At 66.6% G+C, this 449428-nt stretch carries 445 protein-coding genes and 7 tRNA genes (2 of these 452 only partly in view); 227 read left to right on the forward strand and 225 right to left on the reverse strand.

Annotation, left to right across the window (positions count from 1 at the left end; genetic code table 11):
• The 6 genes from TX79_RS04595 to TX79_RS04620 all read left to right on the forward strand — a co-directional run.
• A protein-coding gene (locus tag TX79_RS04595) for a chemotaxis protein CheA (RefSeq protein ID WP_049925975.1) crosses the window boundary here: on the forward strand, nt 1-3266 show its 3' portion. The gene continues 535 nt to the left of window position 1, outside the view; only the last 3266 of its 3801 coding nucleotides appear in the window; its start codon lies off the left edge, out of view; the stop codon is at nt 3264-3266.
• Nucleotides 3267-3294: 28 nt separating this feature from the next.
• On the forward strand, nt 3295-3900 hold the full coding sequence (locus TX79_RS04600) for a chemotaxis protein CheC (RefSeq protein WP_049925977.1): 606 nt from the start codon (nt 3295-3297) through the stop codon (nt 3898-3900).
• Nucleotides 3897-5153 carry a chemotaxis protein CheC gene (locus TX79_RS04605; RefSeq protein WP_049925978.1) on the forward strand — a complete coding sequence of 419 codons (1257 nt, stop codon included), beginning with the start codon at nt 3897-3899 and terminating at the stop codon, nt 5151-5153. The genes TX79_RS04600 and TX79_RS04605 overlap by 4 nt, the downstream gene beginning before the upstream one ends.
• Entirely contained in the window at nt 5150-5668 is a 519-nt protein-coding gene (locus TX79_RS04610; protein WP_049925980.1) for a chemotaxis protein CheD, read from the forward strand. The genes TX79_RS04605 and TX79_RS04610 overlap by 4 nt, the downstream gene beginning before the upstream one ends.
• Nucleotides 5665-6465: a CheR family methyltransferase gene (locus TX79_RS04615; RefSeq protein WP_049925982.1), complete on the forward strand. Its 801-nt coding sequence runs from the start codon at nt 5665-5667 to the stop codon at nt 6463-6465. Before TX79_RS04610 ends, TX79_RS04615 begins: the two co-directional genes overlap by 4 nt.
• A 67-nt stretch (nt 6466-6532) precedes the next feature.
• Nucleotides 6533-7882 (forward strand): hypothetical protein, encoded by a 1350-nt coding sequence (locus TX79_RS04620; protein ID WP_049925984.1) that lies wholly within the window; start codon nt 6533-6535, stop codon nt 7880-7882.
• Between the two features lie 40 nt (nt 7883-7922).
• On the opposite strand, the gene TX79_RS04625 is transcribed toward TX79_RS04620, so the two are convergent.
• From TX79_RS04625 to TX79_RS04655, 7 genes are all read right to left on the reverse strand, one after another.
• Nucleotides 7923-8699, reverse strand: a complete 777-nt coding sequence (locus TX79_RS04625; protein ID WP_049925986.1) for a DUF7289 family protein — start codon at nt 8697-8699, stop codon at nt 7923-7925.
• A complete protein-coding gene (locus TX79_RS04630; protein WP_049925988.1) occupies nt 8699-9187 on the reverse strand; it encodes a DUF7266 family protein in 489 nt (162 codons plus the stop codon). The genes TX79_RS04625 and TX79_RS04630 overlap by 1 nt, the downstream gene beginning before the upstream one ends.
• A complete protein-coding gene (locus TX79_RS04635) occupies nt 9184-10038 on the reverse strand; it encodes a DUF7261 family protein (protein ID WP_049925989.1) in 855 nt (284 codons plus the stop codon). The genes TX79_RS04630 and TX79_RS04635 overlap by 4 nt, the downstream gene beginning before the upstream one ends.
• Entirely contained in the window at nt 10032-10640 is a 609-nt protein-coding gene (locus tag TX79_RS04640) for a DUF7288 family protein (RefSeq protein WP_049925991.1), read from the reverse strand. Before TX79_RS04640 ends, TX79_RS04635 begins: the two co-directional genes overlap by 7 nt.
• A 4-nt stretch (nt 10641-10644) precedes the next feature.
• Entirely contained in the window at nt 10645-11094 is a 450-nt protein-coding gene (locus TX79_RS04645; protein WP_230198542.1) for a DUF7287 family protein, read from the reverse strand.
• Between the two features lie 88 nt (nt 11095-11182).
• Nucleotides 11183-13243, reverse strand: coding sequence for a type II secretion system F family protein (locus tag TX79_RS04650; protein WP_049925995.1), 2061 nt, complete (start codon nt 13241-13243; stop codon nt 11183-11185).
• Nucleotides 13240-16740: an ATPase, T2SS/T4P/T4SS family gene (locus TX79_RS04655; RefSeq protein ID WP_049925997.1), complete on the reverse strand. Its 3501-nt coding sequence runs from the start codon at nt 16738-16740 to the stop codon at nt 13240-13242. Before TX79_RS04655 ends, TX79_RS04650 begins: the two co-directional genes overlap by 4 nt.
• Before the next feature lie 283 nt (nt 16741-17023).
• Here TX79_RS04655 and TX79_RS04660 point away from each other — a divergent pair, with 283 nt between their 5' ends.
• From TX79_RS04660 to TX79_RS04670, 3 genes are all read left to right on the forward strand, one after another.
• Nucleotides 17024-17791, forward strand: a complete 768-nt coding sequence (locus TX79_RS04660; protein WP_049925999.1) for an SDR family NAD(P)-dependent oxidoreductase — start codon at nt 17024-17026, stop codon at nt 17789-17791.
• Between the two features lie 182 nt (nt 17792-17973).
• Entirely contained in the window at nt 17974-19218 is a 1245-nt protein-coding gene (locus TX79_RS04665) for an acyl-CoA dehydrogenase family protein (protein WP_049926001.1), read from the forward strand.
• A 363-nt stretch (nt 19219-19581) separates the two neighbouring features.
• Nucleotides 19582-20037 carry a hypothetical protein gene (locus TX79_RS04670; protein ID WP_049926002.1) on the forward strand — a complete coding sequence of 152 codons (456 nt, stop codon included), beginning with the start codon at nt 19582-19584 and terminating at the stop codon, nt 20035-20037.
• Between the two features lie 88 nt (nt 20038-20125).
• Here the strand turns inward: TX79_RS04670 and TX79_RS04675 are convergent, their stop codons facing one another.
• Nucleotides 20126-20530 carry a helix-turn-helix domain-containing protein gene (locus tag TX79_RS04675; protein ID WP_049926004.1) on the reverse strand — a complete coding sequence of 135 codons (405 nt, stop codon included), beginning with the start codon at nt 20528-20530 and terminating at the stop codon, nt 20126-20128.
• Between the two features lie 266 nt (nt 20531-20796).
• Complete coding sequence (locus TX79_RS04680) at nt 20797-21987, reverse strand: MBL fold metallo-hydrolase (protein WP_049928277.1); 1191 nt, start codon at nt 21985-21987, stop codon at nt 20797-20799.
• Between the two features lie 136 nt (nt 21988-22123).
• Here TX79_RS04680 and TX79_RS04685 point away from each other — a divergent pair, with 136 nt between their 5' ends.
• The gene (locus TX79_RS04685; protein WP_049926005.1) at nt 22124-22801 is read left to right on the forward strand and encodes an HAD family hydrolase; all 678 of its coding nucleotides are present in this window, start codon (nt 22124-22126) and stop codon (nt 22799-22801) included.
• Between the two features lie 24 nt (nt 22802-22825).
• Here the strand turns inward: TX79_RS04685 and TX79_RS04690 are convergent, their stop codons facing one another.
• A complete protein-coding gene (locus tag TX79_RS04690; protein WP_049926006.1) occupies nt 22826-23998 on the reverse strand; it encodes a sensor histidine kinase in 1173 nt (390 codons plus the stop codon).
• A 148-nt stretch (nt 23999-24146) separates the two neighbouring features.
• Nucleotides 24147-24701 carry a class I SAM-dependent methyltransferase gene (locus tag TX79_RS04695; RefSeq protein ID WP_049926007.1) on the reverse strand — a complete coding sequence of 185 codons (555 nt, stop codon included), beginning with the start codon at nt 24699-24701 and terminating at the stop codon, nt 24147-24149.
• A 155-nt stretch (nt 24702-24856) separates the two neighbouring features.
• On the opposite strand from TX79_RS04695, the gene TX79_RS04700 reads away from it, so the two are divergent.
• The gene (locus TX79_RS04700) at nt 24857-25282 is read left to right on the forward strand and encodes a thioredoxin family protein (protein WP_049926008.1); all 426 of its coding nucleotides are present in this window, start codon (nt 24857-24859) and stop codon (nt 25280-25282) included.
• 313 nt (nt 25283-25595) lie between these two features.
• Nucleotides 25596-26393 carry a ZIP family metal transporter gene (locus TX79_RS04705; protein WP_049926009.1) on the forward strand — a complete coding sequence of 266 codons (798 nt, stop codon included), beginning with the start codon at nt 25596-25598 and terminating at the stop codon, nt 26391-26393.
• 275 nt (nt 26394-26668) lie between these two features.
• Here the strand turns inward: TX79_RS04705 and TX79_RS04710 are convergent.
• Together TX79_RS04710 and tatA are read right to left on the reverse strand one after the other, a co-directional pair.
• Nucleotides 26669-26741: transfer RNA gene (locus TX79_RS04710), tRNA-Arg, on the reverse strand.
• Between the two features lie 10 nt (nt 26742-26751).
• Nucleotides 26752-27042: a twin-arginine translocase TatA/TatE family subunit gene (gene tatA / locus TX79_RS04715; protein ID WP_049926011.1), complete on the reverse strand. Its 291-nt coding sequence runs from the start codon at nt 27040-27042 to the stop codon at nt 26752-26754.
• A 263-nt stretch (nt 27043-27305) separates the two neighbouring features.
• Between tatA and TX79_RS04720 the strand changes: the two genes are divergently transcribed.
• Together TX79_RS04720 and TX79_RS04725 are read left to right on the forward strand one after the other, a co-directional pair.
• Nucleotides 27306-27785: a redoxin domain-containing protein gene (locus tag TX79_RS04720; RefSeq protein WP_049928278.1), complete on the forward strand. Its 480-nt coding sequence runs from the start codon at nt 27306-27308 to the stop codon at nt 27783-27785.
• A 75-nt stretch (nt 27786-27860) separates the two neighbouring features.
• Entirely contained in the window at nt 27861-28676 is an 816-nt protein-coding gene (locus TX79_RS04725) for an HD domain-containing protein (protein WP_049926012.1), read from the forward strand.
• A 112-nt stretch (nt 28677-28788) separates the two neighbouring features.
• On the opposite strand, the gene TX79_RS04730 is transcribed toward TX79_RS04725, so the two are convergent.
• On the reverse strand, nt 28789-29040 hold the full coding sequence (locus TX79_RS04730) for a hypothetical protein (RefSeq protein ID WP_049926013.1): 252 nt from the start codon (nt 29038-29040) through the stop codon (nt 28789-28791).
• A gap of 82 nt (nt 29041-29122) precedes the next feature.
• On the reverse strand, nt 29123-29347 hold the full coding sequence (locus TX79_RS04735; protein WP_049926015.1) for a helix-turn-helix domain-containing protein: 225 nt from the start codon (nt 29345-29347) through the stop codon (nt 29123-29125).
• Between the two features lie 154 nt (nt 29348-29501).
• Between TX79_RS04735 and TX79_RS04740 the strand changes: the two genes are divergently transcribed.
• On the forward strand, nt 29502-29696 hold the full coding sequence (locus TX79_RS04740) for a XapX domain-containing protein (RefSeq protein ID WP_049926016.1): 195 nt from the start codon (nt 29502-29504) through the stop codon (nt 29694-29696).
• Nucleotides 29697-29735: 39 nt separating this feature from the next.
• Here the strand turns inward: TX79_RS04740 and TX79_RS04745 are convergent, their stop codons facing one another.
• The 7 genes from TX79_RS04745 to TX79_RS04775 all read right to left on the reverse strand — a co-directional run bounded on the left by TX79_RS04745 (nt 29736) and on the right by TX79_RS04775 (nt 36210).
• On the reverse strand, nt 29736-31043 hold the full coding sequence (locus TX79_RS04745) for a 5'-deoxyadenosine deaminase (RefSeq protein ID WP_049926017.1): 1308 nt from the start codon (nt 31041-31043) through the stop codon (nt 29736-29738).
• A 142-nt stretch (nt 31044-31185) separates the two neighbouring features.
• Nucleotides 31186-31374 (reverse strand): hypothetical protein, encoded by a 189-nt coding sequence (locus tag TX79_RS04750; protein ID WP_049926018.1) that lies wholly within the window; start codon nt 31372-31374, stop codon nt 31186-31188.
• 104 nt (nt 31375-31478) lie between these two features.
• Entirely contained in the window at nt 31479-33320 is a 1842-nt protein-coding gene (locus tag TX79_RS04755; RefSeq protein WP_049926019.1) for an FAD-binding protein, read from the reverse strand.
• Nucleotides 33321-33323: 3 nt separating this feature from the next.
• Complete coding sequence (locus TX79_RS04760) at nt 33324-34196, reverse strand: succinate dehydrogenase/fumarate reductase iron-sulfur subunit (protein ID WP_049926021.1); 873 nt, start codon at nt 34194-34196, stop codon at nt 33324-33326.
• A gap of 1 nt (nt 34197) precedes the next feature.
• On the reverse strand, nt 34198-34563 hold the full coding sequence (locus TX79_RS04765; RefSeq protein ID WP_049926023.1) for a succinate dehydrogenase: 366 nt from the start codon (nt 34561-34563) through the stop codon (nt 34198-34200).
• A gap of 1 nt (nt 34564) precedes the next feature.
• Complete coding sequence (gene sdhC, locus TX79_RS04770) at nt 34565-34993, reverse strand: succinate dehydrogenase, cytochrome b556 subunit (protein WP_049926024.1); 429 nt, start codon at nt 34991-34993, stop codon at nt 34565-34567.
• Nucleotides 34994-35130: 137 nt separating this feature from the next.
• A complete protein-coding gene (locus tag TX79_RS04775; protein WP_049926026.1) occupies nt 35131-36210 on the reverse strand; it encodes a succinylglutamate desuccinylase/aspartoacylase family protein in 1080 nt (359 codons plus the stop codon).
• Nucleotides 36211-36445: 235 nt separating this feature from the next.
• On the opposite strand from TX79_RS04775, the gene TX79_RS04780 reads away from it, so the two are divergent.
• The 5 genes from TX79_RS04780 (at nt 36446) to katG (ending at nt 43335) form a co-directional block, all read left to right on the forward strand.
• Complete coding sequence (locus TX79_RS04780; RefSeq protein ID WP_049926028.1) at nt 36446-37195, forward strand: GNAT family N-acetyltransferase; 750 nt, start codon at nt 36446-36448, stop codon at nt 37193-37195.
• A gap of 241 nt (nt 37196-37436) precedes the next feature.
• Nucleotides 37437-38915, forward strand: a complete 1479-nt coding sequence (locus TX79_RS04785; protein ID WP_049926030.1) for a flippase — start codon at nt 37437-37439, stop codon at nt 38913-38915.
• A 73-nt stretch (nt 38916-38988) separates the two neighbouring features.
• Nucleotides 38989-40332: a RimK family alpha-L-glutamate ligase gene (locus TX79_RS04790; RefSeq protein ID WP_049926032.1), complete on the forward strand. Its 1344-nt coding sequence runs from the start codon at nt 38989-38991 to the stop codon at nt 40330-40332.
• An 89-nt stretch (nt 40333-40421) separates the two neighbouring features.
• Complete coding sequence (locus tag TX79_RS04795) at nt 40422-40664, forward strand: PRC-barrel domain-containing protein (protein WP_049926033.1); 243 nt, start codon at nt 40422-40424, stop codon at nt 40662-40664.
• A 508-nt stretch (nt 40665-41172) separates the two neighbouring features.
• Nucleotides 41173-43335: a catalase/peroxidase HPI gene (gene katG, locus TX79_RS04800; protein ID WP_049926034.1), complete on the forward strand. Its 2163-nt coding sequence runs from the start codon at nt 41173-41175 to the stop codon at nt 43333-43335.
• Nucleotides 43336-43415: 80 nt separating this feature from the next.
• Here katG and TX79_RS04805 read toward each other — a convergent pair whose 3' ends face one another.
• A complete protein-coding gene (locus tag TX79_RS04805) occupies nt 43416-44774 on the reverse strand; it encodes a hypothetical protein (RefSeq protein WP_049926036.1) in 1359 nt (452 codons plus the stop codon).
• Nucleotides 44775-45054: 280 nt separating this feature from the next.
• Here TX79_RS04805 and TX79_RS04810 point away from each other — a divergent pair, with 280 nt between their 5' ends.
• The gene (locus TX79_RS04810; RefSeq protein WP_049926037.1) at nt 45055-45669 is read left to right on the forward strand and encodes a DNA-3-methyladenine glycosylase family protein; all 615 of its coding nucleotides are present in this window, start codon (nt 45055-45057) and stop codon (nt 45667-45669) included.
• 8 nt (nt 45670-45677) lie between these two features.
• Here TX79_RS04810 and TX79_RS04815 read toward each other — a convergent pair whose 3' ends face one another.
• Nucleotides 45678-46157, reverse strand: a complete 480-nt coding sequence (locus tag TX79_RS04815; protein ID WP_049926038.1) for a hypothetical protein — start codon at nt 46155-46157, stop codon at nt 45678-45680.
• A gap of 151 nt (nt 46158-46308) precedes the next feature.
• Here TX79_RS04815 and TX79_RS04820 point away from each other — a divergent pair, with 151 nt between their 5' ends.
• Nucleotides 46309-46836, forward strand: a complete 528-nt coding sequence (locus TX79_RS04820; protein ID WP_049926040.1) for a metal-dependent hydrolase — start codon at nt 46309-46311, stop codon at nt 46834-46836.
• 181 nt (nt 46837-47017) lie between these two features.
• On the opposite strand, the gene TX79_RS04825 is transcribed toward TX79_RS04820, so the two are convergent.
• Nucleotides 47018-47509: a hypothetical protein gene (locus TX79_RS04825; RefSeq protein WP_049926041.1), complete on the reverse strand. Its 492-nt coding sequence runs from the start codon at nt 47507-47509 to the stop codon at nt 47018-47020.
• A 263-nt stretch (nt 47510-47772) separates the two neighbouring features.
• Between TX79_RS04825 and TX79_RS04830 the strand changes: the two genes are divergently transcribed.
• The 5 genes from TX79_RS04830 to TX79_RS04850 all read left to right on the forward strand — a co-directional run bounded on the left by TX79_RS04830 (nt 47773) and on the right by TX79_RS04850 (nt 51024).
• Nucleotides 47773-48342, forward strand: a complete 570-nt coding sequence (locus TX79_RS04830; protein WP_049926043.1) for a hypothetical protein — start codon at nt 47773-47775, stop codon at nt 48340-48342.
• 144 nt (nt 48343-48486) lie between these two features.
• A complete protein-coding gene (locus TX79_RS04835) occupies nt 48487-48810 on the forward strand; it encodes a DUF5789 family protein (protein ID WP_049926044.1) in 324 nt (107 codons plus the stop codon).
• 49 nt (nt 48811-48859) lie between these two features.
• Nucleotides 48860-49945, forward strand: coding sequence for a YciE/YciF ferroxidase family protein (locus TX79_RS18955; protein ID WP_081655487.1), 1086 nt, complete (start codon nt 48860-48862; stop codon nt 49943-49945).
• A 79-nt stretch (nt 49946-50024) separates the two neighbouring features.
• Nucleotides 50025-50588, forward strand: coding sequence for a hypothetical protein (locus tag TX79_RS04845; RefSeq protein WP_049926046.1), 564 nt, complete (start codon nt 50025-50027; stop codon nt 50586-50588).
• A 10-nt stretch (nt 50589-50598) separates the two neighbouring features.
• Entirely contained in the window at nt 50599-51024 is a 426-nt protein-coding gene (locus TX79_RS04850; RefSeq protein ID WP_195892457.1) for a hypothetical protein, read from the forward strand.
• Here the strand turns inward: TX79_RS04850 and TX79_RS04855 are convergent.
• From TX79_RS04855 to TX79_RS04875, 5 genes are read right to left on the reverse strand one after another with little or no spacing between them, the layout of a single operon-like run.
• Nucleotides 51021-52403 (reverse strand): ABC transporter ATP-binding protein, encoded by a 1383-nt coding sequence (locus TX79_RS04855; protein WP_049926048.1) that lies wholly within the window; start codon nt 52401-52403, stop codon nt 51021-51023. The two genes, TX79_RS04850 and TX79_RS04855, sit on opposite strands and share 4 nt — an antisense overlap.
• Entirely contained in the window at nt 52396-53451 is a 1056-nt protein-coding gene (locus tag TX79_RS04860) for an ABC transporter ATP-binding protein (RefSeq protein WP_049926050.1), read from the reverse strand. Before TX79_RS04860 ends, TX79_RS04855 begins: the two co-directional genes overlap by 8 nt.
• Complete coding sequence (locus TX79_RS04865; protein WP_049926052.1) at nt 53451-54470, reverse strand: ABC transporter permease; 1020 nt, start codon at nt 54468-54470, stop codon at nt 53451-53453. Before TX79_RS04865 ends, TX79_RS04860 begins: the two co-directional genes overlap by 1 nt.
• A 6-nt stretch (nt 54471-54476) precedes the next feature.
• A complete protein-coding gene (locus TX79_RS04870; RefSeq protein WP_049926054.1) occupies nt 54477-55433 on the reverse strand; it encodes an ABC transporter permease in 957 nt (318 codons plus the stop codon).
• Between the two features lie 25 nt (nt 55434-55458).
• The gene (locus tag TX79_RS04875; RefSeq protein ID WP_049928280.1) at nt 55459-57387 is read right to left on the reverse strand and encodes an ABC transporter substrate-binding protein; all 1929 of its coding nucleotides are present in this window, start codon (nt 57385-57387) and stop codon (nt 55459-55461) included.
• Between the two features lie 616 nt (nt 57388-58003).
• Between TX79_RS04875 and TX79_RS04880 the strand changes: the two genes are divergently transcribed.
• Complete coding sequence (locus TX79_RS04880; RefSeq protein WP_049926056.1) at nt 58004-58540, forward strand: hypothetical protein; 537 nt, start codon at nt 58004-58006, stop codon at nt 58538-58540.
• A gap of 104 nt (nt 58541-58644) precedes the next feature.
• Here TX79_RS04880 and TX79_RS04885 read toward each other — a convergent pair whose 3' ends face one another.
• A complete protein-coding gene (locus TX79_RS04885) occupies nt 58645-59796 on the reverse strand; it encodes an acyl-CoA dehydrogenase family protein (protein WP_049926057.1) in 1152 nt (383 codons plus the stop codon).
• 115 nt (nt 59797-59911) lie between these two features.
• Between TX79_RS04885 and TX79_RS04890 the strand changes: the two genes are divergently transcribed.
• The 4 genes from TX79_RS04890 to TX79_RS04900 all read left to right on the forward strand — a co-directional run bounded on the left by TX79_RS04890 (nt 59912) and on the right by TX79_RS04900 (nt 64003).
• Nucleotides 59912-61882 (forward strand): 3-hydroxyacyl-CoA dehydrogenase/enoyl-CoA hydratase family protein, encoded by a 1971-nt coding sequence (locus tag TX79_RS04890; protein WP_049926058.1) that lies wholly within the window; start codon nt 59912-59914, stop codon nt 61880-61882.
• Between the two features lie 264 nt (nt 61883-62146).
• Entirely contained in the window at nt 62147-62293 is a 147-nt protein-coding gene (locus TX79_RS19195; RefSeq protein WP_154660456.1) for a hypothetical protein, read from the forward strand.
• A gap of 3 nt (nt 62294-62296) precedes the next feature.
• Complete coding sequence (locus TX79_RS04895; RefSeq protein ID WP_049926060.1) at nt 62297-63223, forward strand: FAD-dependent oxidoreductase; 927 nt, start codon at nt 62297-62299, stop codon at nt 63221-63223.
• Between the two features lie 207 nt (nt 63224-63430).
• Nucleotides 63431-64003 carry a HalX domain-containing protein gene (locus TX79_RS04900; protein WP_049926062.1) on the forward strand — a complete coding sequence of 191 codons (573 nt, stop codon included), beginning with the start codon at nt 63431-63433 and terminating at the stop codon, nt 64001-64003.
• Here the strand turns inward: TX79_RS04900 and TX79_RS04905 are convergent.
• The 4 genes from TX79_RS04905 to TX79_RS04920 form a co-directional block, all read right to left on the reverse strand.
• Nucleotides 64000-65946 carry a PAS domain S-box protein gene (locus TX79_RS04905; RefSeq protein WP_049926064.1) on the reverse strand — a complete coding sequence of 649 codons (1947 nt, stop codon included), beginning with the start codon at nt 65944-65946 and terminating at the stop codon, nt 64000-64002. The genes TX79_RS04900 and TX79_RS04905 overlap by 4 nt on opposite strands.
• Nucleotides 65947-66081: 135 nt before the next feature.
• On the reverse strand, nt 66082-67239 hold the full coding sequence (locus TX79_RS04910; RefSeq protein WP_049926065.1) for an acyl-CoA dehydrogenase family protein: 1158 nt from the start codon (nt 67237-67239) through the stop codon (nt 66082-66084).
• A gap of 51 nt (nt 67240-67290) precedes the next feature.
• Nucleotides 67291-67725, reverse strand: coding sequence for a hypothetical protein (locus TX79_RS04915; protein ID WP_049928281.1), 435 nt, complete (start codon nt 67723-67725; stop codon nt 67291-67293).
• Nucleotides 67726-67864: 139 nt separating this feature from the next.
• A complete protein-coding gene (locus TX79_RS04920; protein WP_049926067.1) occupies nt 67865-68242 on the reverse strand; it encodes a cupin domain-containing protein in 378 nt (125 codons plus the stop codon).
• 88 nt (nt 68243-68330) lie between these two features.
• On the opposite strand from TX79_RS04920, the gene TX79_RS04925 reads away from it, so the two are divergent.
• Nucleotides 68331-68534, forward strand: a complete 204-nt coding sequence (locus tag TX79_RS04925; protein WP_049926069.1) for a hypothetical protein — start codon at nt 68331-68333, stop codon at nt 68532-68534.
• 25 nt (nt 68535-68559) lie between these two features.
• On the opposite strand, the gene nikR is transcribed toward TX79_RS04925, so the two are convergent.
• Entirely contained in the window at nt 68560-68988 is a 429-nt protein-coding gene (gene nikR / locus TX79_RS04930; RefSeq protein WP_049926070.1) for a nickel-responsive transcriptional regulator NikR, read from the reverse strand.
• Between the two features lie 98 nt (nt 68989-69086).
• Between nikR and TX79_RS04935 the strand changes: the two genes are divergently transcribed.
• The gene (locus TX79_RS04935) at nt 69087-69899 is read left to right on the forward strand and encodes a creatininase family protein (RefSeq protein WP_049926072.1); all 813 of its coding nucleotides are present in this window, start codon (nt 69087-69089) and stop codon (nt 69897-69899) included.
• Nucleotides 69900-69976: 77 nt separating this feature from the next.
• Nucleotides 69977-70435, forward strand: coding sequence for a hypothetical protein (locus TX79_RS04940; RefSeq protein ID WP_049926074.1), 459 nt, complete (start codon nt 69977-69979; stop codon nt 70433-70435).
• A 117-nt stretch (nt 70436-70552) separates the two neighbouring features.
• Here the strand turns inward: TX79_RS04940 and TX79_RS04945 are convergent, their stop codons facing one another.
• Nucleotides 70553-71221: an O-methyltransferase gene (locus TX79_RS04945; RefSeq protein WP_049926075.1), complete on the reverse strand. Its 669-nt coding sequence runs from the start codon at nt 71219-71221 to the stop codon at nt 70553-70555.
• Nucleotides 71222-71456: 235 nt separating this feature from the next.
• On the opposite strand from TX79_RS04945, the gene TX79_RS04950 reads away from it, so the two are divergent.
• Together TX79_RS04950 and TX79_RS04955 are read left to right on the forward strand one after the other, a co-directional pair.
• Nucleotides 71457-72767 carry a carboxylate--amine ligase gene (locus TX79_RS04950; RefSeq protein WP_049926077.1) on the forward strand — a complete coding sequence of 437 codons (1311 nt, stop codon included), beginning with the start codon at nt 71457-71459 and terminating at the stop codon, nt 72765-72767.
• A 54-nt stretch (nt 72768-72821) separates the two neighbouring features.
• Nucleotides 72822-73277, forward strand: coding sequence for a dCTP deaminase (locus TX79_RS04955; RefSeq protein WP_154660457.1), 456 nt, complete (start codon nt 72822-72824; stop codon nt 73275-73277).
• Between the two features lie 77 nt (nt 73278-73354).
• On the opposite strand, the gene TX79_RS04960 is transcribed toward TX79_RS04955, so the two are convergent.
• Both TX79_RS04960 and TX79_RS04965 read right to left on the reverse strand, forming a co-directional pair.
• Nucleotides 73355-74152, reverse strand: coding sequence for an enoyl-CoA hydratase/isomerase family protein (locus tag TX79_RS04960; protein ID WP_049926080.1), 798 nt, complete (start codon nt 74150-74152; stop codon nt 73355-73357).
• Complete coding sequence (locus TX79_RS04965; protein ID WP_049926082.1) at nt 74152-75723, reverse strand: class I adenylate-forming enzyme family protein; 1572 nt, start codon at nt 75721-75723, stop codon at nt 74152-74154. The genes TX79_RS04960 and TX79_RS04965 overlap by 1 nt, the downstream gene beginning before the upstream one ends.
• A gap of 197 nt (nt 75724-75920) precedes the next feature.
• Between TX79_RS04965 and TX79_RS19200 the strand changes: the two genes are divergently transcribed.
• From TX79_RS19200 to TX79_RS04975, 3 genes are all read left to right on the forward strand, one after another.
• Nucleotides 75921-76076: a DUF7560 family zinc ribbon protein gene (locus TX79_RS19200; RefSeq protein ID WP_154660458.1), complete on the forward strand. Its 156-nt coding sequence runs from the start codon at nt 75921-75923 to the stop codon at nt 76074-76076.
• Nucleotides 76077-76212: 136 nt separating this feature from the next.
• Nucleotides 76213-76836, forward strand: a complete 624-nt coding sequence (locus TX79_RS04970; RefSeq protein ID WP_049926084.1) for a universal stress protein — start codon at nt 76213-76215, stop codon at nt 76834-76836.
• A 399-nt stretch (nt 76837-77235) separates the two neighbouring features.
• On the forward strand, nt 77236-78720 hold the full coding sequence (locus TX79_RS04975) for an MATE family efflux transporter (protein WP_049928282.1): 1485 nt from the start codon (nt 77236-77238) through the stop codon (nt 78718-78720).
• Nucleotides 78721-78732: 12 nt separating this feature from the next.
• On the opposite strand, the gene TX79_RS04980 is transcribed toward TX79_RS04975, so the two are convergent.
• Nucleotides 78733-79125, reverse strand: a complete 393-nt coding sequence (locus TX79_RS04980; protein ID WP_049926085.1) for a hypothetical protein — start codon at nt 79123-79125, stop codon at nt 78733-78735.
• 92 nt (nt 79126-79217) lie between these two features.
• On the opposite strand from TX79_RS04980, the gene TX79_RS04985 reads away from it, so the two are divergent.
• Both TX79_RS04985 and TX79_RS04990 read left to right on the forward strand, forming a co-directional pair.
• Entirely contained in the window at nt 79218-79757 is a 540-nt protein-coding gene (locus tag TX79_RS04985; RefSeq protein ID WP_049926086.1) for a hypothetical protein, read from the forward strand.
• A 13-nt stretch (nt 79758-79770) separates the two neighbouring features.
• Complete coding sequence (locus tag TX79_RS04990; protein ID WP_049926087.1) at nt 79771-80982, forward strand: hypothetical protein; 1212 nt, start codon at nt 79771-79773, stop codon at nt 80980-80982.
• 308 nt (nt 80983-81290) lie between these two features.
• On the opposite strand, the gene TX79_RS19205 is transcribed toward TX79_RS04990, so the two are convergent.
• From TX79_RS19205 to TX79_RS05000, 3 genes are all read right to left on the reverse strand, one after another.
• On the reverse strand, nt 81291-81443 hold the full coding sequence (locus TX79_RS19205; RefSeq protein WP_154660459.1) for a hypothetical protein: 153 nt from the start codon (nt 81441-81443) through the stop codon (nt 81291-81293).
• Nucleotides 81444-82628: 1185 nt separating this feature from the next.
• Nucleotides 82629-82702, reverse strand: a tRNA-Ile gene (locus TX79_RS04995).
• Between the two features lie 68 nt (nt 82703-82770).
• Nucleotides 82771-83373: an FxsA family protein gene (locus tag TX79_RS05000; protein ID WP_049926088.1), complete on the reverse strand. Its 603-nt coding sequence runs from the start codon at nt 83371-83373 to the stop codon at nt 82771-82773.
• A 107-nt stretch (nt 83374-83480) separates the two neighbouring features.
• Between TX79_RS05000 and TX79_RS05005 the strand changes: the two genes are divergently transcribed.
• Nucleotides 83481-85124 carry a DUF255 domain-containing protein gene (locus TX79_RS05005; RefSeq protein WP_049926089.1) on the forward strand — a complete coding sequence of 548 codons (1644 nt, stop codon included), beginning with the start codon at nt 83481-83483 and terminating at the stop codon, nt 85122-85124.
• An 82-nt stretch (nt 85125-85206) separates the two neighbouring features.
• On the forward strand, nt 85207-86010 hold the full coding sequence (locus TX79_RS05010; RefSeq protein ID WP_049926090.1) for a TrmB family transcriptional regulator: 804 nt from the start codon (nt 85207-85209) through the stop codon (nt 86008-86010).
• Nucleotides 86011-86062: 52 nt separating this feature from the next.
• Here TX79_RS05010 and TX79_RS05015 read toward each other — a convergent pair whose 3' ends face one another.
• Nucleotides 86063-88000 (reverse strand): MEDS domain-containing protein, encoded by a 1938-nt coding sequence (locus TX79_RS05015; RefSeq protein ID WP_049926092.1) that lies wholly within the window; start codon nt 87998-88000, stop codon nt 86063-86065.
• A 213-nt stretch (nt 88001-88213) separates the two neighbouring features.
• A complete protein-coding gene (gene mptA, locus TX79_RS05020) occupies nt 88214-89146 on the reverse strand; it encodes a GTP cyclohydrolase MptA (RefSeq protein ID WP_049926094.1) in 933 nt (310 codons plus the stop codon).
• Between the two features lie 206 nt (nt 89147-89352).
• Between mptA and TX79_RS05025 the strand changes: the two genes are divergently transcribed.
• The 3 genes from TX79_RS05025 (at nt 89353) to TX79_RS05030 (ending at nt 93341) form a co-directional block, all read left to right on the forward strand.
• Entirely contained in the window at nt 89353-90297 is a 945-nt protein-coding gene (locus TX79_RS05025; RefSeq protein ID WP_049926096.1) for a calcium/sodium antiporter, read from the forward strand.
• A gap of 297 nt (nt 90298-90594) precedes the next feature.
• Nucleotides 90595-91860 carry a hypothetical protein gene (locus tag TX79_RS19210; protein ID WP_154660460.1) on the forward strand — a complete coding sequence of 422 codons (1266 nt, stop codon included), beginning with the start codon at nt 90595-90597 and terminating at the stop codon, nt 91858-91860.
• Between the two features lie 167 nt (nt 91861-92027).
• Nucleotides 92028-93341, forward strand: a complete 1314-nt coding sequence (locus TX79_RS05030; protein ID WP_049926097.1) for an outer membrane protein assembly factor BamB family protein — start codon at nt 92028-92030, stop codon at nt 93339-93341.
• Between the two features lie 77 nt (nt 93342-93418).
• Here the strand turns inward: TX79_RS05030 and TX79_RS05035 are convergent, their stop codons facing one another.
• Nucleotides 93419-94699, reverse strand: coding sequence for a DUF7344 domain-containing protein (locus tag TX79_RS05035; RefSeq protein WP_049926099.1), 1281 nt, complete (start codon nt 94697-94699; stop codon nt 93419-93421).
• A 93-nt stretch (nt 94700-94792) separates the two neighbouring features.
• On the reverse strand, nt 94793-97162 hold the full coding sequence (locus TX79_RS05040; protein ID WP_049926101.1) for a PAS domain S-box protein: 2370 nt from the start codon (nt 97160-97162) through the stop codon (nt 94793-94795).
• A gap of 257 nt (nt 97163-97419) precedes the next feature.
• Between TX79_RS05040 and TX79_RS05045 the strand changes: the two genes are divergently transcribed.
• From TX79_RS05045 to TX79_RS05055, 3 genes are all read left to right on the forward strand, one after another.
• The gene (locus TX79_RS05045; RefSeq protein WP_049926102.1) at nt 97420-98754 is read left to right on the forward strand and encodes a D-aminoacyl-tRNA deacylase; all 1335 of its coding nucleotides are present in this window, start codon (nt 97420-97422) and stop codon (nt 98752-98754) included.
• 158 nt (nt 98755-98912) lie between these two features.
• The gene (ftsZ, locus tag TX79_RS05050) at nt 98913-100055 is read left to right on the forward strand and encodes a cell division protein FtsZ (RefSeq protein ID WP_049926104.1); all 1143 of its coding nucleotides are present in this window, start codon (nt 98913-98915) and stop codon (nt 100053-100055) included.
• A gap of 691 nt (nt 100056-100746) precedes the next feature.
• Nucleotides 100747-101496: a pirin family protein gene (locus TX79_RS05055; protein WP_049926106.1), complete on the forward strand. Its 750-nt coding sequence runs from the start codon at nt 100747-100749 to the stop codon at nt 101494-101496.
• 35 nt (nt 101497-101531) lie between these two features.
• On the opposite strand, the gene TX79_RS05060 is transcribed toward TX79_RS05055, so the two are convergent.
• On the reverse strand, nt 101532-101867 hold the full coding sequence (locus tag TX79_RS05060) for a 2Fe-2S iron-sulfur cluster-binding protein (RefSeq protein WP_049926107.1): 336 nt from the start codon (nt 101865-101867) through the stop codon (nt 101532-101534).
• Nucleotides 101868-102073: 206 nt separating this feature from the next.
• On the opposite strand from TX79_RS05060, the gene TX79_RS05065 reads away from it, so the two are divergent.
• Complete coding sequence (locus tag TX79_RS05065; RefSeq protein ID WP_049926109.1) at nt 102074-103480, forward strand: geranylgeranyl reductase family protein; 1407 nt, start codon at nt 102074-102076, stop codon at nt 103478-103480.
• Nucleotides 103481-103838: 358 nt separating this feature from the next.
• On the opposite strand, the gene TX79_RS05070 is transcribed toward TX79_RS05065, so the two are convergent.
• From TX79_RS05070 to TX79_RS05085, 4 genes are all read right to left on the reverse strand, one after another.
• Entirely contained in the window at nt 103839-105506 is a 1668-nt protein-coding gene (locus tag TX79_RS05070) for a M48 family metalloprotease (RefSeq protein ID WP_049926111.1), read from the reverse strand.
• A gap of 196 nt (nt 105507-105702) precedes the next feature.
• Nucleotides 105703-106974: an amidohydrolase gene (locus tag TX79_RS05075; RefSeq protein ID WP_049926112.1), complete on the reverse strand. Its 1272-nt coding sequence runs from the start codon at nt 106972-106974 to the stop codon at nt 105703-105705.
• Between the two features lie 108 nt (nt 106975-107082).
• On the reverse strand, nt 107083-107676 hold the full coding sequence (locus TX79_RS05080; RefSeq protein WP_049926113.1) for a DUF302 domain-containing protein: 594 nt from the start codon (nt 107674-107676) through the stop codon (nt 107083-107085).
• Nucleotides 107677-107806: 130 nt separating this feature from the next.
• Nucleotides 107807-108142, reverse strand: a complete 336-nt coding sequence (locus TX79_RS05085) for an uS10/mL48 family ribosomal protein (protein WP_049926114.1) — start codon at nt 108140-108142, stop codon at nt 107807-107809.
• 199 nt (nt 108143-108341) lie between these two features.
• Between TX79_RS05085 and TX79_RS05090 the strand changes: the two genes are divergently transcribed.
• From TX79_RS05090 to TX79_RS05100, 3 genes are all read left to right on the forward strand, one after another.
• Nucleotides 108342-108773 (forward strand): bis(5'-nucleosyl)-tetraphosphatase, encoded by a 432-nt coding sequence (locus TX79_RS05090; protein ID WP_049926115.1) that lies wholly within the window; start codon nt 108342-108344, stop codon nt 108771-108773.
• Between the two features lie 136 nt (nt 108774-108909).
• A complete protein-coding gene (locus tag TX79_RS05095) occupies nt 108910-109479 on the forward strand; it encodes a dual specificity protein phosphatase family protein (protein ID WP_230198543.1) in 570 nt (189 codons plus the stop codon).
• Between the two features lie 66 nt (nt 109480-109545).
• On the forward strand, nt 109546-110607 hold the full coding sequence (locus tag TX79_RS05100; protein ID WP_049926117.1) for a DUF5787 family protein: 1062 nt from the start codon (nt 109546-109548) through the stop codon (nt 110605-110607).
• A gap of 57 nt (nt 110608-110664) precedes the next feature.
• Here the strand turns inward: TX79_RS05100 and TX79_RS05105 are convergent, their stop codons facing one another.
• The 3 genes from TX79_RS05105 to TX79_RS05115 form a co-directional block, all read right to left on the reverse strand.
• On the reverse strand, nt 110665-111921 hold the full coding sequence (locus TX79_RS05105; RefSeq protein ID WP_049928284.1) for an aminoacyl--tRNA ligase-related protein: 1257 nt from the start codon (nt 111919-111921) through the stop codon (nt 110665-110667).
• A gap of 268 nt (nt 111922-112189) precedes the next feature.
• On the reverse strand, nt 112190-112693 hold the full coding sequence (locus TX79_RS05110) for a DUF5797 family protein (protein WP_049926119.1): 504 nt from the start codon (nt 112691-112693) through the stop codon (nt 112190-112192).
• Nucleotides 112694-112751: 58 nt separating this feature from the next.
• Nucleotides 112752-114080 (reverse strand): MFS transporter, encoded by a 1329-nt coding sequence (locus tag TX79_RS05115; RefSeq protein WP_081655488.1) that lies wholly within the window; start codon nt 114078-114080, stop codon nt 112752-112754.
• A gap of 115 nt (nt 114081-114195) precedes the next feature.
• On the opposite strand from TX79_RS05115, the gene TX79_RS05120 reads away from it, so the two are divergent.
• Both TX79_RS05120 and TX79_RS05125 read left to right on the forward strand, forming a co-directional pair.
• Nucleotides 114196-114453, forward strand: coding sequence for a DUF5789 family protein (locus TX79_RS05120; protein WP_049926121.1), 258 nt, complete (start codon nt 114196-114198; stop codon nt 114451-114453).
• Between the two features lie 64 nt (nt 114454-114517).
• Nucleotides 114518-114826 carry a transcription factor S gene (locus TX79_RS05125; protein WP_049926123.1) on the forward strand — a complete coding sequence of 103 codons (309 nt, stop codon included), beginning with the start codon at nt 114518-114520 and terminating at the stop codon, nt 114824-114826.
• 36 nt (nt 114827-114862) lie between these two features.
• On the opposite strand, the gene TX79_RS05130 is transcribed toward TX79_RS05125, so the two are convergent.
• Nucleotides 114863-115150 (reverse strand): GYD domain-containing protein, encoded by a 288-nt coding sequence (locus TX79_RS05130; protein ID WP_049926125.1) that lies wholly within the window; start codon nt 115148-115150, stop codon nt 114863-114865.
• Between the two features lie 195 nt (nt 115151-115345).
• Between TX79_RS05130 and pyk the strand changes: the two genes are divergently transcribed.
• The 3 genes from pyk (at nt 115346) to TX79_RS05145 (ending at nt 118099) form a co-directional block, all read left to right on the forward strand.
• Nucleotides 115346-117169, forward strand: coding sequence for a pyruvate kinase (gene pyk / locus TX79_RS05135; RefSeq protein ID WP_049926127.1), 1824 nt, complete (start codon nt 115346-115348; stop codon nt 117167-117169).
• An 85-nt stretch (nt 117170-117254) separates the two neighbouring features.
• Nucleotides 117255-117545 carry a transcriptional regulator gene (locus TX79_RS05140; RefSeq protein WP_049926129.1) on the forward strand — a complete coding sequence of 97 codons (291 nt, stop codon included), beginning with the start codon at nt 117255-117257 and terminating at the stop codon, nt 117543-117545.
• A gap of 188 nt (nt 117546-117733) precedes the next feature.
• The gene (locus TX79_RS05145; protein WP_049926130.1) at nt 117734-118099 is read left to right on the forward strand and encodes a DUF7344 domain-containing protein; all 366 of its coding nucleotides are present in this window, start codon (nt 117734-117736) and stop codon (nt 118097-118099) included.
• Nucleotides 118100-118249: 150 nt separating this feature from the next.
• Here TX79_RS05145 and TX79_RS05150 read toward each other — a convergent pair whose 3' ends face one another.
• Entirely contained in the window at nt 118250-118693 is a 444-nt protein-coding gene (locus tag TX79_RS05150) for a Rieske (2Fe-2S) protein (protein WP_049926132.1), read from the reverse strand.
• A gap of 92 nt (nt 118694-118785) precedes the next feature.
• Here TX79_RS05150 and TX79_RS05155 point away from each other — a divergent pair, with 92 nt between their 5' ends.
• Nucleotides 118786-119880 carry a saccharopine dehydrogenase family protein gene (locus tag TX79_RS05155; RefSeq protein WP_049926133.1) on the forward strand — a complete coding sequence of 365 codons (1095 nt, stop codon included), beginning with the start codon at nt 118786-118788 and terminating at the stop codon, nt 119878-119880.
• Between the two features lie 24 nt (nt 119881-119904).
• Here TX79_RS05155 and TX79_RS05160 read toward each other — a convergent pair whose 3' ends face one another.
• From TX79_RS05160 to TX79_RS05200, 9 genes are all read right to left on the reverse strand, one after another.
• Nucleotides 119905-121218 (reverse strand): MATE family efflux transporter, encoded by a 1314-nt coding sequence (locus TX79_RS05160; protein ID WP_049926135.1) that lies wholly within the window; start codon nt 121216-121218, stop codon nt 119905-119907.
• 188 nt (nt 121219-121406) lie between these two features.
• A complete protein-coding gene (locus tag TX79_RS05165; RefSeq protein ID WP_049926137.1) occupies nt 121407-122435 on the reverse strand; it encodes an LLM class flavin-dependent oxidoreductase in 1029 nt (342 codons plus the stop codon).
• A 273-nt stretch (nt 122436-122708) separates the two neighbouring features.
• A complete protein-coding gene (locus tag TX79_RS05170) occupies nt 122709-123590 on the reverse strand; it encodes an aminotransferase class IV (RefSeq protein ID WP_049926138.1) in 882 nt (293 codons plus the stop codon).
• A gap of 230 nt (nt 123591-123820) precedes the next feature.
• Nucleotides 123821-123982: a helix-turn-helix domain-containing protein gene (locus TX79_RS20080; RefSeq protein WP_081655489.1), complete on the reverse strand. Its 162-nt coding sequence runs from the start codon at nt 123980-123982 to the stop codon at nt 123821-123823.
• Nucleotides 123983-124597: 615 nt separating this feature from the next.
• A complete protein-coding gene (gene rpoB, locus TX79_RS05180) occupies nt 124598-126424 on the reverse strand; it encodes a DNA-directed RNA polymerase subunit B (RefSeq protein ID WP_049926142.1) in 1827 nt (608 codons plus the stop codon).
• Between the two features lie 266 nt (nt 126425-126690).
• On the reverse strand, nt 126691-127344 hold the full coding sequence (locus tag TX79_RS05185) for an anthranilate synthase component II (RefSeq protein ID WP_049928286.1): 654 nt from the start codon (nt 127342-127344) through the stop codon (nt 126691-126693).
• Entirely contained in the window at nt 127337-128974 is a 1638-nt protein-coding gene (gene pabB, locus TX79_RS05190; protein WP_049926143.1) for an aminodeoxychorismate synthase, component I, read from the reverse strand. Before pabB ends, TX79_RS05185 begins: the two co-directional genes overlap by 8 nt.
• Before the next feature lie 94 nt (nt 128975-129068).
• On the reverse strand, nt 129069-129761 hold the full coding sequence (locus tag TX79_RS05195; protein WP_049926145.1) for a helix-hairpin-helix domain-containing protein: 693 nt from the start codon (nt 129759-129761) through the stop codon (nt 129069-129071).
• Between the two features lie 73 nt (nt 129762-129834).
• Nucleotides 129835-130635 carry a shikimate dehydrogenase gene (locus TX79_RS05200; RefSeq protein WP_049928287.1) on the reverse strand — a complete coding sequence of 267 codons (801 nt, stop codon included), beginning with the start codon at nt 130633-130635 and terminating at the stop codon, nt 129835-129837.
• 122 nt (nt 130636-130757) lie between these two features.
• Here TX79_RS05200 and TX79_RS05205 point away from each other — a divergent pair, with 122 nt between their 5' ends.
• Nucleotides 130758-131228, forward strand: a complete 471-nt coding sequence (locus TX79_RS05205; protein ID WP_049926147.1) for a YciE/YciF ferroxidase family protein — start codon at nt 130758-130760, stop codon at nt 131226-131228.
• 44 nt (nt 131229-131272) lie between these two features.
• Here TX79_RS05205 and TX79_RS05210 read toward each other — a convergent pair whose 3' ends face one another.
• Nucleotides 131273-131995 (reverse strand): hypothetical protein, encoded by a 723-nt coding sequence (locus tag TX79_RS05210; protein ID WP_049926149.1) that lies wholly within the window; start codon nt 131993-131995, stop codon nt 131273-131275.
• A gap of 54 nt (nt 131996-132049) precedes the next feature.
• Nucleotides 132050-132520, reverse strand: coding sequence for a DUF7312 domain-containing protein (locus tag TX79_RS05215; protein WP_049926151.1), 471 nt, complete (start codon nt 132518-132520; stop codon nt 132050-132052).
• 190 nt (nt 132521-132710) lie between these two features.
• On the opposite strand from TX79_RS05215, the gene TX79_RS05220 reads away from it, so the two are divergent.
• From TX79_RS05220 to TX79_RS05245, 6 genes are all read left to right on the forward strand, one after another.
• A complete protein-coding gene (locus TX79_RS05220; protein ID WP_049926153.1) occupies nt 132711-133682 on the forward strand; it encodes a sugar phosphate nucleotidyltransferase in 972 nt (323 codons plus the stop codon).
• A gap of 147 nt (nt 133683-133829) precedes the next feature.
• Nucleotides 133830-134447, forward strand: a complete 618-nt coding sequence (locus TX79_RS05225; RefSeq protein ID WP_049926155.1) for a hypothetical protein — start codon at nt 133830-133832, stop codon at nt 134445-134447.
• Between the two features lie 139 nt (nt 134448-134586).
• Nucleotides 134587-136020: a sodium-dependent transporter gene (locus TX79_RS05230; RefSeq protein WP_049926157.1), complete on the forward strand. Its 1434-nt coding sequence runs from the start codon at nt 134587-134589 to the stop codon at nt 136018-136020.
• A 171-nt stretch (nt 136021-136191) separates the two neighbouring features.
• Nucleotides 136192-137379, forward strand: a complete 1188-nt coding sequence (locus TX79_RS05235; protein WP_049926158.1) for an SPFH domain-containing protein — start codon at nt 136192-136194, stop codon at nt 137377-137379.
• Between the two features lie 154 nt (nt 137380-137533).
• A complete protein-coding gene (locus tag TX79_RS05240; protein ID WP_049926160.1) occupies nt 137534-138670 on the forward strand; it encodes an SPFH domain-containing protein in 1137 nt (378 codons plus the stop codon).
• A gap of 109 nt (nt 138671-138779) precedes the next feature.
• A complete protein-coding gene (locus TX79_RS05245; protein WP_049926161.1) occupies nt 138780-139415 on the forward strand; it encodes a winged helix-turn-helix transcriptional regulator in 636 nt (211 codons plus the stop codon).
• A 99-nt stretch (nt 139416-139514) separates the two neighbouring features.
• Here TX79_RS05245 and TX79_RS05250 read toward each other — a convergent pair whose 3' ends face one another.
• The 3 genes from TX79_RS05250 to yjjX form a co-directional block, all read right to left on the reverse strand.
• Entirely contained in the window at nt 139515-140171 is a 657-nt protein-coding gene (locus tag TX79_RS05250) for an HAD family hydrolase (RefSeq protein WP_049926163.1), read from the reverse strand.
• Between the two features lie 198 nt (nt 140172-140369).
• Nucleotides 140370-140603 (reverse strand): DUF7123 family protein, encoded by a 234-nt coding sequence (locus TX79_RS05255; protein ID WP_230198544.1) that lies wholly within the window; start codon nt 140601-140603, stop codon nt 140370-140372.
• Nucleotides 140604-140846: 243 nt separating this feature from the next.
• Nucleotides 140847-141362: an inosine/xanthosine triphosphatase gene (gene yjjX / locus TX79_RS05260; RefSeq protein ID WP_049926166.1), complete on the reverse strand. Its 516-nt coding sequence runs from the start codon at nt 141360-141362 to the stop codon at nt 140847-140849.
• 217 nt (nt 141363-141579) lie between these two features.
• Here yjjX and TX79_RS05265 point away from each other — a divergent pair, with 217 nt between their 5' ends.
• A complete protein-coding gene (locus TX79_RS05265) occupies nt 141580-142557 on the forward strand; it encodes a transcription initiation factor IIB (protein ID WP_049926167.1) in 978 nt (325 codons plus the stop codon).
• Between the two features lie 123 nt (nt 142558-142680).
• Complete coding sequence (locus TX79_RS05270) at nt 142681-143361, forward strand: type I 3-dehydroquinate dehydratase (RefSeq protein ID WP_049926168.1); 681 nt, start codon at nt 142681-142683, stop codon at nt 143359-143361.
• 16 nt (nt 143362-143377) lie between these two features.
• Here the strand turns inward: TX79_RS05270 and TX79_RS05275 are convergent, their stop codons facing one another.
• Nucleotides 143378-143875 (reverse strand): redoxin domain-containing protein, encoded by a 498-nt coding sequence (locus TX79_RS05275; RefSeq protein ID WP_049926170.1) that lies wholly within the window; start codon nt 143873-143875, stop codon nt 143378-143380.
• Nucleotides 143876-144013: 138 nt separating this feature from the next.
• On the opposite strand from TX79_RS05275, the gene TX79_RS05280 reads away from it, so the two are divergent.
• A complete protein-coding gene (locus TX79_RS05280) occupies nt 144014-144436 on the forward strand; it encodes a DUF7575 domain-containing protein (protein ID WP_049926171.1) in 423 nt (140 codons plus the stop codon).
• A gap of 129 nt (nt 144437-144565) precedes the next feature.
• Nucleotides 144566-144721, forward strand: a complete 156-nt coding sequence (locus TX79_RS19575) for a DUF7331 family protein (RefSeq protein ID WP_195892459.1) — start codon at nt 144566-144568, stop codon at nt 144719-144721.
• 36 nt (nt 144722-144757) lie between these two features.
• Here the strand turns inward: TX79_RS19575 and TX79_RS05285 are convergent, their stop codons facing one another.
• Together TX79_RS05285 and TX79_RS05290 are read right to left on the reverse strand one after the other, a co-directional pair.
• Nucleotides 144758-145987: an NADH dehydrogenase gene (locus tag TX79_RS05285; RefSeq protein WP_049928288.1), complete on the reverse strand. Its 1230-nt coding sequence runs from the start codon at nt 145985-145987 to the stop codon at nt 144758-144760.
• A gap of 215 nt (nt 145988-146202) precedes the next feature.
• Complete coding sequence (locus TX79_RS05290) at nt 146203-147387, reverse strand: 3-dehydroquinate synthase II (protein WP_049926173.1); 1185 nt, start codon at nt 147385-147387, stop codon at nt 146203-146205.
• Nucleotides 147388-147611: 224 nt separating this feature from the next.
• Here TX79_RS05290 and TX79_RS05295 point away from each other — a divergent pair, with 224 nt between their 5' ends.
• Nucleotides 147612-148310, forward strand: coding sequence for a hypothetical protein (locus tag TX79_RS05295; protein WP_049926175.1), 699 nt, complete (start codon nt 147612-147614; stop codon nt 148308-148310).
• 127 nt (nt 148311-148437) lie between these two features.
• On the opposite strand, the gene TX79_RS05300 is transcribed toward TX79_RS05295, so the two are convergent.
• On the reverse strand, nt 148438-149280 hold the full coding sequence (locus TX79_RS05300) for an HFX_2341 family transcriptional regulator domain-containing protein (protein ID WP_049926177.1): 843 nt from the start codon (nt 149278-149280) through the stop codon (nt 148438-148440).
• A 177-nt stretch (nt 149281-149457) separates the two neighbouring features.
• On the opposite strand from TX79_RS05300, the gene TX79_RS05305 reads away from it, so the two are divergent.
• Together TX79_RS05305 and TX79_RS05310 are read left to right on the forward strand one after the other, a co-directional pair.
• Nucleotides 149458-150126: an HAD family hydrolase gene (locus TX79_RS05305; RefSeq protein ID WP_049926179.1), complete on the forward strand. Its 669-nt coding sequence runs from the start codon at nt 149458-149460 to the stop codon at nt 150124-150126.
• A 109-nt stretch (nt 150127-150235) separates the two neighbouring features.
• On the forward strand, nt 150236-150460 hold the full coding sequence (locus TX79_RS05310; RefSeq protein WP_049926181.1) for a hypothetical protein: 225 nt from the start codon (nt 150236-150238) through the stop codon (nt 150458-150460).
• A gap of 29 nt (nt 150461-150489) precedes the next feature.
• On the opposite strand, the gene TX79_RS05315 is transcribed toward TX79_RS05310, so the two are convergent.
• Nucleotides 150490-150693: a hypothetical protein gene (locus TX79_RS05315; RefSeq protein WP_049926182.1), complete on the reverse strand. Its 204-nt coding sequence runs from the start codon at nt 150691-150693 to the stop codon at nt 150490-150492.
• 126 nt (nt 150694-150819) lie between these two features.
• Nucleotides 150820-151563, reverse strand: a complete 744-nt coding sequence (locus tag TX79_RS05320; protein ID WP_049926183.1) for a DUF2103 domain-containing protein — start codon at nt 151561-151563, stop codon at nt 150820-150822.
• Nucleotides 151564-151783: 220 nt separating this feature from the next.
• Here TX79_RS05320 and TX79_RS05325 point away from each other — a divergent pair, with 220 nt between their 5' ends.
• Complete coding sequence (locus tag TX79_RS05325; protein WP_049926184.1) at nt 151784-153688, forward strand: hybrid sensor histidine kinase/response regulator; 1905 nt, start codon at nt 151784-151786, stop codon at nt 153686-153688.
• A gap of 106 nt (nt 153689-153794) precedes the next feature.
• Here TX79_RS05325 and surE read toward each other — a convergent pair whose 3' ends face one another.
• Nucleotides 153795-154637 carry a 5'/3'-nucleotidase SurE gene (gene surE / locus TX79_RS05330; protein ID WP_049926186.1) on the reverse strand — a complete coding sequence of 281 codons (843 nt, stop codon included), beginning with the start codon at nt 154635-154637 and terminating at the stop codon, nt 153795-153797.
• Between the two features lie 125 nt (nt 154638-154762).
• On the opposite strand from surE, the gene TX79_RS05335 reads away from it, so the two are divergent.
• From TX79_RS05335 to TX79_RS05350, 4 genes are all read left to right on the forward strand, one after another.
• Nucleotides 154763-155161, forward strand: a complete 399-nt coding sequence (locus TX79_RS05335) for an FxLYD domain-containing protein (RefSeq protein ID WP_049926188.1) — start codon at nt 154763-154765, stop codon at nt 155159-155161.
• A gap of 93 nt (nt 155162-155254) precedes the next feature.
• Nucleotides 155255-156877 carry a flippase gene (locus TX79_RS05340; RefSeq protein WP_081655490.1) on the forward strand — a complete coding sequence of 541 codons (1623 nt, stop codon included), beginning with the start codon at nt 155255-155257 and terminating at the stop codon, nt 156875-156877.
• A 94-nt stretch (nt 156878-156971) separates the two neighbouring features.
• A complete protein-coding gene (locus TX79_RS05345; protein ID WP_195892460.1) occupies nt 156972-159563 on the forward strand; it encodes a PAS domain S-box protein in 2592 nt (863 codons plus the stop codon).
• A 188-nt stretch (nt 159564-159751) separates the two neighbouring features.
• Entirely contained in the window at nt 159752-162241 is a 2490-nt protein-coding gene (locus TX79_RS05350) for a DNA topoisomerase I (protein WP_049926193.1), read from the forward strand.
• 363 nt (nt 162242-162604) lie between these two features.
• Here TX79_RS05350 and TX79_RS05355 read toward each other — a convergent pair whose 3' ends face one another.
• A complete protein-coding gene (locus TX79_RS05355; RefSeq protein ID WP_049926194.1) occupies nt 162605-163585 on the reverse strand; it encodes a ribose 1,5-bisphosphate isomerase in 981 nt (326 codons plus the stop codon).
• Between the two features lie 72 nt (nt 163586-163657).
• Here TX79_RS05355 and deoC point away from each other — a divergent pair, with 72 nt between their 5' ends.
• Together deoC and TX79_RS05365 are read left to right on the forward strand one after the other, a co-directional pair.
• Nucleotides 163658-164293: a deoxyribose-phosphate aldolase gene (deoC, locus tag TX79_RS05360; RefSeq protein WP_049926196.1), complete on the forward strand. Its 636-nt coding sequence runs from the start codon at nt 163658-163660 to the stop codon at nt 164291-164293.
• Nucleotides 164294-164363: 70 nt separating this feature from the next.
• Complete coding sequence (locus tag TX79_RS05365) at nt 164364-165815, forward strand: universal stress protein (RefSeq protein WP_049926198.1); 1452 nt, start codon at nt 164364-164366, stop codon at nt 165813-165815.
• A 45-nt stretch (nt 165816-165860) separates the two neighbouring features.
• On the opposite strand, the gene TX79_RS05370 is transcribed toward TX79_RS05365, so the two are convergent.
• The 4 genes from TX79_RS05370 to TX79_RS05385 all read right to left on the reverse strand — a co-directional run bounded on the left by TX79_RS05370 (nt 165861) and on the right by TX79_RS05385 (nt 168766).
• Entirely contained in the window at nt 165861-166178 is a 318-nt protein-coding gene (locus TX79_RS05370; protein ID WP_049926199.1) for an AzlD family protein, read from the reverse strand.
• Entirely contained in the window at nt 166175-166942 is a 768-nt protein-coding gene (locus tag TX79_RS05375) for an AzlC family ABC transporter permease (protein WP_049928291.1), read from the reverse strand. The genes TX79_RS05370 and TX79_RS05375 overlap by 4 nt, the downstream gene beginning before the upstream one ends.
• A gap of 168 nt (nt 166943-167110) precedes the next feature.
• A complete protein-coding gene (locus TX79_RS05380) occupies nt 167111-167485 on the reverse strand; it encodes a DUF7347 domain-containing protein (RefSeq protein WP_049926200.1) in 375 nt (124 codons plus the stop codon).
• 93 nt (nt 167486-167578) lie between these two features.
• Nucleotides 167579-168766 carry an NAD-binding protein gene (locus TX79_RS05385; RefSeq protein ID WP_049926202.1) on the reverse strand — a complete coding sequence of 396 codons (1188 nt, stop codon included), beginning with the start codon at nt 168764-168766 and terminating at the stop codon, nt 167579-167581.
• Between the two features lie 137 nt (nt 168767-168903).
• On the opposite strand from TX79_RS05385, the gene TX79_RS05390 reads away from it, so the two are divergent.
• The 3 genes from TX79_RS05390 to TX79_RS05400 all read left to right on the forward strand — a co-directional run bounded on the left by TX79_RS05390 (nt 168904) and on the right by TX79_RS05400 (nt 172179).
• Nucleotides 168904-170172: a hypothetical protein gene (locus TX79_RS05390; RefSeq protein WP_049926203.1), complete on the forward strand. Its 1269-nt coding sequence runs from the start codon at nt 168904-168906 to the stop codon at nt 170170-170172.
• The gene (locus TX79_RS05395) at nt 170169-171419 is read left to right on the forward strand and encodes a TrkA C-terminal domain-containing protein (protein WP_049926205.1); all 1251 of its coding nucleotides are present in this window, start codon (nt 170169-170171) and stop codon (nt 171417-171419) included. The genes TX79_RS05390 and TX79_RS05395 overlap by 4 nt, the downstream gene beginning before the upstream one ends.
• A gap of 79 nt (nt 171420-171498) precedes the next feature.
• Complete coding sequence (locus TX79_RS05400; protein ID WP_195892461.1) at nt 171499-172179, forward strand: LysE family translocator; 681 nt, start codon at nt 171499-171501, stop codon at nt 172177-172179.
• A gap of 648 nt (nt 172180-172827) precedes the next feature.
• Here TX79_RS05400 and TX79_RS05405 read toward each other — a convergent pair.
• The gene (locus tag TX79_RS05405) at nt 172828-173496 is read right to left on the reverse strand and encodes an HD domain-containing protein (protein WP_049926207.1); all 669 of its coding nucleotides are present in this window, start codon (nt 173494-173496) and stop codon (nt 172828-172830) included.
• A 248-nt stretch (nt 173497-173744) separates the two neighbouring features.
• Here TX79_RS05405 and TX79_RS05410 point away from each other — a divergent pair, with 248 nt between their 5' ends.
• The 4 genes from TX79_RS05410 (at nt 173745) to TX79_RS05425 (ending at nt 177721) form a co-directional block, all read left to right on the forward strand.
• Nucleotides 173745-174161 carry a cobalamin B12-binding domain-containing protein gene (locus TX79_RS05410; protein WP_049926209.1) on the forward strand — a complete coding sequence of 139 codons (417 nt, stop codon included), beginning with the start codon at nt 173745-173747 and terminating at the stop codon, nt 174159-174161.
• Entirely contained in the window at nt 174158-175231 is a 1074-nt protein-coding gene (gene meaB, locus TX79_RS05415; RefSeq protein WP_049926211.1) for a methylmalonyl Co-A mutase-associated GTPase MeaB, read from the forward strand. The genes TX79_RS05410 and meaB overlap by 4 nt, the downstream gene beginning before the upstream one ends.
• Before the next feature lie 132 nt (nt 175232-175363).
• Nucleotides 175364-176314: an alpha/beta fold hydrolase gene (locus TX79_RS05420; protein ID WP_049926213.1), complete on the forward strand. Its 951-nt coding sequence runs from the start codon at nt 175364-175366 to the stop codon at nt 176312-176314.
• A 96-nt stretch (nt 176315-176410) separates the two neighbouring features.
• Nucleotides 176411-177721 (forward strand): MFS transporter, encoded by a 1311-nt coding sequence (locus TX79_RS05425; protein WP_081655493.1) that lies wholly within the window; start codon nt 176411-176413, stop codon nt 177719-177721.
• Here TX79_RS05425 and TX79_RS05430 read toward each other — a convergent pair.
• Both TX79_RS05430 and TX79_RS05435 read right to left on the reverse strand, forming a co-directional pair.
• The gene (locus TX79_RS05430; protein WP_049926214.1) at nt 177718-178110 is read right to left on the reverse strand and encodes a Zn-ribbon domain-containing OB-fold protein; all 393 of its coding nucleotides are present in this window, start codon (nt 178108-178110) and stop codon (nt 177718-177720) included. The genes TX79_RS05425 and TX79_RS05430 overlap by 4 nt on opposite strands.
• Complete coding sequence (locus TX79_RS05435) at nt 178107-179279, reverse strand: thiolase C-terminal domain-containing protein (protein ID WP_049926215.1); 1173 nt, start codon at nt 179277-179279, stop codon at nt 178107-178109. Before TX79_RS05435 ends, TX79_RS05430 begins: the two co-directional genes overlap by 4 nt.
• Nucleotides 179280-179417: 138 nt before the next feature.
• Between TX79_RS05435 and TX79_RS05440 the strand changes: the two genes are divergently transcribed.
• Nucleotides 179418-180485 (forward strand): M42 family metallopeptidase, encoded by a 1068-nt coding sequence (locus tag TX79_RS05440; RefSeq protein WP_049926217.1) that lies wholly within the window; start codon nt 179418-179420, stop codon nt 180483-180485.
• A gap of 68 nt (nt 180486-180553) precedes the next feature.
• On the opposite strand, the gene TX79_RS05445 is transcribed toward TX79_RS05440, so the two are convergent.
• Complete coding sequence (locus TX79_RS05445; RefSeq protein WP_049926219.1) at nt 180554-182740, reverse strand: PQQ-dependent sugar dehydrogenase; 2187 nt, start codon at nt 182738-182740, stop codon at nt 180554-180556.
• Nucleotides 182741-183090: 350 nt separating this feature from the next.
• Entirely contained in the window at nt 183091-184428 is a 1338-nt protein-coding gene (gene trkA, locus TX79_RS05450) for a Trk system potassium transporter TrkA (RefSeq protein ID WP_049926221.1), read from the reverse strand.
• A 140-nt stretch (nt 184429-184568) separates the two neighbouring features.
• Between trkA and TX79_RS05455 the strand changes: the two genes are divergently transcribed.
• Entirely contained in the window at nt 184569-185735 is a 1167-nt protein-coding gene (locus TX79_RS05455; RefSeq protein WP_154660461.1) for a hypothetical protein, read from the forward strand.
• Between the two features lie 22 nt (nt 185736-185757).
• Here the strand turns inward: TX79_RS05455 and TX79_RS05460 are convergent, their stop codons facing one another.
• Together TX79_RS05460 and TX79_RS05465 are read right to left on the reverse strand one after the other, a co-directional pair.
• The gene (locus TX79_RS05460) at nt 185758-186279 is read right to left on the reverse strand and encodes an SRPBCC family protein (protein WP_049926225.1); all 522 of its coding nucleotides are present in this window, start codon (nt 186277-186279) and stop codon (nt 185758-185760) included.
• A gap of 43 nt (nt 186280-186322) precedes the next feature.
• A complete protein-coding gene (locus tag TX79_RS05465; protein WP_049926227.1) occupies nt 186323-187522 on the reverse strand; it encodes a M48 family metalloprotease in 1200 nt (399 codons plus the stop codon).
• 169 nt (nt 187523-187691) lie between these two features.
• On the opposite strand from TX79_RS05465, the gene TX79_RS05470 reads away from it, so the two are divergent.
• Genes TX79_RS05470 through TX79_RS19215 form a run of 3 tightly spaced genes read left to right on the forward strand, consistent with a single transcriptional unit; the run spans nt 187692 to nt 190787 of the window.
• Nucleotides 187692-188429, forward strand: coding sequence for an NAD(P)/FAD-dependent oxidoreductase (locus TX79_RS05470; protein WP_049926228.1), 738 nt, complete (start codon nt 187692-187694; stop codon nt 188427-188429).
• A gap of 58 nt (nt 188430-188487) precedes the next feature.
• A complete protein-coding gene (locus TX79_RS05475; protein WP_049926230.1) occupies nt 188488-190653 on the forward strand; it encodes an IucA/IucC family protein in 2166 nt (721 codons plus the stop codon).
• Nucleotides 190650-190787 (forward strand): hypothetical protein, encoded by a 138-nt coding sequence (locus TX79_RS19215; RefSeq protein ID WP_154660462.1) that lies wholly within the window; start codon nt 190650-190652, stop codon nt 190785-190787. The genes TX79_RS05475 and TX79_RS19215 overlap by 4 nt, the downstream gene beginning before the upstream one ends.
• 249 nt (nt 190788-191036) lie before the next feature.
• On the opposite strand, the gene TX79_RS05480 is transcribed toward TX79_RS19215, so the two are convergent.
• Entirely contained in the window at nt 191037-191456 is a 420-nt protein-coding gene (locus tag TX79_RS05480) for a hypothetical protein (RefSeq protein ID WP_049926232.1), read from the reverse strand.
• 108 nt (nt 191457-191564) lie between these two features.
• Here TX79_RS05480 and coaBC point away from each other — a divergent pair, with 108 nt between their 5' ends.
• The 3 genes from coaBC to hpt all read left to right on the forward strand — a co-directional run bounded on the left by coaBC (nt 191565) and on the right by hpt (nt 194450).
• Nucleotides 191565-192764 (forward strand): bifunctional phosphopantothenoylcysteine decarboxylase/phosphopantothenate--cysteine ligase CoaBC, encoded by a 1200-nt coding sequence (gene coaBC, locus TX79_RS05485; protein WP_049926234.1) that lies wholly within the window; start codon nt 191565-191567, stop codon nt 192762-192764.
• Between the two features lie 358 nt (nt 192765-193122).
• Nucleotides 193123-193722, forward strand: coding sequence for a DUF7344 domain-containing protein (locus tag TX79_RS05490; RefSeq protein ID WP_049926235.1), 600 nt, complete (start codon nt 193123-193125; stop codon nt 193720-193722).
• Between the two features lie 158 nt (nt 193723-193880).
• Complete coding sequence (hpt, locus tag TX79_RS05495; protein ID WP_049926236.1) at nt 193881-194450, forward strand: hypoxanthine/guanine phosphoribosyltransferase; 570 nt, start codon at nt 193881-193883, stop codon at nt 194448-194450.
• A 46-nt stretch (nt 194451-194496) separates the two neighbouring features.
• Here hpt and TX79_RS05500 read toward each other — a convergent pair whose 3' ends face one another.
• The 5 genes from TX79_RS05500 to TX79_RS05520 all read right to left on the reverse strand — a co-directional run bounded on the left by TX79_RS05500 (nt 194497) and on the right by TX79_RS05520 (nt 201100).
• On the reverse strand, nt 194497-195843 hold the full coding sequence (locus TX79_RS05500) for an ABC transporter ATP-binding protein (protein ID WP_049928294.1): 1347 nt from the start codon (nt 195841-195843) through the stop codon (nt 194497-194499).
• Complete coding sequence (locus TX79_RS05505; RefSeq protein ID WP_049926237.1) at nt 195836-196894, reverse strand: ABC transporter ATP-binding protein; 1059 nt, start codon at nt 196892-196894, stop codon at nt 195836-195838. The genes TX79_RS05500 and TX79_RS05505 overlap by 8 nt, the downstream gene beginning before the upstream one ends.
• The gene (locus TX79_RS05510) at nt 196891-198117 is read right to left on the reverse strand and encodes an ABC transporter permease (protein WP_049926238.1); all 1227 of its coding nucleotides are present in this window, start codon (nt 198115-198117) and stop codon (nt 196891-196893) included. The genes TX79_RS05505 and TX79_RS05510 overlap by 4 nt, the downstream gene beginning before the upstream one ends.
• A 2-nt stretch (nt 198118-198119) precedes the next feature.
• On the reverse strand, nt 198120-199094 hold the full coding sequence (locus TX79_RS05515) for an ABC transporter permease (RefSeq protein ID WP_049926240.1): 975 nt from the start codon (nt 199092-199094) through the stop codon (nt 198120-198122).
• A gap of 104 nt (nt 199095-199198) precedes the next feature.
• Nucleotides 199199-201100: an ABC transporter substrate-binding protein gene (locus TX79_RS05520; RefSeq protein ID WP_049926242.1), complete on the reverse strand. Its 1902-nt coding sequence runs from the start codon at nt 201098-201100 to the stop codon at nt 199199-199201.
• A gap of 677 nt (nt 201101-201777) precedes the next feature.
• Between TX79_RS05520 and TX79_RS05525 the strand changes: the two genes are divergently transcribed.
• The 7 genes from TX79_RS05525 (at nt 201778) to TX79_RS05555 (ending at nt 210267) form a co-directional block, all read left to right on the forward strand.
• Nucleotides 201778-203580: an ABC transporter substrate-binding protein gene (locus TX79_RS05525; RefSeq protein ID WP_049926243.1), complete on the forward strand. Its 1803-nt coding sequence runs from the start codon at nt 201778-201780 to the stop codon at nt 203578-203580.
• A 143-nt stretch (nt 203581-203723) separates the two neighbouring features.
• Nucleotides 203724-204785: an ABC transporter permease gene (locus TX79_RS05530; protein WP_049926244.1), complete on the forward strand. Its 1062-nt coding sequence runs from the start codon at nt 203724-203726 to the stop codon at nt 204783-204785.
• A complete protein-coding gene (locus TX79_RS05535; RefSeq protein ID WP_049926245.1) occupies nt 204782-206512 on the forward strand; it encodes an ABC transporter permease in 1731 nt (576 codons plus the stop codon). Before TX79_RS05530 ends, TX79_RS05535 begins: the two co-directional genes overlap by 4 nt.
• On the forward strand, nt 206512-207867 hold the full coding sequence (locus TX79_RS05540) for an ABC transporter ATP-binding protein (protein WP_049926248.1): 1356 nt from the start codon (nt 206512-206514) through the stop codon (nt 207865-207867). Before TX79_RS05535 ends, TX79_RS05540 begins: the two co-directional genes overlap by 1 nt.
• A complete protein-coding gene (locus TX79_RS05545) occupies nt 207864-209204 on the forward strand; it encodes an ABC transporter ATP-binding protein (protein WP_049926250.1) in 1341 nt (446 codons plus the stop codon). Before TX79_RS05540 ends, TX79_RS05545 begins: the two co-directional genes overlap by 4 nt.
• Nucleotides 209205-209206: 2 nt before the next feature.
• On the forward strand, nt 209207-209656 hold the full coding sequence (locus TX79_RS05550) for a DUF7555 family protein (RefSeq protein WP_195892462.1): 450 nt from the start codon (nt 209207-209209) through the stop codon (nt 209654-209656).
• 107 nt (nt 209657-209763) lie between these two features.
• Nucleotides 209764-210267: a DUF7529 family protein gene (locus TX79_RS05555; protein WP_049926254.1), complete on the forward strand. Its 504-nt coding sequence runs from the start codon at nt 209764-209766 to the stop codon at nt 210265-210267.
• 359 nt (nt 210268-210626) lie between these two features.
• Here the strand turns inward: TX79_RS05555 and TX79_RS05560 are convergent.
• From TX79_RS05560 to TX79_RS05575, 4 genes are all read right to left on the reverse strand, one after another.
• Nucleotides 210627-210701 (reverse strand) — tRNA-Met (locus TX79_RS05560).
• A 66-nt stretch (nt 210702-210767) separates the two neighbouring features.
• Nucleotides 210768-211214: a GtrA family protein gene (locus TX79_RS05565; protein ID WP_049926255.1), complete on the reverse strand. Its 447-nt coding sequence runs from the start codon at nt 211212-211214 to the stop codon at nt 210768-210770.
• Nucleotides 211207-212004 (reverse strand): glycosyltransferase, encoded by a 798-nt coding sequence (locus TX79_RS05570; RefSeq protein ID WP_049926257.1) that lies wholly within the window; start codon nt 212002-212004, stop codon nt 211207-211209. The genes TX79_RS05565 and TX79_RS05570 overlap by 8 nt, the downstream gene beginning before the upstream one ends.
• A gap of 221 nt (nt 212005-212225) precedes the next feature.
• A complete protein-coding gene (locus TX79_RS05575; protein WP_049926259.1) occupies nt 212226-212492 on the reverse strand; it encodes an HAH_0734 family protein in 267 nt (88 codons plus the stop codon).
• A gap of 170 nt (nt 212493-212662) precedes the next feature.
• On the opposite strand from TX79_RS05575, the gene TX79_RS05580 reads away from it, so the two are divergent.
• From TX79_RS05580 to TX79_RS05595, 5 genes are read left to right on the forward strand one after another with little or no spacing between them, the layout of a single operon-like run.
• Nucleotides 212663-212947, forward strand: coding sequence for a 50S ribosomal protein L44e (locus tag TX79_RS05580; RefSeq protein WP_049926261.1), 285 nt, complete (start codon nt 212663-212665; stop codon nt 212945-212947).
• A gap of 5 nt (nt 212948-212952) precedes the next feature.
• A complete protein-coding gene (locus TX79_RS05585; RefSeq protein WP_049928295.1) occupies nt 212953-213126 on the forward strand; it encodes a 30S ribosomal protein S27e in 174 nt (57 codons plus the stop codon).
• Complete coding sequence (locus TX79_RS05590) at nt 213123-213920, forward strand: translation initiation factor IF-2 subunit alpha (RefSeq protein ID WP_049926264.1); 798 nt, start codon at nt 213123-213125, stop codon at nt 213918-213920. The genes TX79_RS05585 and TX79_RS05590 overlap by 4 nt, the downstream gene beginning before the upstream one ends.
• Nucleotides 213920-214099: an RNA-protein complex protein Nop10 gene (locus tag TX79_RS18965; RefSeq protein WP_081655494.1), complete on the forward strand. Its 180-nt coding sequence runs from the start codon at nt 213920-213922 to the stop codon at nt 214097-214099. The genes TX79_RS05590 and TX79_RS18965 overlap by 1 nt, the downstream gene beginning before the upstream one ends.
• 7 nt (nt 214100-214106) lie before the next feature.
• Nucleotides 214107-214877 carry a proteasome assembly chaperone family protein gene (locus tag TX79_RS05595; protein ID WP_049926266.1) on the forward strand — a complete coding sequence of 257 codons (771 nt, stop codon included), beginning with the start codon at nt 214107-214109 and terminating at the stop codon, nt 214875-214877.
• A 20-nt stretch (nt 214878-214897) separates the two neighbouring features.
• On the opposite strand, the gene TX79_RS05600 is transcribed toward TX79_RS05595, so the two are convergent.
• Both TX79_RS05600 and TX79_RS05605 read right to left on the reverse strand, forming a co-directional pair.
• Nucleotides 214898-215965, reverse strand: a complete 1068-nt coding sequence (locus TX79_RS05600) for an anthranilate phosphoribosyltransferase (RefSeq protein WP_049926268.1) — start codon at nt 215963-215965, stop codon at nt 214898-214900.
• 121 nt (nt 215966-216086) lie between these two features.
• The gene (locus TX79_RS05605; RefSeq protein WP_049926269.1) at nt 216087-216848 is read right to left on the reverse strand and encodes a GNAT family N-acetyltransferase; all 762 of its coding nucleotides are present in this window, start codon (nt 216846-216848) and stop codon (nt 216087-216089) included.
• Nucleotides 216849-217336: 488 nt separating this feature from the next.
• Here TX79_RS05605 and TX79_RS05610 point away from each other — a divergent pair, with 488 nt between their 5' ends.
• Nucleotides 217337-217939, forward strand: coding sequence for an HTH domain-containing protein (locus tag TX79_RS05610; protein ID WP_049926272.1), 603 nt, complete (start codon nt 217337-217339; stop codon nt 217937-217939).
• Nucleotides 217940-217967: 28 nt separating this feature from the next.
• On the opposite strand, the gene TX79_RS05615 is transcribed toward TX79_RS05610, so the two are convergent.
• The gene (locus TX79_RS05615; RefSeq protein WP_049926274.1) at nt 217968-221030 is read right to left on the reverse strand and encodes an FAD-binding and (Fe-S)-binding domain-containing protein; all 3063 of its coding nucleotides are present in this window, start codon (nt 221028-221030) and stop codon (nt 217968-217970) included.
• Nucleotides 221031-221631: 601 nt separating this feature from the next.
• On the opposite strand from TX79_RS05615, the gene TX79_RS05620 reads away from it, so the two are divergent.
• Nucleotides 221632-222774, forward strand: coding sequence for a thiolase family protein (locus TX79_RS05620; protein WP_049926275.1), 1143 nt, complete (start codon nt 221632-221634; stop codon nt 222772-222774).
• Between the two features lie 149 nt (nt 222775-222923).
• Here the strand turns inward: TX79_RS05620 and TX79_RS05625 are convergent, their stop codons facing one another.
• The 4 genes from TX79_RS05625 to TX79_RS05640 form a co-directional block, all read right to left on the reverse strand.
• Nucleotides 222924-224063 carry an acyl-CoA dehydrogenase family protein gene (locus TX79_RS05625; protein ID WP_049926277.1) on the reverse strand — a complete coding sequence of 380 codons (1140 nt, stop codon included), beginning with the start codon at nt 224061-224063 and terminating at the stop codon, nt 222924-222926.
• 142 nt (nt 224064-224205) lie between these two features.
• Nucleotides 224206-225765 carry a long-chain-fatty-acid--CoA ligase gene (locus TX79_RS05630; RefSeq protein WP_049926278.1) on the reverse strand — a complete coding sequence of 520 codons (1560 nt, stop codon included), beginning with the start codon at nt 225763-225765 and terminating at the stop codon, nt 224206-224208.
• A gap of 54 nt (nt 225766-225819) precedes the next feature.
• Complete coding sequence (locus TX79_RS05635) at nt 225820-228141, reverse strand: TRAP transporter permease (RefSeq protein WP_081655495.1); 2322 nt, start codon at nt 228139-228141, stop codon at nt 225820-225822.
• 75 nt (nt 228142-228216) lie between these two features.
• Entirely contained in the window at nt 228217-229314 is a 1098-nt protein-coding gene (locus TX79_RS05640; RefSeq protein ID WP_049926283.1) for a TAXI family TRAP transporter solute-binding subunit, read from the reverse strand.
• A 183-nt stretch (nt 229315-229497) separates the two neighbouring features.
• Between TX79_RS05640 and TX79_RS05645 the strand changes: the two genes are divergently transcribed.
• Together TX79_RS05645 and TX79_RS05650 are read left to right on the forward strand one after the other, a co-directional pair.
• Nucleotides 229498-230661: an acyl-CoA dehydrogenase family protein gene (locus tag TX79_RS05645; protein ID WP_049926285.1), complete on the forward strand. Its 1164-nt coding sequence runs from the start codon at nt 229498-229500 to the stop codon at nt 230659-230661.
• Between the two features lie 146 nt (nt 230662-230807).
• Complete coding sequence (locus TX79_RS05650) at nt 230808-231566, forward strand: IclR family transcriptional regulator (RefSeq protein WP_049926287.1); 759 nt, start codon at nt 230808-230810, stop codon at nt 231564-231566.
• Nucleotides 231567-231830: 264 nt separating this feature from the next.
• Here the strand turns inward: TX79_RS05650 and TX79_RS05655 are convergent, their stop codons facing one another.
• Nucleotides 231831-233807: an archaea-specific SMC-related protein gene (locus TX79_RS05655; protein WP_049926290.1), complete on the reverse strand. Its 1977-nt coding sequence runs from the start codon at nt 233805-233807 to the stop codon at nt 231831-231833.
• Nucleotides 233808-234938: 1131 nt separating this feature from the next.
• On the opposite strand from TX79_RS05655, the gene TX79_RS05660 reads away from it, so the two are divergent.
• The 4 genes from TX79_RS05660 to TX79_RS05675 all read left to right on the forward strand — a co-directional run bounded on the left by TX79_RS05660 (nt 234939) and on the right by TX79_RS05675 (nt 238860).
• Entirely contained in the window at nt 234939-235265 is a 327-nt protein-coding gene (locus TX79_RS05660) for a hypothetical protein (RefSeq protein WP_049926292.1), read from the forward strand.
• A gap of 150 nt (nt 235266-235415) precedes the next feature.
• A complete protein-coding gene (locus TX79_RS05665; RefSeq protein WP_049928296.1) occupies nt 235416-236177 on the forward strand; it encodes an SDR family NAD(P)-dependent oxidoreductase in 762 nt (253 codons plus the stop codon).
• A 1034-nt stretch (nt 236178-237211) separates the two neighbouring features.
• Complete coding sequence (locus TX79_RS05670; RefSeq protein ID WP_230198546.1) at nt 237212-238216, forward strand: Bug family tripartite tricarboxylate transporter substrate binding protein; 1005 nt, start codon at nt 237212-237214, stop codon at nt 238214-238216.
• Nucleotides 238217-238365: 149 nt separating this feature from the next.
• The gene (locus TX79_RS05675) at nt 238366-238860 is read left to right on the forward strand and encodes a small multi-drug export protein (RefSeq protein WP_049926293.1); all 495 of its coding nucleotides are present in this window, start codon (nt 238366-238368) and stop codon (nt 238858-238860) included.
• Nucleotides 238861-238872: 12 nt separating this feature from the next.
• Here the strand turns inward: TX79_RS05675 and TX79_RS05680 are convergent, their stop codons facing one another.
• Nucleotides 238873-239844 (reverse strand): succinylglutamate desuccinylase/aspartoacylase family protein, encoded by a 972-nt coding sequence (locus TX79_RS05680; RefSeq protein ID WP_049926294.1) that lies wholly within the window; start codon nt 239842-239844, stop codon nt 238873-238875.
• Nucleotides 239845-240075: 231 nt separating this feature from the next.
• On the opposite strand from TX79_RS05680, the gene TX79_RS05685 reads away from it, so the two are divergent.
• From TX79_RS05685 to TX79_RS05710, 6 genes are all read left to right on the forward strand, one after another.
• Entirely contained in the window at nt 240076-240594 is a 519-nt protein-coding gene (locus TX79_RS05685; protein ID WP_049926296.1) for a peptidylprolyl isomerase, read from the forward strand.
• 120 nt (nt 240595-240714) lie between these two features.
• Nucleotides 240715-245694: a PAS domain S-box protein gene (locus TX79_RS05690; protein WP_049926298.1), complete on the forward strand. Its 4980-nt coding sequence runs from the start codon at nt 240715-240717 to the stop codon at nt 245692-245694.
• 114 nt (nt 245695-245808) lie between these two features.
• Nucleotides 245809-246771, forward strand: coding sequence for an oxidoreductase (locus TX79_RS05695; protein ID WP_049926299.1), 963 nt, complete (start codon nt 245809-245811; stop codon nt 246769-246771).
• Nucleotides 246772-246834: 63 nt separating this feature from the next.
• Nucleotides 246835-247176, forward strand: a complete 342-nt coding sequence (locus TX79_RS05700; RefSeq protein ID WP_049926301.1) for a hypothetical protein — start codon at nt 246835-246837, stop codon at nt 247174-247176.
• 64 nt (nt 247177-247240) lie between these two features.
• Nucleotides 247241-247324, forward strand: a tRNA-Leu gene (locus TX79_RS05705).
• A 217-nt stretch (nt 247325-247541) separates the two neighbouring features.
• Nucleotides 247542-247784: a hypothetical protein gene (locus TX79_RS05710; protein WP_049926303.1), complete on the forward strand. Its 243-nt coding sequence runs from the start codon at nt 247542-247544 to the stop codon at nt 247782-247784.
• Between the two features lie 122 nt (nt 247785-247906).
• On the opposite strand, the gene TX79_RS05715 is transcribed toward TX79_RS05710, so the two are convergent.
• The 4 genes from TX79_RS05715 to TX79_RS05730 form a co-directional block, all read right to left on the reverse strand.
• A complete protein-coding gene (locus TX79_RS05715) occupies nt 247907-248344 on the reverse strand; it encodes a hypothetical protein (RefSeq protein ID WP_049926305.1) in 438 nt (145 codons plus the stop codon).
• Nucleotides 248345-248473: 129 nt separating this feature from the next.
• On the reverse strand, nt 248474-249145 hold the full coding sequence (locus TX79_RS05720) for an RNA 2'-phosphotransferase (protein WP_049926307.1): 672 nt from the start codon (nt 249143-249145) through the stop codon (nt 248474-248476).
• A 51-nt stretch (nt 249146-249196) separates the two neighbouring features.
• Entirely contained in the window at nt 249197-250012 is an 816-nt protein-coding gene (gene nadC / locus TX79_RS05725) for a carboxylating nicotinate-nucleotide diphosphorylase (RefSeq protein ID WP_049926309.1), read from the reverse strand.
• Nucleotides 250013-250082: 70 nt separating this feature from the next.
• The gene (locus tag TX79_RS05730) at nt 250083-250565 is read right to left on the reverse strand and encodes an Lrp/AsnC family transcriptional regulator (RefSeq protein ID WP_049926311.1); all 483 of its coding nucleotides are present in this window, start codon (nt 250563-250565) and stop codon (nt 250083-250085) included.
• Between the two features lie 260 nt (nt 250566-250825).
• On the opposite strand from TX79_RS05730, the gene TX79_RS05735 reads away from it, so the two are divergent.
• The gene (locus TX79_RS05735) at nt 250826-251098 is read left to right on the forward strand and encodes a HalOD1 output domain-containing protein (RefSeq protein WP_049926313.1); all 273 of its coding nucleotides are present in this window, start codon (nt 250826-250828) and stop codon (nt 251096-251098) included.
• A 291-nt stretch (nt 251099-251389) separates the two neighbouring features.
• Here the strand turns inward: TX79_RS05735 and TX79_RS05740 are convergent, their stop codons facing one another.
• The 5 genes from TX79_RS05740 to nadA all read right to left on the reverse strand — a co-directional run bounded on the left by TX79_RS05740 (nt 251390) and on the right by nadA (nt 254727).
• Nucleotides 251390-251596, reverse strand: a complete 207-nt coding sequence (locus TX79_RS05740) for a hypothetical protein (RefSeq protein WP_049926314.1) — start codon at nt 251594-251596, stop codon at nt 251390-251392.
• 27 nt (nt 251597-251623) lie between these two features.
• Nucleotides 251624-251788, reverse strand: coding sequence for a hypothetical protein (locus tag TX79_RS19220; RefSeq protein WP_154660463.1), 165 nt, complete (start codon nt 251786-251788; stop codon nt 251624-251626).
• Between the two features lie 2 nt (nt 251789-251790).
• Nucleotides 251791-251919, reverse strand: a complete 129-nt coding sequence (locus TX79_RS19975) for a hypothetical protein (protein WP_268257977.1) — start codon at nt 251917-251919, stop codon at nt 251791-251793.
• 91 nt (nt 251920-252010) lie between these two features.
• A complete protein-coding gene (locus tag TX79_RS05745; RefSeq protein WP_049926316.1) occupies nt 252011-253591 on the reverse strand; it encodes an L-aspartate oxidase in 1581 nt (526 codons plus the stop codon).
• A gap of 2 nt (nt 253592-253593) precedes the next feature.
• Nucleotides 253594-254727, reverse strand: coding sequence for a quinolinate synthase NadA (nadA, locus tag TX79_RS05750; RefSeq protein ID WP_049926318.1), 1134 nt, complete (start codon nt 254725-254727; stop codon nt 253594-253596).
• Nucleotides 254728-254931: 204 nt separating this feature from the next.
• On the opposite strand from nadA, the gene gfo6 reads away from it, so the two are divergent.
• Entirely contained in the window at nt 254932-256005 is a 1074-nt protein-coding gene (gfo6, locus tag TX79_RS05755; protein ID WP_049926320.1) for a D-xylose 1-dehydrogenase Gfo6, read from the forward strand.
• A gap of 129 nt (nt 256006-256134) precedes the next feature.
• Here the strand turns inward: gfo6 and TX79_RS05760 are convergent, their stop codons facing one another.
• The 6 genes from TX79_RS05760 to TX79_RS05790 form a co-directional block, all read right to left on the reverse strand.
• Nucleotides 256135-256608 carry a DUF2267 domain-containing protein gene (locus tag TX79_RS05760; RefSeq protein ID WP_049926322.1) on the reverse strand — a complete coding sequence of 158 codons (474 nt, stop codon included), beginning with the start codon at nt 256606-256608 and terminating at the stop codon, nt 256135-256137.
• 119 nt (nt 256609-256727) lie between these two features.
• Nucleotides 256728-257714: an LLM class flavin-dependent oxidoreductase gene (locus tag TX79_RS05765; protein WP_049926324.1), complete on the reverse strand. Its 987-nt coding sequence runs from the start codon at nt 257712-257714 to the stop codon at nt 256728-256730.
• 52 nt (nt 257715-257766) lie between these two features.
• Nucleotides 257767-258513 (reverse strand): GIDE domain-containing protein, encoded by a 747-nt coding sequence (locus TX79_RS05770; protein WP_049926325.1) that lies wholly within the window; start codon nt 258511-258513, stop codon nt 257767-257769.
• 338 nt (nt 258514-258851) lie between these two features.
• On the reverse strand, nt 258852-259190 hold the full coding sequence (locus TX79_RS05780) for a HalOD1 output domain-containing protein (RefSeq protein WP_049926329.1): 339 nt from the start codon (nt 259188-259190) through the stop codon (nt 258852-258854).
• Nucleotides 259191-259312: 122 nt separating this feature from the next.
• Nucleotides 259313-259966: a helix-turn-helix domain-containing protein gene (locus TX79_RS05785; protein ID WP_049926331.1), complete on the reverse strand. Its 654-nt coding sequence runs from the start codon at nt 259964-259966 to the stop codon at nt 259313-259315.
• A gap of 87 nt (nt 259967-260053) precedes the next feature.
• On the reverse strand, nt 260054-261625 hold the full coding sequence (locus TX79_RS05790; protein ID WP_049926332.1) for an amidohydrolase: 1572 nt from the start codon (nt 261623-261625) through the stop codon (nt 260054-260056).
• 139 nt (nt 261626-261764) lie between these two features.
• Between TX79_RS05790 and TX79_RS05795 the strand changes: the two genes are divergently transcribed.
• Entirely contained in the window at nt 261765-262187 is a 423-nt protein-coding gene (locus tag TX79_RS05795; RefSeq protein WP_049926333.1) for a hypothetical protein, read from the forward strand.
• A gap of 64 nt (nt 262188-262251) precedes the next feature.
• The gene (locus TX79_RS05800) at nt 262252-262749 is read left to right on the forward strand and encodes a DUF7529 family protein (RefSeq protein ID WP_049926334.1); all 498 of its coding nucleotides are present in this window, start codon (nt 262252-262254) and stop codon (nt 262747-262749) included.
• 359 nt (nt 262750-263108) lie between these two features.
• On the opposite strand, the gene TX79_RS05805 is transcribed toward TX79_RS05800, so the two are convergent.
• Nucleotides 263109-263180, reverse strand: a tRNA-His gene (locus tag TX79_RS05805).
• Between the two features lie 163 nt (nt 263181-263343).
• Between TX79_RS05805 and TX79_RS05810 the strand changes: the two genes are divergently transcribed.
• A complete protein-coding gene (locus tag TX79_RS05810) occupies nt 263344-263799 on the forward strand; it encodes a DUF5814 domain-containing protein (protein WP_049926336.1) in 456 nt (151 codons plus the stop codon).
• 24 nt (nt 263800-263823) lie between these two features.
• Here TX79_RS05810 and TX79_RS05815 read toward each other — a convergent pair whose 3' ends face one another.
• On the reverse strand, nt 263824-264237 hold the full coding sequence (locus tag TX79_RS05815) for a ribbon-helix-helix protein, CopG family (protein ID WP_049926338.1): 414 nt from the start codon (nt 264235-264237) through the stop codon (nt 263824-263826).
• Nucleotides 264238-264936: 699 nt separating this feature from the next.
• Between TX79_RS05815 and TX79_RS05820 the strand changes: the two genes are divergently transcribed.
• A complete protein-coding gene (locus TX79_RS05820) occupies nt 264937-265920 on the forward strand; it encodes a VOC family protein (RefSeq protein WP_049928298.1) in 984 nt (327 codons plus the stop codon).
• A 14-nt stretch (nt 265921-265934) separates the two neighbouring features.
• The gene (locus TX79_RS05825) at nt 265935-266585 is read left to right on the forward strand and encodes an alpha/beta hydrolase (RefSeq protein WP_049926339.1); all 651 of its coding nucleotides are present in this window, start codon (nt 265935-265937) and stop codon (nt 266583-266585) included.
• Nucleotides 266586-266661: 76 nt separating this feature from the next.
• On the opposite strand, the gene TX79_RS05830 is transcribed toward TX79_RS05825, so the two are convergent.
• From TX79_RS05830 to TX79_RS05865, 8 genes are all read right to left on the reverse strand, one after another.
• Nucleotides 266662-267087, reverse strand: coding sequence for a type II toxin-antitoxin system VapC family toxin (locus tag TX79_RS05830; protein WP_049926340.1), 426 nt, complete (start codon nt 267085-267087; stop codon nt 266662-266664).
• Entirely contained in the window at nt 267084-267359 is a 276-nt protein-coding gene (locus TX79_RS05835) for a hypothetical protein (RefSeq protein WP_049926341.1), read from the reverse strand. The genes TX79_RS05830 and TX79_RS05835 overlap by 4 nt, the downstream gene beginning before the upstream one ends.
• 176 nt (nt 267360-267535) lie before the next feature.
• Entirely contained in the window at nt 267536-268171 is a 636-nt protein-coding gene (locus TX79_RS05840) for an RPA family protein (RefSeq protein ID WP_049926343.1), read from the reverse strand.
• Nucleotide 268172: 1 nt separating this feature from the next.
• Nucleotides 268173-269102, reverse strand: coding sequence for a replication factor A (locus TX79_RS05845; protein ID WP_049926344.1), 930 nt, complete (start codon nt 269100-269102; stop codon nt 268173-268175).
• Nucleotides 269103-269204: 102 nt separating this feature from the next.
• Nucleotides 269205-269438: a hypothetical protein gene (locus TX79_RS05850; protein WP_049926346.1), complete on the reverse strand. Its 234-nt coding sequence runs from the start codon at nt 269436-269438 to the stop codon at nt 269205-269207.
• A 61-nt stretch (nt 269439-269499) separates the two neighbouring features.
• Nucleotides 269500-270090, reverse strand: coding sequence for a MogA/MoaB family molybdenum cofactor biosynthesis protein (locus tag TX79_RS05855; protein WP_049926347.1), 591 nt, complete (start codon nt 270088-270090; stop codon nt 269500-269502).
• 52 nt (nt 270091-270142) lie between these two features.
• Nucleotides 270143-271453, reverse strand: coding sequence for a CobW family GTP-binding protein (locus tag TX79_RS05860; protein WP_049926348.1), 1311 nt, complete (start codon nt 271451-271453; stop codon nt 270143-270145).
• Nucleotides 271454-272659, reverse strand: coding sequence for a GTP-binding protein (locus tag TX79_RS05865; protein WP_049926350.1), 1206 nt, complete (start codon nt 272657-272659; stop codon nt 271454-271456).
• A 102-nt stretch (nt 272660-272761) separates the two neighbouring features.
• Here TX79_RS05865 and TX79_RS05870 point away from each other — a divergent pair, with 102 nt between their 5' ends.
• Entirely contained in the window at nt 272762-273244 is a 483-nt protein-coding gene (locus TX79_RS05870) for a CopG family ribbon-helix-helix protein (protein ID WP_049926351.1), read from the forward strand.
• 33 nt (nt 273245-273277) lie between these two features.
• On the opposite strand, the gene TX79_RS05875 is transcribed toward TX79_RS05870, so the two are convergent.
• Nucleotides 273278-273670 carry a cupin domain-containing protein gene (locus TX79_RS05875; RefSeq protein WP_049926353.1) on the reverse strand — a complete coding sequence of 131 codons (393 nt, stop codon included), beginning with the start codon at nt 273668-273670 and terminating at the stop codon, nt 273278-273280.
• Nucleotides 273671-274011: 341 nt separating this feature from the next.
• Between TX79_RS05875 and TX79_RS05880 the strand changes: the two genes are divergently transcribed.
• Together TX79_RS05880 and TX79_RS05885 are read left to right on the forward strand one after the other, a co-directional pair.
• Entirely contained in the window at nt 274012-274536 is a 525-nt protein-coding gene (locus TX79_RS05880) for a DUF5817 domain-containing protein (RefSeq protein ID WP_049926355.1), read from the forward strand.
• 66 nt (nt 274537-274602) lie between these two features.
• A complete protein-coding gene (locus TX79_RS05885; protein ID WP_049926356.1) occupies nt 274603-274965 on the forward strand; it encodes a hypothetical protein in 363 nt (120 codons plus the stop codon).
• Between the two features lie 5 nt (nt 274966-274970).
• Here the strand turns inward: TX79_RS05885 and hmgA are convergent, their stop codons facing one another.
• On the reverse strand, nt 274971-276197 hold the full coding sequence (gene hmgA, locus TX79_RS05890; RefSeq protein WP_049926357.1) for a hydroxymethylglutaryl-CoA reductase (NADPH): 1227 nt from the start codon (nt 276195-276197) through the stop codon (nt 274971-274973).
• A gap of 138 nt (nt 276198-276335) precedes the next feature.
• On the opposite strand from hmgA, the gene TX79_RS05895 reads away from it, so the two are divergent.
• The gene (locus TX79_RS05895) at nt 276336-276518 is read left to right on the forward strand and encodes an HVO_A0556 family zinc finger protein (protein WP_049926359.1); all 183 of its coding nucleotides are present in this window, start codon (nt 276336-276338) and stop codon (nt 276516-276518) included.
• A gap of 16 nt (nt 276519-276534) precedes the next feature.
• Here TX79_RS05895 and TX79_RS05900 read toward each other — a convergent pair whose 3' ends face one another.
• Entirely contained in the window at nt 276535-277071 is a 537-nt protein-coding gene (locus TX79_RS05900; protein WP_049926361.1) for a DUF5815 family protein, read from the reverse strand.
• Nucleotides 277072-277218: 147 nt separating this feature from the next.
• Between TX79_RS05900 and TX79_RS20085 the strand changes: the two genes are divergently transcribed.
• Nucleotides 277219-277440 carry a hypothetical protein gene (locus TX79_RS20085; RefSeq protein WP_049926363.1) on the forward strand — a complete coding sequence of 74 codons (222 nt, stop codon included), beginning with the start codon at nt 277219-277221 and terminating at the stop codon, nt 277438-277440.
• An 86-nt stretch (nt 277441-277526) separates the two neighbouring features.
• On the opposite strand, the gene TX79_RS05910 is transcribed toward TX79_RS20085, so the two are convergent.
• On the reverse strand, nt 277527-277937 hold the full coding sequence (locus TX79_RS05910) for a DUF7124 domain-containing protein (protein ID WP_049926365.1): 411 nt from the start codon (nt 277935-277937) through the stop codon (nt 277527-277529).
• A gap of 61 nt (nt 277938-277998) precedes the next feature.
• Entirely contained in the window at nt 277999-278235 is a 237-nt protein-coding gene (locus TX79_RS05915) for a hypothetical protein (RefSeq protein WP_195892463.1), read from the reverse strand.
• A 181-nt stretch (nt 278236-278416) separates the two neighbouring features.
• Between TX79_RS05915 and artA the strand changes: the two genes are divergently transcribed.
• From artA to TX79_RS05930, 3 genes are all read left to right on the forward strand, one after another.
• Nucleotides 278417-279421 (forward strand): archaeosortase A, encoded by a 1005-nt coding sequence (gene artA, locus TX79_RS05920; RefSeq protein WP_049928300.1) that lies wholly within the window; start codon nt 278417-278419, stop codon nt 279419-279421.
• Complete coding sequence (locus TX79_RS05925; protein WP_049926366.1) at nt 279418-280128, forward strand: metallophosphoesterase; 711 nt, start codon at nt 279418-279420, stop codon at nt 280126-280128. The genes artA and TX79_RS05925 overlap by 4 nt, the downstream gene beginning before the upstream one ends.
• Nucleotides 280129-280200: 72 nt before the next feature.
• Nucleotides 280201-280563, forward strand: a complete 363-nt coding sequence (locus TX79_RS05930) for a DUF7344 domain-containing protein (protein WP_049926367.1) — start codon at nt 280201-280203, stop codon at nt 280561-280563.
• A gap of 11 nt (nt 280564-280574) precedes the next feature.
• On the opposite strand, the gene TX79_RS05935 is transcribed toward TX79_RS05930, so the two are convergent.
• On the reverse strand, nt 280575-281981 hold the full coding sequence (locus tag TX79_RS05935; protein WP_049926368.1) for an NAD(P)/FAD-dependent oxidoreductase: 1407 nt from the start codon (nt 281979-281981) through the stop codon (nt 280575-280577).
• Nucleotides 281982-282094: 113 nt separating this feature from the next.
• On the opposite strand from TX79_RS05935, the gene TX79_RS05940 reads away from it, so the two are divergent.
• From TX79_RS05940 to TX79_RS05955, 4 genes are read left to right on the forward strand one after another with little or no spacing between them, the layout of a single operon-like run.
• On the forward strand, nt 282095-283180 hold the full coding sequence (locus tag TX79_RS05940; protein WP_049926369.1) for a gluconate 2-dehydrogenase subunit 3 family protein: 1086 nt from the start codon (nt 282095-282097) through the stop codon (nt 283178-283180).
• Nucleotides 283180-284949 carry a GMC family oxidoreductase gene (locus TX79_RS05945; protein ID WP_049926371.1) on the forward strand — a complete coding sequence of 590 codons (1770 nt, stop codon included), beginning with the start codon at nt 283180-283182 and terminating at the stop codon, nt 284947-284949. The genes TX79_RS05940 and TX79_RS05945 overlap by 1 nt, the downstream gene beginning before the upstream one ends.
• Before the next feature lie 57 nt (nt 284950-285006).
• Entirely contained in the window at nt 285007-285891 is an 885-nt protein-coding gene (locus tag TX79_RS05950) for an alpha/beta fold hydrolase (protein WP_154660465.1), read from the forward strand.
• 55 nt (nt 285892-285946) lie between these two features.
• On the forward strand, nt 285947-286738 hold the full coding sequence (locus TX79_RS05955; protein ID WP_049926375.1) for an N-acyl homoserine lactonase family protein: 792 nt from the start codon (nt 285947-285949) through the stop codon (nt 286736-286738).
• An 88-nt stretch (nt 286739-286826) separates the two neighbouring features.
• On the opposite strand, the gene TX79_RS05960 is transcribed toward TX79_RS05955, so the two are convergent.
• The 3 genes from TX79_RS05960 to TX79_RS05965 all read right to left on the reverse strand — a co-directional run bounded on the left by TX79_RS05960 (nt 286827) and on the right by TX79_RS05965 (nt 288733).
• Nucleotides 286827-287807: an MBL fold metallo-hydrolase gene (locus TX79_RS05960; protein ID WP_049926376.1), complete on the reverse strand. Its 981-nt coding sequence runs from the start codon at nt 287805-287807 to the stop codon at nt 286827-286829.
• A gap of 75 nt (nt 287808-287882) precedes the next feature.
• A complete protein-coding gene (locus TX79_RS19225; RefSeq protein ID WP_154660466.1) occupies nt 287883-288026 on the reverse strand; it encodes a hypothetical protein in 144 nt (47 codons plus the stop codon).
• Nucleotides 288023-288733, reverse strand: coding sequence for a hypothetical protein (locus TX79_RS05965; RefSeq protein ID WP_154660467.1), 711 nt, complete (start codon nt 288731-288733; stop codon nt 288023-288025). Before TX79_RS05965 ends, TX79_RS19225 begins: the two co-directional genes overlap by 4 nt.
• Nucleotides 288734-288982: 249 nt before the next feature.
• Between TX79_RS05965 and TX79_RS05970 the strand changes: the two genes are divergently transcribed.
• Nucleotides 288983-289705: an O-methyltransferase gene (locus TX79_RS05970; RefSeq protein WP_049928301.1), complete on the forward strand. Its 723-nt coding sequence runs from the start codon at nt 288983-288985 to the stop codon at nt 289703-289705.
• Nucleotides 289706-289714: 9 nt separating this feature from the next.
• Here the strand turns inward: TX79_RS05970 and gatB are convergent, their stop codons facing one another.
• Nucleotides 289715-291202, reverse strand: coding sequence for an Asp-tRNA(Asn)/Glu-tRNA(Gln) amidotransferase subunit GatB (gene gatB / locus TX79_RS05975; RefSeq protein ID WP_049926380.1), 1488 nt, complete (start codon nt 291200-291202; stop codon nt 289715-289717).
• Between the two features lie 114 nt (nt 291203-291316).
• On the opposite strand from gatB, the gene TX79_RS05980 reads away from it, so the two are divergent.
• Together TX79_RS05980 and TX79_RS05985 are read left to right on the forward strand one after the other, a co-directional pair.
• Nucleotides 291317-291562, forward strand: coding sequence for an AbrB/MazE/SpoVT family DNA-binding domain-containing protein (locus TX79_RS05980; RefSeq protein WP_049926382.1), 246 nt, complete (start codon nt 291317-291319; stop codon nt 291560-291562).
• A complete protein-coding gene (locus TX79_RS05985) occupies nt 291563-291997 on the forward strand; it encodes a type II toxin-antitoxin system VapC family toxin (RefSeq protein ID WP_049926384.1) in 435 nt (144 codons plus the stop codon).
• Here TX79_RS05985 and TX79_RS05990 read toward each other — a convergent pair whose 3' ends face one another.
• Nucleotides 291998-293491 carry a sensor histidine kinase gene (locus TX79_RS05990; protein WP_049926386.1) on the reverse strand — a complete coding sequence of 498 codons (1494 nt, stop codon included), beginning with the start codon at nt 293489-293491 and terminating at the stop codon, nt 291998-292000.
• Between the two features lie 179 nt (nt 293492-293670).
• Here TX79_RS05990 and TX79_RS05995 point away from each other — a divergent pair, with 179 nt between their 5' ends.
• Nucleotides 293671-294093: a hypothetical protein gene (locus TX79_RS05995; RefSeq protein WP_049926388.1), complete on the forward strand. Its 423-nt coding sequence runs from the start codon at nt 293671-293673 to the stop codon at nt 294091-294093.
• Nucleotides 294094-294114: 21 nt separating this feature from the next.
• Here the strand turns inward: TX79_RS05995 and TX79_RS06000 are convergent, their stop codons facing one another.
• The 3 genes from TX79_RS06000 to TX79_RS06010 all read right to left on the reverse strand — a co-directional run bounded on the left by TX79_RS06000 (nt 294115) and on the right by TX79_RS06010 (nt 298270).
• Complete coding sequence (locus tag TX79_RS06000) at nt 294115-295002, reverse strand: sulfurtransferase (RefSeq protein WP_049926391.1); 888 nt, start codon at nt 295000-295002, stop codon at nt 294115-294117.
• Nucleotides 295003-295278: 276 nt separating this feature from the next.
• The gene (locus TX79_RS06005; protein ID WP_049926393.1) at nt 295279-297402 is read right to left on the reverse strand and encodes an AMP-binding protein; all 2124 of its coding nucleotides are present in this window, start codon (nt 297400-297402) and stop codon (nt 295279-295281) included.
• Between the two features lie 10 nt (nt 297403-297412).
• Nucleotides 297413-298270, reverse strand: coding sequence for an SDR family NAD(P)-dependent oxidoreductase (locus tag TX79_RS06010; protein WP_049926395.1), 858 nt, complete (start codon nt 298268-298270; stop codon nt 297413-297415).
• A gap of 227 nt (nt 298271-298497) precedes the next feature.
• Here TX79_RS06010 and TX79_RS06015 point away from each other — a divergent pair, with 227 nt between their 5' ends.
• Nucleotides 298498-299220, forward strand: a complete 723-nt coding sequence (locus TX79_RS06015) for a helix-turn-helix domain-containing protein (RefSeq protein WP_049926397.1) — start codon at nt 298498-298500, stop codon at nt 299218-299220.
• 674 nt (nt 299221-299894) lie between these two features.
• Here TX79_RS06015 and TX79_RS06020 read toward each other — a convergent pair.
• The 5 genes from TX79_RS06020 to TX79_RS06040 form a co-directional block, all read right to left on the reverse strand.
• Nucleotides 299895-300722 (reverse strand): ABC transporter ATP-binding protein, encoded by an 828-nt coding sequence (locus TX79_RS06020; protein ID WP_230198547.1) that lies wholly within the window; start codon nt 300720-300722, stop codon nt 299895-299897.
• On the reverse strand, nt 300719-301501 hold the full coding sequence (locus TX79_RS06025; RefSeq protein WP_049926399.1) for an ABC transporter ATP-binding protein: 783 nt from the start codon (nt 301499-301501) through the stop codon (nt 300719-300721). The genes TX79_RS06020 and TX79_RS06025 overlap by 4 nt, the downstream gene beginning before the upstream one ends.
• Nucleotide 301502: 1 nt before the next feature.
• Complete coding sequence (locus TX79_RS06030) at nt 301503-302645, reverse strand: branched-chain amino acid ABC transporter permease (RefSeq protein ID WP_049926400.1); 1143 nt, start codon at nt 302643-302645, stop codon at nt 301503-301505.
• Nucleotides 302642-303628, reverse strand: coding sequence for a branched-chain amino acid ABC transporter permease (locus TX79_RS06035; RefSeq protein ID WP_081655496.1), 987 nt, complete (start codon nt 303626-303628; stop codon nt 302642-302644). The genes TX79_RS06030 and TX79_RS06035 overlap by 4 nt, the downstream gene beginning before the upstream one ends.
• 92 nt (nt 303629-303720) lie before the next feature.
• The gene (locus tag TX79_RS06040; protein WP_049926402.1) at nt 303721-305046 is read right to left on the reverse strand and encodes a substrate-binding domain-containing protein; all 1326 of its coding nucleotides are present in this window, start codon (nt 305044-305046) and stop codon (nt 303721-303723) included.
• Nucleotides 305047-305380: 334 nt separating this feature from the next.
• Here TX79_RS06040 and TX79_RS06045 point away from each other — a divergent pair, with 334 nt between their 5' ends.
• The 4 genes from TX79_RS06045 to TX79_RS06060 all read left to right on the forward strand — a co-directional run bounded on the left by TX79_RS06045 (nt 305381) and on the right by TX79_RS06060 (nt 312096).
• Nucleotides 305381-305680 (forward strand): DUF7518 family protein, encoded by a 300-nt coding sequence (locus tag TX79_RS06045; protein ID WP_049926403.1) that lies wholly within the window; start codon nt 305381-305383, stop codon nt 305678-305680.
• A 97-nt stretch (nt 305681-305777) separates the two neighbouring features.
• The gene (gene smc, locus TX79_RS06050) at nt 305778-309365 is read left to right on the forward strand and encodes a chromosome segregation protein SMC (RefSeq protein ID WP_049926404.1); all 3588 of its coding nucleotides are present in this window, start codon (nt 305778-305780) and stop codon (nt 309363-309365) included.
• Nucleotides 309358-310632, forward strand: coding sequence for a segregation/condensation protein A (locus TX79_RS06055; protein ID WP_081655498.1), 1275 nt, complete (start codon nt 309358-309360; stop codon nt 310630-310632). Before smc ends, TX79_RS06055 begins: the two co-directional genes overlap by 8 nt.
• A gap of 144 nt (nt 310633-310776) precedes the next feature.
• The gene (locus tag TX79_RS06060) at nt 310777-312096 is read left to right on the forward strand and encodes a methyl-accepting chemotaxis protein (protein WP_049926405.1); all 1320 of its coding nucleotides are present in this window, start codon (nt 310777-310779) and stop codon (nt 312094-312096) included.
• Nucleotides 312097-312117: 21 nt separating this feature from the next.
• Here TX79_RS06060 and TX79_RS06065 read toward each other — a convergent pair whose 3' ends face one another.
• Together TX79_RS06065 and mtnP are read right to left on the reverse strand one after the other, a co-directional pair.
• Nucleotides 312118-313185 (reverse strand): hypothetical protein, encoded by a 1068-nt coding sequence (locus TX79_RS06065; RefSeq protein ID WP_049926406.1) that lies wholly within the window; start codon nt 313183-313185, stop codon nt 312118-312120.
• 200 nt (nt 313186-313385) lie between these two features.
• Nucleotides 313386-314246 carry an S-methyl-5'-thioadenosine phosphorylase gene (gene mtnP, locus TX79_RS06070; RefSeq protein ID WP_049926408.1) on the reverse strand — a complete coding sequence of 287 codons (861 nt, stop codon included), beginning with the start codon at nt 314244-314246 and terminating at the stop codon, nt 313386-313388.
• Between the two features lie 123 nt (nt 314247-314369).
• Here mtnP and TX79_RS06075 point away from each other — a divergent pair, with 123 nt between their 5' ends.
• On the forward strand, nt 314370-315806 hold the full coding sequence (locus tag TX79_RS06075; protein ID WP_049926410.1) for an MATE family efflux transporter: 1437 nt from the start codon (nt 314370-314372) through the stop codon (nt 315804-315806).
• Between the two features lie 57 nt (nt 315807-315863).
• Nucleotides 315864-318329 carry a heavy metal translocating P-type ATPase gene (locus TX79_RS06080; RefSeq protein WP_049926411.1) on the forward strand — a complete coding sequence of 822 codons (2466 nt, stop codon included), beginning with the start codon at nt 315864-315866 and terminating at the stop codon, nt 318327-318329.
• Nucleotides 318330-318387: 58 nt separating this feature from the next.
• On the opposite strand, the gene TX79_RS06085 is transcribed toward TX79_RS06080, so the two are convergent.
• Nucleotides 318388-319086 carry a phosphoribosyltransferase gene (locus tag TX79_RS06085; RefSeq protein WP_049926413.1) on the reverse strand — a complete coding sequence of 233 codons (699 nt, stop codon included), beginning with the start codon at nt 319084-319086 and terminating at the stop codon, nt 318388-318390.
• Between the two features lie 214 nt (nt 319087-319300).
• On the opposite strand from TX79_RS06085, the gene TX79_RS06090 reads away from it, so the two are divergent.
• From TX79_RS06090 to TX79_RS06135, 10 genes are all read left to right on the forward strand, one after another.
• On the forward strand, nt 319301-320122 hold the full coding sequence (locus tag TX79_RS06090) for an undecaprenyl-diphosphate phosphatase (protein ID WP_049926415.1): 822 nt from the start codon (nt 319301-319303) through the stop codon (nt 320120-320122).
• Between the two features lie 96 nt (nt 320123-320218).
• A complete protein-coding gene (thiC, locus tag TX79_RS06095) occupies nt 320219-321655 on the forward strand; it encodes a phosphomethylpyrimidine synthase ThiC (RefSeq protein WP_049926416.1) in 1437 nt (478 codons plus the stop codon).
• A 141-nt stretch (nt 321656-321796) separates the two neighbouring features.
• Nucleotides 321797-323230, forward strand: a complete 1434-nt coding sequence (locus tag TX79_RS06100) for an alpha/beta hydrolase family protein (RefSeq protein WP_049926419.1) — start codon at nt 321797-321799, stop codon at nt 323228-323230.
• Between the two features lie 42 nt (nt 323231-323272).
• A complete protein-coding gene (locus TX79_RS06105) occupies nt 323273-323893 on the forward strand; it encodes a TlpA family protein disulfide reductase (protein ID WP_049926420.1) in 621 nt (206 codons plus the stop codon).
• Between the two features lie 26 nt (nt 323894-323919).
• Nucleotides 323920-324819, forward strand: coding sequence for a PhzF family phenazine biosynthesis protein (locus TX79_RS06110; protein ID WP_049926422.1), 900 nt, complete (start codon nt 323920-323922; stop codon nt 324817-324819).
• A gap of 259 nt (nt 324820-325078) precedes the next feature.
• Complete coding sequence (locus TX79_RS06115; RefSeq protein ID WP_049926423.1) at nt 325079-326965, forward strand: ABC transporter permease; 1887 nt, start codon at nt 325079-325081, stop codon at nt 326963-326965.
• 117 nt (nt 326966-327082) lie between these two features.
• Complete coding sequence (gene ppsA / locus TX79_RS06120; RefSeq protein ID WP_049926425.1) at nt 327083-329461, forward strand: phosphoenolpyruvate synthase; 2379 nt, start codon at nt 327083-327085, stop codon at nt 329459-329461.
• 107 nt (nt 329462-329568) lie between these two features.
• Entirely contained in the window at nt 329569-330753 is a 1185-nt protein-coding gene (gene mfnA, locus TX79_RS06125; protein ID WP_268257991.1) for a tyrosine decarboxylase MfnA, read from the forward strand.
• 71 nt (nt 330754-330824) lie between these two features.
• Nucleotides 330825-331157 carry a hypothetical protein gene (locus tag TX79_RS06130; protein ID WP_326544637.1) on the forward strand — a complete coding sequence of 111 codons (333 nt, stop codon included), beginning with the start codon at nt 330825-330827 and terminating at the stop codon, nt 331155-331157.
• A 111-nt stretch (nt 331158-331268) separates the two neighbouring features.
• Nucleotides 331269-331547: a hypothetical protein gene (locus TX79_RS06135; protein ID WP_049926426.1), complete on the forward strand. Its 279-nt coding sequence runs from the start codon at nt 331269-331271 to the stop codon at nt 331545-331547.
• A 15-nt stretch (nt 331548-331562) separates the two neighbouring features.
• Here TX79_RS06135 and TX79_RS06140 read toward each other — a convergent pair whose 3' ends face one another.
• Nucleotides 331563-332933, reverse strand: a complete 1371-nt coding sequence (locus TX79_RS06140; RefSeq protein WP_049926427.1) for a sodium-dependent transporter — start codon at nt 332931-332933, stop codon at nt 331563-331565.
• 472 nt (nt 332934-333405) lie between these two features.
• On the opposite strand from TX79_RS06140, the gene metG reads away from it, so the two are divergent.
• On the forward strand, nt 333406-335496 hold the full coding sequence (gene metG, locus TX79_RS06145; RefSeq protein WP_049926429.1) for a methionine--tRNA ligase: 2091 nt from the start codon (nt 333406-333408) through the stop codon (nt 335494-335496).
• Between the two features lie 92 nt (nt 335497-335588).
• Here metG and TX79_RS06150 read toward each other — a convergent pair whose 3' ends face one another.
• From TX79_RS06150 to TX79_RS06160, 3 genes are all read right to left on the reverse strand, one after another.
• On the reverse strand, nt 335589-336362 hold the full coding sequence (locus TX79_RS06150) for a methyltransferase domain-containing protein (RefSeq protein WP_049926431.1): 774 nt from the start codon (nt 336360-336362) through the stop codon (nt 335589-335591).
• Nucleotides 336363-336369: 7 nt separating this feature from the next.
• Entirely contained in the window at nt 336370-336747 is a 378-nt protein-coding gene (locus tag TX79_RS06155; RefSeq protein WP_049926433.1) for a nascent polypeptide-associated complex protein, read from the reverse strand.
• A 179-nt stretch (nt 336748-336926) separates the two neighbouring features.
• The gene (locus tag TX79_RS06160; protein WP_049926435.1) at nt 336927-337412 is read right to left on the reverse strand and encodes a PUA domain-containing protein; all 486 of its coding nucleotides are present in this window, start codon (nt 337410-337412) and stop codon (nt 336927-336929) included.
• 113 nt (nt 337413-337525) lie between these two features.
• Between TX79_RS06160 and TX79_RS19580 the strand changes: the two genes are divergently transcribed.
• Nucleotides 337526-337699: a hypothetical protein gene (locus TX79_RS19580; protein ID WP_195892465.1), complete on the forward strand. Its 174-nt coding sequence runs from the start codon at nt 337526-337528 to the stop codon at nt 337697-337699.
• On the opposite strand, the gene TX79_RS06165 is transcribed toward TX79_RS19580, so the two are convergent.
• A complete protein-coding gene (locus tag TX79_RS06165) occupies nt 337700-338197 on the reverse strand; it encodes a LabA-like NYN domain-containing protein (RefSeq protein ID WP_049926437.1) in 498 nt (165 codons plus the stop codon).
• Between the two features lie 131 nt (nt 338198-338328).
• On the opposite strand from TX79_RS06165, the gene TX79_RS06170 reads away from it, so the two are divergent.
• On the forward strand, nt 338329-338799 hold the full coding sequence (locus tag TX79_RS06170) for a hypothetical protein (protein ID WP_049926439.1): 471 nt from the start codon (nt 338329-338331) through the stop codon (nt 338797-338799).
• A 63-nt stretch (nt 338800-338862) separates the two neighbouring features.
• On the opposite strand, the gene TX79_RS06175 is transcribed toward TX79_RS06170, so the two are convergent.
• Nucleotides 338863-339696, reverse strand: a complete 834-nt coding sequence (locus TX79_RS06175; protein WP_049926440.1) for a M48 family metallopeptidase — start codon at nt 339694-339696, stop codon at nt 338863-338865.
• A gap of 131 nt (nt 339697-339827) precedes the next feature.
• Here TX79_RS06175 and TX79_RS06180 point away from each other — a divergent pair, with 131 nt between their 5' ends.
• Nucleotides 339828-340334, forward strand: coding sequence for an LUD domain-containing protein (locus tag TX79_RS06180; RefSeq protein WP_049928306.1), 507 nt, complete (start codon nt 339828-339830; stop codon nt 340332-340334).
• A 1-nt stretch (nt 340335) separates the two neighbouring features.
• The gene (locus TX79_RS06185; RefSeq protein ID WP_049926442.1) at nt 340336-342630 is read left to right on the forward strand and encodes an LUD domain-containing protein; all 2295 of its coding nucleotides are present in this window, start codon (nt 340336-340338) and stop codon (nt 342628-342630) included.
• A gap of 69 nt (nt 342631-342699) precedes the next feature.
• Here the strand turns inward: TX79_RS06185 and hflX are convergent, their stop codons facing one another.
• From hflX to TX79_RS06200, 3 genes are all read right to left on the reverse strand, one after another.
• On the reverse strand, nt 342700-344031 hold the full coding sequence (gene hflX / locus TX79_RS06190; RefSeq protein WP_049926444.1) for a GTPase HflX: 1332 nt from the start codon (nt 344029-344031) through the stop codon (nt 342700-342702).
• 258 nt (nt 344032-344289) lie between these two features.
• On the reverse strand, nt 344290-344553 hold the full coding sequence (locus TX79_RS06195) for a DUF3194 domain-containing protein (RefSeq protein WP_049926446.1): 264 nt from the start codon (nt 344551-344553) through the stop codon (nt 344290-344292).
• A 7-nt stretch (nt 344554-344560) separates the two neighbouring features.
• A complete protein-coding gene (locus TX79_RS06200) occupies nt 344561-344956 on the reverse strand; it encodes a prefoldin subunit beta (RefSeq protein ID WP_049926447.1) in 396 nt (131 codons plus the stop codon).
• Nucleotides 344957-345056: 100 nt separating this feature from the next.
• On the opposite strand from TX79_RS06200, the gene TX79_RS06205 reads away from it, so the two are divergent.
• Complete coding sequence (locus TX79_RS06205; RefSeq protein WP_049926448.1) at nt 345057-346115, forward strand: iron transporter; 1059 nt, start codon at nt 345057-345059, stop codon at nt 346113-346115.
• Between the two features lie 37 nt (nt 346116-346152).
• Here TX79_RS06205 and TX79_RS06210 read toward each other — a convergent pair whose 3' ends face one another.
• From TX79_RS06210 to TX79_RS06230, 5 genes are all read right to left on the reverse strand, one after another.
• Nucleotides 346153-346659, reverse strand: a complete 507-nt coding sequence (locus TX79_RS06210) for a DUF2243 domain-containing protein (protein ID WP_049926449.1) — start codon at nt 346657-346659, stop codon at nt 346153-346155.
• Nucleotides 346660-346737: 78 nt separating this feature from the next.
• Nucleotides 346738-347001, reverse strand: coding sequence for a KEOPS complex subunit Pcc1 (locus TX79_RS06215; RefSeq protein WP_049926450.1), 264 nt, complete (start codon nt 346999-347001; stop codon nt 346738-346740).
• Between the two features lie 3 nt (nt 347002-347004).
• Nucleotides 347005-347139: a DNA-directed RNA polymerase subunit P gene (locus tag TX79_RS06220; RefSeq protein ID WP_049922995.1), complete on the reverse strand. Its 135-nt coding sequence runs from the start codon at nt 347137-347139 to the stop codon at nt 347005-347007.
• A gap of 10 nt (nt 347140-347149) precedes the next feature.
• Entirely contained in the window at nt 347150-347422 is a 273-nt protein-coding gene (locus tag TX79_RS06225; protein WP_049926451.1) for a 50S ribosomal protein L37, read from the reverse strand.
• Between the two features lie 122 nt (nt 347423-347544).
• Nucleotides 347545-347901, reverse strand: coding sequence for a TRAM domain-containing protein (locus TX79_RS06230; RefSeq protein ID WP_049926453.1), 357 nt, complete (start codon nt 347899-347901; stop codon nt 347545-347547).
• Nucleotides 347902-348061: 160 nt separating this feature from the next.
• On the opposite strand from TX79_RS06230, the gene TX79_RS06235 reads away from it, so the two are divergent.
• Complete coding sequence (locus TX79_RS06235) at nt 348062-348361, forward strand: HalOD1 output domain-containing protein (protein WP_049926454.1); 300 nt, start codon at nt 348062-348064, stop codon at nt 348359-348361.
• Nucleotides 348362-348387: 26 nt separating this feature from the next.
• On the opposite strand, the gene tgtA is transcribed toward TX79_RS06235, so the two are convergent.
• A complete protein-coding gene (gene tgtA, locus TX79_RS06240; protein ID WP_049928307.1) occupies nt 348388-349863 on the reverse strand; it encodes a tRNA guanosine(15) transglycosylase TgtA in 1476 nt (491 codons plus the stop codon).
• A gap of 320 nt (nt 349864-350183) precedes the next feature.
• Between tgtA and TX79_RS06245 the strand changes: the two genes are divergently transcribed.
• Nucleotides 350184-351599, forward strand: a complete 1416-nt coding sequence (locus TX79_RS06245) for a hypothetical protein (protein ID WP_081655500.1) — start codon at nt 350184-350186, stop codon at nt 351597-351599.
• 353 nt (nt 351600-351952) lie between these two features.
• A complete protein-coding gene (locus TX79_RS06250; protein ID WP_049926455.1) occupies nt 351953-353263 on the forward strand; it encodes a hypothetical protein in 1311 nt (436 codons plus the stop codon).
• A 121-nt stretch (nt 353264-353384) separates the two neighbouring features.
• Here the strand turns inward: TX79_RS06250 and TX79_RS06255 are convergent, their stop codons facing one another.
• Nucleotides 353385-353942 carry an NUDIX hydrolase gene (locus tag TX79_RS06255; RefSeq protein WP_049926456.1) on the reverse strand — a complete coding sequence of 186 codons (558 nt, stop codon included), beginning with the start codon at nt 353940-353942 and terminating at the stop codon, nt 353385-353387.
• Between the two features lie 182 nt (nt 353943-354124).
• On the opposite strand from TX79_RS06255, the gene TX79_RS06260 reads away from it, so the two are divergent.
• A complete protein-coding gene (locus TX79_RS06260) occupies nt 354125-354400 on the forward strand; it encodes a PadR family transcriptional regulator (RefSeq protein WP_049926457.1) in 276 nt (91 codons plus the stop codon).
• Between the two features lie 419 nt (nt 354401-354819).
• Here the strand turns inward: TX79_RS06260 and TX79_RS06265 are convergent, their stop codons facing one another.
• Both TX79_RS06265 and TX79_RS06270 read right to left on the reverse strand, forming a co-directional pair.
• The gene (locus TX79_RS06265) at nt 354820-356133 is read right to left on the reverse strand and encodes a DUF4397 domain-containing protein (protein WP_049926458.1); all 1314 of its coding nucleotides are present in this window, start codon (nt 356131-356133) and stop codon (nt 354820-354822) included.
• Nucleotides 356134-356537: 404 nt separating this feature from the next.
• The gene (locus tag TX79_RS06270; RefSeq protein ID WP_049926459.1) at nt 356538-356816 is read right to left on the reverse strand and encodes a hypothetical protein; all 279 of its coding nucleotides are present in this window, start codon (nt 356814-356816) and stop codon (nt 356538-356540) included.
• Between the two features lie 163 nt (nt 356817-356979).
• On the opposite strand from TX79_RS06270, the gene TX79_RS06275 reads away from it, so the two are divergent.
• The 4 genes from TX79_RS06275 to TX79_RS06290 all read left to right on the forward strand — a co-directional run bounded on the left by TX79_RS06275 (nt 356980) and on the right by TX79_RS06290 (nt 358869).
• Nucleotides 356980-357330 (forward strand): hypothetical protein, encoded by a 351-nt coding sequence (locus tag TX79_RS06275; RefSeq protein ID WP_049926460.1) that lies wholly within the window; start codon nt 356980-356982, stop codon nt 357328-357330.
• A 29-nt stretch (nt 357331-357359) separates the two neighbouring features.
• Nucleotides 357360-357638 carry a ubiquitin-like small modifier protein 1 gene (locus tag TX79_RS06280; protein ID WP_049926461.1) on the forward strand — a complete coding sequence of 93 codons (279 nt, stop codon included), beginning with the start codon at nt 357360-357362 and terminating at the stop codon, nt 357636-357638.
• A gap of 90 nt (nt 357639-357728) precedes the next feature.
• Nucleotides 357729-358502, forward strand: coding sequence for an AzlC family ABC transporter permease (locus tag TX79_RS06285; RefSeq protein ID WP_049926463.1), 774 nt, complete (start codon nt 357729-357731; stop codon nt 358500-358502).
• Nucleotides 358492-358869 (forward strand): AzlD family protein, encoded by a 378-nt coding sequence (locus TX79_RS06290; RefSeq protein ID WP_081655501.1) that lies wholly within the window; start codon nt 358492-358494, stop codon nt 358867-358869. The genes TX79_RS06285 and TX79_RS06290 overlap by 11 nt, the downstream gene beginning before the upstream one ends.
• Nucleotides 358870-358883: 14 nt before the next feature.
• Here the strand turns inward: TX79_RS06290 and TX79_RS06295 are convergent, their stop codons facing one another.
• Nucleotides 358884-360527: an ABC transporter permease gene (locus TX79_RS06295; protein ID WP_049926464.1), complete on the reverse strand. Its 1644-nt coding sequence runs from the start codon at nt 360525-360527 to the stop codon at nt 358884-358886.
• Nucleotides 360528-361433, reverse strand: a complete 906-nt coding sequence (locus TX79_RS06300) for an ABC transporter ATP-binding protein (protein ID WP_049926465.1) — start codon at nt 361431-361433, stop codon at nt 360528-360530. It abuts the gene before it with no gap.
• Between the two features lie 102 nt (nt 361434-361535).
• On the opposite strand from TX79_RS06300, the gene TX79_RS06305 reads away from it, so the two are divergent.
• Nucleotides 361536-361796 (forward strand): hypothetical protein, encoded by a 261-nt coding sequence (locus TX79_RS06305; RefSeq protein WP_049926466.1) that lies wholly within the window; start codon nt 361536-361538, stop codon nt 361794-361796.
• 198 nt (nt 361797-361994) lie between these two features.
• Nucleotides 361995-362447: a pyridoxamine 5'-phosphate oxidase family protein gene (locus tag TX79_RS06310; protein WP_049926467.1), complete on the forward strand. Its 453-nt coding sequence runs from the start codon at nt 361995-361997 to the stop codon at nt 362445-362447.
• Nucleotides 362448-362483: 36 nt separating this feature from the next.
• Here TX79_RS06310 and TX79_RS06315 read toward each other — a convergent pair whose 3' ends face one another.
• Together TX79_RS06315 and TX79_RS06320 are read right to left on the reverse strand one after the other, a co-directional pair.
• On the reverse strand, nt 362484-362630 hold the full coding sequence (locus tag TX79_RS06315; RefSeq protein WP_049926468.1) for a DUF7560 family zinc ribbon protein: 147 nt from the start codon (nt 362628-362630) through the stop codon (nt 362484-362486).
• Nucleotides 362631-362742: 112 nt separating this feature from the next.
• Nucleotides 362743-363405, reverse strand: a complete 663-nt coding sequence (locus tag TX79_RS06320) for a helix-turn-helix domain-containing protein (protein WP_049926469.1) — start codon at nt 363403-363405, stop codon at nt 362743-362745.
• Between the two features lie 152 nt (nt 363406-363557).
• Here TX79_RS06320 and TX79_RS06325 point away from each other — a divergent pair, with 152 nt between their 5' ends.
• A complete protein-coding gene (locus TX79_RS06325) occupies nt 363558-363947 on the forward strand; it encodes a winged helix-turn-helix domain-containing protein (RefSeq protein ID WP_049926470.1) in 390 nt (129 codons plus the stop codon).
• A gap of 349 nt (nt 363948-364296) precedes the next feature.
• Here the strand turns inward: TX79_RS06325 and TX79_RS06330 are convergent, their stop codons facing one another.
• The 3 genes from TX79_RS06330 to TX79_RS06340 form a co-directional block, all read right to left on the reverse strand.
• Nucleotides 364297-364866: a metal-dependent hydrolase gene (locus TX79_RS06330; RefSeq protein ID WP_230198548.1), complete on the reverse strand. Its 570-nt coding sequence runs from the start codon at nt 364864-364866 to the stop codon at nt 364297-364299.
• Between the two features lie 161 nt (nt 364867-365027).
• On the reverse strand, nt 365028-366953 hold the full coding sequence (locus TX79_RS06335; RefSeq protein WP_049926474.1) for an aldehyde ferredoxin oxidoreductase family protein: 1926 nt from the start codon (nt 366951-366953) through the stop codon (nt 365028-365030).
• A 195-nt stretch (nt 366954-367148) separates the two neighbouring features.
• The gene (locus TX79_RS06340) at nt 367149-367337 is read right to left on the reverse strand and encodes a DUF1328 family protein (RefSeq protein ID WP_049926476.1); all 189 of its coding nucleotides are present in this window, start codon (nt 367335-367337) and stop codon (nt 367149-367151) included.
• A gap of 223 nt (nt 367338-367560) precedes the next feature.
• On the opposite strand from TX79_RS06340, the gene TX79_RS06345 reads away from it, so the two are divergent.
• On the forward strand, nt 367561-367755 hold the full coding sequence (locus tag TX79_RS06345; protein ID WP_049926477.1) for an HVO_0649 family zinc finger protein: 195 nt from the start codon (nt 367561-367563) through the stop codon (nt 367753-367755).
• 122 nt (nt 367756-367877) lie between these two features.
• The gene (locus TX79_RS06350; RefSeq protein WP_049926480.1) at nt 367878-369116 is read left to right on the forward strand and encodes a Zn-dependent hydrolase; all 1239 of its coding nucleotides are present in this window, start codon (nt 367878-367880) and stop codon (nt 369114-369116) included.
• On the opposite strand, the gene TX79_RS06355 is transcribed toward TX79_RS06350, so the two are convergent.
• From TX79_RS06355 to TX79_RS06365, 3 genes are all read right to left on the reverse strand, one after another.
• Nucleotides 369113-369913: a creatininase family protein gene (locus TX79_RS06355; RefSeq protein WP_049926482.1), complete on the reverse strand. Its 801-nt coding sequence runs from the start codon at nt 369911-369913 to the stop codon at nt 369113-369115. The two genes, TX79_RS06350 and TX79_RS06355, sit on opposite strands and share 4 nt — an antisense overlap.
• An 86-nt stretch (nt 369914-369999) precedes the next feature.
• Complete coding sequence (locus tag TX79_RS06360) at nt 370000-370716, reverse strand: maleate cis-trans isomerase family protein (protein WP_049926483.1); 717 nt, start codon at nt 370714-370716, stop codon at nt 370000-370002.
• Nucleotides 370717-370832: 116 nt separating this feature from the next.
• Complete coding sequence (locus TX79_RS06365; protein ID WP_049926484.1) at nt 370833-372038, reverse strand: NRAMP family divalent metal transporter; 1206 nt, start codon at nt 372036-372038, stop codon at nt 370833-370835.
• A gap of 305 nt (nt 372039-372343) precedes the next feature.
• On the opposite strand from TX79_RS06365, the gene TX79_RS06370 reads away from it, so the two are divergent.
• On the forward strand, nt 372344-373366 hold the full coding sequence (locus TX79_RS06370; RefSeq protein ID WP_049926486.1) for an agmatinase family protein: 1023 nt from the start codon (nt 372344-372346) through the stop codon (nt 373364-373366).
• Nucleotides 373367-373394: 28 nt separating this feature from the next.
• Here the strand turns inward: TX79_RS06370 and TX79_RS06375 are convergent, their stop codons facing one another.
• Nucleotides 373395-373895, reverse strand: a complete 501-nt coding sequence (locus TX79_RS06375; protein WP_049926487.1) for an Lrp/AsnC family transcriptional regulator — start codon at nt 373893-373895, stop codon at nt 373395-373397.
• A gap of 176 nt (nt 373896-374071) precedes the next feature.
• On the opposite strand from TX79_RS06375, the gene TX79_RS06380 reads away from it, so the two are divergent.
• Both TX79_RS06380 and TX79_RS06385 read left to right on the forward strand, forming a co-directional pair.
• Nucleotides 374072-375172, forward strand: coding sequence for an archaeosine biosynthesis radical SAM protein RaSEA (locus TX79_RS06380; protein ID WP_049926488.1), 1101 nt, complete (start codon nt 374072-374074; stop codon nt 375170-375172).
• A gap of 70 nt (nt 375173-375242) precedes the next feature.
• Nucleotides 375243-375803: a class I SAM-dependent methyltransferase gene (locus TX79_RS06385; RefSeq protein ID WP_230198549.1), complete on the forward strand. Its 561-nt coding sequence runs from the start codon at nt 375243-375245 to the stop codon at nt 375801-375803.
• Between the two features lie 27 nt (nt 375804-375830).
• Here the strand turns inward: TX79_RS06385 and TX79_RS06390 are convergent, their stop codons facing one another.
• Complete coding sequence (locus TX79_RS06390; protein ID WP_049926491.1) at nt 375831-376481, reverse strand: class I SAM-dependent methyltransferase; 651 nt, start codon at nt 376479-376481, stop codon at nt 375831-375833.
• 204 nt (nt 376482-376685) lie between these two features.
• Between TX79_RS06390 and TX79_RS06395 the strand changes: the two genes are divergently transcribed.
• Genes TX79_RS06395 through TX79_RS06405 form a run of 3 tightly spaced genes read left to right on the forward strand, consistent with a single transcriptional unit; the run spans nt 376686 to nt 379265 of the window.
• Nucleotides 376686-377597 (forward strand): ABC transporter ATP-binding protein, encoded by a 912-nt coding sequence (locus TX79_RS06395; protein WP_049926494.1) that lies wholly within the window; start codon nt 376686-376688, stop codon nt 377595-377597.
• A complete protein-coding gene (locus tag TX79_RS06400) occupies nt 377597-378418 on the forward strand; it encodes an ABC transporter permease subunit (protein WP_049926495.1) in 822 nt (273 codons plus the stop codon). The genes TX79_RS06395 and TX79_RS06400 overlap by 1 nt, the downstream gene beginning before the upstream one ends.
• Nucleotides 378419-378446: 28 nt before the next feature.
• On the forward strand, nt 378447-379265 hold the full coding sequence (locus TX79_RS06405) for an ABC transporter permease (protein WP_049926496.1): 819 nt from the start codon (nt 378447-378449) through the stop codon (nt 379263-379265).
• Nucleotides 379266-379399: 134 nt separating this feature from the next.
• On the opposite strand, the gene TX79_RS06410 is transcribed toward TX79_RS06405, so the two are convergent.
• The 3 genes from TX79_RS06410 to TX79_RS06420 form a co-directional block, all read right to left on the reverse strand.
• The gene (locus TX79_RS06410; RefSeq protein ID WP_049926497.1) at nt 379400-380617 is read right to left on the reverse strand and encodes an RNA-guided endonuclease InsQ/TnpB family protein; all 1218 of its coding nucleotides are present in this window, start codon (nt 380615-380617) and stop codon (nt 379400-379402) included.
• A 49-nt stretch (nt 380618-380666) separates the two neighbouring features.
• A tRNA-Thr gene (locus TX79_RS06415) sits at nt 380667-380738 on the reverse strand.
• 80 nt (nt 380739-380818) lie between these two features.
• Entirely contained in the window at nt 380819-381529 is a 711-nt protein-coding gene (locus TX79_RS06420) for a DUF7114 family protein (RefSeq protein WP_049926498.1), read from the reverse strand.
• A 60-nt stretch (nt 381530-381589) separates the two neighbouring features.
• On the opposite strand from TX79_RS06420, the gene TX79_RS06425 reads away from it, so the two are divergent.
• Together TX79_RS06425 and TX79_RS06430 are read left to right on the forward strand one after the other, a co-directional pair.
• The gene (locus TX79_RS06425; RefSeq protein WP_049926500.1) at nt 381590-382300 is read left to right on the forward strand and encodes an enoyl-CoA hydratase/isomerase family protein; all 711 of its coding nucleotides are present in this window, start codon (nt 381590-381592) and stop codon (nt 382298-382300) included.
• 77 nt (nt 382301-382377) lie between these two features.
• Entirely contained in the window at nt 382378-382920 is a 543-nt protein-coding gene (locus TX79_RS06430) for a GNAT family N-acetyltransferase (RefSeq protein ID WP_049926502.1), read from the forward strand.
• A gap of 15 nt (nt 382921-382935) precedes the next feature.
• On the opposite strand, the gene TX79_RS06435 is transcribed toward TX79_RS06430, so the two are convergent.
• Nucleotides 382936-383730, reverse strand: coding sequence for an NAD+ synthase (locus tag TX79_RS06435; protein WP_049926503.1), 795 nt, complete (start codon nt 383728-383730; stop codon nt 382936-382938).
• A gap of 267 nt (nt 383731-383997) precedes the next feature.
• On the opposite strand from TX79_RS06435, the gene TX79_RS06440 reads away from it, so the two are divergent.
• Nucleotides 383998-384068, forward strand: a tRNA-Gly gene (locus TX79_RS06440).
• Between the two features lie 267 nt (nt 384069-384335).
• On the opposite strand, the gene TX79_RS06445 is transcribed toward TX79_RS06440, so the two are convergent.
• The 5 genes from TX79_RS06445 to TX79_RS06465 form a co-directional block, all read right to left on the reverse strand.
• Nucleotides 384336-385001, reverse strand: coding sequence for a hypothetical protein (locus tag TX79_RS06445; RefSeq protein ID WP_049926504.1), 666 nt, complete (start codon nt 384999-385001; stop codon nt 384336-384338).
• A gap of 66 nt (nt 385002-385067) precedes the next feature.
• On the reverse strand, nt 385068-386456 hold the full coding sequence (locus tag TX79_RS06450; RefSeq protein ID WP_049926506.1) for a hypothetical protein: 1389 nt from the start codon (nt 386454-386456) through the stop codon (nt 385068-385070).
• A 131-nt stretch (nt 386457-386587) separates the two neighbouring features.
• Nucleotides 386588-387016 carry a universal stress protein gene (locus tag TX79_RS06455; RefSeq protein WP_049926508.1) on the reverse strand — a complete coding sequence of 143 codons (429 nt, stop codon included), beginning with the start codon at nt 387014-387016 and terminating at the stop codon, nt 386588-386590.
• Nucleotides 387017-387082: 66 nt separating this feature from the next.
• On the reverse strand, nt 387083-387334 hold the full coding sequence (locus TX79_RS06460; RefSeq protein WP_049926510.1) for an amphi-Trp domain-containing protein: 252 nt from the start codon (nt 387332-387334) through the stop codon (nt 387083-387085).
• 87 nt (nt 387335-387421) lie between these two features.
• Complete coding sequence (locus TX79_RS06465; RefSeq protein ID WP_081655593.1) at nt 387422-388561, reverse strand: KaiC domain-containing protein; 1140 nt, start codon at nt 388559-388561, stop codon at nt 387422-387424.
• A gap of 232 nt (nt 388562-388793) precedes the next feature.
• Here TX79_RS06465 and TX79_RS06470 point away from each other — a divergent pair, with 232 nt between their 5' ends.
• Nucleotides 388794-389633, forward strand: a complete 840-nt coding sequence (locus TX79_RS06470) for an NAD(+)/NADH kinase (RefSeq protein WP_049926512.1) — start codon at nt 388794-388796, stop codon at nt 389631-389633.
• Between the two features lie 25 nt (nt 389634-389658).
• On the opposite strand, the gene TX79_RS06475 is transcribed toward TX79_RS06470, so the two are convergent.
• From TX79_RS06475 to TX79_RS06500, 6 genes are all read right to left on the reverse strand, one after another.
• Nucleotides 389659-390306 carry a DsbA family oxidoreductase gene (locus tag TX79_RS06475; protein ID WP_049926513.1) on the reverse strand — a complete coding sequence of 216 codons (648 nt, stop codon included), beginning with the start codon at nt 390304-390306 and terminating at the stop codon, nt 389659-389661.
• 78 nt (nt 390307-390384) lie between these two features.
• A complete protein-coding gene (locus TX79_RS06480; RefSeq protein ID WP_049926514.1) occupies nt 390385-391179 on the reverse strand; it encodes a hypothetical protein in 795 nt (264 codons plus the stop codon).
• 534 nt (nt 391180-391713) lie between these two features.
• Nucleotides 391714-392682, reverse strand: a complete 969-nt coding sequence (locus TX79_RS06485) for a nucleotidyltransferase domain-containing protein (protein WP_049926516.1) — start codon at nt 392680-392682, stop codon at nt 391714-391716.
• Nucleotides 392683-393029: 347 nt separating this feature from the next.
• Nucleotides 393030-393218, reverse strand: coding sequence for a hypothetical protein (locus TX79_RS06490; RefSeq protein ID WP_049926517.1), 189 nt, complete (start codon nt 393216-393218; stop codon nt 393030-393032).
• Nucleotides 393219-393224: 6 nt separating this feature from the next.
• Nucleotides 393225-393419: a DUF7511 domain-containing protein gene (locus TX79_RS06495; RefSeq protein WP_049926518.1), complete on the reverse strand. Its 195-nt coding sequence runs from the start codon at nt 393417-393419 to the stop codon at nt 393225-393227.
• 279 nt (nt 393420-393698) lie between these two features.
• Nucleotides 393699-394805, reverse strand: a complete 1107-nt coding sequence (locus tag TX79_RS06500; protein WP_049926519.1) for a S1C family serine protease — start codon at nt 394803-394805, stop codon at nt 393699-393701.
• Between the two features lie 178 nt (nt 394806-394983).
• On the opposite strand from TX79_RS06500, the gene TX79_RS06505 reads away from it, so the two are divergent.
• Genes TX79_RS06505 through TX79_RS06515 form a run of 3 tightly spaced genes read left to right on the forward strand, consistent with a single transcriptional unit; the run spans nt 394984 to nt 397759 of the window.
• Nucleotides 394984-395763: a DUF7388 family protein gene (locus tag TX79_RS06505; RefSeq protein ID WP_049926521.1), complete on the forward strand. Its 780-nt coding sequence runs from the start codon at nt 394984-394986 to the stop codon at nt 395761-395763.
• Nucleotides 395764-395822: 59 nt separating this feature from the next.
• Complete coding sequence (locus TX79_RS06510; RefSeq protein WP_049926523.1) at nt 395823-396587, forward strand: creatininase family protein; 765 nt, start codon at nt 395823-395825, stop codon at nt 396585-396587.
• Nucleotides 396584-397759 carry an NAD(P)/FAD-dependent oxidoreductase gene (locus TX79_RS06515; RefSeq protein WP_049926525.1) on the forward strand — a complete coding sequence of 392 codons (1176 nt, stop codon included), beginning with the start codon at nt 396584-396586 and terminating at the stop codon, nt 397757-397759. Before TX79_RS06510 ends, TX79_RS06515 begins: the two co-directional genes overlap by 4 nt.
• Before the next feature lie 79 nt (nt 397760-397838).
• Here the strand turns inward: TX79_RS06515 and TX79_RS06520 are convergent, their stop codons facing one another.
• The gene (locus tag TX79_RS06520) at nt 397839-398327 is read right to left on the reverse strand and encodes an Hsp20/alpha crystallin family protein (RefSeq protein WP_049926527.1); all 489 of its coding nucleotides are present in this window, start codon (nt 398325-398327) and stop codon (nt 397839-397841) included.
• Between the two features lie 155 nt (nt 398328-398482).
• Entirely contained in the window at nt 398483-398641 is a 159-nt protein-coding gene (locus TX79_RS19585; RefSeq protein WP_195892466.1) for a DUF7559 family protein, read from the reverse strand.
• A 253-nt stretch (nt 398642-398894) separates the two neighbouring features.
• Between TX79_RS19585 and TX79_RS06525 the strand changes: the two genes are divergently transcribed.
• From TX79_RS06525 to TX79_RS19230, 3 genes are all read left to right on the forward strand, one after another.
• Nucleotides 398895-400667, forward strand: coding sequence for a radical SAM protein (locus TX79_RS06525; RefSeq protein WP_049926529.1), 1773 nt, complete (start codon nt 398895-398897; stop codon nt 400665-400667).
• Between the two features lie 130 nt (nt 400668-400797).
• Nucleotides 400798-401202, forward strand: a complete 405-nt coding sequence (locus tag TX79_RS06530; RefSeq protein ID WP_049926530.1) for a TRAM domain-containing protein — start codon at nt 400798-400800, stop codon at nt 401200-401202.
• Between the two features lie 254 nt (nt 401203-401456).
• The gene (locus tag TX79_RS19230; RefSeq protein WP_154660468.1) at nt 401457-401777 is read left to right on the forward strand and encodes a hypothetical protein; all 321 of its coding nucleotides are present in this window, start codon (nt 401457-401459) and stop codon (nt 401775-401777) included.
• A 180-nt stretch (nt 401778-401957) separates the two neighbouring features.
• On the opposite strand, the gene TX79_RS06540 is transcribed toward TX79_RS19230, so the two are convergent.
• The 6 genes from TX79_RS06540 to TX79_RS06565 all read right to left on the reverse strand — a co-directional run bounded on the left by TX79_RS06540 (nt 401958) and on the right by TX79_RS06565 (nt 405996).
• Nucleotides 401958-402722, reverse strand: coding sequence for a heptaprenylglyceryl phosphate synthase (locus tag TX79_RS06540; protein ID WP_049926534.1), 765 nt, complete (start codon nt 402720-402722; stop codon nt 401958-401960).
• Nucleotides 402723-402806: 84 nt separating this feature from the next.
• Entirely contained in the window at nt 402807-403517 is a 711-nt protein-coding gene (locus TX79_RS06545; RefSeq protein ID WP_049926536.1) for a YkgJ family cysteine cluster protein, read from the reverse strand.
• A gap of 57 nt (nt 403518-403574) precedes the next feature.
• A complete protein-coding gene (locus TX79_RS19590) occupies nt 403575-403901 on the reverse strand; it encodes a hypothetical protein (RefSeq protein WP_195892467.1) in 327 nt (108 codons plus the stop codon).
• A gap of 2 nt (nt 403902-403903) precedes the next feature.
• Nucleotides 403904-404695: an Lrp/AsnC family transcriptional regulator gene (locus tag TX79_RS06555; RefSeq protein WP_049926537.1), complete on the reverse strand. Its 792-nt coding sequence runs from the start codon at nt 404693-404695 to the stop codon at nt 403904-403906.
• Between the two features lie 107 nt (nt 404696-404802).
• On the reverse strand, nt 404803-405585 hold the full coding sequence (locus tag TX79_RS06560; RefSeq protein ID WP_049926539.1) for an MBL fold metallo-hydrolase: 783 nt from the start codon (nt 405583-405585) through the stop codon (nt 404803-404805).
• 129 nt (nt 405586-405714) lie between these two features.
• Nucleotides 405715-405996 carry a MarR family transcriptional regulator gene (locus tag TX79_RS06565; protein WP_049926541.1) on the reverse strand — a complete coding sequence of 94 codons (282 nt, stop codon included), beginning with the start codon at nt 405994-405996 and terminating at the stop codon, nt 405715-405717.
• 299 nt (nt 405997-406295) lie between these two features.
• Here TX79_RS06565 and TX79_RS06570 point away from each other — a divergent pair, with 299 nt between their 5' ends.
• From TX79_RS06570 to TX79_RS06580, 3 genes are all read left to right on the forward strand, one after another.
• Nucleotides 406296-407003, forward strand: coding sequence for a class I SAM-dependent methyltransferase (locus TX79_RS06570; protein WP_049926542.1), 708 nt, complete (start codon nt 406296-406298; stop codon nt 407001-407003).
• A gap of 76 nt (nt 407004-407079) precedes the next feature.
• Entirely contained in the window at nt 407080-407982 is a 903-nt protein-coding gene (locus tag TX79_RS06575; RefSeq protein WP_049926543.1) for a glycosyltransferase family 2 protein, read from the forward strand.
• Between the two features lie 97 nt (nt 407983-408079).
• Nucleotides 408080-408262, forward strand: coding sequence for a hypothetical protein (locus tag TX79_RS06580; RefSeq protein ID WP_049926545.1), 183 nt, complete (start codon nt 408080-408082; stop codon nt 408260-408262).
• Between the two features lie 36 nt (nt 408263-408298).
• Here TX79_RS06580 and TX79_RS06585 read toward each other — a convergent pair whose 3' ends face one another.
• Complete coding sequence (locus tag TX79_RS06585; protein ID WP_049926547.1) at nt 408299-409261, reverse strand: DUF368 domain-containing protein; 963 nt, start codon at nt 409259-409261, stop codon at nt 408299-408301.
• A 197-nt stretch (nt 409262-409458) separates the two neighbouring features.
• On the opposite strand from TX79_RS06585, the gene TX79_RS19595 reads away from it, so the two are divergent.
• On the forward strand, nt 409459-409746 hold the full coding sequence (locus tag TX79_RS19595) for a DUF7577 domain-containing protein (RefSeq protein WP_049926548.1): 288 nt from the start codon (nt 409459-409461) through the stop codon (nt 409744-409746).
• Between the two features lie 52 nt (nt 409747-409798).
• Here the strand turns inward: TX79_RS19595 and TX79_RS06595 are convergent, their stop codons facing one another.
• Nucleotides 409799-410653 carry an amidohydrolase family protein gene (locus TX79_RS06595; protein ID WP_049926551.1) on the reverse strand — a complete coding sequence of 285 codons (855 nt, stop codon included), beginning with the start codon at nt 410651-410653 and terminating at the stop codon, nt 409799-409801.
• Nucleotides 410654-410833: 180 nt separating this feature from the next.
• Here TX79_RS06595 and thsA point away from each other — a divergent pair, with 180 nt between their 5' ends.
• Complete coding sequence (gene thsA, locus TX79_RS06600) at nt 410834-412378, forward strand: thermosome subunit alpha (RefSeq protein WP_049926552.1); 1545 nt, start codon at nt 410834-410836, stop codon at nt 412376-412378.
• A 105-nt stretch (nt 412379-412483) separates the two neighbouring features.
• Nucleotides 412484-412840, forward strand: a complete 357-nt coding sequence (locus tag TX79_RS06605) for a HalOD1 output domain-containing protein (RefSeq protein ID WP_049926553.1) — start codon at nt 412484-412486, stop codon at nt 412838-412840.
• Here TX79_RS06605 and TX79_RS06610 read toward each other — a convergent pair whose 3' ends face one another.
• Together TX79_RS06610 and TX79_RS06615 are read right to left on the reverse strand one after the other, a co-directional pair.
• The gene (locus TX79_RS06610) at nt 412841-413713 is read right to left on the reverse strand and encodes an SAM hydrolase/SAM-dependent halogenase family protein (protein WP_049926555.1); all 873 of its coding nucleotides are present in this window, start codon (nt 413711-413713) and stop codon (nt 412841-412843) included.
• Between the two features lie 86 nt (nt 413714-413799).
• Nucleotides 413800-414318, reverse strand: coding sequence for a nicotinamide-nucleotide adenylyltransferase (locus tag TX79_RS06615; protein ID WP_049926557.1), 519 nt, complete (start codon nt 414316-414318; stop codon nt 413800-413802).
• A 194-nt stretch (nt 414319-414512) separates the two neighbouring features.
• Here TX79_RS06615 and lonB point away from each other — a divergent pair, with 194 nt between their 5' ends.
• The 7 genes from lonB to TX79_RS06645 all read left to right on the forward strand — a co-directional run bounded on the left by lonB (nt 414513) and on the right by TX79_RS06645 (nt 421259).
• Entirely contained in the window at nt 414513-416714 is a 2202-nt protein-coding gene (gene lonB, locus TX79_RS06620) for an ATP-dependent protease LonB (RefSeq protein WP_049926560.1), read from the forward strand.
• The gene (locus TX79_RS06625; protein ID WP_049926562.1) at nt 416715-417725 is read left to right on the forward strand and encodes a CPBP family intramembrane glutamic endopeptidase; all 1011 of its coding nucleotides are present in this window, start codon (nt 416715-416717) and stop codon (nt 417723-417725) included.
• Nucleotides 417726-417750: 25 nt separating this feature from the next.
• On the forward strand, nt 417751-418161 hold the full coding sequence (locus TX79_RS06630) for a hypothetical protein (RefSeq protein WP_081655502.1): 411 nt from the start codon (nt 417751-417753) through the stop codon (nt 418159-418161).
• Between the two features lie 85 nt (nt 418162-418246).
• Entirely contained in the window at nt 418247-420013 is a 1767-nt protein-coding gene (gene arcS / locus TX79_RS06635; RefSeq protein WP_049926565.1) for an archaeosine synthase subunit alpha, read from the forward strand.
• Between the two features lie 296 nt (nt 420014-420309).
• Nucleotides 420310-420711 carry a metal-dependent transcriptional regulator gene (locus tag TX79_RS06640; protein ID WP_049928310.1) on the forward strand — a complete coding sequence of 134 codons (402 nt, stop codon included), beginning with the start codon at nt 420310-420312 and terminating at the stop codon, nt 420709-420711.
• 86 nt (nt 420712-420797) lie between these two features.
• Nucleotides 420798-420959: a hypothetical protein gene (locus TX79_RS19600; RefSeq protein ID WP_195892468.1), complete on the forward strand. Its 162-nt coding sequence runs from the start codon at nt 420798-420800 to the stop codon at nt 420957-420959.
• A 3-nt stretch (nt 420960-420962) separates the two neighbouring features.
• Nucleotides 420963-421259: an amphi-Trp domain-containing protein gene (locus TX79_RS06645; protein WP_049926567.1), complete on the forward strand. Its 297-nt coding sequence runs from the start codon at nt 420963-420965 to the stop codon at nt 421257-421259.
• A 15-nt stretch (nt 421260-421274) separates the two neighbouring features.
• Here the strand turns inward: TX79_RS06645 and dpsA are convergent, their stop codons facing one another.
• The 3 genes from dpsA to TX79_RS06660 form a co-directional block, all read right to left on the reverse strand.
• On the reverse strand, nt 421275-421820 hold the full coding sequence (dpsA, locus tag TX79_RS06650) for a DNA starvation/stationary phase protection protein DpsA (RefSeq protein ID WP_049926569.1): 546 nt from the start codon (nt 421818-421820) through the stop codon (nt 421275-421277).
• A 379-nt stretch (nt 421821-422199) separates the two neighbouring features.
• Nucleotides 422200-422787 (reverse strand): NUDIX hydrolase, encoded by a 588-nt coding sequence (locus tag TX79_RS06655; RefSeq protein WP_049926571.1) that lies wholly within the window; start codon nt 422785-422787, stop codon nt 422200-422202.
• 1 nt (nt 422788) lies between these two features.
• Complete coding sequence (locus tag TX79_RS06660; protein ID WP_049926573.1) at nt 422789-423289, reverse strand: DUF7109 family protein; 501 nt, start codon at nt 423287-423289, stop codon at nt 422789-422791.
• Nucleotides 423290-423494: 205 nt separating this feature from the next.
• Here TX79_RS06660 and TX79_RS19605 point away from each other — a divergent pair, with 205 nt between their 5' ends.
• Nucleotides 423495-423665 (forward strand): HVO_0758 family zinc finger protein, encoded by a 171-nt coding sequence (locus TX79_RS19605; RefSeq protein ID WP_195892469.1) that lies wholly within the window; start codon nt 423495-423497, stop codon nt 423663-423665.
• A gap of 62 nt (nt 423666-423727) precedes the next feature.
• On the opposite strand, the gene TX79_RS06665 is transcribed toward TX79_RS19605, so the two are convergent.
• The 3 genes from TX79_RS06665 to TX79_RS06675 form a co-directional block, all read right to left on the reverse strand.
• Nucleotides 423728-424912, reverse strand: coding sequence for a DHH family phosphoesterase (locus tag TX79_RS06665; RefSeq protein WP_049926575.1), 1185 nt, complete (start codon nt 424910-424912; stop codon nt 423728-423730).
• 57 nt (nt 424913-424969) lie between these two features.
• A complete protein-coding gene (locus TX79_RS06670; protein ID WP_049926577.1) occupies nt 424970-425857 on the reverse strand; it encodes an SDR family oxidoreductase in 888 nt (295 codons plus the stop codon).
• A gap of 82 nt (nt 425858-425939) precedes the next feature.
• On the reverse strand, nt 425940-426368 hold the full coding sequence (locus tag TX79_RS06675; protein ID WP_049926579.1) for a DUF5791 family protein: 429 nt from the start codon (nt 426366-426368) through the stop codon (nt 425940-425942).
• Nucleotides 426369-426470: 102 nt separating this feature from the next.
• On the opposite strand from TX79_RS06675, the gene TX79_RS06680 reads away from it, so the two are divergent.
• From TX79_RS06680 to sppA, 3 genes are all read left to right on the forward strand, one after another.
• Nucleotides 426471-427553 (forward strand): tubulin/FtsZ family protein, encoded by a 1083-nt coding sequence (locus TX79_RS06680; protein ID WP_049926582.1) that lies wholly within the window; start codon nt 426471-426473, stop codon nt 427551-427553.
• A 403-nt stretch (nt 427554-427956) separates the two neighbouring features.
• Nucleotides 427957-428838, forward strand: coding sequence for a coiled-coil protein (locus TX79_RS06685; RefSeq protein WP_049926583.1), 882 nt, complete (start codon nt 427957-427959; stop codon nt 428836-428838).
• Nucleotides 428839-429073: 235 nt separating this feature from the next.
• Nucleotides 429074-430069: a signal peptide peptidase SppA gene (sppA, locus tag TX79_RS06690; protein ID WP_049926585.1), complete on the forward strand. Its 996-nt coding sequence runs from the start codon at nt 429074-429076 to the stop codon at nt 430067-430069.
• Between the two features lie 33 nt (nt 430070-430102).
• Here the strand turns inward: sppA and TX79_RS06695 are convergent, their stop codons facing one another.
• Nucleotides 430103-433489: a hypothetical protein gene (locus TX79_RS06695; protein WP_154660469.1), complete on the reverse strand. Its 3387-nt coding sequence runs from the start codon at nt 433487-433489 to the stop codon at nt 430103-430105.
• A gap of 168 nt (nt 433490-433657) precedes the next feature.
• Here TX79_RS06695 and TX79_RS06700 point away from each other — a divergent pair, with 168 nt between their 5' ends.
• The 5 genes from TX79_RS06700 (at nt 433658) to TX79_RS06720 (ending at nt 439397) form a co-directional block, all read left to right on the forward strand.
• Nucleotides 433658-435106, forward strand: coding sequence for a DUF373 family protein (locus TX79_RS06700; protein WP_049926588.1), 1449 nt, complete (start codon nt 433658-433660; stop codon nt 435104-435106).
• A gap of 49 nt (nt 435107-435155) precedes the next feature.
• Complete coding sequence (locus TX79_RS06705) at nt 435156-435881, forward strand: diphthine--ammonia ligase (RefSeq protein WP_049926589.1); 726 nt, start codon at nt 435156-435158, stop codon at nt 435879-435881.
• Nucleotides 435882-436858: 977 nt separating this feature from the next.
• Complete coding sequence (dapA, locus tag TX79_RS06710; protein ID WP_049926590.1) at nt 436859-437803, forward strand: 4-hydroxy-tetrahydrodipicolinate synthase; 945 nt, start codon at nt 436859-436861, stop codon at nt 437801-437803.
• Entirely contained in the window at nt 437800-438564 is a 765-nt protein-coding gene (gene dapB, locus TX79_RS06715; protein ID WP_049926592.1) for a 4-hydroxy-tetrahydrodipicolinate reductase, read from the forward strand. The genes dapA and dapB overlap by 4 nt, the downstream gene beginning before the upstream one ends.
• A complete protein-coding gene (locus TX79_RS06720; RefSeq protein WP_049926594.1) occupies nt 438561-439397 on the forward strand; it encodes a 2,3,4,5-tetrahydropyridine-2,6-dicarboxylate N-succinyltransferase in 837 nt (278 codons plus the stop codon). The genes dapB and TX79_RS06720 overlap by 4 nt, the downstream gene beginning before the upstream one ends.
• Before the next feature lie 137 nt (nt 439398-439534).
• Here TX79_RS06720 and TX79_RS06725 read toward each other — a convergent pair whose 3' ends face one another.
• Nucleotides 439535-439876: a type II toxin-antitoxin system PemK/MazF family toxin gene (locus TX79_RS06725; protein WP_049926595.1), complete on the reverse strand. Its 342-nt coding sequence runs from the start codon at nt 439874-439876 to the stop codon at nt 439535-439537.
• Nucleotides 439873-440223: a hypothetical protein gene (locus tag TX79_RS06730; RefSeq protein WP_049926597.1), complete on the reverse strand. Its 351-nt coding sequence runs from the start codon at nt 440221-440223 to the stop codon at nt 439873-439875. Before TX79_RS06730 ends, TX79_RS06725 begins: the two co-directional genes overlap by 4 nt.
• A 67-nt stretch (nt 440224-440290) precedes the next feature.
• Here TX79_RS06730 and TX79_RS19240 point away from each other — a divergent pair, with 67 nt between their 5' ends.
• The 3 genes from TX79_RS19240 to TX79_RS06740 all read left to right on the forward strand — a co-directional run bounded on the left by TX79_RS19240 (nt 440291) and on the right by TX79_RS06740 (nt 441155).
• A complete protein-coding gene (locus TX79_RS19240; protein ID WP_154660470.1) occupies nt 440291-440458 on the forward strand; it encodes a hypothetical protein in 168 nt (55 codons plus the stop codon).
• A 62-nt stretch (nt 440459-440520) separates the two neighbouring features.
• Nucleotides 440521-440769: an antitoxin VapB family protein gene (locus TX79_RS06735; RefSeq protein ID WP_049926598.1), complete on the forward strand. Its 249-nt coding sequence runs from the start codon at nt 440521-440523 to the stop codon at nt 440767-440769.
• Nucleotides 440766-441155 carry a type II toxin-antitoxin system VapC family toxin gene (locus TX79_RS06740; protein ID WP_049926600.1) on the forward strand — a complete coding sequence of 130 codons (390 nt, stop codon included), beginning with the start codon at nt 440766-440768 and terminating at the stop codon, nt 441153-441155. Before TX79_RS06735 ends, TX79_RS06740 begins: the two co-directional genes overlap by 4 nt.
• A gap of 60 nt (nt 441156-441215) precedes the next feature.
• On the opposite strand, the gene TX79_RS06745 is transcribed toward TX79_RS06740, so the two are convergent.
• Nucleotides 441216-441977 carry a hypothetical protein gene (locus TX79_RS06745; RefSeq protein ID WP_049926601.1) on the reverse strand — a complete coding sequence of 254 codons (762 nt, stop codon included), beginning with the start codon at nt 441975-441977 and terminating at the stop codon, nt 441216-441218.
• 217 nt (nt 441978-442194) lie between these two features.
• On the opposite strand from TX79_RS06745, the gene TX79_RS06750 reads away from it, so the two are divergent.
• Nucleotides 442195-442620, forward strand: a complete 426-nt coding sequence (locus TX79_RS06750; RefSeq protein ID WP_049926603.1) for an ArsR/SmtB family transcription factor — start codon at nt 442195-442197, stop codon at nt 442618-442620.
• 22 nt (nt 442621-442642) lie between these two features.
• Here TX79_RS06750 and TX79_RS06755 read toward each other — a convergent pair whose 3' ends face one another.
• Entirely contained in the window at nt 442643-443035 is a 393-nt protein-coding gene (locus TX79_RS06755; RefSeq protein ID WP_049926604.1) for an ArsR/SmtB family transcription factor, read from the reverse strand.
• 165 nt (nt 443036-443200) lie between these two features.
• Here TX79_RS06755 and lysA point away from each other — a divergent pair, with 165 nt between their 5' ends.
• The 3 genes from lysA to TX79_RS06770 all read left to right on the forward strand — a co-directional run bounded on the left by lysA (nt 443201) and on the right by TX79_RS06770 (nt 447948).
• Complete coding sequence (lysA, locus tag TX79_RS06760; protein ID WP_049926605.1) at nt 443201-444439, forward strand: diaminopimelate decarboxylase; 1239 nt, start codon at nt 443201-443203, stop codon at nt 444437-444439.
• The gene (locus TX79_RS06765; protein ID WP_049926606.1) at nt 444436-445521 is read left to right on the forward strand and encodes a M20 family metallopeptidase; all 1086 of its coding nucleotides are present in this window, start codon (nt 444436-444438) and stop codon (nt 445519-445521) included. The genes lysA and TX79_RS06765 overlap by 4 nt, the downstream gene beginning before the upstream one ends.
• Before the next feature lie 102 nt (nt 445522-445623).
• Nucleotides 445624-447948 carry a PAS domain-containing protein gene (locus tag TX79_RS06770; RefSeq protein WP_049926607.1) on the forward strand — a complete coding sequence of 775 codons (2325 nt, stop codon included), beginning with the start codon at nt 445624-445626 and terminating at the stop codon, nt 447946-447948.
• A 53-nt stretch (nt 447949-448001) separates the two neighbouring features.
• Here the strand turns inward: TX79_RS06770 and TX79_RS06775 are convergent, their stop codons facing one another.
• A complete protein-coding gene (locus TX79_RS06775; RefSeq protein WP_049926609.1) occupies nt 448002-449252 on the reverse strand; it encodes a 5'-nucleotidase C-terminal domain-containing protein in 1251 nt (416 codons plus the stop codon).
• A 129-nt stretch (nt 449253-449381) separates the two neighbouring features.
• Here TX79_RS06775 and TX79_RS06780 point away from each other — a divergent pair, with 129 nt between their 5' ends.
• Nucleotides 449382-449428, forward strand: partial view of a PPOX class F420-dependent oxidoreductase gene (locus TX79_RS06780; RefSeq protein ID WP_049926611.1) — the start only. It continues 355 nt past the right edge of the window; only the first 47 of its 402 coding nucleotides appear in the window; the start codon lies at nt 449382-449384; the stop codon falls past the right edge of the window.

Consider the following 449428-nt stretch of genomic DNA (forward strand, 5'->3'; position numbering starts at 1 on the left):
TCGTCGACGCCCTGATCGACGCGTTCGACCTCCTCGGGACCGATCCCGGTCAGAACGCGATCGCCGAAGGGACCTACGGCGGCCGGTTCGACGCCGTCTTCGCCGGCTCGGTCGACGAAACGTCGATCGCGGCCGCGCTCACGGACGTCGACGAGATCGCCGACTTCGAGATCGTCGACGTCACCGACCGACTCGAGGACACAGCCGACGACGCGCGAGCGAGCGCCGACGCCCTCGAGGCGGACGACGCCGAGGAGCTCGAAGTGGACGAACTGCTCGACGAGGTCGACGAGTTCGACGACTTGGACGAGAAGGTCAAGGAGGTCGAAGACGACGACGACCTCGACGTCTTCGACGAGATGGGCGAGGCCGGTTCGTTCGACGACCTCTTCGAGGAGGCGGACGTCGAACCCGAGGTCGAACCCGGCGAACCGGACGACGCCGACGCCGACGAGTCGACGGCCGAAACGGAGGCGGAAGAGGAGGTCGACGACGCCAGCGCGGTCTTCGAGGAACTCAAAGATGAGGTCGACCCGGTCGGCTTCGACGAACTCCAGGACGAGCTCGACGAACTCGAGTTCGACGAGTACGGCGAGGAAGAGGTCGGCATGGAGGACCTGCTGGCCGACGTCGACGAACCACTCGACGACGGGAGCGACGTCGCGGACGGCACCGAAGACGCCCTCGAGTCGGAAGCCGACGAGTCGGTCACAGCAGCGGCCGAAGACGAGCCGCTCGAGGGCGAGGCGGGCGACGAATCCGTCGACGACGGCGACGCGGTAGCTGTCGGTTCGGCGGTCGAGGAAACAGACAGCCCAGCCGACGACGCCGCCGTGGACGCTGAAACGGGTGCCGCTGCCGAAAGCGAAAGCGACGCCCGATCGAAGACGGACGACGCGGCGGCGGTCGACCCAGCGGAGTCGGACGCCGAAGACGAAACCGACTCCGCCGAGGAGAGCGGAACGGTCGTCGACTGGTCGGAGTCGGCCGACGCGGCCGATGCCGCTCCCGACGCAGCACCGACAGCGGACGAGCCGCCGGCCGACCAGACCCCGTCCGACGACGCCTCTGTCGAGGCCGACGCGGCGTCGGCCCCCGAGGGAACCGAAGACGGGCCGACGCCGGCGGAAGCCGATTCCGACGACTCGGTCGAATCCGACGACGCGACCTCGACGGACGACGCCGACGTGGCTGCAGCGGCGTCCGAGGGCGAGCCAACGGATACCGAAGCCGAGACGGATCGCGACGACGCGTTCACGGAGTCGACCGGCGGCGACCGCTCCCACGAGGACGCGTTCGGCGACGAGAGCGACGGGTTCGCGGTCGAGGATACGTTCGACGCCGACTCGGTCAGCTTCGAGAGCGACCTCGAGTCAGCCGAGGACGAGTTCGTCGACGCGGAGCCCTCTCCCCTCGACGAGTCGTCGTTCGATCCGACCGACTACGCGGGCGACGAGACGGTCGACGACGCGTTCGCAGTCGACGACGACGTCGAAGAGGCGTGGGCCGATCCCGGACCTGCCGACGACTCGTTCGGTGCCGACGCGCCCGAGGAGCCGTTCGACGACGATGACGCCGACTTCGAAACGGAGGACGCCTTCGAGTCCGACACCCTCGAGTCCGACGCCGGCGACTCGTTCGAGGACGCCTTCGACGACGGGTCGTTCGACGCCACGGACGACACGCTGTCAGGCGACGCCGACCGCGAGTCGACCGAGGAGACCGGCTTCGAGTCGGTCGACGATTCGGGCCTCGAGCCCGCCGACGACGCGGACCTCGGTCAGTCCGGTGTAGAATCGACCGACCTCGAGGCGGGAGCCGAGACGGACGACGTCGAAGTGGACGAGTCCGAACCGGTCGACGCGGACGTCGCTGGCGTGACCGACGCCCTCGACGATACGCTCGACTCGATCGACTTCGATCCGGACGCCGACGACTCGTTCGAGGACACTTTCGGTGCCGACGCGTTCGACGATCGCGACGAATCCACTGGGTTCGACGACGCCGACGCATCGTCGGCAGCCGCCGACGAACCGACGACGGTGATCGAGGAACCCGTCCTCGAGATTCCGGACATCACGGTTCCGGAGCCCGAGGACGACGTCGACGAGGAGGAGGACGAGGCCGACAGCCAGTCGGTGCGCGTCGACCTCCAGCAGGTCGACGAGTTGCTCAACCTCGTCGAGGGGCTGGTCACCACCCGCGTGCGGCTCCGACACGCCGTCGAGACCGACCTCGACCGCGCGGAACTCGAGGACGAAGTCGACGAACTGGACGAACTCGTCACCGAACTCCAGGGGACCGTGATGGACGTCCGTCTGGTGCCGCTCGACTCCGTTACGAGTCGGCTCCCGCGGGTCGTCCGCGACGTCGCGCGCGATCAGGGCAAACAGGTCGATCTCGAGCTCTCCGGTACGGACGTCGAGATCGACCGGACGATCCTCGATCGACTCCGCGATCCGTTGATCCACCTGATCCGGAACGCGGTCGACCACGGGATCGAAGCACCCGAGGAGCGAGCCGAAGCCGAGAAACCGGAAACCGGCCAACTCGAGGTACGCGCGACGCGGAACCGCGACCTGGTGACGATTACGGTCTCCGACGACGGCCGCGGGCTCGATCCCGACGCGTTGCGGTCCGAGGCCGTCGACGCGGACGTCCTCAGCGAGGACGAGGCGGCCGCGTTGAGCGACGAAGAGGCCGTCGATCTGGTCTTCCACTCCGGCCTCTCGACCGCCGACGAGGTGACCGACGTCAGCGGCCGCGGCGTCGGGATGGACGTCGTCCAGCGCACCGTCGAAGCGCTCGACGGCTCGATTTCGATCGACAGCGAGGTCGGCGAGGGAACGACCGTGACGCTGACGGTGCCGGTCTCGATCGCTATCGACGACGTGCTGTTCCTCGAGAGCGGCGGCCGGGAGTTCGGCGTCCCGACGGACGCGGTCCAGGACGTCGAACCCGCGGAGCGGATCGAGACCGTCGACGGCGAACCCGTTCTACAGGTCGGCGGGGAGTCCTGCCCCGTCATCGACCTCGGGGACGCCCTCGAGACGGCGGACACGGTCGTAGACGGCGACGAGAGCATGGTCGTTCGGATTCGCGACGACGTCAGGCCGGTCGCGCTGCGCTGTGATCGCGTCCGCGGCCAGCAGGAGGTCGTCGTCAAACCGTACGAAGGGTTCATGGCCGACATCCCCGGGCTGAGCGGAGCGACCGTTCGCGGCCGTGGGGAAGTCGTAAACATTCTCGACGTAACAACACTATGAACGAACACATCCACCTACGGAGGAACAGATGACGCTGATGGTCGACATTCGGAAGCTGAGTTTCATCAACGAAATGGCGAAGGTCGGGACGAACGGCGTCGCCGACAACATGAGCAAGCTCACCGGCGAGGACGCCCAGATGGAGGTGACGAAGACCAACTTCGTCGACGTCGACGACATCCAGGGCCAACTCGAGCCGGGCAAGCGCGTGGGCGTCCGCGTGCGACTGTTGGATCCACCCCACGGGCACATCCTCGTGTTGTTCCCGGAAGCCAGCGCGAAGAAGATCACGGCGATCATGCTCAACGACGTCGTCGACGACATGTCGAACGTCTCGGGCAAGATGGCCAGAAGCGCCGTCGAGGAGATGGGGAACATGATGGCCAGCGGGTTCATCGACGGTTGGGCCGACGTGCTCGGCCGGGTCATCGACGTCGCAGCGCCACAGCTCGTCTACGCCTCCGGAGAGGACATCGTCACGCGGACTGCCGGCCTCGGCGACGACGATCTGGCGCTGTTTTTCGACTCGGACCTCACCGTCCCGAGTTACCAGATCGAAGCCGAGATCTACGCGTTCCCGGACCTGGAGGAGTTCGTCGAAATGGTCAACGCCATCGACGTCCAGAGCGCATGAAACTCGACGTGAACGTCCTCGGAACGTTCTACCGCATGGCCCGCGAGGGAACCGGCCTCGCAGCCGGCAGGCTGACCCACATGACCAACGTGGAGACCCGCGTGGGCGTGACGAAGCTGAACTTCATGCGGGGACGGGACATCCGCCGGGACCTCGCGGAGTCGACCGACACGGTCGGCGTCCGCGTGAGCCTCAGCGGGGCGATCGACGGCCACTCGATGGTGGTCTTCGACCGCGAGGACGCCGCCCAGATCGTCGACGAACTGCTCAGCGACGCGTCCATCGACGCCGACGTCGACGAGTTCGATCAGATGTGTCAAAGTGCCGTTACCGAGGTCGGACAGGTCATGAACAGCGGCTTCATCGACGGCTGGGCCGACGTGCTCGAGGAGATGATCGACGTCTCGACCCCCGAGTTCGTCGAGGGTGACTCCGCGGCCCCGTTTCTGGACGACCTCGCGGATCCGCCGGCCGACGACGACCTCGCGCTCCTCTTTCAGAGCCGGATCGAAACCGTCGACGCCGAGATCGAGTTCGATCACTACCTCTTCCCCAAGCGCGAATCGATGGCGCGACTCTTAGAGCGCCTTCGCACCAGTGACGGCATCGAGTACGACAAACTCGACGGCTTCGATCGGATGGCCGAACGCGGTGCCGAGGAGATCGCCGAAACCGCGACGACGCTGACCGGTATCGATACCAGCGTCGAGATCCGCCGGCTGAACTTCGTCTCGCTCGAGGCGATCCCCCAGCAGGTGCCCGACGAACGCCTGGTCGGCGTCGCCTTCGAGTTCGACGGCGTCCCGAGTGGGTTCCTGTTGTTCCTGTTCGACGAGGAGTCGGCCCACGAGATCGTCGACGCGATGGTCCCCACGTCGGGCGACACGGCCGGGGCCGATGGCTTCGACGAGATGGGCAGAAGTGCGATCACGGAACTGGGGAACATCATGGCGAGTGGCTTTCTCGACGGCTGGGCGAACGTACTGGATACGACGATCGACCACTCGACGCCGGAGTTCATCCACGACATCGGGACGGCGGCCGTCGATCCCGTCGTCGTCCGTCTCGGCGAGAACCAGGAGTACGCGTTCGTCTTCGACACGGTCGTCGTCGCCGACGGACAGGCCTTCGACTGTGAGGTGTACGCCATCCCCGACGAGGAGGACCTGGAGCGCGCGCTGAACGACCTCGACGTCGATCGGATCGAGGACACCCCCACGACTGCCGAATTCGGCGAGATCGATCAGCCATGAAGACCTACGGGAGCGAACCCGGCGCACCGTCACCGGTCAAAGTCGGCATCTCGGAACTGGCAGTCAGCGACGGCGACGAGACGCTCACGTCCTACGGACTGGGCTCCTGTCTCGCCATCGCGTTACACGATCCAGAGGCCGAGATCGGCGGGCTCGCCCACGCCATGCTTCCAGACGGCGACGCGGCCGAGAACAGCGACCGCAAACCGGGGAAGTACGCCGACACGGCCATCCGTGCGTTGCTCCGGCGGATGGTCGAACAGGGAGCGACCTACACGTCGGTCGAAGCGAAACTCGCCGGTGGCAGCGACATGTTCGAGTTCGAGAGTTTCGGCGACGGCGTCGGTCAGCGAAACGTCGCCGCTGCACGCGCCGAACTCGAGAAACTCGGGGTTCCGATCGTCGCGGAGGACGTCGGCGGCGACCACGGCCGAACCGTGAAGTTTACACCGGAAACGGGAAAACTCGAGGTGAAGACTGCCGACGACGAAGCCCACGGAGTGAACATACTGTGACAGACGACGCGTTCGACGACATTCTCAGCTTCGTCGAGGACGAACTTTCGTTCGCGACGAGCCACTACAACGACAGTTATCTCGACCGACGGATCTCCTCGCGGATTCGCCGGACGGGCAGCGACGATTACGACGAGTACTACGAGTTGCTCCGTTCGGACCCCGACGAGCAGGAGGCGCTGATCGAATCGATGAGCATCAACGTCACCGGCTTCTTCCGCAATCCGGAAGTCTGGGACGGCATCCGGTCCGTCCTCCGCGAACTCGAGTCGGAGACGGACGAGATCCGCATCTGGAGCGCCGCCTGCGCCGACGGCCGGGAGCCCTACTCGCTGTCGATGCTCGCCCACGACGACGACCGGGTCGACGAATCGAACGTCCGAATCCTCGGGACCGACATCAGCCGCCCGGCCCTCGAGACGGCACGGAAGGGCGTCTACGAGGAGTCCCGAACGGTCGACATCGCCGAGCAGCTCGAGTTTCTGGACAACCACACCCGTTACGTAGACGTCGACGACCGCACCTACCGAATCGCGGACGACGTGAAACGAACCGTCTCCTTCGAACGCCACGACCTCATCAACGACGACCCCAAGTCCGGGTTCGACCTCGTGGTCTGTCGCAACCTGTTCATCTACATCGACAACGAGTACAAGTCGCCGATGCTCGAGGTGCTCTCGGAGTCGCTTCGACCCGGCGGCTACCTCGTCATCGGCAAGGCCGAGACGATCCCGCCGAACCTGAAATCCGCCTTCGAAGTCCAGGACGCCCGCCTGCGGATCTACCAGCGGGAGTAACCCCCGACTTCGGTCAGTGACGAGCGACCGACCGTTACATATGCACCACGGCCGAATAGCGTCACGAATGACCGGCCAGGAGCTTCGTTCGTTCGTCACGCGAACCCAGTCGTTGCTCGAGTCGGCACCGCCGACGTCCGGCCGTGAAACCCACACCTGGCTCGTCGATCCGTTCCTCGAGACCCTCGGCTGGGACGTCCACGCCGACGACTGTCGCACGAACGCGGTCGTCGACGAGACCGGACTCGAGTACGTCTTCTCGGTCGACGCCGTCCCCGCCCTGTTCGTCGCGGTCGAACCCGCCGACGAGTCCCTCCAGGAAGCCCGTGCCGCAGAACTGCTGGAAGCTATGGCCTGGTCCGGCGTCGACCGGGGGATCTACACCAACGGTCGAGACTACGTCTTCCTCGCGGGGACGACCGACGCCGACCGCCTCGCCTGCCGACTGCCCGCACTCCCGGAGTACGGCGACTCGATCGAGCACTTCTCCCGGACGGCGATCGAACGCCACCTGGAACGCCACTCCCGCGAGTTCGTCGCCCGCCGATTCGCCCTCGAGCGGTCGGAACTCGTCGAATCGATCGTCGATCACCTGACGGGGCTCGCCGACGAGAACGAGGTCTACGCCGACGAGTTCCGGGCCGCAGCCGAACGGTTCCTGGATCGACTGATCGTCAGTTTCGCCGACGAGGACGCCGCCTTCGACGCCGAGAGCGGCGACGTCGCGCTCGCGTTCACCGACCCGACGACCGACCGATCGCCGACCGGGGATTCCGACGAGTCGACTGGTGCTGGATCGACCTCGAGAAGTCAAACGATCGACTCGAACCCGAAGCGTCGGGGTACGACCGACCGTTCCGATCCCGTCGATGCTCGGGAAGCGACCTCGAGCACCCGATCAGACGGCGCGAGCGAAGACGGACGAGTCGCCGACGGAACGAGCAACTCCGAGGGCAGTACTCGGTCGAGACCGAACGGGGAGAACGGCGAGAGAGCCAGCGACGCCGCCGAGGAGAGCCACGGGACCGACGATGGTACCGACGACGGCCACGGGGACGGCGATGCCGAGGGAGACGGCGAGTTCGTCGTCCGCTTTTTCAACGAACGTGGTTCGATCGGTGCGATCGGTCACTCGAGTTCGCGGGCCGCGCTCGCCCACGCCGCGGAGTACCTGTTCGAGCGGGGCCTCTCCGGGGTTCGCGTTCCCTGGAGTCCCGACGGCGAACCGACCGTGCTCCACGAGGAACCCGTCCGTGACGACGGTACGCCCATGGAACGACCACAGCAACTGTCGAGCGGGTACTACCTCGAGACGGGCGGGAGCGTCGCCGATCACGCGCGTCGCGTCCGGGCGATGGCCGCCCGTGCGAACCTCCGGGTGATGCTGACGGGGTCCTGGGAATCCGCGACGTCCTGAGCCGGTTTCCGTCGGCTCCGGTCGGTTCCTCCCCGGCGGATCAGAAGTCGACGTCGGCTTCGACGATCGTTATCACCACTCGATCGACGTCCTGACCGTCGGCCCAGCCCTGCTCGTCGAGGTACGTCTCCCACGCCCGTTCGGCGTGTGGCGAGGAGTCCAGTTCGATCGTGACGTCGTCGACGACGTCGTCGGTGACGACGGTGCGGTTCTCGACCGTCATCTCGAAGCCGACCGACCCGTCGCTCCGGATGTTCCCTTCCTGACCGTCGATGGCAACCAGCGAAACGATCGCCGTATTATCGCTCGCCGACAGGAGCGGCTGCTCGAGCACGAAACTGGTGTCGCCGTCGGGCGTTTCGGTCGCGCGAACGACCGCGCCGCCGTCGTAGGCGATCCAGGTCCCGTCGTACTCGTAGTGGAACTCGCCAATATCGACGGTGTCGTCCCCGAGGTGATCGAACTCGTCGTATCGGTCGACGATCGGTGTCCCGTCGACCGAGACGTTCAACTCGGTGCCGTTCGAACCGATCGTCACTTTCCCTGCTCGCATCGCGAGTTCGCCTTCCCGTTCCTCGAGGCCGTCGTACCGCGCGAGGTCGTTGAAGTTCTCCGCGAGGGCGTCCATCGCCCGTTCGGCGTTCTGGAGTTGTTCGTGATCGTGGTACTCCTCCATCGCGTCGAAGGCGGTCACCGAGAGAATCGCAACGGAGCCGAGGATGATCGTGAACGCGAGGATGAACCCGATCACTTCCGAGGCCCCGCGTTCGGCGTCCGAGTCGTCAGTTCCGCCGTCAGCGTGTGTCGTTCGGTGCATCAGTATGCCCTCTCGAGTCGAATTTCGTCGTCGTCACCGTCGTAGCTGACCTCGATCCCGCCACCCCTGACCGAACTGTCCGTCTCCAGGTCGGCGTCGGTCTCGAGGGGGACGTAGACGGGGGCGTCGTCCCGGAGCGTGAGTATCACGCAGTCGCTTCCGTCCTCGAGTAACGGCCCGTCACAGTCGTCACCAGTTCCCAACGACACCGTGTACGCCCTGCTCCCGATCCGCCGCGGATGATCGGTCGTCACGTTGACCTGGCCGTCGTCCCCGGCCATCCGATCGACGCTCTGGATCTCACCCGCGAGTCGTTCGCCGATCGTCTCGAGGGACTGGTCGGTCGATCGCTCCGTCTCCCGCTCGAGCATCCCGCCGGCACTGAGCAACAGCCCCGAAATGAGGATCGTCGTAATCCCGATCGTCAGGGCGTGCGTGACTGTAATCGATACCGCGCGTTCGTCTCGAGGTCCGGGGCGTCGGTTCATCGGTTCCCTCCGTAAATCTCGATTTCTCTGTCGGCTTCCTGGTACGAAACTCGATTCGAATCGTAGGTGACGTCGACGGAGACGGCCCAGATCCCGTCGCCGGAGTTGACGTTGTTCGTATCTTCGGTCGCGACGATGTCGTAGCTACCGATGCGGTCGCGGTCGAACCGCACTTCGGTATAGTCCTGCTCCGGATCGATTATCGAGAGATCCGACGACGTACAGTCCGTCTGCGCATCGACCGCACCCGATACCAGATCGAAGACGGCTTCCTCGGCCTCGACGGAACAGCGGTCGCCAGCGTCGGTCTCGATCTCGAGGGTGCTTCCGTACGTATCGATCGTCACCGTCTCTCCCAGTCCGGTCCCGATCTGGATTTCGCCGTCGTCACTTCCCTCGATCTCGAAGGAGAAGTGGCCGATGTAGGCCCTGTTGTGGAAGTTTATCCTGTCTTGGTCGGCCGGATCGATATCCGACAGGACGGTGCCCGCCGTTCTGACGACGTCGACGTCCGAGACGTCCGTAACCGCGGACCGACCGTTCGCGGTCGTCGTCCTGTACAGGTCGTTGAACCCGTCGCCGTTCTCGATCGCGTCCGCGAGGGCGTTCTCGTCTCCCCCTTCGTGAACGTTCACGCCGTGGCCCAGTTGCGCGACCCCCTTCTCGAGTTCGACCTCGGCCAGTTCGGCGTGAGAGGCCCCCTGACTGGTCGAACTCGAGGAGATGGTTTCGGTGTAGAGGACGCCGTTGAAGACGACGACGATCCCGAGGATGATGAACGCGAGCGCGACTGCGCCGACGAGGATCACCTGGCCGCGGCTTCGGTGGTCGGAATTCGATCGGGTTACCATACGATCAGTCGCACCTCCACGACGTTGTAGACGATCTCGCCATCGTTGGCCTGTGGAATTAGCGAGTTGGCGTCAGCTACCTCGTCGAGCCGATCGTTCCGTTCGGGTTCGACGTACTGGTCGTCGTACAGCGTGACGACGTGGCTCGCGACGACGGCCTCGGACGGCGGGCTCTCGGCCTGCCGGTGAAGGTCCGTCGACTCGGTCGCCTCCGTCGACGATCCGCTCACGTAGTGTACCTCCACGTTGTAGCTCCGGCCTTCGTCGGCGAAGCTCTGGTTCAAGATCGCTCCCAGCGTCGAATGCTCCGCGAACGACTCCTGATCTGTAGGATCGATGTCGGCGAAGCCAGTGCCGGTCGCGTCCCACCGCCGAACGGTTCGGGACAGGTCGCCGTCCTGACCGGCGACGACGAGTGCGTCCTGGGCCTCCTGCTGGAGCTGGGCCTGAAGGGTTCGGTCGACCTGTCCGCCCGTCGTCGGCGTGATAACGACCGCCTGCAGCGCGAACAGCACCGCCATGAGAATGACCATCGCGCCGATGAACCCCTCGAGGGTGTAGGCCTGCCCACGATCGGTCCGCGATCGGAGTGTCCCGCTCATGGTATCACCACACCCTCACGACGAGTCTGTACGCCGGTTCACCGCCCGGATCGACGTCGCCCTCGAGGGAGACGATCCGTGCGGCCACCGCGGTCACCTCGCTCCCGTCGTACGATCGGGTACCGGCCGTGAGGTTCTCTCCCCCGGCCGGTGACTCGACCGTCGATCCGTTGAGAGTCTGGATCGTCACGTTGACGCGGTCGGTGGTACGAAGGCCGACGAGGTCGGACAGGTGCTGTTCGTCGTCGGCGTACGTCTCCCGGAACGCGGTCACGTTGAGCCGGTTTGCGGTCCCCTCGGAGAGGTCGTCGACGAGTTCGTCCGCGACCCGGTCCGCTTGGGCGGTCTCCGCGCCGCTGACCGTCGAGTCGAACGGCGTGATAAGCGACGGGAGAAACAGGAACACAAAGGAGATAGCGAGGATGAAAACGCCGATGCCGATAGCGAAGTCCATGTTCGTCTGTCCGCGACCGTCCGACCGGTCGAATTCTGTGATCGATCGCCAGCGAACTCCGCCGCGAGTTCGACTCCGACCGTTCATGTTAGGCCACCAGCGCCCAGCCGCCGAGCGCGATCGTCGACAGCACGACGACGTACTTGAGCCCGCTCAGGATGTCCGCGTCCCTGATGTACCCACAGATCAGCCCCGAGAGGATCGCCTGCAGCGTGACCGCGTGGAAGAACAGCGTCGACAGCATGTCGACGTTGATGTTCTCGGTCAGGTCGGCGTTACCCAACCCGGCACCGGCCGCGCTCGCATCGACGTCCGTGTCGCCGGTCTCGAGGCCGGCCATGGTCTCGATGAACTGCGTCTGGAGGATCGCGATCACAGCGAGCACCGTCAGGAACGTCATGATGATGATCACGACCTGCATCCGGGTCCGGGACTTGCGCTCGCGCTCGATGTCGTCGTGGTTCTCGCTGGCCTGTGCGGCGGTCCGCAAGACGTCGGAGATCTGATTCGACGCCTCCTGGGCCTCGCTGATCAGCCGCGTCGTCCGGGCCATCCGCGGGATGTGATACTTGTTGTTGAACTCGATGAGCGCCTGCTTCAGGCTGGTCCCGTAGTTGACCTTCGTGTGCATAATCTCGAACTCGCGGGCCAGCGTCCCGCTCGTGGTCTCGGCGACGGCCTGGAACGACTCGAGCAGCGTCATCCCGGTCTCGTTCGCGCTCGAGAGCTTCCGGAGGTCCTCCGAGAGCTGGCTGACGACGGCGTTTCTGTGGCGGACGTTCCACTCCCGGAAGATCGCGAGCGGTACCGCGACGATGTACAGCGGGGCGTAGACGTATATGAACGTCCCCCAGATGGGGTTGTCTATCATCGCCGACCAGGACGTCGGCGCGGAGCCACGGACCATCGCCGTCGCGACGATGACCAGCGAGATCGGGACCGTCAGTGCGAGGGTATAGAGCGGGTTATCCCGGAAGAAGATGTGGGGCTGGCGCAGCACTTCGATCGTCTCGTGGGTTCCCTCGCGGTTCTTGATGCGATCGAAGATGCTGTGCTCGCCGGTGAACTGTTCGACGAGCCCGAGGTCCAACACGCCACTCTCTTTCCCATGCTGGATCCCGTCGTTTCCCCGTTCGAGTTGCAGGTAGCCGTCCCCCGGTTCGTCGTGTTTGACCGTCGAGACCAGGATCAGAAACCCGATCCCCAGGAGCGGGATGAGCGCGTAGACCGTCATGTAGAGCATCTGGTCGGTGACGGTCGCGTCGGGGATCATCTGCATGACGACCATGATGATAATCAACAGGAGCGGGAACAGCGAGAGCGTCATGTACATCTCGCCGAACAGCTCGAGGGTGTCCAGGGTGAGCTCCTGTTCCTGTTTGGCGGTCCGCATGTGCAGTTCCTTCTTGTCCTCGAGGAAGCTCTCCATGTCACCGCCGCTGTTGATGATCGAGAGCATGTCCGTCAGGAACTGCGAGAGCTCGTCGCTCGGCGTCTCGAGCGCCTGTTTGCGGATCGCCGTCCGGTAGTCGACGTCGAAGTACTCGGTCTCCTTGACGATGCTCTGGAACTCTTTGGAGACCTCGCCGTAGGTGTCGTCGGCCTGGGCCATCGCGTCGATGATCTCGAGCTGGTTGAGCCCACCGACCGACAGCGCGTACATGAACGAAACGGAGTCGGAGAGCAGCATGTTGATCTCGCGTTTCCGAGCCGACGCACGCGAGTAGGGGATCGCTACCAGCGAGCCGAAGCCGATGGCGAAACCGATCCCGCCGAAAACGACGCCGATGACGAGTACCAGCGCCGGGACCCGGATCATCTCGAGAATCTGGAGGACCGTCTCGTTGCTAACCGGGACCCCGATGAGGTGATCGATCTGGATGAATCCGGTCCCGAACAGGGCATAGCCAAGCAGGATCCCGAGCAGCCACAACACGAGTCCGCTGATGAATCCGACGCCGAGCGCCCGAGAGAGGTAGAGTTCGACCGTATCGGTCATCCGGGCTTGCGCGAGCTTGGTTTCGACGTCGTTGACGAACTCGCTGTCCTCGCTGAACAGCCGATCGTACAGCGGGTAAAACAGCTGGCTAACGGAGTCCGAGCCGGTCGCGATGCCACTCGCTGGCGTATCGTCGGTCTTGAGACTCATGTCTCTCGGTCCTCGGAGTCGTCGTCCGCGTTGCTATCCTCACCGCCGCCGAATATCGAGTCGTCGTCCGGCGACTGATCCGCTCCCTCGAACAGCGAGCCGTCCTCGTCCGCTGAGCCGGCGTCCTCGTCGGAAAACGGCGACCCGGAGCCGGAGCCGAAGATCGATTCGGCTTCGTCGCTCAGATCCAGCGTGTCGTCGTCGACGAACGCGTCGGAATCCGAGTCCTGACCGGAGGCCACGTTGTCGACGCCCTCGAAGCCTCCCGTCGACGACCCCCCGAACTCCACGGCCGACGTTTCGTCCGCTTGGTCGGCCGACGGCTCCCCTGAATCGCCCGCCGATTCGGGTTCCGTGATCGACTGCCGGCCCTCGCTCGCGGAATCGCCGTCCGATTCGGGATCGAACACCGACTCGAGTTCACCGTCGGGGAACATCGGGTCGTCGGTCGACTCCTCTTCGGGTTCCGGTTCGTCGATGGCTTCGGGCGGGTCACCGACGTCGTCGAAGAGGCTCTCGAGGTCGCCCGTGTCAGCCGTCACGTCGTCGCTTCCGGTCGCTTCGTCGGTCGAGGTCGACGTCGTGGCCGGCACGTCGCTCGACGTCCCACCCGTTGCCGGTGCCTGGGCCGTCTCATCCGTGGGTGCCGGCGCGTCGGTCCTCTCATCGGACGTGGCGTCGGGCACCGACGACTGGCCCGCATCCGCATCCGCCCGAACCGGCTTGTCGGTAGTCCCGGTCGACTCGTCGGGCTGATCGAACGGGTCGTCCTCGGACAGCCACGCCGGTTGCTCCGCGGCCGCGTCCGCCGAGGTATCGCCGTCGTCGTCGAACTCCCAGGCGTCCACGCCGAACTCGTCGTCGAAGTCGAACTCGTCACCGTCGTCCTCGACCTCGATCGGCTCTTCATCCTCGAGGTCACTCAGCGCGCTCGCGAGACCGCTCGGCACCGTTCCGCGGTACTCCTCGAACAGCGACTCCTCGGCCCGCTCGAGGATGTCCATCGAGGTGTTGTACGTCTCGGTCGTCGCCTCGGGACGCGGGACGAGTTCCTCCTTCGCCGGATCCACGTCGATCAAGACGCTCTCCATCTCCCGGAGGTCCTCGAGGCTCTCCTCGAGTTGGCCGTTCGCGATGAGCGTGAGGATCGTCTCCGGATCGTTGATGAAGGCTTGGACCGTCGCGGCGACTTCGGCGTAGGTGTTGAGGTCGTTCTTGATCAGGTATGCGAGGATGACCTGCCGCTTGAACAGTTCCTCCTCGAGTTTCTCCTTGCTCCAGCCGCGGTCGAACCGGATCTCCTCTAAGGTGTTCGAGTCCCCCATCTTGAGGAACTCGTCGGTCTCGGCCTGCCACTGGTAGACGTCCTGGACGTTGATCTCGTCGTGTTCGGCCTCGTAGTGGTTGATCTCGGTAAGCGACTTGTTCCGGCGTACCTTCCGTCCCTGGACCCGCGTCTGGGTCTGGATCGAGACCAGATCCAGCGCGGTGAACATCGTCTTCGAGACGTTGATCGGGTCCGTCGTGAACCGCTTGAGCACCTCGTCGACGGAGTCGGCGTGGAAGGTGGTGTAGGTGGTGTGGCCCGTCGACATGACCTGGAACAGCGTCCGTCCCTCTTCGCCACGGATCTCACCCATCACGATGTAGTCGGGTCGCTGGCGCAGCGCGGCCTCGAGCAGGTCGAACTCGTCGACGTCGCCCTGTTCGTCGTCCGCGAAGGACGGCCGCGTGACGCTGGCGATCCAGTTTCGCTGAGGGAGTTCGACCTCACGGGTGTCCTCGATGGAGACGATCTTCGCGTTCGAAGGGATAAACAGCGAGACGGCGTTCAGCGAGGTCGTCTTCCCCGAGGCGGTACCGCCGGCGAAGATCAGGCTCTTGTGGTTCTCGATACAGAGCCAGAGAAACGCCATCTCGTCCAGCGAGAAAGTGTTCCAGTTGATGAGGTCGATCGGCGTGAACGGGACGTCCTTGAACTGACGGATCGTGTAGTTGGTCCCGTGGTCGGAGACCTCCTTCCCCAGCGTCAGTTGGGCGCGCGAACCGTCGGGCAGCGTGGCGTCGACCTGGGGCAGTCGTTTACTGATCCTTTTCCCCGAGCGCTGGGCGAGTTTGACGACGAAATCGTCGAGTTCGTCCTCGCCGTGGTAGACGTTCGTGATGATCTGCTCGTAGTCGGAGTGGTAGACGAACACCGGCGAGTTGTAGCCGTCGCAGGAGATGTCCTCGACGTTGATGTCGTGTTTGATCCCGTCGATCCGCTCGTAGCCGATGAAGTTGCGCTTGAGTAGATAGAGCAACTTCTCGACCTGGTACTCCGACAGCGTATCGGAATCGTCGGCCAAAATGGCCGGCTCCGGACGCGCCGCGATCCCCTCGAGTTCGGTCCCGCCCGCGTCCGTCTCGGGGAGCTCGTCGTCCTCGTCGTCGTTCAGCATCGTCTTGATCGACTCGAGGACCCCCTCGCTCGTCGAACTGGCCGTCTTCTCGAAGAGGTCGTACCGCTTCAGTAGCCGTTTGGTCTCGTCCTCGATGACGGATCGACGGCCCTCGTCACTGGTGCGTTCTTTGATCCCCTCGTCGGAGTACTTGATCCCGGTTCGAAGCTTTCCGGAGAGGAACTCCTGGAGTTCCGTCTCGATCTCGTTCAGGTAGGGTTCGACGACGTAGTACTTCTTCTCGTTTTCCTTCTCCGAGTGGAAGATGACGACGAACGCGTACGGTTTGTTCACCCAGTAGCGTTCGACCTCCCGGAAGTGGCCCTTCTTCTCCATCGGGACGGCTTTCTCGAGGTCGTAGCGGTTCGTGACCGTCGTCGTCCCGTCGGCGTTCGAGAAAAACTCGTCCTCCTCGAGGTCCTCCTGGACGTCGACCGTTCGTTCGTCGACGAGATCGTCGAGCGCCACTGCAGCGTCCTGACCGGCCGACAGTAGCCCCTCGATCTCGTCGGGGTCGAAGCCGAGTGCTTCCTCCTCGTCGTGCGGGACTACCTCGCCCGAGGAGTCGGTCGGTCGACGTCCGTCGTCCTCGTAGTAGTACTCCCACTTGTAGTGTTCCCACGTCCAGACGTCCTTGACGACGGGGGTCGTCTCCGGATCGACGTACTCCAGAAATTCGGTCTCGAGGACGTCCTTGTTGTCTCCGGCTCTGGGCAATAACTGGTCCTCCAGGTCGTCAGGATGAAAACCGAGATACGACGACGGGTCGAAAGAGACGGCATCCCAGTCCTCGCCGCTGGGTGGGTTGCGACCTTCACCGTCCTCGGTATCGAGTCCGAGCTGTTCGGACGGCTCGGGGTCGTCCGGGTACAGCGCCGAGATTTCGTCGCCGTGCCCGTGTTCGTCCATAAACTCGGCCCACGTGTACGCGCCGACGCGGACTCGTGACCTCGAATCCGAGTCGGCTGCGTCGTCTTCCCGTTCCTCCGACGCTCCGGACGCCTCGCCCGTGGAAAAGTCCCCGGCGTCCGACTGGTCGGCCTCGTCAATAGCCATTGGCTTCACCCAAACCCTCACCCTTCAAAAAATTCATGTGCTGATTACTACTTCTGATAATCAGGACCGCCCGTTTGCTGGCGGACAGACTGGGCGTAATTTGCCGTGTTCGATACTTCACTGTCGGATATATTCCGCAGTTATTTCGAGAACGAGGCATAACTACTACCATTTAACAAGAGAATTTAAGATTGGAACTGTGTAATTGGAAGTGTATCGGTCCGGGTTCCAAACGGCGGTGGCGCGAACACCTTGATGTACCCGGCCCCGCCACTGGAAAACGATGTCGGACCCGTTCGACCTCGCGGAGCGTGTGGCGATCGTCACCGGCGGCGGGCGAGGGATCGGCCGTGCGATCTCGCTGGCGCTCGCCGACGCCGGGGCGACAGTCGTCCCGACGGCACGCTCGAGCGACGAACTCGCGGCCGTCGTCGACGAGATCGAGGCCCGCGGTGGCCGCGCAGAGGCGGTCCCGGCCGACGTCACCGATCGTGACGCGGTCGAGGCCGTCGTCGAGAAGACCGTCGACGCCTTCGGCGGCATCGACGTCGTCGTGAACAACGCCGGTTTCAACCCGGACGACGCGCTCGGCCCACCGGAAGCCGTCGACGCCGACAGCCTCGAGCGAGTCCTCGAGGTCAACCTGACCGGCGCTTACGAGCTGGCCGCCGCGGCGAGCGAATACCTCCTCGAGAGCGACCACGCGGCAGTGGTCAACGTCGCCAGCGTCGGCGGCCTCGTCGGGCTTCCACGCCAGCACCCCTACGTCGCGTCGAAACACGGCCTCGTGGGGATCACCAGGAGTATGGCCCTCGACTGGGCACCCGACGTGCGGGTCAACGCCGTCGCCCCGGGCTACGTCTCGACGGAATTGACCCGCGACCTCGAGGCCGACGACGAGCTACGGCGCTCGATCCTCGATCGGACGCCGCTCGAGCGGTTCGCCGATCCGGCGGAGATCGGCAGCCCAGTCGTGTTCCTCGCGAGCGACGCCGCCTCGTTCGTCACCGGGACCTGTCTCTCGGTCGACGGCGGCTGGACGGCCCGGTGACAGGATGGACTGGATCCCTCCCGCCGCTGGCGAGCTACTTACACCCGTGTCGAGACGGATGACGGAGCAACCATCGTAAACTGAAATGGAAGTATTGGAAAACAATCTTAAATATATTTCCCTCGTTCCGGCTCGCTGAGAAGACCCGACCCTCTTAACCCCAGCGGGTCGTCACTGCGTGTATGCAATACGCTGACTCGGAGCAGGCACAGGAACTCGCTACCCGGGCACGCGAGTTGATGGAGGAGGTCGTCCTCCCGATAGAACGGGAGCGAACCGGCGGAATGGCCGTCTCGAGCGGCACCGTCGCGGAGTTGCGGGCGGCCGCCAAGGAGTACGGCGTCTACGCGCCCCAGATCTCCGAGGAGTACGGCGGAATGGGATACGACTTCCGCGACGCCCTCCCGGTCTTCGAGGAGGCGGGTCGCAGTCTGCTCGGACCCGTGGCGATGCGCGTCGACGCGCCCGACGAGGGCAACATGCACCTCCTGGAACTCGCCGGCGACGACCTCCAGAAGGAGACCTACCTCGAACCGCTGGTCGAGGGCGAGATCGCCTCGGGCTTCTCGATGACCGAACCGATGGACGGCGGCGGTTCGGACCCGAAGATGATCGAGACGACCGCGGAGAAGGACGGCGACGAGTGGGTCATAAACGGCCACAAGTGGTGGACGTCGAACGGCCTCGAGGCCGACGTCCTGATCGTCCTCGCGCGAACCGACCCGGACGCGCACCCCTACGAGGGCTGTTCGCTCTTTCTCGTCCCTGCCGACGCCGACGGCGTCGACGTCGTGCGGGACGTCCCCCACATGGGCGGCGGCTACCGGGAGGCCTCCCACGCCGAGATTCTCTACGAGAACGTCCGCGTCCCCGAGGAACACCTGCTCGGCGAGTTACACAACGGCTTCACTCACGCCCAGGAACGGCTCGGTCCCGCCCGCCTGACCCACTGTATGCGGTTCTCGGGGATGGCCACGCGCGCCCTCGAGATCGCCAAGGCCTACCTCACGGAGCGCGAGGCGTTCGGCTCGAGCCTCTCGGAGAAACAGTCGCTGCGCCACCGCATCGCCGAGGCCGAGACGAACCTCCACGTCGCGCGGACGGCGATCCGCGACGCCGCCGACCGGATCGCCGCCGGCGACGAGGCCCGGGTGCAGGTGTCGATGTGCAAGGTGTTCGCCGCACGGGTCACCCAGGAGGCGATCGATCTGGCGGTCCAGTGTTGCGGTGCCAACGGCATCGGCAAGGACCTGCCGATCGCGGACTTCTACGAGGCGATCCGCAAGTTCCGGATCGTCGACGGCGCGGACGAGGTCCACAAACGGGTCATCTCCCGGTACGCCTTCGAGGACGTCGACGAGACGGAACTCGAGCCGATCACGCGCTTCGGCGACCCGGCCAGCCGACGCGGGACTGACGACACGTAACTGAGACGAAACGACGCACCGGCACGGTCACGGAACCGGCCGCGAGCGTACCGGAAACGCGGCGCGACGACAATCCTGCGTTGTGGCTCGGCAACGGAGCGGAATCGGTAATAAACGGTTGTTTTCGTCCTATCGTGAGCGTCGCTGCGACGGCCGGCCCACTGAGCATCGGGGTCGGTGGACCAGCGATCCTGGCGACGGTTTATCCGACGCGGCGACGTCATCCCATGGCGCTCCGAGAGCCCGTCACGTGGTTTCGGTCGTTCGAACGCGCCCACCGAACGTTAACTCGCGTAACGGTGTCCACGACTCATACCCAGTATCGTTCACCGATGACTGGGGTGACGCCCGCCCCGATCCGGCATGACGGACGAACGAGAGACACACGACCGGCGATCGATCCTTCGCGTCGCGGGGGTGGCGAGTCTCGGCGGCGTCGGTCTCACCGGCGTCGCGAGTGCAGGGTCGGACGGCGACGGAACGAGCGACAAAACCGACGACGCAAGACCGGAAGCTACGGAAACGCGAGACAAGCAGTCGAAGAAGTACGGCCGTACAGGTGAGACCGACGACGAGGACGAATCCGACGACGAGGCGATACCCGTCGCGGAGGACGAACGGAAGGAACGGAAATCGAAGTGCGAGGACGATCACGATCCGGACGCCGATCCACAGACGGACGCCGAAGAAGAAGAACCGGAGCCACGACGCACCGTCGAGACGAGTAACATTACCATCGAACACTACGAGAACGGGACGCGAATCAGCACGAGCAACGTCGAAATCGATACGCGATCGGACGACGGATCCGACGAGTGACGACGGACTCGAGGATCGTGCTGGCGAATCCGTCTACGCCCCTTCTTTCACACTCGGAGTGGAAGCCGAACCACGACGTTCGGTACGATCAGCCGTCGACAGCCGTACGGACCTCGTCCGCGCCCTCGTACTTGTCCTCGAACTCGTGGATGAGTTGTCCCAGCTTCGCGTACCAGTCGTTCAGCGTCCGTTGCATCTCGGTTGCGATCTGAGTGGGGTCCATCGGATAGTAGACGTGGTAGTACCCACCCTGGTCGTAGTTGATCTGCTCCTTCTGGATGAAGCCACTCTCGAGTAGGCGCTGGATCGATCGATAGGCCGTCGACCGCTCCCGATCGACCGCCTCGGCGACCTCGTCGATCGTCAGGGGTTCGTCGCTTTCGACCAGAACGCGGAAACACTCCTTGTCGAGTTGCTTGAGCCCGTGAATGCACTCGAGTAACCCCTCACACTCCATGTCCTGTTGCAGGAGTTCCGCCATCGATTGTGCCATTCGTGGAATCGAGTAGACTCCTCGGTGGCATAAGAGTTGTGTGGAGACTGTGCAACTCCGCTTCGAACGCCGGTCCGAGGCGTGAAACCGGTCGTCTTCGTCGTGGAGTCGTCGATCTCGAGCGAACGTCCGTGATACCGATCCTGATGAACTGCTATCGGAGTCAGAACTGCGTTACTGGATGAATCGAGAAGCGACGACGATCCGGTGCATGGCCGAACGGCTACTCGTGCGAATGGAACCGGGGTGCGGACGGCCGAGCGTCGTCACGCCGCGCAGTTGTTCGGCCCGAGTTCGAGTTCCGTCGCCTCGGTCTCGTCGACGGACGCCCGGCCCGTATTGATCTCGATGACCCGCTCGTAGTTCGGCGGTTTCTCGGGCAGCTCCGCCGTCAGGCGCTCCCCGAACGCTTCCTCATCCAACCCGAGTAGCTCGAGAGTCTCGCGTAACGTTCCGAGTCGTTCCGCGATCGGTTCGCCGGGGGAGCCGACCTCGTACCGGTTGTCCGCCGTCACCGAGACGTGACCGGGACAGACCTGCGTCTCGTCCGGAAGTTCGAGGATCGTCCCGTGGAGGGTCTCGTAGAGCAACTCGGCACCCCTGGCGGCGTCGCCCTCGCCCGTCGGGTCATCGTCCTCGTTCGTTCCAGTATCCGTCTCGTCGGCCCCGAACTGGAGTTCCGTTCGTCCGACGGAGTCGACGAACAGCGTGTCGCCGCTCAACAGCGCCTCCCCGTCGACGAGGTAGTTCACCATGTCGGACGTGTGCCCCGGTGCCGCCAGCGTCTCGATCTCGACGTCGCCCATGGCGATCGTCTCCCCGTCCGCAAGCGGCTCGAACTCGTAGGCGACGTCCCGCTCGGCCGCCCGTTCGCCGAGATGGTAGGGAACCTCGAGTTCGTCCGCCAACTGTCGGCCGCCGGAGACGTGATCGGCGTGTACGTGGGTATCGAGAACCCGCTCGATGGTGAGGCCGGCCTCCTCGGCGGCGACCTTGAACCGGTCCGTCTGGCGGGTCGGATCGACCGCGACCGCCCGCCGGGACGCCGTCGAGCCGACGACGTAGCCGAGACAGCCCTTCGCCCGCCGCTGTAACTGGACGATCTCGAGGTCGTCGCTTCCCGTCTCGATCGGGACCACCTCGTACACCTTGCTCCAGTCCTCCATGCCGCCTTTCACGACGGAGACGTCGTCGTATCCCCGCTGCTCGAGTTCGAACGCGAACGCCGTCGACGTCAACCCCTTGCCACAGATCGTCACGATCGACTCGTCCTCGGCGTCGTCGATGGCCGACAGCTCCTCGCTCGAGAGGTCGTTCCCTGGACCGAACGGGACGTTCGTCGCCCCGTGGATGTGCCACCCCTCGTAACTGTCCGCAGGGCGGGTGTCGACCAGCCGGAACGAATCCTCCGAATCGAGTTTCGCCGCGAGGTCGGTCGGAGAGAGTTGTTCGATCAGTGGCATCGCTCGCCACTATCGTCGACGGGAGCGCCCAAAGAACTACCCCTGCGAGGACCACAGCTACAGACCGCGAGACGGATCCTCCCTCCTCGAAACGACTTTAGTCCGGGCAGGACTGTTCACAGCCGTGACGATGCCCGAAATCGAGGCGGTGACCCTCGATCTCGACGGCACGCTCGTCCGATACAGGCGCACTCCCGGAGAAGTCCTTCGGACGTCCTACGAGCGCCTCGGGATCGAGCCGCTGTTCTCCGTCGAGGAGTACTACGCCCGGTACGACGAGTTCGCGGCCAAACACGAGTCGATGGCCGCCATGCGATCGGACTGTTTCGCGACGCTGGCCGCCGAGAACGGGTTCGACCGCGACCTCGGCCGAGAGGTCGCAGCGGCGTTCGACGAAGTCCGCGACCAGTCGAACGTCGAACGCCGTCCCGGCGTCGAGCGAGTGCTGGACGCGCTTGCCGAGACGTACCGGCTCGGAATCGTGACGAACGGCACGGCAGACGCACAGCGACGGAAAATCGACGCCGCCGGTCTCGAGCGCTGGACTGACGCGGTCGTCGTCGCCGGAGCACAGGGAGCGCCCAAGCCCGCACCCGATCCCTTCGAACGCGCGCTTACAGCCCTCGAGGCGACGCCCGAGATGGCCGTCCACGTCGGCGATTCGCTCGAGACCGACGTCGTCGGTGCCAACCGGGCAGGACTCGACTCCGCCTGGCTCTCGGACGGTACCGATCCCGGAGCACACGAGCCGACGTATCGGCTGGACGAACTCGGTGACCTGGTCCCCGAACCCTGGCTCGAGGAGTGAACTCCCGACCTGCCACCGGGACCCCTACTGCTCGGCTGCGGGCAGGGTCACCGACACCGTCGTCCCCTCGCCGGGCTCGGAGTCGACCCAGATGTCGCCGCCGTGGCGCTCGACGATCCGTTTGCAAAGCGCCAGCCCGATGCCGGTTCCCGCGTGTTCCGCCTGGGTGTGGAGCCGCTGGAACACCTCGAAGATCCGGTCCTGATCGGCCGGATCGATCCCGATGCCGTCGTCACTGACCGAGACGATCCACTCGCGGTCGTCGTTCGTCGAGGGATCACTGCGTGAGGCCGTTCCGCGTCGCTCGGCCTCGATTTCGATCCGTGGACGTCCGTCCTCGCTGTATTCGATCGCGTTCGACAGGAGGTTCTGGAACAGCTGTCGCAGCTGTCTCGGATCTCCCGTCACGCGGGGGAGGTCGCCGTACTCGAGCTCCGCGCCGGTCTCCTCGATACGCATCTCGAGGTCGGTGCGAACGTCTTCGAGTATCGCCTCGAGGGAGACGGGTTCGAACGGCTGTCCCTGGGTGTCGACGCGGGAGTACTCGAGCAACGCGTCGATCATCGTCGACATCCGCTCGGCACCGTCCAGCGCGAACTCGAGGAACTCCTCGCCCTCCTCGTCGAGGGCGTCGCCGTGGCGGTCGTCGAGCAACTGAAGGTAACTCGAGACCATCCGCAGCGGCTCCTGCAGGTCGTGTGAAGCCGCATAGGCGAACTGCTCCAGCCGTTCGTTCGACTCCTCGAGTCGTTCCTGCATCGACTCGAGTTGCCGGTTGCGCCGCTCGAGTTCGAGTTCCCGGGTTTTCGCGCGTGCGTCCAGCCTGCCGGCGACGAAGCCAGCGACGCCCGCGAGTCCCGTGAGGATCGGCACCGACCGGTACGGTTCGTCGACGCCCATGCCGGGCTGGACGTGATAGAGTCCGAGAATCACGAGCATCACGCCGATCCCGGCCACCGTTCGGACGAATACGGCCGTGTAGAACCGCGGATCGACGTCCGTTCGCGGGAGCCGAACGCCGCCCGCGAGCAGGACGAGTCCGGGACCGGCGATGAAGCCGAACGTCACGAGGATCGCGGAGATCGACTCGTGGTGTGACGTCGGCACGACCGCCGTCACGAAAGCCACGAAGAGATAGAGTACGCCGAGGGCGCTGACGAGGTGTCTCCCGTCGACCGACACGGGAATCCGGAACATTATCGGTTGCTTTTGGGCCAGAAGTACAATAACGGTTGTGTCGGACCCTCTCGCTCGAGTCGGGGTTGCGGCCGGATACGTAGCGGTCGGATCGGGTCACCTCCCGAGCGACGACTCGACCGGACCGTGGTAGGGGCTACGTCCGGTTCTATCGACGTGCGAGCACCGCCAGCGTCTCTGGGCGGTCGTGGGCACGCTCGACCGCGAACCCGGCCCCCTCGAGGTGACTCACCACCTCGTCCACGCCGAACCGTTCGTCGATGGGCGGGCCGTCCTCGCCGGCCCCGTCGGCGGACCAGTCGACGGTCACGAGTCGCCCGTCCGGTCGAATCACGCGGGCGAGTTCGGCCATCGTCTCGTCGGCCGCGTATTCGTGGTGGCTCATCGTGGAGAACGCCGCGTCCAGTTCGTCGTCCTCGAACGGCAGCGCGTCGATGCCCGCCGTGACGGGTTCGACGTTCGCCGGGATCCCCGCTTCGCGGTGGCGCTCGTGCATCGCTGCCTGGACGTCGACCGCGTACAACGTGCCGACGCACGGTGCGACGTCCCGGGAGTAAAACCCCGTTCCCGAACCCAGGTCGGCGACGACGGCGTCCGACGTGGGCGCGAGCAACTCGAGTAGTTCCTCGCGAGAGCAGTAGCGGTACCGCGACGGGTCCTCGAGCGCGTCGGCCCGGTCGATCGGGTACGTGTGAAATCCCATACCGCGAGTTCGGGACAGTATTGGAAGAACCTGCCTATCGTCCGCCGGCGACCCGTAGTCACCGGCAGGTTGGTCACCGAGGCGGGACGTTCGGTGACGCGGTATTGTACTACCCGTGGGAAACCGTTATGCCGACCGAACGGCTACGCTCCCGCATGAACGAGTCACCGGACGACGCGCGAGAACGCATCCGCGAGCGCAAAAAGCGGGAGCTCAAGCGCCGCCTCGAGAACGGCGGCGAACTGGGCGGGGTGGCCACGCCGTCCGAGCCGATCGCGATCGAGGGAGGGGACCACCTCCAGGAGGTCGTCGAGAAGTACGACGTCGTTCTCGTCGACTGTTACGCCGATTGGTGTGGCCCCTGCCAGCTGCTCGAGCCGACTATCCAGGCGCTGGCTGCGGAGACCGACGCCGCGGTCGCCACGGTCGACGTCGACCGACACCAGCGACTGGCCCAGCAACTCGACGCCCGGGGCGTTCCGACGCTCGTGCTCTACGCGGACGGTCAACCGGTCGAACGCCTCGTCGGCGCACAGGATCGCGGAACGCTCGAAGGGCTGATCGAACGGCACACCGATTGACCGTCGCCGTCGGTCACCCGTCCGTAGAAGCGGGTACGCTACCGACCTCGGGACCGTCGCGTGAGGAGGACCGAAACTCACTCCTCGCTCGTCGGTGACGTGTACCACGACTGAGCGAATGTCGTCATCGAACGGGGAGGACTCGACCGACGAGGAGGAAACAGACGACGGGGACGACGGCGGCCGGTTCGACAAGGTCCTCGACGTTGTCCTCGAACTTCTCGATTTCCTGTAAGTCGCCGTCCAGACGGCCGGTTCCCCAGGCCGTTTTCCGACGACGACTTGTACGACCGTTCCGAACGGCGACGTATCGATGGCGCTTCTCGAGAACGTCGGCTTCGTCTTCGTCGCCGGGCTAATCACCGCGCTGGCGACCGGCCTCGGGGCGATTCCGTTTTTCTTCTTCGACGACATCAGCGACCGGCGAAACGTCGTCCTCTGGGGTCTCTCCTCGGGCATCATGCTCTCGGCGTCGGTGTTCGGGCTCGTCGAGGAGGGACTCGCGGAGGGGACGCCCGCCCAGATCCTCGTTGGAATGGGCGTCGGCGTTCTGCTGGTCGTCGTCGCCCACGACGTGCTCATGGACGCCGACATCGACCCTCGCCAGTACGAGGAGGCCGACTTCAAGAAACTCGTGCTCATCCTCGGCATCCTCACCGTCCACAGCTTTCCCGAGGGAATCGCCGTCGGCGTCTCCTTCGCGGATCTCGGACTCGAGGGTGGCATGGAGATCCTCGGCTTCACCGTCCCGCTGCTGGCGGTGTTCATGACCGTCGCCATCTCGATTCACAACGTCCCCGAGGGGACCGCCATCTCGATCCCGCTGCGCTCGATGGGCGTCGCGCGCTGGAAGATGGTCTGGTGGGCGGTCTTCTCGAGTCTCCCCCAGCCGATCGGGGCCGTGATCGCCTTCTACTTCGTCCGGATCGCCCGGGAGTTTCTCCCGTACGGCTTCGGCTTCGCCGCCGGCGCGATGATCTACCTCGTGCTCACCGAGTTCGTCCCGGAGGCGCTCGAGATCGGCGAACGGTTGCCCCGCGGCGGCAAACCCGAACTCGCCGGCGGGATCGTCCTCGGCGTGCTGGTGATGGTGCCCCTCGCGTTCATCTGAACGGTACTTCGCGATCGAGATCGATCCTCGCACAACGGGACGACGGAAGTCCACTCCCGCTCGAGACCGTGCTCGCGTCGCTCACGAGAAAACGGACGTGGGAGGATTCGACCCCGTGGCGAGTCCACGGTTCGCTCGACGGTTCGCTCCGCTCGCCGGCTCGTTTCGCGGGCGTGACGGGATTCGAACCACGCGAACGGCTCGCTGCGCTCGCCGTTCTCTCATTCGAATCCCGCACGATCCGTTATCGGCCTCGCTATCGCTCGGCACGATAACGGGCGTGGCGGGATTCGAACCCACGATCAGAAGGTTAGGAACCTCCTGCCCTCTCCGCTAGGCCACACGCCCTCGAGAAAAATTAGTTCGTCTCCGTCTCTTCGTCTTCGGTCGTGACCGGTTCCGTGTCGACGAACTCGGAGTCGTCCTCCGCGTCGAAGTCGTCGTCTTCGAAGTTCCCTTCGCGCATTTCCTCGAGTTCCGTTTCGACCTTTTCACGCCCCTTCTGGAATTCGCCCATGGCCTCGCCGGTCGACCGTGCCAGTTTCGGGATCTTGTTGGCCCCGAACAGCAGGATGGCGATGAAGAGGATGATCAGGAGTTCCGGACCCCCGGGAATGGGGGCGAACAGCGGTGCGATTTCGGCTACCATCTCTATGCGTGGCTTACCCGCTGGCAATTATAACCTTTTTGGACCACACAGACGAACAAGAGTTACCGAAAGTCGCGGATTCGGTCGACAGAAGCTCGCAGAAATGGCGTTGTATCCTATATAAGTTCGGAGCCGTGTGCTCAAGGTGCTCTGAGTCGGGAGGGGTACGTCCGCCAGAACTGTCGATCACACCACCGTGGCTGGTGGACCGGTATCGTCCGCGAGCGAAACTGTCTTTCCTGCCAACCAACAACGACCAGTCGATGCCCGAAACTGGAGAAACCGCGCCTGATTTCACTGCACCGCTCGCAAACGGCGACGTCGAGTCGTTCTCGCTCTCCGACCGCCTCGCGGACGAGGCACCTATCGTCCTCGCCTTCTTCCCCGGCTCGTTCACCAGCGTCTGTACGAGCGAGATGTGTACGTTCCAGGACCGACTCGCCGCGTTCGAGGACCTCGACGCCACGGTCTACGGGATCAGCCGCGACTCGCCGTTCACGCTCAACGAGTTCCGCGCCCAGAACGACCTCGAGTTCGGCCTTATCAGTGACCTCAATAAGGAGGTCATCGAAGCCTACGACGTCGCGATGGACTTCGACGACCTGGGCGTCTACGGCGTCGCGAAGCGATCGGTCTTCGTCGTCGACGGTGACGGCGAGATCACCTACGCGTGGGTCAGCGACGACCCGGGCGTCGAACCGGACTACGACGAGGTCGAGGAGGCCGTCGAATCGGCCGCGTAACGACGAACGGAGCCGCGCCGTCGGCGAGTTTCCGACGCCGCAGGGCTTTTCTCGCGGGCGGGTGACTGTCGGTGTATGAGCGATTCCGCCGCCGAACGGGAGTCACGCCGGGTGTACGATCCCGACGCGAGTCACGAGTTCCCCGACGAGAAACTCAACACCGTCCTCGAGTTCCTCGAGAACGACGAGGAGATCCAGACCTACCTCGAGGCCCAGAACGTCAACGCGGTCGACCGGATGCGCTACAACGACCACGGCGCGAAACACATCGAGATCGTCCGCAACCGCGCGCTCTGTCTGTACGACCTGCTCAAGGCCAGCGACGTCGACTTCAACGGTGCGCGCCAGCAGGGGCTCGAGGAGGAAGACGAGTCGGTCATCATCGCGCTCGCGGCCACGCTCCACGACATCGGCCACGTCGTCCACCGCGACGAACACGCCTACTACTCGATCCCGCTCGCTTCCGACGTTCTCGATCGAATCCTGCCGGAGTTTTACGACGTCGCCGAGACCGTCCGGATGAAAGGCGAGGTGCTCCACGCGATCCTCTGTCACCACCGCGCGGAGACGCCGCTGACCACCGAAGCGGGCGTCATCCGCGTCGCCGACGCCCTGGATATGGAGAGTGGCCGCTCGCGGATCCCCTACGAACACGGCGGGCGCGGCATCAACACCCTCTCGAGCCAGGCGATCAAGCGCGTCTCGCTGTACGAGGGCGAGACGAGCCCCGTCATGGTCGAAATCGCGATGACCAACGCCGCCGGCGTCTACCAGGTCGACAACCTGCTGAAGGCGAAACTCGAGGGGTCGGGCCTCGAGGAGGAGATCCGGATCGTCGCAGTCAACACGAACGAGAACCACGACCAGCTGGTCGAGCGGATCGAACTCTGAGACGGATCGCTGTGACGATGTCCCGGCACGCTCGCGACCCGGGCGGCAGGTCACCGGAACTAACGCCCGTTTGAAGGCGGTCGGCCGGGTCCGCTGATACGGACCGCCAGGCCTACTGGTCCTCCTCCCGTCTCCGCCCTCGAACGAGCGAGACTTTCGTCCGTCGCACCGTTATCGGCGCGTAGCAGAGCGCAATCGCCGCGACGAGCACGAGAACGACTCCAACGCCCCGTCCGTCCGGGACGGTCACCGCAGTGACGGCCGACAGTATCGTCAGCACGAACGCTACCAACACGCTACAGAACGCTCGAAGATACGCTTCGACGACCGGATACTCGGCGAGCGGATATCGTCGCTCCGTCATTACCTTCGCGGATTGACAGCCAGCCGGCAAAAGTGTTTACGAGACGACCACCGCTCGGACTCCAGGTAAACGGCGTCCGCGATCAGGCCAGAACGAACTTCCCGTCTTCCCGCTCGAGGTGGCCGCGGTCGCGCAGCGACCTGCTGATCGAGAGGACGGTTCCTTTCTTCATCCCGAGGTCGCCACAGAGTCGGTCGACGCGAGCCGTGCCGTATGCGGCCAGGTAGAGATACACGAGTTTCGCACGCGGTGACTCGAGGTCCTCCGGCAGCGTTACGTTCGGCTCCGTCTCCGCATCTATCTGCATACGGGACAGTCCCGGCTTCGACAATAATAAACCTGAGTGTCGACAATAGTCGAAATAGCGGAGACGAGGAGGGAATCGAACGCGACGTCCCGTCGAACGAGGCGAGCGAGGCGAAAGTCAGAGCCTTTTCGGTCGTCCCGTCCCGTGTACCGGTATGAATTACGAACTCGTCGTCCTCGGACTGCTCACCGGTGGGATTACGGGCGCGTTCTTCGCGCTGTTCGACGTCCCGATCCCTGCACCGCCGGAGTTGCCGGGGCTCATGGGGATCGTCGGCATCTATCTGGGCTACAAACTCGTCACGGCGCTCGACCTGACCGTCGACGTCGGCGGCTGGTTCGGGTTCTAACCTGCGACCGTATTTCGTCGACTGACGAATCCTCCTTCGTCAGTGTGCGGCGTCGTAATCGGCCGCGTATTCGCGGGCACGCCGTCTGACCGCGGCGGCGTCGGCGACGAGAACCTCGCCGTCGTCCATCAGCACCTCGCCGTCGACCATCGTGAACCGAACGTCGTCGCCGTGGGCGGCGAACACGAGGTGCGAGAGGACGTCGTGGACCGGCGTCGCTCGCGTCAGGCCTTCGGTCTCGAGGCCGATGACGTCGGCCTTCCACCCCTCCCTGAGTGCGCCGACGCGCTCGAAGCCCGCGGCGCGCGCCCCGTTGATCGTCGCCATCTCGAAGACCGTCCGTGCGGGCAACGCCTGGGGCTCGAGTCGGTCGACTTTCTGGAGGAGCGTCGCCTGACGCATCTCCGTGAACGGATCGAGCGTGTTGTTACACGGCGGCCCGTCGTTCCCCAGCGCGACGTTGATTCCCCGATCCAGGTAGTCGTGGATCGGCGCGACGCCGCTGGCGAGTTTCATGTTCGAGGACGGGCAGTAGGTGACGTTTGTCCCGGTTTCGGCGAGCAGTTCCCGCTCGCTCTCGTCGGTCCAGACGCAGTGGGCGAGGGTGACGTCCTCGCCGGTGAGCCCCACCTCGTGGAGCCAGTGCACGTTCCGGCGACCGGTCTCTTCTTCGACCGTAGCGACCTCGTCGCGATTCTCGCTCGCGTGCGTGTGGATCGTGACGCCGTCGTACTCGTCGGCGAGTTCCCGGGTGCCGCGCAGGCACTCCTCGGTACAGCTAACGGCGAATCGCGGCGTCAACGCGTACCGAATACGGCCGTCTTCGGTCCCGTGATACCGGCGAATGAGTCGTTCGCTCTCGGCGAGCGCCGCGTCGGTGTCCTCGAGCAGCCCCGGTGGGGCCTCCTTGTCCATCATCACCTTGCCGAACCGGCCGCGAACGCCGAACTCACGGGCCGCCTCGAACGCCTCCTCGGCGTGGTGAACCGAGAGGTGGTCGATACAGGTCGTCGTCCCGCTCTCGATCAACTCGAGGTAGCCCAACTCGGCGGCAGCCCGCATCTCCGCGGCCGACAGCGAGGCCTCCATCGGGAGCACGTACTCGAACAGCCACTCGAGCAACGCGGTGTCGTCGGCGATGCCGCGCCCGAGGCTCTGGACGGAGTGAACGTGCGCGCCCACGGTACCGGGCGCGAGCAGGTCGTACGCGCGCCGTTCGTGGTCCGGATACCGATCGAGACACGCCGCTCGCTCCCCGACGTCGACGATGCGATCGTCCGCGACGACGACCGCGCCGTCGTCGATCACGGTTTCGGCGTCGACGATGACCGTCCCCGACAACAACATACCGACACACGATTCCCGATCCGTCGCCTTATCTCTGTGGATTCGCCGTTCCACGAGCGAGCGTCGCCTCGAGTGTACGGACGCGCCGATTCGGCGTGACCGTTCGAACACGCCGGGTCAGGGTAGCCGCCCGAGACCGGCGTCAGGACGATTCGGTCGCTAGCGACAGCTTCGACAGCCCCCACGTGAGCACGATGATCGCGGCGAACGTGACGTAGGCGACGCCGACGTACCACAGTAACAGCGGAATGGATTCGTAGTAGAAGTACGCGAGGGCCAGCAGTATCGGGACGAGAACGACGTTCACCTTGGCGAATCGCTCGAGACCCATCGAGTAGAACCCATCCCGAGCGGACGTAAAGCCCTGCTGGTTTTCGGACGATAGAAGCCGACTGAACGTGAGAAAGGACGGTCGAGAAGCACCGAGCGCGGTGATCAGTAGCTGCGCTCTTTGGGTTCGTAGGTCTTGTCCTCGCCCTCGAGGATGACCGGCCGGTAGAAGATGTCGGGGTCGCCGTCGTTCCAGGAGATGAGCGTGTGCTTGAGCCAGTTCTCGTCGTCGCGCTGCTGGTTCTCCTGACGCCAGTGGGCACCGCGGAACTCGTTGCGAACCAGCGCCCCGAGCGCGATGGTCTCGGCGACGTCGATCAGGTTGCGCGTCTCGATGGTCTGCTGGAGGTCGGTGTTGAACGTGCGCGAGGGGTCGTCGACGTAGACGTTCTGGTACTGTTCGCGACACTCCCGGATGATCCGCAACGCCTTCTTGACGCCGTCCTCGGTCCGGAAGACGTTGACGTAGTCGGTCATCGCGTTCTGGAGTTTCGAGCGAATCTCCGCGTGCTGGACGCCAGTGTCGCGGTCCATCAGGCGGTCGACGCGTGCACGCTCGCGTTCGACGGCTCGCTCGAGCAGGCCGTCGACGTCGGCGGCGACGCCGCCGTCTGCGGCTACGTCCGTCTCGGCGGTGTCGAGCCCGGCCGATCCGGGCTGGACCGGCAGATCGGCGTCGGTCTCGTCCTCGACGTCGTCGCCGTAGCCCGTCCGGATCTCCGCTTCACCGAGGTCCTCGCCGGCAGCGTGACGGCCGGCGCGTTTGCCGAAGACGATCAGTTCCGGTAGGGCGTTGCCGCCGAGTCGGTTGCCGCCGTGGACGGAGACGCAGGCGCACTCGCCGGCCGCGTAGAGGCCGTCGATGCAGGTTGCGCCGTTCTCGTCGGTCTCGATGCCGCCCATCGCGTAGTGCTGGCCGGGCTTGACCGGCATCGGCTCGACGAGGCCGTCGACGCCCTCGAAGTCCTCCGCGAGGTGGAGGATGTTCTCGAGGCGGTCCATGATGCGCTCCTCGCCGAGGTGGCGCATGTCGAGGTGGACGTACTCGTCGTCGACGCCCCGTCCCTCCGCGACCTCGGTGAGTTCGGCGCGGGCGACGACGTCCCGGGAAGCGAGTTCGCCGGAGTTGTTCGCGTAGCCGTACTCGAACATGAACCGCTCGCCCTCGCTGTTGTAGAGGATGCCGCCCTCGCCGCGGACGCCCTCGCTGATGAGGACGCCCGTGGAGGGGAGCGAGGTCGGGTGGAACTGGATGAACTCCATGTCTTCCAGCGGCGCACCCGCACGATAGGCCATCGCGTGGCCGTCGCCGGTACAGGAGACGGCGTTGGTGGTGTGATCGAAGGCCTGGCCGGGACCGCCGGTCGCGAGGACGACTCCCTGGTTGGCCTTGAAGCCCTCGATCTGACCGGACTGGACGTCGTAGGCGACGACGCCGTGACACTGGCGGTCGTTGGGGTCGTCTTCGTCGGTCGTCGCGAGGTTCATCACGTACCACTCGTCGTAGACCTGGATGCCACGCTTGACGACCTGCTCGTACATCGTGTGCAGCAAGTGGTGGCCGGTCTCCGCACCGGCGTAGGTCGTCCGTGGGTAGGAGAGGCCGCCGAACGGCCGCTGGGAGACGCGGCCGTCGTCCTCGCGGGAGAACGGCATGCCCCAGTGTTCCAGCCGCATGGTGTCCTCGGGGGCGTCCTGTGCGAGGGTCTCGACTGCCGGGGCGTCACCCAGGTAGTCCGAGCCCTTCATCGTATCGTAGGCGTGGAGTTCCCAGTCGTCGCCCTCCTGGAGGGCGGCGTTGATCCCGCCCTCCGCAGCGCCGGTGTGGCTGCGGACCGGGTGGAGCTTCGAGACGATTGCCGTGTCGGCTCCCGCCTCGTGCGCTGCGATCGCGGCTCGGAGGCCGGCACCGCCCGCGCCGACCACGATGACGTCGTGTTCGTACATAGATTACCAGAACTTCAGGTTCTTCTTGACTGCTTCCCGCTTGAGCTCCTGAATGTGCTCGGTCAGCGGGATGTCCTTCGGGCACACCTCGGTACAGGAGAACTGGGTCTGGCACCGCCAGACGCCGTGTTCCTGCTCCAAGATGCGCAGGCGATGCTCCTTGACGTCTTCGGGTTCGCGGTCGTCCATCGCGAACCGGTAGGCCTTGTTGATCGCCGCCGGGCCCAGATACTGGTTGTCGCCGGCCGCGATGTTACACGAGGACATGCAAGCGCCACACCAGATACACCGCGTGGACATCTTGATTTTCTCGCGGTTCTCGCGGCTCTGGCGCTGCTCCTCGAGATCCGTCGGATCGGGCGTGTCCTCGTTCTGGAAGTACGGCTCGACGGCGTGCATCTGGTCGTAGAAGTGATCCATGTCGACGACCAGATCCTTGACGACCTCCTGGTGGGGCAGCGGTTCGATCCGAACCGGCTGCTCCAGGTCGGCGATCTGGGTCTTGCATCCCAGGCGCTGCTTGCCGTTGACGAAGAAGGCGTCGGAGCCACAGACGGCCTGCCGACAGGAGTGACGGAAGGTGAGCGAGGAGTCGAAGTTGTCGCGGGCGTACATCACCGCGTCGAGGACCGTCATCCCCTTCTCGAAGGGGACGTGGAAGTCGTCGAACCGGGGTTCCTGTTTCCCTTCGACCTCGGGGTCGTACCGGAACACCTTGATGTGGACGGTCTCGCCCTCGAGGTCGGCGTCGTCGACGCTGGTCTGGTCGACCATGCCGCCCTCTTTCTCCCGCTCGTCGACGGGCGACTCCGCGCCTTTCATCTCGGGATCTTGCGGTGCTTCCTGCGTCTCGGGTTCTTGCTGTTGCGTACTCATATTAGGTCCACCCCGCCATAGCGGCTGCCACCCAGATACCCTGTGCGACGAGGCCCACACCTGCAATGGTCAGGACTGCGAGCACTACCTTCTTTGGGGTCCCTTCGAGTCCCTGGTTGACCAGCGCGTTGTAGACGCCGTTGATGCCGTGGAACGCGCCGGCGATCAGGAACAACACCATCGTCAGGAAGTAGCCCAGATTGTCCATGCGGATCTGCGTATTCTGGAACGTCACTTCCGCCGCGTGCTGGACGAAGTGCAACTGGAAGAAGTGGAAGGCGAGAGTCACGACGAGAAACGCCGCGGTGATCCGCTGGAGCAGCCAGCCGGTACCGCCGGGCGTAAAGGAGGAGTATCGTTCCGCCATCTCAGAACACCCCGTAGAGGAACGTCGGAATGCTCGCGACGGTGATGACGCCCGTCAGGACCAGCGAGGCGTAGAAGCTCTTGTCCTGGGCCTCGAGGCCGATGCCGAGGTCGACCATCAGCAGTCGGAGACCGTTGAGGATGTGGAAGACGGCGACGGCGAGCAACCCGACCTCGAGCACGCGGATCATCGGCAGACTCTCGAGCCCCTGGATCGTAGCCGTGTACACGTTGACCATCTCACCCTCGAACTCCGTCTGTTGTCCCTGTGCACCGCCGATCGCTGTACTCAACACGGCGATGTGGGTGAACAGATAGCCGATCAACATCCACCCCGTGAACTTGTGGAAGATCCACGCCCACATGCCGGCCGAGAACTCCTTCCAGCGACCGAAGTCCTCGATGAGGCCGCGATTGTAAGACTGACTCATACGCTCACGTGGAACGTTTGACCGTGGGGGTATAGAACTTACTTTTATCGTCGCCCGCGTACGTCTCGGCTCGAATACACCCGTCGTTCGACGGGCCATCCGATCGGGCGTCCGACCGATCCCAACGACGGATCGCCTCAGCGAAGGTCGGCCTTCGACCGGTCGGTCGTCCGCTCGCGCTCGAGTGCGATTTTGGTGTCCGGCGAGAGCCCCACGAGGTGACAGAGCGGATTGCCCGGGTAGACCACGGGGTTCTCGAGGACGCCGACGATCAGCCCGGTGAACGGGGCCTCGACGGTGACGACTTCGTCGTCCTCCTTGAACGGGTTCGTGATCGTACAGATCACCTCGCCTTCCTCGACGAGCGCGCCGCGACCGCGCTTCATGTCGACGATGCCGCCGGCGTCGGCCCGCAGCCAGGTCTTCTCGTCGTCGTCGTCGATGACGGTCCGCCAGCCCGGCCAGTGGACCGACGACTCCCGGTGGAGGCCGAACTCCGCGAGGACGCTCGCGACGCCGGTCAGGGCGCGGTCGATCAGCCGGCGCTGGAAGCGGTGGGCCTCGCCCATCTCGACCGTGATCGTCGGCACACCGGCGTCTGTCGCCTCCCGGCGGAGCGTCCCTGAAGGTCCCTGCCCGGCGATGACGACGTTCGAACTGAACGCCTTCGCGAGGCGATCGACCGTCTCGTCCTCCATGTTGGCCCGGACGTGGAGCATGTTCGTCCGACCCCGCGTCGAGGTGTGAAAGTCGATCCCCAGGTCGCAGGGTTCGACGAAGTTCGTGAAGATGCGATACGCCATCCGTCTCGCGCTCGTCGACCCCTCGCGGCCGGGGAACGACCGGTTCAGGTCCCGATCGTAGATGGGGAGATATCGCTCCTGGGCGAGGAAGCCGGGGACGTTCATCACCGGCAGGCAGACGAGCGTCCCGTGGAGTTCCGAGTGGTCCCAGTCGTGGGCCACCTCGCGGACGACCTCGATGCCGTTCAGTTCGTCGCCGTGGGCGGCCGCCGAGAGAAAGACGGTCGGCCCGGCGTACGCGCCGTTGACGATGGTCACGGGGATCCGAACCGGATCGCCGAGATACGTCTCGCTGATGCCGTACCGGACGTTGGCCGATTCGCCGGGGTCGACCCGCCCGCCGTTGTACGTGAACGGTTCGGGGTCGGACGGAACCGCGTCGGGTGGCTCGCTCGAGGAGACGTCGTCGCTCACATCCCTCACTGCGACGGCAAGGACGTGAATCTTGCCCTCTCCGGCGTCCACCGCTCCGTTAGGTTGACTGTTCAGACGGCCTACTGTACCGCAGTGCCGTCACAACCGCAACCTGGCGGCGGTTGTGCCGGGAGACCGGTACAACAGGCCGTCCCAGCCGGTGTGGCGGACCGGTCGCCTTCACGTCGCGTGATCGTGGCCATACGTTTTGTAGGAAGGAATGGTACGGTGGCCCATGGAGATTCGCGAAGCAACCACCGACGACGTCGACGCGATCCGCTCGATCGCCAGGGAGTCGCTCAACTCCACGTACACGGACTTTCTCGGCGAAGACACCATCGAGGACGCCATCGAGAAGTGGTATGGCGAGGACTTCGCCGACGAGATCGACGAGGACCACCTCGTCGTCCTCGGCGTCGAACACGACGGCGAACTCATCGGCTTCTCACAGAGCGATTTCATCGGCCAGCAGCACAAGACGGGGCGGATCCTGTGGCTGCACATCGATCCGGACCACCGCGGCGGCGGGACTGGCGTGCGGTTGCTCGTTCGAACGCGTGAGAAACTCATCGAGGACGGCGCAGAGAACGTCCAGGCGTTCGTCCTCGAGAACAACGAGGGCGGCAACGAGTTCTACGCCAACCACGGCTTCGATCGGGCGAGCAAACGCGAGGTCGAGATCGGTTCGGAGACGTTCACCGAGAACGTCTACGTCGAAGGCGAGACCGGCGACGAGGAGTGGGCCGCGATCGACGAACTCGAGGTCGACGACGAGACCGTCTACGTCAGCTACGGCGAGGCGGCACGCGGGGCGAAAGCGCCGTTTTACGGCACGTACAAGACCGAAGACGCCGAGGAGCTGTACGCCTGGTTCTGCGGGAACTGCGACTCGCTGGAAAACACCATGGACACGATGGGACGCATCGAGTGCAACGTCTGTGGAAACCGCCGGAAGGCCAGCCGCTGGGACGCCTCCTATCTCTGAGGAGGGACCCGGCGGACGGCGTCCGTCCGATCCACCGTCGGCGAATCTCCGATCGAACGCTTCCGTCAGGACCGACGATTCCGACTCGTTGTCGTCGGGACAGTCTTCGTAACTGACCGTTTCACGGAGGGTAGCGGGCGGCTACAGCTGTTGTCACCGCATTACAATTGGGCGACTGCGCAACCGACGGAGTGACCGGAGCCGATCGAACCGGCGGTCGGCGGTCGGAACTCGACGACCTATGAGTACACGGGAGCACATCGTCCGCGGGTTCAAAGCGACGCTCGTCTCGCGGGCCATCTACATGGTCTCGAGCGCGGTGTTGATGTTCGTCCTCGCGCGCTGGCTGAACCCGGACGGCTACGGCGCGCTCTACTGGGCGATCGGGATCCTGATGGTCGTCCAGCTGTTCGCCGACCTCGGGCTGGGCAAATCCACGGCCCGGTACGTCTCCGAGTACCGCGAGCGAGAGGAGGGTCAGATCCCGCATCTGTTGCGCTCTGCGATCACGTACAAGGTGATCGTCCTCGTGGTCGTCGCCTACGCGCTGTTGCTCTTTCACGAGGAACTCGCGATCGTTCTGGGCGATCCCGAGGCAGCGCCGTTCCTCGCGGCTGGCGTGTTGTTCGTCGTCGCCAACTCGTTTTCCGGGTTCGCGATGATGGCCTTCCAGGGGTTCAACCGCCTGGGATACAGCGCCGCGGTCCAGGCGACCAGCGGGGCGGTCCGCCTCGTCGTCGCCGTCGCCCTCGTCCTACTCGGATTCGGCGCGCTCGGTGCGCTGTTCGGCTACATCGTCGGCTACGCAGTGGCCGGAACGTTCGGGCTGGCCGTCCTCTACTGGAAGTTCTACCGTCGCTACGAGCCAGCCCCGGAGTACGAGGAAGGCCTCTCCCGCCGGCTGGCCGAGTACAGCGTTCCGCTGACCGCGACGCGAAGCGCGAACGTCATCGACAAGCGCCTGGACATCGTCCTCATCGGCGTCTTCCTCCCCTCGGCCGCCGTCGGCTTCTACCAGCTTGGGAAACAGATCGTCGACTTCGTGCTCGCGCCCGCGGAGTCGCTGGGGTTTGCCATCTCGCCCAACTTCGGCGAGCAGAAGGCCTCGGGGCGGCTCGAGCAGGCCCGCCGGATCTACGAGGAGTCGTTGACCCACACGATGCTCGTCTACGTGCCCGCGGCGACCGGCATCGTCCTCGTCGCGGACCCGTTTGTCACGATGGTGTTCCCGCAGTACGAGGGGGCCGTCCCGGTGTTGCAGGTCCTCGCGGGGTTCGTCGTGTTACAGGCGATCACGAACCTCACGAGCGACAGCCTGGATTACCTCGGCCGTGCCCGCCACCGGGCCATCGCGAAAGGGGTGACCTCCGTCGCGAACTTCGGGTTGAACCTACTGCTCATCCCGACGGTCGGCGTCGTCGGTGCGGCGCTGGCCACGGTCGCGACCCACTCCGTGTACGTCGCGGTCAACCTCTACATCGTCCACCGGGAGCTGTCGCTGCGTCTCGGCCGCCTGGCCCGCTCGATGGGGACGATCTGTGCGATCACGGCCGTGATGGCCGTCGCGGTGTGGCTGGTCACGCCGCTCGTCTCGAGCCTCCCGATGCTCGTCGGTGCCATCGCTCTCGGGGCGACGACCTGGGCAGTCCTCGCGGTCGCGAGTGGGATGGTCGATCCGCGCGAGGTCAGGGCGGTCGTCCGCTCGGGAGAGGGCCATTGAGCTCCGAATCACGCAATCCCGTCGCTTGCGAACAACTGCTAGCACTTATCCGACGGTCCGGTGTCTATCGGATATGGCAGTCGCCGATCCCGTCACCGTCGGGGTACTGAGTCTCCACACGAGCAAGGAAACGAAAGCGATCTGTAACGCCATCGACGCGCTCGGCCACGACTGCGAGTGGCTTCGAACCGAAAACACCACGATCAGCGTCACGGACGGCAGCGTCGTTCTCGAGCCCGAGGTGGACGTCATCGCGAACCGGATGCTGCTCTCGAACACCGAACACCCGGCCGAGGAACTCGGGCTGGCGAACACGTTCGCACAGCTCGTCCCGATGCTCAACGAGCCGATGACGGTCCTGACGGCGATCCACAAGCTCTCGACGGCGGCGGCCCTCGCGGTCAACGACGTACGAACGCCGAACGTTACGCTGGCGCTCAATAGCGACCAACTCAACGCCGTGCGAGACCGCTACGGCGAGGAGGCAGTCTACAAGACGGCGATCGGTACCCACGGTGGCGGAACCTGGAAGGTCGGGCGCGACGACCCGATCAACGCGATGGTCGGCAACCGGTACGCGTTCCTGCAGGAACTGATCGATCGGGGGGAGACGCGCCACCGGGACGTTCGGGTCTACGTCGTCGACGGGACGGTCGTCGCCGCGATGTACCGCTACGCGCCGGACAACGACTGGCGGACGAACGTCGCTCTCGGCGGCAGCGTCGAGGACGCGACCGCCGACCTCCCCGAGGAAGCCCGGGAGATGGCTCGCCGCGCGTCCGACGCCATCGGCCTCGATTACGCGGGCGTCGACCTCGTCGAGGGCGACGAAGGCTGGTTCGTCCTCGAGGTGAATCCGACGGCCGGCTTCAAGGGGCTCTACGAGGCGACGGGAGTCAGCCCGGCCCCCCACATCGCAAAACTCGCGATCGAACGCGCCGGTGGGTCGGTCGACGACGACCGGGTCGAGGAACTCTCGACGGTGCTCGACGACAGTCGGCCGGCGGCGATGCCCGCTCGAGCGACGCAGGCCGAGGTAGAGCCCGCGGACATCGGCTACATCGAGGAGGTCATCGTCTCGGGGACCAGCGGCTCGCGGACGGTGCTGGCGAAGTCCGACACGGGGGCGACACGTACCAGCATCGACACGTCGCTCGCGGCCGAGATCGGTGCGGGGCCGATCAAGTCGATCACGCGGGTCAAATCGGGCAGTTCCAAGACCACCAGAAGCCGCCCGGTCGTCGACGTCGTCGTCGGCGTTGGCGGCAATCGCCACACCGTCACCGCCAGCGTCGAGGACCGCGAACACATGGATTACCAGGTCTTGCTAGGGCGTGACATCCTCGAGAACTACCGCGTCGACGTCAGCCGTCGTGTCGACCAGGACGCGACCGATACGCCGGAGGAAGAGGAGTAATCGGACCCACCGACTGACGATCGAATCGCCGCGCGACGCGCGTCAGACGCGGAGATAGTTTTATTTTCTCGACTGTTGACGGCCGCAGTATGTCCACTGTCCTCGCCCAAACGCTCTCCGGCAAGCCCGTGATGAAATCCGACGGCACGGAACTCGGTACGGTCGACACCGTGACGATGGACGTCGAAACCGGCGAGTTGCACCACGTGCTCGTCCGGCCATCGTCCGAGGAGGGCTATCGACCCGAACGCTTCGAGCGGACCGACGACGGCGCGTACGTCGTCCCGACCGGCCGACTCGAGGGCGTCGACGATTACCTGGTGGTCGACTGATACTACCGGACAGAAGTCAGTACACATCTGACCGCGTCTCGACGCCTGTCGCGGAACGCGACGGCATCTCGAGTGAGATCGGTGTGCATCGTTTTGTCCGGCAGTATGAGCGGCACCGGTTGCGAGTTACGGACGCCGCCGTCGATCATCGCTTCCGACGCGCTCCGGGAGACGCAGTAGTCACGCGATTTCGAACCCCGATCAGTGTCGGGAGTCACGCCCGATTCGGGACGGGTCGTCGGGTTCATAGAACGAGGCGACACTCACTCTCGAGAGCTGGGGACGAACGGCCGGTTTCGACCCACGAGCACCGACGGATCGGGGCCGTACCGACCCCGACGGACGACTCGAGGCTTCCGACGACGCGTATTTCGTTTCGTACTGACCCGGGAAAGCACGAACGGAGCCCACTTTCGAGTTAACACATTCCGAAGAATGGTTTCGACAATAGGAAGAGAGCGTTACGAGATGGAAAATATTAATAGCTAGAAGCGGCAGGTCACGAATGATGACATGGTCTAACCAAGACTGGTGGCCGGACCTATTGCGATTAGACGTTCTCGACGATAACGCCCAGGACGTCGGTCCGTACGACGAGGATTTCGACTACGCCGAGGCGTTCGAGGAGCTCGATTACGAACAGGTGAAGGAAGACATCGAGGACGTGATGACGTCCTCGCAGGACTGGTGGCCGGCCGACTACGGCCACTACGGGCCGCTGTTCATCCGGATGGCCTGGCACAGTGCCGGGACGTACCGCACCGCCGACGGCCGTGCCGGGGGTGCCGGCGGCCTCCAGCGCCTCCCGCCGGAGAGCAGCTGGCCGGACAACGTCAACCTCGACAAGGCCCGTCGGCTGCTCCAGCCGGTCAAACAGAAGTACGGCCGCAAGCTGTCGTGGGGCGACCTCATCCTGCTGGCCGGCAACGTTGCGCTCGAGTCGATGGGATTCGAGACGTTCGGCTTCGCCGGCGGCCGCGAGGACGAGTACAAGTCCAACGAGGCCATCGAGTGGGGTCCCGAGGACGAGTGGGAGACGACCTCGCCCGAGCGGTTCGAGGGTGACGAGGAGGTCGGTGCGCTCAAGAACCCGCTCGCCAACACCGTGATGGGCCTCATCTACGTGAACCCCGAAGGTCCCTACGGCGAGCCCGACGTCGAGGGATCCGCACAGAACATCCGCGAGGAGTTCTCGCGCATGGGGATGAACGACCGGGAGACGGTGGCGCTCATCGCGGGCGGCCACACTTTCGGGAAGGTCCACGGAAAGGACGATCCCGACGAACACGTCGGCCCCGAGCCCGAGGCGGCTCCCATCGAGGAGCAGGGGCTCGGTTGGGACCAGGACTTCGAGGACATCGGCGGCATGATCACCAGCGGTATCGAAGGACCCTGGACCTCGAACCCGATCCAGTGGGACACGGGCTACGTCGACAACCTGCTGGAACACGACTGGACCTCGGTCAAGGGTCCCGGCGGTGCCTGGCAGTGGGAACCCGTCGGGGACGACGCCGGGACCGCGCCCGGCGCACAGGACCCCGACGAGGAGGAGAAGCTGATGATGCTGACGACGGACGTCGCCCTCAAGCACGACGACGACTTCCGGGCCGTCCTCGAGGAGTTCCAGGAGGACCCCCAGGCCTTCCAGGAGGCGTTCGCGAAGGCGTGGTTCAAGCTCCTCCACCGCGACATGGGCCGGCCCGAGCGGTACGTCGGCCCGGAGGTCCCCGACGAGACGTTCGCCTGGCAGGACCCCATCCCGGACGCCGACTACGAGATCATCGGCGAGGAGGAGGCCGCCGAACTGAAAGCGGAGATCCTCGCCACGGACCTGACCGTCCCGCAACTGGTCAAGACCGCGTGGGCGTCGGCCTCGACCTACCGCGACAGCGACAAGCGCGGCGGTGCCAACGGTGCTCGCGTCCGCCTGGAACCCCAGCGCAGCTGGGAGGTCAACGAGCCCGAGGAACTCCAAACCGTCCTGGAGACGCTGGAGGGCATCCAGGAAGAGTTCAACGCCTCGCGTAACGACGACGTGCGCGTCTCGATAGCCGACCTCATCGTGCTGGGCGGCAACGCGGCCGTCGAGCAGGCGGCGGCCGAGGCCGGCTACGACGTGGCGGTCCCCTTCGAGCCGGGCCGCACCGACGCCACCCAGGAGATGACCGACGAGGAGTCCTTCGACGTGCTCGAGCCGGAGGTCGACGCCTTCCGCAACTACCTCGGCGACGGCGACTTCGACGACGACCTCTACGGCACGCCCGAGGAGCGGATGGTCGACAAGGCGGAACTGCTGAACCTGACCGTCGACGAGCTGACGGTGCTGGTCGGCGGCATGCGCACGCTGGGCGCGACCTACGGCGACTCCGACCGCGGCGTCTTCACCGAGGAGCCGGGGACGCTGACCAACGACTTCTTCGTGAACCTGCTCGACATGGACTACGAGTGGGAGCCGGTCGACGAGGACGAGCAGGTCTTCGAGATCCGTGACCGCGAGACCGGCGACGTCGAGTGGGAGGCCACTCGCTTCGACCTCATCTTCGGGTCGAACGCCCGCCTCCGCGCCTACGCCGACGTCTACGGTGCCGCCGACGGCGAGGAGAAGCTCGTCGAGGACTTCGTCGACGCCTGGCACAAGGTGATGACGCTCGATCGCTTCGACCTCGAGTAAGCCCGACGGCAGCGACGTCGGCACTCGCCTCGAGGAGATAGGTTCCTCCTTTTGCCGCGTCGGCCCGATCGAGGGCCGCGTCACCCGCTCCGGAGGACGATCTCGTCCTCGTCGACGGCCTTGATCTGGGCCGGCTCCACCGGATACTCGTCCTCGGCGTCGCTCTCCCAGCCGAGTCGCGCCCTGAGGCGATCGGTCAACCCAGGCTCGGGATCGACGTAGACCGTCCCCTCCTCGATTCGGCCGGCGATTCCGATCTCCTCGCCCGACTCGTCTACGACGACTTTGCCCTGGTCGTCCCGGGAGACCGTGGTGGTCGCGTCCGAATCGGCGGCCGACGCCCCCGTTGCGTCGGCGTCCGCCTCTGCCACGGCGTCGGTGTCACCGCCCGCTGCACCGGCCTCGGAACGGGCGTCCGGTTCGGCACCGGTCGTCCCTGCAGTCCCGCCAACTGACTCGCCGGGCTCACCGGTCCCTTCCGGAACCGACGCCCGCTCGTCCGCCGTGAGCGTCTCGTACTCCTCGACGTCGACGATCTCCCCCTCGAGCAGGTCGCTGCCGATCACCGAGGACTCGAGCAGTTCGGTCTCCTCGAGCGTGAACCGCTTGCGGGTCCGTTCCTGGATCTCCTCCTCGACCGTGCGCCGTTCGATGAGTTCGCTCCGGACGGTGTCGCCCTCGCCGCGGGTACTCTCGATGACCTCCTGTTCGATCACTTCGTCGGGCTCGACGTCGGTCCGGACGACGTCGCTCTCGAGGATCGACCGCTGGATCCCCTCGAGGTCGACGTCGGTCCGGATCTCGTCGCGTTCGAGTTCGTCGTCGTGCTCGAGGTCGACGTCCACGATTCGGCTCTCGACCGTATAGCGTTCGATCTCCTCGACGGTGTCCAGTCGCGTCTCCTCGGTCGTGACGTCGATCTCGTCGGCGCTGACGAACTCCGTGTCGACCAACTCACGAGTCAGCAGTTCCGAGTCGACGACGTGTCGGTCGGCGAGTTCGGATTCGACGACCTCGCTCTCGATCGTATCTCGTTCGACGATCTCGCGTTCGATCACTTGCGTCTCGACGATTTCGGTCGTGACCGTCTCGCCCTGGCGGAGTCGGTCCTCGAGTTCGCTCCGTCCGAGATCCACGCGCTCGAACGCCTCGTCGCGTTCGACCAGGTCGAAGTGGCCCACCCCCTCCTCGGGGTCGGTCTCCTGGTAGACGAACACCAGGTTCTCTTCCGTGACGGTCCGTTCGAACTCGTCCCAGGTGAACTCCTCGTGGTCAGGACCGAGGTCGTCCGTCCGGGCGAACGTGGTGCCGTGGCCCTCCCCGCCGTGGGTCCTGACGGGGACGACGTCGCGTTCCTCGGCCCACTCGCGGATCCGCTCCGGATCGGTAGTCATGCGTCGTTGCGCTGGTGTGTCGTCCGTCGGAGTATCGTCGGCCATCTCACTAGGGACCGACGGCGGTCGCCACTTGAGTCGGCGGGGCCGTCTCGTCGCCTCAGTGGGTCGTTTCTCGACCCCCCGAATCGTGCCTGCTCGTGCGGGGTCGTAATCCGCGATTGACCGTCTCGTCGGCGAGGTCACCGGTCGACGTGTCGAGCCAGTGCCGGATTACCGCCCGCGACGGTGACACCCTATTTGAGCGCGAGGGTCGCGGGCGCGTCGGCGGTCCCCTCGAGCAACGCGCTTTTGGTCGCTCGAACCTACGAACCGTCGTACGCGAATGACGGTCGATGCTCCCGCCGGAACCGACGCCGATCCCGAAACGGTCCTCCGAGCCGATCCCGTGATGGCCGAGGTGATCGAACGGCGAACGCCACACCCACTCGACCCGGACGTCGACGAGTTCGAACGGCTCTGCGTCGCGATCATCAATCAGCAGTTGTCGACGGCCAGCGCGACGGCCGTCCGCGAACGCGTCTTCGACCTCCTGGACGGGACGGTCACCCCCGAAACCGTCCTCGCGGCCAACGGTGACGCGCTGCTCGAGGCCGGCCTCTCGCGGACGAAGGTCGACTACGTTCGAAACGCCGCTCGAGCCTTCCAGGAACGGGACCTGACCCAGGAGGGGTTGGCCGACCACTCTGACGAGGAGGTGATCGACGAACTCACACGGATCAAGGGCGTCGGTGCCTGGACCGCCCGAATGTACCTCATCTTCGTCCTCCAGCGCCCGGACGTGCTCCCGCTCGGCGATCTGGCGGTCCGTCGCGGCATCGAACAGTTGTACAACGACGGCGAGGAACTCACCCGCGCGGAGATGCGGGAGATCGCGGAGCCGTGGCGGCCCTACCGGAGCACGGCGACGCGGTACATCTGGGCCGAGTACGAGGCCTGAGAAGTTCGTCAGTACTGCCGACGAGCAGCGCCACTAGACGCGTCTCGATGGGAGTCCCCGTTCCGGACGACGTACGTGCCCAGCCCCGCCAGTCCGGACACTGCGACGATCAGGCCCGTCGACACGGCGACCTCGAGGTAGGCGAGCACGAATCCGGCCGACGAGACGGAAGAAAACCCCAGCAACGCCTGAAGGGCAAATAGTGTCGCGACGCTGCCAGTTGCACCCGCGAGAAAGAGCACGATCCCGAGCGTCGTGATCGACCGTCGTGGCGCGATCCAGCGGCCGCAGTAGTAGCCGACCGCGAAGATACCGATCGGGACGATCAGCACGGAAGCTAGGCGCGAAACGAGCGCCAGGACCGTGAGCGACTCCGCGTCGAACCCGAAGAACCGTAGGCCAATCAGCGTCGACTGCCGAACGAGTACCTCCGTGACGCCGGCGATCAGTGCGACCAGGGCGGCGATCCCGAACGATTTCCCGGACATACCGGAGCCGCGAAGCGTCGGCGTAAATGTCTTTTCATCCAACAGATCCTGGCCGACGTTTCCGCCCCGAGGGAGGACCCGCTCGAGAGGCGTTCGCGGCCGACCGGGGTCGTCGCCACGTCTTTCCCGGACACCGGCGTAGCGGACGGTGATGCAACCGGTCGTCCACCTCGCCGTCGGTTACCTCTGTTGGGCGGGCTACACCCGCGCGACTCGAGGGGGTGCGCCGACCGAAGAAGCCACGCTCGCGGCCCTCGCGGGCGCGGCGCTGCCGGACCTGCTCGACAAGCCGCCGTGGCTCGCCGGCGTGGTCGACGTCGGCCGCACGCTCGGACACTCGCTGCTGTTCGCGATCCCGGTCGTCCTCGGCGTCTGGTGGCTCGCCCGCGCTCGAGGCCGGACCGCGCTCGGCATCGCGTTCGCCGTCGGCTCCCTCTCGCACCTCGCGACCGACGTGCCGTGGCACGTCGTCTCCGGCGACCTCGAGGAACTCGGCTTCCTCCTGTGGCCGGTGACGCCCATGCCCGCCTACAGCGGCACCAAACCCCTCGGCACCGTCGCCGGCCTCGAGATCACGACGCTGTGGCTCGAGGCCGTGATTCTGGTCGCTGGCGTCGCGCTCTGGTGGGCCGACGGCCGGCCGGGAATCGAACCAATCCGACGGGCTATCCGGCGATGACCGCAGTCCGCTACTCGTAGCGCTCTTCGATCACGGCGGCCTGCGGCAACTCGAGTATCGCCGTCGAACGGACACCGATCCGGCCGAGGATTCCATGTACCGCCCGTTCCGGTCCAAGCATCGCCGAGGGTCCGAGTTCGGCGTGGTGGGCCGGTAGTCGTCTCAGTTCAGAACGCGGCGTTCAGGCACCCTCCCGCTCTACGGTTTGCTCCACCATCACGCCGGTCTGGCAGGTATACTGCTCGTCGTCCAGTTCGACCGTCATCGACACCGATTCCGGTGTGGCGGCGACCAGGTCCGAGAACTCGACCTCGGGAGTACTCACTACGTCGTCGTCCCCAGTCACCGTCGTCACCGCCCACACCTCCAGTTGGAACTGCCCCGACGAGAACAGGAGTTTCGGAGACACTGCCTCGAGCGGCGCGTCGAGTTCCGACTCGAGGTGGTCGGCGACGGCATCCCGTGCCTCGTGATGACAGATCGCATCCCGCTCGTCTGCCTGCTCGAGGAACCCGCCGTGTTCGCGCCGTGCCGCCTCGAGGGTCGTCTCCACGCTTCGTTCGATCCGTTCGTCCCCGCCGCGTTCGCGTTTCGGTTCCGGAATCCGTTCCGAGTTCTCGGTACCGGCACCGGATCCGAGACACCCCGATAGCGGCGCGCTTGCGACCAGCAACCCCCGGTCTTGACCACAGCTCTCCGTCTCATTCTCGTTGTAATCTCCCCTCGGAAGCAGAAATTAAATGTTTTGTGAGAGACGGTGTCGGTCTTCGATCGGCGTCTCGGACGGAAGTGCGGGAACAGAACGGATTCCGTCACCCGGAAGGCCGTCGGCGACTGGACCGGGGCCGGTCTCCGCGAAGGCGAAGCCGAACTTCCCGATGGCCCTCGCGGGTCGCGAGCCAAACCGGTTTCCCGCTTGCGGTCGTAGACGGCCCAATGGTCCCCTCGTCGTCGACGCGACGATCGACGGTGGCCGTGCTGACGATAGCCGTGACTCCTGTCGGGGACCGAATCCGCCGATTCTGGGCGTTCTACCGCCGGTATACCGACACGACCGCCCACACGGCCGCCACGGTCGCGCTCACCATGTTCGGGCTCCTCGTCTTCGTCGATCCGTGGTTCGCGGCGATCGCCATCGCCTGTTACGTCGTCCCGCCGCTCGCGCTGTACGTCCTCGAGGACGAACCCGGGTTCGACGAACAGGCCGACGACGAGCGACCGGACGAGCAGTGGGCGGCAACTCCCGACGAACGACCGAACTCGGATCGGACGAGGGACTCGAGTGAGCGGCCGACCTCGCCTGCCCTCGACTCGTCCGGCCGTGTCCGCGACGATGGTGACACGGACTCCGACTCGGACGGCGGAAACGGCGACACCGATTCCGACGGCGACGACGGTGACACCGACACCGATAGCGACGACGGTGACACCGACACCGATAGCGATAGCGACGACGGCGACACCGACTCGGACGGCGACGACGGCGATACGGATTCCGATGGGTGACGACACGTAACGGTGCCGTCGAGCAACGGGCAGTCGATCGAACCGGCATCTCGGCGTTCTCGAGGGAGCGAGCGGCCGAGGTCGTCGTTCGGCAGTACCACGCAGGCTCCAGTACTTTGGACGGCAGTCACGGACGCTCCCACGATGACCCACATCGACGACGATACCGACGAACTGCGGTCCGTGGCGGTGGGCTCGGTAAGCGGGTTGTTCGAGAACGCCACCTTCCCGGCGACAACCGACGAGGTGCTCCAGGAGTTCGGCGAGACCGAGATCCGATACCCGCGTGGTTCCGATTCGCTGCGGGTGATCCTCGAGACCTCGGGCCACGAAACCTACGAGTCCCGCGACGAACTCGAGTTGGCCATCCTGAACGGCGTGCGGCGTGACGCCGTCGGCCGACCGCGATACAGCGACCGCAGCGACGAAGTCCCGCAGGAACTCGACCGGACCCAGCAGTCGTTCTGACGGGTCAGCAACCGCGAACCGGAGACGACAACACCTGGAGAGCACTACTATGGCGACCGCACAACGGGACGCGTTCACGGCCGAGTTGGAACGACTCTACAGCGTCGAGCGAACCCTCGAGACGCAACTCGAGGTCGTAGCCGGCGACGTCTCGATCGACACCCTCGACGGCGTACAGATCGGCGACTGCCGGGAACGACTGTACGAGCGCATCGAGACCCATCGCGAGGAGACGACGACACACCGCGAGCGTCTCGAGGCGGTCTTCGAAACCACGGAGATCGAGCCGTCCGCGGGCGACGTTCCGGCGCTCGAGGGCTGGATCGCCGACAAGGAGCAGTTCAACAACGTGGTCCTCAACGACGCCCTCCGACCGCCGTACTACCTCGCCGCGGCGGCGAAACTCGAGGAACTCGAGCGCTCGGCCTACGGGGGCGCGATCACCCTCGTCGAGGGGCTCGTCGCCGACGGCGACCTCCCCACGGCCGAGGGGGCGGACGCGGACGACGTCCTCGAGACGCTCGAGGCCAGTTACGAAGACGAAGTCGCGATGCTGGAAGATCTGGCCGACCTCGCCGGCGGCGACCCCATCGCGTCGTTACTCGAGGAAAGCGACGTCGGGCCGAGCGGGCGTCCCGCGCTCGATCGGTCGGGAGGGCACACGCAGTCGATCAACGTCGAGACCGTAGACGATCTGTTCGTCTACCAGCTTTCGAACGCGTTCTACGTCGAGGACGAACTCGTGGAGTTCTACGACGAGCTGGCCGCGAACGTCGGCGACGACCACGCGGAGATCCTGGCCGACCGACGGGATCACGCCCGAACGCGTCGGGACCGCCTCGAGACCGTCTTCGACGCGCTCGGATCGCGGCCGGCGACGAGCCGCAACCATACGATCGACGGCGTGATCGAGGACGGCCGGTCTCGCGTCGAGAGCGCCCCGGACGACCGATCCGATCGCCTCGCCCTCGAGACGGCGCTCACGATCGAACGGCTCCAGCAGCGGTGTTACGACGAGTTGCACCTGCTCGGGAGCCACATCGACTACGCTGGGAGTGTCCTCGAGGACCTCGAGGCGACCGCCGACGAACAGCGGGAAATCGTCGACCGACTCGAGGACCGCGTTCGGAACTGACTCCCAACGGCCGGTTAGGCGACAGCGGGTCGCGTTCACGCACCGCATTCTTATTAGGGGTGGTGTGGACGGGCGGCGTATGTCCGACGGATCGACATCGGAACGCATCGCACAGCGGCGACGGAACGCGGTCGATCCGGAGACGTTCCTGCTCGAGGCCGGGTGTATCGAACCGACCGACGACGAGGAGGGGCTCCGGTTCACGCCGTCGTTCGCTGAGCGGGTCGACACGCGGCTCGAGGGGGTTCGATCGGCAGGCGTCGGAGCGGCGGACGTGGCGGCGATCTTCGGCGTTCCCGAAGGTGACGTCGCGGACGCCGATCGGTCCTACCCGGCGTTTCGGATCGAACACACCGTCAGAAGTTGGCCCGCCGAGGGCGCGGTCGAACTCGACGTCGCCGTCGATCGGGCGCTCCGGGAGACGACCGACGACTGGGAGACCGTCCCGCCGCGCCAGCGCTACCGGATCCTCCAGTCGCTGCGGTCGTTCCAGGACCGATGTCTGTTCTGTGACGGCGAGATCTCGCTGCGGGACGAGACCGTCGACTCCTGCTGTAGCGACGTCGAGGTCGTGACGATCGAGTGCCGGGACTGCGGGCGACGGTTCCTGGAGTTCAGTCCCGGTTCGGTTCCGGGGACCTGACAGCCGACAGATGTCGAGTTCGACCCTCCTCGAGCGGGTTCGTGGGTCCGCGTTCGGTCCCGAGCGATTTCGTGGGTTCGTATCCGTCCTCGAACGGTACCGTCGACCCGCCTACACCGGCGAGAACCGCTGTCTGCCGTGTACCGTCGCCAACGTCGCGATCGGCGCGCTGGTGGCCGTCGCTATCACCGTTCTGGGACGCCGATTCGTCGACACCACCGCAGCGGTCGCGCTCGGCGCGCTCACGCTGGTCGGCTCCCTGTTCGCGATCGCGCTTCGAGGGTATCTCGTCCCGGGCACGCCCCGTCTCACGGAGCGGTATCTTCCCGACGGGATCCGACGGCGGTTCCACGACCGCCCGCAGGGCATCGACGACGAGAGCCTCGCGCTGGCGATGGAGGGCGTCGGTGCCAGCCGCGGTCGCTCCCGGAACTAATCGGATTCGCCCCTGGCGACGGGACCGTCGAACTCGTCTCTCGCGTCGGTCTCGAGTAAGTCGCCGGGATCGTACCGCAGGCAGGCGATCTCGTGGGTCGGCGACTGCTCGTAGTCGGGCGGCACCGTCGTCTCGCACGGCGACGTGAACGCCGCCTCGAGCGCGCGTTCGCACGCCTCGAGCTCCCCCTCGTGTACTCGGTCGATCGCCTCGTCGACGGCCGATTCGGCCTCGAGATCCCCGAGGTCGGCGGGAATGCCGAACTCGTCGCGGACGTGGGTCGCCAGTTCGGAGCGCGAGAGCGACTCGACGGCGACGCCCTCCTCCTCGTGGGCGCTCGAGAGCGTCACGAGGTCGTCGACCGCGTCGGCGTCCTGTACCCTGAGTTTGAAATCCAGCACCGAGCGCCAGGTGGACTGCTCGAGGTCGATCGACTCGGGCTGAATGACCCGCGGACACCGGGTGTGGAACCGACAGCCCGAGGGCGGATCGATCGGCGAGGGCACCTGCCCCTCGAGGAAGATCCGGTCGCCTTCCCAGAGCGGATCGGGCTCCGGAATCGCCGACAGCAACGCCTCCGTGTAGGGGTGGTGGGGTTCGTCGAACACCTCGTCGGTGGTGCCGACCTCGGCGAACTCGCCCAGGTACATGACGGCGATCCGGTCGGAGATGTGCTCGACGACGCTCAGGTCGTGGGCGATGAAGACGTACGAGAGGTCGAACTCCTCCTGGAGGTCCTCGAGCAGGTTGAGGATCTGGGCCTGGACGCTGACGTCCAGCGCGCTCACCGGTTCGTCGCAGACGATCACCTCGGGATCGACCGCCAGCGCGCGTGCGATGCCGATCCGCTGTCGCTGGCCGCCGGAGAACTCGTGTGGATGCCGGTGGGCGTGACTCGGGCTGAGGCCGACGGTGTCGAGCAGTTCGTAGACCCGGTCGGTGCGGGCCTCTCCCTCGGCGATCCCGTGGATGTCGAGCGGTTCGCCGATGATGTCGCCGACCGTCAATCGGGGATTCAGGCTCGAGAACGGGTCCTGGAAGATGTACTGTAGATCCGTTCGCAGGTCCCGGAGCCGACTGTCGGAGAGTCCGGTGAGTTCGATCGGCTCCCGGCTGTCGTCGCCGCTCTGCGGCCGGTAGTAGACTTTCCCGGCCGTGGGTTCGACGAGTCGCAACATCGCCCGGCCGAGCGTCGTCTTGCCGCAGCCGCTCTCGCCGACGACGCCGAGCGTTTCGCCGGGGTAGAGCTCGAGGTCGATCCCGTCGACGGCCTGGACGATCTGCGTCCGACCGAGCACGGTGTCGATCAGGCCGCTCTGTGAGGTGTAGTGTTTCGTCAATCCCTCGGTCCGGAGGATCGGTTCCCCGCGGCTACTCATGGCTACCACCCGGAACCGGGTCGTCCGTCTCGCCCTCGACCGAGACCTGGAAGTCGAGGCCGTACGTGAGGTCGCCGGTGTACTCGAGACACCGCGCCGACCGCTCGGAGGCGTCGGCGTCCTCGTCGGGCGGGGCCAGCGGCGGGTGCTTCCGCTTGCAGACGTCCTCCGCGTACGGACACCGCGGATGGAACCGACAGCCCGAGGGTACCTCGGCCTCGTCGGGCATCGACCCCGGAATCGTCCGCAGCCGTTCGCGGTCGTCGCCGACCCGGGGAATCGAACTCATCAGGCCGACGGTGTAGGGGTGTTTGGGATCGTAGTAGAGCTGTTCGACCGACGCTTTCTCGACCGCCTCGCCGGCGTACATCACCATCACCCGGTCGCAGAGTTCGGCGACGACGCCGAGATCGTGGGTGATCAACTGGACGGCGGTGTCGAACTCGTCGGTGAGGTCCTCGAGCAGGTCGAGGATCTTCGCCTCCGTCGTGACGTCGAGCGCGGTCGTCGGCTCGTCGGCGATCAACACGTCCGGATCGCACGACAGCGCCATCGCGATCACCGCGCGCTGTTGCATCCCGCCGGAGAACTCGTGAGGGTAATCCGAGTAGCGGCTTTCGGCGTCCGGAATGCCCACCTGGTCGAGCAGTTCGATCGCCCGCGTTCTGGCGGCCGCGTCGTCGTAGTCGAGGTGGTGTCTGATCGCCTCGGCGATCTGTTCGCCGATCGTGTAGACCGGGTTCAGCGCCGTCTGGGCGTCCTGGAAGATCATCGCAATCCGGTTGCCCCGGATCCGCCGAACTTCGGTCTCGCTCATCTCGAGTATGTCCTCGCCATCCAGCAGGATCTCGCCGCTCTCGATGCGTCCGGGGCTCTCGATGAGGCGCAACAGCGACAGCGCCGTTACGCTCTTGCCGGCCCCGCTCTCGCCGACGACGCCGAACTTCTCGCCGCGCTCGATCGTGTACGAGAGGTCGTCGACCGCCGTGACGACGCCCTCCGGCGTGTAGAACGAGACCGTCAGATCGGAGACTTCGAGCAGGGCCATCAGCCGCCACCTCCGGGCGTGACGTCGTCGACCTGGGCGTCGAGCGCGTCGTTGACGGCGTCACCGATCATGTTCATCGACATGACGAATATGAAGATCATCAGCCCCGGGAAGACGGTCGCCCACCAGTACCAGTCGCCGCCCTCGCCCGTCGCGAGCGTGTCGGCCTCGGCGTCGAGGATCGTCCCCCACTCGGGGGTGCCGGGATCGAACCCGAGCCCCAGGAAGCCCAGTGCCGCGACGCCGATGACGACGGTACCGATGCTGAGCGTCGCCTGGACGATGACCGGCGCGATGGCGTTCGGGACGACGTGGCGGAACAGCACCGTCCGATCCCGCGCGCCGAGGGCCTTCGCCGCCAGCACGTACTCGTTTTGCTTGACCTTCAGGATCTCCCCCCGGATGATGCGCGCGTATGTCGCCCAGCCCACGAGCGCGAACGCGCCCACGAGCGGCCAGAAGCCGCCCCCGAACAGGGCGACGAGGATCAACGCGAGCACGAGCGAGGGGAACGCGAAGACGACGTCGAGCAGGCGCATCATGACGGCGTCGGTGCGTCCGCCGAAGTAGCCGGAGATGCCGCCGTAGACGACGCCCCACGTCGCCGCGATGGCCGTGACGATCAGCCCGATCGAGATGCTGTACCGTCCGCCGGTGATCACGCGGGAGAACATGTCGCGGCCGAGGCGATCCGTCCCCATCGGGTGACTCAACGACGGCGACCCGTACCGGGGGCCGACGCCCGTCGCGACCGGATCGTACGGCACGATCGAGAACGGCTGGACGGTCACGCCGGCGATGGAGATCGGCCGCGAAAACAGTGCCGCGACCGTGAGGACGACGACCACCGTCGCCCCCAGCAACGCCAGGCGGTTGCGGACGAGGCTCGCGCCGATCTTTCGCCAGAGGCGCGTGACCTCCTCGCCCTCCCGTTCGCTCCAGACCACCGCCGACTCCTGGTCCTCGATGCGATCGGTTTCGAACCCCGAAATCCGAATGCGGCCTCGTTCTGTGGACATGTCTGATCAGTATTCGTCCCGAATTCGTGGATCGAGTATCGCGTAGACGATGTCGGCGAGCAGGTTCGCGACGACGATGAAAAAGCCCGTCAGCAGTGTGATCCCCAGGATGAGGTTGATCTCCCGGAGGTGGATCGCCTGGACCAACTCGAGTCCGAGTCCCGGCCAGCCGAACACCGTCTCGACGACGACCGAGCCGGAGATGAGACTCGCGACCAGGAACGCGGCGACCGTCGTGACCGAGATCAGCGAGTTCCGGAGGACGTGTTTCAGCAGGACCGTCCGCTCGGGCAGCCCCTTCGCGCGGGCCGCGGTGACGTACTCCTTGTTCAACTCCTCGGCCATCGACGTGCGCATGATCCGCATCATGTTCGCCGACGCCGCCGTCCCGATCGTCACCCCCGGCAGGATCAACCACCACAGCATCTCCGGGGAGAGCAACCCGGTCTGGGGATCGAGCGTCGGGAACCAGTCCAGCGAGACGGCAAAGACCGCCATCAGCATCAGCCCGAGCCAGAAGTTGGGGATCGAGATGCCTGAGAGGGCGACGAACCGGCTCACGTCGTCGCCCAGGTCGTCCTTGTTCGCCGCGGCGTAGATGCCACCCGGGATGGCGATCACGATCGCGAACAGCCAGCCGAACACGGCGAGGGCAAGCGTCTCCGGGAGTCGGGCCGCGATGACCGCGCCGGCGTCGCGGCCGGTCGAGTACACCTCGCCGAAGTCGCCGGCCAACGCGTCCCGCATCCAGTCGAGGTACTGCACCCAGATCGGTTGATCCAGCCCGAACTCGCGGCGCAACCGTGCCCCTTCCTGGGGCGGGACGTTCGGATTCGCCCCGATCAACTGATCGACCACGTCGCCGGGCGCGACGTGCATGAGCGAGAACGTGATCACGGAGACGCCAAACAGGACTGGAACCGCGGCGAGCAGCCGTTTGAGGACGAATCGTTGGAGACTCATACGTGTGCGAGTTCGTCGCGTCGGCTCACCGGTCCAGATAGATGATCTGCTCGTCGGTCGGACTGTACAGCGCGTAACTCAGGATCGCCTGTGTCTGGGGGTGGACGTTGAACCCGACCACGTCGTCGTTGGCCGTCCCCGTATTCAGCGAGTAGTCGACGATCGTGTTCGCGGACAGGTCGGTGAGTTCCGGCCACAGTTCGTCGTAGCGCTGTCGGCGGGTGTCCTCGTCCTCGGCGACGTCCGTGGCGAACCGGCAACTCCGCAGTAGATCGATGAACTCCTCCGGGAACGTGCCCTCGGGGAAGAAGAAATTACAGCAGCCGTTCCAGTTGTCCGGATCGTGGATCGTCTCCGGATACCCGTGGGGCTCCGGCGTCCCCGCGAGACCGATAACTGCGGCAGCGTTGTCCTCGGCGTAATCGTGGCGCGCCCCGTCGGTGTACAGTTCCGGCGTCCAGTCGCCGAGCGCGGCCGGCGTCTCGAGTTCCGCCTCGAACAGCCCGCTGGCGTTCAGTTCCTCGACGACCAGTTGCATCTTGTCGATCCGCTCGTCGTCGTCGGAGTTCGTCCTGATGATGACGTCGATCGGTGCCTCGAGACTCGACTCCTCGACGAGCTGTTCGGCCCGTTCGACGTCGGGCTCGACGGGGTAGGCCCACTCCTCGTCGAAGAGGTCTTCGTAGTCGCCGGCAGTCCCGAGATCGGCCGCCGGTTCCGGGAACGGAACGCGGGCCGGATCAGCCCACCCCTGTTCGACGAAATCCACGATCTGCTGGCGCGGGACGAGCGCGTTGACGGCCTGTCGGATCTCGCGTTCGGCGAACGCGCCGCCGGTTTCGGTCTCGGCGACCGGGAACTGCATGAACAGGAAGCCGAAGGCCTCCGTCGCGGAGACGACGTAGTTGTCCGAGTCGTAGAAGCTGTTGCGTGCGTCCGAGGGGAGTTCGTACGCGATGTCGACGTCGCCGTCCTCGAGCGCGGCGCTTCGCTGGACGGACTCGTCGACGAACCGGATGTTGATCTCGTCGATCACCGGCCCCTCCGGGAACTCGTCGGGTCCGTCCCACCACGGGATGTTGTCGAGGCCGACCTCCTCGACCCAGTAGGTGTCGGTCCGCTCGAGCAGCAGTCGCGACCCCTCCTCGAAGTCCGCGACCTCGTAGGGACCGGTCCCGATCGGAACCATCTCCTCGTCGTCCCGGGGATCGAGGTCGCCGGCCGGCACGTCGAAGTGATCCGAGGGGTACAGTAGGAACGGCGGAATCTCGACGAACGCCGCGGCGTCGGGCAACTGGGAGTACAGTTCGTAGGTGTAGCCATCCGGTCCGTCGGGGGCCTCCGCGTGCAGGAAACTGTCGAACAGTTGCCCCTCGTTGTCGGAACCGACGTATCGGTCGTAGGAGCCGAGGACGTTCTCGGCGGTGAGTTCCTCGCCGTTGTGGAACTCGATGCCCTCGTGAAGGCGACCTTCGACCATGGTCCCGAAGACGCCGTCGTCGACGGCGTCGCCGGCCTCCTCCCGCGTCAACACCCGGACCGTATCGCCCGCCTCCGCGGGCATGTCCTCCGGGTGGCGCATCATGACGAGGTTGTTCTCGTCTTCCAGTTCGAAGAACGGGTAACCGTCCTCCGCGTCGACCGCCTCCATCTCGACCATGTACTCCTCGTAGTCGAGCACGTCCACGTCGTTGGCCTCCGTGGCTTCGTGTTCCACGGCCATCCACGGCAGGTACTCGCCGTCGCTGCTGACGGTTATCAGCCCGTCGTAGACGGCTTCGAACACCACCGAGTCCTCGGCGGCGGTACTCTGGGCCTGGTCGTAGTCGGAGATGCTGTTTCGCGGAATCGCGAACTCGAGCCGACCACCCTCCTGAATGTTACCGTACTCGACGTCGTTTCGTTCCAGTGCAGCACTGACGTCGACTGCTTCGTCGTCGCTTTCGTCACCCATACAGCCGGCGGCACCGATCACCCCGGCCGCCGCGATACCCTGAAGGAGCCGTCGTCGATCGAGAGTCGGTTCACGTGTCGTCGTCGGTTCGGACATTGTAATCGGTGTTCGCGTTCGGAGTGCCGGTCGCTCGCGGCGGCGAGACGGGCTCGCGGCGGAACGATCGGCAGTCACGGATAGTGTTCGTGTGTTCCATACCACCACAGCACATTTCCCAACGGTGCGGGAACACCACAAGGAGCCACAAAGGTATTTTTATGATACGTCCGAAAATACATGAAAGGACGAATAATTGTTGAGTTCATTCGGGAATCTCGTTCCACAAATGCATGCATCCGTCCGAATTTCTGCCCGCTATCGGGCGGAAATCGGCATTCCATAGCGCCGGTTCGAACCTCGAGGCCGGACGTCACGGCGTCCTGGTACGTCCTCCGTACCGGACGGTCGGCGCTGCCTACCAGTCGAACCGGTGGTCGTACGGCGGATGGAACCGATCGGTAGCCGATCCCTGGCCAGCCACCCGTCCGCTCGTCGGTGAGTGTCGTCCGGCGGGACTCCGATCGCCATCGCCGAACCGTCCCCCACCTTTTAGCTCCCCGGTGTGGTGTAGTGTCGCATGCGCCGGATCTACGAGTCGGACGCGCTCGAGCGGGACGACGGCCCGTTCACGCCGAGCGAGAACGATCCGCGGTCGCGAGTGCAGACGGCCCGCTCGGTCGACTCGACGGCGCTCAGCCGGTGGCTCGTCCCGCAACGAGTGCGGTACCGGGCCATCTCCGTCGAGATTTCGACCCCCCAGACGTCGTACGCCGGAGGCGATCCGATCCCGTTCACCATCACGATGTCGAACGCGTTGCCGGTGCCGGTCGTGCTCCGAACCGATTCGCCCGTGCGGTGGACCTGGGCGGTCGACGGGAAGACCGAGGCGTCGGAACGGTTGCGCTACGATCCGCCCGCGGAACCCGGCCAGTTCCGCTTCGATCGGGGGGAACGAAAACGGTTCAGACGACGGTGGGACGGGCTGTTTCGGGTATCGGACAGCGAGTGGGTGCCGGCCGAACCCGGCGACCACACGATCGGGGTTCGACTCAACGTCCCCGACGCCGCGGCGAAGGGACTCGCGGCCGAAACGACGGTCCGAATCCAGGAGTGACGACCTGATGGGAGACAACGGTGCTCCGATCGAAACCGCCGACGAAAAAGGGTCGGCGGCACGTCTGCAACCAGGAGAGGTGGGACCGACGAGTGCGTCGGGAGTTAGAACCCTTTCCCGAGCAGCTCGCGTGCGATGACGTTCTTCTGGATCTCGGTGGTGCCCTCGTAGATCTGGGTGATCTTGGCGTCGCGGTAGAACCGCTCGACGGGGAAGTCGTTGACGTAGCCGGAGCCGCCGTGGATCTGGACGGCCTCGTTGGCCGCGTCGACGGCGACGCGGGAGGCGTACTCCTTGGCCATCGAGGCCAGCTTGGTGATGTCCTCGCCCTGGTCGACGTGCCAGGCGGCCTTGTAGGTCAGGTTGCGCGCGGCCTCGGTCCGGGTGGCGATGTCGGCGAGTTTGTGCTGGATGGCCTGGAACTCGCTGATCGGCTGGCCGAACTGCTCGCGGTCCTGGGCGTACTCGAGCGCCTCGCGGGTGGCACCCTTCGCGATGCCGACGCCCTGGGCGGCGACGCCGACGCGGGTGGCGTCGAAGAACTGCATCTGCTGCATGAAGGCGGCGTCGCGGGTGCCGATGAGGTTCTCCTCGGGGACCCGAACGTCGTCGAAGATGAGTTCGGCGGTGTCGGACGCTCGAATGCCCATCTTGCCGGTAATCTTGTCGGCGCTGAAGCCGTCGCGGTCGGACTCGACGACGATCTGGCTGAAGCCGTTGTAGCGGCCCTCGGCGTCGGGGTTGGTCTTACAGAGGACGACGAAGAAGTCACCGACGCTGCCGTTGGTGATCCACATCTTGTTGCCGTTTACCACCCACTCGTCGCCGTCCTTCTCGGCCTTCGTCGAGACCGAGGAGACGTCGGAGCCGGTGTCGGGTTCGGAGATCGCCGCGCCGGAGATCTTCTCGCCGGTCGCGACCGGCTCGAGGAACCGTTCCTTCTGGTCTTCGGTCCCGAACTCCCGGATGGCTTCGGTCCCGAACGAACAGGCCATGATCGACAGCGCGATGCCGGGGTCGTAGGAGAACAGTTCCTCGGCGATCAGCGCCGTCTCGAGCGTCGAGTAGCCCGCGCCGCCGTACTCGACGGGGATCGACGCGCCGACAAGCCCCATGTCGGCGGCCTTGTCGACGATCTCGTGGGGGAACGTCTCCTCCTCGTCGTACTCCTCGGCTTCGGGAACGATTTCGTTCTCGGCGAACCGCTGTACCTCTTCGCGGATCTGTTGCTGTTCTTCGGAGAGACCGAATTCCATGTGAGGTCATTTCAACCCCAGCGATAAAGTCCTTTGTAACCCGATGTAAACTGAAACCGAGTTTCCTCCCGCAGGGAGGGAAACGTTCAAACCGGTTCCCGACGCATGTTCGTCCATGGGAGTCGACAATATCAACACCATCGCAGTTCTCGGTGCAGGGAATATGGGCCACGGCATCGCGGAGGTCGCCGCGATCGCCGGCTACGACGTGAACATGCGGGACATCAAAGAGGAGTTCGTCGAAAACGGGTACGAGCAGATCGAGTGGTCGCTCGACAAACTCGCCGAGAAGGATCGGCTGAGCGAGGAGGAAGCCGAGGCCGCCTTGGAGCGCGTCACGCCGCTGGTCGACATGGAGGAAGCCTGTGGCGACGCCGACGTCGTCATCGAGGCCGTCCCCGAGCAGATGGAGATCAAGAAGGATGTCTACGGGGAACTCGAGGACGTCGCCGCCGACGACGCCATCTTCGCGACCAACACCTCGAGCCTCTCGATCACCGAACTCGCCGACGTGACGGAGCGCCCCGAGCGGTTCTGCGGGATGCACTTTTTCAACCCGCCGGTCCGGATGGACCTCGTCGAAGTGATCTCCGGCGCTGAAAGCGACGAGGAGACCCTCGAGACGATCGAGGCCCTCGCCGAGGACTTCGGCAAGACGCCCGTCCGCGTCCACAAGGACTCGCCCGGCTTCATCGTCAACCGCATCCTCGTCCCGCTGATGAACGAGGCCTGCTGGCTCGTCAGCGAGGACGAGGCGACCATCGAGGAGGTCGACTCCACCACCAAGTACGGGATGGGCCTGCCGATGGGTTCGTTCGAACTCGCCGATCTGACCGGGATCGACGTCGGCTTCCACGTCCTCGAGTACATGAACGAGGTGCTGGGCGATGCCTACGAGCCGAGTCCGCTGTTCGAGTCGAAAGTCGAGAACGAGGAACTCGGCAAGAAGACCGGCAAGGGCTTCTACGACTACGAGGACGGCGAGGGCGTCGACATCCCGACCGACCAGCAGTCCGACCTCGTCGAGCGACGCCTGCTGGCGACGATGGCCAACGAGGCCGCGAAGCTGATCGGGAACGACGTCGCGCCGCCGGAGTCGATCGACGAGGCAACGCAGTTAGGCGCGGGCTTCCCCGAAGGCCCCGTCACGCTGGTCGACGACTACGGCCTCGAGACGCTGCTGGAGACGCTCGAGAAAGCCTACGAGGAGACCGGCCACGAGCGCTACGCTCCCGCCGACTACCTCGAGGAACGCGCCGCCGAAGGCGGCTTCTACGAACAGGAGACCGAAGAGGGCGTCTCCTTCGAGGTCATCCGCATCGAGTACCCCGAGGAGTACGTCGCCCACGTCGTCATCGACCGCCCGCACCGGATGAACACGATCAGCGACCAGGTGCTCGAGGAGCTCTCGGAGGTGATCGACCTGCTCGAGGAGGACGACGAGGTGCGCGCGATCCTCGTCACCGGCGAGGGCGACCGCGCGTTCTCCGCGGGTGCCGACGTCCAGAGCATGGCCGGCAGCGGTGCCGACCCCCTCGAGGGCCAGGAACTCTCGCGGCTCGGCCAGCAGACGTTCGGCAAACTCGAGGCCTGTGATATGCCCGTCGTGGCCGGCATCGACGGCTACTGTCTCGGCGGCGGGATGGAGCTGGCGACCTGTGCCGACCTCCGCGTCGCGACCGACCGCTCCGAGTTCGGCCAGCCCGAACTCGATCTGGGCCTCATTCCGGGCTGGGGCGGCACCCAGCGACTCAAACACGTCGTCGGCGAGGGCCGCGCGAAGGAGATCATCCTCACCGCCGAGCGCTTCGACGCCGAGACGATGGCCGACTACGGTTTCGTCAACGAGGTCGTCGACACGGACGAGTTCGAAGAACGTGCCCTCGAACTGACGGCCGACCTCGCCGGCGGCCCGCCGATCGCCCAGAAGTTCACCAAGCGCGCCTTCCTCGCCGGCCGCGACGACACGGAGTCCGGTCTCGAGTACGAGGCCTCCGCGTTCGGCCACCTGATGGCGACCGACGACCTCATGGAGGGTATCACGGCCTTCATGGGGGACGGTGAGCCGAACTTCGAAGGGAAGTGAGGCGAACGTCGAACGGCTCGCGATGCGAGCCGTTCGGAAGTGAGCCGGAGTTCGAAGGGAAGTAACGCTCGAGGGCGACCGTCGCCACGACGCAGCGATTTCAGTTCGGCGTCGGGGACGACACTGTGAGCGTTCACCCATGACGACCACGAACCGACGGCGACGACGTTCGTAACCTGTTATTTTTCGAAAGTCCCGATTTCGCGTTCGTATCGGACGACCAGAACCGAAGTCGTTATGGTCGTTTAGGCGAGCCTAAAATACATGGCAACGATTCAACCGAAACGGCGACGGCCGACGCGGCGAGCGTCCGCCTCGAGACGAGCGGCGACTGGCGGATCGCTCGCGTTCGGTACCGGCCTGACGGCAGAAGTGGCCGCGGAACCGGCCGACGGAACGGAGGCGAACTGAGCGATGTCGAGCGTCGATTCGGATGCGATCGATTACGACGTCGTCGTCGTCGGCGGCGGTCCAGCCGGCGCGGCGGCCGCGGTGTTCACGGCCCGGTACGGCCTCGAGACGGTCGTCTTCGACCGCGGCAACGCCGCCCTCGCACGTTGTGCGTTCCTCGAGAACTACCTGGGGTTCCCGGCCGGCATCGACATCGACACCTACTACGCGCTGGCCCACGCCCACGTCGAGGAAAACGGGGGCGAACTCGTTCCGGAGACGGTTACCACCGTCGACCGCCGCGACGCGGAGACGTTCGTCGTCGAAACCCAGGACGGCACCACCGTCACGACCGACTACGTGATCGCGGCCGCGTGGTACGACGGCGAGTTCCTGCGGCCGCTCGACGGCGACGCGATGTTCACCGAACACGAACACGGCGAGGACACCTACGAAGGGTTCGATCCGGAGTACGCCGACGAGACCGGTCGAACGCCGGTCGACGGCCTGTACGTCGCCTCGCCGGCCGGTCGCCGCAGCGCTCAGGCCATCGTCGCGGCCGGCCACGGTGCCCACGTCGCCAGAAGCCTCCTCGAGGACCATCGACTCGAGCGCGACTATCCCGAGGGTGTCGCTACCCGTTACGACTGGCTCCGACGGGACGCGGAGTTCGCGGGCGAGTGGGCCGACCGCGACCGCTGGCGCGAGTGGTTCGAGGAACAGGCTCCGTCCGACCACGACGTCCCGGAGGATCGGTTCCGCGACCGACAGGAACGGTACGTCGAGGACGTGTTCGACCGTCGGCTGACGGAGGACGAAGCCGAGACCCGCGCCCGAGAGGGGATCGGTCGGCTGGTCGACGTCATCGGTACCGATCGAGTCCTCGATGCGATCGACGACGAAACCCTCCAGGAGTACCTGCAGGCCAGTGCCTCGGACGACGGCCGGTAACGCAACGGTCTCACGGGCAGGTCGGCCACCGAACACGGCCGTCGGTCGCGTCGACCCCGCGACAGAGCGGCCGAACAGGGCAGTTATCGAACTAAAACCAATCGAACAGTGATAAGATACGATACATTTGGTCGCGAGCTTTAAGAGCCAGAGGGACGATGACTGACGCGTGGCTGAAATGACGGAGCGAACGGAGGGGGATCTTCGATGAGCGGTGAGTTGGAGGTGCTCGTCGTCGACGACGAGGCCCGTCTCGCCGACCTGTTCGCAGCCTGGCTCGAAACCGAGTGGGCCGTCGAGACGGCCTACGACGGCGAGGAAGCCCTCGAGAAGGCAACCGAGAGCGTCGACGTCGTGCTGCTGGACCGCCGGATGCCCGGTCTGTCGGGCGACGAGGTGCTCGAGGAACTCCGAGCGGAGGGCTACGACTGCCGGGTCGTCATGGTGACGGCAGTCGATCCGGACTTCGACATCATCGAGATGGGGTTCGACGACTACCTCGTCAAACCCGTCTCGAAGGACGAGTTGCTGGAGATGGTCGAGGAGGTCTCCGAGCGCTCGGCGTACGAATCCGAGATTCAGGAGTACTACGCGCTCGTCTCCAAGAAGGCCCTGCTCGAGTCCGAGAAGGCCGAACGCGAACTCGCGACCAACGAGGAGTATCAACAGTTGTGTGACCGGGTCGTCGACCTCGAAGAACGCGTCGACGACGCCGTCTCGGGTATGGAGTCACACGAGGACTTCGTCGGCGCGTTCCAGGACCTGCAGTCGGAGAACTAATCGTCGAAGGCGAACTCGAACCGGGCCCCTCCGTTCTCACTTTCGGTCGCGGTGATCGTCCATCCGTGTCCCGTAGCGACTTCGCTGACGATCCAGAGCCCGATGCCGAGGCCGTCCGAACCGGTCGAGACGGACGGATCGAACAGGTCGTCGCGAACGTCCGGCGGGAGGCCGTCGCCGTCGTCGGCGACGTAGAAGCCGCGTCGGCCGTCCTCGAACGGGCCGACACGGATGACGTCCGCGTCGCCGTGTTCCATCGCGTTCCTGAAGAGGTTCTCGAACAGCCGTAACAGACTCGAGCGGTCGCCCTCGAAGCCGACGGAGCCGTCGACCGAGAGCGACGCCTCCTCGGTCGCGACGTGGTCCCAGGCCTCGTCCGCGATCGACTCGAGGTCGAGGGGCTCCACGTCGGTGGTCCAGTCGCCGTCGCGGGCGATGGTGAGGACGTTGTCGACGATCGACTCCATCCGGTCGAGGCCGCCACGCACCTCCGGGACGTGTTCGATCGAGCCGGTCTGCTCGATCAAATCGAGATAGCCCTGGGCCACGCTAAGCGGGTTCCGGAGGTCGTGACTGACGATGCTGGCGAACGCGTCGAGTCGCTCGTTGCGCTCGCGCAGCTGGCGCTCGTTGCGCTTTCGCTCGGTGATGTCCCGGATGACGCCGACCGAGCCGTGGAAGAGCCCCCGGTGGACGAGGATGGCGATCTGGGCCTCGGTCGGCACCCGCTGGCCGGATTTGGTCTCGAGCGTCATCTCGACGGTGTCGGTCGCCGCGTCGCGATCGAGCAACGACCGGATCGTCGACCGGGCGGCGTCGATGTCGTCTTCGTCGAACAGGATGGAGGCGTGTTCGCCGAGCAGCGCCTCGCGCTCGTAGCCGGTCATCTCGACGAGGGCGTCGTTGACCGTCGTGAAGTGGCCCTGGTCGTCGAGGACGTACATGCCGTCGCCGGCCGTCTGCACGAGTCGTTCGTATCGCTGGCGTGCCCGCTCTTGCTGGTCGAGACGGCCGTGGACGGCGATCGTCTCGAGGACGGCCGAAACGGCGTCGGCGAGCGAGCGGATCGCCCGCTCGTCGGCGTCCGACAGCGCCTCGTCCGCGTAGATCATCAACACGCCGTAGACCCGCTCGGAGGACGCAAGCGGTACGACGGTCGTCGACGCGACGCCACGCTCCCGTGCCGTCGCACCGAGGGGCGCGTCTCCGAGCGCCTCGGTGGCCGTCCGGGGCTCGGTGGTCTCGATCGCCTCGTCCAACAGCGGATACGTCCCGTCGCCGACGGAGAAGGTGCGCCCGAGCGGCCACGACGTCGCGTCGGGGTCCGTGAGCCACGGAACGATCTCGCGCTCGCCGCGGTCGTACTCGCCGATCCAGGCGAAGGCGATCCCCTCGAGTGCGGTCCACTCCTCGCGAACGATCCGTTCGACGATCCCCGGCGAGCGAACGTCCAGCAGCCGGCATCTGACCGCACCCAGTGCCGCCGCCAGTTCCTCGGGGAGATCGGGGTCCTGGACCGTGGGGCCGTCCCGGGACGAAGGCGACGCGTCGTCCGAAGCCGTCGACGAGGCCTCGAGCGGGGGATCAGCGTCCGCCTCGAGACGCGTCCGAAGCAGCGTCGCCAGCCGATCGGTCGCGTCGTCGCGGCCCGTATCCGACCCGGTCACGACCTCGCTGACGACGGCGTCGTCGCCGCTGCCCCAGTGAACGAACGTCGGACTCCCGGGGGCGTGCGTTTCCACTGCCCCGACGACGGACGGGACGTCCGAGACGGTCGCTGCGTCGACGACGACCGCGTCGATCGACTCCTCCTGCAGACGGGACACGGCGTGAGGTGCTCGTTGAGCGATGACGACGTTGACCGGGGCACCCGTCAACGAGAGCGTGACGGCGGCCCGCGTCGTCCGATCACCACTCACACAGAGCACGCGTGAACGAGTCATCTGAGATAGCTGGTTGCTACGGTGGGCGGTAACGCCTCTTCTGTTTGGCAGGGGGAACAATCGTTCTTTCGGCAGGAAACCGGGAAAACGGAATTTGCGTTCACTTCCGTGGTTTCGCGTCAGTCGGCGCGAACCTTAGCTCGAGGGAGCCTGCCCGTAGATCAGGTTTCGCTGGATCTCGTTGGCACCCTCGTAGATGACCGGAATCCGTGCGTCCCGGTAGAGGCGGGCGATCCGGCGTTCGTCCAGGATCGAGCGGCCGCCGTGAAACTGCATTCCCTGTTCGGTGACGTCGACGGCCGTCTCCGTCGCGCTCGTCTTCGCCAGCGCGGCCCAGTAGCCGGGGTTCTCCCCGTTCTGTACCTTCTCGCAGGCGCGCCAGGAGAGGGCACGCGCGCGTTCGAAGTCGATGAGCGCGTCCGCGAGTCCGTGCTGGACCGCCTGGAACTCGTTGATCGTCCGACCGAACTCCTCACGGTCGTGAACGAACTCCCAGGTCTCCTCGATGGCCGCCGCGGCGATGCCGAGGCCGTGGCCCGAGACGACGATCCTCCCCTGGTTGAAAAACTCCGCGAGCATCCAGAAGCCCGCGCCCTCGGTGCCGATCAGGTTCGCCTCGGGGATCCGGCAGTCCTCGAGTTCGACGTGAGCCTGCTTCGAGGCGCGCATCGCCATCTTCTCGGGGATGTGTTCGGCCTCGTAGCCGTCGGCGTCGGTTGGGACGATGAACATCGAGTGGTTGCCGTAGCGGTTGGTCTCGTCGTCGCCCGTCCGCGCGTAGAGGGTCACCCAGTCGGCCTCGACGCCGTTGCCGATCCAGTACTTCTCGCCGTTTAACACGTACTCGTCGCCGTCCTTCTCGGCGCGAGTCTGCATCCCCGCGAGGTCGCTGCCGGTCTCCGGTTCGGAGACGGCGAGTCCGGAAATCTGGTCGCCCTCCGCGACCGGGCGGATGTACTCCTCGCACTGCTCGTCGGAGCCGTACTCGTAGGTGATCTCGCAGCCGAAACTCGCCAGCTGGAGCGTGAGCGCGATGCCGGCGTCGGCCCGGTAGAATTCCTCGGTGAGCGCCAGCAGTTGCGGGAGGTCGAGACCCCGACCCCCCCACTCCTCGGGGATGTCCTGGCCGACCAAATTCGCCTCCTGGCCGGCCGCCAGTACGTCGTGGGGGTACTCGCCGGACTGGAACCGTTCCTGCGCGTTGGGTTCGATGTGTTCGCGGGCGAACGCCCGGGCCTCTGCCTTGACGTCGCGAGCGTGATCGGGGACGATGTCGTCCTCGAGCAGATCCATGCACCGGGCCACGGGGGCGAGGCCCAATTAGCCGGTGCCTGCGCTTTGCAGTTAGCGAAGCGCCCGCAGGAGTTCCGCTTCGTTCGCCGCGGTCTCGGCCTGGTGGTCGAGTCGGTGAATGTCCCAGACGACGTCCGTTACGACGTGGACGTAGAGGACGATTCCCGTCAGGATCGACAGCGGGACGCTGACGGCGGCGAGCAGGGGAACCACGAGGCCCGCGAGCAGGAGGTGGCTCAACAGCCGCGAGAGGACGCCGACGTCACCGGGCCGGAAGATGCGATCCTGTGCCGCGACGGCGGCGGTCGGGTTCCGGAGGCAGAAGCGGACGGCGTCCCAGGTGCCCGTCTTGAGTCGGGCGATGAGGAAGTGATCGAAATCGATCGCGACGCCGAGGACGGTCCCGTAGCCGACGAGGACGGCGACCGGGATCGAATACCCCGCGATCGACACCGGCGGCAACGCGAGCACCAACGGGACGGTTATCACCAACGAGACGAGCGCGTGATGTGTCGAGTAGATCGCGACTCACCCGCTCTCGAGCACCACATCGATCACCAAAACCCTCACGGCGTCGCTTCGTCGCACCGACGGCAGAGTTCGTCCGATCGAGGGGCGTGGGTCGTCACCCCGCGAACCCCGACAACAACCACTCGCCGTCGTCGCCGTCCTCGTCCTGAATGCTCGGCGCGCTGACGAGGACGAACGCGCTCTCGGCGTCGCCGTTTTTGATCTGGCGCGTCGATTCGGGCGGGATCCACAGCGCGTCGCCGGCCTCCATCGTCACCGGTTCGTCGTCGACGACGACCGTCGCTTCCCCCTCGATCAGCACGTAGACCTCCTCGTGGTCGTTCTCCGTGTGATCGTGCGGTTTGCTGTTCCAGCCGGGATCACAGCGAGCGACGGTCACCCCCACCTGCTCGGTCTCGAGCGGGTCCGAGAGGAAGTGCATCGCGCTCGAGACCTGCTCGACGTCCTCGTAGTTGACCTTCCGGTAGGACATGGTGGCTCGTAGGGCGGAGACCGGTAAAACGATACTGATCGGTCAACACCGCGTGTCCGTTCACAATAACAGAGCGGAAAGAAACGGAATGTCAGCCGAACGGGAGTCAGACCCGAAGACCGTCGTCACCGTCGTTCTCGTCGCCTTCACAGCGGTCGGAATCGTCGGTGCCGGTCAGACGGCGGACGCGGGAACCGCCGTCACGTGGCTCTGGATGGGGATCGGCCTGTCCGTGACGTACCTACTGTACGAGATCCGCCTCGCGCTGGAACGGATCGCCGCGGGTCACTGAGAAACGACGATCGCGTCAGATTCCCTCATCGGCCCTGCGAGATCGGATCGAAGTCGTCGACCGGAATCACCGAGTAGTCGACCGTCAGCGCGTCCTGAGTCGCGCGGATCTTGCCGACGAACGTCGAGATGTCCTCGAGTTCGCCCTCGAGCACGAACAGTTCCATGCAGTAGTGGTCGCCGACGTGGCTGTGGAAGTTCGAGGCGACGAGGTCCTCGTGCTCGTGGCGCAGGTGCATCATCCGTTCCTCGACGCTGGTCGTCTCGTAGTCGAAGAGGACGGTGACGATCCCCATCAGTTCGCGGTCCTCGAGGCGGGTGTCCTCGAACTCGCCGAGCAGGTTCCGGGACGCCTCGCGGACGACCTCGCTGCGCCCGGTGTAGCCGTGTTCCTCCGCGAACTGGTCGAGTCGCTCGAGTAACTCGTCCGGCATCGAGACGCTGACGACTGCCATATAATAACTCGACGCGACTCAACTATTAAGGCTTATCATCACATCCCAGTCCGGCTGAGCCACACGAGGTTTGGGGCTGGGGAACGGATGAGGAGGGTATGTACCTGCCACACCGGACCTGGGAGGAGGTCGCCGACTACGTCGAGGACGAGTCGCTGGCGGTCGTTCCCGTCGGCTCGACGGAACAACACGGCCCGCACCTGCCGGAAGGGACCGATCACCTGATCGCCGAGGCGCTGGCCCGCGAGGCCGCCGACCGGAGCGGCTACCTCTGTACGCCGCCCATCCGGATCGGCGTCAGTTCCCACCACCGTCAGTTCCACGGGACGACGTGGGTCGACGCCCCGGTGTTCCGGGACTACGTCGAGAGCTTCTCGCGGAACCTCACCTCCCACGGTATCGACCGCATCGTCTACGTCAACGCCCACGGCGGCAACGTCGCCCACCTCCGGGAGGTCGGACGACGCCTCCACGAGGACGGCACCGCCTACGCCATCGAGTGGATGTGGGACGAATCGATCCCGGAGGTGATCGACGAGGTGTTCGAGACGCCCGGTCCCCACGGCGGCCCGAAGGAGACCGCGATGATCATGCACATCGCGAACGAGCTCGTTCGCGAGGACCGCCTCGAGGACGCCCGCGACGGCGGCGCGGTCTTCGACTACGACGCCGAGCGCGTCAACGGCGCGACGACGTTCTACGATTGCATCGAGAACAGCCCCAACGGCGTCTTCGGCGACCAGACCGAGGCGACCCCCGAGATCGGCGAGCGCCTCTTCGAGGCCGCGACCGACCAGTTGGTCGCGTTACTCGAGTGGCTCGACGACCGCTCCCGGGCGGAACTGCTGCCGGAGCCACACCTCGAGCCACGGTCCGAGAACAGTCCGGAAAAGGGCGACGAGCGACGGTAGCCTCGTCTCGAGACGCCGGCGAGACCGGGCCGACCCAACAGCTATATAATCGACCGGCTATACGTGCCGGCAAGGCGGTGCACGACGTGATTCCGACACCACTCCGTTCGGATCGATACCTGCTCGCCGTATCGTTCGCCTGTTTTGCGGTCGCAGGCCTGACGAACGCGACCGTCGATGCGCTGGCGCCGACGCTCGGAGCGACCGCGCTGGCGGTGGCCGGCGTCTACTTCGTCGCCACGTACGCGCGCCGGGTCTCCCGACGGACGCTCGTGTCGCTGTCGCTGGCGCTGTGGATCGGCTTCCTGGCCGTCGCCGGCCTGCACGCGGTCGGCCTCGAGACCGTCGCCGGAGCGGTCCCGGGACACGCCGAGACGCTGGTCCACTCGCTGACCGCAGTCACCTGGGGAACGCTGCTGATCGCGGCCTCCACGACGGTGTTCCTTGGCTTTCGCGAGTACGGGTCGACGGTCGGTGCCGACGCGCCGGAAGAACAGGTGCTCGAGGGCGAGTCCTCGGAGTATTCGACCCGGTAGTCGGATCACTTTCAGACAGTCGTCCGTTCTCCCACGACCCAACCAATCGATCCCTGTGGAGTCACGACGCCGATCACCCGGGCGGTTTCGACTCCATACCGCGGACGAAGTGCGTCCTTACGCGATCCGGTAGCTGACGGCGATTCCCTCACCCAGCGGGAGGACGACCGTCTCGAAGGCCGGATCCTCGCCCACTCGGTCGAGGTAGTCGGCGATCCCCCGCGTGTGTTCGTTGGGGTCGTCGGGCGTCGCTCCCTCGGCCCACGCGAGGAGTTTCTCGAACTCGATGGGACCCGCGGTGATCGCGTTGTCGGCCACGACGACGCCCCCGACGGGAACCTCGTCGCGGACGGACTCGAAGGCCTCGACGTACCGGTGTTTCTGGTGGTCGATCAGGACCACGTCGAACGGCCCGTCGTAGTCGTCGATCGTCTCGAGGGCGTCGCCGAGTTCGTACCGGGCGCGGTCGTCGTAGCCGCCTCGAGCCATGTAGTCGCGGGCCTGCTCGAGTTCGTCTTCGTCGACCTCCGTGAGAACGATTTCGCCGTCCTCGGGGAGCGCTTCGGCGAACCAGTAGGCGGAGTAGCCGAAGCCGGAACCGAACTCGAAGATCCGTTCGGCGTCGGCGAGGCGGGCGACCAGCCGAAGCGTCGCGCCGACCTCGGGACCGACGTGGGGGAACCCCTCGCGTTCGGCGTAGGCGTCCATCTCGGCCAGTACGTCGTCGGGGTCGGGACCGGCCGCCCGGACGAACCGTTCGATCTCGTCCGACAGAACGTCGACCATACCCGATCGGTCACCCGGCAGCCACAAATACCGCTCGCTCGTCACGGGCGGTCCGAGAATCGACGCAGATTCCCCGCCCCCATTAGGCCGGCTTTGACCGCCGATTCACGGCGGAGAGCGCCGAGAGAACGTGGACGGCGTCCATCGTCCTGACGGCGATATGGTCCCGTTACGGCCGACGGACGGCCCCTGCAGGCGTCTATAACTAAGCCGCGGTCATTTTTACGTACTACGCATGGACCGGCCTGGCCAGGGGCCCGACGGAACCGTCGTCGTCCCGGCGATCGACGCCGCCAGCAGCGTCGCCTGTATGCGATCGCTGGGCCGTCGGGGCATCGACACCATCGGGATCTCCGAGCAACGGCGCGCACCGGGGTTCAGTTCCAGATACGTGGGTGAAACGATCAGAGTCGCCGACCCGAGCGCGGATCTCTCGGCCTACGAGGACGCGATCCTCGAACTCGCGCACCGCAGTGACGTCCGGACCGTCATCCCGGTCCGGGAAGCCGACGTCTACGTGCTCGCCAGGAACTACGACCGCCTGGACGACCTCGTCGCAACGGCGTGGCCGACGCTCGAGCGACTCCGACGTGTGCAGGACCGTTCTCGACTGTTCGACGCCGCACGATCGGCGGACGTAGCGACCCCGGAGACGAAACCGCTCGACGCCTGGACCGAGTGGGACGACGACGTCATCGTCAAACCCCGCTACACCGTCCACGCACCCGAGTACAGTACCGACTTCGACGAGCGACGCGTGAACGAGCGGTCGACCCGGTACGTCCCGGCCGATGCGACGCCCGACCAGGCCGCGATCGTCGAGGAGATGGGCCACGTGCCACTGGTCCAGGAGTACGTCCCGACGACCGACGAGTACGCCTTCTTCGCGCTGTACGATCGCGGCGAACCGGTCGCGACCTTCCAGCACCGACAGGAACGGGCCTGGAAGTACGCCGGCGGCCCCAGCGCCTACCGCGAGTCGATCGACGTCCCGGAACTCGACGCGGCCGGGCGACGGCTCCTCGGGGAACTCGACTGGCACGGGCTCGCGATGGTGGAGTTCCTGCGTCACCCCGAGACCGGGGAGTTCCTCCTGATGGAAGTCAACCCACGGTTCTGGACGTCCCTTCCGTTCACCGTCCAGGCCGGCGTCGACTTCCCGTATCTCTACTGGCGTCAGTCGACGGACCGGCCGATCACGACCGAACCGAGCTACGAGGTCGGCATCGGCGGCCACCTCCTGCGCGGCGAACTGCTCTACCTCCACAGCATCCTCTCCGAGGAGTATCCGGTCGTCGAACGCCCGTCGTTTTCGAGGGCCGTCCGCAACGTGCTGACGTCGCTGGCCCGGGAGCCGCGGTTCGACTACGCCGACCTCGACGATCCGCTCCCGTTCCTCCGGGACAGCCACAACACCGTCCGTCAGTTGTTCGGCGAACGCGACCCCTCTCGAGACGAGAAGCGGCGTCAGGAAAGCGATCCACCGGCGACCCTTGCGCTTCGGTCGATCGGCGAGACCATTCGAGGGACGATCGACCGCTTCTAACGCCACGACGAGAGGGGACGTTTTTTGACCGTCGGAACCGTCAGTACGACCGATATGTCCGGCGAACACGCGCTCGCCGACGCGGTCGACAACCTCGTCTACGAACCCGTACAGGTCCACGACCACGGGATCGATCTGACGGTCAGTGCGATCTACGAGGTCGCCTCGCCCGGCCGACTCGACTTCGGCGGCGACGAACTCGAGGACGCCGACCTCGACCCCGTCCCGACGGAGTTGCGGAATCCGGACGACGAGTACGGCTGGTGGAACCTCGAGGGCGGCCAGTACGTCCTCCAGCACAACGAGTTCCTCACCGACCTCGAGGAGCCGGTCTCCCTGCAGCCCCGGAACGAACTCCTGGCCAGGGGTGGTTCCCATCCCTCGATGCTGGTCGCCTCCCACCTGCCGTTGATCCCGCTGTCCGTCGCCGAGGGTGGGCTGCGGATCAAAGAGAACGCCCGCGTCTCGACGCTGGTGCCGACGACCCCCTCGCGAGAGCGACTCGAGTGACGACTCGGCATCCGATTCGGTCCGTTCGGAGAGCGCAGTGCGAGTAGCAGGCCGGCGAGAACGAGTCCCCTACTCGGCTATCGGCCCTGGAACTCGGGCTCGCGGTCCTCGAGGAAGGCCTCGACGCCTTCGGCGTGATCGTCGGTGTCGAAGACGATCCCCTGGGCCGTGGCCTCGTCAGTCAGGGCCTGCTCGAGGGACTTGTTCAACCCTTCGCCGACGAGCCGGTTCGCGTGGCGCAGGGCGATCGGCGGGCCGGAGACGACCGTCTCGACGAACTCGTCGACGCGCTCGTCGAACTCGTCTTCGGGGTAGACGTGGTTGACCAGGCCGATCTCGTTCGCCCGGTCGGCCCCGAAGATTTCGCCGGTCAGGACGAGTTCCTTCGCCACGTTCTCGCCGACGATCCGGGGGAGCAGGTAGGAGGTCCCGGCGTCGACGCTCAGGCCGACCCCCCGGAACACGAAGCCGAACGTCGAGCGGTCGCTCGCCAGCTGGACGTCACAGCCGATCGCGAGGTTCGCGCCCGCGCCGACCGCGGGGCCGTCGATCGCCGCGACCGTCGGGACGGGGAACTCGACGAGCGTCGTCATCATCTCCTTGGTCCGCTCCTCGAGGCGGCGCGCCCGCTCGTCGGCCGGCTGGTCTCCCTCGAGGGCCTCGACCATCCGCTGGACGTCGCCGCCGGCCGAGAACGCCCCGCCGGCCCCCTCGACGACGACGCAGCGAGCGTCCGTTCCCCGGATCTCCTCGAGGGCCGCGACGAACCCCTCGTGGATCTCCGCGGAGAACGCGTTGCGTCGATCCGGCTGGTTGAGGACGATGCGAGCCACGTGGTCCTCCCGCTCGAGGAGGACGGCGTCTCCGAGCGCCATTATTCGGCTTCCGCCTCCTGCTCGCGGAGCTTGAACTTCTGGACCTTGCCGGTGGTCGTCCGTGGCAGTTCGTCGACGAACTCGACCTCGCGGGGGTGTTTGTACTCCGCGAGGTTGGTCAGACAGTACTCCTTGATCTCTTCTTCGGTGACGTCGGCGTCGGGCGTCGGCACGATGAAGGCCTTGACGGTCTCACCGCGCCGTTCGTCGGGGATGCCCGCGACGGCGGCGTCGGCGACGGCCTCGTGTTCGAACAGGAGTTCCTCGACCTCGCGCGGATAGACGTTGTAGCCGCCGGTGACGATCATGTGCTTCTCGCGGTCGACGACGTAGAAGAAGCCGTCCTCGTCGTGATAGCCGAGATCGCCGGTGTGGAACCAGCGTTTGCCGCCGTCTTCGGTGAAGGCCTCCTCGTTGGCCTCGGGCAGCCCGTAGTAGCCTTTCATCACGTTCGGGCCGCTGACGACGATTTCGCCGGTAATCTCGTCCAGGTCGGCGTCGTCCTCGTCGACCGGCCCTTCCGAGACGGGATCGACCGCCTCGAAGTCGTCGGTGACGACCTTCGACTCGACGCCGGGGACGGTCTTTCCGATGCTCCCCACCCGGCGACCCTCGATCGGGCTGTTGAAGTGGGTGATCGGACTGGTCTCGGTGAGGCCGTACCCCTCGTAGATCTTCGGCTCGTAGAGTTCCTCGAACCGCCGGAGCACCTCGACCGGGATGCCGGAGCCGCCGACGCCACAGAGCCGTAGCGAGGAGAGGTCGAACTCCTCGGCGTTGGGCTGGTTGATGACGTCGTTGTACATCGCCGGTACGCCGTGCATGATCGTCAGCTCCTCGTCTTCGATCAGCGAAACGGCGTCCTGGGCGTCCCACTCCGGCATGGGGTAGTAGGCCGCCCCGTTGAACAGCGCCGCATTCATCGTGACGGTCATCCCGTAGATGTGAAACAGCGGGAGGACGCCGAGTCCCTTGTCGTCAGGGCGGATCCCGTCGGGAATGAGCTGCGACGCCGCCTTCGCGTTCGACGCGAGGTTCTCGTGGGTGAGCTGGACGCCCTTGGGCTGTCCGGTCGTCCCCGAGGTGTAGGGCTGGACCGCCACGTCGTCGTCGGCCCGGTCGACCACGTCCGGATCGCCCGGCTCGAGGAACTCCTCGAACGGCGTCGCCCCCTCCGCGTCGCCGCCAACCGAAACGACGTGTTCGACGCTGGTCTCGTCTTCGACCTCCCGGACGAACGGAACGAGATCGGCGAGCGCGACGACCACCCTGGCCTCGCTGTCACCCAGCAGGTGGCCGATCTCGCGGGACTTGTACTGCGGATTCATCGGGACGACGGCACCGCCGGCCCGTAGCGTCCCGTGGAAGGCGATCAGGAACGGCGGGACGTTCGGCAGGTAAAGCGCGACCCGGTCGTCCTCGCCGACGCCGCGTTCCTCGAGTGCGGTCGCGAACGCGCCGATCTGTCCCCAGAACTCCTCGTAGCTCGTCTCCGCCCCCTCGTAACTGATCGCGGTGTTTTCGCCGTGTTCCTGTACGGCTGCCGCGACGTTGGTGACAAGATTTGTCATGCCTCATTCTGTCCGTCTTCGCGTGTCGTAAAAAGATTTTACATTGTTGATATCGGGGGTCCATCCAGTTAGCAATGCAACCGATCCAGCAGGAACTCCTGCGAGAGGGACGGACTCCCGGAACGGACCCCGGCTACCTTAAACGTCCCCGATATCGTGGTCGAAGGGCTATCCCCGAACGGACCGTACGTTCTTGTATGGAGACGTACGAATTCACCTGCCCGGACTGTGGCGGCCGGTTCGTCGCCGACGAACCGACGCTCGAGGCGATGGTAACGAACGGGTGTCCGCTCTGTGGCGGGTCGGTGACCACGGACGATTTCGTCGGTGTGGACGACGAAGCCGTCTGTTGACAGTCCCCCGAAACGACCCCACTGGCCTAGCCGAGCGACCGGCCAGGCGGCTGACCCAGACGACAGTACTTCTCCCCGTTCCCCGTGCTCGGGACGACTCGAGGGTATTTACGTCCGTGGTCCGAACGTCGTAGCGATGTATCAGGACGTCCTCATTCCGACGGACGGCAGCGACGGGACGCGGCGCTCTATCACCCACGGCGTCACTATCGCCGACCGGTTCGACGCGACGATCCACGCCCTCTCGATCGTCCCCGAGGGACCGCTGGGAACGCTCGAGAGCGAGACGGCGACGCCAGCGGCCGAGCGGGCCGTCGAACGCGTCGAAGCCGAAGCGACGCGGGAAGGCATCGAGACGGTGACCGCGGTCGAACACGGCGTTCCCCACGAGGAGATCCTCTCCTACGCCGAGGACAACGACGTCGACATGATCGTCATGGGGACCCAGGGCCGGACGGGGCTGGACCGCGTCCTCGTCGGGAGCGTCACCGAACGGATCGTCCGGATGGCCGAGATCCCCGTCGTCACCGTCCGCCTCACCGACGAGATCCGGATCGAGGACCCCGACGAGGCCGAGCGGATCGCCCGTCGCGAAGCCGAACGGGACGGGTACGAGGCCGTCACGATCCTCGAGGAGCCACACCGGACCTCCGCTTCCTGGATCGTCCGCCTCGAGACCGACGCCGGCGACCTACACGTCCACGTCGACGCCGTCTCCGGGGAGGCCCGCATCGGACGCTCGCGGTCTGACGCCGAGTAATACTGCCGGACACCACTCTTCTCGTCCGTCCGCGCACGAACGCTCCTCGCCGGGAGCGGCGAGGGATGAGACGGCCCGTTGGAAGTCACCCCGGCCACGTACGACCCGGGCCGCGGTTGTGCCGGGAATTCGTTTCAACGGTTGGTCGGAAAACGCGCTCGGGTGGTCACTGACCGTCGTCCGGTAGCACACCGAGCGGTCGACACCCGTCACGCGTCGGATCTCGAAGGTTTCGAATCGAAACAGTTTTTCCGGCGGTTGACTAGTCGGTTAGTTAGTGACCGACGGCCACCACTCGTGCGTCGCGACCGCTCCGTCCGGGGAGTCGTCGGACTCGAGCGACGCGCGGTCGGCCGTCGAACGACGTTCGCAGAGCGTTCCCGGGGGTGTGCCGTCACGATGAGTCGGAAACGGGACCGATCGGTGAACGTCACCGACGGTGACCTGTTCAAACCGATGATGGTGCTGTCGGCACCCATCGTCGCCTCTCAGTTACTGAACGTCGGCTACAACCTCGCGGACACGTTCTGGGTCGGCCGACTCGGCGGCGACGCCATCGCGGCGCTGTCGTACGCGTGGGCGGTCGTCTTCCTGATGATCAGCGTCGGCGGCGGCCTCACCGTCGCCGGGACCGTACTGATCGCCCAGCACAAGGGCGCGGGTAACTACCGACGGGCGAGCCACGTGGCCGGCCAGACGCTCACGTTCGTGACGATCGTCGCGCTCGCGTTCGCGGCCGTCGGCTACGTCCTGACGCCGCTGCTCATGGACCTGATCGGTGCGGAACCCGGGTCGGACGCCTTCGCGTACGCGGTCGGCTACACACGGATCATGTTCGTCGGCATCGCGTTCATGTTCTGGTTTTTCATCTTCGACGCCCTCTCGCGGGGCTGGGGCGACACCAGGACGCCGCTGTACCTGATGGGCATCAGCGTCGCGCTCAACGTCGTCATCGACCCGTTCCTGATCCTCGGCTTTCAGGAGAACCCGCTGTTCGCCTGGCTCGGCGCGACCGGCCTCGAGTCGTCGCTGTACGCCGCGACCGGCTTCGGCGGCTTCGGCGTCGAAGGGGCGGCGATCGCAACCATCTTCTCCCGCGGCGTCGCCGCAGTGATCGGGCTCACGCTGCTGTTCACCGGCCGGGTCGGCCTGGAGCCGACCCTCGGCGACCTCCGCCTCGAGTTAGACAGCGTCCGGCGGATCGTCGACATCGGCGGGCCGACCGCGACCGAACAGGGCTTTCGCGGCTTCGGGATCACCGTCCTGACCGCGGTCATCGCGCTGGCCGGCACCGAGGCGGTGGCCGCCTACGGCATCTCGACGCGGCTATCCTCCCTGTTGTTCATGCCCGCGCTGGGACTCGCCCGGGGGACCGAAACCGTCGTGGGGCAGAACCTCGGCGCGAACCAGGTCGACCGGGCGCGCCGCGCGGTCAAACTCAGTTCGATCGTCGTCGCCTCCGTCTTCGCGGTCGTCGTCGCGGCGGCCTACCCGTTCGCGGAGACCATCGCCGGCGTCTTCATCGAAGTCGGAACGGAGAACGCCGACCAGGTGATCGAGTACGCCGCCGCCTTCATCGTCATCGCCGGCCCGTCGTACGTCTTCCTCGGCGTGTTCCAGATCCTGCTGGGCGGCTTGCGCGGCAGCGGCTCGACCCGCGAGGCGATGGTCCTCGCCATCCAGGAACTGTGGGTCTGGCGCATACCCATCAGCCTCGTCGGCATCCTCTGGCTGGGGCTGGGCGTTTACAGCGTCTGGTACGCCATCGCCATCTCCTACGTCGCCTCCGCGCTCGTGACCGCGGCCTGGTTCCTCCGGGGGACCTGGACCGAGAACGTCGTCGACGAGGGCGAGGAGGCGACGACGCCGACGGCGAGCGATTGAGCCATCACGGGATTACCGCGAACTCGCCTGCAGTGGCGATTCCGCCGTCGGTTCAGAGCCGGTGTCGTTGCCCGTCGTTGCGGCGGTATCGTCCCTCGGTTCTCCCGGCTCGGTTTCGTCGTTACCCCTGATCGGGCTATCGCCCACCGGCCAGGCGTTCGTCCCACGCTCGGGATCGGCCGCCGCAGCGGCCATCGTCTCGAGGGCCGCAGGTGCCAGTCCCTCGGTGAGCCGTCGGGCCAGCGTCGCCACCGCAGCCCGCTGGGCCGGCGTGAGCTCCGCGTCGGTCGCCTCGAGGCGCTCGAGGGCGGTCGCGACCTGCTCGCGTTCGGTCTCCCGGACCTGGTACCACCGGGCAGCGGGATCGGGCACGTTCTCCGTTCGCGAACTGGACTCGCCGGGCATCGACCGTCGATAGCCGCGACACTGCACAAAGGCTACTCCCGAACGTCTTCGGGACGACCTACTGGGGGCTCGGCGACGTACGTTCGATCGAGATGAACCCGTTCTCCAGCGCCCGTCCAGCGACCGACGACGACGCCGAGTTCGACGACTGGGAGACGTTCGCCCCCGAAAGCGTTCCCGCTCCCGGCCCGTTCCTCCAGGGCCACGACGTGCTCGAGGGCGAGGCGCACGTCCACTTCCACGACACGACCCGCGACCTGTTCGAGGAACGCGGCGTCTACGACGCGACGTTCGGCTACAACCTCGCCCGTCTCAACCTCGACCGTCGCCACCCCGAAGCGGGCTACCGGTACGCGGTCGAGGCCGACGACGACAGCGTCCTCCGGGCGGAGTTCACCCCGACCACCGAGTTCTGTCCGCAGGCCGACGCCCTCGTCAAGGGCTCGTTCCGCGCCTGGAACGGCCTTCGCGACCGCCACGACTACGACGTCGTCCGGGTCCGCGTCCACCCCTCGCACCACCGCCACGGCCCCCTCAACGAGACGTTGACCGAACTTGAGGAGGCGTTCCTCGAGACGGGCGAGGTGCCCGACCCGGGGACCCGCCACCCCTCCGAGGAGTCGCCGTTCTGATCGGTCGACGCCGATGGCGTCTTCGAACAGTGCGCGGGTCAGCCGCTGGTCCCGGGGACTAGTCGTCGCCGGCGTCCTGTTGTTCGTCGCCTGGCAGGTCGCCGTCCTCGCCGGCCTGTCGCGGTCGGCGACCGTCGTCCTGGGCGTCCACGGCTTCGTCTTCCACGTCGTCTTCGGGAAGGCCTACGCGCTGGTTCCCTCCTACTTCGCTCGTGAACTCGCGGTGCCGTCCGCACCGCTGGTCCACCTTCCGCTCGGGACGCTGGGGACGGTCGCCCTGTTCGCCGGAACGGCCGACCTCGCCCCCGGGGTCGTCGGCCCCGTCGGCGCGACGCTCTGGCTTGCCAGCGTGGCCGTCTTCGTCGCCGCCCTCGGCTGGACGATTCGGGACAACCCCACCGGTTCCGAGACCGGAACCGGCGCGTCGAACGCCCACCGCGAGCGGATCGACCGGTACGCGAACGCCGCCGTCCCCGTCGTGATCGCCTATCTCGTCCTCGGCGCGACCGCGAGCGCACTCGAGGCGTGGGCGTTCGAGACCTCGGCGGTCGGCGATTTCGTGCCGTTCGTCGCCGGTCCCGCGACCACGCACCTGCTCGCAGCCGGGACCGCGACGTTGCTCGTGTTCGCGATCGGCTTCCGTCTGCTGCCGCGCCTGCTGGTCGTCTCGCCGCGACGGTGGCTCGTGATTCTCGTGCTCGCGGCCGGTGCGGTCGGCCCCGCGCTGCTCGCGTTCGACTTCCACGGCGGCCGACTCTTCGCTACCGGTGGCGCGATCCAGGCGCTCGCGCTCGTCGGGTTCGCCCTGGGCTACGCGGACCTCTACCACCGGAGTGAACGGCGACGCGTCGGCGGCTGGACGATCCTCCTGGCCGCCGGCTTCGCCGTCCTCGTCGCCGTGCTCGGCCTCTCGTTCGCCCTCGGCCACGCCGACGGCGCGGCGTTCGACGCCCACTACCGACTGGCCGTCGGCGGCTTCCTCGGACTGACCATCGTCGGCGTCAGCTACCACTTCTATCCGCCAGCCATCGCCGCGCGCCGGTTCGTCGGGCCGCGCCTCGCCGCCGTCGCCGTCGTCGCCCTCGCCGCCGGACTGGCCCTCGAGGCCGGCGGCCTCCTCGCGGCTCTCGAGGCGGTCGTCGTCGCCGGTCGCCTCCTCGCGGTCGTCGGCGCAGTCGGCTACGCGACGGTGCTGGGGACGATCTTCCTCGAGCGAGCGGGGTAACGGTGGTTGGTCATCCGGGAACGGGGGTCTCGCGGTCGACCGCAACCGGTCCCCAGGCGTCGATCGCGTGACCGTCACCGCCGCGCTCGAGTCGCGCTCACGGGCCGGACGTCGCGTGGGTGATTTCGATGGTCCCTGGGGCCGTCGGCGACTCCCCCGGCCGACGACCACCGCCGCGGACGAGACGGACTGCCGTCGGCTGGCCGGCACAGCCACAGGGTGGTCGCGGCTGCGCTGACACTGGCGGCCAGCAGCCCGTCCAACTGTCGCCGCGACGCCCGGCTTGCCGCCGCGACTCGAGCGGGGGCCTACTCGAGCCGCGAGGACGTGACCGATCCGGGAGCGACCCGACAGCCACAGGGGCCGGCGACGGCCTCCGTCGGCCCGACCATCGTCACGGTCGCGACCGGGCGATCGCAGCGGGGACACCTCGCGAGCGGCGTGTCGGCCTCACCGCTCATGGGTGGGGGTAGCGACGGCTGGATCGGTCGGACGGGATCGTACTCGAGGCGGGCGATTCGGCGGTCGTGCGGGACGTTTATATCCCGGTAGAAGCAACGTAATCATGCTTGCAAACCCTCCCGGGTTTGGAAGCACAGTCTCGGGTGCTCCGACACCCGGGACGTTTGCGCGAACGTCCCCGTGGAGACCGGCTTCCATTTAGTGTGTTGATGTGAGTTAACTTATATCTACTGTTGTGGGTGGCGGATATTAGTCTCAAAGCCCCATGCGGTTCAGCATGGGCGTATCGGTCACGTCTGTCTCCCGTAGGCAAAGTCGGCAAGCGCTTCAACAATCAGGAGGTCGTCTTGTGATTCACGCATCATCTTGGTTGGTTCCACTTTCGTATTTGAACCTATGGATCCTCCTAAGCTGACTCGTCAACCAATTTTGCGGTGTAAACCACGAGGGGAAATGTGGGTGTGGAACCCCAAGGTATTATACTTGACAAAGTATAAACCAGAGGCATGTGGGAATACGAGAGAATAGAATTGAGTGACGAGAAGTTATCAGTTCATAACCCTTCTCCACAGCTTCAGAAATTCATCACTTGGTTTCGGAATCAGGATTTCTCCCCCTCTCGCTGGCAACGAATCGTATATGCGGCCCTATCTTTAGCTGTTGATGAGGTAACAGGGTTTGCAACAGCTGTTCTTAGAGAACTCGCTTCCTTATGTCTTGAGGAGATACAGAATCTAAATATCGCGATGTATCATAAACGGACTGCCACTACATACATGGGTCCAGTGAGTTCTTCAGCCGAAATTGTCTAAATCGCGAATACAAGGGCACCCCTATTTCGACTGTTTCATGTAGAATAGAGGGGCGTTTCGCACGCAGCGCGAAACCGCCCCGCAGGCGACCCGGCGCGATCGCGCCGGGAGCCCCACCCTCGAACCGAGTGAGAGAATTAAATCCGAGCGGCAACACGTACTCGAGCTTCACGAGTTTGTTCGGTGCGAGAAGTGGGCCGGCTCGGATTGTGAACCACCGGTAGACGGTCTCACTCGCTTCGCTCACGGCTTCGCCGCTCGCTTCCCGTGGCGCTACGCGCCACGCGTCGCTCGTGAGCGTGCGACTTCCGTAGTTCAAATCGAACCGGAGAACGGATTTCCGGCTCGCGAACTTGCTCGCCGGAAAATCAGTGGGCCGGCTCGGATTTGAACCGAGAACCTCCACCTTATCAGAGTGGCGCTCAACCTAATTGAGCTACCGGCCCGCGTTCGCATCCTGTAGTTGCCGGGTGGTACGTTTAAGCGTTTCTTTCCGTCGGAGGAGTGAGAACCGCTACCGAGCGCGGGGGTCGTCGGGATCGTCCTCGCTCGAGCGATCCGCGGTGCGTTCGTCGCCGAGGTCGATCGAGTAGGAGGCGGAGTTCTCGGTGTCGACGTCGTAGGCGTCGGCCCCGAGGTCGTAGGTTCCGGGGTCCTCGCCTCCCCAGGTGGCTCCCTGGGACGACTCGTCGTCGGGGAAGCCGGACGTCCAGACCGCTCCGGTGGCGAAGCCGCCGGTCTTCTCGTCGAGTTTGGGGACGATGACCCAGCGTTTGAGGGCGGCACGGATCGGAATGCGAGTGAGCGGGATCACGAGCAGGAAGCCGATCACGTCGGTCACCAGCCCGGGCGTGAGCAGGAAGGCACCGGAGGCGATCAGCAGGCCGCCGTCGAGCAGTTCGTTCGTCGGGGGTTCGCCCCGGGCGAGCGACCGTTGCATCTTCCGGATCGTCCGCCGGCCCTCGGCCCGGACGAGCAGCATGCCGACCAGACCCGTGAGAACGACGATGAGCACCATCGCAGCCCAACCCAGCGCCTCGACCTGGGTGACCAAAACGACCAGCAACAGGGCGTCGAGAAACGGGATGAACAGCAACGCCAGGATCCACCGGAGCATGCTCCGATATTACCAGCGAAGCGTGAAAACACTTTACTCTCGGTTCACCGAGGGGTTCTGGCGCGTGGGAACGAAGGGCTTACCCTCGAGACAGGCTACCGTCCGGTATGGACGATCAAACGCGCGTCGAGTGGCGCGAGTGGGGGCAGGCGGCCTTCGACGAGGCCGCCGAGGCCGACCGGCCGGTCTTGCTCTCGCTGACCGCGACGTGGTGTGACCACTGTCACGAGATGGACGCCGAGACCTACGCGGAACCGCGGATCGCGGCCAACGTCAACGACAGTTTCGTGCCGGTCCGGGTCGACGTCGACCGCCATCCCCGCGTGCGGGACCGGTACAACATGGGCGGCTTTCCCTCGACCGTCTTCCTCGCCCCCGACGGGAACGTCCTCACGGGCGCGGGCTACCTCGGTCCCGACGGGATGCGCCAGGTCCTCGACAGCGTCCGCACGATGTGGCAGACCAAGGGCAGCGGCGCGGCGCGGGTCCCCCGCCCGTTGCGGGAGGACAACCCCCCGGCCGGCGAGTTGACCGAGGACGTCGAGGCGGCGATGCTCGGGCAACTCACCGAGACCTACGACGAGGTCGCGGGCGGCTGGGGTCAGGGCGCGAAGTTCCCGCTGCCCGACGCCCTCGAGTTCGCGCTGAAACGCGACCGTGAGATGGCGCTGCGGTCGTACGACGCCGTCGGCGCGAACCTGCTGGACGAGTACGAGGGCGGCTTCTACCGGTTCGCGAGCGAACCCGACTGGTCGGGACTCCAGCACGAGAAGTTGCTCGACTCCAACGGGGCACTCGTCCGGGCGTTCGCGAACGCCTATCTGGTGAGCGGGAAAGACGAGTACCGCGAACCGGCCGAACGCACCGTCGAGTTCCTGACGACGACGCTGTGGAACGACGCGGTCGACGCCTTCGCCAACAGCCAGGCCCCCGGCGAGACCGACGCGCACAGCATCGACGCCACCGATCGCGCGGCCGCCGACGAGCCGCCCGTCGACGACGGCGTCTTCGCCGGCCCGAACGCCCTCGCCATCGAGGGGCTGTTGACCTACGCCGCCTACACCGATGACGAGCGCGCGCGTCGCTACGCCGAACGCGCCCTCGAGACGCTCCGCGAGGACCTGCTCGTCGATGGCGTCGTGGTCCACCAGCACGGCGAGACCCTCGGCGACGGCGACGACCCGACGCCGCTGTTGACGAACCAGGCCCGGGCGCTCGCCGCGCTGACGACCGCCGCCAGCACCGTCGATCCCGACGCACTCGAGGACGCCCGGGCAGTCGCGGACGCGACGATCGACGCGCTGTACGACGAGGATTCCTTCCTCGACGGCCCAGCCGAGGGCCCCGGGTTGCTCGATCGGACGCTACGACCGCTCGACGCCAACGTGGCGTTTGCCGACGCCGCGCTCGATCTGGCCGAACTCACCGGCGACGACGAGTACCGGGCCTCCGCCCGGGAGACGCTCGAGGCGTTCGCCGGCGCGAGCGAGCGCTTCGGCGTCCAGATCGCCCGCTACGCCACGGCCGTCTCCCGGCTGCTCGAGGGGCCGCTGGTGATCCGGGTCGGCGGCGATCCGGGGACGGAACTCCACCGCGCCGCGTGGCGACTCGCCGATCACGAGAAGGTGGTCGTTCCCGCGGCCGAGGACCTCGAACCCGGAACGGCCCGGATCGAACGCGGCGAGCACGTGTCAGCCGTCGTCGAAACTCCGGAACAGTTGAGCGACGCGCTCGAGACCGTCTACGAGTGACACCACAGCCGTTGAACCGGGAGATCGGGAGCGGTGGCAAACTACCACAGTGTTTATGTTTCTTCGGGAGTCATAGCCCGACATGGCCAGTCTGAGGGATCTCGGGCTCTCGGAGTACGAAGCTCGAGCCTACCGCGCGCTGCTGAACACCGGTCCCACAACAGCCAAGGAGTTGTCCCGGGCGAGCGACGTCCCGATGGGCCGGATCTACGACGTCCTCAACAGCATCGAGCAGTACAACCTCGTGCGCAGCCAGACCGCGAGCCGGCCGAAGAAGTACGTCGCCGTCGAGCCCGCCACGGCGCTGGATCGACTCCTCGAGGACAAGAAACGCGAACTCGAGGAGAAGGTCGACCAGTACGAGTCGATCGTCGACGAACTCTCGGACGAACTCGACGCCGCGGATCCGGTCGAGGAGCAGTTCTGGACCGCCGCCGTCGGCCCCGAGGAGACGGTCGATCTCCTGCTGGAACGGCTGGCAGCCGCGGACGACCACATCGTCATGGTGGCGGCCGATCCGACGCCGGGGCGGGACGTCCAGGCGTTGAGCGAGGACGTGACGGCCCAGATCGAGGACGCGCTGGAGCGAGGCGTCTCCGTCGACGTGTTGATGACCCGCGACATGGTCGGTGCTCTCTCGGAGCGGGTCGGCGAACGCTACCGAACCACCCTCCAGAAGCGCGACCACTTCGACGTCCGTACCGACGACGCCGTGACGGGATCGTTCAACATCATCGACGGCGTCGAGGTCTGTATCCAGGTCCCGAACCCGCTCTCCTCGGGCGAGGCCTTCGGCATGATCGACCTCAAAGACCCCGAGTTCGCCGCCAGCGTCCACGAGGAGTTCGCCCCCCGCTGGGAGCAGGCCGAACCGCTCGAGTTCTGATCGGCTCGATCGTCCCCGCCGACCCGACGCTCGGTTTCCGACCTCGCTGGGGTTACTGCGCCTCGTCGTCCGCCGCGGGAAGCGAGATCGAGAACGTCGATCCCTCGCCCGGTTCGGACTCCACCCAGATCTCGCCGTCGTGGCGCTCGAGAATCCGTTTGCACAGCGCGAGCCCGATCCCCGTCCCGTCGTACTCCTCGCGGCTGTGGAGCCGATCGAAGACGGTGAAGACGCGGTCCTGATCCGCGGGGTCGATGCCGATGCCGTCGTCGTGGACCGACACGACCCACTCCGTGCCGCGCCGGTCGGCGTCGACGCGAACCGTCGGCGGCTCGTCGCCGCTGTAAGTGATCGCGTTGGTGATCAGGTTCTGGAGCACCTGTCGGAGCTGGCTGGCGTCGCCTCGCACCTGCGGGAGCGGTTTCGTCGTGACCGTGGCGTCGGTCTCCTCGATCTGGAGCTGCAAGTCGTTGAGGACGTCGCCGAGGACCCGATCCAGGTCGACCGGCTCGAACGGCTCCCCCTGGGTTTCGACGCGGGAGTACTCGAGTAACGCGTCGATCATCTCGCGCATCCGCTGAGCGCCGTCGACGGCGAACGCGAGGAACTCCTCGCCCTCCTCGTCGAAGCCGTCGCCGTACCGGTTCTCGAGCAACTGGAGGTAGCTCGTCACCATGCGCAGCGGCTCCTGGAGGTCGTGACTGGCGGCGTAGGCGAACTGCTCGAGCCGTTCGTTCGACTCGCGGAGCTGGCGCTCGTGCTGGCGCTGCTCGAGTTCGTACTTGAGCCACTGGCCCATCAGGTGGTGGAACGTCCGGTCGGCGTCCGAGAACGATCGCTCGCGCGGCTCCGAGGAGACGAAGAAGAACGTCCGATCGGGACCGTTCTCGAGCCTGATCCGCGTGCCGAGATACGACTGGACGCCGAACTCCTCGTACGCGAGGGTGCCTTCGAACCCGCCGGTTTCGGGATCGGTCACGTCCGCAGTCTCCTCGGCTGCGACCGTCGCCCGACAGTACGTCTCCGAGAGCGGCGCTTCGGCACCTGGCTGGAGGTGTTCGTGCTCGCCGCTGACCGCTTCGACCTCGAAGCTGTCCTGGGCCGGATCCACCGCCGCCAGCCCACCGAGTTCGAGATCGAACCGGTCACAGCCCAGTTCGAACAGCGCCTGGAGCTTCTCGTCGAACGACCGGTCGGAGTCGGCCGCGATTTCGATCTGGTGCTCGAGGTGTTGCTGGTGATCGCGCAGTTCGACGCGGGCCCTGGTGCGGTCGAGCAGGGTCCCCATCATGCGATCGATCTCGCGTTCCGGCTGGTCGCGTCCGAAGAACTCCTCGGGCGGCGTGTAGTAGAAGTTCTGACAGACGGTATCGTCGTAGATCAGGTGTGGGTGCGTCTTGATGATGTCCCGGAGGATCTCGGGGGAGAACCGCTCGCGGTTGTACTGACAGAGCGCGATCCCGTTGGCGTCGGGCAGGAGGTCGTTGAGTTTGCCCTCGTACTCGACGAGTTCCTCGAGCGGCGGGTCGTCGCCGAAGACCCACGTCATCTCGCCGGTGATGCGGACGCCCTCGTACTCCTCGGTGCCCGCTTCGATCACGTCGGAGACGAACGCGATCATCTCGTCGGGATCGAACGACCCGTTTCGGAGGTACGAATCCTGTGCGGTGTACATGACGAGCGCGCCGGAGTCCAGCGCCGCGTCGACGTCGACCCCGCGGTCCGCGAGCGCGTCGCGGATCTCCGTCGTCTCGTTCTCGTCGGCGATGTAGACGCAGCGCTCACCGCGCTCGAGACCGTGTTCGATGAAGGGGATCGCCGTCGCGAACTGCTCGGCCCGTGACTCGTAGATGAACGCGAGGTGGTCGTAGGACTCGTGTTCGGCGACCGGTTCGACCAGCCCGTCGAACGCCGAACTGTTCTGGAGGGCCTCGAGACCGGTGTCGAGTCCGAGGAGGTCGTCGGTCGCGGTGTGTGCCGTTTGACTCATGGTGGTGGGAAATCGCAGCGAACGTCGAAGACAGCGGATGATCGGCGAGCGGGGCGTCGTCCGGAGACCGTAATGATCGGTTGAAGCGCTTACACGGTCCGTACGGATAAAGAGCGCGGTCGTTCCGGTTCCGGTCGGACCCACGGCTCGAGACCGTCGTAACCGTCGGATACCGGCCACAAAAGAGGGTTTCGCCGTCGAGGCGTCTCCCGGTTACGCGTCGCCGTCGACCTCCTCGCGCAGCGTCGCCATCTCGACGACGCGCTCGGCGTGGGCGTTGTGCTGGTGGATCGACTCGTCGTTGGACTGTTTCATCGTGATGACCGCATCGTCCGCGAGGTGATCGAACTCCTCGACGACGCCCTCGGCCATGGAGCGCACGCAGTCCTCGACGAACTTCGCGTCGGCGTGGGCCGCGTAGGTCATGTGGTCCTCGTCGGGTCGCTTCGCGAGGTTGTAGATCCGCGCGCTCATCGCGTCGCGAGCGACGTCGATGACGTCGTTGAGGTCGACCTCCGGGTCGCCGTTCGCTTCGATGGTCAGCGTCGCGTGGCCACGCTGGGAGTGACCGGGCTGGGGGACCTCCTCGAGGAACTCGGTGATCGTCTCCTCGTCGACGCCCAAGTCCTCGAGCGTCTCCTTCGCTCGTGCGGCGGACATCCCCTGCGAGCAGGGACAGACGGTCATTCCGGTGACCTGTGCGCCGATCTCCTCGCGGGTACCCTCCTCCGTCGCGGTTGCGGAGGCGATCACGTTCACCGTGTGCTGGGTCTCGCGGTCCGTCGCGGGCGTCTTCTCCCGGCGCATGAACTCGGCCTCCATCGAGACCTCGGCCCGGGAAGTGTACTCGTGTTTCCCGAGGAGTCGTTCGGCGACTTCGCCACAGACCTCCTCGACGCGGTAGGCTTCCTCGCGGGTGGCGTCCTCGAGGATCTCGTCGATGACCTCCATGTTGCGGCTCATGTCAGCGCCCTTGCGCCAGGCGGGGAGGTCGACGAACACCTCGAACTCGGCGGTGAACACGAGCGGCCGTTGCTCCTCGCGGGCGATCTTGACGAGTTTCTCGACGCCGGTGACGCCGACCTGCCCCAGGCCGACTGTCACGTCGGGCGACGACGCCTGCACGTCCGGCAGCTGATGACTCATTGTCCGCATTCGGGACAGCGCGCGAATAGGGGTTTCGGAACCTGCATATCGTGGGTCCGATTCCGGTCGCTGGCCGTCCGGCGCGCGACGATCATCCCTCGATCACGGTCCGGTACCCTCCGTCACACCGCTACACGAGCGGCCGAATTGCCCAGCGGCCGCGACGTTCCGCGTCGTTTATCCGGCCCTCCCGAATAGCCCACCCTATGCTGTCGGGTACCGCGTTTTCGTTGCTCCTGCTCGCGGGCGGCGTCGTCGCCCTCTACGGCGGGGCGGAACTGCTGGTCGCCGGCGCGGGTCGACTCGCGATGGGGTTCGGCCTGCGGGCGGCGACCGTCGGCGTCACCGTGATCGCGTTCGCGACGACCGCCCCGGAGCTGTTCGTCGCCGTGATCGGGGCGTTGACCGTCGGCACCGATACCGGCCTCGGGACGATCATCGGGTCGAACGTCGCGAACATCGGGCTGGTCCTCGGGCTTTCGGCGATCGTCAAACCGCTGACCGTCAGCGAAACCGTCATGCGCCGCCACGTCCCGTTCATGGTCTTCGCCGCCGTCCTGCTGGTCGTCCTCGGCGCGAACGGCACCATCGGCCGGCTCGAGGGCGCGATCCTCCTGCTGACCCTCGCGGCCTTCACCGGCTACCTGCTGTACTACGTCAACGCCGATCCGGCACCGGTCACCGACGACCCGGACGGGGCCGAGGGGGTCTCACTGAAGGACGTCGCGCTGGTGCTGGCCGGGCTGGTCGCGCTGGTCGTCGGCTCCCGGTGGCTCGTCGAGGGCGGCTCGAGCCTGCTGCTGGCCTTCGGCTTCCCGGAACTGTTCGTCGGTCTCACCGTGTTGGCGCTCGGGACCTCGCTGCCGGAACTGGCCGCCTCGGTCGTCGGCGCGATCCGCGGCGAGACCGAGTTCGCCATCGGCAACGTCGTCGGCTCGAACATCTACAACGTGGTCGCCGTCCTCGGGTTCGTCGGGATTATCACGCCGATTTCGGTCTCGAGCGCGACGCTGCGGTTCGAACTCCCCGTCCTCGTCGTCTTCACGGTCGTGCTGGTCGCGATGATGGGCTACGGCCGGCGGCTCACCCGGCTCGACGGGGTGGCACTGGTCGCGGGCTACGTCACGTTCATCTACCTGCTGGTTCCCTAGTCGTCGACTCGAGTCCGACGACCGCGGACCTCCGAACCGTCGACGGATTGCCAACCGATTTTTTATTCGCCAGGTGTGAGATGGCTGACGCGTATTCGCCCTCCATCCATGCTAGCCAGCCGAACGCGCCGTCGCGTCCTCGCGACGCTCTCGATTAGCGACCCCATCACTATTATTAGGCATCCGACCTAGCACCAAATATAAAATATAAGATATATACATTCAGGCTAGAAAACACTTTTTAACTATAGCCGATAGATATAGCATATGGTGAAAACCATTGGAGAGATGTAGTTGATGGGACGGCGACGCTTCCTGAATACAGTTGCTGGACTTGGCGCTTCCGCTGGTGCAGTGGCAGGGATGAGTCAGTCAGTAATGGCAGATCTGATTGACGATCCCAAACGTGAGGTGCCACGCGTGCATTCGTACGTCCATACGAATCACGAAGCAGTGAAAGATGGTGCATCACCGGAGAGAGAACCAATTTATTACAAGATTCCACGAAGCCAATGGCGACGTGTTGAGAGCGCCCACGACGCCCGTAAACAGATCGAAGACAAACTGAAAGATCGACCTGAACCGACCGCAGTCTGGGTCACGACGAATTCAAACGATGAAAAACAAATCGAGGTCAGCGTCTACGATTCAGGAGATATAAAACAGAGCACGGTCCGAGAACTCGAGGATACACTTCCCTCTACTGTAACTGGCGTTGCTGGACGAGATACGATGATGGAAGATACAGTCCAGGACATCCCTATTTCAGTCGATCAGATTTCAATTAATACAGCAACTCCGAGGCCACAAGGCGATGAACCTGAATATTTTTGGCATGAGTGGGACGAAATACCAGGAGGAAGCGGATTTGTTGGAGATATTTATGATGGGTCGGACCACATAACTGATGCATGGTGGACATCATGTACACCAGTTGATGATAATGGTACGACAAAGATGGTAACTGCTGGACACAATATTACAGTACCACCGCTATCAGGAGAAACACGTCTCATTTATGGCAGGCCACCAACAACTGGGGTTGATTTCATTCCAGAAGAGGAGGTTGTTGACTTCCCCATTGATGAACCATCGGGTCCAGAGACGTTTGATGCGGCAATTTTAGATCCTGCGACAGATACAGAAGTCACATATGAGCTGGCACGAGGTAACGGCATGACTGGAAATGATATTTTAGGAGTTGTTGCAGAGGATAATTTGAAAGATATAGAAGAGAATGGTACAATGGACGGTGAATCCTTCCAACGGCAGGGTTCTAGAACAGGTACAAGTCTTGGATTCGGAATTGAAAAACTTGGGAGCGAAGCATATGTGACAACTCTAGATGAGGACGAAACGGATACCGGAGATTCTGGCGGACCGTATCATCTCGCAACTTCGCCCTCAGAAGCAACTCGCCTTGTTATGCCAGACGAGATTATGAGTTATCCAGAACCAATCAGTGAAATTGCAGGGGTTCATCATGGGAACGCATCTGAACACCCGTATACCATAGCAACATCAATGTACAGGGTTGAAGAGAAGTTTGGAGTCACTATTTAAACAATAGAGAATAGATCAAACATTGACCGTTTTGTTGGACAATATAGCCCCATCTATTATAGAAGTGATTTTCCACTCATTATCCAATATCCATTGAACATTGTCTGTTCCTAATGGGAAAGAATATATGCATCCAAAATATAATAAGTTATTGGTGCCCTCCACTAATGGTATCAGAATCTTTCTCGAAAAAGACGCGCCGCCGCGTCCTCGCAACGCTCTCGAGCGCCGGCCTGGCCGCCGTCGCCGGCTGCTCGAGTGACGAAACCGATCCTGACGAGTCGAGCGATCCGCAAACCGAACCGTGGGACGGCCCCGAACTATCGGGAGCCGTCACGTTCGCGGACGATCCGAACTGGCGACTGCTCGGCCACGATACGGGGAACACGTTTACGAACCCGCATGCCGAGGGACCGAGCGACGACCCGTCGGTCCAGTGGACTCTCGAGCGGACGGCCTCGCCGATCGTCGACTGGTATCAGCACCACCAGCCGTTGATCGTCGACGGAACCGTGTACGCGACCGTCGAGGAGCCGGCCGACGACGAACACAACGGGCCACGGTCGGTCGTTACCATCGACGCCGAGACCGGCGAGACGGAATCGCTGTTCAGCACGGACGAACGCATCCGGTGGCGACCGACCATTGTCGACGACACGCTGTACGTCTCCGTCGGGCGAACGATTCGTGCGTACGACCTTCCCGGTGGAACCGAACAGTGGCGTTCGGAGAGCCGTTCGTTCTGGACATCGGCCATCCGAGTGGTCGACGACGTCGTCCTCGCGACCAACAATACGATATGGGGAGAACCGGATGGACAGTACTGGCCGCAGATACGCGCCCTCGACGTCGAGACCGGTGACGAACGCTGGGATGGCGAGCGGGCGTACGGGGGCACGAGGCCACTGTTGCCAGTGATCGCGGACGGGACCGTCCTTCACCACGGTGCGAGCCCACTCAGGGATCTCGAGTCGGGCGAGTCGCTGGCATCGGTGCCGTTCGAACCGCTGTATCCGGTACTCGATGACGGGGAACTCTATGCATATATCGATCAGAGCGACGAACCAGGCGAACACGACCCCCTGCTCGTCGCCTACGGCTGGGCGTCGATGACCGAGCGCTGGACGTACGAACCGGACGGACGTGTCGGGTGGGGGTGGGTCGTCGCTATCGACGACGTGATCGTGGCCCACGACTATTCGAACGGAGTCGTCGGAATCGACCGCGAGACCGGCGATCAACGCTGGCAGACCGACCCCTGGGACGACGGCCTCCGCTCGCGGTTTCGGGTCGCGACCGACGATACCGTCTACGCCGTCTACGGTAACGGCGCAGTCGCCGCGCTCGAGCCGACCGACGGCTCCCTCGAGTGGACGCTCCGGACCGACGCGATGGAGGGCCGGGCGATCGCCGGCTGTGCGCTGGCCGACGACCTGTTAGTTACCGTCGGGGCGAACGGCACCCTGTTCGGGATCTCGTGAACCGTTCGCCCGTCGGAAAGCCGGGGCGAGGAAGTGAGCGACCGGATACCGAATCCGGGGACGATGGCCGACCCGAATCACATCGGCAGCGCCGTCGTGCCGTCCGTTCGCCCGCCGTCGTCCCGTTCGCGCTCGAGGCGATCCAGTCGCGGGCCGACGTGTTCGCGGACGAGCGACACGAGGGCGTTCTGCGATCCCGATCCGGTGATGGCGGTGACGTCCGGAACGTCGCGCTGGGCGGTCTCGTCGATCGATACGAGCATGACCCGCTCTCGGTCCGAGAAGACCATCCGGCCGTGCTCGAGGTGGTCGACGGGGAGGTTGAGCCAGTCGAACCGGGGTTCACAGATCGTCGCGTCCGGAATCGTCTCGCGGACCCGCTCGCGAACCGCGGGGGACCGCGAGCCGACGTAGAGGTCGACGCCCCGTTCGACGGCCGCGTGCCAGCGCTCGAGACAGCGGTGCTGAATCAGTCCGTCGTCGGGGACGGTGACGAACAGTTCGTCGTCGGTCAGATCGGCGAGTTGCTGTCCCCGCGCGATGACGCGTTCGGCACCGTCGATCGTCCAGCAGCCGACCGACCGGTCCGACTCCGTCGCGGTGCCGTCGGTGCCAGCCGGGGCGGACCGCCCGGCCGGTTCGAGCCGCTCGACGACCGACTCGAGTGGCCCCTCGGCCAGCCAGGCGGCGCGCCACTGGGGCGCGTCGAGCGAGATCGCTGCCGTCCGGTCGTCGCGATCGAAGCGGACGAGGCCGGCGTCCGCCAGCGCCGGCAGGTGACCGTGGACGAGTTCGATCGCCGTCCGCTCGGCGTCCGACGCGGAGACGTCGACGATCCTCACCTCGTCTTCCTCGGCGACGACCATCGTCGCGAGGTCGGTGACCGGGACGCGACCGCGCCGTCGCGCGAGGACGGCACAGACGGTGTGTCGACGGGGGGTCTGCAGCGCCTCGAGCGTCCGATCGAGGACGCGTTCGTCGTCGATCACTCCGCCGGACGGATCGTCGAGCAGGGTACGGACCCACTCGTGCTCGAGGACGGGATGGTCTTCCGTGGAGACGACTCTGGAACCCTCGCGTTCCTCGCAGGTGACGATCCCGGCGGACTCGAGGTGGGGGAGGTGTCGGTGGACGAGTTCGACCCGCACACGGGCGACTTGCTCGTCGGTGACGATCGGGTGGCTGTGCACCAGACTCGCGACGTCCCTCGCGAGCACGTCGACCGACACGGCCTCCACGGACGCCAGGTCGTCGCCGGGATCGGCAGCCTCGAGGAGCCGAGAGAGGAGATATCGGCGGGTCGAATCGCCGAGAACGTGGAACGGGGTCGACGGATCGTCTGGCGAGCGAACTGTCATTGGTCGAGGAAGGCGATCACGACGGGTAAGGGCCATACCAGCGCTATCTGGTATTCGCCGTGGTACCGCCGAGGAATATCGAGCGCATCCCCGTCAGGTACCGCCCTCGAAGTACGCCGTGAGCAGCTTCTCCAGCGCCACACGGAGGTGCTGGTGGAACGTCTGTCGGGCGATGTCGAGTCGGTCCGCCAGTTCCCCGGCGTCGGCCGATCGCGTCGGCCACTCGAAGTAGCCGCCGTAGTAGGCCGCCTCGAGCGCCAGCCGCTGTTTGTCGGTCAACGCGTCCGCGACCGTCCGCCGAAAGTCCGCGTGGGTCTCGATCGGTCGGTCGACGCTGCGTTTGGATTGCAGCGTGGTGTCGGGATACCGGTCGGTGACGGCGTTCACGAGGCTCCGGATGTCGACGTCGGGACTCACCTGAATCACGGCCTCGGCGAGACCGTCCTCGACGGTCAGCGAATCGATGCGCGCCCCGTAGTCGGCGACTACGCCCGCGAGGGTCGGCGAGGTGACGACGAGTTCCCAGTGACTCTCGGCGTCGGCGTCGATGCGCCGACACTCTGTGACGGCCGGATGCTCCCCGGCGAGGTCGCCGAATCGATCCGCGTCGACGTCCGAGACGGTAAGGTAGAAGACGAACCCCTCGTCGGTCAGCGGCGACAGGTGATCCAGCGTCAGCCGGCAGCCAGCGCGGGCCGAGAGATCGACGAGCGTCTGCCCCTGGTCGGTCGACTCGAACTCGAGTTCGACGACGGCGTCCAGATAGAGCAGGCGTCTGACCGACACCGCGTTGATCGCGTGGCCGACCGTCCCGCCGAACTCCTGGAGGACCTCCCGCTCGCGGTCGGAGAAGGCGTCTCCGTCCGAAGCCCCGAGGATCAACGCGCCGAACGCGCGCCCGCCGGCCGCGATGGGGACGACCGCGACGGCACCGTAGCCGCAGTCGCGGGCATGGGTCCGCCACGGACCGACGTCGCTGTCCTCGAGGTGCCGGAACGAGCGGACGGTTCGGTTCTCGAGCGGTGACGCGTCCGGGGCCTCCGGAGGCGGATCGACGTACGACGAGACGACGGTCTCGAGCGCCGACTCCTCGAGTCCCTCCCAGTGGCGCGGCTCCCAGGTTCGGTGAGTGCCCGTGACGTCGGAATCGACCCGCCCGATGACCGCGAACGGGTAGGCCGCCGCCGACGCGAACGTCTCGACGATGGCGCGTTCGATCTCCTCGCGCGTCTCGGCCGCGACCATCGTCTCGTCGATCGTTCGGACGATGCCGTTCAGTCGCTCGAGGCGCTCGAGTTCGCGCTCGCGGGCCTTCCGGTCGCTGACGTCCCGGCCGACGCCGGTAAAGCCGAGCACGGTCCCGTCGTCGTCGGTGATCGGCGCGCTGTTGAACTCGTAGGGGACGCGGCTCCCGTCCGCGGCGACGACGCGTCCCTCCGCCGTGACGTGGTCGCCTTCCTCGAGGATCCGGTCGATCGCTGCCCGGAGGTGTGGCCGGTCCTCCGGAGCGATGAACTGGAGCGGTTCCACGTCCTCGAGTTCGTCTTCGTCGGCCCCTGTCAGTTCCCGAAACCGGTCGTTCCACGCCATGAGCGTCCCGTCGACGTCGTACGCGTACAGCAGGTCCGGCTGGGCCGCGAAGATGCTCTCGGTGAGGGCTTTTTCCTCGCGGAGTTCCCGTTCGCGGGCCTTCCGGTCGCTGACGTCCCGGCCGACGCCGGTAAAGCCGAGCACGGTCCCGTCGTCGTCGGTGATGGGCGCGCTGTTGAACTCGTAGGGGATCCGATCCCCATCGCTCGTAAGCAGGGCGGTCTCGACGGTAACCTGTCGCTCCTCGTTCAGCACCCGTTCGATAGCGTCGGCGACCCGGGACCGGTCTTCCGGAGCCACGAACTCGAGCGGTCCCATCTCGGCGAGTTCGCCGTCCGAGTAGCCGGTCACCTCCGGAACCCGATCGTTCCAGGCGAGATAGTTGCCGTCGGCGTCGAACGCGTACAGCACGTCCGGCTGGGCCGCGAAGATCCCCTCCGAGAGCGCTTGCTCGCGCCGGAGGTCCAGTTCGCGTTCGCGTTCCTCGGTCCGATCGTGAATGACCCAGCCGAAACAGCCCTCGTCTGTGGCGTCGTCCCCGGCGGCCTCCGGGCCGACCTCGCCCGCGGAACCGATCCGGACGAACAGTTCGGACGCCCAGAACGCCGATCCGTCGGCCCGAACCCGCCATCCGCGATCCGTTGCGTAGCCCGTCTCGCGTGCACGCTCGAACGCCGTCTCCGGCTGGTCGTCCTGATCGGCCGGCAACACCTCCCGGTAGTGTGCGTCGAGTGCGTCCGTACGATCGTATCCGGTTAGCTGTGCGACCCCGTCGTTCCAGTCCGTGACGTGGCCCGCTGCGTCGAGTGCCACCGCTGCGTAATCGGGAACGAGTTCGAGGACGTCGCGAACGTCCAGGCTGCAGTCTGACATGCTGACCTCTATCGGATAGCAGCGCAGTCCCTCACCAGTGCCAGGTCCTGCGGACACCGGTCGATACTGGCCCGTTGGACGGTACCGGTATGCGTTACTCGCTACCACACTGAATCCAATAAAGCGTTGGCCCGTTCTCACCTAGCGGTCAGCACCCGCCAGCGAGTCGGGTGCCCATCCACCTCCCCCGGTTGTATCCGACCGGAGGGAACGGACGAAACCGGCGAGTTAACGGACACCGACGCACGAGGGCGAGTATGAGCGAGTTGGCCATCGTCGAGAGCCGGGCGGACCGCGCGTCGGTCCACATCTGCGATCACCTGCGGGACCTCCACCCCTGGGAGGAGCGCGAGGACGACGACCGCCCCGACGCCGCCGGCGGCGGCACCTACTACCGGGGCGAAGGAATCGAACTCCGCTCGTTCGACCAGCTCCACATCGAACTCGAGCGGCCCGTCGAGGCGTTCGACTGCGACCCCGACCTGCTCGTGTTCGCCTCCCGACACTCCGGCGACACGGGACCGCTCCTGACCGGCCACTTCACGGGGAACGTCGGTCCCGCCGAGTTCGGCGGCGCGGACCACGCCGTCGCGGCCGCCGCACCGAACGCCCTGGCGACCCTCCTCGAGGCGTTCGACGCGTACGCACCCGACGGCTACGACGTGGGCATGGAGTGTACCCACCACGGGCCGACCGACGTCGGCCGTCCGTCGCTGTTCGCGGAACTGGGCAGCGGTGACGAACAGTGGGACGACCCGGCCGGTGCTGAGGCCGTCGCCCGTGCCATCCTCGAGTTGCGCGACGTCGCCCCCCACCGCGAGCGGACCGTCGTCGGCGTCGGCGGCAACCACTACGCCCCGCGGTTCGAGCGCATCGTCCGCGAGACGCCGTGGGCGGTCGGCCACGTCGCTTCCGACTGGGCGCTCGAGGACCTGGGCCATCCCGACGCCCACGGCGAGGTGCTCGAGGGGCTCTTCGAGGCCAGCGGCACCGACCTCGCGGTCGTCGACGGCGAGTGGCCGGTCGTCGAGGAGACCCTCGCCGAGCGCGGCTACCGGGTCGTCAGCGAGACGTGGGTTCGGGAGGTCGGCGACCGACCGCTCGAGGTCGTCGAGACGGTCGAAGCCGAACTCGGGCGCATCGACGACGGCGTCCGCTTCGGCGACCGAACGGCGTCGTCGATCGCCGTCGAGAAACTACCAACTGAGTTGGTCGACATCGCGGAGGGGATCGACCCGGAACGGGTTCGGTCCGCGGTCGCGGCCAACAGCGTCGCGTTCGAGACCGACAACGGCGGCACCCGCGTCGGTTCGCGGGCCGCACTGCCAGCGGATTCGGCTGAAGCGCGCACCGATGCGATCGTCGAGACCCTCGCGACCGTACTCGAGGAGAAGTACGAGACGGTTGCAGTCGAAGCCGACCGCGTGGTCGCCGAGACGACCGCCTTCGATCCCGCCCTGGCCCGCGAAGCCGGTGTCCCGGAAGGGCCGGCGTTCGGCCGTCTCGCCGACGGCGAACCGGTCACCGTCGAGGGCGAGGAGATCGATCCCGAGGCGGTTCACGTCGATCGGACTGACGTATTCGAAATCTGACTGCTCGTACGACCGCCAATAATCAGCGATTACCTGCGTCCGTTATGGCGTCGTATAACGTCTACAATAGGACAGGTAACGACCACGTAATATGTCCGACGTTCGTCAGACGAACAGGGGAAAGGTAATTACGCTCCGCCCTATAGAAAGGGCCAAGAATGGACTCACTCATCGACGACGCCATCGACGAGGCCGAGGACGGGGAGCCGGTGGCCCCGGACGACGGCCAGGCGCCCGACGAGTCATCGAGTAGTCGCGATTCGGGGACGATGACCGACGAGGAGCTACAGGACGTTCTCGAGGACCTCCAGACCGACATCACGGTCGTCGGCTGCGGCGGTGCCGGCGGGAACACCATCAACCGCATGCACGAGGAGGGCATCCACGGTGCCAAACTCGTCGCCGCCAACACCGACGTCCAGCACCTCGTGGAGATCGACGCCGACACCAAGATCCTGATGGGCGAGGAGAAGACCGGCGGCCGCGGTGCCGGCTCCCTGCCCCAGGTGGGTGAAGAGGCCGCCCTCGAGAGCCAGAGCGACATCTACGAGGCCATCGAGGGCTCTGACATGGTGTTCGTCACCGCGGGACTGGGCGGCGGCACCGGCACCGGCTCCGCGCCCGTCGTCGCCAAGGCCGCCCGCGAGGCCGGCGCGCTGACGATCTCGATCGTCACGACGCCCTTCACGGCGGAGGGAGAGGTCCGCCGGACGAACGCCGAAGCGGGCCTCGAGCGCCTGCGCGACGTGAGCGACACCGTGATCGTCGTCCCGAACGACCGCCTGCTCGACTCCGTCGGCAAGCTGCCCGTCCGACAGGCGTTCAAGGTCAGCGACGAGGTGCTGATGCGCTCGGTCAAGGGCATCACGGAACTCATCACCAAGCCCGGTCTCGTCAACCTGGACTTCGCCGACGTCCGCACCGTCATGGAGCGGGGTGGCGTCGCCATGATCGGCCTCGGCGAGGCCGACTCCGAAGCGAAGGCCGAGGACTCGGTCAAGACCGCCCTCCGATCGCCGCTGTTGGACGTCGACATCTCCGGGGCCAACTCCGCGCTGGTCAACGTCACCGGCGGCAACGACATGTCCATCGAGGAGGCCGAGGGCGTCGTCGAGGAGATCTACGACCGGATCGACCCCGACGCCCGCATCATCTGGGGGACCTCGATCGACGAGACCCTCGAGGGCAGCATGCGGACGATGATCGTCGTCACCGGCGTCGAGTCGCCCCAGATCTACGGCCGCCCCGAGGGCGAGGCCGTCCAGCCCGAGATGGGCGACGACATCGACTTCGTCGACTAGTACGGCCAGTTGTCCCGGACGTTGTCGGTGGATGGTTCGTACTCTCTTTGCTACGAGCGCTCGATGAGCGGTCAGTATACGGTGAGAGACTGGCTGGGTGTTAGCCATCTATCGATGGCAGGCCACCGATTGCGCCGTATCTGAAATCGAGTAGCACCAACGCCCCGAAAGCCCCCGGCGTGCTCGAGTCGGGAGGCTCGCTGCGCGCCTCACTTCGCTCGGTGCTTGCACCGCCTGCCTTCCTCGAGCACGCCGGCCCCTTTCAGTCCCGCCCAGAGCCTCACCCTCCCCAACCGACTCGTTCGCTCCCGGTGGTCGCTCACTCGTCCCTCGCGTCTCGCCGAACCGTCCTCGCTGTGCTCACGGCTCGCTTCGCTCACCGTTCGCTTTCCGAGGACGGTTCGCCAGCGCGCCATGGGTCGACAACGCGTCTCTGCACACTCACTCACAAAGTCGGCTGATACGGGGACGGGCAGGCCGCCTCTTGACGAACTGAAGGGCGAGGCGTGTTTGATCGGGCCGACGCATGGAGCCAGGTATCCTCAGCAACTCGAGGCGTTAACGTGTGCCGGGGACAGAGATCCGCTGTCTGATCAGTCACCAACGGATCACTCGAGAACAGACACCACCATCCACAGCGACCGCCATCCACAGACGGGACCCTTTTCCGCTCGCATCGCCGACCACCGGTATGGCCACAGACGACCCGAACCCGACGCCGGAGGGCCCGATTCCCGGCGGGCGGGTTCGCCACGGCACGGGCGTCGACGCGACGCGAGCGTTCCCGACGAACGCCTATCCCGACCACCTCGATCCCTTCGTCCTCTTCGAGCGCTTCTACATCGATCCCGACGCGGGGTTCCCGATGCATCCCCACCGCGGATTCGAGATCGTCACCTACATGCTCGAGGGCGGGATGGACCACGAGGACTCGCTGGGCGTCTCGAACACGGCGAGGGCCGGCGACGCGATGCACATCACGACCGGGGAGGGGATCCGCCACTCGGAGTTTCCCGCCGACGGCGCGGCCTGTAGCGGCCTCCAGCTGTGGGTCAACCTTCCCCGGAGCGAGAAAGACGCCGACCCGGACTACGCGGACGCGGCCGCCGCCGAGTTACCGACCGCCGAATACGAGGGGGCAACCGTCACGACCGTCGTCGGCGAGGGATCGCCGCTCGAGACCCACACGCCGCTGACGTATCGCGACGTCGAACTGACCGACGGGTGGACCTGGACGATCCCCGACGGGTGGACGGGGTTCTGTTTCGGCGTCTCGGGATCGGGTACCGTCGACGGCCGGGAGTTCGAGACCGGCGACGTGCGTGCGGTTTCGGACGCCGCGTCTGTCGACCTTCGAACGGACGATGAGTTGCGCGTCGTCGCCGTCGCCGGTCGGCCCCACGGCGACCCGATCGAGCAACGCGGCCCGGTCGTCTTCTAACCTCGCGACGCCGACTCCAGTAGCGTATAGAACAGTTAGTCGTCGGCCGCAGCACCGGTCGCGGAATCGCCACCCTCGAGGTCGGCCTCGATGCTGGGCGGGTACTTCCCGCGCTCGAGTTTCAGATCCGACTGGGGACGGGCCATACAGGTCAGCGCGTAGTTTTCGGCCTCCTCCTCGGTCAGCCCGCGAGCGGCGGGCTGGGTGACCTCGCCCTCGACGATCTCCGCGGAACAGGCCAGACACATCCCGACCCGACAGGAGTATTCCTGGGCGATGCCCTCCTCGAGACAGCGGCTGAGGATCGTCTCCTTCTCCGAGCAGGTGATCGTCTCGCCCGTCCCGACGAATTCGATAGTGTACTCCGCCATACGCGTCGGTACGGCCGACCCCGTCAAAATTCTTTATTACGGATTTGTCGCCGCTGGGACGACGAAACCCCTGTGCCGTGAACGTGTTCGGACGTTCTTGCTGGCATCGACCCCACTCGAGCGCCGGAAGACGGCGAAATGTGGCGGTTCGACGGCGACACAACGACTATAAAACGTTTTCTTGCCTGGGTGTCCATACTGTTGGTATGAGTACGCAGGAAGGGTCGGCCGCCGACGCGACGCCGCGGTCTCACTCCCCGGACGTCGTCGTCGTCGGTGCCGGGACCGCGGGCTGTTACGCCGCCGCGACGATCGCTCACGAGGGGTACGACGTCGTCGTCGTCGAGCGCAAGTCCGAGGAGAACGCCGGACACATCGCCTGTGGCGACGCGCTCAAAGGTGCGGACGCGTTCCCGGACTCGATCCCGAAGTCCCAGATCGAACCCGCCTTCACGAACACCGGCGTCGACCACGGCCGCTTCGAGATCCCGCAGGAGGACACCGTCCTCGAGATCCCGATCCCGGGCGAACTGGCCGTCATCGACCGCTGGGACTACGGCCAGCGACTGATCGAGGGAGCGATCGAGGCCGGCGTCGAGATCCACTACGATACGGTGGTCCAGACGGTTCGCCAGAACGACGACGGCCGCGTGACGGGCGTCGAGGCGACGTCTCAGGGCGAGCCAGTCAGCTACGACGCCGAGTTCGTCGTCGACGCCGCCGGCGCGCTCTCGATCCTGCAGGACGAGGTCGATTTCTCCGAGTCGACGTTCGACACCAACGTCAACTACACGCACTTCTGTTCGGCGTACCGCGAGATCGTTCACGTCGAGGAACCGGTCGAGTGGCACGACGCGCTCGTCTTCAAACCCACCGATCGGGCCGCGGGCTACCTCTGGTACTTCCCGCGGACCGAGACGGAGATCAACGCCGGCCTCGGCTTCCAGATGACCGAGGAGCCGATGACGTTGGTCGACGACCTGAAACGGGACCTCCGGAACCGCGCCGAGTTCCAGGGTGCGGAAGTCGATAACAAACTCGGTGCCGCCCTTCCCACGCGCCGTCCGTACGACTCGGCGGTCCACCCCGGCTACGTCGCCGTCGGCGACGCCGCCGGCCACGTCAACCCCACCACCGGCGGCGGCATCGCCGGCGCGGCCTACGCCGGCAAGTACGCGGCCGAGGCCATCGTCGACGGCCTCGAGAGCGGCGAGTACGGCGAAGCGGCCCTCTGGGAGTACAACGAGCGCGTGATGGACCACTTCGGGGCTCGCTACGCCGCGCTGGACGTCTACAACGTCCTCGCGACGGCCGCCGACGTCGACGAGCTGATGGGGTTGCTCGCCACGCTCCCCGGCGAGAGCCTCGCCGAAGCGCTCTACTCGGGCAGCACCAGCATCGGCCCGAAACTCGCCCTCGAGTGTCTCGTCAAGAGCCGCGGTCACTGGGGCACCATCTGGAACCTCTTCCAGACCAAACGCCGGGCGGACGAACTGCTCGAGCACTACGAGCACTATCCCGACCACCCCGACGCGCTCGCACACTGGCAATCGCGTCGCGACGCCCTGATGGAGGACGTCTACGAGACGACCGGTGCCGATCCGAAGTACTAGAAACGAACTTTTTCTCTGCGTGCGGTCGCTTCGCGACCGCACTCGGACAAATCTCGAGAGAGCGCATAGCGCTCTCGCGGACCTCGCGGGAGCTTTGCTCCCGCTTAGCTTCGATGAAAAGCACTCCTCCTTCCCCGCCAGCCGCGCGTCGCGCGGCTTCTCGGCCAGTCGTCGGCCCGCGCTCCCTGTCGTTCGAAAGGCGCGAAGCGTCTTTCGTGATGACGAGAGAGCAAAGCTCTCTCGAACCACGGTCGCTCGCGGTGACTACGCTGGCTACAGCCTGCCCTCCCCCGAGTCGCGGGCTTCTCACGGTGCTCGAAGCCCGCTCCCGGCCAGCGGGGTTCGTGGAACGGCGAAATTACGCTCGAGCGCGCAGCCGCTCGATCCGCGTTTCGGTCGCCGGGTGGGTCCCGAACACCGTTCGGGAGACGAACCGTTTCGTCCGGTCGAAAAACCGGTGCTCCTCCCACGGCGGCGGGACGATGGAAAACGCCGTCGCGAGGTCGCCGGTCCGAAGATCGGTCCGCGGTCGGCGCTCGAGGTCGTCGTCGAGGGTCTCGAGGGCGGCCGCCAGGGCCGCCGCGTCGCCGGTGATCGCGACGGCACCGTCGTCGGCGGCGTACTCACGCCCGCGGGCGACGAAGGCGACGTACCAGCGACTGACCCCGCGGACGAGCCTCGCGATCGGTTCGACGACCGGATTGAAGCCGTACCGACCCCGCGAGAGCGCGGCGACGGCACCGGGCACCGACAGCGCGGTCAACACCGCCGCGTCACGGTTTTTGACGTGGGCGAGTTCGTGGGCCAGGACGGCCTCGAGTTCACGACCGTCGAGCGTCTCGACGAGGCCCCGCGAGACGACGACGGTGGACGACGACGGGCGGTAGCCCACCGTAAGCGCCGTCGGGGTTGCCCGATCGAGGACGCGGACCTCGGGGGCGGGGACGTCGGCCTGTCCCGCCAGCCGCGTGATCGTCGCCTCGAGCGAGGCGCGTGTTTCGGGATCGAGCGGGCCGTCACCGTCGGCGGCGTCCTCGAGCGATTCGAGGTCGAAGCGCGTCTCGAGGTCGCGGACGACCGCGCTGTCGCCGGCGAACTCGTCGCGGACGGCACCGCCGACGTGACGGCCGACGAGAGCGACGCTCGAGGCGGCGGCGAAGCCGAGCGCGAGCGCGTCGCTCGAGACGATCGTCGTCGCCCAGCCAGCGGCGAGCGCGACCGCGAGCACCGTGATCGCCGGAAGGAGCAACGGCGGGCCGGGGGTCCCCTCGAGGCGTGTGAGGTGTCGTCGGGTTTCGTCGGTAATCCCGTAGACGGCGTCGGGGTCTACCGGTTCGGTCTCCTCGGCCGCGGCGGCGCGTCGCTCGACGTACTCGCGCACGCGGTCGACGTGGCCGGGAGCGACGGCCGAACCGACGAGGAGCCAGACCAGCGCGGCCGGCACGAGGGCCGCGAAACCGGGCCACACCGCGCCCGCGAGGTAGGCGACGACGAAGATGCCCAGGACGAGCCAGTCGCCACCCGACGTCCGTTCGGCGGGCACGTCGTCGTTGCGCGAGCGGAGCCACTGGTAGGCCGTCCAGACGTACGCGACCGTCAGGAGATAGCCGAGTCCGAGGAGGACGAGCAACGCGAACACGGGTGTCGGCAACACCGACCGCAGGGGAGCGACGGCAACCACCGCGACGAGCACCGACGAGAGCAGGAGGGCGTACGAGCCCAGTTGGACGGCCCCTTGCGCGAGCGCGCCGGCGGGTGCCGAACGGTCTCGAGCCTCCCGCAGGGTTCGCAACGACAGTTCGACGGCGATCAGGGAGACGGCCGTTACCGTGACGATTACGCCCGCGGCGACGGGCGTGGAGACGAGCGGCTCGAGCGCCTCGATACCGTACGACAGCGCGCCGAAGACCGGCAGTCCGACCAGCAGCAGGGCGGCGACGACGACCACCGCCGACAGGGCCAGACAGCAAACGCCCGCGACGGCCAACCGCAGCCAGAGGGGAAGTCGCGTTCGACTCGGGGCCATGGTTTGATCACCTCCGCGTCGAGCCCGCGTTGGGCGTTCCGTAGGTTACGGGGCAGGACGCATCGATCGTTCGAACGTTGGGTCCGAACGCAAATAAATGTTGGTTTAAGAACAGGATTCGGACACGGACGCGAACCGGGACTCAAGCACGAGGCGCGGTCAGTGATACGGTAGCGAAGTCGTGGTCGAGCCGGCGTCAGGGACGCTCGAGGGCGATCCGCTCGATCGCACCCGCGAGGACGTCCACGCCGTGACCGATGCTCGGTTCGTCCACGTCGAACGTGGACGTGTGGTGGCCGCCGGGGTGGTCGGTACCGACGCCGACGTAGGCGGCCTGGCCGCCGTCGTCCTGGACCGCCTTCATCAGGTAGGTCGCGTCCTCGCTACCGCCGAGTTCGTCGCGCTCGAGGACCGAGTCGATACCGTCGGTTGCACCTGCGACGTCGGCGACGATCGAGACGAGGTCCTCGTCGCTGGTCGCGCTCGGGGCCTCGGCACCCGTCTCGAAGGAGACCTCGCAGTCGTGCATCTCCGCCGCGTTGCGGATGACGCGTTTGGCGTTCGAGCGCATGTACTCCATCAGTTCGGTGGTCTCGCCCCGTATCTCGGCGACGATCCGTGCGTACTCGGGGATGATGTTCGCCGCGCTGCCGCCCTCGACGACGCCCGCGTTGATCCGCGTCGCGCCGTCGTCGTGGCGGGGGATAGCATAGAGGTTCTGGACGGCGGTCGCCATCGCCTGGACGGCGTTTCGCCCCTGTTCGGGGTGGCCGCCGGCGTGGGCCGGTTCGCCCGTGAACTCGGCCTCGAGGTGGGCCACCGCGAGGAAGCCGTCGATGCCGGCGACGATCTCGCCGGTCGGATGATCGAGGCCGATGTGGGTCGCGAGCAGGTAGTCGACGTCCTCGACGTGTTCGCTTTTGGCCATCGACTTCCCGCCGCCGATGACCTCCTCGGCCGGCTGGAAGAACACCTTGAACGTGCCCGAGAAATCGCTCTCGGCGATCCGCTCGAGGACGCCGATCCCGATCGTCGCGTGGGCGTCGTGGCCGCAAGCGTGCATCGCGCCGGTCTCCGAGCGGAACCCCTCGGCGGCGGGGACGTGATCGGGATCGTCGCTCTCTTCGCGGGGGAGGCCGTCGATGTCGACGCGCAGGCCGACCGTCGGCCCCTCGCCCTTCTCGAGGACGGCGACCGCACCAGTGTAGCCGCCCTCGAGACGCTCGAGGATCGCCTCGTCCGTGCCGTTCTCGCGGGCGCGCTCGTACCAGGCCTCGAGTTCCCCGTCCTCGGGGACCGCGAGGCGATGGTCGGGGGCAATCGCGTCCGGTCCAACGTGGAGTTCGTCGCAGTCGACGCGTGACTCGAGTTCCTCGACGATGCGTGCGGTGGTGTAAAACTCCCGCCAGGCGGGTTCGGGTCGTCGGTGAAGCTCCCGTCGCAACGAAACCAGGTCGTCGGCTGTCATATCCGTATCTTGTCGGGGAGCGTAAAAAGTGCTGTAGCTCCGGACGCGTGGGCAGCCCGCACGCGTTCGGGGGAAATCGAAGATCCGCGGGACCTCGCTCTCGCTCGATTACCCGTCAGCGCCCGCTCCCCCCGACGCCACGGCGGCCGCGAGGTCGGCAAGCGCCTCCTCGACACCCGTGAGTTGCTCGTCGACGCCCTCGAGGTCGTGGCGGGCGGCGAGGTGATCGGGATCGTTGTACGTGACGTAGCCGTCGCCGTCGGCCGCCCAGACGAGCAGCTTCTGGGGCAGATCGATGGCGGTCGATCGACTCGCCTGCATCAGCGGCGTTCCGACCGCCGGGTTCCCGAACAGGAACAGCATCGTCGGCGGAAGGTCCTCGTCGACCGTCGTAGCGTTCGCCGCGTGATCGACCGTCGCAACGAGCGTCAAGCCGCGTTCCTCGAGCGCCGGCCCGACCCTGGAGACAGTCGTCTCGAAATCGGCGTCGCTCTCGAGGGTCACGAGGCCCGAATCCGAGTGGGTCGACGGCCGTTCGGCGTCGTCGTGATCGGTTTCAGCCTGGGTTTCATCACGTTCGTAGCCGTCTCGATCGCGGTCGTCGGCCGCGGCCGTCGACGACGTGCCGACACCGAGCGCCGCTCCGGCACCGAGCAGCTGGACGAACCGTCGTCGTGCAGTCGCGTCTGGATCCGATGGCATACGCCCGAGCACCGCTCCCGGCGTCCGTAACGGTGGGGAATCGATCGGGCCGATAACGTATCGTTTGGCCGTGAAACGATAGAAAGGGAGAGGAAACCGAGCGTCGTGTGTCGATAGCCCGCGTAGACTATCAGTTCCCGCGACCCGCGCCGTGGATCTGTTCGACCTCGGCCTCGACGTGGACGGAGTCGGGGAACTCGCGGGCGGCGATCCGGCGGGCGAGGTCGTCGTGGCCGTGGATCTCGAGTTCGCGGGTGAAGACGGTGTACTCCCAGGAGCTAAACCGGCGGTCGTCGTCTGCGTGAAGCCGACAGCGCTGGGGCACCGTGAGCTTCTCCGGGGGGTGGGTGTGTGGCCCCTTCAGCGCGGCCCCCTTCCGTTCCGCGGTCGATTTGATGTCCTCGACGATGCCGTCGAGCGCGGCGCGATCGCCGCTCTGGAGCGTGAGACGGGTGACGAAGGTCATGGCTGCGTTGTCACACCGTCCACGGTCGGCGCGTAAAAACCTGCTGAGATCGACCCCGATCACGAGGGCACCCCCCGAACGGACGAGTCGATGCCCAGCGCGGCCGGACGGCCCCGAGCGGACGAGTCGGGTGTCCAACCGCCATACACGTCGCGAGCAGTCCGATATTCTCTTAACGACGTATCTATTAGTTCAGGTAATGGCAGTCGAAGCTACGAGCGCAGGCGCGATCCTCTTCCGCGATACGCGGGGCCGGCGCGAGTATCTTCTACTCAAGAGCCGCCCGGGTGACTGGGAGTTTCCGAAGGGCGGCGTCGAAGGGGACGAAGAGCTACAACAGACGGCGATCCGAGAAGTACAGGAAGAGGCCGGTATCGAAGATTTCCGGCTCATCGACGGCTTTCGCGAGGACTACGACTACGTCTTCGAGGCGAACGGCAAGACGATCCACAAGACCGTCCACCTCTTCATCGCGAAGTCCTACGAGGCCAGCGCGGAACTCTCGAACGAGCATCGCGACCTGCAGTGGCGCGATTACGAACAGGCCGTAAACACCGTCACCCAGGACGGTCCACGCGAGATTCTCGAGCAGGCCCACGAGTTCCTCGACGAGCGCGAGGAGGAGATGTAGGCCGTCGGTCGACCTCGATCTCGAATCGGTCGCTCTCACGACCACCGACGGCCTCGGCCACCCGACGGAGTCGAAAGATCGAATCGGAGGCGGCGGCTCCGGTACAGTTACTACCAGTTACAGGTTCGTCATAACAGTGACTCGGAACGAGCCCGAAATCGGAGCAGAGATCGGAACCGGAACCGGCTCCGGATCGTCCGCCGCGGACGCGCTCGAGGACGACACGCCGCTCGTCCGCCCCAAGGGCTACGTGGCCGACGAGCCGATCATCCGCCGGATCGGCGATCGGGAACTGTTTCTCGGGAACGAGCACGCCGCCGATCCGACTCGCCACGACCGAGCGTTCGAATTCGTCGTGTCGGTCAGTAGCGAGTCACAGCCGCTTACAACCCATCATCGACCGCTTACGGATGGTCCCGGAACCGAGTGGAGCGCCTTCGAAACCGCGGTCGACACCGCCCGGCAGTGCTATCGCCGGAACGGGGCGACGCTGATTCACTGCGCGGCCGGTATCTCGCGAAGCAGTACGCTCGTTGCGACGACGATCGCCGCCGAAGAGGGGGTGTCGTTCCGCGAAGCGCTCGAGCACGTTCACGACGCGCGCCCGCTCGCGTTCCCGAACCCCGCTCTTCACGAACTCGCCGTGGTGTATCTCGCCGCGACCGCCGATACCGATCGGCCGATCCGACGGTCGAACCGCGACTGAGCACGCCGAACTGACGCCAGTCGACCGAGCAGCCTTTCGTCTCCCGGTTCCAAACACGAGGAAGACGTGGCCGCACACACCGCCGAGTCCGAGTTCGCCTTCGAACTGCGAACCTGTCGGTGGGCCGAACGGACCTGGCCCCCCGACGGCGACGACGCTCCCATCCCGATCGTCGCCCGCCAGCTCGGCACGAAGCGCCGCCGCTGGGACACTATCGTCCTCGAGTGCGATCCCGACGCCCTCGAGCAACGCGCGAACTTCGGCCCGGAACGGCTCGACGGCGACCTGCTGCACGTCGTCCGGAACGCGCCCGCGGAGTGGGCCTACTACCGCGACGCGCTGCCGTATCCCGGCTACCCGTGGCGGTACGTCCGGGAGGCGATCCACCGGGCCGACGACCGGGGGATCCTCGAAACGCGCAAGAACGGCAATCGCATCGAGATCCGCCGCAAGTGGGCCTACCCCGACTGGGTCGACCGGATCGTCGCTATCGAGAACAAGCCCGATTTGGACGCCAGCGCCGCCCGCGTCCTGGCCGACCAGCTCGAGTACGACGTCGGGATGGCGCTGGCCGACGAGGTCTGGGTCGCGACGGAAGCGACCGGCGATCGAATCGAACCCGTCCTCCTCGAGGACCTGCCGGTCGAGGCGGGCGTCCTCGCGCTCGAGCCCGAGACGCTCGCCGCGACCGTCGAGTGGTTCCCCCGGTCGCTGGCCGTCGACGACCCGGGAACGCGCATCCTCGAGCGAGCGAGCGGCGACGGTCGGGACGCGTCGGCGGCCCGCTTCGAGTACGTCGATCCCGAGGAGAAGGCCCGAACCCGTCTCGAGATCGCCGAACGGGCTTACGAACGCGGCTGGCGCTCGTTCCTCGACACGATGCGCCCCGACTGTCGCCACTTCGAGGCGCGGGCCGCGGACGGACTGCAGGCGCTGCCGTACTGTCGCGCCAAGGGACGGTGCCAGACGGCCGCGGAGTGTGCCGGCTCCTGTCCGTCGTTCGAACCGGAGCCCCCCGCCTGGCGGTCGCGAGAGTGGCCCATCGAGGGCGGCCCCGGGAAGACGATCCGACGTGTACTCGAGGGCCGGCGTCGGCGGCGGCGACCCGGACAGGACGCGAATCGATAACGGATCGAAAGACGAGTACCACGGTAGGACGCTGGAGGTCGATCCCGCACGAGACAGTTACCCGACGATACCAGCCACCTCCTCGAAGCGTACGGTCCGAGTCTCGCCGTCGCGGCTCTCGAGTTCGACGGCTCCGGTCTTGCGGTATCGGTTCCCGAGAACCACCTTCCAGGGAACGCCGAGCAGGTCGCTCTCGGCGAATCGCTCGCCGATCGTTCGATCGGGGTCGTCGAACAGAAGCGTATCGGTTCCGAGTTCCTCGTACAGTCGATCGGCAATCGTCTGCAAGTCGCCGTCGTACTCGAGGGGAACGATGGAGACGTCGAAGGGTGCGAGAGAGCCGACGTCCGCCCCAGCGTCGGGCCAGCGACAGCCGTTCTCGTCGCCGTGTTGCTCGACGAGGACGTGGAGAAGCCGGTCGATACCGATCCCGTAGCTTCCCATCACCACGTCGCGTTCGCCGCCGTCGACCGTGTCGATCGTCAGCCCCATGGGCTCGGCGTAGCGCGTCCCGAGTTCGAAGACGTGGCCGATCTCGATCCCGTCGCCGGCCTCGAGTCGACTGCCGCAGTTGGGACAGGCGTCGCCGGCCGACAGATCGTTCCGGGGTGACTCGTCGGTGACGCCGAACCGGCAGTCCCTCGCGGGACAGCTGCGAAGCGACACCGTTCCCTCGTCGGCGAGCGCGACGAACTCCTCGGACCTCGAGCCGCCCATGACGCTGTTGTCGGCCAGCACGATGGCGAACTCGAGGTCGAGCGCGTCGAAGATCCGGACGTAGGCCTCGCGAACTCGTTCATACCACCTCGAGAGGGAATCCTGGCTCGCGTGCAAACTGTAGGCGTCTTTCATCGTGAACTCCTTCGTCCGAACGAGACCGTTTCGCGCGTGGTCGTCGCGGTACTTCGACTCGACCTGGTACAGCAGAAGGGGAAGGTCGTCGTAGGAACGGACGACGCCGTCGACGAGGTGTGCGACGCCCTCCTCGTGGGAGGGGGCCAGACAGAGCCGTTTCCCGTCGCGGTTCTCGAGGGTGAACATCTCGCCCTCGAAACTCTCCCAGCGACCGCTCCGTCGCCAGATGCCGCTGTCGTTCAGCGAGGGGAGGCTGATTCGCTGGCCACCGATGGCGTCCATCTCCCGTTCGACGACCGATATTACGTTCTCTCGGACGCGGTAGCCCGTGGGCGTAAAGCCGTATCGTCCACTGGCGAACTGTCGGACCAAGCCAGCCCGTAACGTCCGGGCGACGGTCTCGTTCTCGTGACCGTCAGCCTCCCGGCTCGTGAACAGGAGCGTCTCGCTACGCCGCATCGCGATCACCCCCGGTGTGAGCGGTGTCCCAGCGAGTCGCTCGCTCGAGTCCGTCGAAACTGAATCGATCGAAGGAATCACAGCCGTCGCTACGACGCTTTGTGACCAGTCGTTCGTCTACGTGAGTAGAACCAGCGGTGTCGCTACGACCGTCGCGGAACCCAGCCGTGGGCCGCGCCGGACCCACGGTTGCTGAGTCGTGCAGTTCGAGACATACAACTGTCGTGTTGGAACGCGGATATAAATAGATTCGGATTGGCGGTGAGGGTCAGTCCGCTTCCTCGACCTCGATCTCGTTGCGTTCGACGGCCAATCGGAACGTTGGGACGGTGCGGTACTCGACCTCGACGACGTCCTTTCGGCGGAGGCTCTGCAGGCCCGAGCGGACGTCCTCGGCCTCGGGATCGACGTCGAAGGCGTCCCGGAGTTTGTGTAACACCGAGACGACGCTCTCGGATTCCTCGTCGGGACCGGCCAGTACCTCGACGATCTGGACCTGCAGTCGGGGGACGCGAATCCGGGACGGAGCGCCTTCGTCGTCGGGATCGCTCTCGATCCCCGGTTCGACGTCGACGAGGTCGGCGGCTTCGTCGGTCGCGCGGATCAGGCTGTTGTCGTCCCGGTAGTAGTAGTCGCCCAGTTCGTTCTCGAGGTACTGGTGAACCTCGCTGCCGCTGTCCATGCCCCACCGTTCCTGGAGTTCGGCGTTCTTCGTCGGCTGTAGCTCCACCACGTCCCCCAACCGTTCTCTGGCCTCCTCCGAAAGCGTCATCGTCGATACGTATGGGGATCCGGTACTTTTGCGTTGCGTCCCCGCGGGGCGGCGCGGCTCAATCGCCGCCCACGAGCGGCACCGGGAGCGAGGCGGTTCGCTCGAGCGTCTCCTCGATCTGCGTGTAGACCAACAGCGCGCCGGCGGCGGCGAGGACGGTCCCGAAGATGAAGGGCACCGCGAAGCCGTAGCCGACCAGCCCACCCGAAAGCAGCGGACCGAGGGCGATGCCGAAGCCGAAGGCCATCGTGAGGATCGAGAGCTTCGATCCCGACTCACCCTCGCCCGCGAGGTCGCCTGCCAGTGCGAGCGACGGTGCGAAGACCATCGCGCCGGCGATGCCCTGCACGAGGCGGGCGAGGAACATCGTCTCCGAGGTGGTGACGAACCCCTGGGCGAGCGTCGACGGGATCAACAGCACCATCCCGAAGAGGATGAACGGCCGCCGGCCGTAGCGATCACAGGCCCGTCCGACCGGCGTCTGCAGCAGGACCTGGGCGATCACGAACGCCGCGAACTGGAGACCGAACCAGGTCTCGCCCTGCGAGAGGCGCTCGTTGACCTGGGGCTGGATGGTCGCGAGCAAGGCGATCGAGGCGGCCATGAACAGCGACGCGACCCCGAGCGTGAAGATCGGATCGAGCAGGTGCCGTCCCGTCGGATCCCGGATCGAGATCGAGAGATCGGCCCCCGCGTTGGCCTTCGTCGACTCGGGGTCGGTGATCAACACCGTCACGAGCAGGTAGCTGATCGCCGCGGCGACCGCCGCGACGTAGAAGGCGGCGTCGAAGCCGGTGATCGTGATCCCACCGGGGAGCGAGAACGGCCCGAGGGTGACGACCGTCCCCGCGGCGATCGGACCCGCACCGAAGCCGAGCAGCCGGAACGTGTTGTAGACGCCCATGTTCCCGCCGCGGTCCCCGGTCGTCGCGAGTTCGTTCACGAGCGCGACCGACGCCGGGACGATGAACGAGACGCTGATGCCCTGCAGGCCGCGAACGACCAGCAGCGACGCGTAGGAGTCCGCGAGCAGGTAGGCGAGGTTCGTCACCGTCAGCCCGCCGAGTCCGATCAGCAGAAACGGTTTTCGTCGGCCGTAGCGGTCCGAAAGCCGGCCGGTGAACGGCTGGAAGCTGCTGTTGAGAAAGCCGTACAGCGAGAGGATGATCCCGATGACCATCGACTCCGCGAGACCGAACGTCGCTCCGCCGACGGCGGGGCTCGCGACGTACAGCGGGATCACGATGACGAGAAACGAGTTCCCGATGCCGTCGGCCATCCGGGCGAACGCCAGCGCCAGCACCCGACGGTCGACGACGAACTGCGCGACGATCCCCCTCGCGAGGGTCGCCACCATCGCGACGAATCGATCCACCAGCCGTCGCATCGAGCGTAGGTCCGTCCTCCCGACCGATTATAGTTTCGAATCGAAATGTCCGGTCGCGGGAGTGTCACGCTCGAGTGCGCGGAGTTACAAGCGCCTGGCAGTCGTCGGCCCCGATATGGCCCGCGAGTTCAAACTCAACGAACTGGACGCGGCGTTGGCCGACCTCGAGTATCCCGTCACCCCCGACGAGGCGGCCGCCGAGTTCGACGACGCGACCCTGTTGCTCGCCGACGGAGAACGCAACCTCGGCTCGCTCCTCGAGCGTAGCGACGCCGAGCGATTCGAGTCGGTCGACGATGTCGAGTCCGAACTCCAGAACCTCCTGCCGCGGGAAGCCGTCGGGGAGCCGTACCAGTCGGAAGGCGAAGGGTGAGCGACCGCCGGGTACAGCCCAAACGGGTCGCTTAAGTCGCTCGGCCAACGTATCCCGGACAACGATGGAATTCTGCGACGAATGCGGCTCGATGATGAAAGCCGACGACGGCCTCTGGAAGTGCGGTAGCTGCGGCTACACGGAGCCGAAGGGCGACGCCGACGAGTACGTCGTCACGGACAGCCAGGAAGCCAGCGAGATCATCGAATCCTCCGAGGAGACCTCCCTGCCCGAGACCGACGCCCACTGTCCCGAGTGTGGCAACGACCGGGCCTACTGGTACATGCAACAGATCCGCTCGGCCGACGAGTCCGAGACGCGCTTTTTCATCTGTACCGAGTGCGAGCACAAGTGGCGCGAGGACGACAACTGACGCGCCACGAGGTCGATCTCCTCGCTCGAGCCCGACTCAGATCTCGTCGACGACGTTCGAGAAGTCGTCGGTGTCGACGATCCGCATCGTCTGGGCCTCGAGCCCGTGCCGGCGAAGCGTCAGCGCACACTTGAAGCCGGCCTCGTTGTCCTCGGCCTCGAAGATCGCGAGGAAGTCGTGTGGACCCATGACGGCGTAGGAGTGCTCGAGCGAGGCGTTGTGCTGCTCGAACTCGGTTCGGATCTCGCCCCAGATGGAGGCCATCTCCTGGGCGTTCTGGACGTCCCGATCGTCCAACTCGATGAGCGAGGCGTAGGTCGGCATACCCGGGCGAACGATAGGACCGGGGAAAACGGTTGCCGTGGCAGTCGACGGCCGAATTCCCGCTACCGTGACCCTCGCGGGCCGTCTCCGGCGTCGGTACCGTCTCCGAGAGCGACGGTCACCTCCTCCGCGAAGTCGAACTCGGATCCGAGTAACTCACGCACCTTTTTGGGGACGGTCGCGGTATCTCGAGCCATGCGAAACGCGAAGATCGTCTGTACGCTGGGGCCGGCCTCGAACGACCGGCCGACGATCCGTGACCTCGCCGACGCCGGGATGTCCGTGGCCCGGTTGAACGCGAGCCACGGGAGCCGCGAGGGGCGCGCCGAGTTGATCGATCGGGTCCGGGCCGTCGACGAGGCCCGCGACGACCCCGTGGCCGTCATGCTGGACATGCAGGGGCCGGAGATCCGAACCGCGCCGCTACCCGACGGGGAGACCGTGACCCTCGAGACGGGGTCGGAGATCCGGTTCGTCGAGGGCGACGAGGTCTCACCCGACACCGTCGGTCTCTCGTTGCCGATCGAGGCCGTCGAACCGGGTGATCGGATCCTGCTCGACGATGGCCTGATCGAGACGACCGTGCTCGAGCGCGAGGATGGACGTTCCTCGGAGTCTTCGAGCGGTGAGGAGCCGCGAGAGCGCGACGAGAACGCTGTGCGGGCCCGCGTCGACACCGGCGGCGAACTGGCGGGTCGCAAGGGCGTCAACGTCCCTGGCGTCGACCTCGACCTCGAGATCGTGACCGAGGAGGACCGCAAGGACCTCGAACTGGCCGCCGAGAAGGAGGTCGACTTCGTCGCGGCGAGTTTCGTCCGGGACGCCGAGGACGTCTACGAGGTCAACGAGGTACTCGAGGAGCAGGGTGCGGAGATTCCGATCGTCGCGAAGATCGAACGCGCCGGCGCAGTCGAGAACCTCGAGGAGATCATCGAGGCCGCCGACGGGATCATGGTCGCCCGTGGCGACCTGGGCGTCGAGTGTCCGATGGAGGAGGTACCGATGATCCAGAAGCGGATCATCCGCGAGTGCCGCGAGGCGGGCCTGCCCGTCATCACGGCCACGGAGATGCTCGACTCGATGGTCGAGGCCCGGCGGCCGACCCGCGCGGAGGCTTCCGACGTCGCGAACGCCGTCCTCGACGGTACCGACGCCGTCATGTTGTCGGCCGAGACCGCCGTCGGCGACCACCCCGTCGACGTGGTCGACGCGATGGACAGCATCATCCGCGAGGTCGAGCGCTCGGGCGAGTACGCCGAACTGCTCGAGCAGCGAGTCCCCCCGGCGGGCGAAGCGCGGACGGACGCGCTGGCCCGCTCGGCGCGGTTTCTCGCCCGCGACATCGACGCCGACGCGGTCGTGGCCGCGACCGAGTCCGGCTACACCGCGTTGAAGACCGCGAAGTACCGTCCCGGCGTGCCGGTCGTCGCCTCGACGCCGAGCCACGAGGTGCGACGGCGACTCGCGCTCTCGTGGGGCGTGACGCCCCTCTATGCGGAAGTGTCGGATCAGGGGGCCGACGCCGTCGTCGAGCGGGCCGTCCAGGCCGCCCTCGAGGCCGGCGTCGCCGAGAGCGGCGACACCGTGGTCGTCCTCTGTGGGATGATGACCGAACTCGAGGGGGCAAACACCACGAACATGCTGAAGGTCCACGTCGCCGCCGAGGCACTGACCACCGGTCGGGTGGTCGTCGAAGGGCGCGCGACCGGGCCGCTGTACCGCGTCGAAGACGGCGACCTCTCCGAAGTTCCGGGGGGAGCGATCCTCGCGCTCCCCGCCGAGTTCGAAGGCGAGTTCGCGGGCGACGTCTCCCGGATCGGCGGGATCGTCTACGGCCGCCGGGGGATGACGGGTTATCCCGCCCTCGTCGCCCGCGAGATGGGGATCCCGATGATCAGCGGCGCGGACGTCGACGCCGCCGCCGACGGGACCACCGTCACGATCGACGCCGAACGCGGCGTCCTCTACGAGGGGGAGATCGGCGACGACTCCGATCGAACGGCCGGCCGAGGGCGCTGAACCTCCCGTCGGCGGTTCGGTCCCGTGCAACCGAACGCCGAACGGGAACCCACAGTATAAGAGCGACAGTGCCGTTTCCCTCCCCATGCGCGAGGCCGACGAAACGATCCGGCAGCGACTCGCGAACGCCCTCCGGGAGCGTGCGGCGACGCCGAGCGAACTCGCGACTCACCTCGACGTGACGCCCCACGCGGTCGTCTCCCACGTCGAACACGTCGCTCGCTCGCTCGAGGATACGGACGAGCAACTGCTGGTCGCGCCGCCGACCTGTCGCGACTGTGGCTTCGACGGCTTCGACGAACCGGCGAACCTCCCGTCGCGCTGTCCCGAGTGCAAGAGCGAGTCGATCGAGGAGCCGACGTTCACGATCGAGTGACCGCCGGATCGCCACGTCCGACGTTCAAGGGTGTGTGACGATCACGATCGACAGACGGCATCGGTGAGATCCGACACCCATATTTACCGGGCCGGCGAGGGATCGACACGAACCTTCGAGCGCGACACCCCGAACCGGTCCCATCGGATCGCGGCCACGTCAGCGCGACTCGAAGGGCGAGCCCACCCATGAGTCCAACGTCTCACACCGAGTTCGATGCCGCCGAGTTCGTTTCGGCGATCCTCGACTGGCTCGATAGCCGCGAGGACTCCCCCGAATCGGTCGACGAGACGCTCGAACTCCTCGCCAACAGCCGCCGGCGGCGCTTCCTCGAGGTGATGCGAACCTACGACGAACAGCTCACCTTGCCCGACGCCGCCGAGGAGGTCGCCGTCCGGGAAGCCGGCCAGTCCGTGCGGGACCTCTCTGCCGAACGCGTCAGGGACGTCTACATCTCGCTGTATCACGACCACCTACCACGGCTGGTGGACGCCGGCCTGCTCGAGTACGATCAGGAACGCGATCTGGTCGCGCCCCGATCGATCTCCCGGTGAGCGATCCGACGGTGCCACTGACGCCGTGCGAACCTCCGATCCGATACCTGCGGTTGGAAACTCACGGTGAGTTCGAACGAAGGACGTCGAACTGAAGCGTCCTGCTCTCGTGGACGCGAGGAACTAACCGGCCCGTTCTGGCCGGGAGCTTCAAAATTCGACGTTCGAGGACGAAGTGAGATCGGTCTCGTCGTCCTCGATGGGGCCGTCGCCGAGGTAGTCGTAGTCGTCGTCGGTGAGGTAGACGTCGCCGTCCTCGACCGTCACGTCGACCGCGGGCAGCGTCGCGCCCTCGCAGGGGCCGAACGTGCACAGGCCCGAGTCGACCTCGAAGTACGCGCCGTGGTTCTCGCAGACGATCTCGCCGTTTCGCATCGCCGCGCCCGAGCCCTTGTCCAGGTTGATGTGCGTGAAGTGCTGGCAGTAGTTGAGCCAGCAGGCGACGGCCGGCGCATCGTCACCGTCGCCGTCACCGTCCTCGCCGCGAACCAGAATCGCTTCCTTTTCGTCGCCGTCGGCGTTCTCGACGCGGAAGAGGTACGACGACTCCGCTGGTACCGCAGAGAGCGCGGTGATCCGTCGATTCCCGTCCATCGGGACCGGGTTTTCAGTCGGTCGTAGTGAACGTTTCGGAGCAGCCGTCCGTCTGACGAAGTTTTACTTCCCCGTAGCCGACAGGGAGGGGTATGGATTCCCTCCTCGTCTACGGCGCTTACGGCTACACCGGCCGGTTGATCGCCCGCGAAGCCGTCGCTCGAGGAGGATCGCCGATCGCCGCCGGACGGGACGCCCGTCGGGTGGCCGACCAGGCCGAGAGCCTCGACGTGGAGGGACGCGTCTTCGACCTCGAATCGGACGACGTCGCCGCCCACCTCGCGGACGTCGACGCCGTGGTGAACTGCGCGGGGCCGTTCACGGAGACCGCCGAGCCGATGCTCGAGGCCTGTCTCGCGAGCGGAACGAACTACCTCGACATCACGGGCGAGTTCACGGTGTTCGACCGGCTCAGCCGGCGCGACCAGCAGGCGGCCGCAGCCGACGTGACGGTCCTGCCGGGCGTCGGCTTCGAGGTCGTTCCCTCCGACTGTCTGGCCGCGTTCCTCGCGTCGCAACTCCCGGCAGCCGACGAACTCGCGCTCGCGGTCCGGGCGAGTCCGACGGTCTCCCACGGCACTGCGCGAACGATCCTCGACCTTGCCGGCACCGGCGTCGTCCGTCGCAACGGCCGACTACTCCAGGTGCCGACGGCGTACCAGCACCGTGAGATCGACTTCGGCGACGGGCCGACGCCCGCGGTCACGGCCCCGTGGGGCGACGTCGTCACCGCCGCCCACAGCACGGGTATCGAGACCATCGAGGTGTACGTCGGCCTCCCGCCGGCCGCCCGTCCGGCCCTGCCGCTGGCCGGTCCGCTCGCCTGGATGGCCGATCGCGGTCCCGTCGCAGCACTGCTCGAGCGCGCGCTCGAGGCCGTCGACGGCCCCGACGAGCGGCAACTGGCGACCGGCGAGGCGGTCGTCTGGGGCGAGGCCACGGACTCCGCGACCGGCCGAACGGTCCGCGCTCGGGTGCGGACGCCGAACCCGTACGCCCTGACCGCCGAGACCGCCGTCACGGCGGCCGAACGCGTCCTGGCGGGTGACGTCGATGCGGGCTTCCAGACGCCGGCGACGGCCTTCGGTTCCGAGTTCGTCCTCGAGTGTGCCGGAACCGAACGCGAACGGCTCGTCGCGCCGCCGGACCCGGAGGCCGTCGACCGCTCGCTCGAGGCGGACGACTGATTCCGGCTCCGACGATCGATCGGCTCAATCCTCGCTCGGCGTACTCCCGCGTTCGTCCATCATCGTCTGTGTTCGCTCGACCCAGTCGCCCCGGTAGAAGCCGACGGCGACGTAGATCGTCGCCCAGACGTAGTAGACGACGATAGAGGCGTAGACGGCTGGAACGCCGTACCCCAGGCCGATCCCGGCGACGGCCGAGACGCCGAGCATCCCGACGAGCATGCCGCTGACGCGGGCGATAAACGGCGTCGTCGTGTCGCTGCCGGCCGTGAGCGCCCCCGATAGGACGATGTACAGCGCGGTGACCGGGGCGGCCACCGCGTACGCGCGGGCGAAGCCGCTCGCGTAGGACAGCGTCTCCGGATCGTCGGTGAAGAAGGCGACCAGGGGGTCCGCGGACACGAACAGTACTGCGCCGAGCGAGCCGATGGTCCCGACCGCGAGCGCGGCGGCGGCCCAGCCGTTGTACCGCGCGCCGGCCGGGTCGCCGTCCCCGAGCATCTGGCCGACGACGATGCTCGTCCCGGTCCGGTAGCCGCGGGAGAGCGGCCCGGTGAGTTGCTGGTAGACGCGACGACCGACCTGGTAGGCGGCGTTGACCTCGGTCCCGAAGTACAGCAGGATGGAGTTGAAGGGGAACTCGATGGCGGTCGTCACCAGCCCCTCCGCGATCCGCGGGGCGCTGATCGCCAGCAGTTGTTTCGTGATCGTCCACTGGTACGGCCGGGTGAACCCCGCAGGCGTCCAGGGGCTGTAGATAGCCGCGACGAGCGCGAGCGCGGAGAAGACGTTACCGAAGGCGGTGGCGATACCGACGCCGACGATGGCGAGCGCGGGAAACGGTCCGAGGCCGAGGCCGAGGACGACGGTGCCGACGATGTTCAGCGCGTTCGAGACGCCGTTAACGTACATCGGCGTCCGGGTGTCGCCGGCCCCCTGGATCGACCGCGCGGCGACCAGCGCGACGTGGCGCGCCGGCGTCGTCGCGAAGATGATCGCCAGGTAGAGCCCGCCCATCCTGGCGGTCTCGGGTTCCGCACCCAGAACGCCGATCGCCCACTCGCCGAGCAGGTAGCCGAACAACATGAACGGGATCCCGGAGACTGCACCGATCAGGACCGCCTGCGTGATCGCCTCGTCGCGGTTGGCCGTCGCGCCGCTGCCCGTATCTTGGCTCGAGAGCGCGATGACGCCGCTGCCAAGGCCCAGCCCGATCCGCAGGGGCAGGCGCGCGTAGAGGTCCGCCAGGCCGACGGCCGTGATCGCCGCGGGCGAGAACAGGCCGGTGACGACGATGTCGGTCGTCCGCATCAGCGTCCGCAGGAACTGCTCGACCATCACCGGCCACGAGAGATCGAACACTCGCCGCCAGACGTCGACCAGCCGTCCTCGGGCCTCGAGACGCACGCTACGCACTCGCGTTGTGTCGGGCTTGAAACTGTTGAAGCCGGCATTCGGGACGCCGGGTGCTGACCCGCGGCGACACGGAAGAGGACGACCGGCGAGAAACCGGCTCCGCCGCGTTCTCAGGCCGACTCGAGGCCGACGCCCTCGGCGAGCAGTTCGTGGGAACGAAGCGCTGTCTCGTGGTCGGCGACGGCGTGCTGGATCATGACCTCGTCGACCCCGACGCGGTCAGCGAGTTGCTCGAGCAGGCTGGCCAGCGTCTCCGGGCTCCCGGAGATGGCCCGCGGCCACTCGTCGGCCGGCAGCGGGTCCGGCGTCGGCTCCGGAACGCCGCCCAGTTCGTCGATGGCTTCCTCGATGGACGGTCGCGTGCCGGCCTCGCCACGCTGGAGCCGCTGGAACGACGCCTCGGCGACCGCACGCTGGCGCGCCGCCTCCTCGTCGGTCTCCGCGCAGACGGCGTTGACCGCGACCATCCCCTCCGGTTCGTCGATTCCGCCGGGCAGCGACGACGGCCGGAACTCCTCGCGGTAGGTCTCGAACGACCGCTCGGCGAGGGTCGGACGGATGAACGCGGCGAAACAGTACCGGAGGCCGAGGTTCGCCGCGATGGCCGCGCTCGAGGGGCTCGATCCCAGCACCCAGGGGACCGGCGGCTCGGCGGCCGAACGGGGGATCTCGAGGTCGCTGTAGGCGTGGCCCCCGGGGAAGTCGTCGTAGAGGTGGCTGACGACGGCTTCGATCTTGGCCTCGTGGTTCTCGTCGGGGTTCTCGACGCGGCGCTCGGTGCCGAGCGCGTGGTCGGCGGCTGGCGAGCCGTTCGCGCGCCCGAGTCCGGCGTCGATGCGCCCCGGCGCGAGCGCGTCCAGCGCGCCGAAGGCCTCGGCGACCTTGAACGGGCTGTAGTGGTTGAGCAGAACGGCCCCGGAGCCGAGGCGGATCGAGTCGGTCTCGGCGGCGAGGTGGCCGAGCAACACCTCGGGCGTCGTCCCCGCGATGGTGTCGGCCATCCCGTGGTGTTCGGCCACCCAGAACCGCTCGAACCCGAGTCGTTCGGCCTGTCTGGCGGCTTCGACCGTGTTCGCGTAGGCCTCGGTCGCGGTGCCGTCCTCGGGCACCGGCGAGAGGTCGACGGCGGAGAGTTTCATACCGGTCGTCGGGACCTGTCGAGGATAACGGTTCGGATCGCGGAACGTATCTGAGCCGGCCACACGCCAAGGCGCGCGCTGTCGACTGGCCGAGCAACAGCGAGGCCAGTCGATGAAGGCGCGCGAGGGATGAGTGAGGGAACGACGTGACCGAACGAATCGGCTGGGGAGGGCGTGGCAACTCCTCGTGTCCACGATAGCAGGACGCTGCTCCGTATTCCCATTTTCACCGCGCCGCATTTTCACCGCGCATATCACGCGAGCACCGACCGGCTACTCGTAACAGCACGCCTCGACGCGCTCGTCGTACCGCCGGGCGAGATCGTCGGTGATCGGTCCGCCGCCGATCGGCTCGCCGTCGAGGCGGTTGATCGGCCGCAGTTCCCAGGTCCGGTTCGTCAGGAACGCCTCGTCGGCCGCACAGACCTCCTCAAGGGCGTATCGGCCCTCGCGGGTCGGGAGTCCGGCTTCCTCGGCGAGTTCGAGGGCGATCTCGCGCGTGATCCCCGGCAGGACTGGCCCCTCCGTCGAGGGCGTGTGGAGAACGCCGTCGCGAACGAAGAAGAGGTTGCTCACCGCCCCCTCGGCGACGAATCCCTCGAGGTCGCGGACGAGCGCCTCGTCGGCGTCGGGATCGGCGTCCGCGAGCTCCGTCCGCGCGAGGATCCCCCAGAGGTAGTTGTGGGTCTTCGCGCCCGCGGGGACCGCGGCGTCGGGGACGCGCCGGCGCTCGACCGCGTGGACGGTTGCAGGGTCGTCCCAGACCCGCTCGCCCTCGAGACCACCCCGGGGAAGCGGCTTCACGTAGATCACCACCGTCGGATCGACCTCCGGTTGGGGCGTCAGCGTCCCGGGCTGGACGCCCCGAGTGATCGACAGTCGGACGTAGGCGTCCGCGAGGTCGTTCGCCGCGAGCGTCTCGTCGATGCGGTCGCGAAGAGCCGCGTACTCGAGGCCGTGCTCGAGCGAGAGCGCCTCGCAGGTCCGCTCGAGGCGTGCGCGGTGGCGGTCCCAGGCGAAGATCGTGCCGCCGTAGGCGCGCATGGTCTCGAAGGCGGCGTCGCCGTACCGGAAGCCGCGATCGTCGACGCTGACGGTCGCCTCGCTCGCCGGCACGAGGTCGCCGTCGACGTGGTACAGGCGGTCGTCTGTCATGGCGTGCGATCCCCATCGCGTTCGTTCCGTCGTCGCGCTCGGAGCACTATGAACCCACCGTCCGACTGATCGTGAACACGCCGCTACTCCGGGAGGGACTCGGTCACCCGGTACTATGTGGGGATATCAGACTCCCGTGTTCCACGGTGGGGATTGGTGTGGAGTGCTCGATGAGTGACGCTGGTACACCACGGTCTCGAGGCGATGGGTCTCTAATTCAGTAGAAGCGATCAATGGTTGAGACCACGAGATCTCTTCTCTGACGAAATAAACGCTTCAACGAGTCGAGTTTGAGCTCGACGAAGCCGTTCCGAGAGCGCCGGAGCAAAGCTATCCAACTTGTGTGAGACTTCGTTGAGGGAAGTGGCCCGCGGAATCTCGAAGTAACCCATTTGTACGTGGTCTGTATGGCCTTACGTTGACTTGGGATTGGTCCATCGTTCGCATATCGGCTCTCGGTATGCGAGAGCCGATGGAGGGTGACCGAGTCGATTTCATCTCGCCAGAAGGTGCAGAATGCGTCGAAAATCGTGCGATCGGCGAACCAGCCGTTTGAGTCCTGCCAGTTGGTGTGACCCGAATCCGATCGATGATGGAGTCAGCGCTAGCGAGTTCGCGTACCTCCGCGATGGTATCGACACGATCGCCGAGCCACGTTTCCATCCCGAATGCCGGCAGAACCTGACAGCTTTGTGTCCCGGCGACTTCGCCGATCCGCGTATCTTCCTCCACAACCGCCGCTGACTCGATGGCGTGCTCGATCACGTCACGTTCTACGTCCACCAGACGGGTGAGAACGGATTAGCCTGCCGCACTAGCCACCAAATCGACCTCGAGCGTCGCTTCCGGCACAGCCGCTGCGACCTCAACGAGTGGCAGATGGGGACAGCCGAGACGATATTCTGCGACGAGTACCATTCTTCTTTGCTACCTGCTTAATATGCACGCCGGTAAGCGGACCGACGAACCGCTGTCGTGCAGTTAATTCAACGGTACTGTCAGAACAATCAAACCGCGTCGTCGAGTTCCAATCGTGGGGCGATACCCAGCGCCTTCATCTCGTCAAGTAGGAGTTTGAATGCGTAACTGGTTTCGATCTCGTGAATGTCAGTCTCCTCACCACAGTTCGGACAGTGAACCCGGTCCTGCGTAACGTTCTCAAAAGCGGTCATCCCACAGTTCCCACAGATGGGCACGTCTTCGCGATCGGACTCGTCGAGCAACCGTTCCTTGAGGGCCATTGCAGCACCGTGGCCGATGAAGACGTCACGTTCCATGTGCCCCACACGCAGGCCACCTTCGCGAGCACGGCCCTCGGTCGGTTGCCGAGTGAGTACCTGAACAGGCCCGCGCGAGCGGGCGTGCATCTTGTTCGAGACCATGTGGTAGAGCTTCTGATACAGGATCGTCCCCACGAAGATCTCAGCCTCAATCTTCTCGCCAGAGATACCCGAGTACATGACTTCCTTCCCGGAGGAATCGAAGCCACACTCCTCCATCGCATCACGGAGGTCTTCCCGGTCCTCTCCGGTGAAAGGGGTCCCGTCGACGCGGCGACCCTCGAGCGAGCCGACCTTACCACCGATCATCTCGAGGATATGCCCGACAGTCATCCGCGATGGGAGGGCATGCGGATTCAGTATGAGATCCGGGACGACACCGTCCCCAGTGAACGGCAGATCTTCGTGGGGTGCGAGGCGACCGACGACGCCCTTCTGCCCATGTCGCGACGCGAATTTGTCCCCAATTTCGGGAATCCGCTCGTCGCGTACCTTTATTTTCGATAGTTTCGAACCGTCCTCACCTTCCATCAGTGTCACGGTGTCGACGATACCGGACTCACCGGAGCGCATGGTGACGGAGGTTTCGCGGCGCTTCTGGGGAGAGAGACCGCCCACGTCGTCTGGTTCTTCGAGAAATCGCGGCGGGGAGGTCTTGCCCAGCAGGACGGAGTTCTCGTCGACCTCCGTCTCCGGATTAACGAGACCGTCCTCGTCGAGGTGGGTATACGCGTCCTCACCGCGGGCACCGCGGACATCTTGGCTTGGAACCTCGAAACGATCTTCCTGACCCCCGGGGTACCGTCGCTCCTCACCATCGTAGGTGCGAAAGAAGTGCGAGCGAGCCAAACCGCGCTCGACACTAGCCCTGTTCAGGACCAGCGCATCCTCGATATTGAACCCCTCGTAGCTCATAACGGCGACAACGAAGTTCTGTCCGGCAGGTCGCTCGTCGTATCCAATCTGCTCGGTCGTTTGCGTCTTGACCATCGAGAGCTGCGGGTAGTGGAGCAAGTGCTGACGCGTATCCGGTCGGATCCGGTAGTTTGCCGACGGCAGCCCGAGCGACTGTTTCATCATTCCGGATCCCATCGTGATACGAGGTGAGGCGTTGTGCTCCGGGTAGGGAATCATCCCCGCGCCAATTCCGAAGAGTAACTGCGGATCCAGTTCGAGGTGCGTGTGCTCCTCAGTGAGCTCATCCTCGTCGACGGCTACAAGGATATCCTCCTCCTCCTCGGCATCGATGAACTCGATGTAGCCGCTATCAACGAGGTCCTCGAACTCGAGGTCACCCTCCTTCAGCGCCTCGATCTCAGCTTCGGAAACACGAGGTTCGCCCCCCTCGACGACCAGCAAGGGACGTCGCGCACGGCCCGCGTCGGCATTGATGATGACCTCGTTGGTTCGCTCTTTCACCGAGACGTTGACCGTCTCGCTCACGTCACCGATACGGCGTGCTTCACGGATTTGGTCTGCGAGCTGTTCCGGATGGGGGTGGGTCCCAACTAAACTGCCATTGACGTACACGTTGGCTTCTGACTCCTCATTCATGGTCTGTTATTCAAATAGCAAGGTCAGTGTCCAGTCCACGGTCGATCTGGAACCACATCTTCGGGAGGGAGTCGCGTAAGAGATTCTATAATTGATTAGGGCTTTTATATACGAGACGCCAGGAAGACTCTCCTCCGTATGTTGAATGTACGTCAGCAACCGTCGCGTCGGAGCATCGTCACCGGCTAAACAGTTAGTCTTCGTTCTGTTCCGACGCAACACATATCGGACGGGTCAGTTAGGCACCGAGCGCCCTTTCGGCCCGTTCACTCGCCGACTCGAGCGGCGAACCGGCAGAAGTTCTCGATCATTCGTTTGCCCACGCGCAGCGAGATGCCGTCGCCGCTCGCGGCGTCGTCGTGGCCCCGCGTGAGGATGCTCTCGGGATGGAACTGGACGCCGACGTGGGGCTGCTCGCGGTGGCGGACGGCCATCAACACGCCGCGTTCGTCGGTCGTTCGGGCGGTCTCCTCGAGTTCGTCCGGGAGGTCCACGCGGTCGACGGCCAGCGAGTGGTAGCGACCGACCTGGAACGTCTCCGGAAGGCCCGCGAAGACCCCTGCGCCGTCGTGGGAGACCGTCGAGGGCTTCCCGTGGACGACCTCGGGGGCGTGAACGACCGGCGTGCCGTTCGCGGCACACAACGCCTGGTGGCCAAGGCAGACTCCCAGAATCGGGTACTCGGTCTCAGCGAACAGCGGGATCGAGATCCCCGCCTCCTCGGGCGTCCCGGGTCCCGGCGAGACGACGATGCCCGTCGGCTCGAGGTCGCGCACGCCCGCGAGGTCGATCTCGTCGTTGCGACGGACGACCACCTCGTCGGCGACCTCCCCGACGTACTGGACGAGGTTGAACGCGAAGGAGTCGTAGTTGTCGACGACGAGGATCCGCGTCTCCTCACTCGGCACGGCCTCACTCATCGGGATCACCGCCGCCGCGGCCGTCGAGCGACGTCGGGTCCCCCGCGGCGTCCGTCTCGGCACCCTCGATCGGGTCGCCGTCGGCGGCCTCGAGCGTCATCCTCGCTCGCTCCCCGAGCGCCTCGTCGACCGCCGTGATGAGCGCGCGGGCCTTGTCCAGCGTCTCGTCGTACTCGCGGAAGGGGTCGGAGTCGTGGACGATTCCCGCACCCACCCGGAGGTGGTACTCGTCGGCGTGGCGGACCAGCGTCCGGATGACGATGTTGAGCGTTGCCCGCCCGTCGAAGCCGAAGAGCCCGACGCTGCCCGTGTACGGGCCGCGGCGGGTCGCCTCGAGTTCGTCGATGATCCCCATCGTCCGGGGTTTTGGCGCGCCGGTGATGGTCCCGCCGGGGAACACCGCCGCGACGGCGTTGGCCAGCGTCTCGTCCTCGCGTAGCCGACCCGTAACGTTCGAGACGAGGTGCATCACCTCCGCGTAGCGGTCGATCCGCCGGTACTCCTCGACCGCGACGGAGCCGTACGCACAGACCTTCCCGAGGTCGTTGCGCTCTAAGTCGACCAGCATGGCGTGTTCGGCCCGTTCCTTCTCGTCCGACCGGAGGTCCGCCTCGAGCGTCGCGTCCTCCTCGGGCGTCTCGCCGCGCGGCCGGGTGCCCGCGATCGGTTCGGTCCGGACGAAGTCGTCGTCGCCGTTCGTCCCCCGCTCGAGCAGCAGTTCGGGACTCGCGCTCACCAGATCCGCGGCGCGGAACTCGAGCAAGCACGAATAGGGGGCGGGGTTCACCCGCCGGAGCGCGTCGTAGGCCGCGACGGGGTGGACCGCGGCGGGCGCGACCAGCCGCTGGGAGACGTTCGTCTGGAAGGTGTCGCCGTCGCGGACGTACTCCTTGACCCGGCGGACGCGCTCGGCGAACGCCTCGCGCCCGCAGTCGCTCTCGAAGGTCGCTTCGCTCGCCTCGACGGGTGGCTCCCCCACCTCGGGGTCGCCCTCCCGGACGGCGCGAGCCAACTCGAGCGCGCGTTCGCGGCCACGCTCGTAGGCTTCCTCGAAGCGGTCGGCCTCGAGGTCGGCCGTCCCTACTCGGGGACACGCCGTCACCCGCAACGTCACCGTCTTCCCCTCGACCGGTGCCTCCCAGGCGGCGAACCGGTCGTAGACGGCGACCTCGAGTCGTGGCAGGCCGCGGTCGTCGACGGCCGACTCGGGTAATTCCTCGAGTTCGCGGGCGACGTCGTAGGAGAGCCAGCCCACGGCACCGCAGGGGTAGGGAACCGCACAGTCGCCGCGAGCGAGGGCGTCCGTCTCGAGCAGCCCTTCCAGCGCTGCCAGCGTCGGGGACTCGACGCCCGCGTCGGGTCGGACGACGGCATCGCTCGAGACCGTCAGCCGGTCGATCGGGTCGACCCCGAAGTAGCCCCAGCCGGGCTGGCCGCCGGTCGTCTCGAGGAAGGCGTCGCCGTCGCCCTCGCGGGCGCGACGGTAGGCGAGAAAGGGGTCCGCGACGTCGACGCGGACCTCGATCGGAATCCTGACGCCGCGCGTCGACGACTCGGGGCCGGCGGCGGAGACTCCCCGTGCGCGGCTGCGAAACGTATCGAGCGACGTCACGACGCGCGGATCGCTCATGTGCCTCGAGAGGGGATGCTGGGCTAATCGTCTTGTGGTTTGGACGGTCGATCCCGCTCGAGAGAGCGATCGGGAAGAATCGAGAGTCGACGGGTTACCGAACTTCCGCGCGGTCGATCCAGCCCTGGATGCGTTTCTCCGAGATGTCGGTCTGCTCGGCGAGTTCGGCAGCGTCCGCGTCGGCGAGTTCGGCCACGTTCTCGACGCCGGCGTCAGCCAGCCTGTCGGCGTAGGCCGGACCGATGCCCTTGATCTCGGTGACCGGTTCGCCCGGCTCCTCCGCCGTCTCCTCGGACTCTTCGGCCTGTTCGATGACCTCCTCGGTCGTCGGCTCGTCGGCGGCCGCGTCCTCGTCGCCCGGTTCGTCAGCCGTCGATTCCTCGGCGGCGTCGTCCGCCGCAGTCGCGTCTTCCTCGGCCGGTTCGTCCTCGACCGCCTCGTCTTCGGTCGCGTCGTCCTCGTCGACCGACGGTACCTCGTCGGTCTCGTCGGCCGTGACCGGCTCCTCGGGCGCGGCCGTCTTCTCCTCGGTCGGTGCCGCGTCCGTCTCCGTCGGCCCGGTCGCTTCCGCCGGTTCGGCGGCTTCCTCGGGGTCGTCGGTCGGTTCGGTCATCGAGCCGGTCGACGCAGAGGCGGGAGCCCCGGGCGCTGCCGTCTCGTCGGCCCGACCGGTCTCGTCCGCCGAGCGTTCCCGTTCGACCGTGACGCCGACGTCCCGGTCCTCCCCGCGGTGCGAGTTCGCGTCTTCCAGCCCCAACAGCGACTTCAGCTTTTGGAGGATTGCCATTGCGCCGATATTGTCGTCACCATCACTTAAATTCGGTTGATGGGGACGGTGTTCCCTGCGAACTCGCCGTCGATCAGAGCCGCGACCGCAGCGCCTCGTTCATCGCAGCCACGGGGGCCTCCCGTCCCGTCCACAGTTCGAAGGCCTCGACGCCCTGGTAGAGCAGCATCCACGCGCCGTCGACCGTCGTCGCGCCCGCGTCGGCCGCGTCCCGCAGGAGTCGCGTCTCGAGCGGCCGGTAGACTGCGTCGAGCACGGCCAGATCGCCGTGGAGTGCGTCGGCGGGAACCGGCGTCGCGTCCTCCTCCATCCCGACGCTCGTGGCGTTGACCAGCACGTCCGCGTCGGCGAGCAAGGAGTCGAGGTCGTCGAGACCGTGGCCCGTCGCGTCGGGCACCTCGCTCGCGAGGTCGTGGGCCGACGACTCGGTCCGGTTGGCGACGGCGACCGTCGCGCCGGCATCGGCGAGGCCGAACGAGACCGCTCGGCCCGCGCCGCCGGCACCGACGACGACCGCGTCGCCCCCCTCGAGCGTCACGTCGTGCTCCCGGAGCGCGCGGATCGCGCCCGCGGCGTCGGTGTTGTGGCCCGTCGGCTCCGCACCCGTGAAGTCGATCGTGTTGACCGCGCCGATCCGCTCGGCCATCGCGTCGGGCGCGACCACCTCGAGGACGTCCCGCTTGAACGGGATCGTCACGTTCAGTCCCGTGATCCCGAGCGATTCGGCCCCGCGGATCGCGGCCGCGATCTCGTCGGGTGCAGGTTCGAAGGTGACGTAGCGGGCCTCGAGACCGCATTCGTCGTAGGCCGCCTCGTGCATCGGCGGCGAGAGCGAGTGTCCGACCGGGTTGCCGACCAGTCCGAAGACGTCCATCGTCATGGTGGTCGCTCCGGGCGGGCTCCCTATAATGGGTGTGCTTCGCCGGGCACCGGCCGTCGCGGCGTTTCGCACGACGGCCGAAGGGCTTAGGGAGTCGACGGCGTCGCGGCAGGTGTATGATCGAGAGCGAGCGCGACCTCTTCGTCGAGCAACTCCGGGAGCTGTACCACATCGAGCGCGAACTCGAGGAGCTCCAGGCGGAACTCGCCGAGTCGGCCACCCGGGAGGAACTCGAGGAGTTCTACATGGCCCACGGCGAAACCACGACCGACCAGATCGGCCGGCTCGAGCCGATCTTCGACGCCATCGAGGCCGAAGTCGAACCCGGCACGATCGACAACACGGCCCTCGAGGGGCTGCGAGCCGAACGCGAGGAACTGATCGACGAGTTCGAAGATCCGACGCTCGCCGACCTGACCGACGCGGAACTCGGGCGCGCGATCGAACGCCTCGAGATCACGAAACTCGAAACCCTGCTGACCCTCGCGGATCGGCTGAACCTGCCCGAGGAGGTCGTCGACCCGCTCGAACGAACTCGCGACGAAGCCGCGGACGGGCTCGAGCGGTTGCAGGGCGTCGTCCAGTAGCAGCGGCCGCCATACAGCAGTAAAACCCGGCTCCGGCGTGCCCGTCACAGCAGCTGGGGCTGCTGGGTAGCGATCGCCGCGTCCCGGTCCTCGGGATCGGTGTGGGTCCACCACGCGATCCGATCTAGCTCGAGCGGGCGGAAGTCGGTGACCAGCGAGAGCCACTCGCAGGAAGCGATCGTCCGCCGCGACGTCGACGCGTCGATCGGCACTGGCTCGTCCGGAAGCCGATCGGCGAGATCCGCGGCGACCGCCTCGACGAACTCGACGACCGTCGGATCCGGCCGGACCGTATCGACGCCGGCCAGCTGGCGGAGGTACTGGAAGCTCCCCGGACCGACGCCCGTGATCTCCCCGATGGGATCCTCGTCGTACCGGTAGTGGTCAGCTTCGGCGGCCCACCCCCGGAGGGACGCGACGTCGTCGCCCTCGGGACGGTCGGCGAGAACCGACGCGACCTCGAGCAACACGTGACGTTTCCGCTGTGCACCGAACGCTTCGACCAGCGCGTCGTCCTCGAGGTCGAGCGCCGCCAGGTCGGAAAGCGAGTCGACGCGACCGCTCTCGACGAACGCCGCCCGGAACCGCGAGACGGCCGGCTCGATCCCGCCGACGAAGCTCTGTCCCGTCGTGGAGGCAGCCGCTTCGGCGACGAGCAACCGGGGGTCGTCACCGGTCCAGCGGTCGAAGTCGAGAAACCCGCGGGCGAGGTCCTCCGCGGGGACGCCCTCCGCGTACGTCTCGAGGACGGTCTGGACCGAACGCATCGTTCGTCCCAACGTCACACGGGGGCCGTATAGCTGTGTCGCTCGAATCGGGTATCACAGCGGGATCGAGACGACCCGAGCGATCAACGCGAGCATGACGAGCGCACCGAGGAGTACGAACAGGACGTTCTCGAGCGATGGATCGCCGGCCTCGATCGGCGCGTCGTTGGGCTCGGGAGCGTACTCGTCCTCGTCGGCATCCTCGTTCTCCTCCTCGTTCTCGCCCTCCGATTCGTCTCGCGAGAGGTCGATTGGAATGCGATCTCGAGCAGCCCGTCCGTCGTGTTCCTCGTGTTCGTCGCGTTCGTCGATCCAGCCGTGGTTCCAGCCGGCGGCCTCGGAGTCCCGATCGGTCTCCCGTTCGCGACGCGGTTCCTCGTCGGAGAGCGGCCGGTGAGACGGGTTCCAGTCGCCGCCGTCGAACGGCGAGTCGTCCGGCTCCGAGCGGCGATCGGTCGGGGCCGACGACTGGTGTCGCTGGTCGTCGGTATCGTCGCGGTCCTCCCCGGACGCCTCGTCTGCCATAGCCGGTCGTAGGTGGTCGCGCGCCAAAAACCCGTGGTCCGCGGCCGCGGTCACGAGGAGTCAGCGAAGCGACCGACCGGGTCCGATAGCGAGCAGCCGGTCGGACGGCACACGAGGACGCATCGGCCGATCGAACCGCGCATCGAGACGAGGGATAAAGGTCTTACCGCGCGGCGAAGAACGCGAGAGCATGAAAGCTGTCGTCCTCGCGGGCGGTTACGCGACCCGGCTGTGGCCGATCACGAAGTATCGGCCCAAGATGTTCCTTCCGATCGGCGACTCGACGGTCATCGACCGCATCTTCGCCGAACTCGAGGCGGACGACCGGATCGAGGAGGTTTACGTCAGCACGAACGAACGGTTCGCCGCCGACTTCGAAGCCCACCTCGCCGACAGCGAGTTCGAGAAGCCCCGGCTGTCGGTCGAGGAGACGACCGACGAGGACGAGAAGTTCGGCGTCGTCGGCGCGCTCGCCCAGCTCATCGAGCGCGAGGGGATCGACGACGACCTGCTCGTGATCGCCGGCGACAACCTCATCAGCTTCGACGTCGCCGATTTCGTCGACTACTTCCAGGAGCGCGAGGCACCGACGCTGGCCGCCTACGACGTCGGCTCCCGCGAGAAGGCCAAATCATACGGCCTGGTCGATCTCGAGGACGACCGGGTCGTCGACTTCCAGGAGAAGCCCGAGGATCCGAACTCCACGCTGGTCTCCATCGCCTGCTACGCGTTCCCCCAGCAATCGCTGTCGCTCCTGTCGACCTACCTTGAGGGCGGCAACAACCCCGACGAACCCGGCTGGTTCGTCCAGTGGCTCCAGAACCGCGAACCGACCTACGCCTACACCTTCGAGGGAGCCTGGTTCGACATCGGCACGCCCGAGAGCTACCTCGATGCCGTCGCCTGGCACCTCGACGGCGAGTCGCTGGTCGCCGACACCGCGACCCTCGAGGACACGACGATCGGCGAGAACGTCCACGTGATGGGCGACGTCACTCTCGAGGGAGCCCACCTCGACCACGCGGTCGTCTTCCCGGACGCAACCATCCGTAGCGCGGACGTCCGTCGGTCGATCATCGACGAAGGGACCCACCTCGAGGAACTCGACCTCGCGGGCGCGCTCATCGGTGCCCACACGACGATCACGAACGGGTCGTCGTAGCCGCCCGATTCGACGGGCGGTGTATCGAAGAACGTAGATTGGCCACGCAAGCCCTGGAGGCGGCCTGTTCGGCGGAAGAACCGTTCGACAGTCGAAATGTCGATCGCGCGGTAAACATTTAATCGGGGAGAGCCCAAACGACAAGATATGCTCGACGCCCTCTTCGGGAACGTCCCACTCTTGTTGCTGTCCGCAGGGCTCGTCTTGATGCTCCTCGAGGCCATCTCGCCGGGAGCCCACCTCATCGTGATCGGCGTCGCGCTGGTCGGTGCCGGCCTGCTCGGCGTGTTCTTCCCGATCTCCAGCCCGTTCATTCTGGCCGGGATCACCCTCCTCATCGGCCTCGCGGCGACGTACGTCTACCACGAGTTCGACTTCTACGGCGGGAAGGGGACTGCCCAGACTAAAGACTCGAACTCGCTGTCGGGCGCGACCGGCTACGCGACCGAACGGATCACGACCCGTGACGGCGAGGTCAAACTCGACGAGGGCGGCTTCGCCCCTTACTACAGCGCGCGGACGACCAGCGGTACGATCGAAGAAGGCGAGGAGATCATCGTCCTCGATCCGGGTGGCGGCAACGTGCTGACGGTCGAATCGATGGAGAGCATCGCCGAAGACGAGATCGATCGCGAACTCGCGAAAGGTGCCGCGAACGACCCAGCAGACGCCGACCCGGACGCGGAGGCCGGGGATTTGGTCGAGGATCCGACAAACACGGAGCCCGAGCGGGAAACCGAAACTGAAACCGAAAACTCGAGTTAACGCCGCGTAGCCGTCGGTGTTCGGGATCGAACCGGTCGGTCGGACTCGCCCGGGCGGGAACCCGCCGATCGCGTTCAGCCAGGACAGAACGATCGAATCAACACCGATTTCTCACCCCAACCCCCACACCTGTGCAGCAATGGCTACTCGTGACTCGTGGGTTTCGAACGTCGGATTCGTTCTCGCCGCGATCGGCAGCGCGGCCGGTCTGGGGAATATCTGGCGGTTTCCGTGGCTGACTGCCGGTAACGGCGGCAGTGCGTTTCTCGTCGTATACCTGCTCATCGTCGTCGGCGTCGGCGTCCCGGGACTGCTCGCCGAGTTCGTCCTCGGACGGCTGGGCCGACAGACACCGATCGGGGCGCTTCGCTCGCTCACCGGCTCCCGGTGGGGATCGGCACTGGGCGTGTTCAACGTCGCTACGGCACTCGTACTCCTCTCGTTTTACTCGGTGGTCGGCGGATGGACCCTCCGGTACGTACTCGCCTCGCCGTCCGGGGCGTACTTCGACCAGCCCCAGCAGTACTTCGGGGCGGCGAGCCACGGCCTCGAGGCGGTCGGGTTCCACCTGCTCTTTCTCGGCATCGTCGCCGCCATCGTCCTTTTCGGCGTGAGCCGCGGCATCGAGCGCGCCTCGAAGGTGATGCTTCCCGCGGTCGTCCTGTTGCTGGTCGGCCTCGCGGGGTGGACGGCGATGCAGCCCGGAACCGACGCCGGCTACGCGTTCTACCTCGGTTTCGACGCCGAGTACCTCGCCGCGAACGTCACGAACGTCGTCGGCCCGGCGGCGGGACAGGCGCTGTTTACTCTCTCGCTCGGCACCGGGGCGATGCTGACCTACGCCTCCTACCTCGACGAGGACGTTTCCCTCCCACGGGACACGCTCGTCATCGCCATCTCGAACACGTTCATCGGCGTCCTCGCCGGACTGGTCGTCATCCCGCTGTTGTTCTCCCAGGGTATCGATCCCGGGCAGGGTGGACCGGGTACGCTGTTCGTCGCGCTTGCGACGGCGTTCGCGTCGCTGCCCGGCGGCTCCGTCCTCGCGACGTCGTTCTTCGGGGCCGTCCTGCTGGCCGCGGTAACCAGCGGGATCAACTTGCTCGAGACGCCGGTGGGGACGCTCGTCGACCGCCTCGACGTATCGCGGCGTCGGGCGACGGTGCTGACGACGCTTCTCGTTGCGGTGACCGGGACCGGGCTATCGCTCGCCGGGTCGGCCTTTCAGTTCGTCTCCGGCACCCTCGCGGACCTGCTGTTGAGCGTCGGCCTGTTCGGGTTCCTCGCGATCGTCGGCTGGCTGCTACGCGGGGAAGCGATCGCGGAGTTCCGCGCCGGTGCCGGTCGGTTCGCCCCTCTGGCCGAACCGTGGCTGCTGACGGTCGGCTGGGTGTTACCGGTCGTCGTCCTGTTCTCGCTGACGAACACGCTCGCGTCGCTCGCCGGCGTCTCGCTGGGCCTGGGCGTCCGGGCGATCGTCGCCGTCGTGGGCACTACCTGCTGTCGGCTAGCGGTCACGACCCGAACTGACGACCTACGAGATCTACAGCGCAGTCTCCGAAGCCTGCGGTAAGCGTCCGCTCTACCAGTTTCGCGTACTTGCCCAACAGTTACGTTCGCTCGCGTCCGATTCGAGCACCACGAACGGAGAGTCGACCTTCCCTCCGCTCGCACACACATCCCCAGTCGGACATGTCGTCGGGACAAGGGAATGTTTTTCACCTCACCGGCATAAGTCCGGAACATGGTCGTAGACCTACTCCCACTGCAGGCGTCGCCGGGCGGGGCACTCCTGTTTATCGGTGCCCTCGTCCTCGTCGTCGTCATCGCCGCGTTACTCAGCGCGATCGAAATCGTCGACGCGTACGAGAAACGCGCGTTGACGGTCTTCGGCGAGTACCGTAAACTGCTCGAGCCGGGGATCAACTTCGTGCCGCCGTTCGTCTCGAACACCTACCGGTTCGACATGCGTACCCAGACCCTGGACGTGCCGCGGCAGGAAGCGATCACCCGGGACAACTCGCCCGTCACCGCAGACGCCGTCGTCTACATCAAGGTCATGGACGCCAAGAAGGCCTTCCTCGAGGTCGACGACTACAAGAAGGCCGTCTCCAACCTGGCCCAGACCACCCTCCGGGCGGTGCTGGGGGACATGGAACTCGACGACACGCTCAACAAGCGCCAGGAGATCAACGCGAAGATCCGCCAGGAACTGGACGAGCCCACCGACGAGTGGGGGATCCGCGTCGAGTCGGTCGAAGTGCGTGAGGTCAACCCCTCGAAGGACGTCCAGCGCGCGATGGAACAACAGACCTCCGCAGAGCGCAAACGGCGTGCCATGATCCTCGAGGCCCAGGGTGAACGCCGCAGCGCCGTCGAGAAGGCCGAAGGTGACAAGCAGTCCGAGATCATCCGCGCCCAGGGTGAGAAGCAGAGCCAGATCCTGGAAGCCCAGGGTGACGCCATCTCGACCGTCCTGCGCGCCCGCTCCGCCGAAGCAATGGGCGAGCGCGCGGTCATCGACAAGGGGATGGAGACGCTCGAGCAGATCGGTCAAAGTGAGTCGACGACGTTCGTCATGCCCCAGGAGCTGACCTCGATGGTCGGCCGCTACGGCAAACACCTCTCGGGCAGCGACGTCAAGGAAGACGGTGCAGAACTCGAGAGCCTCGAGTTCGACGAGGAGACTCGCGAACTGATCGGCCTGGACGACATCAGCGAGATCATCGGCGAGATCGACGAGGAAGCCGAGATGGACGTCGAAGCCATGGAACAGGAAGCCCAGGCGATCAAGGAAGGCGAGGACCCGTCGAACATCAGCGATCCCGAGCAGGTGATCGAGGAGATGGACCAGGACTTCCAGCAGACCGACGGCGGCACCGAGACCGACGTCTCGATGCCCGAGTCGGGCGAGAACCGCCAGGACGACTGATCGCTGCCGGCGAGTCGACGTTCGCTTTTCCTGTCCGTCGTCCGTGAGGACGGCGTCGAGCCAATTTCGTTCGAACCGAGTCCGATCGGTGCGTCGGCCGTGTTCTGTCACTCGTAAAGAAAATTTTTATGATGGCTCGCGACGCGGCTAGCGTATGGTCCCTGAACTACTCGCAGTCGTCGGACCGACAACCGGCGCACTGTTGGTCGTCGCCGCGCTCGTTCTCCTCGTCGTCATCGCCGCGCTGTTGAGCGCGATCGAGATCGTCGACGCCTACGAGAAGCGTGCGCTGACCGTCCTCGGCGAGTACCGCAAACTGCTCGAGCCGGGGATCAACGTCGTCCCGCCGTTCGTCTCGAACACCTACCGGTACGACATGCGTACGCAGACCCTGGACGTGCCGCGGCAGGAAGCGATCACCCGGGACAACTCGCCCGTCACCGCAGACGCCGTCGTCTACATCAAGGTCATGGACGCCAAGAAGGCCTTCCTCGAGGTCGAAGACTACCAGCGGGCGGTCTCCAACCTGGCCCAGACCACCCTGCGTGCCGTGTTGGGCGATATGGACCTCGACGACACCCTCAACAAGCGCCAGGAGATCAACCACCGAATCCGCGAGGAACTCGAGGGACCGACCGACGAGTGGGGGATCCGCGTCGAGAGCGTCGAGGTTCGGGAGGTCAACCCCTCGAAGGACGTCCAGCGCGCGATGGAGCAACAGACCTCCGCCGAGCGCAAACGGCGTGCCATGATCCTCGAGGCCCAGGGTGAACGCCGCAGCGCCGTCGAGAAGGCCGAAGGTGACAAGCAGTCCGAGATCATCCGCGCCCAGGGTGAGAAACAGAGCCAGATCCTGGAAGCCCAGGGTGACGCCATCTCCACGGTGCTCCGGGCTCGCGCGGCCGAATCCATGGGCGAACGCGCGGTCATCGACAAGGGGATGGAGACGCTCGAGCAGATCGGTCAGAGCGAGTCGACGACGTTCGTCATGCCCCAGGAACTGACCTCGATGGTCGGCCGCTACGGCAAACACCTCTCGGGCAGCGACGTCAAAGAGGACGCCGAGCAACTCGAGAGCCTCGAGTTCGACGAGGAGACCCGCGAACTGATCGGCCTGGACGACATCAGCGAGATCATCGGCGAGATCGACGAGGAAGCCGAGATGGACGTCGAAGCCATGGAAGGGCAAGCCCAGGCGATCAAGGAGGGGAGAACGGAGCCCGACATCGCCGATCCCGACGAGGTCATCGAGGAGATGGACGGCGAGGTCGACCACCCGACCGACGACTGACTCCCGTTCGCGACCGGGAGCCGTCGGTTCCGGCAACTATCCGGTCGTCGTGAGCGAACCGAGGCGAAACCTGTTTTACCGTCGGCCGCCATTCGGACGGTAGACAGCAATGAGCTCACCCGACGGGGTCGACGACGACAAACGGGCGACCCTGCGCCGTTTCGCCGCGCTCGGTGCCGCCGCGCCCTTCGCCGGAGCGGCCGGCTCCGCGGCCGCCGAGACGGGTGACAGCGACGCACGCGATGCGATCGCCGGCTACCTCTCGACGACCCCCGGTGCCCACTTCTCGAAGATTCGCGACGACCTCCAACTGGGAACCGGTGAGACCCAGCACCACCTGCGCCGCCTCGAGGAGGTCGACGCCATCGAACGGTATCGCGACGGCGACTACAAACGGTTCGTCGTCGCGGACCGATTCGACGAGTTCGAAAAGCAGGCGCTTGGCTACCTCCGTCGGGAGACCCCACGCGGGATGTTGATCGAACTGCTGGCGAACCCCGAGGCCACGGGCGGCGACATCGCGGACGCACTCGGGGTATCGCCGCCGACGGTCAGCAAGTACGCGGGCGAACTCGAGGAGGCCGGCCTCCTCTCCCGGGGCGACGGTTACGCGGTCGAGCGCCCCGAGACCGTCCTGTTGCTGGTCGTCCGCTACGCCGATTCCTTCGGCGACCGGGCGGCGACGCTCGCGACCGAGGCGGATCGGTTGATGTCCTACGACGGCTCCGCGGCGACCTCGGAGTAACGCGCTTCGCCGACGGCCGACCCCGAGCAGTGTCGTTGTCGTCCCTGTAGGGAGCGCCTACCAGCGGCGGCTACGAAGCGCTAGTCCTCGCCGCCGTCGCTATTCCTCGAGGAGGTCGGGAACTGTCCACAGCGACTCGAGTTCGTAGGTCGTTCCCTCGGGGAGCTCCACGTCGCGGTTGTGCGGGCGACGGACGAACGCCGTCTCGAGGCCGGCCTCGCGGCCGGCGACGACGTCTTTCGGTTTGTCGCCGACGTAGATCCCGTCCTCGAGGCCGAGGTCAGCGAGCGTCCGCTCGAGGTAGTAGGGGTCGGGTTTTCGTCGGCGAAAGCCCTCGAGCGTCGGATCGCGCCCGCGGACCGCGTCGAACGGGAAGTCGTAGAACTCGGCGACGAACGTCGTGGTCTCGTGGCGATTGTTGGAGACGAGCGCGGTGGTCGTCCGCTCGGTGACGTCGTGGATCACGTCGCTGTCCTCGTAGCGGCCGCGTTCGCCCGATCGGAGTCGGTCGTGGGTGCGCACCGACGCGTGGCGTTCCTTGCGTCGCCAGAACTCGTCGGGATCGATGCCGAGGGCCGTACAGCAGTCCCTGACGCCCTCGAGGCCGTGCTGGCGGAGCGAGTCGCGCTGTGCGGGCGTCGGGTCGACCCCGAGGTCGGCGAGGGCCGCGTCCGCCGCGTCGGCGTAGGTTCCGGGGACGGTTCCCGGCCCCTCGAGGATGACGCCGTCCATGTCGAACAGTACCGGTGTCGGCATTCGATCGTGCGTACGCCGGTCCCCGGGAAAGCCGGTTCGATCGACCGCGAATCAGATCGGTGGCCGCGTCGCCGGTCGACGTCGACTGAAAAACGCACGGTGAAAACGCGTCGGTGGGAGGGTCGGCAGTCGACTGGTTCGGCGCGTCGACGGGAGGATCGGTGGAGGGACCGATCGATACCGACCGCTCGCGTCGGCCTAGACGTCGACCTTCCAGGTGGTGCTCGAGGAGTAGCCCCACTTCTCGATGTCGACGTCGTACTCGCCCTCCTGCAACGCCGTAATGTTGGAACCGACCTCCTTGGCCGTCATTCCCAGTTCCTGGCCGATGAGTCGGGACTTGAAGTAGGTCTTCGTGTCCGCGTTCTCCCGCAGGTACTGGAGAATTTCGCGTTGTTTGCTCGTGAGGTCGGGGGCCATTGCAGTGCTCATACTCACCGAGAGACCGCCGACGCTCTTAGGGGGTTTGGTACGACGAGTTAACCCGCCGCCCTCCGGCGATTTTGGCTACAAGTAATCGTCGCATAACGGCCGGGAAAGGCGGCGTTGGTACGGCCGGTTAATTCCCCGACTATCGTGAGTGTCAAAAAGTCCGATCGTTTCAGGTTCGGTAACGAGCGATTGGGCCGACGAAGACGCTGACGTCGGCAAGGAGACGATTCGATCCGGCCAGTGCTACTCGTAGTGGGAGACCAGAAACGGGCCGAACGCACACGCCACGGCTTCACCCAGGGCCTGGCTTCGGTCCGTGAGGCCGGCGGTGAGGACGCCGGCGGCCCCCTCGTTCTCGGCGACGTCGTTCGACCCGAGCAGGTCGTCCATAACCGGTCCGAGTTCCGCACCGTTCTCGAGGCGGGCCGCGACCCGTTCGGGGAGGCGCAACGTCGGACCGCTCCCCCGTTCGATCCGGCGGCCGTCGGTCACCGCGGCCCACATGATCAACGACAGGCCCGGGACGCCCTCGAGGTCGGCGACCCCGCCCTCGAGTCCGACGCCGTAGGTCGCGTCCGTCCGGTCGAACGCCTGCTGGGCGCGATTCTCGGCACCGGTGACGGTTTCGGGGATCGACCACGGCTGTTCGGGCACGCCGGAGTCGACGGCGACGGCAGTGACGACGGGGTCGTACCCCTCGAGCGTCCGTTCGACGGCTTCGACTTTCACCGGGTTCGTACTCCCGACGGCGACGCGCATACCCGTCGTTGGGTGGAGCGGTATTTGGAATCGGCGGTTGCGGCCAACTCACCTCCTTTAATCCATCGGTTCGTAATACCAGTTCGGACGAATTACCGGTTTTCGGGCGTTGTCGCAATCCGATTTCGAAATCTTTAAAGCTCGAGTCTCTGAACGAAGTAGATAACGACTCCGTCCGGGCTTTTGCGGCCGTCGTCCGGGCAGCACTCGCCATCGTATGACCGACGCAACACAGAACACGAGAGTACGGGGTAGCGAACGCGAAACGACCGACGAAACGGAGAGCGAACACGACGAACTGGTCTGTCCCGAGTGTAGCGGGAACCTCGTCGTGGACGACGAACACGGCGAGACCGTCTGTGAGGAGTGTGGCCTCGTCGTCGAGGAGGACTCCGTCGACCGCGGGCCGGAGTGGCGCGCCTTCGACGCCGCCGAGAAGAACGAGAAATCGCGCGTCGGCGCGCCGACGACGAACACGATGCACGACAAGGGCCTCTCGACGAACATCGACTGGCGCAACAAGGACGCCTACGGCAACTCGCTGGGTTCGCGCCAGCGCGAGAAGATGCAGCGCCTGCGCAAGTGGAACGAGCGGTTCCGCACGCGCGACTCCAAGGAGCGCAACCTGAAGCAGGCGCTCGGCGAGATCGACCGGATGGCCTCCGCCCTGGGGCTCCCGACCAACGTCCGCGAGACTGCGAGCGTCATCTACCGGCGCGCGCTCGAGGAGGACCTGCTGCCCGGTCGCTCCATCGAAGGCGTCTCGACGGCCTGCGTCTACGCCGCCGCGCGCCAGGCCGGCGTCCCGCGCTCGCTCGACGAGATCGCGGACGTCTCGCGGGTCGAGAAAAACGAGATCGCGCGCACCTACCGGTACGTCGTGCGAGAGCTGGGGCTGGAGGTTCAGCCGGCCGACCCCGAGAGCTACGTCCCCCGGTTCGCCTCCGGGCTCGACCTCTCGGACGAGGCCGAGCACCGCGCCCGCGCACTCTTGCAGAACGCCAAGGAGAAGGGCGTCCACTCGGGCAAGTCGCCGGTCGGCCTCGCGGCTGCCGCCGTCTACGCCGCTGCACTGCTGACCAACGAGAAGACCACCCAGGCCGCCGTCAGCGACGTGGCCGACATCTCCGAAGTCACCATCCGGAACCGCTACCACGAACTCCTCGAGGCCGAGGAGACGCTGGGACTGGCCTGAGACGGGTTACTGTCCGTCAGTTCCGGCGCAACCGCCGCCAGACCGCGGTTGCGGCAGTAGCGTTACAGTAATTACCCGTCCGAAGCGACACCGTTTTTCATCCGGTCCACGCAGTCCGTAGCGATGGAGATCGACTTCGACTCGTTCGTCCTGGCGGCCGCCACGGCCGACCTCGCGGACGAACCCGACGCGCGCGACCACGCGGACGTCGTCGAGTTCCGCATGGACCTCGCCGAGGAGCCGCTGGCCGCCCTCGAGCGCTACGACGGTGAGCTACCGATCCTCGCGACCAACCGCGCCGCCTGGGAGGGCGGGGAGTACGAAGGGTCGGACGACGAACGGCTGGCGGACCTCGCGACCGCGGCCGAGCATGAGGCCGTCGCCGCCGTCGACGTCGAACTCGCGTCGATCCGGGACGGCGACGCCGACGACGTGCTCGCGACGGCCGACGATCACGGGGTGCGGGTCGTCGCGTCGGCCCACGACTTCGAGGGGACGCCCGACGAGATCGAACTGATGGACACCCTCTCGACGGCCTGCGAACGCGCCGACGTGGGCAAACTCGCCGTCACGGCCGAATCCCGGGCGGATACGCTGGCGTTGCTCGCGGTGACGCACCGCCTCGCGAGCGACGGGAAGCAGGTCGCGACGATGGCCATGGGCGAAGCCGGCAGCCACACCCGGGCCGTAGCACCAGTCTACGGATCCTGCATCGGCTACGCGCCGGTCGACCCCGCCGAGGCGACCGCCCCGGGACAGTACGACCTCGAGACGCTCGCGACGCTGGTGGATCGACTCGAGTAGGGGCGGTCGCGCCGAACTACACGTCTCGCGCCCGTTCGACCTCGTCCCGAACGTCGGCGACGAACGGCTCGAACGCGGGGTTCTCGTCGTCCCGGACCCAGCGGTAGGTGACGACGCCGTCGGCGTCGAGGACGAAGACGCTCCGTTCGGCCGCCTCGATCATCCCGGCCATGTCCTCGTAGACGACGTCGTAGGCCCTGATCAGTTCGTGGTCCCAGTCCGAGAGCATCGAAAACGGGAGGTCGTGCTCCCGAATCCAGATATTCTGTGCGAACGGGAGGTCGACGCTGACGCCGTAGACCGCCGCCTCGAGTTCCGCGAACGCGTCGAAGGAGTCGCGGAACGCACACATCTCCTCGGTACAGCCGCCCGTAAAGGCCGCCGGGAAGAAGGCGAGGACGATGGGACCGTCGCCGAACTGCTCGGACAGCGTGAACGGTTCGACGTCGTCGTAGCCGTCGCCGCCCGCACGGGGCACCGTGAAATCGGGCGCTCGATCGCCAACTTCGACCATGGCCCTCGATTACCGCCGAAGGTATTGAGTGTGTTGTCCGCGGGAGGTCGGCGACGGCGACGGAATCGGGGCCTGCGGCGTCGACGGATTCACGTCGGAACCGGAATGTTAACCAGTCACCGACCCGTAGGGAAACCTATGAGATGGTTTCGTGCGATCGCGGCCGGCGGGCTCTCGATGTTCCTTCCGGGGGCCGGTCACGCGCTGTTGCGCGACTGGCTTCGCGCCCTCGTGTTTGCCGGACTCTACCTCTCCGCGGTTGCTATCTTTCTCCCGATCGAAGAGTTCGCTACCGTCGATACGATGGGCGAGACGTTCGAGGTCCTCACCACCGACACCAACGCCATGGGCCAGTTCTTCCTCTCGTTTATCGTCCTCTTCGCCGCGGTCGACGCGGCGTTCCGGGCCCTGGGCTTTCCGCCGGGAGCGAACGCGGACGCCGACGCGGACGGCCCTACCTGCCCCGAGTGTGGAAAGGAACTCGACGAGGACCTCGAGTTCTGCCACTGGTGTACCGCCCGCATCGAGCCCCGTGACGGCGACGTACCGAAAAACGAGTAGGGCCGACGACTGACGACAGCGATCGTGGGCAGCAGTACCACGCGAACTAGCCACACTAGTAGTATCCCTACGGAGCCCTTTTCCGGCGTCGGCGGCCGTCCGCAGGTACGCGACGCTCCCCAACTAGCTATGAACCAGCACTCGACGCCCGCCGAGCGAGAACCGAGTCCGACGACGTTCGACGAGTACGTTCGCTACGAGGACGACGACGCTACAGTGATCTGCGACCGGACGAACCCGGCGGCGTGGATCCGATCGAGCGTCCTCGAGCCCTGTCGACGCTAAGCGTACCGGTACCGGACGACGAGCGGTGAGCGACGCCTACCGACAGCGCCGACAGACGAACGTCGTCGATCCGGTCGTCCGCAGCTGTGGCTCCGGCAGGTAGCGCCCACACTCCTCACACCACGTCCAATAGATCCGGTGGGTCTCCGCCTCCGCCGTCGACTCGTCCGGGCGGGCGTCGATCCTGATCGAGCGGGATCGAACCTCGGTCACCGTCCCGTCGATCGGCGCGTGCTGGGCGACGCTGATGCCCTCGCCCGGTCGGGCGATCATCTCCCCCGCTTCGACGTCGTCGCCCGGCCCGACGATGGGGTCGCTGGGCGTGACGACGCCCTCGAAACTGGGATTGGTGATCAGCGGCACCGCGACGCGATCGGGCTCGAGCGTCTCGGTCGGTGCCGTCTCGTGGACGCTCTCCGTCCAGGCCGCCGGCGCGAGGACGTTGACCCGTCCGTTACCGAGGGTGTTCTCCTCGACGACGGAGTCGTCCATCACGAGCAGACAGTTCGTCCGCTTCGTGACGCCGAAGCGGTCCGGCGCGGCGTCGATCTCGAAACACCAGCCGGGACCGCCGTCGAGCAAGACCTCGTTGGAATCGATGCCGTCGGTCCGCCCTGCCGCCGCGAGCACGTCCGTCGCGGGCGTCCCCACGGGAACCTCGAGAAAACGGTGTCGGGGAACGCGCCCGTCGACGTGGACGAACTTCCGCGTCGCCGGTTCGCTCTCGACGAGCGCCCGGCGTACGTTCGACAGCGTCTCGGTGTTCTGGACGATCCAGCCGTGATCCATCGGCAGTTCGTCGCCGCTCAGCACCTCGCCGGCGACCAGCCGCACGAGTACGCTCTCCATCCCGTACTCGTAGCGGTCCTCCGTGTACGCGACGACGACGCCCGTCTCGTCCTCGGCGACCGGTAGCTCCTCCGGGTCGTAGACCGTCGCATCCGTGGCCTCCTCGAGCGGCGCGACCCACGCGTCCCGGTCGGTCGCTTTCGCGGCGACGACGATCCGTTCGAACGGCCCCTCGAGCAAGGCGTCGAACAGCGCGGCGAGGTCGTCCGTCCGCTCGCGACCGAGCCACTTGTCGATGTAGTAGTTCGGTTCGCTCTCCTGGTGGTTGACCAGCAGGGAGTCGACGGACGCGAGTCGCTCCCACTTCGCGTAGGTGGGAAAGCCGGCCCCACCGGCCCCCGCGACCCCAGCGTGACGCAGCGTCACGGCGAACTCGGGCTGTTCGAGCGATCGGACGCGCTCTCGAGTGACGCTCATGTCCATTCGTGTTCCACGGTACCGACCCACATTGTATGTGCCCGCCTTCAGTAGAAACGTCCGGATAGCGAACTCGGTAAGTCGGATTTGGTGGTCTTCGCGTCACACAGTCTCCGGCGATGACACGTCGCGTCCGGCGACTCGCGAGTGCGATCGATCTATGTAGTACGGTAGCATTACCCGCAATAAGACGACGGAGAAGTCGATCGACGTCGCTACTTCTCGATAATACTCTCCTCGACGGCCTCGCCGAAGTGTCGCGCCGTGTCCTCGTAGTACAGCAGCAGTTCGTCGCCGGCCTCGAGGTCGGTCACGGCCTTGCGGCCTTCGCTCGAGGCGACCTTGATGGTCTCTGCGTTCTGCAGCAGGGTCTCGACCCGGTCGCCCTCCGCAGTCTCTACGGCGATCCGGAACATCGGGCGCTGCTCGATCTTGACGCGGCCGACGATGGCCTCGCGGGTGTTGCCGTTCGTGTCGACGACCTGGACCTCGTCGCCGCTTTGCAACTCGGAGAGGTACTTCGTGCCGCCGTCGGGCGTGCGGACGTAGGCGTGGACCGCGCCCGCGTTGACGCGGAACGGTCGGGAGGCGACGTACGGGGACTCGGCGGTCTCGGCGTGGACGAAGACGAGGCCGCGACTCATAGAGCCGACGAGCATCCCCTCGTCGTGATCCAGCAGGTTCCCGGTGTCGATACAGACCCGGTCGGCGCTGCCGGCCCGTTCGACCTCGAGCACCTCTGCGTACTCCAGGTCGAGCGATTCGCGCTCGGCCTCGTCCCGGACCTCGACGGTCCGGCGGATCTCGTCGGGATCGTCCGAATCGAGCAACACGGCGTCGGCACCGATCTCGAGCGTCTCGAAGGCGGTCTTCGCTTCCTCGGCGCTGGTCACGCCCGCGACGAGGTCGGTCTCCTCGCCGATCCGGGCGATCAAGTTCTCCAGCGGGATGATCGTCCAGTCCTCGCCGACGACGATGGTGTAATCGGCTTCCTCGGCCGCCGTCTCCGCGAAGCGTTCGTACTCCGTATCGAGGATGCGGACGTACGCGCCACGCTCGAGGTCGCCGTCGCGCCGACGCAGCGTCGTCAGGTCCGCCGATCCCGAGAGGTCCTCGGGCATGTCGATCGTCCCGTCGCCTTCGCCGTCCTTGCCGACGACGACGGCGTCGGGTTCGACCGCCGCGTCGCCGTCCGCTTCGGCGTCGTCGACCAGCGTCACGTCGCCGTCGGTTCGAAAGGCGGCGACGTCGATGTCGCCGAGTTCGCGCACGCGGGCCACGTCCTCCTCGTCGACGAGTACCCAGTCGACACCCGCCTCGAGCGCGGCGGTGATCCGCGCCCGGCGGTCGTCCCAGTCGCCGACGGTGTCGTCGGCTTTGATCCAGACGGATCGGGTCATACCCTGACGGTCGCAGGGAATCGGCTTGAACGTGGCGAATCGCGCAGGCACGGCCGATCGCTGCGAACGAGAGGGGAGATCAGCCGTCGTCGGACGTCTCGAAACGGGTAGTGTCGACGGGATTCGTGGCAGATTCGACCGATAGTTCAGGAAGTAACGATAGTAACGATAGTACGAATACTTTCTTCAAAGTAGCTAATATTCGACCCCGAGAGCACTCGAATATGGGTCAGCGCCAGTTACAGTCCGGCGACGGATCGTGTGTCGAACGTGTCGCCCGTCGCATCGAGGCCGAGGAGTTCGTCGACGTCGCCCGGGCCGCGTACGAACGCGCGGGCGAACTGGCGGCACGCGAGTACGGCCACCGCGCTGCCGTACTCGGTGCTCTCCGACTCGCGAGTCGTCGCAGCCGTCGCCCGACCCTCGCCGCCGACGAGGTCGCCGCGCCGTTCGACGTCGCTCCCGAGACGGTCGCTGCTGCCGAGGAGACGATCGCGAGTCGGCTGGCCCCACCTGCTGACGAGGAGGTGATCCGGTCGTGTCGACGGCGACTCATCGTCGCCCGAGAGCTGCTGACCGCAGTCGAACACGACCGGCTCCACGCCCTCCAGTTGCCGGACTCGTATCTCGCCGACGAGGCTCCCTGGCTTCTGGGGCGGGCGCTCGGATCGGTCGCCGATGCCGGCGAGGGCACCGACGCCGACGATTGCGATCCCGCTGACGGCGTCGCCGAGAGCGACGGGGGCGACAGCGCCGACGATAGCCGCGATGACGAGCGGGTGGGGGATGCCATCGACGCGGAACAGCTCCGCGATCACGTCGAGCGCCTCGAGGCCGACCTCGAACTCGCACGACTGGGGTCGACGCTCTACCGGGCGCTCCACGAGGACGCCGACCGCGATGGCGCGTGCGAACACGACTAGGGGGTGACGAATCGCTGCCGCACAGACGGGCAGTCCGTCCGGGTGGGGGAACGCCACGGACGAACTGCTACCGCCCAACCACGAATCGGGCGGTCCGCGTACCGAAACTGACCGGGAGCGGCCCGTCTCAGTCGCTCGCCACGTCGAGGGAGTCGGGCGCTCTAATCGCTTGGGGTATCGACTCGAGGCCCTCGAGTTTGTGGCGGAACGCCCGGTAGGCGTTCTCGCCGCGGTCGGTGAGTTCGACCACGCGGCGACGGCCGACGGATTCGATCGTGACGTAGCCGTCGTCGAGCAACGGCTCGAGGACGTGCGTATCGAGGACGCGGAAGGCACCCTTGTCCTCGCTCGTGCGGTCCTCGGGCGATCGGCGATCGGCCATAAACGAGAGGTCGACGTCGCGGGCGAACTCGATGAGGTCCTTCTTCTTCGGCGGCGCGGTTCGATCCTCGTGGTAGCCGTCCCAGGCCTCGGGCGTCGCGAGAAAGCCCATGATCGCGACCTGATCCCGGGTCGGCGAGTCGATCGGGTAGATCGGTAGCTCCTCGATCTCGTCGACGCCCCCAGTCACCGGTTCGCTGTGGCCGTCGTGGGCGTACTCGTCCGGTTCGACGTAGTAGGCGTGGGCGTCCGTCGAGACGTCCATGCACGCGATCGTCATGCCGATCGCCGGGATCGTACCGGCGCTCGAGACGTTCACCGAGACGATGTCGTCGGCGTGACGGGAGGCGATCGTCGTCACGTCACCGAGGACGGCGTAGACGTCCGAGAGGTCACACGGCTGCGTTCTGATCTCGGGGACGACCGACTCGAGTTCGGCACGGAGGTCCGCGTGGTAGTCGGCCGACGTCGCCCCGTTTTCGTCCTCGAGGAGGTAGACGAGGTCGGCACGCTGGTCGCGGATCGGCTCGAGAATGCGGTCGAACTCGTAGCCGAGGGCGGCGATATGGACACGTTTGACGACGTCCATACTGCGTGAGGGGTCGCCGCCGAAATAATGGCACCGAAACGCGGATTCCCGTGACTGACACGACACGTTCGAAGAGCGCTGCTTGGCTTCTCGGTCGAGCCAGTCCCGCAGAACCGCGGGGAGGCCGGATCGAGGAGGTCGAAACGTTCAGGAGGTCCTCGACCCTACCACTGGCAGATGGCTGCCTACGACGCGATCTGTTTCGATCTCGATCGGACCCTCTGCGAGTCGACGCAGGATCCCGACGCCCTGCTCGAGTCAGCTTTCGCGAGCGTCGGCTGCGACCCGTTCTGTGCCCCCGCGGACCTCCGCGACGCGATCCCCTCGTTGCCGACCGCGGAGAGCGACCGGGAGTTCTACGAGCACCTCTTTACCGCGGTCGCCGAACGTGCGGGACGTGATCCCGCCGTCGCACCGGCGCTGGCCGAGGCCTACCTCGAGGCGTACGATCCGACCGCCGTCCGGTTCCGGCCGGGCGCGGAGACCGTCCTCGAGTACGCCCGGCAGCGAGCGGGGGTCGGGCTCATCACCAACGGCGGCCGCGAGACCCAGACGCAGAAACTGCGGACGCTGGGCATCGAGGACGCCTTCGACGTCCGCGTCTTCACGGAACCGAGCGCGGGCATCTACCCCAAGCCCAACGCCGAACCCTTCGAGTGTGCGCTCTCGGCGCTCGAGACCGCGCCCGACGCGGCGATCCACGTCGGCGACTCGCTGCACGCCGACGTCGCGGGCGCGAACGCGATGGGGCTCGACTCGGCCTGGATCGTCGGCGACGGCCGGCCCGACGAACACCAGCCGACCTACGAACTGTCGTCGCTCGAGGGCCTGGAAGCGATCCTCTGAGGCGGGTGGCAGACCCGTGCCGCCACCGACCCGTACCGCCAGGGGGACCGCTCTCGAGGTAGGAGGGTCGCTACAGAAGAGCTATAATCCCTGGCGAGAACTGTTTGGTATGGAACAGAACGTCGTCGAACGAAATTTCGTCCTCCGGTTCGCCCTCGGAATGGCCGTCTTCCTGACGATGGCATACGTCGGGAAACTGTTCGGTCGTGCCCTGCTGGCGTACGGCGTCCCGTACGGGGACTGGATCGGCGTCGGAGTCGGCGCAGTAGCCGTCTTCGTCGTCTTTTCGATCGGCTACACGCGCTTGACCGCCGACAGGGAACCCACTCCGTAGTCGACCACCTGGCGGTTACGGCGTCGTCGCTATCCCGACCCGTAGCTCGCGAGGGGACCCACGAGCAACTCCCAGCAGATCACCCCGAGCGCCGCGACGGACCCGAGCGTCGCCAGCGGGAGCGCCAGCAGTCCCGTCCCGACGCCCGTCGCCGCGATGACCGATCGGAGGACGAGCCCACTGACCGCCAGCAGCGGAATCGCTGCCAGGACCGCGTCGGCGCGCTCGAGCATGGCTAATTATATCTCATTACGGCCGCGCCGATAAGGCCGGGACTACCAGCAGGGAGTGACACTTCCATCGGGTCGTGACAGTACTCGCGTGATGACCACGCGGCCTCGTGGTCGGGGCGGCCAGAATTACTGGAAATCGGCGTTCTCGAGGACCTCGTTCAAGTCCTCGCGGATGCGTTCGCCCATCTCGCGGTTGCGCGCGGTCGTCACCACGCGGTTCTCCTGGACGCTCGAGCCGTCACGCAGGAGCATGCGAACGTTGCCGCCGTCGTCGGCCCGGGTGACCTTCGCGCGCAGGCCGGACTGCGAGCCCTTCCCGCCGGCGTCGATGGGGCCCGGAATGACCTTCTTCACGTGGGGGTGGTCGGCGACGGTCCGGATGGCTCGCATCCCCGTGCGGCCGCCGATCAGCGTCGAGTGACTCCCGCTGATCTTCTCCGCGGGCGGCGTCTCGACGACGTCCAGCGCCCGATTCGAGCGCCGCTCGAGGACCGCCCGGACCGGATCGTCGTCGCCGACGCGGTAGAACGGATGGTGGACGTCCTCGCGGACGGCCCGGATCACCTCCCGGGAGCCGCCGGCGTAGACCTCCTCGGGACGTTTGCGGCGGATCTCGTCGCCGATCAGGCCGGCGAAGTTCCGCAGTTCGACGACGCCCGACTCGCCGCCGTCCTCCGGCGTCGTCGTGATCGTCGTCTCGCCGAGCACGAGGTCCTCCTCGCCACGCGCGTCGTCCTCGCCCGCGAGCATCGTCAGCGTCGCCCGGTCGCGGGCCGCCTCGAGCACCACCGCCTCGGCGTTTCGCTCCCGGCAGACCAGACAGAAGTCGCCGGGTTTCTCGAGGGGCGAGGCACAGTGGCGACACTCCATGTATCCGTGTGTTCGAGCGAGCGTGTATACGTGTTTTCGATCCGGTATTCGTCTCCCAGCGACGGACCGACCGATACTCCGCCGATCCGAGTAGCGGTCCGTCGGAGTCACGTCACCTGACAGGTGGCAGAACTGAGGGGCTCCGATGGATAGTTAACAGTCGGGGCAGAATAGAAGGTATTGTTCCACAGGTCGTGGAAACCGAACGTTCGTACTGGAAATGTCCGATAGAAATGACATAGATCCGTTCTACGACGATCGGAGTGACCCGGTACGGGTCCTCGTCGTCGACGAAGCCGAACGCGGGGAGCGACTGGCGACCGGACTCGAGGCGGAAACTGACCGGATCGCGGCCGATACCGTTCCGACGGTCGACGCGGCGCTCGAGGCCGTCGACCGTCGCCCGATCGAGTGTCTCGTATCGACGGTACACGGCCCCGACGGGACGGGCGACGAACTGCTCGCGGCCATCCGAGACCGGTATCCGGCGATACCGGTCGTGCTCGTCGTTCCGGACGAAGAGCGTGCCCGTGAGGCGATCGATAGTGGTGCGAGCGATGTCGTCGTGGCGGAGTCGGTCTCCGAGCGGTGTTTCGTGCTCGCGAATCGGATCACGACCGCCGCCGACCGGTACCGAGCCGATCGCCGGGCCGACCGCCAGCGTCGGCGATTCCGGGAGGTAACCGACGCCGTTCCGGACTGCCTCTGGATCGTCGACCCCGAGTGGAGCGAACTCTCGTTCGTCTCGGGGTACGAACGGATCTGGGATCGGACGGCGGCGGAGTTGACGGGGACGCCGGAGGACTTCCTGAACGCCGTCCATCCGGACGACCGGGAACGAGTTCGGGCGGCGATGGACCGCCTCTCGGACGGCACCTCGGTGGATCTCGAGTACCGGATCCGGCGCGACGACGACCTCGCCTGGGTTCGGACGCGGGGGGAGCCGATCGTCGACGACGGATCGGTCGTCCGACTCGTGGTGCTGACGCGGGACGTTACCGATCGGAAAGAACGCGAGCGAACGTTGTCCGCACTCCACTCCGCAGCCAGGGAGATCGGAAGCGCGGACGAACCGGCGGCCGTCTACGAGACGCTGATCAGGACGGCGGACCGGGTCCTCGAGTTCGACTACGTCGCCGTCGACATCAAGCGGGACGGCTACCTCGTGCAGGAGGCGTCGACGCTCGACCTCAAGGACGGGGGCTACTACGAGCGAACGTCGCTCGAAAACGACGACACGTTCGCCGTTCGATCCTACAAGCGCCAGGAGACGATCCTCGTCGACGATCTACGGGAGTTCGACGTCACGCCCGCGGACCCGGACTACCGATCCGCCCTGACCGTTCCCATCGGCGAGTTCGGCACGTTCCAGACCGGCGCGAGCGAGGTGGGCGCGTTCGACCGGGACGACCGCGAGTTCGCCGAGTTACTCGTGGGCCACGCCCGCGTCAAACTCGCCCAGCTTCAGGACAAGCGGGTACTTCGGGAACGGACCGAGCAACTGGAGCGACAGAACGATCGCCTCGACGAGTTCGTCCGGGTCGTCTCACACGACCTCCGGAACCCAGTCAACGTGGCGAAAGGGCACCTCTCGATCGCCCGCGAGCAGTACGACGACGACTCCCTCGAGGCCACGATGGAGGCGCTCGAGCGAATCGAGACGCTGATCGAGGACCTGCTCACGCTCGCCCGCGAGGGCGAAGAGATCGACGACCTCGAGCCGGTCGACCTCGCAACCCTGGTTCCGGAGTGCTGGCGGTATATCGACACGAAAGACGCGGCGCTCGAGGTCGAGACCGACCGGACGATCGCAGCGGATCGCAACCGACTCCGGCAACTCCTCGAGAACCTCATCGGGAACGCCATCGAACACGGCGGCAGTGACGTGACGATCACGGTCGGCGATCTCCCCGAGGAAAACGGGTTTTACGTGGCCGACGACGGCACCGGGTTCGCGAACGGCGAACGCGAGAAGGTGTTCGACCCCGGCTACTCGACCGGGGTCGACGGGACCGGACTCGGCCTCGACATCGTCAGGCGGATCGCGGACGCACACGGGTGGGACGTGCGAGCGACCGAAAGCGACGCCGGCGGTGCGCGGTTCGAGATCGTCGGCGTCGAGTGAGCCGTACCGGCGTCGCCGAACCCATTCGTCCGGACTGCTGTACCGGCTTACCGGTGAACCGCGATCCAGCGACGGTTGCGCCGGAACTGACGGACAGTCGACCGTCTCAGACGGCGTCGACCAGTCGTCCAAGGAGCGACCGGACGGGGTCGGTCTCGACGACTTCGTAGGGGACCTGCATCGGCGAGATCGAGACCGCGCCCTCGAGCAGGGCGTGGCGGTCCGTATCCTCGGGGTCCGGGATGTCGCGGTTGGCCATCTGCTGCCAGAGGCGGTTCGTCAACTGGAACTGACCGTCGACCAGCGCCGCGTCCATCTCGTAGACCTCCGTCGGGCGCGTGATCGCGACCTCGCCGGCCATCCGGTCGGGCCGGGGGACGTTCACGTTCAGGTAATCGACGCGGTCGAACAGCCCGGTTCCGGGCACTCCCTCGACGAGCGTTGCGGCGAAGTCGCCGGCGCGTTCGAAGTCGTCGACCGTCGGTTCTTCGAGCCCCAGCGTATCCATCGAGACGGCGATGGCGGGCGTCTCGAGGAACGCGGCCTCCATCGCGGCGCTGACGGTGCCCGAGCGCGAGAAGACGTAGGCCCCGAGGTTCGCCCCGGAGTTGCAGCCCGAGACCACGAGATCGGGTTCGGGCTCGATGGCGTTGACGCCGACGATCGCACAGTCACAGGGGGTCCCGTCGACCGCGTAGCCGAGTTCGTGCTCCGCGTGCGGAACTGGTGACGTGAACGTCGCCTCCGCGAGGGAGGTCGACAGTTCCTCGCCGTCGCTCTCGTCGCTGGTCCGGCCGTAGGACAGCGATCGTCCGACCGCACTCTGGTTCCCGTCGGGAGCGACGACGGTGACCGAGGCAACGTCGGTGAGCGCGTCGTACAGCGCCTGGATACCGGGCGCGTCGATCCCGTCGTCGTTCGTCAGGAGGACGTGGGGCTCCCCGTTCATAGCCGACCCGTTCGCGCTCGGGATGGATACGCCTAGCCATTCCGGTCGGTCGATCCCGTAGAGCCGGGACGACCCGAAACTTGCCCCCCGAACCCTCAAGGTTCGCCCTCGCATACGGGGCATAGATGTACCGCCGTGCGTTCCTCGCGCTGGCAGCCGCCGTCTCGACCGCGGCCGCGGGCTGTCTCGAGTACGTCACCGACGACGACGGCGAGGAGATCACCGACCCCGGCGACGTCGAAATCGTCTGGCACGACCTGCTGCGGGACGACCCCGGCACGGAGGACGAGCGGGTCGCCGTCTGGGGAGCCGTCCGTAACGTCGGCAACAGGACCCTCAGCTACATCGAGATTCGGGCGACCTTCTTCGACGCCGAGGGCGAGCAACTCGAGAGCGTCATCGAGAACGTCGACGCGGACGTCACCACCGGCCGGGAGTGGCCCTTCGAGGTCGAGTACCCTCACTTCGGCGAGCGGGCCGCCGAAGTCGAATCGTACGAACTCGAGCCGGCGACGGGGGTCTAATGGTGCCGTTCGTCCGGTCGCGTCGGCCGGTCACGTCCGGTCGATCGCACCGACAGCCGACCGCTCGTTGGCCCCGAACTCGAACGCGCGGCGATGGCTAACCCCGACGATCCTCCGACCGGTCCCGACGCACCCGGTCCATCCGACCGTGCAGCGGACCGATCCGACGACGGTGACGCCACCGACGGCGACTCCGCGTCCGATCGGGACGAGGGCGTCACGACGCTGGCGAAACAGGGATCTATCACGTTCGTCGGCAACGTCGTCAACGGGGTCTTCGGCTTCGCCATCGTGATGTTGATGACGCGGTTCGTCAGCCCCTCGGTCTACGGACTGTTCGTGCTGGCGACGTCGGTCATCCTCTTCATGCAGGTGTTCGCCAACGTCGGGCTGCCGCTGGCGATCGATTACTTCGTCCCGCAGTACCTGGACGAAGGCGAACGCGGAAAGGCGAAAGGCGTCATCGTGCAGGTGACGGCGACGGTCCTCATCACCTCGTCGGTGGTCGCGTTCCTGCTCGCGGCGAGTACGCGCGTCGTCGGTCAGTTCTTCCAGGAACCGGCGATGGCGATCGCACTCCTGTTGCTCTCGGTCACGATTCCGATGCTGGCCATCTACAACGTCCTGCTGACCTCCTACTACAGCATCAAGAAACTCCAGTACCGGGTCGTCATGCGGGACCTCGTACGGCCGACGGTGCGGTTCGCCGCCACCGCGGGCCTGCTGCTTGCCGGCTACGGGCTCCTCGGGCTCATCGTCGGCTACGTCGTCGGCCTCTTCGTCGCGATCAGCGTCGGTGCCGTCGTCTTCGCGTACAAGGCCTGGGACATCGTCTCGGCGGACCTCGAGCTGGTCGCGGCGAAGCCACTCGTCACCTACTCGGTGCCGCTGGCGATGACCAGCGTCGTCTTCGTGTTGATGGGCCACGTCGATTACTTCGTGCTCGGTTTCTTCCTCGCGTCCGAGGACGTGGGAATCTACCGGGTCGGCTACATGCTCGGTTCAGGGTTGATGATCGTCTTCAACTCGCTGTCGCCGGTGTTCAAGCCGCTGATCGCCGAAACCCGGGACGACCTCGAGCTGGTCGAGCAGCGGTTCCGGATCATGGCCCGCTGGATCGCCGGCATCACGCTGCCGATCACCATCGTCCTCTCGCTGGGGGCGAGTTCCTACCTCGCCGTCATGTACACCCCCCAGTACGCGGAGGCCAACGCCGTCGTCGCCCTGCTGGCCGCCGCCTTCCTGTTCAACGTCACCTTCGGCGGTCCCGACGGCTCCCTCTTACAGGGATTGGGCTACTCGCGGTTCGTCTTCGTCAACACGCTCGTCCTCTTCGGGGTGAACTTCCTCGGCTCGGCGGCGCTCGTCCCGCTCGTCGGGATGGAAGGTGCCGCGATCGGATCGGCCACGGCCCTGTTCCTGGTCGGCGCGCTCACGCTCGGCGAACTCTACTACCTCGACGGGATCCACCCGTTCACGGCGGACTTCGGGAAGGTCGTCGCCGCCGCCGTCCCTGCCACCGTGGCCGGCGTCCCCGTCGTCGTCTTCCTCGAGTCCGACCTCGTGATCGTCGCCGCGTTGCCGGTCGTCGTCGTCGGCACCTACGCGCTCACCCTGATCGCGACGGACGCGTTCACCGACGCCGACGCCCAGATGGCCGCCGAGTTCAGCCCGACCCTCGAGAAGTGGCTCCCGGTCGGGCGATCGCGAAACTGACCGGACGGACGCCGGTACCTGAACGGCCGTGCTCGCGGAGGCGATGCGGCCGAAAGGTTGAACCCCGTAACCACGAGCCTTGATGACGAGGCGAATGTCAGAGCAGGGAGGGAACCGCGGGTCGGGAGCGCCCCCTCGCGTGCCGGCGCTCGTCGTGGCCGAGCGGCGCGACTGGGCGCGGACGGTCGAAACCGCGCTCGAGGAGACGCCGATCCGGATTCACGTCGCCGCCGGCCTCGAAGCCGCACGCGAGTGCCTGGCGGAAACTCCCATCGACTGCGTCGTCTGTCGCGGTCGCCTGCTAGACCGGGACGGGACGGCACCGCTCGAGGCCCTCAGGGAGTCGGCACCGTCGATCCCGATCGTCTGCTGGGAGGAGCCGGCCGGCCTCGAGCCCGCAACCCTCCTCGAGGCCGGCGCGACGGACGTCGTCACGGGGCCCGTCGAAGACGCCGATGCGCGTCTCGTCGCTCGGCGAATCGAGGCGTACGCCGAGCGGTACCGGGCCGAACGCTCCCGATCGCAGTACCGATCGGCCGTCGACCACGCGCCCGACGGCATCCTGGTCCTCGATCCCGACGGGACGATCCGACTCGCGAACGAGCGGACGACCGACCTGCTCGACCCGGAGGACGACGTTCTCCCCGGATCGAACCTCGCCGACCTCGAGGGGACGATCGATCGGGCGGAGCTCCGGTCGCGACTCGAGGGTTGTGGGGCCGGCGAATCGGTGACGATCGACGGCCGAACGGATCGAGGCGACGGCGAGGAGGCACCGATTCGGATACGGGTTCGACGGCGCGAGGACGACCGCTTCGTCGCGACCGTCCGCGACGCGTCCGCGTTGCACGAACGCGAGCAGGAACTCGAGCGGAGCCTCGACCTGCTCGAGAAGACCGAGGAGCTCGCGAACGCCGGCGGCTGGGAGATCGACCTCGAGTGCGACGAGTTGCGACGGACCGCGGGTGCGCGACGGATCTTCGGCGTCGGCCCCGGCCGGGACACGGACCCGAAAGCGACGATCGACCACTACCACCCCGACGACCGGGACCGAATCGAACGGGCGATCGAACACGCCATCGTGGAAGGTGCGACGATCGACGAGACGGCACGGATCGTCGCCGAGGAAGGGACCCGCTGGGTCCGCCTGCGTGGCGAGCCCTACGAGGAAGACGGACGAACCGTCCGACTCCGGGGCGCGATCTGGGACGTCACCGAACGGGAGCGCCGACAGCAGGCCGTTCGTGCGAGCAACGCGAAACTCAAAGCCGTCATGGCGGCGTTTCCGGACGTCGCGATCGTCTACGACGAGGACGGCCGCCACCTGGAGGTGTTCGCGAGCGAGCGTTCGACGTCGCTGCTGATCGACGACCCCGACGACCTCGTCGGCGAGCGCCTCGAAGACGCTCTCCCGCCGGAACAGGCCGACCGGCTCCGGGCGGGGATCGACCGCACACTCGAGACCGGGGACGTCCAGACCGTCGAGTACCGACTCCCGGTCCCGGCAGGCCACCGGTGGTTCGAGGGGCGATTCGCCCCGGTCGATCACCTGGTCGACGGGAACCGGGCCGTGGTCCTCGTCGCCCGCGACGTGACCGAGCGCAAACAGACAGCGGCGACGCTCCGGAAGCGAACTGCCTACCTCGAGCAGGCCCAGTCGGTCGCCGACATCGGAAGCTGGACGATCGACGTCCAGGCTGACGAGTTCGAGTGGTCCGACGAGGTCTACCGCCTGTTCGGCCTCTCGTCGGAGACCGTCGAACCGACGTACGACGTGTTTTACGACGTCGTCCATCCCGACGACGAGCCGGCAGTCAAAGCGGCCTGGGAGGCAGCCCTCGATGGCGAACCGTACGACGTCGAACACCGGATCGTCGTCGACGGCGAGACGAGGTGGGTCCGCGAGACGGCCGAGTTCACCTTCGACCAGGACGGCGATCCGGTCACCGCGGTCGGAGTTACCCAGGACGTGACCGATCGCGTTCGCTACGAACGCCGCCTCGAGGCGCAGAACGAACAGCTCGCCGTGTTGAACCGGATCATCCGCCACGACATGCGCAACCAGATGAACGTGATCGACGGCTACGCGGCGGTCCTCGAGGATCAGCTCTCGGAGTCGGAGCCGATCGCCGCCGAGATCCGCCACGTCGCCGAGGACCTGCTCTCGATCAGCGAGGACATCCGGACGGTCAACCGGTTGCTCACGGACGAGCGCGACGAGACGCCGCTCGAGATCGGCGGCGTCGTCATGGAGACGCTGGCCACCCTCCGTGAGGAGTACGACGCGTTCGAGTGGGAGCTATCGGTTCCGGACCGGTGCTGGGTCCAGGGCAGCGAAGCGCTGGGGATCGCTCTCGAGCACGTCCTCGAGAACGCCATCGAGCACAACGACGCGCCGACGCCGCGACTCGAGATCAGCGTCACCGACCGGGCCGCCGAGGACGAGGTGGAGCTCCGGATCGCCGACAACGGTCCCGGCATCCCGCCCTCCGAACGCGAGTTGCTCACCGGCGAACGCGAACGGTCCCAGCTCGAGCACACCAGCGGGCTCGGCCTGTGGATCGTCCACTGGATCGTCTCGAGTCTCGAGGGCGAACTCGCGTTCGAGTCCAGCGACGACGGCGGGACGGTCGTGACGATTCGGCTCCCGCGGGCCGCGACGCCGAGCGCGGAGTTGCCGCGGTAGCGACCGTCGCTCGAGGTCGATACAGCATGGCTCTCACGTGCGAGCGCACACGCCCGATCGCGCGCACAGCCGCGCTGTCTGCCGGTTTTGGCGAAAGCGTTATCAGCAACTCAATCGTAGCGGGCGACGATGGACGACACTCGCCCACGATCGGGAGGGACCCGGAGCCACCGCGGAGGTGAGCCACGGTGGAACTGATCATCACCGAGAAGGACAACGCCGCGCGGCGGATCGCCGACATCCTGTCGGGCGGCACCTACGACTCGAGCCGCGAGAACGGCGTCAACGTCTACGAGTGGGGCGGCAAGCGCTGCGTGGGGCTGTCGGGCCACGTCGTCGGCGTGGACTTCCCGCCGGAGTACTCGGACTGGCGGGACGTCGAACCCGTCGAACTCATCGACGCGAGCATCGAGAAGACGCCGACGAAGGAGAACATCGTCGCGACGCTGCGGATCCTCGCGCGGCGGGCCGAACGCGTCACGATCGCGACCGACTACGACCGCGAGGGCGAACTCATCGGGAAAGAGGCCTACGACATCGTTCGCGACGTCGACGAGGACGTACCGATCCGCCGGGTTCGGTTCTCCTCGATCACGGAGAACGAGGTCCAGAGCGCGTTCGACGACCCCGACGACCTCGACTTCGATCTGGCGGCCGCGGGCGAGGCCCGCCAGATCATCGACCTCGTCTGGGGCGCGGCGCTCACGCGCTTTCTCTCGCTGTCGGCGGGCCAGCTCGGCAACGACTTCATCTCCGTCGGGCGCGTCCAGTCGCCGACGCTGAAGCTGATCGTCGACCGCGAGCGCGAGATCGAGGCGTTCGACCCCGAGGACTACTGGGAACTGTTCGCGGACCTGCAGAAGCGCCGGGACGACGCCGAGACCTTCGACGCCCAGTACTTCTACTACGACGAGGACGACAACGAGGCCGAACGCGTCTGGGAGGAGTCGATCGCCGAGGACGTCTACGGGACGCTCTCGAGCGCCGACGCGGCCACCGTCGTCGACGTCAACCGTCGCACCCGGACGGACGCGCCGCCGACGCCCTTCAACACCACCCAGTTCATTCGCGCGGCCGGCGCGATCGGCTACTCCGCCCAGCGGGCGATGTCGATCGCCGAGGACCTCTACACGGCCGGCTACATCACCTACCCGCGAACCGACAACACCGTCTACCCCGACGACCTCGAACCCGACGAACTGCTCGACGAGTTCGTCGGCCACCCGACGCTGGGCGAGGACGCCGAGGCGCTGCTCGAGGCCGACGAGATCCGCCCGACGGAAGGCGACGAGGAGACGACCGACCACCCCCCGATCCATCCGACGGGCGAGATCCCCTCCCGCGGAGACGTCTCGGACGACGAGTGGGAGATCTTCGAACTCGTCGTCCGGCGCTTCTACGCGACGGTCGCCGACGCCGCCGTCTGGGAACACCTCAAGGTCGTCGCCGAAGCGGGCGAGCACCGGCTGAAGGCCAACGGCAAGCGCCTCGTCGAACCCGGCTACCACGAGGTCTACCCGTACTTCTCGACCACCGAGAACTACGTTCCCGACGTCGAGGAGGGCGAGGAACTCTCGATCGAGACCGTCGACCTCGAGGAGAAACAGACTCAGCCGCCCCGTCGCTACGGCCAGTCCCGGCTCATCGAGACGATGGAGGAGATGGGCATCGGGACGAAGGCGACCCGCCACGACATCTTAGAGAAGCTCTACGACCGGGGGTACGTCGAGGGCGATCCGCCGCGACCGACCAGACTCGCGCGGGCCGTCGTCGAGGCCGCCGAGAGCTACGCCGACCGCGTCGTCAGCGAGGAGATGACCGCCCAGCTCGAGGCCGACATGGACGCCATCGCCTCCGGTGAAGCCGACCTCTCGGAGGTGACCGACGAGTCCCGCGAGATGCTCGAGGAGATCTTCGCGAACCTGGCCGACTCCCGCGAGGAGATCGGCGACCACCTCCGGAAATCACTCAAGGACGACAAGCGCCTCGGACCGTGCCCCGAGTGTGGGGAGGACCTGCTCGTCCGGCGCAGCCGTCACGGCTCGTACTTCGTCGGCTGCGACGGCTACCCCGACTGCGAGTTCACGCTGCCGCTGCCCTCGACGGGCAAGCCCCTCATTCTGGAGTCCGAGTGCGACGAACACGGCCTGAACGAGGTGAAGATGCTCGCCGGCCGCCAGACGTTCGTCCACGGCTGTCCGCTCTGCAAGTCCGAGGAGGCCGGCGAGGGTCCCGTCCTCGGGGAGTGTCCCGACTGCGGGGAGGAACACGACGGCGAACTGGCGATCAAGACCCTCCAGAGCGGCTCCCGGCTGGTCGGCTGTACGCGCTATCCCGACTGCGACTACTCGCTGCCGCTGCCCCGCCGCGGCGAGATCGAGGTCACCGAGATGCGCTGTGAGGAACACGACCTGCCCGAACTCGTCGTCCACAGCGGCGACGAGCCCTGGGAACTGGGCTGTCCCATCTGCAACTACCGGGAGTTCCAGGCCCGCGAGAGCGATTCGGGATCCGACCTCGAGTCGCTGGACGGTATCGGTGCGAAGACCGTCGAGAAACTCGCCGAGGCCGGCATCGAATCGATCGACGACCTGACCGAGGCAGACCCCGACGACGTCGCCGACGACGTCGAAGGGATCAGCGCGGATCGAGTGCGCAACTGGCAGGCGGAAGCCTAGCAGCCCCTAGTTTGATTTTCGGGCATCGGTCGCCGACAGTAGTCGTCTCGAGGCTGTCAGGAACGGCCCGACGGCGTCCGCTCGAGATCCGAACTCGACCGATAGAGGAGAAACACTGTAGGTTGCGATTCTCCGGTGGCGCGCGCTGTCGGCCAGCCGAACGGCTGGGAGGCTGGCCGACGAAGCCGCGCGAGGGATGAGCGACCGAAGGGAGCGAATCGGCTGGGGTGGGTGTGGCGACTCCTCGAGTCCAGGATAGTAGAACCCTCCAGTCTGTTACCATCTCCCTTTTCAGCTACCCGACCGCCCAATGAGAAGGGTCGATGATCAGCCGATTCATCGACCTTCGACGGACGACTCGAGTTACGGCTCCCACGGTTCGCCGGTCGACTCGCCGAACAGTTCCCGCATGAGCGTCACGACGCTCTCGGGCGGGAACTGGCCGCGTTCCGTGACGATGGCGTCGACGTGTCGCGGCGGCGTGACGTCGAACGCGGGGTTCTCGACCTGCAACTCGTCGTCTCCGTGGTCGCCGCCGGCGATCTCGGCGCGTTCGACCTCTGGGAGCACCTCGCTCTCGTCGCGCATCTCGATCTCGACGGTGTGGCCGGTCATCGTGTCGGGGTGGAGTTTGATCGTCTGCGCCGCGACCATCACCGGCACGCCGCGCTCGCGGGCGTTGACCGCCAGCCCGCTGGTGCCGACCTTGTTGATGACGCTGCCGTCGGCCGCGATGCTGTCGGCACCGACGAGGACGTGATCCGCCCGGTCGAGGTAGCGACGCGCCGCGTTGTCGACGATCAGCGTCACCGGCACCCCAAGCTCCCGCAGTTCGCGAGCCGTGATGTGGCCCTGCTTGCGCGGACGGGTCTCCTTGACGATCGCCTCGATCTCCTTTCCGTCCTCGAGCGCGGCCTCGATGCAGGCTAAGGCGTCCGTCGAGTGACAGTGGGTCATCACCACGTCGCCGTCGCGCAGGCGGTTCGCGCCGATCTCGCCAAGCGTCGACTGGGCCTGCTCGAGGTCGCGCTGAAACGCCTCGGCGCGAGCGATCGTCGCCGCCCGTAGCTCCGAGACGGTCTCGCCCTCCATGCCCCTGAGGACGTACCGGAGCGCGTTAGGCAGGCTAACCGCGGTCGGGCGGGTCTCGTACAGCGTCCGCGCGGCGGCCCGAAGCTCCTCGCGGAAGGCCTCCGGGCTCGCGGCCGTGGACTCGCTTGCCTGTGTCGCGAGCGCCTCGGCGGCCGCGTCGGCGATGGTCGCGGCCCCGCGGATCTCCATTGCGGCGATGTCCTCGGCGGTCGATTCGACGGCGGAGACGACGCCGGACGTGTCGGTTGCCATGCCCCGGAGTAGCGCCCGACGGGACAAAAGGAATCGGGCGGGTTTTTCCCCGTCCGGCGAGTCGGCCCGGGTATGGACCGGAGCGAACTGGCACCACTGATCGACCACACCGTCCTCGGCCCCGAGACGACGCCCGCCGACGTTCGAACCGTCCTCGACGAGGCGGCCGAGTACGGGATGAACGCCTGTATCCCGCCGTACGCGCTCGAGACGGCCATCGAGTACGCGCCGGACGTGACGGTGGCGACGGTAATCGGCTTCCCCCACGGCCAGCACGCGCCGGAGACCAAACGCCACGAAGCCGAGACGGCCTGGAAGGCCGGCGCGGACGAACTCGACGTCGTGATCAACGTCGGCCGGCTCAAAGCCGGCGAGGACGACGTCGTCCGGGCCGAACTGGCCGAACTCGTCGCGGCGGTGCCGATCCCGGTGAAGGTCATCATCGAAACCGCGCTCCTCACCGACGAAGAGAAACGCCGCGCCTGCGAGGCCGCCGCGGCGGCCGACGCGACGATGGTCAAGACCTCGACCGGATTCGCGGACGGCGGGGCGACCGTCGCTGACGTCGAACTCATGAGCGACTACTTGCCCGTGAAAGCCAGCGGCGGCGTCGGCAGCTACGACGATGCGATGGCCATGCTCGAGGCCGGGGCCGAACGCATCGGGGCCTCGAGCGGCGTCGAGATTCTCGAGGGCGCACCCGAGTAGTCGCGAACGGGGTGCCAACTCCCGTCGGAACCCGAACGGTTTTCGTCGCGTCCGCCGCAACGCATCGTCCATGCTCGAGTCGTTGCGGACGCGGTTTCGGTCGCTGCAGCGGCGACTCCGTCGGCTGGAGCGGCGCGAGCTCGACGCGTTCGTCCGCTGGCTCGAACACACCGGGAACCTGCTGCACCTCTCGGTGCTGATCGTCGTCCCGCTGTTGATCGGGGCGGTGACCTGGATTGCAAACGTCTCGGCGGCGGTCTCGTTTCTCCTCTTTCCGCCGTTGGCATCGGGCACGTACACGCTCTTCGCCGATCCCGAAGGGCGATACTCCACGCCGACGAAGTTCGTCGGCGGGATGACCGCCGGCGCTTGCTGTGGCTGGCTCGCGCTCGAACTCGTCGGCGCGGCGGGCCTCGACGGTGCCGCCGGCGTCAGCGCGACTGGAGCGGCACTGGGCATCTTCTTCACCGGGGCCGTCACCTGGGCGCTCGACTTGGAGGAGCCGACGGCGTTCTCCACCGCGTTGCTCGTGCTCGTCACCGGCAACGCCCAGGTCACCTACGTGGTCGGGATCGTCGTTTCGAGTTCGTTCGTCGCGGCCGCGTTCGTCGTCTGGCACAATCGGTTCTACCAGCGACGCGCCCGCTACCTCTATCAGACGACCAGCGGGGACGATCACGTCCTCGTCCCGCTGTGTGGGAGCGGCGACGGGAACGGGTCGGAGTCGATAGCCGGCACGGACGCCGGAGACGCCCAGTCGGTGGTCCGGTTCGCGGCCGACCTCGCCGCCGCCCACGACGCGGGGAAGGTCGTTCTCTTCGACGTCGAGGACGCTGCCAGCGGCGAGAACGGCGACGACGAAACCGCCGACGCCGGCAGTGAAGACGAGCCCGGGCCGGCGGCCCGTCGCCTCGAGTCGATCGCCGACGAGATCACAGCGTCGTACGGGCTCCCCTGCGAGGTCGTCGTCGCGGCCGGCGAGCGCTCGGCGTCGGTCGCGCTCCGGACGGCCCGGGAGCACAACTGCGATCTGATCGTCACACCTTACGCCGAACACGAACGTGGCGGACTCTCGTCGTTCATCGCGGGGCTGTTCGACAGCGAGATCGACGTGATCGCCTTCCGCGGCGCGGACGGCCGACGGGAGTGGCACCACTCGCTGGTCGCCGTTCGGGGTGCCGGCGACACCGCCCGCGCGATGGTCGATTTCGCCCAGCGGGTGACCGGCACCTGGCAGCCCACCAGCGTCTGTACCTGCATCGATCGCGAATCCCAGCGCCGCACCGCCGAGAACACTCTCGCGGACCTCGTCGACGCCTTCGACGGCCGGTTCGAGACCCACGTCGTCACCGAACCCGTCGAGTCCTACCTCGAGCGGGTCTCGCCCCAGTACGACGTGGTCTTCGTCGGCTCCAGTACGGATCGGTCGGCCGCCTCCCGGTTCGTCTCACCGCCGACGTTCGAACGGCTCAGCGACCTCGAAGCTGACGTGGCGATCGTGCATCGCGGCCGCCATCGCTGATCGGCAGGGTCGGTGGGCCACCTACGGGGTGTGAGCCCGGACACGTCAGAGCGTCCCGCGAAGCACCAGTACCGTCAGGACGCCGGCGAGGAGCCCCAGGACCAAACGCTCCGTCCGCCAGACGACGACCGCGACCACGGCCGCGCTGGTCCACTCCGGCGGGCCGCCCTCGAGGACCTCCGCCGCGAGGATCGAGACGACCAGGACGCCCGGGAGGATCTCGAGGGCGCGTTCGAGCCGCAATGAGCCGTCGATCCGGCCGATCAGCCAGAGGCCGCCGGCCTTCGTCGCGTACGTCACGAGCGCCATCCCGAGGATCGTCGCGACCACGGGCCACTCGAGGGTGAGTGCCCCGTCGGTCATCGGTCGACCTCCGTGGCGGACGCGTTTGCGTCGTCGTCCACGTCCACGTCGACGATGCCGACCGAACAGCCAGCGACGGCCCCCGTCAGCACGTACCAGTGGCCGGGAACGGTAGCGGCGGTGGCCAACGCGACGACGAACGCGGTCACCCACGGGACGAGGTCGTCAGTTCCGTCCCAGAGATCGACCGCGATCGCGACGAAGACCCCGAGAAAGACCACGTCGAGGCCGTACCGGGCCGGCTCGCCGATCGCGTCGCCGGCGACGGCACCGACGATCGTCGCCGCGACCCAGCACGTCCAGATGGCCAGTCCGCTGCCGAGGAGATACGCACCGGGGACGCGACCGTCTCCGGCGTCGGTGAACCGGCCCATCGTCAGCGCCCAGTTCTCGTCGGCCGTGAAGAAGACGCTCCCGTAGGCCGCCCGTCGCGATAGCTTCGCGAACCACGGCCGGAGGGCGGCACCCAGCAGGAGATACCGGAGGTTCACCAGCAGCGTCGTGCTCACCACCGCGGCGACCGGAACCGTCGCGGCGTCGGCCCAGACCTCGACCGCGATCAACTGGGCGGCACCCGCGAGCACGGTCGCGCTCATCAGCGTCGCCTCCGCGACGCTGAGTCCGGCCTCCCGCGCGAGGATGCCGAAGACGAGCCCGTAGCTCGCGACGCCGAGCGCGATCGGGAGTCCGGCGAGAAACCCCTGCCGCGCCCCCTCGAGGGTAAAGGTCACCGACCCCCGCGACTCACCGGTCACGGGACTCACCCCGCGTGGCAACTCGGAGACCACCGCTTCGATCGGAAGACGCTGCTCGTCGGCTGCGCTGCCTGCGTTCCATCACCAGTCGATACGAAGCGTCCTCGAGGGGCCTAAATTCTCGGAGAACTGGCGTTCTCTACGTCGTTCGACAGGAGTCGACCCCGGTCCGATCGGCTACCGACGGCGAACGGTCGCGGCGAGCCGTCGACCCCGGTCTGTCAGATCGTACGCGCCGTCGGCGTCGGTCACGAGGCCGTCGAGCCGACGGAGGTGGTAGTTGAGCTTTCCGTTGTCCTCGATCGAAATCGCCTCGCGGAGGTCGGTGTACCGGAGCGAGTCGTCCGCCTCCGCCAGTGCGAGCAGGATCTCGAGTCGGATCGGACTCGAGAGTAGGTCGAACTCGCTCGAGAGCCGGTCGACGTCGGCAGCCGCCGCTTCCGCGGCGTCACGCCGGCATCCGTCGGCAGGAGTCGCTCGAGCCGTCGCGGTCGAGCCAGCGTCGGCACCGTCGCCGGCTCGTCCGGCCCACGACCACGTCGGTATCGCCATGTCCCCACATTCGGCGGTCGTGACAAAACGGTACCGCAACGACGCCACGACGGAACCGGAACGACGCCACGACGAGGCCCTACTGCCGTCGGCTCACTCCCCGCCGACGATCTCCTCGATCAACGCGCTGTCGTCGTTGCCCAGCGCCGAGCGGACGAGCAGGTGGCCGCCGAGCACCGCGGGGCTGATGACGGTGTCCGCGCCGGCGTGTTCGAGTTTCTTCGTGTTCTCGCGGTCGGTCGCACCGGCGACGATGCGGGTCCCGGGGGCGAGTTGTCGGGCCGTGAGGATCGCCAGCGCGTCGCGGGCGTCCTCGTTGGTCGCGACGACGATCGCGCTCGCCCGGTCGATCTTCGCCCGCTCGAGCGGCCCTTCGTCGCTGGGATCGCCGGTGACGACCCGGAAGCCGCGGTCGGACAGCGTCGTCGAGACGTCGCGGTCGTCCGTGACGACGACGAACGAACGGTTGCTCCGCGCGAGTTCGTCGACGATCGGTTCGGTCAGTTCGCCGTAGCCGAGCACCAGGATGTGGTCCTCGAGCAGTTGGAGTTCTGAGTCGGTCATCTTTCCGAGCGTGCTTGAGATCCGGGCCTGGATCGCCGGCCCGACGAGCGCCCCGATGGCGATACCGAAACTCGCGACACCTAACACGAGCACGGTCATCGTAAACAGCATGGCCTCGGTCGAACCCGGATCGGGGTGGATGTCGCCGTAGCCGACCGTACTCGAAGTGATCAGCGTGAAGTAGAAGGCGTCGAGGATCGTGTCGATCCCCTCGAAGTGCTCCCGGAGCGCGTAGCCGCCGACCGTACCGTACAGCTGGACGCCGAACAGGGCGGAGCCGGCCGCGATCTGGGTCGTCGACAGCGACAGCGAGTTGTCGAACCGCTTTCGCGTAACGAGCAGGATCGGTATCGCCAGCAGGGAGAGGACGATCAGCGGCAGGGAGTACTGGCTCAGCTGCAGGAACCCCTGGGCAGCCGTCAGCGGCAACAGCAACAGCGTCGCCCACCAGCCGACGCGCAGTCCCCGCCGCAGGGCGAGCGCGCTGGCGAGCATCAGGAAGCCGGTAAGCGCGCCGGTAAAGCCCGCTGCGTCCCTGACGGGATCGGGGACGTAGCCCGCGAGCGGGCCGTAGACGGTGTCGGTGCTGATGTTGACCATCGCCGTCGCGACCGACAGGAAGGCGACCGACAGCGCGAGCCAGACGGCCGCACGCGTCGTGAGGATCCCCCGCCAGTTGTCCGGCAGGCGCGATCGAACCGACCGGTCGGCAGCCATACGCACCGATCCGCGTCGGCGTCAGTTAACGGCTCCGTCTCCGGTCGACGACGGTCACGGGCCTCGGCGACCTCGAGCCCCCGCGGCCGGTTGCCCGTGCCGGTACGCCTTTGGGGTTGCCGAACCTGCGGCCACCAATGGCGCTACCGGTCGAGGTCCTACTGGGGATCTATCTCGGCCTGCTGACGGGCATCGTTCCGGCGCTCGTCGCGGGATCGCTGGGGTTCGTCGTTCGGTATTTCTCCGGCGTGACGCTGCCGGGGTTCGGTGTCGTCGTCCTCTCGCTGTCGATCGCCAGCGTCCAGGGCGGACTGCTCGGACTCGTCGAGCCGACGATCTCCCAGTCCCCGCGGTTGCTGGTCGCCGTACTGGTCGTCCTCATGCTCTCGCTGTACGCCCACAACCAGGGCGACAAACTCGGTGCCACCCTCCCACACAGGCTCTCGCTGACCTCGCTTCGCCAGCGGACCCTCTCGACGGACGTCGTCGAACTCGTCGGCACCGTCGGCCGAGTCACCGTTCGGCCGACCGGCGAGATCCGCGACGTGGAGGGGTATCCACCGCTGCCGGCCGACCTCCGGCGGACGCTCCGGGAAGGCTCCTGGCGGCTGCCGGCCGATCTCCCGCTGTCGGAACTCGAGTCGCGCCTCGAGGAACGCCTGCGGACCGATCACGACCTGGCGGACGTCCAGGTGTCGATCGACGAGCGGGCGCGCGCGACAATCACCGCTGCACCGCCTTCCGGCGGCCTCTCGCGGCGTATCCCGTCGGATCGACAGGCGGTGACGCTCTCGACGCTCGTTCCGACGGGACTGGCCCGCGGGGACGAGGTGACCGTTCGAACCGGCGACCGATCGATCGACGGCACGGTGGTGAGCGTCCGCACTGAACTGGACGAACGGCGGGCCGAGGAGGCCTCGCCTCCCTCGGTCGACGAGGAAACGGAACTCGAGGACGGACACGCGACGACCGAGCCGATCGCGACGAAATCGACCCAGACGTCGGCCGGCGGGGTTGGACGGGTGACCGTCTCGGTACCTCGACGGCACGCGAAACTGTTGCTCGCGGCCGACGCGCCGACGATCGTCGTCCGGTCGCGGGGCTCCAGCGGCGAGTTCGAAGCCCTCGCGCTCGTTCGCCGCGCCGGCTACGCCTTGCGACGACTCACCGTCGGCCCCGCGGCCGGCGAACGGGACGGCCCGGCGGTCGACCCTGCCGAGCCGGACCACACCACCGACGACGTGCAGGTGCTGGCGGTGCGACGCGGGAGCGACGGAACCGGCGGTCGACGGCAGGGGTGGACGTTCGCCCCCGGGATCGACGGTGCGCTCGAGCCAGGTGACGAAGCCGTCGTCGCCGGCCCGGAGGAATCGATCGAGACGTACGTGGAGGCGATCGGCCGATGATCGGCCTCCTCGACGCGGGAACGAGCGGAAGCGTCCTCGTCGACCTCGAGACCGAGACGCTGCTCGAGGCCGCGGTCCACATCCTGGGGTTCGGCTTGCTCGCCGCGGTGACGGCCGCACTGGTCGCGTTCGCGTTCCGCTGGTACAGCACCGAGGAGATTCCGGAGGGCGTGGCCGTCCTGGTGGGCATCTCGCCGGTTGCGATCTGGCTCAACACCCAGACGGCACTGCAGGACGCGATCATCGGGACGAGCCCGCTGCTGGACTCGGAAATAGCCGTCTACACGATCGTCGCGTTCCTCGCCAGCGGACTCGCCGCCGCCGGCGGCCGACGGACGGGGGACTACCTCGCCGAGAACGTCCTCGAGGCCGATACTCCGCGGACGATCGACGACGTCAGCCAGCTCGTCCGGTCCGCGGGTCGGGTCCGCACCGTCGAACTCCCCGAGACGATCGAAGACGCCGAGGGATACGACCCGGTCGACGAGGCGACGAAGGCCGAACTCGCGGGCCAGACGTTTCTCTTCCCCCGGCGGCTCTCCGCCGAGCAGGTCCGCGAGCGGCTGATCGACCGCCTCGAGCGCGATTACGGGATCGGCCGCGTCGACGTCGAACTCGGCGAGGAGAAGACGGTCGACTACCTCGCGCTCGGCAGTCGACCCGCGGGTATCGGACCGACGATCGCCCCCGGGAGCGTCGTGGTCGCGATCCGGGCCGATCCGGCCCCCGACGCGACGCCCGGCGACGCCGTCCGGGTCTGGACCCGCGACGGTGAAGGACTCCGACGAGTCACCGACGGCGAACTCCGCGGGGCCGCCGACGACGTCGCCACGATCGCTGTCGACGCCGACGACGTCCCGCAGTTCACTGCGGACGGCGACTACCGCCTGGTGACCCTGCCCGGAGCGCCCGGTGCAGAACGCGACCTCGTCTCCCTGCTCCGGGCGGCCGACGAGACCGTCACGCGGATCGCGTTGCCCGCCGACGACCCGCTCGTCGGCGAGACGGTCGGCTCGCTGCCCGCGTTCGTCCTCGCGCTCGAGCGCGCGACGGCCGGCGAGGGGACGCGAGCGTCCGGCGGTGGCACCGTCGAGAGGTCGCCTGACGCGGTCGCGTTGCCGGACGCGAACGTCCGTCTCGAGGCCGGCGACGTCTGCTACGTCCTGGGCAGGCCGGAAGCGCTGCGTCGCCTCGCCGAACGCCGCGAGGGCGAACGGCCCGACGAAACGGCGACGGCTCCGCCGTGATCGGCGTCACGGCGGACGACAGGGTACACGAGACTCGTCGTCCTTTTGTACCGGCGGTTCCGATTCGAGACCGATCACCGTGTTCGGGACGATCGTGACGCTCCTGGCAGGCGTCGTCTTCGGGCTGGCGCTGGCCGCGCCGCCGGGGCCGATGAACGCCATCATCGCCGAGGAGAGCGTCGTCCGAGGGTGGGGTGCCGGGTTCCGGGCCGGACTCGGTGCCATGTCCGCGGACGTGCTCTTCTTCGGGCTGACGCTCGCGGGCGTCGTCGCCGTCGTCGATCGGTATCCGACCATCACCCCGATGCTGTACCTCGTCGGCGGCCTCCTGATGCTGTATTTCGCCCGCGGGGCGGTCGCCGACGCCAGAAGCGCCGACGCGTTCACAGCCGGGAACCACGGCACCTCCACCGGGTTCCGGAAGACGTTCGTCCTCTCGCTGACCAACCCCTACCAGATCGGCTTCTGGCTGACCGTCGGCGTCGGCCTGCTCGAGTCCGGGCGTCTCGACGTCCTCTCGTACGTCCCCCTCGCCGGCGACGCGCTCGAGGAGGTACTCGTGGTCCAGACGGGATCACCGTCGCTCCTGCTCGGCTTCTTCGCCGGTATCGCGGTCTGGATCGTCGTCTACCCGGCCGCGCTCGCGGCGGCGGGACGGCGCGTCGACGCCGTCGCACCGATCATCGCGGCCGGCAGTGCGCTCGTCCTCGCCGGCTTCGGGGCCGTCTTCCTCGCGATGGGCGCGACCGGCCTCGTCTGATCGGCGGTCTGGAAGCTGTGGGATCGAATCCGCAACCGATCAGAACAGGGTGTGTCGTTACCGTTCCGCATCTGGCCAACCACGTGCGGTGGCGCGCGCTGTCGAGCGGCCGACCGAACGAGAGGGCGCTCGACGAAACCGCGCGAGGTCTTCGTGAGCAACTGCGAACGAAGGCTTGTCAGAGCTCGCTCTGACAGTGGATGAGTGAGGGAGCGTAGCGACCGAACGTTAGCGCGGAACCTCTGGTTCCGCGAACCATGCGAACGGGCAGAGCGCGGCGCTATGCGCCGCGATATCGGGGCGGCGCAGCCGCCCCGCCGCGCCCGTGAGCAGAAATCGGTTGGGGAGGGCGAGGCGCGAACGGAGTGAGCGCCTCGAAATGCGAACGGGGAACGGAGTGACCCGTGAGCGGCGTGGCTACTCCCCGTGTCCACGATAGCAGGACGCTTCGGTTCACCGAGTTCTTCAACGAACCCTCCGATCAATACGCAGGCCTGTTGATCGACTACCCCACGCTCGGAAGACCGAAATTTCGCCTGAAAACGCCAGCTATGTCGCGTCTGGTCAGCACTCGAGCACTGGCGTCGAACACAGCGATACACCAGCAGCTACGGCTGGCGGCCGCGAGCCGACGAGGGTCCGAATCCGTCAGAGGCCGGCGATCTCGTCCTCGAGCCACTCGCTGAACCACTTCACCCGCTTCAGCCGCTGGTGAGCGATGCTCTCGGCGGTGTCGCTCTGGACGCGCGAGGCGGCGTCGTAGCCGCGCTCGAGCACCCGGTCGACCATCTCGTCGGCCTCCATGTGGGTCCGGGCCTCGTAGCCCATGCGCAACAGCATGAGCGTGGTGCCGTTCGCGCCCACCTTGTCCAGCAGGTCGGCCTCGATGAGACACTGGGTCTCCAGGGCCAGGTCGGTCAGGTCGCCCTGGTAGGAGTGGTGTTCGATCGCGCGACACACCTGCTGGATGAACGACTCGGGGTACTCCGCGCGAGCCTCGAGGTACTCCCGGGCGACGCGAGCGCCGGCTTCGGCGTGCAGTTCCTGGTCGGTCTCGAGTTTCGCGACGTCGTGAAAGAGCGCCGCGACGCGGGTGATGTCCACGTCCGCGCCTTCGCCCCGGGCGATCTCCTCGGCGAGATCGACCACGTTCAGGATGTGGTTGAACCGGTACTCGGCGGAGTGCCAGGGGTACCAGCGCATGCGGCCGCCTTCGGTCTCCTTCTCGACGCTGGCCGCGAGGTACTCGTAGACGAACTGCTTCATCTCCTCGAACTCCGCGTCGGACACCCTGGTCTCTTTTATCTCGACGCCCACGAAAGATCCCTCCGCAATAGACGAACGATAGTCATTACTGGAATGTTCGATCGATGCACTCTTTAGCCTTTGGTTCGCGGGAATGACGGCCGCTCTGACGGTCACGGAACGGGAACTCTCATCGGATCGTCGGTGTCGAGTTCGCGCCGGTTCGTTTCCCACTCAACCCGAATTGTCCAATCGTTTTCCCGGTGAAATTATCGAGAACATCCGTTAGAGTCAAACAGTCGGGCGGGGAAGGCCAATGCATGAGCAGCGAACAGGAAGGGGAGTCGATCCGGTGTCTGGTCGCGAAGGTCGGCCTCGACGGTCACGATCGCGGCGCACACGTCATCGCCCGGGCGTTTCGCGACGCCGGCTTCGAAGTGATCTACTCCGGCCTGCACAAGGCACCCGAGGAGATCGTCCAGGCGGCGGTCCAGGAGGACGTCGACGTCGTCGGCATCTCGATTCTCTCGGGTGCCCACGACACCCTCGTCCCGAAGGTCATGGACGGCCTCGAGGAGTACGGTGCCAAGGAGGACACGCTCGTCCTCGTCGGCGGCGTCATCCCCGAGGAGGACCGCCCCGAACTCTACGAGGAGGGCGTCGCCGAGATCTTCGGCCCCGGCACCTCCGTCGAGGAGACGATCGACTTCGTCCGCGAGAACGCACCCGAGCGATGAGCGACGAGGAGTTGCTCGAGGCCCTGCTCGCGGGCGAACACCGGGCGCTCGCCCGCGTCATCTCGAAGATCGAGAACCGCTCGCCGGGCTACCGCGAGCTCGTCTCCGAGCTGTACGCCCACACCGGCGGGGCCGACGTGATCGGCATCACGGGTTCGCCGGGCGCGGGGAAATCGACCCTCGTGGACAAACTCGCCGAAGCCTACCGCGAGCGGGGCGAGACGGTGGGTATCATCGCCATCGATCCGTCCTCGCCGTTCACCGGCGGCGCGGTGCTGGGCGATCGCATCCGGATGGCCTCCACCGTGGGCGATATGGACGTCTTCGTCCGGTCGATGAGCGCCCGCGGGACGCTGGGCGGCCTCTCGACGGCCACCGCGGACGCCGTCAAGGCGATGGACGCCTTCGGCAAGGACAAGATCATCATCGAGACCGTCGGCGCAGGCCAGAACGAGATCGACATCGTCCGTACCGCCGACACCGTCGCCGTCCTCGTCCCGCCGGGATCGGGCGACGAGATCCAGACCCTCAAAGCGGGCATCCTCGAGATCGCCGACGTCTTCGTGGTGAACAAGGCCGACCGCGACGGTGCCGACCGGACCGTCCAGGAACTCCGGGACATGATTCAACTCGGCGAGGGCAATGCCGGCGGCGGGGCCGGTGGCCACCACAGCCAGGACGTTATCGACGCCCACGACGACTGGGATCCCGACGACCAGGACGACGAGAACGACGAGACGACGGCGTGGACGACGCCGATCGTCGAGACCGTCGCCACGCGGGCCACCGGCGTCGACGACCTCATCGACGCCGTCGCGGACCACCGCACGTACCTCGTCGAGTCGGGCGAGAAGGCGGAGATGACCCGCCAGCGCCACGCCGAAGAGATCCGGACCCTCCTCCGGGAGGACGTCCACGACCTGCTCGAGACCGAACTCGAGCGAGCCGGCGGAATCGACGACCTCGCCGAGGCCGTCCGACAGGGCGAGACCGACCCCTACACCATCGCCGACGACCTGCTCGAACCGGTCGAACGCTGCCTCTCGGACCTCCGACTCGAGGACGAGTGATCCCGATCCCCGAGCGGTTTCTCCCGCGCTCCGTACCTCGAGACTGGTTGTGCCGGCGATTCGTCGGAGCCGTCACCACAGGCGATGCGAGCCATCCGCAGGTTCAAGGCCGGTGACGTCCTACGGAGTGATATGAAAGCCCGAAGAGCCCTCGGCGTGGCGGTCGGTGCCGTCGGTGCCGCCGTCGTCGGCAACCGCCTCCTGAAATCGCGTGCAGGCGACCTCGAAAACCCGCTTCCGGGCGTCGAACGGAGCTACCGCTGGCGCGGGATCGAGACGCGCTACACCGTCGCCGGCGATCCGAACGATCCCGACGTGCTGTTGCTCCACGGGATCTACGCCGGGGCGAGCAGCCACGAGTTCGAACCCGTACTCGAACAGCTGGCCGAGCAGTACCACGTCTACGCCGTCGATCTACCCGGGTTCGGGCGATCCGAACGACCCCCGCTGGTCTACTCGCCGTCGCTGTACGCCGAGTTCGTTCGCGACTTCGGGGACGACGTCGCGGACTCGCCGATCGTGATCGCCTCATCGCTGACCGGAGCGTTCGCCGTCGACGCCGCTGACGACGCCGATTTCGAGCACCTCGTGTTGATCTGTCCGACCGACGAGACGGCCACCGAGCGGCCGTGGCTTCGCACGCTGCTTCGCACGCCTCTCCTCGGGACGACGCTGTTCAACCTGCTGGCGAGCAAGCCCTCGATCCGGTACTTCTACGATCGGGACGGCTACTACGACAGCGACAACGTCGATCCCGGGGCCGTCGAGTACGCCTGGCAGAGCGCCCACCAGCCCGGCGCTCGCTACGCGCCCGCCTCCTTCGCGGCCGGCACGCTCGATCCCGACTTCGACCTCGCGACCGAACTCGCCGCCCTCGAGACGCCGACGACGCTCGTGTGGGGCCGCGACGCCGAACTCGTCCCCCTGCGCGAGGGGCGGGACCTCGCCGAAGCCGCAGACCGTGACCTGGTCGTCATCGACTACGCCACGCAGTTGCCCCACGCCGAACACCCCACCGAGTTCGTCGAGTACGTCACCGCCGAACTGCTGGCCGCCGATCCGGACGCCGACCTCGAGGAGTAAGCGGTCGATCGCCGTCCGGATCGGCCGTAACCGGCAGGACTCGCTCGTTCTACAGGGGCTTTACTCGAGCGACGTTTCCGCCGGAGTACCGAAGAGATGAGTCGCCTGGATTCGATTCGCACCGAGATCGGTGCCCTGTGGGCCGGCGGCGCGGGCAAATCGCTGCTCGCGATCGCGCTGGCCTGGGGGTTGTTGAACGGGACGCGGATGATCTATCCCGTCCTGTTGCCGTACTTCAGCGAGACGTTCGACCTGACGCTGGCGACCGCGGGCCTGCTGGTGACGATCATCTGGCTCTGTTACGCCATCGGCCAGGTACCGGGCGGGATTCTCGCGGATCGCCACGGCGAGCGGACGATCCTGACCGCGAGCGTCTCGTTCGTCTGCGTCGGACTGGTTGCCGTCCTCCTCTCGCCGTCGGCGGTCGTCCTGTTCGCCGCGACCGGGCTGGTCGGACTCGGACTCTCGCAGTATCCCATCGCCCGGATGACGGCCCTCTCGGACCTCTACCCCGACCGGATCGGCAGCGCGCTCGGGGTCACGATGGCCTCGGGCGACGTCGGCCAGACGCTCCTCCCGCCGATCGCGAGCGTACTCGCGGTAAGCGTCGCCTGGCAACTCGGCCTCGCGTTCGTCCTCCCGCTGTTGGCCGTCTCGGCCGCGGTCATCTGGCTCACGCTACCGGGATCGGACGCGAGCGACGACGAAACCGACACTCCAGCCGACGTAGCCGAGACCGGCGACGCGAGCCGTGGTACGGACGCGGACGACGCCGGCACCGCCGACCGACCGGTCGAACGCGACGGCGGAGCCGACTCGAGCGAGTCGGTTCGCTCCGTCCTCGGGAAGATCGCGCGGCCGACGCTGCTGTTCACCGGCTTCGTCATGTTCGCCTTCATCTTCGTCTGGCAGACGTTCTCGGCGTTCTACCCGACGTACCTGATAAACGAAAAGGAGTTTTCGGAGACGGTTGCAGGCGTCCTGTTCGGACTCTTCTTCGCCATCGGCGTCTTCGTCAAGCCCGTCGCGGGAGTGGCCTACGATCGGATCGGAATCCGCGGCTCGTTGCCACTCGCCCTCTCCGGGGCCGTCGTCGGCTTCGCTCTCCTGCCGTTCGTCGAGGGCCTCTGGCCGATCGTCGGCGTTACCGTCGTCACGAGCACGATGCTCGGCTCCGGCGCGATCACGCAGTCGTATCTCACCGAGACGATCCCGGAGGAGATCCAGGGGACCGGCCTCGGGGCCATCCGCTCGAGCGCCGCCGCACTCGGCGCGACCGGGCCGGTCCTGTTCGGCTGGGTCGCGGAACGGGGCTACTTCGACGAGGGATATCTCGTCATGGCGGGCTTCGTCGGGGTCGTCACCGTCCTCACGCCGTTCATGCCGACCGACTCCCGAACGGACTAGCGGTCGACGGGCTCGAGTCCGAGCACCCGCTCGCCGGTCGTCTCAGAGACCGTCACCGCGAGTTCGACCTCGAGGCCGGTCTCGACGGCGTCGGGGTCGACGCCGACGACCTGCCCGGTGAGCCGGACGCCGCCGAACCGGGCGATCGCGGTCGCGTACGGGGCGTCCTCCTCGAAGGCCGGCGTCGGGACGTGCGTCACGGTAACCGTCTCGATCGTACCGGCGTCGGGGAGCGGCGTCTCGGCGAGGTCGGTCGCGCCACAGTCGGGGCAGACGCGCCGCGGCGGCAGGGAGCCGTGGCTCTCGGGGCACTCGAGGTAGTAGGCCTCGCCGTCCGCTGCGGCGTCGAGCCACTCGTCGAACCCTTCGTCCTGGACGTCGTCACTCATGGGCTCCCCACCTCCTCGAGGACGTGAACGGTCGCACTCGCGACGGTCCCACCCGCGTTGTGGGCGACGCCGGTCGTCGCGTCGTCGACGAACTCGCTGTTGGGGTGGTCCCCGGCGAGCAGTTTCGTAACTTCGGCGACCTGGGAAGCGCCGGTCGCGCCGACGGGGTGGCCCTTCGCCTTCAGGCCGCCCGAGAGGTTGATCGGCGTCTCGCCGTCGGCCGTCGTTCGGCCCTCGCGTGCGGCCGAGATGCCCTCACCCACCGGCTCGAGGTCCAGTGCCTCGATGGCGAGCACCTCCGCGATGGTGAAACAGTCGTGGACCTCGGCGAGGTCGACGGCGGCGGCGTCGACGCCGGCATCCGCGTAGGCCTCCGCGCCGGCCTCGCGGGCGGCGGGCGAGCGCGCGAGGTGCTCGCGGTCGTGCAGGGCGAGGCGGTCGCCGCCCTGGCCGGTGCCCGTGATCGCGACGGGAGCGTCGAGGTCGTGTTCCGCCGCGTACGCCTCGCTGGTGAGGACGACGGCAGCGGCACCGTCCGAGAGCGGACAGGAGTCGTACAGCCCGAGCGGTTCGGAGACAGGCGGTGCCTCGAGCACGTCCGCGACGTCGATGGCACTCTGGTACTGGGCCTTGTCGTTGCTCAGCGCGTTCTCGTGGTTCTTGACCGCGATGTGGGCGAGGTCCTCGTGTTCGCCGCCGAACTCGTCGAAGTAGGCCTGGGCCATCAGCGCGTACGCCCCGGGGAAGGTCATGCCGGCGCGGACCTCCCAGAGGTCGTCGGCCGCGATGGCCAGCGCTTCCGTCGCGCCCGCCGTCCCGAGATTGGTCATCCGTTCCGCGCCGCCGACGAGGACCACGTCGGCCGCACCGCTCCGGATGCGATAGACGGCATCCCGGATCGCCACCCCGCTCGAGGCACAGGCGGCCTCGTAACGGGTCGCCGGCGCTTGGACGCCCGCGGCCTCGGCCATCAGCGGTCCCTGGTGGCCCTGGTGTTCGGCGAGTTCACCCATGAAGTTGCCGTAGAAGACGGCCTCAACGTCCTCGCGCGGGACGCCGCTGTCTTCGAAGGCCGCGACGCTCGCTTCGGCGAAGAGGTCGCGACCCGTCCGTTCGGGGGCGTTACCGAACGGAGTCAACCCTGTTCCTGCGACGCGTACGTCACTCATACACACCCTCTAACGGATCGTCCCGTTAATACCCCGCGGTTACTATCGCCACAGTTCATCAGCCGTGAGGACCAGCGAGGGTTCACACGCTCCGCCGCGAACCGCGCGTTTAAGAGCGCCGGACCGACACATCCGTGCATGGCATCGACATCCGTCGATTTCGATCTGCTGACGGAACTGACCGAGACGAGCGCCGTTCCGGGCTACGAGGACCGAATCCGGGACCTCGTCGTCGAGGAACTCGAGGAGAGCGTCGACCGCGTCCGGACCGACGCGATGGGGAACGTCGTCGGTACGCTCGAGGGGGACTCGGACTACTCGGTCGCGGTCGCGGCGCACATGGACGAAGTCGGCTTTATGGTGAAACACGTCGCGGGCGAGGACCACGAGTTCGGCTTCGTCGAACTCGAGCCGCTCGGCGGGTGGGACCCGCGCGTGCTGAAGGCCCAGCGGGTGACGATCCACACGGACGACGAGGACGTCCCGGGCGTCATCGGGTCGCCGCCGCCGCACACCCTCGACGAGGAGGAGCGCGAGAAGACGCCCACCGTCTCCGACGCGGTGGTCGACGTCGGCCTCCCCGCCGATGAGGCGACCGAGCGGATCTCGCCCGGCGACCTCGTCACGATGGACCAGACCACCGAACGCGTCGGCGAGACGATCACCGGCAAGGCGCTGGACGATCGGGTCTGTCTGTTCGCGATGCTCGAGGCCGCCCGCCGCCTCGAAGAACCCGACGTGACGATCCACTTCTGTGCGACCGTTCAGGAAGAGGTCGGGTTGCGGGGCGCTCGCGCGCTCGGCGTCGACGTCGATCCCGACCTCGCCGTCGCGCTGGACGTCACCGTCGCCAACGACGTGCCCGGCTTCGACGACGGCGAGCACGTCACCAGACTCGGTGAGGGGACCGCGATCAAACTCAAGGACGGCAGCGTCATCACGAGCCCGAAGGTCCACAGACGCCTGCAATCGGTCGCCGACGACGAGGGAATCGACAGCCAGCTCGAGATCCTCCCCGCGGGCGGGACTGATACGGCGGGCTTCCAGAACGTCGCGGGCGCGAAACCCGTCGGTGCGATTTCGATCCCGACGCGCTATCTCCACACCGTCACCGAGACGGCCCACGTCGACGACGTCGCGGCGACGATCGACCTGCTCGAGGCGTTCCTCGAGACCGAAACCGGCGAGCACGACTACACGCTGTAGGGCATTACGCTACAGGGTGGCCCACTGAGGGACGCCGCTCGACGACCGATCGACGACAGGCGTCGACGTTAGTCGTCGTCCTCCTCGTCGGCGACGTGATTCTCCGGCTCGTCGGGGGCGACGTCGTCTTCCGACTCGTTCGCGACGTCGTTCTCAGGCTCGTCCGGAGCGACGTCGTCCTCCCCGTCGGCGACGTCGTTTTCGGGTTCGTCCGGTGCGACGTCGTCGTCCTCGTCCTCGATATCCTCGGGTTCGTCCTCGGCTTCGATCTCGGGCGGCTCGAGGTCGACGCCCTCGCCCTCGGGGACGAGTCGGAAGACGACGCCGGTGTCGCCCTCGGGGACTCCAAGCTGGTTCGCGAGGACGTACACCTCGCCGTCGGCGTCGCGGCCGAACTGGCGGACGAAGTGATGGAGGTTGCCGTCCTCGCTGCCGTCGAAGCGCAGTTCCGCCATGTCCCACAGATCCTCGGGAGGTCGTCCGCCGAACTCGCCGCGTTCCTCCGACTGCAGGGGGACGTCCTCCGGTTGGGCGACGAAGACGCGACCGCGGGGCTGGACGCGGCCCTGGTCGTCCGTCCAGTCGCCGAAGACGTACTGCCCCTCGAGTGCCGGGATCGTATCCGCCTCGTAGGTGTGGCCGCCGGTGATGACGATGCCGACCGGCTGGCCCTCGTAGGCCTGCGGATACTCGACGACGGGGTCGATCAGCGGCTCGCCGCCGCGGACGTCGGCGGGCGTCTCGAGCGGACAGTCGTCCGGCGGCGTCGCCGGCGTGTCGGTGCTGAAACAGTGCGATCCCTCGCGGACGTTCCAGCCGTAGTTGCCCCCACGCTGGATCTCGTAGGCCGGTTCGTGCAACACCTGACCGGGATCGGCGAGGATCAGCCGGCCCTCCTCGCTGAACGTGATGCCGAAGGGGTTGCGCAGCCCCCAGGCGTAGTACTCCGCGAGCCCCTCGCCCTCGAGCTCCTGACCCTCGGCGAAGGGGTTGTCCTCGGGAATCGCGTAGCCGTCGCCCGCCGCCGGGTCCGGCACGTCGGCCGCCTCGAGGTCGAGGTGGACGAGCGAACCGCGTGCGGGGTGGTGGGTCGGTTCGGCGTCGACGTCGATCCTGAGGAGGCCGCCCAGCAGGTTCTCGGTGGTGTTCTGGCCGTTGCCGCCCTCGTTCCCGTCGTACCAGTCCTCGACGTGGCCGGGGTTGTTGTCGTCGCCCCCGCCGCCGTCGCCCATCGGCACGTAGAGGTAGCCGTCCGGCCCGAACGCGATCGGCCCGGCGTTGTGGTTGTACTGGGGTTTGTAGAACTCGATAATCCGGCGCTCGCTGTCGGGATCGGGCGTCCCGTCCTCGCCGATCCGGAACTCCGAGATGCGCTGGACGTGCGACCAGCCGTCGGGCATCGCCTCGACCGGCGGCGCGCTGTAGTTGACGAAGAAACGATCGTCCTCCTCGGGGTGGAACTCGAGGCCGACGAGGCCGCGCTCGTCGTAGTCCTGGTCCGGATCGGCGTACTCGTCACCGTAGAACTCCTCGGCGACCGGCACGAGTCGATCCTCGAGGTCGAACCACGGCTCCTCGAGGCGGCCGTCGTCGTCGATCGCGTAGATCTCCCCCGTCTGGTCGGCGACGAACTGGTACTCCCACCCCGGCGGGTCGTGGAAGTCGGTCGGGCCGATCATCCCCTCGGCGACCGGCTCGACGCCGACGGTCGGCCCCTCCGGGAAGTACCGTGCGGGCTCGTCCGCCTCGACTTCCTCGACCTCCTCACGGTCGCCGACGGCGATCTCCCCCCGCATCGTTTGCGGGTGGGGCGCACAGTAATACTCGGCCATCTCGGGCGTAGCCTCGAACGCGACGGTCTGGGTCTCGCCTTCCTCTCCCAGGAGGTCCGTCTCGAGCAGGTGCTCGCCCTCCTCGTCGATGATCACGAAGTTGTGCTGGACGCCGTCGAGGTTCTCCCAGACCACCTCGTACTCCTCGCCGGCGGCGAGTTCGAGCGTCGGGTTCCGGTCGTCGGCGATCGATTCGGGCGAGACGCCGACCCAGCCGGCGCTTTGCCCGCCGAGTTCGATCCGCTCGTCCTCGAACTGTGCCGCCCCGACGCCGGCGAATCCGACCGCGACGCCCGTCGCCGCCGCGGTCCGCAGGAACCGTCGTCGCGAGTGTGATCGGCGTCGATCGGCCGTCTCGAGCGTCGATCGTCGATCCGCGTCTCCGTCAGTGGCAGTCCGTTGCCGGTCGTGCTGATCGCTCATCGGACTCGGCCGACTACGGACATCGCCCCAATAGCTCGTCGACACCGTTACGCGGAAGTCCGGCGCTGACCGGTCCTCCCCCGAAGGTAGCTCGATATTACCGTCTCGGGTCAGAATCGGACGATCGCGACCGGGCAAACGGGACGGGTCCCGGGGGCGACGCGGGGGTCGACGGAGCACTCGAGTATCGCCGGATTACGTTCTCGCCGGTGGGAACAACGATCGACAGCCGGACGTTGTCTCCTCGTTGAACGGGCGTACACGTCACCGCCGGGCTACCGGCTCGAGAACGACGGGATAACGACGAGTTGTCACGGTCGCGCGGTAGCCCGACCCGATGGCGGGACCGCTCACAGCGTCGCCGTCACCTCGTCGAGTACCGCGGTGTCGACGAAGACGACGACGTGATCCCCCGCTTTCAGGACGGTCTCGCCGCGCGGAGTGATCAGCGACCCGTCGCGGGTCACTGCGCCGACGACGACCCCCTCTGGCAGTCGGGCCATGACGTCCTGGACGCGATTACCGTCGAAGAAACTGTCACTCTCGATCTCGATCTCGAGGACTTCCGCGCGGTCGTGCTCGAGCATGGCGACGTTCTCGGTACGGCGCTCGCGGGTGAACCGCGTGATCTCCTCGGCAGTCACCAGCCGCGGATTGACGGCGACGTCCATCCCGACGGTCTCGAACAGTTCGGCGTACTCGCTCGAGCCGACGACGCCGAGCGTGCGTTCGACGCCGATCCGCTTGGCGAGCAAGGAGACGAGCAGGTTGCGTTCGTTGCTCTCGAGGGCCGCAATCACGATGTCCGCCTCGCCGACGTGTTCGCGGACGAGGAAGTCGATGTCGGTGGCGTCGCTCTCGAGCACGAGCGATCCGGGCAGACGCTCGGCGAGGTCGCGGGCGCGGGCACGGTCGCGTTCGATCAGTCGGGGTTCGATCCCCGCCTCGCCGAACAGGCGGGCGGCCTGGTAACCGATCTCGCTGCCGCCGACGATGACGACCTCCTCGGCGTTCTCGAGCGTTGCCGTGGTCGACAGCGTGCCCGCGAACGCCCGGATGCTCTCGCCGGAACCGATGACCACGACCGCGTCTCCGGATTCGATCGTCGTCTCGCCGCGCGGGACGATCACGTCGTCCTCGCGGATGATCGCTGCGAAGGTCAGCGAGTCGTATCTGTCCGCCTCGGAGACGGTCTCGCCGGCGATCGGACTCTCCGCGTGGACGTCGAACTCCGCCATCCTGACGAGACCGCCCGCGAAACTGTCGACGTCTCGAGCGCCCGGGAGGCCCGCGATGGCGACGATCGTCCGCGCGGTCTCTAGGTCGGTACAGACCATGAAGTCGACGCCGAAGGCCTCCTCGGAGCGTTCCCACGTCCGGAGCAAGTCAGCTTTCTTCACCCGGGCGATGGTGAACGGGTCGCCGATCGCTTTCGCCGCCCCGCAGACGACGATGTTGGTCTCGTCGCCGTCCGTGCTGGCGATCACCAGATCCGCCGACGCGATACCGGCCTCCTCGAGCGTCTCGAGGGACGTCCCGTCGCCCTCGAGGGCCAGTACGTCGAGGGAGTAGGTGATCGACTCGATTCGGTCGCCGTCCCGGTCGACCACGACGACGTCGTGGTCGGGCGCGAGGCTCTCGGCGATGTTCGTCCCGACCTCGCCGGCCCCGACGATGATCACGCGCACGGACGCTCACCCCGAGGGCAATCCATGGCCGGCGGTTCACCCGCGACGAGTAAGTCGGTTTCCCCGGCACCACCCAGGGCACACACTCGACCGGACGGGGCCAGTAGGTTTACAATCGGAACACGTCTGTGCTCGTGAACGTGAATCGAAGACGCGTCTTGTTCGGCACCGTCGTCGTCGCGAGTAGCATCGCGGGGTGCCTCGATGAGGGGTCCGACGACGCTCCCGGGAGCGAGACCAGCCCTGACGGCGATACGGGCGGCCAAGCGACGTCCGAGAGCGAGGGCGGCGAGGGCGGCGAGACGAACGAGGTGGAATCGGACGTTCCCGAGCCGGCACGGGACGCGGGCGAAGGGATCATCGAAGCGGTCGCGAACGACGACCTCGAGACGGCCGCCTCGTACGGCCCCGTCGAGGTCGTCGAAGACGCCGATCGAGAGGGGCTACGATCCGCGTACGATCGGTTCAACCGACCGGAGGCGGTCCACGCGATCGCGTTCTCGTCGGGGGAGACCGAGGAGTCGCTCGCGGAGGAACTCGACGCCGAGGCCGCCATCTCCGCGGTCTATCGGCTCGAGTACGACGTCGAGTTCCAGACCCAGCAAGGGCGATACGAACGACCCGTGGAGGTGTACGCGATCGAAGTGGACGGCGAGTGGTCCACCTGGATCGAGCGCGACGGCTGGCGACTCCATACGCGACCGGACGCGACCGTCGACGTCAGCGGAGACGGGACGACGGCCGAAGTTGAACTTACCGACGCGAGCGAACGAACGGCGGCGTTCGTCCGCGGCGGCGACATCGCCGATCCGTCGGACTACCGACTCGACGAGCCCGGAGACGCGCTCGAGGTAGCCGCGAGCGAAGTCGGCAGCGGCTCGTTCGAGGTCGTCGCCTCGATCGAGGGACCGAACAGCGAGACCGCCGTCGTCCTCGAGACGTTCTCGATCGCCGACCCGAGCGGGTGGAGCGACGTACGCGAAATCGTCCTCGAAGGGGAGATCACCGGCTGGATCGGCGTCGAACCCGCGCCGGTCGAGGGCGTCGAGAATCCGACGCTCGTGCTCCGCGAGGGGATGGAGTACACGATCACCGTGGAGAATCGCGACGGGAACATCCACGTCCTCGAACTGCAGGACGAAGCCGGAGAACGCGTGGGAACCTACCGGACCGACGAGTTCGAAGACGCGGGCGAACGGCGAGAGATCACGGTTACGGCGACCGACGAACTGGCTCGCTACGTCTGTCTGCCCCACGAGACGATGCAACACGGCGAAATCGTCGTCGTCGACTCGTTCGACGGCTGAGCGCCGGACTCGAGCTGTCGAATTACGGGATTTCGTGAACGGTTAACTCGACGTCGCGGGGCTCGCCTTCGATGTCTTCGACCAGTCGCTGAACGACGCGCTCGGCTTCGTCTAACAGCCGCGGTCTGACCTTGTCGATCACCCAGTCGAGCGAGACGAACCGCGGGAGTGAGATGGCGTCCTTGTCCGCGGAGTGGGGATCGTACACCGCCTCGAAGTAGATTCGACTCGCCGTCTCCGCATCCGGCGGGGCGGACTCGGGTTCGGGTTCGACCCGCCACTCGCCGCGGGCGTCGACGTCCTTGATCAGTCGCCACTCGAGCGATTCGGGCGGCGAGATGTCGATCACTTTCGAGCGGGCGGTGTAGCTGAGTTTCCACCAGGCCAGCCGCAGATCGTAGACGGAGCCGACGCCGCCGTCGCCCTGGACGTCGACGTCCTTCAGGTGCTTCGCGTACTTCGGATAGTCGGTGAACGAACGGACGTACGGAAAGACCTCCTCCGGCGAGCGGTAGGCGACGGTGCTGAGGAGAATTCTGTCCACAGGGGTGCTTCGGGTCTGTCCAAAGTAAGATTTGTCATCCCTCTCACTGGCTCGCGGTTGAGCGATCCTCGTCGCCGCCCGCTGCGTCGACCCGCCTGACCGCCTCGATGCGATCTGCGACCGGCGGGTGGTGGGTCGCCAGACTGTAGAGCAGTCCCGCAGTGTGTCGCATGTCGTTGGCGTCCGCGAGCACCTCGAGCGCGGCGACGGTGGCGTCCTCGCCGGCGACGCGAGCCGCGTAGGCGTCGGCGCGTAACTCCTGCCAGTAGGCGAGTCCGCCCAGCAGGACGACGTGGTAGACGGCGTAGCCGACCATGAAGGGCACGAGGAAGCCGGCGAACCCGAACTGCGTCTCGAGCGCGTCGAGTCCGACGGTTTCGGCGACCGCGACGAAGCCGCCGAAGACGACCACCGTCAACAGCCCCCGCTGCCAGAGGTGGCGACCGGCGACGTGGCCGAACTCGTGGGCGAGGATCGCCCGCAGCTCGTCGTCGTCACAGGATTCGAGCAGGTAGTCGGTGAGGAAGACGTAGCGCAGTCCTGGAACCGTCCCCGCCACCAGGGCGTTGGCGGTCTTCGTCGACTCGCCCTCGAGCAGGTAGAGCCCGCGGGGTTCGTAGCCCAGGTCAGCACAGAGCCGTTCGACGCGCTCGCGGCGCTCGCCCTCGAGCGGCACCCGATCGTGGAAGAACGCGATCAGGTACGGGGAGAGGCCGAAGGTGAAGAAGACGACAGCGCCGAGACAGCCCAGTAGGACGGGCAACGACGAGCCGAAGACGGACGTGACCGCCACGAAGCCGCCGATCGCAACGGCGACGCCGACCGCGGTGACGGCCAGTCCCGCGAGGACGCCCTTGACGACCCGTATCGACGACGCCGAGGTGTCCCGCAACCGTCGCACCGTCGGGTACGTCCCCAGCGCCATCGAGAGCAGCGGCACCGCGACGACGCCGAAGGGGACGCCGACGATCACCACGAACTCGAGGACCCCCAGTCCGAAGACGGACGGGCCGACGGCGACGACGCCGAGCAGGTCGACCGTTCGCTCGAGCAGGCCGAGCCCCGCGAACGCGAGGATCGCGGCGAACGGCAGGACGAAGCCGCCGACCTGCTGTGCGCGATTGAGGCGATGGAGCCGCTCGGACACCGGCTCGTCCATCGCCTCGACCCGACGCGCGTAGAGCCGGAAACAGCAGAACGGGCCGATCGCGAGCGCGAGGAGGAGCGCGGCAGCCGCGAACATACGTCCCGGTATCACCGCGATACGGTATAGACGTGATGGTCGCAAGACACATACGTCGAGTGGTTCACCGGCGGCGATAGCGCGATCCGTTTCGACCGTTCACGGCCGAGAACGCGCCCCGGCGACGGAGACGGCAACCTTCTATAGCCGCCGCGCGCAACCCGCGGCTATGCGTGACGTCTGTATCGTCGGCGGCGGCGTCGCCGGCATGGCCGCATCGATCTTCACCGCGCGTGCGGGACTCGACACCCTCGTGATCGACGGCGGGGAGTCCATCCTCGCGCGCAACGCCAGCCTCGAGAACTACCCCGGCTTCCCCGACGGGGTCGACGCCCGTCGGTACCTCCAGTTGACCCGCGAGCAGGCCCGCAACGCCGGCGCAGAGTTCGAACTCGGCCGGGTGACGCGTGCCGAACCCGTCGAAGCGGGCGAGCTCGAGCAGGGGTTCGTCCTCGAGACCGAGGGCGGCGACCCGATCGAGACCCGCCGGGTGATCGCGGCGTCGTGGTCCGACAGCGACTACCTCGTGCCGCTGGACGTCGGGCGCATCCAGCGCGGATCGAAGTACTTCGTCGACGTCGACGAGGGCGGGCGGACGGCCGTCGAGGGGGTCTATGCGGCCGGCCGGATCGCCGGCGAACCCCACCAGACCGTCGTCGCGGCCGGCCACGGCGCGAAGGTCGGCCTGGCGGTCATCCACGACTCGGACGCGAACTTCTACCACGACTGGGTCGCCCCCGAGGGCTACTTCACCGGCCGCGACCGGGACGTCCCGCCGGGCTGCGAGGAGATCGACGAGGCGGAACGCCGGGAGCGCGACGAGCAGGCCCGGGAGACCATCCTCGAGGCGTTTGCGGAGCCGCTGGACGAGGAGCCGACGATGCACCCGAGCGTCGAGTCGGAGTAACCACCGGCGGTGCGTTCGCCGGGCACACCGTCGTAAGGGAGGGTGTGGAACCCCCCGTATGACGCGACCGACCGGCTCCGATCCGGTACGCCTGCGGACGGACGCGGAACGGGACGCCCTCGGTGCGGCGACCCAGTACGCCCGCGTTCACGATCGTTCTTCGCCGGCCGACGCGGCCTACCTCGAGGCGCTTCCGGACGCCAGAGAGGAGATCGCACGCCGCCTGGTGCGGGGCCTGCTCCGCGGTCGGCCGGAGGGGCTGCCCGACTACCGGATCGTCCCGACCGACCGCCCCTCGATTCCCGACGATCCGGAGCCGCTCGGCGCGCTCGAGACCGCGGACCTCGAATCGGTCCTCGAGTCCGCCCCCGATTCCTGCGATCGAGCCGCCTTTCAGCCGTTTTCCGCTACCGAAACCGTGTTGATCGCCCCGGTAGCGGCGAGACACGGCTACGATCGGTTCCGGTTTGCGGGCCGGATCCGACTGGTATCACCGACCTCCGAGTCGGACCCGGGTCGCACGCTCGAACACCCCGTCGACCTCGTCGACCGCCTCGCACGCGAAGGTACCTTCGTAACCGCCGATCAAGCGGAGCGGATCCGATCCGAAGTGGCCGAAAGCGTCGCCAACCTCGCGCTGGCGCGTCTCGCCCGGTCGGTGCTTCAGGAACGGATCGCGAACGCGAGGGGGACAGTCGAGGATTCGGAGGCATCCGAGCGGTCGTCGCTCGAGGCCGTCGCGGCGGGCGTACCGGCGGCCGATCCGGCCACCGCGTTCGAGCGAATCGTCACCGACGGCCACCCGTTCCACCCCGCGGGAAAGCTCCGCCGCGGGATGAGCGCCGCCGAGGGGCTGGCCTACGCGCCCGAGTTCGCCGACCGGATCGACGTCCGGTTCGTCGCCGTCGACCGCGACTACGCCCTCGAGACCAGCGCAGCGTCGACCGGCGCGAGGCTGACCGACGGGTTGCTCGAGACGGTCGACGGCCTCGCAGGCGCGCTCGAGCACGCGATCCCTGCCGATCGCGATCCGGACGGCTACGCCGTCGTTCCAGTGCATCCGCTCCAGTATCACCGGACGATCCCGCGGCGGTACGCGAGCCAGCACGAGGACGGCCGCGTCGTGCCGATTCCCGACTGCTCGCAGCCGGCCACGCCACAGCTCAATCTCCGGACCGTCGTTCCCGTCGAATCCGTGGGGGCCGAAACGGAGGGAGTGGGTCCGGCACGCCACCTCAAACTCGCGATTCCGGTCCAGACGACCAACGTCGTGCGCACCCTGTCTCCCCACGCCGTCTGGAACGGGCCGAAGGTGACCGACGTCCTGCGGGAGATCGCCAAGCGCGAGTCGCTCGAGCACCTCGGCGTGCTCGCTGAACCGGCGGCGACCTGTTACTACCCGCCGAACGGTCCCCACCCGAGCGGCGAGGGGTTCGACGACGCCCGGCACCTCTCGGCGCTGCGGCGGACGAACCCTTCGGCGCACCCGCTCGTTCCCGACGACGGGATTCCGATCGTCGCCTCGAGCCTGCTCGCCGAGGTGCCAGCGCCCGCAGGGGGAGGGGACGGCGACGGACGACGAACCCGACCGCTGGTCTGTGCGCTGCTCGAGCGGTACGAGTCCGCGGCCGACGCGAGGATCGGCGAGGGTACGGACGCGGCGCTTACCTTTCTCGAACGCTACGCCGCGGTCGTCGTCCCGGAACAGCTTCGACTGCTTTCGGGCTACGGGGTGGCCCTCGAGAGCCACCTCCAGAACGGCCTCGTCGTTTTCGAACCCGACACCGCGGCTCCGATCGCGACGCTGGTTCGCGATCTCGGCGGAATCCGCGTGCATCGAGGGCGGCTCGCGGACCGCGGGCTCTCGATCGATCCCTACCCGGACTCGGACGTAGACGCCGACGGCGAGGGGGACCTCCACCGGAAGCTGTACTACGCGCTCTTCCAGAACCACCTGGCCGAACTCGTCGCCGCGATCGGTCACGAGCGAGGCGTCGACGAACGACTCTGCTGGGAGCGGATACGGTCAGTGTGCGAACGGGCGTTCGACGAGTTCCGGGCCGACGGCGTCGCGCCCGGCGACCGGATCGCCCGAGACGAGCGCGCGCTGTACGAGACCCCCGCGACCCACAAGGCGCTGACCGCGATGCGCCTGCGGGGGAAGCGCCACGAGTACGTGACGAGCGCGGTGTCGAACCCGCTCTCGCTGTCGAGAGGTCAGTGACGTACGAACTCGTCACCGCGGTCGACGATCCGTCCGAACCCATCGCTCGAACCGGACAGACGATCTCGCTCGTCGATCAGAGCGAGTGGACCGACGTGGCGACGATCGAAATCGAAGCGAAGGTTTCCGGCTGAGTCGGCAGCGAGCCCATCCACATCGGCGGGTTCGAAAACCCGGTCCTCGTGCTTGAATCGGGACGGGAGTAACGAGATAACGGTCGAGAACGGCGACGGGGCGATCCACGCGTTTCGCCTCCGGGACGAAAACGAGGCCGTCGTTGACGAGTTCAAGACGGAATTCTTCGAAGGGGTCGGCGAGCGGCGGGACCTGACCGCCACCGTGACCGAGGAGCTAAATCAAAAGCGCCGTGCGTTCGTCCCGGCTTACCGGAAAAACACCCGGCGTCTCGCGAGGAGATACGCGAGCAGACCGAGCGACGCAGCGCCGGCGAAGCGGACGAACACGGTGGCGGAGCCCGCATCGATCCAGGCCAGCGCCGCTCCGACGGCGACGACGAGTCCGACGGCGGCTGCACCGTACCACCCGATGGGGCGACGTTGGTACAGCGCGAGGACGACGCTCCACAGCACCGCTCCGCAGGCGGAGTACTGAATCCCGGCGATCGTCTGCGGCCCCGGACGCGAGTCGACGACAGGGCCGCCAACCTGTACGAGAATCGCGAACCAGAACCCGAGGAGTCCAAGGCAGAACAGACCGAGCGAGACGACGATCACGTCTCCGGGTGGCCGCCCGTCGCCTTTCTCGAGAAGCGCGGCGATCGACCGTCCGACAGCGGCTGCCATCGGTTACGTTCATTCATCGCAGACACATAACTGTGGTCGGTGTCCGATCCACGATCGAGCGCCGACGCCTCGCTATCCTTAACACGTCGCCGTGAGAATAGCAGACGAATGCTCGAGGGAGTCAACGTCGCGCTCGGGGTGACGGGTTCGATCGCGGCCGTCAAGACGGTCGAACTGGCCCACGAGTTGCGACGACGGGGGGCCGAGGTGCGAGCCGTGATGACCGACAGCGCGCAGAGCATTATCCACCCCTGGGCCGTCGAGTTCGCCACCGAGAACGACGTCGTCACCGAGATCACCGGCGGCGTCGAACACGTCGACCTCTGTGGCTACGACGGCTGGGCCGACGTCTTCCTGATCGCGCCGGCGACCGCCAACACCGTGGGCAAGATCGCCGGCGCGGTCGACGACACGCCCGTCACGACCTGTGCGACGACCGCACTGGGGGCCGACACGCCCGTCGTCGTCGCACCCGCGATGCACGAGCCGATGTACGACCACCCCGGCGTACTCGAGGCCATCGAGACCGTCGAGACGTGGGGCGTCGAGTTCGTCGATCCGCGCATCGAGGAAGGGAAGGCCAAGATCGCCACCGAGGAGGCAATCGTCGTCGAGGTCGCCCGCGCCGCGGGGGAACGCCCCCTCGAGGGGAATCACGTGGTCGTTACGAGCGGTGCGACAGGAGAGCCGATCGATCCCGTACGGGTCCTCACCAACCGTTCGTCCGGGAAGATGGGGCGAGCCATCGCACGGGCCTGCTACGCCCGTGGCGCGGACGTGACGCTCGTCCACGGCTACGTCGGCCCCCGTCCGCTCTCGAGCGGGCCGTCGATCCCCGAGACCGTCCCCTACGCGACGGTCCGCGAGGTCGAGACGGCCGCGGAGATGCTCGAGGCCACCCAGGCGGCCTGCGCAGACGCCGACACCCTCGTCTCGGCCGCGGCCATCGGCGACTACACCGTCGAGGAAAGCGACGAGAAGATCCGCTCGGGACGGGAAGTGAGCCTCGACCTCGAGCCGACGCCGAAACTGATCGACCGCGTCCGGGAGGAACACTCGGACCTGCCGATCGTCGGCTTCAAGACCGAGACCGCCGGCGACGACGGCGAGATGGTCGCGCAGGCCCGAAAGACGCTCGAGCGTGCGGACCTCGCGTTCGTGGTCGCCAACGACGCGAGCGTGATGGGAGCCGAACGGACGCGAGCCCTGCTCGTCCACGCCGAGGACGTCGCCCGATTCGAGGGGTCGAAAGCCGATCTCGGCGGGGAGATCGCCGACTCGATCGCCGCGATCCTCGGCGGGAAGTAGTCGTCCGAACCGCTCGTTCTCACCGCCGATTGAGGACTGGCACCTTCTACACGACGGCGGAGTTCCCGTCTCCAGTGATGACACGAGGTGTAGCAACGTGTGGTTGTTTGGGCACTGGACGTTCTGCGCGGACGAATCGCCGTCGCGGATTTTCGCCGCTATCGACAGTCGTGGAAGGGCCGAGCTATCGTACTATCGTGTGGAAACGGAACGACCGTCGCCTTTTGCACGCTCGAGGCCGCCGCTCGCTCCGTTCGGGAGCGGGCGTTGATGAGAATTATATAGGTGGCGTTCCTGCCTCGAAATAATGGCTGCCAGATCGGCCCCGAATCGAACCCCCACTCAACGGTGATCCTCCGTGGCGTTGCAACAGCAAGACGCATCCGTCGCGACCGTCGACGACGAAGTAGAGGAACTCTCCAAGGGTGAAATCTTCGAAGTACTCCGGAACCAGCGACGGCGATACGTCCTGCACTACCTCAAACAGGACGACCGTCCGGTCGAACTCGGTGACCTCGCCCAGCAGGTCGCCGCCTGGGAGTACGAGACCGCCCTGGACGAAGTCACGCCCGACCAGCGAAAACGGGTGTACACGACCCTCCAGCAGACCCATCTGCCCAAGATGGACGAAGCCGGGATTCTCTCGTTCGACTCCAACGCCGGCGTCATCCAGGCGACCGAGCGGACCCACGACATCAGCGTCTACCTCGAGATCGTCCCCGGCCACGAGTTCGCCTGGCGCGAACTCTACCTCTCGCTGGGCGCGGTTAGCTGTGCGCTCGTCGCCGCGCTGTATCTCGAGATCTACCCGTTCACGATGGCCTCGGAACTGGCGTGGGCCGGCCTCATCGCCGCGACGATCACCGTAACGGCGATCGCTCACATCATCCACGAACGCAACATGCGGCTTGGCCACGGCGACCAGCCGCCGGAACTCAGCTACGGCGACGAGGAGTAACGAACGGCTGCGGTAGACCGACGCCCTCCTAGAGTTCGTCGACGAAGGCGAGTACTCCCTCGAGGATCGTACGTGAGTTGTGCACACGAGGCGTGGCAGGGAAACGAACGCGTCTACGGTATCGTCAACTTTTACTTCGCTTCCGACCCACCTGCGACATGGATCAACTGAAGCAGTCGCTTCTCGAGGCCCCGATCATCGAGAAAAACGGTTATCACTACTTCGTCCACCCGATCAGCGACGGCCTGCCGAAGCTGGACCCCGGCCTGCTTCGCGAAATCGTCATCCGCATCATCCGGAAGGCCGAACTCGAGGAGGTCGACCGGATCGTCACGCCCGCGGCGATGGGCATCCACATCTCGACGGCCGTCTCGCTGATGACCGACATCCCGCTGACGGTCATCCGCAAGCGCGAGTACGGCCTCGAGGACGAGGTCGCCATCTCCCAGCAGACCGGCTACTCGGAGAACGAGATGTACATCAACGACGTTCGCGAGGGCGAGCGCGTCCTCGTGCTCGACGACGTGCTCTCGACCGGTGGTACGCTCGCCGCAGTCCTCGACGCGCTCGACGAGATCGGTGCCGAGGTCGTCGACACCGTCGCAGTCATCAAGAAAGTCGGCGGCGAGAACAAGGTCGAAGACGCCGGCTACGACGTCAAGACCCTGATCAACGTCGACGTCGTCGACGGCGAGGTCGTCATCGTCGACGAAGGCGGCGACGACTGAGCGTCCCGGGTCGTCGAAACGAATCGAAACGCCCCGAAACGGCCGTTCAGTCGTCGGCGGTGGACAGTTCGATCGAGTCCTGCTCCCGCTCGTGGAGGATACACGCCGAGCGGTGTCCGCCTCCGTGGTCGGTGTCTTCCGGAACCGACTGCTCACACGGCGTCACGAACGCCCCGTTGAGCAACTCGGCTGCACCGGCGCGGTCGTCGGCAACGAGTTTCTCGAGTGCCTGCGAGAGCGTCTCTTCCGCCTGGGGATCCGAGAGCGTCTCGGGCAGGTCGAACTCGGTTCTGATCTGTGATTTGATCACCTCGTTCGACGGCCGGCCGTCGTCCTCGTCGACGAGCGCGTTCTCCTGGATCTGTTCGATGTCGACGTCGTCGGCAGCCACCCGATCGCGAAGGTTCAACAGCCGACGCCAGGTGGCTTGCTCGAGGTCCAGGTCGTCGGGCTGGATCACCTTCGGACACCGCGTGTGGAACCGACAGCCACTCGGTGGGTTCGACGGGCTCGGTACGGTGCCGGTGAGTTCGATCTGCTCCCGCTCGGCTCGGGGATCCGGAAGCGGAATCGACGACAGCAACGCCTCCGTGTAAGGGTGTTGCGGATTGGAGAAGATCTCCTCCGTCTCGCCGATCTCGACGATCTCGCCGAGGTACATGACCGCGACTCGATCACAGATCTTCCGGATGACGGACATATCGTGGCTGATAAAGAGCAACGAGAGGTCGAACTCCTCCTGCAGCTCGTCGATCAACGACAGGATCTCCGCCTGGATCGAGACGTCGAGCGCCGACACCGGCTCGTCGGCGACGATCAGATCCGGGTTGAGCACGAGCGCCCGGGCCAGCGCGATGCGCTGTTTCTGCCCGCCCGAGAACTCGTGTGGGTACCGATCGTAGTCCGACGCCGAGAGGCCGACGCGCTCGAGCAAGTCCTCGACGATGGCGCGACGACGCTGCCGATCGGTCATCCCGTGGACGAGCAACATCTCGGCGATGGAGCTTCCGATCGTCATCCGCGGATCGAAACTGGACGAGGGATCCTGGAACACCATCTGGGCGTCCCGACGGAACGCCTTCAGCTCCTTCTTGTCGAACCGCGTGACGTCGTTGGGATGCGTGCCGTCGGGGTTACGGGTCCGGCCGGCACGATCCCCGCCGTTGAAGATCACCTCGCCGTCCGTCGGCTCCTCGAGGCGGATGATCGAGGACGCCGCCGTGGATTTGCCACAGCCCGACTCGCCGACCAGTCCCAGGGTCTCGCCGCGGTGAATGTCGAAACTGATGCCGTCGACGGCCTTCGCCGCTCCGACCTGGCGGGAGAGCAGCCCCTTCGTGATCGGGTAGTGTTTCTTCAGGTTCCGAACGGAGAGCAACGGCTCGTCAGTCATCGGCGAGTTCACCTCCGTGGCCACCGCTCGAGGCGTCGTTCTCGAGCGACTCGTCCCTGACGACGCTGCTGTCGTAGCCGCGGTGGTAGTAGACACACGAGGCGTAGTGGTCCGGTCCGACCTCGGCGTCTTCCGGCTGCGTGCCGGTTCGACACGCCTCGACGGCGTGTTCACACCGCGAGGCGAACCGACAGCCCTCCGGCGGATCGGTCGGATCGGGAAGCGAGCCGGGGATTCCTCCCGCGTCGTTGCCTTTTCCGGGGAGACACCGCAACAGCGCCTGCGTGTACGGATGCGCCGGCTGGTCGAAGATGTCCATCACGTTACCACGTTCCATCACCTTCCCGGCGTACATCACCACGACGCGGTCCGCGATCTCCGCGACGACCCCCAGATCGTGGGTGACGAAGAGAATACCCAGCCCGTACTCCTCCTGGAGTTCCGCGAGCAGGTCGAGGATCTGGGCCTGGACGGTTACGTCGAGTGCCGTCGTCGGCTCGTCCGCGATGAGCAGATCCGGGTTTCCGACGAGCGCCATCGCGATCATCACGCGCTGTTTCTGACCCCCGGAGAACTCGTGGGGGTAGTCGTCGAACCTGGCGCTCGCGTTCGCGATACCGACCCTGTCGAGGAGGTCGATCGCGCGGGCCTTCGCTTCTTCCCGCGGGACGTCCTCGTGGACGGTGATCGCTTCGACGATCTGCCAGCCGACGGTGTAACAGTGGTTCATCGCTTCCTGGGGGTTCTGGAAGATGTGTGCGATGTCGTTGCCCCGCACGTCGCGAAGCTCCGACTCGGTCATCTCCAGCAGGTCCTGCCCGCGGAAGCGAACGGTGCCTTCGACCCGACCCGGCGGTTCGTCGACGATTCGGGTGATCGATTCCGTGGCGACGGTCTTGCCGGATCCCGACTCGCCGACGATACAGACGGTCTCGCCCTCGTCGACGGTGAAGCTAACGTCGTCGACGGCGACGAGCGTGCCGGCGTCGGTGTCGAACGTCGTCCTGAGGTTCTCAACGCTGAGTAGGTGGTCCTGGTCCGTGCGCGTCATTGTTCACTCTCCGCGTCCGCTTTCGGATTCAGTGCGTCCAGCAGTGCGTCGCCGAGGAAGTTGAACGCCAGAATCGTCAGGAAGAGGACGAAGCCTGGCGCGAGGATGATCCACGGCGCGAACTCGATGTGATCCCGACCGGCGGCGATCAGTTGCCCCCACGAGGGGATCTCCGAGTCGCCGAGATCGAGATAGGCCAGCTGTGCCTCGAACAGGATGAATCCCGGAATGAGCAGCGTGAGCTGGGTGATGATGCTGCTCGCCGTGTTCGGCACCACGTGGCGACGTACCACGCGATAGACGCTGGCTCCGCTGATTCGGTTCGCCTTGATGTACTCCTCTTCCGATATCGACAGCGCCTTGCTTCGTACGTATCGGGCCGTCGTGCCCCAGCCGAACACGGAGAAGATCAGGATGAACATCCCGAGACTCGCCCCGTAGATGTAGAGGATCAGCAGGAACATCACGAACGTCGGGAACGAGATGACGATGTCGACGAACCGCATCATGACCTCGTCGATCCAACCGCCGGAGTAGGCGCTGACGGTGCCGAACGTGATGCCGATCACCGCCACGATGGTGGTCGTGATGAAGGCGATCTGCATGCTGATGGTCATCCCGTGAACGATCCCGGCGAAGACGCCTTCCCCGGCGCGGGTCGTCCCCAGCGGGTACTCCCAGGTGCCGTAACACCTGCCGTTGGCCATCTCACCGAGACACTGCGAGACGTACACCGAGTCGACCGAGGCGAACACCGGCGGCTGGAAGCCGGCCAGGATGTCCTGTTCCGGGGCGCTGATGAAGAACGGTCCGAGCAGTCCGCCCACGAAGATGATCCCGAGCCACACCAGGCTCACGACCGCGGGCCGGTTGCGCTTGAACTCGGACCAGTAGTACTTCGTCATCCGCGGGTTCTGGTACAGCGGCAACACCAGGTACAGGAAGAACAACAGCAGCGTGAAGAGGAACAGGTAGTCGACGGACGACAGATCCTGATTGAGTCCGACCGTCTCGAACAGCCACGAGAGGTTGAGATCCTGTCCCAGTTCTTCGAAGGTCGCTTTCCGCTCGCCGACGAATCGCCAGTCGTAGAACGCGAGCGCGAGCAACGGAATCGTCGCCGCGAGCATCAACTTCGAATTGATCGAGAGCGAGATCCCCCTCGAGTCGGCGAATTCCTCCCAATCGACGCGATCGAACCGATCCGGTTGTTCCGTTGCCATAGTTATCTATCGTCGTAGCTGATCCGCGGATCCATGATGGTGAATACGAGGTCCTCGAGCAGGTTGCCGACGACTGCGATGAAGGTAAACACCAGCGTCGACCCGACCACGAGGTTCGTGTCCTGTGCGACCACCGCGTCGAAGGTCAGCCGGCCGAGGCCGGGTATACTGAAGACCACCTCGACCAGCAGCGACGAGCCGAGGAAGACGAACAGCAGTTGCCCGACCAGCGTCGTCGATAGCGGTACCATCGTCGGCCGCATGACGTGGTAGGCGTATGCGCGCAAGGGCGAGACGCCCTTCGCCTTGGCCGTCTTCATGAAGTCCGCGTTCAGGAACTCCGCCGATTCGTTCCGCGAGACGCGCATCAGCCCGCCTATCGACCCCGTCACGAGGACGAACACGGGCAAGACCAACTGTCTCGCGTTCTCGAGGCTGAATACGGGGACGTTCGGATCGAACGATACCGGAACCCAACCTGCCCAGATCCCGAAGATCAACAGCAGGATGATCCCGAAGAAGAAGTTCGGGATCGCGTAGCCGAAGAACGCGAAACCGGTCGCGACGTGGTCCTTCCAGCTGTACATGTTCACGGCGGAGTAGACCCCGACGAACGGACCGATCAGCACCGTGAGGATCGTCCACGGGACCGAGTACTGTGCCGTGACGTACAGCGCCTCGAGGAGTGCCTGCGTCACCGGCTGGCTCCGGTAGTCCGACCAGCCCCAGTCGAAGGTGTAGACGCTGGTGACGTAGTCGACGTACCTGACGTGGAGCGGTTGGTTGAGGCCGCGTAACTCGCGTTCTCGTTGCATGGCCTCGGCCGGATCGCCGCCCTGGAGCGCCGCTTGCGTCGCCGCCTCCTGGACGTTCGGATCCGGCGACAGCGCCAGCAACACGAACGTAATCGAGACGATAATAAACGATACGAACGCCGCCCACGCTACGCGTAAACTAATGTATCGTGCTAGACCCATATCTGTACCGTGTCTGCGTCAGTTCTCAGATTCATATCAGCTCCGCCGAATGCATTTGTCTTCCCCAGATCTAGTGGTCCTCGTCGAGAGATTCGACTACGGACCTACTCGTCGAAGTGCCACGCGGCGAAGTCCCATTCGTTGGAGAAGTTCTCGATCGGTCCACGCAGGTCCGCGTTGTAGCCTATCAGGTCGTCAGCGAACACCAACATGATGTAGGGCTGTTCCTCCGCGATGTTGCGGAAGATTTCCTGGAACGTGTCGGTCAACTCCTCCCGCGACTCGGCCGCGCGGGCCTGATCGAACAGTCCTTGGGCGTCGAACTCGGGGTAGTAGCCGACCGGGTTGTACGTCGTGTTGGCACCGTCGAAGAAGGCCTCGTTCGTGATCGGGTTCCGCGGGTAGGTGTTCAGCCCGAACACGATCGACATGTCCCACGGCTCGTTCGAGGTGACCGAGCGGGGACCGGGGTTCTGCGGCGTCGGGTTGTCCCACTCGACGCCGATCTCGGGGTCTTCACCGCCCTCGGGATCGCCGGTCCAGTACTCGTTGTTGAACCGCGTGCCGTCGATCGCTTCGACCACGACCTCGATGCCCAGGTTCTCGTCCAGCTCCTGGGAGATGAACTCTGCCATGAGTTCGGAGGTGTTCGCCCCGGCGCTGTAGTAGATGTCGAGCACCACCTGATCCCCTTCAGGCGTGACCAGGTCGCCGCCGTCGTAGTGGTAGTCGTAGTCGGACTGGTCGAGGGCGGACTCGACGAGCGAACGTGCAACCTCGGAACCGTACTGGTCGCCGGTACCGAACGTCGGCATCTCGTCCTCGTCGGGGTAGAAGTTCGAGAAGCGGGGCTGCCACGTGTAGTGGGTCTCCGCCAGCCCGTTGTAGACGCCCTCGATGAGTTCCTCCTTGTCGATCGCGGCGGCGAGTCCCTGACGGAACTCGACGTACCGGAACAGGTTCCCCGGCCCGGCAGTCCAGCCGTTGTCGCGCATGTTGAGCGAGATGATCCGGTTGTAGGGCTGGGGAACCTGATTGACGGAGACGTCCGAATTGTTCACGAACTCCTGGTAGCGCTCCGGCGGGAGTTCGACCTCGTCGGCCTCCCCGGTCTGGAGGGCTCCGAGTCGCGCGGACTGTTCCTGCATGACGCTGATCGAGGCCCCCTCAAAGTACGGCGCGCCTTCGAACAGGTCGGGCCCTTCGTCGATGTCCTGGATGTAGTAGTCGTCGTTGCGCGTGTAGGTGATCCCCGAACCGCGGTTCCACTCCTCGAGTTCGTACGCACCGAGGTTCCCGGTGAACTGGAGTTCCAGCAGTTCCTCGTCCTGCTGGAGGCCGTCGACGTCCTCCTCGTCGACGTACGGTTCGACCAGATCCCGCGGGATCGGATACTCGAGCGGGGCGAACGTCTCGGGCCACAGCAGTTCCGGGTCCTCGAGTTCGGCCTGGAACTCGTACGTGCTGTTTTGCTCGACGTGGACCCCGTCCCAGTCGACCGCGTTGGCGGTGTTGGCCCAGTCGGCCTGGTGGAGTTCCTGGATCTGGTAGACGAACGATTCGGCGGTGACCTCGCCGTACGGGTCGCTGAACTCGAGTCCCTCGCGAACGTCGAACACCCAGACCTCGCCGTTGTCGGTGTCCATGTCGTACAACAGCGGGAAGTAGTCCTGATTCGCGTCGAAGGTGTACCCCATGTCGAGGGCGTACCCAATCGCCACTCCGGCACCGTTCTCGGTGTTGTACAGCGGGTTCAGGGTCGTAAAGGTATTCCCCGACACGGCGTCGTACGTGCCGCTGACTTCGGGCAGTTCGTCGACGTCGTCGATGTCGCTCTCGTTGTCACCGAAGTCGTCGCTCGTGCCGTTTCCGTCCCCATTGCCGTCGCCGTTGCCGTTCCCCTCGTCGCCGCCGGCACAGCCAGCGAGACCGACCGCAGATCCCACGCCGAGGAGGGCGAGCATCTCCCGTCGTGACTTGCCATACCGTTCACGTGAGTGTGACATACTGTTCCATGTTGGATAACAGCACATTATAAAACTAACGATTGTCTTGCAAAAGGAGTAGATGTGCGTTTACTGGCCACCACGTTTGGCGTACAAACAACGGAATGACGAGCAAATGCGCGCATGAATCGAATATTTTTACACCCGCGCTCAAACGGCCTAACAGGCCGAATTACGTCCAGTTCGTTATCATATTCCGGGGTGGAATAGCATCGTCGTTTCTGAACGTTCGTCGTAAATGATCACATTCCACGGCCAAGACGTCAGCCGTCGGATCGGAGTCCTCGACAGAGAGACGACGCGGTCGCTTCGAAGCCGCGTACGAACGGAAATCCGGGTCGATAGCGCCACAAGTTCGCCATCCCGGGTACGATAGAACTGCCGAGTTTCCGAGAGAAGTCGCTGACGGGTGAACGACGAGCGAATGCGTCCAGTGATCGGTGCGGGGGCGACTCCCTCCCACAGACCGGATGGAAGCCCGTTACACCACAGATCCATTGTTTAAATGATTTTTACTCCTATATCGCCACTGTCGCACATGTTTGTCCACTAACTACCAGAATAGGTTGAGGTGTTCCTCCCGGTATATGGCGACAACTTTATATCACATGTTTGTGCTAGGCACTGCTATGCCGGATGCTAAGGAACGGCAGGACGTAGATCAGACACGACGAACGATGCTCGCGGTTCTGGGGGGAAGCGCAACGGTCGGACTCGCCGGATGTTCCGCACTCATCGACGACGGGAACGGCGAGGACGGCAACGGTGACGGCAACGGTGACGGCTGGGAGGACCTGGAAACCAGCGAGAACGCCGACAAGGCCCAGGCTGCCTGGGAACGAGTCCTCGAGAACACCGCCCCCGAAGAGGAGGACGTCCGCAACGAGGCCTACATAGAGATCGAGGAGGCCGTCAGGGACGACATGGTCATCCTCCCCCTCTATCACGAACTCGAGGAGATCTTCTCCTACGACTACGTCGACGCCCCCGAAACGGGGTCGCTCGGCTTCTGGATGCAGCAGCACAACCGGACGGAGCTGACCAACGGCGACGACGAACTCACGCTGTTGAACTCCAGCTTCGACGAACTCGACCCGATCATGTCCACCGACACCGCCTCGGGTCGGGTCATCAACCAGATCTACGAGAAGCTGACCCACTACACCAACGGGACGGACGAAGTCGAGAACCAACTCCTCGAGGACTTCACTCTCTCGGACGACGGTCTGACCTACACCTTCGAGATCAAGGAGGGCGTCCAGTTCCACGACGGCCGCGAGCTGACCGCCGACGACATCAAGTACTCGTGGCGGCGGATGGCCGAATCCGAGTACAGCGAGCGACAGACGTTCATGATCGCGACGCCGAACGGGCTCGGCATCGAGTACGAGGAGTCCGACGACGGCGGCATCGAACCGGACTCCATCGCGGTCGACGTGATCGACGACTACACGTTCGAGGTCACGCTCCGCGAACCCAACCCGAAAACGATCGAAATCCTCACGTACTCGGCGTTCGCCGCCATTCCGGAAGGTCTCGTCGGCGACATCGAGGGCTACGACGGCGAAATCGACCACGGGGAGTTCCAGACGGACACCGCAATCGGAACGGGTCCGTTCCAGTACGAGGAGTTCAACCCCGGCGAGGACATGGTCGTCAGCCGGTTCGACGACTACCACGGCGAAACGGCCAGCGTCGAGACGATCCGCTGGCTCGAGATCGAGGACGCGGAAGCCCAGTGGACGAACATCGTCGAAGGGAACCTCGACATCTTCGACATCCCGACGCCGCAGTACGACCCCGACCTGATCGACGCCGAGGAAGACGAGGCGGGCAACCGCTCGGGCGAGTACGGCCCGATCGAGAACGACGAGGTGCTCAACTACAGCGCAGCGCCCCAGACGAGCATCTACTACTTCGGCTTCAACGTCACGAACGTTCCCCGGCCGGTCCGACGTGCTATCGCGTACGTCACCGACCACGAGGAACTCATCGAAGAGGTTTTCTCGGAACGCGGCTCCCCGGCGTACAGCTTCACGCCGCCGGGCCTCTGGCCCACGGGTGAGGAAGGGTACGAACAGTGGGTCGACGAGTGGCCCTACGGCGTCAACGAGACCGACACCGAAAGCGCCGCCGACGAACTCGAGGAGGCCGGCTTCACCGAGGACGACCCGTTCGAGCTGACCGCCAACACGTACGCCAGCGCGCCGGAGTACGCCGACCTGGCCGACCTGATCCGCCAGAAGCTCTCCGGTCTCGGCGTCGAGATCCAGATCGAAGAGACGCAGTTCTCCACGCTGCAGGACCGCGGTGAGGACGGCGACCTCGAGATGTACTCGCTCGGCTGGACCTGGAGCTGGGTCGACCCCGCGTACGGTCACTACGGGTTCGAACCCAAACTCACCAACACGTCCGAGATGCCCGAAAACGGGGGCAGCTACTACCTCGACTGGCACACCAACCTCGACGAAGAGGCCTGATCGACCCCCCTCTACCTACGTTCGGTCCCCGATCCCGGGGAGAGGGAGAAACATAATGCTTAGTTACCCGCGGAAGTGACGACTAATTGGACAAGTATGCAACGGTATACGAATAGAAATCTCAACATTCCAAGTGATATACGATGAGTCGCTGGACGTACTTCTTGAAGCGGCTCCTCCTGTCGGTCCCAGTCCTGTTTCTAGCACTGACGCTGATCTTCGTGCTGTTACGGATGGGACCGATCGACCCGGTCGCTGCAAGACTCGGACCCGAAGCGTCCGGAGCCGACGCTGCACTGATGCGTGAACGTCTCGGCCTCAACGATCCGCTCTGGGAGCAGTACGTGAACTTCGCCTGGGACTTCCTGACGTTCGACCTCGGCCAGTCGTGGGTCGTCTACGCGGACATGGAGGTAGTCGACGTCCTGTCCTGGACTGCTCCGCCCACGCTCTGGCTGGGCTTCTGGGCCATCCTGCTGCCTCTGTTTATCGGCATCCCGCTCGGCTTCTACGCCGGCCTCCGGCCCAATACGGCCAGTGACTACCTGGCCTCCATCGGCGGGATCCTCTGGCAGGCGATGCCGAACTTCTGGCTGTCGATCATGTTCCTGGCGGTCCTCCGGCAGACCCAGGGTTCCGACTGGTTCGACTGGTACGAGATCGGTCCCGATCTCAACAGCGTCACCGGCACGCCGGATCTCGGGTTCGCCGCCATGAACTGGATCGACGCCGGCATCGTTTCGATCCCGTACCCGACCGGCATCGACTGGGGACTGCTCGCACACGACATCAAACTCATCCTCCCGCCGGCCATCGTCCTCGGCTCGGCGTCGATGGCCGCCGAGTTGCGCATCGGTCGGACGGCGATCCTCGAGACGATCAACTCCAACTACGTCGTCACGGCCAAAGCGAAGGGGGTGAAAGACCGGGTCATCATCTGGAAACACGTCTTCAGGAACGCGTTGATCCCACTGGTCCCGGTCATCACCAACGAGGCATTCCTGCTGATCGGCGGTTCCGTGATCGTCGAGCAGATCTTCAACATCAACGGCCTCGGGCGTACCTTCTTCCGTGCGATGGTCCAGGGTGACTTGCCGCTTGCGGGAGCGTTGCTGTTCATCTTCACACTGATCATCATCCTGCTGAATATCCTGCAGGACTTCCTCTACACCATCATCGATCCACGAGTGGGGTACGACCAATGAGAACTACGGACACAGCCGAAACGACCGGTCCGGACGCCGAAGAAACGCTACTTCGCGAGCGCATCGCGGACAATCCCCGCCCGGCGCTGCTCTGGCTCCTCGGGGCCGGAGTGCTCGTCGCCCTCGAGTTCGGACGTATCATGGGCGGCGTGCTCCAGCTCGGGTCGGCGGCGTCGTTCGTCCTCGGTGGCCTCGCCAAGATTCCCGGCTGGCTCGGCGGCAACGTCGGCGACGCGACGCTTCCGATCCTGGAATACGTCGTCAGCGACGCCGTGACCCTGGTGCTGCTGTTCGCCGGGGCAGTGCTGCTCACCAACGTCCTCCCGTGGTCGATCGCCGACGTCGTCGACGCCGACGTGAGTCGCCGGAAGCTGGTCTACCTCGAGCGGATCGTTCTGACGGGGGTCCTCGCCGGGATCACTTTCCTGGTGATGCTCACGCCCGTCGGATCGATCGCCAGGGGAGTGTTGGCCGCCCCGTTCGAGACCCTCTCGTCGGTTCCGACCATCACCAGCCACGAGGTAATCTCGAATCAGGGCCACAGATTGCCCGACGGCGGCTGGGAAGGGACCTTCCTCGGTCTCTCGCCCGCTATCGCGTGGGCGATCCGTGTCCTCCTGGTCTACGCCTACGCGTTCGCAGTGATCGCGTGGATCTGGAAGGGCTACAACGTCTACCGGGAGCACTACCGGCAGGCCGACTGGACGCCCCGCGACGACACGCTCCGTCGGCTTCGAAACCACTACTGGGGCCTGTTCGGGATGTTCGTCGTGTTGCTGTTCGTGGTCACGGCGCTGTGGGCTCCTGCCGTCAGTCCCACGACGGCAGAACAGAACATCTACTCGCCGTATCAACACGAGGTCGAATACCTCAACGACGACGGCGAGGTCGAATCGATTCTCGTCGGACAGGCGAACCTCGACACGCAATCCGATAATCAAAACACCGTCGGGCCGTTGAGTTACGACCAGTACGACCGCTGGAAGCCCCTCGGAACGACGCCGAACGGGCAAGACATGATGACACATCTCGCCTATGGTGCCCAGACGTCGCTCCTGATCGGGCTGCTGGCGATCGGTCTCGGTGGCCTGATCGCCGTCTCGCTGTCGCTGGTGACCGCCTACTACAAGGGCGTGATCGACGTCGTCACGGTGGTTACCAGCGACACGATCATCTCCATCCCCGCGTTCCTGCTCGTGATGATGATCTCGGTGCTGTTCAACGAGGGGAACCACTACCTCGCCCAACCCATGGACGGCGCGCTGTTGCTCGGCCTGGTCTTCGCGTTCATCTACTGGCCGGGAATGTGGCGCTCCATCCGCGGCCCCTCGTTACAGGTCGCCGAAGAGGAATGGGTCGACGCAGCGAAGAGTTACGGACAGACTCCAGGAAACACGATGCGCAAACACATGGCACCGTACATCGCGGGCTACATCATGATCTACGGCTCGCTCCTGCTGGGTGGCGTCATCATCTTCACCGCCGCCCTCTCGTTCCTCGGCCTCGGCATCAACGCGCCGACGCCGGAGTGGGGCCGGCTCGTCAGCGACGGCCAGTACTTCGTCTCGACGTCCTCCTGGCACGTCGCGACCATCCCTGGCCTGATGATCGTCCTCGTCGTGACCGCGTTCAACGCCCTCGGCGACGGGCTCCGTGACGCGATCGATCCGGAGGCCGACGTCAGTGCCGACGATGCAGGTGCCGCAGCAGCCGGAGGTGGTGGCTAATGTCTCTGCAGGAAACCCCCGACCGAACGACCGCTCGAGACGCACCGATCATCGAGGTCCGGAACCTCCAGACGGCCTTCTTCACCGAGAAGGAGACCATCCGGGCCGTCGACGGCGTATCGTTCGACATCCGAACCGGCGAAACCGTCGGTATCGTCGGCGAGAGCGGATCAGGCAAGAGCGTCACCGCGCGCTCGATCATGCGCCTCGTCGACTCCCCCGGACGGATCCTCGAGGGCAGTAGCGTCCGCTTCAACGACCTCGATACCGTCCGCGAGTACGCGTCGACGTTCTCGGGTCGGACGGTCGACGTTCAGCGCCTGGAAAAACAGTACGATACTGCGGACCTGTTCGCCCGGGACGACGTCACCGTCTCGCCGGCCGCCCTCGGCTACGAGGACCCGGCCGACGTCCCCCTCGCGGACTTCCTCGCGGCCGGCTACGGCGACGGCCTCGGCATCGTCGACGAGGACGACTGCGTCTTCGTCACGGACGGCAATCCCGACTCGCCCGAGGACATCGTCGACGGGTTCGTCGAGATCACCCGCGTCAGTGGTGAGGCCCAGCGGCTCCTGCGCGGCGGCCGCATCGCGATGGTGTTCCAGGACCCGCTCACGAGCCTCAACCCCGTCTACACCGTCGGCAACCAGATCAAGGAGGCCCTGCGGCTCCACCAGGGGCTGCGCGGCGAGGAAGCGACCCAGGAGGCCGCCGAGTTGCTCGAGGCAGTGGGCATCCCCGACGCACGACGCCGCGTCGACGAGTATCCACACCAGTTCTCCGGCGGCATGCGCCAGCGGGCCGTCATCGCGATGGCGCTGGCCTGCGATCCGGAGGTGCTGATCTGTGACGAACCGACGACGGCACTGGACGTGACGATCCAGGCCCAGATCCTCGATTTGCTCGAGGAACTCCAGGAGGAACGGGACCTCGCGATGATGTTCATCACCCACGACATGGGCGTCATCGCGGAGGTGTCCGACCGGGTCAACGTCATGTACGCAGGCGAGGTCGTCGAGACCGCCGACGTCGAGACGCTGTTCGCCGATCCGGCCCACCCCTACACCCAGGGACTGCTCCGGTCGATCCCGGGCCAGCAGACCGGCGACCGACTCGAGACCATCGAGGGCAACGTCCCAACGCCGAACGAACCGGCGACCCACTGTCGGTTCGCGCCGCGGTGTCCGGAGGCGTTCGACGCCTGCAACGCGGTCCACCCGGAATCGGTTCCGGTCGACGAAAGCGACAGTGGCCACACGGCGGCCTGTCTCCTCTGTCCGAGGCACCGCTCGACCAAGGAAGCGGTCGAAATACATCGGCGACGGAACGCCGATCAGGGAGGTGATCGCCAATGAGCCAGGACGTTACGGGAACCCGGCCGGTAGCATCGAGCGACGCCGACGACGACGTGATGATCGAGGTCGAGGGACTGAAGACCTACTACGACGACAGCGGCCTCTTCAGCAAGACGCCCGTCAAGGCAGTCGACGGCGTCTCCTTCGAGATTAATCGGGGCGAAACGCTCGGTCTCGTCGGCGAATCAGGCTGCGGGAAGACGACCCTCGGTCGCACCCTCCTCCGGCTCGAGGACGCGACCGCCGGCGAGATCCGCTTCGACGGGACGGACATCACGGAGCTCGATGGAACGGAACTCCAGCACTGGCGTCGGAACGCCCAGATGGTGTTCCAGGACCCCGACTCGAGTCTCAACGATCGGATGACGATCGGCGAGATCATCCGGGAGCCGCTCGACGTCCACGACTGGAAGACGCCGCGCGAACGACGCCAGCGGGTCAAGGAGCTGCTGGCGACGGTCGGGCTCCAGCGCGAACACTACTATCGGTATCCCCACCAGTTCTCCGGCGGCCAGCGCCAGCGCATCAGCATCGCCCGCACCCTCGCGCTCGAGCCGGACTTCGTCGTGCTCGACGAACCCGTCTCGGCGCTCGACGTCTCCGTCCAGGCCGAGATCATCAACCTGCTCGAGGACCTTCAGGAGGAGTTCGGGCTGACCTACCTGTTCATCGCTCACGACCTCTCGGTCGTCCGGTACCTGTGCGACCGGGTCGCGGTGATGTACCTCGGAAACATCATGGAGATCGGTCCGACGGAGGAGCTGTTCGAGAAGCCGGCGAACCCGTATACGCACGCGCTGCTCTCCGCGATTCCGGAGCCGGACCCGACCGTCGAACGCGATCGGATCACGCTCCACGGGACGCCGCCGAACCCGCGGTATCCGCCGACGGGCTGTCCGTTCAGCACGCGCTGTCCGGTCCGGATCCGGCCCGAGGAGTACCGCGACCTCGACGACGAACTCTGGACGCGGCTCGTCACCCTCCGGGACCTGATCAACGAGCGCAAGCGGGCTGAGCTGTCGATCCGCGAACGGGTCAGATCGAAACTCGGCAAGGACATCCGGTTCGGAGCGATCGACGAGACCTTCGAGGAACTGTTCGGCGACCTCGACGTCCCGTCGAAGGTCCAGTCCGTGCTCGACGAGATCGAGGCACACCTGCACGATCAGAACGAGGAGGCCGCACTGTCGCTCTTCAACGAGGAGTTCGCTAGCGTCTGCGATCGCGAGCCGCCCGAGTACTACGAGGTCTCCAACTCCGGCCGGGAGAGCTTCTGTCACCGCCACTCGGTCGACTACGAGTCGCCCGACACCGTCTTCGATCGACGCAATCAGTGACGATGCGAGGAGCGTCCGGGGACCGGGTGCGCGTGGTCGCCCGGGTCGCCGCAGACGCGGTGACGTACGCGCTCGCCACGACCGTCTGCGCCATCGTCGCGGCGATCGTCGTCGCCATCGCGACCGGCGGCACGCTCGTTCGAGCCAACTACCTGCTGTTCTTCGCCGGCTGGCTGCTCATGGCCTACGCGACGATCCGGCTCTGGCCGCGCTCACCCGCGGACCTCGAGACGGACCCGAACCAACGACGCGACGGGGAATCGATCCCCGAAGCGGCCGACCGAACGCGGTTCCAGCGGTTCGTCCGCCGCCTTCCGCCTCGACGATGGGTCCGGACGCCACGGCCGCGTCGCCGACTCACGACCGCCGGAAAACTCTTCCTGAGTGCGGTGTTGATCCTCCTGGCGTCGCTGCTGCTCGAGGTCGTCTTCGGCGTCGGCTCAGCCGGTTGATCCCGGCCCCGACCGACCGTCGGACCGTTGGCGAACCGCCGTCGGAACCTGACCGATCGGATCGCCGGTTCGAAAAGCCTACCCCGCTTCCCTGTCGACGGTGGGACATGAGCGACGACATCGAGACCGACGAGCCGGACTCCCCCGTGACGACAGCCTGGAAACGGACGCTCGAGGAGATGGACGTGATCGCCGAGGACCGCCGAGACGACGGCTGGTCGGTGTTGACGGTCATCGCGGCCCACACCGACACCGTCGGTCGGGAGATGGGCGACGACGACAGGTTCGGGCTCGTTCACGTCATTCCCGGTAACTACGCCGAGGAGCTCCGTGACACCTACGACGAGGACGCGTTCACCGAATACCTCGCGTACGGGCGCGACGTCGGCAACTCCATGTTCGTCGTCACCGAGTTCATCGACCCGGACGACCGGCGTTCGATCCTCGTCGCCAGCCGGTACGACATGGGCAACCCCAGCGCCCAGAAGATGATCTCCTCGGCCCACGAGGCCGGCGCGTTGCGCACGTACTTCAAGAAGATCGACGGAACGATCCTCGGCAAGTACGAACACGAGGAGTACGAACCGCTGATCACCAGGCCGAGTACGTAACCGGCTCGGCCGAATCCACCGGTGGGGAGGCGCTCGAGGGGTTCGTTCTCGTCACCGCTCGACGTAATTCCAGTTGCTGTTCACGTGTTGATCGCAGTAAAATGATAGCGGGAGGGAGATTCGAACTACGTCAACTTCGGTCGCTTCGCTCCCTCGTTGTCTACTTCAAATCTACTCGGCTCCATTTGCTGCTCACGTGTTGTTCGCAGCAAAATGATAGCGGGAGGTAGATTTGAACCACGTGAAGACCGCTCGCTGCGCTCGCGGTCTTCTCTCGTTCAAATCTACTCGGCGTATTTTGACGAATTCCGGACTCACTCCTCGCTATGCTCGTCGTTCGTCGGTGAATTCGTCAAAAGTAGCGGGAGGTAGATTTGAACTACCGATCTGCGGGTTATGAGCCCGCCGGAATCTCCTGGCTATCCCATCCCGCTACTTCTCAGTAACCGAGTGGACTAGTTAAGGATTGTGATTCGGATACCGTATGGGGATTTCTCCCGCTAGTCACGGTGGACCTTCCAGGTGACGAGGCTCTCGCAGGTGTAGTTGACGACGAAGCCGACGCCGATCCCGATCACGTTCGCGAGCAGGTACCAGACGCCCGCGAACTCGATCAGCGCCGTGAATATAGCCAGCGTGACCAGGAAGCCGGCGAACCGAACCAGATACGAGCGACCGAGGCGAGCGAGCACCCCCCGGACGCTCGTCGCGCCGTACGTCGAGAACGTCCACGCCTCGTTGATGCCGAAGATGACGCCGATCGCGATCACCCAGGCGACGACCTTCGCGGGGAGAAACGGCACGTCGCCGAGTTCGACCAGGGCGACCAGAACGCCGTTGTCCACCGTCGCCCCCACGAAACCGACGCCCGCGAACATCCCGAACCTGATCGGTGCGTAGAGCGCCTCGAGGCGGGATCGAACCGGCTCCGGGAGCAGGTCACTCATCATTGTATCGTCGATCGGCGTCGGTCTCGAGTCGCTCGAGCAACGGCGTCGCCGAGGGAACGTGGCGGCCGATCCGTTCGTGCCAGGGGTCGCCCCGGAGTCGTCGCGCCCGGTGGTGGGCCTCGAGCAGCCCGCCGGCGAGTTCGAGCGTGGTTCCGATCGACGACACCGTCGAGTCGGGGCCGTCGGCCCAGGTGACGGGCACCTCGGCGACGTCGTAGCCGAGCGCGTCCACGAGCGCGACGAGTTCGACGTCCCAGGCAAAGCCCGGTTCCTGAAGGTGGGACCGAACCGCCGCCCAGGCCTCGCGGTCGATCGCCTTCGCGCCACACTGGAAATCCGACGCCGGGACGGCGAGCACCCGGCGAGCTAGCCACGCGAAGCAGTCGCCCAGCCGTTCGCGACCTGACGACTGGGACCGCCGAACGGCGGCCGCCGGATGGCGACGCGAGCCGATCGCCAGGTCGGTCCGTCGATCGCGGACCCGGGCGACGATCTCAGCCACCGACGCGACGGCCGTCGCCCCGTCGGCGTCGACGAACGCCCGGACGTCCGTCTCGAGCGCGTTGAAACCGGCGGTGATCGCCGCGCCTTTGCCGCGACGAACGGGTGACACGTTGACGGTCCCAGGCACGCCCTCGAGCGCCTCGAGTGTTTCGACCCGCGGATCGTCGAGTTCGATCAGGAGCCGTTCGGGCTCGAGAGTATCGACCAGATCGCACACGTACGCGGACAGGAGGTCCGGATTCGGGCGAAACGCTGGAATCACGAGGCCGACCGTCCGCTGCATTCGATCGAACTGACCTACTGCCGTAGCAAAAGCGTGTTGATACGGGGAGTTCCGGACCACGGACGCCATCCAGCGGTCACACCCGGTGGTGGACGTTCGACTCGAGACGGCGGCGGGAACGAGGACCGAGTACTCGAGCGGGACGAGACCGATGAACGGGAAGGGAGATAGCGACAGGAACGAAACGAGAAATCGGCGAAAGCGTGGACTCGAGGGAAGCCTTAGACGGCGAGATCGCCCGTCTCGCGGACGACGTCGACCTCCTCGGCGTCCGCGCGGTCGACGTCGAGGAAGTGGGGGATGAAGTTCCGGCGCTCGTAATCTTCGTACTCGGATTCGTCGCCGACGGTACACCACAGCTGAACCGCTTCGGGGCCGTGCCACTCGCCGTTGCGGTTGATTCCGAAGCAGACGAGTTCCTCACCCTCGTGTTCGATGATGGCTCCCTTGCGGATCCCGGGATCGCCGTGGATGATGAGTTGCTTCATACCCTGGCGTTTTCGCGAGACCGGATTAAACGCTTCGAAGGAATCGATCCGTTCCGGCGTTCGGACGTGCGGGCACCACAGGACCCTGAGAGGGGATCCCGAATCGGGGCGACGACGAACCAAACGGGTTTTAAACGGGGCTGCCGTAGCCCTCGGCAAGTGAGATAACGATGCAGATGCCACGCCGATTCAATACGTATTGCCCGCACTGCCACGAACACCACGAACACGAAGTCGAGAAGGTCCGAACGGGCGCCTCGACCGGGATGAAGAAGGTCGCCGACCGCCAGCGCAAGCGCCAGACCTCGAGCATCGGTAACTCCGGGAAGTTCTCGAAGGTCCCCAGCGGCGAGAAGCCCACGAAGAAGACGGACCTGAAGTACCGCTGCACCGAGTGTGGCAAGGCCCACCTCCGCGAAGGGTGGCGAACCGGCCGGCTCGAGTTCCAGGAGTGATCGCCATGCCAGGGAACTTCTACTCGGTCCGCTGCGGTGACTGCGAGAACGAACAGGTCGTCTTCGGCAAGGCCTCGACCGAGGTCGCCTGTGCCGTCTGTGGCACGACGCTCGCGCGGCCGACCGGCGGGAAGGCCGAGATCGACCACGAGATAATCGACACCGTCGAGTCACGATGAAATACAGCGGCTGGCCCGACTCCGGCGAACTCGTCGTCGGCAAGATCGACGAGATCGAGGACTTCGGCGTCTTCGTCGATCTCGAGGAGTACGAGGACAAGCGCGGCCTGATCCACATCTCCGAAGTCGCGAGCGGCTGGATCAAGAACGTCCGCGACCACGTCCGCGAGGGCCAGATCGTCGTCTGCAAGGTGCTCGACGTCGACACCGACTCCCAGCAGATCGACCTCTCGCTGAAGGACGTCAACGACCACCAGCGCTCGGAGAAGATCCAGCAGTGGAAAAACGAGCAGAAGGCCGACAACTGGATGGAACTGGCCTTCGAGGACATCGACGACGAGCGTTACACCGCCATCGCCAACGAACTGATCGCCGCCCAGGGAAGCCTCTACGACGGCTTCAAACAGGCCGCGATCCACGGCGAGGAGGCCCTCGAGGAGACCGGCCTCGACGCCGACGAGATCGACGCCATCGTCGACACCGCCCGCGAGAACGTCTCGGTGCCGTACGTCAACGTCACCGGCTACGTCGACCTCGAAAACCCCTCGCCATCCGGCGTCGACGGCATCCGGGAGGCCCTCGAAGCCGCCGAGGGCAACGGCGAAGTCCCCGAGGAGGTCGACCTCGAGGTCAGCTACGTCGGCGCGCCCGAGTACCGCATCGAGGTGCAGGCACCTAACTACAAGACCGCCGAGTCCGAACTCGAGGAGAGCGCCGAACGCGCCATCGCCGCCATCGAAGCCGAGGGCGGCGAGGGCGAGTACCACCGCGAACGTCGCACCGACGACGAGTAATGAAATCCGACATCCGGGTGTGTTCGGCGTGGCGCGAGCGTCACGACCGCCCGGTGTACTCCCTCTCCGATAGCTGTCCCGACTGTGGCGCGCCGACGGAAAACAGCGCGCCCGCTCCTTTCGATCCCGAAGACCCCTACGGCGAGTACCGACGGTCTCTTAAACGTCGCCGCCGCTGATACGGGTATGGACGAACTCGAGATCGACGCGGTCGCCGAGGCCGACCTCGACGAGCCGGTACTGGTCGAAGGGTTGCCCGGCGTCGGCCACGTCGGAAAGCTCGCCGTCGACCACCTTCTGGAGGAACTCGAGGGCGAGAGCACCCTCGTTCGTCGCATCTACTCGCGGGAGTTCCCGCCGCAGGTCAGCGTCGAAGACGGCGTCGCCGACCTCACCTGCGCCGAGATCTATGCCGTCTCACCGCCCGACGGGCGGGACTTGCTGTTGTTGACGGGGGATCACCAGGCCCAGACCAACGCGGGCCACTACGTACTGACGAGCGCCTTCCTCGACGTCGCCGAGGAGTTCGGCGCGAGCGAAGTCTACGCGCTCGGCGGCGTACCGACGGGCGAACTCATCGAGGAGTACGCCGTCGTCGGCGCGGTCAGCGAGGCGTCGCTGCGGGAGCCACTCGAGGACGCGGGCGTCGAGTTCCGCGAGAACGAGCCCGCGGGCGGCATCGTCGGCGTCTCCGGCCTGCTGCTCGGTCTCGGCGAGCGACGCGGCTTCGAGGCCGCCTGCCTGATGGGCGAGACCAGCGGCTACCTCGTCGATCCCAAGAGCGCACGCGCCGTCCTCGAGGTGCTCGAGACGACCCTCGCGTTCGAGCTCGACTACGAGTCGCTCGACGAGCGCGCCGACGAGATGGAGGACGTCATCGGCAAGATCCAGGAGATGGAACAGCAACAGCAGGGGATGGACGTTCCGACCGACGACGACCTGCGGTACATCGGCTGACGCCCTGATTCGCTCGGTTCTCAGAACGCGCGTAGCTCCTCGAGAACCGCCGCTGCGCTGCCGTCCGCGAGCACCTCGCGTGCGGTCTCGAGCCCGTCCTCGAGCGAGTCGGCGTCGCCGCGGGCGTAGATCCGGAACGCCCCGTTGAGAGCGATGGCGTCGGCGAACTGATCCTCCCGTTCGCCCGCGAGCACCGCCTCGGTGATCGCCGCGGAGTCGGCCGCGACGTCGTCGACCGCCAGGTCCTCGCTCTCGAAGTCCATCCCGTACGCGGCGGTTTCGATCTCGTAATCCGCGAGTTCCTCGCCCCCGGACCACTCGGCGACTTTGGTGTAGCCGGGGCGAATGTCGTCGTAGCCTTCCATCCCCTGGAAGAAGATCGCCCGGGAGTACTCGAGGCGCTCGCTCGCGGCGATGAGGTCGGTCAACTTCTTCGCGAACGCGAGGTGGTAGAACGAGCCGAGGTGCACGTCGGCGTTGGCGGGATTGGCGACCGTCTCGATCGTGTTGAGGAAGGTGCGCACGCCCATCTCGTCGCGCCGTTCCCAGAGGTCGTCGATCGCCGGGTTGAACGCGGGCTGGTAGTAGAAGCCGAAGCCGGTCTCGTCGACCATGTCGGCGCTCTCGGCCGGCTCGAGGTCGGTGCGGACGCCGAGTTCGTCGAGGACGTGTTTGTAGGCGGTCTCCTTCTGGGTGGGGATCCGGTCGCCGGAGTGGACGACCACGGGCGTGCCCGCCGCCGCGGCGACGAGACCGGCCCCGACGCCCAGCAGGGCGGAGGTGTGTTTGCCGTCGTAGTTGGCACCGCAGTCGACCGGATCGGCGTCGGGTTCGGCGGTCACGACCGACTCCTCGCGCATGACGTCGGTGTAGGCGGCCAGTTCCTCGGGCGTGTTTCGCTTCCAGCGGTTCGCGAGCCAGAACGCGCCGAGCGTCGTCTCGTCCGGTTCGCCGGCGAAGATCCGCCGGAGCGCCTCGCGGGCCTGCTCGCGGGACATGTCCTCGGCCGACTTCGGCCCGGAGCCGACGACCTCCGTCATGAGCCGTCGGAGCGGCCACTCGCCGTCCTCCTGGGTCCGTTGGGTCATGCTCGAGCGTGCGACCGGCCGGCGCAAAAGCCTCCCGTTACCGGCAGTTGTCCGTGGCGTTGATCCTCGACCGATCGACGCGGGCCTCCGAACCGACCTCGAGGCGGGCGAACGGAACCGACTACAGTTCGAGCGCCATCATCACCTCGTCGATCGACTCGTCGTCGAGTCGGTAGTGATCTTCGCGGACGGCTTCGATCGCCCACCCGCGGGCCTCGAAAAACTCGATCGCGTCCTCGTTGGTCGCCGGGACGCTCTGGTAGACCTTCTCGAGGCCGTGCTCCTCGACCCACTCGATCGCGCGGTCCAGCAACCCGGTCCCGATGCCCATCCCGCGGTACTCCTCCAGGACGCCCACGGTCAGTTCGGCGGTGTGGGAGAGTTTCTCGAGCGACGGCACGTGGAGGTGCGCCCAGCCGACGACTTCGTCGTCGACGGTCGCGACGAAGAACATCCGGGACTCGAACTCGTTGTGCCGCAGGAGGACGTCCTCGTGGTCGAGTTCGTCCGCGACCGTCTCGGCCTCGATGTAGGTCATCTCCTCGGCGACCCGGCGGATCGCACCGACGATGCCCGAGAGGTCCTCCTGGCGGGCTACCCGAATCGTCACCGACACGTCGTCGGTCGTCACTTCCGCGCGCCGGTCGTCGGTCTCGAGCGCGATCCGGAGCCGTCCGTCCTCGCCCTCCTCGACGTAGCCGTCGCGTTTGAGGATCGCGAGGTCGTGACGGAACGCCCGCGAGTACTGGGGTTCCCCCGGCGGATCGGCGGGATAGAGGTCGGCTCGCGCCTGCTCCTTGTCGACGGCACCCCTGGCCTCGACGTACTCGTACAGGCGCGCACGGTCGTCGCCTTCGATCGAGATCGGTTCGGTCAATTCCATGGTGGTTGCTAACGACACCCACAACAATAATCGTTACAGTCGTCGGAGGCTCGAGTCGCCGCCGGCGAGGACGCGCGCCACGACCGGCTATCTCCGGTGGCCACGCGTGGACGCCATCCGATCGTTCGTCTCGCACCCGCCTCCGAAAGGCACCGCTCCAGCGGCCTCCATCGCCATCGGTTCCGTTCGTGATTCGGGTTTCAGCCCCCCTCGGCACTGATTTGTGGCGTGCACACACGCATCACTCAGTTTTATATCCCGGTTTGTGGCCCTGACCCATGTAATGATGTCCACGAGCGAACAGCGATCGGCAGTGTCTGGCGGGTCGATTTCGTCGGCGGCGAAACCCGTGTCTCTCTCCATCGAAGCGCTCGAGGGCGCAGCCGCGTCCGAACGCCGAAAGCGACGCGGTCGGTCGAAACGCTCGTCGTTGTCCAGTCTCACCTCGCTCGCGGCGACCGACCTCGTCCAGCAAACGGAGGGAGGGTATGTCACCTGGTGAACCGACGCCGGTCGTTCCCGGTGACACCGACGTCGATTCGGCGGACGACCTTCGCGTCGACTGTTACGTTCGGCCGGCGGTGCCAGCGGTGATCACGGACGCCGTCACCGGCGTAATCGATCGCCTCCAGCATCTCGACGAACGGGACGAGATCGGCGACTATCGCGTCGACCGCTGGCCGCCGGAACGTCACGCCGTCGATGACGCGACCGAGGCGGCGACACGGGAGGACCTCGTCGCCGCGTTCGAGTGCTGGGCGAGCGACCACGGCCGCTCGCTCGAGCCGGCTTTCCGACGCCGCGAGGTGCCGACCTCGCCGCTGGGGCTCGAGGACTCGAACTCCCGCGAACGGGTTCGGGTCCCGATCGTCGCACTGGCGCTGTACGAGGACGACGGTCGAGAGCCCGCGTCGAGAACGGACGCGTCGTCGCTCCGTTGGGTCGTTCCCCACACCGACGGGAAACGACCGACCGAAGACCGAACCTATACCGTCACCGACTGGCTGGCCGCTGTGGAGGCGACCGGAAGTGGCTCGCCCGCAGCGGCCGCACGAACGGACGACCGGTGGGTATCGCTCGGATCCAGATAATCCGTGGTGTCAGACCGAGTTGTCGACGCTAGTCGAGGGCCTCGGCCAGCGCTTCGACCGGCGTCGGCGGCTCCTCGGTCGCACCGGGTCGATCGCCGAGTTGGGCGCGACAGGACGCGCCGGGGGCGACCACGCGGTCGCCGTCGCTCTCGTCGACCTGCTCGTAGAGGATCGACCCGATGGCCTTGCTCATCGAGTAGTGTTCGGCCTCGTAGCCGAAGGAGCCGGCCATCCCGCAGCAGGTGGAGTCGAGCGGGTCGACGGCGTAGCCGGCCCGGCGGAGGACGCCGACGGCGTGGTGGTCCTTCGCGTGGGCCTTCTGGTGGCAGTGGCCGTGGTAGGTGAGCGACTCCGTCGGCGCGTCGAATCCGATTTCACGGTCCAGGTCGAACCGGTCGAGGTACTCGCAGACTCCGTAGGTGTTCGCCGCGACGCGTTCGGCGGCGTCGTCGGCGAACATGTCGAGGTAATCCGACTGGATCATGACGGCGTCGGAGGGCTCGAGCAACACGAGGTCCCAGCCGTCGGCGACGCGCGGTTCGAAGGTCTCGACGGTGTCGCGGGCCTTCTCGGCGGCCTTGTCGAGCATCCCCTTCGAGAACGCCGGTCGGCCGACGTCCCTCGGGTCGGCCACCTCGACGTGGACGCCCGCGGCCTCGAGGACCGCGAGGGCGGCCTCGCCGGCCTCCGGATACTCGTGGTTGGTGTAGACGTCGGGGACGAAGATCGCGCGACGCGTCGCCTCCTCGGCCGGGACGGCGGGGTCTCGGTCGGCGACGCGTTTCGCGAACGTCCGGCGCTTGAACGTGGGCAGGTCCCGCCGTGCCGAGATACCGAGCAGTTTCTCGGCGAGCAGTCCCGACCCCGGCATCGACGCCAGCCAGTTCGAGAGCGGCGCGGTCGCGGAGCCGAGTTTCGCGAGGCGGTCGAAGTTCGCGAACAGTCGGTCGCGCAGCGAGGTGCCGTGGCGCTTGTGGTGTTCGTAGGTGACTTCGGCCTTGAGTTTGGCCATGTCGACGCCGCTGGGGCAGTCGTGTTTGCAGCCCTTGCAGCCGATACAGAGGTCGAGCACCTCCTGGACGAACTCGTCGTCGGTGACGTCGTCGGGGAGGTCGCCGCTCATCGACTGACGGAGCATGTTCGCCCGGCCCCGGGTCGAGAGGATCTCCTCGTCCTCGGCGCGGAAGGTCGGACACATCACGCCGCCCGTCGTGGACTGTTCGCCGCGACAGCCGCCACAGCCGTGACAGAGTTCGGTCATTCCCTGGAATCCCTGCTCGGTGTGCCACTCGAGGACGGGGTCGAAGCCGGCCTCGAACGCGTAGTCGGGGCCGAACCGGTGGTGTTCTTTCATGTCCGTCGGCTCGTCGTCGCGGAAGACGACCTGACCCGGATTCAGGAGCCAGTCGGGGTCGAAGGCCGTCTTGAGGTCCTTGAACGTCTCCCAGAGCTCGTCGCCGTACAGTTTCCGGTTCCACTGGGTCCGAGCGCGGCCGTCCCCGTGTTCGCCGGACACCGAGCCGTCGTACTCGAGGACGAGGTCGGTGACGTCGTCCATGATCGACTCCATGTTCTCCAGCCCCGCCTCGGTCTTCGTGTTCACGAGCGGGCGGACGTGGAGCACGCCGGGACCGGCGTGGGCGTAGAAACTGGCGTAGGTGTCGTGGTCCTCGAGGACGGCCTGGAAGTCGGCGACGAACGCCCGGAGGTTTTCCGGCGGGACGGCGGTGTCCTCGACGAAGGCGACGTGTTTCTCGTCGGTCGTCCGCGAGAGCAGGATCGGGAGCCCGGACTTGCGGAGTTTCCAGATGTTCTCCCGGCTCTCCTCGTCGTAGGCCTCCATGGCGTCGAACGCCACGATTTCCTCGTCGGTGACGACGTGATCGTCGTCGGGATCGCCCGCGGGGTCGACGCTCGGACACCGGTCCGCGAGCAGGTTCGCGACCTTCCGTTTGCCGTCGTCGACGTCCTCGGCGTAGAACTCGACGATCAGCACCGCCGTCGTTCCGTCGGGGAGTCGCTCCGTCACGGGGCCGAACTCCGGCGTCTCACGCGCGAGGTCGATCAACACGTCGTCGATCACCTCGACGGCGGCCGGATCGTGTTCGACGATCGCTGCGACGTCGGCCATCGCGTCCAACATGGTGTCGTAGGCCAGCAACACCATGCTCTTCTCGTTCGGAACCGGCTCGAGCGCGACCGTCGCCTCGGTGACGATCGCGAGCGTCCCCTCGCTCCCACAGAGGAACTTCGCGAGGTTGACCGTCCCGCCCGCGGCGTCGGGTTCGCCGACGCCGCGGTCGGCCCCGCGGGCGTCCTCGACCAGCCAGTCGAGGTTGTAGCCGGAGACGTTGCGTTTGAGGTCGGGGTAGACCGCCTCGATCAGGTCCCCCCGTTCGTCGAGTACGCGGGCGATCTCGGCGTAAATCTGGGACTCGAGGTCGTCGCCGTCTGCCAGTTCCGGCAGGTCCTCGACGTCGACCTCGCCGAAGGTCGTGACGGTGCCGTCGGCGAGGACGACCTCGCACTCCTCGACGTAGGCGTCGGTCTTGCCGTACTGCAGGGAGTGAGCACCCGTCGAGTTGTTGCCGATCGCACCCCCTAGCGCGCTCTTGTCGCCCCAAGAAGGGTCGGGCGCGAACTTCAGGTCGTGAGACGCGAGCGCCTCGTTCAGCGTCTCGAGGTAGATGCCGACCTCCGCCGTCGCCCGGCGTTCGTCGGGGTCGACCGAGACGATGCCGTCCATGTACGTCGTGAAGTCGAGGACGACGGCTTCGTTGACCGTCTGGCCGGCGAGACTGGTGCCCCCGCCGCGGGGCAAGACCGGAATGTCGCGTTCGGCGCAGTATTCGACGACGGCGGCGACGTCCTCGGTCGAGGTGGGGAAGACGACGCCGATGGGCGTCACCTCGTAGATGCTCGCGTCGGTCGCGTACAGTTCCCGGGAGTAGCTGTCGAACCGGACTTCACCGTCGACGAGACGCTCGAGGTCGTCCACGAGCGCCGGACGGTCGACGTCGTCGCTGCGATAGTCGTAGCTCGCTACTGGGTCGGCTGCTGGATCGGATCGATCCGGGTGAGTGCTCGTCATTGCTGCTCGTTCGAAGTCGTTGGAGTGGATTCGAACTGGGAACGGGTGAATGTGTGGGAAGCAGTCACCCGCCATTCGCGCGAACGAAACTCCGTCGAGCGATCGCTCCAGGTAGCTGTCACGACGCAGGGATCTGCGACGACCTCGATTCGGTCGCGTCCGACCCCGACTGGAGTCGGCCAGTGGTACCGACGGGCCGCTCACCGGCCATCGTCCGAGACACGACCGGCGGCGTAGGCTGCTCGAGGGACGACCCCTCCGCTTCCGTCCACCGAGCGTCTGGTGAGGTCCGATCGCTCTGATAGTAGATACCAGTTTTACTAGGTGAACAGAGAGAATACTGTTCCACAACAACCATTCTAACTTCCGATATTTAGTTATACATAACGGAGTTATACCCCAGTATCGATTGTAAATACTGCTGTTTTCTCCCCGACTGAGACACAATCGGGAGATCAGAAGGAAAAAGTTCGCTAGAGAAGAAGTACCTCTTTCGAGAGAGTAATCGCGTCCTATTATCATTCTGAGATTTCAGCCTCGAGCGACTGGTGCAGCGAGGAACGGAGCTACTTTACATCCTTAGGTCGTGTGACGGGATAGCATGAGCGATCGACAGCCAGTCGTGGTCGCAGCAGTCCGAACGCCACAGGGAAAACAGGGCGGCGTCTTCGCCGAGACCGGGAGCGAAGAGCTCTCGGTGCCGCTCGTCGACGCGATGCTCGAGGAGACCGGGCTCTCGGGCGAGGCAGTCGACGACGTTCGCTGGGGGTGTGCGAAGCAGGTCGACGAGCAGAGCAACAACATCGCCAGGGTCATCGCCCTCCTCTCGGAGCTGGGCGAAGGCGTCCCTGGAACCACGATCGACCGGCTCTGTGCCTCCTCGGCCGAGGCGATTGCCAGCGCCAGCAACGCAATTCGGGCCGGGCAGCGCGACGTGGTCGTCGCCGGCGGCGTCGAGAACATGACCCGTAACGAGCGCCGGAAGGGGATCGGCTCCTACGACGGCATCGCCGAACAGTACGACGTCGCGGGCCTGCAGATGGGCAAGACCGCCGAGAAAGTCGCCCGCGAGTACGACATCCCCCGCGAGCGCCAGGACGCCTACGGAGCCCGCAGCCAGCAGCGTGCCTGCGAGGCCACCGAGGCGGGGACGTTCGACGACGAGATCGTCCCGATCGAAACCGATGAGGGGGTCATCGAGGAGGACGAGGGCCTCCGGCCCGGTACCACGGCGGAGAAAATCGCCGACTTACCGCCGGCCTTCGAGGAGGATGGCACCGTCACCGCCGCGAACGCATCGCAGATCTCCGACGGTGCCGCGGGCGTTCTCATCACCAGCCGCGAGTTCGCCGAGGAGAACGACCTCGAGATCAGGGCCGAGATCGAGGACCACAACGTCGCGGGCGTCGATCCGACGGTGATGGGGATCGGACCCGTCCCCGCCGTCCGCGGACTGTGGGAACGCAACGGCCGCGACGCGGACGACTACGACCTCGTGGAACTCAACGAAGCGTTCGCCAGCCAGACGCTGTACTGCAAGGACGAACTCGGCTTCGACGACGAGCGCTTCAACGTCAACGGCGGCGCGATCGCCATCGGTCACCCGCTCGGAGCCTCCGGCGCACGGTTACCCGTGACGTTGATCCACGAACTCGAGCGACGGGGCGGCGGCCTGGGGCTTTCGACGATGTGTGTCGGATACGGGCAAGGGATGGCGATCGAGTTCCGGGTACCCGAACAGTAGCGACGGTCGCGACGACGGAGTTCATTTCTCGGTTCGAGAACGCGAGGTCCAGGGCTGCGGACGGGAAAGACGGCTCGAGTCCGACAACGGCGGCTGTAGAACGCGCCGATAGCACGAAAATCCGATGGTGTCGATACGCCGCGACCGGATTACAGGATCTGGTCGGCGATGATGTTCTTCTGGATCTCGCTGGTGCCCTCGTAGATCTTCGTGATGCGGGCGTCGCGGTAGTAGCGCTCTGCGGGGTAGTCCGTGACGTAGCCCGAGCCGCCGTGGACCTGAATGCCTTCGTCGGCGACCTCGACCGAGATTTCGGAGGCGAACAGCTTCGCCATGCTCGAGTACTGCGCGGCGATGTCCTGGTTCTCCTCTTCGACCTGGGCCGCCGCGCGGTAGGTCAGCGAGCGGGCGGCCTCGACCTTCGTCGCCATCTCGGCGAGTTTGTGTTCGATGGCCTGGAACTCCTTGATCGGCTGGCCGAACTGTTCGCGCTCGTTCGCGTACTCGACGGCGGCGTCGAGCGCGCCCTGGGCGGCACCGACGGCCTGCGCGGCGACGTTGGTACGGCCGGCGGCGAAGAACTCCATCAGCTGGTAGAAGCCCTGGTCGACCTCACCGATGACGTTCTCCTCGGGGACGCGAACGTCGTCAAGGATGACTTCCGCGAGGTCCGACGCGCGGATGCCGAGCTTGTTGTCGATCTTCTCGGTCGTGATGCCGTCCCAGTCCATCTCGACGAGGAAGGCGGTGATGCCGCGGTGGCCCTCGCCGGGGCTCGTTTTGGCCATGAGAACGCCGACGTCGGCGACGGTCCCGTTGGTGATCCACATCTTGTTCCCGTTGACGACGTACTCGTCGCCGTCCTTCTCGGCGGTCGTCTCCATCCCGGCGACGTTCGACCCGTGGGCAGGCTCGGAGATCATCGAGACGGACGCGACCTCGCCGTTGGCGATCTTTGGGAGCCACTCCTCTTTCATCCACTCGTCGCCGAACTCGATGATCATGTTCGAGCCGAACCCGGCGCTCCCGATCGCGGAGCCGATCCCCGGATCCGCACGCCAGAGTTCCTCGGTGACGATGGTGCTCGCGATCTTGTCCATCCCGGCACCGCCGTACTCGAGCGGGATGCTCGGCGCGACGAAGTCGTACTCGGCGGCTTTCTTGCGGAGGTCCTCGGGATACTTCCCTTCCTGGTCGTGCTCCTCGGCAACGGGCTTGATCTCGTTTTCGCCGAACTCGCGGACGGCCTCGCGAATCGCTTTCTGCTCGTCCGATAGCCTGAATGCCATACCTAACGATTGTATGGCGAATACAAAATAGCTTCGGATGGTTCCGAACGTTGCAAACAGTACTCCCACTCTAGTAAACGTTGTAAAGTAATACAGGAGTGTAGGTTACCGATAGAATAACAGAGAGCGGGCGGCCGTCGGGTTACTGCTCCTCGTCGCGAATCTTGAACTTCTGGACCTTGCCCGTCGTCGTCCGAGGCAGTTCCTGGACGAACTCGACTTCGCGGGGGTGTTTGTACTCCGCGAGGTTCTCGAGACAGTACTCCCGGATGTCCTCGGGCGTCGCCTCGGCGTCGGGCGTCGGCACGATGAATGCCTTGACGGTCTCGCCGCGGCGCGCGTCGGGGACGCCGACGACGGCGGCGTCGGCGACGTCCTCGTGTTCGAACAGGAGTTCCTCGACCTCGCGCGGATAGACGTTGTAGCCGCCGGTGACGATCATGTGCTTCTCGCGGTCGACGACGTAGAAGAAGTCGTCCTCGTCCCAGTAACAGACGTCGCCGGTGTGGAACCAGCGGGTACCGTCCTCTTCGGTAAAGGCCTCCTCGTTAGCCTCCGGGAGGCCGTAGTAGCCTTTCATCACGTTCGGTCCCGAGACGACCAGTTCGCCGGTGATCTCGTGGAGGTTTGCTTCCTCCTCGTCGATCGGTCCCTCCTCGACCCGGGGGACCTCCTCGAACTCCTCGGTGACGACCTTCGCGTCGACGCCCTCGAGCGGCTTCCCGATGCTTCCCTTCCGGCGCGCCTCGCCGCGGTTGGCGTGGGTTACCGGGCTGGTCTCGGTGAGCCCGTATCCCTCGTAGAGTTCGACGCCGTAGAGGTCCTCGAACCGTTCGAGGACCTCGAGTGGGAGACTCGACCCGCCGGAGTTGACGAACCGCAGTGCCTCGAACTCGTACTCGTCGGCGTCGGGGTGGTTGATCATGTCGTTGAACATCGCGGGGACGCCGAACATGATGGTGATGTCGGCCTCCTCGAGCAGGTCCATCACTTCGGTGGCGTCCCACTCGGGGACTGGGTAGTAGGTGCCGCCGCTGTACATCGCGCCGTTCATCACGACGGACATCCCGTAGATGTGAAAGAGCGGGAGGGTCCCGACCAGTCGATCCGACGCCTGAAATCCACCGTGGGGAACCTCGGCGTTGGCGTGGGTGGTCCAGCGGATGTTTTCGTGGGTCAGCAACACCCCTTTCGGCGTGCCGGTCGTTCCGGACGTGTACGGCTGGACGGCGACGTCGTCGTCCGCGCGCTCGACCGTCTCGAGGGGCTCGTCGGCGAGGAACGCGTCGAACTCGGTCGCACCGTCGGCGTCGGCACCCACGCTGATTACGTGTTCGACGTCGGTGTCCTCGAGAACCTCGTTGACCTGCGAGACGTTGTCCGCAAGCGAGACGACGGCTTTCGCGCCGCTATCGCCGAGCAGGTGGCCGATTTCGCGGGCCTTGTACTGGGGGTTCATCGGGACGATGATGCCGCCGGCACGGAGCGTGCCGTAGAAGGCCGTCACGAACTGTGGAAGGTTCGGTAGGTAGATGCCGACCCGGTCACCCTCACCGATCCCGCGGTCGTGTAACGCCCGAGCGAATCGGCCGGCACGGTTCCAGAACTGTTCGTAGGTCAGTTCCACGTCGTCGCCGATAATCGCAGCGGATTCGGGGTACTCATCGACCGTCTCCGCGACGTTGGCTGCGAGATTCGACATTCGTTTTCCGTGTCGTCTTAGCCTCTCAAAAGGATTGGTATCCCGGAGCGACGGTTACTCCGCCGATGCGTCGACCGACGTGCTCGAGTGCTCGAGGTCGTAACCGACGAGATACCGTGCTCGCACCAACAGCGCGATGATTGCCACCGCGGCGACGGCCTGGACGACCATTCCGGCGGTGCCACCGGCAAGCGATCCGAACATCGCCGCGAAGCCGGCACCGACATAGAAGAGTCGCATCGGCGCGGAGAGCGTTCGGGCACCGTCAAACCCGACCGTCGCGACGATGAGGCCGATCGTTCCCGCGAGGACGACCGGGAATGCGAACAGCGTCATCGTCGACCACTCGATGAGGCTGTTGTTCGCGACGAACGCGAACGGGATGACGAAACCGGGCGCACCGATACGAAGCGCCTGCACGCAGGCACTCATAAAGCTCGTCCCGGCGATCCGTGAGCCGACCGCCACGGAGATAGCAACCGGGGGCGTGATCGCCGAGAGCATCGCGAAGTAGAAGACGAACATGTGGGTCGTGATCTGCGGAACGGCCAGTTCGATCACCGGCTCGGCGACCAGGAACGCGACCAGAATGTACGCCGCGGGCGTCGGCATTCCGAGACCGAACGCAATGCTGGTGATCATCGCGAGCACCAACACGAGCGCCAGTCCGCCGGTGAACCCGAAGATCGTGACGTCCGCGAAGCCGATGATCCGCGCTCCGAGGCGACCGGTCAGTCCGCTCGTCTCGAGCAGTTCGACGATCAGTCCCATCGCGGCGAGGACGCCCACGAGCGGCGCCATCTCGAGGCCGCCTTGTTTGAGCCCCTCGGCAGTTTCACCCGTCGTTCGTCGGACGGATCGGACGGACGACCTCCCGACCCGTTTGACCGTCGCAGCGCTCGTAAGGCTCCAAACGAACGTCCGAATGGCGGAGAGAACGACGCGGACGGCAGCCACGATCAGACGGGGGATTGCCCGAATCACGTCGACGAGTGTCGGTCGGTCGAAGTCGCGATCCAGCGTCCGCTGCACCCGTCGATCCGCGTCGAATACGTCGACGAGGAGATTCCGGGCGAAGATGACGAAGACGATCGTGAAAATCGTGTACAACCCCGCCGACAGCGGCGTCCACCGCAGAACGATGAGGGTGTAGAGCAACACTGCCAGCGGAATCATGAAGTGAACGCCGCCGAGCAGCACCCGCCAGTCGAACGACGAGAGGTCGTCGGTCGTCCATCCGAATTTGAGGATGGTGAAATGTACTGCCACGAAGACGCTCAAGTAGAACAACGTCGCCGGGATGACGCCCGCCTGGACGATCTCGAGGTATGGGACGCCGACGATGTCGGCCATGAGGAACGCGGCGACGCCCATGACCGGCGGCAACATCTGCCCGCCGGCGGAGGCGACGGCTTCGATCGACGCCGCGAAGTCGTCGCGCACGCCCTGGTCTTTGATCATCGGGATCGTGAAGCTCCCGGTGGTCGCGGTGTTTGCCGCCGCGCTCCCGGTGATCGATCCCATAATCATACTCGAGATGACCGCGATCTGAACGACGCCAGTCCGGAGCGTACTGCCCAGTTCTGTCCCCACCCGTCGGACGAACTCCATGAGGCCGTAGGCCTTGGCGATCCCGGCGAACATGATGAAGATGGCGACCCACGTCGCGCCGATCCCCATTATCGTACTGTCGTAGACTCCCGAGTGAACCCCAAGTGCTGCTTCTTCGATGATTCCGGTGAGGTCTTCACCCGTCCAGGCCAGCAGATCCGGTAAAAATCCCAGCGTACTCACCGATTCGTGGGAGTAGACGATCGCGAACACCGCTACCGAGGCGATGATCCAGCCGAACGCACGGCGGGTCGCGTCTGTCACGAGGACGATCAACGCCGCTCCGACGACGTGATCCATCGACGAGAAGCCAAGGATGTGAGCATCGCCCTCGAGCCTGCCGAACTCGGCCGTAACGTAGGCCATCGTCGCGAGCGAGAGGACGGCGAGTCCGATCGCGAGGTACGGATCGACCCGGCCGTACGCACGCTCGAGCCTGTCGAGACCGTCCGGCAGTCGTCCGCCGAATCCCCGGCCTTTCCCGACTTTCGTCTCCTCGGAAGCCTCCGAAAGCGTCTCCGGGTCGGACGCTCCCGACGCGTCCGTCTCGTCGGCCACGTCATGTCGGTTCGCGAACGCACGACGGGCGTAATCCAGGTAGTAGACAGCGAGTCCCCACCCGGTGAAGATGACGACGTACTCGGCCTGTTCCGCGAACACGAGCTCCGAGGGGACGTAGGGCCTGAACGAGACGCCGGCGAAGCTCAGGTTCGTCAGGATGAAGACTGCGTAGTAGACCGTAAAGAGGGTCAAAAGCGCCGCCATGACGGACGTCGTTCCGGCTAACAACCGGTACGGCGTCAGTCGTCCGATACGAGAGCGCGAGAGAGACATCGGTCGTTACCCGTCAAGTGCGTGTTCGAGTGCGTGCTCGAGGCCGGGAGCGGTACCGGAGCCGCTCGGAGTCGGCGATACGGTCATTCCTTCCTCGATGTCCGAGATCGTCTCGAGATCCATGTTGTTGGTAATGAAGAACCACGGCAGGTCGTAGTAGTGGAACACCTGCGCCATCTCGAAATCGATCTCGTCGAACGGTTCGACGTCGTCGCGGTACTCGCGAGCCGTCCAGTTCTGGAGGTAGCCCATCTCGATGTCCTCGGAGGCGATGTCCCCGATGTTCTCCTCGGTTCCGTTGCTCGTCTGGGCCTCGATGGAAAACTCGTCGAGGTGGTCGTTCATGACGGCCGCGAGCGCCTCGTTGGCGGCGTGACCAGTCGTTCCCGACTCGGAGGTCTTCATCCGGATTACGTCCGATTCGATCGGGTCGTCGGGTTCGTCGGCCCGTTCGAAGTCGTCGCTCCAGACGCCGAGTTCCTCCTCGTAGAAATCGGCAGCGGCGGGGTGGAACGGGATCCCCTCGTAGGCGTTCTGGACCCAGAACTCCGGATTATCGTGGAACGCGAAGATGCCGAACTCGTCGGCCAGATCTTGGCGGAGGTCCCACATCGTCTCGAGGTAGGTGTAGACGAGATCGTAGTCGAGTTCCGCCCGCGTTACGAAGTTGTACGCGAACGTCGGACAGGGAAGCTCTCCGGGGACGTCGACGTGGTCGTTGTCGGCACCCTCGAGGTCGTTCGTATCAAGGTCCTGAATGAGCAGCATGTCGTCGTCCCGCCAGGCTTCCGCGGTCTCGTCGGCGACGTCGAGGATCCGGAACTCGTCGACGGATGCGATGGCCTCCTGGACCCAGCCCGGCGTTATCGAGAAGTTCATCATCGTCCCGACGCCGACGTCGAGTCGACCTTCGTTCAGGGCACCCCCCTGTTCAGTGAAACTCTCGCTGACGCGTTCGTAGCTGGCTGACCCTTCCGTACCACCGTTTCCGTCGGCGGCGTTCTCTCCGTTACCACCGTCGAGACAGCCCGCTAACGCGGCGGTCGTTCCGATACCTGCGGCTGCGAGAACTGATCGGCGTGTATGGAGGTCTCTCTGTTCCATATCCCATTGGTACAAACTGATATGGTATAATAGTTCTGTCGGGTTACCGGAGGTGTATGGGCCACCCGATAAGATTCTCGAGCGGCGTAGGTCGGTCGTTCAGCGACGTATACGTGAAATTTCGATCCCCGGAGCGAGAACCGGTACCGCAATGCCTATTGCCCGGTTGGCATACTAGCACGTATGCTCGATTACGTCCAACTCGAGGAGGACCTCGGCCAGGAAGAGCGGATGATCCGGGATACGGCCCGGGAGTTCGTCGAGGAACACGTCAAACCCGACATCGGCGAACACTTCGAGGAGGGGACGTTCCCGACCGACCTGATCCCCGAGATGGGAGAACTCGGCTTTTACGCCCCGAATCTCGAGGGCTATGGCTCGCCGAACGTCTCCGAGACGGCCTACGGCCTGTTGATGCAGGAACTCGAGGCCGGAGACTCGGGACTGCGTTCGATGGCATCGGTCCAGGGCGCGCTCGTCATGTATCCCATTCACGCGTACGGGAGCGAGGAACAGAAAGAGGAGTGGCTCCCGGCGCTGGGCAAGGGCGAGGCCGTCGGTTGTTTCGGCCTGACCGAACCCGAGCACGGCTCGAACCCCTCGGCGATGGAGACCCACGCGGAGGCCGACGGCGACGGCTACGTGCTCAACGGTTCGAAGACCTGGATCACGAACTCGCCGATCGCCGACGTCGCGGTCGTCTGGGCGCGTGATCGCTCCGATCCCGACGAGCCCGTCCGCGGGTTCCTCGTCGAGACCGATCGGGACGGCGTCACGACCAACAAGATCACCGAGAAACTCTCGCTGCGCGCGTCGATCACCGGCGAGATCGGTCTCAACGACGTCTACGTCCCCGAGGAGAACGTCCTGCCCGGCGTCGAGGGAATGAAGGGACCGCTGTCCTGTCTCACGCAGGCCCGCTACGGCATCGCCTGGGGCGCAGTCGGCGCTGCCCGCGACTGCTTCGAGGAGGCTCGACAGTACGCCCAGGACCGCGAACAGTTCGGCGGTCCGATCGGTCGCTTCCAGTTGCAACAGGAGAAACTGGCGGAGATGGCCACCCAGATCACGCTCGGCCAACTGCTGGTCTACCGGATCGCCGACCTGAAAGAACGCGGCGACCTCCGGCCCCAGCACATCTCGCTGGCGAAACGGAACAACGTCCGGATGGCCCGCGAACAGGCCCGCGTGGCACGGGAGATGCTCGGCGGAAACGGCATCACGACTGACTATTCGCCCATGCGCCACCTCGCGAACATGGAGACAGTCTACACGTACGAGGGAACCCACGACATCCACACACTCATCCTCGGCGAGGACCTGACCGGGATCCCGGCCTACGAGTAATCCACTCGCGACCAACCCCACAACGAATTCCGTATATCGAAACAGCTAGCTAGGGAGAGACGCCAGTCGGCCCGTAGTTCCACATAATAAAGCGTCCGTTTTACTCTCCGGAACATTGATTGTAGTACCGTCAGTCAGTATCGTCTATGGCGACGGACGACGAGCAGGGGGATGGGGTGTCGACCACCCGGAAGACGTTCGCGATCCTCGAGACGATCAGCGAGGAGGAAGGGATCTCGCTGACGGAACTCACGCGCCGGACCGGGATGACGAAAAGTACCGTCTACCGGCACGTCTCGACGCTGACCGATCTGGGCTATCTGATCGAACGCGATGGGGGGTACTACATCGGCCTGCGCTTTCTGCAACTGAGCGAGACGGCCCGGACGCGAAAGACCGGGTACACCGCCGCGAAGCGGAAAGTGTTCGAACTCGGCCAGGAGACCGACGAGCGGGCCGTCTTCATCGTCGAGGAGGACTACGAAGCGGTCTACGTCCACCGATACGGCAGTCTGACAGACACGATGATCGGCCGGCGGCGACCGCTCCACTCGCTGGCGTCGGGCAAGGTCATCCTCGCCGAGTGGGACCGCGAGGCCGTCGACCGGTTCCTCGAGGCTCGTGGCCTCGAGCGGATGACGGCGAACACGATCACGGACCGCGATGCCCTCCTCGCGGAACTGGAGACGATCCGGGAGCGGGGGTACGCGATCAACGACGAAGAACACATGGACGGATTACGCGGGGTCGCCGTTCCCGTATATACGCCCGACGACGAGTTACTGGGGGCACTGGGCGTGTTCGGTCCGACGAGTCGATTCAAAGACGAGTACGTCCACGACGAGCTACCGACGCTGCTCCGGGACAAGGCCGGTGAGATCAGAGTGACGCTCGCGTACGGCTGACGGCTCGAGCGGAAGTGTCACCCCTACGTCGATCGATCGCACGCCGAAGAGCACCGCGTTCGCCCCGATTCGAAAACTCGTTTCGTTTCCCGGAACGGAAGTCGGTGTGTCCGTTGTCGGTGACTGTTTCCGAGATTGACGTTCCATGTGTCGAATTACGGCGTCCAAAACGGCTCCCATGACTCACCAGTGTCTCAACTATGATGGCTTCAAGGAGCTGTAGCGTGAGTTCTTCTGTTAGCAGTTCCGCCGAAAAGCGACCCCTCAGATCTCGGTGATACGATCGTGCTCCTCGTCGATCGCGGCGGCGTCTTCGGGCAACAGCGCGACCACGAGGAAGTCCGTGTAGGACTCGAAGTACTCGACGAGCGCGGCGATCCGATTCGAGTCGAGCGCCTCGAGGGAGTCCAGCAGCATGAACGGAACTTCGTCGTAGACCTCGTGGACGAGATAGCCCGCGAGCGCGAAGATGAGCCCCGTCACTTCGCGTTCGCTCTCGCTCAAGTGGTCGATCGTGTCCTCGTAGGTGCTCCCGTCCTCGGTACTGCGGACGATGTGGAGATCGAACGCAGTTCGTTCGACCTTCCGACGCCCCTCGCGGGCGGTCGTCCCGACGCGCTCGATCCAGATGCGCTCGATGTTCTCGTACTCGAGGACCTCGAGTACGGCGTCCATGTGCTCGTTGAACGACTCGACGGCCTCGCGTTCGATCCGGTCGATCCGCGTGCGTAGCTCTTCGAGGTCCTCGCGAATCGCCTCGCGGCGGGCCTCGAGTTCGTCCCGCTCCGCGAGCGCAGACTCGATCTCCTCGATCTCGTCGGTGGTCGTCTCCAGTTCCCGTTCGAGGCGACCGAGCGAGAACTCGAGTTCGTTGGCCCGGCGGTTGAGTTCGAGCAGGCTCTCCTCGTCGTCCTCGTCGTCGGAGTCGGCCGAGGCCTCGAGTTCGGCCGCCTCCGCTTCGAGCTGGTCGATCTCCGACTCGAGTTCCGTCTGCCGATCCGAGAGCGTCTCGAGTCGATCCTCGCGACGATCGATCTCCTCGGTGACGTCCGCGAGGCGGCTCTGGGCACGCTCTCGCCGGTTGCGGGCCTGGTCGAGTTCCCGGCGATCGGATCGCAGCGACTGGATCCGGTCCTCGAGTTCGTCGCGCTCGGCCCGTTTTTCCTCCTGCAGGGAGCGTAGCCGATCGATCGTCTCCTCGATCTCGGAGCGTTGGACCTGACTGCCGCAGGTCCAGCACTGCACCGTCTCCTCGTCCTCGAGCAACTGATCCGTGACGGCACCGCCGGTATCGCCGTCGCCGTCGTCGGACAGAAGCTCCCGTATTTCGGGATGTGCGCCCTCGAGCATCTCCTCGTTGAACTGGACGATGCTCTGTAACTGGCTGACGACGTTGTCGATGGACTGGGATCGGCGCTGGAGGCGGTCGATCTCGGAGTCGATCTCCGAGCGGTCGAGCGACTCCGGATCGGGGAGTTCCTCGAGTTCCGCCTCGAGTTCCTCGCGTTCCTCGCGAAGCGCGCTCAGACTCTCGCGTTCTGTCTCGAGGTCGAAGCGCACGTCCTCCAGCGACGAACGCTTCTCGCGAAGCGTCGCCAGTTTCTCGTCGAGTTCGTCGCGCTCGTCGGGGTCCTCCTCGGCTTCCTCGGTCGCTTCGATCGCGGCCTTGACCTCCTCGAGTTCGGCCCGTTTCTCCTCGATCTCGGTTTCGAGGTCGGTTCGTTGCTGTTCGAGGCCCGGAAGCTGGGACTGGAGCGACTCGAGGCGGTCGAGTTCGTCCGAGAGCTGTTCTTTCTCGGCCGTCAATCGCGTGATCTCCGCTTCGATCTCGTCAGTATCGACGGGACGGAGAATGATCTCACGCAGGTCGTCGTCCGTCGTCACGGCCCGTCGGGCCGGATTCGACTCGAGCAGAAAGGCGAACAGTTCCGCGAGTTCAGGATCGGAGAGGAAGGGTTCGCCACCCATTACGACGGTGCCGCCGCTGCGTTGCAGCGTCCGACGGTACGTGTCGTCCCCGATCTCGAGTTCCGCCCATCCCTCCTCGGCGTCGGCCTTCAGGGAGGCGGACTCGCCGCCGAGTGCGGCCATAAACGCCTGCAGTAGCGACGTTCGATTGGTCGCGTTTCGCCCGGCGAGGACGGTGATGCCCGACTCGAGTTCGACGGTGGTCTCCTCGATACCGCCGACGTTACGGGCCTGCAATCGCGCCTCCTGGGCGATCGGTTGCTGCGTAGCCATCGTTGGAAGTATTCCCTACACACGTGATAAACCTTTGGAGGTCACCAGCCGCCAAACGTCCACGACGGCGGCCGGGCCGGCCGGAAACGACCGATCCGGTGACGGTCACGGGTCGTCGGTTTGGACGTAGCGTGATGGCATGCCATCGCACGCACCCAGTTCCGACTCGAGTGCCCGTTTCAGACATCCTACCGGAACGTGAGCGGGATCGGATCGATCGTCTCGCGGAACGTCTGCAGGCGGGTGGGCTGGTACTCCTCGTGCTGCAGTCGCCCCGTCGGCCAGGCGATGCCCACAGCCTCGTGAAGGACGCGTCACCGACATCGGTGGGCCGATGCCATCCCTGCCCGTGACTTGCTGCAGTAGCGTCTCCTCGTCCGTGATCGTTTCGTCGGTCACGCTCTCGAGCGGTTTCTCCGCGAGATCCTCGTCGGTTCTATCGCGTGGTACCTCCGCGAGAATCTCGCTGGGTTCGTGCGGGACGTAAATATCATCCCTGGACAACCACCAATCCGCAGTTACTTTTTCCCGATGTTTTGTGTTAGATAACCGACCCCAATTCTGTACGACGACTAGTCAAATCAGTGCACCCAGCCCATACCCATGATTTCGAGGGATCGTGCGGACATCTGCAAGCTATCGTTTCGATGTCCGGGCTACGGTTCAGTGGTACGGAACTGATAGATAGGGTCGCATTCTAATTCCACATTCATTATATATCCATCTCCTCAATCGCTTTGCGGTGAGGTTGAGCTGTGCTTTCCGACAACCCTCTCTTCGGACTACTTTCGAGGTACCGGCCCCGTTACGTCCTCATCTGTTCCGGAGTCTTTGAGACCAGAGGAACACCAGTCATTACGATCGTACGACTGTAATCCATATCCACAGTCGAGAACTCGGATTTACGAAAACCCACACGTTATTCGTTGAACCAGAGGGAGAGTTTGGTTCAACCCTACACGTTCGAGTGCGAGGGAACGTGGACAGATCCCACTCCGCTCCGAACTCGTACACCTCGACGCGTCACCAAAATAATACCAAAGTTCGGACACTACTACCCTATACCCAAAACGGCGATATAAAACCATCCGAAGGCGACCGTTTAAATCGGATCACTCGGCCAAGGAGGGTATGTCGGATCGATACGATTCGTCACGACGACGCGTCTGCCAGGTACTCGGATCGCTCCTCGCCGCCGTGCCCGCGACGTCCACGGCGGGTGCTCGAGAACCCGATACCGATTCGTGTAACGTCGAGCCGTACGTCGCGGTCGTCGATCGCATCGTCGACGGCGACCACGTCGTTCTGTTACTCGAGGACGAAACCGGACTGGTCGATCAACTGGTCGTCCCCGTCACGGCGTTCGACGACGTCGCCGAACGCGATATTCTGTTCGTCGTGATTCGTGACGACGCGCTCCTCGCGTATCGACACCTCGACGACCATCCCTACAGGTGACCGACGCGGGCTGACCGGAGCCCTAACTGGATCGAGACGACCCGACGTTCTTACCAGTGTTCGCTCGACGAGGCCGGTCACCGAACAGAACACGCGTCCGCTCGGACAACGATGAACGAATTTATGTGGGCACTCCACGAGGACGGACGTATGCGACTCGAAGGCAAGACGGTCGTCATCACGGGAGCGGCATCGGGAATCGGACGAGAGACCGCCGAACGCTGCGCCGAGGAGGGGGCGTTCGTCGTGGTCACGGACGTCGACAGCGACGGCGGCGAGGAAGTCGTCGACGACATCGAAGACGCCGGCGGGGAAGCGACGTTCTACGACCTCGACGTCACCGATAGCGACCGGTTCCACGAGGTCGTCGACGACGTCGCGGAGGCGCACGGACTGGACGTAATGGTCAACAACGCCGGCACCGGTCACCCCGGCGGTTCGCTCGAGGACATCGACGACTCGGTGCGCGACTTCGTGATCGACGTCAACATCAACGGCGTCTGGAACGGCTGTCACGCCGCCTTGCCCCACATGAAAGAACAGGGCCACGGCTCGATCGTCAACGTCGGGTCGCTGGCCTCGATTCTCGGGCTCCCCAAACAGGCCGCCTACTCGACGACGAAAGCGGCGGTGTTGAACCTCACCCGAACCATCGCCGCCGAGGCCGGCCCCTACGGCGTCCGGGCCAACGCCGTCTGTCCCGGCTTCACGGAGACTCAGCTACTCGATCGGTACCTCGAGGGGCAGGACGATCCGGAAGCAGCACGCGAGGCGATGTCCGAGGAGTACCCGCTGAAGCGCCTGGGCAAGCCCGAGGAGATCGCCGACGCGATCCTCTTCCTCGCCAGCGACGAATCCTCCTTCGTCACCGGCCACGGGCTGGTCGTCGACGGCGGCTTCTCGACCTGCTGATCACCGCACGAACGCGAGGAGACGAAGTTCTTCGCAGTCGATTCGCCTCGCCGCGTTCGTCAATCGACGCTCACACCGGTATCCGCTCGGTTCGGAGACCGATCCCGTTCTACTTCGCCAATTTGTCTCTCGCAGTGTCATAATTGCCAGCTGATGATTGTGGAGACGAGTACCGCCACGTCGGTTCGACAGCCGTTCGAACACTCGAGGATTCCCCGTCGGGTCCGGCGGATTGTATGGTCCGCTCGAGCGCCAAAACCGACAGACAGCGTCCGTGGAACGCTCGATTCAACGGAGAGTGAGCCTCGTGACACCCTGGGAAACGGGCCGCCGCGAGACCACCGGATACCATCGGCGGAGACGCCAGATGGGGTCGTCGTCACGAGAGACTCAGCCGTCCGGGGCGTTGTGAAGCGCCAGCAGGACGTACTGGCGACGCCAGCCGACGTGAGGGTCTACGTGAGGCCTCGCGAATCGAGCCACGGAGAGTGTGGTAGCACTCGACGGAGTCTCGTCGGATGACAGCCAAATATATCTAATAGTACACTATAACTAGCTTCCATCATATAATCGTTTTATTGTACTGGGATTCTTCAGCAGGAGTACCGTCGGTTGGCCGTCGGTCCGAGACCCCACACTGTCGCAAGCAGCGGGTGTACCTCTTCGATGCGGTGTTGGATCGCAGCATTGGTAGTCACTTGGCCAGAGTTACAGCGTCGGGTCTAGCACCTATCGATCCCAAATATACACAGGGCGTCTGAGACGACAGCTAGAACACTCGAACGGTGATAGATTGTACGATATATCACAATCGAAACTCCTTTGCTATACTCCTTCCGGTAACACTCGAGAGCAGCCGAATAGGTCTGTTCAATAACTGTAGACGGAGACTGGTTTTCCCACTCGAAAGTTCAAACCGCAATTTGTACCACTTACACAACTGAATAAGGTCTAAAGATGTACATCTGTCCGAATTTTTATGACCAGTGCCATGGTAGATATTCGCTGCCACTATGGTGCGAACAGAGCCACGAGTGACGACGGACAGACGTACCGTACTGAAGGGGATCGGGGCTGCGTCGGCCGTCGGTCTCGCCGGCGTCGGTTCGGTACACGGTCAAGCGGAGTATCCGAGCGACGACATCCGGTACATCATCCCCTTCGGTGAAGGGGGTGGAACCGACGTCTACGGCCGCCAGATGATCCCGCTGGTCGACGAACACGAGAACTTCAGCGGCGTGAACATCGCGATCGAGAACCTCGAGGGGGCGGCGTCGCTCCGGGGCACCGGCGAGATGATGTTCGCCGAACCGGACGGCTACACGGTGGCCGCGTTCAACCCGCCGTCGACCCCCGTCTCGGAGATGGTCAACCCACAACCGTTCGACCTCGAAGACGTGACCGGGCTCTGTGGCTACGCGACCACGCAGTTCATCATCGTCGCCAACCCGGCCTACGAAATCGAGGGCTACGAGGACCTGATGGACCGCTACGAGGACGGCGAACTCGAGATCTTCAGCGGCAAGGAACGCGGCGGCGTCGATCACGTGATGGCGCTACTGATGCAGGAACTGCACGGATTCGGGTGGGACAGGTACGTCGGCTACCCCGGCTCCGGGCCGGCCGTCCAGGCGACGATCGCTAACGAGGTCCCTGCCGCTATCAGCACCGACACGGCGGCCGAGGCAGCCGTCGAGGGGGGCGACGTCGACCCCGTCGTCAGCCTGGTCGGCGACGGGAGCGCGGTGTTCCCGGACCTCGAGACGGTCACCGACCTCGGCTACGAAAACATCGACTTCATCAGCGAACTTACCCGCGGTATCTTCGCGCCGCCGGGGACCCCCGATCAGGTGGAAGAGGTGTGGTCCGAGGCCGTCGAGGACGTGCTCCAGACCGACGAGATGCAGGAGTGGTCCGAGGAGACGGGCAACCCGATCGACTTCAAGACCGGCGACGAAGTAGAAGCAGCGGTCGTCGACTCCTACGAGATCATCCCGGAGAACGTCGACCTCGAGATGATCCGCGGCGAGGCTACCTGACGCACTCTCCGGATTTTTCGCGTTTCAGCGGTCGCCGTACCTCCCCCGAGCCGTCACTGCCGGGGGCGTCCAGTTGAGGCGGTGATAGCTCCCGGAAACCGAAATCGATTTGAGCCGATCGACCGTCTCGACCGACGATTACGCCCGTGATGCTCCCCGCGACGCTCCTCGAGGTCGGCACGACGATCGAGTCCGCCTCCGGCCTCGGACGGTACGTCCTCGTGTTCCTGCTCGCGATGATACCAGCGATCGAACCGTTCATCGTGATTCCGATCGCGATCGGACTCGGCCTCGATCCCGTCGGGACCGGCACAGCGGCGTTCGCCGGGAGCGTAACCGCCGTCGCCGCGATCGTCTACTGTCAGCAACGGCTGGCCGCCTGGTGGTCGCGACGACGCGACCCCGACGAGGACTCGAGCGATCGCTACGGACGGGCCCGTCGCGTCTGGCGGAAGTACGGGATGGCCGGCCTCGCGTTCGCAGGCCCGATACTCGCGGGGATCCACCTCACGGCGCTGCTGGCCGCAGTCACTGGCCGGGACGCCCGCGTCACGGTCGCCTGGCTCAGCGTGGGACTGCTGGCCTGGACGGTCGCGCTGGTGGCCGGGACGACGGCAGGTATCTCGGTGCTCGGACTCGCGTAAGCGGTTCCCGAGTCAGTCCTCGCGAACCAGGGCGACGCTCGCGAGTTGGTCGCCGGCGGCGACCGTCGACTCCTGGGTCAGCGCGTACAACACGCCGTCGCGGTCGGCGGTCGCCTCCTGAACGGGTTCGTACGTCTGGGGATTGTACACCGTCCCGAGCCAGTCCCTCTCGGCGACGCGTTGCCCGACCGCGAGCGACGGATCCGGGCGGAACAGGCCGGACTCGTCGGCCGTGACCTGTCCGAGATGGTTTCGGGCTACGATCTGCTCGCGCTCGGGCACCGCTCCCGGGAGCATGCCGAGATACCGACACACCTCGAGCAGGCCGTCGACGCCGGTTTCGACGGCGTCCTCGAGGATCTGCTTGTTGTGGGCGAGTTCGGGCGTGATCGAGGGGATCCCCTCGCGGGCGGCGGCGACGCGGAGTTTGCCGGCGAAGCCGCGACGGTGCCACTCCTCGGAGGCGTCCTCGTCGGCCTCCTCGGAGAGCAGGAGGTCGGTGCCGAAGGCCGTCGCGAGGCGGCGCGCCTCGTCGTCGCCCTCGCGGTAGACGACGTGGGGGAGCATATCCGGACTGCCGGTGTGCAGGTCGACGATGGCGTCGGCACCTTCGATCTCCTCCCAAAGGCGGGCGGCCATCCGCTGGTGGAGCGTCCCGTCCGCATCGCCCGGCCAGACGCGGTTCATGTTGGGGTTGACGCTGTCGAACTCCTCGGGGGTGACGTAGGAGACGCGATCGAACGTCAGCGGGTTCGCCACGGGTACCGCGACGATCGTCCCCGACAGCTCCTCGAGGGACACGGCGTCGTGAAACCGCCGGAGCACCTCCGTCCCGTTGATCTCGCGGCCGTGCTGGGCGGCCTGGACGTACAGCGTCGGCCCGTCCGCTGCGCCGCGGTACCGGTGGACCGTCGTCGAGAGTTCGACGCCGGAGGGCAACCGCTCGAGCGTCACCGTCTCGGCCGTGTGCGTCCCGGCACTCATACGTCTCCGTTTCACCTCCGGCGGTATGTAGTTGCGGCCGCCCGTTGCCGGCGTCCTTCGGTACCGTGGACGGACAGAACGGCGAGGAGACGGGCTGGTGATCGAAGAACCGTCGCGTCAGGTACCTCATCACGCACCGGTATCGGCACGTCGAACGCGGCGACGCAACGCGAAAGGGCGGACGAAACCGAGACCACTACCGTTTTCCGTCGGCTCACCGTCCCGAGGGATATGGGAGACCTAACCGCAACCCTCCACACGAGCGAGGGCGACATCGACGTCGAACTGTACGACGAGCGAGCCCCCCGAACCGTCGAAAACTTCGTCGGCCTGGCGACGGGCGAGCGCACCTGGACCGATCCCGAAACCGGCGAGGAAATCGAGGGTGAACCGCTGTACGACGATGTGCTCTTTCACCGGGTCATCGACGACTTCATGATCCAGACCGGCGACCCGACCGGGACGGGCCGGGGCGGTCCCGGCTACCAGTTCGACGACGAGTTCCACCCCGAACTCCGTCACGACGACGAGGGCATCCTCTCGATGGCCAACTCCGGCCCCGACACGAACGGGTCGCAGTTCTTCATCACGCTCGACGCCCAGCCCCACCTCGACGACCGCCACGCCGTCTTCGGCAAAGTCACGGACGGCATGGACGTCGTCCGCGAGATCGGTTCCGTCGAAACCGACGCCAACGACCGTCCGAACGAGGACGTGCTCCTCGAGTCGGTCACCGTCCACGACGAGTAATCCCGATCCGCGAGATCGGTTACACGTCGGCGTTGGCCGGTCGGTCCCGATCGGAGACCGTTGCGTTCGGCGAGAACGCGACCAAGACGTTTTACGCTGTCCGCTGCTGTATACCGGTGAATGGGATCGTCGTCCACCGACTCGGATCATCGAGCGCAGCTCCGCCGGCAGGAGGTACTGACCGACCTCAGCCAGGGGGCACTCGAGACGGGGGACCTCGACGAACTCCTGGGGGACGCGGCGACGGCCGTCGCGGAGACGCTCGAGGTCGACTACTGTACCGTGTTCGAACGACAGCCGGACGAGCCGACGGCCGTGCTCCGGGAGGCGGCCGGTCTCTCGGCGGACCGGGCCGATACCCAGTCCGTGCCTGCGGATTCCGCCTCGCCGGTGTACCGTGCGCTCCACGCCGATCGTCCGATCGTCACCGACGGTTTCGGCGACGGGTCCGACCCAGTCGCACCGAAACCGATCGCTGCCCGGGGCGCGGCCAGTGGCATCACGGCCCGAATCGAGACCGACGACGGCACGTGGGGCGTGCTGGGTGCGTACGCGATCGACCAGCGCGCGTTCACCGACGCGGACGTCGACTTCGTCTCGCGGGTCGCCGACGTGCTCGCCTCGGCCATCGAGAACGTGCGGACCCGACGCGACCTCGAGCGGACGGAACGACGGTTCGAGGCGATCTTCGAGGATCCGAACATCCTCGTCGGATTGCTCGATCCGGATGGCACGGTCCGGGACATCAACGGGACGGCGATGGAGTACGTCGACGCCGACCTCGACGACGTCACCGGCGAACCGTTCTGGGAGACGCCGTGGTGGGGCGAGGGCGACGGCGTCCAGGACGACGTACGAGAGTGGACCGAACGGGCCGCGGCCGGCGAGTACGTGACCTTCACCGCCGACCTGACGCGACCGGACGGCGAGGAGTACACCCTCGAGGGCGCGTTCCGGCCCGTCACGAACGACGCGGGCGAGGTCACCTCGGTCATCGTCTCAGACCGGGACGTCACCGAGCGCGAGGAACACGAACGCCAGCTGTCGACGCTGATGGACAACGTGCCCGGCATGGTCTATCGCTGCCGGAACGAGCGGGGCTGGCCGATGGAGTTCGTCAGCGAGGCCTGCGAGGACCTGACCGGCTACGATCCCGGGGCCCTAGAGCGGGGCGACGTCGGGTGGGGCGAGGACGTGATGGTGCAGGAAGACCGGCAGAAGCTGTGGGAGACGGTACAGCAGGAGACGGACGACAGCGACACCTTCTCCGAAACCTACCGCATCGAGACCGCCGACGGGGAACGGAGGTGGGTCAGAGACTACGGCCGCGGCGTCTTCGACGACGACGGGAGCCTCGTCGCCGTCGAAGGCATCATCTCCGACGTCACGGAGCGCAAACGGCTGGAGTCCGAACTCGAGGCGTCCGAACGGCGTTACCGGACCCTCGTCGACAACTTCCCCAATGGCGCGGTCGCGCTCGTCGACGAGGACCTCACCTATCGAACCGTCGGCGGGAGTCCGACTGACACGGCCGGGGCCACGGTCGACGAGGTCGAGGGACAATCGGTCTCGGAGGCCGTGCCGTCGCCACTGGCCGAGAAGCTGGTCCCGCGGTACGAAGCCGCCCTCGAGGGCGAGTCCAGCGCGTTCGAGGCGACCATCGACGGTCGCGTCTTCGAGTTCCGGATCGTCCCGGTTCGCGACGACGAGGGCGACCCGTTCGCCGCGCTCGGGATGTCCCAGGACGTCACCGAGCGCCACGAGTACGAACGGGAACTCGAAGACGCCAAGTCGCGCTTCGAGGCAGCGACCGAGGCCGGGGCCGTCGGCACCTGGGAGTGGTACCCCCGGGAAGACCGGATGGTCGTCGGCGAGACGTTCGCCGAGACGTTCGGCGTCGATCCCGAGTCGGCCCGCGAGGGCGTCTCCCTCGAGCAGTTCCTCGCGGCGATCCACGAGGACGACCGCGAGCGGGTCGAACGGGAGATCGAAGCCGCGCTCGACGCCTGTGGCGGGTACGAAGCCGAGTACCGCGTTCGAAACGCCGACGGCGAGATCCGGTGGGTCGTCGCGCGCGGCCGCGTCGAGTGCGACGAGAACGGTGACCCGGCCCGGTTCCCCGGCGCGGTTACCGACATCACGGAACGAAAACGGGTGCAACTGCAACTCGAGCGGACGAACGACCAACTCGAGACCCTGTTCGAGGTCCTCCCCGTCGGGGTCGTCGTCGCAGACTCGAAGGGACGGATAGTCCAGGCCAACGACACCGCCAAGGAGATCTGGGGCGGCGACGTCTTCGACACCGACTCCGTCGACGAGTACGAGAAGTATCCGGTCTGGTGTGCTGAGACGGGCGAGCGGATCGAACCCGAGGAGATGACCCTCGCCCGCGTCCTCGAGGGCGAAGAGGTGACCGATCCCGACGTCTACGAGATCGAGGCCGCCGACGGCCAGCGCCGGATCATCAGGGTCGAAGGGATGCCGATCCGGAACGGGCGGGGCGAGGTGAGTCGTGCCGTCGCGGCGTTTACCGACATCACCGAGCGACGGGAGTACCAGCGCCAACTCGAGGAATCCGAACAGCGCTACCGAACGCTGGTCGACAACTTCCCCAACGGCGCGGTGGCGCTGTTCGACGAGGATCTCCGGTATCAGATCGTCGGCGGCACGGCGTTCGACGACCTCGAGGACTCCTCGGAGACGATCGTCGGTAAGACCGTCCGGGACCGATATCCGCCCGATCTGGCCGAGCGACTGGAGGCGAAGTTCGAAGCCGCACTCGAGGGCGAGTCCAGCGCCTTCGAGATCGAGTTCCACGACCGGGACTGGATGGCCTACACGGTCCCCGTCAGGGACGACGACGGCGACATCTTCGGCGGGATGATCATGGTCCAGGAGATCACCGAACGGAAGGAACGCGAGCAGAAACTCCGCGAGCGCGAGCGCAGCCTCGAGCGCTACAAGGAGTACACCGACGAGATTCTCGACGCGATCGACGACGTCTTCTACGTCGTCGACGAGGACGGCGACCTCCAGCGGTGGAACAGAAGCGTCGTCGAGGTGACCGGCTACGCGGACGCGGAGATCGAGTCGATGCGTCCCGCCAACCTGATCGCGGACGAGGATCTGGACGCCCTCGCCGAGGCCATCCGGGCCGGGTTCGAGACGGGATCGACCAGCGCGGAACTGGGGGTCGAGACCAAAAACGGCGAGGTCGTCCCCTACGAGTTCAACGCCTCGCGGCTCGAAGATCCGTGGGGGAACACCGTCCTCGCGGGCATCGGTCGCGACATCACCGATCGGCTCGAGCGCCAGCGCCGCCTCGAGGAATCCGAACGGCGCTACCGGACGCTCGCCCAGCACTTCCCGAACGGTGCCGTCGGCGTCTACGACCACGACCTCGAGTACACCCTCGCCGAGGGGAAGGCACTCGGTGAGACGCTTCCATCGGCGGAGCAACTCGAGGGTACCCGGATGTCCGATCTCTTCCCCGACCACACGGTCGCGGACCTCGAACCGCTGTTCCGGGCGGCCGTCGAGGCGGGCGAGACCGGCAGCGTCCAGACCGAGTTCGGCGGCCGCCACTGGCGCGTGTGGGCGACGCCCCTGCGGGACGCAGACGGCGAGATTTTCGCCGGACTGAGCTTCGCACAGGACGTCACCGAGCGGGTCGAGCGCGAGAAACACCTCGAGCGCTACGAGACCATCGTCGAAGTCGTCGACGACGGCGTCTACGTGGTCGACGCGGACGGTTACTTCACGATGGTCAACGAGACATACGCCGAAATGCTCGGCTACGAACCCGACGACCTCGAGGGCGAACACGTCTCTATGCTGGTCGACGACGACGTCCTCGAGCGGGTCGCCGAACTGGAAGCGACCACGGCGAGCGGCGACGAGTGGCCGACGCTGGAAGCGCAACTTCGGACGGCCGACGGCGACCGCATCCCCGTCGAGGCCAACTTCGCGCTGTTGCCCGAAAACGACAGCGACTGGCACCGGGTGGGCGTCGCCCGCGACGTTAGCGAACGGAAGGAACGGGAACGGCAACTCGAGGAGTCCGAACGCCGCTACCGGACGCTCGTCGAGCACTTCCCCAACGGCGCAGTCGGGCTATTCGACGAGAACCTCGAGTACGCGGTCGTCGGCGGCCAGCTCCTCGAAGAGATCGGCGTTCCGTCCACCGATCGGATCGGCAACAGCGTCTACGACATCTATCCCGACGACGTCCTCGAGGAGATCGAACCCCACTTCCACGCCGCGCTCGAGGGCGAGTCGAACACCTTCGAGATCGAACTTCACGATCGGTACCTCTACGCCAATACCCTGCCAGTCAGGAACGCGGCCGGCGAAATCTTCGCCGGGATGATCGTCGCTCAGGACGTCACCGAACGCCGCGAGTACGAGCGGAAACTCGAGGAGTCCAACGAGCGCTTAGAGCGGTTCGCCTACGCCGCCAGCCACGACCTCCAGGAGCCGCTGCGAATGGTCACGAGCTACCTCACGCTGCTGGAGAACCGGTACGGAGACGCCTTCGACGAGGACGGCCGGGAGTTCCTCGCGTTCGCCGTCGACGGGGCCGAGCGGATGCGCGAGATGATCGACGGCCTGCTCGAGTACTCCCGCGTCGAGACGCGGGGCGATCCGTTCGAGCCGACGGACCTGAACGACGTCGCCGAGGACGTGCTCGCCGACCTCCAGTTCCGGATCGAGGAGAGCGACGCGGCGATCACGGTCGAGGATCTCCCGGAGGTCGCGGGGGACGCCAGCCAACTGCGGCAGGTGTTCCAGAACCTGCTATCGAACGCGATTACCTACAGCGGCGACGACCCACCACGGGTGCGCGTCGACGCCCGTCGGCGCGGCGACGAGTGGGAGATTTCGGTCGAAGACGAGGGGATCGGCATCGATCCCGAGGACCAGGAACGCGTATTCTCCATCTTCGATCGGCTTCACAGCCGCGAGGAGTACGAGGGCACCGGCATCGGACTCGCCCTCTGTGAGCGGATCGTCGAGCGCCACGGCGGCGACATCTGGGTTGACTCCGAACCGGGCGAGGGAGCGACGTTTACCTTCACGCTTCCCGTCTCCCGGAACTGATCGCGGCGTCGACCGCTCACCGAGGCCGCCGGTCCCAGCGCCGTCGGGTCCCGAAGGCGGCGAATGAAACGGGTTATCACAGCGATTTTAGCCGCCTCGTCCCGTACGAACGGTATGGGCTGGACCGCCGACGACGTTCCCGACCAGACCGGTCGGACGGTCGTCGTTACCGGCGCGAACAGCGGCATCGGTCTCGAGACGACCCGCGAACTCGCGCGCAACGGCGCGTCGGTGATCATGGCCGTCCGGAGCGTCGACCGCGGCGAGGACGCCGCCGACGACCTCCGCGAGGACGTTCCCGACGCCGACCTCCGGGTCGAAGCCTGTGACCTCGCTTCCCTCGAGTCCGTCCGCTCGTTCGCTGACCGAATTGCAGACGCTGACCTCGACGTCCTGATCAACAACGCCGGCGTGATGGCGATCCCGCGCTCGGAGACCGAGGACGGCTTCGAGACGCAGTTCGGCGTCAACCACCTCGGCCACTTCACACTGACGGGCCTGTTGCTCGAGTCCCTCCTCGAGCGCTCGGACGACGACCCGCCCGCCCGGATCGTCACCGTCTCGAGCGGCCTCCACGAGCGCGGCGAGATCGACTTCGACGACCTCCACGGCGAGGACGAGTACGATCCCTGGGACGCCTACGCCCAGTCGAAACTGGCGAACGTCCTGTTCGCCTACGAACTCGAGCGACGACTGCTGACGGCCGACGCGAACGCCCAGAGCATGGCCGTCCACCCGGGGTACGCCGACACCAGGTTGCAGTATCGCGGCCCCGAGCAACGCGGCAGCCGACTCCGCGTGGCGCTCAACAGGGTCACGAACGCCGTGCTGGCCCAGTCGGCCGACGCCGGCGCGCTACCGACGCTGTACGCCGCGACCGCGCTCGACGCCGAGGGTGGGGCGTACTACGGCCCCGGCGGGTTCATGAACATGCGCGGCGCGCCCGAGCGGCAGGCTTCCGCGGATCGTTCCTACGACGAGGAGACGGCCCGGCAGCTATGGCGGGTCTCGCGTGAATCGACCGGCGTGAGCTACGACCTTCCGCGACCCGCGGCGGACGTCGATGCGACGATCTGATCCGGACTCGCGGGAATTGACCCGATCGTAACGGGAAAGACGGCGCGGACCGATGCCCCGCCAATGAGCGACGAGGACGGCATCCAGCGCCCGAGCGACGTCGGCCCGGACGACGCCCCGCCGGTCGAGGAGAAACCGTACAAGATCGTCTTCGAGGCGAACAGGTGTTTCGGCGCGGGCAAGTGCGCCGAGGTCAGCGACAACTGGGAGCTCTCGATCACCTCCGGCGTCGCCGCCCCGAAAACGTACTTCTTCGGCGACGACGACCTCGAGCACAACGTCCGCGCCGCCGAGGTCTGTCCGGCGAAGAAAGACGACGGCTGCATCCACGTCGTCGACCGCCGCACGGACGAGGAAATCGCCCCGGACCCCCACGGCGACGGCACGCTGAGCGTCGACTGGTGAGGCCACCGGGTCCGGAATATCGAAACGCACATCCCGGCCGGGGAACAACGACCGACTGCTTCCTGCGAGGGTAGCCAAGCAGGCCAACGGCGGTGGGCTTAAGACCCGCTCCCGTAGGGGTCCTTGGGTTCAAATCCCAACCCTCGCATGTCGCCGCGAACAATTCGTGAGCGGCGACTGTGTTCTTGGGATTTGAACGGGAGCAGTCACAGCGCGAACGGAGTGAGCGACCGTCTTCTCGGGAGTTGAATCCACTCGACGAACAGACGGAGGAAACGAATGCGTAGCGCCGTCGGTCGCAGCAGGCGGTCGCAGGTGCAAGCGTTTCGGGACCGAGGCGTCGAGCGACACGTAGCTGATCTACCGTGGGAGGCACCGATGCCGAGGGATCGCGGCTCGCCGACAACCGGATGGCCGCAGCCATCGTCGTCGCCTCGCTGGTCGGCATCGTCGCGCTCGCGGCGCTGTACTGGAGCGGCTTCCTCACAGTCCTCCGGCCGCCGGGCGGTCCGGCCGCTGACGCCGTCCCGCTGTACGTTCTGCTGGGCGTTGTCGGCGTGGGACTCGTCCTCTGGGGGTGGAAACGCGTACTCTCGATGCTCGAGTAGTGAGCAGGCGGCCGCGCCCGGAACGGGCCGCCGAACGTCCCGTTCGACTCGTCGGTGATCGGCGGGTCGTCGACCTGTACCGTCCTCGCACCGACCCGGTCGATTCCGTCGTCGCCACCGGTTCAACGGGGAACCCGCGCGTTCGGGAGCGCGAATCCGGCGACGAGATAGACGGCGACGGCCACGGCAAGCGCCGCCGGCAGCCCGACGACGATCTCGAGTTCGGCAAAGCCCGTGGCGAGCAACACCAGTCCCGCAGCGGAGAGAGCAAACCCCGCCGCAAGCCGGTGGAACGCCCGCAGCGGTGCGCCGTCGCCAGCCGACGCCAACTCCTCGAAGGAGCCGTCTCCGTCGGCGTGTACGAACAGGGGGAGGAAACAGAAGACGCCGATCCCGACCAGAAGTCCCGCGATCCCGCCGATCGCGACGTCGTCCAGCGCCAGGTGTCCGACCGCGGCGAAGACGACGACGTCCATCACGGCTGCCGCTGCGCCGAGTCGCGTCGGCGTTATCGGACTCTCCTCGAACGAATCCGTCTCGTGCTCTCGCGTCGATCCCATACGAGACCTGTAATCACGTTCGACTTTATATCTAGCCACATACTCCGGCAGAAAATGACTCCCGACGCTACGGACGACAGCTGCCATCATCGAGACGCGACGAGACTCGAGCCGTCGCCGGTTCCCACCTCATCGATCGGTCCCGCTCGAGGGGACCGCGAGGTACGTCGGGGGAACCGCCGCGGTCGTGTACGTCTCCCGGCCGCGTTTCGCGATCCGGTGCCCGTCCGCGAGCATCGCCGCGGCGTCGACGACGAGCACGATGGGGTCGGCCGCGTGACGCGATCCCACCTCGACGGCCGCCTCGCGCGTCCCCGAGAGGTGGACGTGCTGGCGGGCCATCGGCTGCAGCCCCGCCTCGCGGATCGACGGCAGGTTCTCGGGGGCCGTCCCGTGGTACAGTTCGTCCGGAACCGGCCCGTCGGTCGGCTCGAGGTCGACGTCCACGGAGTGCCCGTACGCGGCGCGAACGCGGCCACCCTCACCGTCCCCGCCGCCGGTCCGCTCGAACCGTCCCTTCGGGTCCGTCGCGATCACTGCGGCGAGGTGGCGCGGTTCGGCCCAGTCGTACTTCCGCCTGGCCGCGTCGACGAGAGCCTCGTAGTCGGTCCAGCCGCGGTCGTCCACCTCGAGGCCGACGTCGTCGGGGAAGTGACGCAGCGCGCCGCTGACGAACTTCGAGAGTCGTCGACGCCGGTCTCGCGACAGGAACCTCGCGCCGCGAGCGTCACAGACTGGACAGCGTCCGTCGTCGGCCGCGAACGGGCCGTGATCCGCGCAGGTTCGAATCGGCTCGGTCACGGTCGGACGTGGGCGCTCGAGGGGAAAAGGTCGCTCGGTGCCAGCGGTCCGTCAGTCGCCGGTGCGAAACGACAGGTCCAGCGTCGGCGCGGAGTGGGTCAGCGAGCCCATCGAGATGACGTCGACGCCCGTCGCGGCGTAGTCGGCGACGGTCTCGAGCGTGATACCGCCGCTGGCCTCCGCGAGCACTCCTTCGTAGTCGGCGAGCGCTTCGACAGCCTGCCGCGTCTCTGCGGGGCTCATGTTGTCCAGCAGGACGACGTCAGCGCCGGCCTCGGCCGCTCGCGGCGCGTCGTCCACGGACTCGACCTCGACGTCAAGTTTCGTCGCGAACGACGTCCGCTCCCGGAACTGTTCGACGGCACCCTCGAGCCCCATCTCGGCGATATGGTTGTCCTTGACCATGACCATGTGCGAGAGGTCCAGGCGGTGGGTGTCGCCGCCGCCGGCGACGACCGCGCGTTTCTCGAGGCCGCGCAGTCCGGGCGTCGTCTTCCGGGTCGCGGCGATACGGACGGCCTCGCTCTCGGTTCGTGCGCGCTCGACGGCCGCGTTCGTTCGCGTCGCGATGCCCGACGCGTGTCCGGCGAGGTTGACCGCGACGCGCTCGCCGCGGAGCACCTCCCGGGCGGGACCATAGACGCGGAGCAGTTCGTCGCCGGGCTCGACGGCTGTACCCTCCGCGAGCCGATCGCGGACGGCGACGTCGAGGTAGTCGAAGACGGCCGTCGCGGCCTCGAGGCCGGCGACCACGCCCGACTCCTTCGCGACGAGGCGGCCGCTCGTCTCGCCCGGCACCTGGTTGGTGACGTCGTGGTGGCCGACGTCCTCGCGGAGCCAGCGTTCGACCTGTGCGTCGGTGATCATGTACGCGAGGTGTTGGCGCGACGCGAATAAACGACCGGTTTTCGCCCGTTCGCCTCAGCGCAACGGACCGTCACTCGAGTTCGTCGACCGACTTCAGCACCTCCACGTAGTCGAGCGGGCTCGTGTGTTCGGCCCGGATGAGGTTCTCGTCGTTGATCTCGAGGTTCAGGTCGTCGAGCCGTTCGGCGATGGTGGTGATGTCCTCGTCCTGTGCGCCGACCGCCTTGATGTGGAGGTTCTCCTGTCCCGTCATCAGCTCGGTCACCTCGAGCACCTGGGGGAACGCCATCGCCTCGGCCGCGACGTCCGAGCGAGCGCTGATCCGGGTCGTGCAACTGAAGTGAAAGTAGAGGCGGAGACCGGTCCGATCGTGATCGACGGACGTCGTGTAGCCGGTGATGACGCCGGCTTCCTCCAGCCGCGCCATCCGATTGTGGACGGTGTTGTCGGAGACGCCAATCGCCTCCGCGAGTTCGATCGCCTTGTACCGGGCGTTCTCCTGGAGCAAATTGAGCAGTTGCCTGTCGACGTCGTCGAGCTGGTACGTCGTCACGGGTCGGTTTCACGGCCGATCCCCTTCCGTCTATCGATACTCCACGATTATTGCTACAGGGCTTCGAAAAATCCTCGAGATAGGTCGCGTGGTGTAATTGTCGAATCCCACCCGAAGTCACGTTTACGCGAGAAGGGGGATAGATGGAGATATCTACTCGGATTCGACTTTTGGTTCGATCCTCCACGGACATCGAACGTCTTCGAGGATTCTCGAATATCTGACCGAGGGTTTTTACGTATCGGTGGCGTCGTCCTGCTGTGAACAACGCACTACAGACGACGATTCCGGAGACCGAACTGTCCGACCCCGATAGCGTCGTCGAGGCGATCGTCGGTACCGTCGCCGACGCGGAGGGGAAGTCGCCGCTGGAAATCCAGCCGCTGGCCACAGTGACCGATCCGGACGCCCTGTGTGCACTCGTTCGACACGGAAACTGCGAGACGACCATCGAATTCTCCTACTGTGGCTATCGAGTACGCGTGGTAAGCGGCGACCGGACCGTCCACGTCGAACTCTCGACCGACGACTAATCGAGCATGCCACCCGCCGCTACGGGCAGTTTCCGGCCGGGGACCACTCGACGTCACGCCCGACGAGACGACACGGTCGGTCATCGGGGGAGAAACCGTCGAGTCGCTCGAGCGATCAGCAGCGCGACGACGCTCGCGTTCCGCAGTTCGTAGAGCGGTCGAGCCGATCGATCCGACGTCACCGCAACAGCAATCCGACGACGACGACGCTGAGCACCAGATTGAGCCGGACTGGTCGAGCAATCCGCGCGGCCACCAGCGCGGCCAGACCGGACGCTCGAGCCCCGACGTTCAGGAGGAACACGACGCCGAAAATCGGACGAAGTATCCCATCGCCAGCGAGACGTCCGGACTCACGTCGGCCTCGAGAGTCGCGTTCGTGAACGCACACGTCGCGAGTAGCATCGCGTACAGCGCGCTGTATCCCACCGCTTCGTTGTACTCGACGATCCGCCGCGATTCCGCGTCCGATTCGTGATCGTGAGTTTCTGTCGCCATATCTACGCGATAGACGGAGTCGGCGTCTCAACCGGGCAAGAAGAGCCAGCTAATCAGGAAGCCGAGCGTGAGCATCACGACGCCTCCCACCTGCGCGCCGAACCGCTCGCCCGGGCCGACCTCAGACGACGTGATGAGGTTCACGTCACGAGCGCCCTGCAGTCGTGGGTTCAGCAGCGTCGTCATGCCCATCGCTATCGTGAGGTCCCGATGATCATCCCGAACGTGTTTCCCCGCTCGAAGTAGCCGGCGTATTCGAGTGCGGCGAAGCCGACCGACGAGAGCACCATCACGACGTGGATCAGCCGACTGGTCGAGACCATGTGTTACTCGAGACAGTCCACCCAGTGACAGTGAAAGTATCGATCCGTCGGACGTCCGCGTCGATCGAAGCTCCCGACGAACGGCGGCCGATTACTGCCCGGCCGTGCCCGCTGGATTGGCTTCGGGGACGTAGTGACAGCCCGTCGATTCCGTGTTCTCGCTCGCTGCTCGAGCGATCAACAGCGCGACGACGCTCGCGTTCCGCAGTTCGTAGAGCGCTCGAGCCGTCCGGGTGCGGGTGTACGCGTCGACCTCGCCCTTGAGCCGCCGGAAGACGGCACTGGCGCGGGCGATCTCGTCGGGGTCCCGCTCGAGGCCGAGGTACTCGTCCATCGTCCGCTGCAGACGGGTGAACTTCTCCGCGGCGAAGCGCTCGGGGAGTTCGGGGTCGCTGTCGCGGAGTTCGGGCGCTTCGACGACCGCGGGCTCGAAGCCGGTTGCATCGCTGCCCGCTCGCAGCCCCCAGACCAGCCCCTCGAGCAGGCTCGTGCTCGCGAGTCGGTTCGCGCCGTGGACGCCGGTGCGGGCGCACTCGCCGACGGCGTAGAGCCGGTCGAGCGACGTCCGGCCACGGTCGTCGACCGCGATGCCGCCACAGAGGAAGTGCTCGCAGGGTGCGACGGGAATCTCGTCGCCCTCGATACCCCGATCGCGGCACTTCTCGGCGACGTTCGGGAACGCCGCTTCGAACTCGCCCTCGAGTGTACTCACGTCCAACACGACCTCGCCCGTTTCCTCTCGCTCCGTCTCGACCGCGCGGGCGACGACGTCCCGCGGCGCGAGTTCGGCGTCGGGATGGTAGTCGCCCATGAAGCGCTCCCCGTCGCCGTTGCGGAGCACTGCCCCCTCGCCGCGAAGGGCTTCCGAGAGCAGGAACGTTTCGTCCTGCTCTGGGTCTTCGTCGCTTCGCTTCGAGATGCGTCCCGCCTCGCTGCCCGCGTACGCCGTCGGGTGGAACTGCACGTACTCGAGGTCTTCGACGTCGGCCCCGGCGAGGGCGGCCATGGCGATGCCGTCGCCGGTCGCGTCGTCGGGGTTGGTCGAACGGCCGTAGAGGGCACCGATGCCGCCGGTCGCGAGGATCGTCGCGCCGGCGTAGATCGGGTGGCCCTCGGGCGCTTCGTCACTGACTACCCCGTGAACGCGTCCTTCGGCGGTGATCAACGCGAGCGCGGCGGTGTCCTGGCGGACCTCGATGCGCTCGTGGTCGTCGACGTAGTTCAGGAACGGCCGCAGGATGTGGGTACCCGTCGCGGCGTCGACGTGCAGAATACGCCGTTCGGAGTGGGCCGCCTCGCGCGTATAATCGAACTCGCCGTCCTCGGTCTCGTCGAAGTCGATCTCGAGAGTGTCGACCAGCACGTCCTCGACGGCGTCGTCGGCGTTTTCGACGAGCGTGTCGACCGCGTCGGGGTCGGCAGTACCGTCGCTCGCCTCGAGGATGTCTTCCTTGAGCGACTCGGGGTTGCCGCGAGTGGTCGAGATGCCGCCCTGCGCCCAGTCGGTGCTTGCGTCGTCGGGTTTGCTCGCCTTGGTCAGCAGGAGGACGTCGCTCCCCTCCCGGGCGGCCGAGAGCGCGGCCGCACAGCCCGCGATACCGCTGCCGACGACGAGGACGTCGGTCGTCTCGCCGTCGGTCGTCGTCGCCTCGCTGGTGTCGGTCCCGGCCATGGTTAGATCTCGAGCATGCGGTCGAGCGCCACTTCCGCGAGTTCCTTCTCCTCGGGGGCGACCTCGATCACGTTGCGTTCGCGACCCTCGACGAGTTCCTCGAGGACCCACGCGAGGTAGTTGGGGTCGATCTGGCGCATCGCGTTGCAGTCCATGCAGGCCTCGCCACACAGCGGTAGCACCTCGACCTCGGGGTGCCAGCGCTGGAGGTGATTGGTGAGGTGGATCTCGGTGCCGATCGCCCATTTCTCGCCGGGATCGGCGTTCGCGACGGTCTCGCAGATGGTGCTGGTCGAACCGACGACGTCGGCCGCCTCGACGACCTCGCGGCGACACTCGGGGTGGACGACGACGTTCGCGTCCGGATGCTCGTCGCGAATCTCCTCGATGTGGTCCTCGCGGAACCGCTCGTGGACCTGGCAGTAGCCGTCCCAGAGGACGATGTCGCTCTCGGCGACCTCCTCGGCGTCTTTCCCCTCGGGGTCCCACGGGTCCCACTCGGCGATATCGTCCTCCATGCCGAGTCGGTAGGCCGTGTTCTCCCCGAGGTGCTTGTCCGGCAGGAACAGCACCTTGTCGCCCTTCTCGAAGGCGTACTCGAACGCCTCGTGCGCGTTCGAAGACGTGCAGACGAGCCCGCCCTGACTCGCACAGAACGCCTTCAGGTCCGCGTAGGAGTTCATGTACGTGATCGGGATGATCTCCGAGTCAGGCGCGGCCGCCGTGATCTCGGCCCACGCCGCGTCGACCTGCAGCGCCTCGGCCATCCCGGCCATCGGACACGAGGCCTCCATCGACGGGAGGATCACCGTCTGGTCGTCGTCGGTGATGATGTCCGCGCTCTCGGCCATGAACGTGACGCCGCCGAAGATCACGTACTCGGCGTCGGCCTCGGCGGCCTCCTTCGACAACTGGTAGGAGTCGCCGACGAAGTCGGCGTGCTCGACGATCTCCCGGCGCTGGTAGTTGTGCCCGAGAATCACGGCGTCGTCCCCGAGTTCCTCGAGCGCCGCCTCGATGCGTTCGGTGCGTTCGGCCTCGTCTAACTCGCGGTATTGGGGCGGGAGCTGTTCGAGATTGTCGTATTTGAACAGACTCAAATCGGTATCCAGCTCCGCGGTTTCCATTTTGACCATTCTACGTCACCTGTGGTTACTCTCACCTCACACCCCGCTATTGAATAATTTTTTCCTTCGGTACTGGAGACCGGGGAGATACCACCCCGTGATACGACGGCCGAAAACGAATCGTCGGTTGTTCAGGCGAACGAACGTGTTCACGCCGTCGACAGTCAGCCCGTCGTGAACTGGGACCTTTGGCGTGCGGTCCCTAGTGTGGTTATGGCACTCGAGGACGCCTTCGCCGGATTCAGGCGGCGGGACTGGGAGCGGACGACCCCGGATGGAACGGTACGGGTGGCCGTCGTCGGCGTCGGCGGCTTCGCGCGCAATCGTGCGTTGCCGGCCATCGCCGCCGGCGACTACTGCGAGACGACCGCGCTGGTGACGGGGTCACCCGACCGGGCGCGGGCGCTGGCCAGCGAGTTCGACGTGAATCACGTGGTCGACTACGAGGGCTTTCTCGCGGGCAATCACGTCGCCGTCTACGACGCCGTCTACGTCGCGACGCCCAACGCGACCCACGCCGAGTACGCGATCGCGGCGGCCGACCACGGCAAACACGTCCTCTGCGAGAAACCGCTTACCACCTCGGTCGAGCGCGCTCGCGACGTCGTCGACGCCTGCGATCGGGCGGACGTCACCCTCATGACGGCGTATCGCTTGCAGACCGAGTCGACGGTCCGGCGGACCCGGGACCTCGTCCGCGACGGCGTCGTCGGCGACGTCGTCCAGATCCACGGGAGCTTCTCCCACCCGATCCTCGAGCACGCCGGCCCCGATACCTGGCGGCTCGATCCCGAGATGGCCGGCGGCGGCGCGCTCGTGGACCTCGGCATCTATCCGCTGAACACGACCCGTTACCTGCTCGAGTGCGATCCCGACGGCGTCTACGCGACGACCCACTCGAGCGGCGAGCCGTTCGAGCAGGTGGACGAACACGTCGCCTTCCAGCTGGCGTTCCCAAGCGGCGCGACGGCCTCCTGTACGGCGAGTTTCGACGCCCACGCGAGCAGCCGACTCGAGTTGATCGGGAGCGACGGCCGGATCGCGATCAGTTCGCCGTTCGGCGGCGTCGTCCCACAGGAGATGGTCGTCGAGAGCGGCGACCTGCGCATGGAGTACACCGGCCCCCCGGTCGACGAGGTCCGCGAGGAGTTCGACTACTTCGGCTACTGCGTGCTGACCGACACCGACCCCGAACCGGACGGGGCCGACGGGGTCGCGGACCTGCGGGCGATCGAGGCCGCCTACGAGTCCGCCGAGTCGGGACGGCGGATCGAGGTCGAGTGCTGATCGACCGCTCCCGAGCCCTGCGCGCGGGTACCGGGTACCGCGTCGTCACCCTTCGAAAACGGAGGGGCGCGTAAACGAACCGCCATCGAGGTGTGGCGAAAACGACGGTATCCAAACGTCAGCGCCGCCTCAATCCTGTCGTTGCTGTTCCCACGGCTTCGTCTCCGCGTCGACGAGTTCGAACATCTCCCCGAACTCCTCCGGGAGCTGCTCCTCGACGTTGGCCATCTGGCCGCCGGGGACCGTCTCGCTCAACAGCGCCGTCACCGCCTTGATCCGGAAGACGGTGTCGGCCTCGTCGACGCCGGAGGGTTTCCCGTAGCCGGTCTCGAGGTCGAGGTCCTCGTAGTTAAGCCGGTCGTGGACTCGCCCGACGAACTCGTCGAAGTCGAACTGCTGGCCGTGATCGGCCTCGAGCAGGTAGCGATCGACCTCCATCGGGAGCGGGCTGGCGATGTCGGTCGCGCCGCCCTCGTCGACGCGCTCGCCGATCGTCTCGAGCACCGCACGGGTCGTCCGCACGGCTTCGGCCTGCCGGCCGGCTTCGATGCGATGCTGTACTTCGCCGATGAAATCCGTGTAGTTCGTCTTGTCGTCGGACATGGGGAATCAGAGGACGGCTCCTCGGTCCCCACTGTCGGGCGGTCGCTCCAAAAACGTCATACCGGGATTGGCAAGGCCTCGAGGCGGTTCTCGAGGGGCTCGCGTACACGCTCGGACGGTCACGCGGGGGCCAGCGCCTCGATCGTCGTCTCCCAGACCGACTCGTCGGCCGGATCGGGAACCACGACGATCGGGTGATCGATGCCCGTCTCGGCGACCAGCGTCTCGAGTCGATCGCGGGCGTTCTCCGGCGTCGCCGCGACCCCCAGGTCCTCGACCATCGCCTCGGTTACCGCCTCCGTTGCACCGCGTTTGTCGCCGCCCCGCCAGGCGTCGGCCACGCGCTGGGCGGCTTCGGGGTAGGCCATCGCGACCGCGTTCCGGTACCCCTCGCCACTACCGACGTAGTAGGCGACGTGCCGGCGTACCAGCTCGCGAGCCTCGTCGGGATCCTCGCTGACGGCCGCGGGGACGTACGGTGCGATCGTGATATCGTCGGGTTCCCGCTCGCGTTTGCGGGCCGCAGCCGCGACCTCCTCGAAGGCGTCCTCAAGCCGCGAGAAGGGGATGTTGTGCGGGATCCAGCCGTCACAGAGCCGGCCGACCACGCGGCGGTTGGCGGGGCCGAGTCCGGCGTGATAGATCGGGACGGGCGACTCGAGCGCCGGGAAATCCGCGGCCGAGAGCAGTTCCCCGTCGTAGTCGACCGGCTCGCCTGAGTCGGTCGTCTCCCCGGTGAACGCCCGAACGAGTTCGATCGTCTCGTGGGCGCGACGGACCGGCCGGTCGAACGACAGCCCGTGCAGGTCCTCGACGGCCTTCGGCGTGCTCGTGCCCAGGCCGAGCGTGAACCGGCCGCTCGAGGCGCGCTGGAGCGACGCCGCCGTCATCGCGAGGACGGCCGGCGACCGCGAGTAGACGTTCAGGATGGCGCTGCCGAGGGCGAGGTCGTCGGTCCGGGTCGCCATCTCGGCCAGCTGCACGACGCTGCTCTCGCCCCAGAGTTCGCCGACCCACACCGCGTCGTAGCCCAGGTTCTCGGCCCGTACGGCCGTCGTCGCGGGGTCGGCGTCGCTCCCTGCTGCCGTCATGAGTCCGACGTCCATAGCCGTGGCGTGGACGGCCAGCGACAAAAACCGGCGGGGCGACCGGCGACGACTACAGGACCGAGACGACCCCGAACGCGAGCAGCGCCAGCCCGAACCCGAACCAGACGAGCCCCCGGCGGGCCAGCAGCCTGGCGGCACCGTCCTGACACGTATCCGCGACGACGAAGACCGGCGACTCGGGGCCGTCCTCGACGACGGCGCTGATATCGCGCATCGTCTCCCGAGCCTCGACGTCGTAGGTCGTCTGGCCGAGGACGTACACCTCCCCGCCCGGATCCAGCCGCCGTTCGTAGTAGCGCCGGTCGTTGCCCGTCGCGATCTCGACCACGGCGAGGTCGAGCGACCGGTTCTCCGACTCGAGGTCGGATTCCGTCTCGAGGAACCGCCGAACCGGTTCCGGCTCGGGTTCACCGCCGTCGACGTCGATCCGTTCGTCGGTCGTCAGCGCGAAGTCCGCACCCGCCGGCTCGACCCGGACGCTCGCCGTCTCGTCCTCGAGGCGAAACGGGACGGCCGCGCTCCCGGAGTCGACGGTGTTCCACGAGGAGTTCTTGCCGCTGGACTGGTGCTCTTCGACTTCGTACTCGTAAGCGAGACACGGCGTTCCGGTCAGCGGAGCCTCGACCGTCCCCGCGAGTTCGGTCGCGGTTCCCTCGAGTTCGACGGGGCCGTCGACCCGTTCGACCGACACGACGTCGTCGGTCTCCCCGCGGTAGACGTGGTACGCAGGCCGGAGGTTCCACGCGCCGTAGGCGAGACAGGCGATCCCGCCGACTGCGAGCAGCGCGCCGATCATCGACGGTACTGCTCAACGTGTTCACATAACCGTACCGGTTCCGTCGATGCCACAGCGCGGAAAAGCGACTCCGTTACCCCCAGAGGCGAATGGCGACACCGAGTGCGACCGCCAGGAGTCCGCCCCCGACGCGGCCGACCCACTGCGTCGCGAGCCGTCTGGCGGTTCCGTCCTGGCAGGTGTCGGAGACGACGAACTCCGGCGTCTCCGGCCCGTCCGCGACGACGGCGCTGACGGCGTGTCTCGCCTGGCGTGCGTCGATATCGATCCGAACGGGACGTGATCGGATCGCCGCTCCACACCGTTCGGCCGGACAGCGTGCCGGCGATATCCGACCCTTACTCGAGTTCGCGTGTGACGCTGCCGGCAGCGGTCTCACAGTCACACTCGTACACCCGAACGCAGCCCTCGCCCGAGACGACGATCAGCCACTCGGCGACGGGGATCTCGACGGCTACCGGTGCCAGGCCCTCGTCTTTGGCGTTCGCGTGAGCGAAGAACCGGTCGAGCGCTTCGACGTCGATCGACTCGTACAGCGGAGCGAACTCGACCGAGGGGCGGCCCGAGACGGCCTCGAGCGCACGGACGATCGTTCGCGACGGCTGGGCGGGTGCGGCGGGATCGAAGAAGTTCTCGTGGATCGGCGACCCATCGTGCTCGAGGACGGCGACGTTCATTACTCTCAGTAGGGCTACCAGCCGGTTGAATCGGCGGACGGCATATTCCTCGTTTTATAACTCCCGAGAGACGTGGCGTCGGTCCAGCCGAGAACGGGTTCGTTCGACCGCACTCGCTCGGCTCACCGGACGAGGGTGTTCTCGACAAGCCGGCCGAGCCCGCGACGGAGACGACCGCTGACCGCCGAAGAGGAGACGCCGAGATCGTCCGCGAGGTCCTCGACCGACGCACCTCGGGGATTCTCGAAGTAGCCGTGCTCGTAGGCGGTGACGAGCGTCCGCGCCTGGACGGGCGTCAGGCCGTACTCCTCGCCGGCGGACTCCTCGTCCGCGTGAAAGAGTCGGTCGACGGTGAACGAGACGTCGAGGTCGGTACAGAGCCGTCGAAACTCGCGCAGGGCCTCGCGTTCGGGGATCTCGAGCGTCGCGATCCAGCCGCCACGGCCGCTCTCGGCCCGGAGGACGCGGATGCCGAGGTCGGCGGCTTTGGGCAGGACCAGTCGCTCTGACGAGGTGAGTCGCATCCGATACACCCGGAACTCGTCGCCGTCGACGATGACGACCGGGTCCGAGACCGTCGGATCGGTCGCGACGGCGCGATCGAACCGATCGAAGTCGCCGCCGTGAGCCTGGAAGAAGAGGTAGTACTCCCCTGGAGCGGCGATCGTCTGATACTCGAGTTCGGTCGTCACCTCCGGGACCGCCTCGATCGTCGGGGTGAGCACCAGTTCGGGATGGACGAGCGTGATCTCGGCGATAACCCTCGGGCCGGCCATACGCGCGGCTTCACCGTCGACGGCTATGAATCCCACACCTGTGTGGCGGCTCCCGTTCCGAACCCGGCGATTCGCCGGTGAGAGGTGCTATTCGCCACGACCGTCGAAGACCACCGTCCCGTCGACGACGGTCATCGCCACGTCGATGTCGTCGATCCGATCCGGTCGTTCCCAGGGGGAGTCCTCGAGTACGACCAGATCTGCACACGTCCCGGGCTCGAGCGTCCCCAGGCGGTCCTCGTCGAAGCCCGCGTAGGCGGCACCGCGGGTGTAGGCCTCGATCGCCTCGGTGACGGTGAGCCGCTGGGCCTCGGTCGGCGCGTTCACGGCGTAGTGGATTCCCAACAGCGGATCCAGCGGCATGCAGTCGGAGCCGAACGCCAGCGGGACGTCGGCCTCGAGGACGTCTCGGAAGCGGTTCGAGTTGCGTCGGCGTTCGTCGCCGAGTCGCCGATCGTAGAGACCACCCTCGTCGGCCCAGCGGTGGAAGTTCGGCTGCATCGAGGCGACGATCCCCGCCTCGGCCATCCGCTCGAGGTGGTCGTCGGTCGCCAGTTCTACGTGTTCGATCCGGTGGCGCGAACCGGCGGGATCCGGGGTCGACTCGAGCGTCGCGAGCGTCTCCTCGATGGCCTCGTCGCCGATGGCGTGGACACAGACCTGGAACTCCTCCGCGGTCGCTCGCTCGACCAGCGACGCGAGGTCGTCGGGGTCGACGACCCACTGGCCGCGCTCGTCCTCGGGTCCGTCGTCCGCGTCCTGTGCCTCGGCGTCGGCGTAGGGCTCCGAGAGCTTCGCCGTCCGGCTTCCGAGACTGCCGTCGGAGAAGGACTTGATCGCTCCCGTCCGGACGAAGCCGTCGCCGTCGTTCGTTCCGAGTCCGACCTCCGTCAGCGCCTCGAGGTGGTCGCTCCAGTAGTCGATCCGAACCCGGAGCGGGAGGTCGCCGTCGGCGGCCAGGTCGCGGTAGACCCGCGGCGCGACGGAGTCTCTGACCTTGTCGTGGACGCAGGTGACCCCGAGTTCGACCGCGCGGGTCGTCGCCGCCTCGAGGACCTCCCGCATCTCGTCGCGATCGGCCGTGATCGTCCGCCGGACGGCCTCCGCGGCGTCCTCGACGGCGATTCCCGTCGGCTCACCGCCCTCGTACAGCAGGTCCTCCTCGGGTAATTCGTCGCGCAGACGCTCGAGGGCGACGGAGTTCAACGAGATCGTGTGCAGATCGACCCGCAGGGCAGCGACCGGTCGGTTCTCGCTGACCCCGTCGAGTTCGTCCCGCGTGAGTCGCTCGGCGTCGGCCCCCCACTCGCTCTCGTCGTACCCGAAGCCGAGCACCCATTCGCGGTCGGGGTCGCGCTCGGCCTGGTCGGCGAGCAGTTCCAGACACGCCTCGCGGCTCTCGGCGCTCGAGAGGTCCGCGTGGACCAGGTGCTGGCCGAGTTGCTCCATGTGCGTGTGGGCGTCGATGAAGCCCGGCAGGACGACCCGTCCCTCGCAGTCGATCGTCTCGGTCTCGACGCCCTCGAGGAACGCCACCTCGTAGCGCTTGCCGACGCGAACGATCTCGCCGTCCCGGATGGCGATCGCCTCGTAGACCGCGTCGTCCGAGAGGGCGTGGACCGCCGCGTTCGTCAGGACGATATCCGCAGCCTCGGTCATACTCGAGGTGGGTCGCGCGACCGGCAAAACCGTTGGGTTCGCGGCGGCCCGCGTTCGCCGGGGCCGTCACGGCACCTCGAGTCGGACCCTCCCCGGTACCATCGAAGGGTTGATAGGTAGTCGACGTGCCCAGTCCGGTATGCCGTCCCGGGAGAACCTGGTGATCCTCGCGTCGTTGCTCCTCCTGTTTCTGTTCGTGCTCCTCGGCATGCCGCTTCTCGATCGCGCGGTCGGCGTCGATCTGAACCGGTATCCGCTCCCTGCGTTCGTGCTCGTCGCCGGTCTCGCCGTCGTCGTCCCGCAACTGTCCCTCGCGCGGACCGACGACGCGGTCACCCGACGAACCCGGATTCGGTTCGCCGTCATCGCCACGGGCGTCTTCGCCGTGACGTTCGCCGGCGATACGCAACTCGAGGACGGCCTCGGCTGGCACCTGCTGTCCGATCTCGAGGCGCTCCAGAGCGTCCTCGTACTCGCGATCGGTGCCGGCGCGTTCCTCGGTCTCGTCGCGTACGAGTTCGCCGTCGGTTACCGGTCCGGAGCCGAGGATCCCCAGCGGTAACGTTTTCGGCCTCGCCGTTGTCGGCCTCGCACATGATCGCCCGTCACCGACCGGAGGGGTACCGATGACCGACGACGGGGTGTCGACGCGCGAGTGGGACGATCTGCTCGCCGACGCCACCGCCATCGCCGACAGCTACCGGGAAGAGGGCTGGGACGTCGTCGTTCCCGCCCCCGAGTCCGTCTCGCCGCTCGCGGACGACGACCGACGCGGCTTCGAGGTGCTCGTCGACGACGAGACGTACGACCTGCTCGCGTCGCTCGTCGACGGCGACGTCTCGATCGACGACGCCGAGGTCTACTACCGCCCCGCCGACGGCGGCGACCGCCGGTTCGCCCTCGCCGTCGAACGCGACACCGACACCGAGACGGCGGTCTGTCTCCCGCTCACCTACTCGATGGCCGCGGCCAGGCCAGTGCTCGAGGCGGCGCTGCTCGAGGAGGAACTGCCGGTCTACGTCGGCGCGGCGGCCGACGGGTCAGAGGAGCGGCTCACCTTCTCGCACGACGATCCGTCGCTCTTTCTCGAGGAATCCGACGTACGCGGCTGGGAGACGGAGTGAGGCAGCCCCTCGAGCGGAGACTGGAGGTCGAGAGACCAACCAATCGAGACCGTTCGGGTGCGAGAATCGAACCACGCCGAGACGTGCTCACTCGCGGCGAGGCCGCTCGTTGCGCGCGACTCGTCTGGTTCGATTCTCAGACGATTTCTGTGGCTCACGAAGTTGTTCGCCACAGAAGGTCCGGGTGCGAGAATCGAACCGAAGGAAGACGGTCGCCTCGTGGTTCGAGAGACCTTCGGTCTCTCGTCATCACGAAAGGCGCTCTGCGCCTTTCGAACGACTTCGCTCGGCGCTGCGGCTTCCAGGGTTCGATTTCGCCTTCCGGCTTTTCCACTCCTCCCGATGGTCGTCGTGAAAAAGTCCGGGTGCGAGAATCGAACCCGCGTCTCAGCCTCCACAAGGCTGAAGGATAACCACTACCCCAACCCGGACACGCTTGCACGCCATAGTAGGCCCGGTGGACCTGAAATACGTTACGACTCGAGGGGCGGGTGCCACACCCTGGCGCGGATTCCGCTCGCCAGCGAGCCCACCGCCCGACTCGAGTCGGGACCGGGACGCTTTTCGACGCCGATCCCGAACGACCACTAACGCGTGGCCATCACCGACAAGATCTACCTCAAGAACCACCGGCAGATCAGCTCCCAGCTGGAGACGAACGTCCCGAAGGGCGTCTTCAAGGGGGCGACGCTCGATATCCTCTTCCAGGGCGAGGGACTCGAGAAGCTGGACGACGCCACTCGCGATCGGGTGCTCGACTTCAGCGAGGACTTCCTCGATTGCGACTGCGAGGACAACCCCTACTGCGGCTGTCCGGAACGGAAGTTCGTCCGCTACCTGCTCGAGTTACGCGCCCAGGGCCTCGGCCCCGACGCCATCGTCGACGTGATGGGCGACGACTACATGGTCTACGCCTACCCCGGCGATATCCTCTCGTTTCTCGACGACGCCGTGCGGACGCTCGAGGCCGCCGAAGGGCTGGCTCGCGTCGACGGGGCCGACGAGCAACACGAGGCGATCCGGGACGCGAAGCAAGAGCTAGCGAAATAAGCGAGACGCCCCGCCGACGGGGATTCAGCGGAGCTGGTAGGACTCCTCGTCCTCGTCCAGGTCGTCCAGCAGGAGGACCTCGTTCTCTTCGTCCTCGAGGCGGTCCTGAAGCTCCGTCACGTAGGATTTGTACTCGTCGAGTTGCTCCCGGAGGTGGTCGGCCTCGAGTTCCAGCCGCTCGTGCTCGCGGATGAAGCTCTTGGGCACCTCGACGGTCGGCGGAAACGAGAGGTCCTCCTCGCCCTCGCCGGTCGCGCCGTTGCGATCGAGTTCCTCCTCGGGGACGACCGCCACCTGGCCGTCGTGTTCGACCAGTTGGTCGACGTAGTCCCGGAAGACGGCCGACAGCGAGATGTCCCGCTCGGCGGCGATGTCCTGGAGCGCCTCGAAGGCGTCCTCGTTGACCCGGAACGAGATCGTCTTGTTCTTGTTGCCCATTCGTCGCTGTAGTTACCCATCGCGCTACTTAAGGGTTCGTCAGACGAGAGACTTCGAGCGCGATAGTGGTCGGCGTCCCAAAAGCGTGAGCGAATACCGCGACGTTCCGATCCGCATCGGCTGGCCGGTTTCCCGATCGCGAATTGCTAGGCAGGACGGACCGGCCAACGCGGCCTCGGACGAAAACTCACGTTCAGTACAGGGCGTGTGGTTACCGGTTTGAACCTGCCCAACCGCCTGCGGTGGCGCGCGCTGTCGAGCGGCCGACCGAAAGGGAGACCGCTCGATTAAACCGCGCGAGGGATGAGCGACCGAAGGGAGCGTTAGCGCGGAACCTCCGGTTCCGCGAACCATGCGAACGGGCAGAGCGCGGCGCTACGCGCCGCGATGTCGGGGCAGCGCAGCCGCCCCGCCGCGCCCGTGAGCAGAAATCGGCTGGGGAGAGCGAGGTGCGGACGAACGTGAGCACCTCGGAACAGCGAACGGCGAACGGAGTGAGCCGTGAGCGGCGTGGCAACGCCCCGTGTCCACGATAGCAGAGCGCTTTGTTCCACCAAAATCCGCTACAAACCCGGCGATCAATACGCAGGGCGAGTGATCGTCCGCTTCATCCAGGGCAGATTGCTGGAGTTTCTCGAAACCGCCCACGACCCCGAACGGACCCCACAGGCTATCCGAGTCCACCCCGTACGCCCGGCCATGCTCACCGATACGCCCGGGTTGCACCATGTGACCGGGATCGTCGGCGACGCCCAGTCGGCGATCGACTGCTACGGCGGCGTACTCGGGTTGCACCTCGCGACGGCGACGGTGAACTTCGAAGACGTCCTCCAGCACCACCTCTACTTCGGCGACGCCAGGGGGACGCCCGGCACCGTCGTCACGGTCTTTCCCGATCCCCACGCCGAACCGGGCCGCGTCGGCGCGCCACAGCCGACCGCGACGGCGTTCGTCGTCCCCGAGGGCTCGCTCGAGTACTGGCACGAGCGCCTCGAGGCCCGCGACGTCGCGGTCGAGGGACCTCGAGACCGGTTCGGCGAGCGCGTCCTCGCGTTCGAGGACCCGAGCGGGACCGGCCTCGAACTCGTTGCGGGGCCGACCCCACCCGAAGACGCGATCGAACCGTGGGCCGACGGGCCGGTCCCCCTCGAGCACGCGATCCGCGGCCTCCACGGCGTCACCCTCCTCTCGGTCACTCCCTACGCGACCGCGAGCGCGCTCGAGACGCTCGGCTTCGAGTACGAACGCGAATCCGGCGACCGAATCCGCTACCGGGCACCGGGCGACCGCGCGACGGTCGTCGACCTGCTCGACCACGACGCGGACTACGGCCGGGAAGGGCCGGGAACGATCCACCACGTCGCCGTCCGCGCCGAGAGCGAGGAAGAACTCGCGGAGTGGCGCGAGCTCTTCGCCGACCGCGGCTACGACGTCTCGCGAGTCAAGGATCGGCACTTCTTTCACTCGCTGTACGTTCGCGAACCGGGCGGGATCCTCTTCGAGCTGGCGACCGAGCCCGACGACGGCGTCGCCGTTCGCCATTCCGACGCCACGGACGTCTCGCTGTTTCTCCCCGACTGGTTCGAACCGGACCGGGACCTGATCGAGAGTCAGCTGCCGGCGCTGCGATCCCCCGGAGGAGCCGAAACCGGTGCCCGGTCGGAAACGGAGGGATCGCCGTGAGCGACGGGCGACGGATGCGCGACGTCTCCGGTCCCCACGCCAACCAGCCGCTCGTCACGGCCGGCGCACCCGCGCTCGCGGCCGACGTCGCCCTCGTCGCCTGCCACGGCCGCGGTGCGACCGCCCAGGGGATCGTCAACCTGCTCGAGCCGGTCTATCGCCACGGACTCGCGGTGCTCGCACCCCAGGCCCGACGGAGCAACTGGATTCCCCGACCGCCGACCGCCCCACGCGAGGCGAACGAGCCCGCCCTGTCCTCGAGCGTCGAGTGCGTCGGGGTCGCGCTCGAGGCCGCCCGACAGATCGGGATTCCGCCCGAACGAACCGTCCTCGGCGGGTTCTCTCAGGGAGCCTGCGTCGTCGCCGAGTTCCTCCGCCGCCGGCCGCGACGCTACGGCGGCACCTTCCTCCTCTCGGGCCACCTCCCGGGTTCGGGTGACGACGATCGTTCGCTCGAGGGCTCGCTCGCGGGAACGCCAGTGCTCGTCGGCTACGGGGCCGACGACGCGCGAATCGATCACGAGTGCGTCACCGAGACGGCGCGGGTGCTCGAGCGAGCGGACGCAGATGTCGACGAACGGCGTTACGCAGGCGTCGGCCACGAAGTTACCGACGACGAGTTCGACGCGATTCGCGGGCTGATCGACGACATCGCTCGACGCTGACGCTGAGAGAGAACCGAACACGGCGTCGATCGGCCCGACGTGACTCAGACCGGAGACGTGACGTATTCGTCACCAGTTAGGCAGGGTCGATTCGAGTGACGAGTCCGTCGAAGTCGTCGTCGAAGCTCATGACGTAGTCGAGGTCGTGCCGTCGATAGAGTGCGACGGTCGTCGCATCAGTGAAACTCAGCGCCTGGTCGTCGTACTGTTCGAATACGTCGACGGCGTCGGTGAATACAGCAGCGGAAACGTGGAGAATTTCGTACGTGGACGGATACGGATCAATGCCACGCAACTTCTCACCGAGTTGCTTCGCTGGCGCGAACGACCCGCTTCGCTTGAGCGTGAGCGTGACGGCTTCGTCGTAGACGTAGTCGCTCACGTAGGGCTGTCCGAACTCCCCATCGTAGACGCGATCGAGCGCCTCGGCCGCGTCGTCGTGTCTGGACGCGTCGAGATCCTGGTCGGCGTAGAGGACGCCCGTATCGATCAGTATCGTCATCCGTACAGCACGTCGTCGATATCGCTCTCGTCGGTGTCGAGGCCGGAACGGAACCGACCCTCACGCATCGCTTCTTTCTCGTCCTCGGAGAGCGGAACCGTCGACTCCCGGAACGAATCGATGATTTCGTCACGCGATTCGTAGGCGCCGTCGATCAGCCGTGTGAGAAGCTCCTGTTGGGTGACGTTGCGTCCCGTCCGAAGCCGTATCTCCGCCTGTAACTCCTCGAGACGCGATTTCGCGTCCTCGTCGACTTTTACGGCCGTCGCCATACGCCTCGGTAGCATCCGAAACCGGGTAAACATTGCTACCGGCTTCTCGAGCGCCAGACCCGTTGCGAGTAGACGCTGTGCTCGTGGGGCAATCGTGCCAAAATCGGGGCGACGGTGAGTTCGAGTGGTGTGTCAGCGTTTGCGTGCCGTGACTGCTACACGGCGTGCCGACGCGACTACGCCGTCGGTTCGGTCGCTTCGGACTCCTCGAGGCGCTCGAGGGCCTGGATGACGTCGCGGCGGTAGTTCTCGACGGGCGAGTCGTACCGGTCGCGGGCCATCTCGGCGTACTCGTTGGTGGGTGCCGTGGAGCCGCTTTCGGGAGCCTCCTGCTCGGCTTCCCACTCTTCGTAGGACTCGATGCGGTCGAGGGTTCGTTCGGCGGTCTCGACGACCCAGCGGTCCCGAGTCGCGGCGTCGACGACCGAGATGGACTCGGGTCGGACGGAGACGTTGACCGTCCCGTCTTCGGGTTCGTAGGTCCGGGGTTTGCCGACGACCGCGACGTACGCCGGCGGTTCGGCGTCCCGCAGCACCGAGGCGGCCTCGGGCTGGTACTGGCCGGCGTAGACGAAGAACGTCCCCGTCGGATCGACGACGCGGCCGCGCCAGTACTCGTTGTCCTCGCCGACGTCCTCGGTCTCGGTGAGGGTGCCGACGATGAACACGCGGTTCGCGCGGTCGCCCGTCGGGAGGAGGGCGTAGTTTGGCGCGCGCTCGTCGTCGCTTTCCTTGAACGTGTACGTCGAGTCGTTGAATTCGGAGGCGAAGACGCGACGTGCGACTTCGCGGGTGAGTTCTGCCTGGCTCATGTCACATCGACCTCGCTTTGATCAGCAGGTCCTCTGCATCGGCCGGCCCGTCCAGTTCCTCGACCTCGTCGGCCAGCACGTAGCGGCCGAACGTCGGCCCCTCGATGCGATAGTAGGTGCCGAGGATCTCCGCACCGATCTCGTCGGCGACGACGGTCGTATCGAGCGCGTCCATCGCCATGTCCTTGGCCTCCTCGAGGCTGATCCCCGTGAGTTCCTCGGTGGCGTCCTTGTCGAAGATGACCTCGTGGGCGTCGATGCCGTCGTCGACGACGGCCTTGATGCGGAGGTCGAACTCGCCTTCGACCTCGCCGTGTTCCGAACACCGGCCGTTCTGGAGGACGCGGGTGCAGTCCTCCGTCGGACAGCGCTTGATGAGGCCGCTGCCGCTTTGCATGTCGATCAGCGCGCCCTCGATCTCGCTGGTGTCGTCGCCGACCTCGATCTCCTCGTCGAGTTCCTCGATGACGGTCGTCGAGTTGAGTTTGACCGAGTACCGGCCCTGGTACTCGTCGGTGACGACGTTACGGAGGTCGTAGACGCCGCCCTCCTCGAGGCTCGGCAGGTCGGATTTGGCCCACTTGGTGAACTTGATCGTTCCCGTCGGGTCGCCGAGCAGGCCGACCTGGGCCACCGAATCGCTGCGGGGTTCCCAGAGTTCGATCACTTTGGCGGTGAGGTCGATCCACTGCTCGGGTTCGTCGACGTCCTCGATGCGAACCTCCTCGCTGCCGCCGCGGGAGATGTCCTCGCGCTCGAGACCGGCCTCGTCCAGGTAGTGGTTGGTGACGCTTCGCCTGGCTTCGTCGATCGGTACCTTGTACTCGTCGACGAGCGTCCGGAAGCGCTCCTCGACGTCCTCGAGATCGATCTCGAGGTGGTCCGAAAACTGCTCGTGTACGTCTTCCGCGTGCTGTCGTACGTCGCTCATTGTCTCACGCCTCCTCTTTGCTTTCGACGGGAGGCATACCCTCCTTCGCTCGCGATAGTATTTAAACTGCCGCCACCGGAGCGAAAGTGAAGCTACCGTTCCTCAGACGCCGACGACGATGACGTAGGCGACCATCGCGACCATGAAGAACGCCACCAGCGCGACGAAGAGGTAGGCCATGATCGGCGCTGGGGGGTCGTCGTCCTCGAGGGAGCCGTGTTCGGCCGCGCGACGACGGTCGATCCGCCCGAGTTCGTCGGCGTGTTCGGAGCCTACGTGTGAGAGGTAGGCGTCCTCGTCGGCGAACGATGCGTCGCAGTAGTCGCAGTCGGGCATTGGTCGACCTCTCGACGGCAGCCACTCAGTTGTGACGGCCCATACGGTACGCTGTACCGGATCACTCGCCGCCGTCGCCGAACGCAGACAGCGACTGGTCGGTTACCTCCGCGCGGTGGCTGGTCGCCAGCCCCGCGAGGTGGGGCGCTTCGGGAACGATCAACTGTTCGCAGGCAGTTCGGCAGGCGTTCGTGCTCCCCGGCAGGCAGAAGACCGGCGTGTCGACGGCGATACCGGCGGTCGCGCGCGAGGCCATCGCCCGGGTGCCGACCTCCTCCCACGAGAGCGCGCGGAAGAGTTCGCCGAAGCCGGGCAGTTCGCGCTCGAACAGCGACGACGTCGCCTCCGGCGAGACGTCGTCCGCGGTGACCCCCGTCCCGCCGGTCGTGAGCACGACGTCGACGTCGCGGCGCGCGACGAGTCCCCGGACGGCCGTCCGGATCGAGGAGTAGTCGTCCCGGACCAGCAGTCGCTCGCGGACCTCGTGGCCCTCGCGTTCGAAACACTCCTGGATGGTGTCCCCGCCCGGATCGTCCGGGTCGTCCTCGCCAGCCCGCGAACTCGAGACCGTTACGATGCCGACGTACAGCGGGTCGATGACGTCGTGGCCGTGGTGGTCGGTACCCCGTCGCTCGTCTCGGTCGAGTGCCATGTAGGTGGACCCACGGCCGGGGGTGACAAGAGCGTGTGGGAGACGGGTGCGGTCACTCCGGGGTGTCGTCGCTCGAGACCACGACCCGTTCGTTCGTTCCGGTCGGCGCGCGGTTCTCGAACGTCGACGGGTCTGCCTCGAGTTCGTCGTCGGTGAGCAGGCAGTCGTCGAAGCGGTCGACCAGCGCATCGACGTCGAGATCGCGGCCGATCAGCGCGAGACGCGTCTCGCGGTCGCCCCACTCCTCGTGCCACTCGAGGTCGGAACGTCCCTGTCGGTAGGTCTCCCGACGCTGCTCGGAGAGGCTGGCGATCCAGCGGCCGGTCACCTCGAGGCTCGTCTCCGTTCCGGCGTGGCTCATCGTGATCGCCTGGCGCTCGCGACCGGCGATCCAGCACAGCCCCTTCGCGCGAACGAGTTCCGAGGGAAGGTCCTCGAGTAACCCGAAGAACCGCTCGGGATGGAGGGGTCGACGACGGTGGTAGCTCTCGACGGTGATCCCGTACTGCTCGGGTGGATGGGCGTGGTCGTGCTCTCGAGCCTCGTCGTGGCCGTGTTCGGTATCGCCGTGGCTGTGTTCGGAATCGCCGTGTTCGGAATCGCCGTTGTCGTGCTCGTGCGAGTCTGCGTGGTCGTGGCCGGTGTCGTCCTCGAGCACCTGTTTCCAGCCCGCGGCGTCCGTCGCGGCCTCGAGGTCGAACCGCTGCGGTTCCAGCAACGCGTCGGGATCGACTGCGCCGTACTCCGTCGGCAGCACCTCGGCGCGGGGCTGGAGCGTCTCGAGTAAGGCGACGACGCGCTCGCGTTCCTCGTCGGAGACGAGGTCACACTTGTTGACGACCAGCAGGTCGCAGAACTCGACCTGCTCGAGGACGAGGTCGGCGAGCGGTCGGGTATCGGTTTCGTCGGGACCCTCGCGGGTCGGACGGACGTCCGTATCGGCGTCGTCGTCGGCGAACCGGTCGTGAAACCGACGGGCGTCGACGACTGTGACGACCGCCTCGAGGTCGTAGACGCCCGCCGCGGGGCCGCGGACGAACTGGCGGGCGATCGGCTCCGGTTCGCCGATGCCCGAGGCCTCGATCACGAGGTGGTCGAACGCGCGCTCGCGCTGGAGGCGGACGACCGACCGGGCGAGTTCGCCCCCGAGGCTACAGCAGATACAGCCGTTCTCGAGGGCGACGACCTCCTCGCCCGTCTCGAGGGTCGTGCGCGCTTCGACGAGATCGGCGTCCACATTTACGGCACCGACGTCGTTGACGACGACCGCGATATCCCGATCCGTGGACTCGAGCAGGCCCGACAGCAGGGTGGTCTTGCCCGCGCCGAGTTCGCCGGCGAGGAGGGTGACCGGAGTCTGCATTTACCGACTCGAGAGGGCGAGTTCACGTCGGTCTTCCGGTTCGAACGGGTCGGGGAACGCGTCCCAGTCGTCGGCCATCTCCGCGTCGGTGAGCAGGCAGTCGTCGAGGCGGTCGATCAAGGCGTCCTCGTCGAACTCGCGGGCGATGAACACCAGCCGGGTCATCCGGTCGCCCCACTCTTCGTCCCAGTCCTCCTTCAGTCCGGGTCGGGCCGCGAAGTACTGCTCGCGCTCGGCCTCCGGCAACGTGGCGAGCCACTGCCCCGCAGGGCCCGCACGGACGGAGGTACCGGCCTTGTCCACCCCCATCGCGACGTCCTCGCGGCCGGCGCTCCAGAAGAACCCCTTCGCGCGGACGATCTCGTCTGGGAGATCGGAAAGCACCCCGGCGATTCGCTCGGGGTGGAACGGCCGCCGGCGCTGGTAGACGAACGAAGTGACGCCGTGTTCGGCCTGCGGATCGTGGTCGTGTTCGTGTTGGAGTTCGTGCTTCCAGCCCGCCGACTGCTGGGCCCGCTGGAAGTCGAACCGGCCCGTCCCGAGGATCTCGGTCGGATCGACGTCGCCGAACTCCGTCCGGATCAGTTCGGCGCGCGGTTGCAGGCGCTCGAGGACGGTCTCGATCTCCTCGAGCGCGTCGTCGGGAACGAGGTCGCACTTGTTCACCAGCAGGACGTCGCAGAACTCGATCTGCTCGAGCAACACCGCCTCGGGGACGCGACCGGCGTCGTCCTCGGGATGGTCGTCGACCAGCGCAGCGCCGGAGTCGAACGACTCCCAGACGCTGTGTGCGTTGACAACGGTCACCATCGTATCGAGTTCGTACGTATCAGTGGGATCGAAGTCGGCGTCCTCGAAGCCCATCGCGAACGTCTGGGCGACGGGAATCGGTTCCGAGATTCCCGACGATTCGACCAGCAGATAGTCGAACTCGCGTCGCTCGGCGAGACGACCCACTTCCTCGAGCATGTCGCCGCGCAGTCGACAGCAGATACAGCCGTTGGACAACTCGACGATCTCCTCGTCCCCCGCGAGGTCGGACTGCTGGGCGACGTGTTCGGCGTCGACGTTCACCTCGCCCATGTCGTTGACGACGACGGCGACCTCGAGGCCGTGGTCGGCCGTCAGCACGTGGTTGAGGACGGTCGTCTTGCCCGCACCGAGCGGGCCACTGAGGACGGTGACGGGAATGCGGTCGTCGGACATGTCGTTGTGAATAGCACCCAGTAGCTTGTTAATATTAGTTATTACGTAACTAGTGCGTACTTCATAACAGTTTCTAATATCTATTTCGTGGTCGTTCATAATATGCCCGTCGTCAGCGTTTCGATGCCCCCGGCGCTCCTCGAGCGCCTGGATGCCTTCACCGAAGAACACGCCTACAGCGGACGCAGCGAGGCACTCCGGGAGGGCGTTCGGACGCTACTCACGGAGTTCGAGGATCGACGCCTCGAGGGACGGCCCCTCGCTGGGATCGTCGCCGTTCGGTACGCGTTCGGAAATCACGCGGTCGAGCGAGCGCTCACGGACGTTCGCCACGAGTACGACGCGCTCGTCGTCTCGGCCGACCACAGCCACGTCGGACCGACGGCAGAACGACCGAGCGAATCAAACGACGCCGTTCGTTCGTCGGGAGAGCCACCACGGCGCTACTGCCTCGATCTGTTCGTCCTCGAGGGCACGCTCGCGGAGTGTTCGCAGTTCGTCGGCTCCTGTCGCTCGATCGACGACGTCGAAACGGTCGAGTACACGTTGCTGCCGCTGGACGAGGAGCGTTCGATACCGAACTGACGACTGCTCGCGGTCGCCGGCGTCGCCGGTCGATCAGTCGTCCTGCCAGGTCGGGTTCTCCCGCGGCGGACTGAAGACGTCGATACCTCTCACGGTCTCGTCTCCACGGTTCTCCGCGGCGTGGGGTTGCTCGCCCGGAATCGCGTAGGCGTCACCGGGACCGCAGACGATCTCCTCACCGTCATCGGGAATCGAAGATTCCCGATCGCTCGATGAGCGTTGCTCATCGCTGTCGGTCAGGAAGACCACCTCGCCCTCGTAGATGAAGCCGGTCTGCTCGTGGGGGTGGCTGTGCTCCGCGACGACCGCACCGGGTTCGATCTCGAAGTGCTGGACGTTCATCGACTCGCCGCCGGCCATCAACGCGAGGTGAACGCCGTCGGCGGCCTCCGTCGGTTCGAGGTCGGACAGGGAAACGCGATCCATGCGTCTCGAGAGGCGTCCCGATCACATAGTTTCCCGTCATCGGCGAACCCGCTCTCGGAAGTTCGTCGGCGGAACACCACTCGGACCCGAGCAGCAGCACGTCCGTTCTTCGAGAGTGGGGCGGACGGAACTCACGAATCCTCTCGCGTCCGCTCGCGTTCCGTCTCTAACTCCCGGACGCGGTTTTCGAGGGCGGCATGTTTTGGGTGGGACACCAGAACACACGCCGATGAACGCAAAAATCCATCACGTTCGCCGCCGTCGATGACCGCGAGCGGCCATCACTTTCACTCCGGTCGCCAAACCTTGAACTACACTCGAGTCCCACCTCGAGACGAGATATGTACGCGGTCGTCGGCTGTAGCGACTGTTCGCACCTCTGGCTCATCGAGGGCCGCTCGGAGACGACGGAGTGTCCCCGCTGTGGCTCGCGACGGGCCTACGAGAAGCGCAAGAAGTTCGTCGAGACCGACGACGCCGACCACGCCCGCGAGGTCCGGGCCTCGATGCTCGCGAACCGGCAGGGTGAGGGCGAGGCGTTCGCCGAACTGGATTCGTTCGGCGACCTCGAGGACGACGTCGCCGAGGGCGTCGTCGACGACGAGGAGTACCTCGAGGAGTCGGGGCTGGACGTCGAGGAACTCGAGGCCGCCGGCGAGCGCGATCCGCGCGGACCCACGCGTAGCGGCAGCAAGAAGGAGATCGTCGAACGGGCGCTCGCGGACCTCGAGCGGCCGACGGAGAGGGAGATCGTCGACTACGCGGGCGAACGTGGCGTCGAAGCCGAGTACGTGCGACGGACGCTCGAGAAACTCGTGCGACGGGGAGCGGTCAGTGAGAGTCGCGGACGGTATCGGCTGCTCTGAGACGGTGACGCCCGCGACGACCGTCGATCGTCACGACTTTGCGGCGCTGTCCCGAACGGCGGTGTAATGACCGAACGGGAGGACGTACAGGGGACGGTGATCGGGATCGGGACCGTCGTCGCGCTCGCCTGTTACGCGTACGGCCGGTTCGTCGCCGGGTCGATCTTCGGAGCCGATCCGACGGCCGTCGCGGTCGCCGTCTTCGGCGCGACCTTCGCCGTCCTGGCGATCCTCCACGGCGCGTACGGCCGGCGGGACTTCGCGCTCGCCCACGGGGTCGCCGCCGTCGGCCTCTTCCTGCTCGCGCCGGCCTCGAGCGGGTCGCGGATGCTCGTCGGCTACCTCCTGTTGCTGGGTGGGGGCCTCTACGTCGCCGTCGTGACGATGCGGGTGCGTCGGGAGCAACAGCGCGCCGAACAGCCGGGATAAGCTCGCTACCGGCCCAGATCCTCGTGGGCGCTCGCGAGATGCCGCGAGGAGAGTGCGCCGAGAAGCGAGAGTTCGCCCGCCAGCGCGCCGACCGCGATGACCTCAGCGAGGGCGTCGGCGTTCGACCCTGCGGGATCGCCGCCGCCGCGCAGGCCGAGGATCTCGAGCGCCTCCGACTGGGTCGGGAGTTTCGTCCCGCCGCCGACGGTGCCGACCTCGAGGGAGGCCAGCGAAACCGACGCGTAGAGGTCGGTGGTGCCGTCGTCCCGCTCGCGCGTGTCCATCGTGGTGATCGTGTTGGCGGCCTCGACGACCTGGGCCTCGTCCTGGCCGGTCGCGAGGAACGCGGCGGCGACGACGTTGGCCGCGTGGGCGTTGAACCCGAGCGCGCCGGCCTTGGCGCTGCCGGTCAGGTTCTTGCGGGTGTTGGCCTCGACGATGGCCTCGGGCGTGGTGTGCAGGCGCTCCTCCACGAGGTCGCCGGGGATTACTGCGTCGGCCGTGACCGAGCGCCCGCGCCCCTCGACGGCGTTGATCGCGGCGGGTTTCTTGTCCGAACAGAGGTTGCCCGAGACCGCGACGAGGTCGGCAGGCGTCGCTTCCTCGACGAGGTCACAGGTCTCCCGGGTCGCGATCGTGACCATGTTCATCCCCATCGCGTCCTTGGTGTCGTAGACGAATCGCAGGTAGACCGAGTCGCCGACGACGTATGGATCGACCCCGAGCAACTCGCCGTGGCTGGTCGTCGACTCGGCGGCTTCGCGGAGTCGATCGACGTTTTCCTCGACCCACTCGACCGTCTCCGCGGCTTCGGCGACTCCGTCGACGCGGAAGACCGGCGCGCGGGTCATCCCGTGTTTCGTCACGCGAGCGTCGGCACCCCCGGCCGATCGGATGACGGCGAGACCGCGGTTGACCGACGCCAGCAGCGCCCCTTCGGTCGTCGCCAGCGGGAGATAGTGTTCGCCGTCGGCTGCGCCACCGTTCACGGCGACAGGGCCGACGACGCCCATCGGCACCTGGGCCGCCCCGATCATGTTCTCGATGTTCGGATCGGCGGCCTCGGCCGGGAACGTATAGTCGCCGATCGCCTCGAGTTCCGTCTCGGTCTCGCGCTCGAGAAGCAGCCGGCGGGCCGTCGCCGCCGTCTCGGCGTCGGCGTGCTCCTCGAGTTCGTGGATGCGGAGATCACCCGTCTGCACCCGGTCGGCGAGGGATTCGGGATCGGTCATGCTTCCAGGGAGACACCGACCGGTCCTAAGGATTGCTGATTCGCTCGCCCGGCACCTGCCGGCCTAGAGCCGCAGCCTCAAGAGGGCTGGCATACACAGGGGGAACGGCTTCCCCCCTCTCCAGACTGGAGTGGTGACATGGCGCGATCCGAGACGAGTCCGGCTCACGACGACGACCGCCAGTTACTGACGATTCTCGAGGGGCGTCCCTGCCCGACCTGCTCGGACGGGGAACTCGAGCGCGGCGTCTACAAGGACAAGCGGGCCGTCGTCTGCGACAGCTGCGAGACGCCACGCGTCCAGCTCTGGACGCCCTCGTGACAGCCGGCGGATCCCCTTAGAGTGCCGCGTCGTGTTCGCTCTCGAAGTCCCGCTGGGCGCGGTACTGCTCGACGAACTCGCCGACGTCGAACTCGAGCATCTGGGCTTCGAACTCGCTGACGGCGTCGTCGTCCTCGGCGTGGCTGATCGCGTGTTCCATCAGTTCGACGACGAGTTCGACGACGATTTCGTGGAGCCGTCGGGCGTCGAAGTCGGTGATCCAGACCATCGCGTAGCCGACCGCGCCGTCCTCCGCGGCGTCGTGGACGACGACTTTCTCGGGGAACTCCTCGAGGACGATGCCCATGAGGTGTGGCGTGCCGAACTGCTCGAACTCGTCGTCGGTCTCGATGGTCTCCTGGAGGACGGCGACGAGGGACTCGGGGAAAAACCGAGAGGGGGGATGTGGGTCCTGGACGACGGCGTGGGACTCGCCACAGGTACAGCGGTACTCGTAGGTTCCCAGGTCGATGTCGTGCGGGTCGAGCGACTCCCCACACGGCAACTCGAGCCGACGATCGTCGTCGGAACCGGGCACGCGGGGCTCTGCCATCGGTCGTCGTTAGACGCGGGCGGGCATAAGGGCGACGACCCGCGGAAGCGCGGGCGGTACCCTCTCGGTGATGACGGGGAAGAGTGGAGAACGGAACGGCGAGTTCGCCGACGCAACACCTTCTGTGGCCGGCACCGTAGCACGGGTGTGTCCACGACGATCACCACTCCCGACGCGGACGAAGCGTGCGCGTACTGTGAATCGCGTATCTTCGAGCACGAACCGATCTGCGTACGCGATTGCACCGCCGATTGCGGCTCGCCGACGTACTTCTGTAACTACGCGTGTCTATCGGCGTACATCGACGAGAACGACCTCTCGGCAGGGGACGCCTGTCGGTGGTCGCCCGGCGAACGTGATCGGTGCTAGAAGTCGCATCGGCACGGTCGAACGAGAGAGCGGATATTCGCCGGATCGTCGTCGCGCGAGCCGATCGAAACGCCCACCGAAACGAGCTACGGCCAGTCGTCGCGGACGGCTTCGGCGTCGTCTTCTTCCTCCTCGGGGTCCGCGGCGATGACCCAGTCAGCCGCTTCGGCGGCCTCCTCGACGTCGAGGTACTCCCAGTCGACTTCGTCCGCGAGTTCCTCGTCCTCGTCGCTGGCACCGATATAGACGTAGCGTTCGGTCTCGAACTGGTCTTTGACGCCCTCGAGACTCTCTGCCTTGCCGCGGGGGCCGGAGAAGAAGTCCTGCCGGATGCGATTCTTCCGGGTGAAGTTCGTCACGACGTAGGTCGGCTTCTCGGAGACCACCCCGATGTACTCCGTCCAGCCGCGGGCGTCCTCGAAGACGCGTTCGGGCGAGGCGAGTTCCTTCAGCGCCTCGAGTTCGAACGCGAGAGTCATGTCAGTGTCGCCGTTCATACCGGATCGAACGACCCCGCCGGGGAAAACCGCTTCGATACGGCGAACAGTCCCTGCCGTCTCAGACGCGCTCGACGCGGTAGTAGTCGGTGAATACGATCACTTCGCCCGCCTCGAGCGGCGACTCGTCGGCCGGGATCGACGCGTCCGAATCGGCCAATCCGAGCAGCAACTCGAGTTCGGCCGGCTCGAGTTGATCGACGTGGCGGACGCTCGCCGACGGGTCGACGCTCTCGACGCGGCGGAGGGCGTGTGCTCGGCGGACTGGCTCCTGGTGGGACTGCTCGCTCAGTGCCATGTGTATTGATACCAAACACCACAATTGGACTTAAACGTTGCGTCCACCCACGTCGATATTCACGACAGCCACTCGTCTCCGATCGAACGGGAACGAGCCGACGGCCCGCCCCTCCGGCGATCGCTCGCGCTGGGACGAGGCGTCACATTGATACGAAACCGCTCCCTCCCTCGAAATGAGTATGCCGCCTGCACCTGCACCGTCCGGGAACGGTCTCTTCGTCGGCCTCGAGTCGATGCCCGCGACGATCACGTCGCTGCTGAACTCGCCGTTCACGGACGCCCTCGCGTGGGTGGCTATCGCCGGCTTCCTCGTCGCCGTCGTCCTCCAGTGGCAGAACGTCCGCGACGGCGCTCGCTATCTCGCCGCCGGGTCGTGGGTCGTCTTCGGGCTCTTCTGGCTGACGATGGTGCCGTACTTCTACTACGACGCCCAGAGTCCCCTCGAGACGGTGCTCGCGCTGGCGGCGTTACCGCTGTGTGTCTACACCGGCTACCTGCTCTACGCCGGCCGAGAGTCGCTTCTGCTCCTCTCGAAGGCCGTCGCGATCATGGGCCTGATCTACCTCCCCGCGGAACTGATCCCGGTCGTCCAGCGGTGGTTGATCGAAACCACCGCCGTACAGACCCACTACGGGATGGAACTGCTCGGCTACAGTCCCGGCATCGAGGAGGGGAGCAACGGCTACTACAGCCGCTTCGCGTTCGACCCCGAGGAGACGGTGACCGGCCGAACGACCCACATCGTCCTCGCCTGCACCGGCATCGGTAGCATGGCCATCTTCGGCGGCCTCACCGCCGCCGTGAAAGCACCGCTTCGGCGGAAAGCGGTCGCGTTCGTCGCCTCCATCGGAATCATCTGGTTCCTCAACCTGATCCGGAACGTGTTCATCTCGCTATCTTCGCCGTACGGCTGGTTCCAGTTCGACTGGCTCGTCTCCCTCATGACGACCTACCTCGGCTCCCAACCCGATCGCGTCTCCTACCTCGTCGCCCACAACTACGTCGCCCAGCCCCTCTCGGTGGTCGCGCTCGTCGCCATCACCTACTTCGTCGTCAAGATCCTCCCGGAGGTGCTCGAGCCGCTCGAGGACGTCCTCTTCGTCTTCACCGGCAACGAGTACGATCTCTTCGAGGCGCTGGGCTACGAAGACGCTCGACCCGGGACAGCCGACTCCGAGCAGTGAGCCCCGACATCTCCCTTCCCGTCTCCCTCGCCGGTCGCAGCGCCGTCGTCCCGGACGCAGACGCGCTCGTCCTCGCCGACGTTCACCTCGGGCGCGCCGCCGCTTCGAGCGTCGACGCTCCGCTCCCGGACGGGACGGACGTGTTGGACCGGCTCGAGGAACTCCTCGATCGCACCGCGCCGGAGACGGTCGTCGTCGCCGGCGACCTGTTACACTCGTTCGACCGCCTGCCCCGGGGCGTCGAACGCGACCTCGCGGCCCTCGAGTCCGCCGTGGCCGACGCCGACGCGTCGCTGGTCGTCACGCCCGGCAACCACGACACGATGCTCGAGTCGGTCTTCGACGGGACGACGGCAACGGAGTACCGACTCGCCGACGGCGAGACCGTCGTCTGTCACGGCCACGAACGGCCGTCCGAAGACGCCGCGCTCTACGTGATCGGTCACGATCACCCCGCCATCTCCATCGAGGGGCGGAAACGACCCTGTTTCCTCTACGGCCCCGACGCCTACGACGGCGCTGACGTGTTCGTGCTGCCGGCGTTCACCCGGCTCGCGCCGGGGTCGACGGTCAACGGCATGTCCGCGAGCGACTTCCAGTCGCCGCTGGTCCGCGACGCCGGCCGCTTCCACCCCGGCGTGTGGGACGCCGACCAGGCGGAGGCGCTGTGGTTTCCGCCGCTCGAGGAGTGTCGGCACCTGCTCTGAGACGGCCGATCGTCGGGGGCTAGCTGGCTAGAGTCGGTCGTTTTCACGTTCGACGTGTCACTGTGGGACGATATGGGATCCAAGCGCGACTCGAGTCGACGTCGGTTTCCCGGGGCGGAGACGATCCGGGCGTCAGGCCTCTCGCTCGATACCGGCTACTCGCTGCTGGCGGACGAGACCCGCAGACGCGTCCTGGAGGTACTGGACGAGGGGGACCGGACCACGGTCGCGGGTCTGGCCGAACGGCTCGAAGCCGACGGTGCCCCCGGCCTCGACGCCAGGCGGGCGTCGACGGCTCTGGTCCACGTCCACCTCCCGAAACTCGGCGACGCGGGCGTGATCGAGTACGACGACCAGACCGGCGAAGTCGCGCTCTCGAACACCGGCCGTCGACTGCTGCGGCCGGGAGACGGGCGTACGGCGGGTACAGCCTGAATCGAGCCCGGTTACGTCCCGGCCGTCGAGCCCGCCGAGCGGTCCTCGATCACGGCCCGCGCCGCCTGCCGTCCGCTCTCCATCGCCCCCTGGATCGACGACCAGCGGGTGACCTCCCCGGCCAGATAGACGGGTCCGTCGGGGTCGCGAACGTCCGGCAGATCGTCGTGGATCCCCGGCGGCTGGGCGAACTGCGCGAACGGAATCCGATCGGTGTGCAGGTGCTCGAGCGCGTCGAAGCGCCGCTCCGGGTACCACGACTCGAGCGTTCGGCGAGTGCGCTCGGCGAGGGTCGCGTCGTCGGCGTCGACGACGGTCGGTTCGGCCGTCGAATCCACGGCGTTCCCGGTGCCGACCGCCTCCGAGTCCGACGCGTCTCCGTTCTTGCTCGAGTCCGTCGATTCGCCTCTGGCCTCGAGGTAGACCGCGCCGAGCAGCGTCTCATCGTCCGGCGCGTACTCCGGCGCGACCTCGCCGTGCGGGACGACGTGATTCGGTTCGCGGCCGGCCGCCACGGCGTCGCCGTCGGCGTTCAACAACAGCCGTTTCCCCGTCTCGGGGGCCACACTCTCGGGAAGCCGGTAGTACTGGGTCACGCAGCCACGGCCGGCGGTCGGAATCCCGTCGACGCCGGTCAACCGGCGGGCCGTCGGCGGATCGGTCGCGACCACGACCGCGTTGACCTCGCTCGTCCCGTCCGCGGTCGTCACCGTAGCGCCGTCACCCTCGCTCGAGACCGACTCGACCGCGACGCCCGTCTCGAGGTCGCCACCTGCCTCGCGCACCCGATCGGCGAGTTGCGCCGGAACGGCGGCCATCCCCGCGGCCGGGACCGCAGTCGAACCGGTCGCGAGGGCCCGGAACGTGTACTCGAAGACGTGGCTCGAGGTCGACAGCGACCGATCGAGCGTGATGCCGCCGTAGAATGGAGCGAGGAACCGATCGACGAACCGATCGGAGAACCCTCGGTCGGCCAGGAACGACGCGATCGATTCGTCGGACCCCTCGAAGATCGTTTCTGGATCGGAACGACCCACCGCTAGCCGGAGCCGAGCGACGCGAAGCGCGTCCCCGACCGAGACGTTCGGGTTGGTCAGCGTCGCCGGCAGCGCCTGCGGGTCCCGAAGCGGATCCGCGAGCGTCGACCGGTGGTTCTCTGCCGCGACGATCGCTCCCGGCGCGAACCGCCGGAGGTCGAGCGCCTCGAGGTCGAGTTCCCGCTGTACTGCGGGGTAGGCCGTAAACAGGACCTGAAACCCGCGATCCAGCCGGAACCCCTGGCGCTCGCGGCTGCGGACCCGTCCGCCGACCGACTCGCGCCGTTCGAGCACCGTCACGTCGGTGCCGCCGGCGGCGAGGTGACGAGCCGCGACCAGGCCAGCCAGGCCGGCACCGACGACGATCACGCGCGTCGACATACCCGACCGTTGGACAGTCGAGGGGAAAACGGTGGAGCCAAACGGCGTCTGCGCTGTCGCCGTCGCCTGCAGGCCCACGGACTAACTCGAGCTTCGGTGTCGATGCCCCTCGTATGAGAGACGGTGACAACCCGAAGCGGGACTTCACGCGCGACGTCTCCCGGCGGCGGATGATGCGACTCGGCGGCGGGCTGGCGGTGTTCGGCATCGCCGCACCGGCGGAGGGCAGTTTCGACGCCGCGGACTTCGACGTCGCGTCGGTACAGGAACTCGAGGAGGTCGAGGTCGAAGAGCAGGGGCTGGAGTACTTCACCATCCAGCAGGCGCGGGTGGTCCACGACCTGACGGCGCGGATCTACCCGTCCGACGAGAACGGGCCCGGTGCGCCGGAGGCCGGCGTCGTCTACTTCATCGACGGGCAACTGAACTCGGCGTGGGGCCGCGGCGAGCGCTGGTACATGCAGGGGCCGTTCGCGGGCGAGAACCCGACTGACCCGTTCGAGGACGACCCCGAGGAGCCGGAGGACATCGCGTCGGACGTCGAGGTGCCCTGGGCGGAGGCGAACCCGTCCGAGACGCAGGGCTGGCAGTATCCGCTCGCGCCAAACGAGGCCTACGACCGCGGCATTTACGCCATCGAGCAACACGTGCAGGCGGAGTACGACGAGGACTCGTTCGCCGACCTGGACGCCGACCAGCAGGAGGAGATCGTCGCCGCGCTCGAGGACGACGACGTCCCGGCGTTCGAGGACGTCCGGATGGACGCCCACGGCTTCTTCCTCCTGGTCAGGCAGAACACCCTCGAGGGCATGTTCTCCGATCCGATGTACGGCGGCAACCGGGAGATGATCGGCTGGCGGCTGAAGGGGTTCCCCGGGACCCCCGGCGCGCTGGGCAGCTACCGGCAGTTGATCGAGGACGAGGAGGACCTCGAGTACATCGAACTCGAGGAGGGCGACTACCGGAAGCTGGCCGACGACGTCGCGTCGCTCGGGATCGACGACGACAACCCGGAGCCAGCCGGCGACCACGGCGAGGGCCACCCCCACGTCCACGACGCCGCGGAGGCGGACTACCCGAACGTCGTCGACGAGGACGCCGCTCGCGGCGCGACCGACCGCGAGATCGAGCCGCTGCGCCACGATGGCGACGAGAGCGGCGATCCGAACGCGGCCGCGGACGACGGAGGTGACGAGTGATGGCCCAGGAACTGGACTCGGTCGACGTCGTCACCGTCGGAGCCGGCTGGACCGGCGGGATCGTCGCGAAGGAGCTCGCCCAGGAGGAGTACCAGGTAGTGAGCTTAGAGCGCGGTGGCGAGCGCGACACGGAGGACTTCTTCACGGTCCACGACGAACTCGGCTACGCGCTGCGGTACAAGCTGATGCAGGACCTCTCGAAGGAGACGATCACCTTCCGCAACAACGTCGACGAACCGGCACTGCCGATGCGCCGCTACGGCGCGTTCCTCCCCGGCTCCGGCGAGGGCGGCGCGGGCGTCCACTGGAACGGCCAGACGTGGCGCTTCCTCCCCTACGACTTCGAGATCCGCTCGCGGACGATCGAGGAGTACGGCGAGGAGAAGATCCCCGAGAACATGCAGCTCCAGGACTGGGGGATCACGTACGAGGAACTCGAGCCGTACTTCGACGCGTTCGAGTACACCGCCGGCATCGCGGGCGCGGCGGGTAACATCGAGGGCGAGATCCAGGACGGGGGCAACCCCTACGAGGGACCGCGCCAGCGGGACTATCCGCTCCCGCCGATGCACGAGACGCCCGTCCTGGAGCGATTCAAGGAGACCGCCGACGACCTCGGGTTCGAGCCGTTCCAAGCGCCGTCGGCGAACCTCACGGACACGTACACGAACCCCGACGGGATCCAGCAGGGCCGGTGCGAGTACTGCGGCTACTGTGAACGGTTCGGCTGCGAGTGGGGCGCGAAGGCCTCGCCGATCACGACCGTCCTGCCGGCCGCCCAAGAGACGGGCAACTTCGAACTGCGAACCCACGCCGACGTCGTCGAGTTGCTGTACGACGAGGACGACGGGCGCGTCGAAGGCGTCCGGTACGTCGACCGCCGGGACGGCCAGGTGTACGACCAGCCGGCCGACGTCGTCGTGCTGACCGCCTACGTGCTGAACAACGTCCGACTCCTCCTGCTGTCGGACATCGGCGAACCGTACGACCCCGAGACGGGCGAGGGCGTCGTCGGGAAGAACTACTGCTACCAGAACTTCGGCGCAAGCGCGCGGGGGTTCTTCGACGACGAGGACTGGAACCTCTACATGGGCGCGGGCGCGCTCGGGGCCTCGTTCGACGACCTGAACGGCGACAACTTCGACCACTCCGATCTCGAGTTCCTCCACGGCGGCAACGTCGCCATCAACCAGACCGGCGACCGGCCGATCGCGAACAACCCGGTCCCCGAGGGGACGCCGTCGTGGGGCTCGGAGTTCAAGGCACAAAGTCTCGAGTACTACCACAGTTCGATCGAGGTCGCCGCCCAGGGCGCGGTGTTGCCCTTCCGGGAGAACTATCTCGACCTCGACCCCAACTACACCGACCAGTACGGTCAGCCACTGTTGCGGATGACCTTCGACTGGCGCGAGCAGGACCGCAACCTCGTCGAGCACATCGGGCCGCAACTCGAGGAACTCATGAACGAGATGGGCGCTGATCAGGTCGACGCGACCACGACGCTCGAAGGAAGCTTCGACATCACGCCCTACCAGTCGACGCACAACACGGGCGGCGCGATCATGGGTGCCGACCCCGAGGAGTCGGTCGTCAACGACTACCTGCAGTGCTGGGACGCGGAGAACCTGTTCATTCCCGGCGCTTCCGCCTTCGCGCACAACAGCGGCTACAACCCGACCGGCACCGTCGGCGCGCTGGCGTTCCGCGCGGCCGAGGGGATCCAGGAGTACCTGGACGAACCGGAGCTACTGGTTGCGGCCGAGAACTGAGTCGGGACGCGAACGCACCACCCACTATTTTTGGACAGCGCGTTGAAACGTCGTCCAATGGACCCGAACGCCCCGTTGCCGAACGTGTCGTCGGCCGAGCGCGTCGAACGCGTCGTCGACGGCGTCAGGCTCCACGCCGTCGCCGCGGGTGACCCGGACGACCCGCTGGTCGTGTTGCTCCACGGGTTCCCCGAGTTCTGGTACGAGTGGCGCGAGTACGTCGGCCGGTTCGTCGACGCCGGCTACCGCGTCCTCGTGCCGGACCAACGCGGCTACAACCTCAGCGAGAAACCCCACGGCGTCGGCTCCTACCGCCTGCCGACGCTCTCGAGCGACGTCGCCGCCCTCGTCGACAGCGAAGGGAACGAACGCGCCCACGTCGTCGGTCACGACTGGGGCGCGGCCGTCGCCTGGGACCTGGCGCTTCGCCGCCCCGAGGTCGTCGACCGTCTCGCCATCGTCAACGTCCCGCACCCGAAGGTCCTCGAGGAGACCCTGCGCTCGAACCCGAGACAGCTACTCAAGAGCTGGTACGTCTTCGCCTTCCAGATACCGCGGCTCCCGGAGTGGGCCTCGAGCCGGTTCGACTTCGCCCCCTGGGTGCTGGCGATGCGGGAGCCGGCCAACCCTGGCGCTTTTACAGAGACCGATTTCGCCCGCTACCGGCGCGCCTGGTCGGAGCCGGGCGCACCGCGGGCGATGATAAACTGGTACCGGGCACAGGTTCGGTACCGCGACGGCCTCCCTCGCGAACGGGTCCAGGCACCGACGCTCGTCGTCTGGGGAGAGAACGATCAGGCGCTAGTACCCGAGATGGCCCCTCGCAGCGTCGCCTACTGCGAGGACGGGACGCTCGCGCGGTTCCCCGAGGCGAGCCACTGGGTCGTCCACGAGTACCCCGACCGCGTCGGCGAGTTGCTGCTCGAGCACCTCGCGGAGTGAGGTCGACGCAACGACCGACCTGTAGCTATATCCGACCGTCGGTCCTTCTCGAGATATGGTCGACGCGACCGTCACGCCGATCGATCGCGGCACGATCACGACCGACGTGAACAACATCCTCGAGGGGTTCGTCCAGGGGACGGCCGACGATCCCAACCCCGACCTCGTGATGGGCGACGGGCCGGTCTACAACCTGGTGATCGACCACCCCGAGGCGACGATCCTCTGGGACACCGGCTCCCATCCGGAGGCCGACGCGGGCCACTGGCCCGCCGACCTCTACAGCGCGTTCGAACACACCGACCTCCGGCCGCTCGAGGACGACCTCGCGGACGCCGGCTACGCGGTCGACGACGTCGACGCGGTGCTCCAGACACACCTGCACCTCGATCACGCCGGCGGCCTCTACGCCTTCGCGGGGACCGACACCCCGATCTACGTCCACGAGCGCGAACTCAAGTACGCCTACTACAGCGCGAAGACCGACGCCGGATCGACCGCCTACGTCGCCGCCGACTTCGACCTGGACCTCGAGTGGCGGATCGTCCACGGCGACCGTGAGTACCTCTACGAGGACCTCGAACTGCTCCACCTCCCCGGCCACACGCCCGGCCTGCTGGGCGTCCGCCTCGACCTCGAGGACGCCGGCACCGTCGTTCTCGCGGGCGATCTGGCCTACTCGCGGGCAAACTACGACGAGGAACATCCGATGGGCGGCGGTCTCCTCTGGAGCAAGCGCCACTGGTACGAGAGCCTGCGGCAGGTGAAAGACCTCGAGCGACGGACCGACGCGCTCGTGACCTGTGGCCACGACGCCGGGGACTTCGAGCGACTCGAGGCGCTGTAATCGCTCGGGGTCTCTCCAGAGCGAGACGCCGCTCGAACCCTCTCGCGAGCCAGACGCCGCTCGAGCGCCTCGGGCGGGCGTCGATCCGCTACTGGTAGGAAACGGCGGACCGATCGACCAGTCGGTAGGCACCGTCTTCGTACGCGAGCGCGCCCTCGTGGTGCAGGTGATCCAGATGGGCGTAGGCCTCGCCGGGGCCGTGGATGACGTGGATCCCGGAGAGGTCGCCGAAGAGGTGGTCGCTGACCGTCCAGGCGTCGCAGGGGCCGTGCTCCTCGAGAACGTCGAGGATCCGCGCGGTGCGTTCGTGGTGGTGGTCGACGATTTCGCGCGCCCGGTCGGTCGGCTCCTCGATCGGATCGCGATGGCCGGGCCAGACGCGGTCGTAGCCCCTGTCGGCCAACCGTTCGAGCGTCTCGAGGTAGGTCGCGAGCGGTCGGTCGACTCGTACGTCCGCCCCGCCGACGTTGGGCGTGTAGACCGGCAGCAGAGCGTCGCCGGTGAACGCCTGCCGTCCGTCGCAGTCCGCGGCCGCCGGCGTCTCGAGCAGCTCGAAACTACAGAGGCCAGCGGTGTGACCCGGCGCGTGGACCGTCTCGAGGCGGTAGCCGGCGACCTCGAGTTCCGTCCCGTCCTCGATGGGCGTCACGTCCGCCGGTTCGCCCTCCAGGTGGCGGGCCGCCTCGATGAACTCGAGCAGGCGCTCGCGGGCCTCCTCGGGGACGCCCCACTCGACGAGCAACTCGCGACGGCGCTCCTCGAGGGCGGCGACGGCGTCCTCGTCGCCGGCGACGATGGGCGCGTCGGCCTCGTGGACGTAGACGGTCGCGTCGCTCTCGGCCTGGATCTCGCCGGCCAGCGCCGCGTGGTCGACGTGGTGGTGCGTCAGGACGATCGCGTCGACGTCGGCGAACGCGTAGCCCCGATCCGCGAGGCCCTCGCGCAGTTCGGACCGGATCCCGGCCGTCGCGAGACCGGTGTCGACGAGCGCGAGGTCGTCACCGCCGTCCAGCACGTAGGCGTTGTTTCGCCCCTCGAACTCGTCGTTGCCCAGCGTGATTCGATCCATGTGAACTGTCCACGAGTTGATCGACAATAACGTCCCGGGTATCGGAACCGAGCCGTCTCGAGGCCAGTTGGAAAGTTACGGCGGGATCGTCAGTTCGCCGTCCTCCTCGAGCATCGATTCGCCCGCGAGCGCCGCGTTGAACGCCACGACCTCGGCGTACGCTTCCTCGGACTCGTACGCGTGGTCGGAGGGCGACTCCGCGCGGAGGTCCTCGATCACGTCGTCGTAGGTCGCACGCGCCAGGTCGCGTGCGCCGAGAACGATCGCTTCGACCGTCGCCCGCTGGCAGACGTAACGGGGTGAACCGCGTCATCGACTGACGCCGCCCGTTCGTCGGGTCCCTCCTCGAGGCGGTCGCGACCGCGAGAGACCGCGCCCTCGATGACGTGTAGCGGCGGCCCCGGATAGTCGAAGAACGTCAGCGCACGGTCGTCGAGCGCGGCGTCGACGATCGCCGTCGGATCCTCGGCGTTCGTGACTGTCGCCTCGTCGAGGCCGGCGGTCTCGAGGAGTGCCTCGCGTTCCTCGTCCGAGAGTCGCTCGCGGCGGTCCGCCTCGGCGAGGGTCGTCACCGCCTCGAACCGCAACAGCGGTTCGAACAGGGGGTCCCGAAGGTCGTCGATCCGGTCGGCGAACGCCACTTCGTCCTCCTCGCGTGCGACGTCGGCGACGAAGCGCGCCTTCGTGAGTTCGGGGACCAGTTCGGCGTCGGGGTCCGGAAAGTCGCGTCGTTCGACGTCGTCCTCCAGCGCGGCGACGTACGCGTCGTCGCCGACCAGCGTGCGTGGTAACGGTCGTTCGCCCAGGGGATCGTCGGTGGACATTGGGTCAGTCGACTCGAGACAGCCGGCGAGCGCGTGTGCGAACGCGACGCCGGTGACCGTGGACAGTACCGTTCGCCTGTTCGGGAGTCGGGGACCGGGCACGGTACCCGATCGTCCTATTCCTGTGACGAAAAGCCCAGTGCCGAACGATCGATCGACGACGGCCTCGCGCTCGTCCGCACCGTCCAGCACGCAGGTTCTTTCGCCTCTCCAGCGCGTGGCCCAGCGTGATTCGATCCACGTCGGGACACCACGAGTCGATCGATCACGGTACGCCGGGCCGCGACCGAGATGGGCCGATCGGTTTTCCGGCATCCGAACGTATACGACGCCGTCGGCAAACGAGAAAACATGTCGAACATTCTGACCGACGTGACGGCCGACTACCTCACCTCGATGGAGCCACCAGCCGACGACCTCGTCGCGGAGATGGAAGCCCACGCCGACGACGACGGAATCCCGATCGCTCGCCGCTCGGTCGCGACCCTGCAGGCGATCCTCGCCCGCGGGACCGACGCCGACCGCGCACTCGAGTTCGGCACTGCGATCGGCTACTCGACGCTGCACGTGGCTCGAACCGGCACCGACGTCGTCACCACCGAGGTCGACGCCGACCGGATCGACGCCGCCGTCGACTACCTCGAGCGCGACGGCATCGACGTCCAGGTGACCGACGACCCCGCGACCGTCGACGCCGAACCCACCGGCGACGGAGCCGTCACCATCGTCGAGGGGCCCGCCCTCGAGACGGTCCCCGAACTCGACGGCCCGTACGACCTCGTCTTCCTCGACGCCATCAAATCGGAGTACGAGGGCTACCTGAACGAATCGCTGCCGATGCTGCGGGAGGGCGGCATGGTCGTCGCGGACAACCTCCTTCGTGGCGGTCGAGTCGCGGCCGCGGCGACGGACGACGAGACCGACGATATCGAAGCTGCATACGGCTCGTCGGCGGCCGCACTCCGCGAGTTCAACGAGACGTTCGTCGACCACGACGCCCTCGAGGCGATCGTCTCGCCGCAGGGTGACGGAACCGGAATCGCCGTCAAAACGTCGGCAGAAACGGACACGTAGGCGGCGAGACTACTCGAGTTCGGCCCGCAGCAACTGGTTCACGTCGCCGGGATCGGCGCTGCCGCCGGTCTTTTGCATCACCTGGCCGACGAGGAAGTTGATCGCGCCGTCCTCGCCGCTGTGGTAGTCCTCGACCGCGTCGGGGTTCTCGTCGATCGCTTCGACGACGGCCTGCTGGACTTCGTCCTCGTCGGTCTTGCCCAGGCCCTCGTCGTCGACGACCTCGTCGGGCGTCTTGCCGTCGTCGAGCATCGATCGCAGGACGGTCTCGCGGGCGTTCTTCGCCGTGATCTCGTCCTCGGCGACGAGTTCCACGAGGCGGGTGACCTCCTCGAGGCGGTCCGCGATCTCCGTAATCTCCATGTCGCGATAGTTGAGTTCGCCGAGCAGGTTGTCCGCGACCCAGGTGGCCGCGAGGTCGGGGTCGAACTCCCGGGCGACGTTCTCGTAGAAGTCCGCGACCTGCTTGGTCGAGGTGAGTTTCGAGGCGGCCTCCTCGCTCAGGCCGTACTCCTCCTGAAACCGCTCGCGGCGGGCCGAGGGCAGTTCCGGAATCGCGATCTCCTCCTTCCAGCCCGAGACGCGCAGCGGCGGCAGGTCGGCCTCCTCGAAGTAGCGGTAATCTTTCTCCTCTTCCTTCGAACGCATCGAGACCGTGATCCCCCGGGACTCGTCCCAGTGGCGGGTCTCCTGCTCGACCGCGCGGCCGCGCTGGATGGCGTTCTTCTGGCGCGTTTCTTCGTACGCGAGGGCCTTCTCCGCGCCCTTGTGGCTCGAGATGTTCTTGACCTCCGTGCGGTTGGCGGCCTCGAGCGCGTCTTCGCCGATTTCGTCGACGCCGTCGCCGTCGATCTCCGCCTCGGGGATGATCGAGAGGTTCGCGTCGATGCGGAGGCTGCCGTCGCGCTCGGCGTCGAAGACGCCCAGGTACTCGAGCACTTCCTCGAGTTCGGCGAGGAACGCGCGCACCTCGCTGGGGCTGCGGAAGTCAGGAGCCGTGACGATCTCCATCAGCGGCGTGCCCGCGCGGTTGTAGTCGACCAGCGTGTAGTCGGCGGTGTCGATGCCGCCGCCGACGTGCTGGAGGCTGCCCGGGTCCTCCTCTAAGTGCGCGCGCTGGATCGTCACCGAGCGGCGGGTCCCTTCGACGCTGACCTCGAGTTCGCCGTCGGCGCAGATCGGCTCGTCGTACTGGGTGATCTGGAAGTTCTTGGGCAGGTCGGGGTAGTAGTAGTTCTTGCGGTGGAACCGCGTCTCCTCGGGGATGTCCGCGTCGATGGCCTTGCCGATCTTGACGGCGGCCTCGACGGCGGCCTCGTTCAGCACCGGGAGCGCGCCCGGCAGGCCGAGACAGACCGGGCAGACGTGCTCGTTGGGCTCGTCGGTCGGCTCGGTCGAACAGCCACAGAAGATCTTCGTGTCGGTCTCCAGCTGGACGTGGACCTCGAGGCCGATGACGGTCACGAGGTCGCCCTGCTGGACGGTCTGGGCAGTCATTGCGCCCCGATTCGGGCCGGGCGCGGTAAAACGTAACGGGACGCGCTCGCTCGGTCTCCGAGCCGGTAGTGTGGTACCACACTATACTTGTGTTTCCGGTGACTACCTGCGAGTATGAGTACCGATCGGGTCGACGCCGAGAGCAAGGTCTCCGGCAATCAGGCCAATATTCCCGCTCGAATCCGGCGACAGCTCGATATCGACGACGGCGACCGGCTTCGATGGACCGTCGAAGAGGATGGAACGGTTCAAGTGGAAGTCGTTCACCGCCGCGGCGGCACGTTCGAGGATTTCACGGGGTACGACGGCGAGAAAGACACCGACGCCACGGCCGATCACGACGGCTGGGGAGTAGAGTAAATGCCCCGTGCGGTCGTCGATACGTCGGTACTGTTCGCCGCGAGTTACCGTCGGGACGGAGCACACGAGGACGCGCTTCCGATTCTTCACGGCATCGACGACCAATCCCTCCCCGAAGCGATCGTACTCGAGTACGTTCTCGCGGAGACGCTCAACGGACTCACGACGCACGCGGGCCACGATCCCGCGGTCGACTTCCTCGATCGCGTGGAAGAAAACGCTCGCTTCCACGTCGTTTCGTTGTCGACGGATACGTTGGCGACGGCGAAATCGGAGTTTCGCCGATACGAGGCCCTTTCGTTCGTCGACGCCTGTATCGTCGCGTATATGCACTCTAACGGGGTCGAATATCTGTACGCGTTCGACGACGACTTCGATCGGGTCGACGAGGTTTCTCGTCTCGAGACCCCGACGAACCCGTACGACCCGCGCTGATTACCCCGACGCGGCCGTCGGGAGCGTGAAGTAAAACGTCGTCCCCTCGCCGGGTTCGGAGTCGACCCAGATGTCGCCGCCGTGGTGGTCGACGATCTTGCGACACAGCGAGAGGCCGATGCCGGTCCCGTCGAACTCGTCGTGCGCGTGGAGCCGGTTGAAGATCTCGAAGATCTGATCGCGGTACGCCGGTTCGATACCGATCCCCTCGTCCGCGACGGCGAACACGCACCGATCGCCCCGTCGCTCGGCCGACACCTCGACGCGCGGCGGTTCGTCGCCGCTGTAGGTGATCGCGTTCGAGAGCAGGTTCGAGAACAGTTGCTCGAGCTGGCGGGCGTTGCCCTCGACCGACGGTAGCGACTTCGCTTCGATCGCGGCGTCGGTCTCGGCGATCCGTACGCCGAGATCGGTCAGTGCGTCGTCGACGACGGCGTCGCAGTCGACGGGTTCGAACGAGGAGTCGTCCATGTCGATCCGGGAGTACGTGAGCAATCCGTCCACCATCTCCCGCATGCGATCGGAGCCGTCTACGGCGAAGTCGATGAACTCTCGAGCCTCCTCGTCCAGATCGTCGGCGTAGCGCGACTCGAGCAGCTGGAGGTAGCTCGAGATCATCCGCAGCGGCTCCTGCAGGTCGTGGGACGCGACGTACGCGAACCGTTTGAGCCGCTCGTTCGATTCCTCCAGTTCCTCGATGGTATCGTTGAGTTCCGATCGCGCTCGGGAACGATCGACCAGCGTGTTCAGCATTCGCTCGACGTCTCGAGCGGTCTCCTCCGGTTCGAAGAACTCCTCGGGCGGCGTGTAGTAGAAGTTGTGACAGACCGTATCGTCGTAGACCAGGTGCGGATGCGTTCGAATGACGTCGACGAGCATCTCCGCCGGGATCCGGTTGCAGTCGTAGTGACAGAGCGCGATGCAGTCTTCGCCCTCGAAGAGGTCGTTCACCCGGCTCTCGTAGGCCATGAACTCCTCGATCGTCGCGTGGTCGTCGAGGACGAAGTTCGTGTTGGCGGTGACCCGGAGTCCAGGATACTCGGCTTTCGCCTCCTCGATGGCGTCGGCGTACACCCCGAGCATGTCGTCGGCGTCGAACCGCCCCGATCGCAGGTAGGTCTCGTCCAACGTGTGGAACGTCAACTGTCCCGATTCCAGCGCCGCGTCGACGTCGACGGCATCGCCGCGGAGTTGCTCGAGAACCGCATCCGTCGAGAGGTCGTCGATGACGTACATCACTCGCTCGCCCTGTTCGATACCCTGTCGAACGAACGGGGCGACCGTCGCGAACCGCTCCTCGCGGCTCCTGTAGAAGAGGGCGATGTGCTCGCAAGTCTCGAGTTCGTCGAGCCCCTCGAGCGGTTCGACCGTCCCGTCGAACTCCGGACTCGACTGGAGCGCTTCCAGTCCGCTCTCGACCGTCAGCGACTCGGCGGACGCGAGGGTCGGCCGTCCCGACTCTCGCCTGACACCGTGATCCGACTCGGGATTCATTATCACGTAGAGGGAAGGAACCGATAAGTAGCCTTCGCCGGTCGTCCGATTACGACGGTCCCTCGACGACAGAAGAGCGGCTCCCCAGTGGACGCACAGCACCTACTCGAGTCGACACCAGCGGTACATCAGCCACGTTCTGAAAAACGTTTAACAGGATGCGCGGGGGAGAACGACGCATGGAACGATCGATCCGCGATACCGCCCTCGGAGTCCTCGTCGGTGCCGCAATCGCCGGCGGACTGTACTGGGTCGGAGACGCCGTCAGTCTCGCGCTCGTTGCCGGGCTGTGCTGGGCCGTCGGGGGCAAACTCACGCTCCTGATCGGCGACCGGTTTCCGGCCTACGCCACGGGCGAGTCCTGGGCCGACAAACGGTGGACGGGACTGAGTGTCGGCCTCGTCACGCTCGCTGCGTTCGTCGGGGTGAGTCCGTACCTGCCGATCTCGAGCGAACTACGCCTCGGACTCGGCTTCCTCGTCGTCGGTGCCGGGCTGGTCGCGTACGCGGCGGGCACGCTCGCCGTGCTGGAGCGCGTGGACGGAGACGCAGACGCCGCGTCCGCGCCTCGAGACTCACCAAGGGCGACGAGTGGCGATTGACGTCGATCGCGACGGGACGAGTTACTCGGCCTCGCCGGTTTCGATCGGCGCGCGGACGAGGTTGCCCCACTCGGTCCAGGAGCCGTCGTAGTTCTCGACGTCGTCGAAGCCGAGCAGTTCGTGGAGCACGTACCACTCGATCGAGGAACGTTCGCCGACGCGGCAGTAGGTGACGACGGACTGGTTCTCGTCGATACCGACGTCCTCGTAGAGCTGGCGGAGTTCGTCGGGGTCTTTGAACGTGCCGTCGTCGTTCAACACCGTCGTCGTCGGCACGTTCTTCGCACCGGGGATGTGGCCGCCACGCTGGGCGGTCTCCTGGAGGCCCTCGGGGGCGATGACCTCGCCGGTGAACTCCTCTGGCGAGCGGACGTCGACCAGCGGGACGCCCGACTCGATGGCCTGATCGACGTCGCTCTTGTACGCGCGGATGTTCTCGAAGGGGCCGCGAGCGGTGTACTCCTGGGCGGAGAAGTCGGGTTCGTCGGTCGTCAGCGGATAGTCGTTCTCGACCCAGTAGGGCTTCCCGCCGTCGATGACGCGGACATCCTCGTGGCCGAAGTACTTGTACTCCCAGTAGGCAAACAGCGCGAACCAGTTGGGGACGCGGCCGCCGCCGTAGAGGACGACCGTCGAGTCCTCGGTGATCCCCGCCTCGGCGTTCAGTTGCTCGAACGCCTCCTTGTCGAGAATGTCGCGGGTCACCGGGTCGCTCAGGTCTTCCTCCCAGTCGAAGAAGATCGCTCCCGGAATGTGGCCCTCCTCGTAGGGCGTATACTCCGAGTCGGCCGTGACCGTCGGGTTGTTCACCTCGAGCAGTCGGTACTCCGGATCGTCGGACTGGAACTCGTCGAGGCGCTCCTCTACCCACTCCGCCGTGACGAGCGCGTCGGTATCGTGTGCTGTCATACGCTCACTTCTACGAACGCCTCCCCCATAAGAGTGTCATAACTGGAACATCTCACCGTCATCGATGACGGTCGCCTCGAGCGCCCTCCGTCGGCACACCCGACCAGACCGACGCCAGCGAGGGTTCCCCGGGAGCCGTCCCGTCTCGAGCAGGGGAGAAACTTGCCGGTCGCGGGAAAGCGGAGGGGTCAGCCGTTCCAGTTCGGCCCGGAACGGGTTCAGGCCGACCGTGTATCCCCGTGTGAGGGGGTCGACCGTCGGAAACCGGTCGGGAGACTACCGGGCCTCCGCGAGTTCCTCGAGCGCCTCGGGGTTCTCGATGCTGCTCATGTCACCGAGATCCTCGCCGGTGTAGGTCGCCTCGATGGCGCGGCGGATGATCTTGCCCGACTGGGTTTTCGGGAACTCGTCGACGAACAGTACCTCGCGCGGGCGGAACGGCTTGCCCAGTTCCTCGCCGACCTGGGCGCGCAGTTCCTCCCGGAGGTCCTCGGATTCCTCGTAGCCGTCCTCGAGGACGACGTAGGTGACGACCGCCGTGCCGGTGGTGTCGTCCGGCGCGCCGATCGCGGCGGCCTGGTTGACCGCCTCGTGGTCGATCAGCGCGCCCTCGACCTCGGCGGGACCGACCTTGCGGCCGGCGACGTTGAGCACGTCGTCGGCGCGACCGTGGAGGAACCAGAAGCCGTCCTCGTCCTTCTGGGCCCAGTCGCCGTGGTCCCACAGCGGCGGGTCCTCGAACGTCGACCAGTACTCGTTCAGGTAGCGCTCGTCGCCGCTCCACAGGGACTTGGTCATCGAGGGACAGGAGTCGCGGGCGACGAGATAACCGCGCTCGTGGTCCTCTTTGACCGAGTTCCCGTTCTGGTCGACGATGTCGATGTCCATTCCGAGGCCGGGGCCGCCGAGCGTGCAAGGTTTCAGCGGCTGGTTCGGCATCGGCATCAGGAAGCAGCCGCAGATCTCGGTGCCGCCGGAGATGTTGACGATCGGGCACTCGCCGTTCCCGACGCGCTCGTAGAACCACCGCCAGGACTCGGGGTCCCACGGCTCGCCGGTCGAACCCAGGATGCGGAGCGAGGAGAGGTCGTGGCCCTCGAGCCACTCGTCGTCTCCGGCTCCGCCGGAGCCGGATGGCTCGTCAGACGTAGTCTGACGCTCGCCGTGCTTTCGGAGCGCGCGGATCGCCGTCGGGGAGATGCCGAACTGCGTCAGTTCGTGCCGGTCGATCATCTCCCAGAACCGATCCGGCTGGGGGTGGTCGGGTGCGCCCTCGTACATGAATACCGTCCCGCCGAAGGTGTGGGTACCGATCAGCGTCCACGGCCCCATCATCCAGCCGATGTCCGACACCCAGAAGAACCGATCCGCGGGCTTGAGATCCATCCCGAAGTAGACCTCCTTCGCACACTGGACCTGCACGCCGGCGTGCGTGTGGACGATCCCCTTCGGCTTGCCCGTCGTCCCCGACGAGTACAGCAACAGCGACTCCTGGCTCGAGTCGAGCGACTTCGTCTCGTACTCGTCGTCCGCCGTCTCGACGGCCTCGGCCCACCACTCGTCGCGCCCGTCGTCCCACGGAATCTCGTGTTCGCTCCGGGGAGTACTCGAGCCAAGTCGGTCGTAAACGATCGTGTGCTCGACGTGGCCGGCCTGTTCGACGGCCTCGTCGGCCGCGGACTTGAGGAAGACGGGGTCGCCCCGACGGTAGAAGCCGTCGCCGGTGAACAGGACCGAACACTCGGAATCCTCGATCCGGGTGGCGGCGGCGTCGACGCCGAAGCCCGAGAAGATGGGGACCGCGATCGCCCCGACCTTGAGACAGCCGTAGAGGATCGAGACGACCTCCGGCACCATCGGCATGTACAGCCCCACGGTGTCGCCCGTCTCGATCCCGCGGGCCTCGAGCGCGTTCGCCACCTGATTCGCCTGCCGGTGGAGTTCGTGGTAGGTGACCTCCCGGACTTCGCCGTCTTCGCCCTCCCAGATCGTGGCGACCGTGTTGCGCCGCTCGTCGTCGACTTCGGCGTGGCGGTCGACGACGTTGTGGGCGACGTTGAGTTTACCGCCGACGTACCAGTCGGTGAACTGCGGACCGCCTCGGCTCGCGGTTTCACCGCTCGCATCGTCCGGGGCGCGTCGCGCCCCGCTGTCGTCGCGGACCTCGTCGTACGCCTCGTAGAACTCGATGTCGAGGTAGTCGACCACCTCGTCCCAGAACCACTCGATCCCCGACGCCTCGACCCCCTCGAGGTCGGTGGTCGTCCGCTCGATCAGCTCCTCGTAGTCGTCGATCCCGTACTCCCGCATGAACGCCGCGATATTCGTCGACTCGGCGAACTCCGGGTCCGGTTCGTGGACGATCTCGTCGACGTCCTCGAGCGCGGTGGATCCTGACATATCGATACACCTATTCGTACGTAAGGGTCATACCCCCATCAAACAACAGGTCGCCGCCGTCGAGGTGGCGACCCAGGTCCGAGAAGCCGAGCAGGAACAGGTTGGCGACGTCGACCGGTTCCATCATCTCCTTGACGCGGGACTGGCCGAGCATCACGTCCTGAATCACCTCCTCGACCGAGATGCCGCGCTGTTCGGCGGTGTCCTCGAGCTGGTTCGTCACCAGCGGCGTCTTCACGTAGCCGGTGCTGATCGAGAACGAGCGAATCTCGCCGTCACCCTCGGCGGCGATAGACTGGGTGAGCCCGCGCAGGCCGAACTTCGAGACGTTGTAGGCGACCTTGTCGCTGGTGACGTAGTGGCCGTGGACCGACGCCATGTTGCCGACACAGCCGCGACCGTCCTCGGTCTCCCGGAAGTGGGGGATACAGCGCTTCGAGAGGTACAGCGGCGCGCGGAGCATGATCCGGTGCATCCGGTCGTAGGCCGCCATCGGGAACTCCTCGATCGAGTCGATGTGCTGGATGCCGGCGACGTTCGCGAGATACTTGACGTCCCCCAGATCGGCGGCGCGGTCGACGATCCGCTCGATGTCGTCGTCGACCGTCAGATCGCCGCCGATCGGTTCGATCGTCCCCTCGAGGTCCAGTTCCGTACCGCGCGCGCTGGTCTCCTCGAGGCCCTCCTCGTCGACATCCGTGGCGGCGACCGTGAGCCCGTTTCCGGCGGCGACGAGGGCGGTCGCACGCCCGATGCCGGAGCCCGCGCCGGTCACGAGACAGACGTTTCGATCGGTGAACGAGTCGTCGTCGATGCGGTGGATGTCGTCCTGCGATACGGACGGCGGCGTGACCTGATCCTGCGCCATATGTAGTGGAACGTGAACTCGTATCACGCTAAACGCGGCCGTTAACATATCAACGCCGTCCCCCGCGAGGCGACGCGGCCCCGAACCACCGCCGTTCCCTCCTGACGGCCTCCCCCGACCAACACCGTCGGCATCCGTCAGTCCGCGACACCGTCCTTCGCTCCGACCCGTTTCCCACAAATTAATTGGACAAGTATTAAGCCCTTGTATGGTAATCTCCCACAACCATGATCGATCTCGATATCGACATGCGGCAGTACGACTGCCCGTTCATCGACACGACGGACGACGTCGATATCGTCTTCTCGGCGGTGCAATGGCAACTCGACACGGGCGACGAACAACTCGAGACGCGCCTGATCGCCAGGGGGGAGTCGACGGGGGCGCTCGAGGACGGCCTCCGGACGCTCCGGGACCACCCGAACATGAACGAGTGTTACATCCTCACGAAACGGGAGAACGTCGCCGAGATCGGGACGACGATCGAGCAGACGAACGCGATGGAGACGATCCAGCGCAACGGCGGCTACATCACCGGCCCCTTCCGCATCGAGAAGGGGCGCGAGCGCTGGCACGTCGGCTTCGACGACGACGAGGACGAGGACCACGCGCTGGCCGACCTCGAGCGCCACAACGACTACCACGTCGAGGACCGCGACCAGTTCGGCGCGACGACGCTGTTCGACCTGCTCGAGAACTCCGACAGCGCGATGACCCTGCTCGAGGGCTGTCGCTCCCTGACCGAGACCGAGCGCGAGACGTTCGAGGTCGCCGCCCAGCGGGGCTACTACGAGACGCCCCGCGACACGACGCTCGAGGACCTCGCCGCCCACTTCGACGTCTCGAAGACCGCCGTCTCCATGAACCTCCGGCGCAGCGAGCGCAAGCTCCTCCAGGGCGCGCTCACCGCGCTCGAGGAGCTGGACAACCGGGAACCGCTCGAGAACTGAGTTCGTCGATCGAAACCGCCAGTCGTCGGTTCCGCTCCGTTCATCGCACGATTTCGGGTGAGGATGTATCGCGGATGGAAACGGAACGATCGAGGAGCGACCGTTGGCAACTGGATCGAGAATACATTGAAAGCCCCCGGCCGTCTCGAGTCGGGGGACTCGCTGCGCGCCTCGGTCTCCGACCTGCGGTGCTTGCGTCGCCCGCCTTCCTCGAGACGGCCGGCCCCTTTCAGTCCCACCCGAGCCCTCTTCCTCCCCAACCGGCTCGCTCACTTCGTTCGCTCGCCCCTCGCGAGTAAGCGAGACGTTCTCGCATCTGCTCGAACATCTCGCCAGCGCGCCAGATGGCCGGGAGCACGCCTCCGCGCCTACTGCATGGAGGCGTGCGACCCGGGGAAGGGCAGGGTGCGGTCCCTGGTGGACTGAAAGGGCGAGCCGCTGTGGCGTTTCATATAGTCGCCTCAGCGACCCCTATCCGCGCAAGCGCGGATATGTCGCTGAGCGACCGCCACAGCGGCGAGGGCTTTCGAGGTGTTCGACGTTCGAGTTCCCGCTGCTCACGAAAATCGCATCACCGTCTCGATCGAGAGGTGATCAATCCCCACCCGAAATCGTGCACGATAACGACGGCGTACCGAGGAGGCGACGAGCCGTACCCCGACCGCGTCGAAACGCTACTCCCCGCCGCCCTGCATGAGCAGCTGGATCTCCTCGTCCTCGGCGAGCACCTCGGGGTCGCCGCTGTCGACGATCTCGCCGCGCTCGATCACGTACATCCGGTCGACGATCTCGGGCACGTGGCTCGCGTTCGACTCCGCGACCAGCACCGAGATGTCCCGGTCGATGATCTCCCGGAGGTACGTCTTGAGGTTCTCGACGACGACCGGGGCCAGCCCCTCGAGCGGTTCGTCGAGGATGAGCAGGTCCGGCTTGAGCGCCAGCGCGCGGCCGATGGCGGTCATCTTGCCCTGGCCGCCGCTCAGGTTCTGGACCTCGGCGTCGCGGCGGTCCTCGAGTTCCGTGAACAGGTCGAAGACGTCCTCGACGACGGCGTCCTCGTTTCTGATCCCGCGGGCGTCGCCGGCGGTCCAGATGGGGAGGCGGACGTTCTCCTCGACGGTCATCCCCGTGAACAGGTCGCGGTTCTCGGGCTGGTAGCCGATGCCGCGTTTGGGGATCAGTTCCGGCCGCAGGTCGAGCAGTTCCTCGCCCTTGAACCGGATCGAGCCGCTCGCGACGGGCGTCAACCCCATGATCGAGCGGAACGTCGAGGTCTTGCCGGCCCCGTTGCGACCGACCAGGGCGACGGCCTCGCCGTGACCGACCTCGAGGTCGAGGCCGTGGGTGACCTCGAACCCCTCGACCAGCGCCGAGAGGTTCCCGACCTCGAGCAGCGGTTCGGCGTCCGACCCGGCGGGGGTCGCCGCGTCGGCACCGGCACCTGCGTTGGCGGTAGCCTCTCCGTCGTCCCCGCTGTGGGGGCCGCGCTCGTCGGCGCTCATTCGTCCACCCCCAGCAGGACCCGCCGGAGTTCCGAATCGGTCTCGAGCAGCGAGGGATCGCCCTCGCGGAAGACCCGACCCTCGTGGAGGACGACGAGCCGATCCGCGTACTCCTTGACGAGGTCCATGTCGTGTTCGATCGTCACCGTGGTCACGTCGTCGGCCTCGCTGGCCTCGACGATGGTCTCGATGACGTACTCCTTCTCCCGGGTGGCGACGCCCGAGGTGGGTTCGTCTAACAGCAGGTAGTTCGGATCCAGCCCGAACGACATCGCCACGTCGAGCAGCTTTCGGTCGCCGTGGGGCAGCGTCTCGGCGACCTCGTGCTGGATATCGGCGAGCCGGAACCGCTCGAGGAGGTCGTCGACCGTCTCCTCGACCGCCTCGTGGCCGTCGTCGACCGTCCGCATGCTCAGGGTCTTCCCGTACCGCGAGAGGACCGCGACCCGGACGTTCTCCCGGACGGTCATCTCCTCGAAGACGTGGACGATCTGGAAGCTCCGGACCAGGCCGGAGCGGACCCGTTCCGCGGGCGGGACGTTCGTGATCTCGCGCTCGACGCGCTCGCCGTTCCCGCCCGCCACTTTCTCGTGGACGACGACCTCGCCCCGGTCGGGTTCCAGCAGGCCGGTCAGCAGGTTGACCAGCGTGGTCTTGCCGGCCCCGTTGGGGCCGACGATGAAGACCATCTCGCCTTCGGTCTCCCCGAACCGGACGGAGACGTCGTCGGTCGCGCGCAGTTCGCCGAACTCCTTGCGTAACTCGCGTGCTTCGAGCATCTCAGTTCACCCCGAAGATGATGATTCGAACCGTCGTGATCGCGCGGGTGAGACCGTTCCTGATCGACCGGACGACCCGTGCGAGGTCCTCCCGGACGAGACCGGGATCGCGCGTTCGGCGCTCGAGGCCGCTGCCGAGCATCGGCAGCGAGCCGAGGATCCCCTGTGGGAGGAAGAAGACGACGACCAGCAGAACGAGCCCGGTCAGCGCGTGGTAGTACTCCACGGAGAACCGGGCCAGTCGCAGCAGGTAGACGAGGACTATTCCGCCGACGATCGGCCCGGCGAGCGTGTTGAGACCGCCGAGGATCGCCATGAACAGGATCTCGCCGGAGACGAAGACGTACAACACCGGCTCCGGCCGGACGTGCAGTTGGACCATCCCGAACAGGCCGCCGGCCAGGCCGCCGTAGAGCCCCGAGAGCGTGAACGCGATCCAGACGTACTTCTCGACGGGGATGCCGACGAACCGCGCCCGCGTGCGGTTCTGCCCGATGGCGTCGAGCGCCCGGCCGAACGGCGAGTTGATCAGATTCCAGGTGGCGAGCAGGGCGATCACCAGAAGGACGATGGTGAGGTAGTACAGCAGGAGGTCGTACGCGGTCGTCCCCAGCGTGAGGCCGAACAGGTCCGGCGGGTTCAGCCCGTCCGGGCGGACGCGAAGCCCGTCGCTGTAGTTGAAGAACTCGCTCTGGATGACGAACGCGAACAGGACCTGGTTGAACGCCAGCGTCAGCAACGCGAAGTAGATGTCGAGATAGCCCGCCACCAGGTAGCCGACCAGCAGCGCCAGCAGCGCCCCGACGGCGACCGCCGCCGCGAGCAACAGGAGGCCGCTCGAGACGTCGTAGTGGGAGGCCAGCACGGCGGCGGTGTAGGCCCCGGCACCGAAGAACGCGGCGTGGCCGAAGGAGACGAGTTCGGTGTGCCGGAGCAGGAGATTCAGCCCGAGCGCGGCGATGCCGAACAGGATCCCCTGGTGGAAGACCGCGAACGACAACGGCGTGAGACGAGCGATGTCGGGGACGGCAAGGAGGAACGCGATTCCCAGCACCGCCAGGAGCGCCTGACTCCTGGTGAGTTCCATGCCGGCAGCCAACCGCAGGTGGGTCTCGCCGTCGCGGTCGACGAGGAACCGACTCATTCGATCTCACCCCACGTGCCGTACAGTCCCTCGGGTCTGACCAGCAGGATGGCCACCATCAGGAGAAACGGCGCTGCCAGCTCGAGTTGCGGGTAGTACGGCGTCACGACCCGGCTGGTGACGCCGACCAGCAACGCGCCGACGAGCGCACCCTTCAGGCTGCCGAGGCCGCCGATGACGATCACGACGAACGACAGCACCAGCGGGTCCAGGCCCATCTCGAGGTAGGCCGTGCGCGGCCCGACGTTGGCCATCGCGCCGCCGAAGCCGGCGAAGAACGCGCCCATCGCGAACACGAGCGTGAACACGCGGTCGGTGCTGACGCCGATCGCGGTCGACATCTCCCGGTTGATCGCCGTCGCGCGGACGATACGGCCGGTCTTCGTCCGGTCGAAGAACCAGAGCAGCCAGGCGAAGACGGCCAGCCCGACCAGGATGACGATGACGTTGTACGACGGGTAGCTGACGCCGACGAGTTCCGTCGTCGGAATGGCGTTGAGGTGCCGGAAGACACCCGGATCGACCGGCGACGGTCCCCAGACGAACTTCATCACGTCGACCAGCACGAGCAACAGCCCGTAGGTCAACAGTAACTGGTAGACCTCGTCGCGGTCGTAGATCGGCCTGACGAACACCGCCTCGATGGCCCCGCCAACCGGTAGCAACACCGCGGCGGCGGCAAGCGCGCCCGCGAGGACGACGATCCCGAAGATCACCGTCGTCACCGTGTCCGTCGGTCTCGCGATCAGACCGGTCAGGAAGCCGACGACGCTGAACACGGCAAATGCGCCCAGTGCGTACAGTTCGCCGTGCGCGAGGTTGAGCACGCCCAGGACGCCGAAGATGATCGTCAGCCCGGAGGCGATCATGAAGAGGATGAATCCGTAGTAGACGCCGTTGAGCGCGTGGCGGACGAGCGCCCCGTCGACGAGGGCGGGCGCTACCGAGTCGAGCGCCGTGACGGCGGCGAGCGACCCGAACATGGCTATCGCCTCCGCGTGCCGGCCGCGTCGATCCGTCCGTCATCCGGTGGAAGTCGTAGTGTCATGGATACGTGACAGGATACTCGCGTCGGTCACCAGCCGCCGATCCAGTCCCGCGAGGTTTCACCCGGCGGCGGCGACACGTCTTCCGGCGGGAACACCGCGACGTCCTCGAGGATCGCGGCGTCGTACTCGTCCGACCAGGCCAGTTCGCCGAAGTGGGCGTTCGAGTAACACTGGTGGTCCGACGCCATGGTGTGATAGCCCGCGGGCGTGAAGAACCCGTGATTCTCCAGCACCGTCGCGAGTTCGTCCTGTTCGGGCCACCGGCCCAGCAGGTCGACGGCCGTCTCGGCGGCCGTCGCCCACGCCGTGACGGCCCCGTAACCGCTCATGAAGTGGGCCGTTGGGACGACCCCGTACTCCGACTGGACCTCCTCGAGCAGGTCCGCGGCGGGAGCCCACTGGTCGGTGTCGGGCTGGTCCCAGTAGAAGTTCCGCGATCCCGAGTAGATCGGCCCGTCGACGAGGTCCTCGCTCATGTCGTTGGCCGACCCGTACAGGACGGGACCGACCAGCAGTTCGACGTTGTCGAACAGGTCGTTGGCCTGTCCCTGCTCGAGTAACAGCGTCGCGTCGCCGCCCCAGGCGCTCGAGAACAGCACGTCGGGCTCCTCGCTGTTGACCTCGGTGATATGCGAGGACATGTCGTCGGCTTCCAGATCCGGAAAGCCGCTGTACAACTCCTCGGCCCCCGTGAGCTGTTCGATCCCCAGCGAGAAGAGATCCATCTCGTCCTGCCCGAACGCGTAGTTGGGGTTAATCCCGGCGTAGGTCTCGATCCCGTCGGCACCGAGGACCTCGACCGCCTGGTTGACCGCCGCGAGCGCCTCCATCACGTCGTGGTTCTGGAACCGGAACGAGTAGGTGACGTCCGTGAAGTCCTCCTCGTACAGCGTCGTCACCGTCCCGTCGGTCGCCACGTTGATGACGCCCTGGTCCTCGATCTCGGGAACCATCTCCTCGTGCCCGCCGCTCGAGATCGGCCCGAACGTGACGTCTTTCCCCTGCTCGACGAACTGCCGGTAGTTGTCGAGGTGTTCGTCCCCCTCGTTGATGACGTCGAGTTCGATCTGCCGCCCGGCGACGCCGCCGTTCTCGTTGATGCGCCGGACCGCCGTCTCGGCCCCGTACTCGGCCTGAATCCCCAGTACCGACGCGGCACCCTCGGTGAACGTCTGCAAGCCGGCCTCGATCGGCTCGTCCGGGACGTCACCCTCGGTCGTCCCGTCCTCCTCGTCTTCCAGCAGTTCCGCACAGCCGGCCAGCGCGACCGCGACGGCCGAGCCGCCGACTAGCTTCAACATCGTTCGTCTGTCCATACCCTCGTCCGACCCTGCGGTTGGAACGGCCCTCATAGTGTATCTCACCGTGCTGGATGGTGCCTATTGACGTGGTCCGTAACTCACCAAGTAAACTGATGTAGATATGTTAACCCATTCGCAGAACTTTACCAATTTCTGGAAGAAATAACAGACGTAATTGTTGTTGTGTTGGTTCATTGGAGAGGACTAGTCGAACCGTGGTGGTGTATTGGAGAAGGAGGTCGAACCTCGACTCGAGGCCGGAGAACAGGTAGCGGCGTCCGTGCAGTCGCCGCACGCGATCGCGTCACTCTCGCCGCCCAGACGTACCAATTCGACTAGCTGTGTCTGACGTACGTTTATGTGGCACGGACTGTCCCTAGAGCATATGTCGAACAACCGCGTCGAGCAACTCGAATCGACGGTTGCGGAACTCGAGTCGACGGTAGAGGGGCTGACGGACGAACTCATCGAAGCCAAAGAGCGGATTCGCGTTCTCGAGGCCGAACTCGACGCCGAGACGCCGACGCGCGTTCCCGATCGGCGTAACGAAAGCGAAGAGGAGGAACGGGCGGAGGCCGACCCCGACGAGGTCGCCGAGGCCGCCGAGGCCGCGACCGACGTCGACGGCGAGAGTACCGGCGACGAAGCGGAAGACTCAGTAGGCGACGACATCATCGTCGCGTAAGGAGACGGCGGAACGCCCCCCACCGGGTCCGGTCGCCGGACCCGGCCCGACGTCAGCCCGTTGCCGTCCGCCGGACTACGGAGGACTCGAGGCGAGAATGTACATCAAGGCAGTCGTTCTGGACAACTTCAAGAGCTTCGGACGGAAGACGAGGATTCCGTTCTACGAGGATTTCACCGTCATCACCGGCCCCAACGGCTCGGGCAAGTCGAACATCATCGACGCCGTGCTGTTCGCGCTGGGGCTGGCCCGGACCCGCGGGATCCGCGCCGAGAAACTGACCGACCTCATCTACAACCCCGGCCACGAGGACGGCTCGAGCAGCGCCGGTCCTCGCGAGGCGACCGTCGAGGTCGTCCTCGACAACAGCGACGACACGCTCGATCGGACGCAGGTCGTCAACGCCGCCGGCAGCGAGGACGTCGGCGACGTCGACGAGATCCGCATCCGCCGCCGCGTCAAGGAGACCGAAGACAACTACTACTCCTACTACTACCTCAACGACCGCTCGGTCAACCTCTCGGACATCCAGGACCTGCTCGCCCAGGCCGGGGTCACGCCCGAGGGGTACAACGTCGTCATGCAGGGCGACGTCACCGAGATCATCAACATGACGCCCCACGCCCGGCGGGAGATCATCGACGAGATCGCCGGCGTGGCGGAGTTCGACGCGAAGAAGGAGGACGCCTTCGAGGAACTGGAAACCGTCGAGGAACGGATCGACGAAGCGACGCTGCGCATCGAGGAGAAACGCGACCGCCTCGAACAACTGGAAGACGAGCGCCGAACCGCCCTCCGATATCGCCGCCTGCGCGACGAGAAGGAGGAGTACGAGGGCTACAAGAAGGCCAGCGAACTCGAGGAGAAGCGCGAGGAACTCGCAGCCGCCGAGGAGACGGTCGACGAACTCGCCGCCGAACTCGAGGACCTCCAGCGCGAACTCGACGAACGGCAGGGGAAAGTCGTCCGCCTGCAGGAGGACCTCGAAGATCTGAACGCCGAGATCGAACGCAAGGGCGAGGACGAACAGCTCCGGATCAAAAGCGAGATCGAGGAGCTGAAAGGCGACGTCTCGCGGCTCGAGGACAAGATCGAGGCCAGCGAGGAACAGATCGAGGACGCCGAGGGTACCCGTCGCGAGGCGTTCGTCCAGATCGACCGCAAGCAGGAGGAGATCGAGGAGCTCGAGGACGAGATGCGCGAGCACAAACTCGAGAAGGCCTCGATCAAGACCGAGATCCAGGAACGCGAGCAGGAGCGCGACGAGCTGGAAGCCGAGATCGAAGCCGTCGACACCGAGTTCGACGAGCTGAAGGCCGAACTCGCCGAGCGCAAGGACGACCTCGAGGAAGCCAAGACCGAGAAGAACGACCTCCAGCGCGAGCAGGACCGCCTGCTCGACGAGGCCCGCCGGCGCTCGAACGAGATCAGCGAGAAAGAAAACGCGATCGAGGAGAAGCGCGAGTCGATCCCGGACCTCGAGCAACAGCGGTCGGACCTGGAGCGCGAACTCGAGAAGGCGGAGAAGAACCGCGAGAACATCGCGGGCGTCGTCGACGACCTCAAAAGCGAGAAGCGCCGGATCCAGTCCGACATCGACGAGCTGGACGATAACATCCAGGCGAAACAGCAGGAGTACGCCGAACTCGAGGCCAACGCCGGCGAGAGCGGCGACTCTTCCTTCGGCCGGGCGGTGACGACGATCCTCAACGCGGGGATCGACGGCGTCCACGGCGCGGTCGCGCAACTTGGCAACGTCGCGGGCGAGTACGCCGTCGCCTGTGAGACCGCGGCGGGTGGCCGCCTCGCGAACGTGGTCGTCGACGACGACGTCGTCGGCCAGCAGTGTATCGAGCACCTCAAATCGCGCAACGCGGGCCGGGCGACCTTCCTGCCGCTGACGGACATGAGCCAGCGACGGCTCCCCAACGCGCCGAGCGATCCGGGGGTCGTCGACTTCGCGTACAACCTCGTCGACTTCGATGACGAGTACGCCGGCGTCTTCTCCTACGTCCTCGGCGACACGCTCGTCGTCGAGGACATCGAGACCGCCCGCTCGTATATGGGCGACTATCGGATGGTGACGCTGGATGGCGACCTCGTCGAGAAAAGCGGCGCGATGACCGGCGGCTCCGGCAGCGGCTCGCGGTACTCCTTTACCGGCGGCGGCGAGGGCCAACTCGAGCGCGTCGCCAAACAGATCACCGAGTTACAGGAAGAGCGCGACTCCCTGCGCGAGGATCTGCGGGACGTCGAGCAACGGCTCGACGACGCCCGCGACCGCAAGACCGACGCCGCCGACGAGGTTCGTTCGATCGAGAGCGAGATCGACGGCCTCGAGGACGAACGCGAGTCGATCGAGAGCGAGATCGAGAAGCTCGAGGACGACCTCGAGGAGCTTCGCGAGGAGCGCGAGTCGGTCGACGAACGGATGAACGAGATCTCGAACGAGATCGACGAGAAGACCGCCGAGATCGACGCCATCGAGGCCGACATCGACGACCTCGAGACGGAACTGGCGGACTCGAAGATTCCCGAGTTGACCGAGCAGATCGAGGAACTCGAACGCGAGATCGACGACCGCGAGGACCGGATCGACGAGATCGACGGCAAACTCAACGAACTCGGCCTCCAGAAGGAGTACGCCGAGGACGCCATCGACGACCTCCACGACGACATCGAGGCCGCACAAAATCGCAAGGCCGAACACGAGGAACGGATCGAGGAGTTCGAGGCGACGATCGAGCGGAAGGAAGCCGAACTCGAGGACAAACGCGAGGCCGTCGAGGAACTCGAAGAAGAGCTGGCGGAACTCAAGGAAGAACGCAGCGACCTCAAGGAGGAACTCTCGGAGGCGAGAACGAAACGTGATCGGCAGCAGGATCGGGTCAACGCCGTCGAGAGCAAACTCGAGGACAGGCGCGAGCGCGTGAGCGACCTCGAGTGGGAGATCGAGTCGCTGGAGGCGGAGGTCGGCGACTACGACCCCGAAGACGTGCCCGACCACGACACCGTCCTCGAGATGATCGACCTCCTCGAGAGCGATATGGAGGCGATGGAGCCGGTCAACATGCTCGCGATCGACGAGTACGACGAGGTGCGCGCGGACCTCGAGGAGCTCGAGGAGGGGAAGGCGACCCTCGTCGAGGAGGCCGAGGGGATCCGCGACCGGATCGAGCAGTACGAGACCCAGAAGAAGGAGACGTTCATGGAGGCCTACGAGGCCATCTCCGCGCACTTCACCGAGATCTTCGAACAGCTCTCCGAGGGGACCGGCACCCTCCACCTCGAGGACGAGGACGATCCCTTCGAGGGCGGGCTGACGATGAAGGCCCAGCCGGGCGACAAGCCGATCCAGCGGCTGGACGCGATGTCCGGCGGGGAGAAGTCGCTGACGGCGCTGGCGTTCATCTTCGCGATCCAGCGGCACAACCCCGCGCCCTTTTACGCGCTGGACGAGGTCGACGCCTTCCTCGACGCCGTCAACGCCGAGCGGATCGGCGAGATGGTCGAGGAACTGGCCGACGAAGCCCAGTTCGTCGTCGTCTCCCACCGCTCGGCGATGCTCGACCGGTCCCAGCGGGCCATCGGCGTCACGATGCAACAGGACAACGTCAGCGCCGTCACCGGCATCGACCTGAGCGACGACGGTGCCGACGAAGCGGAGGTGCCAGTGAGTGACTAGAGAGTCCGACGATCCCGAAGCCTGCGATGGCCCGGGCCGTGACGAGTTCTACCGGGAGGTCCGAACCGACGGCGGCGACGACATCCCGTTGAACATCGCCGGTCACGAAGACAGGGAGCCGCCGTCAGGCGGCTCCGATCGATCGAGCGGGGAAGGTACTGACTCGCGAGACAGGGAGCCGCCGTCAGGCGGCTCCGATCGATCGAGCGGGGAAGGTACTGACTCGCGAGACAGGGAGCCGCCGTCAGGCGGCTCCGATCGATCGAGCGGGGAAGGTACTGACTCGCGAGACAGGGAGCCGCCGTCAGGCGGCTCCGATCGATCGAGCGGGGACCTTCCGTCGGATAGCGCCGACCAGTCCGGCGAGGGTGACGACGGAGACGGGACCGTCCTCGAGTTCTCCGACGCCGGCGAGGAGACCGATGCAGGGGGATCCGCCGACGAGGAGGACGACGACGTCGAACCCGTCGAACTCCTCGTCCAGTTGGCCGAGGAGGGCGAGATCGACCCCTGGGACATCGACATCGTCCACGTCACCGACCGGTTCCTCGAGGCGCTGGACGACCGGGACCTGCGGACGTCGGGGCGGGCGCTGTTCTACGCGAGCGTCCTGTTGCGGATGAAAAGCGACGAACTGTTCGCCGCGGACGAACCCGAGGAGGAGGAACTCCCGCCGTGGGAGGCCCCCTTCGCCGACGACGCCGGCGGACCGATGGACGGCGGCGACGGCGAGGGCGGGCACCCGCCGGGCTTCGATCCCGTCGAGAGCCTCGAGGCCGAGATGGAGCGCCGACTCGAGCGCAAGCACGCCCGTGGGAAGCCCGAGACGCTGGACGAACTGGTGCGGGAACTGCGCAGCGCCGAGCGCGATAGCTGGTGGAAGGAATCGCGCAGCTACGACACCAGCGACTCGCCAAGCGGCTACGACCGCGGCGTCCAGGAGTTGAACTACCACGCGGACGACGACTTCCGGGTGGACGACGAACCGACCAGCGACGACGTCACCCACACCACCCACGAGGAGGACATCGAATCGGTCATCGACGACGTCGAGGTCGCCCTCGAGGAACACTACGAGAACGGCCGCGACGAGGTGCTGTACGCCGAAATCGACGACACCGGCGGCTCGCGCGTGATGACCTACCTCGCCTTGCTCTTCCTGGCTCATCGGGGACGGATCGAACTCGAGCAGGACGAACTGTTCGGCGACCTCTGGATCCAGCGGCCGACGCTCGAGGCCGACCCCGAGGAAGCGGTCGCGGACTGAAACGGGGCCGACCGCTGTGACGGTCCGCACCGCGACGCCGGACGGCTACGTGTCTGCTGGAAAATAGGTGTGTGATAACGTAACGATCGATACCTGCCAATTCCTATAAGGCGAGCGGGTGGGATTGGCCAACTCGAACACAGCATGGCGACAGGTACGCAACCGACGCACGATATCGAACCCGAGGCGGACGCCGACGCGGCCGAGTTCTGGCGGCACGCGTTCGTCTCCCTCGTCGAGACGTTTCCCGAGCCGGCGTTTCTCGTCGACGCGTCCGGGCACATCACCGACTGGAACGCGGGCGCGGCGGAACTCACCGGTTACCCTGCCGAGGACGTCGTCGGTCAGCACGCGTACGACGTCTTCGGGACCGAAGGCGAGGACGAGACCCTCGCCGAGGAGGTCCTTCGCACTGGACGGGTCATCCGCGAAGAAGAGATCCGAACCGCAAAAACAGCAGACGGCGGCCAGGCGCACGCGCGAGCGCTCGGCGTGCCGATCACGACGCCGGACGGTGACGTCGTCGGGGCCGTCGAGGTACTGACGCGCGTCACGACGCTCGTCGAACAGCGACAGCGGATTCGCTACCTCCAGGAGCAGATGAGCGACGAGGTGGAGGTCGCCGTCGAGGAACTGCGGGACTCGACCACGAACGTCGCCGAGAACTCACAGGAGATCAGCGAACTCGCCGGGGAACAGTCGGAGAACCTCGCGGAGGTCCAGGAGGAAGTGCCGACGTTCAGCGCGACCGTCGAGGAGATCGCATCCAGCACCGAGGAGGTCAGCGGGCAGAGCGAACAGGCCCGATCCCTCTCCGAGGAGTCGGTGGAGACCGCACAGAGTACGCTCGAGACGATGGACGACGTCGCGGCGGAGGCCGACAGCGTCGCGACGGACGCCACGGAGTTAGCCGAGCGCATCGACGAAATCGACGACATCGTCGAGGTGATCGACGACATCGCCGATCAGACGAACCTGCTGGCGCTCAACGCCAACATCGAGGCGGCCCGCAGCGACGGCTCGAACGACGGTTTCACCGTCGTCGCGAACGAGATCAAGAGCCTCGCCGAACAGTCGAAAGAGCGGGCCGACGAGATCGAACGAATCGTCTCGGAGGTCCGCGAGACGACGCTCGAGACGGTCGACAGCGTGGAGGCGACGAACGAGGAGATCGGCGGCGTCGTCGACGACATCCAGACCGTCGTGGCCAACCAGCGGGAGATCCTCGCCGCGATCGAGGAGACCGACGACGGTATCTCCGAGATCGCCAGTGCGACCGACCAACAGGCCGCGAGCACGGAGGAGATCGCGACGATGGTCGATTTGGTCGCCGAACGCGGCGAGGAAGTCGCGACGTCGGTCCAGGACATCGCCGCCGCGAACGAACAGCAGACGTCGATGGTCGAGAACATCGAGGAGAGCATCGAAACGCTCGAGCGGGACATCGAAGCGGTTCTCGACTGATCTCGGGGTCGTCGGGACAGGTCAGGGCAGGTAGTGCTCGCGGTGGACGATCCGTTCCTCGCCGTCCTGTGCGATCCGGACGACGATCTGGTCGCCCTCGGGGTGGTAGGCGACGGTTCCCCAGGCCCCCGCCCAGCCGTCGGAGAGTTCGATGTAGCCGCCTTCGATCGTGGACTCGGCGCGGACGGCGTCGACCTCGAGCCCGGGGTCGTCCGTGAACACGACGCGGGCCATCTCGACGTCGTCGAACGGGACCGCACCGTTCTCCCCGTCGGCCTCCCCGGGTCGGTCCTCCGGTTCGTACTCCCAGTCGATCTCGGCGACGACGTCCTCGTCTTCGTCGACGATCTCCTCCTCGAAGGCTTCTGTCGGGTCCTCGGGCGTGTCGTCCTCGGTACCCATGAAGAGGATGCGCCACTCGCCGCCCTCGGTGGCGAGCGCCCACGTAGTGATCTCGGGTTCCGTCTCGAAGTCGTAGTCGACGCCGACGTCGTCGTCGCGGTCCTCGAGCGCGTCGGCCTCGGCCTCGAGCCACGCCTCGTCGGCCCGGACGAGCGCGATCCGTGCGTCGCCGAGTTCGGCCTCGAGGTCGACCCCGTGGAACCAGAACTCGGCGTCCTCGAGCGCGAGGACGTCCTCGACGGTGGCGTCGCCGGTCACGACCTCGCCCTCGAACGGGGACGGGGCCTCGCTCTCGCCGCCCTGGTACTCCCAGCCGTCGTCCTCCCACTCGGCCGGGTTCAGGGGGTTCAGGCTGTGCATCACCTCGTCGATTCCGTCCAGGTCGCCCGCCGCCGCGGCCTCGAAGTAGGCGTCGAGGACGGCGAACAGTTCGTTCTCCAGTTCCTCGAGTTCGTCGCCGTCGGCGACGTCGGGGTCATCGGGATCGGCGTCCCCGTCGCTCGTCCCGTCGTCTTCGTCGCCGGGGCTGTTCGCGCCTTCGTTCGCCGACTGCTCGTCGAGACAGCCCGCGATCGCGAGCGTCGCGGCTGTTGCACCGGCGTACAGGACTGAACGGCGCGATCGGGAGGGAGGGGCAGTCGGTCCGTCGTCGCTACCGCGCGGGGGTCGTGTCGGGTGTCGCGGCATATTCGAGGGTCCAACGGAGACCGGCTTTAGTGTTTGCCATCTATCAAATGTACTCTCGAGAGTTCCAGTACTATCGATACCTCCGGTACCGTTCTTACAATCGATAGTTCGAACGATGCCGCTCGAGCGGGACTCAGCGAAGGAGGGTCGAGACGGTCGATAGAACGGAGACTCGCTTGCGGCCGTCGTACTCGAGGAATCTAGTCGAGGTAGTCGCCGGCGATCAGGTCGACGCGCTCGCGGGTCTCCTCGGGGATGGCGTCGGCCGGCGTGTTGATGGTACCCTCGAGCGCGTTCCAGGCCGGACTCTCGAAGTCCTCGGGCATCGTCCGGATGGCGCGTTCGATGACCGCGTTGATCGCCGCCTGGTTCGCTTCGGCGTTCTCGAGAACCTCCTGCAGCGTCACTTCGCTGTCTTCCTTCCAGACGTCGTAGTCGGTGACGCCGGCGACGGTGGCGTAGCTGAGTTCGGCCTCGCGGGCGAGTTTGGCCTCGGGGATGGTCGTCATGCCGACGACGTCCCAGCCCTGGTCGCGGTAGAACTCGCTCTCGGCGCGGGTGGAGTACTGCGGTCCCTCGATGCAGACGTACGTCCCCCCTCTCTCGGTCGTCGTGTCCTCGTCGGTCGCCTCCTCGGCGGCGGTCGCGAGGTGGGAGACCATCGCGGGGCAGTAGGGGTCGGCGAATCCCATGTGGACGACCATCCCGTCGCCGAAGAAGGTGGGCTGGCGGTGTTTCGTGCGGTCGTAGATCTGATCCGGGACGACCAGCGTGCGCGGGGGGAGGTCCTCGCGGAGGCTCCCGACGGCGTTCGTCGAGATGACCCGGTCGACGCCCACCGACTTCAGCGCGTAGATGTTCGCCCGGTAGGAGGCGTCGGTAGGCGTGTGCTGGTGGTCCTCGCCGTGTCGCGGGAGGAACGCGACCTCCTTGCCCGCGAGTTCGCCGATCGTGACGGCCTCGCTCGGCTCGCCGTAGGGCGTCGAGACGTCCGCTTTGCGGGTGTTCTCGAGTGGCAGTGCCTCGTAGATGCCGCTACCGCCGATGACGCCGATGGTCATACGTCGGCGATGGGCGGACGGGAACGTAAACGGTCGGATTTCCGGATCGGCGTCCTCGACGGGGGTGGGCACCGATAGCACATCCCCCGCACGGTAAAGTGGTCGCGGCGGTTCGGTACGGGCATGGCTACCGGGTCGACGCCGGCCGAGAGCGATCTGACCGAGGGATCGCTCCTCCGGCCGATGTTCATGCTGGCGTGGCCGCTGGTCGTCATCCAGTTGCTACAGGTGGCCTACAACGTCGGGGACACCTTCTGGATGGGAGTACTCTCGCCCGACGCCGTCGGGGCGGTGAGCCTCGCCTTCCCGTTGCTGTTCCTGCTGATCGCCATCGGCGGCGGGCTGACGACCGCGGGCGCGATTCTCATCGCCCAGCACACGGGTGCCGGGAGCGACGAGGGTGGCCTGATCGCGGGTCAGACGCTGTCGTTCATCTCGATCGTCGCCGTCGGTCTCGGCATCGTCGGCTACCTCGCGACCGACCCCATGCTCGCTGCCTTGCCGAGCAATCCGGAGACGGACGCGGCGATCATCCCACTGGCTGCGGACTACCTGCGGGTGTTCTTCCTCGGTCTCCCGTTCGTCTTCGGCTTCTACGTGTTCGTCGCGCTCATGCGCGGCTACGGGAGCACGCGCGCGCCGATGCGAGTGATGCTCGTCAGCGTCCTCATCAACCTCGCGATCGACCCGCTGTTCATCTTCGGGGTCGGTCCCCTCCCGAGACTCGAGGTCGCCGGCGCGGCCGTCGCGACGGTCATCTCGCGGGCGGTCGCGACCGCCATCGGCTTCTACCTCCTGTACTACACCGACGTCGGTCCGGACGTCCGGTTCGACCACCTCCGGCCGCGGCTGGAGTACGTCCGCAAGATCACCCGACTGGGCGTGCCGACCGCGCTCGAGCAGTCGATGACGGCGCTGGCGATGGTGGCGATGCTGGCGATGGTCGTGACGTTCCCGTCGGCCGTCGTCTCCGGCTACGGCCTCGGGAACCGGCTCATCTCACTGGCGTTCCTGCCGGCGATGGGGATGGGCCAGGCGATGGACTCCATCGTCGGTCAAAACCTCGGCTCCGACAGGCCGGACCGGGCCGAACGGGCGACCTGGATCGGCGCGGGCGTCGTCGGGGCGATCATGTTCGTCGCCGGCACGGTCGCGTTCCTGTTCCCGGAGCCGTTCGTCTCGGTGTTCCTGCTAGCCGAGGAGGAGGGCCGCGCGGCGACGCTCGCCCACGGGACGACCTTCCTCCGGTTCGCCGCCTGCGCGTTCGTCTTCATGGGCGTCATGCAGGTCGTCCTCGGAGCGTTCCGCGGCGCGGGCAACACGAAGACGGCGCTGGCCTTCGCCGTCCTCGGCCTGTGGGTCGCCCGCGTCCCGGTCACCTACTACCTGCTGTTCGTCGCTGGCTGGGGACCGACCGGCATCTGGACCGGCGTCGTGGTCGGCGACGTCGTCGGCTCGATCGCCGCCGTCGCGTGGTTCACGCGCGGCACCTGGAAGGAGGCCATCGTCGAGGACGACGACGTCCCCGCGGCGAGCGACGGTGAGTCAACCGCGGAGTGAGTCCCCCTCGCGCTCGACGATCCATCCCCCGACCACCGTTATTGTCCTCGAGCACGCATCTCGCCTGTGGAGCGCGATCACGAGCGCGCCGACCGGTGTTCGCTCTGTGGCTCGCCGGTCGTCGATGCCGGCGGGGAGAGCGCCGGCGAGGGCGAAGACTATTGCTCGAGGGGCTGTCGCGACGTCGCGGCGTCGCTCGCGGAGTCCGACTCGGCGGTCTCGCTCGAGGGCTCCGGCTCGCCGGCGGCGTCCGCCGCGAGCGACCGGAGCGAATCGACGGAACGGGACCTCGATCGAACCTATCTCCGGGTCGACGGGATGTACGCCGCGACCTGCGAGTCCTACCTCGAGCGCGTGGCCGAATCGATCGCGGGCGTCGAGGCGGCGTCGGCGAGTTACGTCACCGAATCGGTCCGCGTCGACCACGATCCGGAGGCGGTCACGCCGGCTGACCTCGAGGACGCGCTGAGCACGCTCGGCTACACGGCCTACCGCCGGGACGAGGTCGACGCGAGCGCGGACGACGGGGCGACTCGACGCGCCCGCGAGATGACCGGCCTCCGGAAACGCCGCAGCGAGGACCTGCTCGCGGTGCGGTACGTCGTCGGTATCGTCTTCGGCAGCTTCCTGTTGGTCCCCTTCGTCGCAGTCCTCTATCCCGTCCACCTCTCTGCGTTCTCCGAGTGGGGGGTGCTCGAGTACTACGGCGACGCGTTCTCGAGTATCGACGGCCTGTTCGTCTTCCCCCTCTTCTTCTTCGTGACCGGCGTGGTGCTGTATCTGGCCGGCTTCCCGTTGCTGCGGGGCGCGTACGTCAGTCTTCGGCTCCGGCGACCCAACACCCACCTGCTGGCCGCGCTGACGATCCTCGCCGCCTTCGCCTACGGATCGGTCGCGTTGCTCCAGGGGCGCGTCGACGTCTACTACGACGTGACCATCGTGGTCGCGTCGCTGGTCGTCGCCGCGGTCTTCTACGAGGCGCTAGTCAAGCGCCGGGCGACCGATCGGCTCACCGACCTCACGATCGCGCAGGTCGACGACGCCCGCCGCCTCGAGGACGACGGCACGACGACCACGGTGGCGGTGTCCGACCTCGAGTCCGGCGACCGGGTGCTCGTCCGCGAGGGGGAGCGGATCCCGGTCGACGGCACCCTCGCGGAGGGGGACTGTACCGTCGACGAGGCCGTCGTGACGGGCGAATCGCTCCCGGTGCCGAAGTCCTCGGGCGACGATGTGGTCGGCGGCTCCCTCGTGCGCAGCGACGCCGCCGTCGTCGCCGTCGGCGAGGAGACGACCGGCAGCATCGATCGCCTCACCGAAACGGTCTGGGACGTCCAGAGCGCCGACCACGGCGTCGGCCGCCGGGCGGACGCGCTCGCCGCGACCGCGACGCCGGGCGTCGTCGGAGCCGCGGTCCTCGCCGGACTCGGCCTGTACGCCCTCGGGACCGGCCCGCAGGGGGTCGCGATGGGCGTCCTGCTCTCGATCGTCGTCGCCAGCCCGTGGGGCCTTGCGTTCGCGCCGCCGCTGACCGTCGCCGAGAGCGTCCGCGAGGCCCTCGAGCGGGGCATCGTCGTCTTCGACGAGAGCGTCTTCGAACGCCTGCGGGCGGTCGACACGGTCGTCTTCGACAAGACCGGCACGCTGACGACGGGGACGATGACCGTCGACGAGGCCGACGCGCCCGCGGACCTCCTCGCGGCCGCCGCGGCGCTCGAGGAGCGAGCCTCGCATCCGGCCGCGCGGGCGATCGCCGAGGCGGCAGCCGACGAGGCGACAGCGGCGACCACCGTGGAGGCGTTCCACGGTCACGCGGCCGGCGTGGCGGGCGTCGTCGACGGCGACCGACTCCTCGTGGGCCACCCTGATCTCTTCCGCGAGCAGGGGTGGGACCTGCCGGACGACCTCCTGGAGCGCGTCGCTCGAGCGCGATCCGAGGGGCGGCTTCCGGTCGTCGTCGGCCGGGAGGGCACGGCCGAGGGAATCGTCGTGGTCGGGGACGATCCGCGCCCGAACTGGGAGGCGACCCTGCGCGGTCTCGCCGAAACCGACGTCGAGGTGGTCGTGGTGACGGGCGACGACGCGGCCGCCACGGCGACGTTCGCGGCCCATCCGGCGGTCGACCGGGCGTTCGCGGACGTCCCGCCGGGCGGAAAGACGGCGGCGATCCGCCGTCTCCAGTCGCGAGGGACGGTCGCAATGGTCGGCGACGGGACGAACGACGCGCCGGCGCTCGCGGCGGCCGACCTCGGCATCTCGCTGGGCGGCGGCACCGACCTCGCCTCCGACGCCGCCGACCTCGCGATCCTCGAGAACGACCTCACGGCGGTCGACCGGGCGTTTCGGCTGGCCGACGCCGCCGGGAATCGCGTGCGGCAGAACCTCGCGCTGGCGCTGTCGTACAACGCCATCGCCCTGGCGCTCGCGCTCGCCGGCGTCCTGACCCCGGTGTTCGTCACCGGTGCCATCGCCGTGACCGCCGTACTCGTCGGCGCGAACGCGTGGCGGCCGCTGCTGGAGTGAGTCCGCAGGAATCGACAACGGTGCGTCCGGTACAGCGCGGCCTCGCTTCCGAGCGACGCTACTCCTCGAGCAGCCGCCACTCGCCGGGGCCGCTGGATGCGATGACGTCGCGGCGTTCCATCTCCGAGAGGACCTCGGAGATGCGGTTTGGCTGAGCGATCTCCATCTCGATGCGATCGATGCCGTGGTACGCCGCGAGGAAGTGGCGGATCTCCTCCTGGGTAAACGTCTCCTGGTCGGCCTGCTCCATGACGCCGGAGATGAGGTCGACCATGTCCTCGATGAAGTTCCAGGGGTAGACGATCCAGGTCCACTCCTCGAGGCGCTCGCCGACGTAGTTGGGTTCGAACTCGCTGGTCCCGAGGAGCTGGAGCGTGGCGGTCCGGACCTCGCCGGCGTCGCGGTCGTCGACGTACTCGTAGGCGCGCTCGATCGAACCGCCGGTGTCGGCGATGTCGTCGATGATGAGCACGTCCTTGCCCTCGACGCTGCCCTCGGGCATCGGATACCGGACGGTCGGCTCGCCGCTCTTCTCGGCGGTGCCGACGTAGTGTTCCATCTTCAGGCTCGTCAGGTCGTCCAGCCCGAGGAAGTCACAGAGACACCGACCCGCGAACCAGCCGCCGCGGGCCAGCGCGACGATGACGTCCGGTTCGAACTCGTCGCGGCGGACCTCGTCGCTGACGTCCCGACACAGCCCGTAGATGTACTCCCAGTTCGTGATCGTACAGTCGAAGTCGTCCGGTAAGTCGGACATCTGGTGGCCACCTAGTCGAGTGACGGAGCGCCACTCTCATAAGTGGGTTGAATACGTCCCGACGGGCGATCCACGCGACAGCGGTCGATTCTCGTCCTGAGACTGGTCCGTGTTCGCTGGGTCGTCAGTGGTCCAGCACGTTCCCCCACGTCAGAATCCGTACTGGTCTGTTGGTAGTTTCATACGTCCCCCTGTGATACGTACGGGCGAACGGATGAGGGAGTACATCGTCGCACTCGTCGCGGGCATCGTCCAGGGAATCGTGGAGTGGCTTCCCGTCTCGAGCCAGGGGAACGTGGCCCTCGCGCTGACGGCCCTGGGAACGAGCCCGGACGTCGCGCTCCAACTCGCACTGTTCTTCCAGGTCGGAACGACCCTCTCGGCGGCCACCTACTACCGCGAGGACCTCGCGACTGCGATCGAGACGCTCCCCGAGTGGCGGCCGGACGCCGCCTACACCGGGGACAGCGCCATCACCTCCTATCTCGTCGTGGCCTGTCTGACGACCGGACTGGTCGGGATTCCGCTCTACGTCGTCGCGGTCGACATCGCCGGCCGGGTGTCGGGCGGGGTCTTCATCGCGGCCATCGGCGTCCTCCTCGTACTCACCGGTCTCCTCCAGCAGGCCTCGGGGTCCGAGGCCGCCGAACTGCGCGAACAGCCGACGCTGTTCGACTCCCTGTTCGTCGGTGCCGCCCAGGGCATCGCGATCCTGCCCGGCATCTCGCGATCCGGGATCACGACGAGCGCGCTCCTGTTTCGAAGCTACGAGCCCGCATCGGCGTTTCGCCTCTCCTTCCTGCTCTCGATCCCCGCGAGCCTCGGCGCGGCCGCGCTGACCGTCGCAGGGGCCGGTGGACTTCCCGGCGTCGGCCTCGGGGCCGCGCTCACGGCCCTGGTCGTCAGCGCCGTCGTCGGCTACCTGACGATCGACGCCCTGATGCGGGTCGTCGAGCGCGTCCCCTTCGCGCTCGTCTGTTACGGACTGGGGACGCTCGCTATCGTCGGGGGCGGAGTCGTCGCCCTCGTCGTCTAAATCGGCGGCCTGCCGTGCGTCGTTCGAGCGAGGGGCAATCGCTTCCCGGGGACGACCGGGGAAAGTATATAACTCGATAGTACAACCTAGTTATCGATGGCGAACACCCAGATCGCAGCCGCCCGCGAGGGGACGGTTACCGAGGCAATGGAACGCGTCGCCGAGCGCGAGAACCGCGACCCCGAATTCGTCCGCCAGCAGGTCGCCGACGGCCAGGCCGTCATCCCGGCCAACCGCAACCACGACGCGCTCGACGCGATGATCATCGGCCGCGAGTTCGCGACGAAGGTCAACGCCAACATCGGCAACAGCGAGACGACCAGCGACCTCGAGACGGAACTCGAGAAACTCCACACCGCGGTCCACTACGGCGCTGACACCGTGATGGACCTCGGCACGGGGGAGAACTTGGACGAGATCCGCGAGACCCACATCGAACACTCGCCGGTCCCGATCGGAACGGTGCCGCTGTACGAGGCGCTCAAGCAGGCGGGCAGCCCCGAGGAGATCACCAAAGACCTGCTGCTCGAGGTCATCGAGAAGCAGGCCGAGCAGGGCGTCGACTACATGACGATCCACGCGGGGATCCTCGCCGAGCATCTGCCGCTGACCGACGGCCGGAAGACGGGCATCGTCTCGCGGGGCGGGTCGATCATGGCCTCGTGGATGGAAGCACACGGCGAGCAGAACCCGCTCTTTCAGGTGTACGACGAGATCTGCGAGATCTTCGCCGAACACGACGTCACCTTCAGCCTCGGGGACAGCCTCCGCCCGGGCTGTCTGGCCGACGCCTGTGACGAGGCCCAGTACGCCGAACTCGACACCCTGGGCGAGTTGACGCGTCGCGCCTGGGAGTACGACGTCCAGGTGATGGTCGAAGGTCCCGGGCACGTTCCGATGCACAAGATCGCCGAAAACGTCGAACGCCAGCAGGAAGTCTGCGACGGCGCGCCCTTCTACGTCCTCGGCCCGCTGGTGACGGACATCGCGCCGGGCTACGACCACATCACGAGCGCGATTGGTGCCGCGATGGCCGCGCAAGCGGGGGCGGCGATGCTCTGTTACGTCACACCCAAGGAGCACCTCGGCCTCCCCGACGAGGAGGACGTCCGCGACGGCCTCGCGGCCTACCGGATCGCCGCCCACGCCGGCGACGTCGGGAACGAGCGCCCCGGCGCGCGCGACTGGGACGACGCCCTCTCGGAGGCCCGCTACGACTTCGACTGGCGCGAGCAGTTCCGCCTCGCGCTCGACCCCGACCGCGCACGCGACTACCACGACCAGACGCTGCCCGGGGACAACTACAAGGAAGCGCGCTTCTGCTCGATGTGCGGAGCCGAGTTCTGCTCGATGCGGATCGATCAGGACGCCCGCGCCGAGGGCGAGATGGCAGAACTGGACACGAAGACCGACCTCGAGGCCTCCCCGGCCGCCGAGGTCAATCTGCCGCCGGTCGGAACCCACGACTCGGCCGAGTTGCCCACGCTCGAGGAGTGTGCCGACTATTCGGAGGAAGCGACCAGCGACGACTGAGTCGGTCACCTCGGCCAGCTCGAGCGGGTCGCCCATCGCCCCGATTCGGCTTCGTTACCTGGTTGGCCTTCGGCTCTCCACCGGATCGTGTTCCGGGAACCGAAACGCTCTTTTCGTCGTTTTCGAAAAGTGATCGCATTCATGACACGAACGCGGCGACGGGAACTCCTCGCGACGATGACGGCGGCCACGGTCCCGGGGATCGCCGGCTGTACGGACCTCCTCGAGGAGGACACCGACGAGGAGACGCCCGCGGACGACGAACCGAGCGACGACGGCGAATCTAGTGACACCGGGGACGGCAACGACGAAGCCGGAGAAGACGACGCCGAGGAGGAGCACCCGGAGACGATCGAGGAGGCCGCGACGCTGTTCGTCGAGGACGTCACGGACGAACGCTTCGCAGACGCGAGCGAACGGTTCCGTTCGACCGTTCGCGCCCGGGTGGGTGCGCCGGGGCGGATCGAACTCGTCTGGCTGGGGCTGACGGCGGTCGGCGGTGAGTTCGAAGCGATCGTCGGCACCGAAGCGACGGTCGTCAGCGGCTTCGACGCGGTGGACGTGCGAATGGCGTTCGAACGCGGGACGCACGCGCTCCGAGTCGTCGTGACGAGCGACCTCGAGGTACAGGACATCGGCATCGCCGACGACTACGAGCGGCCATCGTACGTCGACCTCGACGCCATCGACGAGGAGTCTGTTACCGTCGAGACCGGAAGCTGTCAGTTGAACGGCCTCGTGACGACGCCCGCGAACGCGGACGGCGACGTGCCGGGCGTCGTGCTCGTCCACGGCTCCGGGCCGTCGGACATGGACGTCGACAACGGGGGCACGCGGCTGTTCCAGGACCTCGCCGAGGGGCTGGCGAGCAACGGCGTCGCCGCGCTCCGGTACGAGAAACGGAACCCGGCGTGTCCGCCCGACCTCGCCGACTACACGCTCGATACCGTCACCGTCGATCCCGCGCTGGCCGCCCTCGAGGAGCTTCGAACGGTCGAGGGCGTCGATCCGGACCGGATCGCCGTCGTCGGCCACAGCCTCGGCGGCATGGCGGTCCCGCGGCTCGCCGCTCGCGACGGGGACCTCGTCGGCGGCGTCGCCCTCGCCGCGCCCGCGCGGTCGTTCCACGACCTGACCGTCGACCAGGTCGAACACCAGGCGACGGTCATCGACCACGAGTGGCCGCAACTGACCGCCCAGTACGAGGACTGGGTCGACCGCGTCGACCGTATCCGCGCGGGCGATTACAACCCCTCGGACCTCATCCTCGAGTACCCCGGTGCGTTCTGGGACAGCCTCGACGCCTACGATCATCTCGGGACTGCCCAGGAGATTGACGCGCCACTCTACTTCCTGCAGGGGGAGCGCGACTACCAGGTGACCCTCGAGGACGACTTCGAGCAGTGGCAGGAGGCCCTCGTGGAGCGGTCGGACATCGCGTTCGATCGCTACGACGGACTCAACCACCTGCTGATGTCGGGGGAAGGGCCGTCCGTCCCGACCGAGTATCCGGCGCGGAACAACGTGGACGAACGCGTCGTCGCCGACGTCGCCGGCTGGATCCGCGAGCGCTAGCGTCGGCCACAGAATTATGTCGCTCTATCGGGTAGCGCGGATATGGCACGGTTCTCGAGCCGGCGGAAACTGCTGGTCGGTGTCGGGGCGGCGGTCGGCGTCGCCGGCTGTCTCGACGATACGGGTTCGGCCGGCCCCGACGGCGATGGGGACTCGGACGGACCGGACGACGGGGGCGCGGCCGCCGGCGACGACCAGGGGGACGAGGCGGCGACCGAGGACCTCGAGTGGCGCGAGGCCACGCTCGAGGACGTGCGAACCGGCGAGTCGTTTTCGATCGCCGGGATCGACGACACGGTCCTGTTGCACACCTTCGCGTCGTACTGTCCGACCTGCGGGAGCCAGGAAACTGAACTCGCCGCGGTCGAACCGGAACGGGAGGACGTGACGGTCGTCGCGCTGGCGATCACGGGCGGCGACACGGCCGAAGGCGTCAGGGACCACGCCGCGGAGAACGGCTACGACTGGCGCTTCGCGATGGCCTCCGAGCCGCTGACGGGCGCGCTCGTCGAGGAGTTCGGCCGTGAGATGGCCATCCACGGCGAGTCCCCGGTCGTGGCCGTCTGCCCGGACGGCTCGACCGAACGGGCCGAGAAGGTCGCCTCGGAGACCGAGATCCGGCGGGCGCTCGAGGAGGGCTGCGGGGACGGGACCGAGGATTGATACGGCGGTCTTCCCACGGTCTCCGTATGGAGACGATTCGGGTGCTGCAGGTCGACGCGTTCACGGACGAACCGCTGTCGGGCAACCCCGCCGGCGTGGTGCCCGACGCCGACGGACTCACGGACGAGCAGATGCAAGCGATCGCCGCCGAGATGGCCGTCAGCGAGACCGCGTTTCTCCGCTCGAGCGACGACGCCGACCGGCGGATCCGCTACTTCACCCCCACGCAGGAGGTCGACCTCTGCGGCCACGCGACCATCGGGACGTTCGCCCACCGCTATGACGAGGGCCTCGACCCGGGGACGACGACCCTCGAGACGAACGTCGGCGTCCTCGAGATCGACGTCGACGCCGACGGTACCGCCTGGATGACCCAGGACGCCCCGCAGGTCCGGGAAGTCGACGTCGGCTACGACCGCGTCGCGGACGCCCTCGGCGTCGATCGCGCGGCCCTCGAGGGGGCCAGCGCCGATCTGCCGCTCGCGGTGTCCTCGACGGGGCTGCCCTTCCTGATCGTCCCGATCACGTACCTCTCGGACGTCGGCGGGGCCGATCCCGACATGAACGCGATCGAGGCGCTGACCGACGACCTCGAGGCGACCGGCGTCTACCTCTTCTCGTTCGACGCGCTCGAGGCCGAGTCGACGCTGCACGGCCGGATGTTCGCCCCCGGCGCGGGCGTCCCGGAGGATCCGGTCACCGGCACTGCCAGCGGTGCGGTCGGCGCGTATCTGGACCGCTTCGGCGCGTTCGACGACGAGTTCCCCGACGAACTCCGCCTCGAGCAGGGCCACTACGTCGATCGCCCGGGACTGGTCCGGGTGCAGGTTGCGGACCGCGTTCGGGTCGGCGGCCGGGGCGTGACCGTACTCGACGGCTCGCTCGCGGTTCCGGCGAGCGACGACGACGACATCATCGAGGCCTGAGGGTGTTCGAGGTCGGCGACTCCGCCGACGGGCGGGTATCGTGGAGAGCGGCATACGTGGACGAATTGAAAATAGTTAACTGCGATCGTTTTCGTAGATAGTTTAAGCCGAGTCGGTCCGTCACCGGCGGCTGGTCGACGGACGGGTGATCGGCTGGGGGACGCTTGAGTATGATGCAACCACGTTCGACCGCGACGAATCGACCGGAAACAGCTACTCGAGGGCACAAACCGACCGACGGCTCCGAGGTGATCCGCAAATGAGTGCGATCGGACGACAGTATCGGCTGGCGCGTCGCTCGCTGGGCATCGTCGCCTCGTCACCGCAGGTACTGTTGAATCCGATCCTGTTCCTGATCGTCGGGTTCACCTATCCGATCGTGGCGTACTCGGTGCTCGGGATGGGCGCGTTCGGCTGGCTGTTCACGTTCCTGACGACCGTCGCCGTCGCATCGTTCGCGTGGTCGTTCTTCATGGTCGGCTACATCTACGAACTCAACGAACTGTTCGACGGCCGCGAACCGTCGTTGGGCGAGGGACTGGGGGTCGCCGCCGACCGCGCTCGGATGGTCGGAATCGCCGCGCTCGTGTTCGGTCCCGGACGGTACCTCCTCCAGAGTTCGGTCGCACGGATCATTCCGGGTGCCGATCGGTTCGTCGGCGTGGGTTTCGACACCGCCAGCGTCTTCGCGTTCCCGATCGCCGCGCTCTCGCCCGCGGACCAGTCGCTCGAGGACGCGCTCTCGGAACTCTCCGAAGCGGTCCGATCGAAGTTCGGGACGGCCGCGTTCGCGACGGTCGGCATCCGCGCGTTCGCGGCGACGCTCACCCTGGCGGGCTTCGTCACGGCCTTCGGCCTGCTCGCGGCCTGGATCTACCAGGGCGTCGACATCGCCGTCGGTCCGCTTGGACCGTTCACGCTGCCGATCCTCGCCCTGTTCGGCTGCGTCACCGTCGCGGCCGTCACGGTCGTGATCGTCTCCGGCATCGTCCGCACCGCGCTGTATCGCTACGCGGTCGACGACGAACTGCCGCCGGAACTCGGCGTCGACGCCGACGACCTCGTCTACGACAGTTCGCAGATCATCGACCCCGCCGAAGCCGGCCGACTGGCCTGGGTGCGCCTCGGTGCCCACCAGGCCCGACGGGCCGCGGCCAGCCTCTCGCTGTGGGTGCTCGCCGTCTCGATGGCGGTGCTCGCGGCCCTCGTCACGCGCTTCGTCGTCCCCTTCTACGAGAGCCTGCTCGGGGACGGCATCGACGCCGCCCGGGAGATCCAGGGCCAGGCGTCGCTCCAGGAGGTCGCCGAGGTCGACGAACTCGAGGCGCTGGAACTGGTCTTCGGCGTCGATCCCAGCTGGGGTGACGTGATCGGAGCCCTCGAGGCGTTGCAGTCCTCGGGCGACGTGTTCGGCGTCGGCCTGCTCTCGGCGCTGGTGCTGTCGCTCGGGCCGATGCTCGGCCTGCTCGTGACCGTCCCCGCGATCCTTCGGGGTCGACGCAACGGGAGCTACGAGCGGCTCGTCGAGGCAGGGTACAGCGCTCGCGAGGTCGTTCTCGGCGTCTTCCTCGGCCGCCTGGCCGCGGCGTCGGTCGTCATCGTGGTGCCGGCGCTGGCGATCGCCGGGGTGGTCTGGAACCGACAGGCGAGCGTCGGACTCCCGTACGTCGTCGCGACGCTGTTCGCGATCGCCTGTATCGGCATCTTCGTCGCGCTCGGCGTCCTCGTCGGCTCCGTCGCGAAGGGATGGATCTCGGCGGCCGTCGGCAGCCTCGGCGTCTGGCTGCTACCGTTCGTCCTGTCGGGCAACCCGCTCGGGATCGTCGGCATCCCCAACCGGGAGACCGTCATCGAGGCCGTGATCACGCCGCCGTGGGACTTCCTCCCCGCCGTACTGACCCGGTTCAACCTCTACAACGTCATCACCGACGGGATGCACTTCGCGACCCTCTCGAGCGTCGTCGACTCGCTGCCCCGGCTCTCGCGGGTCTCGCTCGAGACGGTACTCACGAGCGACCTGCCGCCCCAGGAGGCCGCCGCGGAGTTGCCGTTCTACCTCCACCAGTACCTCGCCTACCCGGCGGTACTGCTGTGGATCGTCGTGCCCCTCGTGGCGGCGGTCGTCTGGTTCGACCCAGAGTGGTAACCCGATGGACTCCGGCAAGTTCTGACGGGCCGCGAGATCCTCATTCGAGGGCGAGTACAGACTCGTCGCAAACGTTCGCAACCTTCTTTATTCGCTCCCCTGTCCCTCCAAACAGCAATGGCTGTACTCTGGCTGGACGAGATCAGCGCCGACGACCTCGAGACGGTCGGCGGCAAAGGTGCCTCCCTGGGCGAACTCACCGGAGCCGGGCTGCCAGTTCCGCCGGGGTTCGTGGTGACCGCCGGAACCTACCGATCGTTCATCGAAGCGGCCGAGATCGACGACGAACTGTTCGAGGTCGTCGACGTCGACGCCGACGACTCCACCGCGCTCGCCGAAGCCGCCGAGCGCGCACAGGAGCTCATCCTCGAGACCCCCTTCCCCGAGGACCTCCGCGAGGAGATCGTGGCGTCCTACCGCGAGATCGGCACGGACGGGTCGAACCCGTCCGATCGCGGAACGTCGTCCCGCGCGGGCGAGGCCTTCGTCGCGGTGCGCTCGTCGGCCACGGCCGAGGACCTGCCCGACGCCTCCTTCGCCGGCCAGCAGGAGACCTTCCTGAACGTCACGGAGGAGGACCTCCTCGACCGCGTCCGGGAGTGTTGGGCCTCGCTGTTTACGCAGCGCGCGATCTACTACCGCCAGGAGCAGGGGTTCGACCATTCGGCCGTAAACATCGCGGTCGTCGTCCAGCAGATGGTCGACGCCGACAAGTCCGGCGTCATGTTCACCAGCCACCCCTCGACGGGCGAACCGACGATGATCATCGAGGCCGCGTGGGGGCTCGGTGAGGCGGTCGTCTCCGGGGCCGTCTCCCCCGACAACTACGTCGTCCCCCGCGACGGCGGCGACGTCGACGTGACCGTCGCCGAGAAGAAGGTAATGTACGTCAAAGACGAGGAGACCGGCGAGACGATCGAGCGTGCGGTCCCCGAGGACAGACGCGAGGCACGCGTCATCGACGACGACGAGATCGACGAACTCGTCGCGCTCGGCGAGCGCGTCGAGGACCACTACGACGACCCCCAGGACGTCGAGTGGGCCATCGCCGACGGGGAGGTCTACATGCTCCAGTCGCGGCCGATCACCACCATCGACGACGCCGAGGCCGACGCGGGCGATCCGACCGACGCGACCGTCGATCCAGCCAAGGGCGTCACCGACGGCAGCGGCGGGACGCAGACGGCCTCGAGCGGAGCGACGAGCGACGCTACCGGTGGCGGTGACGTCATCGTCGACGGCCTCGGCTCGAGCCCCGGCACCGTCTCCGGGCCGGCCAAGATCGTCACCAAACTCGACGACCTCGCGAAGGTCAGCGACGGCGACGTCATCGTCACCGAGATGACGATGCCCGACATGGTCCCCGCGATGAAACGCGCCTCGGGGATCATCACCGACGAGGGCGGCATGACCAGCCACGCCGCGATCGTCTCCCGCGAACTCGGCGTCCCCGCCATCGTCGGCACGGGCGACGCCACCTCGGTGCTCTCGGACGGCCAGGTCGTCACGCTCGACGGCGACAAGGGCGCGGTGCTCGAGGGCCAGGAAGTCGACCCCGACGAGGAGACCGAACCCGTCGAGGAGGTCCGGCCGAAGTCGCCGGTCAAGCCGATGACCGCGACCGAGGTGAAGGTCAACGTCTCTATCCCCGAGGCCGCCGAACGCGCGGCCGCCACGGGTGCCGACGGCGTCGGCCTCCTGCGGACCGAGCACATGATCCTCTCGCTGAATCAGACGCCCGAGAAGTTCATCGAGAACAACGGCCCCGACGCCTACACGACGGAACTCGTCGACGGCATCCGCGGCGTCGCCGACGAGTTCTACCCCCGTCCCGTTCGCGTCCGGACCCTCGACGCGCCGACCGACGAGTTCCGCCAGCTCGAGGGCGGCGAGGACGAACCCCACGAGCACAACCCGATGCTCGGCTACCGCGGGATCCGGCGCTCGCTGGATCGCCCCGAGGTGTTCGGTTACGAACTCGAGGCGTTCCGCCGGCTCTACGAGATGGGCTACGACAACGTCGAGATCATGTTCCCGCTGGTCAACGACGCCGAGGACGTCTACCGGGCCAAAAACCGGATGCGCGAGGCAGGGATCGACCCCGACAAGCGCAAGTGGGGCGTGATGATCGAGACCCCCGCCTCGGCGCTGTCCGTGGAGGAGATGGCCGACGCGGGCATCGACTTCGCCTCGTTCGGCACCAACGACCTCACCCAGTACACGCTCGCCGTCGACCGGAACAACGAGAACGTCGCCGACCGCTTCGACGAACTTCACCCCTCCGTCCTCCGGCTGATCGGGGACGTCATCGAGACCTGCCGGGAACACGGCGTCGACACGAGCATCTGCGGCCAGGCCGGCTCCAAGCCGGAGATGGTCCAGTTCCTCGTCAACGAGGGGATCAGTTCGATCTCCGCGAACATCGACGCCGTCCGGGACGTCCAACACGAGGTCAAGCGGGTCGAACAGAAACTGTTGCTCGATTCGGTGCGCTGAGTTCGTCAGCGGACGGCGACTCACGGTCGTCGACTCGACCGGTCCGGTGGCTCCGTGCGGGAATTCGGAGGCGGTCGCTGCCGTCGAACGGAAGTAATAAGCCGTTGATCACGTACCTTCGTGATATGCAAGAAGAGCCGCAGGCGTTCGACCGGGTGCTGTCGTCGATGTGTACGGAACCCCACCCGGTAGCGCGCGAGGCGGCCGAACGGTTTCTCGCGACGAACCCCGGTGACCCGGCCACCTACCAGAGCGTCGCCGGCCTCGAGGACGAGGCCATCGCCATGCTCGGGGAGATCGCGGGCCTCGACGAGCCGGCGGGGTACGTCGCGAGCGGGGGGACGGAAGCGAACATCCAGGCGATGCGGATCGCCCGGGAGCGGGCCGACACCGACGATCCGAACGTCGTCATGCCCGAGTCCGCCCACTTCAGCTTCCAGAAAGCCGCCGACATTCTCGGGCTCGAACTCCGGATCGTGCCGACCGACGCCGACCACCGGGCCGACCTCGAGGCCGTCCGGGCCAGCGTCGACGCGGACACCGCGGCGGTCGTCGGCGTCGCGGGAACGACGGAGTACGGCCGCGTCGACCCGATTCCGGAACTCGGTGCGATTGCGGAGTCGGTCGACGCCTCGTTCCACGTCGACGCCGCGTGGGGTGGCTTCGTCCTTCCCTTTACGGACTACGAGTGGAACTTCGCCCACGCCCCCGTCGACACGATGGCCATCGACCCCCACAAGATGGGCCAGGCCGCGATCCCCGCCGGCGGGTTGCTGGTCCGCTCGGAATCGTATCTCGACGCGCTCGCCGTCGACACCCCCTACCTCGAGTCGACGGCGCAGGCGACGCTGACGGGGACCCGCTCGGGAGCGGGCGTCGCCAGCGCCGTCGCCGCCATGGAGGAACTGTGGCCGACGGGCTACCGCACGCAGTACCACCGCTCGCAGAACAACGCCGAGTGGCTCGCCGACGCGCTCGAGAAGCGGGGCTACCAGGTCGCCGAGCCGACGCTCCCGCTGGTCGCCGCGGACGTGCCGCGCTCGACGTTCGACGCGCTCCGCCGGAAGGGGTGGCGCATCTCCCGCACCGCGAGCGACGAACTCCGAGTGGTCTGTATGCCCCACGTCACCCGGGAGATGCTCGCCGCGTTCGTCGCCGACCTGGATCGGCTCGAGGTCCGTGCGAGCGTTCCGGTGGCCCGCGAGAACGATCGCGGCCCCACGGTACCGAACTCCCACTGCCCGATGCCGGCCGACCTCGGGGACCCCGGCGAGATCTGGACGTGGCGATAACGTTCTGACCGGTCATCTCGGCGGCCGCGCGGATCCGATACGCGTTAGGGGACTGACCGCGAGCGTCGCGTATGGGACTGGATCGGATCGACGCCGTCGCGATGGTCGGCGTCGGCGGACTGCTCTCGACCGCGACGGCCCTCGAGACGGCCGTCGTCGCGGCGGCGCTGGGCGGGTTCCTCTTCTCGGTGGCCGCATGGCGTCTCTACGGCGGCCGTCCCTGGGAGGCCGCGGGCTGGCTCTGCTGGGTCGGGGCCGCCGTCAGTGCCGGCCTCGGTGCCGACACTCCCGCCGTTCTCGTGGCCGTCGTCGGGTTCGTCGTACTCGGAATCGTCCTCCTGCTGGGCGGCAGAACCGGCGTCCTCGTCGACGTCTGGAGCATCGAGCAGGAACCGAACCGGTGACCGAGGGGTGGGCAACGGGATCGACCGCGGGGATCGCATCGCGACTCGCGAGCCGACGTCACCGACGACCGGTTGGAAAAGAAATACGTCCACGAAGCTCGAACGTAACCCATGGCAGAATCAAACGGGCCGCTTCCGCGGTTGAACGCGTACGGCGTCCTGTTCGTCGCGAGTCTCCTGGCAGCGGTCGGACTCGCGATCGTCGACGGATTCGGGACGGGACCGGCGATCCTCGTCGTGATCGCGTTCCTCGTGGCCGTCGTGGCGATGTATCGGACCGATTCCGAAACGGAAGCCGCGCCGGGCGAGGAGCGCGACGAAGACGACGGGGAGGACCTCGACAAGAAAGCGCAAGGAATGGTCGGGGGCGGTGTGGACACCAGCCTGTGAACCGAGGAGCGGCGATCAGAACGTCTCCCCGATCCAGTCCGCGAACGGGCCGGTCAGGAAGTCGTAGTACTCGAGGATACCGAGGGTGAGCGCGACGATCAACACGACGATGACGGGCAGTCGGACGGCCCAGATCCAGGCGCGCCCGAGCGACCCGAGGTCGCCGATCCCCCGCGAGAGTTCGTCGATCGCGACGTCGGCAAGCAGCCAGCCGACGATGATCATCAACAGGAGCCCGCCGAGGACCAGCAGGATCTGGTCGGCGAACAGGTCGAACAGATCCAGCAGGACCAGGTCGGTCGCGGAGGGAACCCCGAGCAGGAACATCCCGCCGCCGACGACGAGCGCAGCGGGCGCGCGATCGACGCCGCGCTCGTCGATGACGTAGGCGACGACGACTTCCATCAGGCTGATCGCGCTCGAGAGCGCGGCGATGGCGACGGTGGCGAAGAAGACGAAGCCGACGAGCCAGCCCAGCGTCAGATCGCCGAAGGCGGCCGCGAGCGAGACGAAAATCGCGCCCGCGCCGGGGTCGGCCGGATCGACGCCGGCGGTAAAGAGGATGGGGAAGACGATCAGCCCCGTCACGAAGGCGATCGCAGTGTCGAAGCCGATGATGATGACGCCGTCCTCGGCGAGATTCCGATCCTCCCCGAGGTAGGAGGCGTAGGTGATCATCACCCCCATCCCGAGCGAGAGGGTGAAGAACGCCTGGCCCGCGGCCGCGGGGAGGATGCTCGTCCACTCCGCGGCGATGGTGCCGAACTCGGGCGAGAGGTAGTACGAGTACGCTTCGCTCGCGCCCTCGAGCGTGAACGCGTAGACGGCCATCCCGGCGGTGATGAGGACGATCGCCGGCACCATCACCTTCACCGCGAGTTCGATCCCCCGCTGGATCCCCAGGGCGACGATGGCGATCACGATCGCCATGAAGACGGCGTGGAGGGCGATCGCCTCCAGACCGCTCGCGAGGTCGACGAACTGGCCCTCGGACTCGGCGGCGTCGGCGAGGTAGCCGTCCTGAAGACCCAGAATCGCGTAGCGAATCGTCCACCCCGCGACGACGCTGTAGTACGAGAGGATGACGAAGCCGGTGGCGATGAACACCCAACCGACGTAGCTCCAGACGCCGCCGGCGATCTCCTTCAGAGCGCCGACGGGGTTGCGTTCGGTGCGACGGCCGACGACGAACTCGACGAGGATCGCCGGAAAACCCACGAGGACGATGAACAGCAGGTAGATCAACAGGAACGCTGCTCCGCCTTCCTGTCCGACCTGGAACGGAAACCGCCAGATGTTCCCGAGGCCGACGGCGCTCCCGACCGCCGCGAGGATGAACCCGGCGCGGGTCGCCCACGTCTCCCGTGGCGCGTCACCGATACCCATAGGCCGAGCCACGAGAAGGTGTGTCAAAAGCCCGTACGACTGTCTCCGGTGGTAACTCTCGTTTGGGAACCGTAGTGAGCCGCTAGCACGGGTCGCGAGAGCCGTCCCGAGCCGTCGGTGGTCGTCCACAGTTCGGGACGATTCCAGTCCACAACGGTCGTCTCAGTCCAGTGAACGCTGGATTGAGACGGACAGTGCGAGGTGTAGCCACGGGATAGGAAGGATTATACGATCGGATCGAGACGATTCGCGTATGTCGAGGCGTGCTGTCGTCGGCGGCTGTTCTCGTTCGATGCGATCGTAGCGACAGCACCACCCCGGGAGGAGCGCCGCGTCGCGTCCGGTCATACGGATCCATCGCGGCGGCGAAACCCGGTCCGAACCGATCACCTGCGAGCGGCGCGTATCGTGCGACGACCGATCGCGACGGAAAACCGGCGGGTTTTACGCCCGCCACCGACAGACCACGAATATGAGCACACACGACGACGACTTTCCGACGGACGACCCCGCCGTCGTGACCTGCGGGCTCCCCTACGCGAACGGGGACCTCCACATCGGTCACCTGCGGGGCTACATCGGCGCGGACGCGTTCAGCCGCGCCCTCGAGACGCTCGGCCAGCAAACCGCCTACGTTTGCGGCTCGGACATGCACGGCACCCCGGTCGCCGTCTACGCTGAGCAGGAGGGCGTCGACCCCGAAGAGTTCGCGCTGGAGTGGCACGAACAGTACGAAGAGACGTTCCCCAAGTTCAACGTCGAGTTCGACAACTACGGGCACACCCACGACGAGACCAACACCGAACTCACCCAGGAGATCGTCCGCACGTTAGACGAGGAGGGGTACGTCTACGAGAAGGAGATCCAGGTCGCCTACGACCCCCAGGCCGACCAGTACCTCCCCGACCGCTACGTCGAAGGCACCTGCCCCTACTGCGGCGAGAAGGCCCGCGGCGACGAGTGCGACGAGGGCTGTCAGCGCCACCTCGAGCCGGGCGAGATCGAGGATCCAAAGAGTACGATCACGGGCAACCCGGCCGAGTACCGCGAGCGCACCCACAAGTTCTTCGAGGTCTCGGAGTTTTCCGACTTCCTGACGGAGTTCCTCGACGGCCTCGAGGGAACCTCGAACGCGCGCAATCAGCCCCGGCAGTGGATCGAGGACGGCCTGCAGGACTGGTGTATCACCCGCGACATGGACTGGGGGATCGACTACCCCGGGGAAGGCGGCGAGGACCTCGTCCTCTACGTCTGGGTCGACGCGCCGATCGAGTACGTCGCGAGCACGAAACAGTACAGCGAACGCGTCGGAACGGACGAGTACGACTGGGAGGAGGTCTGGAAGGACAGCGGCGACATCGTCCACGTCATCGGACGGGACATCATCCAGCACCACACGATCTTCTGGCCCGCGATGCTCGAGGGCGTCGGCTACAACAAGCCCCGCGGCATCGCCGCGACCGGGTTCATCACGATCAACGGCAAAGGCCTCTCGACCAGCCGCAACCGGGCTATCTGGGCGAAGGAGTACCTCGAGGAGGGGTTCCACCCCGACCTGCTGCGGTACTACCTGACGACGACCGGCGGCCTCCAGCAGGACGTCGACTTCTCCTGGGACGCCTTCCAGGAGAAGGTCAACGGCGAACTCGTCGGAACGGTCGGCAACTTCTGGTACCGCTCGCTGCTGTTCGCCTACCGCAACTACGAGGGGACGCCGGAAGCGGACGTCTCCGAAGAGGTCTACGAGCGCATCCGGGACGCCATCGCCGAGGTCCGCGCGGCGGTCAACGACTACGACCTGCGGGGCATCGGCCAGGCAGCCGTCCAGCTAGCCCAGTTCGGCAACGAGTACATCCAGCGCCACGAACCCTGGAAGCTCACCGACGACGACCCCGAGACGGCAGCCCAGGTCATCCGCGACTGTGTCCAGCTCTCGAAGGCCGTCGCCGTCCTCCTCGAGCCGATCACCCCGGACAAATCCCAGACCCTCTGGGAGCAACTCGGCGAGGACGGGACGGTCGCCGAGGCCGAACTCGAGGCCGCCCTCGAGGCCCCACCCCGGAACTTCGACGAACCCGGCGAACTCTTCGCGAAGATCGAGGACGACCGCGTCGCGGAACTCAACGAGAAACTCGAGGAGCGCGTCGCCGCGGCGTCGGACGACGAGGAAACCGAAAGCGACGACACCGACGCGGACGAATCGAGCGATATGACGGACGTTGACGACCTCGAGCCGCTCGCAGAGGAGCGAATCAGCTTCGAGGACTTCCAGGAACTGGACATCCGCGTCGGCCGCATCGAGTCGGCCGAAGGGATCGAGGGTGCCGACGACCTCGCCCGCCTCGAGGTCGACATCGGCTTCGAGACGCGCCAGGTCGTCGCCGGCATCAAGCAACTCCACGACCTCGAGGAACTGCCCGGCGAGAAGTGCGTACTGCTGGCGAACATGGAGAAGGCCGAACTGTTCGGCGTCGAGTCCAACGGAATGATCCTCGCGGCCGGCGAGGAAGCCGACCTGCTCACCACTCACGGCGACGCCGAGGTCGGCGAGAAGATCCGCTGATCGCTCGATCGAAACGACGACACGTTTTTCACCGCGTAATGGGCGACTGGGACGGGAGTTAGACGCTCCGAACGGCGGCCAGTACGGCCGGATTAGACGTTCCGGGCGACGGTCAGATACCCCGTGTGACCGACGGGAGCCGTCGAGGGGCGCGAGCCACGGTCGTCGAACTGCATCTCGCGCTGGATCGTCTCGCGGGTGCGGACGTCCGCGAGGTCGGCCTCCCGGGCGGCCTCGACGACGTCGCGAGTCGACTCGATAAAGGGACTGTACACCGCGACGAACCCACCCTCGACCAGCAGGTCGGGCGCGTGGCCGACGACGTCGGCCGCGTCGCCCGTATCGAGCGTGAGCACGTCGAACGACGACGGCTCGAGGTCGGTCACCTCCTCGGTCAGGTCGCCCGTTCGCACGTCGACCCGGTCCGTGACGCCGCCCAATCGCATGTTCTCGCGGGCGACGTCGGCGAACTCGGGGTCGCGCTCGTAGGTGACCACCGACGCGCCGGCGCGGGCCATCGACGCCGCGAGGACGCCCGTCCCGGTGCCGGCGTCGAGGACGCGGTCGCCCTGCGCGACGCCGGTCTCGCCGATGACGAGACCGACGTCGCGGGGCACCATCGGCGCGCCGGTCCGCTCGAAGTGGTGGAAGAGATCCGGCCCTCGTAGCCGGCGAACCGTAAAGGCCTCGCCGAGATGCGTCTCGATCGTGTCGCCGGGATCGACGTCCGCCGGTACCTCGAGGACGCCCAGATCGGTCCCCATCTCCTCGCCCGGCTGGACCAGAAACTCCCGGTCGCCCCGGACGAGCAACACGGGAACGTCGTCCGCGTCGCCGTCGTCGCCGTCGCCGTCGGCTCCGGTCACGCCTGTCTCACTCGAGGTCGGCGATAGCCGCGGCGAGGTCGCCGTCGTTCTCCTCGAGGGCCTCGCGGGCCGCGTCCTCGTCGACGCCAGCGCGCTCGGCGACGAGTTCGACGTCCTCGTCGGGGACGCCAGCGTCGGCCTCGCTGCCGGCGTCGCCGCCGCCGGCCGCGCCCGACTCGACCTGTTCGGGCGAGCCGATGATCTGGTAGGTCTCCTGCCCCCGGGCATCCATCTTCGTGACCTCGGGGTCGTTGAAGACGAGGTCGTGTTCCTCGGTCCGAATGATTACTTCCTCGGCATCGATCTCGTCGACGTCGATGCCCATCTGCTGCATCATCTGCTCCATCTTGCGCGGATTGAGTCCGCCACCGCCTCCTCCGAACATAGGCGACACGTCGGCACGGACGGCCTTTTACTTTGTCGTTCTCCGGGAGAAATCGGAACCGGGCACCGGTCCGAACCGTCCGCCAGGGTCGGTCTCGAGAACGGCAAACCAAACTGGGGCTTCGACCGGATCCCGCGACCGGGAGCCGACGATAATCGACTCCCCGGAGTCGGTCGCGATTACTCCGCCGGTGCGCCCTCGCGGACGTCCACTGCCATCCCGGTCTCGAAGTCCGCGATGGCCTCGGCACCCAGTTCGGCCGTCCCGACCGCGATCAGTTCGCCCCGTTCGTGGACGACGAGCACCTCGTCGCCTGGCCGCACCTCGGGGCCGACCTCGAGGACGAACTTCGCGAAGACGTTCTTGCCCTCGCGGACGAACGGCTCGCTCTCGTCGTCGACGACGACGCGATAGGCGGGCGGCTCGAGCGCGTCGAAGAGCCGATGGCCGCCCTCGAGGCCGAGGGTAAACCGGCCGTCCGTGCCGAACGACGCGATGCGACCCGTTTCGGCGTGGATCTGCTGGGGTCGCCCGGACGAGGTTCGTCGCACCGAAAGCGACTCCGTCGGGGGAAACAGCGCTTCGCCGGCACCCGCACCGAACTGGTACGCCGCGATCGTCCGCAGGGTCGAGAGATCCGCGTGCCCGTCGACTGATTCGGTCATCGGCCGAAGTTGGAACCGTCGGCTCGAAAGCCCTTCGACCCGGAGCAGACCAGACGGTGGCCGCCGGGATACAGCGGGGAGTATATATACGAGGGGTTGTAACTCGAGAGCGAATGGATCTGACGCAGATCGCGTTCGGAATCGGGCTGCTGGCCGTCAGCGGCGTGACGTTCGCCGCACCGTCGGGACTGAACGCGACTTCGCTCACCCTGCTCGCCGGGACGGCGCTGATCGTGGGTGCCGGCGTCGCCGCCGTCAGCGTCGCCCGCGACGCCAGCGGCGTCTAGTCAGAGCAGGAACGTCTCGGGCCGCTCGCCCAGATCGAGGAAAGCGTCGGCCGCCGCGATCAGTTCCTCGGCGGTCGATGATTCGAACGCCATGACCTCGACGCGGACCCCCTCGTGGCGCAGGTGTGAACACAGCCGCGAGAAGTCCCCGTCGCCGGTACAGAGGACGATCGTATCGACGTGGTTCGCCAGCGTCACCGCGTCGAGGCTCATGCCCACGTCCCAGTCGGCCTTCTTCGAACCGTCCGAGAACGTCTTGATGTTCTTGATCTTCGTCTCGAAGCCGATGTCCTCGAGTGCGTCGAAGAAACTCTCCTCCTCGGGTGCGTCGGCCCGGATGACGTACGCAATCGCGCGGGTGAGTTGCCGGTCCTGGACGGCCTTCTCGAGGAGCGCCGAGTAGTCGATGTTGCGGCTGTGGAGACTCTGTGCCGTGTGATAGAGGTTCTGGGCGTCGACCTGCATAGCGACGCGCTGGCCCGGATGGATTTCGGTCACGATTCTACTGTCGCAGGTGCGCGCCTAAAAACTGCGGCGTTCGATCCGTCCGCTCGAGGGGGCACTCACCGCCAGTGCTCGGTCGAACTGTCGTTCGCAACGATTATTTCAGTGAACGGTCGTCTTCGACTATGCGTTGGTTCCATCGACCGTTCGCTGTCCGCCTCGAGCAGTTCGTCGTCGGTCTCCTCGCGCTCGGCGCTGGTAGCGGCGGCCTCTGGTTACTGGGGTCGCGTCTCGCACCGTCACATCCCGTCGTCGAGATTCCCGCGGTGATGACCGTGACGTGGCTCCTCGGAGCCGGGTCGCTGTACGTAACGGTGAAAGCGCCGAGTGCGCTCCGTGAACAAATCGACCAGAACGCCGTCACAGGTCCCGGGCCGATCGAGACGGTCGGAGTCGCCGTCGTCGGAGCGTGTCTCGTCCTCTCGGGCGTCGCGTTCCTGAACGCGGCGGCGTACTTCGCGCTCGAGCGCCAGTGGCCGATCACGCCGGCCCAGGTGGGCCAGGTCCAGTTCTGGCTGCTCGCCGGACTCGTCCTGACGCCCGTCGTCACGAGCGCACTCACGGGCGTCTGGACACTCACGACCGACAGCAGGTGAGGCCGTTCGACGGCGCTGGCGCTGGGCAGTCGAATCAACTGCGGAGAAAAGCGGCCGCCGAATTCAGCTCCGAAGCTTCTCGATGCGCTTCTCGGTCGGCGGATGCGTCGACATGATCTGCTGGAGGGCACTCCGGTCGCCGTTGAAGATACACAGCGCGTTGACGCCGCTGTCCTGGACCGCGGATTCGCGGTTCTCGGCGCTCCGGGAGATCTTCTCGAGGGCGCGGGCGAGCGGATCGCCGCTGCCGACGTACTGGCGGGCGGTGTCGTCGGCGACGTACTCGCGGTACCGCGAGATGGCCATCACCAGCAGCATGACGAGGAAGTTCGCGACCATCGACGCGAGCCACGCGACGAGGAAGCCGGGGCCGTCCTCGCCCATCGCCTGGACGACGAAGAAGACGGCGTAGCTGACGACCGTCGCGATGGACTGGCCCAGCGTCATCATGACCGTGTCGCGGTTGTTGAGGTGGGCGAGTTCGTGGGCGACGACGCCCTCGAGTTCGTCGTCGTCGAGGATCCGCATGAGTTCCTCGGAGACGACGACGATGCCCGCGCCCTTCCGACCGGTCGCGAACGCGTTGGGGACGCCCATCTGGGCGACCATCAGCCGGGGCTTCTCCATGCCCATGTCGCGACAGAGGGATTCGGTCATCTGGTGGACCTTCCGGTAGCGGGGGTCGTCCTCCGGCATGTCCTCCGCGCCGGAGCTCCGGACGGCCAGCCACTTGCCGAGTTTGTACTGGCCGGCGGGCAGCAACACGATACTGAGCAACACCAGTATCATGAGGTCGATGTCGAACAGCAGGTGGAAGAACCACGCCGCGGCCAGGTAGAGGCCGAACAGGATGGATCCCACGACTGCCATCCGCAGTTGCAAACCGGTCTTGTTCATGTTCGCTCACTAGTTCGGATTCTATCCTATAAAGCCCCGCGGTCCGTCACGTGGATTGGGACGTTCCAACCGAACCGGTTCGGGACCCCCGATCGCCACGCTATTGGTCACCCGAGTGAATGTGTGCCGTGATGACTACCGACACTGTCGGGCGGTTCGAGCGCGAACTCGAGGCCCTCCAGGTGGGCGTCGAGCGCGTTCGGGCGGCCGACGCGCGCGAAGCGATCGCATCGGCGCTCGAGGAACCAGCCGTCGGGACGCCGATACCGTACGAAGGGGTCTCGCTGCCGAGCGTGGTCACCGTCGACCCGACCCCGGCGGACCTCGTGGACGCGCAGACGGGCGTGACGCCGTCCCGGTTCGCCATCGCCGCGACCGGTACCGTCACGATACCGTCGCGTGCCGCGGGCGACGAAGCCGTCAGCCTCTACCCGGAGCGCCACGTCGCGGTCGTCGCCGAGAGCGACGTCGTGAGCGACCTGAACGCGGGGTTCGATCGGATCGCGACGGCGGTCGCCGCCGGCGACGACAGCCTCGTCCTCGCGACCGGCCGCAGCGCAACCGCAGATATGGGCGGACTCGTCCACGGCGTTCACGGGCCTGGCGAGGTTCACGTCGTCGTCCTGGAGGACCGATAGCATGGCCGGGCAAGCCGATTCCGGCGATCGAGTGGAGACCGCGGCCCGGTTGCGGCACCTGATGGAGACCGAGGGCGAAGCCGTCCACGCGACGGCCAGCGACTCGAACGTTCGTCGAGCGGAGGTCTACGCGGCGACCGACGATCTCGAGGAGCGCCGCACCGAGGCCCGGGCCATCAAGGAGGACGCCATCGAGCGCCTGCCGGAGTTGCTCGAGACCGTCCGCGACGCGGTCGAAGAGAACGGCGGCACCGTCTACGTCGCCGAGGACGCCGCCGACGCCAACGACTACGTCGCGGACGTGGTCGAGACGGCGACCTCGAGCGACTCCGCGGCAGGATCCGCCGCCGCGGCGGAGCCGACCGTCGTCAAGAGCAAGTCGATGACGACCGAGGAGATCGACCTCAACGACGCCCTCGAGGCCCGCGGTGCCGACGTCGTCGAGACCGACCTCGGCGAGTGGGTCCTCCAGATCGCCGACGACTCCCCCTCCCATCTCGTCGGGCCGGCGATGCACCTCTCCCGGGCGGAGATCGCCGACCTCCTCCGGGCGGAGTTCGACCTCGAGCGGGAGTTCCGCACGCCCGAAGAACTGACCCGATTCGCACGCGATCACCTCGGCGAGCGCATCCGCGAGGCCGACGTCGGAATCACGGGTGCGAACTTCGTCGCCGCCGAGACGGGAACGATCGCGCTGGTCACCAACGAGGGCAACGCCCGCAAGTGCGCCGTCACGCCCGACACCCACGTCGCCGTCGCGGGCCTCGAGAAACTCGTCCCCTCGGTCCGCGATCTGGAGCCGTTCGTCGACCTGATCGCCAAGAGCGCGACCGGCCAACCGATCAGCCAGTACGTGACGATGCTGACGCCGCCGACCGACTCGCCGACGATCGACTTCGATCGCCCCGACGACCCGATCGGCGACGCGGGCTCGGACGACCGCGAGTTCCACCTCGTTCTCCTCGACAACGGCCGCCGCGAGATGCGCGAAGACGAGCAGTTGCGGGAGACGCTGTACTGCATCCGCTGTGGCGCTTGCTCGAACGCGTGTGCCAACTTCCAGTCGGTGGGCGGCCACGGCTTCGGCGGCGAGACCTACTCGGGGGGCATCGCGACCGGCTGGGAGGCCGGCGTCCACGGCCGGGACAGCGCCGCCGACTTCAACGACCTCTGTACCGGCTGTACACGCTGTGTCGACGCCTGCCCGGTCGAGATCGACGTCCCCTGGATCAACACGGTCGTCCGGGACCGGATCAACCGCGGGCGGGATCCGGCGGTCTACGACCACCTCGTGGACGGCCTGACGCCGGACGCCGAGGAGGGCGGCCTCGACCTGGGGAAGCGGTTCTTCGGCAACGTCGGGACCGTCGCGAGGATCGCCAGCGCCACCGCGCCCGTCTCGAACTGGCTCGCCGACGCCGACCCCGTCCGGGCGGTGCTCGAGCGCACCCTCGGGATCGACCGCCGGCGCGACCTCCCGACGTTCCGGCGGGAGACGCTGGTCGACTGGTTCGAGCAACGGGGCGGGGCAGAGGGCTCGAGACGGCGCGCAGAGCGAGCCGTCTCCAGGGGCAATGACGCCGGAATCGAGCGCGAGGCCGTCCTCTACCCGGACGTCTACACGAACCACGTCGACGTCGACCGCGGGAAGGCGGCCGTCCGCACGCTCGAGGCCCTCGGCGTGCCGGTGCGCGTGCCGGACCTCCCCGAGAGCGGTCGCGCCCCGCTCTCGCAGGGGATGGTCGCCACCGCCGACGAGCGGGCGAGCCAACTCTACGCGGCGGTCGCCGAGGACGTAGACGCCGGCCGCGACCTGGTCGTCGTCGAGCCGTCCGACCTGGCCGCCTTCCAGCGGGAGTACGAACGCTTGCTCCCGGAGCGGTCGTTCGAGCGACTCACCGAGCACAGCTACGAGATCTGCGAGTACGTCTACGGACTGCTCGAGAACGGTGCCGACCCAGCACCCCTTCAGACGGGGACGGGCGAGACCCCCGTCACCTACCACTCCCACTGCCAGCAGCGTACCCTCGGCCTCGAGGCCCCGACGACGGCGCTACTCGAGCGCTGTGGTTACGCGCCGCAGACGACGAGCGCCGAGTGCTGTGGCATGGCCGGCTCGTTCGGCTACAAGCGCGAGTACTACGACGTGAGCGTCGACGTCGGCGAACGGCTGGCCGACGAGGTCGAGGGTACAGAACGGATCGTCGCGAGCGGGACCTCCTGTGGCGACCAGCTCGAGACGCTGCTCGAGCGCCCGGTCCCGCACCCGATCGAACTGCTAGCCCCGGAGACCTGAGCCGGCTCGGTCCCCGTCGCGTTCCTCCGGCCGTTCCCGCCGCGTCGCTACCCCCGTTCAGCCTCGAGCCTACGCCCGTTCCGCCGCGATCGTCGCCGCCCGATTCCGCAACCGTTCGACGACCGACGGACGGCCCCGGCAGGTGATCGTGACCGTCTCACCTGCGTAGTCGACCCGCTCGACGGTCGTCCGGTCGTAGGCCCGCGAGACCAGCGCCATCGCCTCGTCGCCGTTCGGCACGTCCAGCGTCGCCGTCTCCGTCGGCAGTCGCTCGAGGATCGCCACCCGGAGCGCCTCGAAGTTTCGCCCCTCGTGAACGCTGATCGGGAGCGGCGCGGTCGTCGCCTCGGGCAGGGTCTCGATCGCGGTCTCCCGCCGACGATCCAACTCGGCCGCCGAGAGCCGATCGACCTTGTTCAGCGCGGGGACGATCCGGTCCGCCTCGACGCCCTGTGCGTCCAGCACCTCGAGGGAGACCGACAGTCGCTCCCGGACGCGGTCGGCAGGATCGCTCGCGTCGACGAGGAGGACGACGGCGTCGGCCGCGGCCGCCTCCGAGAGCGTCGCGCTGAACGACGCCACCAGGTCGTGTGGCAGGTCGTCGACGAAGCCGACCGTGTCCGTCAGCAACACCGGTCGGCCGTCGAGGGTCGCCCGGCGGGTCGTCGTCTCGAGCGTCTCGAACAGGCGGTCGCGGACGCTCGCCGTGGCGTGCTCGCTCGACTGTTCCGGTGGCTCGTCGGCGGCCCCGTCGAGTGCCTCCTCGAGCGCGAGGTCGTCGGCGAGCCGGTGCAGCAGCGTCGACTTGCCGGCGTTCGTGTAGCCAGCGAGCGTGACGAGGTCGAACCCCTCCTCGCGGCGGCGTTCGCGGAACTGCTCGGCCGGATCGGGTAACTCGTCGAGTTTTCGCTCGAGGTGGTCGATCCGGTCGCGAACGTCGTAGACCGGCGATCCCTTCTCGGTTCGCTGGTTCAGCAGTCCTTCGTCGGCCGATTCGATCAGTCGCGGCAGGTCGTACCGGAGCTGGGCCAGTTCGACCTGGAGCTTCGCCCGCTGGGACCCCGCGCCCGCCTCGAAAATCTCGAGGACGAGCCGCTGTCGGTCGAGGACGGCGATTCCATCGGGCAACGCCGACTCGAGGCCGTGGTGCTGGCCCGGCGTCAGTTCGTCGTCGACGACCACGCGGGTCGCGTCCGTCTCGGCGACGGTCTCCGCGAGAGCCGCGAGCGTCCCGCTGCCGAGGTAGGTTCCCGGGTCGGGCGGACCGGGCTGGGTGACGGCGGCGACGACCTCGTCGCCGGCCGCCCGGACTAACGCCGCGAGCTCGTCCGTGTCGACGGGGGTGGTCGGGGCTCGGCTCGCGATAACTGTTCGGTTCGCTGTCGTTCGTCTTCGTGACATAGCTGTGGCATGGCTGTGTGTACTCTGGCGTCGATACCGGCCCCGGATCGACCGCTCGAGCCGGGGTTACGCGGTCGATCGATCGCCGGCCCGTCCCGCCGCTATCGCGTCACCGTCGCGGACGGTGGCGGGGCGGACGCCGGCTCAGTAGAACGAAGGGGTCTCCATGGCCTCGTGTCACGGCTCGAGGAGGAACTACTAAGCTGTTGTGCCGGTGTGTGGACCAGTACCAAGGAACGGCCAGTCACGAACCGGGCGTCACTCCCCGAACAGGTCGTCGACGGCGTCGCGCGCGACGAGCGCGGCGTCGTCGGCGACCCGATCGGGATCGGGACCGTCCACGTCGTCCGGGACGTTCAGGTAGACGTCGACCTCGAGGACCCCGTCCTCGAAGGTGACGGTGACGTCGAGGTCGCGGACGTTCGACTGCTTGTACCGCGAGAAGACCAGTCCCTCTGCGGCCTCGGCGGCCGTGCGGACGACCTCCTCGTCGGTCGGTTCCTCGCGCGACGTCTCGTCCATGGCTCAGTTACGCGCCGCCAGCGCCCGGGCCGCCGGGACCCGTCGGGCCGCCCATGCCGCCACCGCCGAGCAGGTCCTCGAGTTCCTCCTGCAGGCTCTCGAACTGGTCCTGGACGCGGTCTTCCTGCTTCTCGAGGGTCTCGAGGCGCAGTTCCAGCGAGTCGACCTTCTCCTCTAAGTTCTCCTGGGCGTCGTCGTAGTCGGTCTCGACGAGCAGTTCGCCGACGTTGCGGTACATCGTCGTCTCCTCGTCGATCTCCTCGAGTTCCTCGAGGGCGTTTTCGGCCTCGGAGAGGCTCGATTCGGCCTCCTGCTTCTGGACGGCGACCTGCTGTGCGGTCTCCTGGAGATCCTGGAGTTGTTCGATCTTCTCCTGTGCTTCCGGCGGCAGGTTTCCTTGCATGTTTCGACCGTCGCCTTCCGGCCTTAAAAAGTCAAGCTTTGTCGTCGATCCCGGCGCAGGCAGCCCCGAAGGCTATCGGTGCGGCCGGTGAGCGACCGCTATGCGACGGCGTCGGGTACTGGCCGCCGGCGGTTCGCTGCTCGCGGGGCTGTCCGCCGGCTGTCTCGAGACGCTCCGCCGGGAGGACGCCTGGCGGGAACTCGTCGTCGATCCGCCCGAGGGCGTCTACGTCCCGCCCCACGCCGACGGGATGGTACGCTACGGATCGGCGACCGTCGAGGGCCTCGAGGCCTCGCTGTTCGCCTCCCGTCCCCACTCGTTCTGGCTCGTCTCTGGCACCGAGCGAAGCCGGGCAGACGTCCGCTCGCGCCACGACCTCCACCTGATGGTCGCCGTTCGCGACGCCGAGACGGGCACCGTCGTCCCGGCACCCGTTCGAACGACGATCCACACGCAGGCGGGCGACCGCGTCGACGAACGATCCCTCTGGCCGATGCTCTCCCAGCGGATGGGCGTCCACGCCGGCGACAACTGCTCGCTCGAGGGCGACGGCCGCTACGCCGTGACCGTCGAGATCGGCGAGCCGAGCGCCACGATCCGCGGTGAACGCTCCGACCTACCGAACGCGACGAGCGTCGAGTTCGGGTTCGAGTACGCCGCCGACGAGATCGAGGGTCTCGAGCGCCGGCTGTTCGACGAGGACGAAGGTCGGGGCGATCCCGGTGCGCTCGAGCCGATGGCTCACGCCCGCGACGATCACGACGACAGCACCCTCGACGAGGTCGAGGGCGACCGTACCCGGATCGGCTCCGCGAGGGTCGGCGACGTGACGGTCGTCGCGATCCGCGCGAATTCGACCGGCGAGGAGGGGACGGCGCTCGCAGTCGGGCTCCGCACGCCGTACAACGCGTATCCGCTCGTGCTCGCGTCGGTCTCCGCGAGCGTCGTCCGGGGAGACGAACGACTCGAGACGCGATCGCTCCAGGAGTCGGTCGGCCCGCACCTGGGGCATCACTACCGGACCGACCTCGAGCCAGCAGTCCTCGAGCGCGGCGACGCACTCGCGATCGACCTCGAGACACCGCCGCAGGTGGCCCGCCACGAGGGGTACGAGACCGCCTTCCTCGAGCCGGAAACGGTGCGACTGGCGCTGGACTGACGGTAACCGTGCTGGGGTCGTCGGCTCGCCAGTTCTTTCACTCGAGGCCGCTCGCGTCCACCTCGGGATCGGCAGGAGCGACGGCCCGATCGGTCGACCACAGCAGGGCCAGCCCGAGGCCGAGCATGAGGACGCTGACCACGACCCAGTGTGGGTTCCACGCCTCGGTGCCGTGGACGACGTTGTGCAGGTCGAGCACGTAGTGGTCGACGATCCCGTCGTAGACGTTGAACACGCCCGCACCGACGACGATCGACCCGAGGAGGTACGTCGTCGAGAGCCGCCGACTCGTGCCGTTGACCAGCCGCCAGAGCAACGCGAGGCCGACGAGCGTGACGCCGAGGGTCGCGATCAGGAACAGGCCGTCGAAGAACACGTTCGTCCGGTAGCCGTCCAGACTGTACGGATCGTAGTAACCCGACAGGAGGTGATGGGTCTGCAAGACGAGGTGGAAGAGCACGGTGTCGACGACGGCCCCGAGGCCGAACCCGACCGTCCCGCCCGCCAGCAGGAGTCGTCGTCGCAGGCTCTCGCGAGACGCCATACCCCGACTTCGTTCGAGCCGCGCAAAAATCGCGAACCGGCACCTGCTACGTCCGCCGTGCGGGCGCTGGAAAGCGGCTTACCCCTCGAGCGCTGCCGCGCCGACGTCGGCGCTTCGTTCCGCGACGTCGACGAGCGTGAACCAGGTGTTCAGTGCCGCCCGCAACGCGATCAGGTCCGCCGCGTCGATGGTGATGCGGACGCAGGCCCCGTCGCGTTCGATCGTCGTCCGCGAGCGGTCGTCGTCGATTTCGCCGACCTCGCGGGCGACGCTCTCGGCGACCAGCCGGGCACGTGACGCGTCCTCGTAGTCGAACTCGAGGGTCGCGTCGTGAGAAGACACGCGTTACTCGACGTCGACTTCCTTGACGTCGCGGCTGCGCTCCTTCAGGAGTACGCGGTGGCCGCAGTACGGACAGCGGACGCCGCCGTACTCGTCGAGCTGGACGTCGCGTTTACAGCGGGAGCACTTGTAGCTCATACGGTGGGCGTTATTCGTCTCCGTCTTCGTCTTCGGCGAGGGCCGCGCGGATCGACCGCTTGACGGCCGTTCCGGCGGGAGTCTCCGGCCGGTACGCGCCGCCGGTGAAGACCTCGCCAGTCTCCTCGTTCTTCCAGATCCCGGTGCCGACGCGGGTGACGTCGTCCCCGTCGACCTCTGCGTTGTTCATCGCGTCTTCGATCTCGCTGACGCGTCGCCGCGCCACTCGGCCGTAGCGTGCGCCGAATCGGCCCGCGCTACCGACGATTCCTTTCTCGGCCATAGTACTGCTGTCTATCCCCGTCGATTTCTTAAACCTGTTGATGCGGGCTGTTGGAACGGTTTACGGTGCAACCGTGACCCACCTCGGTCGCATCGGAACCGACTTGCAACAGCCCGGACGTATCAGTTCCGTCCGACGTAGGCGGCCGTGGCCGAGGTGTGGCCCCGATTGAACGATCGGATTTCGACGTCGATCACGTCGCCCTCCTCGAGGTCGGCCGGCGCGTCCTCCACGAAGACGACGAACCCCTCGACCTTACAGACTGCGTGGCGCTCGCCCGTGTGATGCTCGGAGAAGTCGTGGACAGCGACGGTTCGCCGGTCACCCAGATCGACGGGCGGCTCTCGTTGCTGGGCCGCCTCGTGTCGCTTTCGCGACCGGCGTCGCTCGCGCGACCGACCGCGGAACCGCCGGACGACCCACGAGCCGAGGAGGAAGACCACGACGATACCGATGACGAGCGATGCTGTGCCGACCATACCACCGACTGTGTGGACTCGCTCCTTCGATGTTCTCATTCGCCCTCGGTATACCGATCTCCCACCGCCGGAAGCCGGTGGCGAGTGCCGCCCGCTCGGGACTGTTCACCGGGTGAAAATCAGCGGTGTGCTTTTCCGTACACGGCGGTTTAAGACGGCAATGAATTCCTCCATAACCGACTCGACAACCGACCCGGACGGCATCAGCATGGCCGTCGTGGACGCCGTTGCCGCCCGACGCTCCGTCGACCCGGTCGAGTTACCCCCGCTGTACGAGTGGATCGATCCCGAGGCCATCGACGCGTTGTTCGGTTCCTCGACGACCGAGGAGGGCCGTCGTCTCGAGTTCGTCTACGACGGTCACGGGATCACGATCGACGACACCTCGACGTTGCGGATCCTCGTCGACGGAACGCCGGTCTCGGAGCGGGCCGACCCGCTCGAGGTCGACGAGCTGTAGCCGGGACGGATCGTAGCCGCGAACGATCAGTCCGCGGTGAGATCGACCAGCGACACGTCGTCGGGCACCCGCTCGAGGACCGACCGTGGCCAGCCCGCGTGACCGAGCGTCAGGTCCGCGTCGGGATTGGCCTCGGCGAGCGCGGCGACGCCGTCCGCCGCGGCCTCGAGGGCCGCCCGGTCGGTGCTGTCTGGCAGTTCGGCGGTCAGCGGATAGGTCTTCGACAGCGCCCGCGGGAAGGGGCCAAAGGGCGGCTCGACGCGCCAGGAGGCGTCGAACTCGTCGCTCCGCGGGGGCTGGCCCTCGGTGAGAAACAGCGAGTCGGGAACCGGGAGGCGCTCGAGTCGCCGGTGGTGACGCAGCACTTCGGGTCGGCGAGCGCTCTCGTGGGAGGTGTAGAAGAACGCGCCTTTCGAGACGGGATCCGAGGCCTCGAGTTGGGCGGCGTGATCGAGCAGCGTCCGGTAGCCGTCGAGCATCGTCGGGTGCGAGCGGGCCCGTTGTTCGACGAGTTCGAGCAGGTTCCCCGCGCGGATCGCTTGCTTGATCCGGCGCAGTTCCGCGAAGGAGACGTGGAGGTTGTGGGCAGCGAGTTCTTCCTCGCGTTCCTCGTCGGGGAGATTGCGGAGTTCATCGGGCGTGAAGTCGGCACAGACGGGACACGAACAGGGCAGATACTCCAGATCCTCGAGGTGGCGGGTGCCCCGCACCGTGAGGTAGCGATCGTCGCGGGCGTACAGCGCGTACGCGGCGGAGTCGAACAGGTCACAGCCCATCGCGACCCCGAGCGCGAACATCATGGGGTGGCCGGCACCGAAGAGGTGAACCGGTGCGTTGGCACCCAACCCGCGTTTCGCGGCCGTGACCACTTCGACCATATCGGCGTAGCGGTAGTCGTTCATCAGCGGGACGACCGCGCCGACGGGGAAGACGTCCAGCTCCGTCGCGTCGGCGTGGCGACCCGCCTCCTCGCGGAGATCCGGGTACGTCGATCCCTGGACGGGGGCGGTCACGAGCATGTCGCCGGTGTCGATCTCCTGGGCGCGCTCGAGTCGCTCCTGCGTGGTGGCGAGTTCGTCCTCGGCCCGCTCGCGGGGGACGTCCGGCGGCGTCGGGATGTCGACGGGCGTCCCGATGTCCGAGCCGATCCGGTACTGAAAGTCGAGGATCTCTTCGCTCGTGACGTCGATCTCGCCGTACTCCGAGAGCTGGAACGAGCCGGAGTCGGTCATGATCGCCCCGGGGAAATCGAGCATCGCGTGCAGTCCCTCCTCGAGGGCGCGTTCGCGGACGTCCTCGGTGCCGTGGATGATGTAGGAGTTGGTGATCAGGATCTCGGCACCGAACTCGTCGGCCAGGCGCTGCGGACTGATGGTATCCAGATTCGGATTGATCACCGGCAGCAACGCCGGCGTCTCGACGGTCGTCCCCGCCCGCGGAACGGAGAGATCGCCGATCCGCCCGCCGGCGTCGGCGTCCCGGATCTCGAAGTGCTCGCGCATCGACCGCCCGTTGGTCGCTGGCACGTAAGTCAGTGCAGGTTTCCCGCCGACGACCCGTTCGATAGCCCGGTCGTCGTGTCAACCCGGCTACGATAAGCGATCCGTTCTCCGTCAGGCATATATGCGACCGCGATTGCAAGCCCAACTGACAGTCCGCTCGAGCGAGGGTTCCGCTCGCACCCGACGCCTGACCGTCACACTCCGAACGAGATGAAAACGCCATTATCGACCGTTTCAGGCTTCAATCAGCGCACTTGACTGATCCAATCGCGAAACGGTCGGCTCGTTTTACCCGGTCGGCTCCCCGTAGCCTCGAGCGCATGGTTTCACGATCACAGACGCTCGGAGTGGTACTGGTCGCACTGATGGTCGCCCTCTCCGGAGGGCCGGCCCTGGCCGGTGCGGCCGCACCCGCGGACGATGGAACAGAGACGACAGTCACACTGCAAGATACCGACGTCCAGACGCTCGAACTCGACACCGTCACCGTCGAGAACGCGACGATCGAGGAGCTGACCGTCGAGCAGCTGGACGGCGACGCTGACCAGCTACAGGACGCCGTCGACGACGGTAGCGACGACGCGGGCGCTGCCGACGACGCTTCCGCAGACGAGGAAGACGGCGCGATGGACGACGAAGACGAGAGCGACGCCGACGAAGACGCCGGCGTCGAGAGCGACGACAACGCCAGCGACGGCGAGGAGGTCACGCTCTCGGACGTCGAGATCGAACAGCTCGAGCTCGAGGACGTGAGCCTCGAGGAGCTCGAGACCGGCGGACAGGACGACGAGAACGCCACTGCCGACGACGAAGACGACGCGATGGATGACAGCGACGTCGGCGAGGACGACGCGATGGGCGACGAGGACGACGGGACGAACGACACCGCGACTGACGACACCGAAACCGAGACCGACGACGTTCTGGTCGACGAGGACACCGAGGAGGTCACCGTCCAGGACCTCACCATCGAGACCATGGACGTCGAACAACTGACGATCGAGGACGTCTCGATCGAGGACGGAGAGACCGACGCCGCGGACGACGAGACCGGCGTCGATAGCGAGGACGACGCTGACGCCGAAAACGCCACGACCGACGACGAAGACGATGCCACTGCCGACGAGGACGACGCGATGGGTACCGATGACGACGCAACCGACGCAGAAGACGACGCCACTGCCGACGACGAAGACGCGATGGAAGACGACGAGACCCAGGCCAGTGGCGAAGAGTACGAGGAACTCACCGTCGAGCAGTTCGACGTCGAGGAGATGACGATCGAGTCCATGACCGTCGAGTCGGTCGACGCCGCCGACGAGACCGACGACGCGATGGACGACACCGAGACCGACGACACGATGGGCGACGACACCGAGACCGACGCGGCCGACGCCGAAGACGGCGACATGGCCTCCGACGCCGAGGACGATACCGGCGTCGGCGACGAAGACGCCACGACCGACGACGCCGAGAACGGCCTCGACGACGAGACCGACGGGGAGACCATCGAGGAGCTGTCCGCATCGACGGTCGATATCGGCGACGCGACCGCCGAGTCGTTCGTCATCGGCGAGGCGGAGGGCCTCGAGGACGCCGGTGAGGACGACACCGAAACGGAGGACGCCGGCGGCGACGGCGTCCTCGACGACGGGAACGAGACCGACGACGAAAACGAGACTGACGACGAGCAAGAGGACGATGATGGCTTCCTCGCCGTCCCCGTCCTGAGCTAATCGAACGACGTCCGCGACCGGAACTGCCCGCTCGGTACCCGATTCGATTCACCGCGGCTTTTTCGACGTACTCACGCACTCCACCGATCACCGGACCGTCGTCTCGCCGCCCGGACCTGTCAGCGGTAACCACTCGTTCCCGGTTGCCCGACATAATCAGGTAGCGACGGCAAGCGAAACCCAGTTGCTGGGCGATCTGAGACCTGCGATAGGCGCGACTGACGATCACGCCGACTGAGATGATGAACGCGTGATTAGCGAACTCGGCGTGCGAGCCAACTCGTCCTTTCCCGGAGACAACGCTGTAACAGTCGCCTCGTTTTAGCGGGCCGACAGTCGGTAGTGTCGGGCGCATGGTCTCACGATCACAGACGCTATCAGTGGCCGTCGTCGCACTGCTGGTCGCCCTCTCCGGCGGCCCCGCTATGGCGGGTGCGGCGTCGACCACAGCGGACACACAGGAGACGAGCGCAACGCTCGAGAACGTACAGGTCGGCGAACTCGAACTCGAGAGCGCTACCGTCGAGAACGCCACCATCGAGGAACTGAACGTCTCGGAGCTCGAACTCGAGGCCCAGCAACTCGAGGAACAACTCGAACAGCAGGAAGGCGAGCAGAACCAGACACAGGACGAAGAGACCGAAGAGACCGGAATGCAGGCCAACGAGACCGAGGAGGACCAGGAGGGCACCGAGGCGGACAGCCAGGAGCTCGAGCAGGCCCAGGACGTGACGATCTCCGACATCGAAATCGAACAACTGGAACTGTCGACGGTCACGTACGAGGAGCTCCAGACCGGTGAGGACGGAGCGACCAACGAGACCGAAAACGCCACTGAGACCGACGGCGGGGAGGAAGAAACAAACGAGACGGACGACGAGATGGGTGACGAGAACGCCACCGCCGACGCGACGGCGCAGGCCGGAACCCAGGACGACGCGATGGACGGCGGGCAGGAACTGTTCGACGAGAACGCCGACGAAGTTACCGTCCAGGACCTCACCATCGAGACGATGGACGTCGAACGGATGACGATCGAGGACCTCTCCGTCGAGGAGGGCGGGATCCTCAATCAGATCGGTGACTGGTTCAGCGGCCTGTTCGGTGGCGACGACGGCGGTGGAGAGGAGACCGACAACGAGACGGCCGGACAGGAGAACGAAACCGCCCAGGAAGACGGAGGCGACGAGGAGACGACCACCCAGGAGATCGACGAACTCACCATCGAACAGTTCGACGTCGAGAGCATCTCGATCACCTCGATGACCATCGAGACCCTCGAAGAGGCCGGCGAAAGCGACGGCGAGAACACCACGACCGACGAGTCCGGTAACGAGACCGAGACGGCCGACGAATCGGCCAGCGTCGCCGCCGCACAGGAAGACGAAACCGAGGGCGACACGATGGACGACGGGGCGGCCACCAACGAGACCGAAGACGGCACGACCGAGACGGTCTCCCAGGCCAACGCAACCGCGATCTCCATCGACGACGTGACCGCCAACACCGTGACCCTCGGCGACGCGCAGGACCTCGAGCAGATCACCGAACAGAACGCCACTGAGACGACCGACGGGACCGAGAACGACACCGCCACCGAGGACGGTACGACCGAGGACACCGACAACGAATCGGAACAGCCGTCGATCGCCGTCGGTCGGTAACGAACCGACCACCCTCGATCGCCGACTCACGACGTCGGGTTCGAACGACGAACCGGGATCACACCGTTTTCTCTCGAACGACTGACCAGCGCTGCATCGAACCTCGACGGTTGCGAGCGACTCAGTCGTCGCTCGAGTCGAACAGACGGTAGTAGGAGACGGCCAGCACCGTCCGCCCGTCGCGGACCTCGCCCGCACGGACGGCCTCGAGCAACGTCTCGAACGGGGTCGGCTCCACGCGAATGCTCTCGTCGGGGTCGAGTTGCTGGTCGCCGGTCGGCCGGCAGTCGTGTGCCACGAAGAAGTGCAGGACTGAATCGGCGATCCCGTTGGTCGGTTCGACGGTTACCAGCGACTCGAGGCGGTCGGCCTCGTGGCCGGTCTCCTCGGCGAGTTCGCGCCGGGCGGCGGCCTCGAGGTCGTCGTCGTCGGGTTCCGTGGTGCCGACGGGGAGGCCGCGGTTGACCCGGGAGACGGCCTGTCGCCACTCCTCGATGCAGACGACGTCGCCGTCCGGACGGAACGGGAGAACGCAGACCCCGGCGGGTTCGGAGAGGTAGTCGAACTCGGTTTCGGTACCGTCGGGAAGGCGAACCGTCTCGTTCACGACGTCGAAACCGGGGCAACTGTAGGCGGTCTCGCGCTCGAGCGTCTCCCAGGCGAGGGGATCGGACGACATACCGGCCCGTAGGGAAGGGGCTGTCAAAAACGCCCCGTCATCGCGGGGGCGAAATCGGTGCCGAACGGTGGATAACCCGGGAGATACGCGCCCTACGCGGTCCGTTCGGTCGGATCGCCGGACCGTACCACGCCTATAACAAAACCACGAATCGGTGAAGGTCGGTATTCAGAGGATGATCCATGGACGAACTCACCGGATTTCAGCGTGACCTCCTGTACGTGATCGCTGGCAAAGACCGTCCGTCCGGCCAGGAGATTCTCGACGACATCAACAGCTACATCGACCAGCCGGTTACCCACGGCCGGCTGTATCCGAACCTCGATACGCTCGTCGAGAAAGACCTGGTCGAGAAAGGGCAACTCGACCGACGGACGAACTACTACGCCCTGACGCCCAAGGGACGACGCGCGCTCCAGCGCCGCCAGGAGTGGGTCGACCAGTACGTCGACGTCTAATACGGACTGCCGTCCCGAGTTCCCGGCGCAACCGCCGCTCGGGTCGCGGTTGCGCCGAAACCGACGTACAGAAGACCGTCTCACTCCTGGCGACGGCGTTCGTACGGAACGTCTCGAGCGGCGACGTTGCTATTGCTCCCGGCGGCACCAGTCGACGAACGGCCCGCTCGACGGCACAGAGCAGGCTGTAGGTAGTCGTGACCACGGCTGTAAGCAGCCGTGAACCACAGAACGGACGGCGTACGGCCGATCGCGGTCCGACGCCGTACAAAACTGTCACGGCGGAATCGAACGCGACTGAGACCAGCACACGGGCAACGTGCGGGTCTCGAACGACGGACAGCCGCTCGTCCGGACCGTCGCCGATTCGGTCGGGTGCGACACTGGCGATCGATCGTCGGTGGTAGAGACGGGGTCGCTTACGAGCCGCCCCTCGAGTCCGCTCCGTGTCCGTCCTCGTACCCCTCTTCGTTGGTCAGGGGCTGATCCGGCCCGACGTCGGAATCGTCGTCGTGAACGTCGCGATCCCCGTGGGCGTCACGGTCGCCGTGGCCTTCGCGGTCGTCATCGTGGCCTTCGCGGTCGTCATCGTGGCCTTCGCGGTCGCCGTGACCTTCGCGGTCGTCACCGTGGCCTTCGCGGTCCTCGTGGTCGCCATCGGGTTCGACGTCGCCGGTTTCCGGCTCGAGATCGTCGTCGGCGTCGTTGGTCCCGTCGATAGCGAGAGTGACCGTGAACGACCGATCCCCGACGTCGTCGTCGCGCTCGTCGCCCTCGTGCTCGCCAACGTCGTCGTGGTCCGGTCTCCCCTCCAGATAGCCGATCGCATAGCCCGTGTAGACGGTCCCGGCCTCGAGGTCGAGATCGACGGACGCGGCCGGATCCTCGGGCCTGATCACGTCGTCGGGCACGTCGACGGCCCCCGGGTAATCGGCGTCGGCTTCCTCCGGTCGATCGTCGGTCCCCTCTCGATCACCGTCCGACTCGTAGGGATAGAGTTCGAGAGTACGTTCGCCGGCCACGACGGGGGCGTAGCCGCTGGGTTCGGTGAACGAAACGTCCTCGAAGAGGATCGTTCCGGTCTCCCCGTCGGCGATCTCGACCGTCGGCGCGTCGGGGGCGGCGTGCACGAGTCGCAGGTGGGCAGTGTCGTCCTCCTCGATGGCGTCGGGTTGGCGGTCGACGAGGAACAGGAGTTCGAAGGTGCCGGGACCGTCGCTCGGTTCCGCCGCGTCGCCGTCGTCGTCGGCCCCGTCGTCCATCTCGTCGCCCCCGTGATCGTCCGCCGCGGCGTGGTCCTCGTCGTGTGCCGCGTCGGGGCTGTCCTCGTCATCTTCGTCGTGGGCCTCGTCGGCCTCGAGTTCGCCGATCGCGGCGGCGGTGTAGTACTCCGTATCGACCGAGATATGTCGCTGGTAGACGACGGTCTCGGGATCGTCCGCGGGCGTGATCGTCACCTTGTAGTCGCCGGGAACGATCTCGAGGTACGGGGAGCGTTCGTCGTAGCCGAGACCGGCGAGGATTCGGTCGTCGTCGACGTAGACGTCCACCTCGGGTGCGTCAGGCGAGAAGTGAGCGACCCGGATCGCACCCATCTCCGCGTCGTCGGGGACCGCCTCGGGGTCCCGTTCGTCGTCTTCGTGTTGGTTGACCGCCAGAACGGTGCCGGAGAGCGTCGAACCGGCACCGACGACACCGATCGCCTTGATCGTGGATCGTCGTGATAGCGTCATCGGCACCCGGAACGGGGACCGACGATCCGAAAAACGGCTCAGTCAGTTAGCCGGATTTTCCTCTCCTTTCCACCGACGGGCGAACCCAAGGATTCCCATAACTCGTCGAAATCGGTTCCTACAACCGGACTCTCCGGCGTGAACCCGGGCGGTCACCACGAGACGAGCGGGTCGCCGAACGCGGCGGCGTCACCCCCGCTCGAACCGGTCGAGGATCGTCTCGAGGCCGGCAGTACGGCGTCGATACGCGGACGCTTCTCGCCGTAATTCCGCCGTACGGGGCAGTTAGGCACTCGATTCGGACACCGTCACCGTCGCCCGCTCGAGAATCAGTGCGACCACGTGCGGGGACCGCCGATCCGTGACCGCCCGGCTCGACGGTCGGCCACACTGGCCAATGGAGATCAGGATTCGCTGTCGTTTCCGTCGTCTTCGCCGATCTCGTTTTCGTCGCCGTTGACCTCCTCGTTCCCGTTCTCCTCGTCGCCGTCCTCCTCGGTTCCGGGACCGGTCTCGTCGTCCTCGAGGTCCTGTCCGTTGCCGGTTCCCTCTTCCGACTCGGGGACGTCATCACCTCCCGACTCCTCCTCTCCCGGGCCGCCACAGCCGGCGACGAGGGCCGCCGTGGCGGCTCCGGCGGTCGCGAGCAGTCGCCGTCGCGTCGATCGCGTCGATCGAGCCATACCCCGAGTCCACTCTCGAGTGAAATAAGCGTCGAGCCGACATACGCGCGGTACACCCGCCGGTTTCGACCGGTCTCGCGGCCACACCACGCGGCCGGCAGGCGTCAGCCAGGTGCGAAATTCGACCCGAGGGTTCAATTGGTCTCGGTCGATAGGAGGGGGTATGGAGTTCGCCGTTTCGCGCGACGTCACGACCCTCGTCACCCTCCACGGGGGATCGGATACGACCGCCTGCGACGAGGCCAGCGACGAACTGGCCGACGGCCTCGCGTCCCTGACCGCGGCCGGGACGGTCGCCGACTGGGATATCGTCGACGCCACCGTCCACGAACACCCCACGGCACCGTTCGACCCGTACACGATCACCGTCGAGTTCACCGTCACCGTCGTCGTCGAGGCCGACGACGCGAGCGAGGCCGAGACGATCGGCGCGACCGCGATCGACGACGCCCTCGCGGACGCCGGTCTCGACGGCGTCTCGTACACCTCCGCGCCGGCCGCCTCGACGGCCTGATTTATACGCCGCGCGGACGAGACACCGGTATGGAGATCGATCTGCGATTCTTCGCGACCTTCCGGGACGCCGTCGGCGAGAAGGAGCGCACGCGGACGGTCGGCGACGACGCGACCGTCGGCGACCTGCTCGCGGCCCTCGAGGACGAGTACGACGGCCTCGAGGGGCGGTTGCTCGAGGACGGCGCGATCGCACCCCAACTGAGCGTGCTGAAAAACGGCCGCGACGTTACCCACCTGAACGGTCCGGAGACGACGCTCGAGGAGGGCGACGTGGTGTCGGTGTTCCCACCGGTCGCCGGCGGATAAGACGGACGTCCAGTACCGGGAGCGACGACGTCGGACGATCGTTCCGGTTCCGAGATCGATTTAGGGCTCGGGGATCGGAGAGGCGAGTAGATGGCCCCAGAGCAGGACTCGAGCGAGACGACTCCGACGGACGACGCCGACGGCCCACCCGGCGAATCGGTGACGTTCGACCGGGAGGGGATCCGGGCCGGCTTTCTCACCTGCGTTCCGGTCGCGGTCGGCGTCGGGGGGTACGGCGTGGCCTTCGGCGTGCTGGCCAGGCAGGCCGGGCTGAGCGTCGCGGAAGCCGCCCTGATGAGCGCGACCGTTTTCGCCGGGGCCGCCCAGATCGTCGCGGTCGAGCTCTGGCCCGATCCGCTTCCCGTTCTCTGGGCCGACCCGTTGCCCGTTCTCACCATCGTCGCCACGGTGTTCGCTATCAATCTCCGGTACTCGTTGATGGGGGCGGCGCTCCAGCCCTGGTTCAGGTACCTCGATCCCCGACAGGTGTACGCCAGCCTGGTGCTGATGGCCGACGAGAACTGGGCGCTGACGATGCGCGAATTCCAGTCCGGGAGCCGCCACGGTGCGTTCCTGTTCGGCACTGGCGTCGCGCTGTGGCTCTTCTGGGTCGGTTCGACGGTCGTGGGCGCGGTCGCCGGCGGCGTCGTCGGCGATCCGGCGACCTACGGGGCGGACTTCATCCTGGCTGCGGTGTTCGTCGCGCTCGCGGTCGAACTCTGGGACGGCCGCTCCTCGATCGTGCCGTGGTTCGTCGCGCTCGCCGTCGCCGTCGGGACCGCGTCGCTCGTGCCCGGTCGGTGGTACATCCTGCTGGGCGGGCTGGCGGCAGCCCTCGTCGAGGTGATCCGGTATGACGGCTGACGGGCTCCTCGCGGGCCTCGTTGCCGAGGCGACGCTGCTCTCGCTCGAGGGGGCCGCCGACGCCCTCTCGCTCGATCCGTTCGTCGTCGGCGTCGTCGTCGCGATGGCCGCCGTGACCGCCCTCACGAAGGTCGGGGGGATCTGGCTGGTTCGCCACGTCGAGTTGAGCGATCGTCTCGAGGCCGGCATGGAAGTCCTGCCGGGAGCGATCGTGATCGCGATTCTGGGCCCGGAACTGGCCGAGGGCGGGCCGGCCGAGTGGGCCGCGGCCGGACTGGTTCTGCTGGTGATGCACCGCACCGGGAACATCCTGCTGTCGCTGATCGTCGGCGTCCTCGGCGTCGTCGGCTTTCGGTCGGTCGTCTGAGAGGGCGTCGGGAGCTACGTTTGCAGCCACCGATGAGCCAGCGCGGCCGCCAGCGCGAGGACGCCGACGGCCCCGAACGCGAACGGGATCGCGGTCCCGGCGGTCTCGCCGGTCGCGCCGGCGAAGTCGAGCGCCACTGCACCGTTGAGGGGGCCAGCGTACCACAGTACCAGGTAGGTGAGTTCGAACACCCGACGGGTTCGACTCCAGAGGCCGAACGCCTGGGCGATCGACGGGACGAACGCCACCGCTCCGGCGAGAACCGACGCGCCGGCGACCCCGGACTCGAGGACGGTCGGCCACAGCGCGACGCCGAAGAACGCGGCCGTCAGGACTGCGCCGGCGGCCCACTCCGCGACCAACTGACGATAGGGCTGTTTCGAGGAGACGATGAAGGGGGTGATCCGGTGGGCGACCGTTCGATGGCCCATCGCCGACCAGCAAAACAGCGGCCAGATCGCCGCGCTCGAGCCGATCGCGGCGGGCGGCGCGGATCCGGAGAGGCCGACGACGGCGATGACGGCCGCGCCGGCGTACCACCACCAGGGGTGTCCGCGCACGAGCAACCGCCACTCCTGTAAGAACAGGCGGCCGAACCCGCCGGCCGATCGATCGGACACCGGCGTCAGCGAGACGGTCGCTGGATCGGTCGCCTCGAGGTCGACGTCGTCCTCGCGAGCACCGACGAACGGGAGGACCGAGCGGACGCGAGCGAGGCGGTCGCCGAACGTCCGTCCCGTCGAGCCGGTTCGCGTGGCGTATCGGTCGTAGGGAACGGTTGCAACGATCGCCAGCCCGACGCCGACGACCGCCAGCAACAGCCGGTTCGCGTAGAACCAGCCGGGGAACGAGCCGCCGTTCCAGACGAAGGTGACCTCCTCGCCGCCGGTCGCGCCGGCCCCGTAGTTCGCGATCGGGATCCCGTCGTACGACGGCGCGACCTCGAGCAGCGCGTCGATCGTCATCTCGCCTCCGGCAAACAGTCCGATCACGTCGCCGAACCGGAGCCAGAGCGGTATCGTCTCCGTTTCCTGTGCCGCCGCAGCGGGAGCGATCGCCATCCCCGTCACTGCGGCGAAGAAGTAGACGCCGTTGCCGAGCGTGCCACGCAGCCGATCGATCGACTGGAAGACGAGCGTCACACCGGCGACGAAGCAGCCGACGGGAACGCCGATCAACAGGACGGGGCCGACGATCCAGATCGGGTCGGTCGTGCCGACCCCGTGAAGGAGGTGGTTGACGATCGCAGCCCCGGCGAGCGTCGTCAGGAGCAGGGCGACGACGCCGACGTGGCTCAGCCACTTGCCCAGCAGATAGGTGCGGTCACCGGTGGGCGTACTCGCGCGGAGTTCGTCGAACCCGGTCGATCGGTCGTACCGGAGCGATCGTCCGAGGACGTAGTAGCCGGCGAGCAGCAGGACCATCGCCCCCGTAAGCCCCGTCGTCAGCCCGACGTAGGGTGCGGTCGGCTCCCCCAGGTAGTCGACGGTCGTCCCGTCGACGGTGTCCTGATAGAACAGCGCGAACGTGCCGACGTTCAGCTGATAGCCGACGACCGCGACGAGCGCCAGGACGACCAACAATCGACGCGAGCGAACGCGCTGGCGGAAACCCGCCCGCGCCACAGCGAGGACGGTCGCGAGCGTTCGCCGGCCCATCTACGCCACCTCGCGCGACTCGAGGTGGCCGACGTCGACGTCTCGTGCGCCGACGTGGTAGAGGTACGCGTCCTCGAGCGTCGGCGTGACCGGTTCGGCCTCGGGCCGGGGCGGCTCGTCGGCGATGAGTCGCACCCGGACGCCGTCGGCCCGCTGGACGGTGCTCGAAACCTGGTACGCCTCGCGGAGGTCCGAGAGGGCCGCGCTCGGGGCGAGGAACTCGTAGACCTTGCCGTCGGTCTCGGCGACGAGCGACTCGGGATCGGTGTGGGCCAGCAGTTCGCCGTCGTCCAGGAGCGCCACGCGGTGGGCCGTCGCCTCGACGTCGGGGACGATGTGCGTCGAGAGGAGGACGACCCGGTCGTCGGCGACCGACGAGAGCAGATTCCGGATCTGCACCCGCTTTTCGGGATCGAGTCCGACGGTCGGTTCGTCGACGACCAGCAGGTCGGGGTCGTTGACAAGTGCCTGCGCGATGCCGACGCTCTGTCGCATCCCGCCCGAGAAGGTTCTGATCTTCCGGTCCTGAACGTCCTCGATGCCCGTCAGGGCGAGCAGTTCGTCGATGCGGTCGCGCGCGGTCGCTCGATCGACCCCTCGCAGGGCGGCGACGTACTCGAGGAACTCACGTGCCGTGAGGTCCGGATAGACGCCGAAATCCTGAGGTAGATACCCCAGCACCTCGCGGACGGCGTCGGGCGAGCTCGCGACGTCGGTCCCGTTCCAGGTGACGGTCCCCGTCGTCGGCTCCATGACCGTCGTCACGATGCGCATCAGGGTCGACTTGCCGGCCCCGTTCGGTCCGAGCAGGCCGTGAACACCGTCCTCGAGTTCGAGGTCGATGTCGCGAACGCCCCAGACGTCCTCGCCGTAGCGTTTGCCGACGCCGTCCAGCCGTACCGTCATTGACGAAGACAGGGACCGCTCGAAATAAAAACGTTATCGTACACTGACACCACGGTGTCGAATCGCCCCCGGATTTATTCAGGTGCGACGCGAACGAATCGTATGGAACGGCGGATCGAGCGATCCTTCCGGGGCATCACAGAACGGCTCGCGGTGCGGTACCTGACCAACCTGGGGGGCGAGCGCGTCGCCGAGGACCGCGTGCGCGGCGACGGGTGGGTCGCGACGCTCACTTCGCGGTCGGTCGAGGTCGGCCCGTCGCTGTCGGTGACGGAGGTGACCCTGGTGTTCGAAGGCGAGGCCGAGACCGTAGAGCCGCTCGTCGAGCAGTTCGAACGGAAGGCGATGCGTGCGGGCGGCTGATAGGGGGGATCGTAGGAGTCTATAGTTGCTCCCCGATGAATGGTGGCACCGCGTCGACAGACGACTTCGGCTTCTGCGGTTGGCTACGATACCCCCTATGAGTCGCCGCTCGCGCGCCGTCGACGGCCCCGCCCGGTTGCGCTCGTAGTCGATGACAACGCTAAAGGCACTGATGCCCCATTGAACGCCCACTGAGAGATGGCTATCAACCAGGAAGTCGAAATGACCGACGCGGAGATCGACGAGTTCCTCGGTCGGCACGAGACCGGGGTACTGTCGCTCGCGCGGACGGACGACCCCTACGCGATCCCGATCTCCTACGGCTACGACCCGGACGAGCGGGTCTTCTACATGCGACTGGTCTCGACGCCGGAGAGCGAGAAACGGCAGTTCCTCGAGTCCTCGCCGGCCGGCCGTCTGGTCGTCTACGACGAGAACGATTCCACCTACCGGAGCGTCGTCGCTACGGGCACGCTCGAGGCTATTCCGCCAGCGGAGCTGACGCCGGAGCAGATCGCACAGTACGGGCAGGCGAAGCGACCGCTGTTCGAAATCTGGGCCCAGGGGAAAGACGAACTCGACATCGAACTGTACCGGCTCGATCCGGACACCCTCGACGGACGGCGGACGGAAGTCGACCGCGACGCGTAGGACCGCCGTATCCGGCCGAGCGGGAGAGAGATCGATCTAGTTGGGACGTTTCTCCGCGAAGGCCGTCGTGCCCACGTCAGCGCCACAGACCGGACAGCCGTGGGTCAGCGTCGCCTCGCGCATCGATTCGTTCACTTCGATCTCCTGGCCACACTCCGGGCACGTGAATACGTATCTACTCATGTCGAGGGTCCTATCGCACAGGGTACGCTGATTACGAGTAAAGGTGTGCGTCCGATATATATAGGGTTGGGGTTCGCTTCTGCACCGTTGAAGTTTCCGATGGGTTCTTGTACTATCGGGTGCCGGTCTCGAGGATCGCGTCGAGGAGCTTCGTCTGTGCGGCCGCGAGGTGCTCGGTGAACGTCGTTCCCGTGATCCCGAGTTCGGCGGCGACCTCGCCCGCGTTGGCCCGTTTGGGGTGTTCGAAGTAGCCCATCCGGTGGGCCGTCTCGAGCACCTCGAGCTGGCGGTCGGTGAGCTGGCTGCGGTCGACGAAGACGAGGTTGCGCTCGTCGTGTTCCTGCTGGGACTGCAACAGCCGCTTGACGTCGAGATCGTACTCGGCCGTCAGCGCGCCGATGATCGACTGCAGTCCCTCCATGTCCGGCGCGTGGAACGTGAGGTGTAACGACGCTCCACGCGCGCGAACGTTCGTGACCGGACAGTCGAACCCCTCGATGACCTCGCAGGGACAGCCCCGACCCAGTTCGCGCTCGAACCGGTAGACCGAACTCGAGCCGTACGAGAACAGTTCCGTCGGCTCCGGGTCGAGGTCGAAGCCGTCGGGATAGGACTCGGCCTCGAGCATGAACTCCTCGGTGACGCGCTCGGGGGCGTCCGGGTTGGTGCTCTTCGAGACCGACTGGACCGTCCCGCTGGCCTCGACGGCGGCCCCCGTGACGACGCAGTCCGGTGGGTCCTCGATCTTCACTTCCGCGCGGATCCCCGAGGGCATTGCTGTCCGACCGATGGACGCCGACGCTCCTAAACCCTGTGTCCTCCCGTCGTCACCCGCGTCGGCGGCCAAGTTATCCGACCCCATATAAAGAGCCCTGTATTTATTGGGACTCATTTGGAGGGGAACCGACCGGTACTAGAGAGTGAACGATGTCCGCTACGAACCCCAACTCGCTGCGTGGATGGTCTACTGACGAAGAACCCGCCGACCCCCAAGCCGTGCTCGCCGCCCTCGAGGACGACGCCTGTCGAGCCATCCTGGAGGCGACGAGCGAGGAGTCGCTCACCGCGACGGAACTCTCCGAGCGGTGTGACATCCCCATGTCGACGGCCTACCGGAAAGTCGAGAAGCTCACGGAGGCGGACCTCGTCGACGAGAAGGTCCGGATCAACACCTCCGGCAAGCACGCCACCGAGTATCGCAAGGGCTTCGACGACGTCGTCGTCTCGGTGGCCGACGCCGGCGGCATCGAGGTCCAGATCACGGAACCCGACGCGGGCGACGCCACAGGCTCGGCGTTCGCGACTGCGGACGACTGATCGACGACCGAATCCCGTCGACACAGGTCGTAGCGGACGAGTTTCCGTCCGTCATCCGTTCGGTGGGACAGTTCTTCCGCTCGCTCGTCACCAACGAGCCACTGCGTCGTTTCGTCTTCCGCCGCCTTCGACCGTCGCTTCTCCCGACCTCGACTCGGTACCTCGAGAGCACCGCCGCTGCGAGGCCGCTAACACAGCCAGAATAGCGTCGATTCCCGGCCCCGATCGGCGACGACCGGGACTCGAGTGCGATAGGTGGTCGCACCCCCCAGCCTCCGATACGACGACGGGACGAATAACCCTCCGCCAACCGGAGTGAAAGTAAAACTGGACGGCCGCCGACGCTCGATTATCGCGGAACTGACCCCGACCCGAGGAGACGCTCGAGCAGGGCGGCGATGGGCCGGCGCAGGACGGCGTACCCGATCGAGACGACGAGTGAGGCGACGACGAGTCGCCGGACGGCGGGGTCGAAGACCAGCAGCGACGGAACGGCCAGGACGGCCGCAAGCGCCAGGTCGCCCGGCGAGCCGTCGTAGGCGATCCACCGTCGCGCCGCGAGCCAGCGCCCGTGGTAGTGGCTGTAGACGGCGCGGTCGCGCCGGCCGGTCCAGGGTTCGAGTTCGTGACTGCCGCCGAGCGCGTCCGACAGGGAGTGGCAGGCGGCCGCCAGGAAGAACGTCGCCAGGGCGACCGTCACCGCGCTCGGCCGTGCGACCGCGAGGACGCTCGAGAGGCCGGCGACGGGCCAGTAGTAGACCGGATAGTGGAGCGTCCAGCGGTGGGTCGCCACGACGTCGACGTCCGGGAAGAGCCCACCGAGGACGGCCCCGATCGCCGCGGCGGTACCCACGTCCGGTGCGACGAGCGCGACGGCCCCCGCGAGGACGAGTCCGACGAACACGTGGGTCGTGGCCATCATCGGTCGTCGGTTCGAAGGGAGATGCTATAGGTTCGTCGGACCTGTAGTTCCAGAACGGGCGAACGACACCGGCCCTCATCCGGTTTCCTGTCCGTCAGTTCCGGCACACCCGCCGGCCGGGTCGCGGGTGCGCCGGTACGTCGGTCCAGCGATCCGTCTCAGTCGTCACCCGCGGCCGAGGCACCGCCGTCGCCCGCGCTGACGCCCGTTCCGGGGCCGATTTCGATACCGAGGTCGTCGAGTTTCTCGTCCGGCACGACCCCGTCGATCCAGCCGCGGTGGTCGTAGTACTCCGCTTTCATCTCCTCGAGTTCGCAGTACTCGCCCTCGCTGGCCCCCTGACCGGCGATGCCGTCCTCGAGGAACCGGTCGGGCAGCGAGTCGTCCTCGCCGTCGAAGCCAGCGAGGTTGTTGTAGTAGCGCTCGAGGTTGTAGATCCGCTCGCCGGCCGCCAGCAGGTCCTCCTCGTCGACGTCGCGGCCGGTGATCCCGTTGTACTGGAGGACGTACTCCTCGATGCCCTCGGCGAAGGCGTTGAACTTGCAGATGTCGAAGCTGTCGGAGATGGCGTGCAGATCCTGGAACTCGGCGGCGAGTTCGCCCTTCCCCTCCCACTCGTAGGGATCGACCTTCTCGGGGACGCCCAGGATCTCGGCGGCGGGCGTGTACGCCCGCAGGTGGCAAGCGCCACGGTTCGAGGTCGCGTAGCCGATGCCCATCCCCTTCATGCAGCGCGGATCGTACGCGGGGATGGTCTGGCCCTTGACCGCCAGCGAGTTGTCGTGGGCGTCCATCGCCTCGGCGACGCGGCGCGGGCCTTCGGCGAGCAGGTCCGCGAGATCGCCCTCCCGGCGGCCGATCTTCTCGAGCAACTCGATCATCGTCTCGGTGTCGCCCCACTCGAGTCCGAGGTCGTCGAGTTTGCCCTCCTCGGTCATCTCCATGGCCATCGCGAGCATGTTGCCGGCCTCGATGGTGTCGATACCCATGTCGTTACAGCGGTCGATCATCACGGCCACGGCGTCGCGGTCGTCGTTCATCGAGTTCGGCCCGAGCGCGTAGGCCGACTCGTACTCGAAGCTCTCCATCCGGACGTTCATCTCCTCGCCCTTGTGCCGGTGGGTGACCTCGACCTCCTTCTTGCAGGCGACCGGACAGGAGTGACAGGTCGGCTCGTCGACGAGGATGTTCTCGCGGACGTTCTCGCCCGAGACGCGCTCGGCGTCGAGGTCGCCGCCCTCGGACTCGCGGGCGCTTCGGGTGCTCGTGTACTCGCCGTTGCGCGTCGGCAGGCCGTCCATCTCCTCGGTGACGTTCATCAGGACGTTGGTGCCGAACTGCGAGAGACCACCCTCGTTGGGTGCAGTCACCTCGGACTCCTGAATGGCCTGCATGGCCTGCTGGTGGCCCTCCCTGAACGTCTCGGGATCGGCCGGTTTCGGCATCTCCGTTCCGGATTTGACGACGACCGCCTTGAGGTTCTTCGAGCCCATCACACAGCCCGTGCCGCCGCGACCGGAGGCCCGGTCGTCCTCGTTCATGATACAGGCGTACCGCACCTGGTTCTCGCCGCCCGGTCCGATCCCCATGATCGAGAGGTTCTTCCCGTACTCGCCCTCGAGTTCGTCCTCGATGGCGTCGCGGGCGTCGTGAAAGCCCTCGCCCCAGAGGTGGGAGGCGTCCCGGAGTTCGACCTCGCCGTCCTCGACGTAGGCGTAGACCGGCTCGTCGGCCTGCCCGTCGAACAGCAGGCCGTCGAAGCCGGCCCACTTCAGCCGTGCGCCGGACCAGCCCCCGTGGTGGCTGTCGGTGACCGTCCCCGTCAGCGGCGACTTCGTACAGACGGCGATCCGGCCGCTCATCGTGGTCTGCGTGCCCGAGAGCGGCCCGTTCACGAACGCGAGCAGGTTCTCCGGGCCGAGCGGATCGACGTCCGGTCCCTGCTCGAAGACGTACTTGACCCCGAGGCCCCGTGCGCCGATGTACTTCGTCGCGTCCTCGTCGTCGATCGATTCGTAGTCGACCGACCCCTCGGAGAGATCGATGCGTGCGACCCGGTCCTGGAACCCGCCGAGCGTTGTCATGGTAAGCGCTAGGACTAGAATAGGACGGCTACCACGTTAGTTGTTAGCACCCATACGTAACCACATCCAATTACGAGCAATCGCACGTCGATAGCCGTCACGGACGGATTACCCTCGCCGCTGTCGGCAAAATACGCGTGACTCGAGCTGGCAAACGTTGCGCGTTCGTAATCGCTTCTCGGTCGTCCGCCGCGGCTACAACAGGAGGGCGACGATGGCCAGCACGATGAAGATCAGCACGAAGATCCGTGCGATCTCCATCGAGATACCGGCCACGCCGCGGGCACCCACGGCGGCCGCCAGGATCGCGAGGACGAAGAACACGATCGCCCAGTACAGGAAATCGCCACCGCCGAGCTGTAACGGGAGTGCGAACGCGTGCATGCGACCCGCTACCACGACGCCGCACATAAACGCCCGACACCGTCCGCTACGTGGGGGTCCGGTAATCGCGGACTACAGATCGGAACCCCGAACGGTCCGAGTGGTCACACGACGGAGCGGCTTTCGAGAGCTGTATCGGTCCCGATAACCGGTTTCTCAACTGAACGGTCTCGCGATCGGGCGAATCACGAGTGTTATTAGCTACCGCGTTGTACGTTAACACATGTCTGTGTACCAGTCACCGTTCGAGCGGCTCCGGCGGACGTTCGACGAGGAGGATCTCGAGTGCCGCCACTGTGGCTACCGGAACACCGACGGCGACTGGCGGGTGACGACCTCCGGCAGTCGCGTCCGGTACCAGCTCGTCTGTCCCGCCTGTGACGCCGTCGAAACCCGGGAGTTGCGGCTCGGGTCGTAGTCAGTACGCCGCTCGTAGCGATCCGTCGGTTGGCCAGTTCTGCTGTCGCTGTCGTCGGCAGTACCGCCGCGTATTGGCCGGTAGCGAGGGGTTGTTAGGCCTGGCTCCACCAACGTCCGCGCATGATCGACCTCGACCGGGAACGCCTCGTGGAACTGATGACCGAACAGGCCGAGATCGGTACGACCGCCGACGGCGGCCTGGACCGGCAGGCGCTTACCGACGCGGATCGGGACGCCCGAGACTGGTTTCGCGACCGACTCGAGGAGGCGGGTCTCGAGGTCCGAATCGACGCCATCGGGAACGTCTTCGGACGCCGGGAGGGAACGGACCCCGACGCCGCGCCGATCCTCGTCGGGTCGCACCTCGACTCCCAGCCCAACGGGGGGATCTACGACGGCGCGCTGGGCGTCGTCGCGGCCCTCGAACTCGTCTTCGCGCTGAACGACGCGGGAATCGAGACCGTCCACCCGATCGAGGTCGTCGACTGGACGAACGAGGAGGGGACGCGCTTTCAGCCGGGCTTGCAGGGCAGCGGCGTCTGGGTCGGGGAGTACGACCTCGAGACCCAGTACGAGACGACCGACGCGGAGGGGCGGCGACTGGAGGACGAACTCGAACGGATCGGCTACCTGGGTGAGACCCCCGCCGAACCGCAGGAACCCTACGAGGCCTACCTCGAATTGCACGTCGAACAGGGGCCACGGCTGGATCGCTCGAGCGCGGACGTCGGCGTCGTCACCGGGGTCGTCGGCATCACCTGGGGCGAACTCACGTTCCAGGGCGAGGCGAACCACTCGGGGACGACCCCCATGCACTACCGCAACGACGCGCTGGTGGCCGCGGCCGACGTGGCGACGGCCGTCCGCCGGATCGCCGCCTCGCTGGGGTCCGACACCGTCGGAACCGTCGGCTCCGTCGACGTCGCGCCGAACTCGATCAACGTCGTCCCCGGCGAGGTGACGATGACGTGGGGGTTCCGGGACCCGGACGACGGGGTGATCGAACGGGCACGCGAGGAGGTCGTTGCGGAGGCGAACCGCGCCGCCGACCGAGAGGGCGTCGCTCTCGAATACGAGGAGACGATGCGGACCTCGAGTGTCGACTTCGCGGATCGGTGCGTGGAGACCGTCGACGCGGTCGCCGAGGACCTCGGCTACGAGCGCCTGCGGCTGGAGTCGGGCGCGGGCCACGACGCCATGCACCTGGCGTCGGTGACCGACGCGGGGATGGTCTTCGCCGTCAGCGAGGACGGCGTGAGCCACTCGCCCGAGGAGTACACGAGCTGGGACGACTGCTACGCGGCGGCCGAGACGCTGGCGAACGCCGCGGTTCGGCTGGCCGAGCCGGTGACGGACTAGACGACCGACTGCCCCGCCTCGAGCGCTTCCACGAGGTCGGTCACCTGTGAGACCGCGTTCTCGAGCAGTTTCGCGCCCGTCTCCTCGGTGGCGGCGGTCGGATCGCCGACGTTGCCGGCCTCGGTGAGTCGTTCCATGTCCGTCGCCGACAGCGCCCAGCCGACGCGGTTGTCGCCGTAGGCGTCGTAGGCCGTCAGCGGGAGCGCCTCCTCGGGTGGATCGACCCGCTCGGCCTCGTCCATCCGCACGAGGTCGGGCCGCAGCGAGAGCATCAGGCTCGTCTCGAACTCGGAACCGTGGAAGGAGACCTCGGTCGTGCGGTGTTCGTTCGCCGCGTCCTCGAAGACCGAGACGAGGGGGACGTGGAACGCCTGGACGTCGCGTTTCGTCCGCAGTTCGCGGACGACGACGTCGAGTTCCGGATCCTGGGCGAGGTAGTGCCCGTTGACCAGCAACACGTTCTCGACGCCCCACTCGCTGGCGGACGCGCAGATATCGAAGACGTACCGCTGGAACGTCTCCGACTCGACGGTGAACGTGCCCGGTTTGAACGTGTGGTGCGGCGAGACCCCGTACCAGACCGGCGGCGCGACCAGACAGTCGGTTCGCTCGCCGACCCGCTCGCAGATCCCCTCCGGCATGAACACGTCGACGCCGAGGGGCATGTGGTGGCCGTGTTGTTCCGTGCTGCCGACCGGCAGCAGCAACGTCTCGGTCTCCTCGAGGGCGGCCTCGACGTCCCGCCAGGTCATCTCGTCGAGCCGGTACGGTCGCTCGATGGCATCGTCGCCAGTCATGGCCGCCCGTAGTCCTCGCACCGTCTTGGGGTTACGGGTAGCGGACGCCCGGGCCGTTCGGTGGACGGACCGAGAGCCGGGCGACGTCAGTGCTCGAACAGCGTGCCGAGCGAAACCTCCGCGTCGTCGACCCCCATCGTCCGGAGCGCGTCCCACAGCGTCGCCTGGTTGCTCGTGACGACCGGTTTCCCCAGGTCGGCCTCGAGCGGTTCGACGATCGGTGCCGTATGGTAGCCCGTACAGCTGATGAACACGCAGTCGGCGTCCGCGTGATCGAGGGCGCGCGCCTGCCGATAGGCAGTCTCGGGCGACTGGCGTCCGAACTCGGTGTCCGTCTCCAGGCCGAGACCGTCGACGTCGACGACGACGTAGCCGGAATCCTCGAGAAACTCACGTTCGCGCGCGTTGAGGTCGTCGACGTACGGCGTCGCGACGGCGATCGAGGTGGCCTCGAGCGCGTCGAACGCGCGCTTGATCGAGGCCGCCGTCGCGACGCTCGGTACGTCCGCGGTCTCGGCGATGCGGTCCTCGATCGACCGTTCGTAGCCGACGCCTTCGACGAGACTCCCGGTCGTACACGCGTACGCGATGACGTCTGGTTCGACCGTCGCGAGTAACTCGGCGCTGCGATCGATCCCGTCGTTCATCCCCTCGAGGGAGTCGGCGTCCACGACGCCGTCCTCGAGGAAAATCCGCGACGAATGCACTGCGACGCCGTCGGGACAGTTGTTCGCGAACTCGGCTTCACAGGTCCCGTCGGAGGACGGGACGATCAGTCCGATCCGACCGCGCCACCCGAACATACCGTCACGTCGCGCGGCGCGGCTAAAGAGGTGGCGGTCGTCTGAACCGCCGTCCGTCGGTTCCGGTGGGCTCGCGGCCCGTTACGGGGCGTCGATGGTCAGCACGACCGGCCGCGTTAGAGCGAGCCCACGACGTCGATAACCGTGTTGAGGCCGAGCCAGATGACGAACAGCGCGACCAGTCCGCCGAGCACGTTCTGGGTCGCGCTGTTTACGTACTCGTCGAGGAGGTCCCGATCGTTGAGCACGTACAGCAGGAAGATCGCGAGGATCGGCAGGAGCAAGCCGTTGGCGACCTGCGCGAAGATGATCGCCGAGACGGGTTCGAAGCCGACCGTCGTGGCGAACAGGCCGAACCCGACGATCGACATCCAGATCGCGCGGAACTTCGGTGCCTTGAGGTCCTGCTCCCAGTTCATGATACCACAGATAGCGTAAGAGGCACCGAGGGGTGCGGTCATCCCGCTCGAGAGGCCGGCGGCGAACAGCCCGATGCCGAACAGCGTCTGGGCGTAGGAGCCGACGAGCGGTTCGATCTGGTCGGCCATCTCGCCGACGCCGCTGATCTCGGTTCCGGTGGGGAACGCCGCGGCGGCGGTGATCATAATCGCGACCATGATCAGCCCGCCGACGCCGATCGAGAGGATCGTGTCGGTGCGGGCATCACGGAGGTTGCCCGATCCACCCCAGCGTTCGTTCGCGGAACTGGCGTGCAGGAAGAGGTTGTAGCCGACGATCTGGGTCCCCATGATACCGGTTACCAGATAGAGACCACCCTCGGGAATTCCGGTAGGGATGAATCCGGTCGCGATGCTGGCGATCGACGGTCCGGCGAGGACGGCCGCACCCAGGAACGAGAACGCCATCAGCGCGACCATTCCGACGAGCACGCGCTCGACGAGTTTGTAGCGACCGACGAAGAGTACGATCGCGATCGTCAGGCCCATCAGCGGTCCCCAGTAGCCCTCGGAGATGCCGGTCAGCGAGGTCAGTCCGCCGGCACCGCCGATGAGGTCGCCGGCCTGGTACGACGCGGCACCGATACCGATCGCACCGACGACCAAAAGCGCCATCCCCCAGTGGGAGATCGGGTTATCGAACTGGCCCTCCATCGCCTCGCCGAGGCCCTCGTTCGTGACGATCCCGACGCGAACGGCCATCTCCTGGAGAACGATCGTCCCGAGGGTCGCTACCAGCACTGCCCACAGCAGAACGTAGTCGAAACTCGCCCCCGTGACGCTGGCCGTCGTGACCGTGCCCGGCCCGGTGAACGAGGCCGCGATTATCGCACCCGGTCCGATGTTTTTCAACCGCTCGATCATCGCTTCTCACCCGGTTCGTCCGTCCGTAGCGAACTGCTCTCGCCCATCACACCCAACAGACAGCATTCACTGCATTTAAGAGCTTTGGAAGATATTAGAATCAGTCCAACGTATTAGCGAATATAGCGATTACTGTCCGAAGAAAATCCGAAAATATAGAACAATTTGGGAAATTTGCCGCATTCTATGACGAACCAGCACTACACAGTAGACAATGTGGAATATAGTCGAAGAATCAAAGATTTATTGGATTGCCTCCTATCTAAGAGAAGATTTTTACCCATTAGACAAAGACGTGGTGTCATATGCGATCGGAAACAGCCACGAAATCGTCCAGTCTATCGGACGAGACGGCCGCATTGCTCTCGCCGTACGAGGGATACAGCATCGACATCGACGACGAGTACGAGACCAACGTCGGGGAACTCATTGCCGATGCCCACGACGCCGATCTCGAGGCGGCCGACGTCGGCCTGCTCGGCATCCCCTCCGACACCGGCTGCGTCGCCGGCGCTCGTGGCTCGCGGTTCGGCCCGGACGGGGTTCGGGACAACCTCACGCACGGCACCTGCTACAATCCCGAACTCGACATCGACATCAGTTCCGGGCTGAACGTCGTCGACTTCGGCGACGTCTCGGTCGCCCACACCGACCTCCTCGAGACCCACGACCGGGTCGAGCGGGTCCTGACCGAGGTCACCGAGCGCGGGATCTTCCCGATCAGCATCGGCGGCGACCACTCGCTGACCTACCCGACCGCCAAGGCCCTGATGAACGCGACCGACGGGAACATCGGCGTCGTCAACGTCGACGCCCACCACGACGTTCGCCACTCCCACGGCGGCGAACTCTCGGCCGGAACGCCGTTCCGCCGCCTGCTCGAGGACGACTCGGGCAAACTCGACCACGAGAACTTCGTCGAACTCGGTCTCTCGGGCTGGCACAACACCAAAGAGTACGTCGACTGGGTCCGGGACAACGGTGCGGAGATCGTCACCGCGCGCGAGGTCCACCGCGACGGCGTCGATCCCGCCGTCGAACGCGCGCTCGAGGTCGCCACCGACGGCACCGACGCCGTCTTCGTCTCCATCGACATCGACGTCCTCGATCCGGCGGCCGCACCCGGAACCTGTGCGCCCAGCCCCGGCGGCCTGCTCAACCACCAGGTGCTCGAGATCGCCTACCAGCTGGGACGCGACGAACGGGTCAAGGGCGCAGATCTGATGGAGGTCGCCCCGCCCCTCGAGAGCGACGACATCACGGCCCAGATGGGCGCGGCCGTCGTAACCCAACTGTTCGGTGCCCGGAAGGAAGCGCTCGAGGCGTAACCGACCAAAAACGGCCGTCGCGACGGCGCTACTCGTCGTCCAGTTCGACGTCGTGGGCCGCGGCGAGGGTCTCGATGTCGTAGTTCGCGAGGACGTTGCCCCCGTCCTCGATCGTCGAGATGATGTACTGGGAGCTCGTCCGCTCGACCTCGTCGATCGACTCGAACGCGCTGATCAGGTCCTCGACGTGATCCTGGCTCGGGAGGTGCGAGATGACGATGAAGTCCGTATCCCCCATCATGAAATACACCTGCGTCACGCCGTCGATGTCGGCGAGTTTCTCGCCGACCGTTTGATGGTAATCCTCCTCGAAGACGGCCATGACCTCCGAGATGACGGTGATCCCGAGCCCCGCGGCCTCCTTGTCGAGGTCGAAGATCTCGTTGCGGATGATCCCGTCCTCTTTCATCTTGTCGATCCGGTAGTAGATGGTCGATTTCGGGATGTCCGTCTCCGCCTCGATGTCGTTCGGACTGACCGTCCCGTGGTCGGCCATCGCCTTCAGGATCCGAATGTCGGTCTCGTCCATCGGCTGACAGTTCGTTCAACGACTTCAAATAGGTTCGGTATAGTGTCGAACCAGTGATAAAGCGGCTGGACGTGCGACGAATCAGTCGAGACGCCCCAGCAATGGCAGGGTCGGCTCCGGCGCAACCGACCGGTCCAACGAAGGCGCTTTAGGCCCTGACCCGCTTTCCACACCTAATGAGTAAACCCACGCCCGAAGTCTACGAGCAGGGCAAGGGGATGGACGCCCACAACCAGGTCATGCGCGAGATCCGCTCGCGCAAGGAGGCCAGTTACGATCCCCACGAACCGACCCGCGTCTGGCTCGACGAGGACAACACCCCCGACGGGGTCAAAGAGAGCCTGACGATCATCCTCAACACCGGCGGCTGTCGCTGGGCTCGCGCCGGCGGCTGTACCATGTGCGGCTACGTCGCCGAGAGCGTCGACGGCGGCTCCGTCTCCCACGAGGCCCTGCTGGACCAGATCGAGGTCTGTCTCGAGCACGAAGAAGAAAACGCCGACGAGCCCGCCGGCCTCATCAAGATCTACACCTCCGGTTCCTTCCTCGACGAGCGCGAGGTCGGCGCGGAGACCCGGGCGGCCATCGCCGAGACGTTCGCCGACCGCGACCGCATCGTCGTCGAGTCGCTCCCCGACTTCGTCGACCGCGAGAAGATCGCCGACTTCACCCAACGTGGGCTGGATACGGACGTCGCGATCGGCCTCGAGACGGCGACCGACCGCGTACGCCACGACTGCGTGAACAAGTACTTCGACTTCGCGGACTTCGAGGACGCCTGTGCCGAGGCCGCGGCCGCGGACGCAGAAGCAGGCGACGGTGTCGAGGCGGGAATCAAGGCCTACCTCCTGATGAAACCGCCCTTCCTCACCGAATCGGAGGCCGTCGCGGACATGATTTCCTCGATCGAGCGCTGTGCCGACGTCTCCGGCTGTCACACCGTCTCGATGAACCCCTGTAACGTCCAGCGCTACACGATGGTCGACGACCTCTACTTCGAGGACGGCTACCGCCCGCCGTGGCTCTGGTCGGTCGCCCACGTCCTCGAGGAGACCGCCGACGTCGACGCCATCGTCGTCTCGGACCCCGTCGGCCACGGCTCCGACCGCGGCCCGCACAACTGCGGCGAGTGCGACGACCTCGTCCAGAAGGCGATCAAGGACTTCGACCTCCGGCAGGATCCCTCCGTCTTCGAGCAGGTCTCCTGCGACTGTGAACTCACCTGGGAGACCGTCATGGAGCGCGAGCGGAGTTTCAACCAGCCGCTGACGCGCTAACTCTCGCCTTCTGCTTCGCGGACCTCCCCCGACACCCCATTACTCGGTTCTGGACGTGAAAGTACGGTCCGTGAGAAGTGACGACACCGCCGTCGCGCCGATCCTCGAGTCGGTCCTCGAGACACTCCCGCCGGGCCGGGCGCTGGATCTCGCGACGGGAACCGGCCGCAACGCCGTCTACCTCGCCGACCGCGGCTGGCGCGTCGACGCCCTCGATATCTCGAGGACCCAACTCGAGCGGGCGCGCGAGCGAGCGGCCGAACGGGGCGTCGCCGACGGAATCGAGTGGCTCCTCGCGGACGCCGACCGCCACGCCTTCCCCGAGAAGACGTACGACCTCGTTACGATCAGCTTCTTCGACGCGCTGGATCGGCTCCCCGCCGTGAAGTGCGCGCTCGCACCCGGTGGCGTCCTCGTCTACGAACACTACCTCGAGTCTGCGACCGACGGGGCGGGACCGGGCGACCGGTTCCGGTTCGCGCCGAACGAACTGCTGTCGGCGTGTGCGGACCTCCGGGTGCTGTACTACGCCGAAACGGCGGTCGACGGAGAGCCGCACGTGACCCTCGTCGGGCGGATACCGACGGCGGACGGTTCCGATGGCCTTCCGTCGCTGGCCGCTCTCGAGTGACCGTCGGGTCCGGTTGGTCGCCCGATCTCAGCGAGCGTCGCTCGAGTCGGCCCGTCGAAAGGTCCTGACGCGGTCCCGTCGGGTTGCAGTCGCGTCGACCTCGACGAATCCACGGTCGGTGAACACGGCGTTCCAGTCGCGATAGTAGAGGGGGAACTCGTCGTCGACGTAGCTCACGTCCGTCTCGTCCGCCCGTTCGCGGTCGGCGTTCGACTCGCCGGGCTCGCGTTCGATCTCCGCAGTGACGAGGGTGTCGGCGACGATCCGGGCGAGTTCGTCGAACACCCATTCGGCGTCCGGATGCAGGTGCTGGAGCGTCTCCACGGAGTAGACCGCGTCGAACCGATCGGTCTCGAAATCCTCGACGACGTCCTCGATGGCGGCCTCGGAGAACTCGCCGGCGGCCGCGAGGTCGGGATACGCGTCGGCCATCACCGCAAAGGACTGGGAATTGAGGTCGATCCCCGCCAGGTTCTCGAAGCCGTGATCGTGCAGGTGCGCCAGGTGACGTCCGGAGCTACAGCCCAGTTCCAGCACGGACGCCGTTCGACCGACGCGGCGCTCGAGAACCTCGCGGAGCACCTGGCTCGTCTCGTTCGGGCCGTAATACGCGTAGTACTCCGGCGAGTACGCGCCGGATCGATCCGCCCATCGACGCCGAACGTCGGTCGAATTCACGTCTAGTCCTGTACGGGGAGCCGTATAGTCCCTCGGAGTGTCGGCCGCGGTGACCGTCTGTCTCGCTGTACCGGAGTTGCAACTGCCGACGATCCATCGGGTGTCTGCGTCGGCGTCTCGATCCCGGTCGGGAGCGGCGACGGCCGTCGTAAGCACCGCATAGCCGGTGGCGGGATTATGTGGATCGATCGCATGGGAGCGCCCATGGCCGCCATCGAGGTGGAGCGCGTCTCGAAGCGTTACGGGACAGTCACGGCCCTCGACCGGATCGACCTGACGGTCGCGGAGGGGGAGATCTTCGGCTTCCTGGGCCCCAACGGCGCGGGCAAGTCGACGATGATCAACGTCTTCCTGGACTTCGTGCGACCCGACGAGGGGACAGCGACGGTGTTCGACGCCGACTGCCAGCGCGAGGGCGTCCGCGCGCGGAGCCACATGGGCGTCCTGCCCGAAGGGTACGACGTCTACGATCGGTTGACCGGTCGCCAGCACGTCGAGTACGCCATCGATTCGAAGGACGCGAGCGACGATCCGCTCGACCTCCTCGAGCGCGTCGGCATCGAGAGCGAGGCCGATCGGACGGCCGGCGGCTACTCGAAGGGGATGGCCCAGCGACTGGTGCTGGCGATGGCGCTGGCCGGCGATCCCGACCTGCTCGTACTCGACGAACCCACCACCGGCCTGGACCCCAACGGTGCCCGGGAGATGCGCTCGATCATCCGCGAGGAAAACGAGCGGGGGGCAACCGTCTTCTTCTCGAGTCACATCTTAGAGCAGGTCGAGGCCGTCTGCGACCGCGTCGGGATCCTGAACGACGGCGAACTCGTCGCGATCGATACGATCGCGGGACTCCGGCGCTCCCTCGGCGGCGAGACCAAACTGGTCATCACCGTCGACGTCGTCACCGACGCCGCGCTCGAGGCGGTCGACTCGATCGACGGCGTCGAGAGCGCCTGGGTGGACGACGACGGTGACCGTCTCGATGTCACTTGCACGAACGACGCCAAACTCGACGTCCTGGTCGCCCTCGACGAGGCCGGCGTCGACGTCGAGAACTTCCAGACCGAGGAGGCCTCGCTCGAGGACATGTTCGCCGAGTACACGGGTGGGTCGTGATGGCCTGGACGCCGATCGCCCGAAAGGACCACCTCGAGATGCGGGATTCCCGGCTCGTTCGCTGGCTGGTCTACCTGTTCGTGGTGGTCTGTCTGCTCGGCGGCTACGTCTTCCCGGTCGTCACGGGCGGGGCGGTGACGACCGACCGGTTCGCGGGTTTCATGACCGAGTCGATCGGCCTGCTCCTGCCGTTGCTCGGGATCCTGTTCGGCTACAACGCCATCGTCGGCGAACGGGAGTCCGGACGGCTGACGCTGGTGCTGTCGATGCCACACGATCGAGCGGACGTCGTCCTCGGCAAAGTGGCGGGCCGCGGCGGCTACCTCGTCGTCGCCGTCGTCGCCGGACTCGTCGGTGCCGCCGCGCTGGTCGTCTACCCGTTCGGATCGCTCTCGGTCGGCCCCTACCTCGTCTTCCTCCTCCTGACGCTGGGATTTGCCGGCATCTACTTCGGGATCGGGCTGGCCATCTCGACGTGGACCCGCTCGAAACAACGAGCCACCATCGTCGCGTTCGGCGTCTTCTTCCTGTTCGTGGTCGTCTGGGACGCCGTCCGGGAGATCGTCGCGTTCGGACTCGAGCAACTGGGCGTGGCGAACGGGGACCTGCCGAACCCGGTCCTGTTCCTCCACGGTGCCGAACCGGGACTGCTCTACGACCGCCTCGTCACTGCGTTCGTCGCGGGCGGCGAGGGCGGCCCGTACCTCGAGCCGACGGCCCCCTGGTATCTCGGCGAGTGGGTCGGTCTGGTGCTCTTTTGTAGCTGGCTGGTCGTCCCGATCGCCGCCGGATACAGACGCTTCGCGAGGACGGACCTATGATCGAGGCATCGTCAGGGGGTGATCGCGCGTGACTCGCAGCGCCGTCGTCCGGAAAGATTTCCGGGATTCGCTCCGGTCGCGGACGCTCTGGGTCCTGATCGTCGCCTTCGCACTCCTCCTGAGTCTCACCGCGTACGCCTCGCAACTGGGCGAGGGAGCGACCGTCACGGAGTTCGTCGATCTGACCGCGGAGACGTTCGGTCTCCTCGTCCCGCTGGTGGGCATCGTCCTCGGGTACAAATCGATCGTCGACGAGCGGGAGTCGGGAACGATCGCGCTCGCCCTCTCCGTCCCCACCTCACGGTGGGCGTTCGTCTCCGGGAAGTTCCTAGGGCGCTCGCTCGTGCTCGCCCTCCCGGTGCTGATCGGAATGGTCGTCACGGTCGGCGTCGTGATTGTGCTCTACGACCAGGTGCCGCTAGGTCGGTATCTCCTGTTCGCGGCGCTGAACGTCCTCTACGGCCTCGCGTTTCTCTCGATCGCGCTCGCCCTCTCGACGAGTCTGGCGACCGGCCGACGGGTCACGACCGGTGCGTTCGGCGCGTACGTCCTGCTGGTGATGTTCTGGTCGGAACTGGTCGATCTGACCGTGCTCGTCCTCTGGCGGTTCGACTTCGCCATCCTCGCCAACCGCCCGGACTGGTCGTGGCTGCTCGAGTTGGCCTCGCCGGCGGAGTCGTACGACCGCCTCGTCACGGCCCTCTTCGACTCGGACCGCGGCGCGGCCTACGCCGTCGCCGACGCCCCCTGGTACGTCGACTGGTGGGTCGCCGTGGTGCTGCTGGTCGGGTGGGTCGTCCTGCCGCTCGTGGTCGGCTACGCGCGGTTCAGACGGGCGGAACTGTGACCGATCGACAGTGATAGGACTGCGCTGATTTCCTGACGATCTCGAGGGGAAAACGGGGAAGTCTAGGCCGGGATGTCAACTGCTCCGACCGTCAGCAGGTGGAGCTTGTCAGTGAACGCTACCTCGGCCGACAGTTAGCCGGCCGGAACGAATCCCCGATTCGGTTTCACCGTTCCTGACTTCAGGGCGAGTTGACCGTCGCCCGTCCGCCGCGAGGACTGTTGCCCGCGGCGGACGTATCGCAAGCCGACGTTTTTCGCACCGACGTAATCCGCGTTCGCCGTCGCACCGCAGTAATTACACTCGAACTCCGCCTGCGTGACGCGGTTGTTCTCGCTCGTGTGTCCACACTCGGGACACCGGCGGCTCGTGTTCGCAGGCGACACGAAGTCGACAGTGATGGCTTCGGCGGCCGCCTTGTACTCCACCAGATCGACGAGTTTTCGGTGTGCCCACTGGTGGAACTCCTTCACCGGCGGTGCGCGCTCGCGGATGTGGGTCAGATTCTCGAACGCGATACACGTGCAGTCGTGTTCGAGTGCCTCCGCAACGAGATCGTTCGCGACGCGATGCAGTACGTCTCGAACGTAGCGAGATTCTCGACCGCTCAGTCGCTGGATCGTCCGGTGAGCGGATCGTGTACCGGTCCGCTGAAGGTCGGCACGGATCCGTTCGAACTCCCGATGGCGGTGATGAAGTTGCCTCCCGGACGCGAAGTAAGCCGTCGAGGTGGTCGCGATGTTGACGATACCGAGATCCACACCGAGAACTGTCCTGTCCTCGGGGTCGGTTCCCGTATCGGTACTCGAGTCGGGTTCGGGGTTGCGGAAGCCGAGATGGAGATAGTAGTCACCGCCCCGTTTCGACAGCGTCGACTCGGTGAGTTCCCAGTCGTCGTCCTCGAGGTACTGATACTGATAGCCATCTTCGTCCGCTGGGAGTACGAGATCGCACCTGATGCGTTCGTCGACCGTCGATAGCGACACGGTTCCGTCGTCGAACAGCGTCATCGTTCGCGAATCGTATTTCAGCGTATCGCTGGTAAACGTCGGCCGTGAGGTCTCGTACGGTTCGTCGAGTTCCTCGATCTCCTCGACCCCGGAGAGCGCCGCAGCGGCTTGATGCGTGGCCAGAACCGCGTGTTGACTCCCGAGACGTGTTTGCTCACGCACGACCTCGTAGGCGAGGGCCTGAAGTTGACGGGCTCGCGTTTCCCCGGCCTCCCAGCCGATTCGACTGCTGACGTTGCAGGCGGTTTGCCACTCGCCGATCGTCGAATCCACCAGCTGGCGTTGCTCGGGGGTAAGAACGAGCCGCGTAATCGCTGTCCGTCGCAGATAGCCGCCTGCCACAGTATTTGTTCGACCGTCTTCTTACTTAAAACAACAGCAACACGACGAAAGCCTGAGGCGGGAATTGAACCCGCGGTCTCGTCCTTACCAAGGACGCGCTTTACCGCTAAGCTACCCAGGCGCGCACTCGTTGGTTGTCTCGAGTCGTCTTTATGGGTTTCGATTCGGCCGGGCCGTGAGTCGGTTTGTCGGGGACGGCGGTCAGGGATCGGTGGCCGAGGTGGCCCGATCGGTCGGCCCGTCCTCGAGGGTCGTCTCGAGCGGCGGCGTCTCGAGGTCGGCGAGACACTCCTCGGCCGGGGGGAACGAGGGGCCGACGTCTCGGGCGAGGTCGTCGGCGATCGCGAGCAGCCGCGGGGAGGGCGGTTCGTCGACGCTGGCGGCACCGGTGCGGACGGCCAGTTCGAGGACGTCCCGTTCCAGGTTGGCGTCGAGTGCGGCCGGGTCGCCGTCGGTCCGTCCCCGAACGATGTCGTCGCGGGCCGTCTGGTCGTGGCCGAAGTTCCGGACCGTGCGGACGGCCTTGTCCGCAGCGTCGGTCCGGGCCAGCAGGTAGAACCCCCGCGCGACGAGGATGTCGGCCGCGAGGATCTCGAGGTCGGCACTGCCGGCGTCGCCGTCGGTCCACGGTTCCTCGTGGGCGATCGTCCGCGTGAGTCTGAGCCCCTCGTAGATGAGCTGGACGCCGGCGGCGTGGGTGAGAACGCTCCCCCGACCTGCCGGGAACTCGCCGGTCGATTCCTCGAGGGCAAACTCGTCGGTGGCTGCCCTCGCTGCACTCTCGAGTGTCAACGCCCCGGGGACCATCGATGCACCCTTGAGAACGGAGTCGACGAGGTCGTGCAACCGCGGTGGTTCGACGTCCGCAACGGCTTCGACGGCGGCACGCCGACAACTGTCGGCCGGATCCATTGGCTGAAGATTACGAGGGCGGAAGCAAAGGCCTTTGGAAAGGGCCGACCGACTCCGCCCATGATCGACGTCACGATCGACGACGACCGATCGATCCGGACCGTCGCCCTCGATCGCCCCGCAGCGCGGAACGCGCTCACCGTCGCGGGCCTCGAGTCGCTCGAGGCGGCGATCGCCGACGCCGACGAATCCGTGATCTATCTCACGGGGAACGGCCCGGCCTTCTGTGCGGGAGCGGATCTCGAGGCGGTCGCGGATCTCGACGGGGACCGCGATCGGGCACGGGAGTTCGCCCGCCTGGGCCAGCGAGTCGCCCGCAGGATCGAGGCGTCGCCGGCGGTCGTCGTCGCCGGGATCGACGGGGCCGCACGCGGGGGCGGACTCGAACTCGCGCTGGCCTGCGACGTCCGCGTCGGCACGCCGGAGTCGACCTACGGCGAGCCCGGCGTCACGTTCGGGCTGTTCGGTGCCTGGGGCGGGACCGTTCGGCTCCCTCGCGTGCTCGGCGAGGGCAACGCCCTCGAGTTCGCCCTCTCGGGGCGGACGGTCGACGCCGAGGAGGCCCTGCAGCTGGGACTGATCTCGCGGCTCGAGGACGATCCCCGGAGCGTCGCCGCGGAGATCGCGTCAAACGCCCACGACGCGCTGTCGGCGCTCAAACGCCGCATCAGGGACGACGCCGAGCGAGCGACGCAGGAACGTCGCGAGGCGGCGGCGTTCGCCGACCTCCTCGAAGCCCACGCCGACGACGTCGACGCCGTCCTCGAGTGACCGTCTGCTGTCGACCGGATGTCAGATGGTGGCACGCTACAATGACCTTTTTCATCGGGCCTTCGAAACGAAGTGGTATGCCTAATACGACCTTTCTCTCCGGCGAGCGCGTCGACTTGCGGCCGATCGAGGAGGACGACCTCGAGTTCCTTCGGGACGCGATCAACGATCCACGGGTCTGGCGACCGATCGGCGGCTCGCGTCCGCTTAACCTCGAGCAGGAACGGGAGTTCTTCGAGAACGTCGTCACAGACGACGAGTCGGTGAACCTGCTGATCGTCGCCGATTCGGACCCGGTCGGGACGATCGAGATCCGACGAATCGACTGGGAATCCGGCACCGGTGAGGTCGGCTACTGGATCGAACCCGACGAACACGGCCAGGGGTACGGCACTGAAGCGGCGGAGTTGGTCGTCGGGTACGCCTTCGACCAGCTCGGTCTCCACCGCATCAGGGCTCACGTCTTCGAGTTCAACGACGCCTCACAGCGGCTCCTCGAGTCGATCGGCTTCATGAGGGAGGGAACCGAGCGCGAATCCCAGTTCATCGACGGCGAATACTGGGACACCCACTGGTACGGCCTCCTCGAGGACGAGTGGCGCGAATCAACTGGCGACTAGCGACTGACGGGGGGCTCACTCGAGCGGCTCCGGTGCCGGCGGGGCCGCGCGTTTGTGCGCGCTGGCCTCGTACATCGCCCGGACCCGCTCGACGGTGTCGGCGTCGACCTCGAGGACGCGAGCGGTGGCGTCGACCGACAGCGGGCCGTCGACGTGGGTCGCGAGGATCGAATCGAGCGTCTCGTAGCTGATACCCAGTTCCTCCTCGTCGGTCTGGCCGGTCCACAGTTCGGCCGTGGCGGTCTTCGACGCGAGGTCCTCGGGAACGCCGACGTGGCGCGCGAGTTGTCGCACCTGGGCCTTGTAGAGGTTCCCGATCGGGTGGCAGTCGACCGCGCCGTCGCCGTACTTGGTGAAGTAGCCGACCGCGGCCTCGCTCCGGTTGCCGGTGCCGACGACCAGCCGGTTCTCGTGGTTCGCGACGAGGTAGTTCAGCACCGCTCGCACGCGTGCTCGAGCGTTGCCGACGGCCTCGCGGTCGCCCTCGACTTCGGGATAGGCCTCGAGCAGTGAGTCGACGATCGGTTCGATCTCGAGTACGTCGTAGCTGATCTCGAGGTCCTGGGCGACGCGCTCGGCGTCGCTCATGTTGTCCTCGGTGCTGACCGTCGCCGGGAGGACGAGCCCGTGGACGTTCTCCGCACCGAGTGCCTCGACGGTCAGGTGTGCCGTCAGCGTGCTGTCGATTCCCCCGGAGAGGCCGAGTACAGCGCCGTCGGCCCCCGCAGCGTCGACTTGCTCGCGGATGAACTCCGTGATGTGTTCGCGTCGCTGCTCCAGTTCCGCCTCCGAGAACCGAACGTCAATCATTGCGATGGGATACGGTTCCCCCTCCCTAATAGCCTCCCCTCGAGGCGAAAAAGTGGACACGTGTTAGGTTTCTTACCGGGACCGGCGTCGCTCGAGAGCGCTACGTTGAAGTGCGATCGGTGGGTAAACTCACGGTGCCGAAGCGCGCCGGTGCTGAGACGGACGACGTCCGTCGAAGTACGGCGTGAACGAAGTGAGTGAGCGCCGGTGGTGAGCAAATCCGACGGATTTGCGATCCTCGGCGAGCGAGGAACGCAGTGACGAAGCGCGCCGGTGGTCTAGTGGTAGGACATGAGCTTCCCAAGCTCATAGCCCGGGTTCAATTCCCGGCCGGCGCATGTTGCGACGAACAGCCGTGAGTCGCAACTGCGGCAAAAGGGAATTGAAGTACGGAAGACGCAGCGCGATCGGAGTGAGCGACCGTCTTCAGGTGGTTCAATTCCCGGCCGGCGCATGGGAGACGCGAACGCAGTGAGCGTCTCCAAGTTTCGAACGGCGAGCAATGCGAGCCGTGAGATGGCGAACATCCGTGAGTCGCAACTATGTGGCGTCTTGCCGCTGGTACTCGAGCGTACCCGACGAGTAGCGATCGGTGAGCGCTGCCCTTACTCGTCTTCCCGACTGACGATTTCGTCGATGTTCTCGAGGACGAGGTCGTGACCGCGGCTCTCGCCGGGGAGGATGTCCCCCAGTGCCGCGCCGAACGCGGCCGCCGACCAGACGACGGTGATCCGCGAGAGGACCTCGAGCGTGCCGGCGGGGTCGTCGGCGGTGTGGCGACCCCAGAGGAACAGCAGGAACGTCGCGGTGAGAAACGAGACGGCGAGGACGCCGACGAGGCGTCGGGGGATGACCCCGAACAGCGGATCGGTCACCTGGACGTCACGAATGTCGGACCAGTAGATGAGCCCGATCGTCAGGAATACGACGAACGCGACGTTGGCGACGAAGAAGACGGGAACCCCGGCGACGGTCGTCTGGAGGAACCACCGGGCGATCTCGAAGACGCCGTCCTCGACGAGCATCGGCAGCGAGAAGGCGATCCCGCCGACAAACGCCTCGGCGACGTCCCGGCCGGTGAACTTCTGGATTCGCTCCTCGAACCCGCCGACGTGGGCCAGCCGCCGCGCGGCGGACATCGTCCGGCGGACCTCCTCGCGTTCGTCGGGTTCGTCGACCGTCTCCTCAAGCGTCTCGAGTCGGTGCATGAGGTAGTCGACGTCGGGGTCGTCGGGCGGGACGTACTCCCCGTCGGGCTCGGTATCGGACATAGCGGAGGGAGGGGGCCGAGAGCCGATAAAAGCCATCGGTACGCGAAGGGGACGCAGACGACCAGCTCAGAGGTAGCCGAGCAGCGTGCCGACGAGCACCAGCGTCCAGAGGACGAGGCCGACGACGAGCAGGTCGTTTATTCGCGACTCCCTGGTTGCCCGTCGGGCCGCGCCCGCGGCGATCAATCCGAGCGCGAGGACGACGAGCGCGCGCTGGAGGATCACGTCGATCGGGAGGACGTCGACGCCCAACAGCGCGTAATCGAGCCAGATCGCCGCGGCCAGCGAGACCGACGCGGCGACGGCGGCGTCCAGTCGTCGCTCGAGTCCGCTGGCGACGACGTAGGTCGCGACCGGGAGGCCGACGGCGATGAACGGGTAGAGCACGCCGGCGATGGCGTGGACGCCCAGGGCGTCGACGGTGCGATCCAGTGCGACGCCGGCGACGCGAACGCCCAGCACGATCGCGACGATCGTCGCCGCGAGGATCAGGTGGCGGGCCTCGAGGCGGTCGGCGGCCGCCCGGATTCGGGCGCGATCGGTTTCGGTCAGCCGATCCGACACGCGGGACTCGGCACGCTCGCGGAGCCCGCCGACGTCCGCACGGGCGATTCGACGGCGGCCGGTCGCGAGGCCGACCGCGAGCGGGACCATCGCCATGGCGGTCAGGTCGACCGCGGTGGCCCAGCCGTTGGCGTCGGACGGCCCCCTGTTGTCGAGGAAGATCCGCCGGACGTCCTCCTGGACGTCGACTCCCGGGATGGCCATCAGGTCGGCCTCGAGTCGTGCCTGGGCGCGTTCGACGCCGTCGACGCGGTGGCGCAGCGTGAACCAGTCGAAGTGTTCGGAGTGGGTCTGCATCGCGACCCACTCGTCGTCGGGGTGCGGACTCTCGTAGGCACGGATGTGATATCGGTAACCGTAGTACTCACCGTCCTCGAGTTGCAGCGTCTCGGTCGTCCAGAAGGCGGCGGCGTCGGGTCCGGGGTCGAGATAGGCGTACCGCGTCGCTCCGTCGGCCTCCGACCACGGGATGTCGGTCGGCGCGACCGGCCGGAGGTCGTCGACGGTCGTGTTCACCGTGCCCGGTTCCGTCTCTGGATCCATCTCGGACTCGTTGCCGTCGAACGCGAGCAGTTCCTCGGACTCGAAGTGGTCGTGTTCGGGTTCCGTCCAGTTGCCGTCCCCGTGTTCGGCGAGCAGTCGAACTACCTCGTCGGTGTCGCCCCGAACCACGACGTTCACCGGACTCCGTTTCTCGTGGACCTGCCTGGCGTTGAGGTAGGGCCAGAAGCCGCTGTCGTGGCCCTCGAGGGAGACGATTTCGGGTTTGGGTTCGTCCGCCGTCTCGGGGGCGACCTCGTCGACCGACGGCGAGAACAGCAACGAGGGACCCCCCACGACCAGCAGCGTTACCGCGAGCAACGCAAGGACGACGACGGTCGACCGACGCATTCCGATTCGTCTAGCGACGGGAGAGATATCAATCTAGGCTCTCGAGTTACTGCGGTGACAGATTCCGAAACACCCGAAGCGGGCACGGAGAGTGGGGCGAAAGCGGTGTCCCGTCGGCGGCCGGTCGGCCGTCAGGCGTCCGGGCCGACGGTCGTCACCGGGACGGGGGCCGTTCGCACCACGCGCTGGGAGACGCTGCCGACGACGTTGTTCTCGTACTCGTCGCCGCTGGTTCCCATGACGATCAGATCGACGTCGTGGTCGCTCGCGTAGTCGACGATGCACTCCGCCGGGTGACCGGTCTCGATGGCGGTCTCGACCTCGAGGCCGCGTTCGGCGGCGCGGGTCGCGGCCGCGTCGGTGGCCTCGCGGGCGTTCGCCTCGAGGTCGTCGCGGACCTCCGCGACGCGGTCGTCGTCGAGAACGAGAAACGCCCGATCGTCGACGACGGAGAGCACGTGCAGCGTCGCCGAGCGAACGTCGGCGGCCTCGAACGCGTGTTCCGCGACCCGTTCGGCGTGGTCGCTCCCGTCGGTTGGAAAGAGGATCGTCTCGTACATCTAGTCGGACCACTGGCGTGGAGGGAGAAAGAACTTGCTTCTCGGTGTTCGGCCCCGATCCGCTGGCTACGTGGACTTGGACTTCGATTTCCAGGAGAGTTCGATCTCGAGTTCCTCGCGGTTGCCCCGTAGCAGCGTCGAGCGTTCGATCACGTCGACCGAGAGATCGACGTTCTCCGGGGGGTTGAGGCCGACGGTCTTGTTGCCAACCGAGACGCGAACGTCGTCCGGGTCGGCGAAGGCGTCCGAAAGTTGCTGGAAGTACTCCGCGAGTTCCTCGCGCGATACGGTTTCGTCCGCGGTCGTTCGCTGTGCCATGTCCGGGCCTGACGACTCACCGCTGAAAAGTATGGGCAGCGAACGCGACCAAAGCCGAGGTTACTCGCCGCCGCGAACCGCCCCCACTCAAAACAGGTTCGCCTGCTGGTAGACGGAGATGCCCTCGTCGGTGATCTCGTAGGGTTTCTTCTCTCGCGAGTGGTTCGCGTCGCGGATCTTCTGGATCTCGATGGCGAGTCGGGTCTCCCGGAAGTCGTCGGGCCGAACGTACTGCAACACGAAGACCGCGTCGGTGAGATACTCCACGATGCCGTGCCGGGAAGCGTAGGGGTTTCGATCGGCGGCCTCGCTGGTCAACAGCGCCGTCACCCCGGCCTGTTTGAGACTCTTCGTGAAGTCGTAGACCTCGTTGCGCCGGGTCGCCTGCTCGTCGTACATCATCTCGAGCAACGAGACGGAGTCCAGGACGAGTCGCGAGGCCCCGAACTCCTCGACGAGCGTCGGGAGTTCCGACCGGATGGAGGTGAGGCTGTTCGCCATCTCGACGGGATCGATGTCGACGATGGCGAGTCGGTCGTCCTCGACGTACTCGTCGAAGGGGAACCCCTTCTCCGTCGCACTGTTGATGATCCGGCGGCGGCTCTCCTCGAGGCCGATGAACACCGCCTGTTCGCCCTGTGCGAGACCGTGGTTCAGAAACTGCATGCCGAAGGTCGTCTTCCCGGTCCCGGCGCTTCCGATCGCGACCATCAGCGATCGCTCCGGGACGCCACCCTGGATCATCCGGTCCAGCCCGTCGATGCCCAGATCGAGACGCGGCAGATACGACTCGACGTCCGCCTCGAAGTCGGTCTCACCGGCACCCTGCAGCCCCAGGTCGACGTCTTCGAAGCCGCTCGGTCCAGCCGCCCCGCCCTCGTCTGCGGGCGCGGGGACGTCGGCGTCCTCGAGCGCCGAGGCGAAGTCCTCCTCGAAGAGCGAGTCGCCGTCGTCCGCCGACCCGTCGTCGCGGTCAGCGACAGGATCGGCTGCGTTCCCCTCCGGGCCGTCGCCGACGGCCTCCCAGTCGGCGTCGTCGCCGAACGTCGCGTCCCCGCTCGAGTCGACCGACAGATCCGATCCGGACTCGCCGTTCTCGGTCGGTTCCGGGGGATCGCCCTCCGTCGCCGATTTCGAGGGGCTTTCGGCGTCGGACTCGGTGGACTCGTCGTCGGTTCCGTCCTCCGCGAGCGCCCGTTCGAACCAGTCGTCGGACTCCTCAGCCATGCACGTCACCGTCGTTCGTTCGGGTCGGCGATCCGACTCGCCGGTAACCGCCCCCGGCTCGTTGCGTCGGCCGATCGGTCGCGCTCGAGTAGCGTCGTTCCATACGGAGGCCGCGACGGTTCCGTCGCCGTTCACCTACGTGAAGTGACCCGGCCGGGATTAATGTTGTTGACGGCCGCCCGACGGGTCCGGATACGTGGCTTTTTGCGTCCGGGTCGGCAACCACCGGACGATGGAAGACGGCGTCGGTATCGTGGCCCAGCGCGACAACGAGCGTGCACAGTCGCTGGCCGAAACGATCGCGACGCGTCTCGAGCGCGAACACGGCGTCGTGCCGGTCGTCGACGAGGCGACCGGCGAGGCGATCGACGTCCAGGGCGTTCCGGTCGCCGCGATGGCGGATCGAGCGCTGGTCGTCAGTATCGGCGGCGACGGCACGTTACTGTTCGTCGCGCGCGAGGTCGGAGACACGCCGATCCTCGGGGTCAACCTCGGCGAGGTCGGCTTCCTCAACGCCGTCGCACCCGCGGACGCGACCGACGTCGTCGCCGACGTCGTCGGCCGACTCGAGGAGAGCGAGTCGCTTCCCGGGCGCGAACTCGCGCGGTTGCAGGCCCGCGATCCCGACGGCGCGTGGGCGCTCGACCCGGCGCTGAACGAGGTGCTCGTCCACGGTCCGCGCCGCGGCCCCGGCGGGGGCGCGACGATCGAGGTCGACGTCGACGGGGAGACCTACACCGCAGCGCACACCGACGGCGTACTCGTGGCGACGCCGACGGGATCGACCGCCTACAACCTGAGCGAGGGCGGACCGCTGATCCGGCCGGGCACCGACGCGCTCGTGATCACGGGGATGGCCCCCGCCGAATCGATGCCGCCGCTGATCGTCGATCAGGCCGCCGCGATCACGTTGACCGTGACCGACGCCCCCTCCGGGTACGCGATCAGCGACGGCCGCAATCGGAAACCGCTCGAGCCGCCGGCGACCGTCGAGATCGGCCTCGCGGACGATCCCGTGCGGCTCGTCGGTCCGCAGACGACGTTCTTCGAGGCGCTCGAGAAACTCGAGTAGAATCGAGCGACGCGGGGTTCGAACCCTAGCGGTTGGTTTGTGGTTCGCCCTCGATCAGTCGCTCGAGGTGTGCCGGCGGAACGGCACCGCGGGCGACCCGCCCATCGGCGACGAACGTCGGCACGCCGGTGATGCCCTTGCTGTGGGCTTCGGCGAACCGATCCTCCAGCTCGGCCCGGAGGTCGTCGTCCGCGAGCGCCGAGCGGAGCTCCTCGCTCGAGAGGCCGACGTCGGTCGCGAGGTCGACCAGAACGTCGGCGTCGCCGATGTCGCGGTCGTCCTGCCAGAGCGCCTCGTAGATGGCGTCGTCGAAGGCGGCCCACGACTCCGGATGCTCGCGACGGACGTACAGCGAGGCCTGCTGGGCCGGCAGGGAGTCGACCTCGACGGCCAGTTCCTGGGCCATCTCGACGCCGTACTCCTCCTGGAGCCGGCGGACGTTCTGTTTCGCCTGCTCGAAGTACGCGTCGTCCTTCCCGTCGTCGGCGTCGTGATCGATCGAGCCGTCCGGGTTCCGTTTGTCGCGGCGCAGGTCGAACGGATGCCACTCCACCTCGAGCGGTGCCTCCCGGCGCTCGCGGTACTGCTCGAGCGATCGGGTGCCGAGATAGCAGAAGGGACAGACGTAGTCGGCGTACAGGATGAGCCGGTCGCGCGCATCGGTGTCGGACATACTCCCCTTTGGAACTCGGGCGGGAAAAACCGCCGGGCAGCGGTGGTTCCGTCCGGAGTCCCGGATCAGCCGTGGCGGTTACTCGTCGACGGAATCGTTCGACGTGGTCGAGTCGTCCGACCCGTCGGGCGAGACGGACAGCTCGTCGCGTTCCGAGGACGCCGGCAGGTTCGGGTCGCGGTAGGGGTTGCGGCCGTAGGCCGGAAGGTCGTCCTCGAGTTGGGATTTGAGGACGCGCCGGAGCCGATTGAGGCTCGTCGTGTCGAGGCCGTACTCGCTGGCGAGGCGCTCGAAGGTCGGCTCATCGGTGATGTCGTGGGCGCGGTACTGGGCGAACAGTTCCTCCATCCGGTCGGCGGAGAGTGCCTGGGCGTCGATGTCGTCGAGCCCGAAGTACCGCTGGCGGTCGACGTCGACGACGTGGCGGATGACGACGAGCGCGACCTTCTCGATGGCCCGCTGGCTGCCGAACTCGGTGAGGTCGATCTCGTCCATCACGCCGAGCGCGAGGTCGCGCTGCCACGGCGTCAGCTCGAGGGCGTTACACAGCGCCTGGGTCGTCCGCAGCCGGTCGAGGTGGTGGGCGCGTTCGCTGTAGCCCGGCGTCGCCGCGTGCTGTTCGTCGTGGAGGCGGCGCACGCTCTCGGAGAGGTCCGCGTCCGGCGACTCCGCGCGCCCGATGACGGTCGCGCTCGGCGTCACCACGCCCCACCGGCGAACCGTCGAGTCGCGCTGGACGTCCGCTCGAGAGAGCGCACCGGAGCCGGGTCGGGTCTCCAGCCGGCGCTCGGGTTCGCGGTCGGGGGTGACGCCGCCGTCCGTCACGGGGGTCCGTCCGCGGCGGGAACCGGGGTCGGCACCGTCGTCTCTCATCTCGTCTGTCGTTCGGAGAGGGAGACTGAAAAAGGCTCGTGCTCGTTCTCGCCTGCAGTCACGTCGTTCCCGCGGTGATGGCGTCCGTGCCCGCGACGGTGGCATCCGCACGGACCTCGGGTTCGGCGCGCTGGAACCGCTCGCGGAATCGCCGCTGGACCCGATCGAGGGTAGATTCGTCCGAGAAGGTCCACCACTGCCAGCCGAACGGCAGCGCTGTGGCTCGTCGTCAGTTCCTGGCCCCGCGAAAATCCCTTCGTAGCTTCACCTTGTGACCAGAAGCACTTAAAGAGACGTCGCTCGAGCGGTTGGCCCTTTCTGCTCGAGCGGTCGGCCTCTCGCTCGAGCGATTGGGCGAGGAGGCGGCGGCGTCGCTACCGGGCGAGAGAACGTGAGAACGACCGGCTTCCCGTCGTATCTTCACCTTGTGACGGGAGGCACTTAAAGTGCTGTCGAGCGAGTCGTCGACGGACCCCCTCGAGCCGCCGTCGATACGCGCCCCCTGCGCCGGTCGTTTCGTATCCCGAAACGGCGTCACCCGCAGGCCTCGAGAACGTCGTCAACGAACTCGTTCACGCGGTCCCGGTCGGGGCCGTCGCGGGCGTGGACGTCGGGATCGATTCGTCGCGGCGGGTGTGCGAACTCGTGTCCGACGAGGTCGCCGACGCGGGCGTCGCCCTCGCCGTCGCGTTTCCGCTCGAGCAGACGACGGGCCAGGTCGATCCGGTCTGCGTCGAAGACGTCGGGGGCCTGTTCGGCGAGGAACTGCCCGAACGCGAGCGCGGGGAGGTCGTGGCCGCCACCGTTGCCCGTCGCTTTCAGATAGCGGGCGTACATCGCCGCGCGACAGACCGTGAGATTGCGTTTGACTGTCTGTCGCGTCGCCGTCTCGGTATAGCGCTCGTCGTCGGCGTCGATCCACGTCGTGCCGTCCTCGGTCTCGACGCGGTAGCCGTCGCCCTCGCGCTCGCGGATCGGAAAGACGGCGTCGTCGGTTCGCACGAGGTGGTCGGAAAGGTACTTGCGGTAGTTGTTCCGGGCGACCGCCCGCCAGTCGTGGTAGAGTTCGATCGGATCGTAGGTGCGCTCGAGGTACGCCGCGAGCGGGTCGGGGTCGTACGTCGTCCGGTAGCGGATCGGGCTCCGCAGGAGGTCGAGCGCGCTGGCGTTCGACTCGGCCACCAGCCGTGCGAGGGTCGTGACGTCCCAGCCCTGGAACTCGAGGTCGACGGCCGCGTCCGATCCGTCGGCGTCAGCGCTCGAGTGCTCGCCGGCCACGTCAGGGTCGTCGATGGCCTCGCGTGGCCCGCCGAGGTGCGCGTAGCGGCGGCGGTCGGCCTCGACGGAGACGAATCCGACGTCGTAATCGCTGTCGGGACCCGCACCGCCCCAGGCGTGGCTTCCGCGGGCGGTTGCAAACGCCACCTCGACATCGTACGCGCGCTCGAGACGAGTCAGCGACGCGTCGACGCGTTCGCGGACCCGCTGGGGAACCGATGGCATCACACACGAGTGCGAGCGCGAGGACGAATAGCGTGGCGACTGGTCGATCGGGTGCGGGGTGAGAAGGGGAGCGAATCTCCCGTCGTAGCTTCACCCTGTGACGTGAGGCACTTAAAGCTCCACCGCGCCGACCCACCGATCCTCGCCGTGGACGGCACACCACGAATCGTGTGCGTCGAAACATCCCGGGTCCATCACGCGGCCGCACTCACACCACTGCTGGTGGGTCCCCGGAATCGCTCGTCGGCAGAGTGGGCAGTTCGTTTCCATGTGAATTGATCCCACGAACGGGTACTTACCGCTTTCACGGATTCGCCCGACACGACCGGCGGCGAAAGGAAGCCGCGTCAGTGAGTCCCCGTCCGGGAGTAGCCGTGACCGACGACGAGGGCGAGGCAGTTGAGCAGGAGCAGGCCGAAAAAGACCGAGAGCATCGTCGTCGACTCGATGCCGACGACGAACACCGGGAGGTACGCGACCGGCAACAGGGTGCCGATCCAGAACCCGGCCGCGACGACGACGTCCTGCAGGTGCATGGGCGATCAACGCATCGACTCGAGGGCGACGAACGCGTCGTCCTGGGCCGCGATCCAGGCCGTCGTCAGTTGCCGTTCGGTCGCGTTCCGCGGGAAGATCGCACACTCGTCGGGCGCGTCGTCGTTCCTGACGGTGACGTGTTCGAGGCGGATCGACGGTTCGCCTGGCACCGGGAGGGAGGTGTCGCAATCGGAGGTCATAGTCGTGGGTCGACGTGGCTAAACGAGGGAGCCACACCCCCATTGTTATCCACTCGTTTCCGCACCAGTTCCCGACGAAAACAGCCTCACAGGTTCGGGATCGATGGCCCCGTCGAAACGGGAGAAAGTCACGCATACGGGACGAATACTCGCAGTGAAGCGTGGTAATCTCTCGTTACCACGGCGTCGAGGGGCAACGAGCGGCCGGGACGGCGAGGAGTCCGACCGGAACCCGCCTACAGTGCCCCGACCGCGGGTCGCGTCGCTCGAGACGTCCAGTTACGGCTCGGGACGGATTCCGAGAGTCAGTTCCTCGATCGTCTCCTGACCGTTGCGCCAGAGGCGAACCTCGATCGTGTCGCCCGGACTCGTCTCGAGCGCGAGGAACGTCGAGAGGGCGTGGCGGTCGGGAATCGGGTGACCGTCCATCTCGAAGATTACGTCACCGCCGATCGGGATCAGTTCGTTCCCGCGTCGGACGGTCGTCTCGGCGGGTTCGAGGACGCCGTCGGACGGGCCACCTGGGACGACCTCGCTAATCGCGATGCCGGTTGCCTCCTCGAGATCGTTCCGCTCGGCGATCAGCCGGTCGACGGAGGCGAACCTGACGCCCATGTAGGAGTGGTGGTACTCGCCGTCCTCGATGAGCGCCGGGACGACCCGACTGGTGAGCGCTGCCGAGATGGCGAAGCCGATGCTGTCGCCGCCGCCGGCGTGGACGATACCGACCACCTCGCCGTCCATGTCGACGAGCGGGCCGCCGCTGTTGCCGGGGTTGACGGCGGCGTCGGTCTGGACGACGTTCGGATACGAGAAGTTCCGATTCGGGGCGGCGATCGTTCGGTCGACGCCGCCGACGATGCCCTGGGACATCGACCCCTCGAGACCGTAGGGGTTGCCGATCGCGAGCACCTGCTGGCCGACGACCGGTCGCTCCGACGCGAGCGTCAACGGGGTCGCTCCATCGGGGACGTGGTCGACCTCGAGGACGGCGAGGTCGCTGTACCGATCGCGGCCCACGAGGCGGGTGTTCGTCCAGTCGCCGGTGATGTACTGGAGGTCGACCTCCTCGCCCCCGGCGACGACGTGTTCGTTCGTGACCACGTGGCTCTCGTCGTAGAGGAAGCCCGACCCCTGGCCCTGGCCCTCCTCGAGGAACAGGTCGTCGATCCCGAAGACGCGGACCTGGGTGACCGACTCGATGACGGCCTCGTAGACGTCGGTGAACGCCGACCCGTCGGCGACGTCCCCCCGGTCGGTCTCGTAGCTGGAACTGCCTTCCATCTTCCCGCTGCGCTGTGGGGCCGTACAGCCAGCGAGGACCGAAGAGAGACCGGCACCGGCGAGAGCGAGAACCCGTCGTCGGTCGGAGCGGAATGTCGTCATAGATGACGGATGGGAGCGCATCTATTTCAACGCCCGGTGTCCCGTCTCGGCCGGTAGCACTTCCCGGGAACGTCAGCTTTTTGCGCGGTCCCGGCCCACCACGCCTATGGTCGCACAGACGATGGATCGCGTTCCGCACCGACGATGACCGTTCTCCCGTGACGGGAGGTGAACCGTAATGTTACGCTCCAGTCCCCTCGCCCGTGCCGGGCTCGACGCGGTCGCGCTCAAACCCGCCGAGTGTGACGTCTCGAGCGCCGACGCGCTGCCGGTCGAGACGGTCGCGATCGATTACGAGGGCCGCGAGCACGTCCCCGATCCGGCGACGCTCGCCTCGCTCGCGAGCGAGGCCACCGTTCGGGTGACGACGCCGGTTCGTGCCGACGGCTTCGATCCGCTGGGCGACGACTCGGTGCTCGCGGCCCTGCCCGAGGCTGTCGATCGCATCCTCGTCGCGGGCCACCCGGCCTACCTCAGTGCCACGGAGCGCGACCGCGCCGTCGCGCCACGGCTGGGCGCAGCCCTCGAGTCCGCACCGGAGGCCTGGGTCGGCACCGAGAGCGTCGAACGCATCGCCATGGCGACCGGCGCGACCCAGTACGACCTGCTCACGCGCCGGACCGAGCGCGAACTCCGGGCGCTCCGCCAGGCCGGCTTCGAGGGCGAGGTCGCGGTGTACGCACCGGTCGTGCTCACCGAGGCGGAAGACGACATCCTCGACGCCGTCGGCCCCTACGTCGCGCGTCGTGGCCCCGTCGCCGAGGCGCTCCCCGACGACGCGCCGGTCGACGCGACGGCGACCGGCCGCGCCCGCGAGGTGCTACTCGCGGCGGCCGAGGACTACGCGCTCGTCGGTGACGAGACCGCCGTCGCCGAGCGAGCGTCGGCCCTTCGCGAGGCCGGCGCGACGACGGTCGTCGGCTACCCCGCCCGCGGGCTGGAGCCGTTCCTCGAGTGAGGCCTTTTCTCGCGGCCAACACCCCGTAACATAAGTCGTTGCACGCGACAGAGTCGGGCATGCGCACGCTCGCCGAACACACGACGACGACGGCCGCCGAGGCGCTCGAGGCGGCCGAGGTCGCGGTACTCCCCGTCGGGAGTACCGAACAGCACGGTCCCGCACTGCCACTCGGGATGGACCACCTGGCCGCCGAGGCGTTCGCCCGAACGGCCACGGACCGCGAGGACGCGGTCGTCCTGCCGACGCTGCCGGTCGGCGTCAGCGTTCACCACCGGCAGTTCGACGGGACGCTGTACGTCAGCGACGAGACGTTCGAACGCTACGTGACCGAGACGATCGAGAGCGTGGCGGAACACGGGCTCCGCAAGGCGGTCGTGGTCAACGGTCACGGCGGCAACTCCCCGGCGCTGAACCGGGCGGCCCGACGCCTCCGGGACGAGCGGACGGCGTTCGCACCACCCTGGAACTGGTGGGACGGCGTCGAGGACCTCGCCGCGGACCTGTTCGACGAGGACGGCGGCCACGCCGACGCGGCCGAGACGAGCCTCCTGTGGCATCTCCACGAGGACCTCGTCGATCCCGACGCCCTCGAGACCGCCGAAGACGGAGCGAGCGACAGCTGGGGCGAGTCCGTGGCGGGGGCAGCCGTGGCCTTCGACACTATCGACTTCTCGGACAGCGGCGCGGTGGGTCGGCCGACCCAGGCCGACCCCGAGAAGGGGGAACGGCTGTTCGAGGCCGGTCGCGACCGACTCGACGCGTTGCTCGATTGGCTCGTCGAACGACCGCTCGCGGACTGCTGGCCAGGTGAGCACAAATGAGCGAGGAGCCCGAACTCGCCGTCGGCGCGGACGCGTTCACCGACCGCGGGGCCGGCCTCGAGGTCGCCGTCGTCGGCGCGGGCGCGGTCGGCGCGACGGCGGCTTACGACCTCGCTCGCGAGGGGGCCGACGTGACGTTATACGAGCGGGGGCGGGTCGCGGCCGGCGCGAGCGGCCGCGCTGCGGGCGTCTGTTACGACGCCTACGCCGACCCGCTGGACGCGGAGATCGCCGGCGAGGCGATCGAGCGATTCTGCGCGCTCTCCGGCGAGGACACCTTCCCGTTCGTCGAGTGTCCGTACCTCTGGCTCGCCCGTGAGGGCGACGATCGACGCGCCGACGCGATCCGCGAGGGGGTCGCTCGCATGCAGGAAGAAGGCGTCGTCGCGTTCGAACTCGACGCCGACGCGCTCGCCGACCGATTCCCGGCCGTCCGCACCGACGACGTCGCGGTCGCCGCCGTCGCGGGCGCGGCCGGCTACACCGATCCCGCGACGTACACCGCCTGCCTCGCGGCGGCGGCCACGGGTGCCGGCGCGACGCTCGAGACCGAGACGCCGGTCTCGGTCCGGACGGATCCCCCGCGGGTCGTCCCCGAAGACGGACCGGCCCACGAGGTCGACGCCGTCCTCGTGGCCGCCGGCGCTCGCACGAAGCGGCTGCTGGCCGAGGCCGGCCTCGAGATCGCGATGAAGCCGTATCGGGTGCAGGCGCTGGTCGCGGACGGCGACCTCCCGGAGCCGATGTGTTACGACGCCTCGGCCGGCTTCTACGTCCGGCCCCACCCCGACGGCGTGCTGGCCGGCGACGGCACCGAGGAACGGGAGGCCGATCCCGACGAGTACGACCGCGACGCGAATCCGGGGTTCCCGGACGACCTCCGCGAGCGGATCGAACACCGGTTCCCCGACCTCGAACTCGACGTCGATCGCGCCTGGGCCGGCCTCTGTACGGCGACGCCGGACCGAGATCCGCTCGTCGGCCGCCTCGAGGACGGCCTCTACGTCGCGACCGGCTTCCAGGGCCACGGCTTCATGCGCGCGCCGGCGATCGGCAACCGACTCGCGGCACAGATCCTCGGCGACGACGGGATCGACGCCTTCGATCCGACGCGGTTCGCGGGCGACGAGTCCTTCGAGATCAGGGAGGGGATGACGCTCGAGGACGACTGACGCTCGAGCAGGCACGAACGGACGCAAAAATCGCGACCCTGGCGGCGGTTGCACCGGTACACCGGTACAGCAACCCGTCTCAGTCCTCGACCGTGACTTCTTCCGCGCTCGTCGCTGTCGTCGGTTCCGGCTCGCCGGCCGGCGTCGGCTCCTCGGCCGTCGTGGATTCGACGGCCTCATCGTCTTCAGCGGCGGCCTCCTTCGGAATCTCGATGCGCAACGTGCCGGTCTCCGAGAGCCGCGCGGTGCCGGCGTCCGGATCGACCGTCGCGTCGCCGGGCAGTTCGGCCTCGCCGTCCAGCGTCATCCCCCGGCCGGGAAACCGGAGGGCGAACCCGTCGCGGAACTCCCGAAATCGCTCGAGGCGGACGTGGACGCTCCCCTCGAGGTATCGAACCTGCACGTCCTCGGGTTCGGTTCCCGGGGCGTCGAAGACGACGAGATAGGAGGCGTCGTTTTCCAGCACGTCGACCGGAAGCGAGCGGTTGTACTGCAGATAGCCGTTCGCGCGGCCGACCTGTCGGTACAGTACGCGTTTCACTGACGATCGAAGACCGCTCAGCCTCACCGCCGGTCACCTCCGGCGGCGCGGGGAACGCTCGCCGGGACCGGCGCGGGGACCGGGCTACACGCGCGGGACATCGTTCGAGAAGCAGGTACGGGAGCCACGGCTATAGGAATGTTGCTCCCTCTCGAGCGGCGGGACGAACGTCCAGTTTTCGCCTACAACTCGACGGGCTCGAGACAGTCGGTCCCGCCACAGACCGGACACGACAGCTCCGAGACGTCGAACTCCTCGGGGACGTCGTACGTGTAGTGGTTCTCGAACAGGTCGAGAAAGCAGTCGTCGTCGGTACAGACGATCTCCTCGGTCGGTGGCATACGCGAGTCTAGCGTCACGAGACCTATCAACGTCGGGGTTGCGGCACGTGACTTCGCGGGGAGCGTCGCCCCGATAGTTGCTATCTGTCGGGGTCGAGAGTCGTGGGTGACGCCCATCCGGAAAGCCCCCGACACGTTCGAGTCGGGCTTTCGGTGGGACTGAAAGGGGCTGCCGTTCGCGCCGTGAAGCGACGCGAACGGCAGGGGCTTTCGTGTAGTCACCGTTTTACCCCTCGAGGCGCTACCGGCTCCTATGACTGACCCCGAGACGCTGTCGGTGACGCTCGTCGACGGCTACGTCGACGAGCCCGCACACTTCGGGGTGCCGCCGTACATCTCGACGTATCCGCGGTACACGGCAGGGGCGCTCGTCGATGCGGGCGTCCCCCGCGAGCAAATTACGTATCACACGATCGACGGCCTCCGCGACGAACCGGACCGCTGGCGCGACGTCGACGAGGCCGACCTGATGATCTACCTGGGCGGGATGACCGTTCCCGGGAAGTACGTGGGCGGCACGCCGGCCGAACCCGACGAGGTGCGGGAACTCGCCTGGACGGCGGGCGGGACGAGCCTCATGGGCGGCCCCGTCAAGTTCGGCGTCGGCGACGAGAACGCCGGGGCCACGGAAACGGAGCGGCAGGACTTAGACTTCGACTTCGTCGCGAAGGGCGACGTCGAGGCCGCCGTCTACGACCTCGTCGAGAACGGCCTCGAGGGCTTCAACGACCGGATGCGCGACGTGGAGGAGGTGACCCGGTGGGCACGCGAGGGGGCGTTCGTCGTCGAGCAACACCCGAACCACCCCGACTACCTCATCGCCGAACTCGAGACCTCCCGGGGCTGTGCGTACCGCTGTTCGTTCTGTACGGAACCGCTGTACGGCAACCCCTCGTTCCGGCCGCCGGAGACGGTCGTCGCCGAGGTCGACGCGCTCTCCGATCGCGGCGTGAAACACTTCCGGCTCGGCCGACAGGCCGACATCCTCGCCTACGGCGGCGACGGCGAGGCCCCCAACCCCGACGCCCTGCGCGAACTCTACGGCGGGATCCGCGAGGTCGCCCCCGACCTCGAGACGCTCCACCTCGACAACATGAACCCGATCACGATCGTCGAGTGGCCCGAGAAGTCGCGGGAGGGCATCCGGATCATCGCCGAACACAACACGCCGGGCGACACGGCCGCGTTCGGCCTCGAGTCGGCCGACCCGGTCGTCCAGGAGGAGAACAACCTCAACGTCAGCGCCGAGGAGTGTTTCGAGGCCGTCAAGATCGTCAACGAGGAGGCCGGCTGGCGACCGGGAGAGGAAAGCGAGGCGCGGAGCGCCCCGGGAAGCCGAGCGGCGAAGCCGCGAGGCCCCTCGACGGGCGACGACGCGCCGCGTCGCCTCCCCAAACTCCTTCCCGGCATCAACCTCCTGCACGGCCTCAAGGGCGAGCGTGAGGAGACCTACGAACGCAACATGGCGTTCCTCCGGCGGGTCTACGACGAGGGCTACATGCTCCGCCGCGTGAACATCCGGCAGGTGATGGCCTTCGCCGGCACCGACATGAGCGATACGGGAGCCGAAATCGCCAAGGAACACAAGAAGCTGTTCAAGCGCTACAAGCGGCAGGTCCGCGAAGAGATCGACAACCCGATGTTAGAGCGCGTCGCGCCACCAGGGACCGTGTTGCCCGACGTCCACCTCGAGTACCACCAGGACGGCAAGACCTTCGGCCGCCAGCTCGGCACTTACCCGCTGCTGGTCGGGATTCCGGGCGAGCGCGAACTCGGACGGACGATCGACGTGGCGGTCGTCGATCACGGCTACCGCTCCGTCACGGGCGTCCCGTACCCCCTCGACCTCAACGCCGCATCGATGGACGAACTCACGGCCATCCCCGGCGTCGGCGACTCGACCGCCGGCGACATCGTCGTCAACCGTCCGTACGACTCGCCCGCCGAGGCCGACGTCGACCTCGATGTCGATCTCGAGGGGTTCGTGACCACGGGCGGGGCTGACGCCCCGACGAACGCCGACTGATCGACGGACGGCACGGGGACCGCGGGCGTCGAAACCGTCCACAATCGCCGCGTTTCGCGTGAATTCCCGCCTATTTCCGTCGGTACTACTATTATGGATGAGATTCAGAGGTGACAGTGAGGGTCTACCTGTGGAAATATCTGAAAAACTCCTGTGTCTGTTCAGTACGGAAGTGTCGGCAGAGGAGGACCGATACGTCATCGAAGTACCACGTCAGGAGGTCGAGACCGGCGACATCGATCCGGGTGAGGTCTACCGCGTCGCCCTCATCTCTCGAGCGGAGGCGGACGAGGAGGGCGAGGCGTCCGCACAACCCCAGAGCGCACCGTCGGAACCACAACCACCCGTCGACGTCGGCGAGACGCGCTACGTCGAGATCGAGGACATCGGCAAACAGGGCGATGGCATCGCCCGCGTCGAACGCGGGTACGTCATCATCGTCCCCGGTGCCGACGTCGGCGAACGCGTCAAGATCGAAGTCACGGAGGTCAAGTCGAACTTCGCGGTCGGCGAGATCATCGAGGAAACGTTCTAGAGACCAGCTTTTTGCGGTCGGTCGGCACAGCCGACCGCGTGGCGGCTTCGCCGCCAGGGAACGAGGTTGCGGGCCGGCGGCCCGCAATCCCCTCGCGCAAACATCCGGAGCAAAACAGTCCGATCGCGGCCAGCGGCCGCGATCGGTGAAACGGCGCACGAAGCGCGCCGTACACCTCTCTCAGTCCCCTACTCGAGCGCGGGTACACGTAACTTCGTCACGGGAGTGTCCGGAAACAGCCTCGAGAGGACGGTATGCAGGAGCACGAGGGCACCGAGGACGCTACCGTAGAGGACCGCGACCACCGGGGCGAGGAGGACGCCGCCAACGGGAGCAGTGAGGACGTAGAGGGTGGCGACGACGAGATACAGGACGTACCCGCCGAGCCAACCGAGCAGCAGCGATGCCCCGATACGAAGCAGGCCGGTATCGCCCGGACGGACGCGATCGTCGGCCCCGACGACGGCGGCACCGAGACGGACCAGATGAGCGACGGCGTCGATTACCACCGAAAGGGCGAGAACGCCCGGGAAGACGATCGAGGCGACGATCCACAGGTCCGTCGAAACGGCTAGCCACCTGGTCGATAGCGACAACTCGAGTACCATCACGACGGCGAGGACACAGGTCAGCAGCGCGCACGCTCCTTCGAGCGAGCGGCGACCGACCGGCGGTACGAACTGGAGGGCAAGCATACTGACAACGTCGAGTGAAAACCCAATGAAATTTCCGGCGTCGCCGACCGTCGACGATCGCTACGTCGGGATCGTCTCGCGGAACGTCTCGGGATCGTCGTGGAAACAGTCGCCGACGACGATGGCGTCCGCGCCGGCCTCGAGGATCTCCTCAGCTTTCGCGGCGCTGTCGATGCCGCCGCCGTAGAACAGCGTCGTCTCCTCGAGATAGCGAGCGGCCGCCTCGACGTCCTCGGGACCGCCGTAGGTGCCGGAGTACTCCACGTAGAAGACCGGGAAACCGTAGAACGCCTCGGTCGCGAGGGCAGCGCCGGCGACCTGTTCCGGGGTATACTGATCCTCGACACCGGCCTGGTCGGCCGCCGCCGATGCGAGGTTCTGGACGACGTAGGCCTCCCCGACGAGTTTCGAGGCGAGGTCAGCCACGACCTCCTGTCCCTTCGATTTGACGAGACCCCCAACCAGCGGTACGTTCGTCCCGAACAACTCGTCGGGTTTCTGTCCAATCTCGGTGAAGAGATCGAGGTGTTTGCCGACGAAGTGTTCGCGATCACCGTTGTAGACGGCCGGTACCGCAATCGCGTCGACGCGATCGATCGTCGTCCGCGAGACGTGGTCCGAACCGTTGGGCTCCTGCAAGACCGGCATCTCCGGGTACTGCTCCTCGAGTGCGTCGATCGTCTCGAGGACGTTCGCCTCGGTCACACCGTCGGAGCCACCGACGAGGATCATATCGGTCCCCTCGAGGACCGAGAGATCGCCCGGCAGCGACTTCGCCGGATCGACCTTCGTCACGTGGGTAATCGCGTCCCAGTCGATCTGCATGCCCGCCCCTTCGAAGGGGGAGGTAAATTTCCTGTCGATCCTCTCGTCGGCGTGACCGTCCGCGCGATCCCCCCTGGAACGGCCTCACTTCGGGCGCTCGAGCGGCGATCCGTCGGGCCGCTTCGCCCCTTCGGAGTCGTGGACGACGACCTCGCCCGGGTCGGGATCAGCCGGTTCGTAGGCGTCGCGCACCGCGATGGCCTCCTCGAGTTCGCGGATCGCGCGCTCTTTGAGCGCGCGGGCGAGGTCCTCGGCGTCCTCTCGGGAGATGTTCCGGCCGAGGCCCTCGCACTCGTGGGCGCGGACGACCCCCTCCTCGTCGACCGCCTCGCCCATCGGCTGACTGGTCCCCGCCAGCGCCACGCTGAACGGGTACGTCCGACAGATCAGCGGTCGATCTTCGTGGGCGACGCAGGCACCCGTGCCGTCCTCGTCCTCGGCGTAGAAGGCGCAGTCGCCACAGCCGTCGGTCTGGAGCGCCCACTCGAAGGTCTCGCCCTCGAGGCCGTCCTCGTGCTCGGTGAGGCCGTAGGGCATCGGCCGGGCGACGTCGCGCCAATCGCGCTCCGAGGCGTCCGGGACGTCGCCCCCATCGCCGTCCACGTCGGCGGTCTCCGCCGCCTCGAGGGACCGTACTTCGTCGGGGAAGACCGTCGCGGTGTGTTCTTCCTCGCCGTGGCCGGTACAGCAGGCCCCACAGCGGGTACACTCGAAGCCGATCGACTCGATCGCGTCAGCGAGGGCGTCGATCGACAGCGCCCGAGCGTCCTCGAGTTCGGCTTCGAGCGGTTGCACACTCGGGAGTAGGCGTCGACGGAGAAAAGTCGGTCGGTGACGGGATCGTCGTCGGCGTTACGCGGAGTCGGGGCTGACCCCATCGGCGTCTGCGGCGTCGTCTGCTGCCGATTCGCCTTCGTCGGCCGTCGCGTCGGAATCGTCACCCGTCGCGTCGGTCACGTCGGTAGCGTCACGCGCGTCGTCCCCATCGGACTCGTTACCCTCCTCGGAGGGGAACTGGTAGGTCGCGATCTCGGTCGCCTCACAGACGGGACACTGGTCGATCGCCTCGTCGAACTTCGACCCGCAGTGGCGACACTCGTGTAACACGGCCGCCTCGGGATCGACCGCCGAATCGGACTCCCGCTGGAGGAACCCGGGGAGGAGTCTGTCGACGGGCATACTCACTGGAGCGACGAGGACGCCGGTCGGCCGTCCGGCCCCTCGAATCCGTTCAGCGTCAGTTCGTCGCTGCCGTCCGGCGAGAACACCGTCACGACGTCCTGGGGACGGATCTCGGTGTCCCCGTGGGGCGTCAGGACGGCGTCGTCGCGCTCGATCGCCACGACGAGGGTCCTGTCGTCGAGAATCCCCTCCTCGGCGGCGCGCTCGAGCGTACAGCCGGCGATCGGGGCGTCCTCGTGGACGGTCACCTCGACGACCTCGGCACCGCCGGTGAGGCTGATGTAATCGGCCAGCGGTTCGAGGCGACGCCGATCTGCTGGCCCGTAGGGCGCGTACGGGAAGGTGTGTTCGTTCTGGAGCAGGAACTCGTCCTCGATCTCGACGCCGACGTTCTCGAGTTCGCGGCCGATGCGTCGCAAATCGCTGGTATCGCTGCCGACCGCCAGCACGTGGAGGTTCATCCGGCCGCCCATCAGTTCGCGGACGTTGATCACGCCCGGGATGGTCCCGATCTTGCGCGCCGCGCCCTCGACGTCGCCGAAGGGCGCATGACAGCAAAAGAGGTTCATCAGGGAACCGTCGGCCCGTTCGAAGTCGACGGTGGCGTGGTAGCCCTCGATGATCCCGTGTTCCTCGAGTTGGGCGATCCGATTGCGGACCGTCGCGCCCGAGACGCTGACTTCCTCCGCGATCGCCGGGGCCGACGTGTTTCGCGCGTCGGCCATCAATGCGTGGACGATCCGTCGATCGATTTCGTCGAGTCGATAGCTACCGCCGGTCCCGTCTCCCATAGGGACGACTGTGACATCGTTCACTATATACTTATGGGACTTTCTGTTTCGGAAGCGTATCCGCCGGGTGTTTTCGATCGAAAAGCGCACCGACTGGGCCACCCGTCTCAGACACACCGTGCCCGCGATCCGTCCCACTCCACTCGGCCGTCGACCGCGAGTTTCTCGAGGTGGGCCTCGACCGTCGCCGTCGCGAGGTCGCGGACGCCCGCGAGGTCCTTCTCGTAGGCGGCGTCGACGATTTCCTCGAGCGTGGACGCGCCAGCCTCGACGGACTCGAGAACGCGTCGTTCGCGCCGATAGCGGTGGGTGAGGAGGCGTCGGAGCGTCGATCGAGGGTCGTCGATCGTCGGTCCGTGGCCGGGCAACAGTGCGGGCGGGTCGATCGCGTGGAGTCGTCGCAGCGTCGTCAGGTACGCCCGCACGTCGCCCTCGTTGGCCCCGACGACGACGCTGCCCTCGGCGACGGCGCAGTCGCCACAGCAGATCGGCCCGCCGCTGCCGGCCTCGAGCGCGACGTGATCGGGCGCGTGGCCCGGTGCGTCGAGGATTCGGACCCGTTCGTCGCCGAGGGGAATCGTCGTCCCCGGGACGTAGGTGCGGTCGGGTTCGCACCCGGTCGCCTCGCGGAACCGCTGCGTACGGCCGTCGCGCGCCCAGACGGTCGCTCCGGTCACGGACGCATAGGCGTCCACAGCGCCGACGTGATCGGGGTGGGCGTGGGTCACGAGGACGTGTTCGACGTTCCGATCGGCGACCGCGCGGTCGAGGTCGTCCGTCCGTGCGGCGGGGTCGACGAGTACCGCCTGCTCTCGACCGAGCACGTACGCGTTCGTCTCGCCCGTAGGCGCGCGCGTTGCGACCGGAACGGAAACCCGAGCCCAATCCATACAGGGAGGTCACGTCCTCGAAAAAAGTAGGTGTCGGACGACGACCCGCCGACCGCCCGCGGCGACCGGTTGGTCACCCAGACCGCACCGGTCGAAACTGCCCCTGCGTCTCGAGGCGGCGAGTGCCGATCAGTGCTTGAGGTAGTAGACCTGTTTGCGCGCGTCGCGGAAGCTGTACCGGGAGCCGACCAGATCGACTTCCTCGAGGCGATTGAGCGCGTAGCGCACGGTACGATCGGGCAGCAGCGACTCCTCAGCGAGTTGCCCCTGTGAGAGGGGCGACTCGGTCTCGAGGACTTTCGCGACGAGTTTGGCACTCGGCGGGAGGTCACGCAGGCGCTCGCGGTATTCGTCTTCCGAGAGGGTTTCCTCGGCGGCGGTGGCACCGTCCTCAGCTGTACTCATGCTCATACCCACGTGGGCGGAATCGTCGATGGTAAAGCTTCCCTATATGCAGATACGAACAATCCAGTTTGTATAAGGGATACCAATGGAGTATTAACACAGCAAGAAATCGTCCGCCCGAACCCCCAATGAGGCAGTTTTCACGAGTCAGCGCGCATCACGACCACCGTCCGGGACGCTGGGACGGTCGCTGTCACGTCGATAGCAGTGCGAGTGTCGGCCGAAAGTAATTGAACTATTGATATGTCGGCGGCGACTGTAGTCCAGTATCGTTTTATCCTACCGGAATAGTAGTTGCGCCCAGTGTGAAAGGACAGGAGTGGTACCAGGCCGACGAGGTCGCCGAGGAGTACGACGACAAGCGCTTCTCCAAGGGCGGCCAGCTCATCGACCGCCGGGAGAAGGAGGCGGTCCTCGAGGCGATCATGCCCGTCGAGGATCGCAACGTCCTCGAGATCGCCTGCGGGACCGGGCGGTTTACCGTCATGCTCGCCGAGCAGGGGGCTGACGTCGTCGGACTGGACATTTCGGCTGCAATGTTACAGCAGGGGCGGACGAAGGCACAGAACGCGGAACTGAACGGGACGCTCGAGTTCCTGCGGGGGGACGCGGGACGACTGCCGTTCCCGGACGATCACTTCGATACCGTGATCGCGATGCGATTCTTCCACCTCGCGGACGATCCGGAGGCGTTCCTGCGGGAGATGCGACGGGTGTCGACCGACCAGATCGTCTTCGACACCTTCAACCGATTTAGCGCCCGCAGCGTCTACAACTGGGCGTTGCCGATGGGGTCGCGACTCTACTCGAAGAGCGAAGTCGCCGAGTTGCTCGCGAAGACGGACCTGACGCTGGTCGACGTCGAGGACGACTTCCTCGCGCCCTACGGGCTCTACCGGTCGATTCCCAACGGACTCGCCTCGCCGATCCGGAAACTCGACACGGCCGTCGGCGGCCACCCGATCACGGATCACTTCGCGTCCGTCTCCTACTGGAATACGAAACTGCGGTGACGACTACCGCCGGTGGGTGCGTTCCCGCCGACGCGACCCCGCTCTTTTTTACTATCGGGGCGTTCTACCCAGTAGTATGAAGCTCTCGGTAGTCGTCTCGACGCTGAACGACCGAGAGCAGTTACTCTCCTCGCTCGACGCCCTCGCCGAGCGAACGCCGTCCTCGACGGAGGTAATCGTCGTCAACGGGCCGTCCTCGGACGGGACCTCCGGCGTCGTCCGCGAGCGGGACGACGTCGACGTCCTCGTCGAAATCTCCGAACGGAATCCCAACGTCTCGCGCAACGCCGGTCTCGAGGTCGCGAGCGGCGACGCCATCGCCTTCCTCGCCGGCGAGTACACCGTCTCCCACAGCTGGTACCCCGCCATCGAACGGACGATCACCGGCGAGGGGTCGGTCGCCACCGGGCCGGTGACCGGTGACCGACGGGTCGACGTCGGCCCCGACGACACCCACCGGGTCGCCGGCCGGAACGTGACGCTGTTCGCCGGCGACAACGTCGCCTTCGACCGCACCGCCCTCGAGGCGCTGGACGGCTTCGACGAGTACCTCGAGGTCGACGGCGCGCGCGACTGCGCCCACCGGGTCGCCGGCCTGGGGTTCGACGTCGGCTGGGACCCCGAGATGGCCGTTCGCAGCGAGGTCGGGACCGACGGCGGGCAGACCGACACCGACTGGGGGTCGGTCTACCGCGGCCTCGCGTACCGACTGGCGAAGAACTACGGTCCCCGACCGACGGTCGTCGCCCGCACGCTCGGCAGCGCGATCCGCGACGGTGCGGGCGGCCTCCGGCGGATCCTCTCCGGCGACGCCACTCCGACGGGGTGGGCCTCGGACGGCTTCGACGTCCTCACGAACCTCACGGGCGGCTTCCGGGACGGCCTCCGCGCCCGGTACAGCGACCGGTCCGCGCGACGGAACCCGAACGGTCTCTCGGTCAGACACGACCGCGCCGTACGCAAGTACGATCGGCGCTGACAGTCAGCCGCTCGAATGACCACCACTTTAAATAAATATCGGAAACCGTACTATTGAGAAGGATAAGTAGTTATAGTTGGAATAAGAGTAAAGCAGCATGGAATCAACGAGAATCCTCGTTGGAATTCTTGGATTGCAGGTCACCATCGCGGCCGGGATGATTGAACTCATTGAACAGTTCACTTCTGCAGCGGAGGGCTTTTGGATCATTCTCATGCTCGTAGGGATCCTCATAACCGCCTCCGCGTTCGGCATCGGTCGTGCGTCGACGAGTCAGTAACTTCCGACGTCACGTCCGATCGATTCCGGATAGCCCTTACTCGGGATCGAAGCCGCCGGCGAGTCGGTCGAGCGCGAACAGCGCGACCGCGCCGACGAGCGCCCACGCGCCGGTCATCGCGAGCACCTCGCCCGTCAGGGCGTGGGCTTCGGCGACGTTGTGCATCGGTGCGGGGACAGAGCCGGCGATGAGGCCGACGAGAAAGAGCAGCGTCGTCGTGCGGGCGCGCTCGAGCGCGCGTCTGACGAGCTGGGCAATACTGAAGAGACCGACGAGCCCGCCCGCGGCGAAGAGGACGACGGTCGTCCCGGGGCCGGCCATCGCGGCGGTCGATCCGGCACCCGTCACGAGGTCGCCGACCGAGCCCAGAAAGGCGCTCAACTGGTCGGAGAGGTAGACGTACTGGCCCAGCAGGATCAGGATGAGCGATCCCGAAATACCGGGGAGGATCATCGCGCTCACCGCGAGCGCACCCGAGAGGAAGACCAGCGTCGCGCCGCTGCCGGGCAACTCGAGTACGTTGGCGCTGACCAGCAGGGCGAGCGCGACGCCGGCACCGGCCGCGACCGCGTGCTCGAGGGCGTCCATCGGCAAACTCCGGAAGAGCACGATCGCCGAGGCCGCGATCAGCCCCGTGAAGAAGCCAAACAGGGCGAGCGGGTAACTGTCCGCCAGCGTCGAGACCGCGCCGGCGATCAGTGCGACCGCAGTGACCATCCCGACGCCCAGCGGTAACAGGAACTGGAGATCCATCTCGAGCAAGGCGGCGCGGGCGCGGTCGCGTCGCTGCGGGTCGTACCCCCGGAGGACGGTCGCGATGCGGCGCGGCGTGATGGCGGTAATGGCGGCGATCAGTCGGCTGTAGACGCCAAGCAGGAGGGCGACGGTCCCGCCGGAGACGCCGGGGAGGGCGTCGGCGGTGCCCATACAGAGCCCGTAGGCGTAGATCCGTAGCGTCTCTCGTCGCTTTCGTACCTGTCGTCGGAGTGTGTGTCGCATGCTCACTGGAGCCCTCGTGCTCGACGTGGCCGGACGACCGCCGTCCGCGTCGTCGACGTACCTATCGGATGTGCCAGCAGGAGCATAAAAGAACCTCACTCTTGCAGCGCGTACGAGAGGGGCATCTCCCCCACTGCGGTCGAAACACGACGGCGGCGCAACAATTTTAGCCGTCGATCACCCAGCCTCGAATACGGATGGACCCGGTAGTCGTGGCCTACTGGCTCCTGCCGATCGTTGCCTTCGTGCTGTTTCTGGGGGCCTACACGTATTTCGTCTACCGACGGCTCGATCAGCGAGCGACGGAACTGTCGAAGCGCCGCGAGGCGGCCATCGACCGCGAGTCGGGGTCGGTCGTCTGTCCGGACTGCGGTGCGGAGAACGACCTCGGATACACCTACTGTCGGCGCTGCGTCGGCGAACTCCCCGGCGGAGCGAACCACCGCCGGACGGGTGGCTCTCCGGCGCGACGCGGCATCGTCTGATCGGACCGGACGCGTTCTTCCGACCCCCAGCAGCGATCCCCTCGAGTCCGGGTCACCTGACGTTGACGTCCGGCGCGAGCGCGTCGACGATCCGGCAGGCGTTTTTCGAGAAGACGCGTCGTAGCAGGTCCTCGCTCACGTCGAGCGTGAGGATCTCCATGACGGCCACGTCCGGGTGGCAAGCCGGCGCGCCGCTGCCGAAGAGGACGCGATCCGGGTGTTCGAGGACCGCCCGCTCGAGGATGTCGCGGTACCGGACGAAACTCGTCTCGACGTAACAGTCGTCGTACTCGTCCAGCAGGTCGATCATCTCGTGCATCAGCGACCGGTCGAGCGGGTGGCCGCCGAACTGGGCGACGATCACGGGGAACGAGCGATCGAGGAGGGTATCCGCGAGCACGGACGGCGGGGCGTCGTCGCCACCACGGACGATCACTGGGAGGCCGACGTCCTCGAGCGCGTCGAGGACGTCCTCGTCGGGGTAGTCGTCGACCGTCGGATCGAGGACGAAGCCGTGAAACCGGTCGTCGTAGGCGTACTTCTCGACGTCCTCCGGGGAGGTGTGGTGGTCCTTGCGACTGCTGACGGCGTTGTGTAGTCGTCCCGCGGCGTGGCACTCCGGCCGACGGGTGCCGTTGATCCGGGCGAACGCGACGAACGACCGATCGACGCTGTATCGCGCGACGCCGTTGTTCCCGGCGAGGTAGCTCCGCGCGGATTGTGAGTGTGCCGGTCGTTCCGTCCGCGACGGCGGGAAGACGATCGACCGCGTGATCCCGGCGTGGCGCATCTCCCGCTCGAGGCGGTCCGGCGTGCTCGTCGAGCGGGCCCCCATCCCGCGGTCCCCGTCCGGCGCGAGTCGGGCGTAAACGTCGACGACCCGAAACCCGTGTTCCAGCTCCAGCATCCACTCAGACCCATACAGGTCGACCCATATTTTGCTACCGGCTTCCGCGTCGGTCGCGGCCGACGGCGGGAATCGCCTGACGGAGGGACGCCCGGAGGGAAACGTTTATATAGAAGTGCTGACGACATGCTTAGTGAGGATCCAACTATGGCACAACAGCGACGCATGGGCGGACAGCCTATGTTTATTCTGAGCGAGGACAGCCAGCGAACGCAGGGTCGCGACGCCCAGTCGTCGAACATCATGGCCGGCAAGGCCGTCGCCGAGTCGGTACGCACGACGCTTGGCCCCCGCGGGATGGACAAGATGCTCGTCGACTCGGGCGGCGACGTCGTCATCACGAACGACGGCGCGACCATTCTCAACGAGATGGACATCGAGCACCCCGCGGCCCAGATGATCGTCGAAGTCGCCGAGTCTCAGGAGGAAGAAGTCGGCGACGGCACGACGACGGCCGCGGTGATCGCTGGCAACCTGCTCGGTGAGGCCGAAGACCTCATCGAGCAGGACGTCCATGCGACGACGATCGTCGAGGGCTACCACGAGGCGGCACAGATCGCTCAGGAAGCCATCGACGAGGAGATCCAGGAGGCCGAAGTCGACGACGACGTCCTGAAACAGGTCGCCGAGTCGAGCATGACCGGCAAGGGCACCGGCGGCCTCACCGCCGAGACGCTGGCCGAGACGGTCGTCGAGGCCGTCCGCCACGTCGAGAGCGACGACGGCGTCGCCCGCGAGAACGTCGCCGTCCACACCCAGATCGGCGCTTCCTCGAACGCGACCGAACTCGTCCCCGGCATCGTCATCGACGAGGAACCCGCCCACGACGCGATGCCCGACGTGGTCGAGGACGCCTCGGTCGCCATTCTCGACGTCGAACTCGACCTCCGCACCGGCGAGGTCGACGCCGAGTACGCCATCGACTCCATCGACCAGCTCAACGCCGCCATCGACGCCGAGGAGAGCGAACTCCAGGGCTACGCCGACACCATCGTCGACACCGGCGTCGACGTCGTCTTCACGACCGACGACGTCGCCGACCGCGTGGCCAACGCCCTCGCGGGCGAGGACGTCCTCGTCTTCGACGACCTGAGCGACTCCGACGCCAAGGAGGTCGCCACTGCGACCGGTGCCAGCCGCGTCGGCGCACTCGAGGACCTCGAGGAAAGCGACTTCGGCCAGGCCGACCGCATCAGCACCGAGAACTTCGGCGACGACGACCTCGCGTTCGTCGAGGGTGGCGCGGCCGCCGAAGCGGTGACGGTCTTCGTCCGCGGCGGCACCGAACACGTCGTCGACGAACTCGAGCGCGCGATCGGTGACGCGCTCGACGTCGTCGCGACCGCGCTCGATTCGGGCGAGGTCGTCCCCGGTGCCGGCGCGACCGAGATCGCCATCGCGGACAAGATCCGCGAGGAAGCCGCCGGCATCGAGGGCCGCAAGCAACTGGCTGTCAACGCCTTCGCCGACGCGCTTGACGTCGTTCCGCGCACGCTCGCCGCCAACACCGGCCAGGACCCCATCGACGCGCTCGTGGACCTCCGTGCCGCCCACGACTCCGAGGGTCGCGCCGGCCTGATCACCAACGGCGAAGCGGTCACTATCGACGATCCCTTCGAGTACGGCGTCCTCGACCCCGCCGACGTCAAGCGCGAGGCTATCGAGAGCGCCACCGAGGCCGCGACGATGATCGTTCGCATCGACGACGTCATCGCCGCCGAGTAACGTCGCTGTCCGCTCCGTTTTTCCCTAACCGCCCGACGTCGTCGGGATCCGTGTATCAATCGGCCAACACTGTTAAGTGTTAACACAGAATATCCTCGAACTGTGATGTCCGGAACCGCGCCAACGGATCGCCTGACGCCGGTCGACGACGACGGCGGGCGGACGATCTACTACCACGACCGAGCGGGGACCTACCACGTCTGGTGCGACGAGGCCGACTACGAGCCCGTCAGCCTCGCGCTCCTGGTCGCCGTCTCGTCGATCCGCGGCGTCGAACCGGAGGAACTCGAGCCGCTATCGGAGCGGATCGATCCGGACGCGTTGAACGCGTTGATCGACCACTGGCGGGCCGACCGGCCGCATTCGGTCGAGGGCTCGATCTCGTTTTCGTTCGCCGACTGTACGGTCACGATCAGCGCCGACGGCGAGATCGTCATCGATCCCGAACCGTCGGCCGGCTGATCAGGCCGCCTCGAGCACCACGCGATCCCCGGCCTCGAGGCCGAAGGCTTCGTCGCCGCGGCCCCGGTTGACGTCGAGTTCGACGTTGCCGTGGCTGCCGACGGTCGCGAGGCGCTCGCCCGGGTCGACCGCGGCGAAGGTCTCGCCGACCGGCACGATTTCGCCGTCGGCCACAATTTCGTTGCGACCCTCGAGGAACCGACCCGGCACGTTCGTGATGACGTTGCCGAAGCCGTCGACGACCATGACCTCCCCGACCGCGCAGTCCGGGTCCGACGGTGCGGGCTCGAGCGTCGGAGCCGGCAGTTCGAGGTCGACGTACTCGTCGACCGGCGAGAGCGTCGACAGGTCCTCGAGTGCGTCCCGATCGGCGTCGTGAACGGCCGCCGCGGCGGGCGCGAAGACGTCCCGGCCGTGGAACGTATTGCTCGCGGGTCTCCGTCCAGTTTCGGATCGCCCGCTACTATCGCCGTGCTCCCGTCCGAGACCCGATCGGGGCGTCGTCCCCCTACCCGTCGGTTCGACGGGCTCGAGGCTGGTTTCGTCGATCACGTAGGTCTCACGATCGTCGGCGGGTGCGAACCGCCGCGCCGCCGGAAGCAAGACGCCGTTGTCCGGCCCGACGAGGACGTGCTCGCCGGCACGGACGACGATCGCATCTCGATCGGTCCCGACGCCGGGGTCGACGACCACGAGGTGCGTGGCGGGCGGAAAGTACGGAAGGACCTCCCGCAGCCAGAACGCCGCCGCGCGAACGTCCTGACGCGGGAAATCGTGGGCGACGTCGACCAGTCGGGCGTCGGTCCGCTGGCAGAGGACACCCTTCATCGCCGCCGGGTACGGACTGCCGAAATCGCTCGCGATCGTGATCATACGGGCGCGTACGTGCCGGTCGGCAAAAGTCGCCGTGGCTCGCGGTCGCCGGCACTCGAGCGGGCGGCCACAACCAATATCGGCTGTTACTCCCCGTTCGAGTCCGAATTGCTGATCATCTGGATGCGTTCGATGCCGCCGATCTCGTCGACGACCTCGACGACGGCGTCGGGAACCAGCGACTCCCAGTCCTCGCCCTCGATCATCCGCTGGCGCACCTCCGACCCCTCGAGTACCTCGCGGTTGAACATGGGGGACTGGCGGACCTCGATGCTGGCCTCCCGGAAGAGCTGGATCACGAGGGGGTTGTTCGAGTAGGCGACGTCGAAGTCGGGACTCATGCTCTGGACGTGGCTCACCCAGACTGAGTTGCGATCGAGGTCCTCGATGGGGACGGCGTAGGTGACGAGATCGGTGTCGACGAGCGACTTGGTGATCATCATGATTCGCTCGCCCGCAGTGAAGGGGTTGCGAACGGAGTGGGAGTCGTCGGCGCTCCCGATCCCGAGGACGAGTTCGTCGACGTCCTCGGCGATCCGAGCCACCATGTTCCGGTGGCCGTTGTGAAACGGCTGGAACCGACCGATGTAGAACCCCCGGGTCATACCGGACGTTGCTCGGCCGCTACGCTTAAACGTGGCGAGTCTTCCCGATCAGCCGCAGCGATCAGCGCGTGTCCGACGAGCCGATCGGCCCCGTTGACGGCCCTGGGAGCCGGATTCGAGCACTGACACGATCCACCGCATGGAGAAAGTATATCAGTAGCAGTCCCTTCGAATCAGATACCGAACAGAGTTCTATGAGCAACGATACGAACGTTGACGACCCTCCCGAAGACGCTTCGGACGCCGCTCGCGACGGGGACCAGCCCCGCTCGCAGGAGCAATCCGACCAGCGTCAGGGAGCGCGGTCGCCCCACGGCGAGGAGGCCGACCACGACGAGGCGGTCGACTCCGACGGGGAGTCCGGCCGCGACGACGTCGACGAGATCGAGGACCCGATCGACGCCTACGAGCCCGAGGACGACGGCGACGACATCGAGACCGTCGAAGACCTCGGGAGCGAGGTCGACGTCGATCCCGGCGTCAAGATCGACGAGGAAAACGCCGAGGACGATCTCCTCGGCGGCCTCCAGATCGACACCACCGAGGACATCGAGGTCCCCGACCGGCTCGTCGACCAGGTGATCGGGCAGGACGAGGCGCGTGACATCATCATCAAGGCGGCAAAACAACGTCGCCACGTGATGATGATCGGCTCGCCCGGGACGGGCAAGTCGATGCTGGCGAAGGCGATGAGCCAGTTGCTGCCCCAGGAGGACCTCCAGGACGTCCTCGTCTACCACAACCCCGACGACGGGAACGAGCCGAAGGTCCGGACCGTTCCCGCCGGCAAAGGCGAACAGATCATCGATGCCCACAAGGAAGAGGCCCGCAAGCGCAACCAGATGCGGACCATCCTGATGTGGATCATCATCGCGATCATCATCGGGTACACGATCATCGCTCCAGTCAATATCCTGCTCGGCATCATCGCCGCAGGTGTCATCTGGCTGATCTTCCGCTACACTAGTCGCGGTACGGACGCGATGGTGCCCAACATGATCGTCGACAACGGCGACCAGCGCCAGGCCCCCTTCGAGGATGCCACCGGAGCCCACGCCGGTGCGCTGCTGGGCGACGTCCGCCACGACCCGTTCCAGTCGGGCGGCATGGAGACGCCCAGCCACGACCGCGTCGAACCTGGCGCGATCCACAAGGCCAACAAGGGCGTGCTGTTCGTCGACGAGATCAACACGCTCGACGTCCGCACCCAGCAGAAGCTGATGACGGCGATCCAGGAGGGCGAGTTCTCCATCACGGGCCAGTCCGAGCGCTCCTCGGGCGCGATGGTCCAGACCGAGCCCGTCCCCTGTGACTTCATCATGATCGCCGCGGGGAACCTCGACGCGATGGAGAACATGCACCCCGCGCTGCGGAACCGCATCAAGGGGTACGGGTACGAGGTCTACATGGAGGACACGATCGAGGACACCCCCGAGATGCGGCGCAAGTACGCCCGCTTCGTCGCCCAGGAGGTCGAACGCGACGGCCGCCTGCCACACTTCACCGACGACGCCGTCGAGGAACTCATCCTCGAGGCCAAGCGTCGCTCGGGCCGGAAGAACCACCTCACGCTGCACTTCCGCAGCCTCGGTGGCCTGGTGCGGGTGGCCGGCGACATCGCCCGCGCCGAGGACAAGGACTTCACCACCCGCGAGGACGTCCTCCAGGCCAAGAAGCGCTCGCGCTCGATCGAGCAGCAACTCGCCGACGACTACATCGAGCGCCGCAAGGACTACGAACTGCAGGTCACCGAGGACGGCGTCGAGGGACGGGTCAACGGCCTCGCGGTCATGGGCGAGGACAGCGGCATCATGCTGCCCGTCATGGCCGAGATCGCCCCCGCCCAGGGTGGCGGGCAGGTGATCGCCACCGGCAAACTCCAGGAGATGGCCGAGGAGTCGGTCCAGAACGTCTCCGCGATCATCAAGAAGTTCTCGGACGTCGACCTCTCCGAGAAGGACATTCACATCCAGTTCGTCCAGGCCGGCCAGCAGGGCGTCGACGGCGACTCCGCCTCCATCACGGTGGCGACGGCCGTCATCTCCGCCCTCGAGGACATCCCCGTCGACCAGTCGGTCGCGATGACCGGCTCGCTGTCGGTCCGCGGTGACGTCCTCCCGGTCGGCGGCGTCACGCACAAGATCGAGGCCGCCGCGAAGGCCGGCTGTGACAAGGTCATCATCCCGAAGGCGAACGAGCAGGACGTGATGATCGAAGAGGAGTACGAGGAGATGATCGAGATCATCCCCTGTTCGAACATCAGCGAGGTGTTAGACGTCGCGCTGATGGGCGAACCGAAGAAGGACTCGCTGGTCGACCGCCTCAAGTCGATCACCGGCTCCGCGCTCGATAGCAGCGCGGTCGGTGCCAGCGGTTCGAACCCGAGCCCCCAATAGATGCCACAGTGGACGGCGTTCGCCGCGATCACGGGCGTCGTCCTCGTGTTGTTACTCGCTCTTTCGCACCTGACCCAGTCAGCGTTCCCTACCGACGGCGACGACTCGAGTGACGACGCGTCGGCAAACGACGCCATCGACACCGCTGACGAGACGAGTGGGAGCGACGGTACCGAGCCACCCTCGCCGTTCGACGACACGCCGTTCGAATCCGCGACCGGCGTGGATTCGTCGGACCGGAACTCGACCATCGCGAGTAGCGACGACGGGGCCGGTACCGACGCCGAAACCACGCCCACCGACGAAGCCGACTGCAACGACCACGACGACGACGTCCCCCTCGAGACGGATCGACGCGAACTCCGTCCCGGCGACCAGTCGAGCGAGGAACTCGCCCCCGACGCCATGTCCACGGGGATGCTGCTCGCCAACGTCGCGCTCTCGCAGGGGCTGTTCGCGCTGGTGTTGCTCGGCGGCATCGTCTACACGGGGATCCCCGCCGACGCGCTGGGGGTCGCGTTCTCGTGGGCCTACCTCGAGACCGGACTGCTCGTCGGGACCGGTGCCGGATTCGTCCTCTACGTGGCGAACGAACTCGGCGCGGCGCTGGCGACGCGGTTCGGCTTCGACCACGACGAGGGGCTTCGGGAACTGCTCGCACCCGACACGCCCCGCGGCTGGGGGGTCCTGCTGGTCGGCGTGTTACCCATCATCGCCGCCTTCGAGGAACTGCTGTTCCGGGCGGCCCTGGTCGGTGCGTTCTCGGCCGGGTTCGAAATCTCCCCGTGGCTGCTGGCGGTCGTCTCCTCGGTCGCGTTCGCCCTCGGGCACGGCATGCAGGGCTCGGTCGGCGTCGTCGTCACGGGCCTGCTCGGGTTCGTGCTGGCCGGCCTGTTCGTCGTCACGGGCAGTTTCCTCGTCGTCGTGGTCGCCCACTACTGGATCAACGCCCTCGAGTTCCTCGTCCACGAGGGACTCGACCTCGAGTGGGCCGAAACCGTCGCCAATTAAGGCGTCGGCCCCGCTCGGATGGCACATGAGCGCTCGAGCGATGTCACAGCGCGTGTACCGCCTGCTGTTCGTCGGCGTCGCCGTCTACTTCGGCCTCTTCGTGCTGGCACAGGTGACCCGAAACTCCCTGGTCTACCTCGCCGGCGAGGCCGTCTTCGGGCTGATCGCCCTCGGTCTCGGCACGGTGTTGTTCCGCCAGGCCGACCGGCGGACGTCCGTGATGCTCGCGGCCGCGGTCGCACTGCTGCTCGGCGGCGCGAGCCAGTTCGCTTACCTCACGTTGTCTGCAGCGAGCGCGAGCGGGGCCGCGGACCTCTTCGAGTTGGCGGCGCTGTGCTCGCAACTCGCCTCGGTCGGCGTCTTCGTCGGCGTGGGGCTGTACATCTACGTCGTCTGGGTGGCGAACGACGGCTCCGGCGGCGTGGCCGGACGGTAGCGTCGGTCGACACCACCCGAGCGGGCCTCGAGGGTGGCCGACCGCGACCGACAGCCTCTTTCGCGTGCCCCCACCCAGTTCTCCTATGACCGACTATTTCGAAGTACACGCCCGCGACGGGGCCGCGCGCGTGGGCGAACTTCGCCTCGAGGAGCCCCGGACGACGCCGGCGCTCGTCGACGACCTCGTCGAGGACGCGGGGTCGCTCTGGGCGAGCGACCGCGAGGTCCCCGAGGGCGACGAGTCGCAGTTGACCGTCCTCCCGCACCGGGCGTTCCCGGGCGGCACCGCCGAAGAGGTCCAGGAGTCGTTCGCCGTCGACTACCCCGACGTCGACTACCCCAGCGTCGCCGTCGTCTCGAGCGAGAGCGCAACCGACCAAGGGACGGACGCCTACGCGCTCTCCGACGTCCAGTCGGTGACGGGTCACGGCGCGGCCCTCGTCGAGGCCGTCGTCTCCGTCCGCGAGGCGATCCCGGCCGACACCGCCCTCTACGTCTCGGGCGTCGCGACGCCGCGCAACGTGGCCCTGCTCGCTTACGCGGGGATCGACCTCTTCGACGCCACGGCCGCCGTCGTGAAGGGGACCGAGGGCCGGTATCTGACGACCGACGAGGCCTATTTCCTCGAGGACCTCGACGAGTTGCCCTGTTCCTGTCCCGCATGTCGAAAACCCCGCTCGGCGTTCACCCGCGAGGACTGCGCGGAACACAACCGCAACGCGCTCGAGGCCGAACTCGCGATCGTCCGCCGTCGGATCCGCGACGGTCGCCTCCGGGATTACGTCGAGGGACAGGCCCGTCACGACCAGTGGCTCACCGCGGCGATGCGCGAACTCGACGCCCAGTGGGGCTACCTCGAGGAGCGTACGCCGATCCTCCGGGACGCCCAGATCGCGGCGGCGACCGAGGACACCCTCCACCGCGTCGAGATCCAGCGCTTCGCCGACCGCGTCACGACCCGCTATCGGAATCGGTTCAAGAACCCGCTGGTGCTGGTCCCCTGTTCGGCGACGAAACCCTACAGCGAGTCCCAGAGCCACCGGCAGTTCCACGACGCGATCCAGTGGCGCGCCCACCTCGTCTCGATGACCTCGCCGATCGGCGTCGTCCCGCAGGAACTCGAGACGACCTACCCGGCCCAGCACTACGACACCGTCGTCACGGGCCGGTGGTCCGAGGACGAGAAGGGATTCGTGAGCGAAGTGCTGCGCCGGTACCTCGAGCGCAACCGCGACACCTACCCGTACGTCATCGCCCACGTTCCCGACGAAGGGTACCGCGACATCGTCGAACGCGTCGAGAGCGATTTCGACGACCTCGCGTTCACCTACACCGTCCCCGAGGGCGGCCACCCGACCGACGACGAGTCGCTCACGAACCTGCAGGAGGCGCTGTCGGGCGAACTCAAATACTCCAAGCGCGAGCGGGAACACAACACCGTCCGCGCCATCGCCGACTACCTGCTCGGGGACGGTGCCGGTGACGACCTCTTCGCGGACATCACGACGACCAGCCGGTACCCGAAGATCCAGGTCCGCGACCGCGAGGAGACCCAACTCGCCACCATGGTCCCCCAGTACGGCACCCTCTCCTTTACGCTCGAGGGCGCGAAGCGGTGGGTCGACAGCGACGCGCCGGTCAAGCGCGTCGAGATCGACGGCTTCGTTCCCCACGGGAGCGTCCTCGCGCCGGGCGTCGTCGACGCCGACGAAGACATCCGGGTCGGCGACGAGGTCGTCGTCGAAGGGCCGAAGGCGTTCGCCGTCGGCCGCGCCGAGATGTTCGGCCGGGAGATGGCCGAGAGCACCCGCGGCGTCGCTGCCGAGATCCGCCACGTCGAGGAGCGGTGACGCTGGGAACGGTACCACGAGGACCGGTCACGCGACGAGAGCGAACGACTCGCGTCCGAAACGGGGTCACGGGTCGCTTACCGCGACCGCGGTTTAGGCAGACCTAATTTCCGAAAACGCTTTAATGTTTTAGGCGAGCCAAAACCTATGGACGGCGCTGTGGAGCGACTCGCCCGTCGCTGTCGCTCACGGCCGATGTGCATCGCCCGAGACGGCCGTCGGATCCCGTCGTGCCGTCGAAACCGGACGCCGGCGACGCGGGGCCGACCGATCGCTCGCGAGCGGACTCGAGCGGGATGACCGACGCCTCGCAGTACTTGCTCGTCTGCTATCTCGAGGCGCGAGCGGACGGCGAACCGGTCGCCCCCGGCGACGTCGCGGAGCGACTCGACCGGTCGCCGGCGGCGACGACGGAGATGCTCCAGCGACTCGAACAGCGGGGCTACCTCGCGTACGAACCCTACGAAGGTGCGACGCTGACGGCCGCGGGGCGTCGGGAGGCCGAATCGCTCTACGACTCCTACGTCGTCCTCGCGGAGTTCTTCCGGACGGTGCTCGAACTCGAGGACCCGGATCGGGAAGCGATCGAACTCGCGGGCCACGTCAGTTCACTCGTCACCGATCGCGTCGCCGAAACCCTGCTCGAGTCCGACACCGAACCCGACGATCACGGCGGACCGTCGCTCGAGCGCTCGTGACCTATCACCTGAACGGGGTCTGTCCGACCCCGCAACCGACCGACGAACCGAACGTGTTTTGTTTTAGGTCGGCCTAAACACTCGTGATGTCGACTGCTCGCCGACCGCAGGACCACGCAGACGACGAAGCCCGATCCGTGCCGGCGATCGCGGTCTGTGAAACCCGGCCCGGTCGAGCGGTCTTCCTCGAGTCGAACAACGACGACGGCTGGATCGCCAGCGATACCATCGTGGACGTCCAACGATAACCGATGACAGCAAAAGACACGAACGGCTCCGACGAACGGACCGTCATCCGACCCGGGCGGGACTTCGAGCGGGAGTACCGCCTCGACGCGAGCGAGGCGGGCGCGTTCCTCGTCGCCCTGGGCGAACAGCTACAGGAAGGAGAGCAACTGACAATCGTCGACGACGAGTGGGAACTCCCGTTCGCGTTCGGCGACCCGGTCGAGGTCGAACTCGACTTCGAGGGCGTCGGCGACCCCGAACTCGAGATCGAACTCACACTGCCGGGTCACTCCGACGACAGCGCGCCGAGCGTCGAGTAGTCGGTGTCTCGGCCGTCAGTGCGTCGCCGACTCGAGGACGAGGGTGTCGTCCTCGAGGTAGTGTTCGACGTGGTGGGCGTGTTCTTCGATCGTCACCAGTTGCTCGCGCAGCATCTCGGCGGTGGCGTGGTCGCCCAGCCCCTCGGCGAGTTCGATGTGTTCGCGGTAGCTCTCGATGATGTCGCCCATCATCTCGAGGTCGTTCTCGAGCGACGTGCGGACGTCGTAGACGTCCTCGTCTTCGGATTCGACGGTCGCCTTCTCGGCCAGCGTCGTCATGTTCGCGTGCGGGACGCCGCCCAGCGCCTGCAGTCGCTCCGCGAGGTCGTCGGCGGCCTCCTCGACGTCCTCGTAGACCTCCTGCAGGAAGACGTGGAGGTCGAGGAACTCCGCTCCCTCGACGTTCCAGTGGTGCTTGTGTAGCTGGTGGTAGAGGACGTACGCGTCCGCCAGGTCGCGGTTCAGCGCGTCGACGATCTGCTCGGCCTTCTCGGGCTCGAGTCGCAGCGCGTTCTCCTCGACGGTACCGGCTTCCTGTTGGACGGTCTTCTGGGTACTCATCTCGTTACCGAATTGGAACTGCTCCGCCTTATAACTTTTCAATTATCTTATCTTTTTTCGTACTGCCTAGATTCGGGGCGGCGAACGGGGTCGTCTCTTCGGAGGAGGCCCACAACGCGAGTCGTCGTGGTTCCACGGTCGTGTGAGAACAGAGGTTAATCAATCAGAATATAAACACGTTCAGTGGCTGGTCGTCGAGACGGGAGCAGAGTGCCGGCTCAGTCGCCCGGACACTCCTTGAGGAGGTGTTCCCGATAGATCGCGACGGGAACGCGAGCGCCACAGTAGTCACACGTCCGCAGTTCGCGCGCGTCGTCGGATTCGTCCGTCATGGTCAGTAAATCGGTCGGGCGGCGTCGCTTCGTGCGGGTCGATAGTCTCAAAGGCCCTCGTCGTCAGCCGATTCGGGCGGTTCGAAGTCTGTCGTCAGCTCGAGCAACTGCACCAGGATCCGGCCCGTCGCTCCCCAGACGGTGTAGCCGTCGACGTGGAAGTAGTGAACGACGATGTCGCCGTAGTAGGGGTGATCCCGGCGCTCGTACTCGAAGTTCGTCGGATCGAGCAGCCCCGACAGCGGCAGGGCGACGATCTCGGCGACCTCGCTGTCGTCGCGCTCGTACTCCCTGTCGGGCACGTGGCCGACGAACGGCGTGACGGCGTACTCCGTCACCGTCCGAATGTCGTCGAGTTGGCCCACGATCTCCGCCTCGTCGGGCCGGAGACCGATCTCCTCGTTGGCCTCCCGCAGCGCGGTCTCGAGGATCGTCTCGTCCTCCGGTTCGGCACCGCCGCCCGGGAAGCTCATCTGGCCAGGGTGTTCGCCGAGGTGGTCGGCCCGGCGCGTAAAGAGGAGGTGGTCCTCCCCGTCACGGTCGACGATCGGCGCGAGGACGGCCGCGTCGTAGGGCTGATCGTCGATCTCGGCCGGCTCGTAAGCCGCGACGGGGTCGAGATTCATCCGGGCCATCTCACTCGAGTCGCTCCTCCAGACGGTCGCGTTCGGCCGCGACGTCGACCGGTGCCCACGCCTCGAGGTCGTAACTGACTTCGAGCAGGTGCCGACAGCGCCCCTCGTCGCCGTTTTCGACGGCCCGCTCGACGTCGTCGCTGAAACGCTTCCGGGCGGACTCGCCGAGCGACTCGCGGTCGAACCGCCGCCGATCGACGTCGAGGATGTGAGGGACGTCCTCTGCCCCCTCCGGAAGCGTCGGGAACGCCGCCGGACCGGCGACGAACAGCGGCTCCGAGTCGACCGACAGTTCGTCGTCCGAGGCGACCTCCGCCGCCTCGCAGGCCACGAGGGCGTAGGACTCGAGCGCGTCGTCGATCGCCTCCTCGAGCGCCGATTCGCCGACGGTCCCGCCGTCGACCCGGAACGCGGCCTCATCGAGCGCGCGCTCGAGTTCCGACCGCGTGAGCCCGCCGAAGAGATCGACCACGCCTGCCAGTTCGTCGGCGGTCACGTTCATGGGCCGGTAGACGCCCGCCGGGGAGATTAATCAACCGGATGCCGTCGGCCGAACGGCTACGGGTGACCGTCAACCCGGACCGAAGCCGTCGCTGGGAGGTCGGACCTGGCGACGGGGACGCCGGCCCGCACGTATAATTTCAGTTACAGCACAGCGCTCGATAACACCCTGGTCTTTTTCTCCCCCACCTTCCAATAGGGCGAACATGAAATCCGTCCGGAAGGCACTCCGCGAAGGAGAACTCGACAAGGACACCTACGATCGACTCGTCTGTGCCGAGTGTGAGAAACCGCTGAAGACCGAGAACGACCCGGACGAGATCAAGACCGTTCGCATCTGTCCGGAGTGTAACGGCGAGTGGAAGGAGATCAGATAAGCGATCGAACCCGCGTAACTCCGGGCCGGTCCAGCGAGCGATCGGCCCGGAATCGCCCGGCGTCAGCGCTCGCCGGCCATCGCCGAAAAGAGCCGTTCTTCGAACTCCTCGTCGTCGATGCCGTCCGACGGACCGATGCCGCGCATGTGATCGACGGATAGCTGACCGCCACCCATCCGAGCGTGGCCCCCGGCGTTCGCCATCGGGATGTCGCTGACCGCGTGCCGGAGCGTCTCGCCCATGTGGACGCGGTCGTCCCGCGAGCGCCCGGAGAGGTGGATCGTCCCGTCTTTCTTCCCGTAGACGACCACCGCCGTGACGCCCTCCAGGTGCATCAGTTCGTCCGCGGCCTGTGGAATCGCGTCGGTGTTTCCTACCTCACCGACGTCACAGACGGCGAACGAGCCGTCGACGCGTTTCTCGGTAATCGCCGTGGCCTTGACCTGTAACACGTCGTCGCTGACCTGCGGGTTGGCGATCCGTTCGAGCAGGTCCTCGTCGATGGCGTCGTACAGCACCGCCGCGGCCTCGAACTCGGCTCTGGAACAGCCGTTCGTCAGGTGGTCCGTATCGGACTGGATGCCGTAGATCAGTCCCGTCGCCAGTTCCGGCGAGAGGACGGGGTCGCCCTCGTCGTCCGGTGTCGACGCGCCGACCTCCTCGAGGTACTCGACGAATATCGTCGACGCCGCGCCGTACTCCGTTCGAACGTCGGTAAAGCGCGTCCCGGTCCCGTTTCCGGGGTGGTGATCGACGACCGCGACCGGCTCGACCGTCTGAGCGCCGGTGAACCCTCGCGGCGTGTTGTGATCGACCAGCACCACCGCGTCGCAGGCCAGGTCTGAACTCGACTCGACGCGCTCGAGGTCCAGATCGAGCACCGTCCGGAACGCACGGTTCTCCTGGTGGCGGATCTCCCCGGCGAACTGCAGCGTCGCGTCGGTGTCGACGGCATCGGCGATGGTCGCGACCCCCATCGCACACGCCATCGCGTCCGGATCCGGGTTCGGATGCATCAACACGGCCACCTCGTCGTAATCGGCGAGGATCCGTTGCAGGCGAACGCCAGGCGGGCGACGGAACCAGCGAACGAGCCACCAGCCGCCGACGAGGGCGGCCGCGACGGCCACCACCAGCAACGAGAGGACGAGGGGATCGAGCGACTGGAGCGTTTCGACGACGGCGTCGGCCGTCGACGCGCCCGTCTCGACGAACGTGAGGGTCGCCGAGACGTCCGGTTCGTTCATACCGGACAGTCTTATCGGACCAACATGAAATTTCCGCCGCGTTTTCCGAGAACGATACTACCTCGAGTAGCCCTCGATAGCCGCGTGATAGCCCTCCCGGAAGGTCGGATACGCGAACTCGTAGCCCAACTCGCGGAGCGTCTCGTTCGAACAGCGCTTGCTCGTCAGGATCCGCCGGCGGGCGGCCGCCGAGAGGTCGTCCGCCTCGAGCCGCTGGGCTTTCGTCCGTTTCGGCGGCGAGTCACGACCGCACTGCTCGGCCAGCCAGTCGGCGAACGCCCACTTCTCGACGGGTTCGTCGTCGACCACCTGGACGACCTCGTCGCGGGCGAGGCCCTCCTCGAGGAGGTAGCGGACCGCGCCGGCGGCGTCGTCGCGGTGGACCATGTTCAGGTACCCCTCCGTGACCGGCCCCTCGAGGTAGCGCTCGAGCCGATAGCGGTCGGGGCCGTAGAGGCCGGCGTAGCGGGCGACGGTGCCCTCGAACCCGTACTCGGCGGGGCGCTCGAGCGCGACGCGTTCGGCCGCGGCGAGGGCCTCGGTCTTCTCGGTCGTCGGCTCGATCGGCGTCTCCTCGTCGACCCAGTCGCCGTCGTGATCGCCGTAGACGCCCGTCGAGGACGTGTAGACGAGCCGGTCGGGCACCTCGTCGCGTTCGCCGAAGGCGTCGACGGCCGTCCGGAGGCCCTCGACGTACACCTCGCGGGCGGCATCGGCACCCCGACCGCCGCTGCTCGCGGCGAAGACGACGGCGTCGACGTCGGGGACGGCCGACAGGGACTCGCGATCGGTCACGTCGGCCTCGACCGCCTCGAGACCCGCTTCCGAAACGCGCTCGAGGCCCTCGTCGGAGCGGCGGACACCGATCACGTCGTGGCCCCGGGAGTGGAGCTGTCGGCCCAGTTCGAGGCCGACGTAGCCACAGCCCAGAATTGCAACCTGCATATCGGGGTTCGTGGGGGAACAGGCATAACGGCACCGCTCGAGGAGAGATTCCGGAGCGGACCGAGAACGGCGGACCGTCGCGTCAGGGCATCTCGTCGGCGATCACGTACTGGACGTGGACGAACTCCTCGAAGCTCATCGGGGCGCGCCGTTCGATCTTCTGCTGGATCTCCTTGGCGTCCATCTCGATCGCGAGGTCGCTCTCGAGGGCGTCGACGTCGAGGACGGCCGACGACATCCCGAGCAGGAGGTGTTCGGTGGCCATCGTGACGATCGTCTCCGGATCGTCCGGCGCGCCGTCGGCCAGCGACTGGATCTGTGCGGCCTCCTCGAGGGTCAACGCGGGCGAGTCGCCCGCGCCGAGGGCCTCGAGGCGCTCACGATCGACGTCGGTCGCGTCGGCGACGGCCTCGAGACCGTGCGATTCGACGACCGCGGCCAGTTCCTCGTCGTACTCCCGACGCAGCTCCCCGGGCGACTCCGGCGCACGTCTTCGCTGTTCATGGAACATATCCGGACCCACAGCGGTCGCCCACAAGTGGATTACCCTTCGGCGACCGGAAGGATCGAACCCACCGCAACCTTCAACTTCGGCCACGCGCATGGGATCTCTATGAAAGTCGCCCTGATAGGCGTAGGGCAAGCCGGTGGGAACGTCACCGAGCGCCTCGCTCGGTTCGACGCGGACATGGGCTTCGGAGCCGTCCAAGGTGCCCTCGCCGTCAACTCCGCGGAAGCCGACCTCCAGTCCCTCGAGTTCGTCGACACGCAGTTGATCGGTGCCGACCGCGTCAACGGCCACGGCGTGGGAGCCGACAACGAACTCGGCACCGAGATCATGGACGCGGACATCAACCAGGTGCTTTCCAACCTCGACGGTCGCGTCACCTCCAAAGCCGACGCGATCTTCGTCGTCGCCGGCCTCGGCGGCGGGACGGGCAGCGGCGGCGCACCCGTACTCGTCCATCACCTCCAGCGAGTGTACGACGTCCCGATCTACGCGCTCGGCGTCTTGCCGGGACGTAACGAGGGCGCGATCTACCAGGCCAACGCGGGTCGATCGCTGAAGACGCTGGCCCGCGAGGCCGACTCGACGCTGTTGATCGACAACGACGCCTGGCACGAGCAAGGCGAGAGCGTCGAGGACGCCTTCGAGCGCATCAACGGCAAGATCGCTCAGCGAGTCGGTCTCCTCTTTGCCTCCGGCGAGGCCGTCGACGGCGTCGGCGAGAGCGTCGTCGACTCGAGCGAGGTGATCAACACCTTGAACGCCGGCGGCCTCTCGGTGCTGGGCTACGCGAGCGAGACCGCCGCCGAGGACAGCAGCGACAACCTCCGGACCGTGATGACCGTCTCCCGGCAAGCCCTGCTGACGGGGGCCAGCATGCCCGACGTGACGAGCGCCGACGCCGCCCTCCTGGTCGTCGCGGGTCGACCCGAAGCGATCCCCCGCAAGGGCGTCGAGAAAGCCCGGCGCTGGCTCGAAGACGAGACCGACACCATGCAGGTCCGGGGCGGGGATTTCCCGCTGGATACCGATCGCCTCGGCGCGCTCGTGTTGTTGGGCGGGGCCGAACGCTCCTCTCGCATCGACGAGTTCATGGAACGCGCACGCGAGGCGAAGCGCGCCCAAGAAGACGAACGCGACGATCCGGCCGACCAGCTCACCGACGAGCGCATCGAGAACCTCTTCTGAGGTCGCGGGGTCTGCTCCCGCGTCCGCGTACCCCCCTGGACGACCCGCAGGTCGCCGACGGGAGCGGCTCCGCCACGGGATGGCGGAGCCAGTTTATATGTCCCTCGAGCGTCCGTGTGAGTTGTCGACACGCGGGACGGAGCGCCTGCGAACTGTTTTCAGGGGTCTGTCGATCGGTACATTTAAATTACAGGCGACAGTAGTAGCCGGTACCAGACGCCACCGGGGCGCGTATCGCTCGACGATCGATGACAGGAAATCTTATTCACCGAGGTTTCGCAGATCGTGAGCGGTCGCTGTCTTCGACGGATCGCACGGGTCGAGGGCCCGCTCCCGGGCTCGTCGGCCGCCGACGTCGGTCCGTCGATGTTCCGGTGCGGTATGGCACAGAGGTTTGACTAACATGGTAGACGAATCGAAAAACATCGAACTGACAGAGGACGACCTAGAAAACAAATCGAAAGGGCAGCTCATCAAGAAGGCCGGTCAGCTCCGCGATCGGCGCAACGAGCTGAACCAGATGGCCTCCGAGCGGGCCTCCAAACGCGACGAACTCAACGCCAAGACGCGCGAGAAAGTCGACGAGGCCCAGGAGCACCGCGAGAAGCGCGACGAGTTAAACGAGCAGGTCCAAGAGCACAAGGAAAAGCGAAACGAGCTCAACGCGAAGGCCAACGAGCTGTTCGACAAGGTCGAGCAGCTCAAGTCGGACATGGAGCTCGACGAGGGGAAAGACCTAGAAGAGCTCGAGGAGGAGATCGAGGAACTCGAGTTCAAACAGCAGACCGAGGTCCTCTCGAGCGAGGAGGAGCAGGAGCTCATCGAGAAGATCGAGGCCAAGCGCGAGGAGTACGAGGAGCGCAAACAGAAGCTCGATCAGAACGAGGACTTAGAAGAGCTCGTCGAGGAAGCCGAAGAAGTCCGTTCCGAGGCCTCCAAACACCACCAGAAGGTGACGGAGCTCGCGGACAAGGCCCAGGAACACCACAACCAGATGATCGAGGCCTACCGCGAGGCCGACGACATCCGTGACGAGGCCGACGAGATGCACGAGAAGTTCGTCGAGGCCCAGGAGGCCGCCGACCGTCATCACGAGGACTTCGTGCGCGTCCAGAAGCGCCTGCGCGAACTGGACAAGAAAGAAGAGGAAGAGCGCAAGTCCGAGCGCGACAAGAAGAAAGAGGAGGCCAAGGAAGAGGCCGAGGAGATCTATCAGAAGTTCAAGGAAGGCGAGACCTTAGACACCGAGGACCTGATGAAGCTCCAGAAGACGGGGCTGCTCTAGCGGTCGTCCACTCGATTCGTCTCCACGCGGTTTTTGCGGGAGGCGGGCGACAGGTGATCGCGACTCGAGAGTGACACGTTTGCGCTCGAGCGCGTAGTCGACGCTACCTCGATCGATCAGCGATCGCTCCGCGACGACACGCCGCGGGCTCTCGAGGACGACACCGCCAGCCTGGCGAGCGACGATATTAACAGGGCGGCACACACAGCGTTCGACATGTCTCGAGGTGAGGCCCGTGGTTGAGGCCCGCGGGATCGGACGACTCGTGATCGTACTGGTCGCGACGGCGGCCTTCGCTGCCGTCGGCTACGCGCTGTTCGTCTACTATCCGGAGAGCGTAACCGACCTGCTGGGCGTTCTCGTGGCGCTCGCGGTCGTCGGCATCGGCGCGCGAATCGGCAGCAACGTCGCCGGCTCGCTGTTCCCGGGCTACGACGTCGCCGAAGTCGCCGTCGAGGGGCCGATCACGCGCGACGGCGGCGGCGGACCGGTGCCCTCGAGTCCGCGGTCGACGCCGGCCGACGACGTCGTCGAACAGATCGATCGGGCCGACGCGGACGGCAACGTCGACGCGTTACTGTTGAAGCTGAACACGCCCGGCGGCGAAGTGGTGCCGAGCGACGACATCCGGCTGGCGGCCGAGCGGTTCGACGGGCCGACGATCGCCTACGCGACTGACACCTGCGCCAGCGGCGGCTACTGGATCGCCAGCGGCTGCGACGAACTGTGGGCCCGCGAGGGGTCGATCGTCGGCTCGATCGGCGTCATCGGCTCGCGGGTCAACGCCAGCGACCTCGCCGAGAAGGTCGGGCTCTCCTACGAGCGCTTCGCCGCCGGCGAGTACAAGGACGCCGGCACCCCGCTGAAGGAACTCGAGGAGGACGAACGGGAGTACCTCCAGGGGATCATCGACGACTACTACGAGACGTTCGTCGAGCGGGTCAGCGACGGACGCGACCTAGACGCGGAGTTCGTCCGCGACACCGAGGCCCGGATCTACCTCGGCGAGCAGGCCCACGAGCTGGGACTGGTCGACGAACTCGGCACCCGACGGGACATCGAGGACGAACTGGCGGACCGGCTCGAGCGCGAGAAGGTGGCCATCGAGGAGTTCGAGCCCGAACGGCCGCTGATGGCTCGCGTCGGTGCCGGCGCGCAGAAGGTCGCGTACGCCTTCGGTGCCGGGATCGCCGGCCTCGCCGCGGAGCGGGAGTTCCGGCTTCGAACGTGAGCCGTCGCTCCGACGGCCACGAGCGACTTCGGCTTACGGCGGACTGGCGTCCGGTTCTTCGACGGCCAGCGCCCACCCCTCGAGCCACTCGCGCAAGCCGGTGTCTGGAACGTCTAGGTCGTGATAGTTGACCTCGAGGTCGGGGAAGCCGCCGACCTCGTCCTGGTGTCCGACCCAGTACTCGTAGGGGTCGTCGAGTCGATCGTTGCCGGCGCGGGTTTGGATCTCTGCGACGATTCGCTGGTCGTGGTAGGTTCGGTCCGCGGGGCGAGCCCCCGCGTACTGGAGGTTGTGTTCTTCGACCTGTTCCGCGGCGAAGACCTCGAGCCCGTCGGGCCACAGCGGCGGTTCGGACTCGCTGTCGGAACTCGCGAAGTCGGTGTCGTCGAGCGGCGGGTCGGCGGTGTAGTTGTCCTCGACGTAGACCGTGCCGCCGCCCTCGAGGATTTCGTCCTGATCGTCGGTCAGCCCGGTGTAGCCGTTGCCGACGAAGGTGGTGACGGCCGAGCTATCGATACTGGCCGACTCGTCGAAGAAGTACGTGAAGTTGTTGACGACGACCGTCTCGGTGTCGTCTTTGAGCCGCGGGATGCGGCCGCGGGCTTTCGCCCAGACGTTCCCCGCGAGGAACGCCTCCTCGTTGCCGTCGCCGATCAGCGTCGCGTAGTTGTGATCGGTGGATTCGCCGTAGGGATCCCACAGCCCCTCGTAGACGAGACAGTTGATCATGGAGTTGCGCTCGCCGTAGTAGCCAAGCGACATGCACTCGTCGGTCCCCCAGGAGGCGGTGACGTGGTCGAAGACGGTGTTCGTGGCGTCGTTGTCCGTGTTGACCGCGTCGTTGCTCTGGACGTCGCCCGCCTCGGAACCGGGGCCGTGCCGGGAGCGGATGTGCTGGATCACGCAGTCGTCGGCGTCGACCTGGAACTGGCCTTTGACGAACGTGATCCCCGGCGACGGGGCCGTCTGTCCGGCCATCCAGCACTTGTCCTCCGAAATCTCGAGCGTCTCGTCCTCGATTTCGATCGTGCCGCTGCACTCGAAGACGATCACCCGGGGACCCGCCGTCTGGACGGCGTCTTTGACCTGCCCGTAGTCGGGTTCGGTGATCGTGATGACCTGGACGTCTTCGCTCTCGAGCCACGGCGCGGGCGTCGAGAAGCCGTCAGTGTAGTCGAAGTGCGAGCCGCCGGAACCGACGGTGTCGCCTGCCTCGGTCTCGAAGGTCCGCGTCTGGCCGGTCGCGACGTCGCCGTCGTCGGCCTCGGCGACCGCGCGGTACTCGTACTCGGTCTCGCCCGAGAGCCCGAAGAGCGTCCCGTCGAACGCGCCGGGCTCCTCGAGCGTCGCGGGGCTCGAAGCGTTCCACTCGTCGTCATCGTCGGCCACGCGGTACTCGAAGAAGACGTCCGCCGTCTCGGCCTGGCCGCCGATGGCCTCGAGCGTGCCCGACACCGTCGCGGAGGTGGCGTCGATCTCCGTCGGGTCGCCGGTCGCGACGGCCGGCTCCGTGTCGGATTCGGCGGTGGTAACGGTCGCGATCGAGCCGGTGTCGACGTCGCCGTCGCTGGCGGTGACGGTCGCGCGGAACTCGTACTCGGTCTCGCTCGAGAGGTCGGTGACGGACTCGGTGAACGGACCGGGTTCGGTCACCGTCTGACCGCTCGTCGCCGCCCACGAATCGGCACCGGCTTCGCGGTACTCGAAGGCGACCTCGGCCGACGGGGCCTGCCCGAGCGACTCGAGCGTGCCCGACACCGTCGCGCTCTCGGCGTGGACGTCCTCGGCCGAACCGGTCGCGACCAGCGGCTCCGTGTCGGTGTCGCCGCCGTCGTTCCCGGAGACGCTGCCGGCGACCTCGACGTTCCCGATGTCCTGGTTGTGCGTCGGGGAAACGCCGCCCAGTTCGGAGAACGCCGCGGCACAGAGCGTCCCCGGGTTGTGACTGGTGACCGCCAGTCCGAGGTAGCCGCTCTCGTCGGGATCGATCACGTCGGTCGAGAGTTCGGCCATGAGCGTCCAGTCCTCGCCGTCGTCAGAGCCGTACGCGAGGAACGCGTCGTCGGTGCGGACGAGCCGCTGGTAGTCGGCGACCATCGTTCCGCCCGCGATCTCGCGCTCGCTCTCGCCGGCGTCCGACGTCAGACTCGTCGACTCGCTTCCCGTCTCGGGACGCCACTGGACGGAGGTGTCGTGGCCCGGGGTCTTGCGGACCATCACGTTCGTCGCGTCGGCCTCGAGCGACTCGCGGAACAGCAGGCCCGCCTTGGCGTACTCGTCGGTGTCCTCGAGGGCATCGACCCGAACGGTTGCGTCGAAGTCGCCGCTGACGTCGGCGAAGTAGTAGTGGCCCTCGTCCGCCTCGTTCCAGATGTCGGCACCGGCACCCTCGACGACGATGCCGTCAGTCTCCGCGGCCGCGGTCTCGAAGGTGTTCGTCGATCCGACGTCGCTGTCGCCGTCGCTGGCCTCGAGGACGGCCCGGAACTCGTAGCTCGTGCCGGGCGCGAGCTCCGAGACCTGATAGCTGACCGTGCCGGTCGAGGAGAGCGTCTGCTCGGGCGTCGACTGCCAGCCGAGCGCGCCGCTGGCGCGGTACTCGAAGGAGACGGCGACCTCGTCGGCACCACCGAGGTCGTCGACGGCCCCGCCGAGACTGGCCGACGCTTCGGTGACGTTCGATGCCGAGCCGGTCGAGACGACGGGATCGGTGTCGCCACCGCCACCCCCACCGCCGGTTCCGTCCTCGGTGGAGACGCTCCCGGAGACGTCGACGTCGCCGATATCCGTGTTGTTCGACGGCGACAGCCCCGAGAGGCTCGAGAACTGCGCCGTACAGAGCGTCCCCTCGTCGTGGCTCGTAACCGCGAGGCCGACGTACGCGCTGTCGGCGAAGTCGATGGTTCCCGCCGAGGGCGATATTTCGGCGATGAGCGTCCAGTTCTCGCCGTCGGTGGAGCCGTAGGCACGAATCGTGTCGTCCTCGCGGACGAGTCGCTGCCAGTCGGCCGCCATCGTGCCGCCTGGAACCTCGCGCTGATCCTCGCCCTCGTCCGACGTCGTACTTTCGGCCTGGTCCCCGTCGTCCGAGCGCCACTGGAACGAGGTCCCGTGGCCCGGCATCTTGCGAATCATCGCGTGCTCCTCGTTCGCCGCCAGCGACTGGCGGACCATCAGTCCCGCCTTGGCGTACTCGTCGGTGTCCTCGAGGGCGTCGACGCGAACGGTGACGTCGAAGTCGCCGTCGACCTCCTCGTAGTAGTAGTGGAACTCGTCGTGGTCGTTCCAGATGTCGTACCCGCCGCCCTCGACGGCGACCGTCGTCTCCGCTGCCGCGGTCCCGACGGCCCCCGTCGCGAGCGCGCCGAGACCACCGGCACCGATCGTCTGCAAGAACGTGCGCCTGTCTTGGCCTGTCATTTTAACTCCAGCTATAGTTAATTACTACATGAGGATAAAATTATTGCAATCCACTATACTAAATTACTGGTGTGATCGGCGCATGGAACGATTCGTCGGTCGCGATCTCGACGGTCGTCGGGCAAACGAGTAAGTGGTTTTATCGTCACACAGCGAGGAACGGAAACCGTGACCACGCTGGTCGTCTGTCTCGACCGGACCGACGACGTCGGGCGCAAGACCGGACTCCGGTCGCCCATCGTCGGCTGGGAGGCAGTCCGAGCGCTCGTGACGGACATCGGCCTGGCGGATCCGGAAGACTCCGGGGTCAACACCCTCCTCGAGGGGCTTCGCGTGGCCCAGGACCTGCGCGACGACGACGAAGAAGCCGTCGTCGCCGTCGTCTCCGGGGACCGCGAGTCGATGGTCTCGGCGGACAGAGCCGTCGCCCGCCAGCTCGACGAACTCATCGCGGAACACGAGCCGGACTCGGCGATCGTCGTCATCGACAGCGCCGAGGACGAGCGGCTCGTGCCGGTCGTCGAGAGCCGCGTCCGCGTCGACTCGGTCGACCGGGTCGTCGTCCGCCAGGCCCGGGACATCGAGTCGACCTACTACCTGCTGAAGCAGTTTCTCGCCGACGAGGAACTCCGACAGACCGTACTCGTCCCGATCGGGTTGACGCTTCTGGTCTTCCCGATGCTGGCGACGGTCGTCGGGCCGGCCGAGGGAGCGGCCGCGATCACGACCGTCATCGGCCTGTTCCTGCTGTACAAGGGCTTCAGCGTCGACGAGATCATGACCGGCGTCGCCCACCAGGCCCGCGAGGCACTGTACTCCGGACAGGTGTCGGTCGTCACCTACGTCGTCGCCGCCGGGCTGACGTTCGTCGGCCTGTTCGCCGGCGCGCTCGGGATCTCCAGCCTCGAGAGCCAACCCGGCGTCGTCGTGCCGGCGACCCAGTTCGCGTTCGAGGCGGCCCCCTGGTTGGCCGGCGCTGCAGTGACCACAAGCGCCGGGCGACTCCTCGACGAGGTCATCGGCGATGACGCGATCCGGAGTTCGTACCTCAACCTCCCCTTTCTCCTGCTCGCCGTCGGCCTCGTCGTTCGGGGGTTCTCCGGCTACTTCCTCGCACAGCAAGGCGTCCTCGATCCGATCGACATTCCGCCGATCGAACACGGCGTCATCTCCATCGAATCGTTCCAGATCACGGCTGGCGAGCGACTGGCGCTGTACGTCGCCAGCGCGCTCGTCGTCAGCCTCGTCGGTGCCCGCGTCGCGTCGTACTTCAGCGCGAGCGGGGACGACGCACCCGAAACTGATGGCTCGAGCCCGGACGACGACGGCCCCGGCGTCGCGAGCGAGGTGACCGACGGCGGCGCGGCGGCCGAGAGTGACGGACCCGACGCCGAAGTCGAGACGTACGCCGATCCGACTGCCGAGGCCGAGCCCGACGCCGAAGTCGAGACGTACGCCGATCCGACTGCCGAGGCCGAGCCCGACGCCGATCCGACTGCCGAGGCCGAGCCCGACGCCGAGCCCGAACGACCACAGCCCTCGGCCGCTGCCGAGGACGGCACCGTCAGCACGCACGGCGAGGACCGCGAGCAGGACTCCGACGTCCCGCCCCGGTAGGACGGCGACGACTCGTCACGCCTTTAGTTCCGACCCGCCATGACAGCCCATGAGCGACGCTGACGGCGCGTGGGTGAGCCTCTTTTCCGGCGGCAAGGACTCCTCGTGGGCGCTGTACCGGGCCCTCGAGACGGGAAAGGACGTCCGACGGCTCGTCACCGTCCACCCGGGCGAGGACTCGTACATGTATCACGTCCCCGCGACTGACCTCGCGGGGCTTGCCGCCGAGAGCATCGGCATCGACCTGCTCGAGGTCGATCCGGGGGACTTGGCGGCCGACGACGCCACCGACTCTGGGGAACAGGGCGACGACGAACTCGAGCCGCTCGAGGCCGCACTCGCGGAGTTAGGTCGTGACCTCCAGGGCGGCATCGCCGGCGTGACGGCCGGTGCCGTCGAGAGCGAGTACCAGACCAGTCGCATCCAGGGGATGTGCGACCGCCTCGACTGCGAACTGTTCGCCCCGCTGTGGCAGGAAGATCCCCGGGAGTTGGCCGACGCGATGCTCGAGGCCGGCTTCGAGATCGAGATCATCCAGGTCGCGGCTCGCGGCCTCGACGAGTCCTGGCTCGGCCGGACGCTCGACCGCGAGGCCATCCGTGACCTCGAGTCGCTCAACGAGGAGTACGGCGTCCACCTTCTGGGAGAGGGTGGCGAGTTCGAGACCCTGGTCGTGGACGGTCCGCACATGGACCGCCGGATCGACCTCGAGTACGAGCACGAGTGGGACGCGACGCGCGGGCAGTTGCGGATCACGGACGCCCGACTCGAGTAGGCGTACGGGGAAGGGGTCAGATAAGTACCGGGTGTGGAGTTATCGCAGAGCGATTGTGGATAGCGACTGACCGAGTATCGGAAACTGAGTCGAGAACACGGTGAAAGCCCCCGGCCGTCTCGAGTCGGGGGCCTCGCTGCGCGCTTCGCTCACTTCGTTCGCTCCAGTGCTTACGTCGTCCACCTTCCTCGAGACGGCCGGCCCCTTTCAGTCCCACCCACGTCCTCACCCTCCCCAGCCGGCTCTCTCACTCCGTTCGCTCGCCCCTCGCGACGCAGCGAGCCGTCCTCGCATCTGCTCACGGCTCACTTCCTTCGCCGTTCGCGTTCCGAGGTGCTCCCGTTGGTCGCACCTCGCTTTGCTCGGACGGCTCACCAGCGCGCCAGGGCCGGGAGCGCGGAGCCGGGCGACCCGGGGAAGGGGAGGCGTCTCTCCTGGTGGACTGAAAGGGCGAGTCGTGCGTGGCGGCGCAGCCGCCACGTTTTCGGTTGTCGGCGAAGCCGACAACCCATGTCGCGTTCATATAGTCGCCTCAGCGACCCCTATCCGCGCTTGCGCGGATATGTCGCTGAGCGACCGTGACAGCGACGAGGGCTTTCGAGGTGTTCGATTCCCCCCGTGAGCCACTGCAGTCGGACGAAGAAATCCCCACCTCGAGTATGGCGCGATAACTCCACACAGGTACGTAACGACACCTCGAGCGAGCGATCGTCTCCTCGAGTCGAAGTCACAACGGATAAGTCCGTTCACGATCGTTTGCCACATATGATCCGCGTCGCTCGGTCGACGGTCGTCCGTGGCGTGAGCGACGCGTGCGCTCGTTTTCCGAAACGTAAACGAGTCTGAGTGCGCTCGTGGCGGGAGTGGCACCCCCGTCCCGGGCGCGGTTCGGCTCGCCGCGTTCGATCGACGATTACACTACGATCGCTGCCGGTCGACCGGACGATCGACACTGCGACCACGCACCCACACCACCCATGACCGAACTCGACCTCGAGGGCGTGTTCCCCGCGATGTGCACGCCCTTCGACGACGACGAACGCATCGACTTCGAAACGCTGCAGGAGGACGCCCGACGGCTCGAGGCCGCGGGGGTCGACGGCCTCGTCCCCGTCGGTTCGACGGGCGAGTCGGCGACGCTGACCCACGACGAGCACGTCCAGGTCGTCGAGGCCGTCATCGACGCCGTCGACGACGTCCCCGTCATCGCGGGCACCGGCTCGAACAACACCCGCGAGGCGCTCGAGCTCTCCGAGCGCGCGGCCGACGCCGGTGCCGACGGCTTGTTGCTGATCTCGCCGTACTACAACAAGCCCGAACAGCGCGGCCTGATCGAACACTACCGGACGGTCGCCGACGCCGTCGACCTCCCCCAGATCGTCTACAACGTCCCCTCGCGGACGGGTCGCAACATCGAACCGGACACGGCCGTCGAACTGGCCAGCCACGAGAACGTCGCCGGCTACAAGGCCGCGAGCGGGGACCTGGGCCAGATCGGCGAGATCGCCGAACGCACGCGCGACGAGGAGTTTGCAGTGCTGTCCGGCGACGACGCGATGACGCTACCGATCATCTCCGTCGGCGGCACGGGGACGATCAGCGTCGCCGCGAATATCGAACCCGAGCGGACCTGTGCGATGGTCGGTGCGGCGCTGGACGGCCACTACGAGCAGGCCCGCGAACTCCACCACGAACTCGGGCCGCTGTTCCGGACGCTGTTCCTCGAGACCAATCCGATCCCGGTCAAGGAGGCCATGCGGATCCGGGGCTACGGCCCCGCGACGCTGCGACCGCCGCTGTCCCGGCTCTCGGAGGAGTACCGCGACGAACTCGAGGCCGTCCTCGCCGACCTCGAGGACGACCCCGCCGTCGCCGGGGACGCGCTCCCGGACGACGCGCCGACGACGGAGGGCGATCGATGACGCGGGTCGGGGTCACCGGCGCGACGGGACGGATGGGCCGGGCGGTCCTGCGGACGGTCGCCGACCGCGGGGACTGCGAGGTCGCGTTCGCGGTCAACCGCGATCCCGACGCCGACGTCGTCGCCGGGGTCGAGGTCCGGCCGGCCGCCGAGTTCGCCGACCTGGTCGTCGACGCCCGGCCCGACGCCGTGGTCGACTTCACCGGCCCGGAGTCGGCGCTCGAGTACGCCGCGGCCTGCGCCGAGGCCGGCGTCGCCTTCGTCACCGGGACGACCGGCTTCGAGGAGGGCGAACGCGAACGCCTCGAGAGCTACGGCGACGAGATTCCGGTGCTCCACGCGCCGAACTTCGCCCGCGGCGTCCAGGCGCTGGTCAACGTCGTCGGCGACGCCGTTCGCAATCTCGAGGGGTACGACGTGGAACTCGTCGAGACCCACCACAACGCGAAACGCGACGCCCCCAGCGGGACGGCGAACCGGCTGCTCGAGGAGATCGAAGCCGCCGGCGACTTTCGCGAGCGCAAGCACGGCCGCGAGGGGTTCGACCCGCACGAAGAGGGTGAGATCGGCGTCCACGCGCTGCGCGCGGGTGATATCACGGGCGAACACGAGATCGTCATCGCGGGCAACCACGAGGAAGTTCGCCTGACCCACCGCGCCGAGGACCGGGGCGTCTTCGCCGCCGGCGCGGTCGACGCGGCGGTGTGGATCGCTGGACAGAAGGCGGGTCGTTACGAGTTTGCGGACGTGATCGAGGCATGAGCGCGCTACAGAGCGAGATCGAGGAGCTGTGGGGACGGTACCGAAACGACGAGATCGACGCCGAGACGGCCGGGGCCGACTCCCTGGACACGCTCGAGGCGTTCCTCGAGGCGCTCGAGGAGGGCGAGATCCGCGCCGCCGAGAAGTCCGGCGGCGAGTGGGAGGCCAACGAGTGGGTCAAGCGGGGCATCCTGCTGAACTTCGGCCTGCGCGAGAACGAGGCCTACGAGTACGGCGGCGTCGACCACTACGACGTCCTGCCCCTGCGCGAGACCGGGGACCTGGGCGCTCGCGGGACCCGGAACACGCCCGACGGGACGACGATCCGCCGCGGGGCCTACCTCGGATCGGACTGCATCATGATGAGTCCCTCCTTCGTCAACATCGGGGCCTACGTCGGCGACGGCACGCTCGTCGACTCCTGCGACACGGTCGGCTCGTGCGCCCAGATCGGCGAAAACGTCAAACTCGGCGCGAACACCCTCATCGGCGGCGTCCTCGAGCCGGTCGAGAACGCGCCGGTCATCGTCGAGGACGGCGTCTCGCTGGGCGCGGGCTGTCGCGTCACGTCGGGCTTCGTCGTCCGCGAGAACAGCGTCGTCGGCGAGAACACCCTCCTGACGCCGCGCATCCCGGTCTACGACCTCGTCGAGGAGGAAGTGATCTACGGCGAACTGCCCGCCGAGCGCCGCGCCTTCACGCGGTTCGTCGAGTCCTCCGTCAGCGACCACGATCTCTTCGAGGGCGGGGCCTACAAGCCCGCCGTCGTCGCGACCGACCTCGAGACCGAGACGCTCGAGGCGACCGAGCGCGAGGACGCGCTCCGGGAGTAACACGGGGAGCACCCCCAGAATGTGGCGACGTTCTGATACGTATCGGTGTAGCGTGTTCCGGTATCACCCGACGCTCGAACGAGACAGCGATCACCGGTACAGTATCGGGCGTTACCGGGTCTTGTCCGGCGGTATAATCAGCGGTGTTCGAGACCGATATACGAACCGAGCCGTCCGACGACCTCGTCGACCAGCCGTTCGTCGAGGACGCCGAGTTCGCGATCGACTCGAGTCGCTTCGACCGATGCGACGGCCCACGGAAGGATCGAACTCTCTTTCGGGAGGCCGCCGTCGATGAGATCGTCGTCGTCGATCGGCACGCGCTCGTCGTACCACGTTTTCGTCGAGAGCGTAAGTGCGATGTATTGGTCGCCGTGAAACGGCGTCTCTTCGGTGCCGACGATAAGCCAGGGGCGACTTGCTTCGTCGCCCTTGAACGGATCGTCCGCGAAGACGATCGTTCCCCGGTCGTACGTCATTCCGTCGCTCGCTCACTCGCCTCGATCCACTCGTCGCGATCCTCTTCGCCGTAGAGTTGGTTGAATCGCTGGACCGTCCGATGGAACTGGTGCGCACGTCGAAGCCGTTCCGTGTCGTCCGTGATAGCCCAGTACGAACCCTTGTGTCGAACGAGGTCCCGTTCTTTCAGCCGGTTGAGGACTGCCGAGATCGAGTTCTCGTTGACGTCCGCTCGCTCGGCGATCGTCGCTGCCTTCCACGCCTTATCCCTGTTCTCGTAGAGGAACCGAAGGACTCGTTCCGCGTTACTCGGCTCCTCGAGTTCTTCGGGAGTGCGTTCCTCGAAGTCCTCGATATCGATCGACATATGCGGAGCCACGAGCCGTATCGATAAAAGCGTATCCGTAATACCAGTAGTACGTGATGTATCTTGTATGGACTATACGCTACGTATCCAAACGGACCGCTGTCGAAACGGTTTCGACGCAGATTCGGGTCATCTGTACAATAAGCGAGTACTGACCACCGACGCGGAGACGGGGGCTGTTCTCGAGACGGAGACGCTCGAGGCGACCGAGCGCGAGGACGCGCTCCGGGAGTAATCGACCACGACTGCGGATTCATCGGCGATACGTTTTACCTGTGTATGTACGTACACAGACCCATGGGGACGAAAACGATCTCGCTGGCGGACGACGCCTACGAGAAACTCAAAGCGCACAAGCGAGAGGGCGAGAGCTTCAGCGACGTCGTCCGGCGGTTAACGGGTGGAGTCACGCTCGCGGAGTATCACGGTGCTATCGAGGAGGAGACCGCCGACGAGTTAGCGACGATCGTGGACCGTCGGCGCGAGGAACGCGCCGACACGCATCGGGAACGCGTCTCGGAGTTCGCCGACGAACTGGACGAATGATCCTCGATTCGACGTTTCTCATCGACGTATTGCGCGGCTCGAGCGACGTGGCGGAACTGATCGAAGACGTCGACGCGACGGGGACGCCGTTCGTGAGCGCCGTCACCGTGATGGAACTCTTCGAGGGAATTCACCTCGCCGACGCGACGGAAGACGAACGAGCGACCGTCCGCCAGTTGCTCACTGACGTCAACGAACTTCCGTTCGATCGCGAGTGTGCTATGCGCGCGGGACAGATCAACGCGGACCTCGTTTCGTCCGGAGAGCCGATCGACGAGACCGACGTCGTGATCGCGGCGACGGCGCTCGTTCACGAGTATCCCGTCGTAACGAGAAACGTCGATCACTTCGAGCGGATCGACAGTCTCACGGTACGCTCGTACTGACCGCTACCGCGTATAGCACGAAATCCTCCCGGAGAATCGGAACCGGCCGGGAAATCGGCGTTACCGACGACGACTCCCACCGACGTAGGTTACTTCGATCCGCCGAGAGAGATACCCCAGGAGAGCGACGCCCGAAAGCGGTGCGAGATACGTCAGTCCGACGTGCAACCGCCAGGACGGGTCGACGGTCTCGGCGAGGAACACCCGGTAGTACGTGTCGTCCTCGAGTCGGATCGGCCGTTCGGGGACCTCGACCGGGTGCGAAGCGGTGGCAGACCCGGTCCGCGCTGCTTCGGCGGCCGTCGCCGGGACCGCCCTCGAGGCGACGTCGTGGCTCGCGTCCGCAAGCGCCGCGTCGGCCGACGAGGGCTCGAGCGTGAGGTCGATGCGGTGAGAGCCGTCGTCCCGCGGCGAATCGTTCGCAACGTAGGCCGTCTCGTAGACGGTGCCGTCGATCGAGACGTAGCCGTAGCGCTCGGGAAACGGCGGATCGACAGGTCCGGAACTGCCGGTAGCGAACTCGGTCGGGACGGTTCCGTTCTCGAGTACCGTGCGTTCGAACGTACAGGGGCGGATTTCCCACCCGCCCGGACTCCCGTTCGAACAGGCGAGTTCGCCACCGAGGGGTCGGTCGTCCGGCGCGCGGCTCTCGTCGGCGTATTCGACCGCCGCGCCGTCGGTCGTCACTTCCACACGCTCGTAGCGGTAGGTCGTCTCGTCGACGCCCACGACCGAGGTGACGAGCGGCGCGGCGAGGAGTGTGATCGCGAGGAGGGCGACGCCGAGATCCAGTCGGGGAGTCGTCACGCGGGTGGCGGCCATCGTTCGGGTTCTGTGATCGATTACGTATTATCTTTTTGACGTTCGACGACGCGGTTCGCCCGTCCGGACGCCACACCTGCTGTGAACACACTGGAAACGGGATCGGACCGTCCCCCACGGTCGAATCTACGTTCCGCTACGGAGCCCTCGTCGGGCGAACGTATTCCCCAATGGACCTCCTAGGAAGGTTTTCGTCGGTGGGTCGTCCCCTCCCCGTATGGGCGAAGAGATTCGATCCGATTCGGCCGACGACGGCCACCGGACGCCTCGAGAGAAGTCGCCGACCGCGTCGGGCACGGCCCCGACCACCGCGGAACGGGTCGACGGTGCGTTCTCCCTGCTTACCGACGCCCGAAGACGGCGCGTCCTCTACGCGCTGGTCGCGCTCGAGGACCCGGTGACGGATCGATCGACGGTCGCCGTCCTGGCCAACGTCCTCGGCGTGGCACCGCCCGACGAGCCGACCCCGACGATCAGCGAACCCGACCTCCACCACGATCACCTGCCCACACTCGAGGAGGCGGGCGTCGTCGAGTACGATCCCCGGCAGGGGACCGTCCGGTACGTCGGGGTACCGTTCGACGAGGAGTTGATCGAACACGCGTACTACACGGAGACCGGCCAACTGCTGTCGGGACCGTAGGCGGTGTCCGGATCCGCCCCAGTCAATCCAGTTCGTACGCCCGAACCGACTCGTACAGCGACTCGAGGCGTTCGTGCTCGTGATAGCGGATCGTCTGGCTCCGGACGTCGTACTCGACGACGCCGGCGTCGGCCAGTTTCGGGAGGTGGTGTTGCTGGAGGTCGACCTGAATGTCGTCGTGGTTGGGCTGGGAGCCCCGTTTCTGCCCCACCTTCGTGATCGTGTACTTCGTCGCGGCCTCGAACGAACCGACGTTTCCGGGCTGGTCCCACAGGTACTCGAGGAGGTACCGCCGTCGCTCGTTGGCCAGGATGTCCAGCAGTGCGTCGAGCGACAGCGGGATGTCCTCGAGCGATCGGTCTCCACCCGGCGTCTCCGACGGACCGTTCGGCGGATCGTCGCCGTCAGGCGTCATCGGCTTCAGAACCGGACGTATCCACACCACGGAGCCGGTTAGGCCTAGGGCCAGCAGTCTCGTGTAACGCACGGAAGGCGGCGACAGTAGGGGTGCTTCGGAGGTTCGCTCCGAGACTGGCGCGAACCCAAACCCTTGACTGCTCGCGGTCGCTTGAAGGGAGTAATGACCGACCTCGCGGACTCGCCGGCAGTTCGCCGGCTGGACGACTGGGACCTCGAGCGACTCGAGGCCCTCGCCGACGAGTACGAGACGCCGCTGTACGTGATGGACCTCGATCGGGTGAAGGAAAACTACGCGCGCTTCGCGGCGGCGTTTCCCGACGCCCACGTCATGTACGCCGCGAAGGCCCACACCGGGCGGGCGGTGCTCGAGGCCGTCCTCGAGGCCGGCGGGACGATCGAGTGTGCGGCCTGGGGGGAACTCCAGCGCTCGATCGACGCCGGCGCGGATCCCGACGAACTCCAGTACACCGCGGTCAACCCGCCGGATCGGGACCTCGACTACGCCGCCGACCTCGCGGCCGACCATCCGGGCCTGACGATCACCATCGGCGCGACCGACACGCTCGAGCGCCTCGCCGAGCGGGGCTACGACGGCCGGATCGCTATCCGGATCAACCCCGGCATCGGGACGGGGCACCACGAGAAGGTCGCGACGGGCGCGGACGCGAAGTTCGGCATCCCCTACGAGCGCGTCCCCGAGGTCGCCGACCGCGTCCGCGAGGAGTTCGAACTGGTCGGCCTCCACGCCCACGCCGGCAGCGGCGTCCTGACGGACGACCTCGCGGATCACTGCCGTGCGATCGAACGCGTCGGCGAGATGGCCCGTCGCGTCGGCGACGACGAGTTGGAGTTCGTCGACGTCGGCGGCGGCTACGGCGTCCCCTACCGCGAAGACGAACCGCCGCTGGACCTCGCGAAGACGTCCGAGATGGTCCGCAACGCGGTGGGTGATCTGGAGGCCCAGCTCAAACTCGAGCCCGGACGCTACGTCGTCGCCGACGCCGGCCTGATCCTCACCGAGGTCAACACGATCAAGGAAGCCCCCGACACCACCGTCGTCGGCGTCGACGCCAGCCTCTCAACGCTGATCCGGCCGGCGATGTTCGGCTCCTACCACCCCATGCTGAACGTCACCGCGCCCGAGCGCGACCCGATCGAGGCGACCGTCGGCGGCCCGGTCTGTACCAGCGCGGACGTCTTCGCCCACGACCGACCGATCGCCGAACCCGAACGCGGCGACGTCCTCGCCATCGGCAATGCGGGGTCGTACGGCTACGAACTGGCCAACCAGTTCCACTCCCAGCCCAAACCCGCGGAAGTCGCGCTCGAGGACGGCGAGGCCCGCGTCGCCCGCCGGCGCGAGACGCTCGCGGACGTGACGCGACTGGAGCAGGAATGACGTTCGACCTCGCCCGATTCCACGCCGACGCGGTGTCGACCCCGTCTCACGAGGACGTCGGAGCGATGCGCCAGTTGCTACTCGAGACGCTCCAGAGCGCGGGGATCGACGCCGAGGTGGACGACCTCGGAAACGTCCTCGCACGCCGCGACGGGGAGGCCGACGGCCCCCACGTCGTCCTGAACACGCATATCGACACCGTCGCGCCGCACGTCCCCTACGAGCGCGACGGCGACGTCGTCTTCGGGCGCGGTGCCTGTGACGCCAAGGGGCCGCTCGCGGCCCTGCTGGCGGCCTTCCTGCGGGTCGAGCCCGACGCCGGCACGCTGACGCTCGCGATCACCCCCGACGAGGAGACGCTGATGACCGGTGCGGCGGGACTGCGAGAGCGCCTCGAGGCCGACGCCTACGTCGTCGGCGAGCCGACCGATCTCGACGTCTGTATCGCCGCTCGGGGACAGTGCGAGGGGACGATCACGATCACCGGCGAGAGCGGCCACGCCGCGAGCGTCCCCGCCGACCGGAACCCGGTCTTTGGTCTCGAGCGCGTCCTCGCGGCCCTCCGTCGCTACGACGACGAGGCCGGTCCGGGCGAGGACGACGTGCTGGGGGCACCGAAACTGACGCCGACGATGCTCGAGGGCGGCGAGGCACCGAACCGCGTCCCCGGTGCGTGCCGGGTGACGTTCGACCGCCGCTCCGTGCCGCCGGAGACCACCGACTCCTTCCGGGCGGATCTGCAGGCGTTCCTCGAGCGCGAGGTCGCCGACGGCTCCCCGTTCGAGGTGTCGGTCGACCTGATCCGCCCCGACACGCCGTTCCCGCCGGCGTTCGTGACCGACGCGGACGCCGAGGTAGTGCGGACGCTCCGGGACGAAAGCGGCGGCGAGGTCCGCCCGTTCGGCGCGGCGACCGAGGCCGGGTTCTTCGCGGCCGACGCGCCGACCGTCGTCTTCGGTCCCGGCGTCCTCTCGGACGGCGAGGGCGGCGTCGCCCACGCCGAACGCGAGTACGTCCGCCTCGCCGACGTGCGGGCGGCCGCGGACGCCCTCGAGGAGACGCTGCGGGCGCTCACCGGGTGAGCAACGGTGACCCGTCGAACGTGTGGCCGACGGAACACTAGCCGAAGCACACTATAGGACGCGTTCGAAACTCTTCCGGACGATCTATCGACCCTCCGTTCCATGACAAGCACCTGCTCCGTTCTCCTCGTCGACGCCGCTCCGGGAGCCGATTCGATCGCGGCCCGACTCGAGTCCGACGCCGAGCGACTCGCGGTCGAACGCGTCGCAAACGCCGCGGCGACTCTCGCCCGACTCGAAGCGGGTGATGTCGACTGTCTCGTCGTCGGAGACGCGCTCCCCGACCGGGACCCTCTCGTCGTTCTCGAGACCGTCCGGGACCGGTATCCGTCGCTGCCGATCGTCTGCTATCCGGCGGACGGATCCGAGCAGTTCGCGGAGGAGACGATCGCACGAGGCGTGACGGCCTACGTCGGCCGACGGCCGGACGACGACCGGATCGCCACGCTCCGGGCGCGGATCGACGACGCCGTCGACGACTCGCGGGCCGATCGCGGGGCGCGACTGCTGACCGAACTGGCCGAGAACACGGACCGGGTGCTGTACGTCTTCTCGGCCGACTGGGAGGAGGTTCACTTCGTCAACGCCGCCTACGAGGACCTCTGGGGACGATCGACGGAGGTACTTCGAGACGATCCCGTCGATTTCCTCGAGGGGATCCACCCGGACGACCGCGACCACGTCGAGGAGGCGATGGCGGCGCTGTCGAGCGGGGAGTCCCTCGAGATCGATTTTCGGGTCGACGCGCGAACGGACTTCGAGCGGTGGGTGCGCGTCCACGGCGAACCGATCGTCGACGACGGCACCGTCGTCCGGATCGGTGGCGTCGCGAGCGAGATCACCGCGGAGAAACGACGGGAGCGGGAGCTCCGAGAGACGAAACGGCAACTCGAGTCGGCGATCCAGGCTGGTGCCGTCGGGACCTGGGAGTGGCACGTGCCGGAGGATCGGCTCGCGGCCGGTCCGGAGTTCGCCCGGACGTTCGGCGTCGATCCCGCCGCCGCACGCGAGGGGGTCCCGCTCGATCGGTTCGTCTCGTCGATTCACGAGGACGATCGCGACCGCGTCGAGGCGGAGATCGAGGCGGCGATCGCGGACGGGGACGAGTACGAGGCCGAGTACCGGGTCTGGGACGCGGACGACGACCGTCGCTGGGTGCTCGCCCGCGGCCACGTCGAGTACGACGACGGCGATCCGATCCGGTTCGCCGGAACGCTGACCGACATCACGGAGCGAAAACGGGAGGAACGAAAGCGCCAGTCGACGATCGAGTTCCTCCAGCAGCTGTACGACGTGACGACCGATCCCGAACTCGCGCTCGAGGCGAAGGTCGCTCGCATGCTGGAACTGGGCTGTGATCGACTCGACCTTCCCTACGGCTTCCTCGCCCGGATCGACCTCGAGACGGACGAGGACGGCGCGGCCCAGGCTGGTAGTGAATCCATCGACGGCACCCAGACGATCATCGAGGCCCACGGGTCCCACGACCTGTTGCAGGCAGGCAACTCCTGTCCGCTCTCGGAGACCTACTGTCGGCAGACGCTCGAGACGGAGGGGCTAACGGCGATCCCGGACGTTTCCCAGTCGGTTCTCGCAGGAAGCTCCGCGCAGGAGCGGTTCGAACTGGGTCGGTACGTCGGCTCCCGCGTGACTGTCGACGGTGAACTCTACGGGACGCTCTGTTTCGCCGGCGGCGATCCGTCCGCCGAGCCGTTTACGGACGCCGACCGGACCATCGTCCGGCTGATGACCCAGTGGGTGAGTTACGAACTCGAGCGCCACCGGGCGCGCATCGCGCTCGAGCGAACCAACGAGCGCCTCGAGGCGTTCGCGAGCGTCGTCTCCCACGACCTCCGCAACCCGCTGAACGTCGCGTCGGGCCACCTCGAGGCGGCCCGGGCCGACTCCGACGGCGACCACCTCGCGGAGGTCGGCCGCTCGCTCGAGCGCATCGAGACGCTGATCGAGGACCTGTTGACGCTGGCTCGGCAGGGAAACAGCGCCATCGAGCCGGAACGGCTCGCGCTCGCGGACGTCTGTCGTCGCTGCTGGGAGCAGGTCGACACCGGTTCGTCGACGCTCGTCGTCGAGACCGACCGTACCGTTCGCGCGGATCCGACGCGGGTGCGACAACTGTTCGAGAACCTCTTTCGGAACGCAATCGAACACGGCGACGCCGGCACCGTCACCGTCGTCGACCTCGCGGACGGGTTCGCCGTCGAGGACGACGGACCGGGCATCCCGCCGGACGAGCGCGAGCAGGTTCTCGAGACCGGTTACACGAACGCCGCCGACGGGACGGGGCTGGGCCTGAGCATCGTCGAGCAGGCGGCCCGCGCACACGACTGGCGGATCGACCCCGCCGACCCGACCGACGTCGGCGGTGGCGCTCGATTCGAGATTACGGGGATCGACCGCCTCGAGTGACCGGCCACGGCCATCGGTCCGGTCGCGTCGTCCGGGACGAACTCGAGCGACCCCTAGGTAGTGACCAGATCCGTCACGGATCCCTTCTCCTCGAGGAACGCCAGGACGTGGCGGTGCTGTGGGCCGCGGTCCTCGAGACGGGTCTCGGCGTCCAGTTCGGGGATCAAGTCTACCTCGGTCAGGTAGCTCATACAGGCGAGACGATAGGCAGCGCTGGGATCGATCGGGTCTGTCTCGAGAGCGGGATCGACGACGGCCGTGAGGTCGCCCGCTGCTGGGGCCTCCGTCGTGCAGCGATCGACGACCGTCGCCAGCGTCTGCCCGTCGACGCGGTGGACGTCGAGCGTAGATCCGAACGGAACGATCCCGACGACGTCACCGCGAGTGACGGTTTTCGGGAGGCCGTCGCGGACGGACCCGCGTGGCACGACGCCGACGGCGGCGTCGGCACGCTCGCGGTACGCTCGAGCGACCACCCGGGTCGCCGTCGGCCGATCGATGGCGTCCGGGAGCGTTGTCACCGTCGCGGCGAGTCCGGTCGCCTCGTAGCGTTCCCGGTAGGTGGACTCGATGCCCTCGTGACGGGGTTCGTCGTCGATCGTGCGGACCGCGACCGCGGGCGGGTCGGTCAGTCGAATCTCTTGAAACTCCCCAGCCTGTCCGCCCTCGGTTCGAGCGACGAGCGTTCCGTCGATCCGTTCGCACACCCGCTCGTGATCGTGCCCGCCGAGGACGAGGTCGACGTCGGTTTCGGCGGCAATCGTCGCGTCGAGCGACCCGCAGTGCGAGAGGACGACGAGCCACTCGCAACCGCGGGAGCGAAGTCGATCGCTCGCCTCGCGAATCGCCGGGATCGGGTCGGTGAACGCGGCCTCGAGATCGATGCCGGAGATCTCGTCGGTTCTGGGGCCGGTCACGCCGACGAGACCGATCCGGGTGTCCGCGGCCTCGAGGATCGTGCTCGAATCGATCCCATCGGTCGCGATCCCCTCGACGTTCGCGAGGAGGTGTCGTCCGGGCGTCGTCCGCGTCCACTCGACGGCACCGTCGGTACCGTAATCGAACTCGTGGTTGCCAAGGGTATCGGCGTCCGGGGCGATCGTCTCGTACAGCGGTCGGGCGAGTCCCCGTCCCTCCTCGCTGACGAACGCGAGCGCCCCCAGCGCCGTGGTGTCGCCGGATCCGACGACGAGCGTCCGTTCGTCGCGGCGGTCGCGGATCGCCCCGGCCAGGCGAGCGACTCGCTCCGGCTCGTCGTAGATCGTCTCGAGGTCGGCGAGGTGGACGAGTCGCGGCGTCGACATCGCTCGAGTGTCCGTTCAGACGCGTGATAAGTGTCGGGGATCGGCGTTCGTCCGCCAGTACCGGCTACCGTCCTCGCGAATCGCAACGTAAGGGCACGCGAATTAGTACCCCGAGGCGCTACGCGGAGTATGGCTTCGATCCCCGACGACTTCCACGACCTGTTCGAGAGGAAGAC

The organism is Halopiger goleimassiliensis (assembly GCF_000455345.1).
GTDB classification, from domain to species: Archaea; Halobacteriota; Halobacteria; order Halobacteriales; family Natrialbaceae; genus Halopiger_A; species Halopiger_A goleimassiliensis.

Excerpts from the sequence above, each read along its gene's own strand:
- TX79_RS05270 (WP_049926168.1), top strand. The coding sequence starts at position 142,681 with ATGGAGATCGACTTCGACTCGTTCGTCCTGGCGGCCGCCACGGCCGAC.
- TX79_RS05625 (WP_049926277.1), bottom strand. The coding sequence starts at position 224,063 with ATGGCATTCAGGCTATCGGACGAGCAGAAAGCGATTCGCGAGGCCGTC.
- TX79_RS06285 (WP_049926463.1), top strand. The coding sequence starts at position 357,729 with ATGGCCCCAGAGCAGGACTCGAGCGAGACGACTCCGACGGACGACGCC.
- TX79_RS06480 (WP_049926514.1), bottom strand. The coding sequence starts at position 391,179 with ATGAGAGACGACGGTGCCGACCCCGGTTCCCGCCGCGGACGGACCCCC.
- TX79_RS04730 (WP_049926013.1), bottom strand. The coding sequence starts at position 29,040 with ATGACGGAGCGACGATATCCGCTCGCCGAGTATCCGGTCGTCGAAGCG.
- mtnP (WP_049926408.1), bottom strand. The coding sequence starts at position 314,246 with ATGACCATCGGCGTCATCGGCGGTAGCGGCATCTACGAGGCACTGCCA.
- TX79_RS06170 (WP_049926439.1), top strand. The coding sequence starts at position 338,329 with ATGCGTTGGTTCCATCGACCGTTCGCTGTCCGCCTCGAGCAGTTCGTC.
- TX79_RS06445 (WP_049926504.1), bottom strand. The coding sequence starts at position 385,001 with ATGTCCGATACCGAGCCCGACGGGGAGTACGTCCCGCCCGACGACCCC.
- TX79_RS06100 (WP_049926419.1), top strand. The coding sequence starts at position 321,797 with ATGACACGAACGCGGCGACGGGAACTCCTCGCGACGATGACGGCGGCC.
- TX79_RS06430 (WP_049926502.1), top strand. The coding sequence starts at position 382,378 with ATGCCTAATACGACCTTTCTCTCCGGCGAGCGCGTCGACTTGCGGCCG.
- TX79_RS05440 (WP_049926217.1), top strand. The coding sequence starts at position 179,418 with ATGGCATCGACATCCGTCGATTTCGATCTGCTGACGGAACTGACCGAG.
- TX79_RS04970 (WP_049926084.1), top strand. The coding sequence starts at position 76,213 with ATGTATCAGGACGTCCTCATTCCGACGGACGGCAGCGACGGGACGCGG.
- TX79_RS06400 (WP_049926495.1), top strand. The coding sequence starts at position 377,597 with ATGGCCTGGACGCCGATCGCCCGAAAGGACCACCTCGAGATGCGGGAT.
- TX79_RS04635 (WP_049925989.1), bottom strand. The coding sequence starts at position 10,038 with ATGGTAACCCGATCGAATTCCGACCACCGAAGCCGCGGCCAGGTGATC.
- TX79_RS04960 (WP_049926080.1), bottom strand. The coding sequence starts at position 74,152 with ATGGCGCTCGGAGACGCCGTCCTCCTCGAGCGGGAGGACCACGTGGCT.
- TX79_RS06420 (WP_049926498.1), bottom strand. The coding sequence starts at position 381,529 with ATGGATCCGGCCGACAGTTGTCGGCGTGCCGCCGTCGAAGCCGTTGCG.
- TX79_RS05540 (WP_049926248.1), top strand. The coding sequence starts at position 206,512 with ATGTCTCTGCAGGAAACCCCCGACCGAACGACCGCTCGAGACGCACCG.
- TX79_RS04790 (WP_049926032.1), top strand. The coding sequence starts at position 38,989 with ATGGCAGTCGCCGATCCCGTCACCGTCGGGGTACTGAGTCTCCACACG.
- sdhC (WP_049926024.1), bottom strand. The coding sequence starts at position 34,993 with ATGAGTCAGTCTTACAATCGCGGCCTCATCGAGGACTTCGGTCGCTGG.
- TX79_RS19600 (WP_195892468.1), top strand. The coding sequence starts at position 420,798 with ATGTCGACTGCTCGCCGACCGCAGGACCACGCAGACGACGAAGCCCGA.
- TX79_RS04815 (WP_049926038.1), bottom strand. The coding sequence starts at position 46,157 with ATGTCCGGGAAATCGTTCGGGATCGCCGCCCTGGTCGCACTGATCGCC.
- TX79_RS05600 (WP_049926268.1), bottom strand. The coding sequence starts at position 215,965 with ATGACCCAACGGACCCAGGAGGACGGCGAGTGGCCGCTCCGACGGCTC.
- TX79_RS05005 (WP_049926089.1), top strand. The coding sequence starts at position 83,481 with ATGGACGATCAAACGCGCGTCGAGTGGCGCGAGTGGGGGCAGGCGGCC.
- metG (WP_049926429.1), top strand. The coding sequence starts at position 333,406 with ATGAGCACACACGACGACGACTTTCCGACGGACGACCCCGCCGTCGTG.
- TX79_RS06200 (WP_049926447.1), bottom strand. The coding sequence starts at position 344,956 with ATGCAAGGAAACCTGCCGCCGGAAGCACAGGAGAAGATCGAACAACTC.
- TX79_RS04875 (WP_049928280.1), bottom strand. The coding sequence starts at position 57,387 with ATGGGTGACGAAAGCGACGACGAAGCAGTCGACGTCAGTGCTGCACTG.
- TX79_RS05795 (WP_049926333.1), top strand. The coding sequence starts at position 261,765 with ATGCCGTCCCGGGAGAACCTGGTGATCCTCGCGTCGTTGCTCCTCCTG.
- TX79_RS06090 (WP_049926415.1), top strand. The coding sequence starts at position 319,301 with ATGAGGGAGTACATCGTCGCACTCGTCGCGGGCATCGTCCAGGGAATC.
- TX79_RS04955 (WP_154660457.1), top strand. The coding sequence starts at position 72,822 with ATGTCCGGCGAACACGCGCTCGCCGACGCGGTCGACAACCTCGTCTAC.
- TX79_RS05900 (WP_049926361.1), bottom strand. The coding sequence starts at position 277,071 with ATGGCAGAGCCCCGCGTGCCCGGTTCCGACGACGATCGTCGGCTCGAG.
- TX79_RS06345 (WP_049926477.1), top strand. The coding sequence starts at position 367,561 with ATGTCTGTGTACCAGTCACCGTTCGAGCGGCTCCGGCGGACGTTCGAC.
- TX79_RS06755 (WP_049926604.1), bottom strand. The coding sequence starts at position 443,035 with ATGACGCCTGACGGCGACGATCCGCCGAACGGTCCGTCGGAGACGCCG.
- TX79_RS04720 (WP_049928278.1), top strand. The coding sequence starts at position 27,306 with ATGCCCGAAACTGGAGAAACCGCGCCTGATTTCACTGCACCGCTCGCA.
- TX79_RS06645 (WP_049926567.1), top strand. The coding sequence starts at position 420,963 with ATGACAGCAAAAGACACGAACGGCTCCGACGAACGGACCGTCATCCGA.
- TX79_RS04675 (WP_049926004.1), bottom strand. The coding sequence starts at position 20,530 with ATGGCACAATCGATGGCGGAACTCCTGCAACAGGACATGGAGTGTGAG.
- TX79_RS06670 (WP_049926577.1), bottom strand. The coding sequence starts at position 425,857 with ATGCAGGTTGCAATTCTGGGCTGTGGCTACGTCGGCCTCGAACTGGGC.
- TX79_RS06180 (WP_049928306.1), top strand. The coding sequence starts at position 339,828 with ATGACTACCGACACTGTCGGGCGGTTCGAGCGCGAACTCGAGGCCCTC.
- TX79_RS05185 (WP_049928286.1), bottom strand. The coding sequence starts at position 127,344 with ATGAGTGAGGCCGTGCCGAGTGAGGAGACGCGGATCCTCGTCGTCGAC.
- TX79_RS06735 (WP_049926598.1), top strand. The coding sequence starts at position 440,521 with ATGGGGACGAAAACGATCTCGCTGGCGGACGACGCCTACGAGAAACTC.
- TX79_RS04985 (WP_049926086.1), top strand. The coding sequence starts at position 79,218 with ATGAACCCGTTCTCCAGCGCCCGTCCAGCGACCGACGACGACGCCGAG.
- TX79_RS06540 (WP_049926534.1), bottom strand. The coding sequence starts at position 402,722 with ATGCAGATCGACTGGGACGCGATTACCCACGTGACGAAGGTCGATCCG.
- TX79_RS04820 (WP_049926040.1), top strand. The coding sequence starts at position 46,309 with ATGCAACCGGTCGTCCACCTCGCCGTCGGTTACCTCTGTTGGGCGGGC.
- TX79_RS05840 (WP_049926343.1), bottom strand. The coding sequence starts at position 268,171 with ATGAGCCAGGCAGAACTCACCCGCGAAGTCGCACGTCGCGTCTTCGCC.
- TX79_RS05335 (WP_049926188.1), top strand. The coding sequence starts at position 154,763 with ATGTACCGCCGTGCGTTCCTCGCGCTGGCAGCCGCCGTCTCGACCGCG.
- TX79_RS05835 (WP_049926341.1), bottom strand. The coding sequence starts at position 267,359 with ATGGCGACGGCCGTAAAAGTCGACGAGGACGCGAAATCGCGTCTCGAG.
- TX79_RS05245 (WP_049926161.1), top strand. The coding sequence starts at position 138,780 with ATGAGCTCACCCGACGGGGTCGACGACGACAAACGGGCGACCCTGCGC.
- TX79_RS05780 (WP_049926329.1), bottom strand. The coding sequence starts at position 259,190 with ATGAACGTCGCCGTCCTCGAGCACGATGGGTCGCCGATCCACGAGAAC.
- TX79_RS04935 (WP_049926072.1), top strand. The coding sequence starts at position 69,087 with ATGTACCTGCCACACCGGACCTGGGAGGAGGTCGCCGACTACGTCGAG.
- TX79_RS04990 (WP_049926087.1), top strand. The coding sequence starts at position 79,771 with ATGGCGTCTTCGAACAGTGCGCGGGTCAGCCGCTGGTCCCGGGGACTA.
- TX79_RS05545 (WP_049926250.1), top strand. The coding sequence starts at position 207,864 with ATGAGCCAGGACGTTACGGGAACCCGGCCGGTAGCATCGAGCGACGCC.
- TX79_RS06205 (WP_049926448.1), top strand. The coding sequence starts at position 345,057 with ATGCGACGGCGTCGGGTACTGGCCGCCGGCGGTTCGCTGCTCGCGGGG.
- TX79_RS04785 (WP_049926030.1), top strand. The coding sequence starts at position 37,437 with ATGAGTACACGGGAGCACATCGTCCGCGGGTTCAAAGCGACGCTCGTC.
- katG (WP_049926034.1), top strand. The coding sequence starts at position 41,173 with ATGACATGGTCTAACCAAGACTGGTGGCCGGACCTATTGCGATTAGAC.
- TX79_RS06185 (WP_049926442.1), top strand. The coding sequence starts at position 340,336 with ATGGCCGGGCAAGCCGATTCCGGCGATCGAGTGGAGACCGCGGCCCGG.
- TX79_RS05850 (WP_049926346.1), bottom strand. The coding sequence starts at position 269,438 with ATGCCCGACTGCGACTACTGCGACGCATCGTTCGCCGACGAGGACGCC.
- TX79_RS05325 (WP_049926184.1), top strand. The coding sequence starts at position 151,784 with ATGTCCGATAGAAATGACATAGATCCGTTCTACGACGATCGGAGTGAC.
- TX79_RS06370 (WP_049926486.1), top strand. The coding sequence starts at position 372,344 with ATGCGATCGGAAACAGCCACGAAATCGTCCAGTCTATCGGACGAGACG.
- TX79_RS04850 (WP_195892457.1), top strand. The coding sequence starts at position 50,599 with ATGTCGAGTTCGACCCTCCTCGAGCGGGTTCGTGGGTCCGCGTTCGGT.
- TX79_RS04870 (WP_049926054.1), bottom strand. The coding sequence starts at position 55,433 with ATGAGTCTCCAACGATTCGTCCTCAAACGGCTGCTCGCCGCGGTTCCA.
- TX79_RS04975 (WP_049928282.1), top strand. The coding sequence starts at position 77,236 with ATGAGTCGGAAACGGGACCGATCGGTGAACGTCACCGACGGTGACCTG.
- TX79_RS06380 (WP_049926488.1), top strand. The coding sequence starts at position 374,072 with ATGAGTAAACCCACGCCCGAAGTCTACGAGCAGGGCAAGGGGATGGAC.
- TX79_RS05030 (WP_049926097.1), top strand. The coding sequence starts at position 92,028 with ATGGTATCAGAATCTTTCTCGAAAAAGACGCGCCGCCGCGTCCTCGCA.
- TX79_RS04645 (WP_230198542.1), bottom strand. The coding sequence starts at position 11,094 with ATGGACTTCGCTATCGGCATCGGCGTTTTCATCCTCGCTATCTCCTTT.
- TX79_RS05505 (WP_049926237.1), bottom strand. The coding sequence starts at position 196,894 with ATGACGCGCACGGACCAGGACCACCTACTCAGCGTTGAGAACCTCAGG.
- TX79_RS05770 (WP_049926325.1), bottom strand. The coding sequence starts at position 258,513 with ATGATCGGCGCGCTGCTCGCAGTCGGCGGGATCGCCTGTCTCGCCTAC.
- TX79_RS05250 (WP_049926163.1), bottom strand. The coding sequence starts at position 140,171 with ATGCCGACACCGGTACTGTTCGACATGGACGGCGTCATCCTCGAGGGG.
- TX79_RS05315 (WP_049926182.1), bottom strand. The coding sequence starts at position 150,693 with ATGCTCGAGCGCGCCGACGCGGTCCTGGCAGCGATTCCGCTGCTGGCG.
- TX79_RS05205 (WP_049926147.1), top strand. The coding sequence starts at position 130,758 with ATGATCGAGAGCGAGCGCGACCTCTTCGTCGAGCAACTCCGGGAGCTG.
- TX79_RS05025 (WP_049926096.1), top strand. The coding sequence starts at position 89,353 with ATGCTGTCGGGTACCGCGTTTTCGTTGCTCCTGCTCGCGGGCGGCGTC.
- TX79_RS05425 (WP_081655493.1), top strand. The coding sequence starts at position 176,411 with ATGAGTCGCCTGGATTCGATTCGCACCGAGATCGGTGCCCTGTGGGCC.
- hmgA (WP_049926357.1), bottom strand. The coding sequence starts at position 276,197 with ATGACCGATCCCGAATCCCTCGCCGACCGGGTGCAGACGGGTGATCTC.
- TX79_RS19195 (WP_154660456.1), top strand. The coding sequence starts at position 62,147 with ATGGCAACGATTCAACCGAAACGGCGACGGCCGACGCGGCGAGCGTCC.
- TX79_RS06455 (WP_049926508.1), bottom strand. The coding sequence starts at position 387,016 with ATGTACGAGACGATCCTCTTTCCAACCGACGGGAGCGACCACGCCGAA.
- TX79_RS06450 (WP_049926506.1), bottom strand. The coding sequence starts at position 386,456 with ATGCGTCGGTCGACCGTCGTCGTCCTTGCGTTGCTCGCGGTAACGCTG.
- TX79_RS19220 (WP_154660463.1), bottom strand. The coding sequence starts at position 251,788 with ATGGGCATGACGACGCTGCTGAACCCACGACTGCAGGGCGCTCGTGAC.
- TX79_RS05010 (WP_049926090.1), top strand. The coding sequence starts at position 85,207 with ATGGCCAGTCTGAGGGATCTCGGGCTCTCGGAGTACGAAGCTCGAGCC.
- TX79_RS05065 (WP_049926109.1), top strand. The coding sequence starts at position 102,074 with ATGAGTACGCAGGAAGGGTCGGCCGCCGACGCGACGCCGCGGTCTCAC.
- TX79_RS05660 (WP_049926292.1), top strand. The coding sequence starts at position 234,939 with ATGTCGGATCGATACGATTCGTCACGACGACGCGTCTGCCAGGTACTC.
- TX79_RS05150 (WP_049926132.1), bottom strand. The coding sequence starts at position 118,693 with ATGGACGGGAATCGACGGATCACCGCGCTCTCTGCGGTACCAGCGGAG.
- TX79_RS20080 (WP_081655489.1), bottom strand. The coding sequence starts at position 123,982 with ATGGGTTACTTCGAGATTCCGCGGGCCACTTCCCTCAACGAAGTCTCA.
- TX79_RS05480 (WP_049926232.1), bottom strand. The coding sequence starts at position 191,456 with ATGGCAGCCGCTGTCGGACGGTCGATCGCCGCGCTTCTCGAGAAAGGC.
- TX79_RS05285 (WP_049928288.1), bottom strand. The coding sequence starts at position 145,987 with ATGAGCGTCACTCGAGAGCGCGTCCGATCGCTCGAACAGCCCGAGTTC.
- TX79_RS04725 (WP_049926012.1), top strand. The coding sequence starts at position 27,861 with ATGAGCGATTCCGCCGCCGAACGGGAGTCACGCCGGGTGTACGATCCC.
- TX79_RS06630 (WP_081655502.1), top strand. The coding sequence starts at position 417,751 with ATGAGCGCTCGAGCGATGTCACAGCGCGTGTACCGCCTGCTGTTCGTC.
- nadA (WP_049926318.1), bottom strand. The coding sequence starts at position 254,727 with ATGGTCAAAATGGAAACCGCGGAGCTGGATACCGATTTGAGTCTGTTC.
- TX79_RS06035 (WP_081655496.1), bottom strand. The coding sequence starts at position 303,628 with ATGTTCGGGTCGCTCGCCGCCGTCACGGCGCTCGACTCGGTAGCGCCC.
- TX79_RS19210 (WP_154660460.1), top strand. The coding sequence starts at position 90,595 with ATGGGACGGCGACGCTTCCTGAATACAGTTGCTGGACTTGGCGCTTCC.
- TX79_RS05875 (WP_049926353.1), bottom strand. The coding sequence starts at position 273,670 with ATGGATCGCGTTTCCCTGTCCGACCTCGAACCGACGGAGGCCGCCGAC.
- TX79_RS05290 (WP_049926173.1), bottom strand. The coding sequence starts at position 147,387 with ATGACCCGATCCGTCTGGATCAAAGCCGACGACACCGTCGGCGACTGG.
- TX79_RS04965 (WP_049926082.1), bottom strand. The coding sequence starts at position 75,723 with ATGACAAATCTTGTCACCAACGTCGCGGCAGCCGTACAGGAACACGGC.
- TX79_RS05380 (WP_049926200.1), bottom strand. The coding sequence starts at position 167,485 with ATGGCGATACCGACGTGGTCGTGGGCCGGACGAGCCGGCGACGGTGCC.
- TX79_RS06730 (WP_049926597.1), bottom strand. The coding sequence starts at position 440,223 with ATGTCGATCGATATCGAGGACTTCGAGGAACGCACTCCCGAAGAACTC.
- TX79_RS04750 (WP_049926018.1), bottom strand. The coding sequence starts at position 31,374 with ATGGGTCTCGAGCGATTCGCCAAGGTGAACGTCGTTCTCGTCCCGATA.
- TX79_RS05675 (WP_049926293.1), top strand. The coding sequence starts at position 238,366 with ATGCTCCCCGCGACGCTCCTCGAGGTCGGCACGACGATCGAGTCCGCC.
- TX79_RS19200 (WP_154660458.1), top strand. The coding sequence starts at position 75,921 with ATGGAGACGTACGAATTCACCTGCCCGGACTGTGGCGGCCGGTTCGTC.
- TX79_RS04910 (WP_049926065.1), bottom strand. The coding sequence starts at position 67,239 with ATGGATCTGCTCGAGGACGACATCGTCCCCGATCACGCTCGCGACGTC.
- TX79_RS05650 (WP_049926287.1), top strand. The coding sequence starts at position 230,808 with ATGGCGACGGACGACGAGCAGGGGGATGGGGTGTCGACCACCCGGAAG.
- TX79_RS05500 (WP_049928294.1), bottom strand. The coding sequence starts at position 195,843 with ATGACTGACGAGCCGTTGCTCTCCGTTCGGAACCTGAAGAAACACTAC.
- TX79_RS06475 (WP_049926513.1), bottom strand. The coding sequence starts at position 390,306 with ATGTCCGACACCGATGCGCGCGACCGGCTCATCCTGTACGCCGACTAC.
- TX79_RS05235 (WP_049926158.1), top strand. The coding sequence starts at position 136,192 with ATGGTCGTAGACCTACTCCCACTGCAGGCGTCGCCGGGCGGGGCACTC.
- TX79_RS05585 (WP_049928295.1), top strand. The coding sequence starts at position 212,953 with ATGCCAGGGAACTTCTACTCGGTCCGCTGCGGTGACTGCGAGAACGAA.
- TX79_RS05550 (WP_195892462.1), top strand. The coding sequence starts at position 209,207 with ATGCGAGGAGCGTCCGGGGACCGGGTGCGCGTGGTCGCCCGGGTCGCC.
- TX79_RS04625 (WP_049925986.1), bottom strand. The coding sequence starts at position 8,699 with ATGCACCGAACGACACACGCTGACGGCGGAACTGACGACTCGGACGCC.
- TX79_RS05370 (WP_049926199.1), bottom strand. The coding sequence starts at position 166,178 with ATGACCGACGGGGCACTCACCCTCGAGTGGCCCGTGGTCGCGACGATC.
- TX79_RS05000 (WP_049926088.1), bottom strand. The coding sequence starts at position 83,373 with ATGCTCCGGTGGATCCTGGCGTTGCTGTTCATCCCGTTTCTCGACGCC.
- TX79_RS05960 (WP_049926376.1), bottom strand. The coding sequence starts at position 287,807 with ATGGATCGAATCACGCTGGGCAACGACGAGTTCGAGGGGCGAAACAAC.
- dapB (WP_049926592.1), top strand. The coding sequence starts at position 437,800 with ATGACGCGGGTCGGGGTCACCGGCGCGACGGGACGGATGGGCCGGGCG.
- TX79_RS04885 (WP_049926057.1), bottom strand. The coding sequence starts at position 59,796 with ATGGAATTCGGTCTCTCCGAAGAACAGCAACAGATCCGCGAAGAGGTA.
- TX79_RS04760 (WP_049926021.1), bottom strand. The coding sequence starts at position 34,196 with ATGAGTACGCAACAGCAAGAACCCGAGACGCAGGAAGCACCGCAAGAT.
- TX79_RS06775 (WP_049926609.1), bottom strand. The coding sequence starts at position 449,252 with ATGTCGACGCCGCGACTCGTCCACCTCGCCGACCTCGAGACGATCTAC.
- TX79_RS06610 (WP_049926555.1), bottom strand. The coding sequence starts at position 413,713 with ATGATCACGATCGCGAGCGATTTCGGCAGTCCGTACCCGGCGGCGATG.
- thsA (WP_049926552.1), top strand. The coding sequence starts at position 410,834 with ATGTTTATTCTGAGCGAGGACAGCCAGCGAACGCAGGGTCGCGACGCC.
- TX79_RS05845 (WP_049926344.1), bottom strand. The coding sequence starts at position 269,102 with ATGAGCGACGTACGACAGCACGCGGAAGACGTACACGAGCAGTTTTCG.
- meaB (WP_049926211.1), top strand. The coding sequence starts at position 174,158 with ATGAGCGACGAGGAGTTGCTCGAGGCCCTGCTCGCGGGCGAACACCGG.
- TX79_RS05680 (WP_049926294.1), bottom strand. The coding sequence starts at position 239,844 with ATGAGTGCCGGGACGCACACGGCCGAGACGGTGACGCTCGAGCGGTTG.
- TX79_RS05685 (WP_049926296.1), top strand. The coding sequence starts at position 240,076 with ATGGGAGACCTAACCGCAACCCTCCACACGAGCGAGGGCGACATCGAC.
- TX79_RS05080 (WP_049926113.1), bottom strand. The coding sequence starts at position 107,676 with ATGCCATCGGATCCAGACGCGACTGCACGACGACGGTTCGTCCAGCTG.
- TX79_RS05420 (WP_049926213.1), top strand. The coding sequence starts at position 175,364 with ATGAAAGCCCGAAGAGCCCTCGGCGTGGCGGTCGGTGCCGTCGGTGCC.
- TX79_RS05525 (WP_049926243.1), top strand. The coding sequence starts at position 201,778 with ATGCTCGCGGTTCTGGGGGGAAGCGCAACGGTCGGACTCGCCGGATGT.
- TX79_RS04830 (WP_049926043.1), top strand. The coding sequence starts at position 47,773 with ATGGTCCCCTCGTCGTCGACGCGACGATCGACGGTGGCCGTGCTGACG.
- TX79_RS05170 (WP_049926138.1), bottom strand. The coding sequence starts at position 123,590 with ATGACAGACGACCGCCTGTACCACGTCGACGGCGACCTCGTGCCGGCG.
- TX79_RS05200 (WP_049928287.1), bottom strand. The coding sequence starts at position 130,635 with ATGGACGTCTTCGGACTGGTCGGCAACCCGGTCGGACACTCGCTCTCG.
- artA (WP_049928300.1), top strand. The coding sequence starts at position 278,417 with ATGCCGCCTGCACCTGCACCGTCCGGGAACGGTCTCTTCGTCGGCCTC.
- TX79_RS06720 (WP_049926594.1), top strand. The coding sequence starts at position 438,561 with ATGAGCGCGCTACAGAGCGAGATCGAGGAGCTGTGGGGACGGTACCGA.
- TX79_RS04665 (WP_049926001.1), top strand. The coding sequence starts at position 17,974 with ATGCAATACGCTGACTCGGAGCAGGCACAGGAACTCGCTACCCGGGCA.
- TX79_RS05565 (WP_049926255.1), bottom strand. The coding sequence starts at position 211,214 with ATGAGTGACCTGCTCCCGGAGCCGGTTCGATCCCGCCTCGAGGCGCTC.
- TX79_RS04860 (WP_049926050.1), bottom strand. The coding sequence starts at position 53,451 with ATGGCCCTGCTCGAAGTCTCCGATCTGACGGTCTCGTTCTACACGCCG.
- TX79_RS05620 (WP_049926275.1), top strand. The coding sequence starts at position 221,632 with ATGAGCGATCGACAGCCAGTCGTGGTCGCAGCAGTCCGAACGCCACAG.
- TX79_RS05090 (WP_049926115.1), top strand. The coding sequence starts at position 108,342 with ATGGCAGTCGAAGCTACGAGCGCAGGCGCGATCCTCTTCCGCGATACG.
- TX79_RS05470 (WP_049926228.1), top strand. The coding sequence starts at position 187,692 with ATGCGTGACGTCTGTATCGTCGGCGGCGGCGTCGCCGGCATGGCCGCA.
- TX79_RS06580 (WP_049926545.1), top strand. The coding sequence starts at position 408,080 with ATGGAATCAACGAGAATCCTCGTTGGAATTCTTGGATTGCAGGTCACC.
- TX79_RS05210 (WP_049926149.1), bottom strand. The coding sequence starts at position 131,995 with ATGCGTTCGGTCCAGACCGTCCTCGAGACGTACGCGGAGGGCGTCCCC.
- TX79_RS06210 (WP_049926449.1), bottom strand. The coding sequence starts at position 346,659 with ATGGCGTCTCGCGAGAGCCTGCGACGACGACTCCTGCTGGCGGGCGGG.
- TX79_RS05240 (WP_049926160.1), top strand. The coding sequence starts at position 137,534 with ATGGTCCCTGAACTACTCGCAGTCGTCGGACCGACAACCGGCGCACTG.
- TX79_RS06365 (WP_049926484.1), bottom strand. The coding sequence starts at position 372,038 with ATGATCGAGCGGTTGAAAAACATCGGACCGGGTGCGATAATCGCGGCC.
- TX79_RS19240 (WP_154660470.1), top strand. The coding sequence starts at position 440,291 with ATGGACTATACGCTACGTATCCAAACGGACCGCTGTCGAAACGGTTTC.
- TX79_RS05510 (WP_049926238.1), bottom strand. The coding sequence starts at position 198,117 with ATGGCAACGGAACAACCGGATCGGTTCGATCGCGTCGATTGGGAGGAA.
- TX79_RS06040 (WP_049926402.1), bottom strand. The coding sequence starts at position 305,046 with ATGAGGGCCGTTCCAACCGCAGGGTCGGACGAGGGTATGGACAGACGA.
- TX79_RS06425 (WP_049926500.1), top strand. The coding sequence starts at position 381,590 with ATGATCGACGTCACGATCGACGACGACCGATCGATCCGGACCGTCGCC.
- TX79_RS05915 (WP_195892463.1), bottom strand. The coding sequence starts at position 278,235 with ATGGCACTGAGCGAGCAGTCCCACCAGGAGCCAGTCCGCCGAGCACAC.
- TX79_RS06130 (WP_326544637.1), top strand. The coding sequence starts at position 330,825 with ATGGGACTGGATCGGATCGACGCCGTCGCGATGGTCGGCGTCGGCGGA.
- TX79_RS06490 (WP_049926517.1), bottom strand. The coding sequence starts at position 393,218 with ATGCACCTGCAGGACGTCGTCGTCGCGGCCGGGTTCTGGATCGGCACC.
- TX79_RS06010 (WP_049926395.1), bottom strand. The coding sequence starts at position 298,270 with ATGGCGCAGGATCAGGTCACGCCGCCGTCCGTATCGCAGGACGACATC.
- TX79_RS04660 (WP_049925999.1), top strand. The coding sequence starts at position 17,024 with ATGTCGGACCCGTTCGACCTCGCGGAGCGTGTGGCGATCGTCACCGGC.
- TX79_RS06065 (WP_049926406.1), bottom strand. The coding sequence starts at position 313,185 with ATGCCGCGACACCCGACACGACCCCCGCGCGGTAGCGACGACGGACCG.
- lonB (WP_049926560.1), top strand. The coding sequence starts at position 414,513 with ATGAGCAACGATACGAACGTTGACGACCCTCCCGAAGACGCTTCGGAC.
- TX79_RS06565 (WP_049926541.1), bottom strand. The coding sequence starts at position 405,996 with ATGAGCATGAGTACAGCTGAGGACGGTGCCACCGCCGCCGAGGAAACC.
- TX79_RS05760 (WP_049926322.1), bottom strand. The coding sequence starts at position 256,608 with ATGTCCGACGACAAGACGAACTACACGGATTTCATCGGCGAAGTACAG.
- TX79_RS04795 (WP_049926033.1), top strand. The coding sequence starts at position 40,422 with ATGTCCACTGTCCTCGCCCAAACGCTCTCCGGCAAGCCCGTGATGAAA.
- TX79_RS05785 (WP_049926331.1), bottom strand. The coding sequence starts at position 259,966 with ATGGCCGGCCCGAGGGTTATCGCCGAGATCACGCTCGTCCATCCCGAA.
- TX79_RS05870 (WP_049926351.1), top strand. The coding sequence starts at position 272,762 with ATGCCCGTCGTCAGCGTTTCGATGCCCCCGGCGCTCCTCGAGCGCCTG.
- TX79_RS19580 (WP_195892465.1), top strand. The coding sequence starts at position 337,526 with ATGGATCTGACGCAGATCGCGTTCGGAATCGGGCTGCTGGCCGTCAGC.
- gfo6 (WP_049926320.1), top strand. The coding sequence starts at position 254,932 with ATGGCACTCGAGGACGCCTTCGCCGGATTCAGGCGGCGGGACTGGGAG.
- TX79_RS18965 (WP_081655494.1), top strand. The coding sequence starts at position 213,920 with ATGAAATCCGACATCCGGGTGTGTTCGGCGTGGCGCGAGCGTCACGAC.
- yjjX (WP_049926166.1), bottom strand. The coding sequence starts at position 141,362 with ATGCGCGTCGCCGTCGGGAGTACGAACCCGGTGAAAGTCGAAGCCGTC.
- TX79_RS05390 (WP_049926203.1), top strand. The coding sequence starts at position 168,904 with ATGGCGCTACCGGTCGAGGTCCTACTGGGGATCTATCTCGGCCTGCTG.
- TX79_RS04735 (WP_049926015.1), bottom strand. The coding sequence starts at position 29,347 with ATGCAGATAGATGCGGAGACGGAGCCGAACGTAACGCTGCCGGAGGAC.
- TX79_RS19590 (WP_195892467.1), bottom strand. The coding sequence starts at position 403,901 with ATGCCCGTCGACAGACTCCTCCCCGGGTTCCTCCAGCGGGAGTCCGAT.
- TX79_RS05940 (WP_049926369.1), top strand. The coding sequence starts at position 282,095 with ATGAGAGACGGTGACAACCCGAAGCGGGACTTCACGCGCGACGTCTCC.
- TX79_RS05215 (WP_049926151.1), bottom strand. The coding sequence starts at position 132,520 with ATGGCAGACGAGGCGTCCGGGGAGGACCGCGACGATACCGACGACCAG.
- TX79_RS05015 (WP_049926092.1), bottom strand. The coding sequence starts at position 88,000 with ATGAGTCAAACGGCACACACCGCGACCGACGACCTCCTCGGACTCGAC.
- gatB (WP_049926380.1), bottom strand. The coding sequence starts at position 291,202 with ATGACTGCCCAGACCGTCCAGCAGGGCGACCTCGTGACCGTCATCGGC.
- TX79_RS05715 (WP_049926305.1), bottom strand. The coding sequence starts at position 248,344 with ATGGGATCGACGCGAGAGCACGAGACGGATTCGTTCGAGGAGAGTCCG.
- surE (WP_049926186.1), bottom strand. The coding sequence starts at position 154,637 with ATGAACGGGGAGCCCCACGTCCTCCTGACGAACGACGACGGGATCGAC.
- TX79_RS05580 (WP_049926261.1), top strand. The coding sequence starts at position 212,663 with ATGCAGATGCCACGCCGATTCAATACGTATTGCCCGCACTGCCACGAA.
- TX79_RS06595 (WP_049926551.1), bottom strand. The coding sequence starts at position 410,653 with ATGCTGGAGCTGGAACACGGGTTTCGGGTCGTCGACGTTTACGCCCGA.
- TX79_RS05530 (WP_049926244.1), top strand. The coding sequence starts at position 203,724 with ATGAGTCGCTGGACGTACTTCTTGAAGCGGCTCCTCCTGTCGGTCCCA.
- hpt (WP_049926236.1), top strand. The coding sequence starts at position 193,881 with ATGGATCAACTGAAGCAGTCGCTTCTCGAGGCCCCGATCATCGAGAAA.
- TX79_RS19205 (WP_154660459.1), bottom strand. The coding sequence starts at position 81,443 with ATGAGCGGTGAGGCCGACACGCCGCTCGCGAGGTGTCCCCGCTGCGAT.
- TX79_RS06155 (WP_049926433.1), bottom strand. The coding sequence starts at position 336,747 with ATGTTCGGAGGAGGCGGTGGCGGACTCAATCCGCGCAAGATGGAGCAG.
- TX79_RS06605 (WP_049926553.1), top strand. The coding sequence starts at position 412,484 with ATGTCCGGAACCGCGCCAACGGATCGCCTGACGCCGGTCGACGACGAC.
- TX79_RS05355 (WP_049926194.1), bottom strand. The coding sequence starts at position 163,585 with ATGGCAACCGACACGTCCGGCGTCGTCTCCGCCGTCGAATCGACCGCC.
- TX79_RS06265 (WP_049926458.1), bottom strand. The coding sequence starts at position 356,133 with ATGACGCTATCACGACGATCCACGATCAAGGCGATCGGTGTCGTCGGT.
- TX79_RS05320 (WP_049926183.1), bottom strand. The coding sequence starts at position 151,563 with ATGGAGTGTCGCCACTGTGCCTCGCCCCTCGAGAAACCCGGCGACTTC.
- TX79_RS06250 (WP_049926455.1), top strand. The coding sequence starts at position 351,953 with ATGGTCTCACGATCACAGACGCTATCAGTGGCCGTCGTCGCACTGCTG.
- TX79_RS06765 (WP_049926606.1), top strand. The coding sequence starts at position 444,436 with ATGACGTTCGACCTCGCCCGATTCCACGCCGACGCGGTGTCGACCCCG.
- TX79_RS06330 (WP_230198548.1), bottom strand. The coding sequence starts at position 364,866 with ATGGCCACGACCCACGTGTTCGTCGGACTCGTCCTCGCGGGGGCCGTC.
- TX79_RS04700 (WP_049926008.1), top strand. The coding sequence starts at position 24,857 with ATGAACGAGTCACCGGACGACGCGCGAGAACGCATCCGCGAGCGCAAA.
- TX79_RS06435 (WP_049926503.1), bottom strand. The coding sequence starts at position 383,730 with ATGATTGACGTTCGGTTCTCGGAGGCGGAACTGGAGCAGCGACGCGAA.
- TX79_RS06660 (WP_049926573.1), bottom strand. The coding sequence starts at position 423,289 with ATGAACGTGACCGCCGACGAACTGGCAGGCGTGGTCGATCTCTTCGGC.
- TX79_RS05365 (WP_049926198.1), top strand. The coding sequence starts at position 164,364 with ATGCTCGAGTCGTTGCGGACGCGGTTTCGGTCGCTGCAGCGGCGACTC.
- TX79_RS05310 (WP_049926181.1), top strand. The coding sequence starts at position 150,236 with ATGGAACAGAACGTCGTCGAACGAAATTTCGTCCTCCGGTTCGCCCTC.
- TX79_RS06340 (WP_049926476.1), bottom strand. The coding sequence starts at position 367,337 with ATGCACGCGTTCGCACTCCCGTTACAGCTCGGCGGTGGCGATTTCCTG.
- TX79_RS05980 (WP_049926382.1), top strand. The coding sequence starts at position 291,317 with ATGAGTACCGATCGGGTCGACGCCGAGAGCAAGGTCTCCGGCAATCAG.
- TX79_RS05555 (WP_049926254.1), top strand. The coding sequence starts at position 209,764 with ATGAGCGACGACATCGAGACCGACGAGCCGGACTCCCCCGTGACGACA.
- TX79_RS06085 (WP_049926413.1), bottom strand. The coding sequence starts at position 319,086 with ATGTCCGACTTACCGGACGACTTCGACTGTACGATCACGAACTGGGAG.
- TX79_RS05275 (WP_049926170.1), bottom strand. The coding sequence starts at position 143,875 with ATGGTCGAAGTTGGCGATCGAGCGCCCGATTTCACGGTGCCCCGTGCG.
- TX79_RS04640 (WP_049925991.1), bottom strand. The coding sequence starts at position 10,640 with ATGAGCGGGACACTCCGATCGCGGACCGATCGTGGGCAGGCCTACACC.
- TX79_RS05855 (WP_049926347.1), bottom strand. The coding sequence starts at position 270,090 with ATGGCACTCGACCGAGACGAGCGACGGGGTACCGACCACCACGGCCAC.
- TX79_RS06135 (WP_049926426.1), top strand. The coding sequence starts at position 331,269 with ATGGCAGAATCAAACGGGCCGCTTCCGCGGTTGAACGCGTACGGCGTC.
- TX79_RS06360 (WP_049926483.1), bottom strand. The coding sequence starts at position 370,716 with ATGTTCGGGTGGCGCGGTCGGATCGGACTGATCGTCCCGTCCTCCGAC.
- dapA (WP_049926590.1), top strand. The coding sequence starts at position 436,859 with ATGACCGAACTCGACCTCGAGGGCGTGTTCCCCGCGATGTGCACGCCC.
- TX79_RS06665 (WP_049926575.1), bottom strand. The coding sequence starts at position 424,912 with ATGAACGAACCGGACGTCTCGGCGACCCTCACGTTCGTCGAGACGGGC.
- TX79_RS05155 (WP_049926133.1), top strand. The coding sequence starts at position 118,786 with ATGGATTCCCTCCTCGTCTACGGCGCTTACGGCTACACCGGCCGGTTG.
- TX79_RS05605 (WP_049926269.1), bottom strand. The coding sequence starts at position 216,848 with ATGGAATTGACCGAACCGATCTCGATCGAAGGCGACGACCGTGCGCGC.
- TX79_RS06705 (WP_049926589.1), top strand. The coding sequence starts at position 435,156 with ATGAGCGACGCTGACGGCGCGTGGGTGAGCCTCTTTTCCGGCGGCAAG.
- smc (WP_049926404.1), top strand. The coding sequence starts at position 305,778 with ATGTACATCAAGGCAGTCGTTCTGGACAACTTCAAGAGCTTCGGACGG.
- TX79_RS06325 (WP_049926470.1), top strand. The coding sequence starts at position 363,558 with ATGTCCGCTACGAACCCCAACTCGCTGCGTGGATGGTCTACTGACGAA.
- TX79_RS06300 (WP_049926465.1), bottom strand. The coding sequence starts at position 361,433 with ATGACGGTACGGCTGGACGGCGTCGGCAAACGCTACGGCGAGGACGTC.
- thiC (WP_049926416.1), top strand. The coding sequence starts at position 320,219 with ATGGCGAACACCCAGATCGCAGCCGCCCGCGAGGGGACGGTTACCGAG.
- TX79_RS06020 (WP_230198547.1), bottom strand. The coding sequence starts at position 300,722 with ATGAGCGCCGACGAGCGCGGCCCCCACAGCGGGGACGACGGAGAGGCT.
- TX79_RS05035 (WP_049926099.1), bottom strand. The coding sequence starts at position 94,699 with ATGACAGTTCGCTCGCCAGACGATCCGTCGACCCCGTTCCACGTTCTC.
- TX79_RS05880 (WP_049926355.1), top strand. The coding sequence starts at position 274,012 with ATGTACGCGGTCGTCGGCTGTAGCGACTGTTCGCACCTCTGGCTCATC.
- TX79_RS04755 (WP_049926019.1), bottom strand. The coding sequence starts at position 33,320 with ATGTACGAACACGACGTCATCGTGGTCGGCGCGGGCGGTGCCGGCCTC.
- TX79_RS06320 (WP_049926469.1), bottom strand. The coding sequence starts at position 363,405 with ATGCCCTCGGGGATCCGCGCGGAAGTGAAGATCGAGGACCCACCGGAC.
- TX79_RS05590 (WP_049926264.1), top strand. The coding sequence starts at position 213,123 with ATGAAATACAGCGGCTGGCCCGACTCCGGCGAACTCGTCGTCGGCAAG.
- TX79_RS06395 (WP_049926494.1), top strand. The coding sequence starts at position 376,686 with ATGGCCGCCATCGAGGTGGAGCGCGTCTCGAAGCGTTACGGGACAGTC.
- TX79_RS06270 (WP_049926459.1), bottom strand. The coding sequence starts at position 356,816 with ATGGCTCGATCGACGCGATCGACGCGACGGCGACTGCTCGCGACCGCC.
- TX79_RS05300 (WP_049926177.1), bottom strand. The coding sequence starts at position 149,280 with ATGGACGTCGTCAAACGTGTCCATATCGCCGCCCTCGGCTACGAGTTC.
- TX79_RS19595 (WP_049926548.1), top strand. The coding sequence starts at position 409,459 with ATGGACCCGGTAGTCGTGGCCTACTGGCTCCTGCCGATCGTTGCCTTC.
- TX79_RS06110 (WP_049926422.1), top strand. The coding sequence starts at position 323,920 with ATGGAGACGATTCGGGTGCTGCAGGTCGACGCGTTCACGGACGAACCG.
- TX79_RS06115 (WP_049926423.1), top strand. The coding sequence starts at position 325,079 with ATGAGTGCGATCGGACGACAGTATCGGCTGGCGCGTCGCTCGCTGGGC.
- ftsZ (WP_049926104.1), top strand. The coding sequence starts at position 98,913 with ATGGACTCACTCATCGACGACGCCATCGACGAGGCCGAGGACGGGGAG.
- TX79_RS05790 (WP_049926332.1), bottom strand. The coding sequence starts at position 261,625 with ATGACCGAGGCTGCGGATATCGTCCTGACGAACGCGGCGGTCCACGCC.
- TX79_RS04655 (WP_049925997.1), bottom strand. The coding sequence starts at position 16,740 with ATGGCTATTGACGAGGCCGACCAGTCGGACGCCGGGGACTTTTCCACG.
- TX79_RS06685 (WP_049926583.1), top strand. The coding sequence starts at position 427,957 with ATGGTAGACGAATCGAAAAACATCGAACTGACAGAGGACGACCTAGAA.
- TX79_RS05345 (WP_195892460.1), top strand. The coding sequence starts at position 156,972 with ATGTCAGAGCAGGGAGGGAACCGCGGGTCGGGAGCGCCCCCTCGCGTG.
- TX79_RS04845 (WP_049926046.1), top strand. The coding sequence starts at position 50,025 with ATGTCCGACGGATCGACATCGGAACGCATCGCACAGCGGCGACGGAAC.
- TX79_RS06315 (WP_049926468.1), bottom strand. The coding sequence starts at position 362,630 with ATGAGTAGATACGTATTCACGTGCCCGGAGTGTGGCCAGGAGATCGAA.
- mptA (WP_049926094.1), bottom strand. The coding sequence starts at position 89,146 with ATGAGTCATCAGCTGCCGGACGTGCAGGCGTCGTCGCCCGACGTGACA.
- TX79_RS05165 (WP_049926137.1), bottom strand. The coding sequence starts at position 122,435 with ATGAAACTCTCCGCCGTCGACCTCTCGCCGGTGCCCGAGGACGGCACC.
- TX79_RS18955 (WP_081655487.1), top strand. The coding sequence starts at position 48,860 with ATGGCGACCGCACAACGGGACGCGTTCACGGCCGAGTTGGAACGACTC.
- nikR (WP_049926070.1), bottom strand. The coding sequence starts at position 68,988 with ATGGCAGTCGTCAGCGTCTCGATGCCGGACGAGTTACTCGAGCGACTC.
- TX79_RS06000 (WP_049926391.1), bottom strand. The coding sequence starts at position 295,002 with ATGACAGCACACGATACCGACGCGCTCGTCACGGCGGAGTGGGTAGAG.
- TX79_RS06725 (WP_049926595.1), bottom strand. The coding sequence starts at position 439,876 with ATGACGTACGACCGGGGAACGATCGTCTTCGCGGACGATCCGTTCAAG.
- TX79_RS04605 (WP_049925978.1), top strand. The coding sequence starts at position 3,897 with ATGAAACTCGACGTGAACGTCCTCGGAACGTTCTACCGCATGGCCCGC.
- TX79_RS05610 (WP_049926272.1), top strand. The coding sequence starts at position 217,337 with ATGTCACCTGGTGAACCGACGCCGGTCGTTCCCGGTGACACCGACGTC.
- TX79_RS05955 (WP_049926375.1), top strand. The coding sequence starts at position 285,947 with ATGGTCGACGCGACCGTCACGCCGATCGATCGCGGCACGATCACGACC.
- TX79_RS06075 (WP_049926410.1), top strand. The coding sequence starts at position 314,370 with ATGGCTACCGGGTCGACGCCGGCCGAGAGCGATCTGACCGAGGGATCG.
- TX79_RS05475 (WP_049926230.1), top strand. The coding sequence starts at position 188,488 with ATGACGCGACCGACCGGCTCCGATCCGGTACGCCTGCGGACGGACGCG.
- TX79_RS06500 (WP_049926519.1), bottom strand. The coding sequence starts at position 394,805 with ATGACGACATTCCGCTCCGACCGACGACGGGTTCTCGCTCTCGCCGGT.
- hflX (WP_049926444.1), bottom strand. The coding sequence starts at position 344,031 with ATGTCACGAAGACGAACGACAGCGAACCGAACAGTTATCGCGAGCCGA.
- TX79_RS06220 (WP_049922995.1), bottom strand. The coding sequence starts at position 347,139 with ATGAGCTACAAGTGCTCCCGCTGTAAACGCGACGTCCAGCTCGACGAG.
- TX79_RS05690 (WP_049926298.1), top strand. The coding sequence starts at position 240,715 with ATGGGATCGTCGTCCACCGACTCGGATCATCGAGCGCAGCTCCGCCGG.
- TX79_RS06275 (WP_049926460.1), top strand. The coding sequence starts at position 356,980 with ATGGAGTTCGCCGTTTCGCGCGACGTCACGACCCTCGTCACCCTCCAC.
- deoC (WP_049926196.1), top strand. The coding sequence starts at position 163,658 with ATGGACCGGAGCGAACTGGCACCACTGATCGACCACACCGTCCTCGGC.
- TX79_RS06680 (WP_049926582.1), top strand. The coding sequence starts at position 426,471 with ATGAAAGTCGCCCTGATAGGCGTAGGGCAAGCCGGTGGGAACGTCACC.
- TX79_RS05630 (WP_049926278.1), bottom strand. The coding sequence starts at position 225,765 with ATGTCGAATCTCGCAGCCAACGTCGCGGAGACGGTCGATGAGTACCCC.
- TX79_RS06280 (WP_049926461.1), top strand. The coding sequence starts at position 357,360 with ATGGAGATCGATCTGCGATTCTTCGCGACCTTCCGGGACGCCGTCGGC.
- TX79_RS06640 (WP_049928310.1), top strand. The coding sequence starts at position 420,310 with ATGACCGACGCCTCGCAGTACTTGCTCGTCTGCTATCTCGAGGCGCGA.
- TX79_RS06510 (WP_049926523.1), top strand. The coding sequence starts at position 395,823 with ATGCGCACGCTCGCCGAACACACGACGACGACGGCCGCCGAGGCGCTC.
- TX79_RS05695 (WP_049926299.1), top strand. The coding sequence starts at position 245,809 with ATGGGCTGGACCGCCGACGACGTTCCCGACCAGACCGGTCGGACGGTC.
- TX79_RS05145 (WP_049926130.1), top strand. The coding sequence starts at position 117,734 with ATGAGTCCAACGTCTCACACCGAGTTCGATGCCGCCGAGTTCGTTTCG.
- TX79_RS06745 (WP_049926601.1), bottom strand. The coding sequence starts at position 441,977 with ATGGCCGCCACCCGCGTGACGACTCCCCGACTGGATCTCGGCGTCGCC.
- TX79_RS19605 (WP_195892469.1), top strand. The coding sequence starts at position 423,495 with ATGAAATCCGTCCGGAAGGCACTCCGCGAAGGAGAACTCGACAAGGAC.
- TX79_RS05935 (WP_049926368.1), bottom strand. The coding sequence starts at position 281,981 with ATGTCGACGCGCGTGATCGTCGTCGGTGCCGGCCTGGCTGGCCTGGTC.
- TX79_RS06030 (WP_049926400.1), bottom strand. The coding sequence starts at position 302,645 with ATGAGTCGGTTCCTCGTCGACCGCGACGGCGAGACCCACCTGCGGTTG.
- TX79_RS05040 (WP_049926101.1), bottom strand. The coding sequence starts at position 97,162 with ATGTCAGACTGCAGCCTGGACGTTCGCGACGTCCTCGAACTCGTTCCC.
- TX79_RS04685 (WP_049926005.1), top strand. The coding sequence starts at position 22,124 with ATGCCCGAAATCGAGGCGGTGACCCTCGATCTCGACGGCACGCTCGTC.
- rpoB (WP_049926142.1), bottom strand. The coding sequence starts at position 126,424 with ATGAATGAGGAGTCAGAAGCCAACGTGTACGTCAATGGCAGTTTAGTT.
- TX79_RS05765 (WP_049926324.1), bottom strand. The coding sequence starts at position 257,714 with ATGGACGTCGGACTCATGACGGCAGCAGGGAGCGACGCCGACCCCGCG.
- TX79_RS05430 (WP_049926214.1), bottom strand. The coding sequence starts at position 178,110 with ATGAGTGACGACGTCCAGGACGAAGGGTTCGACGAGTGGCTCGACGCC.
- TX79_RS05045 (WP_049926102.1), top strand. The coding sequence starts at position 97,420 with ATGAGCGAGTTGGCCATCGTCGAGAGCCGGGCGGACCGCGCGTCGGTC.
- TX79_RS06025 (WP_049926399.1), bottom strand. The coding sequence starts at position 301,501 with ATGCTCGAAGCACGCGAGTTACGCAAGGAGTTCGGCGAACTGCGCGCG.
- TX79_RS19975 (WP_268257977.1), bottom strand. The coding sequence starts at position 251,919 with ATGGTCTCGACCAGTCGGCTGATCCACGTCGTGATGGTGCTCTCGTCG.
- TX79_RS05860 (WP_049926348.1), bottom strand. The coding sequence starts at position 271,453 with ATGCAGACTCCGGTCACCCTCCTCGCCGGCGAACTCGGCGCGGGCAAG.
- TX79_RS05160 (WP_049926135.1), bottom strand. The coding sequence starts at position 121,218 with ATGGTCGAGCAGTTCCTGCGGACGCTGATGCGGACGACCGACATCGTC.
- TX79_RS05640 (WP_049926283.1), bottom strand. The coding sequence starts at position 229,314 with ATGGAACAGAGAGACCTCCATACACGCCGATCAGTTCTCGCAGCCGCA.
- TX79_RS05465 (WP_049926227.1), bottom strand. The coding sequence starts at position 187,522 with ATGTTCGCGGCTGCCGCGCTCCTCCTCGCGCTCGCGATCGGCCCGTTC.
- TX79_RS06290 (WP_081655501.1), top strand. The coding sequence starts at position 358,492 with ATGACGGCTGACGGGCTCCTCGCGGGCCTCGTTGCCGAGGCGACGCTG.
- TX79_RS19575 (WP_195892459.1), top strand. The coding sequence starts at position 144,566 with ATGAACCAGCACTCGACGCCCGCCGAGCGAGAACCGAGTCCGACGACG.
- TX79_RS05950 (WP_154660465.1), top strand. The coding sequence starts at position 285,007 with ATGGACCCGAACGCCCCGTTGCCGAACGTGTCGTCGGCCGAGCGCGTC.
- TX79_RS06060 (WP_049926405.1), top strand. The coding sequence starts at position 310,777 with ATGGCGACAGGTACGCAACCGACGCACGATATCGAACCCGAGGCGGAC.
- arcS (WP_049926565.1), top strand. The coding sequence starts at position 418,247 with ATGACCGACTATTTCGAAGTACACGCCCGCGACGGGGCCGCGCGCGTG.
- TX79_RS05970 (WP_049928301.1), top strand. The coding sequence starts at position 288,983 with ATGTCGAACATTCTGACCGACGTGACGGCCGACTACCTCACCTCGATG.
- TX79_RS05635 (WP_081655495.1), bottom strand. The coding sequence starts at position 228,141 with ATGGCGGCGCTTTTGACCCTCTTTACGGTCTACTACGCAGTCTTCATC.
- TX79_RS06045 (WP_049926403.1), top strand. The coding sequence starts at position 305,381 with ATGTCGAACAACCGCGTCGAGCAACTCGAATCGACGGTTGCGGAACTC.
- TX79_RS04650 (WP_049925995.1), bottom strand. The coding sequence starts at position 13,243 with ATGAGTCTCAAGACCGACGATACGCCAGCGAGTGGCATCGCGACCGGC.
- TX79_RS06305 (WP_049926466.1), top strand. The coding sequence starts at position 361,536 with ATGGAACGGCGGATCGAGCGATCCTTCCGGGGCATCACAGAACGGCTC.
- TX79_RS06140 (WP_049926427.1), bottom strand. The coding sequence starts at position 332,933 with ATGGGTATCGGTGACGCGCCACGGGAGACGTGGGCGACCCGCGCCGGG.
- TX79_RS06675 (WP_049926579.1), bottom strand. The coding sequence starts at position 426,368 with ATGTTCCATGAACAGCGAAGACGTGCGCCGGAGTCGCCCGGGGAGCTG.
- TX79_RS19585 (WP_195892466.1), bottom strand. The coding sequence starts at position 398,641 with ATGCCACCGACCGAGGAGATCGTCTGTACCGACGACGACTGCTTTCTC.
- TX79_RS05830 (WP_049926340.1), bottom strand. The coding sequence starts at position 267,087 with ATGACGATACTGATCGATACGGGCGTCCTCTACGCCGACCAGGATCTC.
- TX79_RS05435 (WP_049926215.1), bottom strand. The coding sequence starts at position 179,279 with ATGAGTGACGTACGCGTCGCAGGAACAGGGTTGACTCCGTTCGGTAAC.
- TX79_RS04895 (WP_049926060.1), top strand. The coding sequence starts at position 62,297 with ATGTCGAGCGTCGATTCGGATGCGATCGATTACGACGTCGTCGTCGTC.
- dpsA (WP_049926569.1), bottom strand. The coding sequence starts at position 421,820 with ATGAGTACCCAGAAGACCGTCCAACAGGAAGCCGGTACCGTCGAGGAG.
- TX79_RS05910 (WP_049926365.1), bottom strand. The coding sequence starts at position 277,937 with ATGAACGGCGACACTGACATGACTCTCGCGTTCGAACTCGAGGCGCTG.
- TX79_RS05515 (WP_049926240.1), bottom strand. The coding sequence starts at position 199,094 with ATGGGTCTAGCACGATACATTAGTTTACGCGTAGCGTGGGCGGCGTTC.
- TX79_RS04865 (WP_049926052.1), bottom strand. The coding sequence starts at position 54,470 with ATGTCCACAGAACGAGGCCGCATTCGGATTTCGGGGTTCGAAACCGAT.
- TX79_RS04690 (WP_049926006.1), bottom strand. The coding sequence starts at position 23,998 with ATGTTCCGGATTCCCGTGTCGGTCGACGGGAGACACCTCGTCAGCGCC.
- TX79_RS05990 (WP_049926386.1), bottom strand. The coding sequence starts at position 293,491 with ATGAATCCCGAGTCGGATCACGGTGTCAGGCGAGAGTCGGGACGGCCG.
- TX79_RS06505 (WP_049926521.1), top strand. The coding sequence starts at position 394,984 with ATGTTACGCTCCAGTCCCCTCGCCCGTGCCGGGCTCGACGCGGTCGCG.
- TX79_RS06160 (WP_049926435.1), bottom strand. The coding sequence starts at position 337,412 with ATGACCGAATCAGTCGACGGGCACGCGGATCTCTCGACCCTGCGGACG.
- TX79_RS06695 (WP_154660469.1), bottom strand. The coding sequence starts at position 433,489 with ATGACAGGCCAAGACAGGCGCACGTTCTTGCAGACGATCGGTGCCGGT.
- TX79_RS04705 (WP_049926009.1), top strand. The coding sequence starts at position 25,596 with ATGGCGCTTCTCGAGAACGTCGGCTTCGTCTTCGTCGCCGGGCTAATC.
- TX79_RS06230 (WP_049926453.1), bottom strand. The coding sequence starts at position 347,901 with ATGGTCGGCACAGCATCGCTCGTCATCGGTATCGTCGTGGTCTTCCTC.
- TX79_RS06310 (WP_049926467.1), top strand. The coding sequence starts at position 361,995 with ATGGCTATCAACCAGGAAGTCGAAATGACCGACGCGGAGATCGACGAG.
- TX79_RS06555 (WP_049926537.1), bottom strand. The coding sequence starts at position 404,695 with ATGGGAGACGGGACCGGCGGTAGCTATCGACTCGACGAAATCGATCGA.
- tgtA (WP_049928307.1), bottom strand. The coding sequence starts at position 349,863 with ATGCGCGAGCACTTCGAGATCCGGGACGCCGACGCCGGCGGGCGGATC.
- TX79_RS06260 (WP_049926457.1), top strand. The coding sequence starts at position 354,125 with ATGGACGAACTCACCGGATTTCAGCGTGACCTCCTGTACGTGATCGCT.
- nadC (WP_049926309.1), bottom strand. The coding sequence starts at position 250,012 with ATGATCACCGACGCACAGGTCGAACGCTGGCTCCGCGAGGACGTCGGC.
- TX79_RS04855 (WP_049926048.1), bottom strand. The coding sequence starts at position 52,403 with ATGAGTAGCCGCGGGGAACCGATCCTCCGGACCGAGGGATTGACGAAA.
- TX79_RS05395 (WP_049926205.1), top strand. The coding sequence starts at position 170,169 with ATGATCGGCCTCCTCGACGCGGGAACGAGCGGAAGCGTCCTCGTCGAC.
- TX79_RS06105 (WP_049926420.1), top strand. The coding sequence starts at position 323,273 with ATGGCACGGTTCTCGAGCCGGCGGAAACTGCTGGTCGGTGTCGGGGCG.
- TX79_RS04925 (WP_049926069.1), top strand. The coding sequence starts at position 68,331 with ATGTCAGCCGAACGGGAGTCAGACCCGAAGACCGTCGTCACCGTCGTT.
- TX79_RS05985 (WP_049926384.1), top strand. The coding sequence starts at position 291,563 with ATGCCCCGTGCGGTCGTCGATACGTCGGTACTGTTCGCCGCGAGTTAC.
- TX79_RS05445 (WP_049926219.1), bottom strand. The coding sequence starts at position 182,740 with ATGAGCGATCAGCACGACCGGCAACGGACTGCCACTGACGGAGACGCG.
- TX79_RS04950 (WP_049926077.1), top strand. The coding sequence starts at position 71,457 with ATGGACCGGCCTGGCCAGGGGCCCGACGGAACCGTCGTCGTCCCGGCG.
- TX79_RS06750 (WP_049926603.1), top strand. The coding sequence starts at position 442,195 with ATGGGCGAAGAGATTCGATCCGATTCGGCCGACGACGGCCACCGGACG.
- TX79_RS05105 (WP_049928284.1), bottom strand. The coding sequence starts at position 111,921 with ATGCGGCGTAGCGAGACGCTCCTGTTCACGAGCCGGGAGGCTGACGGT.
- TX79_RS06355 (WP_049926482.1), bottom strand. The coding sequence starts at position 369,913 with ATGACTGGCGACGATGCCATCGAGCGACCGTACCGGCTCGACGAGATG.
- TX79_RS06255 (WP_049926456.1), bottom strand. The coding sequence starts at position 353,942 with ATGTCGTCCGATCCCCTCGCCTGGGAGACGCTCGAGCGCGAGACCGCC.
- TX79_RS05125 (WP_049926123.1), top strand. The coding sequence starts at position 114,518 with ATGGAATTCTGCGACGAATGCGGCTCGATGATGAAAGCCGACGACGGC.
- TX79_RS06585 (WP_049926547.1), bottom strand. The coding sequence starts at position 409,261 with ATGCGACACACACTCCGACGACAGGTACGAAAGCGACGAGAGACGCTA.
- TX79_RS04890 (WP_049926058.1), top strand. The coding sequence starts at position 59,912 with ATGGGAGTCGACAATATCAACACCATCGCAGTTCTCGGTGCAGGGAAT.
- TX79_RS05295 (WP_049926175.1), top strand. The coding sequence starts at position 147,612 with ATGGGTCAGCGCCAGTTACAGTCCGGCGACGGATCGTGTGTCGAACGT.
- TX79_RS04920 (WP_049926067.1), bottom strand. The coding sequence starts at position 68,242 with ATGTCCTACCGGAAGGTCAACTACGAGGACGTCGAGCAGGTCTCGAGC.
- TX79_RS05815 (WP_049926338.1), bottom strand. The coding sequence starts at position 264,237 with ATGGGCAACAAGAACAAGACGATCTCGTTCCGGGTCAACGAGGACGCC.
- TX79_RS06575 (WP_049926543.1), top strand. The coding sequence starts at position 407,080 with ATGAAGCTCTCGGTAGTCGTCTCGACGCTGAACGACCGAGAGCAGTTA.
- TX79_RS06195 (WP_049926446.1), bottom strand. The coding sequence starts at position 344,553 with ATGGACGAGACGTCGCGCGAGGAACCGACCGACGAGGAGGTCGTCCGC.
- TX79_RS06460 (WP_049926510.1), bottom strand. The coding sequence starts at position 387,334 with ATGGCACAGCGAACGACCGCGGACGAAACCGTATCGCGCGAGGAACTC.
- TX79_RS05265 (WP_049926167.1), top strand. The coding sequence starts at position 141,580 with ATGACCGACGCAACACAGAACACGAGAGTACGGGGTAGCGAACGCGAA.
- TX79_RS05645 (WP_049926285.1), top strand. The coding sequence starts at position 229,498 with ATGCTCGATTACGTCCAACTCGAGGAGGACCTCGGCCAGGAAGAGCGG.
- TX79_RS05305 (WP_049926179.1), top strand. The coding sequence starts at position 149,458 with ATGGCTGCCTACGACGCGATCTGTTTCGATCTCGATCGGACCCTCTGC.
- TX79_RS06350 (WP_049926480.1), top strand. The coding sequence starts at position 367,878 with ATGATCGACCTCGACCGGGAACGCCTCGTGGAACTGATGACCGAACAG.
- TX79_RS04945 (WP_049926075.1), bottom strand. The coding sequence starts at position 71,221 with ATGGTCGACGTTCTGTCGGACGAGATCGAACGGTTCGTCCGGGCGGCC.
- TX79_RS05825 (WP_049926339.1), top strand. The coding sequence starts at position 265,935 with ATGCGCGACGTCTCCGGTCCCCACGCCAACCAGCCGCTCGTCACGGCC.
- TX79_RS04695 (WP_049926007.1), bottom strand. The coding sequence starts at position 24,701 with ATGGGATTTCACACGTACCCGATCGACCGGGCCGACGCGCTCGAGGAC.
- TX79_RS19230 (WP_154660468.1), top strand. The coding sequence starts at position 401,457 with ATGCAGGAGCACGAGGGCACCGAGGACGCTACCGTAGAGGACCGCGAC.
- TX79_RS04765 (WP_049926023.1), bottom strand. The coding sequence starts at position 34,563 with ATGGCGGAACGATACTCCTCCTTTACGCCCGGCGGTACCGGCTGGCTG.
- TX79_RS05595 (WP_049926266.1), top strand. The coding sequence starts at position 214,107 with ATGGACGAACTCGAGATCGACGCGGTCGCCGAGGCCGACCTCGACGAG.
- TX79_RS05220 (WP_049926153.1), top strand. The coding sequence starts at position 132,711 with ATGAAAGCTGTCGTCCTCGCGGGCGGTTACGCGACCCGGCTGTGGCCG.
- TX79_RS06245 (WP_081655500.1), top strand. The coding sequence starts at position 350,184 with ATGGTTTCACGATCACAGACGCTCGGAGTGGTACTGGTCGCACTGATG.
- TX79_RS05520 (WP_049926242.1), bottom strand. The coding sequence starts at position 201,100 with ATGTCACACTCACGTGAACGGTATGGCAAGTCACGACGGGAGATGCTC.
- TX79_RS04630 (WP_049925988.1), bottom strand. The coding sequence starts at position 9,187 with ATGAACCGACGCCCCGGACCTCGAGACGAACGCGCGGTATCGATTACA.
- TX79_RS05130 (WP_049926125.1), bottom strand. The coding sequence starts at position 115,150 with ATGCCGACCTACGCCTCGCTCATCGAGTTGGACGATCGGGACGTCCAG.
- TX79_RS05195 (WP_049926145.1), bottom strand. The coding sequence starts at position 129,761 with ATGGCAATCCTCCAAAAGCTGAAGTCGCTGTTGGGGCTGGAAGACGCG.
- TX79_RS05140 (WP_049926129.1), top strand. The coding sequence starts at position 117,255 with ATGCGCGAGGCCGACGAAACGATCCGGCAGCGACTCGCGAACGCCCTC.
- TX79_RS05800 (WP_049926334.1), top strand. The coding sequence starts at position 262,252 with ATGACCGACGACGGGGTGTCGACGCGCGAGTGGGACGATCTGCTCGCC.
- TX79_RS06470 (WP_049926512.1), top strand. The coding sequence starts at position 388,794 with ATGGAAGACGGCGTCGGTATCGTGGCCCAGCGCGACAACGAGCGTGCA.
- TX79_RS04905 (WP_049926064.1), bottom strand. The coding sequence starts at position 65,946 with ATGACTCGTTCACGCGTGCTCTGTGTGAGTGGTGATCGGACGACGCGG.
- TX79_RS05570 (WP_049926257.1), bottom strand. The coding sequence starts at position 212,004 with ATGCAGCGGACGGTCGGCCTCGTGATTCCAGCGTTTCGCCCGAATCCG.
- TX79_RS05945 (WP_049926371.1), top strand. The coding sequence starts at position 283,180 with ATGGCCCAGGAACTGGACTCGGTCGACGTCGTCACCGTCGGAGCCGGC.
- TX79_RS06375 (WP_049926487.1), bottom strand. The coding sequence starts at position 373,895 with ATGGACGAGACCGACATTCGGATCCTGAAGGCGATGGCCGACCACGGG.
- TX79_RS06770 (WP_049926607.1), top strand. The coding sequence starts at position 445,624 with ATGACAAGCACCTGCTCCGTTCTCCTCGTCGACGCCGCTCCGGGAGCC.
- TX79_RS04745 (WP_049926017.1), bottom strand. The coding sequence starts at position 31,043 with ATGTTGTTGTCGGGGACGGTCATCGTCGACGCCGAAACCGTGATCGAC.
- TX79_RS05225 (WP_049926155.1), top strand. The coding sequence starts at position 133,830 with ATGCTCGACGCCCTCTTCGGGAACGTCCCACTCTTGTTGCTGTCCGCA.
- TX79_RS05930 (WP_049926367.1), top strand. The coding sequence starts at position 280,201 with ATGGGATCCAAGCGCGACTCGAGTCGACGTCGGTTTCCCGGGGCGGAG.
- TX79_RS05385 (WP_049926202.1), bottom strand. The coding sequence starts at position 168,766 with ATGGCTGCCGACCGGTCGGTTCGATCGCGCCTGCCGGACAACTGGCGG.
- TX79_RS05340 (WP_081655490.1), top strand. The coding sequence starts at position 155,255 with ATGGCTAACCCCGACGATCCTCCGACCGGTCCCGACGCACCCGGTCCA.
- pyk (WP_049926127.1), top strand. The coding sequence starts at position 115,346 with ATGCGAAACGCGAAGATCGTCTGTACGCTGGGGCCGGCCTCGAACGAC.
- pabB (WP_049926143.1), bottom strand. The coding sequence starts at position 128,974 with ATGAGCGATCCGCGCGTCGTGACGTCGCTCGATACGTTTCGCAGCCGC.
- TX79_RS05055 (WP_049926106.1), top strand. The coding sequence starts at position 100,747 with ATGGCCACAGACGACCCGAACCCGACGCCGGAGGGCCCGATTCCCGGC.
- TX79_RS05070 (WP_049926111.1), bottom strand. The coding sequence starts at position 105,506 with ATGGCCCCGAGTCGAACGCGACTTCCCCTCTGGCTGCGGTTGGCCGTC.
- TX79_RS04835 (WP_049926044.1), top strand. The coding sequence starts at position 48,487 with ATGACCCACATCGACGACGATACCGACGAACTGCGGTCCGTGGCGGTG.
- ppsA (WP_049926425.1), top strand. The coding sequence starts at position 327,083 with ATGGCTGTACTCTGGCTGGACGAGATCAGCGCCGACGACCTCGAGACG.
- TX79_RS05885 (WP_049926356.1), top strand. The coding sequence starts at position 274,603 with ATGACCGAACGGGAGGACGTACAGGGGACGGTGATCGGGATCGGGACC.
- TX79_RS05745 (WP_049926316.1), bottom strand. The coding sequence starts at position 253,591 with ATGGCCGGGACCGACACCAGCGAGGCGACGACGACCGACGGCGAGACG.
- TX79_RS04670 (WP_049926002.1), top strand. The coding sequence starts at position 19,582 with ATGACGGACGAACGAGAGACACACGACCGGCGATCGATCCTTCGCGTC.
- TX79_RS06465 (WP_081655593.1), bottom strand. The coding sequence starts at position 388,561 with ATGGCTGAGGAGTCCGACGACTGGTTCGAACGGGCGCTCGCGGAGGAC.
- TX79_RS05700 (WP_049926301.1), top strand. The coding sequence starts at position 246,835 with ATGAGCGACGAGGACGGCATCCAGCGCCCGAGCGACGTCGGCCCGGAC.
- TX79_RS06515 (WP_049926525.1), top strand. The coding sequence starts at position 396,584 with ATGAGCGAGGAGCCCGAACTCGCCGTCGGCGCGGACGCGTTCACCGAC.
- TX79_RS05615 (WP_049926274.1), bottom strand. The coding sequence starts at position 221,030 with ATGACGAGCACTCACCCGGATCGATCCGATCCAGCAGCCGACCCAGTA.
- TX79_RS05995 (WP_049926388.1), top strand. The coding sequence starts at position 293,671 with ATGGAACGATCGATCCGCGATACCGCCCTCGGAGTCCTCGTCGGTGCC.
- TX79_RS06485 (WP_049926516.1), bottom strand. The coding sequence starts at position 392,682 with ATGCCATCGGTTCCCCAGCGGGTCCGCGAACGCGTCGACGCGTCGCTG.
- TX79_RS04740 (WP_049926016.1), top strand. The coding sequence starts at position 29,502 with ATGAATTACGAACTCGTCGTCCTCGGACTGCTCACCGGTGGGATTACG.
- TX79_RS04810 (WP_049926037.1), top strand. The coding sequence starts at position 45,055 with ATGACGGTCGATGCTCCCGCCGGAACCGACGCCGATCCCGAAACGGTC.
- TX79_RS05115 (WP_081655488.1), bottom strand. The coding sequence starts at position 114,080 with ATGCGACGGCTGGTGGATCGATTCGTCGCGATGGTGGCGACCCTCGCG.
- TX79_RS06495 (WP_049926518.1), bottom strand. The coding sequence starts at position 393,419 with ATGACCTCCGATTGCGACACCTCCCTCCCGGTGCCAGGCGAACCGTCG.
- TX79_RS06525 (WP_049926529.1), top strand. The coding sequence starts at position 398,895 with ATGACTGACCCCGAGACGCTGTCGGTGACGCTCGTCGACGGCTACGTC.
- TX79_RS04880 (WP_049926056.1), top strand. The coding sequence starts at position 58,004 with ATGCGCCGGATCTACGAGTCGGACGCGCTCGAGCGGGACGACGGCCCG.
- TX79_RS04780 (WP_049926028.1), top strand. The coding sequence starts at position 36,446 with ATGGAGATTCGCGAAGCAACCACCGACGACGTCGACGCGATCCGCTCG.
- TX79_RS06005 (WP_049926393.1), bottom strand. The coding sequence starts at position 297,402 with ATGTCAGGATCCACCGCGCTCGAGGACGTCGACGAGATCGTCCACGAA.
- TX79_RS05665 (WP_049928296.1), top strand. The coding sequence starts at position 235,416 with ATGCGACTCGAAGGCAAGACGGTCGTCATCACGGGAGCGGCATCGGGA.
- TX79_RS06740 (WP_049926600.1), top strand. The coding sequence starts at position 440,766 with ATGATCCTCGATTCGACGTTTCTCATCGACGTATTGCGCGGCTCGAGC.
- TX79_RS06560 (WP_049926539.1), bottom strand. The coding sequence starts at position 405,585 with ATGGATTGGGCTCGGGTTTCCGTTCCGGTCGCAACGCGCGCGCCTACG.
- TX79_RS06625 (WP_049926562.1), top strand. The coding sequence starts at position 416,715 with ATGCCACAGTGGACGGCGTTCGCCGCGATCACGGGCGTCGTCCTCGTG.
- TX79_RS05085 (WP_049926114.1), bottom strand. The coding sequence starts at position 108,142 with ATGACCTTCGTCACCCGTCTCACGCTCCAGAGCGGCGATCGCGCCGCG.
- TX79_RS05060 (WP_049926107.1), bottom strand. The coding sequence starts at position 101,867 with ATGGCGGAGTACACTATCGAATTCGTCGGGACGGGCGAGACGATCACC.
- TX79_RS05865 (WP_049926350.1), bottom strand. The coding sequence starts at position 272,659 with ATGTCCGACGACCGCATTCCCGTCACCGTCCTCAGTGGCCCGCTCGGT.
- TX79_RS05740 (WP_049926314.1), bottom strand. The coding sequence starts at position 251,596 with ATGGCGACAGAAACTCACGATCACGAATCGGACGCGGAATCGCGGCGG.
- TX79_RS04980 (WP_049926085.1), bottom strand. The coding sequence starts at position 79,125 with ATGCCCGGCGAGTCCAGTTCGCGAACGGAGAACGTGCCCGATCCCGCT.
- TX79_RS06225 (WP_049926451.1), bottom strand. The coding sequence starts at position 347,422 with ATGGCCGAGAAAGGAATCGTCGGTAGCGCGGGCCGATTCGGCGCACGC.
- coaBC (WP_049926234.1), top strand. The coding sequence starts at position 191,565 with ATGCTCGAGGGAGTCAACGTCGCGCTCGGGGTGACGGGTTCGATCGCG.
- TX79_RS05075 (WP_049926112.1), bottom strand. The coding sequence starts at position 106,974 with ATGACAGCCGACGACCTGGTTTCGTTGCGACGGGAGCTTCACCGACGA.
- TX79_RS04610 (WP_049925980.1), top strand. The coding sequence starts at position 5,150 with ATGAAGACCTACGGGAGCGAACCCGGCGCACCGTCACCGGTCAAAGTC.
- TX79_RS05820 (WP_049928298.1), top strand. The coding sequence starts at position 264,937 with ATGCTCACCGATACGCCCGGGTTGCACCATGTGACCGGGATCGTCGGC.
- TX79_RS05655 (WP_049926290.1), bottom strand. The coding sequence starts at position 233,807 with ATGGCTACGCAGCAACCGATCGCCCAGGAGGCGCGATTGCAGGCCCGT.
- TX79_RS06175 (WP_049926440.1), bottom strand. The coding sequence starts at position 339,696 with ATGAACAAGACCGGTTTGCAACTGCGGATGGCAGTCGTGGGATCCATC.
- TX79_RS05230 (WP_049926157.1), top strand. The coding sequence starts at position 134,587 with ATGGCTACTCGTGACTCGTGGGTTTCGAACGTCGGATTCGTTCTCGCC.
- TX79_RS06655 (WP_049926571.1), bottom strand. The coding sequence starts at position 422,787 with ATGGCCCGGATGAATCTCGACCCCGTCGCGGCTTACGAGCCGGCCGAG.
- TX79_RS06015 (WP_049926397.1), top strand. The coding sequence starts at position 298,498 with ATGATCGATCTCGATATCGACATGCGGCAGTACGACTGCCCGTTCATC.
- TX79_RS06615 (WP_049926557.1), bottom strand. The coding sequence starts at position 414,318 with ATGACCCGGGGGTTCTACATCGGTCGGTTCCAGCCGTTTCACAACGGC.
- TX79_RS06335 (WP_049926474.1), bottom strand. The coding sequence starts at position 366,953 with ATGACAACGCTCGGCGGGTTCCAGGACCGGGTCGCACGCATCGATCTC.
- TX79_RS05280 (WP_049926171.1), top strand. The coding sequence starts at position 144,014 with ATGAGATGGTTTCGTGCGATCGCGGCCGGCGGGCTCTCGATGTTCCTT.
- TX79_RS06235 (WP_049926454.1), top strand. The coding sequence starts at position 348,062 with ATGAATTCCTCCATAACCGACTCGACAACCGACCCGGACGGCATCAGC.
- TX79_RS05410 (WP_049926209.1), top strand. The coding sequence starts at position 173,745 with ATGAGCAGCGAACAGGAAGGGGAGTCGATCCGGTGTCTGGTCGCGAAG.
- TX79_RS05110 (WP_049926119.1), bottom strand. The coding sequence starts at position 112,693 with ATGACGCTTTCGGAGGAGGCCAGAGAACGGTTGGGGGACGTGGTGGAG.
- TX79_RS04805 (WP_049926036.1), bottom strand. The coding sequence starts at position 44,774 with ATGGCCGACGATACTCCGACGGACGACACACCAGCGCAACGACGCATG.
- TX79_RS05535 (WP_049926245.1), top strand. The coding sequence starts at position 204,782 with ATGAGAACTACGGACACAGCCGAAACGACCGGTCCGGACGCCGAAGAA.
- TX79_RS04900 (WP_049926062.1), top strand. The coding sequence starts at position 63,431 with ATGAGCGGTGAGTTGGAGGTGCTCGTCGTCGACGACGAGGCCCGTCTC.
- TX79_RS05120 (WP_049926121.1), top strand. The coding sequence starts at position 114,196 with ATGGCCCGCGAGTTCAAACTCAACGAACTGGACGCGGCGTTGGCCGAC.
- TX79_RS06295 (WP_049926464.1), bottom strand. The coding sequence starts at position 360,527 with ATGGGCCGGCGAACGCTCGCGACCGTCCTCGCTGTGGCGCGGGCGGGT.
- TX79_RS05255 (WP_230198544.1), bottom strand. The coding sequence starts at position 140,603 with ATGAGCACTGCAATGGCCCCCGACCTCACGAGCAAACAACGCGAAATT.
- lysA (WP_049926605.1), top strand. The coding sequence starts at position 443,201 with ATGACCGACCTCGCGGACTCGCCGGCAGTTCGCCGGCTGGACGACTGG.
- TX79_RS04620 (WP_049925984.1), top strand. The coding sequence starts at position 6,533 with ATGACCGGCCAGGAGCTTCGTTCGTTCGTCACGCGAACCCAGTCGTTG.
- TX79_RS04600 (WP_049925977.1), top strand. The coding sequence starts at position 3,295 with ATGACGCTGATGGTCGACATTCGGAAGCTGAGTTTCATCAACGAAATG.
- TX79_RS05895 (WP_049926359.1), top strand. The coding sequence starts at position 276,336 with ATGGCGCGATCCGAGACGAGTCCGGCTCACGACGACGACCGCCAGTTA.
- TX79_RS05575 (WP_049926259.1), bottom strand. The coding sequence starts at position 212,492 with ATGAAGCAACTCATCATCCACGGCGATCCCGGGATCCGCAAGGGAGCC.
- tatA (WP_049926011.1), bottom strand. The coding sequence starts at position 27,042 with ATGGTAGCCGAAATCGCACCGCTGTTCGCCCCCATTCCCGGGGGTCCG.